We start from the raw sequence: 422,886 nt of genomic DNA on the forward strand, positions 1-422,886 counted from the left end.
TCACCGGGGCGAGGCCCTCGTCCTCGTGGCGACGGCGACGGCCATCGTCGCGGTCGGCATGTTCGAGGGCGTCCTGATCGGCCTCGTCCTGTCGGTCGCGAAAGCCGCCTGGGAGGCGTCGCACCTGCGGATCGAGCACAGTGACGACGGACGCGGCGCGGTCCGCGTACGGCTCCAGGGGACGATCACCTTTCTGCGGCTGCCCCAGATACTCGACAGCCTGGAGGCTCTTCCCCGCGACCGCCGGGTGGTCCTGGACCTCACCGGGGTCCACCACCTCGACCACGCCTGCCGGGCGGCGCTCGAGACGTGGGCCGAGCGCCACAGCGGCGCCGACGCCGAGGCGGTCCGCGCCGACACCGCCCCGGACCGGCACGAGGACTCCGCCGCGGGCCAGGTGAGCACCCCGCGCTGAGAGCCGGAGACACGCGGGGGACGGCGCGCGACGCGTCGTCCCCCGCGCGCGGACGTGCCCGTGGGGCCGCACCTCGTCGTCTGCGGAGGCCCTCCGGGGCTCAAGCCGTCACAATGAGACGCGGGCGTGGTCGAGGATTCGTCCGAACCTCCACTCCGCCTCCGCGTGGTACCGAGGAGGTCGCCATGAGTCACTCCACGGACGACCGGCGTGTGCTCGCCGAGATCGAGCAGCGCCTCGCACGCGACGATCCCGAGGTCTTCGCTCTCTTCACCACGCTGATCCAGCGGTTCCCGCCCGCACCGGAGGAGCCCCGTCCGGCAGCCCGTACGAAGCGACGACGTCTTCGCCGCAGGCCGGCCGTGATCCTCTTCGCGCTGATCGCGGTGCTCGGGCTGATCCTCACCGCGCTCCTGAGCGCCCCGCCGTCCCCGCCGTCCGGCGAGGACACTCCACCGGGCACCCACTCCGGGTCCGTCCTGACCCCTCCAGCGCGGTGACCACCCCGGTCTGAGGGCGAGCCGCCGCCTCGGACGCGCAGGCGGGCACGGCCCACGCGGTGGGGGCGGCCCAGGAGCGCGGACCGGCGGGTCCATAGGGTGAGCCCCATGTCTGCCACGCTGAGTCCCACGAAAGCCACCGCCGCCCTGCGCACCGCGGCGCGTGTGTCCGCCGAATCGCTGTTGGTGCTGCTGATGGCCGGGGTGGCCCTGTGGATCCTGGGCCGCATGTGGTCGGTCGTCTGGCCGCTCGTCGTCGGGCTGATCCTCACCACCCTGACCTGGCCGCCGACGCGCTTCCTGCGGCGGCACGGCTGGCCTCCCGCCCTGGCGGCGGCGGTCGTCACGGTCTCCTTCGTCCTGGCCGTCGTCGGCATCGTCGCGCTCATCTCGGTGCCGGTCGCCTCCCAGTCCGGGGAACTCTCCGACGGCGTGGTCGAGGGAATCCAGCGACTGCGCGAGTGGGCGGCCGGGCCGCCGCTGAACATCGGCGACGACCAGATCTCCGGCGCTCTCGACGCGGCCATGGCCCGCCTCCAGGACAGCGTCGGCAGCATGGTCACCGCGATCGCGACCGGCGTGGGCACGGTGTTCAACGGTGTGGTCACGGCCTTCCTCGCCCTCTTCCTGATGTTCTTCTTCCTCAAGGACGGCCCCCGGTTCGTCCCGTGGCTCACCCGCCAGCTCCCCGGGCGGCTCGCCGTCGACGTCCCGATCGTGGCGGAGCGGAGCTGGGACACGCTGGGAGCGTTCGTGCGCAGCCAGGCCTTCGTCGGCCTCATCGACGCCGTGCTCATCGGCATCGGTCTGTGGATGCTCGACGTCCCCCTGGTGCTCCCCCTCGCCGTACTGACCTTCGTCACCGCGTTCGTGCCGATCGTGGGCGCCCTGTTCGCCGGCCTGGTGGCGGTCCTCATCGCACTCGTGTCGAACGGCGTCACCGACGCGCTGATCGTGCTGGCGATCATCGTCGTGGTGCAGCAGTTGGAGGGGAACGTCTTCCAGCCCATGATCCAGAGCCGCGGACTCGGCCTGCACGCGGCCGTCGTCCTGCTCGCGGTGACGCTCGGCGGCAGCCTGGCCGGCATCGTGGGCAGCCTGCTCGCCGTCCCGGTGGCCGCGCTCATCGCGGTCTTCTGGAACTACCTGCGGGAGCAGCTCAGCGACGAGAGGCCGGAACAGGACCCGGACGAGGCTGACAGCTCCGTCCCCGTCATGTCCTGAGCCGACGACGGGCCGGCCGGAGAGGACTCACTAACGGTCGGGACATGGCGGCGATACGCCGCGGAAACGGGCCGTCCCTAATTTCTGTCAACCGACAGGAATTCGCAGGACCTCACTCCGCGACAGGGGACCGCCATGACCGTGACCACCGAGCCCACTCCGCCCCCGCCTCCCCCGCCCGGTGCGAAGGGCGAGGGGTCGCCTGACGGTTCGCCCGACAGCTCGCTCGCCTCGTTCGGCTATCCCCAGGAGCTGCGCCGCAGGATGGGGCGGTACGCGTCCTTCGCCGCCGGGTTCTCCTTCATCTCCGTGCTGACCACCGTGTTCCAGTTCTTCTCCCTCGGCTACTCCTTCGGCGGGCCGGTCTTCTTCTGGACCTGGCCCGCCGTGCTCGCCGGCCAGCTCCTCGTCGCCGCCTGCTTCGCCGAACTGGCCGCCCGGATGCCCATCTCCGGGGCGATCTACCAGTGGGCGAGCAGGCTCGGCAGCCCGTCCTTCGGCTGGTACGCGGGCTGGATCATGGTGACCGGGCGGATCGTGGTCGTGGCGGCCGCCGCCCTCGCGCTCCAGGTCGTGCTGCCCGCCGTCTGGCCCGGCTTCCAGGTCGTCGGCGGCGACCCGTCGCCCACCACGACCAGCGGCGCCGCGAACGCCGCCCTCCTCGGACTGGTCCTGCTCGCGCTCACCACCCTGCTCAACGTCCTCGACAACCGCGCGCTGTCGGCCGTCAACACGATCGGCGTCACCGCCGAGATCGCCGGCGTCGCCCTGATCGTCACCCTCCTCGTCACCCACGCGGAGCGCGATCCCGGCATCACCCTGCACACCGGTGGCGAAGGCGGCCTGATCACGGCGCTCCTGGTGGGCTCCTTCACCGCCGCGTACGTCCTCATCGGCTTCGAGAGCGCGAGCGAGATGAGCGAGGAGACCGTCAACCCCCGGCGCACCGCTCCCCGTACGACGCTCAGTGCCCTCACCACGTCCGGCGTCTGCGGCGGGCTGCTGCTGCTCGGCGGGCTGCTCGCCGCGCCCAGCCTCACCGACGGACGGCTCGCGACCGAGGGCCTGGGGTACGTGCTCACCAGCACCCTGGGCGACGGCCTCGGCCGGGTCCTGCTCGCCGATGTGGCCCTGGCCGTCTGCGCGGCGACCCTGGCGATCCAGACCTCGGCGACCCGGATGCTCTACTCGATGGCCCGCGACGGTGTCCTCCCGCAGTCGGAACGACTGGCACGGGTGCCCCGGCGGACCGGGATGCCCGGCACGGCCGCGGTGGTGGTCGGTGTCTGCGCGGGGCTGCTGCTCCTGCTCAACCTCGCCTCGCCGCAGGCGATCCTGGCCATCGGCACCACGTGCATCGCGATGGTGTACCTGGCGTACGCGATGGTCACGGGCCCGATGCTGGTCCGGCGCCTGAGGGGCGAGTGGCCGCCGCCGGCCGACGGCGCGCGGGACGAGCTCGGCCGGCCGCTGTTCTCGCTCGGCCGCTGGGGGCTCCCCGTCAACGCGCTCGCCGTCGCCTACGGGATCTTCATGACGGTCAACCTCTCCTGGCCGCGCGCCGAGGTGTACGACCCGGAGGGCGGCCACTGGTACTTCCGGTGGTTCACCGTCCTGGTCCTCGGCGCCACCGTCGCGACGGGCGCGGCGTACCGCGGGTACCGCCGCCGCGAGGGCACCGGTCCCGCGGCCGGGGAAGCGGACCGCCGGGCCCCGACGGACCACGCCTCCGAGGCCGTACGCGCCTGAGGCCGTGGGGCGCCCCCGGCGGATCCGCGCCGGACCGGCCGGCTCTCCGCCCGCCCCCGTCAGCTCTGTGCCGCGAGGAGCCGCTGCCCCTCGCGGCGCAGTCGTGCCAGGGACCGCTGCGGCACGCCCGCCACCCGGAGCGCCGCGTCGGCCGTCGCCATCGCCAAGGTGCGGGGGTCGCGGGCCGGTTCCGCCCGCCGGATGAGGATCACGCTCTCGGTGAGGCCGAAGAGCAGGTCCGCGCGAAGCACCAGGTCGTCCTCGGCGAGCCCCGTCCCGGTCTCCGTGGCCGCCAGCAAATCCGCGTAGCAGGACTTGAGTGCGGAGCGGATCCGGTGGAAGTCGGCGAAGCGCTCCGTCCGCACCTCGGGCAGCAGATAGAGCGCGCCCAGGTTGTGCGGGCCGCCGCACAGCAGTGCCGCGTCGGAGTGGCACAACGCCCACAGCCGTGCCTCCGGGTCCTCCTCCGTACGGGACACGAGGTCGCGCGCCACCTCCAGCGAGGGCCGGACGGTGCCTTCGAGCAGTTCCGCGAGGATCGCCTCCTTGCCGTCGAAGTAGTGGTAGAGGGATGCCTGCCGCAGGCCGGCCCGCTCGGCGATCGTCCGGGTGGAGGTCGCGGTGTAGCCCCGGACGGTGAAAAGCTCGGCGGCGGCCGTCAGGACTTCGTCGCGCGGTTCGAGACCCCCGGCGGGACGCTCCTGCGCCCGCGGGCGGCCGACTCTTCTGCTGGTGGGCGCACTCACTCCGCGATCCTCGCACAGGGCCGCCCGCCACCTCGGAGCCGAGCTCCCGGGTGAGTTTCCGGTAACCGACGCGAAACCCACGGGCAACGGCCGTGAAGCGCCCGCTGCCTAATTTCTGTCAAGCGACAGAAATAGAGAGCAGCGACCTGGAGGCCGAGCCATGGCGACCCCGTCAGCGACAGCTACCGCGACGACGTATCGCGCGCGTGACCATGCCCGTGCCCAGGCGGGCCAAGAGGTGGACGCCATGCCCGTGCTGCCCGCGAGCAGCCTGCCTGCGCCGCCCGAGGGTGTAGCCGCCGAGGACGTCGTCTGGGCCGAGACGGTGGCGGGCGGCAACTACACCCACAAGGTCCTCGCCCGCGGCACCGAGCTGCGGCTGACCGACCTCACCGGCGACGCCTGTGCCCACCTCCTCCTCCACTGCGCCGGCCGTCCCTGGGAGCGGCTGAACGTCGCCGACACCGTCAAGGTGCTCTGGAACGCGTACCTCGGTGAGGGGCACCTGCTGCTCTCCGACCAGGGCCGGGTGCTCGCCTCCGTCACCCGGGACACCTCCGGCCGGCACGACGCCCTCACCGGCACCTCCAGCCTCGCCCGCAACACCGCGCGGTACGGGGACGGCACTCCGCAGTCCGCCTCGCCCGCGGGGCGCGAGCTGTTCACACTCGCCGCGCTCAAGCACGGCCTGACGCCGCGCGACCTCCCCCCGTCCGTCTCCTTCTTCCAGGGCGTACGGATCGCGGAGGACGGCACGGCCGAATTCACCGGCTCCGCCGGCCCCGGGAGAACCGTCACGCTCCGCGCCGAGCAGGACGTCATCGTCCTCCTCGCCAACGTCCCCCACCCGCTGGACCCGCGTCCCGCGTACACATGCGGAAACCTCGGCGTCCTCGCGTACCGGGCCCGGCCCACCGCCCCCGGCGATCCCCTGTGGAATGCCACGCCCGAGGGCCGCCGGGCCTTCCTGAACACCGCCGACCACCTCACCGCCCGGGGGATCGCATGACCGCCACCGCCCGTCCCGGCCGTGTCGTCACCGACGACATCGTCCCCGCCCGCGCCGCCTGGTCCGCCGTCGTGCGCGAGGGACAGCTGCTGACCGTCACCGACCTCCACGGCAACCAGGCCGCCGACTTCCTCCTCTACGACGTCCACGACACCTCCGTGCGCTACAGCGCCCCCGACACCATCCAGGCGCAGGGCTCCGTCTTCCTCACCACCGGCTCGGTGCTGATGTCCGACGCGCACACCCCCTTGATGACCGTCGTCGAGGACACCTGCGGACGGCACGACACCCTCGGCGGCGCCTGCTCCAAGGAGTCGAACACCCTCCGCTACGGCCATCACACCTGGTCGCAGCACGCCTGCGTGGAGAACTTCCTCGCCGAGGGCGCCAGACACGGCCTCGGCAAGCGCGACCTCGTCTCCAACATCAACTGGTTCATGAACGTGCCGGTCGAGAAGGACGGCACGCTGGGCATCGTCGACGGCATCTCCGCCCCGGGCCTGAAGGTCGTGCTCCGTGCCGAGACCGACGTCCTCGCGCTGCTGTCCAACTGCCCCCAGATCAACAACCCCTGCAACGGATTCGACCCGACCGCCGTGCGGATGACGATCACCGAGCCGGACGGCACCGAGGACGGCACGCACGACGAGAACGACGAGGACGGGACCCGATGACGTTCGACACCCTGCTGGTGGCCAACCGCGGCGAGATCGCGGCCCGCATCATCCGCACCGCCCGACAGCTCGGCCTGCGCACCGTCGCGGTCTACTCCGACCCCGACCGCCGCGCCGAGCACGTCCGGCTGGCCGACGAGGCCGTCCGCCTCGGCCCGGCCCCGGCGAAGGAGTCCTACCTCGACGCCGGCCTGGTTCTCGAAGCGGCCAGGAACACCGGCGCGGGCGCCATCCACCCCGGCTACGGGTTCCTGTCCGAGGACGCCGGCTTCGCGCGGCGCTGTGCCGACGCCGGCATCGTCTTCGTCGGCCCGACCCCCGAACAGCTGGAGCTGTTCGGGGCCAAGCACACCGCGCGCGCCGCCGCGCAGGCGGCCGGCGTGCCGCTCGCCCCCGGCACCGGGCTCCTCCCGGACGTCGGCGCGGCCCTCGCGGCGGCCGAGGGGATCGGCTACCCGGTGATGCTCAAGGCGACCGGCGGCGGTGGCGGCATCGGCATGCGGGCCTGTCGTGACGCGGCCGACCTCGCCGACGCCTGGGACCGCGTGCAGCGCGTGGCCGCCGCCTCCTTCTCCTCGGCCGGTGTCTTCCTGGAACGACTGGTCGAGCACGCCCGGCACGTCGAGGTGCAGGTCTTCGGCGACGGGCGGGGCAAGGTCGTCACCTTCGGCGACCGCGACTGCTCGCTGCAGCGCCGCAACCAGAAGGTCCTGGAGGAGGCCCCGGCCCCCGGCCTGCCGGACCGTGTCCGTCGCGCACTCGCCGCCGCCGCCCGGGACCTGTGCGCGTCGGTGGACTACCGCTCCGCCGGCACGGTGGAGTTCGTGTACGACGCCGCCCGCGAGGAGGCGTACTTCCTGGAGGTCAACACCCGCCTCCAGGTCGAACACCCGGTCACCGAGGAGATCTACGGCGTCGACCTGGTCGCCTGGATGCTGCGCCTCGCGCAGGGGGACACCGCGGTCGTCGCCGAACCTCCGGCGCCCTCCGGCCACGCCGTCGAGGCCCGCCTCTACGCGGAGGACCCGTCCCGCGACCACCGTCCCAGCGCCGGCCTGCTGACCCGCGTCGCCTTCCCCGAGGGCGTCCGGGTGGACGCCTGGGTCGAGACCGGTACGGAGGTCACCACCGCGTACGACCCGATGCTCGCCAAGGTCGTCGTCCACGGCGCCGACCGCGCCGAGGCCCTCGACCGGCTGGACGCGGCGCTCGCCGCGACCCGTATCGACGGCATCGAGACCAACCTCGGCCTCGTCCGCACCGCGCTCCGGGACGCCGACGTCCGCGCGGCCGTCCACTCCACCGCCTCGCTCGCGACCCTCGCCGACCCGACCCCGCGCATCGAGGTCGTCGCCCCGGGCACCCTGACCACCGTGCAGGACTGGCCGGGGCGCACCGGCTACTGGCAGGTCGGGGTGCCCCCGGGCGGCCCGATGGACGACCTGTCCTTCCGGCTCGGCAACACCGCGCTCGGGAACGACGAGGGCGCTCCGGGTCTTGAGTGCACCCTCCAGGGCCCCTCGCTGAGGTTCACCCACCCGACGACGGTCTGCGTCACCGGTGCCGCCGCTCGGGTGACGGTCGACGGCGGCCTCGTACCCCAGTGGGAGCCGGTCACCGTCGAGGCCGGGCAGACCCTCGCCGTGGGTGCCCCCGACGAGCGGGGCCTGCGCACGTACGTGCTGTTCGCGGGCGGCCTGGACGTGCCGGAGTTCCTGGGCAGCGCGGCCACGTTCACCCTCGGCCGGTTCGGCGGGCACGGCGGCCGGGCGCTGCGCGCGGGCGACGTCCTGCACGGCGGCGAGGTCCGTACGGAGACCTCCGTCGTCCCCTCGGACGCGCGCCCGGTCCTCGGCCGGGCGTGGCGGATCGGCGCGGTCGAAGGCCCGCACGCCGCCCCCGAGTTCTTCACCGAGGACGACATCCGCGACTTCTACGCGGCGGACTGGAAGGTGCACTTCAACTCGGCGCGCACCGGCGTCCGTCTGGTCGGGCCCAAGCCGCGCTGGGCGCGTACCGACGGCGGCGAGGCCGGGCTGCACCCGTCCAACATCCACGACACGCCGTACTCCGTCGGCGCCGTCGACTACACCGGCGACATGCCCGTCCTCCTCGGCCCCGACGGCCCGTCCCTCGGCGGCTTCGTCTGCCCGGCGACGGTCGTCACCGGGCAGCGCTGGAAGCTCGGCCAGCTCCGCCCCGGCGACACCGTGCGGTTCGTGCCGGTGACCACGGAGGCGGCCGCGCGGCTGCGGAAGGAGCCCGCCGCCGAACCGCGCGCCGACCGCGGCGCCATCGTCGACGGCGGGATCCTCGCCCGCCTGGTGGAGACCGCGGCCCGTCCGTCGGTCACCTACCGGCGGAGCGGGGACGACAACCTCCTCGTCGAGTACGGGCCGATGCAGCTCGACCTCGCCCTGCGCATGCGCGTCCACGCGCTCGCGGAAGCGCTGGCCGGGCGCGGGCTCGCCGGCGTCGTGGACCTCACTCCGGGCATCCGTTCGCTCCAGATCCGGACGGACCCCGACGTCCTGCCGCAGCACGAACTCCTCGACGTCGTGCTGCGCGTGGAGGAGGAGCTGCCCGCCACCGACGACCTGGTGGTGCCGAGCCGGATCGTGCACCTGCCGCTGTCCTGGGACGATCCGGCGACCCGGGAGGCCATCACCCGCTATGTCGCGGGCGTGCGCGACGACGCCCCCTGGTGCCCGTCGAACATCGAGTTCATCCGGCGCGTCAACGGCCTGGAGACGATCGACGACGTGTACCGGACCGTCTTCGACGCCGAGTACCTGGTCCTCGGCCTCGGCGACGTCTACCTCGGCGCGCCCGTCGCCACTCCGCTGGATCCGCGGCACCGACTCGTCACGACCAAGTACAACCCGGCCCGCACCTGGACCGCCGAGAACTCGGTCGGCATCGGCGGCGCGTACCTGTGCGTCTACGGGATGGAGGGTCCAGGCGGCTACCAGTTCGTCGGCCGCACCACGCAGGTGTGGTCGGGCTGGCAGCAGCGTGGCGCCTTCGAGCCGGGCAAGCCGTGGCTGATGCGCTTCTTCGACCGGATCAAGTGGTACCCGGTCGGCGCCGACGAACTCCTGGAGCTGCGTGCGGACATCACCTCCGGCCGCTTCGTACCGAAGACCGAGGACGGCACGTTCTCCCTCGCCGAGTACCAGGCCTTCCTCGCCGCGAACGCCGCGTCGATCGCGGCCTTCCGGGACCGGCAGAGCACGGCTTTCGGCGCCGAGCGCGACGCCTGGGAGGCCGCCGGCGAGTTCGCACGCGCCGAGGCGGCCTCCGAGGCCGCCCCGCCGGCCGCCGACATCGAGGTGCCCGAGGGCGGCCGGCTGGTCGAGGCGGAGTTCACGGCCTGCGTCTGGCAGGTGAACGTCGAGGCCGGCGACCGGGTGTCGGCGGGTCAGCAGCTGGTCGCCCTGGAAGCGATGAAGATGGAGGCACCGGTACCGGCCCCCGCCGACGGCGTCGTCGCGGAGGTGCTGGTGAAGCCGGGCAGCCAGGTGGAGGCGGGGACCGCGCTCGTCGTCCTCGCCGCCGTGGAGACCGCGGAGGTGGGCGCATGAGCGGCACGGTGGAGCGAGTGCGGGCCGCGTACGCCCGTATCGCGCAGGTGGACCGGCCGGAGGTGTGGATCGGTCTCCGGCCGCGGGAGGAGGTGGAGGCGGACGCCGCCGCGATCGACGCGCGCACCGCCGCCGGGGAACGGCTGCCGCTGGCCGGGACGGTGTTCGCGGTCAAGGGCAACATCGACGTGGCCGGGCTGCCGACCACCGCGGGCTGCCCCTCGTACGCGTACGAGCCGGCGGCGGACGCCCCGGCGGTGGCGCGTCTGAGGGCGGCGGGCGCCGTGGTCCTCGGCACCACGAACCTGGACCAGTTCGCGACCGGCCTGGTGGGTACGCGCAGCCCGTACGGCGCCGTCCGCAACGCCGTCGACCCGGCCCACGTCTCGGGCGGCTCCTCGTCCGGCTCCGCGGTCGCGGTCGCCCTCGGCATCGTGGACCTCGCGCTCGGCACGGACACCGCGGGCTCGGGCCGTGTCCCGGCCGCCTTCAACGGCGTCGTCGGCCTCAAACCGACCCGCGGCCTGGTCCCGACCGAGGGCGTCGTGCCGGCCTGCGCGTCGCTGGACTGCGTGACGGTCTTCGCCCGTACGCTCCCGGAGGCCGAACGGGCGCTGTCCTTCCTGGCCGCGCCCTCGGGGCGCGCACTCCCCGCCCTGGAGCAGCGGCGTCCGGGCCCGTGGCGGATCGCCGTCCCCGGTCCCGGGCAGCTCGGCGAGCTGGACAAGGGCTGGGCCGAAGCGTTCGGGTCGGCGGCGACCCGGCTGGCCGACGCCGGTGCCGAGCTCCTGCCCGTCGACCTGGCGCCCTTCACCGAGGCGGCCGCGATGCTGTACGAGGGCGCGTTCGTCGCCGAGCGCTACACCGCCGTCGGCGCCTTCGTCGACGCGCACGCGGGCTCGGCGGACCTCGACCCGACCGTGGCCGGGATCATCTCCCGCGCCCGCGACATCCCCGCCCACCGGCTCTACGCGAACCGGGAGAGACTGTCGGCCCTCCGTACCAGGGCCCTGGCCTCGCTGGGGGACGCGGACGCGCTGCTCCTGCCGACGGCGCCCGGGCATCCGACGCTCGCGGAGGTCGCGGCCGACCCGCTGGGCGCGAACGCCCGGCTCGGCAGGTTCACCAACTCGACGAACCTGTTCGACCTGGCGGCGGTCGCCGTCCCGGCGGGCGAGGTGGACGGACGGCCGTTCGGCGTCATGCTGGTCGGCAGGGCGTTCACCGACGACCGACTCGCCCGCGTCGCGGGTCTGCTCACCGCCCCGCCGCCGCGGCTCGCGGTGGTCGGCGCGCATCTGTCAGGACAGCCGCTGAACGGGCAACTGCTCTCCCTCGGCGGCCGCCTGGTCCGTACGACCACCACCGCACCCGCCTACCGGCTGTACGCCCTGGACACCGTCCCGCCCAAGCCGGGCCTGGTCCGGGTCCGTGCGGGCGGCGCGCCGGTCGAGACCGAGGTGTGGCAGCTGCCGGCCGAGGGGCTGGGCACGCTCGTCGCGGCACTCCCCCGCCCGATGGCCCTCGGCACCGTGGAGCTCGCGGACGGGTCCTTCGTGACCGGCTTCCTCTGCGAGCCCGAGGCCCTCGACGGAGCCCGCGAGATCACCTCGTACGGCGGCTGGCGCGCCGCCCTGCCCTCCCTCGCCCGCTCCGGGGAGCCGGGACCGCGTCCGCCCCGCGGCTGAGCGCTCAGCGGCGTACTTCGAACCTCAGGTGCAGCACCCGGTCGCCCTGGACGCCCACGTGGGGATCCTCCAGGAGCCGCTGCCCGTCGAAGCTGCCGAAGTGGCGCTTGCCCGACCCGAACACCACACCAGTCGTGGAGAGGCCCGGCTCCGTCGTCGCTGTCGGCGGTGAAGCCGTCCACCGACACCACGTTGTGCAGGATCACTGTGCCCCTGGGGGTCCTCAGGGCTTCCGGAGCAGGGCGCGGGGCGTCCACGGATCGGATCGTGCCTCCGCAGAACGGCAGGGCCCCGGACATCCTCACGGATCCGGGGCCCTGACGGTGCGGCATGGGGCGATATCGGCGTGCCTCAGACGGAGTTCCGCGCTGCGGTGGCGTGGCGGCGCATCCTGACCACGACGCCCGCGGCGGCGCCGCCGAGGAGCAGCGCGCCGAGGGCGTACGGGCTGCCGCCGCCGCCCTCCTCCGGGCCGGCCGCCCATCCGAAGCCTGCCTCCACGGCGCCGTTCGGCCGGCCGGAGATCTGGTAGGTGACGGTCTTCAGGATGCGGGGCGGGCACTTGAGGGTCACGGTGTCCGTGCCGGAGACGGCGTCGAGCGGGAGCGTGAACCGACCCACCAGGACGCCCTCCCGGCCACCCGGCAGGAGGTGGAACTTCCCGCCCGCCACCGACTCACCCTTGCCGTACGTCTCCTTGCCGCAGGCGGTGGTGCTGACGGTGACGGTGCTGCCGGGGGCCGCCTTCCCCGGATTGACCCGGACGTCACCGGCGGGCGCGGCGACGGCGGAGGGTGCGGACAGGGCGAGGGCGCTCAGGACCAGGGCGAGCTGGATACCTGTACGTGCGAGACGCATGCTTCTTCTCTCCTTCTGCGGAGCTTTCCTGGCCGGCTGGGCCGCGCGGCGCCTGTGCTGTGCTCCGTGCACGAGAAGATCCCCGCCCGCTGATCACCGCAACGGGAGAATCGCGCGCGATGTCCCCCGGTCGGGGGCTTGATCGTCCTTACCGGTGATCATCACCGCAGGTCACGGCGGCCCGAGAGGCGCTCGGAAACGAATTGCGTCCTGCGCGCGAATGGGTTAGGCAGCCTGGTCACGAGCGTTGCCGGCGCCGGTGCGGTCGTGGGCGGCACCGGTCGCCGAGCGGGGAGTCCGGGGCGCGGTCGTCGGAGCGGCTCGGCGAGCGATGACCGGGGCGCCCCGGGAGTGCGGGTGTGCCCCGGGGCATACGCGCCGTGCGGGCGTGCCCCGGGGCTCCCTGCCGTGCGGGCGACGGGACAGCGGTCAGGCCCGGCCCAGGATCGTCGTCAGAGCTTGCCGCAAGGCCTCTGCGGGATCGGCCGAGGCCCCTTCGGACCGCCACGCGACGAACCCGTCGGGGCGGACGAGGACCGCGCCGTCCTTGGTGACACCGTAGGCCTCCGCCCAGTCCGTGTCGCTCGCGGGAGAGAGCTCCGCGTCGGGCCCGTCGCCGATCCGGTACGCGTCGAGCGGCACCGACAGCTGCTGCCCGACGCCCGTGGCCGCGGTGTGCCACCCGCCAGCGCCGTCCTCCGAACTCAGGAGCACCAGGGACCGCTCGTACAGGTCGAGGGTGGAGATCCGGGTGCCGGCGCGGTCCAGCCACACGTGGGGTGCCCGGCTCCCGGGTTCGCCCGTCAGGCGCAGACCGTCGGACACGACCGGCGTCGTCCGGTCGGTGCCCAGGACGGCGCCCTGCGGGTAGCGGTAGCCGAGCACCTCGTTGAGAATGCCGCCCTTCCTGCCCTTGGGGCCGCCGGCTCCGGGGCCGGGGACGTACCCGGGGTGGCTGTGCTCGACCGACCGCGCCGAAGCCCGGGCGCTCGTCACCTCGGCGACCGGCCGGCGCTCCGCGTCGTAGGACGCGAGCAGGCCGGGGCCGGCCCAGCCGCCCAGTACGGCGGAGAGCTTCCAGGCGAGGTTGTGGGCGTCCTGAATACCGGTGTTGGAGCCGAACGCCCCGGTGGGCGGCATCTCGTGGGCGGCGTCGCCGACGAGGAACACCCGGCCGTCCGCGTACCGTTCGGCGATCCTCTCGGCCGCGTGCCAGGGAGCCCTGCCCGTGATCTCCACATCGAGGTCCGGCACGCCCACGGCCCGCCGGATGTGTTCCCTGCACCGCTCGTCGGTGAACTCCTCCAGCGTCTCGCCGTGTTCGGGGTGCCACGGGGCGTGGAACACCCAGCGCTCCCGGTTGTCGACCGGCAGCAGGGCCCCGTCGGCCTCCGGGTTCGTCAGGTAGCAGACGATGAAGTGCCGGTCGCCGACGACGTCCGCGAGGCCGCGGGAGACGAAGGTGACGCTCACGTTGTGGAACAGGTCGCCCTCACCGTTCTGCCCGATGCCGAGCCGCTCGCGAACGGGGCTGCGCGGGCCGTCCGCCGCGACGAGGTAGTCCGCGCGGATGGTGGTGTGCTCACCGGTGTCGCGGCTCTTGACCTGTGCCGTCACCCCTTCGGCGTCCTGCTCGAAGGACATCAGCTCGGTCGAGAACCGCAGGTCTCCGCCGAGCTCCCGGGCACGCTCCAGCAGGACGGGTTCGAGATCGTTCTGGCTGCACAGGCACCACCCGGAGGGGCTGAAGCGGGCGACGCCGCCGCCGGGGTCGATCTCCTTGAACAGCCACTCGCCGACATCCCCCACCAGGCCGGGCGTCTGCAGGATCCCGTTGTTGTGCGCCAGGACGGACGCGGCCTCCTGGATGGCCGGCGCGACCCCGGCTCCGCGGAAGATCTCCATCGTCCGCAGGTTGTTGCCACGGCCACGCGGATGGATGGAGGTGCCCGCGTGGCGCTCGACCAGGATGTGCGGCACTCCGAGACGCCCCAGGAACAGCGAGGTGGACAGGCCCACCAACGAGCCGCCGACGATGAGTACGGGCGTGCGGTGACCGGCTTCTTCGCCGGCCACGTCGAATCGGTTCATTGTTCGTCTCCGGCGTCACGTGCGACGCGAGTCGGGGATGGGATGCAGATTCATGCCCTTCGGGGAAGGGTCCGCGTGCCGGAGGCACCCGGATGACACGCGGTTCACTCGTCCGCTCGTTCGGGCTCGCGCGCTGTCGGCGCTCCTGTCAACGATCGACACATCACGACCGCGCCGCTTCGGTCACGCAGGTCGTTCCCACCCCCCCACCGAGAAGAGAAGAGGTGTGCCGGATGGCCCCCTCGGGACGCATCTCACAGTCGGCCTTCGACGGCTCCAGGCTCCGGGTGATCCTCCTGCTCGACCTGTACGAAGGAGCTCAGCAACAGTTCCTGGACGCGTACGAACTCATGCGCAAGCAGGTCGCCTCCGTACCCGGCCACATCAGTGACCAGCTCTGCCAGTCCATCGAGAACCCCTCGCAGTGGCTCATCACCAGCGAGTGGGAGAGCGCGCCGCCGTTCCTCGCGTGGGTGAACAGCGAGGAGCACGTCGAGACCGTCAAGCCCATGCACAGCTGTGTCCGGGACACCCGTTCGATGCGCTACAGCATCCTCCGGGAGACCGGTCCCGCCCAGCCGACCTCGCGGACCGCGGGCTCGTCGGGCATGCAGGTGGCCGCCCGCGTGGGCGACGGAGTGGCACGCCACGCCCTCACCTTCACCGTCAAGCCCGGCTCCGAGTCGAAGGTCGCGGAGATCCTGGCCGGGTACGAGTCGCCCCGGGCCCAGGTCGACGAGACCACCCGGCTGCGCCGCACCTCCCTCTTCATGCACGGCAACCGCGTCGTGCGGGCCGTGGAGGTGGAGGGCGACCTCCTCGTGGCACTGCGGCACGTCGCCCGTCAGCCCGAGGTACGGGCGGTCGAGGAGGCCATCAACCCGTACCTGGAGCAGGACCGGGACCTGACGGACCCCGAGTCGGCCCGCGTGTTCTTCACCCGGGCGGCGCTCCCGGCCGTACAGCACGTGGTGTCCAGCCGGCCGGCACCGGCCGACCTGCGACGGCACGCGCTGTACTACCCGGCCAAGGAGGGCTGCGGGATGGAGCTGGCCCGGCTGCTCGCCGACCAGGACCGGGCCGCGTCGGACGACCCGGACAGCCCGGTGTACGGCAGCACCGTGTTCCAGCGCGACGACATCGTGGTGCGCCTCATCGACATCACGGGCGAACTCGACCTCGACCCCGTCGCCTCCCTCGGGCTCAAGGGCACCGAGAAGGCCGCGGAGCTGGAACTCCTCCTCGACGGCGCCGCGATCGGCGTCGAGGGCTCACTGAAGACGGAGCGCAACATCAACCGGCTCCTGTCGCACGCCGACATGCTGCCCGTCACCGACCGCTCCGCGGATTCCTGACGGCCGGTCCCGGCCCCACCGCAGTCGCTCTCCAGCACGTCACTGCCACATCCGGAGGTATCAACCATGCTCAAGCAGCGTCCACGCATCGTGAACCTGAGCGAGACGGAACCCAACCGCAGGCGGGGAGGTGACCTGCGGGCCATGCTGACGCCGGCCACGGTGGGTTCCACCAGCGGCTTCATGGGCCTGGCCATCGTTCAACCGGGCGAGCGCATCGGCGAGCACTACCACCCGTACTCCGAGGAGTTCGTGTACGTCGTCTCGGGCGCGCTGGAGGTGGATCTGGACGGCGACACGTACGCGCTCCGGTCCGATCAGGGACTCCTGATCCCGATCGACGTGCGGCACCGCTTCCGCAACGTGGGCGACGTGGAGGCCCGCATGGTCTTCCACCTGGGCCCGCTCGCCCCCCGGCCGAGCCTCGGCCACGTCGACACGGAGGACACCGACGAGGCCGAGCTCGCCGCCGCGGGCCCGCACCTGACCGTGGGCGACCCGGGACAGGTGTCCGAGCGAAGCGGGGCCATCGAGTGACCCGCCGAGTGGCCGTCACCGGCGTCGGTGTGGTCGCTCCGGGCGGCACCGGAGCGAAGGCGTTCTGGGACCTCCTCGCCGCCGGCCGTACCGCGACCCGCGGCATCACCCTGTTCGACCCGGTCGGGCTGCGTTCCCGCATAGCCGCCGAGTGCGACTTCGACCCGGCGGACCACGGACTGGACCCGGACCTGAGCAGCCACGCCGACCGGTACATCCAGTTCGCCGTCGTCGCCGCCGGGGAAGCCGTCCGCGACTCCGGACTCGACACCGGCACCGAAGACCCCTGGCGCGTCGCCGTCTCCCTGGGCAGCGCCGTCGGCGGCACCACCCGGCTCGAACACGACTACGTCCTGGTCAGCGCGGGCGGGCAACGGTGGGACGTGGACCACCGGGCCGCCGACCCCAAGCTGCACATGGCGTTCTCGCCGAGCACGCTCGCCTCCGTCGTCGCCGAACAGTACGGCGCCCGCGGCCCGGTGCAGACGGTCTCCACCGGATGCACCTCCGGCCTCGACGCCGTCGGCTACGCCTTCCACACCATCCAGGAAGGCCGGGCGGACGTCTGCATCGCGGGCGCGTCGGACTCCCCGATATCCCCGATCACCATGGCCTGCTTCGACGCCATCAAGGCCACGTCACCCGACAACGACGACCCGGAGCACGCCTCCAGGCCCTTCGACAACAACCGCAACGGTTTCGTCATGGGCGAGGGCGCGGCCGTCCTCGTCCTGGAGGAGTACGAGCACGCCAGGGCCCGCGGTGCGCACATCTACTGCGAGATCGGCGGTTACGCGACCTTCGGCAACGCGTACCACATGACCGGTCTGACCGGCGAGGGCCTCGAGATGTCCCGGGCGATCGACTCCACGCTCGACCAGGCCCGGCTGGACCCCACGCTGATCGACTACGTCAACGCGCACGGCTCGGGCACCCGGCAGAACGACCGGCACGAGACCGCCGCCGTGAAGCGGTCCCTGGGGGCGCACGCCTACGACACGCCCATGAGCTCCATCAAATCCATGGTGGGGCACTCGCTGGGCGCGATCGGCGCGATCGAGGTGGCCGCCTGTGTCCTCGCGCTGAAGCACCAGGTGGTACCTCCGACGGCGAACTACGAGACCCCCGACCCCGAGTGCGACCTGGACTACGTGCCGCGCACCGCCCGCCCCCGGAAGCTCAGGAACGTGCTCTCCGTGGGCAGCGGATTCGGCGGCTTCCAGTCCGCGGTGCTCCTGACGGGAACGGGCGGGAGGACACGATGAGCACTGAGCACCCACGGCGCGCGGTCGTCACCGGCATCGGTGTGATCGCCCCCAACGGACTGCGTGCCGACGCGTACTGGAAGTCCGTCCGGGAAGGGCTCGGCGTACTGGACCGCATCACCCGCGAGGGGTGCCAGGACCTGCCCCTCAAGGTCGCGGGAGAGGTCCGGGGCTTCGACGCCTCCGCCCTGATCGAGGAGCGTTTCCTCGTCCAGACCGACCGCTTCAGCCACTACGCGATGGCCGCGGCCCAGCTCGCCCTCGACGACGCCGGCCTCGCCCGGGAGAACCCCGAGGAGCCGTTCGAGATCGGCGTCGTCACCGCCGCCGGTTCCGGCGGCGGCGAGTTCGGCCAGCGCGAGCTCCAGAAGCTCTGGGGCCAGGGTTCCAAGTTCGTCGGCCCGTACCAGTCCATCGCCTGGTTCTACGCCGCGAGCACCGGCCAGATCTCCATCCGGAGCGGGTTCAAGGGGCCCTGCGGTGTGGTCGCGAGCGACGAGGCGGGAGGCCTGGACGGCATCGCCCACGCGGCTCGGGCCGTACGGCGTGGCACCGGCGCGGTGATCGTCGGAGCGGCGGAGGCCCCCCTCGCCCCGTACTCGATGGTGTGCCAGCTCGGATACCCGGAGCTCAGCACCGTCGAGGACCCGGACCGCGCCTACCGGCCGTTCACCGCGGGAGCCTGCGGCTTCGTCCCGGCGGAGGGCGGCGGGATGCTCGTCGTGGAGGACGAGTCCCGGGCCCGCGACCGGGGAGCGGCCGTCCGGGCCGTCGTGGCCGGCCACGGCGCCACGTTCACCGGCGCCTCCCGCTGGCAGGAGTCCCGGGAGGGACTCGCCCGCGCCATCCGGGTCGCCCTCGACGAGGCCGGGTGCGCCCCCGAGGAGATCGACGTCGTCTTCGCCGACGCCCTGGGCGTACCGGAGGCGGACCGCGCCGAGGCGCTGGCGCTCGCCGACGCCCTCGGTGCACACGCCGGCCGCGTCCCCGTGACGGCGCCCAAGACGGGCATCGGCCGTGCCTACTGCGGGGCGCCCGTCCTGGACACCGCCGCCGCGGTCTTCGCGATGGAGCACGGCGTGGTCCCCCCCACCCCCAACGTGTTCGACATCTGCCACGACCTCGATCTGGTGATGTCCCGCGCTCGCCCCGCCGAGCTGCGCACGGCCCTGGTCCTCAGCCGGGGACTCATGGGATCCAACGCGGCGCTGGTCGTGCGCCGCGGCGACGACACCGCCCGGTAGGACCGGGCGGGAAGGAGAGCACAGATGATCACCACCGCACTGACCTTCGACGAACTCGCCGCGCTGATGAAGCAGGCGGCCGGCGTCACCGTCGACGCCCGTGAGCTGGAGAAGGCGCCGGACGCGCCGTTCGCCACCCTCGGCGTCGACTCGCTCGGCCTGCTCGGCATCGTCGGCGAGCTGGAGAACCGGTACGGCGTGGCGCTGCCGACGGACGCGGAGCGCTGCAAGACGCCCGCCGAGTTCCTCGGCCTGGTCAACAACGCCCTGAAGACGGGAGTCTGACGTTGTCCGGTCACACTGACAACAGCATCACCATCGACGCCCCGCTCGACCTCGTCTGGGACATCACCAACGACATCGAGAACTGGCCGAACCTCTTCAGCGAGTACGCCTCCCTCGAGGTGCTCTCCCGGGAGGGCGACTCCACGACCTTCCGCCTGACCATGCACCCGGACGAGTCCGGGAAGGTCTGGAGCTGGGTGTCGGAGCGCACCGTCGACCGCGCCGGGCGGACCGTCCGTGCCCGCCGCGTCGAGACCGGCCCGTTCGACCACATGGACATCCGGTGGGAGTACGAGGAGACACCGGCCGGCGTCCACATGCGGTGGGTGCAGGACTTCGCGATGAAGCCCGAGGCTCCGGTCGACGACGCCTGGATGACCGACAACATCAACCGCAACTCGCGCACCCAGATGGCCCTGATCCGGGACCGCATCGAGCAGGTCGCCCGCGACCGCCGGAGCGCCCCGGTCCTGCCGGGCTGACCGCACGCGGACGCGCGCACCCGCGCGTCCGCGGCGCACACCCGCACTCCCCCGCACTCCCAGGAAGGAAGGTCAATGCACCACGCTCTGATCGTCGCCCGCATGGCGCCCGGTTCGGCGCCGGCGATCGCCGACGTGTTCGCCGCCTCCGACCGCGGTGAACTCCCGCATCTGGTGGGCGTCACCCGGCGTCGCCTGTTCCAGTTCGGCGACGTGTACCTGCACCTCATCGAGTCGGAGCAGGACCCGGCGCCGGCCATCGCGAAGCTGACCGGACACCCGGAGTTCCGGGACGCCAGCGAGAAGCTGTCGGCGTACGTCAGCGCGTACGACCCGCAGACGTGGCGGAGCCCCAAGGACGCCATGGCGCAGTGCTTCTACAGCTGGGAGCGGGACGCACGTTCCTGATCGTCCCGAGAGCACGCACGGCAGGGAAAACCCGAGGCCGCCCGCCCCGCGATCGACGCGGAGCGGGCGGCCTGGGGTTTGTCCGGCGCCTCCGTCAGACGGGAACAGTGCACTCGAAGGCGTGGAGGTACGCGTTGACCGGCCGGATCTCGCCGATCACGAGACCCGCGTCCGTGAGCCGGTCGACCATGCTCTGCCGGGTGTGCTTCGCACCGCCGACGTTGAGGAGCAGCAGCAGGTCCATCGCGGTCGTGAACCTCATCGACGGCGTGTCGTCCACGAGGTTCTCGATGACGACGACCCGGGCACCGGGGCGCGCCGCCCTCCGGACGTTGGCGAGCGCCCTGCGGGTGCTGTCGTCGTCCCACTCCAGGATGTTCTTGATGATGTACACGTCCGCCTGGACCGGGATGTCCTCACGGCAGTCGCCGGCCACGACACGGACCCGGGAGCTCAGCTCGCCGCCGTCCCGCAGGCGCGGGTCGGCGTTCTCCACCACCCCGGGGAGGTCGAGCAGCGTGCCGTTCAGGGTGGGGTGCCGCTCCAGCAGACTCGCCAGGACGTGCCCCTGACCGCCTCCGATGTCGGCGACGGAGGAGGCCCCCCGCAGGTCGAGCAGGTCGGCGACGTCCCGGGCGGACTGCTGGCTCGATGTGGTCATGGCCCGGTTGAACACGTACGCGGACTCGGGCGCCTCCTCGTTGAGGTACGTGAAGAACTCCTTCTCGTACACGTCCTCGAAGGCGTTGCGGCCGGAGCGCACGGCCTCGTCGAGCTTCGGCCACACGTCCCACGTCCACGGCTCCGTGCACCACAGGGCGATGTACCGGAGGCTGTGCGGGTCGTCCTCGCGCAGCAGTCGGGACATCTCCGTGTGGGCGAACGTGCCGTCGGGGTTCTCCGTGAAGACGCCCTGGCAGGCCAGTGCGCGCAGCAGGCGCCGCAGTGTCCGCGGCTGGGTCCGCACCGCGGCCGCCAGGTCCTCCACGGTCATGGGCGTGTCGTCCAGCGCGTCCGCCACACCGAGGCGGACGGCCGCGCGGACGGCGGCGGCGCACGCCGCCCCGAACACGAGCTCCCTGAGCCGCATGGGTGGCGGCGGAGCCGGCTCGACAGTCGGGGGAACCGGATCAACAGTCGTCATCTGTCGCCTTGTCTGTGCTGTGGTGCCGTGGGTGGGGAAGGGGAGCCGACCGTCAGCACATGCCCGCGGGCTCGGAGACCCCGCAGGTGTTGCCACGGAAGGTGTTGCCCGTGCCGGTGTCCCGGTTGGCGAGGTCGGCCGAGCCGTTGCGGAGTACGACGTTGTCGCGGATCTCGTTGCGCTCGTTGAGGGCGCCGACGAAGCTCTTGAAGAGCACGATGCCGCCGGACAGCGGCGAGGCACCGACGTTGTCCACGATCCTGTTCTCGGCCACCAGCGTCTCCTCGGCGCCGGTGAGGACGATTCCCGAGCCCTGCAGGAAGGGCAGTCGGGGGGTCTTGGGGCAGAGCTTGTTGTTGGCGTGGATGTTGTTCCCGCGCAGGGTCATCGCCCCGGCGCGCGGCGTGGACTCGTCGCCCACCACGAACACGGCGGCGCAGTTCCCGGTCGCGTCGTTGCGCTCGACGGTCAGGTTCCGCAGGCGCCGCACGGTGAGGCCGATCCGGTTGCCGGAGACGCGGTTGTGGCTGATCACCGTCCCCTGGGTGTCGACGGCGCCCGCCTCGGTGTCGGTGGTGTTGGAGACGAACAGGCCGGCGTCGGCGTTGTCCCGGGCGACGTTGTGGGTCAGCACGCTGCGTACGGACCGCTCCAGGGCGATGCCCCAGTTGCCGTTCTTCTCGGCGGTGACCCGGTGGATCTTCAGCCGGTCGGTCCGTGACGCCCACAGGCCGTTCTTGGTGAAGCCCTGGAGCGTCAGCGAGCGCACGGTGACGCCCTCGACGGGCCGGGCGGCCGTGCCGGTCACGCAGAGTCCGTGGCCGGCCTTGGCGCAGGTGTCGTCGGCGGCGGCCTCGCCGGGCACGAGGACGGTGGGGAAGACGGTCGAGCCCCGCAGGGTGAGGTTCGACGTGGTGATGCGGACGCTCTCGCGGTAGGTGCCCGGAGAGAGGACAACCGTGTCCCCGGGCCTCGCGGCGTCCACTGCTTTCTGGATCGATTCGCCGAGCTTGACCCGGTGCACCGTCCGGTGGGCTGCCGCCGGAGCGGCGGCCCCCATCCCCGAGACCACGAGGGTCACGGTGCACGCCAGGTAGGCGATCTGTCGTCTGGTCATACGGCGAAGCTATGAGCGGGTCTTCGGGCCCGCCACCGCTGATCGTCCAGGCGGACCTAGGCATACCTCCCTGGGGTCCACACGATGGGCGTGGCGCGCGGGTCCTGGCGGCAAACGCCGCTCCGCCGTGGATCATGGGGCCGCCGGGGGCGCCTCTTCGGCGCGGCGGGCAGGGAAGGGGTTCGGATGCGCAAGTGGTGGCCTCTGGTGGCGATCTGTCTGGGCACCTTCATGCTTCTGGTGGACGTCACGATCGTGACGGTGGCGCTGCCCTCGATGGCGGCGGACCTCGACACCTCCCTCTCCGATGTGGAGTGGGTGGTCGACGTCTACGCCCTGGCGCTGGCGTCGCTGCTGCTGGGCGTCGGTTCCCGCGCCGACCGGGTCGGCCGCAGGAAGGTGTATCTCGTCGGGCTGATCGTCTTCACCGCGGCCTCGGTGGTGTGCGCGGTCGCCCCGAACGCGGGTGTGCTGATCGGCGCCCGGGCGGTGCAGGGACTGGGCGCCGCAGGGATGTTCGGTACGACGATCGCCCTCCTTGGCATGCACTACGGCGGCCGGGAGCGGGGTGTGGCCTTCGCGGTGTGGGGCGCCACCAACTCGGTCGCCGCGGCGGCCGGGCCGATGGTCGGCGGACTCCTCACCCAGTACCTGGACTGGCGGTGGATCTTCTTCGTCAACCTGCCGGTCTGCCTGGTCGCCGTCGTGCTGACGCTGCGCTCGGTGCGCGAGGCCAAGGGCCAGGGCCGGCAGCGTGCCGACGTCCTCGGCGTGGTCACCTTCACCGTGGCGAGCGGGGCCCTGACGTTCGGGCTGATCCGAGCCCACTCCGACGGCTGGGCGGCACCCTTCACCCTCGGCCTGTTCGCCGTGGCGGCCGTCGCCCTCGCCCTCTTCGTCGTGGTCGAGACGAGGCACGAGCACCCCGTCCTCGACCTGTCGCTGTTCCGCAGGCCGTCGTTCACCGGCATCATGATCGGCGCGCTGTTCCTGCAGGGCGCCGCGTTCGCGTATCTGCTGTTCGAGTCGCTGTGGATGCAGTCCGTACTGGGGTACGAGCCCGTCGAAGCAGGTCTGTACATCCTGCCCATGTGCGCCTCCGCGTTCCTCGCCTCGGCGCTCGCGGGCCGCTTCGGCCCCTGGCCGCCCCGGGCGTCCATCGGCGGAGGGCTGGCACTCATCGCCCTGGGCTCCGGAATGCAGGCCACCCTCGACGCGGGGTCTTCGGGCGGCAGCCTCGTGGCGGGACTCGTCGTCGCCGGTCTGGGGGTCGGGCTGGTGACGCCGAGTCTGCCGGCGGCGGCCCTGGCCACGGTGCCGCCGGAGCGCGGAGGCATGGTCGGCGGTGCGGTCAACACCTTCCGCCAGCTGGGCTTCGCCTTGGGGATCGCCGTGTTCGGCCTGATCTTTCAGTCGCGGATCGAGCGTGTGCTCACGGCCGACGGCGGCGTACCGGACCCGCACGGGACGGCCGCCGCTCTGAGCGGCGGACAGGCGCGGTCGATCGTCGGCGGCTGGCCGGAAGGCGAGCGCGCCGAGATGGCGCATCTGGTACGTGAGGCGTTCGCATCCGGCCTCAACGCGGTGCTGGTCGTGGCGGCGGCCTTGGGGGCGGTGGCCTCGCTGCTCGTCGTCGCGACGGTACGCGTCCCGACGGCCGGCGACGCGCGGCACGAGCCGGAAGCGGGCGCGGGCCCGCGCGGTCAGGAGACGCGAGCGGACGCCGCTCTGTAGGACTCGGCCAGGCGTGGCGCGCGGCGTGGCGCGACCGCTGCCGCGTGTCCGCGCGTCGGCGGACGGCCGCGACCTCGGCCCTGATCCTCGGAGACCGGCGACGGAGCCGAGATGCGGCTGATCTCCCCTCGGGCGTAAGGACGTTGACGTCACGTCAGGGCCGATCATACACACGGATGTTTGGGTGCAAGTCGGTTGAGCCCGGCGCGGACATGGAGGTTCATTCCGGGCGGTGGACGGCTCTTGACGGTGCTTTGGCGGTGTGCCAATCTCTCGACAGGTCTGGACCAATGGTCTTCATCGGGCGGGCCCGGAGATACCAGACGCCTCGGGGCGATCCTGGTATGTCCGGCGGCCCTGACCAGTCACGACCGCGACCGGTCCCCGGGGGGTGGACCCACGTCGTACGGCAGCCGGAGTCTTGACCGAACCCGGCCGCCACAGAACGCCGTCGGCGTCCGAAGCACCGACTCGCTGTAGCGCGTGCCCCACGCCGCGCCCGTACGTTCCCCCGCGCTGCTCCTCCGCTCTGCTCCGACGTCCTAAGTGAGCCGCCGATGTCCGAAGTCCTGCCCCCGACCGACCACGTTCCGGCCTCCCCGGCTCAGCAGGGGGTCTGGCTGACCGATCGGCTGGGACTGGCCCGCGAGGCGTTCCACATGCCGCTGCGGATCTCCTTCGACCGGGTCGACACGGCGGCCCTGGTCCGCGCCGTGGCCGCTGTGACCAGGCGCCATCCGGCCCTTGGCGCCCGTCTGGTGGAACGTGACGGCCAGGTCTGGCAGGAACCGGCGGCCCGGCGACCCGAACTGGTGCGACGCGAAGCACCGGCGGACGAGGCCGACTTGGAGAAGCGCCTGGAAGAGGAGGCCGCTCGTCCCTTCTCCCTGGAGACCGGCCCGCTCAGCCGCTTCACCCTGCACCGGCGCGCCGACGGGAGCGCCGAGCTGCTGGTCACCGCCCACCACGCGGTCTTCGACGGCAACTCCAAGGACGTCCTCACCCGGGACCTCGCGGCCGCGTACGGCTCGGCGTCCTTGCCCGTGACCACCGCGCCGGCCGTACCGGCATCTCCGGCCGTCTCTGCGGTGCCTGTGGTGGCGCCGACGCCTCCGGTGCCTGCCGTGCCCGTGGTGCCGCCGGCGGATCCGGACACCGTACGGCGGGCCGCCGAGTGGTACGGGCCGCGTTGGGCCACCGCCACCGAACCGGTACTGCCAGGCGTGGCGCGCACCCCGACCGCCACCGGGGCCGCCGGGGCCGGCGAGGCGGTCGAATGGCGTCTCGACGGCGACGAGGCGGGTGAGTTGGCCGCCGCGGCCGCGCTCGGCGGCACCACGGTCTTCGAGTTCCTGCTCGCGGCCCTGCACGGGCTGCTGCGCCGCTACGGCGGCGAAGCGGTGCCGGTGTCCGTCCCGCTCTCCACCCGGACGCCCGAACTCGGGGACGAGATAGGGATGTTCGTCAATGAGCTGCCCGTCCACGCACCCGCCGCCGACGCGTCGCGGACCTTCACCGACTTCGCCGCGGCCGTCAGGACCGAACTGCGGGCCGGATACCCGTACCGCAGGGTGCCCTTCGGCGCCGCCGTCGCCGGTCTGGGCCCCCGCGTCGGCCTGACCGCGGTCTCGCTCGGCTACCGCCGGCGCGGTCCCGAACCGGAGTTCGCGGGCACCCGTGCCCGGGTCTCGTGGGCCGTCCACAACCGCGCCGCCCGCAACACCCTCCATCTGCAGATCGTCGAAGCCCCCGAGACGCCCGGCACCCCGGGCGGCGGCCTCGACTTCAGCCTCCAGTACGACCCGGCCGTGCTCGCCCCGGACGCCGCCCGCCGTATCGCCGGCCACTACCGCACCCTGCTCGCCGGCGCGATCGCCGCCCCCGGCGCCCGGCTGCTCGACCTGCCGCTCCTGGACGCCGCCGAACTCCGGGCCGTCACCACCGCGCCGAACACCACCGACCGGCCCTACCCGGCCGACCGGACCGTGCTCGACCTGGTCCGCGCCCAGGCCGCCGCCAACCCCGACGCGATCGCCGTCAGCGCCGCCGGCCGCCGCCTCAGCTACCGCGAACTTCTGCTCCGTGCGGATCAGTTGGCGACAGCGCTGCGTACCAGCGGGGTCCGGCCCGGCGACCTGGTCGCCCTCCACCTGGACCGCACCGCCGACCTGCCCGCCGCGCTGCTCGCCACGCTCGCCGCCGGCGCGGCGTACCTGCCGCTGGACCCCGGCTATCCGGCCGAGCGGCTCGCCCTCGTCCTGCGCGACTCCGGAGCCGTCCTGGTGCTCGCCGACCGCGAGCCCGCGCCCGCGGTCGCCGACGCCGCCCCCGCGGTCCTGCGGCTCCCCGCGCCGTCGGCGCAGGACCCGGCCGCGACCTCCCCGGGCACCTCCCGTGACGCCGCCCCCGATGTCGCCCCCGATGTCGCCCCCGGTCCGGACGACGTGGCGTACGTCCTCTACACCTCCGGTTCCACGGGCCGCCCCAAGGGCGTCGCCGTCGGCCACCGGGCGCTGGTCAACCTGCTCACCTCCTTCGCCGACCGGCTCGACTCCGGCCCTCGGCACGCCTGGCTCGGCCTGACCTCGCTCTCGTTCGACATCTCCGCACTTGAGCTCTACCTGCCGCTGATCACCGGCGGCCGTCTGGTCCTGGCCCCGGACGGCCTCGCCGTGGACGGCCCCGGGCTGCTGGCGCTGATCGGCGGAGAAGGCGTCACCCACGTCCAGGCCACCCCGTCCGGCTGGCGGGTCATGCTCACGGCGGGAACCGGCGTCGACGCGCTCGGCGCCGTCACCGGCCTGGCCGGCGGCGAGTCGCTTCCTCTCCCGCTCGCCCGCGAGCTGCGCGCGCGGACCGCCCGGCTGTTCAATGTGTACGGGCCCACCGAGACCACCGTCTGGTCCACCTGCGCCGAACTCTCCGCCGTACCCGACCGGGTCGGGATCGGCCGCCCGATCGCCAACACCCAGGCCTACGTCGTCGACGAGCAGCTGCGCCCCACCCCGCTCGGCATCCCCGGCGAACTGCTGATCGGCGGGGACGGCGTCGCCCACGGCTATCTCGGCCGGCCCGAACTCACCGCCGAGCGCTTCGTACCGAACCCGTTCGGCCCGCCCGGCACCCGGCTCTACCGCACCGGCGACCAGGCCGTGCGGACACCCGACGGCGAACTCCATTTCCTCGGCCGGATCGACGACCAGGTCAAGATCCGCGGCCACCGGATCGAACTCGGCGAGATCGAGTCCGCCCTGCTGGAGCACCCGGCCCTCGCCCAGGCCGCTGTCGCCGTCCGTACCGAGGACGACGGCGAGCCCTTCCTCGCCGGCTACCTGGTTCCGGCCGCCGGCGCCCGGCCGCCCGCCCCCGCCGAACTGCGCGACCACCTGACGCGCACGTTGCCGGCCGCGATGACGCCCCAGCGCTGGCTCACCATGGAGCGCCTTCCGCTCACCCCGAACGGCAAGCTGGACCGGCGGGCCCTGCCGCTGCCGGCACGCGAGGCCCCGGCGCCACGGGCCGCCGGCACCGACGACGAGACGACCGCGACGGTCCGCCGGATCTGGGCCGAGGTACTGGACCTGCCCGATGTCGGACCCGAGGACGACCTGTTCGACCTCGGCGGGCACTCGCTGACGGTGGTACAGATCGCCGCCCGGATCCGCGACGCACTCGACGTGGACGTGGACTTCGACGTCTTCTTCGACGTCCCCACCCCGGCCGGCATCGCCGCCGCCGTCCGCGAACGCCGATAGCCCCTCCCCCGGTACGCCGGGCACGGCCCTCCCGGCCGTGCCCGGGCCCCGCCGCGTCCGCACCCCCTCGATTCCTCACCGAACGCCCCGAACAGGAACCCGATGACGGATACCCAGGACCTGCCCACCGGCTGGTCCCCAGCCAAGCGTGCCCTGCTCAGCCGGCGGCTGCGCGGCGCCACAGCCCCCGCCCGGGTGGTGGAACCCCGCCCGGCGGACACCGCGCCGCCGCTCTCCAGCGGTCAGGAACGGCTCTGGTTCATGGACCAGTTCACCCCCGGCTCCACCGCCTACACGCTGGCGCCGGCCCGCCGGTTCCGGGGGCCCTTCGACCGCGCCGCGCTGGACGCCGCGCTGACCGACCTGGTGGCCCGGCACGAGAGCCTGCGGATGACCTTCCGCACCACCGAGGCCGGCACCGCCGAGGTGCTGGTCGCCGAGCCCGCGCCGTTCGCCGCTCAGTACCTGGACGCCGGCGCGGACCCGGACCCGGAGGCGCGTGCCGCCGCCGAGCTCGGCGCGCTGATCGCGGAACCCTTCGACCTCCGGACCGGACCGCTGGTGCGCGCCCTGGTGGTCCGCGTCGCCGAGGACGACCACGTCCTCGCCCTGGTGATGCACCACATCATCAGCGACGGCTGGTCGATCGACCTCCTCAACCGCGAGCTCGACGTCCGCTACGCCCATCACGCCGACGGCGCCCCGGGGGAACTGGCGCCGCTGGCCGTGCAGTTCGGCGACTACGCGGCCTGGCAGCGGGATCGCCTGGAGAACGGGCAGCTCGCCGCCTCGCGCGCGTACTGGCGTGAGGCGCTCGACGGCGTCCCGCCTCTGGAGCTGCCCTCCGACCGGCCCCGCCCTCCGCTGTTCACGTTCGACGGAGCGGCCTACGAGTTCCGCTGGAGCGCCGGACTCTCCCACCGGATCGGTGAGGTGGCACGGGCCCACGGCGCCTCGACATACATGGTGCTGATGGCCGCGTTCCAGGCCCTGTTGAGCCGGCACACCGGCCAGCGCGACTTCGCCGTCGGCTCCGCCGTCGCCGGCCGTCTCCACCGTGAACTCGAGAACGTGGTCGGGGCGTTCGTCAACATGCTGCCGATCCGCGCCCGGCTCTCCGCCGACCTCGCGTTCGGGCAGCTGATCAGCCGCGTCCGCGAGACCACGCTCGACGCGTACGCGCACCAGGAGGTGCCGTTCGAGCAGATGGTCAACGATCTCGCGGTGGAACGCGACGTCAGCCGCGCCGCCGTCTTCCAGACCACGTTCGCCTTCCAGAACTACGGCGACCCCGCCGCCGTCCCCGCCGGAGGCCCGGCGGGCCTGGGCTCCGAGGGCTTCGGCTACGAGGCCACCACCACCCATGCCGACCTCGCCCTCTACATGCGGGAGGAGTCGGACGGCGGCCTCTACGGTCTGTTCACCTATCGCACCGACCTCTTCGACGCCGGCACCGTCGAGCGCATCGCCGAGCGGTTCGAGCTGCTGGCCTCGGCAGGTGTCGCCGACCCCACGCTGCCGGTCGACCGCATCCCGATGCTCAGCACGGCCGAGCGGACGGCCGTCCTCAAGACCTGGGCCACCGGTCCCGCGCTCCCGGACGACGGTCCCGCCACGCTCACCCAGGCGCTGGCCCGGACGGCGGCCCGGACGCCCGACGCGCCGGCACTGGTCTTCGAGGACCGCACGCTGACCTACGGCGCCCTCGACCGCCGGGCCGACGCCCTGGCCCGGCGCCTCCGCGCGCTGGGCGTGGGTGCGGACGACCGGGTGGCCGTCTGCCTTGAGCAGTCCCCCGAACTCGCCGTCGCCCTGGTCGCCGTCCTCAAGGCCGGCGGCGGCTACCTGCCGCTCGACCCCGAGCAGCCCCCCGCCCGCCTCGCCCACCTCGTCACCGACGCCGGAGCCAAGGTCCTGATCACCGACACCGTGCTGCGCGCCCGGTTCGGCGACCACCCCGCGGTCGACCTGCTCACCGACGACGGTACCGACGCGACGGAGGGGGACGGCGCGCCCCTGGAGGAGGTCTCCGGCGCCGACCACCTCGCGTACGTCATCTACACCTCGGGCTCCACCGGCACGCCCAAGGGTGTCGCGGTGCAGCACCGTCAGTTCCTCAACTACCTCGCGGGCGCGGGCGAGCGACTGCGGATCGAGCCCGGGGCGTCGTTCGGGCTGCTGCAGTCGCTCTCCTTCGACTTCAGCATGACCATGCTCTACCTGGCGCTCACGACCGGCGGCCGGGTGCACCTGCTGCCGCGCCGGATCGCGGGCGTGGAACTGGCCGCGGAGATGGAACGGGCCGGCATCGACTACCTGAAGATGACGCCCTCCCACCTGGCCGCGCTGACCGCCGACGCACCGCTCGCGCGGCTGCTGCCGCGCCGCGCCCTGGTCCTCGGCGGCGAGGCCAGCGCCTGGTCCTGGGCGGCGGGCATCGCGGCGCTGGGCCGGTGCGCGGTGTTCAACCACTACGGGCCGACCGAGGCGACGGTGGGGATCACCGTCCACGAGGTCACCGCCGACGGCCTGGACGCAGCGGGCAGCACCCCGATCGGCAGCCCGCTGGCCGGCGGGCGCTGCTACGTGCTCGACGAGGCCCGCAACCCCGTTCCGCCGGGAGTCACCGGTGAGTTGTACCTGGGCGGGGACCGGCTGGCCCGCGGCTACCTCGGGCGTCCGGACCTGACGACCGAGCGGTTCCTGCCCGATCCGTACGCCGGTCCGGCGGGCGGGGAACCGTACGGGACCGGTCCGTCCGGCACCGACCGGGACGCCCCGGGGACCAGTGGCCCGCGGATGTACCGTACCGGCGACCTGGCGCGCTGGCGGACCGACGGGACACTGGACTACCTCGGCCGCGGCGACGACCAGATCAAGGTCCGCGGCTACCGGGTCGAGCCCGGCGAGATCGAGGCCGCGCTGACCGCCCTGCCCGGCGTCACCCAGGCGGTGGTCCTGGCCCGCGGCGAGGGCGTCAGGCAGAACCTCGTCGCCTACCTGGAACGCCCCGCCGGCGGCGAACCGCCGGCCGCCGCCGAACTGCGCGCCGCCCTGGGCGAGGTCCTGCCGGACTACATGGTTCCGGCCCGCTACGTGGTCCTCGAAAGGCTGCCGCTGCTCGCCCACGGCAAGGTCGACCGGAAGGCGCTGCCCGCCCCCGAGGACGGCCCGGCGGCCGGCGCACAGGTCGACCCCGAGGGCGAGACCGAACAGGTGATCGCCGCCATGTGGGCGGATCTCCTCGATCTCCCCCGGGTCGGCGCGCTCGACGACTTCTTCGAACTCGGGGGCCACTCCCTGCTCGCCACCCAGGTGGTCGCCCGGATGCGGCGGGCCTTTCCCGAACTGGCCACCCCGGTCGGCGTGATGGACCTCTTCACGTACCCGACGGTCCGCCGGCTGGCCGCGCTGGTGGCCACCCCCGAGGACGACCGCGGGCCGCGCCGGCTGCTGCACCTGCTCACCCCCGAGCGCCGCGAGGTGGCCGCGAGTGTGGTCTGCGCCCCATACGGCGGCGGCAGCGCACTGATCTACAAACCGCTCGCCGACGCGATGCCCGGGGACTGGGCCCTGCACTCCATCGCGGTCCCCGGCCACGAGCTGGGCGAGGAGGCGATGGACATCGACGAGGTCGCCCGGCTCTGCGCCGAGGAGATCCTCGCGAACGTCACCGGACGACTGGTGCTCTACGGGCACTGCGGGGTCGGCGTCCGGCTGACCGTGGAGATCGCCCGCCGGGTCGAGGCGGCCGGTCGGGAGATCGACGCCGTCCACCTCGGGGGCATCTTCCCGTTCGCCCGCCCGAGGGGCCGCGGCGCCGCGCTCGCCGAGCGCTTCGCCGAGCTGGCCGCCCGTCTGCGCAGCGACCAGGGCATGATCAACGCCCTGGCCGCGGCGGGTCTGGACGTGGACGAGGTGGACGAGGAGCAGCTGCGGCTGATCGTGCGCAACCGCCGGGTCGGCACCCAGGGCGCCGAGCGCTACTTCGGCGAGCTGTACGAGAGCGAGGGCGGCGCCCTCACGGCGCCGGTGATCGCCGTCTGCGGGGACCGCGATCCGGCGACCGAGTTCTACGAGGAGCGGTTCCGTGAGTGGCACCGGATCACCGGAACCGCTGCCGTGGTGGTCCTGGACGAGGCCGGGCACTTCTACCTCAAGTACCGCGCCGAGGAGCTGGCCGACATCCTGACGGGGGTGCACCGCTCGATCGCCGCGGGCGAGGAGGCGCGTCACGAGCGCACCGCCGACGCCACCTGGTGGCTGGCGGGGCTGTCGCGCGGCGTCGCGGGAACGGATCCGGATCGTGACGCGGAACCGGGGCAGCCGGAGAAGTCGGTGCGGTCCGGGATGCCGGAGAGGTCCCGCGGGGCCCGCGAGCGCCGTCCGGTCCGCCCGACCATGGGCCGCTTCCTGACCATCGCCACCGGCCAGCAGCTCTCGATGATCGGTTCGGCCCTCACCGAGTTCGCCCTGCCGATCTGGATCTATCTGCAGTCCGGTTCGCTGTTCCACCTCGGTCTGCTCGCCGCCTTCGGTCTGGTGCCGGGCATCGTGGTCGCCCCGTTGGCAGGCGCCGTCGTCGACCGCGGAGACCGGCGCCGGGTGATGCTCTGGGGCGACATCGCGGCCGGCCTGACCCAGGCGGTGCTGCTGGTGCTCCACCTCAGCGACGCGCTGGAGATCTGGCACGCCTATGTGACGATCTCCCTGCTCTCGGCCGCACTGGCCTTCCAGCGCGTCGCCTGGGGCTCGGCGGTGCCGCAGCTGGTGCCCAAGCGCTTCCTCGGCCGCGCCAACGGAGTGGTCCAGATGGCCCTCGGCCTGGCCCAGTTCCTCGTTCCGCTGATCGCGGTCGGCATCCTGCACGTGATCGGTCTCGGCGGCATCCTGGTCTTCGACGTCGTCAGCTACCTGATCGCCACCGGGGTCACCCTGGCGGTGCGCTTCCCCGACGCGATGGCCGCCACCCGCCGCGAGAGCGTCGGCGCCGAGATCCGGGCGGGCTTCCGACGGGCTCTGGGAAGCCGCTCCTTCCGGGCCATGCTGTTCTGGTTCGCGGCGCTGAACATCTTCCTCTCCCCGCTCTTCCTGCTCGTCACCCCGCTGGTGCTCTCCTTCTCCACGACCGCCGCGGCGGGCTGGGTCTCCACCGCGGCCGGCCTGGGGGCCGTTCTCGGCGGGCTCACCCTGCTGGTCTGGGGAGGCCCGCGCCGGATGCGTCTGCGCGGCGTCCTGTTCTCCACCCTCGGCCTCGCCGCCGCCTGCGTCGTGACGGGCCTGCGGCCCTCGGTGGCCGTGGTCGCCGTCGGCGCGTTCGGCATGACCTACGGGCTCGCGCTGCTCAACGGCATCTACGCGACGGTCGTCCAGACCAAGGTGCCGATGCGCTTCCACGGCCGGGTGATCGCGGTGAACACCATGGTCGCCTGGTCCACCCTGCCGATCGGCTTCGCCCTGGTCGCCCCGGCGGGCCCCGGTCTGCTCCAGCCCCTGATGGACGAGGGCGGCGCGCTGGCCTCCAGCGTCGGCGCGCTGATCGGCACCGGCGAGGGGCGCGGCATCGGTCTGCTCTACCTGGTGTTCGGCCTCGCCATGGCCGCACTGGTCCTCATCAGCTTCTGCATTCCCGTCCTGGCCCGCTTCGACCTGGAAGTCCCGGACGCCGAGTCCGACGACCTGATCGGCCTGGAGACCTTGCGGGCCCGCGCGCGGAGCGCCGGTCCGGAGACCCTGCAGGCCCACGCGAAAAGCGAGATGAACGCATGACCTCCCCGACACCGATCGCCCGTCATCCGCTCACCGACGAGCAGCGCCGCCTCTGGCTCCTCCAGCAACTGAACCCGGACGACGCCGGGTTCAACATGTACCTGAACAGGCGTTGGAGCGGCCCGATCGACCCGCGGGCGTTGAGCGCGGCGCTCACCCGGCTGACCGCCCGGCACCGGGTCCTGCGCACCCGGTTCGCCGTGGACGGCGAGCAGCCCGTCCAACTCGTGGAGCCCGTGAGGGACATCGAACTCACGCGGGTGCCGATACCGGTCGCCGCGGAGGAGTCCTTCACCGCGGCCTGCGCCCCCTTCGTCAACGCGCCCTTCGACCTGGGTGAGCGTCCGCCGCTGCGGGCCGTCCTGGTCAGCGCCGGCGAGCACGAGCACGCTCTGAGCGTGGTGGTTCATCACATCGTCTCCGACGGCTGGTCGTTCACCGTGCTGTGGCGTGAACTGCTCGCGCTGTACCGCGAGGAGATCGGCGAGGGACCGGCCGAACTCCCGGACCTCAAGATCCAGTTCGGCGAGTTCGCGCGCGCCGAACGGAACAGGCTGGACGGCGGCGCCGCCGAGGAGGCGTTCCGGTACTGGAGCGGACGGCTGGCCGGCGTCGGCACCCTGCGGATGCCGCTGGACCACCCCAGACCCGCCGAGCCCGCCCATCCGGCCGGCTTCGCCGAGCTCGGCCTCGGGTCCGGCCTCGTCGCCGGACTCGACGCCCTGGCCCGCGAACAGCGCTGCACCCCGTTCATGGTGCTGCTCGCCGCCTACCAGTGCGTACTGGCCCGCTGGAGCGGCAGCTACGACTTCGCCGTCGGCACCCCGCTGGCCGGCCGCAACGAGACCGCCCACGAAGCCCTGCTCGGCAACTTCTCGCGCACCGGGGTGATCCGGGCGGACCTGACGGGTGAGCCCGACTTCCGCACCGTGCTGCGCCGGGTGCGCGCCGCCACGATGGCCGCGTTGTCCCATCAGGACGTCCCGGTCGAGCGGGTGGCCGCCGAGCTCGGGCTGCCCGTGCTGCCCGGCGTCGGCCCGCTCCACCAGGCGGTGTTCGTCCACCAGAGCCAGTACGATCTGGCCGGTGCCGACGAGCGGACCGGACTGCCCGCGGGCATCCGGACGGCGGGCATGGACTCCGGTTTCGACCGGGCCAAGACCGATCTCCTGCTGGACAGTTGGCGCACCCCGGACGGCGGGATGACGCTCTCGTTCTGCTTCGACCGTGAGCTCTTCGAGCGCGCCACGGTCGAGGGCCTGGCGCGCCGGGTCCGCGACCTGCTCGCCCGGGCCGTCGTGGATGTGGAGGTCCCGCTGCACGGTGACTGGCTGCTGTCCGGCGAGGAGCGCGCCGCGCTGCTCGCCCTCGGCACCGGACCCGCCGTCACCGGGGACGCCCGGCCGATCCTGCGCGGTTTCGCCGACCAGGTCGCCGCCCGCCCCGACGCTGCCGCGCTCGAATGCGCGGGACGGGTCCTCACGTACGCGGAACTCGACCGCGCGTCGGACGAGTTGGCCCGGCGGCTGGGCCCGGCGGTGGCCGGCCGTACGGTGGGCGTCCGGATCGCGCCCTCCTTCGAGCTGGTCACCGCCCTGCTGGCAATCTGGAAGGCCGGCGCCGGCCACCTGCCGCTCGACCCGACGCACCCCGCCGAGCGCCGGCGGCTGATGCTCGACGAGTCGGACGCCGCCCTGCTGCTCACCGGGGGCGGACGTCCGGAGCCGGGGGTCTCGGAGTCGGAGGTCTCGGACCCAGGAGGCCCGGACCCGGGGGTCCCGGAGCTGGGGGTCCCGGAGCTGGGGGTCCCGGTGCTGGGGGTCCCGGAGCTGGACCTCGGCGGTCCGGACTCCCGGGCCGGGCGGGCGGGAGCCATGGGCGACGAGTCCGGGAGCACGGGGCCCGTCGAGGCCGTGACACTGCCCGGGACCGAGCCGGGCGGCCTCGCGTACGTCCTCTACACCTCGGGCTCCACCGGTGTCCCCAAGGGTGTCGCCGTCGAGCACGCGGCTCTGGCCGAGCGCGTCCGGTGGATGGCCGGACCGGAGGGCTACCGGCTCAGGCCGGGCGACCGGATCGTCCAGTTCGCCTCCATCGGCTTCGACACCCACGCCGAGGAGATCTGGCCCGCCCTGACCTCGGGCGCCTGCGTCGTCCTGCTGCCCGGCGGCGGCCGCACCCTGCCCGACCTGCTGCGCGGCGAGGCCGGGCGGTCCGTCACCGTGCTGGACCTGCCCACCGCGTACTGGCAGGAGCTGGTCTCGCTCGGAGACCAGGCTCCCTGGCCGCCGGCGCTGCGCCTGGTGATCCTCGGGGGTTCCGAGGCGCGCGCCGTCACCCTCGCCCAGTGGCGGGAGCGGCACGGCGACAGCGTCCGGCTGGTCAACACGTACGGCCCGACCGAGGCCACGATCATCGTCACCGCGGGCGAGCTCGACGGCCGCCCCTTCGACGGGCCCGCCGCCGAGCGGCGCCCGCCGCTCGGCCGTCCGCTGCCGGGGGTGCGGCTGTACGTCCTGGACGAGCGCGGCGGCCTGCTGCCCGCCGGATCCGAGGGCGAGCTGTACATCGGCGGCCACGGTCTCGCGCGTGGCTACCTGGACCGGCCCGGGCTCACGTCGGAGGCTTTCCTTCCGGATCCGTTCGCCGACACCCCGGACGGCCGGATGTACCGCACCGGGGACCGCGTGCGGTGGCGCGTCGACGGGCAGCTGGAGTTCCTCGGCCGGGGCGACGACCAGGTGAAGATCCGGGGATACCGGATCGAGCCCGCCGAGATCGAGGCCGCCCTCTCCGCGCACCCGGCCGTCGGCCGTGCGGCCGTGCTGGTCCGCGACGGGCGACGGCTGATCGCCTACGCCGTCCTGCGACCGACCGCCGTGGAGGGGGCCGCAGGCGTACCGGAGGCGGGCGAACTGCGCGAGCACCTGGCGCTGCGGCTGCCGGCCTTCATGGTGCCGGACGCCGTCGTGCTGCTCGACACCCTCCCGCTCACCACCAACGGCAAGCTCGACACCGCCGCCCTGCCCGACCCGGAGCCGGCCGGCGCGGCCGACGGGTACCTGGCGCCCCGTACCGAGGCCGAGGCTCTGGTCGTCGGCCTCTGGCAGGAGGTGCTCGGCGTGCCGAAGGTCGGTGTCCTGGACGACTTCCTCGCCCTCGGCGGGGACTCGCTCCTGGTCACTCGGGTCGCCGCCCGCATCCGGGCCGACGTCGGCCTCGACCTGTCGATCCGCGACGTCTTCGAGAGCCCCACCCCGGCAGCCCTGGCCGCCCGGGTCGAGGCACTGCTGATCGCCGAGATCGACGCCCTCAGCGAGGAGGAGGCCGCCGACCGGCTGGACTGACCGTCGCTCCGACGGCCGATCAGCAGCACAGCCGGGCGGCGGCGTCCGCCCTGCTGTCCGACCTCGATCGAGCCGCACGGCACGTCACCGCATCGGATCCCACCCCCTCGCACCCCACCGCTTCGCATCGGAGACCGCCATCACCACCACCGTGCCGCCCGCCGCGACGACCGTTCCTGCACTCCTCGACGCGCGGGCCACCGAACACCCGGACCACACGGCACTGCAGGTCGTCGGCGGCGGGGAACTCAGCTATCGCCGTTGGCGCGAGGAGGCGCTGCGCGCCGCCGTCGGGCTGGCCGCCGCCGGGGTCGGACCCCACGACAGGGTGGTGCTGCGGTTCTCCGACACGCGCTGGGAGCGGTACGCCGTCGCCTTCCTCGCCGTCCAGTACGCGGGCGGGGTGCCCGTCCCGGTCCGTGAGGACCTGTCCGAGACCGACGCCGCCGCCCTGGCCGCGCTGGCCGAAGCCGGCACGGTCGTGACGGACGGTGGGCTGCCCGCCGTACCCGGCCTGGTGGAGCTGCGCCTGGACGCCCTGCTTGCCGCACACCCCGTGCCGCCGGCCGGCCCGCCGCACCGGGTCGGCCCGGCCGACCCGGCCCAGGTGATCGGCACCTCCGGCACCACCGGCGCGCCCAAGGGCGTCGTCGCCGCGCACGGAAACCTCACCGCCGGCCTGGCCGCGCACCCCCGCCGCCGCGCCTACGCCCACTCACGGCACGCCCTGCACGCCTTCCCGATCGGGACCAACGCCGGCCAGGTGATGCTGCTCAGCGCACTGACCGCCGCGCCCACCACCCTCAGCCTGCCGCGCTTCGACGCGGAGCGGTTCGGCAGCGCGGTCGAGACGTTCGGGGTCGGCACCGCCTTCCTGGTGCCCTCCATGGTGATCGAGCTGGTCAACGCGGGCACCGCCGGCCGGTACGACCTGAGGAGTCTGCGCCTGGTCAACTCCTCCGCCGCCGCGCTTCCCGTGCCGGTGGCGGCCGCGCTGGCCGCGGCGCTGCCGGGCGCGACACTGGTCAACACGTACACCTCCGCCGAGGCCTCGCCCGCGCAGATCTCCACGGTGGTCGACTCGCGCCGCCCCGGCTCGGTCGGCCGCCCGGCGACCCCCGGTGACCTCCGGATCCTCGACGCGGACGGGCTGCCACTGCCCGCCGGGCAGGTCGGTGACGTCTGGCTGCGCCAGCCCGGACCGCCACGTGGCTACCTGGGCGCCGCCGGGCGGAGCGCCCAGGTGTTCCGGGACGGCTGGGTGCGGATGGGCGATGTCGGACGCCTCGACCCGGACGGCTATCTGTATCTGGTCGACCGGGAGAGCGACGTCATCAAGAGCGGTGCGCTGAAGGTCTCCACGCTGCGGATCGAGGAGGTGCTGCACGCGCACCCCGCGGTCGCCGACGCCGCCGCGTTCGGTCTGCCGCACCCCGTGATGGGCGCCGTCCCAGTGGCGGTCGTGGTGGCCGGGCCCGCCGGTGCGGACCTGGACGAGCTGCGGCTGTTCCTGAGCGCCCGGCTGAGCAGGGCCGAGCTGCCGGTCCGGATCCTGCTCGCGGACGACCTGCCCCGGAACCCGAGCGGCAAGGTGGTCAAGCACCGGCTCCGCCCGCTGTTCGACGAGCCCGCGGAGTCCACCGGTCCCGTGGTCGCTCCGGCCACCCCGACGGAACTGCGGTTGGCCGCACTCTGGCGGCGCCTGCTCGGCCGCCCGGTCACCGACGTGGCCGCCGAGTTCTTCGCGCTCGGCGGCGACTCGTTCCGGGCGGTCCAGCTCGCCACCGGCATCAGCGGCGAGTTCGGGATCCGGGCGGGCACCGCCGTGGTCTTCGAACGGCCCTCGCTGCGCGCCCAGGCCGCGTGGGTGGACCACCCCGACCGGCGGCGGACCACCGCCGGCGGAGCGTCGGCCGGGACGGAGACCGTGACGCCCTACCTGGCCGCGCTCCGTGCGCAGCCGCACGCCGTTCCGCTCACGTCGCAGCAGGAGAACTTCTTCCGCTGGATGGCCGAGGCCCCCGGGCGGGACGCGGGCATGGTGTCGGCGCTGTTCCGGGTGACCGACCGGCTCGCACCGCAGACCCTGGGCCGGGCCCTCACCGAGGTGGTCCGGCGCCATCCGGCGCTGCGGACCCGGTTCGAGACGGTGGCGGGCGGGGTCGTACGGGCGGTGCTCGACGAGGAGCCACGGGTGCGGATCACGCTGACCGAGGCGCCGGGGGCCACGGACGCGGAGGTGGACGCCCTGCTCCTCGCCGAACGCGACCGTGTCACCGACCTGGCCCGCGATCCGATGACGCGCCTCATGGTCGTCAGCCGATCGGAGACCGACCACGTGGTGCTGGTCGCGACGCACCACATGGTGTCCGACGGCTGGTCGGTCGGCGTGGTGCTCGCCGACCTCGGCGTCTGCTACTCCGCGCTGCGGCGGGGCCGGTCGGCGCCGTCTGTCCGCTCCGGCCCGGGCTACCAGGAGCTGGTGGAGTGGGCGAACGCGCACTGGCCGGTCTCCCGTGCCCACTTCGGGACCGCGCTGGCCGGAGCTCCGGAGGCCGTCGAGCGGTTCGCCGGCCGCCGGGTGGTGGACGAAGTGCTCATCAAGGGGCACGAGTTCGAGGTACCGGCGTCGCTGGCCGATGCTCTGCGGGCCCGGGCGGCCGCACTGGGCGCCACCCCCTTCCTGGTCGTCGCCGCGGTCTGGACCGGCCTCCTCGCGAGCCGCGGCGGCCACCCCGACCTGGTCGTGATGACCCCGGTGCCCGGGCGCCCCCGCCCGGACGCCGAGCGGACGGTGGGCTGCTTCGTCCAGTCGCTGCTCCTGCGGGTGGACACGAGCGGGAGCCCTGGTCTCGCCGAGCTGGTGGACCGGCTGCGGGTGGTCTACAGCGAGGCGCTGGACCACCAGCTGTACCCGTTCGCCGAGTTCAGTCCGTCCGTGCCGTTCGCGGCCTGGCTCCGTTACGAGGCGTGGGCCGCGCCCGCGCAGCTGCCGGGACTGACCTGCGCGCCCTGGGAGCTGCCGCGCGGCAGCACCGTGCCCTGGCCGCTGCCGGGCGGCGACCGGGGTGTACCCGAGCTGACCGTGGTGGAGCAGCCGGACGGCGGCCTGCGGTGCTGGCTGCAGTACAACGCGCTGGCCTTCGCCCTCCCCGTGATCACTGAACTGGCCGAGGAGTTCACCGCCGCTCTCGTCACCGCCTGCGGGTGACCGGGCGGCGGCTCCGGCGCACCACCTGGGCGCCGGCCGGAAGGGACCGGGACCGCTCTGTCAGTCCGCTCAAGTAGGCTTCCCGCCACCGCACACCGACTCGGAGGACCCAGAGAATTGACCGGCCTGTCTGCCTTCCCGCTGCCCTTTCACTCGTCTCGTTCCCTACCGTTCGCGACACCGCGAACGCTGCGGGAGATGGAGATGATGCGGTGCAGCTCCCACATTCGGGCGAAGCCGGAGTGGTTCGACAAGAGGAACGACGCCGACGTCGTCGCCAGGTGGACGCGGGAGGCGATCGACCAGGGGCTCACCGAAGCGCAGGTTCGCTACGTGCTCGCCGAACTCGCGCACTACGCCGCACTGCGCGACCCGCACACCGGTGTCGAGGTGTCGGCCGTCGACGGGGTCTGGCAGTCGGACACGCTGATCGACGACAAGCTCAAGGCCCGGCTGAGCGAGGCGGTCCAGGTTCTGGAGCAGGTCCCCGAGGCGGACAAGGACTGGCACCCCGGATCCGACGGCCAGGTCCTGGATCTGGTGCATCCCTCGCTGTTCTGCCTGGTGAAGGATGTGAGCGGGGCACACGAGCGGGCCTGGAAGAACCCGACGAACCAGTACTCGAAGTACGAGTTCTCGGAGAAGTTCCAGTGGTTGCCCACGGACGTCGACGTCGATGCCGACGGCGATGTCACCTTCCGTTCGTACGTCAACAACGTGCACCCCGAGGCCCATCGCGAACTGGCCGCGGTCCTGCCGGACCTGTTCGCGCGGATGCGTCCGCTGCTGGAGAACGTGCTCACCGATCTGCGCCATCCGCGGCCCGTGCGGATCGAGACCGATCCGTGGGGTTGGTACGGCCCGGCGCCGGAGCGTCCGGACAAGTCCTCCTTCAGCGATGACGCGGCCTACGCCGAGGCCTTCCGCGCATGGGGGAAGGAAGAGGACGAGTGGTGGGAGAACCGCCGCCCGGTCGTCCCGGACGCCCCGGCCTTCACCGCGCCCGAGGTGCCCGACGCATCCTCCCGGGTCGACCTGCGCGGCCGTGGTCTCCAGGTCATCGTCAAGCTCGCCACCATTCATCTCACCCCGGAGAAGCCCGAGTACTCCGGCGGCTCCTGGCATGTCGAAGGGATGCTGAACGAGCGGATCGTCTCGACCGGCATCTACTACTGGGACAGCGAGAACATCACCGAGAGCCGGCTGAGCTTCCGGGCGGCACTCTACGACCCGGAGTACGAACAGAACGACGACAACGGCATGCGTGACGTGTACGGGCTGGAGGACGAGGACGCGCTGAACCAGATACTCGGTTCGGCCTCGACCCCGGCGGGCCGCTGCCTGGCGTTCCCGAACGTCCTGCAGCACCGCGTCGGCTCGTTCCGCCTCACGGATCCCACCCGGGCGGGACATCGCAAGATCCTCGCGTTCTTCCTGGTCGACCCGTCGGAGAAGATCGTCTCGACCTCCGACGTACCGCCGCAGCAGCCGTGGTCCGACACCTCGACCATGACGCTCGACCAGGCCAAGGACTTCCGCGAACAGCTCATGCGGGAACGCAAGTTCTTCGTCGACGAGCACAACGAGCAGCTCTACGAACGAGAATTCTCGCTCTGCGAGCACTGAGCCCGACGGCGGGCGCGGAGCCGTCGCGAGGTTGGGGTTGGCGCGTGCTGCCGCTCCTGCTCTGCTTCCTGCTGCCGATGTACGCGGTGGCGGTGCGCACCGCCGGCCGCCGCGTCGTCCCCGCGCCCGGTCGCGCCTGGCCGTGGACGGCGGTCCCGATCGCGGCGGCCGTACTGCCCGTGGTCGTCGCGATGCTCCTGGTCCAGGCCGTCGCCACGGCCGTCACCCTGGAACTCGGCACCCGCGGCCGTCTCGTCCGGGCCGAGCCGTAGCCGCCTGGGACGGCCGGGCTCCACCGGATGCTTCCGGCACCGTCCGTCCCGCACGCCGCTGCCGGCCGGTGGGCCTCCCCCGTCCTCGTCGGGTCATCCGTTCGTACGACAGCACGGGCACGCCCGGGGGAAGCCCCGCAGAGTGGGTCACGACGTCGAGACGGGGAGGTGGCGATGCCGGCTCATACGATCCGCCGCTGCTCGCGGGAGCACGCGGTCGGACCCCGCCGTGTCTGAGCCGCCCATGACCACGGTGGGCGCGGGGCACTCGGCCGAACGTGTCGTCCGCCCGCGGCGGGCCCTGCGCGCCGGCATCACGCACGCGGTGGCCGTCGGCGTGGCGGTGGTGCTCGGCATCCTGCTCCCGGCGATCGACGGCGGCTCCCGGGTGGCCGGGGACCGCGTCGTGGCCGTGCTGAACGTGCTCGGGGTGGGCGTCCTCAGCGTCACCGCCCTGATCTTCTCGCTGATGTTCCTCGTCGTGCAGTGGGCCGCGGGCAACTTCAGCCATCGCCTCGCCCTGTTCCGCTCCGACCCGCTGGTGTGGCGCGTGTTCGCCTTCGTCATCGGCGTGCTGGTCTATTCCGTCACCGCGGTCCTGGCCATCGGCTCGCGCGAAACGGTGTCCGTGGCCGTACCAGTCGCCGCCCTGGTCATGGCCGCCGTGGCGTTCGTGCTCGTCCGTCGCCTCCAGCTCGTCGCGCTGCGCTCGATCCAGCTCTCCCACGTCCTCGACGAACTCCGCGACCGCGGTCTCCACGTCCTCGACGTCTACTGTCCGCCGGGCGAGACGGCGGGCGCCCGGGACTCCGCACCGGGGGCGGTGCCGCTGCCCGGGTCCGTCACCGCGTCGGTCCTCTGGCGGGGTACGTCCGTCCTGGTCGAGCAGTTCAACCTGGGGCCGCTGGTGGCCGCGGCGCAACGAGGGAACGCGACCGTCGTCCTGCGGGTGGAGGTGGGAGACGTCCTCTACGACGGTGACCCGGTGGCCGACGTCCACCACGGCACTGTCGCGGAGGCCGAGGTCCTGAAGGCGGTCGTCGCCGGTCCCGAGCGCACCTTCCACCAGGACCCCGCGCTCGCCTTCCGACTGCTGTCCGACATCGGGCTGCGCGCGCTGTCCCCGGCGATCAACGACCCGGCCACCGCCGTGCAGGCCCTGGACGCCGTCGAGGACCTGCTCCGCCATGCCGCCGCAGGACCGATCGGGCAGGAGTCCCGTGCGATCGCCGACGCCTCCGGGACGGTGCGGGTGATCCTGCCCGTGCCCGGGTGGGAGGGTCTGCTGCGGATCGGTCTCGATGACATCCTCGTCATCGCGCCCTCCATGCCGATGGTGCTCGTGCGCTGCCGGAAGCTCCTGACCGGTCTTCTGTCCGTCGCCCCCGCCCCTCTTCGCCCGCCCTTGGAGGAGCGTCTGGCGTGGACGGAGCAACAGCTCACGGCCCGGCCCTCCTTCATGCGTGACGAGGCTGTGTAGTCCCCTGCCGCGGGCGGCCTGTCCGGCAAAGGGCTTGTCCGAGACCGGAATGTGCCCTCTTTCCGATGCCTGGGTGATGGGGCATCCTCGGTGGGGTCGCTGGGGCACCTGCGTACCCGTGGGGCACCTGTGGCCAGTGTCCCTTTCGGTACGTGACTTCCAAGGATCGAATGTGAGTACGCAGTCCACCACCCGTCCGGCCGACGCCTCCGGCACCTTCGCCCTGGGCGGCGACCTCCCCGTGAACCGTCTCGGTTACGGCGCCATGCAACTGACCGGGCCGGGCGTCTGGGGCGAACCCCGCGATCCGGACGAGGCCGTCCGGGTCTTACGCCGCGCGGTCGAGCTGGGCGTCACGTTCATCGACACGGCGGACGCCTACGGCCCGAGCGTCAACGAGCGGCTGATACACAAGGCGCTGCATCCCTACGCCGATGACCTGGTCATCGCCACCAAGGGCGGGGTGGCACGTCCGGGTCCGGACGACTGGCGGCCCGACGGCCGGCCCGAGTGCCTGCGCGAGCGGCTGGAGCTGAGCCTGCGGCACCTCGGACTCGAACGCGTCGACCTGTACCAGTTGCACCGGATCGACCCCGAGGTCCCACTGGCCGAGCAGCTCGGCGCGCTGGCCGAGCTCCAGCAGGAGGGCAAGATCCGTCACCTCGGACTGTCCGAGGTGACGGTCGAGCAGCTCGAAGAGGCCCGCACGCACGTGGACATCGTCTCCGTGCAGAACCTCTACAACCTCGCGAACCGGTCGGCCGAGGACGTACTCGACTACGCCGAGGCCGAGAACATCGCGTTCATCCCCTGGTTCCCGATCGCCACGGGCGAGCTCGCCCGCCCCGGTGGGCCACTGGACGCCGCGTCCCGGGTGCACGACGCGAGCCCCGCGCAGCTCGCCCTCGCCTGGCTGCTGCGCCGCTCCCCGGTGATGCTTCCGATCCCGGGCACGTCCAGCACCGCGCATCTGGAGGAGAACGTCGGCTCCGCGCTGCTGCGACTCGACGACGAGGCGTACGAGACCCTCACCGCCGCCGGCTGAGAGCCGCGCCGTGTGATCCTGGCCGGCGCGCGCCCGTGGCGCGCGCCGGCGGTCCGACTCAGACGCCGGAGGGGACCTCTGCCTTCTCGGTGGATCCCGCTCGCTCTCCGTCCTCCGCCGCCAGCCTGCGGTTGCGGCGGACGGAGGACCAGAAGGACCAGGCGATCAGGATGACACCGATGAGACCGGTGACCACCTCGGGGATCTGGTAGCGGATGGAGACCATGAGGATCACGGCCAGCGCGCCGATCGCGTAGTGCGCGCCGTGCTCCAGGTAGACGTAGTCGTCGAGCGTGCCCTGACGGACCAGGTAGACCGTCAGCGAACGGACGTACATCGCGCCGATACCGAGTCCGAGCGACATCAGGACGATGTCGTTGGTGATCGCGAAGGCGGCGATGACGCCGTCGAAGGAGAAGGACGCGTCCAGGACCTCCAGGTAGAGGAACATGAAGAAGGCGGCCTTGCCGGCCATGACGACCGCCGGGACCTTCTTGCCGCTCCTCCTGGCCTCCTCCTCGGCCTCGTGCTCGCGCTCCTCTTCCTCCTCCAGCTTGTTCTCGAAGTAGCCGGAGAGGCCGCCGACGACGAGGTACGTGATGAGGCCGAAGACGCCCGAGAGCAGGACCGTCGCCGCCTTGTCGACGTGCAGGCCGCCGTGCTGGTGGGCCTGGGTCGCGAAGGTCATGGCGCTGATGGCCAGGACGACCAGGGCGATGCAGACCGACAGCATGTCGATCTTGCCGAGCTTGGCCAGCGGGCGCTCGAGCCAGCCGAGCCACTTGATGTCACGGTCCTCGAAGATGAACTCGAGGAAGATCATCAGCAGGAACATCCCGCCGAAGGCCGCGATCGACGGGTGGGCGTCGGTGACGAGCTGCTCGTACCGCTCGGCGTCGTTGATCGCGAGGTCGACGGCCTCGATGGGGCCGATCTTGGCACTGATCGCCACGATCACGACGGGGAAGACCAGCCTCATGCCGAAGACGGCGATGAGCACACCGATGGTGAGGAAGATCTTCTGCCAGAAGGCATTCATCTTCTTCAGGATCCCGGCGTTGACCACAGCGTTGTCGAAGGACACCGAGATCTCGAGGATGGACAGGATCGCCACGATCCCGAAGGCCGCCCATCCGCCGTATAACACCGCCGCGACGAGGCCGAGCGCGGTCACCGCGAACGACCAGCCGAACGTCTTCAGAAGCACTGGCTACCCAATCGTTTTGTGCGGGGCTCCCCCCGCGAGCCGTACCTGGCTTTACCAAACACTGACCGAAGTCTAGAGCGAAGCAGGGGAGTCCTGGCGCATACCGGCCAACCTGTCCTCAGCGCAGGGCACTTGAAGACGTTCTTGGCGCGGGAAGTCTTCCCAGGGGTGTCCATCCCCACTCCCTCCGGAGCAGGATGACGACAGAATCGACGTGTGGTACACAGACATAATGGCTTCCCAACTCCCCTTACGCTTCGGCGTCAACATGTTCGTCCCCGGTTCGCTGCACGAGTGGCGAGCGAAGTGCCGCAGGGCGGAGGAACTCGGATTCGACGTCGTCGGAGTGGCCGACCATCTCGGATTCCCCGCCCCGTTCCCGTCATTGGTGCTCGCGGCCGAGGCGACCGAACGAATACGGCTGACCACATTCGTGTTGAACACGCCGTTCTACAACGCCGCTCTTCTCGCGCGTGATGTGGCGAGCACCGACCGGTTCATCGACGGGCGTCTGGAACTCGGGCTCGGCGCAGGATATGTGAAGGCCGAGTTCGACGCCGCGGAGATTCCGTTCCCCAGCGGGGGGAAGCGGGTCGAACAGCTGGAGCGGACGGTCACCACGCTGCGCGGCCTGTTCGACGACCCCGCATACCAGCCGCGTCCGGCCCAGCCGTCCGGCCCGCCCCTGCTGATCGCGGGCTGGGGCGACCGGCTGCTGCGCGTGGCCGCCACGCACGCCGACATCATCGCCTTCCCGGGCGGCTGGGCCGACGCCACCGGTGACGCGCTCCACCTGGCCGGAAGCACGCAGATGGACGAACGCATCACCTACGTGCGCGGCCTGCTCGGTGACCGCGCCGACTCCGTGGAGCTCAATCTCCTGATACAGCAGGTGATTCCGCCCTCCGACCGCGCCGCGTTGCCCGACCGGTTCGCGCCGGTGCCGCCCGACGCCGAGCACAGCCCCGACGAGGTGCCCAGCGTCCTGGTCGGAACCCCCGAGGACATGGCGCAGCAGATCAAGGAACGGCGTGAACGCTACGGCTTCACGTACTTCACGATCATGGAATACAACATGGAGAATTTCGCGCCGGTCATCGCCGCGCTGCGCTGAACCGCACACTCCGGCACACGGCCGCCGGCGACGGCGGCCGTGCTCGAAAGGGGACACCCGATCAGCTCCACGACCCTTGTGCTGCTCCGTCACGGTGAGACGGCATTGACACCGGAGAGACGGATATCCGGCAGTGGCGGCTCGGATCCGGCGCTGTCGGAGACCGGGCTGCGGCAGGCCGAGGCCGCCGCGAGGGTGCTCGTCGCACGCGGTCCGGTGCAGGCCGTGGTGTCGTCACCGCTGCGCCGGGCCCGCCAGACGGCCGAGGCGGCGGCTCGTCGGCTGGGCCTGGAGGTCCACGTCGACGAGGGGCTCACCGAGGCGGATTTCGGCGCCTGGGAGGGACTGACGTTCGCCGAGGCGCGCGAGCGCCATCCGGACGAGATGGCGGCGTGGCTCGCCTCTCCGAAGGCGGTGCCGGGCGGGACCGGGGAGACGTTCGCCTCGGTCGCGCGCCGGGCCACGCGCGCGCGGGACCGGCTCCTGGCACGGTACGAGGGGCAGACGGTGCTGGTCGTCTCCCATGTCGGGGTGTTGCGGACGCTGCTCCGGCTGGCGCTGGGCGCGCCACCGGCGACGCTGTTCCGGATGGAGCTGTCGGCCGCCTCGCTGTCGGCGGTGTCCTATGCCCGGGACGGGGGCGTGTCGGTACGACTGCTCAACGACACGTCGCATCTGACGGACCAGCGGTGACCTGGACGGCCGAGGGGGCGGTGCTCGGCACCGCCCCCTCGGCCGTCGGCTGTCGGCTTGTCAGCGTCGAATCGTCTTGGTGCGCATGAGGAACTCGGCGAGGTAGCCGTCGTGCGGCAGTCCGTGCGCCATCCAGGGTGTCGGATGGTCACCGACGTAGACATTGGCGATGGTCGGCTCGGCCACCAGCTCGTCGATCAGGTCGGCGTCGGTGGTGACGGCGGTGAGGACGAGGGTGTCGCGCAGCGGCCGGATCCCGGCTTCGCGGTCCCAGGGGGCGACCCACGCGCAGGGGAAGCCGAGTTCCATCCCGAGTTGTTCGGCGAACGGGCTGTCGAGCTGGTGCACCGCCGGCCGGAGCACCGCCGCACCGTCGCCGAGGTCGTCGATGATCCCGTCCCCGCCGAGCCACGCCTTGGTGCCCGCCGCCCGGTGCCGCAGATGGCCGTCCCACCGACGGGCGAGGCCGATGGGCTGCACGGGCAGGACGGCTCGTTCGTCCGTCGCGGGCAGGCTCGGCAGCGCGGCGAGGCGTTCGGCGATCGCCGCGGCCACGGGAGAGGGGTCGCCCTCGACGAGGATCCCGGTGGCGTTGACGCAGCCGACTCCCCCGCCGCCGCTGATCGACTCCACGAGGGTGTCGACGATCGGTTCCCAGTCGGTCTCGGCGGTGATGAGCACCTTGGAGCGGCCGGGGCCCTGCGGCAGAACACGTCGGTCGCCCGCGTACTTGGCCACGACGTCCGCGCCGCCGTACACCATTCCGAGGTCGGCGTGGCGGAGGATGTCGCCGGCCACGTTGTGGTCGGTGGGCAGCAGCACGATGCCCTCGTCGCCGAACCCGGCCTCCCGCAGGGCCGTGATCAGCCGGTACGGGGTGAAGGGCTCCCGGCGGGAAGGGCGCACGGCCACGCGGTAGCCGAGCGCGAGTGCGTCGAACCAGCCCTGGTGCACCGCCGGATGGTTGCCCGCCGCGTGCACGGCGAACACCTCACCGCGCCGGGTCCACACCGCAGCGCCGTCCCGGGCCCGCGGATCGCGCCACGAGTCGACCGCACCGGCCGGCCGCGCGTTCTCCACGCTGTGGCGGATCCGCTCGGCGCCCTGTGCGATCTCTTCGGTGGCCTGGCGCACCACCGTGATCGGCATCCCGGTGACCGTGCTGACGGTGTGCTGGTACTCCTGCGGCGTGAGTCCCGCGATCGTCTGCGTCGCGAAGGCCCGGCCGGCCCGTGCGAAGGCCTCGATCCGCGCGTCGAAGGGCAGCGCCGGCGCGCGGCGCAGGGCCTTCATCGCGCGGGTGACGTACAGCGAGGGTGCGAGGCTCAGTGTGGCGACCTGGTGTCCGGAGAAGTCTCCGAGGGTCTCCTGGCGCCGGGACCGGTAGGGGCCGCCGGGGCCGAGAACGTCCAGGGACAGCATCAGTACACGCCCTCGACCACGGCCGTGTCGCCGAAGGACGCGACCGGTGCGACGTCCGCGACGGCATCGCCGAAGCCGCCGTCCACCGGGGCGATCCGCGTCGCGTAGTCCCGCTCGATGTTGTTGACCAGCAGGGCGCTTCGGCTCATGTGGTGCACGACGATCTGCCCGCGCTCCCCGTACGGGACGACCTGGCCGGTGCCGGGGTCGATCACCCGGAACGTGGTGTACGGCGCGAAGGAGTCGAACACGCAGGGCTCGTCGTCGCGGAGACCCGGGCGCTCCACCGAGGTGCCCAGCATCATCGTGCCGCCGTACCCGCCGACCATCGTGACGCCTCCGAACACCTCGTCACGGAGGAGATCCCGGGTGTCGGCGTCCAGGTGCGTACCGCCCCAGATGATCGCGCGCACCTTGCGGTTCACCAGTTCGACGAGGTCGTCGTGCTGCGAAAGGCGCTCCAGGAGCGGCGGGGTGGCGAAGAGGACCCCCACGTCCTGGCCGGCCAGAAGGTGGCCGACCTGTTCGATGAGGTGATCGGTGTAGGCGTCGGCGACGTCCGCCCGGCCGTCCGAGATCAGCTTCTTCACCCATCGCGGGTCCAGATCGATGCTGAAGTTCAGCCCGCCGCGGAGCATCGCGGTGTCGACCGCCATGGCACCGACGTTGTGCGGTCCGGTGGGGACCGCGCTGAGCCAGTCGACGTTCCGGGGCACGCCGTGGGCGTCCAGTCGCTCGCTGAACCACTCGACGCTGCGCCGATGCCACTCGGCGCTGTACGGAACCGCCTTGGGCCGCCCCGTCGTTCCGCCGCTCTCGTAGACGGCCGCCTCGTGCTTGTCACCGTAGCCACGGGGGATCAGCTCGCGCACGCCGACGTCGCGCAGCTCGTCCACCACGTTGGGGAAGCGGCTGAGATCGTCGAAGTCCCGGACGTCGGTCAGGGGGTCGAAGTCGAGGCCCCCGGCTCGTTCCAGCCAGAACGGCGACCCGGTCTCCGGGCTGAAGTGCCACCGCATCATCTCCCGGACGAACTCTCCGCCCGTGTGCTCGACCATGGAAATCTTCCTCTCGAGATGGTTGAACAGAACCCCGGCGACCTGTGTCGACACGGTCGCGGGTCTCGCCGAACGGCGCCTCGCGCAGGGCCGCGGCGCCGGATCACCCGGCGCCGCGACGACGTCCCACGCGTGTCCACGGCCTCACGGCGGGCGCCCGGCCGTGGCTCCTCTCTCAGCCCGTCCCGGCCGTACCACCGAGGTGGCGGGCGGTGGAGAGACCCGACGTGTCGATCCAGGACTCCTTGTCGAGCACGAGGTCGCGGACGATCTCTCCGGCGGCGGGCGCCTGGCACAGTCCCTGGCCGGAGAATCCGGCGGCGTAGAAGAACCGGCGGGAGGGGTCGCGGCCGATGAAGGCCATCCCGTCCGGACTGACGTCGAGGTTCCCGCTCCACCCGCTGTCGATGGGGCGGCCGGCGAGGCTCGGGAAGGTCGTGCCCAGGTGGTGCGACACCCGTCGCAGCCAGTCCTGTCGGGTCTCGTCCGGAGCGGGGCGGCCCATCCCCACCAGAATGCGGTCCCCCCAGCTGCGGATCCGCAGGCTGGACGGGTGCATGGTCATCGGCAGAGCGTTCTGCGGTGCGCTGCCGGGGGTGTCGGTCAGGAGCATGTCGACGGGGTACGTGGTCACCGGAAGGGTCACGTCGGCCATGGCGGCGACCGTTCCCGCCCAGGGGCCCGCCGCGCAGACGACGGCCTCGGCGCGGATGCTTCCCGCAGGCGTGTGGATCCGCCCGTCCGGGTCGATGCCGGTGACGGGCGTGTCCGTGTGCAGCACGGCGCCCGCCTGCCGGGCCGCTGTGGCGAAACCGCGCACGATGGCGGCGGGGTCGCAGGCGTAGGCCTCGGGCGACCAGGCCGCCGCCAGGACGGTTCGCTCGTCGATCAGGGGGTTGAGCCGTGCCGCCTCGGCAGCGGTCACCAGCTCGACATCCACGCCCGCTGCCCGCTGGGCGTCCTGGGTCTGCCGGAACTCCTTCACCTGTTCCTCGTCGGAGAACAGCACGAGGAGGCCGATGCGCTCCAGGCCGAGGCCGGTTCCGGTCTGTTCGGCAAGGGCTTCGTAGCCCGCCAGGCTCCGCACGGCGAGGCTGCTGATGAGCGGGTTGCCGGGAAAGTAGGTCCGCACCACGCCCGCGGTGGTCCCGGACGCTCCCGATCCGAGCGCGCCACGCTCCAGCAGGACGGTGTCGACGCCCGACTCGGCGAGCCGGCACGCGATCGAGGTGCCGATGACCCCGCCGCCGATGACGACGGCGTCCGCGCGTTCGGGGAGTCGGCTCACGGCTGGAGGACCGGTTCATCGGGGCGCAGCTGGCGCAGGTGGTCTCCGGCCTCCCACGGGTACAGGTGCAGGTTCCAGCCGCCGAGGCAGTTGATGTAGAGGGCCAGTTGGCCGGCCACGCTCAGGAAGTCCTCGCGGTCGAGCTGGTCGAGGCGGTTCAGGAAGCGCTGGGTGAAGCCCCACAGCTGCTCCAGGCCGCAGTAGCCCAGGAACTCGGCCGGAACACCGACCAGGAGGCGCGTCATGTGACGCAGTGAGTCCATCGGCATGCCCTGGACCGCGCCGCGGACGAGACCACCGTAGGTGGCGTACCCCAGCGGGCGGGTCTCACCGTTGACGAACAGCAGCGTGGGCAGCACCGTCTCGAAGCTTCCGGCCCCGGAACGGATCAACCCCGCGTGGAGGTCGGCGAGTTCCTGCGGTTCGGCGAGCCAGGCCTTCTCGGTCGCGGCGTGCACGTCGTCGATGAGACGGCTCGCGTCGGGATCCGCGGCGACCAGTTTCGGAATGCGGTGGCCGCCTTCGGTGCCCGCCCTGCGGACCTCCACCAGGATCGGCTTCTTCGTCGAATAGACCGAATCCCAGATCGCCTGCCCGGCCTCAAGGAGTGCGGGAATGTCCTCCTGCCGGATCCGGCCGACCGGGGTCGCCGGCATGGGCTCGGTCAGTGTTCCGTATTTGATGCCCAAATGCTGGAGACCGGAGCAGAATACGGTCCCATCGGGCGCCTCGCGTCGATCCGCTATCCGAGTGTCCGCGGCTAAGTGGAGCAGCGACGGAATCGGTGCCGCGTGATAGAGATGCTCGCCCGCCACGAGCGCGTGTCCCTGCAGACTCTGATAGGGCAGAGCCTCCCACAGCGCGTCGGCGAGTTCGGCGTTGCGGCCGTCGAGTTCCGCGGTCACCGTGATGCCCAGGTCGGGCCAGGCAATCTCGATTTGCCGACCGGAAATCGTTTCAGTCAAGGCTTTTCCTTCGTTCGGTTGACCTGTATGAAAACTCCCTGCCATCGCGCTTCAACGTACCGGCGATCAAGTGCGGACCCACCCCTGACCGACCCCCTATCGTGGCGGAGCTCCTACCCCAGCGCGCCGCGTCGCGACGGCCTCTGACCAGGCATGGAGCAGCAAGCCCCCAACTTCCCCTACCTACCCTTTCTTTACTTTCCCTTGGTCATCCTTGGATCTCTCCCGAACGCGCGGACACGTCGGCGAGCGACCGGACGAGGCCCTCGCCCGATCTCCTCCGTCCGCGGCTCAGTGATCAGGACACACGCGACCGGTCCCGGAAAGCGGCGATGCGGTCGCTGACCTCCGAAGCCACCGCGGCCTGCTGGTCGTTCAGGTAGAAGTGCCCGCCGGGGAACGTGCGCATCGAGAAGCCGCCGTCGGTGAGCCGCTCCCAGGCACCGCCGTCGTCGGAGCTCACCCGGGGGTCGCTGTCGCCGACGAACACGCCGATCGGGGCACTGAGCCGGTCGCCCTCCCGGTAGCGGTAGGTCTCGACCGCCCGATAGTCGGCCCGCAGCGCCGGCAGGACCATGCGCATCAGTTCGTCGTCGGCCAGCAGACTCGGATCGGTGCCGCTCAGTGCGCGGATCTCCGCGATGATGTCGTCGTCTCCGCGCAGGTGCACGTTCTCGTCCCGGTGGATCACCGGGGCCCGACGGCCGGACGCGATCAGGCCGAGCAGTGCGCCCGGGGCCGACCGTTCGATCCGCAGGGCCAGTTCGAAGCCGACGACCGAGCCCATGCTGTGCCCCAGGATGACGATCCGCTGCTCCGGGGTCGGCGCCAGCAGATCGCAGATCCGGTCCGCCAGGGTGCGCACGTCGTCGATCGGCGTCTCCTTCCGTCGGTCCTGACGGCCCGGATACTGCACGCAGACCACGTCCACGGCGGGAGCCAGTCGCCGGGCCAGGGGAAGGAACTGTGACGCCGCACCGCCCGCGTGCGGCAGGCAGAGCAACGTGGCCGTGCCCGGCGACGCAGGTTCGTATCGGCGGAACCACTGGTCCCGATCCTCGGCTACGGACATCGGCGAAGAACCCCGTCTCTGCGCGGTCAGCCGGCGCATCCGCCGCCCGACCCTCCTCAATAGCGTCTCGGCAATTCGAACCTCAACGTAACCGGCCGCCCCCGCGCGGCGACAGCGCCCCTCACCAGGCATGCAGCGGCCCGCACACCCCGCCCCGTACCACCCCCCTGCCACCCCGAGGGACGGCGCTCGGGGTGGTAGGGAGCAGTCGTGGTCTCGACCGGGCGTGGAGCGGTTCAGTGGTCCGCCGAGCCCACCAGACCCAGTTCGACGGGCAGGCCGAAGCGACTGCTCACTCCGAGCTTCCGGTACGTCTTGGTGAGGTGCTGCTCCACCGTGCTCACCGTGATGAAGAGGGTCTGGCTTATCTCGCGGTTGCTCCGCCCCTGTGCCGCCAGAGCCGCGACCTTGCGCTCGGCCTCACTGAGCAGCGCGAACCGGTGGATGGTCTTCCGCAGGGTGGGAGTCTCGCCCGGTTCCTCCGCGTCGCCGGAATTCTGCAGCCTCCAGTAGAGCGGCTCGGCGCCGCACGTCTTGGCCATCCGCTTCGCCTGATGAGAGATGAGTCTGAACTCGGCGACATGGCCGCACTCGAGTTCGGCGTCGCTCGAATCGGCGAGTGCGAGGGCCAGTTCGAGCCGGTCCCCGGAATCGAGGAGCACCTTCACCGCGTCCCTCAGCGTGGAAGCCCGGGCCGGCTGCTTGAGCGTCGCGGCCATGATCCGCAGGGTGCGGCCGCGCACGCGCTTGTTGTCGACGTACGCCCGTGTCAGTTGCTCCTCAAGGAGGGCTTCGGCGCTGCGTGCGTCGTCGAGGCGCAACCACGCCTCCGCCAGGTCGGTGCGCCATGGGATGAAGTTCGCGTGGTCGAGAACGGTTCCGGAGAGAAGGCGGCCGCAGGTCTGGAAGTCCGCCAGGGCCGCGTACGGACGGTTGTTCTCGATGTAGAAACGCCCACGGGCATGAAGGAAGTGCAGCCAGAACGGATTTCGACGCGCCTCGGGACGCGCCTCCCTGACGAGCGTCTGCGCCTCGTCCGTCCTGCCCATGGCCGTGGTGGCGTGGACGAGACAGGACAGCGGCAGGCCGAGGGCCGCACCCCAGTTGTGCTCAGGCATCACGGCCAAGGCGCGGCGGGAGTGCCGCTCGGCGTCGACCAGGTCTCCCCTGCGTACCGCCACCAGCCCCTGGACGGCCGCGAGCATGGCCACCCAGGCCACGGCCTGAAGGGCTTCGGCCTCCGGCCTGAGCGTCTCGCACCAGCCCTGGGCATCGTCCAGCTTGTCGTCGAAGGTGAGGACGAGCAGGGCGGAGAGCACGGTGACCGGCAGGGCGTCGGCGATCCTGCAGCACTGCAGGACCTGTTCGGCACTCTTGACGAGGTCGCTCCACGACTCGCACGCGGCTGTCTCCCCGGTGCGGTGCGTCGTGGAGGTGTCCTCCACGCCGTCCGTTCCCTGGAAAGGCACCACCCATCGAATCCACTGACGCGCGAGCGCCAGTTCGGCGGCACCGGTCAGGTCGCGCTCGTCCTCCTTCGTGTCGACCTGTTCGAGCGCCAGGGCGGCCTCCTCGGCGCGGCCCTGCCAGGCGAGGAAGGTGCTGAGCGCCACGATGTCCCGAGTGGCCAGACTCCCCTCCTGGAGCAGGGAGTGCAGCGGCGCCAGCAGAGAGGTGACCGCTGTCGGCTTGGTCAGCCACAGGACCCGCGCCAGCGCCCCCATGACCTCGGCCCGCTCCCGGGCGTCGCCGCAGGCGTGACGGGCGACCTCCAGAAACTCGGCCGCGCGGCTCGGGCTTCCCTCCCTCAGTGCTTGCCAGGCCGCGTTGCGGAGGACGTCGACGGACCAGTTCTCCGCGATGCCTCCCGCGGCGACCAGGCGTTCGGCGACCTCGGACGGCACCGCCCCGTCGGAGTGCAAGAGCAGTGCGGTGCGCTCGTGGAGTGCGGCGAGCGCCTCACCGTCGAGGCCGCTCAACGCGGCGGCCCGGGCGGCCTGGTGGCTGAACCATCCGGAGCGGAGCAGTCCCGTGCCCGCAAGGGCGTTCAACGCCTCCACGACCGTCCGCTGCTCGCTGTCGAGCAGCCGCGCCAGCACGTCGGCCGACGCCGGAGCACCGAGGACGGCCAGGCCGCGCGCCACATCGAGCAATTGCGGATCCCAGCGATGCAGACAGGCCTCGACCGCGACCTTGAAATGATCCCCTTTGAGCGCCGCGTCCATCGCGGAAACCGAATCGACGTCTCCGGGCTCACGCTCGTAGAACCCGCGACACTGATCCTGGAAAAGCGCTTTCAGAAGCAGCGGGCTGCCGCCTGTCGCCGCCAGGAAGGAAGGGGCGAGACATTCCGCGCTCGCCTCGCCCAGACGTCGCTGCCGTAGCCAGTCGGCGACGCCTTCGAGCGAGAGCGGCTGCATGTTCAGGAGGTGGAAGTACGGCTGTTTGATGAACTCGGCCAGTACAAGCGGAGGCTTGGAGCTGAATACCCGCCACTCGGTGAACACGGCGACGACGGGACTCGACGCGAGTCGGCGCAGTATCAGAAGGAGCGCTTGCAGACTGGCCGGGTCCGCGTACTGCGTGTCATCGACAGCCAACACCAGAGGTTGCCCACCAGCGGCTTCGAGGAGAAGCTCGGTCAGGTCATCCACCGCGCAGGCGCTCAGCGAGAAGTCTTGGGAACTCCGCTCCTGAGGAGCCAGGAGACGCTCCAACCGCTCCCCCTGCTCGGCGCTCAGCTCGGTGGAGCGGAATAACTGCGACAGTACGCCTAAGGAATGGACCTGCCCGGAGCGTGCCCCCGACGCGCTCAGGACCAGGGCGCCGACGCTCTTCGCGTATCCGGAGAAGCTGGACAGGAGTGTTGTTTTACCGACACCGCCCGGGCCTGTCACGAGGGCAACTGTTCTGCCGTTTATCGCGCACTCATTCAGCATTCGCTTCATGCTTTGAAGTTCGACGCATTTCTCGATCACGACCACTGAAAATCTCCCCGAATTCTGCCTTGCATTTTCTTTAATCACTTAACTGTATCTTCAACGTAACTTCACCCCCGGCAGGCAGTCAAGATCCCCTTGCGGAGATCGTCACCAAGGTCTGGCAATCGTTTCATTCCGCTGATATCGCACGACAAAGAAGTGCCGGCCGGGACATGTCCCGGCCGGCACCATCGGAGACCACCAAGGTCAACTACGGAGGTGCGACGCTCCGTTGAGGTCGAGGATCGTCCCGGACGACCATTCCGCGGCGGGAGACGCGAGCCACAGGGCGGCCGCCGCGATCTCGGCGGGCTCGGCCACCCGGCCGAACGGGCTCTGGGCGCGGATCGCGGCCCCCTCGGCCCCCTCCAGGCGGGACGAGACCCGCTCCGTGGCGAAGAATCCGGGCGCCACCGAGGCGACGGCGATCCCGTACGGGGCGAGGGAGACGGCGAGCGACTGGCCGAGCGCGTGGACGGCGGCCTTGGTGGCACCGTAGGCCGGGTGGTCGGGTTCGCCGCGGAAGGCGCCGCGCGAGCCGATGTTCACGATGCGGCCGCCCGCACCCTGGTCGATCATCCGCCGGGCCGCGAGATGGCTCAGGTTCGCGGTGGCGAGCAGGTTCACGGACACGTGCCGCTGCCAGACCGCCACCCACTCCTCGTACGGGGTCTCGGGGAGCGGGTGGCGCAGGTTCACCGCGGCGTTGTTGACGAGTACGTCGATCCCGCCGAGCGCCTCGGCCGCCGCGCCGGCCACGGCCACCGCGCCCGCCGGGTCCGCGAGGTCACCTCCGACGAGGGCGTGGCCCGTTCCGTCGAGGGAGTCCAGGGTGACGCGGGCCTCCTCGGCGCGCGAGCCGAAGTGGACGGCGACCCGGTCGCCGTTGGCGGCGAAGGCCTGGGCGACGGCCCGCCCCAGACCCCGGGAGGCACCGCTGACGAGGACACGACGGCCGGAGGCGGGCAGTTTCATCGGAGAGCCTTCCGCGTGGGGACGTAGCGAAGATCATTCTGCACTGCGGCCCCGCGGCTCGGCCCACGGCCAGGACGATCCCGCCCATGGACCTGACCGCCGCCAGGACGATCCCGCCCATGGACCGGACCGCCGCCAGGACGATCCCGCCCGCGGCTCGGACAGGACGCACCCGCCCCTCGCTCAGACGACCGACAGGACGATCTTGCCCGTGGTGCGGCCCTCTTCGCCGATCGTGTGGGCCTTCGCCGCCTCGGCGAGCGGCACGACGACCTCGACCACCGGCCTCAGCCGCCCCTGCTCCACCAGGGCCGCGATCTCGCGCAGGCCGAGGTGGTCGGGCTCCACCAGGACCCAGGCCGCCCGTACCCCGTCCCGCGCGGCGGGGACGTCGTCCGGGCCCGGCAGGGTGATCAGCCGGCCCCCGTCACGGAGCACCTTCAGGGAGCGCTCCGCCGTCTCTCCCCCGATGCCGTCCAGGACGACGTCCACGTCGGAGACGACGTCCTCGAAGGGGGTCGCGCGGTAGTCGACCACCTCGTCCGCGCCCAGCGCGCGCACCAGGTCGTGCTTGCCCGCGCTCGCCGTCCCGATGACGTAGGCCCCACGGGCCTTGGCGATCTGCACGGCGAGGTGCCCCACCCCGCCGGCCGCCGCGTGCACGAGGACCCGCTCCCCGGGGCGGACGTCCGCCGCGTCGACGAGGGCCTGCCAGGCGGTGAGCGCCGCCAGCGGCAGCGCCGCGGCCTCCACGTGGGTCAGGGAGGCGGGCTTGGGGGCGAGGTGCCGCGCCGGGGCCACCACGTACTCGGCGTATCCGCCCGCCTGCCGGGGGAAGAGCGGCATGCCGAAGACCTCGTCGCCCGGACGGAGGATCCCCACACCGGGGCCCACGGCCTCCACCGTGCCGGACACGTCCCACCCGACGGCCGGGACGGCGCCCCACTCGATGAGGCCCCCGCCGGCCCGGGTCTTCCAGTCCACGGGGTTCACTCCGGCCGCGTGGACCCGCACCAGGACCTCGCCCAGGCCGGGCTCGGGGCGCTCCACCTCGCGCTCGACCAGGTTCTCGGGTCCGCCCCACTGCTCCACGACCACCGCACGCATGCTGTCCGCCTCGTTCCGTCTCGATCGGTGCGCCGCCGGACCGTTCCGGCGGCGATGCGTCCACGATCCGATACCGCGCTCCCGCGTGGTGTTGGCCGTTTGGCCAGTATGTGACAGGATCTGGCCATGGGCAGAAACGCAGATCAGACGAGGGGGACCACGCGGGGAGGGACGCCGGCGCCACCGCACCGGGTCGCCGTCCTCGCGCTGCCCGGGGTGCCCCCGTTCGAGCTCGGCATCCCCTCCCGGGTCTTCGGCAGCGCCCAGGACGCCGACGGCCTTCCCTTGTACGAGGTCACGATCTGCACGGCCGACGGTGCCCCGGTCCTCAGCGACGCCGGGTTCACCGTTCAGCCCGCTGCCGGACCCGAGGCCCTCGCCGCCGCCGACACCGTGGTCCTCCCGCCCACGCACGCCATGCCCGAGCTCGGCCGTGGCGGCCCGCTGCCGCCCGAGGTCGCCGCGGCCATCGACGGCATCCGGCCCGGCACCCGGCTGGTGTCCATCTGCACCGGGTCGTACGTGCTCGCCGCCGCCGGGCTCCTCGACGGCCGGCCGGCCACCACCCACTGGAACCTGGCCCCGGAGTTCCGCCGCGCCTACCCCCGGGTCAAGGTGGACGAGGACGTGCTCTTCGTCGACGACGGCGATGTGCTGACCTCCGCGGGCGTGGCCGCCGGGGTCGACCTGTGCCTGCACATGATCCGCCGCGACCACGGGGCCTCGGTCGCCAACCGGGCCGCCCGGATGTGTGTGGTGCCTCCCTGGCGGGACGGCGGGCAGGCCCAGTTCATCGACCGGCCCGTGCCGGAGCCCACCCTGGCCAGCACCACCGCCACCCGCGCCTGGGCCCTGGAGCACCTCGACGAGCCGATCACCCTGGCCCGGCTCGCCGAGCACGCCCGGATGAGCCTGCGGTCCTTCACGCGGCGGTTCCGCGACGAGGTCGGGGTGACCCCGGTGCAGTGGCTGACGGCCCAACGGCTCGAACTGGCCAGGCAGCTCCTGGAGACGACCGACCTTCCGATCGACCTCGTCGCCCACCGTGCCGGCCTCGGCTCCGGGAACTCCCTGCGCGCGCACATGCGGACGGCCTTCGGGGTCTCGCCCGCCGCCTACCGCCGCGCGTTCGGCACCGGCGCCGTCCCGGGACCCGGGCAGGAGAGGGAACCCTCCGTCTGAGCGGTGGGCGGTCACCTGGTGGACACCGCCCCAGGAGGGACGCCGTCGGCGTGCTGTCGCGGGACGGCGCGGCATCCGCCGTACGCTGCAACGCCGGGACGAACCCGCCGGGACCGAGCCTCCCCGAAAGCGCGGATGTCTTGCTTGCCGTCACCGTCATCGCGGGCATTCTGTTCACCTGGTGCGTCCTGTCGCGCCGGCTCGCGCTGTGGAGCATCACCGCGCCGATCGCCATGATGGTGGCGGGCATCGCCCTCACCAGCGGATCGGACCCGCCGCTCGTCTTCGACTTCGGCGACCTGGCGGGCTTCGAACGTGCCGTGGAGGTCGTCCTCGCCCTGCTGCTCTTCGTGGACGCGACCGAGGTTCCGGCGGGAGCCATCCGACGGGAGAGGAACGTCGTCGCCCGTCTCCTGGGCGTCGCGCTGCCCCTGACCCTGGGCGCCGCCTTCCTGACCGCGCTCGCCTTCTTCCCCGACCGGCCCGGATGGGTCCTCGCGACCCTGGCTTCGGTCGTCGTCCCCCTCGATCTGGCGCCCGCCGCGGCCCTCGTGCGGGACGAACGCGTCCCGGCGCGCCTCCGCGAGGTGCTCAACGTCGAGGGCGGCCTCAGCGACGGCGTCGTCTCACCGGTGTTCCTGATCTGCGTCGCCGCCGCCGCCGAGTACCGCGCGGTGGGCTCCGACTACGCCGAGGCACTCCTCGACGCGGTCGGCGCGGCGGGCTGGGCCGTCGGGGCAGGATCGCTCGTCGGCTGTCTGGCCGGATGGCTGCTGCGCCGGTCCTGGGCGAAGGGCTGGACGCTGCCCGCCGCGGCGAGGCTCGCGGTGCTGAGCGTGCCCCTCGCCGCGTACTCCCTGTCCGTCTTCCTGGGCGGGAACGGCTTCGTCGCCTCGTTCGTCGCCGGTGTCTGCGTCGCCCCGGCGATGCGTCATCTCCCCGAGGGCACCGTGCGGATGACGGACGATCTGGTCACCCTGACGACGCTCGCCCTGTGGTTCCTCTTCGGCCAGTTGGTCAGCGACGAGTTCTGGGACGGTTTCCACCTGTCGGTCATCCTCTACGCCGTCCTCGCCTGCACCCTGGTACGCCTGGTGCCCGTGATGCTCGCCCTCGTCGGTACGGATCTGTCCCTGACCGACCGGCTGTTCCTGGGCTGGATGGGGCCCAGAGGAGTGGCCTCGGTGGTCTTCGGGCTCCTCGCCGCGATCGAACTGCCCGCCGCCGGAGGCGGTGACTTCATCTCGCGGGTGATGGTGATCACCGTCATGGTCAGCATCGTGCTGCACGGCCTGAGCGCCGAGCCCCTCGGCCGCCGGTACGCCCGAGGGCGGCGCGCCTCGCCGGAACCCCGGGTCCGGGGATGAGGGCGGGCGGCGGGCCGGCGCTCGCGTCCGGCCCGCCGCTCCCCGTCAGGACGGGAGCCACGTCCGCCAGGTGGCCTCGTTCTCCTTCACCCAGCGGCCCGCCGCCTCCCGCGGCGACAGCTTCTGGTCCGCGATCATCAGGGCGACGTCGTTCTGCATGTCGGTCGTCCAGCGGAACTTCTTCAGGAACGCGGCCGCGTCGCCTCCGCCGTCCGCGAAGCGGGCGTTGAGGAACTTCTGCAGGGGCGTGTGCGGGTAGGCGCAGGCCACCTTCTCCGGGTCGGCGTCACAGCCCTCCTGGTGGGCGGGCAGCTTCACCTCCGTCATCGGGACCTTCTCGAACAGCCACTGGGGCTTGTACCAGTAGCTGAGGAAGGGCTTCTTCTCCTTGGCGAACTGCTTGATCTGCGTGATCTGCGCCGCCTCCGAGCCCGCGAACACGACCTGGTAGTCGAGGTCCAGGTTGTCCACCAGCGCCTTGTCGTTCGTCACGTACGACGGGGAGCCGTCGAGGAGCTGGCCCTTGCCGCCGCTCTCCGCGGTGCGGAACTCGTCGGCGTACTTGTTCAGGTTCTTCCAGTCGGTGACGTCGGGGTGCCGTTCGGCGAAGTACGTGGGCACGAACCAGCCGATGTGGCCGGTCACCCCGAGATCGCCGCCGCGCCTGATCGTGCCCTTGTCGTCGATGTACCGCTTCTCCTGCTCCGGGTGGCCCCAGTCCTCCAGGATGGCGTCCACCCGGCCCTGGCTGAGCGCGTCCCAGGCGGGTACCTCGTCGATCTGTACGGTGTCCACCCGGTAGCCGAGCTCGTGCTCCAGGAGGTACTGCGCGACGGCGACGTTGGCCTGCGCGCCCACCCACGACTGCACGGAGAGCGTGACCGTACGGGAGCCCTTCGCGTCGGCGTACGGGGAGGACTGGCGGGTCATGTCGGCGGCGCCGCAGCCGGTGAGGCCCGCCGCCAGGGCGGCGGCGGTCACGAGTGCGGAGCCACCGAGCGCGATACGTGTACGAGCCATCTCAGGCCCCCTTTCCCGCGAGGTCACGGCGTCGCGTCGGCTGGGTGACGCGGTCGAGCGTCAGGCCGAGGCAGACGATCGCCGCGCCCGCGACCAGACCGGTGGCCAGGTCGCCCTGGGCGAGGCCGAACACCGCGTCATAGCCGAGCGCGCCGCCGCCCACGAGGCCGCCGATGACGACGACGGCGAGGACGAGCACCACGCCCTGGTTGACGGCGAGCAGCAGCGCGGGCCGGGCCAGCGGCAGTTGGACCTGGAAGAGCTGCTGACGTCCGGTCGCGCCCAGCGAGCGCGAGGACTCCATGGCGGCCGGGTCCACCCCGCGGACGCCCTGGGCCGTGATCCGTACGACCGCGGGCAGCGCGTAGACCACGGCGGCGGCGACCGCCGGGGCGCGGCCCACGCCGAAGAGGGCGACCACGGGAATCAGGTACACGAACTGCGGCATCGTCTGGAAGACGTCGAGCACCGGACGCAGCGCGCGTCCCAGGCGGGTGCTGCGGGCCGCCGCGATCCCGAGCGCGACCCCGAGCACCAGCGTCACGGCGACGGCGGCCAGGACCTGCGACAGGGTGTCGAGGGCCGGGGCCCAGACGCCGAGCACACCGATCGCCGCCATCGCGAGGACGGCGGTGACGGCGGTGCGCCAGGTGCCGATGAACAGGGCGAGGGCGCCGACCGCCAGCAGGACCGCCCACCAGGGCAGCCACTGCAGGCCGTCGCGCAGGGGGTTGAGGACCCAGGTGGTGAACCGGCCCGCCCAGTCGGCGGTGCCGCCGATCAGCGGCACTCCGGAGTAGAGGTGCGCGGTCATCCAGTCGACGGCCGTGTTGACGGGCTCGGCCAGGTCGACCGTCCACGCGTCGGGCCAGCTGAGGCGGTCGGTCAGGCGGCCCGCGACGGCGACGACGGCGGTCGCCACGAGGGCGACGGCCCAGCCGAGCCGGGACCTGGGGGCCGGCGGCGTACCGATCCGCTCGCCGGCGGCGGCGGTGACCCGGTCCAGCACGATCGCGAGCAGCACGATGGGCACGCCGGCGGCGAGCGCCGCACCGACGTCGACGGAGGCCAGGGCCTGGTAGACGCGGTCGCCGAGACCGCCCGCGCCGATGACGGAGGCGATGACGGCCATGCCGAGCGCCATCATGATCGACTGGTTGACGCCGAGCAGGAGCTCCTTGCGGGCCAGCGGCAGCCTGGCGGTCAGCAGTCGCTGGCGGCCTGTGGCGCCGAGGGACGCGGCGGCCTCCATGACGCCGGCGTCCGCGCCGCGCAGCCCGAGGGCGGTGAGCCGGGCCATGGGCGGGGCGGCGTAGACGACGGTCGCGAGGACGGCCGCGGGTACGCCGATGCCGAAGACGAGGACCACGGGCAGGAGGTACGCGAAGGCCGGCAGCACCTGCATGGTGTCGAGGACCGGCCGCAGGATCCTGTTCATCCGGTCCGACAGGCCGGCGGCCAGGCCGAGGAGACCGCCGAGCAGGACGGACGCGGCGACGGCGACGACCATCAGGGCGAGCGTCTGCATCGTGGGCACCCACATGCCGAGCAGTCCGCAGACACCGAAGGCGGCGACGGAGGTCAGCGCGAGGCGGGGGCCCGCGACCCGCCAGGCCAGCAGCCCGGCGGCGGCGGTGACGCCGGCCCAGCCGAGGGCGAGCAGCAGCAGGTACACGGCGCGGACGGACACGACCACGACGTTGCTGACGTGCCCGAGGAAGTAGAGGAACAGCGGGTGGCCGTCACGGTTGTCGATGATCCAGTCGCTGGTGCGCTCCAGCGGCCCGGACAGGTCGACGGCGAGCGACGCCGGCCAGCTGCCGCCGCCCAGGAGTACGGCTCCGAGGACGAGCGCGACGGCCGCGACGGCGCCGATCAGCCGGCCGCGGTGGCGCGCGAGCGCGCGCAGCGCACCGGGCGCGGCGTCGGAGGAGGTCGTGGGTACGGGAGGAGCGGGGGTGACGGTGGCGGTCATCGGCCCCACCGCCCGAGGGCGTCGGGGGCGGTCGCCGCGTACCGCGGGGCCCGGGGCGCGGCACCGGTCGTGCCGCCCGGCGGCGGCCAGGTCGTATGGGCGTACATCAGGCCACCGCCTTTCGCGTCGCGGCCGGGACCCCGGCGACGACACCGAGGAGTCCCGCGTGGTCGACGACGCCGAGGCAGCGGCCGTTCTCGACGATCCGGGCGTTGACGCCCGTGCGGGCGACGGCCTCGATGGCCTCGTGGACGGTGGCGCTCGGGGCGAGCGCGGGGCCGGCCTCGTGCTCGCCGGCGTGCGCGGGGCGCATCGCCGAGCGGACGGTCAGCACCTGCTCGCGCGGCACGTCCCGGACGAAGTCCCTGACGTAGTCGTCGGCGGGGGCACCCACGATCTCCTCCGGCGTACCCAGCTGCACGATCCGGCCGTCGCGCATCAGCGCGATGCGGTCGCCGAGCTTCAGCGCCTCGCTCAGGTCGTGGGTGATGAAGACCATCGTGCGGCCCTCCTCCCGGTGCAGGCGGACGACCTCCTCCTGCATGTCCCGGCGGATGAGCGGGTCGAGTGCGCTGAACGGCTCGTCGAACAGCAGGACTTCGGGGTCGACGGCGAGCGCGCGGGCCAGTCCGACCCGCTGCTGCTGGCCGCCGGACAGCTGACTCGGCCTGCGGTGCTCCATGCCGTCGAGGCCGACCTTGGTGACGAACTCGGCGGCGCGTGCGCGCCGTTCGGTGCGTCCCACGCCCTGGATCTCCAGCCCGTAGGCGACGTTGTCGAGCACGGTCCGGTGCGGGAGCAGCCCGAAGTGCTGGAAGACCATGGCCGCCCGGTGCCGGCGCAGCTCGCGGAGCCGGCCGGTGTCCATGGCCAGCACGTCCTCGCCGTCGATGGAGAGGGTGCCCGAGGTCGGTTCGATGAGTCGGGTGAGGCAGCGGACGAGCGTCGACTTGCCCGAGCCGGAGAGGCCCATGACGACGAAGACCTCACCCTTGCGGACGTCGAAGGAGACGTCGCGGACGGCGGCGGTGCAGCCGGTGCGTTCGCGCAGCTCCGTGGCGTCGAGGGAGGCGAGCTCCTGGTCCGCGGGCACGCGGTCGGCCTTCGGACCGAAGACCTTCCACAGCTCGCGTACGGAGAAGACGGGTTCGGTGGTGTCCCGCGTCGGGTCGTTCATCGTCGGGTGCCTCCCAGCAGGTCCGCGCATTTCTCGCCGACCATGAGGACGCCGATCATCGGGTTGACGGCGGTCATGGTCGGGAAGACGGACGCGTCGGCGATCCGGATGCCGTCGAGGCCCCGGATTCTCAGATCGGGTGCGACGACGGCGAGTTCGTCGTCCGGAGAGCCCATCCGGCAGGTGCCGGCCGGGTGGTAGACGGTGTGGGCGACATGGCGGGCGTACGCGCTGAGCTCCTCGTCGGAGGTGACCTCGGGGCCCGGGCACACCTCACGCTTCAGCCATCCGGCCAGTGGTTCGCTCGCCGCGATCTGACGGGCGATACGGATCCCGTCGACGAGCGTCCGGCCGTCGTAGTCGTCCTCGTCGGTGAAGTACCGGAAGTCGAGCGCGGGCTTGACCTCGGGGTCGGCGCTCGTGAGGTAGAGCCGGCCGCGGCTGCGCGGCTTGGGGATGTTCGGGGTCATGGACACGCCGTGCGGGGGCCGTTCGTAGCCGATCCGCTCGGGGTTGTCGGTGAAGGGGATCTGGTAGAAGTGGAACATCAGGTCCGGCCCCTCGGACTCCGGGTCGCGGCGGACGAAGAGCCCGGCGTCGGAGTCCATCGCGGAGTTCTCCGGGATGGGACCGTGCGTCTCCCACACGATGACCGACTCGGGGTGGTCGAGGAGGTTCTCCCCCACACCGGGCAGGTCGTGCACGACGGGGATGCCGAGCTTCTCCAGGTCCGCGCGCGGTCCGATGCCGGAGTGCAGCAGCAGGCGCGGGGTGTCCACGGCCCCTGCGCAGACCAGTACCTCGCGCCGGGCGCGTACGACGTGCTCCTCGCCCTCCTTGGTGCGGATGTGCACGCCGGTGGCGCGGGTGCCTTCGAGTTCGAGGCGGAACGCCCAGGTCTCCAGGGCGAGGTGCAGGTTCGGCCGGTCGAGGAACGGGTGCAGATAGGCGACCGACGCGGAGGACCGCTTGTTGTTCTCGGGGTGGTAGGCGAGGTCGAAGAAGCCGACGCCCTCGTGGAAGGGCTGCCGGTTGAAGCCCTCGACGCGCGGCACGCCGAGCGCGGTCTGCGCCGCGTCGACGAAGTCCCGGGCTATCGCGTTCCGGTCGGCCTCGTCGACGGGGACGATGTTGTTGCGCAGCCGGGCGAAGTACGGATCCATCGCCGCCGCGTCCCAGCCTTCGGCGCCGGCCTCGGCCCACTCGTCCCAGTCGGAGGGCAGGGGCTTGAAGGCGATGAGGGTGTTGTGCGAGGAGCAGCCGCCGAGGACCCGCGCGCGGCTGTGGCGGATGTACGAGTTGCCGCGCGGCTGTTCGGTGGTGGGGTAGTCGTAGTCCAGCTCGCCGCCGAGCAGGCCCATCCAGCGGCGCAGGGTGAGGACGTCGTCGCGGCCGACGTCGCTGGGGCCGCCCTCGATGACGGCGACGGTGACGTCCGGGTTCTCGGTCAGCCGGGAGGCGATCACCGAACCGGCGGTGCCGCCGCCGACGACGACGTAGTCGTAGACGTGCTGGTCGTTCATGCCTGGTCCTTCGCCTTCGTGCCCGCGAACCAGCGCACGGGGCGTGGAGCGAGGTTCTGGTAGATGTGCTTGGCCTCGCGGTATTCGGCGAGGCCGCTGGGGCCCAGTTCGCGGCCGATGCCGGACTTCCCGAAGCCGCCCCATTCCGCCTGGGGCAGGTAGGGGTGGAAGTCGTTGATCCAGACGGTGCCGTGGCGCAGCCGGGCCGCGACCCGCCGGGCGCGGTTCTCGTCGGAGGTCCACACCGCTCCGGCGAGGCCGTACTCGGTGTCGTTGGCGAGGGCGACGGCCTCGTCCTCGGTGCGGAAGGTCTCCACGGTGAGGACGGGGCCGAAGATCTCCTCGCGGACGACGCGCATGCGGCGGTGGCACCGGTCGAGGACGGTGGGCCGGTAGAAGTAGCCGGGGCCGGCGGGGCGCTCGCCGCCCGCGCGCAGGACCGCGCCCTCGCCGAGGGCGGAGGCCACGTACTCCTCGGTCCTCGCCACCTGGGCGGCGGATACCAGCGGGCCGCACTCGACGCCCTCGTCGGTGCCGCGGCCGAGCCGGATGAGTTCGGCCCGGCGGGCGAGCTCGGCGACGAAGCGCTGGCGCAGCGGCTCCTCGATGATGAGGCGGGAGCCGGCGGAGCAGACCTGGCCGCTGTGGATGAAGGCGGCGTTGAGTGCCTGGTCGACGGCGGTGTCGAAGTCCTCGGGTGTGGTGCAGGCGTCGGCGAACACGACGTTGGGGTTCTTGCCGCCCAGTTCGAGGGCGACCTTCTTCACGCTGTCGGCGGCGGCCTTGGCGACCTTCGTTCCGCTGACGAGCCCGCCGGTGAACGAGACCAGGTCGACGTCGGGGTGCTCGGCGAGCCGGGCGCCGACGGTGTGGCCGGGGCCGGTGACGATGTTGGCCGCGCCGAGCGGCAGCCCGGCCTCCAGGAGCAGTTCGACCAGCACGACGGTGCTCAGCGGGGTGATCTCGCTGGGCTTGATCACGAACGTGTTGCCGGCGGCGAGAGCGGGGGCGATCTTCCAGCTGGCCTGGAGCAGCGGGTAGTTCCACGGCGTGATCAGGGCGCACACCCCGACGGGCTCGTGCACGACGACGCTGCGGATGTCGGCCGAGCCGGCGTCGACGATCCGGCCGCCGTCCTCCTTCTCGACGAGGTCGGCGAAGTAGAGGAAGGCGTCGCGGACGCAGTCGACGTCGACGCGGCCCTCCTCGAGGGTCTTGCCCGCGTCCTGGCTCTCCAGGGCGCCGATCCGCTCGCGGTCGCGCTCCAGGAGGTCGGCGACCCGCCGCAGCAGGGCGGCGCGATCCGCGACCGGCGTACGCGGCCAGGAACCGTCGTCGAACGCGGCTCGTGCCGCGGCCACGGCGTCGTCGGTGTCCAGGACACCGCCCTCCGCCACGACCGCGAAGGCGGTCTCGTCGACGGGGTCGATGATCTCGCGCGTGGCCCCGGTCAGGGCCGCGCGCCACTCTCCGCCCACATGGATGGTCTGTTGTGCTGCCGTCACGTCGGGTATGGCCTTTCGTTCCTCTGAGTCCCCCTGCCGGTGTCACCGGCGGTTCGGCCGCCTGCCCTGGCTTCCCGAGTCCATGCGCGAAGCGCTGCGGAGAGTGTTCTGAGTCACGCTTCAAGTAGGCCTAAACAGGGCATATCGCAAGGTGGCCGATACCTCGGGCGGGCGCGGCCGACGACGCCGGACACCGGGTCCGACGTCGTACCCTGACAATCCGCGCACATCGGCGCGGCCGGGACCTCACGGAGGAAGGAGAGCGGCGTGGACGGCAACCTCTGGCTCGTCGTGGCCCTGGTTCTTCTGCTCGCGGTGGCGGGATGCGCCGCCGTTCTGCTCGTCCGTGTCCTCCGGACCCGGCGGCTGCTCGTGGACGCCGGTGTGCCGCTGCAGTCCAAGGCCCTGTTCTGGGCGGCGGTGGTCTACACGGTCTCGCCGGTCGACCTGATCCCGGACCCCGTCTACCTGGACGACATCGGCGTCCTCCTGATCGCCCTGCGGGCGCTGCACGCGGCGGTCGCCAGGAGCGGGGCGGACTCCGAGGGCCTGCCCGCGGGCCCGGACGCCCCGCTCACCGGCCCGGGCAAGGTGCCGCCGCGCCGTTGAGGACCGCAGAGAGGCGCCTGACCTGGGCTTTCGCCCGTCAGGCGCCTCTCGGCCGGCTCGTTCGTCACACGGCGCGTCCGCCGTGTCCGGATGCGTCAGTCCCTCCGCTCCGTCGCCTGCGCGCGGTCAGGCCGTCACGCCGACGGTCTCCGCCGCTCGCTCCTCACGCCCCTCGCCCTGCTCCTGCCGCTCCTGCCGCTCCTGCGGGAACAGCGCCAGGGGGGTCTCCCTCTCGAAGTAGGTCTTCGCTCTGGTCAGCGCCTGCTCGTCGCCGCGCACCTGGCCCGGCCGGGAGCCGTTGCCGAGGAGGACTCCGCCGAAGCGCATCCGGAGATACGCCGCCGTGTTGTTGAGGGTGGTGGCCATTCCGTCGGCGACGGCCTCGTCCTCATCCGCCATGGCCGCCACCGCCCACAGGGTCCGTCCCGCCATCCGCTTCTTGAATTCCAGGCCGGGGACGCCGAGCCAGCCCGACCAGTAGTCGAGGTAGCGCTTGGTCTGGGCGGAGAGGGTGTACCAGTACAGCGGTGAGGCGATCACGATGTCGGTGGCCTCCAGGGTGGCCTCCCGCAGTGTCCGCTCCGCCTCCGAGACCGGCCAGTCGCCCTCCTCGTGGCGTCCGTCCTGGAAGTCCGGCAGCGGCAGCCTGTTCAGGTCGATCCATCGCTGCGGGATGTCGGCGGACAGCGCGTCGGCGGCGGCCCTGGCGAGTATCTCGGTGTTGCCGTCGGCACGCGAGCTGCCCAGCACGAACAGGAAGGAACGGTCCGCGGGACGCGGGGAATGATTCGTCATGGCTCGACGCTAACCGTTGACATTGATGTCAAGGTCAATCGATCCCGGACGGGGCGGAAGGCGGAGCACGCATGCTGATCGGGGAGTTGTCCCGGCGCACCGGGGTGAGCACCCGGCTGCTGCGCTACTACGAGGCGCAGGGGCTGCTGGAGGCGCGGCGCGGCCCGAACGGCTATCGGGCGTACGACGAGGACGCGGTGACCACCGTCCGCAAGGTCCGCGCCCTGCTGGCCGCCGGGCTGCCCACCGAGGTGATCCGGGTCGTCCTGCCGTGCACCGGCGAGGACGGGACGGCCTTCGACTGGTGCGCCGACATCCGGGATCTGATGCTCCGTGAACTGGCGGCCACCGACGCCCGTATCGACGACCTGCACCGCCGTCGTACCACTCTCGCCGGCTACCTGGCCGGCTCGTGACCGCACGCCGGGTCAGGCGGGGCGAGCCGGGCCGACGCGCCCTCAGGCCCGGTCGGGACGCTGGATAGCATCAGCGACCCGACGTTTCTTCTGTCCCGGAGGACCAGGTATGCGCAGGCGTACGTTCGTCACCGCTCTCGGCGCCGCGGTCGCTGCCGGCGGGCTGCCGGTCGTCACCGCGGGAAGCGCGGCCGCCGCGCCGCTCATCTCGCCCACGCTGACGAGCCGGGACCCGGCCGCGTCGCCCAACGCCCGTGCGGTGTACGCGCATCTGGTGAACCGGGAGAACGACGCCCGCTCCGGGAACCGCCCGATGACGGTGATCGGCCAGCACATCGAGGGCCAGCAGGAGCTGTACAACGCCTCCTACGGAGACGCGGGCGGCACCACGCACGTCGGCTACTACTACAAGAAGGCCCGGGACATCACCGGCAAGCTCCCCGGCTTCCTGGAGATCGACCTCGGGCCGGGTTACGGCGCGTCCGACGGCTGGGGGGCGTACGGGGACCGCTCGTACAACCGGCCGCTGGGGCTGCCGACGGGCCGGCGCCAGTGGCAGTACGCGGACGACGCCGTGGACGTCGCGACGGGTGTGTGGAAGGGGCTGCCGCGCGCGGCGGACGGCACGTACAACCCGGCGGGTGTCATGGTCCGTTCCGACGGCGGCAGCGCGACCCTCGCGAACGGCGGGGCGGCGGCGGGGATCGTCGGGATGAGCTTCCACCAGCCCTACCCCGGCTCGCCGTTGAAGGACTGGAGCCGAGTGCTGACCCAGGTCCGGGGTGAGCACCCGGGCGGCAGCGCGGGCAATCCCGTCGCGACGCTCACGACCGACCAGGCGTGGTTCGACCGGGTCGTCGACTGGGAGTCGGACACACCCGAGTACCGGGCGCTCCTGACGGACCTCGGCTACCTCGCCGCCTCCTTGTCGTACTTCGCCGCGTACGACATCCCCGTCCTGCTGCGGCCGTACCACGAGATGAACGGCGGCTGGTTCTGGTGGGGAGGCAGGACCCCGGCCGGCTACAAGAAGCTGTGGCGGATCACGTACGACTACCTCGTGAAGACGAAGGGCCTGCACAACCTGATCTTCGTCTGGTCGCCGAACGCCTGGCACCCGCAGGGCGACGACGTGCCGTGGAACTACTACCCGGGGGGCGATGTGGTGGACGTGGTCGGCGTCGACGACTACGACCCCTGTTCCGCCGCCTCGGACCTCACGCACACGTACTACACGGGGCTCGTCGACTACGCGAAGCCGCGGATGCTCGCGGAGACGTGGAACATGCCGATCACGGCCTCGGGCCGCAACGCGCTGACCCGCAGCCCGTGGGTGATCTGGAACATCTGGGGCTCCGGCACGACCAGGACGGACATCAACAGCAACGCCGACGTGAAGGCGACGTACTACGCCTCCGGCCAGGTCGTCACGGGCGGTTCGGGGACCGGTCTCGGCCAGAACTTCGACTGGGGGTCGCTCCACGCCCACTGAGGGACCGCCGGACGCCGGGACCGGGGCCTTCGTGGCGCGAGGGCCCCGGTCACAGGCCGTTCGTGGGGTCGGTCAGGAGCGGTGCATGCCCGGGAGGCCCGGCGGCGTCGGCAGCGGGAGGTCGAGACGGTTCTGCGCCTGGGCCGGTGTGGCCCGGCACGTCATGTCCGCGGCGGGCAGCCGGCCCGTCGTCAGGTAGGCGGTGGCGGTCGTGTCGGCGCAGGACTTGGAGCCGTAGACGCCGTGGCCCTGGCCGCCGAGGACGGTGACCATCCGGGCGCCCTTCATGGTGCGGCGCAGCCCCTGTCCGCTGACCAGCGGCGTCTGGGAGTCCCACTCGTTCTGGAGGATGAGCGCTCCGACGGAGTTGTTCACCTTCGTGGCGGGCTCGGACCCGTTCTTCCAGAACGCGCACGGCTTGATGTTCGAAGCGAAGTCGCCGTACAGCGGGTACCGGGCCTTGTCGCGGATCGCGTCGCGGCGGTACTGCTCCGGGTCGTGCGGCCACGCGCGGGTGTCGGCGCACGCCACGGCCCAGAAGGCCGCGTCCGAGTTGTCCGGGGGGACGGCGCGGGCGAACGACGGCGGTACGTGACGAGGCGCGGTGTCGCGCCTCGACGGCGCCGGGGCGGTGGTCCCCTCGGCGGCCTTCCTGAGCTCGACGATCGCCTCGGCGGCGCCCTTCACGTCGAAGAACATGGCCCGGCCGGCGCGGATGTCGTCGCCGGTCAGGAGGGTGCCCTGGACGTCGATCGGCTCACGGTCCGCCCGGGCGACCAGGTCCCAGTAGGTCTTCCCGACCACGGCCGGGGTGTCGCCGAGCCCGTACGTCGTGTGCCGCTCGGCGGTCCACTCGGTCCAGCGCTTGAACGCGGGCTCCGCGCCCTCCGCCCACACCTGGATCATGCCGCGCCAGATCCCCTGCGGGTCGACCGCGCTGTCGAGCAGGAACCGGTCGGTCCGCTTCGGGAACATCTGCGTGTAGACGGCGCCCAGGTAGGTGCCGTAGGAGTAGCCCAGGTACGAGATCTTCTTCTCGCCGAGCGCGGCGCGGATGACGTCCATGTCCCGTGCGGTGTTGCGGGTGGTGAGGTGGGGCAGGACGTCACCGCCCTTCGCACGGCACTTCTCGGCGACGGTCCGCGCCCACCGGACGTCCTTGCCGAACGTCGCGGCCTTGTACGGGCGCTGCCAGTTCAGCTCCTCCTCGTTCAGGCCGCAGCTCACGGGCGAGCTCTGGCCGACGCCGCGGGGGTCGAAGCCGATGAGGTCGTACTGCTCCTTCACGGCGGTCGGCAGCTCCGGTGCCAGCCACAGGGGCATGTCGAGGCCGGGGCCGCCGGGGCCGCCGGGGTTGAGCAGCAGGACTCCCCGCCGCTTCTGGGGGCTGGTCGCCTTGACCCGGGACACGACGACATCGAGCTTCCTGCCGTCCGGCCGGGTGTAGTCGAGCGGCACCTTGAGCGTCGCGCACTGGTAGTTCGCCGGCGCCTCGGCCTCGCAGCGCTTCCAGCGCGGGGTCTGCTGGGTGTACTGCTTCAGGGGATCGGCGGTGACCGTCCGCCGGGTGACCGGTTCGGCCGCGGAGGCGACGGCGGGTGTGAGAGCGGGCACGAGGGCCGCGACCGCGCTGAGGGCCACGAGGGGTGCTATGCGGGTGCTTCGCACAGAGTCAGTCCTTGCGGGAGGTGGATGATGCGTCTCATGCACCCTTGCTCAACGGGCAGTTGTGCGAATCACTCCCCCGGCCACCACCGCGTCCGACCACAGGAGGAGGGCGCCCCGGGGAATGGTTCCCGAGGCGGAGAACGCGACCCGCGGTTTTCACGTCCGCCTCCATGCCGTCAGGCCGACGTCTGCGCCTCGGCCTCCGCGCGGTACAGGCGGCGGAGCCGTACCACTCCCAGGTCGTGCTGGTACAGGTTCTCGCGCTGGTCGGCGTCGGCGGGCATGGCCTCCAGCATCACGCGGTCCTGCTCCAGGACCTCCCAGTGGCGCTGCTCGATCAGCGTCCTGTACAGGAAGCGCCAGGTCGCGCGCTGCCAGTCCTCGACGCGGCGGTAGCGCCAGAAGAAGACGCCGGAGCGCCGCTCGTCGACGGGGCAGACCATGCCCACGATGCCGAACGGTCCGCCCGGGCCGGCGGACGGCGGGTACGGGATGGACAGGTCGACCCAGTCGACGCCGGTGCGGCACAGTTCGACCCAGTCGAAGTTGACGCCCCGCTGGTCGGTCTTCTCGAAGAAGTAGCCGCGGTCGGTCTCGCGGATGCGGAACTTGGCGGTCGTGTCGCCGGCGAACATGGTGTGCGACTCGTGGTGCAGGAAGGCGCCGTGCATCGGGTCGAGCAGGTTCTCCACGGCGTACCGCCAGGGCACGTCCCACTCGGCGTAGCAGAGGAACGCGTCGACGGCGGGGTCCGTCAGCGGTTCGGGGAGCGTCAGCGCGGCCGGCTCGGGGTGCTCCTCGTCGCCGAACCAGGCGAGGATCGCGCCGCCGACCTCGCGTACGGGCAGCGAGGTGACCAGCTTCTTGCCCTCCAGGTTGCAGCCGGGCAGGCCCGGCACCGAGGTGACCGTGCCGTCGGCGCCGACCTCGACGCCGTGGTACCAGCAGGCGACCCGGTCGCCGAGGTGCTTGCCCAGCGACAGGGGCGCGCCGCGGTGCGGGCAGCGGTCGGCGAGCATGGAGAGCGCTCCGTCGGAGCGCCGGAAGAGCAGCCACTGCTCGCCGAGGGCGGTCACCTTGCGCATGGCGCCGGGGGCGACGAAGCGCGAGGGGACGACGGGGTGCCACTGGTTGCGCAGACCGGTGGCGTAGATGCGGTCCGCGGTGGTGGTGGACGACAGCGTCATGTCAGGCTCCCAGTCGGTTCATCTCGGCGCGGAAGGACTCCTCGGTCCACGGCGTGCTGTCGGCGGTGTGCACCTTGCGGGCGTTGAGCCCGCGGACCACGTCGGTCAGTTCGTGGCCCTCGTGGGTGAAGACCTCTTCGAGGGTGGCGGCGAGCCTGTACTCGTACGGCGTGGGCTCGTGCGTACGGGACTGGTGGACGTCCAGGTACGGCCAGGTGTCGGTCACGGTCTCTCCTGAGCGGATGGGGAAGGGTCAGAGGTCGAGGACGAGCCGGCCGGAGGCGCACCGTGAGACGCAGATCATCATGGTGGCGCCGGCGGTCCGCTCCGCCTCGCTGAGCAGGAAGTCGCGGTGGTCGGGCGTGCCGTCGAGCACCCTGGTCTCGCAGGAGCCGCAGATGCCGTCGCGGCACGAGCTGTCGACGTCGATCCCGGCGTTCTCGACGGCGTCGAGGACCGAGGTGTGCGCGTCGACCCGGAGGGTGAGGCCCGAGGCGCGGCACTCGACCTCGAACTCCTCGTCGTCTCCGGTGCGTTCCACGGTGGGGGCGGCGAACCGTTCGAGCCGGAGGCGGCCCTCCGGGCAGCGCTGCTCCACGGCGGCGAGGAGGGGTTCGGGGCCGCACGAGTAGACGAGCGCGCCGTCGGGCAGGCCGCCCAGCACCGCGTCCAGGTCGATGTAGCCCAGCTCGTCCTGCGGGACGAGCGTCATCTCGCCTGCGAGCAGGGCGAGTTCGGCGGTGAAGGCCATCGAGGTGCGGCTGCGGCCGCCGTAGACCATGCGCCACTCGGCGCCCCGGCGGGCGGCCTCGCGGGCCATCGCGAGCAGGGGGGTGATGCCGATGCCGCCGGCGACGAAGACGTAGGAGGCGGCGTCCTCCAGGGCGAAGTGGTTGCGCGGTGCGGAGACCGTCACGGACTGGCCGGGGCGCAGCTGGGTGTGGACGAAGCGCGAACCTCCGCGCGAGGAAGGCTCGTTGAGGACGCCGATTCGGTACGCGTTCTGGTCCTGCGGGTCGCCGCACAGGCTGTACTGGCGGATCAGGCCGCCGATGTGCACGTCGATGTGGGCGCCGGGCGTCCAGGCGGGCAGGGGTTTGCCGTCGGGGTGGGTGAGCTCGACGGACAGTACGCCCTCGGCCTCCCATGTCATGCGGTGGACGATCAGCTGCAGCGGGTTCTCGCTCATGGCCTGGTGCCTCCTTACCGGCGATCGGGCAGTGCGGGTGCGGGACGGGCCGGACTAGCGGCCCGGGATCCGTACGGGTGGGGTGAACGGGTTCTTCATCGGGCCCAGCGCCGTGAGGTCGACCTCGACGAGCGTCGGCCCGTCCGAGGCGACGGCCTCGGCGAGGACCGGCTCGGCGTGTTCCTCGGCGGCGATCCGCAGGTACGGCAGCCCGCAGGCGCGGGCGAGGAGTGCGAAGTCGGGTGTGACGAGGTCGACGCCGGAGCGGCGCTCGCTGTGGCGGTCCTGCATGTTGCGCAGCACGCCGTATCCGCCGTCGTTGAAGACGATCAGGGTGAGGCGGGGCCGTTCCTGGGCGAGGGTGAGCAGTTCGCCGAGGTGGACGGTGAGTCCGCCGTCGCCGGCGAGGACGACGGTGGGCGCGTCGGGCCGTCCGAGGGCCGCGCCGATGCCCATGCCGAGGCCCTGGCCGATGCCGCCGCCGCGCGGGAAGACGTTGTCCCGCGGGTCGTACATCGCGAGGAGGCGGTTGCCCCAGCTGCTGGAGGGGATGGTCACGTCACGGGCGACGACGGCTTCGCGGGGCAGCGCGGCGCGGAGGGCGTCGCAGATCGCGGCCTGCGGTCCGATGCTGTCGTGCAGGGCCGCCCGTACGTCGTCGCGGACGGCGCGGACGCGTTCCCGCCAGCCCTCCTCGGCGGGCGTGGCGTGCCGGGCCAGGGCCGTGAGGGTGGCTGCGGCGTCGCCGTGCAGCGGGTGGGCGACGGGGTAGACCCGGCCGAGCGCCGCCGCGTCGAGGTCGATCTGGATGTGCGCCGGGGGCAGTTCGAGGGTGTAGTCGGCGGTCTCGTTGGAGCGGAAGTGGGTGCCGATGGTGACGAGCACGTCCGCGTCGGCGAGGAGGGCGCGGGCGGCGGGGGTGGTGGCGAAGTTGCCGATGACCTGCGCGTGGTCCTCGGGCACCGTGCCGCGGCCGGAGTTGGAGGTGAGCAGGCCCGCTCCGGTCGTCTCCAGGAGCCGGGACAGTTCCTCACGGGCTCCGGTCGCGCCGCCGCCGGCCCAGACGAGGGGGCGGCGTGCGGTGGCCAGGAGTGCGCCGGCGGCGACGAGTTCGCCGTCCGTGGGGACCGGTGCCGCGGGGTGCTCGGGGACGACATGGACGTCGGTCTGGGGCGCGTACTGGAGGTCGATGGGCCATTCCACGCTCGCCGGTCCGCCGGTGCCGCCGGGTCCGCCGAGCGCGGCCCGCGCCGCCTCGCGCAGGATGCGGCCCGCCGTCGTGGTGTCCGGCACCGTCGCGGCGTATGCCGACACGGCGGTGAGCATGCCGAGTTGGTCCTTGGTCTCGTGGATGAACCCCCGTCCGCCGCCGAGGAACTCGCTCTCGATCTGGCCGGTGACGTGCAGGACGGAGCTGCCGGCGCTCAGCGACTCGATCAGCGATCCGGCGGCGTTGCCGGCGCCGGTTCCGGTGGAGGTCAGGGCGCAGCCGAGGGAGCCGCGGGCCCGTCCGTAGGCGTCGGCGGCGTTCACGGCCGATGCCTCGTGGCGGACGGGGACGAAGCGGAGTTCGCGGTCGACGGCCTCGACGAGCGGCAGGTTGTGCACGCTGACGATGCCGAAGACGGTGTCGATGCCGAGTTCGCGCAGGACGGTGACGAGGAGATCGCCTCCGTTGTCGTGACGCATGGTGTCTCCTCAGAGAATGGAGCGGCCGACGCCGCCGCAGACGTCGACGCTGGTGCCGGTGATGTACGAGGCGCGGGGCGAGAGCAGGGTGACGACCGCGTACGCGACCTCTTCGGCCCGGCCGAGCCGGCCGAGGGCGACGCCCCGGTCGGCGGCCAGTTCCGCCTGCCAGTCCTCGTAGCGCGTGCCGGTGCCGGCCGCGGCGTGGCGGCGGGTCCACTGGCCGGTGTCGATGAGCCCGAGGCACACGGAGTTGACCCGGATGCCGTCGGCGGCGAGTTCGGCCGACAGGGACTTGGAGAGGTTGAGGATGCCGGCGCGGGCGGCGCTGGTGGTGATCAGGCGGGGCTCGGGCTGTTTGGCGAGGACCGCGTTGATGTTGACGATGCTCGCCGCTCCGGAGCGGGCGAGGAACGGGCGCGCGGCGCGCAGGGGGTTGAGCACCCCGGCGAACTTGAGCTCCAGTTCGTCGCGCCAGTCCTCGGCCGTGGAGTCGTCGAGGCCCTTCATACGGGACTGTCCGGCGTTGTTGACGAGTCCGTCGACGCCACCGAACGTGTCGGCGGCGGCGCGGACGAAGCGGTCCACGGCGTCGGCGTCCCGGACGTCGCAGACGCCGGTGAGCAGGCGGTCGCGTCCGGCGCCGAGCCCGGCGGCCGCCTGGGCGAGGCGGTCGGCGTCACGGCCGCAGGTGGCGACACGGGCGCCCTCGTCGAGCAGGGCGCGGACCGTGGCCAGGCCGACGCCCGAGCTGCCGCCGGTGACCACGATGGTGCGGTCGGCGAGGCCCAGATCCATAACGGGTTTCTCCTGGATGTCAGTTCATGGTGAAGCCGCCGTTGACGGCGATCACCTGTCCGGTCAGATAGCGGGACTCCTCGCCGAGCAGATGGGAGACGATCCCGGTGAGGTCGTCCGGCTGCTGCGGCCGGGAGACGGCGCGGTTCGCGCGGTAGAGGTCGTGCCGCTCGGCGGGCACGGTCTCGGTCGCCTCGCCCTCGGTGAGTCCGGGGGCGACGGCGTTGACGGTGATCCCCTTGTCGCCGAGTTCGCGTGCCATGGCCCGGGTGAGGGCGATGACCGCTCCCTTGGAGGCGATGTAGTGGGCGAGGCGCGGGGAGCCGTAGAGGGCTGCGTCCGAGGCGATGTTGACGATCCGGCCCGGCGCCGTGAAGAACGGGTGGAGGGCCTTGGAGACCAGCCAGGGGCCGCGGGCGTTGACCGCCATCAGCCGGTCCCACACCTCGACGTCGATGTCCTGGAACTCCTTGCCGCCCACGCCGTTGGCGAGCGCCGCGTTGTTGACCAGGCCGTACAGCGGGCCGATCGCCCGCACGGCGGCCGCCAGCGCGGCCACCGACTCCGGGTCGGCGACGTCGCAGCGTACGAAACGGGCGTCGATGCCCTCCGCGCGCAGTTCCGCGGCCGCCCGCTCGCCCCGCTCCCGCTCCAGTTCGGCGACGACGACGCGGAATCCGTCCTCGCCCGCCCGGCGGGCCATGGCCAGTCCCAGGCCACGGCCCGCTCCGGTGACGACGACGGTGCGTGCGTCGGCCGGGGGCAGGTCAGCCACGGGTGACGCCGTGCATCGGCGAGTACGCGGGGTACGTCGGGACCTGCGGCTTCTGCGTGCCGATGACGACGCAGAAGAGGGCGTCGGTCTCTCCCTCGTTCTTCAGGGAGCGGGTCACGCCGGCCGGGACGACGATCATGTCGCGGTAGCCGAGGGTCCGGTACTCGACCTCGTCGGGGCCGCGGTGGATGCCGACCCTGACCTCGCCCTCCAGGACGAAGAAGGCCTCTTCGACGTCGTGGTGGGTGTGGGCCGGGCCCTCGGCGCCGGGCGGCAGCAGCATGTTGGAGAAGGTGAAGCCGCCGGACGGGATGATGCGGCTGTCGCCCTCGTGGTTGCCGGTGGCGCCGGAGCCGACGTAGCGGATCTGGCCGCGGCGGAACTGCGGGCCGGCCTTCTCCTGGAAGGAGAGGGTGTCGAAGTCGGCGATCCGGGAGGCCTTGGTGGCGATGAGGGAGTCGGTGTAGGCGGCGAGGTCGTCGCCGTTGTCGTACGCGGTGGTGGTCAGCGGCATGGGGACAGCTCCTGTTCGGGGATGCGTGCGGTGATGCGGAGGTGGGAGAGGACCCAGGCGTTGAAGCGCCCGGGCTGCTCCTGGTTGGCCAGGTGACCGGCGTCCTTGACGATCACGAAGGCGGTCTTGTGGAGGGCCCCGGCGATGGCCTGGCTGCCCTCGACGCCGGTGACCCGGTCCTGGTCGCCGCAGAGGACGAGCGAGGGCGCGGCGATGGTGGGGAGTTCGGCGCGGAGGTCGGCCGAGGCCATGGACTCGGCGGCGTACCCGTAGCCCGGGAGCCGTACCGAGGCGGCCATGGTGTCGACGATCCGACGGACGAGGTCGACCGGAGCGCCGGGTGAGACCAGGCGTGGTCCGCGGGCCTCGGCGAAGGCGCGCGGGCCGAGTTCGGCGAGCTCGGTGGCGCGGGCCCGCATGCCCGCCGCCTTCGTCCCGTCCGTGCCCGAGCCGGGGCTGGAGTCGGCGACGATCACCGAGGCGACGAGGTCCGGGTGCCGGGCGGCGAGCCGCAGGGCGATCACGCCGCCCCAGGAGACGCCGAGCACATGGGCGCCGCCGCCGCGCTCCCGGATCAGCCGGGCCGCCGTGTCCGCGAAGTCGTCGAGGGTGAGGGGGACTTCGGGGTCGGGCGACCGGGCGTAGCCGGGGGCGTCCCAGGCGACGACCCGTGCGTACGCGGAGAGTTCGGCGAGCTGGGGGGCGAAGGCGGCCGACGAGGAGCCGATGCCGTGCAGGCACAGGAGGAGGGGGCCGTGGTCCCCTGCCTCCTCGACGTGGACCTCCGTGGCGGCCGGGGAGAGGGCTTCGGCGCTCACAGGATCTGGCCCGTCCGCCCGGCGAGCGCGGCGAGGCCCCGCAGAACGGCGTACGGCACCACCTGGCTGGTCGCCGGGTTGCCCGGGTCGGGCAGGTGCGCGACCTCGAAGCGGTACGCCCCGTGCGCGCCGGACGCCTCGATCACATGGCGGGTGTGGTGGGCCGCGGGGTCGGCGACGACCCGGACCCGCACAGCGTCCAGGTCGCCGACGGCCAGCGCGACCGAGGCGGCCACGTTCGTCGACTTGGGGAACTTCGCCGGGATCTCGCGGGCGGTGCCGGCCATGACCTCGACCGGGCCGGTCGCCGTCCGCATGCGGGCCAGCAACTCCTCGTCCATCCAGGGTTGTTCGAGGGTCGAGGGCAGTTTGGTGGTGGTCAGCCGGACCTCGTCGAGGGGGCCGAGCGAGCGGGCGGCCTGGAGCAGGTCGAGTCCGCCGACGGCGCCGCCGGTGAAGTACACCCGGCCCGGTCCGGCCGCGAGCAGGCGCTTCGCGAGCTCCTCGTCGGTCATCGCGCCGCTGGAGGCGATGAGCAGGTCGGTGCCGGAGGCGAGCACGCGCTCGCCCCATTCCCGTACGACTCCCTGCCCGGCGGCCTCCACGATCAGGTCGCAGCGGTCGAGGGCCTCCTCGAAGGGGACCTGGGGGGCGGGCGCCGTGTCGCCGAGGGGACGGTTGTCGACGACGCACACCAGCTCGGCACCGGCGACCTGCCCGTCGGCGAGCGCGGTCCCGACGATCCGGCCGATCGCGCCCCAGCCGACCACTCCGACCTTGCGTACGGTGCTCATGCGTCGTCCTTCCTTGCGTCGAGGGGGGCGAGCGGGCCGGGGTCCGGCGAGCCCGCCATGTGGCGGCGGATCTCCTTCGACGGCGGGCCGGCCGTGCCCCACAGGTCGGAGAGCTCCGGGACCCGTCGCCACACGCGGGCGATCCAGGTGTCCTCGACGATCTGCGCGACCTCGGAGGTGTACTCGCAGACGAGTCCGGACGGGTCGGTGAAGTAGGAGAAGGTGTTGTTGCCGGGACCGTGGCGGCCGGGTCCCCACTGGGGGGTGATGCCGTGGTGGCGGAGCCGGCCGAGGCCGCGCATGAAGTGGTCGACCGAGCTCATCTCGTACGCCACGTGGTTGAGCGAGGTCCACTCGGCCTGGTTGAAGGCGACGCAGTGGTGGTCGGCGTTGCAGCGCAGGAACGCCATCTGGTGCTCGGACCAGTCGGAGACGCGCAGTCCGAGCACCTCGGTGTAGAAGGCGACGGCGGCGTCGATGTCGACGGTGTTGAGTACGGCGTGGGTGACCCCGACGGGCACGGCGCCGTCCCGTCCGCGTGGGACGACCGCCTGGACGTGGGCGCTGATCTCGACGAGTCGCCCTTCGGGGTCGGTGAACCGCAGGCCGTGTCCGCCGCCGGCCTGGTCGAGGGGGCCGGGGCCGTGGACGGGGACGATGCCCCGTGATTCGAGGCGCCGGGCGGCCTCGTCGACCTCGGCGGGGGTGGCGACGGCGAAGGCGAGCCGGCCGAGGCCGACGCGTTCGTGTGCGGTCAGGTGCAGGACGTGGTGCTCGTCGCCGGTGCCGCGCAGCCACCGTGCTCCGGTGCCGGACTCGACGGTTTCGAGCCCCCAGACCTCCTCGTAGAAGGCGGCGGCCTCGGTGAAGGCGGGTGTGTACAGCTCGACGTACCGCAGGGAGCGGAGCCGGGCGATCGGGCCGGGCGGTGAGGGTTGCATGGGTCTCTCCAGTCGGGCGGGCGGGCCCGGACGGTGGGCTCGGGGGGCGTGCCGGATGCGCGGGCGGCGGCCTCGGCGGCTGTCCCGGACGGTGGGCTCGGGGGGCGTGCCGGGTCAGCCGGCCCAGGGAAGGGGGGCGTCGGAGGTGCCCCAGTACAGGGACTTCTGTCGCTGGTAGGCGCGGATCGCGTCCCGGCCCTTCTCCGTGCCGAGGCCGCTGTCCTTCCATCCGCTGAACGGGGTGGCGGCGCTGAACTGCTTGTACGTGTTGATCCAGACGGTGCCCGCCTCGATCCGGCGGGCGATCCGCCAGGCGGCGCGCAGGTCACGGGTCCAGATGCCGCAGGCGAGTCCGTAGACGGAGTCGTTGGCCTGGCGGACGAGGTCGTCCTCGTCGTCGTAGGGCAGGGCGACCAGGACCGGGCCGAAGATCTCCTCCCGGCAGGTGCGGGAGGTGTTGGCCAGGCCGTCGAGGACGGTCGGGAGGTAGTAGGCGCCGTCCTGGTACCGCTCCCCCGCGGGCGCCGACCCGCCGCAGAGCACGCGCGCGCCTTCGGAGCGGGCGAGGTCGACGTAGGCGGCGACGGCGTCGCGGTGGCGGTGGTGCACCAGCGGGCCGACCTGGGTGGAGGGGTCGGTGCCGGGGCCGACGCGCAGCTTGCGGACCCGTTCGACGAGCTCGCCGACGAAGGTGTCGTAGATCTCGCGTGCCACGAAGAGCCGCGAGCCGGCGATGCAGGACTGGCCGCTGGACGAGAAGATCCCGAACAGCACCCCGGCCAGCGCCTGCTCGATGTCGGCGTCGGCGCGCACGATCGTCGGCGACTTGCCGCCGAGCTCCAGCGAGGCGGGGACCAGCTTCTCGCCGGCGATCGCGGCGATGGACCGGCCGGTCTCGGTGCCCCCGGTGAATCCGATCCGGGCGACGAGGGGGTGGCGTACGAGGGCGTCGCCGACGATCCGGCCGCTGCCTGGCAGCACCGAGAGGAGGGCGGTGGGCAGGCCGAACTCGTCGAGTGCCCGGGTGATGAGCCGCCCGAGGGCGAGGGAGACCAGCGGGGTCCAGGCGGCGGGCTTGAGGAGGACGGCGTTGCCGGCGGCGAGCGCGGGGGCGATCTTCTGCGCGTCGCTGGCGACCGGGGAGTTCCAGGGGTTGATCGCGCCGACCACGCCGATCGGTTCGTGGACGCTCATGGTGACGTACGGGCCGCGGGACGGCGTGACCGTGTCCTCGGCCGTCTCCAGGGCGGCGGCCAGGTACCGGAAGGTGCCGGCCGCGCTGAGTGCGAGGGCCCGGGTCTCGGTGAGGGTCTTGCCGGTGTCGGCGGTCTGTACGGCGGCGAGCGCGGGGGCGGCCTCTTCGGTCAGCTCGGCGATCCGGTGCAGGAGGCAGGCGCGCTCGTGGGCGAGCAGGTCCCGCCAGGCGGGGTCCGCCACGGCCCGCGCCGCGGCCTCGGCCGCCTCGCCGACCTCGGCGGCGGAGGCGGAGTGGACGGTGGCGAGGACGCGTCCGGTCGCCGGGTCGACGGTGTCGAGGGGCTCGCCCGCACCGCGCCGCCACTGGCCCGCGATCAGGATGTCGGTGGGAAGGAGCGGCACGGGTGGACCTCCGGGCAGGGGCGGAAGGGGAGTTGGCTCCGGCCGGGACGGGGTCCGGCCCGATCCCGAGACCGGAATCGTCGAAGCGCTAGAAATCTAAGCGCTTAACTAATTCTCGACAAGCCCCCGAGTCGAGATCGTTGTCGAATCTGCCTTGAGCACGCCCTTCATGGAGCCGATGATGACTACCGGACCCACGAGATGGAGATCTCTAGGCGCTTAACCATTGACCGCTTAGATAAGGACCCCTACTGTCTCGGCAACTCCCCTGCCCGCGGAAGGACCCCTCCATGACGACTGTGGCCGGTAAGCAGGCCCTCGGCTCCGTAGCCGCGCGACTCGAACGGCTTCCGCACTCCCGGTGGCACGTCAAGGTCCGGTTCCTGATCGGCGCCGTCACCTTCTTCGAGGCGTTCGACCAGCTCCTCGCCGCGTCCGCGCTGCCCGTCCTGATGAAGGAGTGGCACCTCACCACCGGACAGGCCACCCTCGCCGTGACCGCCGCCTCGATCGGGATGCTGCTCGGCGCCCTGGCGGCCGGCTGGCTCGGCGACCGGATCGGCCGCGTCCGCACCGTCGCCCTGGGAGTCGGCATCACCGGCCTCGCCAGCCTCGCCGTCGCCTTCTCCGGCAGCATCGAGACCTTCTCGCTCTTCCGGTTCGTCCAGGGCCTCGGCATCGGCGGGGTCGTACCCGTCGCCGCCACGTACATCAACGAGATCGCCCGCTCCGACAAGCGCGGCCGGTTCGTCCTGCTGTACGAGATGATCTTCCCGGCCGGCCTCGCGGCGGCCACGCTGGTGGCCGTGTGGGTGGTCCCCCACTTCGGCTGGCGCGCGATGTTCGTCATCGGCACGGTCCCGGTACTGCTCGCCGCCGCGCTCCCCCGCCAGGTCGCCGAGTCCCCGCGCTGGCTGCTGTCCCGCGGACGCGTCCGCGAGGCCGAGGAGGTCATCGCCCGCATCGAGGCGGAGGTCGCCCGCTCCGCCTCCGAGGCGCTGCCCGCCCCCGCCGCGGACCTGGCCGACGAGCCGGCCGGCGGCCGCCTGCGGGATCTGTTCCGGGGGCGCTACCTCCGGCGGACCGTGGTCGTGTCGGGTCTGTGGTTCGTCGCCTACTACGTCAACCACGGCATCTCCACCTGGCTGCCCTCGCTCTACACGAAGACCTTCGGCCTGGACCTGACCACCGCCCTCGTCTACAGCCTGCTCAGCAACGTGACCGGCCTGCTCGGCACGTTCGTCGTCGCCCTCCTGATCGACCGCGTCGGCCGCAGGCCCGCCCTGGTCGGCGCGCTCGTCGGCACCGTGCTCTCGCTCGGCGTGCTCGCCCTGGCGGGCGCGACCTCGGGCGGCCAGGTGGCGCTCTTCGCCTCCTGTACGACCTTCTTCCTGTACGCGATCAACGCGGGGCTCTACCTGTACTCCCCCGAGCTCTACCCCACGTCCAACCGGGCCAAGGGCGCCGCGTTCGGCGGTGTGTGGAACCGGCTGGGCGTCATCCTCGGCCCCGTGACCGTCGGCGCGATCATCGGCGCGGGCGGCAGCCTGTCCCTCGTCTTCGCACAGCTCGCCGTGGTGGCGGCCGTGGGTGCCGCGATCGCCTGCTTCGCCGTCGAGACCAAGGGCAGGACGCTGGAGGAGCTCAACGCCTGAGTCGGCCGGTGAGGAGCGGGCGTCCGGGACGGAGCGGGCGCCGGCACGAGGAGCGGGCGCCTGCGCGGAGCGGGCGCCCGCTCTCCGTGCCGGGCGCCCGCGCACTTTCACCTCAGGACTAAGATTCTCAGTGCTGTGAGAAGTCGGGGGACGAGCAGAACGAGGGGAAGAGCATGGCTGCATCGAGGCCGTCGGACCGTGACGCCGTCGCGCGCGTGATCGAGGACTGGGCGCGGGAGCGACCCGAGCTGGACACCAGCCCGCTGGAGGTCCTCGCCCGCCTCCACCGCTCCTACCTGCGCTACAACACCCGGCTGACCGCTTCGATCGAACGCCACGGCCTGTCCGTGGCCGGCTTCGACGTCCTCACCGCGCTGCGGCGGGCGGGGCACCCCCACCGGCTGACCGCGGGGCAGCTCGCCGACTCGGGCCTCGTGTCGTCGGCGGGGGTGACGCTGCGGATCGACCGTCTGGAGAAGGACGGTCTCATCGTCCGGGAACGGGACGACGACGACCGCCGGGTGGTCTACTCCCGGCTCACCGACAAGGGTCTCGCGACGGTGGACGTGGTGTTCGCCGAGCACCTCGACAACGAGCGGCGGATGCTCGGGGGCCTGTCGCCCTCCGAACACCGCCAGCTCGCACGACTGCTGCGCAAGCTGGAGGTGTCGATCGTCGCCTCCGACGAGGAGCCGGCCGACACCACCGCGTAGCGGGCGCGGACCGCGGGCCCGGCGAGGTGGCGGGACCTCCTCGCCGGACCCGCGCTCGTCAGGCGTGAGTACCGGGCCCGTCGGCCGGCGGACGTCCTGTCAGGCCAGGACGTTCAGCGCGGCGGGCCGCACCCTGAGGGTCACCGGCAGGACCGCGTCGACCTCGCCGTCCGCGCCGTACGGGAGGGGGCGGTCCGCTTCGAGGCGGACCTCCTTGCCGCGCAGGATCTCGACCTCGGGCCGGTTCACGTGCACGCCCGTCTTCAGCTCGTTCATCATGGCGAAGAAGAGGCGCTTGGGTGCCTGCTTGATGACCACGACGTCGAGCAGCCCGTCGTCGATCCGCGCGCCCGGTGCGACGTTCCTCCCGAACCCGTAGAAGCCCGAGTTCGCCACGACCACGGTGTAGCCGGTGCGCTCGTGCCGCACCCCGTCGATGGTGACGCGGTACGCGGCGGGCTTCCAGGCGAGGACCGCGCGCAGGCCGCCCGCGTAGTACGAGGCAGCGCCGCGCAGCACGCGGGAGGCGTTGGCGTGGCGGTTGGCCACCGCGTCGACGCCCGCGTACACACTGCCGAGGACGCAGGTCCGCGCGTGCACGGCGGACTCCACCTCGATCGTGTCGACCGCCCGCGGCTCGCCGTGGAGCAGTGTCTCGGCGAGCCGCGGAGCGTCCGTGGGCAGGCCCAGGGCGCGGGCGAAGTCGTTGCCGCGCCCCGCCGGTACGAGGCCGAAGACCGTGTCCGTACCGCTGAGCGCACCTCCGACGCAGCCGGCCATGCCGTCACCGCCGACGGCGAGCACGACGTGCCCCCGCGCTCCGGCGTCCTGGGCGAGCTCTCGGGCGTGCTCCAGGCTGCGGCTGTAGACGGTGTCGAGCCTGGCACCCGCCTCCCGCAGCAGACGGGCCAGCGGGAGCAGACCCGCCGTGCCGCTGGAACCCCCTGCGGTGGGGTTGACGACGGCGGTGAACTGTCGCATGGATCTGGCCTCCGGGCGGCAGAAGTAGGGTTCAGCGGACGGGGATGAGGACTCCGGGGCTGAGCACACCGGAGGGGTCGACCTCGGCCTTGACGGCCTGCAGCATGCGGATGCCGAGGGGGCCGATCTCCTGGGCGTACCAGTCGCGGTGGTCGGTGCCGACGCCGTGGTGGTGGCTGATGGTGCCGCCTGCGGCCAGGATCGCGTCGTTGGCCGCCCGCTTCACCGGCTCCCAGTGCGCGACGGCATCCTCCCCCTGTGCGGAGACGACGGTGAAGTACAGGGAGGCGCCGTTCTCGTACGTGTGCGAGATGTGGCACATGACGAGCGGCGGCGTGCCGGCCTCGGTGAGGGTGCTCGTCAGCGCGTCGCGCACGGCCGTGTAGAGGCCGGGGATCGCGGACCAGAAGGCCGCGGTCTCCAGCGTCTCGGCGAACGCCCCGGCGTCGAGCAGCGCGTCCCGCAGGTAGGGCGCGTTGTACCGGCCGTGCTCCCACTTGTCGCCGGGCTCCTCGCCGATGAGCTCACCGTCGCAGGCGAGGAGGACCTCGCGGGCGACGGCGCGGCGGGCCATCGTCTCCTCCTCGGTTCCCTCGTAGCCGACGATGGCCATGCAGCCCGGGTTCTGCGGGAGTTCGGTGCTGCCGATGGCGTCCGGCTGCGCGAGACCGATGAAGGTCTCCGACTCGTCCGACAGTCGCAGCACCGTGGGCCGCGGTCCGTCCTGGGCCAGTCGGCGCAGGGCCGCCGCGCCGGCCTCGAAGGAGGCGAAGCGCCAGCCCTCGTAGATCCGCTTCGGAGGGAGCGGACGGATGCGCACGGTCACCGCCGTGATCACTCCGAGGGCGCCCTCGGAGCCGAGGAGCAGCTGGCGAAGGTCGGGGCCGGCCGCCGAGCGCGGGGCCCGGCCGGTCTCCAGGGTGCCTTCGGGGGTCGCGACCGTCAGGCCGAGGACCATCTCGTCGAAGCGGCCGTATCCGGCCGACGCCTGGCCGCTGGAGCGGGCCGCGGCGAAGCCGCCGACGGTCGCCCATTCGAAGGACTGCGGGAAGTGTCCGAGGGTCCAGCCCCGCTCGTTGAGCAGCGCCTCGCACTGCGGGCCGCGCAGGCCCGGCTGCAGTGTCGCGGTGCGGGACACCTCGTCGACGGCGAGCAGCTGGTCGAGCCGCCGCAGGTCGAGCGCGACGAACGGCCGCTTCGTGGTGGGCGCGAGGCCGCCGACGACGGAGGTGCCGCCACCGAAGGGCACGGCGGCGACGCCGTGTTCGGCGCAGGCGCGCAGCACGGCGAGGACCTCGTCGTGGTCGCCCGGCAGCACGACCGCGGCGGGGATGTCGTCGACCTCGCCGGCGCGGATGCGCAGCAGGTCGGGGGTCGACTTGCCGCGGGTGTGCCGGATGCGGCTCTCGGCGTCCTCCCGCAGGAGGTCGGGCGCGCCGACGGCCTGCCGCAGGGCGGCGCGGGCCTCGTCGGGCAGCGCCGGGGCGGGCGGTTCGATGTCGGCGAGTGCGGCCGGACCGCTCTCGCGCGGGGTGACGCCGAGCAGGTCACGCAGGAGGCCGGTGACCGACTCGGGCAGGGGTGCCGCCTTGGCCGGGTCGCCCCAACCGCTCCACAACATGTCCACTTCGAAAGGGTTCCTAACGGTCTGTTTCACGGATGGCGCTGCCACGCGGCCGACGCTGGCATTACACTGTGACAGATGACGCCCATTCGTCACAACCATGAAGACGCAGATCCCGTGCTCGACGCCGCACGCGACTGCGTGCTCGCCGTCGGCGTACGGCGGACCACCCTCACCGACATCGCCCGGCGCGCGGGCGTGTCCCGGATGACGATCTACCGGCGCTGGCCCGATGTGCGCAGCCTGGTGGGCGACCTGATGACCCGTGAGTGGATCGCCGTCGCCGCCGGGGCCATGCCGGCCTCCGACGAGGACCGGCCCGAGCGGGAGCGGATCGTCGAGGGGCTCGTCGCGGGAGCGGCGGCCTTCCGGGCCCACCCGCTCTTCCACAAGATCATCGACGTCGACCCCGAGCTGCTGCTGCCGTACATCCTCGACCGCCGGGGCGCCAGCCAGGACGCCCTGCTCGGGCTCCTCCACACGGCCCTCGAGGACGGCCACGAGGACGGCTCCGTACGCCGCGTCCGGGCGGACCTGCAGGCCCGGTCCCTGCTGCTCGTCGTCCAGTCCTTCACGCTCTCGCTGCGCACCATGACCGACGACACCGATCCCGAACTGAGCGAAGCCGCCTTCCTCGACGAGCTGCGCACCCTGCTGGAGAGGACCATCGCCCCATGAACCCCACGAGCAGCCCCGCCCTGCCCGGCTCCTCCCTCGACGCCCGGCGGCGCCTGCGCGAACTGGAGCGACTCGCCGACGGCTCTGCCGACAGCGTGGTCGACGTCCTGGTCGTCGGGCTCGGTGCCACCGGCGCCGGAGCCGCGCTCGACGCGGCCACCCGCGGGCTCACCGTCGCCGCGATCGACGCCCACGACCTGGCCTTCGGCACCTCCCGCTGGAGCTCCAAGCTGATCCACGGCGGACTGCGCTACCTCGCGTCCGGACAGCTCGACGTCGCCCACGAGAGCGCGGTCGAGCGCGGCATCCTCATGGAGCGCACCGCCCCCCACCTCGTCCGCGCGCAGCCCTTCGTGCTCCCCCTCACCCCGCTCGTCAGCCGCGGCCAGGCCGCCCTCGCCCGCGCCGGCTTCCTCGCGGGCGACCTGCTGCGCGTCGGCGCCCGCACCTCGCGGAGCACGCTGCCCCAGCCGCGTACGCTCTCCGCCGTCGAGACCCGGCACCTCGCCCCGGCCCTGCGCCCCACCGGGCTGCGCGGCGGACTGCTCTCCTGGGACGGCCGGCTCTCCGACGACGCCCGCCTGGTCACCGCGATCGCCCGCACGGCGGCGGCGTACGGCGCCCGCGTCCTCACCCGCACCCGGGCCCTGGAGCTCCACCGCGACGGTGCGCTGGTCCGCGACGAGACCACCGGCCAGGAGCTGCGGATCCGCGCGCGTACGGTCGTCAACGCGGCCGGCGTCTGGGCGGGCGGCCTCGTCGACGACGTACGCCTGCGGCCTTCGCGCGGCACCCATCTCGTCCTGCGCTCCGAGGACCTCGGCCGTCTCTCCGCGGGCCTGCACATCCCGATCCCCGGCGAGACGAACCGCTTCGTCCTGGTCCTGCCCCAGGGCGACGGGCGCGTGTACGTCGGCCTCACCGACGAACCCGTCGACGGCGACATCCCCGACGTGCCGGAGGTCCCCGAGACCGACATCGGCTTCCTCCTCGACGTCCTCGGCTCCGCCCTCGACGTCACCGTCCACCGTGCCGACGTGGTCGGGGCCTTCGCGGGCCTTCGCCCCCTGCTCGACACCCGGGACGCGGCGGGCCGCACCGCCGACATCTCGCGCAAGCACGCCGTGCTCACCTCCCCCTCCGGCGTCGTCACCGTCGTCGGCGGCAAGCTGACCACGTACCGCCGCATGGCCCAGGACGCCGTCGACGCCGCCGTGACCGCCGGCGGCCTGACCGCCGGGCCGTGCCGTACCGCCTCCGTCCCCCTCGTCGGCGCCGCCGGGCCGCGGACCCTCGCCGGGCTCGACGTCCCGGCCCGGCTCGTGCACCGCTACGGCTCCGAGGCACCCGCCGTGCAGGCGCTCGCCCTCGAAGACCCCGCCCTCGCCCGTCCCGTCGTCCCCGGCCACCCGGTCACGGGCGCCGAGCTGGTGTGGGCCGTCCGCCACGAAGGCGCCCTCGACACCTCCGACCTCCTCGACCGCCGCACCCGCATCGGCCTGGTCCCGGAGGACCGCGCCGCGGCCGAGGAAGCGGCCCGCGACGCCCTGGCGGAAGCGGCCCAGGTGCGGTGACGTCGAGGTGGGTGCGGCATTGCGGAGCCCGGCGGCGGCGTCCTGGCCCGAGAGCCTCCGTGATGTCCGATCCGGCGAGCGCGGGCAGAATTGACGTGAGAGTCCCGCTCCGTCGGTGAGCAGCGCGCCCGCCGTCGTCCGTGCCCGGAAAGGGGGCCGCGTGTCCTCGCCTCGACCGGGGGGTCGGCCGGGAGACGAGCAGGCTCCCGGGCCTCTCTGGTCGGAGCCCGGGACGCTGCTCGAGCAGGTGGCCGTGGCCGTGCTCGGCATCGACGAGGACGGCCTGATCTGCTACTGGGGGCCCGGTGCGCAGCGGCTCTTCGGCCACCGCGCCGCGGACGTGCTGTCCCGGCCGGCCGCCGTCCTCTTCCCCGCCGCTCGCCTCGACGGGGCCGGTGCGGCGGAGCGCCTCGCGGAGCGCGGCCGTGCCTTGGGGTACTGGCGGGCACGGGTGCCGACGCTGCACCGCGACGGCAGGGTCTTCGACTGCGGGTTCCGGGTCTTCCCGGTGACCGGCGCGGGCGGCCGCTCCGTCATCCTGGGTCTGGCGAGCGAGAGTGCCGGGCTCGACCGGGTGAAGACCAACCTCGCCTTTCTCGACGCGCTGTTCGCGACGTGCCCGATCGGCCTCGTGATGCTCGACGAGGACCTGCGGTACGTCCATCTCAACCAGGCGCTGGCCGACATGGACGGGACGCCGATCGAGGACCACATCGGACGGACCATGGCCGAGTTCATGATCACGTCCGACGGGGGTGAGTACCAGCGCATGCTCCGGGCCGTCGCCGACGAGGGCCGGACCGTCGTGAGCACGCTGGTCGTGCTGCGTACGCCGGGCCGTCCCGACCGGGAGCAGGTACGCTCCGTGAGCTTCTTCCCGCTCAGTCAGGCCGTCGGTTCACGGGCGGGCGTGGGCGGTCTCGTCGTGGACGTCACCGACCGTGAGCAGGCCCTCGTGGAGGCGGCAGCCGGCCGGCAGCGTCTCGCCCTCCTCGACCGGGCCGCGGCCCGCATCGGCACCACGCTGGATGTGAACGTCACGGCGCGCGAGCTGGTCGAGTCGGTCGTTCCCGACTTCTGCGAAGCCTCCGTGGTGGAGGTCGTGGAGTGGAAGGACGAACGCGAGGTGTTCGATCCGGAGTCGGTGCTGGTCACCCGCCGGATCGCGGCCGGCACCTGTCTGCCGCCGCCCGCCCCCGAACTGGTCGGCGGCCTGGAGCGCGTGACCTATCCGCCCGGTTCGAGCATCCACCAGGCCCTCACCACGGGCCGTCCCGTCTGCGTCCCCGTGAACGCCGATTTCATGACCCGCACGGTCATCCACCAGGCGCGCGCGCAGCTCCTGATCGACAGCGGTCTGACGTCGCTGCTCATCGCTCCGCTGATCGCGCGGGGCACGGTGCAGGGCATCACGATGTTCGGCCGCTCCGGGGGCCGCCCGGACTTCACCGAGGAGGACCTCAGCCTGGCGGGCGAGCTCGCCTCGCGGGCCGCGCTCTGCCTGGACAACGCCCGGCTCTACAGCCGGGTCCAGGACATCGCGCTCACCCTCCAGCGCGCACTGCTGCCCACCGCCCTCGCGAGCAGTCCTTCCGTGCGCGTCGCCCACCGTTATCTGCCGGGCAGCCAGGCCACCGAGGTCGGCGGCGACTGGTACGACGTGATCGATCTGCCCGGCGGCCGGGTGGCCCTGGTGGTCGGCGACGTGATGGGGCACGGCGTGCCCGCGGCGGCGGCGATGGGGCGGCTGCGCATCACCGCCAAGGCGCTGGCCCGCCAGAACCTGGAACCCGACAGCCTCCTGGAGGAGCTCGACGCCTGCGCCCAGGACGCCGGCATCGCGTACGCCACCTGCCTCTACATCCGCTACGACCCGACGACGGGCCTGGCCCGCATCGCGAACGCGGGTCACCTGCCGCCGCTGCTCCGCCGGGCGAACGGCACGGTCGAGTCGGTCGACGAGGTGCTGGGGGTGCCGCTGGGCGTCGGCGGCGTGCCTTTCCGTACGACCGAGATCGAGCTCCACGACGGCGACACCCTCGCGTTGTACACGGACGGTCTCGTCGAGGCGCGCGGCGTCGACATCGGTGTGGGAGTGGCCGCGCTGCGGTCTCAACTCGAAGGCGCGACCGGCACGTTGGAGGAGGCGGCGGACGGCGTCCTGGCGCGGCTGCTGCCCGAGGCGCCCACCGACGACGCCGTGATCGTGCTCGCCCGGATCCGGCGTGAGGGCCTCGGGGGTGGCTCGGACTGATCGACAGGACACCCGCCGGCGCGGCCGGCTGCGGCGCGAACGGCTCTCCGCTCAGCCGCCGCTGGACGAACGCACCCGCAGTCGCGGAAGGACGAAGAGCCGGTGCCGGGGAGCGTCCGGCTGCTCGATCCTGCGCACCAGCAACTCCACGGCGGACGCGCCGACTTCATGCTTCGCCGGGGCGATGGCGCTCAGCGGGATGTCGGCGAGTCCCGCCACCTCGTCGTCGTACGCCACGATCGCGACGTCGCCGGGGACCTGGACGGATCGCGCGCGCAGCCTCCTCAGCAGCGCGAGCGCGTGGTTGTCGGGATGGGCGATGACCGCGTCGACACGCCCGTCCGCCACGGCGTCCAGCAGTTCCTCGACCGGGTCGTCGTACTCCGGGCTCCCGGGGCCCGCGTCGCCGGTGTCCAGGACGGACGCCGGAAGCGGGGCTTCGAGCCCGGTCGCGCGGACGCCCGCCTCGAAGCCCTCGATGATCCACTGTGCGGTCGGGCTCGTGCCGCGCACGAGCAGCGCGAGCCGCGTGCGGCCGGCCTCCGCGAGGTGCCGCACGGCCAGGCGCGCCCCGTGGACGTGGTCGGACACGACGTGGTCGAGGCCGGCCATCTCGTCCGACTCGGGCCGGCGCTCCACGATCACGACGGGGACGGGCAGGTGCTCGTACCAGCCGCGCGGCCCGGTCGGCACGACGAGGAGCCCGTCGACGCCGTCGCCGATCATCCGTTCGGCCTGGGCGCGTTCCTCGTCCGCGTCGTACCCCGAGATGTCGAGGACCAGCCGGGCGTTCCGGGCGGCGGCGGCCTCGCGGGCGCCCTTGATCACCTCGGGGTAGTAGTAGTCGGCGGACGGCACGATCAGGCCGATGACGCGCTCCCGGCCGCGGGCCGGTGCGGCGGGGTCCGCGTCGGCGCGTGCGGTCTCCGCCCAGGTCTCGGGCAGCATGGCCCCGCCGTGCACCCGGGCGACCAGGCCGCGGTCGGCGAGGATCTCCACGTCGCGGCGGATCGTGACCGGGGAGACTCCCAGCTCGGCGGCGAAGTCGCTGACCCGGAGGGAGCCCTCCTCGCGCAGCCTGCGCAGGATCGCCTGATGCCTGTGTTCCGCGTGCACTTCCCCGCTCCCCTCGAACGACGGCCCAGTTCAGAAGCAGTGTAGCCACCTTGCGATCGATCCTGTCCGTTTCTTGTCGAATGGACAATCGATGGCGGTTCCTGTTCAAAGCGTTGCTCTCTTGGCCTTCTGCGTGTTAGAAACCCCACGCTTACGAGCCAGCGACAGCGCCGAGGCAACGACGCGCTCCTCCCGTAAAGGTCGTCTCCCATGCCATCTCCCTGGCCTCGCCGCACCTTCCTCCACGCCGCCGGCGGGGGCGCGCTCGCCCTCGGTCTCGGCGGAGCCCTCGCGCAGCCGTCCGGCGCCGCCGAAGTCCCCGCGAGCGCGGGGACGTTCGCCACCACGTCCGACCCGGCGTCCGACGCGGAATTCGACGCGCTGCGCGGCAGGTGGCGCGACCTCATCCTCGGTACGGGCTTCAGCCCGACCGCGGAACCGTTCCGGAGCATCCTCAGCACCCTCGGCACGACCGCCGCCGGCTACCTGGCGACCATGGCCCCGGCGAGCGGTTCGCTCTGGCCCGGCCGATCCTGGGCCGACCCGGAGCCCGACCTCGACGCCGAGTCCTACGCCTTCTCGGCGACCATGAACGACGGTTACAACCGGCTGCGGACCATGGCCGAGGCCTACTCCCAGCCGGGGACCGGACTGACCGGGGACAGCGCGCTCCGGGACGCCGTCCTCACCGGCCTCGACCACCTCTACGCCGAGGTCTACAACGAGCGCACGACGCGGTACGGCAATTGGTACAACTGGCAGATCGGCGCCCCTCAGGCGCTCATGGACACCTGTGTGCTGATGTACGACCACCTGTCGGCGGCGCGGATCGCCGCCTACTGCCGGGCCGTGGACGCGTTCGTGCCGGATTCGGTCTTCGCCTCGTACACCGGGACCAGCACCGGCGCCAACCGGGTCGACCTGTGCCGCGGCGTCGTCCTGCGCGGCATCGTCGGCAAGGACCCGGCCAAGATCACGCTGGCGTCCCAGGCACTGGCCCCGGTCTTCCCCTACGTCACCTCGGGCGACGGCTTCTACGCCGACGGATCGTTCGTCCAGCACCGCAACGTCCCCTACATCGGCGGCTACGGCGCGGTGCTGCACGACGGCGTGGGTCGGCTGCTCGCCCTGCTGCGCGGATCGAGCTGGGAGGTGACCGGCCCGGACACCCAGCTCTTCCTCGACACGATCGAGAAGGCCGTCGCGCCGTTCATCTACAACGGCCTGATCATGGACAACGTCAGCAGCCGGGGCATCAGCCGCATCGGCACCAACGAGCACCAGCGCGCCCACGGCCTGATGGCCACCATCCTGCTGGTCGGCCAGGGGGCGAGCCCCGAGGAGAACGCCCGCTGGCGGGCGATGGTCAAGGGCTGGCTGCAGCGCGACTACTACTACCCGGCGCTCAAGAACCCCGGCCTCAGCCTGATCAGGGCGTCGCTGCTGCAGGAGCTGCGGGACGACACCTCCGTGACGGCCGCCCCCGAGCCCGTCGAGCACCGGCTGTTCCCCAGCATGGCCCGGGCCACGCACCGGCGCCGCGACTGGGCCGCCTCCTTCTCCATGGCCTCGAACCGCATCGCCCACTACGAGTTCGGCAACGGCGAGCACGCCCGCGGCTACCACACCGGCGCCGGATGGCTCTCCTGGTGGGGCGACGACTTCGGTCTCGAGCAGTACTCGGACGCGTACTGGCCGACCGTCGACCCGTACCGCCTGCCCGGCATCACGGCCTCGCGCAAGCCGCTCGCCGACGGCGAGGGCGGCAACTGGGGGCAGCCCATGCCGGACGCGGCCTGGGTCGGCGGCACGACCGACGGCGAGTACGCCGCCATCGGCCAGCACCTCAAGGGGCTGTCCAGCACCCTGGACGCGAGGAAGTCCTGGTTCTGCCTCGACGACGCCATCGTCTGCCTCGGCGCCGGCATCACCGCCACGGACGGCCACGCCGTCGAGACGACCGTCGACAACCGCGCCCTCGGAGCCACGGGGGCCCCGGCGCTCACGGTCGACGGCCGGCCGCAGCCCGTGGCCCAGGGCTGGACGGCCACCTTCGGCGACGCCCGGTGGGCCCACATCGCCGGGCAGGCGGGCTATGTCTTCCCCGGCGGCGCCACGCTCGGCGCGGTGCGCGAGGAGCGCACCGGCTCCTGGCGGGACATCAACACCGGCGGCTCCCCCGACCCGGTCACCCGCCGCTACCTGACCCTCTTCACCGACCACGGCGTCGACCCGGCCGGCGGCGACTACGCCTACGTCCTGCTGCCGGGAGCGAGCGCCGAGGCCACCGCCCGCCGCGCCCACGACCGGGGATGGCTGCGGATCCTCGCCAACTCCGGTACGCGGCAGGGCGTTCGCGTGCCGAGGCTGGGCCTCACCGCGGTGAACTTCTGGAGCCCGGGCACCGTCGAGAGGCTCCGGGCGAGCGCCCCCGCCTCCGTGCTCGTACGGGAGCACCGCAACGGCACGGCGACCCTCGTCGTCTCGGACCCCGCGCGGCGGGCCACTTCGCTGGACATCGTCTGGAACCGCAGGGTGACCAAGGTGCTCTCCACGCCCGCCACGGTCACCGCCGCCACGACCGGCTCCTCGCTGAGGCTCGCCTTCGGCGACCTCACCGGGCAGGCCGGCGCACCCCAGAAGGTCACGGTCCGCCTCGGCTGACCAAGCCGGGGCCGGAGGCGTGCGCCTGGGCCGTATCACCCCCGGCACAGCCCAGGCGCACGCCTTTCGCGACATCCCGCCCCTCTCCCCCGGAGGAATTCATGCACCACGGCGACACCCGAGTCGTCCCCCACGTCTCCCCCTCGGTCACCCACCGCTCCCCCGCCGATCGACGGGCACCGCGCCGTCGGCGCCGGTGGCCGCCGGCCGCGACGGCACTCGCCGCGGTGGTCCCGCTCGCCCTGGCGACCCCCGCGCACGCCGCGGTGGAGTGGGACGGCGACGCGGACAACGGCGGCACCGCCGTGTTCGACGCGGTCCTCTGCGACTCCCCGTCGTACGTCTACCAGCCCGACTGGGGCGACGGCCGCGGGAAGATCTTCGGCTTCACCAAGGCGGTGGGCTCCGAACGGTGCGAGGGACACGGCATCGCCGGCCACACCCTCACGTCCGGCCGGACGTACTGGTTCGGCTGGGAGTCGATGACCAAGACCGGCAACGCCCAGACCGTCTTCCAGTGGAAGTCGTGGGGCACCGGCGCCGAGCACGACCAGAACTACCCGGTGATCATGAAGGTCGAGGACAGCCGTCTGAAGATCTGGTACGTCGCCCCGGGCGAGCAGTGGATACCCATCGGCAACGTCGCCTGGACGCCCGGGACTTGGAACAAGATCGAGCTGGGCATCGACGCCCGTCCCGCCACGAGCGGTTCCGTACTCCTGTACGTGAACGGCCAGTCGGTCGCGGACCACCGGAACGCGCGAACCTGGGATCTCAAGGGCAACGCCCCCCGCTGGGGCTCGTACGGCTCCACCATCACCGATGTCGAGTCGGTCCACTGGGTCGACGGCCTGAAGATGGGCACGTCACGGGCCGACGTCGACTGAAACCCACGAACGAAGGGCGCCCGGCCCAACAGGGGGGAGCACAGGGGCACTCAGGCGCGAACAAGCTAAAGAACAAGCCAAGCATGACCCGGCCGGAAGCTCAGGATCGGCGCGGAATCGGCGCCGTCGACAGCGCGCAGTGATCCCGTCGTCACAGGTCACGCGGCATGTGACCGTCGTCAACGCGGTCGCGGGCCGTCACCCTTCGGTGACTTGACCTTCAAAGGTTCAGCACAAATTGCATACATCCCCTCTCCAGGCGGGCCCCGATGCTCTAGATTGACCATGCTTCACAGCTCGGACACCAGGCGACAAATCATGATCTTTCGATCCAGCGTCGGGGACGGACTTCCACGCCGTCCCCGGTCGCCTGAGATGAGCGTGTTCGCGTAACGCTGCAACACCGTTACGTCATGCGCGGGGTGGGCGGGGACCCACCCTGATGTGAGGAACAGCGCGGCGCGGGAGGCGGGGGCCTCCCGAGGGGAGGAGCGGCGCGGGGGGCGGGGGTGCCTCCCGGGGGGAGGAACCGTGTGGAGCCAACACGTCGAGCCCACTGACGCCCTGGGGGGGTCTGTGCAGCAGGGTGAGTTAGTCAGTCCATTTCCGTCGGCGCCCGGGCGCCTGGAGAACGGGTCGATCAGCAGGACCACGATCGACTGGGAGCAGCGGTACCGCCGGGCCGTGATCACCACTGACACCGTGGCCACCGCCTTCGTGGTGGCGGCGATCGGTGGCTTCTTCGGGGGCCGGGACGCGGCCAACTGGCACGAGAAGTGGAGGATCCTGGCCTTCGCCACCGAGCTCCTCGTGCTCGCGGCGCTCGCGGTCAGCCGGTCCTGGTCCCCGGCCGTACTCGGCCAGGGCGCCGAGGAGTTCCGCCGGCTCGGACGCTCGCTGTGCACGGCGGCCGTCGTCCTCGCACTGGTCGGGATCGCCCTGACCTCGCGCAACATCAAGCTCTGGATCTTCGTCGCGATACCGGTGATCGCGCTCGTCACCATGACCGAGCGCTATCTGCTCCGCCTCTGGCTGCACAAACAGAGGAAGGAAGGACGGTGTCTGCGCCCGGTGCTCGCCGCCGGGAGCCCGGCCACCGTGCGCGATCTGATCACCCGGACCCGTAAGTTCCCGCACCTCGGCTGGCGCGTGGAGGCGGTGTGCACGGCGGACAGTTCCGGGCTCGACGTCGACCAGGTGGACGGGGTGCCGGTCGTCGGTGAGCTCGCCGACGTCGCGGGCCATGTACGCCGCAACGGCTACCGGGTCGTCGCGGTCACCCCCGATCCGCACTGGTCACCGGACCGGCTGCAGCGGCTGGCCTGGAACCTCGAGGGCAGCGACGCCGAGATGGTCGTGGCGCCCGTGCTCATGGAGGTGGCCGGCCCGCGGCTGCACGTCGACGCGGTGCTCGGCATCCCGCTGCTGCGGGTCAGCATGCCGACGTTCACGGGCGGCCGGCGGGCGGTCAAGGAGGTCGTCGACCGGATGGGCGCGGCGGTCCTGCTGATGCTGTTCGCGCCGCTGATGCTGCTGGTCGCGCTGCTCGTCCTGGTGGACAGCCGGGGTGGGGCGGTCTACCGCCAGCGCAGGGTCGGCAAGGACGGCCGCGAGTTCACCATCCTCAAGTTCCGCACCATGGTCGTCGGGGCCGACGCGGCACGCGCCGAGCTGGCCCACCGCAACGAGGGCGCGGGACTGCTGTTCAAGCTCCGCCGCGATCCGCGGGTGACCCGGGTGGGAACGGTGCTGCGCCGGTACTCGCTCGACGAACTGCCGCAGCTGTTCAACGTGCTCACCGGCTCCATGTCGCTGGTCGGCCCGCGGCCTCCGCTGCCGGAGGAGTCCGCCGCGTACGGCCCGGACATCCGGCGGCGTCTCCTCGTGAAGCCCGGCCTCACCGGCCTGTGGCAGATCAGCGGACGCAGCGACCTGTCGTGGGAGGAGGCGGTCCGGCTGGATCTGCGGTACGTGGAGGACTGGTCGCTCGCCCTGGACACGGTGATCTTGTGGAAGACGCTGCGTGCGGTGATCCACGGCAAGGGGGCCTACTGATGCGCGGGGGGCGTCGTCCGGTCGGCTCGGGGACGGCAGGCCACAAGGGCCTGCCCAGGGGGAGGAACAGGGCATGAGAGTCAGCGTTTTCGGGCTCGGCTACGTGGGCTGCGTGTCGGCCGCGTGCCTGGCCAGCCTCGGTCACGAGGTCATCGGAGTGGACGTGAACCAGGTGAAGGTCGACCTGGTCAACGACGGCAAGGCCCCCGTGGTCGAGGAGCGGATCGGCGAGCTCATCGCCGACGTCGTGCGGGCCGGGACGTTGCGCGCCACCCAGGACGTCCACGAGGCGATCATGAACAGCGATGTGTCGCTGATCTGCGTGGGCACGCCGTCGGAGCCCAACGGCAGTCTGTGCACCACGTACCTGAAGCGGGTCACCGAGGAGATCGGTGCCGCGGTGGCCGAGCGGGGCGGGCGGCAGACCGTCGTGTTCCGCAGCACCATGCTTCCGGGCACCTGCCTGAACCTGCTCGTACCGATCCTGGAGAAGTTCGCCGGCGGCACGGCCGGGGTGGACTTCGGGGTCGCGGTCAACCCGGAGTTCCTGCGCGAGGGCACGAGCGTGCGGGACTTCTTCGACCCGCCGAAGACCGTCATCGGCGAGCTCGACCCGGCGAGCGGCGACGTCGTGGCGGCGCTGTACGACGGGCTGCCCGGCGAGGTGTTCCGGGTGCCGGTCCCGACGGCCGAGGCCATCAAGTACGCGGACAACGCCTTCCACGGCCTCAAGATCGGATTCGCCAACGAACTGGGCGCGGTGTGCCAGGCGCTCGGGGTGGACTCGCACCAGGTGATGGACGTCTTCCTGGCCGACCGCAAGCTGAACATCAGCCCCGCCTATCTGCGGCCCGGCTTCGCCTTCGGCGGCTCCTGCCTCCCCAAGGACCTGCGCAGCCTGGTCCACGCGGCGCGGCGGCACGACGTCTCGGTGCCGATCCTCGCCCATGTGCTGCCCTCCAACGCCGACCATCTGCAGCGCGCGGTGGAGCTGGTCGAACGCACCGGCAAGCGCCGGGTGGGCATGTTCGGCCTCTCCTTCAAACCCGGCACCGACGACCTCCGCGAGAGCCCGCTCGTCGAGCTGGCTGAGCGGCTCTTCGGCAAGGGGTACGACCTGCGGATCTACGACCCCAACGTGAACCTCTCCCGGCTGCTCGGCGCGAACCGCGAGTACATCGAGACCCGGCTGCCGCACCTCGCGCAGCTGCTCGCGGACTCCGTCGACGAGGTGCTCGACCATGCCGAGGTGTGCCTGGTCGGGACCGGGGATCCGGCCGTCCTGTCGGCGCTGCCCCATGGCGACGGCCCGGTGATCGTCGATCTCATCCACCTTCCCGACGCCGACGCGCGCCGGGCCGAACCGGGGTACGTGGGCCTTGCTTGGTGACATGACCGGGGGCGCCGGGCCGGCCCGGCGCGCGCTCGTCCTGGTGGAGAACCTGTCGGTGCCGTTCGACCGGCGGGTGTGGCAGGAGTGCACGACGCTGCGCGACGCGGGCTGGGAGGTGCACGTCATCTGCCCCCGCGGCGAGAAGCGGGACACGGAACCGGAGGCGGTGATCGACGGGGTGCGGATCCACCGCTACCCCCTGCGCGCCGCCACCGGCGGTCCGGCCGGCTATCTGCGGGAGTACGGGACGGCGTTGTGGCACACGCTCCGGCTGGCCCGCGCGGTCGGACCGGTCGACGTGGTCCACGCCTGCAATCCGCCGGACCTGCTGTTCCTGCCGGCCCGGTGGCTGAAGCGGCGCGGGGCCCGGTTCGTCTTCGACCAGCACGATCTGGTGCCCGAGCTGTACCTGTCCCGGTTCGACCGCGGGGAGGACCTGCTCTACCGCGCCGTGTGCGCGCTGGAACGGATGACGTACCGGGCCGCGGACGTCGTGCTCGCCACGAACGAGAGCTACCGGGACGTCGCGCTGCGCCGTGGCGGGCGGCGGCCCGAGGACGTCTTCGTGGTGCGCAGCGCGCCCGACGTCGACCGGTTCCACCCGGTGCCGCCCGAGCCGGAACTGAAGCGCGGCAAGCCCCACCTGCTGTGCTACCTCGGTGTCATGGGGCCGCAGGACGGCGTCGACTACGCCTTGCGGGCCCTCGCGAAGCTGCGCGACGAGCTCGGGCGTACCGACTGGCACGCGGTGTTCGTCGGCGCCGGCGACGCCTTCGACGCGATGGTCGAGCTGTCGCGGCGGCTCGGGCTCTCGGAGCAGGTGGAGTTCACCGGCCGTATCCCGGACACCGACTTGGCGCGCTACCTGTCCACCGCGGACGTGTGCCTCTCCCCCGACCCGCGCAATCCGCTCAACGACGTGTCGACGATGAACAAGGTCCTCGAGTACATGGTGATGGGCCGGCCCATCGTCTCGTTCGACCTCCGGGAGGCCCGGGTCTCCGCCGGTGACGCCGCCGTGTACGCGCCCGCCAACGACGAGGCCGCGTTCGCCGGGCTCGTCGCGCGGCTCCTCGACGACCCGGAGGAGCGCGCCCGGATGGGCAAGATCGGCCAGGAACGCATCGGCGGGCAGCTCGCCTGGCGGCACTCGCAGCAGTCGCTGCTGGCCGCCTACGACGCCGCTTGCCGTGATCACACCCCCGTGTCGGTGAACGGCCCGGTCCGGACGGGGAGAAGGCCGCGCCGTTGAGCGATGACACCATACGTCTGGTCACGATCGGACGGATCCTCCGTCGGCGTGGGCGGCTTCTCACCATCCTGGCCGTGGTGGGCGCGCTCGTCGGCTACGGCGCCTCCCTGTTGATTCCGCCGCGCTACACGACGTCGGCGTCGGTGCTGCTGCCCGGGGCGTGGGAGGAGCGCGAGCTGCTGACCCAGGCGGAGATCGCGACCAGTTCGGTGGTGGTCGACCGCGCGGCCGCCGCGCTCGGCTGGTCCGGGGTCGACGGCATCGAGCTGCGGGACCGGGTGAGCGCCAAGGCAGCCGACGGGAACATCATCAAGATCTCGGGCACGGCCGAGACCCCGGAGCGCGCGCAGCGCCTGTCCGACACGGTCGCCCGGCAGTTCGTCGCCTTCGCCGCGCAGATCACGGGCGCCACCACCGACCCCGAGGCGGCGGCGCAGCCCGAGGCACTGCGGCAGCTGGTGGTGAAGACCACCCGCCGCATCGACGAGCTGGCCGCCGAGGCCGGTCCGGGGCAGAGCGTGGAGAGCGTGCAGACCCGCACCGAGCTCGCGAAGCTGCGCACCGCGCTGCAGGAGGCCGTGGACAAGCTGGACAAGGCCGAAACGACGACCGACCGGCCCGACATGGTCGTCATGGGACCGGCGACCCGGCCGGCCGGCGAGGCGCCGCCGACGAGGACGCAGCTCATCGTCGGCGGGGCGCTGCTGTTCGTCCTGTTCGCGGTCATCGGTCATCTCGCCGCCGCGCGGGTGGGCCGCCGGCCGCGCACCGGGGCGGACATCACCGCGGCCCTGGGCTCGACGCTGCTCGGCGCCGTCGACGTACCGGGTGAACGGGCCGCGGACCGGCCGAAGGGCGGTGGCCCCCGGGCCCTGTTCCGCCGGCTGCTCGGCATCGACGTCCGATGGGACATGCCGTCCCCGGGAGCCTCCGGCGACGACGAGAGCAGGCGGATCCGCTACCGGCGGGTGTGCGCCCGCCTCCGGGACCGGCTGCCGGCCCCCCGGCGGCTGCTCGTCGTCGTCCCGGACGGCGACGAGATCGCCCGCCGGGCCGCCGGACAGCTCGTCGCCGAGGCCGGGAACGACTCCTCCCCGGACTCTTCGGGCGGCGGACTGCTCGTGCTGCACGTCGTGGGGGTCTCGGTGTCCCGGCCGATGGTGCCGGACCGCGCGGGCGAGTCCGGTGCCCTCGTCGTGGTCAGCGCGGGCAGCTGGACCGCGGGGGAACTCGCCGGGATCGCCGAGGCGTGCGCCGACGCCGGGCACGAGGTCGTCGGCACCGTCCTCGCCGGCACGGTCTGGGCCCGTCCGACCCGCTCCTCCGGCCGTTCTCGCCGTGCCACCACCCCGGTGCTCGCGGCGAGCGGCGACGCGACCGGGGGTGGGAAGTGACGACGCGTACGACGCCGGAGTCGTCGGCCACCGCTCCCCTGCTCGACCTCCAGGTCCTGGTGGTGGCGGTCCGCAGGCGACGCCGCCTCTGGGGCTCCATGACCCTCCTCGGGCTGCTCCTCGGCGTGGCGATGGCCGTGCTGCTGCTGCCGCCGCCCACCGCGACGACCAAACTCCTGGTGGCCCATCAGGAGGACCAGCCGAACGACCCCGGCACCCTGATCCGGACCGACGCCGCGCTGCTGCAGACCACCCGGATCGCCGACCGGGCACTGCGGTCCCTCGGCTCCCGGGAGAAGCCCGAGGAGTTCATGAAGGACTACGAGGGTGTCGGCCTGACCAACAACCTGCTGCGGATCGATGTGACGGGTGACAGCGACGCGGAGGCCGTGGCCCGCGCCCAGGCGCTCGCCGACGCGTTCGTCGCCGACCACGTCCGGCGGATCAGGGAAACGGCGGAGGCCGAGGCCAAGGCCCTGCTCGACCAGCGTGACCGGCTGCGGGCCGACCTCGCCCAGGTCGACAAGGCCATCGGAGAGGGCTCGTCGGAGAGCGGACCGAAGGTGTCGGCCGACAGGGAGTCGCTCTTCGCCCGCCGGGCCGAACTCACCTCCCAGATATCCGACTTCGGCCGGCGCGCCGCGGAAGCGCGGATCGGCACGCCCCGGCTCGTCTCCGGCACCCAGATCGTGGACGCCCCGCGCGCGGTGCGGCACTCCCTGCCCAGGACCGCCGCCACCAACGCCGCGATCGGGCTCGCCCTGGGGCTCGCCCTCGGCCTCGCGGTGGCCGCGGTCGGCGCGGTGGTGGCGGACCGCCCCGTGCTGCGCCGGGAGATCGCGGCGAACCTGGGCGCCTCCGTCATCGCCGAACTGCCCCGCCGTTCCCCCCGGTTGTGGCAGCGCCGACGGGTCCGGGCGGCCCGGACCCGGCTCACGGCGTCCCTGGCACGCACGGTGCGCGGTTCCGCGGGACCGGTGTCCCTGCTCGAACTGGGCTCCGCGCGCGCCACCACCGGGATCACCCTGGACCTCGCCGAAGCACTCGCGGCGGACGGACCCGTGGCCGTCATCGACGGCCTGCCCGGCCTCCCGCTCACCCACCTCCGCCCGAAGCCGGGAGCCCTCACCGTGGTCAGCCCCGAGCGGGCCGCGTCCGTCCCGCACCAGCAACGCCGCCTCGGTGTCGGCTCGGTGGCACCCGGTACGGCGTGGACCGACCTCCAGCACCTCGGCACCCGGACGGTCCTCGTCGTACGCGCCGGGCACGGCAGCGCCGCATGGCTGCACACCGTGGCGCGGCACCTCGCGGACCAGCGCATCGAGGTGATCGGTGTGGTGCTGATCGACCCCGATCCGGGCGACCGGACCGACGGCACGCTGTGGGACGGGCCGCACGCCGCGCCGCGCGGCGAGGGCGAGCGGCCGGCCCGGCGGAACGGGACAGGACGGCGAGGGGCGGAGCGGCTGCCGATGTGGGCGGCACGGGTCCCCGACAGCGACGACCAAGAGGGGCGGTAGGACATGTGTGGCATCGCGGGCACGTACCGATGGCCGGACGGGAAGATCGTGACCGACCGGCTCACCGACACCCTCGCCCACCGGGGCCCGGACGGGGCGGGCCGGTACAGCCATCGCGCCGGTGACGGCGAGGTGCACCTCGGGCACCGACGGCTGGCGATCATCGACCTGTCGGAGACCGGCGCCCAGCCGATGGTCTCCGACGGCCTCGTCCTGACGTACAACGGCGAGCTGTACAACGCGCCCGAGCTGCGGGCCGAGCTGGCGGCCGGCGGGGTGCGCTTCCGCGGTACGTCCGACACCGAGGTGCTCCTCGAGGCCTGGCGGCGCTGGGGGACGGACTGTCTGCCCCGGCTGCGCGGCATGTTCGCGTTCGGGATCTTCGACGAGCGCACCGGGGAACTCGTGCTCGCCCGCGACCAGCTCGGCATCAAGCCGCTCTTCCTGCTCCGGCGCGGAGAGGGCCTGGTGTTCGCCTCCGAGCTGAAGGCGCTGTCCGCCGCCACCGGCGGATCGCTCGAGGTGGACGACGCGGCGCTGGTGGCCTCGCTGCTGTACTACTGGGTGCCGGACTCGCGGTGCGCGTTCCGCGAGGCGGAGAAGCTGCCGCCGGGGAGCTGGCTCCGGTGCCGGCCCGACGGCCGGGTGGAGCGCGGCCGGTTCTGGCACCTCCGGGACGTCGCCGCCGAGGGCCGCGAGCGTGCCCTGAGCGGCGAGCTGCCGGATGTCGCCGCCGCCGTCGAGGAGTCGACCCGGCGCCATCTGCTCTCCGACGTCCCCGTGGCGACGTTCCTGTCCGGCGGTCTCGACTCCAGTTATCTGACCGCGCTCGCGGCCCGGGACCGGCCCGGGATCTCCGCCTACACGATCGGGTTCCGCGCCGAGGACGCCAGGTTCGAGGCGATGCCGGACGACCTCCGCTACGCGCGTCAGGTGGCCGAGCGGTTCGGCGTCGACCTGCACGAGATCGAGATCGCTCCGGACGTGCTGGATCTGCTGCCGCGGATGACGTACCACCTGGACGAGCCGATCGGCGATCCCGCCGCGATCAACACGTTCCTGATCTGCTCGGCCGCCCGGGAGGCCGGGGTCAAGGTGATGCTCTCGGGGATGGGCGCGGACGAGCTGTTCGCCGGCTACCGCAAGCACCTGGCCAACCTGATCGCGCTGCGCTACCAGCGCGTCCCGGGCCCGCTGCGGCGCGGCCTGTCCGCGGCGGTGGACCGGCTGCCGGTCGCCTCGGCGCGCCGGGGCTACCGTTCGGTGCGCTTCGCGAAGCGGTTCCTCTCCTTCGCGGACCTGCCGGAGGAGACCGCGTTCCGGCGCAGCTACACCATGTACGACCAGGACGATCTGCTCGCCCTGGTCAATCCGGACCTGGCCGGGACGGTCGGGGACGTGCTGACCGAGCACGCGGACGTCTACGAGGACAACGAGCTCGACGACTTCGTCAACCGCATGTGCCTGGGCGACGCCCGGATGTTCCTGCCGGGCCTGAACCTCGCGTACACGGACCGGTCGAGCATGGCCGCGTCGACCGAGGTACGGGTGCCGTACGTGGACGTCGAGGTGGTCAGGGCGGCGTTCGCCGTGCCCGGCGACCGCAAGATCGTCGGACGGCAGGGGAAGGCCGTGCTCAAGGAGGCGGCCACCTCGGTCCTGCCCCGGGAGATCGTGTACCGGCCCAAGGGCCTGTTCAGCGCCCCGCTGCGCGCCTGGATGAGCCGGGACCTGGCACCGCTGGTGCGCGAGGTGGTGAACGACGGCGTGCTCGTGCGGAACGGCTTCCTGCGCCGCGACGCGCTGGCGCGGATGGTCGCCGAGGACGCGGCCGGGCAGCGGGACTTCTCCAAGCATCTCTGGCATGTGCTGACCCTCGAGTACTGGTATCGCGGCGCGACCTCAGGGTCCGGCCGGGATACGCACGAGAAGGCTTAGAAACAAGGGGACTTCGGTGAAACAGGTTGTACAGAACTACAAGACCGGCGAACTCGCGGTGCTCGACGTGCCGGTACCGGGGTGCAAGCCGGGCGGTGTGCTGGTCCGCACCTCCTACTCCCTGATATCGACCGGGACCGAGCTCATGAAGGTCTCCGAGGCCGGCATGTCGATGCTGGGCAAGGCCCGCTCCCGGCCGGACCAGGTGGCCAAGGTCATGCAGAGCGTGGCCACCAACGGGATTCCCGCCACCTACCAGAAGGTGATGGGCAAGCTGGACTCCTACACCCCGCTGGGCTATTCGCTGTGCGGGGTGGTCGAGCAGGTCGGCACCGGCGTCGACGACGTGAAGGTCGGCGACGTCGTGGCCTGCGCGGGCAACGAGCACGCCCTGCACGCCGAGCTGAACTGGGTGCCGAAGAACCTCTACGTCAAGGTGCCGGAGGGCCTCGCGCCGCGGCACGCGGCCTTCGGCACCGTCGGATCGATCGCGATGCAGGGGGTCCGCCAGGGCGAGCCGCAGCTGGGCGAGGTGGCGCTGGTCATCGGCCTCGGGCTGATCGGGCAGCTGGTCGTGCAGCTCCTCACCGCCGCGGGCGTCCGCGTCGTCGGGGCCGACCCCGACCCGGCGCGCTGCGAGCTCGCCGAGCGCCTGGGCGCCGTGGCGTGCGGCGATCCCGCGTCCACGGCGGTGGAGGCCGCCGTCGCCGAACTCACCGACGGGCACGGCGTGGACCAGGTGTACCTGGCGGCCGGCGGCGGCAGCAACCAGCCCGTCGAGCTGGCCGCCCGGCTGTGCCGCGACCGCGGCCGGGTCGTCGACATCGGCAAGTGCCGTCTGGACCTTCCGTGGAACGCGTACTACGAGAAGGAGCTGGACGTCAGGTTCTCCCGTTCGTACGGCCCCGGGCGCTACGACCCTGAGTACGAGCTGGAGGGGCGGGACTATCCGATCGGGTACGTCCGGTGGACCGAGCGCCGCAACCTGGCGTGCTTCCTCGATCTCGTGGCCCGCGGCCGGGTCGACGTGGAGCCCCTGGTGTCCCACGTCGCCGACTTCGACGACGCCGTGGAGACGTACCGGCGGCTGAAGGACGGCGACCTGAAGGCCGTGGCGGTGCTGTTCCGCTACCCCGAGCACAAGGGGGAGGCACAGACGGCCCCGGTGGTGGCCGTGCCCGCGGTGCGGCGCGGCGGCGGAGTTCCCGCCCAGGCCCGGCCGGCGAAGCGGCCGGTGCGCCTGGCGTTCGTCGGCGCGGGGAACTACGCGACGTCGATGCTGCTGCCGCACCTGGTCGGGCGCGACGGCGTCGAGCTGTCCACCGTCGTCACCACGACGGCGCTGTCCGCGGCCAACGCGCAGCGGAAGTTCGGCTTCGCCGAGGCGACCACCGATCTCGACGCCGTGCTCGGTGACCCGTCCGTCGACGCGGTGTTCGTCGTCACCCGGCACAGCTCGCACGCCGAACTGACCCGCAAGGCGCTCCTCGCCGGCAAGACGGTGTTCGTGGAGAAGCCCCTCGCCCTCTCCGAGGACGAGCTGGCCGGGGTCCTCGCGGCGGTGGAGGAGTCCGGCAACGACCGGCTGCAGGTGGGCTTCAACCGCCGGTTCGCGCCGCTGCTCCAGGAGGCCAGGAAGCGGTTCGGCGACCGGACCGGTCCGGCGAACCTCCGCTACCTGGTCAACGCGGGCCGGCTGCAGCACGGCAGCTGGTACCTCCAGCAGGGCACCGAGGGCTCCCGGTTCGCCGGCGAGGGCGGGCACTTCATCGACACGGCGAGCTGGCTGCTCGGGGCCGACCCGGTCTCGGTGTACGCGGTCGCCACGTCCGGCCAGGACGACCTGCAGGTCGTGCTGCGCTACCCCGACGGGTCCACCGCCACCCTCAGCTACGTCACCACCGGGCCTTCGAGCTTCCCCAAGGAGACGCTGGACCTCGTCGCGGACGGCAAGGTGCTGCGGCTCGACGACTTCGTCCGCGCCTCGGTCTACGGAACGAAGCGCTGGGTCAGCTCGCGGCTGCCGCAGGCCCGGGACAAGGGCCAGAACGCCGAACTGGCCGCGTTCGTCAAGGCGGTGCGGACCGGTGGGCCGATGCCGGTGCCGCTGGAGTCGCTGGTCGCCACCACGGCGGCCACCCTCGCCGTGCGGGCCGGTCTGGCCGGCGGCGCGCCGGTGACCCTGGCGGGGGCTCGATGAGCATGAGTGCGGGCTGGTACCTCCGGCGCCTGTCCCGGATGGGACCGCAGGAGGTCGGCGGCCGGGTGGGCGACACGGTACGCAGGCGGCGCTGGCGGTCGGGGCTGCCGGACGCGCCGAGCGTGACCGGCGCCCGGTTCACCGCCGTCCTGCCCGCCGGGGCGATCGCCGCGGTGCCGCCGGACGCGGCGAAGCGGCTCGTCGCCGAGGCGGACCGGCTGATGGCCGGGCACGCCGAGTACTTCGGGGTGCACCGTGACGACCTGACCGACCCGGACTGGTGGTACGACCCGAAGACCGGGCGCCGGGCTCCGTGGGGGTACGCCTTCGACGTGCCGTACCGGAAGGAGGAGACGGTCGGGGACATCAAGCAGATCTGGGAGCTGTCCCGGCACCAGTACCTCACCGTGCTCGCCGCGGCCTACGCCGTCACTGGGGACGAGCGGTACGCCGAGCGGGTGGCGAGGCATCTGCGGTTGTGGTGGGCGGCCAACGCTCCGCTGCGCGGGGTGCACTGGATCAGCGGCATCGAGCTGGGGATCCGGCTGCTGTCCTGGGTGTGGATCCGGCGGCTCCTCGACGGCTGGCCTGGCGCGGCCGCGCTGTTCGAGGACAACCCGGTGGCGCGGAAGCAGATCTGGCACCACCAGCGCTGGCTCGCGGCCTTCCCCAGCCGGGGGTCCTCGGCGAACAACCACGTCATCGCCGAGGCCGCCGGGCAGCTCGCCGCGGCCTGCGCGTTCGGGTGGTTCCCCTCGTCGGCGCGTTGGCGGGCCGACGCGATGCGGTCCCTCGACCGGCATCTGCGGAGCAACACCTTCGGCTCCGGCCTCAACCGCGAGCTGGCCACCGAGTACCACGGGCTCGTGCTCGAACTCGGCCTGGCCGCGGTGGCCGAGGCGGACGCCGCCGGCGTGGCGGTCCCCCCGACGGTCCGCCTTGTGCTGCTGCGGATGACGGACGCGCTCGCCGCCATCGTGGACGGCCGGTTACGGCCGCCGCGCCAGGGGGACGCGGACGACGGGCACGGTCTGATCGTGGACGGCGCGGGCACCGACCGCTGGGGCTCGCTCCTCGCCACCGGGGACGCCGTGTTCGGCCGGCTCGACTGGTGGCCGGAGGTGACCGGCACCGATGTGCGCACCCCGCTGCTCGCCTCGCTCCTCCGGCCGTACGCGAAGACGGGACCGGCGGTGTCGCGGCCGGCGAACCGGCCGGCCCACTTCGCCGACGCGGGCATGACGATCCTGCGCGGCCCCGAGGAGATCTGGTGCCGCTGCGACGGCGGCCCGCACGGGTTCCTGTCCATCGCCGCGCACGCCCACGCGGACGCGCTCTCCGTGGAGGTCCGGCACGACGGGGTCGACGTGCTCGCCGACCCGGGGACGTTCTGCTACCACGGGCAGCCCGAGTGGCGGCAGTACTTCCGGTCGACCCTCGGCCACAACACCCTGCAGTGGGACGGCGGTGACCAGTCCGTCTCGGGCGGCCCGTTCCTGTGGACCCGGCATGCCCGGACCCGCGTCCTGGTCGCGGACCCGTCCTTCGCCACGACCGGGGGGACGGCCCGCTGGTGTGCCGAGCACGACGGCTACCAGCGCTCCGTGCACCGCCGCCGGGTGGAGCTGACCGCCGCGAGCCGGGAGGTGCGCGTGGTGGACGAGCTCCGCGGCGCCCCCGGGGCCGTACGTCTGGCGTTCCACCTGGGTCCGGCGATCTCCGCGGACCTGTCGGGGAACCGGGCGGTGCTCACCTGGAGCCGGGACGGTGAGGACCGCTCGGCGGTGCTCGACCTGCCCGGGGAGCTGTCCTGGCGGGCGCATCGCGGGGAGACCCACCCGCCGCTGGGCTGGTACTCCGCCGGCTTCGGGCGCAAGGAGCCCGCCACCACGCTGGTCGGCACCGGCTTCGCCGACGGCGTGTCCGGGTTCACCACCGTGCTCGGGTTCCGCGGCTAGGGGGGCGCGTGGGGATCAGGGCGAGGTACGGGGCGTGGGCGGTGGCACCGCTGACGGCGGTGCTGCTGGTGGCGACCGGCTGCACGAGCACGCCCGACGCCCCGGCGAGGGCGACCGGTGGAACCACCGGTTCCGGCGCGTCCGGCTCCCCCCGCGTCCCCGGAGCGCCCTCCGCCTCCCCCGCCCGGGTGTGCGACCGGCCCGCGGCCGGGCCGGTGAAGGCGCCGGCGGGCGCGGTGACGGTCGACCCCGCGGTCGTCGGCGACCTGGCCACGAAGACCGAGAACAGCCCCCCGCACACCACGTTCTGGCTTCGGCCCGGCAAGCACACCCTGGAGCCGGACCCCTATGCCCAGGTCATGGCCAAGGAGGGCAACCGCTACCTCGGCGCGCCGGGCGCGGTGCTCGACGGCCGGAGGACCAACCAGTACGCGTTCAGCGGCACCGCCCCCGACGTCACCATCCAGTACCTGACCGTGGAGGGCTTCCGCGCGCCGCACGACGAGGGCGTGGTCAACCACGACATGGCCGACGGGTGGGTGATCGAGCACGCGACCGTCCAGGGCAACTCCGGGGCCGGGCTGATGGCCGGTGCTCGCCAGCGGGTCCGCGCGAGCTGTCTGCGGAACAACGGCCAGTACGGCATGAACGCGTACAAGACCGGTGACTCGATCCGCGGCCTGGTGGTCGAGGGCAACGAGATCACGGGCAACAACACCGACGACTGGGAGCGGCGGCGGCCGGGCTGCGGCTGCACCGGCGGCATCAAGTTCTGGGCCGTCGACGGCGCCGACGTGCGCGGCAACTGGGTGCACCACAACCGCGGGACCGGGCTGTGGGCCGACAACAACAACAACGACTTCCGTATCGAGGACAACCTCCTGGAGTCCAACGACGGTGCCGCGCTGATGTACGAGACCAGTTACAACGCGGTCATCCGGAACAACACGATCCGGCGGAACAACTGGGTCGAGGGCCGCGCCTACGCCAAGGACGGCGACGACTTCCCGTACGCGACCGTCTACGTGTCCGAGGCCGGCGGCGAACCGCGGATCCCTGCCCGCACGGACCGGATCGAGATCTACGGGAACGTCCTGGAGGACAACTGGAACGGGATCACCCTGTGGGAGAACGCCGACCGGTTCTGCAACAGCCCCGCCAACACGTCGACCGGGTACTGCACCCTGCTGGTGAAGGACACCGGCCGCTGCGCGCGGCCGGCGATCGCCACCGCGCCGCTCTACGGCGACTGCCGGTGGAAGACGCAGCGGGTGGACATCCACGGCAACCGCTTCGTCCTCGACCCGTCCGTCGTCGGGTGCACGACGGAGTGCGGGCGCATGGCGGTCTTCGCCGACGAGGGCACCTCCCCGGACTGGTCGCCGTACAAGGGCGGGCGGGTGGCCGAGGCGATCACCCACCGGCAGCAGAACCGCTGGCACGGCAACGTCTACCGCGGCCCGTGGAGCTTCGTCGCCGGCGACCGGAGCCGGACGCTGGACTCCCGGCAGTGGCAGGGCACGCCGTACCGCCAGGACGCGGGCAGCGACTTCGGCCCCCGGGCCGGTGGTTGAGATGGACGAGGACCTGGGGCGGGACCGGCTGCCGGGCGCAGCGGACGGGGCGGGCGCACTCCCCGCCGCCGCACCGCGCCCCGGCGGCACCCCGAAGGCCGTCGGGATCGTCTGGGCGCTGCTCGGGCTCAACACGCTCGGCTCCGCGGGGGCGAAGACCGTCGTCGCGATCCCCCGCTCCCTCATCCAGATGGCCACCATGGGCGCGCTGGTCGCGGCGTTCGCGCTGGCTCTGGCGCTCAATCCCCGGCTGCGCATCCGGCCCAGCGCCTTCGTGTTCCTGCTCACGCTGCTCCTCGTGCCGAGCCTGATCGCCAGCGTGCAGCTGGAGGTCGGGGTCGGCGCGCTGTTCCGCTGCGCCCGGCTGGCCCTCTTCGTCGGGACGCTGTGGCTGCTGAGCCGCTGGTGGGACGGCAGCCTGACCTTCGTCCGCTACCACATCCGGATGTACTTCGCGGTCCTGGTCCTGGTGGCCGCGGGTCTGGCCGTCTCACCGGCCACGGCCATGCCCGAGTACTACGGCGGGCGTCTGGTCGGCGCGTTGTGGCCGCTGACCCCGCCGCAGATCGGACAGTACGCCGCGGTGGTCATCGGGCTCGCCGTGCTGCTCCTGCTCGGCCGCCGGACCACCGGGGCCGGTGCCGCGGTGGTCATCGTGCCGTCCCTCGTCCTGCTCGCGATGACCCACACCCGGACGGCCACGCTCGGACTGCTCATCGGCCTCGTGCTCGCGATCGGTTCGCTCGTCCTGACGAGCGCCTCCGCCCGCCGGTTCTTCGCCTGGGCGGTGCTGTGCGCCACGGTGGCCGCGGTGGTGTTCAGCTCCGCGCTGCGGGCGTGGTTCCTGCGCGGACAGAGCCAGGAGAACTTCGCCAACCTGACCGGGCGGGCCAAGGTCTGGGACGCGCTGCTCTCGGCGCCCCGGACGACCGGGGAGAAGGTGTTCGGCACGGGCCTGGGCGACAAGTCGTTCGACGGGCTGCCGATCGACAACAGCTGGCTGGCCGTCTACGACGAGCAGGGGCTGGTCGGCGTCACCCTCGTGGCGGCGATCGTCATCGTGCTCGGCGGTGTCGCGCTGCTGCGGCCACCGTCGCTGCCGAGGGCCTGCGCGATCTTCCTGATCAGCTACTGCGGGATCTCGTCGTACACCGAGGTGGGCCTGGGCGACGCCTCGGCGTATCTGCTCCATCTGGCCCTGGCCGCCTCGCTCCTCGCGCTCCCCGCCCCTGCCGCGCCCCTCCCGACGCACGACATCCCCCGCCGACGTATCCCGCTCTGGGCCAGGAGGTGACCTGAGCATGCATGTCCTCGTGGTCCACAACCGCTACTCCTCGGCGCAGCCGAGCGGGGAGAACAGGGTCGTCGACGAAGAGGCGGGGCTGCTGCGCGCGGCCGGCCACCGGGTCGACGTGTTCGAGCGGCGCAGTGACGACATCGCCGCCCGCTCCCTGCTGGGCAAGGTCGCGGTGCCGTTGCTCGTGCCGTGGAACCCGGCGGCCCGCGCGGAGCTCACCGCCCGGCTCCGCGCCGACCGGCCGGACGTGGTGCACGTCCACAACGTGTTCCCGCTGCTGTCGCCCTCGGTGCTCGCCGCCTGTGCGGAGGCCGGTGTGCCGGTCGTCGCCACGCTGCACAACTACACGCAGGTCTGTCCGCCCGGCACGCTGCACCGGGACGGCCGGCAGTGCACCGAGTGCGTCGGGCCGGCGCTGCCGCTGCCCGCCGTCCGGCACGGCTGCTACCGGAACTCCCGGCTGGCGACGGTGCCGCTCGCGGTCAGTCTGTCGGTCAACCGGCGGCGGTGGTGGTCAGGCGTGGAGCGGTTCTTCTGCATCTCCGCGGCGCAGCGCGACGTCCTCGTACGGTCCGGCATGCCGCCCGAGCGGCTCGCGGTGAAGCACAACTTCGTACCCGACCCGGGCACCGTACGGGCGGGCGCCGGCGAACAGCTGCTCTTCCTCGGCCGGCTCGCCGAGGCCAAGGGCATACGGCTGCTCATGGCGGCGTGGGACGAGGTCGCCGCGGGCGGCGGGGCGGACGTGCCGCTCGTGATCGCCGGGGCGGGGCCGCTGGAGCGCGAGGTGACCGCCTGGGCGGCGGGCCGGGACGACGTCCGGTACGCGGGCCTGTGGGACCCGGCGGAGTGCCGGCGGGCCCTCGCGCGGTCGGTGGCCGTGGTGGCCCCGTCGCTGGCCATGGAGACCTTCGGCCTGGTGGTCGCGGAGGCGATGGCGGCGGGGGTCCCGGCCGTCGCCGCCGCGCACGGCGCCTTCGTCGAACTCGTCGAGAACGGGGTGACCGGTCTGCTGCACACGCCGGGCGATCCCTCCTCGCTCGCGGACCGCCTCCGCCGGATCACGGCGGAGCCGGACCGCAACCGGGAGATGGGCGAGGCGGCCCGGCGCCGGTACGAGAAGGGGTTCAGCCCGTCCGTCGGGCTGGAGCGCCTCCTGGAGGAGTACCGCACCGCGATCGCGGTGCGGTCGGGCGGCGGGAACAGCGCGCCGCCGGCAGGGAACGAGGAAACCGGCTCGTCGCGGGACACCCGCGCGAGCGGAGATGGGGGGCAGGAGAAATGACACGATGCCGACTCTGCGGTTCGGCGGCGCTGGCCAGCGTCGTCGACCTGGGGGCGACTCCGCCGTGCGAGAGCTTTCTCGCCGCGGACCGACTGGACCAGCCCGAGCCCGCGTACCCGCTGCACCTGCGGGTCTGCACGGACTGCTGGCTCGCGCAGATCCCGCCGCTGATCACGCCGGAGGAGACGTTCCAGGAGTACGCGTACTTCTCCTCGTACTCGACCTCCTGGGTGGAGCACGCGCGCACGTTCGTCGCCGACGCCGTGCGGCGGGTCGGGCTCGGCCCCGACGCCTTCGTGGTCGAGGTCGCCAGCAATGACGGATACCTGCTGAAGCACGTGGTGGACCGGGGGATCCGCTGCCTGGGCATCGAGCCGTCGGTGAACGTCGGTGCCGCGGCGCGGGACGCGGGTGTGCCCACGCTGACGGAGTTCCTGTCCCCGGAGACCGGCTCGGCCGTCCGCGCCGAGCACGGACCGGCGGACCTGGTCGTGGCCAACAACGTGTACGCGCACATCCCCGACGTGGTCGGCTTCACCGAAGGGCTGCGCGCCCTGGTCGCGGACGACGGCTGGGTCTCGATCGAGGTGCAGCACCTGCTGACCCTGATCGAGGAGAACCAGTACGACACGATCTACCACGAGCACTTCCAGTACTACACGGTCGCGTCCGCCGCCCGGGCGCTCGCGAGCGGCGGGCTCACGCTCGTGGACGTCGAGCTGCTGCCCACGCACGGCGGCTCCATCCGGCTGTGGGCGCGGCCGTCCGAGGCCGCCGGGGAGCCGAGCCGCCGGGTGGCCGAGGTCCTCGACCGGGAGAAGGCCGCCGGGCTCCAGGAGCTGTCCGGGTACGCGGAGTTCTCCGCCCGGGTGGCCAAGGTGCGCCGGGACCTGCTGCGGTTCCTCATCGACGTCGCCGAGCGCGGCGAGACGGTCGTCGGCTACGGCGCCCCGGGCAAGGGCAACACCCTGCTCAACCACTGCGGCATCCGCCCCGACCTGCTCGCCTACACGGTCGACCGCAACCCCTACAAGCACGGCCGGTTCACGCCGGGCACCCGCATCCCGATCCTGCCGCCCGAGCGGATCGCCGCCGACCGGCCGGACTACGTCCTCGTCCTCCCGTGGAACCTGCGGGACGAGCTGGTCGAGCAGCTGTCCTTCGTGCACGAGTGGGGCGGCCGGCTCGTCTTCCCCATCCCGGAACTGAGCATCGTCGAGGTGAAGGCATGAAGGTCGTACTGTTCTGCGGCGGCTACGGGATGCGGATGCGCAGCGGGGCATCCGACGACGTGCCCAAGCCGATGGCGATGGTCGGTCCGCGCCCGCTGATCTGGCACGTCATGCGCTACTACGCGCACTTCGGGCACACGGAGTTCATCCTGTGCCTGGGGTACGGGGCGCACCACATCAAGAACTTCTTCCTCACCTACGAGGAGACGACGTCCAACGACTTCGTGCTGCGCGGCGGGCGGACCGAGCTGCTCTCCACCGACATATCGGACTGGACGATCACCTTCGCGCAGACCGGCATCGAGTCGCCGATCGGGGAGCGGCTGCGTCGGGTGCGGCACCACCTGGACGGTGACGAGATGTTCCTCGCCAACTACGCCGACGTGCTCACCGACGCGCCGCTGGACGAGATGGTCGACCGGTTCGCCCGGCGCGACGCGGGGGCGTCGATGATGGTGGTGCCGCCCCAGCAGTCGTTCCACTGCGTGGACCTGGGCGAGGACGGCCTGGTCGGCGGGATCACCGCGGTGAGCGACATGCCGCTCTGGGAGAACGGCGGCTACTTCGTGCTCCGCCAGGAGGTCTTCGACCACATACCCGAGAACGGGGACCTGGTCGCCGACGGCTGTGCGGGGCTGGCCAAGCAGGGCCGGCTCGTGGCGCACCGGCACCGCGGCTTCTGGAAGCCGACGGACACCGTGAAGGAGCGCGCCGCGCTCGACGCCGCCTACGCGGCGGGCGACCGCCCGTGGGCCGTGTGGGAGCGGGACGGCGCCGCGGCGACCGCCGGAGCGCGCGCGTGATCCGCCTCGGCGCGGGGCGCCCGGGCCGGGTCGTCGCGGTCGGCGCGCACTGCGACGACATCGCGATCGGCGCGGGCGGCACGCTCCTGACGCTGTGCCGGGCGCGGCCGGGGGTACGTGTCGACGCGCTGGTGCTCTCCGGCGGCGGGACCGAGCGCGAGGAGGAGGAGCGGGCCGCGCTCGCCGCCTTCTGCCCGGACGCCGACCTGCGGCTGACCGTGCTCAAGCTGCCGGACGGCCGGCTGCCGGTGCACTGGGACGAGGCCAAGGCCGCGGTGGAGGAGCTCCGCGCGCGGACCGAGCCGCAGCTGATCCTGGCCCCGCGCACCGACGACGCGCACCAGGACCACCGCGGCCTGGCGAAGCTCGTGACCACGGCGTTCCGCGACCACCTCGTGCTCCGCTACGAGATCGTCAAATGGGACGGCGACCTGGGCCGTCCGACGGCGTACCAGCCGCTGTCGCCGGAGACCGCCGAGGACAAGGTGCGGCTGCTGCAGGAGCACTATCCCTCGCAGCGGCACCGTCCCTGGTACGACCGGGAGGCCTTCCTCGGCCTCGCCCGGATCCGCGGTATCGAATGCCACGCGCGGTACGCCGAGGCGTTCGCGGTCACCAAACTCACTCTCGATCTGGGGGAATGAACCTTGCGCGTACTGCTGACCGGACACCAGGGCTACTTGGGCACCGTGATGGCCCCGGTCCTCGCGGCCGACGGCCACGAGGTCGTCGGTCTCGACTCCGGCCTGTTCGCGGACTGCGTGCTCGGCCCGTCGCCCGCCGACCCGTCCGGGCACCGGGTGGACCTGCGCGACGTCACGGCAGAGCACGTGGCCGGGGTGGACGCCGTGATCCATCTGGCCGCGCTCTCCAACGACCCTCTGGGGTCGCTGGCGCCGGACCTCACCTACGACATCAACCACCACGCCTCCGTGCGGCTGGCCCGGCTGGCCAAGGACGCCGGGGTGCGGCGGTTCCTGTACGCGTCCACCTGCTCGGTCTACGGCGCCGCGGGCGGTGACGAACTGGTCGCGGAGGACGCCCCGCTGCGCCCGGTGACGCCGTACGCGGAGTCCAAGGTGCGGGTGGAGGACGATCTGCACGCGCTCGCCGACGGCGACTTCAGCCCGGTGTACATGCGCAACGCCACCGCGTTCGGCTTCTCGCCGCGGCTGCGCGCCGACATCGTGCTGAACAACCTGGTGGGTCACGCGCTCCTGTCCGGCGAGGTCCTCGTGATGTCGGACGGCACGCCCTGGCGGCCGCTGGTGCACGCCGCCGACATCGCCCGGGCCTTCTCCGCCGCGCTGACCGCGCCGCGCGAGGCGGTCCACGACCGGGCGTTCAACATCGGCAGCGAGACCAACAACGTCACGGTCGCCGAGATCGCGGCGCAGGTCGCCGAGGCGGTGTCGGGTTCGAAGGTGGTGATCACCGGGGAGACCGGTGCCGATCCGCGCTCGTACCGGGTGGACTTCTCCCGGTTCCGGGCCGCGCTGCCCGGCTTCGACTGCGAGTGGACGGTGAAGCGGGGGGCGCTCGAACTCGCTGACGCCTACCGGGAGTTCGGACTGACCCGGGAGGACTTCGAGCGCCGCTTCACCCGGCTCGCGGTGCTGCGCGCGGCGTCCGGGACCGGCGCGGTCGACGACACCCTGCGGTGGCGCCGATGACCGCGGCCGGCGAGGAGCCGACGGCCTCGGCCGGCGAGCGGATGCACGAACTGGTGGAGCGGCTGTACCCGCTCTGCCGGAGCATCACCGGCGACGGGGTGCGCGCCACCCTGGACATCGTCGGCGAGTACGTCCCGCTGGAGGTGCACGAGGTGCCGACCGGGACGCAGGTGCTCGACTGGACGGTGCCGCAGGAGTGGAACATCCGGGACGCGTACATCGCCGACTCCGCGGGCCGTCGCGTCGTCGACTTCGTCGCGTCCAGCCTGCACGTGCTCGGCTACAGCGTGCCGGTGGCGCGGACCATGCCGCTGGCGGAGCTGCGCGCGCACCTGCACACCCTGCCGGAACACCCTTCGTGGGTGCCGTACCGCACCAGTTACTACACGCCGGAGTGGGGGTTCTGCCTGGCCCAGGAGACCTTGGACGCACTGCCGGACGGCGAGTACGAGGTACGCGTGGACTCCACGCTCGCGGACGGCCACCTCACCTACGCCGAGCACGTGGTCCCCGGGCAGGTCACCGACGAGGTGATCGTCTCCTGCCACGTCTGCCACCCGTCGCTGGCCAACGACAACCTGGCCGGCGTCGCGGTGGCGACGTTCCTGGCCCGGGCGCTGGCCGAGGAGACGCCGTACCACACCTACCGGTTCATCTACGCGCCGGGCACCATCGGGGCGATCACCTGGCTGGCCCGCAACGCGGAGCGGATCGAGCAGGTCAAGCACGGCCTCGTGCTGGCCTGCGCCGGCGACTCGGGCCGGCTGACGTACAAGCGGAGCAGGCGCGGCGACGCGGAGATCGACCGGGTGATGGCGCACGTCCTCGCCGCATCCGAACGCCCGCACCAGGTCAACGAGTTCACGCCGTACGGCTACGACGAGCGGCAGTACTGCTCCCCCGGGTTCGACCTCGGGGTGGGCTCGCTCAGCCGGACTCCGTACGCCGGGTACCCCGAGTACCACACCTCGGCGGACAACCCGGACCTCGTCTCCCCGGAGGCGATGGAGGACACGCTGGCCGTCTGCCGCGAGGCGTTCTCCGTACTCGACCGCAACCGGCGGTACGTCAATCTCAGCCCGTACGGCGAGCCGCAGTTGGGCCGGCGTGGGCTGTACGACTCGCTCGGCGGCCGCAGCGACGCGAAGCAGGCCCAGATGGCGATGCTGTGGGTGCTCAGCATGGCCGACGGCGAGCGCGGTCTGCTGGACGTCGCCGAGCGGTCCGGGCTGCCGTTCGACTCGGTCGCCGGCGCGGCCGAGGCCCTGGCCGCCGCCGGACTGATCAAGGCATGACGTGACGAGCGCCGAGAGGGAGAAGACGACGACGCCCGCGGACCCGGCCGGACCCGCCCGGCCGACCGCGCGGCGGGCCATGGCCGGCCGGCTGTCCTGGGGGCTCGCCGACCAGGCGGCGTCCAGCGCGACCAACTTCGTGGTGGGCATCTATGTGGCACGCTCGCTCGGGCTGGCCGCGTTCGGCGTGTTCACCCTGGCCTGGGTGACCTTCGGCGTCGTGCTCGGCGTCTCCCGCGGGCTGGCCACCGACCCGCTCACGGTGCGCTTCAGCGGCGTGCCGGAGGCGTCCTGGCGCGGGGCGGTGGCCCGGTCCTCGGGTACCGCCCTCGGCGTCGGCGCCGCCATCGGCGCGCTGTGCCTGGTCCTCGGACTCGGGCTCGGCGGCTCGGTGGGATCCGCGTTCGCCTGCCTCGGCGTCGTCCTGCCGGGGCTGTTGCTCCAGGACGCCTGGCGGTTCTCGTTCTTCGCCGCGGGCGCCGGGCGCAAGGCGTTCGTGAACGACCTCGTGATGGGCGTCGCGCTCGTCCCCGCCATGGTCGTGGCGGCCCGCGTGGGCAGCGTGGCCGCCTTCGTGCTCGCCTGGGGGGCGTCCGCCGCGGTGGCCGCGGGATACGGCTACCTCCAGTCCGGCATCGCGCCCCGGCCGGCCGAGGCGCGCGCCTGGACGCGCGAACAGCGCGACCTCGGCTACCGGTACCTCGTCGAGAACGTCGGCGTCAGCGGCGCGGGCCAGCTGCGGGCGTACGGGCTCGGCGCGATCGTCGGCGTCAGCGCGGTCGGCGTGGTCCGGGGCGCCGAGCTCCTGCTCGGCCCCTTCCTCGCCGTCCTGATGGGCCTGTCGCTCGTGACCGTCGCGGAGGCGGCACGGGTGCTGCGGCAGGCCCCGCACCGGCTGCGCGCGTTCTGCCTCCTGCTCGGCGGCGGGCAGGCCGCCGCCGCGCTGCTCTGGGGCGCGGCGCTGCTGCTCGTGCCGGACCGGCTCGGTGAGCTCGTGCTCGGCGGCGTCTGGCACGCCGCCTCGGAGCTCATCGTGCCGGCCACGCTCGGCGTCGCGGCCGCGAGCCTCGGCACCGGCGCGGCGGCCGGGCTCCGCGCGCTCGCCGCGGCCCGGCGCAGCCTGCGCTGCCAGCTGATCGCCTCCACCCTCTATGTCGGCGGCGGGCTCGGCGGGGCGGTCGTCGCCGGCACCGTCGGCTCGGCCTGGGGCGTCGCCGCCGCGACGCTCGGCAGCTCGGCCGTGTGGTGGCTGGAGCTGCGGTCCGCCCTGCGCGAGCACCACCAGAACCCCCTTCCCGAAGTGAGGACACCATGACCGCCCCACCCCGGCTCGGCATCGGCCTGCCCGTGTACAACGGCGAGGAGTACCTCGCCGAGGCACTCGACGCCCTGCTCGGTCAGACCTACGAGGACTTCGAGCTGGTCATCTCCGACAACGCCTCGACCGACGGCACCCAGGACATCTGCCGCGCGTACGCGGCACGGGACTCGCGCATCCGGTACATCCGGCTGACCCGGAACATCGGCGCCGCACCGAACCACAACTATGTGTTCACCCAGTGCCGCGGCGAGCTGTTCAAGTGGGCCTCGCACGACGACCTGTACGCCCGTGACCTGCTGCGGCGCTGCGTGGACGCGCTGGACGAGCGGCCGGACGTGATCCTGGCCCACGCCGACCAGGCCGTCATCGACGGCGAGGGCCGGGTGAAGGTCCCGTACGACTACACGCTCGCCACCGACTCGCCGCGCGCGCCGGAGCGCTTCCGCAGCATGCTCTTCGAACCCGGCGGGGACGACTTCTACGGGGTGATGCGGGCCGACGTGCTGCGCCGGGTGAAGCCGCACGACAGCTACCACCACGCGGACCGCACGTTCGTCTCCGAGATCGGCCTGCACGGGCCCTTCCACCAGGTGCCGGAGCTGCTGTACTTCCGCCGGGACCATCCCACCCGCGCCGAACGGGCCAACCCCTCCAAGCGCTCCCGCTGCGTCAACCTGGACCCGCGCCGGGCCGGCCCGCTGCACCCGACGCCCCGGCTGCTCGCCGAGTACGTGTGGGGGTTCGTCGCGGCGATCCGGCGGGCGCCGCTGTCGCCGGCGGACCGGCGCGCGTGCTACGGCCATCTCGTCTCCTGGGCGGCGAGCCGGGCCCGGCCGGGCGCCGGCGAGCGGGTCGAGGACCGCGCCCCGGTCGATCCGGCCCGGCTCACCGTCTCCCTCGACGCCATCGTGGCCGGCCGGGAAGGCAGGCGGACATGAGGCCCCCGGCGGGGCCTCCGGTCCGCGTCGGGCTGTTCGGGCTGCTCGGCTCCGGCAACCTCGGCAACGACGGGTCGATGGAGGCCGTGCTCGCGTACCTCCGCCGGGACCACCCGGAGGCGACCGTGGACGCGATGTGCGGCGGTCCCGAGGTCGTACGGCTCCGGCACCGGCTGCCCGCGACACGGCTGCACTGGTACCGCGGGGAGTACCGGACCGCGTCGCGGGCGGGCGCGGTCGTGGGGAAGGGGCTCGGCAAACTCGTCGACGCCGTCCGCACCGCCGCCTGGGTGCGCCGGCACGACGTGGTGATCGTGCCGGGCATGGGCGTCCTGGAGGCCACGCTGCCGCTGCGGCCGTGGGGCTTCCCGTACGCGCTGTTCCTGCTCTGCGCGTCCGGCCGGCTGTTCGGCACCCGGGTCGCGCTGGTCGGCGTCGGCGCCGCCCCGATCGGCAACCGGGCGACCCGGGCCCTGGTGCGCCGGTCGGCGCGGCTCGCCGCGTACCGGTCGTACCGGGACGACCAGTCCCGCGACGCCCTGCGGGCGATGGGGGTGGACACCGCGCGCGACGAGGTCCACCCGGACCTCGCCTTCGCCCTGCCGACACCGCCGTCGCCCGCCCCCTCGGGGACGCCGGGACCGGTGTGCGTCGGCGTCATGGCCTTCCACGGCGGCGACGACGACCGCGCCCTGGCCGAGGAGATCCACCGGCGCTACCTGGACGGGACGACCCGCTTCGTCCGCGCCCTGGTCGAGGACGGCAGGCCGGTCCGGCTGCTCACCGGCGACGAGGTCGACGGGGAGGTGGTCGCCGCGATCCTCGACGCGGTGGACTCCCCGCTGGTCACCGCCGCCGAGACGGCCTCGCTCGACGACCTGATGAAGGAGATGGCGGCCGCCGACGCCGTGGTGGCGACCCGGTACCACAACCTGGTCTGCGCGCTGAAGGTCGGCGTGCCGACGCTCGCGCTCAGCTACGCGGCGAAGAGCGACGCGCTCATGGACCGGATGGGCCTCGGCGCGTACCGCCACCCGGCTCGCGAGGTCGACGCCGAGCGGCTGCTCGACGCGTTCCGGGAGCTGGAGAAGCACGCCGCGGAGCTGCGACGAACCCTCGCCGAGCGGAACCTGACCGTCGCCCGGCAACTGGAGGAGCAGTTCACCGCCCTGACCACGGCCGTGTTCCCGAGAACCGGCCGTGCCCACGCCCACGCCCTGCGGGAGACCCCATGAAAGCGATCGAAGTCCCGGAGATCGACGGCGCGTACCTGTTCGAGCCGACGCCGTACGCCGACGAACGCGGCTTCTTCTGCCGCACGTTCGACGCCGACGTGGTCCGCTCGGTGGGCCTCGACCCGGACGCCTTCGTCCAGGACAGCGTGTCCCGTTCGGTCCGGGGCGTGCTGCGCGGCATGCACCTGCGCTCCGGCGCCGGCGAGGCCAAGCTGGTGCGGTGCTCGTACGGCAGGATCTTCGACGTCGTCGTCGACCTGCGGACGGACTCGCCGACCTACCGCAACCGGGCCTTCTTCGAGCTGTCCGGCGAGACGCAGACGACCCTCTACATCCCCGCGGGGTGCGCGCACGGCTTCCAGGCGCTGACCGATACCGCCGACACCTCGTACCGGATCGACCGCCCGCACGACCCGGCCGAGGACGTGACGATCGCCTTCGACGACCCGGAACTCGCCATCCCCTGGCCGCTGCCGCCCGTGTCGATGTCCCCGCGGGACCGGGAGGCGCCGAGCCTCGCCGAGGCCCTGAAGCACACGTCCTGACGCCCTGGAGAGTGAAGTCCGCGTGGACACCGAAGTGACCGAAGCGACCGAAGACACCGAAGAGTTCTCCCTGCCTCGCTCGCGGCAGGCGAACGAGCGACTGCACGCCCTGATCCCCGGGGGCGCGCACACCTACGCCAAGGGCGACGACCAGTACCCCGAGAACCTGGCCCCGGTCATCAGCCACGGCCGCGGCGCCCATGTGTGGGACGTCGACGGCAACCGCTACATCGAGTACGGCTCCGGCCTGCGGTCGGTCAGTCTCGGCCACGCCCACCCGCGCGTGCTCGAAGCCGTACGGCGGGAGATCGACCGCGGCGGCAACTTCGTCCGGCCCTCCATCGTGGAGGTCGAGGCCGCCGAACGCTTCCTGGCCACGGTGCCGACCGCCGAGATGGTCAAGTTCGCGAAGAACGGCTCCGACGTCACCACCGCCGCGGTACGCCTCGCCCGCGCCGTCACCGGGCGCCCGCGGGTGGCCGTCTGCGGCGACCACCCGTTCTTCTCCGTCGACGACTGGTTCATCGGCACCACGCCGATGTCCGCCGGCATCCCGGCGGCGACCACCGATCTCACCGTGGCGTTCCCTTACGGGGACCTGGCCGCCACGGAGGAGCTGCTCACCCGGTACCGGGACGAGGTCGCCTGTCTGATCCTCGAACCCGCCGGGCACGCCGAACCCCCGCCCGGGTACCTCGCCGGCCTGCGCGAGCTGGCCGACCGGCACGGCTGCGTCCTGGTCTTCGACGAGATGATCACCGGTCTGCGCTGGTCCGAGGCGGGGGCGCAGGGTCTGTACGGCGTGGTCCCCGACCTCTCCACGTTCGGCAAGGCGCTGGGGAACGGGTTCGCCGTCTCCGCGCTCGCCGGGCGCCGCGAACTGATGGAGTGGGGCGGGCTGCGCCACTCCGGCGACCGGGTGTTCCTGCTGTCCACCACGCACGGCGCGGAGACGCACGCGCTCGCCGCCGCGTCGGCCGTGCAGACCACCTACGCCGAGGAGGGCATCACCGCGCGGTTGCACGCCCTCGGTGAGCGGTTGGCCGCCGGGGTCCGCGAGGCCGCCGCCGCCATGGGCGTCGGCGACCACCTCGTCGTCCGGGGCCGGGCCAGCAACCTGGTCTTCGCCACCCTCGACGAGCACGGGCGGCCGTCGCAGGAGTACCGCACGCTGTTCCTTCGCCGGCTCCTCGCGGGTGGGGTGCTCGCCCCGTCGTTCGTGGTGAGCAGCGCGCTCGACGACGACGACATCGACCGCACGGTCGAGGTGGTGGCCCAGGCGTGCGCGGTGTACCGGAAGGCCCTGGACGCCGCCGACCCCACCCCGTGGCTGGCCGGGCGGCCGGTGAAGCCCGTCTTCCGGCGCCTGGTGTGAGCGGCTCGACGTGACGTCACCCCGCGTGGGGTGACGTCACGTCAGCGGGCCTTCCGGCGCACGGAGTCGGCCACCCGGTCGACCAGCCACGCGGTCGCCGGGATCACCGCGAGCGCGGTGAACCAGCCGCCGAGGGCGTCGGTCGGGTAGTGGGCGCCCAGGACGACCTGTGCCCAGCCCATGGCGGCGCCGGCGACGAGCGCCACGAGCAGCACGAGTGACGTTCCGGCCGTCCTGCCGAGGCCGGAACGGCCGGTCGCGAGCAGCGTCACGACGAGTGCGAGCGCGGTGAGGAAGGCGGTGTGCCCGCTCGGGTACGAGAGGTTCTCGTCGCCGTGGATGGTGCGTCCCACCAGGTGCTTGAGCAGCCTCGTCGTCACCACGGCGAGGCCGACGCCGGCGACGACGAGCACCGCCGCGCGAGGACGCCGCAGCAGCAGGCAGCCCGTGACGACGGCCGCGACCAGCGCCGCCGCGCCCACCGGCTCGCCCAGGAAGTCCGTGGCCAGGGCGATGTGCCGGGCCCGCGGCCCCACCCCCTCGACCGCGGTCAGGATCCGCGCGTCCACGCTGCCGGGTCGGCCGGCGTCGGCGTACAGGACCCCGAGCACCACGACCAGCAGGGCGGCGACGGCCGCCGTCAGCCCGAGCCGTCCGCGCATCGGCGCGGGCAGCACCGCGGGCGTGGTCCGGTCCCCTTCGGCCAGGCGTTCCAAGGCGAGCCCCCCGTCGTGTCCGACCGTCGTCGCCGGGCCGGCCTCCAGCGACCCTATACCGCCGGTGGGGCCGGTTTTGGGCCGATTCCTCTCCTCACCCGGGCTCAGAACCGCCTGTCGTCGCCGAGGTACCGCCGGAAGAAGGCCTCGGCGTAGGCCGCGCCGACCCGGCGCTGGGCGGCTTCGGTCAGCTGGGGCGTGTAGGCGGTGCCACCGGGTTCGGTGCACTGGCCGGGCCGGTCGGGGTCGTGTCCCGCGTCGTCGCGGGCGGCGACCTCTCCGCTCTCCGGCGACCACTCGGTGTTGAAGTAGTTGTGGTTCGCACCGGGTATCGCGATCCGGCGGAAGCCGGCGGTGCTCCGGGCGGTGGCGTCGGCGGCGAAGGAGAAGGCCTCCCGGCCGACCTGACCGTCACAGGTCCCGCGGAGCACGGCCATGGGGGTCTTCGTGATCTCGTACGCGGTCATGTCCTCGGTCATGACGTTGTAGGCGGGGGCCAGTGCGAGGACGGCCCTGACCTTGACTCCGGTGGGCCACTGGTCCTTGTGGCGTTCGGCCGCCTGCCAGGTCACGCCCGCGCCGCCACGGGAGTGGCCCATGGTGCCGACCTTGTTCAGGTCGACGTGGTGCCGGAAGTCGACGTGGTGCGGTGCGCCCGTCGCCGCGTCGCGGAACGCGCCCGCGAGACCGCCACGGCCCGAGGCGCTGAGCTGCTGCCACAGGGCCAGGTGTCTGTTGATCAGGTCGGCCCGGGCGGAGGCGTTCTCGTCTCCCCACACCGACGCGGCGTTGATGCCGTTGGCGCGGATGGACACCACGACGAAGCCGCGGCGGGCCAGTCGCTCGCCGAGGTGGTCGTAGCCCCGGTCGTTGGCGATCGGGCGGATGCCGGGGGCGCAGGGCCAGCTGAACAGCTTCACGCTCGCGGCGGCGAACGCCTCCCAGTCCTGGGCGCGTTCGGCGGCGGAGCGGGCCTCCTCGGCCGCCCGGTCCGCGCAGGTCTCGTGCCAGCCGTGCAGCTGGACGACGAGGGGCCGCGGCGCGGACCCGAGATCCGTCGGGTAGTGGACGGTCCCGGCGATCTCGACCGGCTCCCCGGTTCCCGGCAGCCGGTACGCCTGGTCGCCCAGGTCGTAGGTGACGGCGGTGACGTCGCGCGGGCCCTGGGCGGCGGCGGGGGTGACGGCGGTGGCGGGGCTTCCCGTCAGGGCCTGCGGTACGAGGAGGGCCGCCGTGGCGGCGGTGAGGGCGCAGGCGCGCGGCAGGCGGCGGGCGGCCGTGGGTGCGGGTGTCGGTGTGTCGGCGTGCTTCAAGAGTCGGTCTCCATGAGCCGTGGGCGGTGAACGGTGTGCCGTGCGCGTGGGGCGCCGGGAGCGGCTCCCGGCGCCCCACGCGTGGCGTCATCTCGACAGACGTCCGGCCGGCCCCGGGGTTGCGCCGCGTCCCGGGGAATCCGCGAGCGGGATCAGGAGGCGTGCCCGGGGGTCTTCCTGATCGTCTTCCGGATCCAGTCCGCGTACGCGGGCACATGGGTGTAGAGACCCGGCCCGGCCGAGCAGGCGACCCCCGGGGCGCCGGGACCCGAGGTGGCCCCGACGAGCTCCCACCGCCCGTGCCTGCCCTTCTGGAGCTGCGGCCCGCCGGAGTCCCCGAAGCACGCCATGGCCCCCGGCACCTGGCTGATCGTGCACAACCGGGTCCGGTCCGCGTAGCCGGGGGCGCACTCGCCGACGGCACCCGTGCGCGTCCTCAGCTCCTGCAGCCGCTCCGCGAACTTCAGTTCGGTGTCGACGGTGGTGCCGAATCCCAGGATCCGGGTCGGGGTCCCGGGCCGTCCGGCCCGCTCCGCGATCCTGACGGGCTGCTCGGAGACCGGGCGGTCGAGCCGGACCAGCGCGATGTCGTTCGTGTTGGCGGCCCTACCGTCCCCACTCACGAAGCCGGGGTGGATGACAGTCCGCTCGATGGGCCTGACGGTTCCCCCCGACTTCCGCGCCTCGCTGCCGATCCGGACGATGCCGTCGAGGACCAGGCCGTCACCGGTCACGCAGTGGGCGGCCGTCAGCACCCACTGGGGGTCGATCAGCGAGGCGCCGCAGTTTCCGTCGTACAACCCGTGCTTCGGGGCCGACTCGGGGATCGTCGCCATGAACGGATAGCGCTCCGTGGCATCGTTCCCGTTGACGATCGCTCCGGCGCTGCCGGCCATCAGGGTGGCGCAGGTCGCGACGGCGAGCGCGCCGACGGCCGTGGTGCGCGCCGCGCGGCGGCCGGCCGACTTCAAGCTGAACACAGGGGGTTCCCTTCCTCGTACATCCTGGTGTGCCCGACCCACCCTGCTCGGTCCGGGATGCGCCGGACCATCCGGTCAGCGGGCGCGAACACGGTGGGGCTGCCCCCCGGGGAAAGCCGGTGGGGCACCCCAGCGCGTTCCGCGCACCGGCACACGAAGATCACTTCATCGGCTCGGGGAGCCGTCGCACGCAAGGAGTGATCGGAATGCACAGGTACACGAAGACGACCGGCCGACGAGGGTTCCTCGCGCTCACGGGAGCACTCGCCGCCGCGGCAGTGACCACTCCCGCGTCCGCCGCGGCACCGGCCGTGCGGGCGTCGTCGATCCCACACGCCGGGTCCGCCGCCTCGGCCGTGCCCGCCGGCTCGGGCTCGGCGCACCAGGAGACCGGCCTCATACGGTCCCTGGAACGGGTCGCTCACCCGCTGCGTTCCACGGAGCCCGGTGGCCGGACCGGGGACCTGCGGGCGCTGAGCGCCATGGTCGGCGGCGCGAGGGTGGTGGGCCTCGGCGAGGCCACGCACGGTTCGCACGAGTTCTTCGCGATGAAGGAACGCGTCTTCCGGCACCTCGTCGACGAGCACGGCTTCACCACCTTCGCCCTGGAGATGAGCTGGTCGGCAGGGCTCAGGATCGACGAGTACCTCCAGGGCGGCCCGGGCGACCCACGGCGGATCGCGGCGGAGACGCTGGCCGGATCCCCTTGGGAGCGCGAGGAGTTCGTCAGCCTCATCGGCTGGATGCGTGAGCACAACCGCCGCCGCCCCGGCCACCGCGTCCACTTCATGGGGGACGACCTGGGGGCTCCACAGCTCGGCGACCACATCTTCGAACGCGTACTGTCGTCCGTCGGCGGGACCCGGCCGGAGGTCCTGCCCCGGCTGACCGAGTTGTACGCCGGACTGCGCCCCTTCGACGACATCTTCGGCTACCTGCGCATACCGGTCGCGGAACGCGAGGCGAACGCCGTGCGGGCCCAGGAGGCACTCGATCTGGTCGCCGAGCACCCGGCGGCCGGCGACGACCGTGCGTGGACGGTGCAGCACGCCCGCAACATCGCGCAGACCTTCGCCTTCGCCGCCGTCGACCTCGCCGATCCGGCCTCGGTCACCACCGCGGAGCGCCTGCGCGACCAGGCCATGGCGGACAACGTCCTGTGGTGGCAGCGCCAGACCGGCCACAGGATGCTCCTGTCCGCCCACAACGGCCACGTCGGATACCTCTCGACCCACCCCGACATGTACCCGCGGACGCAGGGCTCCGTCCTGCGCGACCGTCTGGGCGGCGGCTACGTCTCGATCGGCTTCGCCTTCGCCGGCGGCTCCTTCCTCACCAAGGACGCGGCCCTGGGCGGGGACTGGAAGCCGGTCACCGTGCCGGCGGCGCGCCCCGGGATGAACGAGCACCTCCTGGACCGCGTCGCACACCGGGACTTCTATCTGGATCTGCGGACCGCGCCCGCCGAGGCGCGTGCCTGGTTCGACCGTGCCCGGCCGGTCTACGACGCAGGCTCGACCTTCACCGCCGATCCCCTGCCCACCCTCGCCCTCGGCCGAGCCTACGACGTGCTCATCCACCTCCATCGGGTCCGCGCGGCCGACGAGCTCCTCCGCGGGACGTCCGCCGCGTAGCGCGGCGCCGTCGCGGCTTCGCCCCGGAACACCTCCGTCCGGGCGTACTCACCTTCTAGCGTGCTTGTCATGACCTCGCTCCGGTTCTGGCGGGCGCCGACGCTCGCCCTCGCAGCCGTCCTGCTGCTCGTCCCGCAGTCGGCCGTGGCGCAGGCCCCGGCGGACTCCACGGCCCCGGTGCGGGTGGCGACGCCGGACCGCCCCTCGTACGACGTGGCGCTGCGCGCCGACGACGACGGCTCGCGCTGGACCGGCCGCCAGACGGTCTCCTTCCGTAACGCCGCCCGCACTCCGCTGCGTTCGGTCGACGTACGGCTGTGGGGCAACGGCACCGACGGCTGCGGGACCCCGGGCGGTCCGTCCCCGGTCCGGGTGAGCGGGGTCGTCGGCGGCACACCGCGGCCGCTCACCGTGGGCTGCACCGCGTTGCGGATCGATCTGCCGGCGCCCCTGCCGTACGGGGCGCGCGCGAGCGTGTCCTTCGACGTCGCGATCACCGTCCCGGACCGCGTCCACCGCTTCGGCAAGGACGGCGCGTACCGCTATCTCGGCAACGCGCTGCCGCTGCTGTCCGTGCGCGACGCACAGGGCCGGCACCTCGACCCTGACGTCGGCTTCGGCGAGAGCTTCCACACCCTGACCGGTGACTTCCGCGTCTCCCTCGACCACCCGAGCGCGCTCGTCGTCCCCGCGACGGGCACCACCACCCGGCGCGCGGGCGCGCCCGGCCGCACGGTCACGACCAGCGTCGCGCGCGGGGTACGGGACTTCGCGTGGGCGGCGGGTCCCTTCGCGTCGAGGACGGTGACCACGCCCGGCGGGGTCCGGCTGAACGCGTACTGGACCGCCACCACGTCCCCCGAGGGCGTCGCCACCGATCTGCGGGACGCCGTCGGCTCGGTCGACGAGTTCGGCGAGCGCTTCGGCCGCTATCCGTACGGCGAGCTGGACCTCGTCATGAGCGACAACCTCGACGACTTCGGCAGCATGGAGTTTCCGGGCCTCGTCCTGCTGTGGACCGAACCGGAGGGGTCCGCCGTCGTCCACGAGATCGCCCACCAGTGGTTCTACGGCATCGTCGGCAACGACCAGTTCGCCGCGCCGTGGCTGGACGAGTCCTTCGCCCAGTACGCGAACGAGCTCTACTACCGCCTCGACACCACCACCTGCTGGGACGAGCAGGGCATGTGGCCCAGCGACACGGCCGCCCTCACTCGGTCCATGGCCTACTACGCGGACGGGCGCCGTTCGGAGTACGTCCGTGTGGTCTACCGGCGCGGCTCCTGCGCCCTGCACGACCTGGAGCGCGTCCTGGGCGGCCCGGCGATGGCGGCCATGCTGCGCGGCTACGTACGGGACCACTGGCTGGGCGTCGCCACCACCGCGGACTTCACGCGCGCGGCCCAGGCGGCGACCCCGAAGGACCTCGGCCCGTTCTGGACGGAGCACAGGATCCACTGACCGCCCGGGGGCCGGGGATACCGTTGGCCCCATGTTCACCACTCCGTCACGGGTCGCACTGCACCCGCTCACCCTCTCCGACCAGGACGAGTTCTGCTCGCTCGTGCGCGCCAGCGCCGAGTTGCACGGGCCCTGGATGCAACTTCCCTCCACCGCGGAGGATTTCCGCACCTGGATGCGCCGTTTCGACGACGGCACCAGCCGGGGCCTGCTGATCCGCGTCAAGGAGACCGGCGCGGCCGCCGGCATGGTCAACATCAATTCGATCATCCGGGGCCGCTACCAGGGCGCGTCCCTCGGCTATGCGGCCTTCGCCCCGTCCGCGGGGCGCGGTTACATGACCGAGGGGCTCACCGCCACCCTGGAGTACGCCTTCACGGAGCTGCGGCTGCACCGTCTGGAGGCCAACATCCAGCCGGGGAACAAGTCCTCCCTGGCCGTCGTCCAGCGGCTGGGCTTCCGCTACGAGGGCCTCTCCCCCGCCTACCTCTACATCGACGGGGGCTGGCGCGACCACGAACGCTGGGCCATCACCGCACCGACCCCCTGGACGCCCGATCCGTCCCTTCCCGAGGTCTGAGGTCCGAGGTCTGAGGTCCGAGGGCCGCGTCGGACGGTGCGGTACGGCGGAACGCGGCCCGGTAGGCGCTCGGGCGGTGGCCGGTGTGGCGGGCGAAGAGCGCGGCGAAGGTGCCCGGGTCCTGGTAGCCGACGGCCGCGGCGACGGCGGCGACCGTGCGGTCGGTGGCCTCCAGGAGGTGGCGGGCGCGCCGCACCCGGGAGACCTGCAGATGCGCCAGCGGGCTGTGTCCGGTCTCCTCGGCGAAGCGGCGCAGCAGGGTGCGGGTGCTGACCCGGAAGGCGTCCGCGAGCGCGGCCAGGTCGTACCGCTCGGCAAGGTTCTGGTCCAGCCGCCTCATGACCCGCTGGGAGAACTCGCCGCCCGTCTGCGGGAGGAGCCGCGGGTCGACGTACGGGGTCTGGGAGCTCCGAGCGTCGTCGACGAGCGCGACCCGCGCCGTGGTCCGGGCCACCCGGGCGCCGCTGTGCCGGCGGATCAGGTCCAGCGCGAAGTCGTACATGGCGCTGAACGCGGCCGTGGTCGTGACGCCCCTGTCGGTGACGACCAGGTGCTCGGGCCGGATGTCGGCCTCCGGGCAGCGCCCGGCCAGTTCACCGGCGTACAGCCAGGACGTGGTGGCCCGGCGCCCGTCGAGCAGCCCGGCGGCGGCGAGCAGGAACGCGCCGACGCAGAGCGAGACGACGGCGGTGCCGGCGGCGGCCCGCGCCCGGATCGCCGCGACCTCGGGGGCCAGCGCGGCGAGGTGTGCGTCGAGGTCCGTGGCCGCGGCCAGCTCGAAACCGGGGACGACGAGGACGTCGACCTCCCGCAGCGGACGCACGTCCAGGCTCACGCCGCCCGAGGCGGTGACCCGGCGTCGGGGCGAGACGATCGACACCTGGTAACCGGGCGCCTCCGGTCCGGCGACGTGCGCGGCCATCGTCAACAGGTCGGGGACTCCGAAGACTTCGGACGCGAAGCAGCCCGGGTAGGCGAGGACACCGACGCGCAGCGCACCGGAGCCGGGGGCGGAGGCAGGACTGGTGCCGGTCTCAGGGCCGGGGCCAGGGCTCGCGCCGCTGCCAGGGCCGGGACCGCCACTCTCCTCCGCCGCCCGCCGCGTCGTCTCCGCCATCGTTCCCGTACCCCCGCCCGCTCGGTCAGCGTCCGCTCCGTCCGTGTCGCACCCGGCGCCACTCCCCGCGTCACGCCCAGCGGCCCGCGTGGCGAGATTACCCCCGCCCTTGGCGATCCCGCCCCTCAACCGACCGGCGGACGACGGGACACGCTGTGTCCATGACCGACGCAGACACCGGGACCGACGATCCGATCGCCGACTTCACCCGCCGGAGCGTGGCCGTGGAGGGGGTGGCGAAGACGGTGTACGTGGCCGGCGCCGGGCCCGCCGTCGTCGTGCTGCCCGAGATGCCGGGCATCAGCCCCGACGTCCTGCGGCTCGCCCGCTGGGTGCGGGACGCCGGCTTCACCGTCCATGTGCCCTCCCTCTTCGGGACGGACGGCGCCTTCCCCACGGTCGAGGGCGGCCGGGAGGTCGTCCGCCGTGCCTGCGTCAGCGCGGAGTTCCGCGCGTTCGCCGGCGGCGGCACCAGCCCGGTGACGCTGTGGCTGCGCGGCCTCGCGCGCCAGGCCCACGACGCGTGCGGCGGGCCCGGGGTGGGTGCGATCGGCCTCTGCTTCACCGGCAACTTCGCCCTCACCATGGCCCTGGAACCGGCGGTCGTCGCCCCCGTGGTCAACCACCCGTCGCTGCCGCTCGACGACCCCGGCGGACTCGAACTCGACGCGGCCGACGCCCACGCGGTGCGTGACCGGCTCGCCCGCGACGGACTCAGCGTCCTCGCCTACCGCTTCGAGGGCGACCGCTGGTGCACGGGGCAGCGCTTCGCCGCCTATCGCGCGCTCCTCGGCGACACGTTCGACGGTCGCGTCCTCCCGGACACCGCCGCGAACCCGGCCCCGCCGCCCTTCTTCGCCGACCTGGTCGGCACCCCGCACAGCGTCGTGACCGCCCATCTCGTCGACGAGGCGGGCCACCCCACGGTGCGGGCGCGCGACGAGATCCTCGCCTTCCTCACCGCCCGCCTGTATCCGGCCGGCCCGCGTCGTACGCGATGATCCGGAGTTCCCGATCGTGACACCGTGACCCCTGGGAGGAGGCCAGGACGGCGCCCCCGCCCTGGCGGCGCGCCGTCGGCTACGGGACCGAGCGAATGCGGCGTACCAGGACCGATCCCGCGAGGGCCAGCGCGCCCGCGAGGGCGTACAGGGCCGTGTAGCCGCCGAAGTGGGTGACGACCGGGGCGGCGATCACGGGCGCGAGGACCTGCGGCAGCGCGTTGGCGATGTTGATGACGCCCAGGTCCTTGCCCCGGTCCTCCGCCGTCGGCAGCACGTCCGTGAGCAGGGCGAAGTCCACGGCGGTGTACACGCCGAAGCCGAGGCCGAGCACGAGCGAGGCGACGACGGCGCCCGTCCAGGTCTGCCAGACGGCGAGCAGCAGGGTGGCCGCGGCGATGACGAGACCGGACCGGATCACGTACGACTTCCGCCGGCCGCTGCGGTCCGAGCGGATGCCGCTGATCACCACCGTGGAGAGCAGGGTGAGCGCGTTGAGCGCCGTGAGGATCAGGACGCCGTTGTCCGCGTCGCCGCCGTAGCGCACGGCGTCGGTCAGGTAGTAGAGCAGGTACATCGTGCTGATGGAGTACGAGAGGTTCATCAGGAACCGGGTGAGCCAGGCCCACCCGAAGTCGGGATGGCGGCGCGGGTCGATCCAGAAGCCGCCGAGGAACGTGCGCCACCGGAAGGCCGGGCGGGCGGCCGGGGAGAGCGGGGTGTCGCGTCGCATCACGACGTACGGAACGGCCGCGAGCACCGTGAAGACCGCGCAGGCCAGATAGCCGCCGGCCACCCCGCCCGCGACCGTGGCGAGGGCAGTGCCCACCAGGATGCCGACGACCTGGGAGACGCCGAGCCAGCCGCCGACCAGACCGCGCTGCCGCGGCGGCACCTGGTCGGGGACGGCCGCGGTGAGCGCGGCGAAGGCCGCGTTGAGGGCGAGCTGGACGAGGCACCAGCCGGCGATCACGGTCGCGACGCTCTGCGCCGCGGCGAGGACGAGCAGTCCGGCCGCGCCGCCCGCCACTCCGCCGACCACCCAGGGGATGCGCCGTCCCACGGACGCCGTCGTCCGGTCGGAGAGCGCGCCGAAGACGGGGTTGGCGAGCATCGACACCGCGGCTCCGACTCCCGTCACGAGGGCGAGGGTGGACGCCTTGTGGTCGGGGGTGAGGTGCTCGGCCTGGCGGGCCAGGAGCAGTTGGAGCGGGCCGAACCAGCCGACCCAGACCCCGAGGTTGGCGAGGGAGAGCGCGCCCACCCACCGCCCCCCGGCCGGGGCGCGGGTCTCGGAGGCCGGGTCGGCGGCGGTTCCCTCCGCCGCCGTCCCGTCGGCGGTCATCTGCCGCTCTTGATCAGGTCGCGGTACCAGGCGAACGACGCCTTGGGCGTCCGTGCCAGCGTCTCGTAGTCGACGTGGACGAGCCCGAAGCGCTGCCGGTACCCCTCCGCCCACTCGAAGTTGTCGAGGATCGACCAGATGAAGTAGCCGCGGACGTCTGCCCCCTCGGCCATCGCCTCGTGCAGGGCGCGGACGTGGCCGTCGTGGTACGCGATCCGGCGGGCGTCGTCGACGCGGCCCGTCCCGGGGTCCGGGCCGTCATCGTACGAGCAGCCGTTCTCGGTGATGCAGAGGGGCGGCAGCCGGTCGCCGTAGCGCTCGCGCATGAGGGCGAGCAGTTCGCGCAGTCCGTCCGGGACCACGGGCCAGCCGAAGTCGGTGAGTTCGCGTCCGTCGATCTGCCGGACGGCGAAGGGGAGGTCCGGCGGAATCTCGATGCCGCCGAAGGAGGACCCGGCGGAGGCCGTCTCGGCGGCGGAGGCAGCGGCCGGCCGCGGGGCGCCGACGAGCATCGGGTTGTAGTAGTTGATCCCGTACCAGTCGAGGGGTTCCGAGATCGTCCTGAGGTCCTCCGCGACCGGGCCGGGCAGGAGCGAGCCGAGGCCCGCCGGGTAGGCGCCGGTCAGGATGGGGTCGGCGAAGAGGCGGTTCGTGAGGGTGTCGTACAGCTCGGCGGCCGCCCGGTCTTCGTCGCTGTCGCCGGCGGTCCAGACGGGGCTGTGGGAGGCGGCGATGCCGATCTCGCGGGCGCCCGCGGCGCGCAGGGCCTGTACGCCGAGGCCGTGAGCCAGGAGCTGGTGGTGGGCGGCGGGCAGGGCGTCGAAGACCAGACGCCTGCCGGGGGCGTGCTCGCCGAGGCCGTAACCGAGGAGGGTGACCTCGGCGGGTTCGTTGATGGTGATCCACCGGGGTACGCGGTCGGCGAGCCGTTCCGCGACCACGGAGGCGTACGCGGCGAACCGCTCGGCGGTGTCACGGCTGAGCCAGCCGCCCTCCTTCTCCAGGGCGAGCGGGGTGTCCCAGTGGAAGAGCGTCGGCACCGGGGCGATCCCCGAGGCGCACAGCTCGTCGACGAGCCGGTCGTAGAAGTCCAGCCCCTTGTCGTTCACGCGGCCGTGCCCTTCGGGCAGGACGCGGGACCAGGAGACCGAGAACCGGTAGGCACCGACGCCGAGTTCGGCCATCAGCGCGACGTCCTCGCGGTAGCGCCGGTAGTGGTCGGTGGCCACGTCCGCGCGCGATCCGTCCTTGACGCGTCCCTCTTCTCCGGTGAAGGCGTCCCAGCTGGAGGGGCCGCGGCCGTCGGCCGTGAGCGAGCCCTCGATCTGGAAGGCGGAGGCGGAGACTCCCCAGAGGAAACCGGCCGGGAACTCGGGTACGGGCGCTGTCATGAGGACTCGCTTCGATCGGCGGCGTGCGGGTTTGCTCACGGCACTTTCGGGTCCCCGGGTCCACCCTGTCAATGGAAAGTGAACAATTCTCAGGTTTTACGGACGCGGGACACCGACGGGTCCTTCCGTCACGCGCGGACGAGCCCTCCCGCACTCGCGAACGGGCCCTTCCCGCATGCGGGAAGGGCCCGTCTCCGTACGGGTGCGGTACCGGTCAGCTCCCGGTGTGCGCCCGGCGGCGGCGCCACAGGACGAGCGCGCCGCCCGCGCCGATCGCGACGGCCGCGAGGCCGACGATCAGGCCGACGGGAGTGCTGCTGCCGGTGTCGGCGAGGCCGCCGTCAGGGTCCTTCGGACCGGGCGGGGTGGTGGCCCCGGGCGACCCGCTCGCCGTGGGTCCCGGATCCGTCGGGGTCGGCGTCGGCTTGCCCGTACCCGTCGGGGACGGCGTCGCGGTCGGACTCGCCGTACCGGTCGGAGTGGGGGTGGGGCTGGGCGTACCGGTATCGGACTGTCCGGCGCTGTTGCCGCCGAACATCAGATAGCCCTGCTTGTTGGGGTCGTCGGCGATCGTGTCGACCGCGTAGCCCACCGTTCGGGGCTTGTAGCGCTGCTCGGCGCGGAAGCGCACCGGGTTCATGTTGCTCTTGGGCTGCTTGGAGAAGTCGACGCCGCCCACGGTGTAGACGTAGACCTCCTCGCCGTTGGACCACTTGTACTTGAACGTGCCCTCGGTGAAGGCCTTGTAGTAGCGGTCCCAGACCTGCTTGCCGGTCCAGTTCTGGTGCGGGGCGCGCAGCGGCCAGCGGCTCACGTCGTTGCTGTTGATGATGCGGCGGTACTCGGCGGGCATGTCGGCGGCGTTCTGGCGCACCCACTCGGCGGCCACCCGGGCCGTGTAGACGCGGCGCAGGTCGGCGTAGTAGTCGCCGTTGTTGACCTTCTCAGCGACGAGGGGGGTGATGTAGCGGTCGAGCACCCGGTCGGACTGCTGCGTCTCCGCCTCGGTGAGGTCGCAGCCCTTCCCGCCGGGCGGCTGCGTGGTGGTCTCCTGCGGGACCGTGGACAGCTTGAGCGGGGTGTCGAGGATGTGGATGCCGCCGTCCTGCTCGCGCACGACCGCGGTCTCCGGCTCGATCCAGTAGCGGAAGCCGGCCCAGCAGGGGAAGCCGTTGCGCTGGGGCAGGGCGTTCATGAAGTCGCGGCCCGCCTGCGTCTCCGGGTCCATGGCCTTGAAGATGTCGTGCTTCAGCTCCAGGTCGGCCTCCAGGAGGACCCGGCCCGCGTCGGTCTTGCCGAAGCCCGCGTCGATGATGCGGTTCGGCTCGTCCGGGTTGAGGTTCACCCAGAACGTGGACGGATCGAGGGCGAGCCAGGTGAAGAAGGCGTCGGAGATCAGGTTGCCCTTCTCCTGGCCGCCCCAGCCGGCCGCGTACTCGTCCTCGACCGACTTGGCGGAGAACGCGTAGTCCAGGCCCTTGCCGCCCTTGCCCTTGCCGATGTAGCGCAGGTCGAGGGTGGTGAAGTCGATGCCCCCGAGGCCGCGGTTCATCAGGGCGCGTTCGCCGGTCCTGCCGAGCCGGTCGAGCTGGTCCTTGAGGGTCTGCGGGTTGGGCGGGGACTGGTTGATCACCTGGTTGCCGGAGCCGCGGGAGCCGGTGGAGGCGCCGTTGCCGGGCGACATGGTCGTGCTGTTCGCGCGGTACGGGCCGTTCTCGGTGCCCTTGGGCGGCACGCCCTTGTGGTGGGACTGGTAGTCGTAGGTACGGACCCGGTCGCGGCCGAGCGCGTCCTTGCCCGCGGTGTCCTTGAGCTCCTTCATGAAGTTCTTGGCGTCGCGGGTCTGGTTCTCGGCGAAGACGTAGGTGTACTTGTACGAGCGCCAGCCCTGGTGCTTGGCCCAGGCCCGGTCCGCGGGCTTCTCGCGGCCGTCGGGGCTACCGTTGGACTTGACCTCGACGATCTCCCGGCTGCGCTTGTTGTAGGCGTCGAGCCGGCGCACATGGCGCTCGCCGGTGTCGGGGTCGACGAAGTTGAACTCCTTCTCGCAGATCCAGTCCGGGCCCGTCAGGCCCATCTCGCGCACGACCTTGGCCATGAAGGCCTTGCCGCGGGCGTCGTAGCCCTGGTTCGGGATGTAGACCTTCGAGAGGTAGTCGCCGAAGGACGTCCACCGCCGCTGCGCGTTGAAGCGGGCGTAGATGCGCCTCGGGTCGCTGTGGTCGTACTTCTTGTAGTCGGTGCCCGCCGCGTCGAGCTCGGCCTGCGTGGGGTTGAGGCCGTCGAACTGGAGACCGGGGTTGGTGTAGTCGTACGTGTCCCAACGGTCCACCGCGCGAGAGGCGTCGCCCTGGGGCAGACCGCCCGTGGGCACGTTCCTCACCCCGTACAGCTCGTCGCAGCGCTTGCCCGGCTTCAGCTTCGGCGGCGCCGGCGCGGCCTCGGCGACGCCGCCGACGGGCTGGCCGGTGATCGTGATGACGGTGGCACAGGCGAGTGCTAGCAGGCTGTTCCTGAGCGCACGCCAGCGGCGCGTTATTCGTGCTGGCTTCACAGTGCTTCCCCCGGGAGCCCCACGGGTCGATTCAGGTCTGTGTGGCGCCAGGGCCCCCGATGCTCATGTCGGCGCCGCACAAGCGGTCCGATACTAGGGGTTTGCTTTGCCGCCGCAATGCGGTTTCGGCGGCGTGGCATGTGTTAACTCCGTGCAGATTCCAGATTCTTGCCGTCACATGGAGGACTAGGCTTAGCTGCTGTGAGCGATGAAATCTGGGAGTACGAGGATGCCGGGGCCGACGGGGACGGCGGAGCCGACGACGAGCACGAAGTCGCCGAGCGCATCGACCGGGCGCACGCCGACAACCCCCGTCTGAGCGCGTGGCTGGACGAGCAGCGGGAGGGCTTCGCCGACTGGGGCCGCCGCCACGGCGGCGGCTGGGACTTCGGCGAGCGCTCCCTCGACCGCGTGGAGGCCCTCGTCCGTGAGCACGTCACCTCCGTCGACGACCTGTTCGCCCACGAGCACACGTCCTTGGTCCAGGTCGCCTGCTGGTACGTCGGCGAGGTCCACAACCGCACCCGCGGCACCCAGTGGCGCCTGGACCCCGACCCCGCCGACAGCCACCCCTGGTCCCGACGCCCCTACGTCATCGTGCCGTTCGCCCGGCTGGACGAGTTCCGGGACCCCGAGGGCATCGACTACGACGCCCGTCCGCTGCACCATCCCCTGAGCAGCTTCCTCGCCCTCCTCCGGGAGGGCCCCACGGCCGGCCCGGCCTCGCTGCGCGCCGAACTGGACGACTACGAGCCCGGCGCCGGCAGCGGCGACGAGGAGTAGCCCCGTACGTCCAGGGGCGTGATCAAGCCCTTCCCGGGGTGCGGCGCATGGCCCGGGGAGGAGTGGGGCACCCATGCCCGCGTGCACCCTACAGACGAGTCACAGCGCTTCACCTCCTTGTCCGCGCGACTGACCGGTTTCGACGGCGCGGACCTGGAAGCCACCGGGATGGCCGAGGTGTATCGCGCGGTCGCCGCGGAGCAGCTCGGCGCGCAGCGGTACGGGCGACTGCTGCGCGAGCTGCCGGAGGGCCCGGACGACGCCGGGGACGGCGAGCTGCGGAAGGCGGCGGAGGCGGTCACCCACCTCTGGTACACGGGCAGTTGGCCGGGACCGCCGCCCTTCCTGGTGTCCCCGCGCGCCTACGCCGAGGGCCTGGTGTGGAAGGCGGCCGGCCTCAAGGCTCCCGCCACCGGTCCTGGCGGGTACGGGAGTTGGGCCGAGGCGCCCGGCCGTCCCGAAGGCCGCGGCCGGGGTGACGCGGTCGAGGGGAGCGGGCCGTGACGCGGTACGACGTGATCGTGGTCGGTGCCGGTGTCGCGGGCTCGCTCGTCGCCCACCGGCTCGGCCGGTACGGGCGCCGGGTCCTGGTCCTGGAGGCGGGCGCCGCGGATCCCGGGGGCGGAGCCGCCGACGATCCGCTGACCAGGTATCTCGCGGCCTCGGGCATGGTTCCCGGTTCGCCCCTCGCACCCCGTCCGGCGGCGCCCTCGCCCGAGGTGACGGACATCGTCGGCACGGACGGCACCCCCGGGTACCGGACGGCCGGGCACCTCCGGCAGGACGGGCCGCTGCCGTACGCGAGTGGATACGTCCGCGCCAACGGCGGCACCGGCAACGTCTGGACCGGGCTCGCGCCACGCATGCTCCCGGAGGACTTCGACACCGAGGTCTTCGGGTACGGGCGGCGGTGGCCGATCGGTTACGAGGAGCTGGAGCCCGACTACCGGGCGGCCGAGGAGGAGCTGGGGGTGGCCGGCGACGCCGACGAGCAGCGCGAGCACGTCGGGCTGCCGCTCCCCGACGGCTATGTGTTCCCCATGCGTCCGCTGCCGGCCGCGCGCCTGGACGGCGTCCTCGCGGCCCGCCTCGACGGGCGGCGCGTGAAGGATCCGGTGGCCCGGAGCGAGGTCGAACTGCGGGTGGTCGGCACCCCGCACGCGCGCAACGGCGTCCCGGACCCGCGGTACGACGCCGGTCGCGGGTACGTCCCGCGCGGCCGCCACGGGCGGCCGGACCCGGAGAGCCGCTGCGTGGGCAACGCCGGCTGCATCCCGCACTGCCCCTCGTACGCGAAGTACACCCCGCTCAAGACCCAGGGCCGCTGGAGCTCCGGCGTCACCCTCCGGGACCGGTCCGTGGTGAGCCGCGTCCTCGTCGACGCGAACGGGCGGGCCACCGGCGTGGAGTACCACGCGCACGACGGGACGGTCTCCGTCGCGCACGCCGATGTCGTGGTGCTCGCCGCGCACGCCGTGGAGAACGCCCGGCTGCTGCTCCTGTCCGGGCTCGCCGGCCGCAGCGGCCAGGTCGGCCGCAACCTGATGGACCACCCCGTCCTGCTGACCTGGGGCCTGCTGCCCGAGGACGCGGGGCCGTACCGGGGGCCCGGCTCGGTCTCCGGCTTCGAGGGCTTCCGCGCGGGCCCGGCGCGCCGGCTCCGGGCGCCGTTCCGCGTCGAGTTCGGCACCTGGGGCTGGGTCTGGGCGAGGGGCCCCGTCGACACCGACGTGCGGCACTTCCTCGCCGAACGCGGCCTCCTCGGGGCCGACTTGCGGAAGGCGGTCGGTGACCGGATCCGCCGCCAGTTCACCCTCCAGTTCGAGATGGAGCAGAGCGCCGACCCGGCGAACCGGGTCACGCTCCACCCCACCGAGCGCGATCCGCTGGGACTGCCCCGCCCGCTCGTCACCTACGACCTCGACGCACACGTGAAGGAGGGGATGGCCGCGGCCCGGGCGGTGTCGGACCAGATCTTCGCGCTCCTCGGCGCCGAGGACCACACCGACTACACGCCGGCGGCGGCCTGGCCCGGCCGCTTCGAGCACGGCGGCCGGACGTACGGCTATCGCGGGGCGGGCCACGCCGCCGGCACCCACATCATGGGTGACTCCCCGGCCACGTCGGTGGTCGACGCCTGGCAGCGCTGCTGGGACCACCCCGGCCTGTACGCGGTCGGCTGCGGCAGCATGCCCTCGGTGGCCACCTCCAATCCGACGCTGACCCTGGCCGCGCTCGCCCTGCGCAGCGCGGAGCGCGTCGAGGCGGACCTGGCGTCCCGCGACCGTCCGGCGGACCTCGCCGCGCCCCCGACCTCCCCCACCGTCAGCGAGACCTCACCGACCCGAGGAGCCCCGGAATGACCGCACCACTGCCCCCGCTGCCTCTGCCGCCCGTGTCCGAGCCCTTCCGACTCCCCTTCCACTACGGGGCGTTGCACCAGATCGGCCTCGACTGGCTGGTCGCCCCCGAGCCGGTCCGGGAGCTTCTCGCGAAGCACCACCCGGATCTGACCGCGGCCGAGTTCGAGGACGGACGCGCCCTGGTCTCCCTCAACTACCAGCTGTACTTCGCGCAGTACGCGTTCGGCGGCGGTGTGACGCAGGAGATCGAGTTCAGCGTCGTCGCGTTCCCGACCGGCGCGGAGGGGCGCCTGCCGCGGCTGGCCTACGCCCAGTACGCGCAGGGCTGGGACCAGACGAAGCTGCTCGGCATCGCCCGCGTCCACGTCGTCTGCGACAACCCGTTCGCGATCAGGGCGGGCCGCGAGCTCTATGCCGAACCCAAGTACCCGGGCCGGTTCGAGGTGGATCTGCCGTCGCTCAACGGGCCCGCGGGCGAGACCTGGAACGTACGGTGCAAGGCGGCCACCATCGGCGCGGACGGGGCCCTGGAACAGGACCTGGGTCCCCTGGTCGGCCTCACGGCGGAGCTCGACGGCCTCTCCCCCGCCGTCGCCAACTCCGCCCCGGTCACCGGTTACGGCACCGACCTGGAGGGACGTCTGCTCGCCGGCCCGATGAACGTCTACCAGCCGTACCGTTGGTACGACCTGGCCGCGCACGCGGGACGCGCACGGCTTGCGGTGCACGCCCCGGAGAGCGACCTCGGCCGCGATGTCCTCGCCCTCGTCGGCGACGAGGCACCGGCGACCGGCGCCTGGACGTACCAGTCGCCGCCGGTGGCCGCCCACAACCGCCCGTACTACGTGCCGGCCGCACCTCGCCCCTGACCGCTCGGGGGGCCCGTGGCGGAGCCCCGGCCACGGCGCCGGCCTCCCCTGTCAGCAGGTCTCGCGGACGTACCCCGCCTCGCCCGCGGGGCGGACGTCGGTGTCACGCAGGACGACGGAGAGCGTCCCGCCCCAGCGTGCGCAGGCCCGGGCGAGGCCCTTCCGCTCGTACTCGATGACCAGCACCCGGTTGTCGAAGGCGGTCGCGTAGGGGCCGCATTCGTCGTACTGGCCGCACTCCTCGGCGACCGCGAAGTCGAAGCCGAGCTTCCGGCCCCGCTGAGCGAGGTCGGGGGCGTTCTTCTGCCCGATCGCGAGTCCGGCCGCGTGGGAGCGGGCGACGAGGAGCCGGGCGAAGGCGAGGTCGTGTTCGGGTGTGAGGCGGCCCTGGGACCGTTCGTACGAGTCGAGGTTGTCCGCCTCCACGGCCTGGTAGCCGGCGTCGGCGCAGCCGTCGATCCACGTGCCGACGATCGCGGCGAGCCGCTCGCGCTTGGCCGGGGTGGAGACGTCGAAGAGGGCCTCGTCCCAGTCCTGGTCGACGATCGGTGCTCCCCCGGCGCTCCGCAGGAGCAGGTCGGGGTGGTTCTCCTCCCACCATTCGGTGGCGTCCGGCTGGGCCTGGAAGGCGTTGACGTAACAGATGTTGTACAGCCCCTTCGCGGGCTTCGCCGTACGGTCGCGGGAGACGGCGCCCACGCCGGGGGGCGGTGCGTAGGGTCCGCCGATCTGGTAGTCGAATCCGACGTGGGGCTCGGGCGGGACGACCGTGCGGGCGCTGGAGGGCGGCGAGGAGGAGGGGGCGGAGTCGCCGTCCCCCCCGTCACCGGACGAGGTGCATGCGGCCGTCGCGACGGCGAGGAGGCCGGCCAGGGTCAGGGCCGACAGGCGGCGGCGCCGGCGCACGCTGCGGAGGGGGCGGGGTTCGCGGGCGATCACGGTGCGGGGCTCCTGGTCGTCGGTTCCTCGGGGCGGCGCACGGCCGCCCACGGGGCCTACGGTACGGGCGCTTTCCGATCGGACCGTAGCGGCCTGCCGGACACCACGAGAACGGCCCCGTACCGCGGCCTTCGGCCGAACATCGACGACGCCGTCGTTCCCGGACGTCGTGCACGCCTCCGGCACGGCGACGAACGCCGGCAGCGGCCTGACGAACGTCCCCGTCACACCCTGACGGGCAGCAAGGGGAGGGGGTGCGGCCCGCGTCGACGCGGGCCGCACCCCCTCCTCCTGTGGCGGGGCCCGGAGGCCGCCGGCTCCGGCAGGGTCAGCGGGCGCCGAAGACCTGGGTCCAGTACGGGCCGCCCTGGGAGTGGATGCCGACGCCTATCTCCTTGAAGTCGCAGTTGAGGATGTTCGCGCGGTGGCCCGGGCTGTTCATCCACGACTCCATGACCTGTTCCGGGCTGCTCTGGCCCATGGCGATGTTCTCGCCGTAGGTCGACCACGGGTATCCGGCGGCCGTCACCCGCTCCCCCGGGCCGGCGCCGTCGGGGTTGGTGTGGTCGAAGAAGTCGCGGGCCGCCATGTCGTCGGAGTGGCCCTGCGCCGCCCTGGTCAGGGTCGCGTTCGCGCTCAGCGGGCCGCAGCCCGCCTTGGCGCGCTCCGCGTTGACCAGGGCGATGACCTGGTCAACCTGCGAGCTCTGCCCGTGGTCGTTCTGCGGGCCCGCGCCCGTCCCGTTCCCGGCCTCGTCACCCGAGCCCGATCCCCCGCCGTTGCCCGAGCCGGGCCTGGTCGGCGGCGTGTCCGGGGTCGGTGCCGCGGTGCGCGGCGGGGTCGTCCTCACCGGGGCGGGCTTGGCGGTGCGGGCCGGCTCGGGCGACGCGGTGGTGGCCTTCGCGCTGGGGGTTGCCGAGGCGGAGGGGCGTCCGGCGGCGGACTTCGAGGCGGACGGCGAGTTGGTGGGGGTCGCCGCCGACGGGGGCCCGGAGTGGGTGGACGGGTCCTGGTCGAGGGGCAGGTCGAGCTCCGGGGCCGTCACGCGGTTCGCCTCAAGGATCTCGTCGTCCCCGCCGCGGCCCCCGGACAGCGAGAACGCCCCGCCCGTGACCGCCATGACCACGACACCGGCCGCGATGACGGCGCGGCGCCGGCTCCGCTCCTGCGTCTGGCGACGGCGCCGGAGGGCCGCGCGCGTACCGTTCCGGCCGGGCGCCGGGGAGGTGGCGGAGGTGGGTGCGGACCGGGGTATGTGGGGGCGGGTGTGTCCCGCCGCGCCGGCCAGGAGGTACGGCTCCGTCAGATCCGCCGCGCGGTCGTGTCCGTGCCCGCCGAGGTGGGCCGTGTCGAACGGGTCGGTGCTTCCGGCCGTGCCGTACGGGTCGCCGTCGGAGGCCGCGTACGCGCCCCGGGCGGGGCCGGGCCCGCCGGCCGCGGCCGCGAACGCGGCGGTCGGCGTCGTCGTTTCCCACGCGGCCTCGTCCGTCCGGGCCGCCAGGACGGGCGAGGTGGCCGCGAGCAGGAGCTCCGCCGGGACGAGCGCGTGCCAGCGCGGGGCGCAGTGCCCGCAGCCGAGGGTGTGGTGGGCCAGGTGGTCGCGCCACGGGGCGGAGGGCCGGCCGTCCCATTCGGCCGCCTCTCGGCCCAGGAAGGGGCAGGCCGGGTTCCCGGCCAGCGCGCCGACGACGACGCGTGCGGCGTCGAGCCGGGCGCGTACGGCCTCGATCCGGGCCGGTGCCTCCTCGGCCGGCCACCGCAGCGCGGCCGCCGTCTCGTACCGGGTCAGCTCTCCCGCGCACTCCAGCCACCACAGGGCCAGTTGTTCGCCGTCGTCCGGGTCCAGCCAGCGGGCCGCCTCGGTGATCTCGTACGCCTGCCCGTGCGCGGACGGCTGCGCGACGTCGTCGCCGTACCCGGCCGGCTGCTGGTGCCGGTGCCGCCGGATCCCGTCCACGGCGATGGCGACCAGCCAGGGCCGGAAGACCCCGGGGTCGGTCAGGGTGGGGAGCCCGTCCAGGGCGCGCAGCATCGTCTCCCGTACGACGTGCTCGACGTGTTCGGCACCGTGGCGGCCGTTCATGGCGAGTGCCACGGTGGTGTGGATCAGGGGCAGGTGGGCGGTGATCAGCTGGTCCCGCGCCCACGGGTCACCGTTCCGCGCCGCGAGGACCAGCTCCGCGTCCCGCTCGATTCCTGTGCTCTGCCGCACGCCGACCGTCCCGTTCGTTGGAGATGTTTGCGCAGGGGAGAGCCTGGAGCGGGGCGCGGATAACGAAAAGGCCGCGAACGGAGAAAGTGATGTGGGTCACGCCGCCGACGCGGGCGACGCTGCGCCCGGCCGCGACGACCCCGGCCGGGCCCGCGCCGCGGGGATCAGTGGTGGTGGGCCCCGCCGGAGGCCTGAGCGGCCGGTTGCTCCTTCTCCGTCGCCGCACCGTGCGTTCCGTGGTCTCCGTGGCCCGGTACGGTGCCGTCCGGCTTGGCCACCAGGAAGAGGCCGGCCATGCCCATGTCGGAGTGGCTCTGGACGTGGCAGTGGTACATCCAGGCGCCGGCTCCGACGTGCTCGCCCGCGATGACCTGGAATCCGAACGAGTCCGCGGGTCCGGTGATCTTGTTGTCGATGATCCGGCTCACGTCCTCGGGACCCGCGAGGAGGCCGGTGCGGTTGTCGGCCCAGCGATGACCGTGCATGTGGAACGTGTGGTAGTACTCGCCGTGCGTGATCATGACGATCTCCACCCGGTCGCCCACGGTGGCGGGGAAGTTCGGCGGATCGGCGGCCGGCCGGTTGTTGATCGTCATGTCGTTGAAGACGATGGTGAACTGCTTGTCCGGCAGGATGTCGCCCTTGCGGCGCACCACCAGGCCGCCGTAGAGGCCCTTGCGGATGCCGCCGGTTCCGTGGTCCGTTCCCACGACGTGGTCGTGGTAGTGCCAGTACCCGGCGCTGCCTGGCCGCCAGGTGCCGTCGGGGCGGCGGCCGGGGGCGTGGGTGCGCCAGGTGTACGTGCGGGTGGCGCCCGCCTCGACATGGCTCCCGCTCATCCTCGTGCCGTCGTTGTCGATGTCGTAGTCCACGCCGTGCGGGTGGAGGCTCACCGGCACGTCCATGAGGTTCTCGAACTCGATGTGGAGGGTGTCTCCCTCGTTGAGTTCGATGAGCGGGCCGGGCACGGTGGCCTTGCCCTTCTCCAGGCCGTATCCCATGCGCCCGTCGGCCAACTTCTCGGCGTACAGCTTGAGACGGCGTATCTGGCCGCCGGCCGGGGCAGTCCTCAGCGGGGCGGCCGCGTCGGGTGTGGCACTGGAGGCGGAGGCGAGGGACAACGATGTCACGCCGGTCGCGGCGGCGGCTCCGCCCGCGAGCAGGCGGCGGTTGAAGCTGCGTCTGTCCATGTCGAACTCTCCGGTCTTCAGAGGAGATTGACGGGGTGCGGGGCCGACGGGGGCTCCTGGGGACGGCCCACACCGTAGCGGGGCGGCAATGGTTTATCCACACCCAGGACAAAGTTCGTCCGGTTGCGGCCATAGCCCTTGGCGAACCACGCAAAGAGGTCTAGCTTCAACGGCTGTCGTTGTGACCTCAGAGGGATGGGTGACCCATGAAGCGCACACCACATCACCGGTCGAGATCGAGAACAGGCTTCGCCATGGCGGCACTTGGGGCGGCCGCCCTGACCGCCTCCCTGCTCGGCGGCCACCCCGCCGCCGCCCGGCCGGATCCGGGCCCGCCGTCGGCCAGGGCGGCGACAACGTTATCCCTGCCATCGCCACCGGGCGGCGCGAACGTACGGGTGCTCGTCTTCCACGGGTCCGCCACGGCGGAGTCGCCGACCGTCGACGCGGGCATCGCGGCCGTCGAGAGCATCGGCCTCACCGGCCCGGCCGCCGGCCGCTACCGTACGGTGGCCACCGACGACCCGGCCGTCTTCACCGACGCCAAGCGGCTCGGCACGTTCAACGCGGTGGTCTTCCTCACCGGCGGCGGCGATGTGCTCGACCCCGAGCAGGAGGCGGGCCTGGAGGCCTACATGGAGGCCGGCGGCGGTTTCGTCGGCGTCCACGAGGCCGCCCGCACCGAGCCCTACTCCGGCTGGTTCACCGGCCTGATCGGCGCCCGGCCCACCGGCGCCCCGAGCGGCACGCAGCGCGCGGTGGTGGAGGTCGGCGACCGGCAGCACCCGGCGACGAAGTCCCTTCCGCTGGAGTGGAAGCGGCCCGACAAGTGGTTCAACTGGGACCGCAACCCGTCCGGCACCGTGCACACCGTGGCCCGCGTCCGGGAGTCCTCGTACCAGCCCGCGGCGAGGCCCAACGGCTGGGACCACCCGGTGTCCTGGTGTCGTGACTACGACGGCGGCCGGTCCTTCTACACCGCCATGGGCGGCACCGTCGACAGCTACGCCGAGACGGACTTCCGCGACCATCTGCGCGGCGCGATCGCCTGGACCGCGCGGACCTCCCGGGCGGACTGCAAGGCGACCATCGACGCCAACTACACCGCCGAGCGCGTCACCAAGCCCAACCAGCCCGGTCAGAACGACCAGATCGGCGAGCCGCACGGCCTCGTCGCGGCTCCCGACGGCCGCATCCTGTACATCGGCCGCGGCGGCGCCGACGCGAGCGTGCCGGTCGTCACCGACTGGAACAACCCCGACATCGGCAAGGGCAACGGCGAGATCCACGTCTACGACCCGAGGACCAGGCAGGTCACCAAGGCCGGCGTGCTCACCGTCTTCGGCAACAAAGGCGGCGGCGACGAGCTGATCAAGAACGAGGAGGGGCTGCTCGGCATCGAGCTCGACCCCGGCTTCATGACCAACGGCTGGGTCTACCTTCACTACACGCCGCACTCCCGCATCGACCGCGTGGAGCACATGGGCGAGCGGCGGGTCTCCCGCTTCACGCTCGATCTCGCGACGAACAGGCTCGACCTGGCGAGCGAGAAGGTGCTGCTGAGCTGGCCGGTGCAGATCCACAGCTGCTGCCACGCGGGCGGCGGGATGGCCTGGGACTCCAAGGGCAATCTGTACATCGCCACCGGAGACACCAACTCGTCCGGGTCCAGCGGCGGTTACTCGGGCAACAACCCCGCCCCGAACTTCCGGGGCGTCTCCTTCGCGGACGCGCGCCGCACCGCCGGCAACACCAACAACCTCAACGGGAAGATCCTGCGGATCCATCCCGAGCCCGACGGCACGTACACCCTCCCCGCGGGCAATCTCTTCACCGGCCAGGAGAGCGACGAGGGCGGCGGCAAGACCCGCGGCGAGATCTACGTGATGGGCGTGCGCAATCCCGCGCGCATCTCCGTCGACAAGGCGACCGACATCCTCTACGCGGGCTGGGTCGGCCCCGACGCGGGCGCGCCGTCCACGACCTGGGGCCCCGCCAAGTACGACACGTTCGCCGCGATCACCAAGGCGGGCAACCACGGCTGGCCGTACTGCATGGGCAACAAGCAGCCCTACCGGGACCGCGGTCCGCTCGACCCGAGCCAGCCGCTCGGCTGGTACGACTGCGACGCGCCGAAGAACGAGTCCCCGAACAACGACGGCCTGGTGAACCTGCCGCCGGTGACGGGGAACACGATCTGGTACTCGCCCCAGGGCGGCGGCGTGGACTACCCCAGGGACGCGAACGGCATCCCGAGCTACAAGCAGGAGGAGCAGAGGCTGCTGCTGCCGTGGCTCAAGGGCGGCGGGCAGGCGACCATGAACGGTCCGCTCTACCGCTACGACGCGGCGAGCGACTCGGCGGTCAAGTGGCCGTCGTACTGGGACGGCAAGTGGTTCGTCGGCGACTTCTACGACGGGGACCAGCCGCGGCACGCCGTGCTCACCGACCCGAGGACCGTCGGCAAGGGCGGCCTCCCCGTGCACGCCGAGTCCCTGAAGAAGATCATCCCGGTCGGGCAGGGCGGCATCCGCAACCTGATGGACTGGAAGTTCGCCCCGGACGGTTCGCTGTACGTCCTCGACTACGGGCGCGGCTTCTTCACCTCGCACCCCGACTCCGCGCTGTGGCGCGTGACCTACAAGGGCGGCGGGCCCACCCCGGCCGCGGACCAGCTGGCCAGGAGGGCGGCGCAGTGATCACGAGACACAGAGGCGCGAGCCTGTGGGCGGCCCTGCTGGCCGCCGTGGCGATGGTCGTCGGCCTGACCTCGGCGGCCGCCTACGGCAGGGCGGACGACGCGCGACGCGGCGACGACGCAGGCAGGACCGCCGCGGCGCAGGTGCTGACCTGGAAGGCGGGCGACCCGATCGACCGCTACCTGGAGTTTCCGACCACGGCGGTGGCCGGCCCGACGACGATCGTCTTCGAGAACAGCGCGGCCACCGGCAACACGACCGGCATGCCGCACACGCTGACGTTCGACGTCTCCGACCCGGAGTACAACCACGACGTCCCGCTCAACATCCTGGCCAACCCGAGCGACGCGAACGGCGGCCGGCACACGGCCGAGGTGACGCTGACCCCGGGCCGGTACCTCTTCAAGTGCACGATCCCCGGGCACGGCCAGATGCAGGGCGTCCTCACGGTCACCGAGGGCGGCGGCGAGGACACCACCGCGCCGGAGACGACCGCGAAGGTCGAGGGCGACCGCAACGCCGACGGCGCCTACGTCGGCCAGGCGACGGTCACGCTCGGCGCGACCGACGCCGGTTCGGGCGTCGACAGGATCGAGTACGCGGTCGGCGCGGACGGCCCGTGGCAGCCGTACACCGTCCCGGTCGTCGTCGACCAGGTCGGCGCGCACACGATCCGCTACCGGGCGAGCGACAAGGCGGGCAACACCGCCGCCGAGAAGACCGCCGCGTTCTCGGTCGTCGCGCGGCCCACCGACGACACGACGGCGCCGGAGACCTCGGCGACCGTATCGGGCGAGCGGGACGCACAGGGCCGCTACCTCGACATGGCCACGGTGACGGTCACCGCGTCCGACACCGGGTCGGGCGTCAACACCATCGAGTACGCGATCGGCGACGGCGCCTGGCAGCCGTACACCGCTCCGGTGATGGTGCACCAGGCGGGCGAGCACACCGTCCGCTACCGGGCGACCGACAAGGCGGGGAACACCGCCGCGGTGAGGTCGGTCGCCTTCACGGTCGTCACCCAGCCCGATCCCGACACCACCGCCCCCGAGGCCGCCGCCTCGGTCGCGGGCACGCGCAACTCCGACGGCGCGTACATCACCAGCGCCACGGTCACGCTGTCCGCGTTCGACGCGGACTCGGGCGTCGAGCGGATCGAGTACTCGCTCGACGGCGGCCCCTACCTCGCGTACACCACCCCGGTGATCGTCGACCGCGTCGGCCACCACACGGTGCTGTACCGGGCGACGGACAAGGCCGGCAACACCTCCACGGCCCGGAGCACGGCCTTCACCGTCGCCGAGGGCGGCGGGGTGCCCGCGCCCAGCTGTCCGGAGTTCGACGAGCGGCTGACGGTCATCGTCGGGACCGTCGACACCGGAGTCCCGAACCGGATGACGAACAGCCGTTGCACGGTCAACGAACTCATCGAGGACGAGAAGGACTGGTCCTCGCACGCGCTGTTCCTCAAGCACGTCGACACGGTGATCGACCGGCTGCTCGCCGACGGCGTCATCGACGCGCGCGAGCACGCGAAGATCTACCGCGCGGCCAAGCAGTCGGGCATCGGCAGGCCGGGCCGGACCGAGGGGTACCGCGACCTGTTCGACGGCACCGCGGCGAGCTTCTCCAAGTGGCAGCACGTCGGCGGCGGAAAGTTCGGGCTGAGCGCGGACGGGGCCATGACCAGCAGCACCACGGTGCCGGGCATGGGCATGCTGTGGTTCCCGCAGCGGCAGTACGGCGACTTCTCGCTCAAGCTCCAGTGGCGCGACGACGCCCCCGGCGCCGGCAACGCCAACGGCGGGGTCTTCGTACGCTTCCCGTACGTCCACGACAACCCCGAGGAGAGCCGTCCCGAGTGGGTCGCCATCAAGTACGGCCATGAGATCCAGGTCCTGGACCGGCCCGACGGCGACATGTACAAGACCGGCTCGCTCTACGGCTTCGACCGCGTCGGCCTCGCCGGTGCCGGGGTGACGCCCAAGGGCACCTGGAACGACTACGAGATCCGGGTGGAGGGCCAGCACTACTCGGTCTTCCGCAACGGCAAGCTGATCAACGAGTTCGACAACACCGGTGGGCAGGTCTTCCAGCCGCCGCGTGGCGACGACCCGGGCACGGACGGCCGGCGCTACGCCTCCGGCTACATCGGGCTCCAGGTCCACGGCACGACGGACGTCATCTCCTACCGCAACATCCGGGTGAAGGAGCTGTAGACGAGCCGCGGACCACGGGAAGGGCCCCTCTCCCGGGACGGGAGAGGGGCCCTTTCGCCCGTCGCACGTGGGCAGACCAGGTGAGCAGGTCAGGTGGGCAGGTCAGGTGGGCAGGTTCTGCTCCGCCCACACCACCTTGCCGGAGACCGTGCGGCACGAGCCCCACCGGCGGCACAGCATGTTGATGAGCTGGAGGCCCCGGCCGCCCTCGTCGCTGAGGTCGGCGTGCTGGATCTGGGGCAGGTCGGGGCCCGTGTCCGAGACCTCCACGACGAGGCGTTCGCCGCGGAGCAGCCGGAGCCGGCCGGGTCCGTTGCCGTAACGCAGGGCGTTGCCCACGAGCTCCGAGACGACGAGCTCGAAGACATCGGCGAGCTCCTCCAGATCCCACGCGGCGAGCTGGTCCGTGACCAGCCCCCGGGCGACGGACGCGGCCCGCCCCTCCTTCGGGAGCTGCCACTCGCACAGCTCGTCCGGGGTGCCCGGCGCGGTCGTCGCGACCAGCAGCACGGCCTCGTCGAAGCGACTGGCGTCGGTGGGGGCGCGGTCCGTCAGGCCGCCGTGTTCGAGCGCCTCGGGGGTGAGACCGCGGGCCGCCGTCCGCAGCCGCTCCAGCTGGTGATCGAGGTCCGCGTGCCGTGACTTCACGAGGCCGTCCGTGTACATGACCAGATGGCCGCCCGCCGGGACCTCCAGACGGATGGGGTCGTACGGGATCACTCCCGCGCCGAGCGGCGCGCCGATCGGTACGTCCACGAACGCGGCGGAGCCGTCGCCGTCGACCAGCAGCGGCGGCAGATGACCGGCGCTGGCCAGGGTGTAGGTGGAGTCGGCCGGGTCGTGGACCGCGCAGAGGAAGGTGGCGACCTGCTCGTCCTCCAGGTCACGGGTGGCGAGGTCGAGCCGGGCGAGGACCCGCTCCGGCGCCATGTCGAGGGTCATCAGGGTGCGGGCGACCGCCCTCAGGCGGCCCATGGTGGCGGCGGCGGGCAGCCCGTGGCCCATGACGTCGCCCACCATCAGGGCCGTCCGTCCGCCGGGCAGGGCCATCACGTCGTACCAGTCGCCGCCCACGCCGTGGTGGGCCGTCGAGGGCGTGTACTCGGCGTGGACGCGCAGCCCCGGCGTCACCGGGGTCGCGCGGGGCAGCAGGCTGCGCTGCAGGGAGACCACGTGCTCGCGCTCGCGTCCGTACAGCCGGGCGTTGTCGATGTAGACGGCGGCCTGGGAGGCCAGCTGCTCGGCCAGCGCGAGGTCCGTGGCGGAGAACGGGGGCGTTCCGGGACCGCGTACGAAGTCGGCGCTGCCGAGCAGCAGACCGCGGGCGATCAGCGGCACCGCCAGATAGCTGTGCACCCCCGCGGCGCGCATCTTCGCCGCGGCGCTCTCCGTCGGCGCGACCCGGACGAAGTCGTCGTCGCGCATACGGCGCACGAGGACCGGTCTGCCCTGCCGCAGGCAGTACCGGTGGAGGAGCGTCTCGTGGGCCTCCTCGGTGCGGACGAAGGTCTCACCCACCGGGGTGGGCTCAAGGGAGGAGAGCGACTCGACGGCGGACAGCGCGGTGGCCCGCAGGAGCGGGATGCCCGTCCCCGTCCAGCGTGAGCCCTCCTCGCCCCGCAGGACGCTCTCCAGGATGTCGACGGCGGCCCCGTCGGCCAGGGTGGGCACGGTGAACTCGGCCAGTTCCTGAGCGGTGCGCTCCAGGTCGAGGGTGGTACCGATCCTGGAACCCGCGGAATTCAGCCAGGCGAGCCGGTCACGCGTGGTGACGCGGTCGAGGGGGACGTCGCCGTCGCCTCGGCCGAGTCGCCTGCGGGCGCCGGCCGAGCGGAGGACCGAGGCGCCCTTTCCGGCCGAGGCACGGCGGACAACGCGCCGTCTCCCGTTGCCTTCGTTCACTCTTTCGGCCTCCAGACAGAAACTCGTCCGCTGTTGGTGCACATCATGCACCTGCCTCCCCCTCCTGGCCGATCAGGGCGACACGACTTTCACTCTCTTGTGGTGCAAGAGAGTGGCCGACTACCCTGCACCGCATGACAAAGGAGCTGCCGACAGCCGGTGACCAGCGGCGCAGTCAGCTTCTGCGCGGTGTGCTCGACCTCTGCCTGCTCTCGCTGATCGCCGAACGGCCTCGGTACGGCTACGAGTTCATCGAGGCGCTCACGGAGAGCGGGCTCGAACTCGTCGGCGAGGGCAGCATCTACCCGCTGCTCGCCAGGATGGAGCGCGCCGGGCTCGTCGAGCCGTTCCGCGCCCCGTCGTCCAGTGGCGGGGCACCACGCAAGTACTACCGGCTGTCCGAGGCCGGCCGGGCCGAGCTGGAGCACGGCCGGACCGTATGGCAGGGGTTCACCGCCCAGGCCGGCCGGATCCTCACACGAACGACCCACGGGGGAACGACACCATGACCAACGAGCACGTCCTCGCGGTCTGCCGCAGCAACTGGGAGTACCGGGGCATCGACGACGCGTCCGTACGCGAGATGATCGCCGAGCTCACGGCCCACCTGGAGGACGCCGCGGCGGCCGGCCGCACTCCGCGGGACGTCGTCGGCCGGGACGTCAAGGCGTTCGCCGCGTCCTGGGCCCGGGCGCGGACGCCGCTGCACCGGCGCGCGCTGAGGATCGCGGCGATGGTCCCGTTCGTGGTGGGCGGGCTGCTGCTGATGTCGCACCTCGTCCACTGGACGACGGTCGTGGACATCGACGCCGGGCGGCTGGCCTTCTGGCTGAGCATCGGCACCGCCACCGTGGTCCTCGAATTGCGCCGGGGGTCCCTCGGCTTCCGCAAGGGCTGGATCGTGGCGCTGGTCGTCGGACTGCCGGTCCTCTTCGTGACACAGAAGCTGGCCGGCGAGGAGACGCTGTTCCTCCTGCCCTTGTGGGGCACCGCCCTGCTGCCGCTGCCGGGCATCGCGTACCTCCTCGCCGAACGGCGGCGCCCGCGCCCCGCGGCGTCCTGAGCCGGCCGCGGGCTCACCCGCACGGCCCGGCAGGGATGCCCGTCCGTCCCGGAGCGTGAACGCTGGGGACACGGAGCGGGCCGAGAGGTGGGACACGGGATGAGCCAGGACGGCAGGGGCGGGACGCGGACGACGGGATCCGGTGCGGGTGCCGCGGCGCGACTCCTGGCCCGGATCGCCGTGCTCGCGGCGGTGGGTTCTCTGGTCGTCCTCGTGCTCGCGATCGGCGACGGCGGCCTCGTGGTCCTCCTGGCCGGCCTGCTGGGGATCGTCGTCTGCGCCGCCGGCGTGTGGTGGTTCGTGGCGCACCGCGGCGCGGTCCGCCTGATCGGGGCGCTCGTCGCGGTCGCGGCGCCGGTCGGCGTCGTGGTGCTCTTCTCCCACGACGGGCTGTGGCGCACGGCGCTGGTGCTGGTCCTGTGCTGGGCCCTCGCACTGGCCTGCGCGCGGGCCGCGCTGCGCAAGGCCCGGCCCCGGCGGAGGACCCGCTCCGTCGCGGCACCCCGGCCCCGGCGGGCGTTCCTCATCATGAATCCGAAGTCGGGGGGCGGGAAGGTCGGCCGCTTCGGTCTCGTCGACCGGGCGGAGGCGCTGGGCGCCCGGGTGACCGTGCTCGATCCCGCCGCCCCGGCCGACGTGGCCGCGCTGGCCCGTGAGGCGGTGGCCGAGGGCGCGGACCTGCTCGGCGTCGCGGGCGGCGACGGCACCCAGGCCCTGGTCGCGGCGGTCGCCGCCGAGCACGATCTGCCGTTCCTCGTCATCTCCGCCGGCACCCGCAACCACTTCGCGATGGACCTGGGGCTCGACCGTTCCGACCCGTCCCGCTGCCTCGACGCGCTCACGGACGGCGAGGAGCTCAGGATCGACCTCGGCGACGTCGGCGGCCGGCCCTTCGTCAACACCGTGTCCTTCGGGGTCTACGCCGATGTCGTGCAGCGCCCCGAATACCGTGACGACAAGGCGGGCACGGCCCTGACCCTCATGCCCGACCTGCTGGTCGGCACGGGGGTGCGACGGCTCGACGCGCGGATCGACGGCACGACGCTGGCGTCCCAGCAGGCGCTCCTGGTCAGCAACAACGCGTACAGCTCGCCCGACGTGCTGAGCGGCGGCGGCCGCCGGCCCAGCCTCGACGACGGCGAGCTGGGCGTGCTGGGAATCCGGGTGGAGGGCGCGGCGGAGGCGGCGGACCTCGCCGTCCGCGGTTCGCAGTCCACCGGGCTGACCGTCACGACCGCCCGCCGGGTCGAGGTGACCTCGTCCGTGATGGGCGAGGCCGGGACGGACGACGCGGGGACGGACGGCTCGGACAGCGCCGCCGGCACAGGGGTCTCAGGTACGGACGTCCCGGGCACGGGCGACTCCCGTACGGACGAGATCCCCGTCGCGGTCGACGGTGAGGCCCTGCGCATGCCCACGCCCGTCGTCTGCACGCTGCGGCCGGGTGCCCTGCGGGTCCTGGTGCCGCGCGACCGCCCCGGCGTGATCGCCCCCGCCCCGCGCGTGGACTGGCGGCGGCTCTTGGACCTGGCCTTCGGCCGTCCCGTGCCGAGCGCCCCGGGGCAGGACGGCTGACCCGCCTCATCGGGTCTGGCCTCGGGCGAAGTACGCGACGAGCTCCGGGTCGAGAGGCGGCACCGCTCGGGGTGTACCCCCGGTGCGCAGGGATTCCGTCGCCCGTACGCCCGCCGCCACGGACATGCGGGCCGCCACCGGTGACGTGTCCGTGGGGCCGCCCTCGCGGGCGAAGCGGAGGAACTCGTCGACGAGGAGGGGATCCGCGCCGCCGTGTCCCGCGTCGTCCTGCGCCGCGGGTACGGGGTACTCCGCGTCCGGCTCCGCGCGGTAGCCGGAGCGGCGGGAGTTCCACACCCGGACCGCTCCGCCGGGGCCGTCGCCGAAGTTCTCCAGGCGGCCGGCGTCGCCGATGACGGTGTAGTTGCGCCAGTAGTCGGGGGTGAAGTGGCATTGCTGGTAGGCGGCGAGGACCCCGTTGTCCAGGCGCAGGTTGACCAGGGACACGTCCTCGACGTCGATCACCGGGTTGAGGCCGCGCTGGGTGTGCGGCGGCCAGTGGCCGTCCTTGGTGTACCAGTCGTCGTGCTTGGGTTCGCCGGGGGCGCGGCGGTGCGGGTTGGCGCCGTAGACCATCAGGTCGCCGAGCGCCTGCACCTGCTCGGCGTACCCGCCGGCGAGCCAGTGCAGCACGTCGATGTCGTGGGCCGCCTTCTGGAGCAGCAGCCCGTTCGTGCAGCGCTGTTCGGCGTGCCAGTCCTTGAAGTACCAGTCGCCGCCGTAGCCGACGAAGTGGCGGACCCAGATCGTCTTCACGGTGCCGATCTCACCGCGTTCGACGATGTCCCGCATCAGCCGGACCACCGGCATGTGGCGCATGTTGTGCCCGATGTAGAGACGGGTGCCGGTCTCGTACGCGGTGCGCAGGATCGCGTCGCAGCTCTCGATGTCGGTGGCGAGGGGCTTCTCGACGAAGACGGGCTTGCCCGCCTTCAGCACCTCGCGGGCGAGGTCGGCGTGGGTGTGGTCGGGGGTGAGGACGAGGACGGCGTCGACGTCGGGGTCCTCGACGATCTCGCGGTGCCCGGTGTGGAGCCGGGCGCCGGGGAAGGCCGTCGCCGCCTCCGCCCGGGCCCGGGCGTCGTGGTCCGCGAGAACGGTGACCCGTGATCCGGCGCCGGGGCGGTGGGCCGTACGGGCGAGTGAGCCGCGCAGTCCGTAGCCGAGGACACCGAGGCGGAGGTCGGTCATGGTCGGTCGTTCCTTCCCGGGGGTCACGGATGGATGAGGACGTGGGCCAGGGCCACCCGACCCGTGCCTCGGTGCACGATCCTCACGTAGCGGGCTTCCGTGTCGGTGTCCACCAGGGTGGGCCGCAGCGCCTTCCCGGTGAGGGGGATCGTCGTCGCGTCGCGGAAGTCGGGCGTGGCGGCGAGCTGGACGTCGACGTCGGCGGTCGTCATGGAGGTGTTGTTCCACAGTTCGACCTGGCCGATGTGGCGTACGGCCCCGAGGTCGGCCTGCCACCAGGCGTCCGGTTCGGCGAGGGTGCGGGTGTCGGTGGTGGTGTCGCCGTCGACGGCGTACCCGGCGGTGGCCGTGCCGTCGGTCGAGGACTGGGTCACCGCGGCCGTGCGCGCGAGGTCGGGCCTGAGCTGTTCGACGTGGCCCCGGCCGTCCGCGCCGGCCGCGCGGGCCACCGCGAGCGCCTCGGCGGGAAGCCGGTCGAGCGAGGTGCGGTTGCCGGTCGTCGTAGAACCGGTGCCGGTCAGGGCGGGCGCGGCGGTGTCGGTCCAGTTGCCGGTGGCGTGGTTGTCGATGCCGTAGTCGGCCCAGTTGGAGACCCACTTGTAGCCGACGCGGGTGATCACATTGCCCTCCACCCGGATGTGGCTCGACTGTTCGTCGAGGTAGACGCCGTTGCCGTCGCGCTCGGTGTTGCCGTAGGCACTGCGGTTGATGTAGTTGCCGGAGACGATCGTGCCTGGCTGGGCTCCCTGGGTGTAGACGGCGCCGCCGTCGTGCTGGTCGTCCGCCACGCGCATGACGTCGGTGATGCGGTTGGCGGTGATCCGGTTGTCGCGCAGCACGGACGTGCGGGCCTCCGGCTGGTTCCAGCCCCAGCCGACGGAGATGCCGGAGTACGGAAGGTCCGCCAGGGTGTTGTGGTCGACGGTGAGCCGGGCCTCGTACCCCGCCCAGATGCCGACGGAGTCGGTGTACTCCACGCCCGTGCGCCGGATCGTGTTGTACGAGAGGGTGTTCCGCTCGCCCGCCCGCTCGGGGTCCGGCAGGGGTTCCGTGTCGCCGACGTAGGCGGCGCCGGAGGAGAGGTCGGTGAAGCGGGAGCGGGTGACCGTGGTGTCCTTGGTGCCGTCCTCGAGGACGAGCCCGGCGCCGCCGAGGCGGCTGAAGTCGACGCGGTCGACGACGACGTCACGGCCGCCGCGTACGGTCAGGGCCGCGGCCGGCTTGGTGTAGTGGCGGCCCGCGTGGTCGACGGGCCCGGTGGCTCCGGTGAGGGTGAGCCCGGCCTGGGTCCCGGCGTACCCCTCGCCGGTGTTCGGCTGGTCCCAGGCCGCGTACCGCAGGGCGAGGCGCTCGACGCGTACGTCGTGGGCGCCGTCGAGGACGAGGAGCCGCTCGGTGGCGGGGGTGACGGCCCGCGCGCGCCGCATGTCCTCGCCGCGTCGGGGGAGGTAGGTGACGGTGCGCAGCTCCGCGTTCCAGACGAACTCGCCCGGGGTGTCGAGGAGTTCGGCCGCATTCTCGAAGTACGCCACCTTCGTGAAGCGCGTGGAGTCGACGGTCGTCGAGTCCCAGGCGGGGCCCGTGCGGTCCGTGCCGGAGGCGGAGTTCGCCCAGCACGGCTGGGCGAAGGTCAGCAGGTCGCCGTCGACGCCGGTGATGCGGCAGTGGTAGTTGCGCCAGCGGACGCTGATGACCGCCTCCGCGTCCGTGGGGCGGGCCCAGCCCGCGATGCCGGTGGCGGCGGCGCCCGTCATGCCCGTCTTCGTCGCGTCGCAGACGGCGGCCGGGCAGGAGCCGCCCCGTGCCCGGACGGCACGCACACCGTCGACGAAGAGCTGCCGCGGGGTGACGCCGTCGGGGACGCGTGCGGTCCAGGTGCCGTCGGTGTTCGCGGCCCAGCCGGTCAGGGTGCGTCCGCCGGAGAGGACGGGGGTGGCGCCCGCGGCGGCGGTCCAGGTGACGGTGCGGCCGTCGCGGCCGGAGTCCGCCGCCCCCAGGGTCAGCGGTCCGTCCAACACATAGGTGCCGTGGGCGAGTTCGACGCGCACGTCGCGGCCGGTGACTCCGCGCGCCGCGTCACGGGCGCCGGTGAGGGAGCAAGGGTGGCGGGGGTCGCATGTCGTTCCCGAGCCGTCCGGGGCGGCGTGCAGGACCTTGGGCGCGGGCTGCGCCACGGCCGGCGTGGCCGTGAGGAGTCCGGCGGCGAGGGCGATGAGCGCGGTCAGGGCGCGGATCCGTCGCATCGGGCTCACACCCAGTCCGGGTGTCCGGGCATGGGCGGGTTCTCGGTGCTGAAGAGCCAGTCCTCCAGGAAGGGCCGCAGGGAGTCGTCGTGGGTGACGCGGACGGCGTTGTCGATGAAGTCCTGCGAGTCGGCGTTGCCGTCGCGGTGCTTCCTCAGCCAGGACGTGACGATCGCGTCGAACTCCTCCTGCCCGACCCGCTGGTGGAGGGCGTAGAGCACGACGGCGGCGCCGTCGTAGATGTTGAACCCGCCGAGCGCGGTGGGGAGTCCGGGTGGGCCGTCGGTCTTCCGGACCGCGTCGAGCTTGGAGTACGCCGCCTTCATCTTGTCCTGCAGGGAGGCGGTGCCCTGCCGGTCGGCCCAGAGGGCCGCGTAGTAGACGGCGGGCCCCTCGTTCAGCCAGGCGCTCTGCCAGGTGGTGGGGGTGACGGAGTCCCCGAACCACTGGTGGGTCAGTTCGTGGATCATCACGTTGGTGTACGTCGTGGAAGTGGCGGCGTTCTTGAACCAGTTCGGGCCGAAGAGGGACAGGGTCTGGTTCTCGAGGGCGTCGCCGTAGCCGTCGCGGACGATCTGCATTCCGTAGGTGTCGAAGGGGTAGCGGACGCCGAGGGTGTCCTCCAGCCAGGCGATCTGCCCCGCGGTGCGCTCGACGATCGGCCGGTACGTGTCGACCTGGTCCTCGGGGACGTAGTGGCGCAGCGTGATGCCGTGCGGGCCCCGGCCGGTGAGGACGGTCTGCCGGGCGACGGAGATGCCGAGGAGTTCGGGGGCCATCGGGGCGTCGAGCCGGAAGTCCCAGGTGGTCCTTCCGGGGCCGGCCGGGCGGCTGCCGGTGGCGGTGCCGTTGGCGGCGGCCGTGTAGCCGTCGGGGGCGGTGAGGTGGAAGGTCCACTTCGCCTTGTCCATGGTGGTGTCGTTGACGGGGGCGAACGTGTCGGCGCGGGAGGCCTGGGCGGCGGAGGCGAAGCCGCCGTCGCTGATGTGGCGCCAGCCGGGGGCGCCGAACGGCTTGGTCTTCCCGTTCCCGTGGTAGCGCACGGTGACGTCGAAGGGGCGGTGGTCGCGCAGGCCGCCCTCGGGTGTGACGGTGAGTTCCTGGCCGCTGCCGCCGGGTCCGACCGACCAGGCCGCGTCCTTGCCGTCGACCGTGACGGTATCGATGGCGAGCGAGTCGATGTCGAGGTTGAACGAGGAGAGGTCCTGGGTGGCCCTGGCGCTGATCCTCATGGTGCCGGTGAAGTCGTACGTGACCGGGGTGAAGTCGAAGGAGAGGTCGTAGTGCCGTACGTCGTAGCCGCCGTTGCCGAGAGTCGGGAACAGCGGGTCCCCGGCCCCGGGTGCACCGGGCTTCGGGTCGAAGGGGCGGCCGTACGGGGAGGGGGCGTGCACGGACAGGGCTTGTGCGGGAACGGCTTGTGCGGGGACGGCTTGTGCGGGAACGGCTTGTGCGGGGACGGCGGTCGCGAGTGCGGCCGTCGCGGACACGGTCGCGACGGTGGCGACCGCCGCGCGCAGGATGCTGGTGCGGGTCACTGCTTCGCCCCCTTCTGGGCTGCTTCCTCGAACTCGCCGCGGGCCTGCCGGCCGCCCTTGGCGAGGTACTCCTTGACGAGGCCGTCGTAGCTGCTCATGGGCTTGCGGCCGGTGACGATGTCCTTGATCCAGTCGCCCTTGAGGGTGTTGAGGGTGCCGGACGCCTTCGAGTCCCAGGTCGGCGAGGAGTAGCTGGCCGTGGGGTCGGGGGTCATCCGGGGGATGAGCCGCGCGTACGCGTCGTGCAGGTGCTCGACGCCCCGCGGGTTGGTGGCGGAGTAGAGCGCGGGCGTGGCGGAGGCCATCAGCTGCCAGGGGACGGCGACGTCCTGGCTGCCCTGCGCGGTGAGAATGGGGGCGCCCTTGCCGTCGCGCCGGTGGTCGGTGCCCTCGACCCCGTACGCGAGGAGGGTGTACTCCTCGGTGCCGAACGGTGCCGCCACCCAGTTGGCGAGCTGGAGGATCTCCTTGACGCGGTTCGCGTCCGCCTTCCTGACGAAGGACTCGCTGAGCCGCGCGTTGTTGTTCCAGGCGACGGCGTTCCTGCCGATCGGCGTCATGGGGCGGACGTCGTACGAGGGGTCGATGGCGGCCATCGCGTCGAGGTACCCGGTGCTGGGCGTGAGGTAGGCGGGCCAGCCGTCGAAGACGTAGGCGGCGCGGCCGTTCTTGAACAGGTCGGTGTACTGGGCCTTCTGGGCGCCCGACATCTGCACGGTGCCCGGGTAGTAGCAGCCGGCCCTGTACAGCTTGGCCGCCATCTCGATCGCGGCCCGGTACTCCTCCGTCTCCAGGTCGAGGGTGAACTTCCCGGTCGTGGCGTCCATGCGCCAGTAGTAGGGGGCTCCGTACGACATGGCGACCAGCGTGGTGACGCCGGCGGAGATGGCGTACTGCTTCTCCTTGGGGCGGGTCAGCTCCTTGCACAGCTCGAAGAAGCGGTCCATGTCGGTGATCTGGTCGAGGCTGGTGACCCCGGCGGCGGCGAACAGGTCGTGGCGGTAGTAGCCGGCGCCGCCGGTGCCGGCGCGCGCGATCGGGATGCCGTACAGCTTCCCGCCGTAGACGGAGCCCTGCCAGGCGCTCTTCGGGATGGCCGCCAGGTTCGGGTAGTCCTTGATCCGGTCGCCCGAGAGGTACGGGGTGAGGTCGGCGCACTTGGCGGCGAGGAACGCGGCCTTGTGGTCGACGCCGCCCGTCTCCGGGTACATGAAGAGGTCGGTGAGGGTGTCGCTCGCGACCATGGTGGAGAACCTGGTGGGCCAGTCGTCGGCGGCGACGGCCTGGATGTCGACCTGGGTGCCGAGCCGCTTCTCGATCTCCTGCCAGGCGGCGTTCCGCTCGCGTCCGGGCGCCGGCGGCTTGAAGGTCTCCAGGGAGGCGGTGATGGTCCTGGCTCCCTTGAGCGGAGCGCCCGGGACGGAGCGGACGGGCTTGGCCGGGTAGCGGGTGAATCCCTGGGGGACGCCCTGGGCGGTGCCGGGGTGGTCGGGGGTGATGCCGAGGTCGCGCAGGACGGTGTTCGGCAGGAGGGAGCCGCTCTTGACCGATGCCTTCTCGGTCGCGGCGCCGCTGCCGCCGCACGCGGTGATCAGGGGCGCGGCGGCGGCGCCCAGGCCGACTCCGGCCCCGAGGCGGAGGAGTGTTCTGCGGTCGAGCGGCCGGGAGGGGGTGGACCTGGAGGACCGGGACATGGGGACTCCTGGGAGGAGGGGCGGGGGCGAGGGGCGGGCGCGCGGCGGGATGGCCGCGCGGGGGCGATGCGGTGGGCTCAGCCCTTGATGGCACCGGTGAGGACGCCCTTGGTGAAGTAGCGCTGGAGGAAGGGGTAGACGCAGAGGATGGGGAGGACGGCCACGACGAGCACGGCCATCTGGACCGACTGCTGGGGGGCGACGGCCTCGCCGGCGACGGCGCTGTCGAGGCTCTGGCCCTGGAGGACGAAGGTGCGGAGCACCATCGGCAGGGGCCACTTCTCGCTGTCGCCGAGGTAGAGCATGGCGTTGAAGAAGGCGTTCCAGTACGTCACCGCGTAGAAGAGGCTGACGACGGCGATGACGGCCTTCGACAGCGGCAGCACGACCTGGAGGAGGATCCGCAGATCGCCGGCGCCGTCCACCTTCGCCGCGTCGTACAGCTCCTCGGGGAGGTTCATGAAGAAGGAGCGCAGGACGACCAGGTTGAAGGCGCTGACCATGGTCGGCATGACGAGGGCGGCGAAGGTGTCGTAGAGGCCGAGTTCGTTGACGAGCAGGAAGTTCGGGATGACGCCCGGGTTGAAGAGCATCGTGAAGAGCGCGGTCATCAGGATGACCCGTGAGCCGACGACGTCGCGCCGGGACAGCCCGTACGCCATGCCGATGGTGAGCAGCAGGGCGCAGCCGGTGCCGACGAGCGTGACGCCGACGCTGACGAGCAGGGCGCGGGTGACGACGCCGCCGGTGAAGATCGTGCGGTACGCGTCCAGGGTGGGGTGGTCGGGCCAGAGGACGAGGCCCGCGGACCTGATGATGTCGCTCTGGGAGGCGAAGCTGGTGCCGATCACGCCCAGGAGGGGGTATGCGACGGCGGCGACCACGAGGGTGAGCGCGAGGCACTTGGCGGCCAGGCCGATCCGGGTCGGGCGCTCCATCCACGGGGGCCGGCCGGAGGCGGCGGTACGGGTCCTGCTCGTGGCGGCGCGCGGTGCGGCCCCGGTCGCGCGGGGGGTCCCGGTGGGGTGTGGCTCGGTGGGGTGAGGGGGCTCGTTGACGCGGTGGGCCTCGGTGACGCGAGGGGTCTCAGCGATCGGCGCCACGGTAGATCCCTTCATGGCCGAAGTGGTGGGCGAGCTTGTTGGCGCCGAGGACGAGCACGGTGCCGACCACCGCCTTGACGAGGCCGACGGCCGCCGAGACGCCCCAGTCGCCGTCCTTGATGCCGTGGAAGTAGACGTAGGTGTCGAGGACTTCGCCCGCTTCCGGGCCGACGGCGTCCCGCTGGAGCAGGATCTGCTCGAAGCCGACCGAGAGGATCTGGCCGAGGTTGAGGATGAGCAGCAGGATGACGACGGGGGCGATGCCCGGCAGGGTGACGTGCCACAGGCGCCGGAGCCGGCCGGCGCCGTCGATGGCGGCGGCCTCGTACTGCTGGCGATCGATGGTGAGCAGCGCGGCGAGGATGATGATCGTCCCCCAGCCCGCGTCCTTCCAGACCAGCTGGAGGGTGAGCAGCCACGGGAAGGCGTCCGGGTCGCTCATCATGTCGTAGCGGGGCAGGCCGGCCGAGTCGAGCAGTTCGGGCAGGACGCCGGCGCCGCCGAGGACCTGCTGGAAGATCGAGACGATGATGACCCAGCCGATGAAGTGCGGCAGATAGACCACGCTCTGGACGAAGCGGCGGAGCTTGTCGCTGACGACGCTGTTGAGCAGCAGGGCGAGGGCGATCGGCAGCGGGAAGAAGAAGGCCAGCTCGACGAGGGCGATGGTCAGGGTGTTGCGGACGGCGGACCAGAAGGCCGGTTCGGCGAAGGCCGTCGCGAAGTTGTTCATGCCCACCCAGGCGCTGTCCGCGTACCCGAGGTACGGCTGGTAGTCCTGGAAGGCGGTGACGTAGCCGAGCAGCGGTACGTAGTGGAAGACGAGGAAGTAGAGCAGGCCCGGCAGGCAGAGCAGCAGCATCACTTTGTCGCGCTTGATCCGCTGCCAGAGGGTCGCTTTTTCGCGGAGGGCGACGGGCGCTGCCGTCGCCCCGGCGTCCTGCCGCCGGCCCTTCCGGGGCAGCAGGGGTGCTGTGTCAGCCATGGAGGAGTCCTGTTCGGCTGGTGACGCAGGGAAGTCGATATGACGTTCTGCGGCGGCAACGTAGTAAGCGGTTAACCCAGGCGTCAAGAGCGAGCGGGGAACCGTTCGCGATTCGATCACCGGCCTGTTCGGGTCAACCAGCCCTGTTTCCTGGCCATTCCGGCTGCTCGTCAGCCAAATCCCGTGCGCCAGCGAGGGATTGCTTGACGGTCGGCGCCCTCTGTCCTTAGCGTGCGCAGTCATCTGTAGTACACGTTTACTATCCGGAGGCATGGTGCGAACCTCTGACGAACCGTCGGCACGGACCGGCGTGAACGGCCGGGCGCCCACACTCCCCCGCCGCCCGCGGACGCTCCTCGCCATGGACCCCGCGCTGCTCGACGACGTCTTCCCACCCGCCGTGCGAGCGCGCCTCGAAGAGGCCGCCGACCTGCGACTCCCCTTCCCCGTGGAGGATTTCGACAGCCCCGAGTCGGCGGCCGCGCTCGCCGACTGCGAGGTGCTCCTGACCGGTTGGGGCTGCCCGCCGGTCGACACCGGCGTCCTGGACCGCGCCCCGCGGCTCGGCGCGGTGATCCATTCGGCGGGCACCGTGAAGACCTTCCTGAGCAGCGCCGCCTACGCACGCGGCATCACCGTCTCCTCGGCGGCGGCCGCCAACGCCGTCCCCGTCGCCGAGTTCACCCTCGCGGCGATCATCCTCGGCGCCAAGCGCGCCTTCCCCCTCGCCGAGCTCTTCCGCACCCGCAGGTCGCACCGGACGACGGCCGATCTGGAGCGGCTGCACTGGCTCGGCACCCACGGCATCACCGTCGGCGTGGTCGGCGCCTCCCGGATCGGACGCCGCGTCGTCCAGCTGCTGCGCACCCTCGACGCCGAGGTGCTCCTGCACGACCCGTACGTGAGCGCAGCCGAGGCACGGGAGCTGGGCGCGACCAGCACCGACCTGGACACCCTCGTCGCCACCAGCGACGTGGTGACCCTGCACGCACCGGCCACTCCCGACACCCACCACCTCCTCGACGCGCGGCGCCTGGCCCTGCTGCGGCCCGGCACCCTGCTCGTGAACACCGCGCGCGGACCGCTGGTGGACACCGATGCGCTCGTTCCGCACCTGGTCAGCGGCCGGATCGACGCCGTACTCGACGTGACCGACCCGGAACCGCTCCCCCGCCACCACCCGCTGTGGGAGCTGCCCAACGTGTTCATCACCCCGCACCTGGCCGGCGCCCAGGGCAACGAGGCGGGACGGCTCGGGGCACTCGCCGTCGACGAACTCGGCCGTTACGCGCGCGGGGTGCCCCTCCGGCACGCCGTGCTCCTGTCGGACCTGGAGCGGATCGCATGACCGGACAGCCCGCGGGGACCTCCGCAGGACAGGGCCTAGGCTGGGGGCCGGACGCGGGGCGGAGCCGACCGCCCGGAGACACCGGGCGGAGCGGGACCCGGGAGGCGCGGGCCCGCGCCTCCCGGCGAAGGCCGGAGAGCGGCCCGCGCAGTGACGACCAGACGCTCCAGGGGGAGGACCGGATGTCCCGGCAGGAATCGACGGCGGCCGGACAGCGCCGCGCGACGGTCGTGGACGTGGCCCGCCTCGCGGGAGTGTCCACGGCGACCGTGTCCCGTGTGATGAACCGCAACTACCCCGTCGCGGCCGCCACACGCGAGCGCGTGGAGGCCGCCATGCGCGGCCTCGGCTATGTGGTCAACGCGCACGCGCGCGCCCTCGCCGGCGTCTCGGGCCGCACGGTGGGCATCATCATCAGCGATGTCGTCGACCCCTTCTACGCCTACATCGCGCGCGGTGTGGAGCGTGAGGCGGCGGCGGGCGACCGGCTCTGCCTGGTCTGTACGACCCAGGGCGACCCCCAGCGCGAACTCGCCTTCATCGAGCTCATGCACGAGCGGCGCGCCGACGCCGTGATCCTCGTCGGCGGCAGCGTCGCCGATCGCACCTACCGGGCGGAACTCGCCCGCCGCGCCCACGATCTTGACGCCGGAGGCTCCAAGCTGGTCCTGTGCGGTCGGCCCTCCCTCGGCGAGGACGTCCCCACGGTCGGCGTGGAGTACGACAACGAGGGCGGCGCCTTCGCCGTCACCGACCACCTGCTCACCCAGGGGCACGAGCGGATCCTCTACCTCGGCGGACCCCCCGGCCTCTCCACGACCCGGGACCGCATCGCCGGACACCGGCGCGCCCTGGAGCTGCGCGGGGTCGCCCACGACCCGGATCTGGTGCAGCCGGGCGCGTTCAGCCGGGCCTTCGGCTACCGCCGGATGAACGAACTCCTGCGGGAGGGGCTCCGGTTCACAGCCGTCTTCGCCGCGAACGACATCGTCGCGGCCGGCGCCGCCCAGGCACTCGAAGAGGCCGGGATCGGCGTGCCGCAGGACGTCTCACTCGTCGGCTACGACGACGTGCCCGTGGCCCAGGAGCTGCGACCGCGGCTCACCACCGTCCACGTTCCGCTGGAGGAACTGGGGCGGCAGGCCGTGCGCGTGGCCGTCGACGGCGGAGACGAGGACGACTGGCGCGCGCCGACGACCGGCACCCTTCGGCTCGGGACACATATCGTCGTGCGCGACTCCGTGGCGCCGCCGCGCGCCGCGAAACGTCGCCGATCCTGAGCGGTTCCGCGTGTACGAGGGCCTGTTGACGCAGTAACGAACAGAAACACGCCCCGCCCTCTTGCGGACGGACAGCAAACGCTTACATGCTGGCGCGCAGCTCCCCGAGCCTCGTGCCGTGCAGCTCGCGCCTCGTTCCGAGCCGGGCTCCGGGCTGCCTCCGGGACGCACACCCCGCCTTCTGCACCTCCTCGCCCCCCAGGAGACGACACCGATGCAGATCCCCCCGCTCCCCTCGCTTCCCTCCTCCTCGCGCGTGCCCGCCCCGTCCCGTCGTTCGGTCCTCACCACCATGACCGCGGCCGGTGCCGCACTCGCCGTCGGCGCGGGCACGGCCCGGGCCGCCGCGCACGGCGGCCCGACGGTCGCCCTCACGGCACGCCCCTCCGCCGAGGCCGAGCGGCTGCGTCTCGCGTCCGCCCTGCGGGCGAGCGAGTTCCAGCCCACCGGCCGGTACGCCACCGCGAACACCCCGCTGCGGTTCACCGTCCTCCCCTTCGACGGTCTGCTGCCCACCCTCTGGATCGGCCACTGGGACTACTACGGCACGGTCAAGGAGCCCCGCTCGTACGCCCTCAAGCCCGGCGGCAACACCGTGACCGATCCGTACGGCGGACCGGTGTACTTCACGCTTGAGGGAAACGGCGAGCGGGCCGGTGTACGGTTCAGGGAGGGCTGCCGCCCGATGCCCGTCTTCGCCCTCGGCCGCACCACGGAGGCGGAGTTCCAGCGCCGCCTCGACGCCCTCACCGACGTGCCGGTGGTGGAACTCCACGGTCCGCGCACCCTCGTCACGCTGACCCGCGACGGCGCCCTCCTCCACCGGGGAGAGGACCACGCGGCGCTGCTGTCGCTGCTCGAAGAGGTCATCCAGGCCGAGCAGGACATCAGCGGCCTCGACGGTTCCTCAGCGCCGCACCGCCCCACGTCCGGCCCCTTCCACTTCACCGAGGTGTCGGTGGTCCCCACCGGGGTCGGCGCCTTCGCCACCCACGGCTACAACGGCTTCCCTCGCGCCTACCTGGACCGGGCCACCACCGTCCAGGGCCTGCGCACCCGCGGGTGGGGGCTGTACCACGAACTCGGCCACACCCACCAGCAGATGGCGTACAAGCCGACCGGCCTCACCGAGGTCACCGTGAACATCTACTCCCTCGCGGTGCAGCGCGCGCTCGGGCAGACGTCCAACCTCCTCCTCCCGGACTCCAAGACCGGGCTCACCCCCTTCCAGTCCGCCCTGCCCAAGCTCGGCGCACCCGGCCTCGTCTACGAGAAGTCCTTCGGGGCGTACGAGAAGCTCGTCCCGCTGCGCCAGCTGGAGCTCGCCTTCGGCTCCGACTTCTGGCCCCGGATGCACCGGCTGGTCCGCGAGGAGAACCCCGCGTCGGACTACACGGAGACCGCGAAGCGGTACCGCTACCTCGCCCTCTACGCCAGCCGGACGGCAGGCCGCGACCTCACCGACTTCTTCGTGAACCGGTGGGCCTTCCCCATCGACGCGCAGGGCCTGACGGAACTGGCGGCGCTCGGTCTGCCGCAGCCGGCCGTCGACCCGTCGGCCCTCACCGACTGACGCGCCCCTCCGGCTCCGCTCCCCTCCCTCCCCTCACACCTCCCTCGCACTCTTCGGCCGATCAGCAGGAGGCGCACCGGTCATGGCTCTCCCCAGACGACAGATGCTCGCCCTCGCCGGCGCTACGCCGGTTCTCTCCATCCTTCCCGGAACCGCCGCGGCGGCGACACCGCCCACGGAGGGGGCCGGCCCCGGGCCCGCCTCGGCCGGGCAGACCACCGATCCGTACGACACCCTCCTCGCCCGGGCCGAACGGGAGCTCACCGGGGGCGCCTTCGACCCCGCGGACCCGGACTTCGCCGCCGCGCTCGCCGCCCTGGAGACCGAGGCCACCACCTGGTGGGAGCGGCTCGACGCCACGCCGGGCCGGAAGGCGCTCTGGGCCGACCTCTCCCCCGCCTCCGACCCCGGCATGTTCGGCCAGAGCTATCCGCGGCTGCGCACCATCGCGACCGCCTGGGCGACCCCCGGCACCACGCTGACCGGCCGCGGGGACGTGCTCGACACCCTCCTGGAGGGGCTGCGGTTCCTGGGCGCGGTCGGCTACCACCCGGGGCGTGCCGAGACCGGCAACTGGTGGTTCTGGGAGATCGGTGCGCCCCGCGCGCTGATGGACACCTGTGTGCTGCTCCGCGCCCACCTGCTGCCGGCCGAGCTCGCCGCGTACGTCGCCGCCGTGGCCCGGTTCTGCCCGAACCCCGATCGCCGCACGAACATCCCGTCCCTGGCCGAGACCGGCGCCAACCGGGCCGACAAGGCCGTCATCGTGGCGCTGCGGGGTCTCCTCGCCCGGGACCCCGCAGCGCTCGCCCTCGCCCGCGACGGCCTGTCCGACGTGCGGGACGGCGGACGCAACAGCCTGTTCCGGTACGTCACGTCCGGGGACGGGTTCTACGAGGACGGGTCGTTCGTCCAGCACGGCAGCGTGGCCTACACGGGGACGTACGGCAGCGTCCTCCTCGGTGGTGCGGGGCAGCTCATCGCGCTGCTCGCCGGTTCGGAATGGGCGGTGTCCGATCCCGCCGTGACCGTGCTGTACGAGGCGGTGGAGCGGTCGTTCGCCCCGGTGGTCTTCGACGGGGTGATGATGGACGCCGTCCGCGGCAGGGCGGTGTCGCGCGAGCGGTCTCGGGACCACCACGACGGGGCGGTCACCGTCAGCCGGGTCCTCCAGCTCGCCGCGGGCGCGCCGGCCGGCCACGCCGAGCGCTGGCGGTCCCTCGCGAAGGGCTGGATCCTCCGCAACGAGGCGACTCCCTACAAGGGACTCGTGGGCATTCCGGCGCTCGCGCGTGCCAAGGCCGTCCTCGACGACCCCGCGGTGCGGCCGGCCGAGCGGCCGACGGGACACGTGGTCCTCGCCGACATGGACCGGGTCGTGCACCGGCGGCCGGGCTGGGCCTGCGCGCTGTCCCTGTCGTCGCGGCGCATCGCCGCGTACGAGGCGGGCAACGGTGAGAACCTGCACGGCTGGTACACCGGTGACGGCATGACCTATCTGTACGACGGCGACGACCCTTCGGCCTTCGGCGACGGTTTCTGGCCGACCGTCGACCCGTACCGCCTCCCCGGCACGACCGTGGACACCCGCGTCCGCGCGGATCTCGGGACGAGCCCCGGCACCAGCACGTACCGCCCCACGAACGCCGTGGCGGGCGGCGCCGCGCTCGACGGCCGGTTCGGCGCGGCGGCCATGGAACTGGCCGCCCAGGACAGCACGCTGCGGGCCCGGAAGGCGTGGTTCTTCCTCGACAACGCCGTCGTGGCGCTGGGCGCGGACATCACGGCGAGCGACGGCCGGACCGTCGAGACCGTCGTCGAGAACCGGAACCTCCACGCCGACGGACGGCAGCGCTTCACCGTCGACGGACGCCGGCAGCCCGACGAGCAGGGCCGGCGGGCCGAGCTCTCGGGCGCCCGCTGGGCCCATCTGGAGGGCTTCGGCGGCTTCGTGTTCCCCCGCCCGCCCCGTGGTGACGTCGCCGCGACGGGTTCGCTGAACGCGCTCCGCGAGGAACGCACCGGCACCTGGCGCGCGCTCAACACCGGTGCGGACACCGGCGGCAGCGGCACCCCCGTCACCCGTCGCTACCTCACCCTCTGGTTCGACCACGGCCCCTCCCCCTCGTCCGCGTCCTACTCCTACGTCCTGCTCCCCGGTGCGAGCGCCGTCGCGACCGGCGTCTGGTCGCTCTCCCGTCCTGTCGTCGTGGTCGCCAACAACGCCACCGCGCAGGCCGTCGAAGCCCACCGGCACGGTCTGCTCGCCGCGCACTTCTGGCAGGCCGGAACCGCGGGCGGCCTCTCCTCCTCGGGCCCCGGCACCGTGCTGGTACGCCGCACCGGGCGTCATGTGTCGGTGGCGGTCGCCGACCCCGGGCGGACGGGGACGGAGCTGACCGTCGAACTCCCCTTCCGCGTCCGCCGCGTGGTCCGCGCCGACGAAACGGTGACCGTCACGCCGGGCGGCCGCACCGTGGTCACGGTCGGGGTCGGCGGATCACGGGGCCACAGCCACACGGCCGAACTGGTCCAGTGACCATCCGGCACCCGAAAGGAGCCCTCGTGCCCCCGCCCCCGCCCTCGTCGGCGTCCCCGCCCGCTCCGCATCTGCGCCTGCCGCCGACCGACCGTGTCCTGTCCCCCCGGACCGGCTGGACGCGGGCCCACTGGGAGGCGCTCGCCGACCGGCAGTTGGAGGCCCTCGTCCCGTACGCCACCCCCGGGTTCGCGCAGTACCGCCTCCCTGGCCGCACCAGCTGGTCGGGCGTCGTCTCGGACGGCCTCGAAGGGTACGCACGCTCATTCCTGCTCGCCTCCTTCCGGATCGCCGGCGCGGACGGAAAGGTCGACCCGCACCTCATCGAAAGGTATACGCGGGGTCTGACAGCGGGCACCCTGCGTGACGGACCCGAGGCCTGGCCGGTGCTCACCGACTGCTCGCAGCAGATGGTGGAGGCGGCCTCGATCGCCATCGGTCTGCACGAGACGCGCCCGTGGATCTGGGACACGCTCGACACCGCGGTCCAGGAGCGGGTGGTCGAGTGGCTCTCGGGCTTCGTGGGGGCCCGCACCTGGGACAACAACTGGCGCCTCTTCCAGGTGGTGTCGGAGCAGTTCCTCGCCTCCGTCGGCGCGCCGCACCGCCGGGAGGACATCGAGGGCGGCCTGGAGCGGATCGAGGACTGGTACGTCGGCGACGGCTGGTACACCGACGGCGACGGCCGCAACTTCGACTACTACATCGGCTGGGCCATGCACCTGTACCCGCTGCTGTGGGCCCGGATGGCGGGGCCGGACGGGGACGGGGGCAGGGGCGCGGTCTACCGCGAACGGCTGGCCCTGTTCCTGTCCACGTACCCGGAGTTCTTCGGCGCCGACGGGGCGCCCGTCCACCAGGGGCGCTCCCTGGCGTACCGGTTCGCCACGACGGCGCCGGTGTGGCTCGGCGCCCTCGCCGACTGCACTCCGCTGGCCCCCGGGCTCACCCGGCGCCTCGCGTCGGGGACGGCGCGGCACTTCGTGGAGCGCGGTGTGCCGGACGAGCGGGGACTGCTGCCGCTGGGGTGGTACGGCACCCATCTGCCGACGACCCAGCCGTACTCGGGACCGGCGTCCCCGTACTGGGCGAGCAAGGGCTTCCTCGGTCTGCTGCTGCCCGCGGACCATCCCGTGTGGACGGAGCGCGAGGAGCCCCTGCCGGTGGAGACGGGCACGCGGTACACGGCGCTGCCCGCCCCCGGCTGGCTGCTCCACGGAACTCCGCACGACGGCGTCGTCCGGCTCGTCAACCACGGCAGCGACCACAATCCGCCCGACGGACCCGGCGAGGACGATCCGCATTACGCGAAGTTCGCCTACTCGACGGCCACGGCACCGGAGTCGGCCGCCCACGCCTGGGCGCGCACGGTCGACGGCCATCTGGCACTGCTCGCGACGGACGGCACGCCGTCACGGCGGAGCCGCATCGACCCGGTGTCCTGCGAGGGCCGCCGGGCCTCGTCCCGCCACACGGCACGACTCCCCGGGTACGAGGAGGAGTTCCCCGTCGAGTCGACGAGCCTCCTGCACGGCCCCTGTGAGATCCGCGTGCACCGGGTGCGTCCCCCCGAGGGGGTCCGGGTGCGCGAAGGCGGGTACGCGGTCGCGGACGTCGCCCCGCCGCAGGTCCGCAGGGGCCCGGGCTGGGCGCTCGCGCGGACGGAGATGGGGCTCACGAGCGCGGTCGTGGGCCTCCACGGCTGGGACGAGGAGGGCGAGATCGCCCGGGAGGTCGAGGCCAACGCGTTCGGTCCGCACTCGGCGACGCCGTACCTCCTGGCCTCGGGTCCGGTCGCCCCCGGGCACCCCGCACGCGCGCGCGTGCAGGTGACGCTGGTGGTCCTCACCCGGGACGCGGTGCACCCCGATGCCCTGCGCGCGGCGATCCACTGCGAGCGGGGGGACGACGACCGGATCCGGATCACGTTCCCCGACGGCGAGGTCCTGACGGCCTGACGGCGCCGCACATCCGACAGCACGTCTGTGGCACGACATCGACAGCACGCCTCTGGAGGAGAGATGACACGACGGTTCGCCCCCCTGTCCTCGGTGAGAGCCTGGGCCGCACCGGCCGCCCTTCTGGCGCTGGTCTCCGTGTTCTCGTACACACCGGCGACCGCGGCGCCGACTCGGCATGCGCAAGCCACGCAAGCGGCACGACCGTCGGTACAGGCGCAGCCGGCGCAACCGCTGAAGAGCAAGTACCGCGCGGACGCGGGACTCGGCGACTGCCTGCGCACCTTCAGCGGCGACGACACCGTCCAGGTCGGGACCTGCACCCCCGCCGCCGGCGAATACACCTCCATGCGTCAGTGGGAGGCCGTCGACCAGGGCAACGGATACGTCCTCCTCAAGAACAAGTACCGCACCGACGCGGGACTCGGCGACTGTCTCCGCACCTTCAGCGGCGACGACACCGTGCAAGCCGGCGCCTGCACCCCCGCCGCCGGCGAATACACCTCCATGCGCCTGTGGAAGGCCGTCGACCAGGGCAACGGATACGTCCTCCTCAAGAACAAGTACCGCACCGACGCGGGACTCGGCGACTGCCTGCGCACCTTCAGCGGCAACGACACCGTGCAAGCCGGCGCCTGCACCCCCGCCGCCGGCGAATACACCTCCATGCGGCTCTGGAACGCCGCCGCCTTCGCGACGGGCTGGCCGACCCGTCCGGTGACCGGTCAGAAGCGGGCACTGGTGATGGCCACCCACTGGAACGACGCCACGCCGGTCGATCCCGCGCCCGTCGAGCAGGCGACCCTCGGGGCCGGTGCGCCGTCCCTGCGGACGTACCTCCAGGAGGTGTCCGGCGGGCAGCTCTCCCTCACGGGAGACATGCTGACCGGTGTGGACCTCGGGGCGCGACCAGCCGGCTGCGAGTCGGCGGCGATCCTGAGCGCCGCACGGGCCGCCGCACGGGCCCGGGGCGTCGAGCCGGACACGTACGACTACCTCTTCGTCGACATCTCACGCCACTCGGCGTGCGCCTGGGAGGGACTCGCCGCGATGCCCGGCAACTGGATCCTCTCCAACGGCGTGGGGCACAAGACGTGGATGTGGACCCATGAGTTCGGGCACTCCTCGGGCTTCCAGCACTCCGACACGCTCAAGTCCTGCCCGGCCTCGGGCAGCGTCACGACCGTGAGCGGCGCGTGCACGGTCTCCGGAGGCGACGATCCGACCGACACCATGGGTGGCGGCGGCATGCACCTCTACCCGGTCGACTACCGGCAGTTCGCCGGCTGGGTGCCGGACTCCCAGGTGCCGCGCGTCACCGCCACCGGGAGCTACCAGTTGGGCGTGCTGGGAGAGAGCGGCACGCAGGAGTTCCGGGTGCCCCGTCCCGACGGCGGCTTCCTGTCCCTGGAGTACCGGCGGGCCACCCCGCCCTACGACGACTACGTCGCCACCGATCCCCTGGTCAACGGCGTGATCGTCCGTATCGTGACCACGGGCGGCACCGTGAGGAACCGGCTCGTGGACGCCACCCCTGGCACGTCGACCACCGACGACGCGCCGCTGGCCGCGGGCCGGACGCTCGTGGACACGGACGCCGACGCGGCCGTCACGGTGTGCTCGGTCGGCACCCAGGGCGCCGACCTGCGCATCGCGGTGGGCGGCACGACACCTCCCGCCTGCTGACCCCACGGAGTCCGGGGGCGGCGAGCCCCTGTCCGTCCGCACCGGAACGGCCCGGGACAATGGCACCCCCGGGCCGTTCCGCGGACGTACGTGGTCGTGGCCCGGCCGAGCGGAGAGACGAAGGACCGATGACGTTGACAGTGGGCCGGCGCGTACAGCTGGCCGTGGAACTCGCTCTGACGGGTCAGGTCGCCCTGGCCGGGGAATCCCCGGCGGAGCCGGCCGCCGCCGTGGGCTTCCTCGCCCTGGCGGCGGGTACCGAGGGCACCGTCGAAGCGGTGGACGACGACCGCCGGGAGAGCGAGGAGGTCCGCGAGTACGCACGCCTCAAGTCGCTCCTCGACGACTTCGGCCACCAGATGCCGCCGGGGAGCAGGGCGCAGCTGGAGGAGCAGATCGCCGCCCTGGAACCGGTGTGGATCGCGTACCAGGAGGCGGAGATCCCGGTGCGGGTCCGCGTTCGGCTCGACAACGGATTCGTCCTCCACGACACGGCGGGGGACGTCTTCGTCGCGGTCTGACGGTCTGACACGGCAGGTCGGGGACGCTCTCGTCGCCGTCTGTCTCGGCCGGTCACGGTCCCTTCGCCGGGACCGGGCGCCGGATCAGATACACGGCGGCGGAGACGACGAGCACCAGCATGCAGGCGATGAAGACCAGCCCCGCCCCCTCCAGGCCCAGCGGATCGGCCAGCAGTCCCACGCCGATCACCGGGATCGAGATGCCCGTGTACGCGACCACGAACAGCGTCGAGATCACCGCCGCGCGCCGGTCCGGCGGCGCGGCGGCGGCGACGGAGGCCAGGGCGGCGCGGAACGCGAGGCCCTGGCCCACGCCGCCGACCACGGCGGACAGGACGACCAGCACCAGCAGGTCCGTGTACAGCGCCGCCCCGAGAAGGACGAGACCGCCGAAGAGCACCACGCAGCCCAAAGGCAGCGAGCGGGCCACCCCGACGCGGTCGACGGCCAGTTGGCCCGCGGTGGAGGCGAAGAAGGCGAGTGCCACGATCAGGCCGCTCACGGCGTGATTGTCGACGTGCAGGTACCGGGCGAGGAACGCGGGGCTCACCGAGGTGAACACCCCGAAGAGGGCGAAGCCCACGAACGAGGCGATCGCCGCCGGCACGAACACGGCTCGCACCCGCGGCGGCAGCGCCGGCCGCTGCGGCCGTACGGCGGCCGGTCCGCGCCGGTCCCGTACGGTCTCGGGGAGCCACAGCAGGACGCCGACGGAGACCGCCACCAGGCCGAGGTGCACGGCGAACGGCAGGACCAGGGGGTCGGGGGCGTACTCCGCGAGGAGTCCGGCGAGCAGCGGCCCGCAGCCGAGGCCGCCCATGTTGGCGGCCGTGGCCACGAGCGTCGCCCGTGACCCGCCGCCGCGCGGGGCGAGCTCCATCACGTACGCGGTGGCGGCGCCGGTGAAGAGACCGGCCGACAGACCGGAGAGGAGACGGCCCGCGTACAGCCAGCCCAGGGCGTCGGCGAGCAGGAAACACACGGCGCTCGCCGCCGCGAAGCCCAGGCCGCAGAGCAGGGTGGGGCGTCTGCCGACGGTGTCCGAGGCGTTTCCCGCCAGGAGGAGGACGCCGATGACCCCGAAGGCGTACACGGCATAGACGACGGTCACCGTCAGCTCGGAGAACCCGAACTTCTCCTGGTAGAGGGGATAGAGCGGGGTCGGCAGCGTGGTGCCGGCCATGCACACGACGAACACCGCTCCGGCGAGCAGACACCGCAGCCAGCCCTGACGGTCGCTCTGCCCGCCGGTGTCATCCGCCATGCCACGATCGCGTGCCGAGCCACGTTCGCGTTCCACGCTCCGGTCACCTTCCATGCAGCGGACGGTATCCCCGCCGACCGCCGGACCAGGGGCGCGAACTGCGGCAATCGCCTGGACGTCACCCGGTCGACGAGGCCCGCGCGCGAGGGCGCGTGCGGGAGGACCGGTGTCTCCCCCCGCGCGGCGGCGCGGGTCGGCCCGTGGGGCGGATTCCGCGGAACGCCCGCCCCACGAGGGTGGAGCCATGTCACCCACGCTGCCTCGGCCTCAGCGTCTTCACGGAGGTGACCGCCCTCCTGGCCATCGGGCTCGTCCGGGGGTGGGGGAGGTGGCGCCCGCCTGGATCCCGGTCATCGGCGGCAGACGTCTCCGCCCGATGGCGGCCTTCGTACCCGCCCTCCTCGGCGGCCTGATCCTCACCGCGCTGTTCACGGCCGTTCCGATCGGTGACGGCCGCAGTCTCACCGCGCTCGGCGTCGTCGACACGGTCGGCTACATCCACGAGGCGTGGCGGACGCTCGCGACGGTGTGCATCGCTCCCACCGCCGTGTGGGGACCCGCCATCATCGCCCTCGCGATCGCCTACCACCGGCGCAGGACCCGCGTCCGCGAGACGTGAGCGGCATCCGGGCATCCGGGCAAGGGGTCCCGTCCGGGCAAGGGGCCGTCCGGACAAGGGGTCGTCCGGACAAGGGGTCGTCGGAACGTCAGGGCTTGTCGCGGCCCGGGTCGTTCCGCGGCCCCTTCCTCGGTGCGTCGGTCGGTGCGCCCGAGGGTGCGTGGCTCGATGCGGGCTTCGGGCCCTTCTCAGGTCCCGTCCCGTGGCCGTACGCGTGGCCGCTCCCGTGCCCGTACGCAGGGCCGTCCGCGTGTCCGTTCCCCTGCCCGTTCACCTGCCCTTGCCCCGGTCCGTTCTTGAGGCCGTTCTTGACGCCGTTGTTGTCCCACCGGTTTCCCTCCCCGTGCTCCCCGCCCCTTCCCCGGCCCGGATCCGTCGCCGGCCGTGTCGCCGGGCTCAGAGGCAGGGGTGCGGACGTCGCATCGGGCGGGGTCGTCGTGCCGGCCGCCGGGGCGGTGGTGCCGCCGAGCGTGGAGACGGGGGTCGTCGGGACGGGCGCCGGCTCGTCAGCGAAGGGAATGGGCAGGTCCACGGCGGCGATGGCCACGCCGCCCAGCGTCACGCTGGCGAGGGCCGCGGCGAGGGCCGTTCTCAGGGAGCGCCGGCGAAGCCGCCGTGCGGCGCCGGGAGTCCAGTCGTCGCGGCGGCGTGTCCGGCGCGTTCGGCCGGCAACGTGCAGGCCGGCGTCACGCGCGGCCCGGAAGGCGGCCCGGGCGCTCGCCTCCGCCTCACCCACCGGTCCCCCGGCCGTCCCGCCCGCGCCGGCGCCGCCCGTCATGACCCCGCCCGTGGTGGCCGTGTCCGTCGCCTCCCGGTCGCCGCGCAGCGCGGACCGCAGAGACCGCTCCAGACCTTCGTGCCGATGCTCGTCGGGCATTCCATCACCTCCCTGTTCCCCTGAGTTCCCGCGCCAGCCGCCTCAGTCCCCGGTGTGCGGCGGACCGTACCGCACCGGGGCGTTTGCCCAGAACCCGGGCGGCCGTCGGACCGTCGAGGCCGACGACGACCCGGAGCAGCACGGCTTCGGCCTGCTCCCGCGGCAGGCCCATGACCAGCGCGAGGGCCTGCTCCGTGGAGAGGGCCTCCAGGGCGTCCCCCGCCGTGTCGGCGGCGGCGGGCAGTTCGAGCACGTCCTGTTCGAGCAGGGCCGGCCGGGGACGGGACCGTACTCTCCGCAGATGGTCGAGCGCCCGGTGCCGGGCTATGGTCGCGGTCCAGCCTCGGAAGCCGACGCCGTCGCCGCGGAACCGGCCGAGGTCGCGGGCGATCTCCAGCCAGGCCTCGGAGGCCACGTCCTCGGCGTCCTCGCCGACGATGCCCCTCAGGTAGCCGAGGAGCCCCGGGTAGACGGTCCGGTACGCGTACGCGAAGGCCTCCTCGTCGCCCTCCTGCGCCCGCGCGACGGCCGAGCCGAGTTCGGAATCGCGTGCCGTGGTGGGCGCGTGCCCCGTCCCCTCGTCCACACGCTCCTCTTCACCACCGGTACCTTCACGAACCTCCGGTTGCCGCGGTGTACCGGAAGGCAGTCATCCTGTCAGACCGTCAGCACAGGCCCGCCGCCAGGCCGTCCGGCGCCCGGACCGGCCGTCTGCGGGTACGTGGCGGCCGCCGCCCGTGCAGGGTGAGGAAGTAGGTCTGGAGGGATTCCTGCGGTCCGATCTCGAAGCGGTTCACGGTCCGGCCGAGCGGATTCCACACCCGGCCGTCCGGCATCCGCGACCCGACGGGGTGGGCGAAGACGGACCGGAGCAGGTGCTCCGGGGGGATGTCGATCCAGACCGCGCCCGCCTCGCGCACCAGTACCTCGCCGACGTAGGCGCCGATGCCGAGGAGGGGCCCGGCCATGTCCTCCCGTCCGGCACCGCCCTGCCGGAGACCGTCGATGAGCCGGTCGACCACGCGCAGGCTCGCCGCCGTGTAGTCCAGCGGAAGCCGCGCCCTGGCGGTGGCACGCCCCACGAACCCGGCTGCGTGACGCCCCATGTCGGCCGCGGACAGCGTCAGGTTTTCGCGGTCCATACGTGATCACCCTTCCCTTCGAAGCGGCGTGATTCGCCGGATGATCAAGCGGAAGCCGGTCCGGAAACATCACGGAGGACATGGGTGACGCTGATCACACGCCCTGTACCTGGACGTCCGTCGAACCCCTGAGCTGCCCGCACGAGCCCGGGATCACTCCGGCCCTGTGGGGCGATCCGGCCGCGACCCGGGCGGTCCTCGCCGCCCGCACCGGGCTCTACGGTTCCGCCCGGGTCGCCGACTGGCCGCCGTCGCCGGCCTCGGAGGACTTCCCGCTGAACGGCGGCGCGGGCGCCGCGCTCCACGGCGCGGAGGACGTCCCCCTCGTCCACTGGACGACCGGCACCGCGAGCCCGCCCCAGTGGGCCGGCTCGGCGGGCAGGCTCCCGCCCGATCACTCCCCTCTCTTCGCGCCCGACGTGCGGACGGCCCTGCCGCCCACGATCATCGCGCTCGTGGCGGCGGCTCTCGGCACACTGGCGGGGCCGGAGGTCCCGGGCCGAGCGGCTACGGGGTGACCGGGATGCGCTCGTGCGGGATCTTCTCCCCGGCCTCGACCGCGACGGGCAGCCGGTTCTCGGCCGGGGGCAGCGGGCAGGTCGCGAAGTCGGTGTACGCGCAGGGGAGATTGGTGGCGCGGTTGAAGTCGAGCACGACCTCGCCGTCGGGGCCGGGCGCGTCGATCCGCAGGCTGCGGTTGGCCGCGTACGTGGTGACGCCCGAGGTCGCGTCGGTGAAGAGCACCGAGAAGCCGCCGGGGGTGTATCCGTTGAAGGCGGTCAGGCTCAGTTCGCGGCCGTCGAGCCGGAAGGTGATGCTGCCCGGTGCGTCGTAGACGTGCTGCAGCCCCTCGACGGAGGCGCCGACGGTGGTCGGCCGCGGTTCGACGAAGGGGACGTACCTGCCGGTGACGACCCAGCGCGGGTCGGGCGCGTACGCGGGTGTCCCGGCGAACGCGACCCGCAGCGGGTGGTCGGGGCGCCTCGGCCGGACGATGTGGTGGCCGCCGCGCTTGGCGACCTCGATCACGGTGTCGCCCCAGACGGCGTCGATGCCGCCGCGCTCGGGGATGACGGCGAAGTCGTACCGTCCGCGGACGGTCGTGCCGTCGACGACGAGTTCGGTCCCCTCGTCGAGTTCGACGGTGACGCTGTCGGGTCCGGTCGACCAGAGTCCGGGGGCGTCGGTGACGCGCTGCGGCTCGTCGGTGAGCCAGTGCAGGCCGGTGATGGCGAGGAAGCCGTGCTCGGCGGCGAGCCGCGCGTCCTTGTCGCGGTGCCACTCCTCCCACGCGGCGCTGAAGGCCTTCGGTCCGGAGTCGGCGTCGAGGTCGGCCTCGGTCGCGGGAGCGGGGGCGTTGCGGGTGGTCATGGGTCCTCCTGGGGTCGTCTGCGCGTCACGTGCGGGGCTCGCACCGGGAGGCCGCTCGCGCCGGCCCGTGCCGACGGGGCCCGAAGGGGCTGCCGGAGGGTGACGCTCAGGGGTGTGACGGGGGCACGGTGGTCGCGCGGGCGACGGCCGGCTGCCGGGACGAGGGCCTCGGGGTCAGCCGGAACAGGACGTGGTCGTGACGCGCACGTAGTCCACGTGTCGGCGCGTCACGAGCAGGGTCATGCGGCCAGCAAAGCACAACTGCCGTGCCCCGGGCCAGTGATCCCGGGTTCTGGATCACCGGCCCGGAGCACGGCGACGCTCCGGTCGGGCCGGAGCCGAGGGGAGCCGCCGGACTCGCTAGCGGCCCTGGAGGGCCTTCACGTTGTCGCCGAACGTCCAGCCCTTCGACCCGTCCCAGTTCGCCGACCAGGTCATCAGGCCCTTGAGCGCCCCGCCGTAGTGGTTCCACGCCTGCGCGACGAGCGACGGCGCCATGTGGCCACCGCCCGCGCCCGGCTGGGCGGGGAGGCCGGGGACCTGCTTGTCGTACGGCACCCGGATGGTGGTGCCCTGGATCACGAGGCCGCGGTTCAGACAGTCGGTCTGCGCGACGAACCCGGCGACGGTGCCGGCCGCGTAGGAGTCGCCGGAGCATCCGTACATGCTGCCGTTGTAGTACTGCATGTTGAGCCACCACAGGCGCCCGTTGTCGGCGTACTTCTTGACGATCGGCAGGTACGCGCCCCAGATGGAGCCGTAGGCGACGCTGCCACCGGTGACGTACGCGGTCTCCGGTGCCATGGTCAGTCCGAAGCCGGCGGGCATGCGGGCGAGGACGCCGTCGATGATGTACACGAGGTTGGCCTGCGAGGCGGACAGGGTGCCGATGCTGCCGCTGCCGACGAGACCGGTCTCGATGTCGATGTCGATCCCGTCGAAGTTGTACGTCTTCAGGATGGGCACGATGGTCGCGATGAACCGGTCAGCGACGGCACGGGAGTTGAGGTCGATTCCCGCGGCGGCTCCGCCGATGGACATGAGGAGCGTCGCTCCCGCCGCCTTGGCGTTGCACATCTGCGCGGGGGTGGAGACCCGGACGGTGTTGTCCATGCCGTCCTGCCACAGCACCGTTCCGTCCGAACGGATCACGGGGAAGGCGGCGTTGATGACGTTGTAGCCGTGGGCGGCGAAGCGCGGGTCGTCGATGGGCGCCCAGCCGAAGGGCGGGTGGACGCCGTTGGCCGCGCCGTCCCAGTTCTCCCAGTAGCCCTGGAGCACCTTGCCCGCGGGCTTCTGCTTGAGGGCACAGGTGTCCGCGGACGGGGCGGCGACGGAGGCGGCCGCGGCGACGGGGGCCGCGAGGGCGGCGGCTGCGAGCAGGGTGGCGAGTCCCGCTCCGAGGAAACGGGCGAGGCGAGGGGCCGGCATGCGTGCTCCTGGGGACGTGGGGGGATGGTCCTGGGCATGGCGCGCGCTCCAGCAGACCGTAAGTTGGTCCAGACCATTCGTCAACCACCTTCACACACACGGGCGTTGGGACGAAGTCCTCTCGACGGCCCGTAGCGCCCGCAACAGATGCCGCAGGGCCGGACCCGGCGGGTCCGGCCGCACGGCCAGTGAGGTGGTGACGGCGAGGCCGGCGAGGGGGCGCACGGCCACCCGAGGGACCGACGGCAGCCCGCGCACCTCGTAGAAGAGGGTCCACGAGGGCGCCCGGCCCGTGCCGATCGCGGTGAGCGTGGCCAGCAGATCGGTGAACGGCGGCCCGAGGACGAGCCGGGCCCCGGCAGCACGCAACGCGCCGGTGACCAGCTCGTGAAAGGGCGGATTGCCGTCCGGCGGCGCGAGCCGCACCGGCAGGCCGGCCAGCTGTTCCAGCCGGAGCACACGCTCGACGGCGAGCGGATGCCCCTCCGGCAGGGCGACGTACAGCAGATCGTCCCAGAGGGGCAGCACCTCCAGCCCGGGTGCGCTCGGCACCGCCCGCACCCACGCCGCGTCCAGCTCTCCGGCGCGCACCGCGGCGAGCCGTCGGGCGACCGGCAGGCTGTGCAGGCGCACCTGCAGGCGCGGCGCACCGACGGCGAGTTCGCCCAGGACCCGCTCGATGCGGTCGCCGGGTCCGTGGATGCCGGCCAGTCGGAGGATCCCGTCGTCGCCCGCCGTGATGTCCGAGGCCACTCGTACGGCCCGGTCGGCGGCGGCGAGCACGGCGCGAGCCTCCGTCAGCAGCCGCTCGCCCGCGCCGGAGAGGCCGACCCGCCGGGTGGTGCGCTCGAAGAGCACCACGCCCCACTCGCGTTCGAGGCGCCGGATCTGCTGACTGACCGCCGACTGGACGATGCCGAGGCGCTCGGCCGCCCTCCCGAAACCGCCCTCCTCCGCGACGGCCACGAAGTACCGCAGCTGCCGCAGCTCCATGAGGCTCCCGGTCCCTCTCATTCATCACGAACGGTCATCGCTGCCGTCGACAACTGCCTGTGGTACCGCGCCTGTTCCCGGGCTCGAATGGAACCCGACACCCGGGACCACGAAGAAGGAGTGACGAACGATGTCCGAGATCCGGAAGGCGCTGGTGGTGCGCTCCGAAGAGGCCGAGCGGATACGACTCCCCCACGGCGGCGGGTTCCACCTCCTGGCCGACGCACGCGACACGGGCGGTGCGCTGGGAGCCAACCGTCTCGCTCTCGGCGAGGGCGCGAACGGCGCCCAATCGCACTACCACGCCCTGTCGACCGAGCTGTTCTGCGTACTCGACGGCTCGGTGCGGTTCACCCTGGACGGCCGTACGACGACCGTGACCGTCGGCGGGCTGGTCTCCGTCCCGCCGGGGATGCCGCACGCCTTCGGCGCCTCCCCCGGCTCGACCGCGGACCTTCTCGTGGTCCTGACACCGGGCGTCGACCGCTTCGGCTACTTCCGGTCCCTGGGCCGCGTCGCACACGGCCTGGACACCTTCGACCACCTCCTGTCCCGGCAGGAGCAGTACGACGTGCACTTCCTGTGACAGCGGTCCGGGCCGCGCGATCCGGCGCGCCAGGCCGTGTGACCCGGCGCGCGGGACCGCGCGATCCGGCGGGTCAGGCCGTGTGGAGCGTGAGGCCGTAGCGGCTGAGGATCTCGTTCACGGGCTGGAACCAGGTCTCTCCGCCGGTCGAGCAGTTGCCCCAGCCGCCGGACGTGACGCCCTGGGCCTGGTCGCCGCTGATGAACGCGCCACCGGAGTCACCACCCTCCGCGCAGACGCTGGTCTTCGTCATCTGCTGCACCGCGCCCTGGCTGTAGTTCACGGTCTCGTTCTTGGCCAGGACGCTGCCACAGTGCCACTTGGTCGTGGAGCCGGAGCGGCAGATCGACGCGCCGACCGGCGCCTCGGCCGAGCCCTTGACGAGCCGGTCCGGTATCACGCCCCAGCCGAGCACCACGGGCACCGTCCACCAGCCGCTGTGGACGCTCACGTACGCGTAGTCGTTCCCGGGGAACGAGGAGCCCTGGAAGGTGCCCATCGCGGACCCGTCCCAGCCCCGCACCGCCGCTCCGGCCCCGCCGCAGTGCCCGGCGGTGACGAAGCCGCCGTGCACGGAGAAGCCGATGGAACAGCGGACGTTGCCGGTGTAGTACGGGTCGCCGCCGACGGTTCCGGCGGCGTACGTACGGGGCGCGGTCGCCGTCTCGGCGACGGTCACGGGTCCGGTCTCGCGGGCCCGCTCGACGAAGTCCCGTACGGCGGGGGCGTTCCGGTCGGCGCGGACGACGGTGACGACGACGCTGTTGGAGCGGGGGTCGACGTGCCAGCCGGCGACACCGCTCGGGGCGGGGCGGGCGTCGAGCCGCGCCTTGGCCCGGTCGAGCGCGCCGACGCTGTGCCGGACGAGCCGGGTGTCGGCGCCGAGCGCCTTGATCTCGGCCTCCTCGTCGCGGTCGGTGAGGGCGACGACGAGCCGTCCGGTGCCCGCGTCGAACCAGGAGCCGCCGTACGAGCCACCGGCGGCCTTCTCGGCCTCGGACTCGACGCGGGCCGCCGTGCGTTCGGCCGCGAGCCGTTCCTCGGCCTGCCGCGCGGTGAGCCCGAGGTCCTGGCGCATGGCGTCGAGGAGTCCCGCCGACGCGGTGGGCGTGTCAGCGGTGGGGACGGCGCTCGCGGGCATCGCCTGGGCGGCGCCGAGTCCGACGGTGAGCAGCAGGGCCGCGGCGGCGGCGCGCAGGGCGGACGTACGTTTCACAGGAGCCTCCTAGTGGGGGGAGCAGGCACTGAGAGCGCTCTCAAGCGAGCGCGGAAGCCACCGTAGCGAGAGTCCACTTGTCAGGTCCAGACCACGACCGGACATTCGGAGGTGGCGGGTGACGGAGGCCGAATCCCCTCAAGCCCTTTTCGCAACAGTCTGAAAGATCTTGCCGCCGGGTGTCACGGACTGCTTGACTCACCAGCGATCACGGGCAGTTGGGCTCCCCGCGCGCACGAGAGGAACTTTGATGAGCAGTCAGTACGACGTCCTCGTCCTGGGCGGGTCGGGCGTCGACACGATCGTGTACGTGCCCGAGCTCCCCCTCCCGTACGCCGACAGCTACATGATCCGGCCCGGCATCGAGACCCGCGCCGGGCAGACAGGCGACTTCGTGGCCCTCGGGCTGAGCTCACTCGGCCTGCGGACGCACCACATCGACATGATCGGCGACGACCCCCCGGGCGACCTCGTCCGGGCGTTCCACCGCGACCGGGGCATCGGGTTCACGGAAGTGCCCCTGCCCGGCGGGACGAAGCGGGCCGTCAACCTCGTCGGCCCCGACGGCCGCCGGCTCTCGCTCTACGACGACAGCCGCTCCCGGGAGTCCGATCGGCTGCCCGAGGAGCTGCTCCGCCCTCTGGCATCGGCGAGCCGGCACGCCCATGTCTCGATCACCCACCCCTGCGCCTTCGCCCTTCCGCTGCTGCGCGAGGCGGGCCTCACCCTCTCCACGGATCTGCACGACTGGGACGGCGAGAACCCGTACCACGAGCCCTTCGCCTACGGCGCGGACATCGTGTTCGTCTCGGCCACGGCCCTCACGGACAAGGAGCGGACCATGCGCCGCATTCTGGAGCGGGGCCGGGCGGAGGTCGTGATCGCCACCGCCGGGGCTGAGGGCGCCTCCATGCTGACCGCCGCCGGGCTGGTCCCTGTTCCCGCCGTCACGCCCTGCGGGCCGGTGGTCGATTCCAACGGCGCGGGCGACGCCTTCGCCGCCGGCTTCCTCTACGGCCGCCTGACCGGCGAGGACCTCGACCGGTGCGCGCTCTACGGCGCGGTGGCGGGCGCCTACGCGTGCACGGTGCCGGCCACCGGGAGCGACGCCATCGACCGCGCGCGGCTGCTCGACGCGGCCGCCGCGGCGCGGCGCTGAGCGGGAACGGCCGGAAGGGCCCGGTCCGTCGCGCGACGGACCGGGCCCTTCGGCACCCACGGGATCAGCCGGCTCAGACCCGGTCGGCCGCGATCAGGACGTACTGGAACGAGCCGTCCTTGTAGGAGTTGATGAACGCCTCCTCGATGCCGGTGACCAGCGACGACGTGGCGCGCAGCTCCCAGTAGGGCAGGGTGTCCGGCGTCAGGTCGATGACGGCCTGCGGGACCAGACGGTTGTCGGCCATCGCGCGCAGGTACTCGCGGCGGGAGTGGATGTTGCACTCGAAGTGCGCGTTGATCTGGGAGACCCACTTCGAGGGCTGGCCGTACCGCGGGTTCCAGCAGCCGGTGATGGTCACGTAGCGGCCGCCGACCTTGAGGAAGCGGGAGTGCTCGGCGAAGAGGTCGTCGAGGTCGACGTACATGCTCGACTCGTTGTTCCACGAGGCGGCGATGCTGCCCTTCTCGAACGGGGTGTCCAGCATGTTGCAGACCTGGGCATGGACGTGGTCGTCGATGCCGAGCTCCTTCGCCCGCTTGTTGCCGAACTCGGCCTGCGTGGAGGAAAGGGTGACGCCCTCGACCTTGCAGCCGAACCGCTGGTGGGCCATGACGCTCGAACCGCCGCGGCCGCAGCCGGCGTCCACGAGCGTGTCCTCACGCCCGATGGCTCCGAGGTTGTCCAGGAGGACCTCGGTCTGCGCGGACTCCAGCCGGTGCAGCTCGGTGATCAGCTTCTTCTCGTACTCGCTGTCCTCACTGTCCCCGAGGGCGGCGTGGTCGACGGCGCCGATGCCGTAGTGGTGGTGGTAGAGCCCGTCGACGTCCCCCAGGCGCAGGTTCACGGGCCTGGCCTCGTCGTTCCAGTAACGGGCGATGTCACCCTGGTACGGCGTCGCCGGGGACGGAACGAACGCGGAGGTGCCGGTGACGGTGGTGTACTCGGTGCTGGTCACAGATAAATCCATTTCTTACCAGAAGTCGGGCAGGCTGTAGCGATAGGTGTTGGTCTGGTGCCAGTAGTGGTTGCCGTCGACCCACACGGCCACGCCCCGCAGGAAGCGCTGCACGGTCGGGACGGGACAGGCGGCGGCGAGGGCGGCGGCCTCGGCCTCGAAGTCGCGCATGAGGTCGTTGTGGACCTCGACGGCCTTCAGATAGCCCTCGCGGTCGGAGACGCCTTCGCGGTCGGCGATCACCACGGGCAGGTTCAGGTGGTTGCCGGGGCTGTCGAGTTCCTTCATGTACGAGTACAGGTCGTTCACGATGGTGGTCGCGTTCCCGGCGAGCGCGAGGACGCGCTGCATGGCCGGCTGGGCGTGCAGGTCCGCCGGGAGTTCGTAGCCCCCGACGGTGTCCGTGATGGTGGGACAGGGGCGGAAGTTGTTGAACTGCCGCATCGCCAGGTACTCCCACACCTCCGGCATGTGGTCCGTCTCGGCCCAGGCGGCCTCGGCGAGGTAGCCCATGTGCAGCCGGGCCATGTCGTGCCGGAACCGGTCGGCCTGCGAGGGGGTCGACTGGTTGACGAAGTACTCCATGGCGGAGCGGTAGGCGCGCCGCGGGGCGTCCGCGTGGAGCGACTCCGCCCAGAGCGGCTGGTACTCCGTCGTCGTGTGGAGCGGGTCCAGGGCGGTGTGCGCGAGGAGGAGCCGTCCGCCGAGGCCGATGGGCGAGCCGCCGTGGTCCTCGCAGTAGCAGTCGTCGACGGCGTTCTCGGCGACCATGAGGCGCGTGGCGAGCATCAGGTGCTCGACGGTCGGGGCGTCGGGGTGGCAGGCGACCATGTAGCGCCCGACGGAGAATCCGTCGAACTCGCCCTCCCAGTCCTCGGGGTAGAGCTGCACCTCGTCGAGCGCCCAGGCCTTGATCCTGCGGCTGACCTCGTCGACCCGTACGGGGTCGGGTTCGGGTACGGGGTGGAAGTAGAGGCCCGGGATCGGCCGGCCCTCCGCCGGTGCCGCGGGCGCCGGTGCCTCCGGCGGCTCGGGGGCCGCCTCGCGCCGGGCCAGGGACAGTCCTGCCGTGCCGAGGCCGGTGGGCCCGGGCAGGACGAATCCCGGGCCGGGAACCGGCGGCGCGGCCACGGCGGCACCGGCCGGCGACGCGGGAGCGGCCACGGCGGCGGGAGCGACGACGGACGCGCCGGCGGCCGTGGGCACGGTGCCGGCCACGGGCGCGGCGCCGGCCCCGGGCGCGGAAGCGGCGCCGGTCGCGACGGCGGCCACGGCCGTGAGAGCGGCCGCCCCGGCCGTTACGGTCGGATCGGCCGCCCGTCCGAGGACATGGATCCCGAAGTGGGCGGCGGCGGTGGGCAGGCTCGACTGCAGAGGGGAAGGCCCGGGTTCGGGCATCCGTGACTCCTTGGTGAGGGTGGTGGGCTGTCGGGGGTCCCGGGCACGGGGGGTGCGGCCCGGGACGCTCCGGACCGTCGCGGCCGTCGTGGCGGCCGCGGGGCAGCTCCGCTAGTGCCTGCGGGCGATCTCCACGTTCTCCAGCACGCCCAGCGCGTTCGGCACGAGGATGGCGGCGGAGTAGTACGTGGTGACGAGGTACGACATGATCGCCTGCTCGCTGATGCCCATGAAGCGCACCGAGAGGCCGGGCTCGTACTCCTCCGGAAGTCCGGTCTGGCGGAGGCCGATGACGCCCTGGTTGTCCTCGCCGAGGCGCATGGCGAGGATCGAGCTGGTGTTCTCCTTGGTGATCGGGATCTTGTTGCAGGGCAGCAGCGGGACTCCGCGCCAGCTCAGGACCTGCTGGCCGTCGAGGTCGACGGTGCCCGGGTTGAGGCCGCGGGCGTTCCACTCGCGGCCGATCGCGGCGATCGTCCGGGGGTGGGCGAGGAAGAGCTTGGTGCCGCGGCGGCGGCAGAGGAGCTCGTCGAGGTCGTCCGGGGTGGGCGGGCCGGAGTGGGTCTGGATCCGCTGCTTGAAGTCGGCGTTGTGGAGCAGGCCGAACTCCCGGTTGTTGATCAGCTCGTGCTCCTGGCGCTCGCGCAGCGCCTCGATGGTGAGCCTGAGCTGCTCCTCGGTCTGGTTCATCGGCCCGTTGTAGAGGTCGGCGACCCTGGTGTGGACCCGCAGGACGGTCTGGGCGACGGAGAGTTCGTACTCGCGCGGCTTGAGCTCGTAGTCGACGAACGCGCCCGGCAGCGCGACCTCGCCGGTGTGACCGGCCGACATCGCGATCTCGGCCTCCCCGTGCTTGTTCTGGCGCTGCAGCGGGAGGGAGCTGAACTCCTCGATGTGGGCCTGGAGGGCCGGTGACGAGGCGAGCACCGCGGCGAACTCGGCGCGGGAGAGGGTGAGCAGCGTGCCGGAGGTCTCGGCGGTGGCGGTGTAGTCCCACCGGGCGTCGGCGTCCAGGAGGGCGTTCTCGCCGAAGCGGTCGCCGTCGGCGAGCACCGCGACGGCCACCTCGTCGTCGTACTTGCCGAGGGAGGTCTGGTTGACGCGTCCGTGGGCGACGAGGTGGATCTCCTCGGCGGGGGTGCCGCGCGTGACCAGTACCTCGCCGGCGCTGAAGTCGCGCTGGACGCACCGGCCGGCCAGCGCGTTCAGCACCTCCTCGTCCTCGAAGCCGCGCAGCAGGGCGAGTTCGCCGAGCTCACGGGGGATCACCCGGACGTGCGCCCCGTCCTGGACGAACTCGATGCGCCCGTCCCCGACGGTGTAGCTCAGCCGACGGTTGACCCGGTAGGCACCGCCCTTGGTCTCGACCCAGGGGAGCATCCGCAGCAGCCAGCGGGAGCTGATCTCCTGCATCTGCGGGGCGGACTTGGTCGTGGTGGCGAGGTTCCGGGCAGCGGCGGTGCTGAGGCTGGACTGCTTCGGGGTGTCCTGCTGTGCTTCCGGGCTCGTGTCGACGGTCATGGGGCGGGCTCTCCTTCGCAGGGGGTGGTGACCGGCACACGGGTGTCCCGGCCAGTGAGAGAGGAGGTCTTCGAGAAGACGGTGCAGACGGTGCAGACGGCGACGGCGAGAAAGGCAGGGAAATGAAGTGAAAGAGGGAGAAAGGAGGATGAAGCTCTGGGAATCCGTCCAGATCCCGGGGAACAGTAACGGCCGGTGACCCCCGTACACCCCATCGGTCCGAGGTCATTACCTCGAAGCGGCGATCTTGCTCTGTTCGAGGTTTAACCCGATGATCTGCGGCATTCGGGCCATATGGCCGAGAGCCCCTGGGTCGGACTGACTCAAGGAGCACAAATAGTTGCGTACAGGGACAAAATGTCCTTATCCGGCTAGATTCGGCTTCCAGTCATCCCTCGTCGCTTCCAGGGGTGGGCACCGAGTCGCCCTCGAGGTAGGTCATGTCGCACGCTGATTCCGGAACTGACGCCACCACCGCCGGGTCCCCGCCCGCGGCCAAACTGACGCTCGTCACGCTGACCGCGATGGTCGTCGGCTCCATGGTCGGCGCCGGCGTCTTCTCGCTGCCCCGGCGGTTCGCGCAGGAGACGGGTGTCGCGGGCGCGCTGATCGCCTGGGCGATCGCCGGCTTCGGCATGCTGATGCTCGCCTTCGTCTTCCAGGCGCTCGCGGTGCGCCGCCCCGACCTGGACGCCGGTGTCTACGCGTACGCGAAGGCCGGTTTCGGCGAGTACCTGGGCTTCTTCTCGGCGTTCGGCTACTGGGCGAGCGCCTGCGTCGGCAACGTGACGTACTGGGTGCTCATCATGTCGACGGTCGGCGCGATCTGGCCGGCGCTCGGCGACGGCGACACCGCCCTCGCCATCATCCTGTCCTCGGCCGGGCTGTGGGCGTTCTTCCTGCTCATCCGGCGCGGGGTGAAGGAGGCCGCCGCGATCAACCGGATCGTGACGGTGGCCAAGGTCGTGCCCATCATCGTCTTCGTCATCCTGGCCCTGTTCTCCTTCGACGCGTCCGTCTTCGCCGACAACTGGGGGGGCGCCGACTACGCCGGCTCGCTGTTCAACCAGGTCCGCGGCACGATGCTCGCCACCGTCTTCGTCTTCCTCGGGGTCGAGGGCGCCAGCGTGTACTCCCGGCACGCCAAGCGCCGCGAGGACGTGGGACGGGCGACGATCCTGGGCTTCCTCAGCGTCTTCTCCGTCTTCGCCTCGGTGACCATCGTGTCGTACGGCATCCTGCCGATGGCCGAGATCGCCGAGCTGCGGCAGCCCTCCATGGCGGGGGTCCTGGAGGCGGCCGTCGGCACCTGGGGCAAGGTCTTCGTCAGCGTCGGCCTCATCATCTCCGTCCTCGGCGCCTATCTCGCCTGGACCCTGATGGCCGCCGAGGTGCTCTTCGTGGCGGCCAAGGACGAGGACATGCCGCGCTTCCTGGGGCGCTCCAGCGGCGACGACGTGCCCGTTCCGGCGCTGCTGATGACCACGTCCCTCAGTCAGGTCGTCCTCGTCGTCACGGCGTTCTCCGACGACGCCTTCAACTTCGCCCTCGACCTGACCAGCGCGCTCAGTCTGATCCCGTTCCTGCTCGCCGCCGCGTTCGCGGTGAAGATCGCGGTGCGCCCCGAGCGGGAGAAGGTGGCGGGCCGGAGCACCCGGGGCGAGCTGGTCGTGGCCGCCCTCGCCACGGTGTACACGGCGTTCCTGCTGTTCGCGGCCGGGCTCAAGTTCGTCCTGGTCTCCTTCATCATCTACGCGCCCGCGACCTTCCTGTTCGTCAAGGCCCGGCGCGAGCAGGGCAGACAGCTCTTCTCCCCGCGCGAGCTGGTGATCCTCGTCGTGTCGATCGCCGGCGCCGTCATGGGCGTCGTTGCCCTCGCCGCCGGCTGGATCAGCCTCTGAGTCCGCCCCCGTCGTCCGCCGGCCCGTCCCTTCGTCACCCGTATCCGAAAGGCCCCGCATGACCAGCAACGACGCTTCCGCCAAGCCCGCGCTCGGCGTGTACTCCGAGGTCGGACGGCTCCGCAAGGTCCTTGTCTGCTCCCCGGGGCTCGCCCACCGCCGGCTGACCCCGACCAACTCGGACGACCTGCTGTTCGACGACGTGATGTGGGTGGAGAACGCCCAGCGCGATCACGCCGACTTCGTCAACAAACTGACCCAGCGGGGCGTCGAGGTCGTGGAGCTGCACAATCTGCTCACCGAGACGATGGCGATCCCCGAGGCGCGCGCCTGGCTCCTCGACCGGAAGATCACCGCCAACGAGGTCGGCCTGGGCCTGATCGACGACACCCGTGCCTTCCTGGACTCCGTCGCGGCCCGCGATCTGGCCGAGTACCTGATCGGCGGCCTGTCGACGGCCGACCTGCCCGACGCGTTCCGTTCCGGATACGTGTCCCTGGCCCGCGAGGCCACCGGGGTACGCGAGTACCTGATGCCGCCGCTGCCGAACACGCTCTACACCCGCGACACCACCTGCTGGCTGTACGGCGGCGTGACCCTCAACCCGCTGTACTGGCCCGCGCGGCACGGCGAGACCCTGCTCATGAAGGCGATCTACTCCTTCCACCCCGACTACGAGGACGCCACCGTCTGGTGGGGCGATCCCGAACAGGACTGGGGCCAGGCCACCTTCGAGGGCGGCGACATCATGCCCGTCGGCAACGGTGTGGTCCTCATGGGCATGAGCGAGCGCACCTCCCGGCAGGCCATCACCCAGGTCGCCGCCTCGCTGTTCGAGAACGGCGCGGCCGACCGGGTCATCGTCGCGGGCATGCCGAAGCTGCGCTCCGCGATGCACCTGGACACCGTCTTCACCTTCGCCGACCGGGACATCGTCACGCTCTACCCGAAGATCATGGACTCGGTCCACACCTTCACCCTGCGGCCCGGCGACAAGGCCCCCGGCGTGGACATCACCGACGAGGGCGGCACCCCGTTCGTGGACGTGGTCGCCAAGGGCCTCGGTCTGCCGAAGCTCCGGGTCATCGAGACCGGCGGCGACGTGTACGCCTCCGAGCGGCAGCAGTGGGACAGCGGGAACAACGCCGTCGCCCTCGAACCCGGCGTCGTCTTCACGTACGACCGCAACACCCAGACCAACACGCTGCTGCGCAAGGCGGGCGTCGAGGTCATCACCATCGTGGGCGCCGAGCTCGGCCGGGGGCGCGGCGGCGGCCACTGCATGACGTGCCCGCTGATCCGGGACGCGGTCGAGTTCTGACCGGGCGCGAACGGACCGGCCGCCCCCGTGGAGGGGGTGGCCGGTCCGGCGTGTGACGGGCGGGTCAGCCGGTCGGGTCGGGGCCCGCGAGCTGCTCGGCGAGTTCCCGCTCGCTCTCCTCCGACAGCGAGGTCTTGAGGACGGTTCCGCCGAACTGCTCCACGGCCGCGGCGAACTTGTCCTCGGCGACCTTCGAGGCCATGACCACGACGGCGGACGAACCGGGCGTCAGCAGCGACTGGACCTTGTCGCGGAACTTGTTGTCGACGCCCATCTGGTTCAGCTTGCCGATGAGTCCGCCGACGGCGGCCCCCACCACGCCGATCCCCGGCGTGAGGATGATCATGCCGAAGACCATGCCCCAGAGGGCGCCGGCGGTCGCCGAGAGGGCGGCCTCGCCCTTCCTCCTCGCGGGGGTGTCCACATGGGTCTTGCCGTCGGCGTCCACCGAGACGACGGCGAGTCCGGTCAGTTCGAGCGCATGGCTGTCCCCGAGCTTCTGCACCTCGGTGAAGACCCGGTTCGCGACGGCGCGATCGTCGTAGCCGAGGACGATGAGTTCGGACATACGGCTCTCCTCCTGTGTCAGTCCTGGCGTCAGTACCGCTGCGCCTTGGTGAGCCTCGGCGTGAGCACCGGCTCGGGGGGCTGCCGGCTGATGACCACCGGCTGTTGGCGTTCGCCCGGTTCAAGGTCCTCGACGCCGACGAACTGCGTCTCGACGACCTCGCCCGAGGGGTCGAGGAAGTCGACCTGCACGGCGTAGGAGGCGTCCTCGTCCGTCGTGTTGGTGATGTTCAGGACGACGGCCAGCTTGCCGCCGCTGTCCGCGCGGGGCTTGCCGGTCATCGCGACCTCGTTCAGCGCGTTGCCCGGGGCCTTCACGTCCTTCAGCTCGTCCTCGGCCTCCTGCCGCGTGCGCTCGATCTCCGCGCCGATGGACGCCTTGCGCTCGGCCTCCCGCGCGGAGGCCGAGGCCGCCGCCGAGGAGGCGGACGCGCGGGCGGATTCGACCGCCGCCGCCCCGGAGGAGGCGACGGAGGAGGGCAGTTCGCCCGAGAAACCGGCCGTGTCGGGGGCCGTGGGGCGTTCGCTGAAGGTGGGGCCGCCGGTGTCGTCGTTGCCGGTGTCGCAGGAGACGAGGCCGGCCGCGCCGAGGGCCGTGACGACGACGGCCGCGGCCGCGCTCACCGCCCGTGCGCGGACCGCCCGTCTCGCGCGCGCCGATGTGGGGTTCACAGGATGCGTCCTCTTCTCGTGAGCGTGGGTCGTACGGTCGTGGTGCGTCGTGGTGCGGTCGCGGTGCGATCGCGGTGCGGTCGTCGTCAGTAGCGCAGGACGGCGGCGATGCGATCCATGTCGATCAGGGCGTCGTCGCGGACGAACTGGACCTCGGCGCCGGTGTCGAGGGCCCGTTCGACGATCTCGTCGACCATGTCGTCCCGTGACTCGGGCTCGGACGGCTCGGCGGGTTCCAGATGGCCGCCCTCGTCGCGTACGACGGTCCGGTAGTGGTCCTCGACGGCGAGCAGCCGGATCCGGCCCTCCTTCACGGCCTGCCACACCTCGTCGATGCCGCCGGCGAACTCGCGGCGTCCCCGGGCGGCGTCGAGTTCGGCCAGGACGGTGGTCGCCGCGGCGGACTCGCGCGCGAGGCGGGCGGGTTCGACGGCCTCGTGGACCGCGGTGGCCGGTCCCTTCGCGAGCCCTCCGCGGTGGACCGGTGTCGCGCCCGGCTGGAGCGGTCCGGTGTCCTCCAGGAGCGCGAGGGCGGCGGGTTCACCGATCACGTACAGCGGGCGCGGCGCCGAGGCGAGGACGGCGCGCAGGGCCGTGTGCGCCTCGCGCAGGAACTGGCGGGTGGCCTCGTCCTGGAAGGTGCTGGGCAGGTCGCCGACGCGCTCCTTGCGCTCCGCGTCCGGGTCTTCGAGGCTGCGGGTGAACGGGAAGCCGTCCCCGGTGTGCTCGGTGACCCGCTCGGGGCTGCCGCTCCACAGCGAGACGCGGTCGGCCGAGACCGCGAGCGCCCAGGAGGGCTGCTCGGCGGCCTGGGCGGCGACGAGGTTCCGGGTGAGGAAGGTGTCCGCGATGACGACGCGCTCGGGGACCGACCGGGCCACCGTCCACACGTAGTGCTCCCCCGGGGCCACGAAGATGACCAGGCCGTCCTCGGCGTGCGCGAGGTCGGTCTCGGCCACCGCACGGCTCAGCTGGTCCATGACGTCGGCGCGCCGTTCGCGGGTCACCGCCGGGTCGTCCTGGATCGCCTTCTCCGCCGCGGCCACGAGGTTGCGGAGGCGTACGGGGTCCTGGGTGTTGTCCGGCTCGCGGCGGTGGGTGGGCATCACGAGGGACACGGCGGGGTACGGGCGGGGCTGTCGCAGCTTCGCGAGTACGTCGCTGCTGAGCGCGGGGTCCATGAGGAAGCCTTCCTGACGAATTCCGGCGGTGGTGCGGTGGGGGCGGCCGGCTACCGCGGGCCGGCGAGCTGCTCGGCCAGTTCCTTCTCGTCCTCGTCGCTGAGCGAGGTCTTGAGGACGGTGCCGCCGTGCGGCCGCATGGCCACGGTGAACTTGTCGTCGGTGACCTTCGAGGCCATGATCACGACGGCGGCGGAACCGGGCTTGAGGAGGTCCTCCACCTGCTGGCGGAACCGGTCGTCGACGCCGGACTTGCTGATCTTCCCGACGAGGCCGCCGAGGGCGGCTCCGGTCAGGAGTCCCACGCCGGGGAGGAGGAAGAGAAGGCCGAAGATGGCTCCCCACACGGCGCCGGAGGCGGCGGAGACCCCGACGACGCGGCTGTCGGTGTCGACGTGGGTGCTGCCGTCCGCGTCGACGGAGACGACGGCGAGCCCGTTGAGGTGCACGACGTAGTCGCGCTGCAGCTCGTGCACCGTGTCGTACGCCCGCTCGGCCACCTGGGGGTCGTCGTATCCGATGACGATGAGCTCAGCCATTCCCGCCTCCTGGGAGAAGGGGCCATGAAGTGTCATCGTGTCCCGATATGTCCACCCTCGCGACTCGGTGATCCCCTCAACGGGCGTACGGGCCCTCCGGGGCGTACGGGGTCCGCCGGGGAGCACAGCGGCGCGACCCGGCGGCCGGTGTCCGTCCCGATGCGGCGGCCGGTGTCCGTCCCGGGCCGTACGGACGGAGGACTCGCCGCCGCCCCGCGGCGCGCCCGGCTTCTGACGCGACCGTCCGTGTGCTGCCGGCGCCGGCCGTCCCGTGACGGGGCCGGACGGCGCTGTCGTCTGCCCCGCACGGGCGGGTCTCTCGCGGTCCCCGGAGTGTTCGCCCCGGGCCGCCCACCCGCCCGGACATAGTGCGGGGCATGACGCACACCCCCCTCTCCCCGCGTACGCGTGCGCGCACGCGGTCCCGCAGGGCTCTGCTCTGCGCCGCCCTCCTGGCTCTCACCGTCCAGACGACGGCCGTGGCACCCGCGCTCGCCGAGGGCCCCGGCGGCCACGGCCGGTCCGACTGCGTACGGACCGAGGGCCGCCTCGACGGGAAGGCCCGCACGGTCCTGGACATCACCCGCGAGGCCAAGAAGGACCTCCGCCTGAACGCCGTGCAGGTGCGGGTCACGGTCGACGGGCGCGAGGTCCTCACGGACGCGCTCGGCGAGTCCATGACCGGCGTCCCGGCCGAGCCCGGCATGCACTTCCGCGCCGGCTCCGTGGCCTTCGCCCATATCTCGACGGCCCTCCTCAAGCTGGTCGAGGAGCGACGGGTCCGGCTCGACGACACCGTGGAGCGCTGGCTGCCCGACCTGCCCAAGGCGAACCGGATCACCCTGCGCATGCTGGCGTCCAACACCACCGGCCTCCACGACTACGTCACCGACCCGGAGTTCCTGAAGGAACTGGAGGCCCACCCCTTCCGGGCGTGGACCCCCGAGCAGCTGGTCGCGTATCCGCTCCGCCACTCCTTCTGGTACGAGCCGGGCACGAACTGGAGCTACTCCCACGCCAACTACGTCTACCTGATCGAGGCGCTGGAGAAGATCACCGGCGTACGGATCGACCGCCTGGTGAGGGAGAAGGTCACCGGGCCGCTGGACCTGCGGAACACGCGGAACAACTTCACGCCCGACATCCCGCGCCCCGTCCTGCACGCCTTCACCTCGGACCGCGGCGTCTACGAGGAGTCCACGTTCTGGAACCCCTCGTGGACCACCGCGCCCGGCGCCGTCATCACCACCGACATCTGCGACCTGGCGCGCTCGGCGCAGGCCATCGGCAGCGGCGAGCTCCTCTCGCCCCGCTCGTACCGCACCCTGCTCGACCCGGGCACGGTCGGTCTCGGCGGCGCGACCGCGACCTGTCCCGCGACGATCTGTCTGAAGCAGACCGAGGCGGCGCACTTCGGCCTCGGAGTCATCGTGGTCAACCGCTGGATCCTGCAGAACCCGTCGTTCTCGGGATACGCCGCCATCCAGGCGTACCTTCCGTCCAAGCGTCTCGCCATCGCGGTCTCGGCGACCAGGACGGCGACCACGCCCGACGGCAACCAGGCCGAGGTGGTCGCCGAGCGGATCGCGGCCGCGCTCGCCCCGGGGGACCCGCTCGCGATCAGCTGACCCCCGGGCCGCGCGACCCGGATCGGGGCTCCGCCGCCCGCCGGCGGAGCCTCCCGCGGGCCTTCGAGCACGGCGCACCGATCTGAGTAGCGGTACTCATGGCCCGGAGCGGGGCCCGGCGGGACCATGGCGCCAGGGTGTGAACGGGCTCGGAGGGGGCGGCATGAGCAAGGTCGTGGGTGTGTTCGTGGCCGCGGGGCTGGCGGTCGGCGCGCTGGTCCTCGCGTACGCGGTGGGAGTGCCGCCCGGCACGGTGCTCGCCGTGGGCGCGGGCGCCCTCGGACTGCTGTGGCTGCTGCTGCTCCTCACCGCTCCGTGGAACCTGTACTTCCGCGCGCACGCGGTCCTCGCCGAGATCGCGCTCAGCCGGGAGAAGGGCATCGCCGTCTCCGAGGAGCGGGACGCCGAGGCGCGGCGCATCGCGCGCGTGATGCTGCGGGCCGCCGTCGGCGGGCATGTGGTGACGGCCGGCGTGGCGCTCGCCGTGGCCGCGGCGACCGGCCGCGAGGCGGGCTACTGGTTCGCCGGGTTCTTCCTCCTCAGTACGTTCTTCAGACCGGCCGGGGCGTACTTCGGCCAGCTGCGGGGCAGGCTCGGCGTCCTGCTCCGGGACGTGACGTTCCCGCGTGACGACGTGGTGGCGCTGACCGGGCGGGTCGCCGCCCTGGAGAGCGGGGCCTCGGTGCTCGACGGCAAGGCGGAGGAGCAGTACCGGGCCCTCGCCGAGCTGCGCCGTACGGTGGACGCCGTCGCGCTCTCCTCGCATCAGCAGGCCGACGAGACCGACCGGAGGATCGCCGCGCTGGCACGGGAGTTCGAGTCGACGGTGAACCGCCTCACCGACAACGAGGAGATCATCACCGGCCTGAAGGCCTTCCTCCGCCTGCTGCGGGCCACCGATGCCGCCGGCGGCCCCGCCGCCCCATGACGTCCCTCTTCCGTGGGTCCCGCTCGGCACCGGCACCCCGCGCGCGTACCCCCGGTTCTCACACCGCTCCCGGCGCCGCTGTGTGACCGGTGTTACGGACCAAGATCCGCCGGGTTGACACAGGTGTAACGGGCATTTCGTACGGTCGGGGCTCGAACGGTTCCACAGAGAGGCGCCCCGGTGACCCGACAGGACACGCCGACCCCCCGCGCCGGTACGCCCGGTACGCCCGACCAGGTGCGAACCGTCTGCTCGTACTGCGGCGTGGGGTGCGGCATGCTCCTCGACATCGGCACCGGGCCCGACGGACGCCGCACCGTCCTGAAGGCGAGCGGCGACAAGGACCACCCCGCCAACCGGGGGCGCCTGTGCACCAAGGGCGCCACCACCGCCGACCTGCTCGCGGCCCCCGGACGTCTGACCACCGCGCTCGTACGGGAGGAGCGCGGGGCCGATCCCGTCCCGGCCGACACCGACAGGATCCTCGCCGAGACCGGCCGCCGGCTGCGCGCGATCGTCGACGAGCACGGGCCCGACGCCTTCGCGCTCTACGTCTCCGGCCAGATGAGCCTGGAGGCCCAGTACCTCGCCAACAAGCTCGCCAAGGGCTTCATCCGCACCCACCAGATCGAGTCCAACTCGCGGCTCTGCATGGCGAGCGCGGGCACCGGCTACAAGCTGTCCCTCGGCGCCGACGGCCCGCCCGGCTCGTACGACGACCTCGACCGGGCCGATGTCTTCCTCGTCATCGGCTCCAACATGGCCGACTGCCACCCCATCCTGTTCCTCCGCGTGATGGAGCGGGTCAAGGCCGGTGCGAGGCTGATCGTCGTCGACCCCCGCCGCACCGCCACCGCCGACAAGGCCGACCTCTTCCTGCGGATCAGACCGGGCACCGACCTCGCGCTGCTCAACGGGCTCCTGCACCTGCTGCACGAGAACGGCCACACCGACCCCGATTTCGTCGCCGCGCACACCAAGGGCTGGGAGGCGATGCCCCCGTTCCTCGCCGACTACCCGCCCGCCGTCGTCGCCCGTGTCACCGGGATACCCGAGGCCGACATCCGTACCGCCGCCGAGTGGATCGGCACGGCGGGCGAGTGGACCAGCTGCTGGACCATGGGCCTCAACCAGTCCACCCACGGCACCTGGAACACCAACGCCCTGGTCAACCTGCACCTGGCGACCGGGGCGATCTGCCGCCCCGGCTCGGGCCCCTTCTCCCTGACCGGCCAGCCCAACGCGATGGGCGGCCGCGAGATGGGCTACATGGGCCCCGGCCTCCCCGGCCAGCGCTCGGCCCTGGTCGCCGAGGACCGGGCCTTCACCGAGGAACTCTGGGACCTCCCGCCCGGCACGATCCGCGAGGACGGCTCCGGGCAGGGCACCGTCGACCTGTTCCGGCGCATGGCGGACGGCGAGATCAAGGCCTGCTGGATCATCTGCACCAACCCGGTCGCCTCCGTCGGCAACCGCACCACCGTCGTCGAGGGCCTGCGGGCCGCCGAACTCGTCGTCACCCAGGACGCGTTCGCCGACACCGAGACCAACGCGTACGCGGACGTCGTCCTGCCCGCCGCCCTGTGGACCGAGACCGAGGGCGTGCTGATCAACAGCGAGCGCGGCCTCACCCTCGCCCGGCCGGCCGTCGACCCGCCCGGGCAGGCGCTCGCCGACTGGCGGATCATCGCCCGTATCGCGTGCGCGATGGGGTACGAGAAGGCGTTCTCGTACGACAGCGCGGAGGAGGTCTTCGAGGAGATCAGGCGCGCCGGGAACCCCCGGACGGGCTACGACCTGAGCGGGGTGTCGTACGAGCGACTGCGCGGCACCCCCGTCCAGTGGCCGGCCGCGAGCGGAGGTCCGGCGCGGAACCCGATCCGGTACGTGGCGGGGGACGGCGACGGGCGAGGAAAGGGGCCTGTCTTCCCTACGGCGAGCGGCCGGGCCGTCTTCCACGCCCGGCCGCACATCGACCCCGCCGAAATGCCCGACGACGCCTATCCGTTCGTCCTCAACACCGGGCGTCTGCAGCACCAGTGGCACACCCTCACCAAGACCGGGAAGGTCGCCAAGCTCAACAAGCTCAACCCGGCGCCCTTCGTCGAACTGCACCCCGGGGACGCCGCACGGCTCGGCGTCGCGGAGGGCGACCCGGTGGAGATCGCCTCGCGGCGCGGCAGGGCCGTGCTGCCCGCCGTGGTCACCGACCGGGTGGCGCCGGGGAGTTGCTTCGCGCCGTTCCACTGGAGCGACCTCTTCGGCGAGGACCTGTGTGTCAACGCCGTCACCAACGACGCCGTCGATCCGCTGTCCTTCCAGCCCGAGCTGAAAGTGTGCGCGGTCGCTCTGACGAAGGCGGCGGTCCCGGCGCGGACGATCACGGCGGCCGCGGCACCGGCCGCGCAGGCGCCGGTGGTCCCGGTGGCCCCCGTGGCGCCTCTGATTCCTGCGGTGCCTCTGATCCCTGTGGTCCCGAAGGTTGTCGTCCCGGGCGGCGGCCCGCCACCCGGTCACGCGGCCGCCCTCGGCCTCGAACCGACCCCGCCGCCCGTCCTGTCCGCCGAGGAGCGGCAGTATCTCGTCGGCTTCCTGGCCGGTCTGGAGTCGGGTGCGCCCGGCGTGCCCGTCCTGCCGCCCGGCGCGCCCTTCCGGGAGGATCACGCGCGGTGGGTGAACGGGGTGCTGGCCGGCCTGTACTCCCGCGCGCCGGAGACCGCCCCGGTCGGCGGCGCGGGGACGGCGGGCCGCGAGGTCGTCGTGCTGTGGGCCTCGCAGACCGGCAACGCCGAGGACTTCGCGGGCGCCACCGCCGAGCGGCTCCTGTCCGCGGGCCACCGGGCCGCGCTCGCGGGCATGGACCGGACCGACCTCACGGCGCTGCCGCCCGCCGCCGACCTGCTGCTGATCACCAGCACGTTCGGGGACGGGGACGCGCCGGACAACGGGTCCGGCTTCTGGGACGCGCTGACCGCGCCCGACGCCCCGCGGCTCGACGGCCGCCGCTATGCCGTACTCGCCCTCGGGGACTCCTCGTACGGCGACTTCTGCGGGCACGGGCGGCGCCTGGACGATCGCCTGGACGAGCTCGGGGGCGTCCGTCTGGCACCCCGTACCGACTGCGAACCGGACTTCGAGACCTCCGCCGACGCCTGGCTCGACCAGGTCCTGGCCCGGCTGTCCGACGAGACGGAGGCACGGTCCGCGGCCTCCGCCCACGCCCCCGCCCCCGACGCCGCGGCCGTCCCCGCGTCGACTCCCGCACCCTCCCCGGCCCGTCGCTCCGGTCCGGCCACCGCCCCCGCCCGGCTCGTCGGCAACCGGCTGCTCAGCCTGCCGGGCGCGGGCAAGGAGGTCCGGCGGTTCACCTTCGACACCCGCGAGAACGGGACCCCGCTCGGCTACGAGAGCGGCGACGCGCTCGGCGTGCATCCCGTCAACTGCCCGGAGCTGGTGGCCGAATGGCTGGCCGTCACCGGTCTCGACGGAGACTCCCCCGTGGACCTGCCCGGCCAGGGCCCGGTGCCCTTCGGCGAGGCCCTCCACCGCCACCTCGACATCACCCGAGCCACGCCCGGGTTCCTCGGCTTCGTCTCCGAGCGGACCGGCGACCGCGACCTCAAGCGGCTCCTCCGGCCCGACAACAAGGACGGACTCGCCCAGTGGACATGGGGCCGGCAGGCCGTGGACGTCCTCGCCGAGCACCCCGTGCGCGCCTCCGCGCAGGAGTGGGCCGAGGTCCTGGGCCGCCTCAGGCCGCGCCTGTACTCGATCTCCTCCAGCCCGCTCACCGACCCCCACCAGGTGTCCCTGACCGTCTCCGTGGTCCGCTACGAGAACCGCCGCGGGCGCCCCCGGAAGGGCGTCTGCTCGCCGTTCCTCGCCGACGCCGAACCCGGCGTCCCCGTCCCCGTGCACGTCCAGCGCGCCCCGCACTTCCGGCCTCCCGCCGACTCCTCGACCCCGATGGTGATGGTGGGGCCGGGCACGGGTGTGGCGCCGTTCCTCGGCTTCCTCGACGAGCGCCGGGCGCTCGGCCACCGGGCCCCGAACTGGCTCTTCTTCGGCGAGCAGCACCGCGCCACGGACTTCTTCTACGAGGAGGAGCTCACCGCCCTTCTCGCCGACGGCACCCTCGACCGCCTCGACACGGCCTTCTCGCGCGACCAGCGCGCCAAGGTCTACGTCCAGGACCGGATGCGCGAGAACGGGCCGCAGCTGTGGTCGTGGCTCCAGTCCGGCGCGCACTTCTACGTCTGCGGTGACGCGGCCCGGATGGCGAAGGACGTCGACCGCGCGCTGCGCGACGTCGCCGTCACGCACGGCGGGCTCGACGAGGAGTCGGCGGGGGTGTACGTGAAGCAGTTGGCCGCCGACAAGCGGTACGTGCGAGACGTGTACTGAGGCACGTACCGAGACACGTAGTGAGACGTGTACCGAGACACGTGCTGAGACGCGTACCGAGGCCCGTGGCTCGGGAGGCGGACGCGCTCACCCGCCGTCGGCCGCCCGGCGCCCCTCGGCCGTCCGCGCCCCTCGCTCCAGCAGCCGGCCGACGACCTCGTCCGCCTTCTCCGCGCGGGCGATGTCGAGCGGGGCGAGGTCGTTCCAGCCGATCCGGTCGATGTCCGCGCCGGACTCCAGAAGCCGTACGGCGACGGCCAGCCGGCCGCCCTGGCAGGCGCCCCAGAACGCCTCGTCGATCTCCTCCGGCGAGGGAACGGGGTCGGCGGTGAGGCGGGCCTCGACCTGGTCGAGGAGGCCGAGGGTCGCGGCGTCCTGGAAGGTGGGACGGGCGCCGAGTTCGAGCAGCCGGCGGGCCGCGCGCCACTGCCCGAAGGCGCGGGCGTCGGCCAGCGGCGTACCGCCGGCGATGACCGCTCCGTCGGCCTCGATGTCGGCTCCGGCGGCGACGAGGGCGTCGATCATCGGGACGTCGTCGTTGCTCGCCGCCCAGTGCAGGGGTGTCTCCCGGTGGGCTCCGGTGAAGCGGGCGTCCGGGTCGGCGCCGGCCTCGACCAGGACGGCGACGGTCTCCGGGCCGCGCGGCCGGTGGCCGGGCCAGTCGGTGGCGAGGTGCAGCAGGCTGCGGCCGCCGGGGCCGCGGCCCTCCCGGTCCTCGACGACCCGGGCGCCGGCCGGACCGGGATGCTCGGCGAGCAGCCCGCGCAGGGCGTCGAGGTCGCCGGTGACGATGGCGGCGGTGACGGCGACGGACACCGGATCCTGGGAGCTGAGCGTACGCGGATTCGGCATGCCGCCAGGGTGCCGCACCGGGGGCGTCGGCGCACGGACCGGCTGTGTCGCAGGGGTGCACGGACCGGCTCCGACCTGCGCTGTCGCGCTCGGGGACGGCGCGCACCGGCCCGAGCTGCGGTCCCGAGCCGGGGATGGTACGGGGACCCGGCCGGAGCCGTTTCACCCGCTTGCCGGTCCCCAGCTTGACGCTAATGTCGATATATAGGCCACATGTGCCTCCTGCGTCCCGCAGTCATCAGCGGCGGGAAGGCGGAGTACGGAAGGAGCCTCCCATGACCCGTACATTGCGGGGCGCGATAGCCCTGGCCGGAGCCACCGCCCTCTGCCTGGGCGCCGTGGCGACCAGCGGGGCCGTCCAGCCGGGCGCGGACTCGGCACGGCAGGACGTGAAGATCGGCCTGCTGCTGCCGGAGAGCAAGACCACGCGCTACGAGAAGTTCGACCGGCCGTACATCGAGGCCAAGATCAAGGAACTGGCGCCCGACGCCCAGATCGACTACTACAACGCCGCCGAGAGCGCCACCACCCAGCAGCAACAGGTGAACACCGCGCTCGCCAAGGGCGACAAGGTCCTGATCCTGGACGCCGTGGACGCCAAGTCGATCCAGTCCTCCGTGCAGAAGGCCCATGACGCGGGCGTGAAGGTGGTCGCGTACGACCGTCTCGCGCAGGGCCCGGTCGACTCGTACGTCTCGTACGACAACCGCAAGGTGGGTGAGCTGCAGGGCCAGGCGCTCCTCGACGCGCTCGGCGACAAGGCCGGGAGCGGCCAGATCGTGATGCACAACGGGTCGCCGACCGACCCGAACGCGGCGGAGTTCAAGGCCGGCGCGCACTCGGTCCTGGACGGCAAGGTGAAGATCGGCAAGGAGTACGACACGCCGAACTGGGACCCGAACAACGCCAACCAGCAGATGTCCGGCGCGATCAGCGCCCTGGGCAAGGACAACATCGTCGGCGTCTACTCGGCCAACGACGGACTGGCCGCCGGTATCGCCACCGCCCTGAAGGCGGCGGGCATCAACGTGCCGCTGACCGGCCAGGACGCCCAGCTCGACGCGATCCAGCGGATCCTGCTCGGCACCCAGACGATCACCGTCATGAAGCCGTACAAGCCGGAGGCGGACATCGCGGCCACGATGGCCGTCGACTTCGCCGAGGGCAAGACGCTGCCGTCCGATCTGGTGCCCACCACCGTCACCAGCGGCAGTGGCCAGAAGGTCCCCGCCAACCTGCTCACGCCGGTCGTGGTCGACAAGACCAACATCAAGGACACCGTCGTGAAGGACGGCCTGTACACGGTCCAGGAGATCTGCACCCCGACGTACGCCGCTGCCTGCAAGGAGGCCGGCCTCCAGTAGCGGCACGGCGTTTGCGTCCCGGGCGCTTCGGCCCGGGACGTCCCGCCCGGGCGACCGCGCCCCGGCGGGTCCCGGGACCCGCGCGAGCGGGCGAGCGGAGGAGGCGGTTCCTTTGCCGGAGCCACCGGTGCTCTCACTGCGGGGGATCTCCAAGCGGTTCGGCGCGGTCCAGGCGCTGAAGGACTTCGACCTGGACGTCCACCCCGGTGAGGTGGTCGCGCTGGTCGGCGACAACGGCGCCGGCAAGTCGACCGCCGTCAAGTCGATCGCCGGGGTGAACCCACCCGACGAGGGCGTCATCACCTGGGAGGGGAAGCCGGTCACCATCAGCCGGCCGCACGACGCCCAGAACCTCGGAATCGCCACCGTCTACCAGGACCTGGCGCTGTGCGACAACCTCGACGTGGTCGCCAATCTGTTCCTCGGCCGGGAGCTGCGGCACTTCGGCGTCCTCGACGAGGTCCGCATGGACCAGCGTGCGCGCGAGCTGCTCGACACCCTGTCGATCCGTATCCCGAGCGTCCGCATCCCCGTCGCCTCCCTCTCCGGCGGTCAGCGCCAGACGGTGGCGATCGCCCGCTCGCTGATCGGCGCGCCGAAGGTCGTCATCCTGGACGAGCCCACCGCCGCCCTGGGCGTGGAGCAGACGGCCGAGGTCCTCGACCTGGTCGAGCGGCTCCGCGAGCAGGGCCTCGGCACCATCCTGATCAGCCACAACATGGTGGACGTGATGGCGGTCGCCGACCGGATCGCGGTGATGCGCCTGGGCCGGAACAACGGCTTCTTCGACAAACGCTCGACGACCACCGAGGAGATCATCTCCGCGATCACGGGGGCCACCGACAGCGCCGTCACCCGCCGCCAGGCGCGTAAGCGGGAGCAGGAGGAGGAGTGATGAGACGCGACCGAGGCCGCGACCCCTCCGGCGCCGACGCCGGCCAGGAACCGGCACCCGGCGCCGTGCCCGCCGTCGACACCCGTCTCCTCGTCCGCGAGGAGGGCGTCAAGGGGTACCTCGACGAGTTCCGGCGCAAGATGCGCAGCGGCGAACTGGGTTCGCTGCCCGTCGTGCTCGCCGTGATCATCATCTGGACGGTCTTCGGCAGCCTGAACAGCACGTTCCTCTCGGCCCAGAACCTGTCCGACCTCAGCCAGCAGATCGTCGGCACAGGCATGATCGCGGTCGGGATCGTGTTCGTCCTGCTGCTGGGCGAGATCGACCTCTCCGTCGGCTCGGTCAGCGGTCTGTGCGCCGCGATCTTCGCCGTACTCAACGTCCTGAACGGCATGAACCAGTGGCTCGCGCTGCTCGTCGCCATCGCCGGCGGGGCCGCCGTCGGGCTCATCCAGGGGTTCTTCTTCGCGAAGGTCGGCGTGCCGGCGTTCGTGGTGACCCTGGCGGGCAACCTCGCCTGGAACGGACTCATGCTCCAGGTGCTCGGCAGCAGCGGCACGGTCAACATCCCGAGCGAGAGCATCGTGTCCAAGCTGTACTCGACGATCTACCACAGCCCGGCGGCCGCCTATGTGACGGCGGCGATCGGTGTCGGGCTGTTCCTGACGGCCTCGCTCCTGGACGCCGGGCGCCGCAGGAAGGCCCGGGTGCCGTTCCGTCCGATCGCCGAGATCGTCCTGCGGACCGTCGTGATCGCGGCCCTCGCCTTCGCCACGGCGTACATCCTCAACCAGTACCAGGGTCTGCCGCTGGCCCTGCTGATCTTCCTGATCGTGCTGGTACTGCTGGACTTCGTGCTCCGGCGCACCACGTACGGCCGCCGGATCTTCGCGGTCGGCGGCAACATCGAGGGCGCGCGCAGGGCGGGCATCAGCGTGCCGTTCGTCCGGATGTCCGTCTTCTCGATCGCCGGGACCATGGCGGCGGTCGGCGGCATCTTCCTCGCCGGGCAGATCCAGTCCGCGAGCCAGACCTCCGGCGGCGGCAACCTCCTGATGAACGTGATCGCCGCGGCCGTCATCGGCGGTACGAGCCTGTTCGGCGGCCGCGGCACCGTCTGGTCGGCGCTGCTCGGTGCGCTGGTGATCGGCTCCATCCAGTCGGGCATGAACATCATGGGCGTGAGCAACGCCGTGCAGTTCATGATCACCGGCTCGGTCCTGCTGGCCGCGGTGGTCGTGGACTCCCTGTCCCGCCGCACCCAGAAGGCGGCGGGCAGGGCGTGACCGGCCGATTGCGGCCGGTGCGCGTGAGGCCGGTCCACGTGAGGCCGGTCCGCGTGCGGCCGGTCCGCGTGCGGCCGGTCCGCGGGTGATTCAGGGTCCGTCGGAGTCCTGGGTGCCGGGGCCGATCCTCAGCTCGAAGTCGCCGTCGTACCGCTCGTGGCCGGCGATCACGGCGAGTTCGACGACCTCCACACCCATCTCGCCGCGGACGATCAGCGGGTCCTTGCGGAGGTCACGCATCAGGGCCACGCACATGCCGATCATCACCAGGACGAACGGTGCCGCCACCAGGATCGTGAGGTTCTGCAGGCCCGCGAGCGCGTCGCCCTGGCCGTCGCCGATGAGGAGCATGATGGCGGCGACCGCCCCGGTCACGACGCCCCAGAACACCACGACGGGCCGGGTGGGTTCGAAGGCGCCGCGCTGGGAGAGCGTGCCCATCACGATCGAGGCGGCGTCCGCGCCCGACACGAAGAAGATCCCGACCAGGATCATCACGAGCAGGCTCGTGGTGCCGGTGATCGGGAACTCCTGCAGCACACCGAAGAGTTGCCCCTCCGGGGTCGACTCGCCCGCCAGATCGCCCTGTTCCCTGAGCTTCATCGCCGTACCGCCGAAGATGGCGAACCACACCAGGCTGACGGTGCTGGGCACCAGGATGACGCCGCCGACGAACTGGCGGATGGTGCGGCCCCGGCTGATCCGGGCGATGAACATGCCGACGAAGGGCGTCCAGGAGATCCACCAGGCCCAGTAGAAGACGGTCCAACTGCCGAGCCAGTCATGGATCTCCACGCCGCTGGTCGCCTCCGTGCGGCCGGCGAGTTGCGGCAGTTCATCGATGTAGGCGGCGATCGAGGTGGGCAGCAGATCGAGCACGATGATGGTGGGGCCCGCGACGAACACGAACAGGGCGAGCACCCCGGCGAGCACCATGTTGATGTTGGAGAGCCACTGGATGCCCTTCTCCACACCTGACACGGCGGAGAAGACGAAGGCCACGGTCAGTACGGCGATGATGGCGACGAGCAGCCCGGTGCCGGTCTTCTCCATCCAGCCCAGCTCCTCGAAGCCGCTGCCGATCTGGAGCGCGCCCAGACCGAGCGAGGCCGCGGAGCCGAACAGCGTGGCGAAGATGGCCAGGATGTCGATGACCCGCCCGGGTGCGCCGTACGCCGCCTTCTCACCGATCAGCGGGACGAACACGGCGCTGATGGTCTGCCGGCGCCGCCGCCGGAACGTGGAGTACGCGATGGCGAGGCCGACGACCGCGTAGATCGCCCACGGGTGAAGCGTCCAGTGGAAGAGCGTGGTGGCCATGGCGGTCTGCATGCGCTCGGCCGAGTCCGCGGGGTGGGTGCCGGGCGGTGGGGTGCCGTAGTGGGCGAGCGGCTCGCTCACCCCGTAGAACATCAGGCCGATGCCCATACCGGCACTGAACATCATGGCGATCCATGACACCGTCCGGAACTCCGGGCCCTCGCTCTCCTGGCCGAGGGTGATCCGGCCGTAGCGGCTGATGGCCAGCCAGAGCGCGAAGACGACGAAGCCGGACGCGGCCAGCATGAACGCCCAGCCGCCGTTGCGGATGAGCCCGTCGAGGAGGTCGCTCGACGTGCTCTCCAGGCTGTCCGTGGCCGTGGCGCCCCAGACGACGAACGCCACGGTGAGGACGGCGGTGACACCGAACACGATCCGGTCGGTACGGGCGCGATGGTGGTGGTCGGGGCGGCCCGGGAGGTCCGCCGTCACCGGCAGCCCTTCCCGCCCGCCCCGTTCGGCGCCTGTCCGGCGACCGTCCGGCCCCTGATCTTCCTGCGACACAGATGGCACCTTTCACCGGCAAAGCGGTATTTCAACACAAACCTGACGATGTCTCTGTAAGGCAGTACCACAGCCGGGGCCGAACCGTGCGGACCAACAGACCCCGACCGCTTGACCGGTGGCCGCGGGCGGCCCGACGTATCCTCGCCCCGGGCACCCCGGACGGGGGACGGACAGCACGGCGGAGCAGGGAAGAGGTCGGGGCGCGTGACGGACGGACGACGGACCGACTCGACGGCCGGGGGCGACGGGACCGCGAGCGCGAGCCCCGAACCGGGACCGGGACCGGAATCAGCTTCCTCCGCCACCACCGCTGCCGCGCCCCCGGGCTCGGCCCCACTGAGCACGCGCGCGCGTGAGGCGGTCCTTCAGCGGATCGTGGACCGGCGGTACGCCCAGGGCGCCCGCCTCGTCGAGCGCGAGGTCGCGGAGGAGCTCGGCATGTCGCGGGTTCCGGTCCGCGAGGCGCTGCGCGCCCTGGTCGCCGAGGGCCTCCTGGAGCTGCTCCCGCACAGCGGCGTCCGTGTCCGGCGGCTGGAGCGCGCCGACGTGGAGCATCTGTACGAGGTGTGGGAGCCGCTCACGATCCAGGCGTCGCGGCTCGCGGCGCGGGCGTGCGCGGCAGGCGACACCGAGGGACTCGCCGCCCTCGAAGCGGCGCTGCACCAGGCCGAGTCGGCGGCCGCCGACGACGAGGCGACACGCGAGGTGGCCGCACACACGGCGTTCCACGAGAGCATGGTGGCCATGTCGGGCAACCCGCTGCTCGCCCGCACGATGGAGCAGTTGAGCTGGCAGCTGCGGCTCGTGTTCGGCCTGCGCGAGGAGCCCGCGCACATGCGGGCCCAGCACGCCGAGATGTACCGGCACATCGCCGCGGGGGACGCGGAGGCAGCCGCGGCGAGCACGCTGCTGCACGTACGGGACAGCAGGGCGGTGGCGCTGCGGTCCCTCTTCGGCGCGGCCTGAGGGTGAGGGTGGCCGGACGCCGCGGACTATTCGTATACCAAGACGTCCGATCACGCACCCCTGAAGACGCCGAGGCGGGCGTACTAGGCCATAACCACCCCGGAATGCGTGTTTCCGATTCCCTGGATGCCCACCCTTGTCCGTCGGCTTGAGCTTGGTATACAAAATGGGGAGCCGTCGGCCCACTCCCCCAAGGAGCACCCATGTGCGTCGAAGCCACCCCGCCACCCTCCGGCGAGCTGACCCGTCGCGGCATCCTCGCCGGAGCGGCCGCCCTCGCCGGCACCATGGCCGCGGCGGGCCAGGCGACCGCCGCCGTCGCCGACAGCGGAACCGCCCCCGGCGGCGCCGCGCGTGGCGGACACCTCGTGATCCAGGGCGGCACCCTCCTCGACCCGGCCACCGGCGAGGTCACCGAGAACGCCGTCGTCGTCATCGAGGACGGCACCGTCCGGGCCGCCGGCCGCCGGGGTGGCGTCGCCGTTCCGCAGGGCGTCGAGGTGCTCGACGCACACGGCCGCTGGATCCTGCCGGGCCTGGTCGACGCGCACATCCACCTCAGCACCGCCGCCGAGGCGCGCGACGCCGTCCGCAAGGGCGCGACGAGCGCGCGCAGCGGATCGACCTCGTTCTACCAGGACATCGCCGTCCGCGAACTCGCCCGGCACAGCCCCGCGCTCGCGCCGCGGCTGAAGGCGGCCGGAGTGTTCGTCACTCCGAACCTCGGCGACACCGTGCTCGCCGACCCCGACCTGACCCCGCTCGCCCGCCTCAAGGACGGAGTGCGCTCGGCGGAGGCACTGCGGCGCGTGGTGGAGGTGAACCTCGCCCGCGGCGCGGACGTGATCAAGACCCGGGTCAACGAGCGCGCCGGGCTCCCGGAGCAGGACCCGCTGGCCCAGGTCTACTCGCGCGAACAGCTCGCGGAGATCGTGGCGGCGGCCCGGCGGCGCGGCAAGGGCGTCCTCTGCCACAGCTACAGCGAGCAGGGCTGCCACGACGCCGTCATGGCGGGCATCCGCTCCCTGGAGCACGGCGCGTTCGTCGGCGAGCGCACGCTGCGCGAAATGCGGCGCCGGGGAACGTACTTCACGCCCACCCTCACCGCGATCGCCGGCCTGGCGGAGTCCTCGGACCCGATCCTCGCCGAACGCGGACGCACCTACCTCCCGATCCTGAAGCGCGCGGTCCTCGCCGCGCACGAACTCGGGGTCCCGCTGGCCGCGGGCACCGACTCGTCGGGCGGGACGGTGGACCCGATCGGCGGTGAGGTCGAACTGATGCACTCCGCGGGCCTGTCACCCCTCGACGCGATCCGTACGGCGACGACGGGCGCGGCCCGTCTCCTGGGCCTCACCGGCACGGCGGGCCGCCTCACCCGCGGCTCCGCGGGCGACGCCCTCCTGCTGCCGGGCGACCCGCTGACGGACCTGGCGGTGCTGAAGCGTCCGGTGGCGGTGGTACGGGCCGGGGTCCTGGCGTCCTGAGACGGCCCGAGCCCTCCACCTGATCCCCCCTTCGACCCGCGTCGCCGCTTATCGGACACGCGGCGCGATCCGTGCTGCCCGCCCTCACCACGCCGGCCTCGCCCCCCTCCCCTGAAGGAGCCTCCATGCAGTACCCCTCGTCCTCGCACCAGTCCGCTCCCGCCTCCGCCGGCGCGCTGTCCCGTCGCACGATGCTGGGGGGAGCCGCGGCGCTGGCGGGCGCCACGGCCACCGCCGCCGCCACGGCCGGGCCCGCGACGGCGGCGGCCCCGGTCGCCGCCGACGCCGCGGCTCCCGGCGCCTCGGGACGCGGGTGCAGGACGGTCGTCTTCCGCGACGTCCGCCCGTTCGGCGCGGCGAAGGCCAGAGACCTCGTGGTCGTCGACGGCCGCGTCTCGGACCGTCCGGCGCCGCACGGCGCGAAGGTCGTCGACGGAGGCGGCCGCATCGCTCTGCCGTCGCTGGTGGACGCGCACATCCACCCCGACAAGACGACCTGGGGCGGCTCGTGGGTGTCGCGGCGGCCGGCGAGCGCGATCGCCGACTACGTGGCGCAGGACGTGGAACTGTTCCGCGGCCAGCGGCGCCCTGTGGTCGAGCGGGCGTACGGACTGATGTCGCACGCCGTGTCCCGGGGCACGCGCGGCATGCGCGCCCACGCCGACGTGGCACCGGCGTACGGCCTGGCGGGGGTGGAGGGCGTGGCGGAGGCGCGCGAGCGGCTGCGCCACGCCCTCGACGTCCAGATCGTGGCCTTCCCGCAGCACGGGGTGATCCGGACGCCGGGGACGGCCGCGCTCCTCGAGAAGGCGGCGCGCGAGGGGCTCATCGACATGATCGGCGGCATCGACCCGATCGGGTTCGACAACGCCCTCGACGATCAGCTGGACGTCGTGTTCGGCATCGCGGACCGCCACGGTGTGGGGGTCGACATCCACCTGCACGATCGCGGGGAGAAGGGCATGAAGGCGATGCGCGGCATCGTGGACCGCACGCGGGCGCTGTCCCTCGCGGGGAAGGTGACGGTGAGCCATGTGTTCTGCCTCCCGGGCCTGACGGACCGTGAACTCGGTTCCATAGCGGCTGACTTGGGGGATCAGGACATCGCTCTGACCACCGTCGCGCCGTCGGACTCGCTGGTCCTGCCGATCGCGCGCCTGCGGGAGCACGGGGTGCGGGTCGGGCTCGGGTCGGACGGTGTGCGTGACTCGTGGAGCCCGTTCGGGAACGCCGACATGATGCACCGGGCGCACATCCTCGGCTGGGTGACGGATGTGCGTCTGGACGACGAGCTGAGGGACTGTTACGACGTCGCGGCGCACGAGGGCGCGGACGTGATGGGCCTGGCGCACGCGGACTTCACGGCCGGCGCCCCGGCCGACTTCGTCCTGGTCCGGGGCGAGTGCCTGCCGCAGGTGGTCGTGGACATGCCTCGCCGCGACATGGTGGTGCACGGCGGTGTCGTGGTGGCCCGGGACGGCGAGTTCCTGGCCTGAGGAACGGCCGAGGGCCGGCCGGGCACCACACGGGTGCCCGGCCGGTCTCGCCTCGCAGTGCCTCGCCCCTACAGGTAGGGCCGCGTGATCAGCTCGAACGCGTGACCGCCCGGGTCCTTGAAGTAGACCCCGCGGCCGCCGTGTTCGTCGTTCGTCTCGCCGGGGCGCTTCATCTGGGGGTCGGCCCAGTGCTCGACTCCCTGGTCACGGAGTCGCTGGTACGCCCGCTCGAACAGCTCGTCGTCGACGAGGAAGGCGTAGTGCTGCATCTGGATGTCCACCGGGGGCTCGGCGAACTGGATGAGCACGCCGTCGGCGAGCTGGACGTTGATGAAGGGACCCCAGGACGGCGCTTCGGGGAGCTCCAACAGCTCCCGGAAGAACCGCGCCGACTCGTGGCGGTCCTTGGCGGCGATGATGGTGTGGTTGAACGTGACTGCCATGTGGATGACCTCGCTGTTGATTCGACACGAAAGGGACTCGTCGCAGTGCCTGAGCACTGAGGGGGTCCGCGTGCCGAACCGTGGGGGTGCTTTCGACGCACCCACGGAGCGATCAGTCGTCCACCGGATGGCCCGTCTGTGTATGGCGTCGAATCGCCGGTCCGGTGTTCACGTCGAAGGACGCTACTTGATCATCTCCGGACTGACAAGCGGATAGAACGTCCCGGCGGCACCCCCTCCCCCGGCCCCCGACGGTCCGAGGCGGTGCGTCATGACGGGTGCGGACGTCTTGCGCGGAGCCTTGCCACCGCCCTGGGGGCACCCTATTCTCCCGGCGAGAAAGCGCTTTCTTTCTATTCCGGAGTGCCTCGTCGAGGCCTGCCCACGGGCTGCTTCCTCCGGACCGGACGATGTTCCGCACAGCACGGCTCGGCAAGTGGCACAGCACAGCACGGCATTCAGGAACCACCCCCAGCGTTCGAAGACGAGAAGGACGGCGAGCATGAGACGACCAGTCGCACTTCGGCTCCACGCGGCACTGGCCACCCTGGCCCTCGCGGCCGCGACCGGCGTGGTGTTGTCGATGCCTCAGGCATCGGCGGCCACCGGTGGTGCCACCGGTTACGCGACCCAGAACGGCGGCACCACCGGCGGCGCCGGCGGGCAGACCGTGCGGGCCACCACGGGGACCGCGATCCACGCGGCCCTGTGCGCACGGGCCAGCAGCAGCACCCCGATCACCATCGAGGTCGAGGGGACGATCAACCACGCCAACACCACCAAGGTGTCCGGCAGCAGTTGCAACACCGCCGCCGACGTGATCGAGCTCAAGCAGATCAGCAACGTCACCCTCGTCGGGGTCGGCTCCGGCGCCGTCTTCGACCAACTCGGCATCCACATACGCGAGTCCAGCAACATCATCATCCAGAACGTGACCGTCCGGAACGTCAAGAAGTCGGGCTCCCCCCTCTCCAACGGCGGCGACGCCATCGGCATGGAGAGCGACGTCCGCAACGTCTGGGTCGACCACACCACCCTGGAGGCGTCGGGCGGCGAGTCGGAGGGCTACGACGGGCTCTTCGACATGAAGGACAACACCCAGTACGTGACCCTGTCCTACAGCGTCCTGCGCAACTCCGGCCGGGGCGGCCTCGTCGGTTCCAGCGAGACCGAGCTGTCGAACGGCTTCATCACGTACCACCACAACCTCTACGAGAACATCGACTCGCGCGCTCCCCTGCTGCGCGGCGGCACCGCGCACATGTACAACAACCACTACCTGCGGATCAACGAGTCCGGCATCAACTCCCGCGCCGGCGCCCACGCCAAGGTCGACAACAACTACTTCGAGGACTCCAAGGACGTCCTGGGCACCTTCTACACCGACGCGGCCGGGTACTGGCAGGTCGGCGGCAACATCTTCGACAACGTGACCTGGTCCGCGCGCAGCGCCGACAACAACCCGGCGGGCCCGGACCCGCAGTCCAACACCACCGTCGCCATCCCCTACGCGTACAGCCTCGACTCCGCCGCCTGCGTGCCGGACGTCGTCGGTCGAACGGCCGGTGCGGGCAAGGGTCTTCTCGTGTCGAACGGCAGCTGCTCCCCGCAGACTCCGAGCCCCACGCCCACTCCGACGCCGACCTCCTCCTCGCCCACCCCGGCTCCGACCACGCCCACGCCGGGACCGACGGATCCCAGCGGGACCAACCTCAGCATCGGGGCCGGCGCCGACGGTTCCAGCAAGGCCGACGGTACGAGCTACGGCAACGTCCGGGACGGCGATCTCAGCACCTACTGGTCGCCCGCCGGCTCGACCGGTTCGGTGTCCGTCAAGTGGGGCTCCGCCACCACCGTGTCCGCGGTCACCATCCGGGAGGCGGCCGGTTCCGCCGGTGCCATCGGGTCCTGGCGCGTCCTGAACGGTGACACCGGAGCGGTCCTCGCCTCCGGCAGCGGGGCCGGGACCATCACCGTCCCCCGCACCGCCCTCAAGAAGATCACCTTCGAGATCGTCAGCTCGACCGGCACCCCCCGCGTCGCCGAGTTCGAGACCTACGCCGGGTAGGCGGCGGGGCCGGGCAGCGGCCCGGTGCGCCGACCCAGTCGTCGGAGGTACCGGTGCCGACACCGGCAACCGGTCCGGGTTCGGGATGCGCACGCCCCGGGCCCGGACCGGCCGCGTGTCGCGCGCGTGCCGCCCGGTCAGCTCACGAACTCGTTGCGCCACCCGATGCCCTGCGCGGAGGGTGCCGAGATGAGTACGCGTGCTCATCCCATGCCCTCGCCCCCGCTCCTACCGTGTTGTCACGGCACACGACGACACGCGGCGGAGCGAGGAAACATGAGCCTCCCTATGCAGGGCCCCCCGGGAACGGCCCGGCGCACATGGCCCACCGGCTATCTGGTGACGCTCGCGGTCCTGGTCGGCGGCGGCCTGATGATCGACACGATCGCCCTCTACGTCTCCATCTTCGCGACCGACAGCTGCGGGTCCGACCGTCCGGCCCCGGTCTGTACGACGTTCGGCATGCTCTCGATGTGGGCGCTGCCCTGGATCGGGCTCGGCGTCGCGGCGGCGGTGTCGGCCGGGCTCGGAATGCTGGCCTGGCGACGGGGCCGTACCCCGTGGGTCCATCTGCCGATCGGCGTCGCCCTGTACGTGGCCTCGCTGGCCGGCACCTGGACGATCATGGTCTCGTGAGCCTCGCGGTGCGCGGGTGACGGGGTGCGGTGGGTGCGCCGGGTGCGTGGGTGCGCGGGGTGGCCTCACGGAGCCAGGTGTGCGAGGCCTCGGACGAGGAGGGTGAGGCCGAACGCGAACTCCTCGTCCACCGCCACCGACGTGAGGGACCGGGCGGCCTGCAGGAGGGCGGGGTAGGACGCCGGGTCGAGTCCGCCGTAGAAGGCCGCGAGTTCGGTGCCGTGGTCGGGGGCGGCGCCAGCGCCGTACTGCTGGGCGGTGAAGCCGATGACATAGTGCACGACGGCCGTGAAGGCACGGGCGGCCAGGTCGGCCGGCAGACCGTGGTCGAGGAGTGCCGCCAGGACGCGTTCGCGCTGGGCGAGTCCGTGCGGGCCGACGGGGACGTACGCCATGAGCAGCGGCAGGGTGTTCGGGTGGCGGCGCAGGGTGTCGTGGAGCCCGTGGGCCGTCACCGTGAGGGTCTCGCGCCAGTCGGATGACGGGGTCAGGGCGTCCAGGTTCACCTCGCCGAGGACGCGGTCGACGACGTACGCCATGATCTCGTCCTTGCCGTCGAAGTGACGGTAGAGCGTGGCCGTGCCGGAATGCAGGGCGTCGGCGAGCATGCGCAGGGAGAACGCCTGGGTGCCGTGCTCGTCGACGAGCCGCAGCGCCGTGGCGACGATGTGCGCGGTGTCGAGCGACGGGCGGCCGCGCCTCGGCTCGGCGGAAGCGGCGGCCGGGGCCGTGGGGTTCGGGCGGGTGGCCCACCAGGCCGGGCTGCCGGGGGGTGGCGGGGTGGCGGCCATACGCTGGGCCCTCTCTCGCTGTGCCGGGTCGTCGCCGCCCTGCGCGTCGCGGCTCCCGGCGGCCATCGGTGGTGCGGTGACACGCTACCGGTCGCACGTGTGCGGGCCGGGCGCGGACGCCGGACGCCCGCGCCGCCGCGGCACCGACCTCAGCCGGCGGTCAGGCGGGCGATCGCCGGGGGCACGGGTGGAGCGCCTCCGCCGTCCGCCCCGCCGCTGTTGCCGCTGCCGCCGCCGGCCGAATCGGCGGGGTGGCCGATGTCGCCGATGTAGCCGTCCGGGCGGACCAGCACGACCGTGTCTTCGGTGATGCCGTAGGCCGTGAGCAGGGCCTCCTCCTCCGGTGTACGCGGTGTGGTGTGCGTCAGCACGGTGTGGCGGCGCAGCGGAACACCGCCGGGCGGCCAGGGGAGGCGGTCGAGCGCGGTGGCGGCATCGGCGCCGAACGCGAGCGCGGTGAAGTGCGGGCCTCGGTACAGGTCGAAGAGGCGGCGCGCCGACCCGGCCGACCCCCTCGTGCCCGCCGACCCGGCCGTCCCCCTCGTGCCCGCCGACCCGGTCGTCCTCGTCGCATCCGCCGGCCCGGTCGTCCTCGTCGCCTCCGGCAGGGCCGCGTCCGGGGCCCGGTCGCCGCAGCGCAGGTTCGCCGTGCGGGGCGCGTCCGCCGGGGCCAGTGGGCCGCCGAAGTACGAGATGCCGAGCTGGTGTTCGTCGGGCCCCCGGGTGAGCCCCCCGGGGCGGGTGCGGCGCAGGCCCTCGTACAGCTCGGTCGAGCGGCCGAGGACCTGCGCGGCGACGGGGCGTCGCTCCCGCTCGTAGCTGTCCAGGAGCGCGTCGTCGGCACCGGCGAGGACCTGCTGGAGCTTCCAGCCGAGGTTGTGGGCGTCCTGGACACCGGTGTTGAGGCCCTGCGCGCCGGCGGGTGTGTGGACGTGTGCGGCGTCGCCGCACAGCAGGAGCCGGCCGTTGCGGTAGCGCTCGGCGAGGCGGATGTTGGGTCGGAATACCGAGGACCAGGTGATGTCGCGCAGGGTGAGGGACGCGCCCGCGCGGCGGCGCAGGAGGGTGGCGAGGGCCGGGCCGGTCAGGTCGACGGGGTCGTCGGGCCGGATCCTGATCATGATCTGGAAGCGGCCGTCCTCGCCCGGCAGGGGGCATGCCGCGATGCCCCGCCCGCGCGGGCGGGGCCAGATGTGCCACTGGTCGCGGGACAGTCCGTCGACGGTGCCGTCGACCAGGATCATCCGGTCGTTCTCGTGCGTGGTGCCCTCGAACGCGATGCCGGCCGCCTTGCGGACGGTGCTGGAGCCGCCGTCGGCCCCGACCACGTACCGGCTCCGGAGGACGCGGCCGTCCTCCAGTCGTACCGTGCACGTCCCCCCGTCCTGGGTGATCTCCACTGCGCGGGCGCCGAAGTCGACGCGCACGCCGAGGCGTTCGACGGCGTCGTGGAGGAGGGCGGTGGTGGCGTACTGAGGGAGCAGAAGGACGTCGGGGTAGGGGGTGCCGATGCTGTCGGGGGCGGTGGCGTGCATCTGCCAGGCCTTGGTGAACGGGCCGAGATGGAGGCCCATCGGCGGGTAGGCGCCGCCCGCCGTGCGGGCGGCGTCGGCCAGGCCCAGGTCGTCGAGGACCTCCAGGGTGCGGGGCTGGATGCCCTTGGCCCGTGAGCCCTGGAAGCGCTTCTCGTCGCGCTCGACCACGCGCACCGGGACCCCTCGGCGGGCCAGGTCGAGTGCGAGCGCGAGGCCCACGGGCCCCGCGCCGATCACGGTGACGGCGGTGTGGGCGGCGTGGGCGGTGTCGACCGCGCCCGCCGCCGCCTCGCCTGTGTCGTTCGATTCCGGCATGTCCGATGCTCCTCGGCGCCCCCGGGTGCGCGAACGGGTACGCGCACCTCGATCCTGGTTTCGGATACAGCGTATCCGAAATCAGGATCCCCGGAGGCGCGCGTGCGATCCCGCGCGCCCTTCGGTTCGGCTCAGCCGTTCGGGAGGATGACCGCCCGCCCGTTGACGCGCCCTTCGTGCAACCGCTCGTAGGCCTTCGGAGCGTCGTCCAGGCTGTACGTCTCGGTGTGGACGTCGACCGCGCCGGCGCGGGCCAGGTCGAGCACCTCGATCAGCTCGGCCCGGGTCCCCCAGTACGGGGACGTGACCGAGACCTCGTACGGCAGGGCACCGAATCCGACCGGCAGGGTGCCGCCGCCGAGACCGACGATGGTGACGTCGCCCTCGACCGCGACCATCGCGCCGGCGGCCGTCACGGTCGACTGGACGCCCACGAAGTCGAGGACCACCTCGGCGCCGCGTCCGCCCGTCAGTTCGCGGACCGCCGGGGCCGCCCCGGCGTCCGACAGCACCGTGTCGTGCGCGCCCACGGCGCGGGCCAGGGCCAGTTTGTCCTCCGTGACGTCCAGGGCGACGACCCTGGCCGCGGTCATGGCGCGCAGCAGCTGGATGGCGACGTGGCCGAGCCCGCCGGTACCGATGACGACGGCGGTGCTCCCGGGGACCAGCTTGGGGAGGGAACGCTTGACCGCGTGGTACGGGGTGAGGCCGGCGTCCGTGAGCGGTACGGCCTGGACGGGGTCGAGGCCGCCGAGCGGGACGAGATGACGGGGGCTGTCGACGATCATGTACTCGGCGATGGCACCGGGGGCACCCAGGCCCGGCGGCCTGATGCCGAGTTCGGCGGCCCGCAGACAGTAGTTCTCCTTGCCCTGGGCGCACATGGAGCAGCTGCCGCAGCCCCAGGGGCCATAGACGGCGACGGCGTCGCCGACCGCGAAGCCCTCGGCGCCGGCGCCGAGGGCCGCCACCGTGCCCACGCCCTCGTGGCCGAGGGTCAGCGGCAGCGGGAAGGGCAGCTGGTCGGCGGACCAGCTCATGACCGCGATGTCGGAGTGACAGACACCGGCGGCGGTGACCTTCAGGAGCACCTGGCCGGGGCCGGGTCCCGGGTCGGGGACGGTGACGACCTCGGGCGGGGCGCCCACCGTGCGGTACTGCAGTGCCTTCATGGCGCTTTCCTTCCTTTCGGGTTTCTCTGCTTCCTTCGCCTGCGGCCGGGTGACTCAGCGGGCGGCGTAGGCGCCGTCGACGAGGTGGTGGCCGCCGTGGACGAACGACGCCCGCTCCAAGAGCAGGAACGCGACGAGCTCGGCCACCTCCTCGGCGCGGCCGAGCCGGCCCGCCGGGTGGAGGGCGACCAGGGCGTCGTACTCCTCCTGCCCGATGCCGGCGAGGAGGGGCGTGTCGATGTAGCCGGGGCCGACGGCGTTGATACGTACCCCCCGGGAGGCGTACTCGAGTGCGGCCGTCTTGGTGAGACCGACGACGCCGTGCTTGGCCGCGACGTAGGCGGCGCTGCCGGCGGAGCCGTTGGTCCCGAGGATGGAGGACATGTTCACGACGGCGCCGCCGCCGGAGGCGAGGATCGCCGGGAGTTCGTGGCGGAGCGAGTGGAAGACGCCGTCCAGATTGGTGGAGACGACGCGCCGCCACTCCTCGGCCGGGGTCTCGGCGACCGGGACGCGCGCACCGGCGACGCCCGCGTTGTCGACCGCCAGGTGGAGGCCGCCGAAGGCGGCGAGCGCGGCCTCGACGCCCTCCCGGAGGGAACTGTCGTCGGTGACGTCCATGCGTACGGCGAGGGCCTCGGCGCCGCGCTCGGTCAGCTCGGTGACGCCGGCGGCCACGCGGTCGGCGTCGTGGTCGGCGACGGCCACGGCGGCACCGGCGTGGGCGAGGCGGCGGGCGACGGCGAGCCCGATGCCGGAGGCGCCGCCGGTGACGAGCGCGATCCTTCCGGCGAACTCCTGGGAGCCGTCGGTCCGGGCGTCGGCGGTACGGGGGGCGGTGGTACGGGCGTCGGCGGTACGGGGGGCGGTGGTACGGGCGTCGGCGGTGCGGTCGTGCGTCATGGTGGCTCCTCACACGGTTGTACGGGTTTCCACCGGCGGCGGTTCCGTCGCCAGCAGGCCGAAGGCCTCCTCCACGAGGGCGGGCAGCGCCTCCCGGGGGCCGCCGATCACCCAGGCGCGGGTGGCGGCGAGGAGCGTGGCGGCGCCCGATCCGACGGCGACGGCGGGCCGCAGGTCGCGTTCCGGGTCGGCGCCGATGCGGGCCGCCACCAGCCGGACCGACGCGGCCTCGCCCTCCAGGAGGACACGCCGGAGGACGGCGCGGAGAGGGGCCTCCGTCTCGGCGAGGCGGAGGACTTCGCGTACCCCCTCGCGTCGGTGCCAGGCCGGGATGACCGGGTCGGCGAGCCAGGTCCGGAGCGCGGCCCGGTAGGCGGTGAGCGGGGTCTCGCTCACCGGGCGGGCGGCGAGGGCCTCGTTGATCCGTGCGCAGTCGGCACGGAAGCCGTCGAGGGCGGCCTCCTCCTTGGAGCCGAAGTAGCGGCTGAAGGTGCGCCGGGAGACGCCGACGGCGTCGGTGACGTCCTCCACGGAGACTCCGGCCGGTCCTCGCTCCAGGACGAGCCGCAGGGCGGCCTCGCTCAGCGCCTCACGCGTCCGCGTCCCCTTGGGGCCGCGCCGCGGGATGCGGCTTCCTCGCTCCGAGCTCATACATGCACCGTACACCTATTAATGTCCCAGTGAGACATTCAGAAGGATTCCGGCGTCACACGCACGACAGCTCTTGTGACGACTTGTCGCCAATAGGCCTTATTCCTCGCATGAACAGAGCCGGGCGGGGCAGATCGTTCGCGGGCCGACCGCGCCCACGCGAGAGGAGTGTGCCGTGCTGTCCGACCTCTTCGACCGGCTGTTCAGACGCCGCGGCTCGGCCAGCCGCCCGGGGACGGGCCCCCGAGGACCCGCGCGATCACCGGGGAGGGTCGTGCTCGACGCGGACTTCTCCTCCGCCGAGCAGTGGGTCGCCGGCCGTTCCTGGGCCTATCCCGGCGGCGGGCCGACCAATCCCGGCGACAACAAGCTCGACCACCTCGTGGAGGACCCCTCGTACAGCAGGACCGGGGTCTTCCGGGCGACCCGTCGACCCGACGGCACATGGGACGCGGGACTGCTCACGACGGAGGGCAGCGCGGAGGCCTTCCTGGTACGGGCCGACGACGTCCTGGAGGCGCGGGTGCGGCTGCCGGTGGAGACGGGCGCGTGGCCGGCCGTCTGGACCTGGCTCGACGGCGGGCAGGAGATCGACGTCTTCGAGTACCACCCCGACAACCCCGACCTCCTGGAGCTGTCGAACCGGATCAGGGGACGCCACCACTACTACCGGAACGCGGCGATCCGGCCGGGGGCCTGGGTCGACCTACGGGTCGAGTTCGGCGCCCGCAACGTGGTGTGGTGGGTGAACGGCGCGCGGGTCTTCGACGACCGCCGCGGGGTGGGGCGTTCCTGGCAGGCGCACCTCATCGTGAACCTGTCGGTCTGCGCGGGCCGCTACCACCCGGCGCCGGACCCCGGGGTGTCGGAGATGTCGTACGAGGTGGCGCAGTTGCGCGTGTACCGGGACTGACCCGCTCCACAGGGCCGGCGAGGCGGGTGTGACGGTTCGTGACCCATGGGGTCGTCGCGACGCGCGCACGGGAGGAGGGGGATGCGGACCCCGGAGGAACGGGCGTTGCGTAGGCTCGAACAGAGCGTTCCGCGCACCCGCACCGTGCCGCCCGTACGACGAGGAGGACCCTCCCATGAACACCGCCGAAGAGGGACGGCAGCAGCAGCTGGACGTGGCCAGCGTGCTCAACGCGAAGACCACCCTCCTCCAGCTCCTCGCGCGGGCGGGGGTCTACACCGGCGACGCGGAGGAACTCATCGGGCTCGTCGAGGCCGGCGCGCTCGCCCTCGCGCACACGGAGATCGCCGAAGCGCGGAGGAGTGCTCCGCGGGAGAAGGGCGAGCCCTACGCGTCGGGCTGGTCCGACGGCGCCCTGGCCGTCACCGACGAACTCGGCGCCGTCGCCGAGCGGGCGCTGATCCGCGCCGTCACCACCGGCCCGTCGGCCGACTCCCCCGACGAGCGCTCCCCCGTGGGACGGGCGGAGATGGAGCGGGCCAAGGTGGCCGTCACACCGCTCTACCTCTCGTTCGCCGATGTCTCCGACCTCGACCCGGAGGTCACCGAGCAGGTGCTCGGCGCGGTGCTGCGCACCATGAGCCCGCGGCAACGGGCCGGGTATCCGGGGCGGCTGACGCAGTTCGCGTCGGCCCACCACGCACACCTGGAGCGACTGTACGCGGAGTACGGCCCGGGCAGCCCGATCGCGATCCACGGCCGCTACTCCCTCGTCCACTCCCCCACCAGTGTGGCCGTGCTCGAACGCCTGGCCGAGACGCCGTCGGCCCTGCACGAGGAATGGGACGCGGCCGAACTCCCGCCGGCCTGGCTGGACGGCCTGACGACGGCGTGGGGGGCGCCGGCCTGACGGGGCCCCACGGAACCCCGCGAAGCCGCACCGCAACGCAACGCCCTCAACTCGGCTCCGCCGCAGAGCCTTTGAAACCTCTCACCTGATCAGGCGCCGCACATCCGCGATTCCGCCACCGGGACTACTTAGGTTAGGCTAAGTTAAGTTCCAGTGCGCCGACGTGGGGTGTCCACCCCCGGTGTGCGCCACGTCCCCATTCATCGGGAGAGACGGAAGAACATGACCTTACGGGTCGCGGTGGCCGGAGCCAGTGGCTATGCCGGCGGGGAGATCCTCCGCCTGATCGCCTCACATCCCGGTCTCGACGTCGGCGTCCTCGCCGCGCACAGCAGCGCCGGCCTCACCCTCGGCCAGGTGCAGCCCCAGCTGACCTCCCTCGCCGACCGGGTGCTCACGGCGACGACGGCGGAGACACTCGGCGGACACGACGTCGTGTTCCTCGCCCTGCCGCACGGGCAGTCGGGCGCACTCGCCGGGGAGTTGGGCGGTGACACCCTGGTCGTCGACTGCGGGGCGGACTTCCGCCTGCGCGACCCGGTCGAGTGGAGACGCTTCTACGGCTCCGAGCACGCGGGCACCTGGCCGTACGGGCTCCCCGAGATGCCCGGCGCCCGGGACGACCTGAAGGGAGCCGCGCGGATCGCCGTCCCGGGGTGCTACCCGACCGCCGTCACCCTCGCGCTCTACCCGGCGCACGCCGCCCGCCTCGTGGAACCCGAGATCGTCGTCGTGGCCGCCGGCGGGACCTCGGGAGCCGGCCGCGCGGCCAAGCCGCATCTGCTCGGCTCCGAGGTGATGGGGTCCATGACCCCGTACGGCGTCGGCGGCGTCCACCGGCACACCCCCGAGCTCGCCCAGAACCTGTCCCTCGTGGCGGGCGAGCCGGTGACCGTGTCCTTCACCCCCGTCCTCGCCCCGATGCCCCGCGGCATCCTCGCCACCTGCTCCGCCCGGCTGCGCCCGCACGTGGCCGCCGACGGGGGTCTCGACGAGGTCCGTGAGGTCTTCGAGGCCGCCTACGCGACCGAACCGTTCGTCCGGCTGCTACCGCGGGGCCAGTGGCCGTCCACGGCCTCGGTGCTCGGATCCAACACGGTGCAGGTGCAGGTGGCGCTCGATCAGGCCGCCCGCCGCCTCATCTGCCTGAGCGCGATCGACAACCTGACGAAGGGCACCGCCGGTGGCGCGGTGCAGAGCATGAACGTCGCCCTCGGCCTGCCCGAAGGGCTCGGCCTGCCCATGAATGGAGTGGCTCCGTGACCGTGACCGCCGCCCGGGGATTCCTCGCCAGCGGGGTGGCCGCCGGCGTCAAGACGTCCGGCGATCCCGATCTCGCCCTGGTGGTGAACCAGGGCCCCGCACCGGCCGCCGCGGGGGTCTTCACCTCCAACCGGATCCAGGCCGCACCGGTCCGCTGGTCACGCCGGGCCCTCGCCGACGGCCGGGTCTCCGCCGTCGTCCTGAACTCCGGCGGAGCCAACGCCTGCACCGGCACGGCGGGCGCCGACGACGCCCGGACCATGGCCGAGCACACGGCCCGCGCCGTCGGCGTCACCCCGGACGACGTGGCCGTCTGCTCGACCGGGCTCATCGGTGTCCCGCTGCCCATGGCCCGGATCACGGCCGGGATCGCTTTCGCGGCGGAACGGCTCGCCTCCGACGGCGGCGAGGACGCGGCCGTCGCGATCAAGACGACGGACTCGGTGCACAAGACCGCCGTCGTCACCCGCTCCGGCTGGACGGTCGGCGGGATGGCGAAGGGCGCGGGCATGCTCGCGCCCGGTCTCGCCACCATGCTCGTGGTCCTCACCACCGACGCCGTGGCGGCCGACGCGTCGCTCGACTCCGCGCTGCGCGCCGCCGTACGCACCACCTTCGACCGGGTGGACTCCGACGGCTGCATGTCCACCAACGACACCGTGCTGCTGCTCGCCTCGGGCGCCTCCGGCGTGACCCCGGAGGACGGGGACCTCGCCGACGCGGTGCACGCCGTCTGCCTCGACCTCGCCCGCCAGCTCGTCGCGGACGCCGAAGGCGCGTCGAAGGAGATCGAGGTGGCGGTCGTCGGCGCCGCGTCCGAGGACGACGCCGTGACCGTGGGCCGCTCGATCGCCAGGAACAACCTCCTCAAGTGCGCCCTGCACGGCGAGGACCCGAACTGGGGCCGGGTGCTCGCGGCGATCGGCACCACCGACGCGGAGTTCGACCCCGACCGGCTTGACGTGGCCATCAACGGCGTGTGGGTCTGCCGGGACGGCGCGGCCGGGGAGCCCAGGGAGAAGGTCGACATGTCCGGCCGCCGGATCACGATCGCCGTCGACCTGCGCGCCGGAGAGGCGTCCGCGGAGATCTGGACCAACGACCTGACGGCCGAGTACGTGCACGAGAACAGCGCCTACAGCTCATGAGCCGAGGGAGTACGAGAATGAGGACGCTCGGCGAGCAGCCTGCCGTGCGCGACGTGGAGGCCGTCGGTCTCCCGGCCGTGGACGTCCCGTGGTCCGACGAGCTCCAGGGCCGGACCGTCGTCGTCAAGTGCGGCGGCAGCACCCTGGAGGACCCGGCGCTCCGGCGGTCGTTCGCCCAGGACGTCGTCGAGCTGTGGCAGGCGGGCCTCCACCCGGTCGTGGTGCACGGCGGCGGTCCCCAGATCAGCTCGATGCTCGACCGCCTCGCCCTGGAGGTCCGGTTCGAGGCGGGCATGCGGGTGACCACCCCGGAGGCCATGGACGTCGTCCGCATGGTGCTCACCGGGCAGGTCCAGCGGGATCTGGTCGGCGCCATCAACGCCCACGGACCCTTCGCCGTCGGCATGTCGGGCGAGGACGCCCACACCCTGACCGCCGTACGCCGCCCGGCCTGGGTGGACGGCCGGCCCGTCGACATCGGTCTCGTCGGCGACATCGTGGACGTCGCCCCGGACACCGTACGGAACCTCCTCGCCGGCGGCCGTGTCCCGGTCGTGTCCCCCGTCGCGCGCGGCGCGGACGGGCAGGTCTACAACGTGAACGCCGATCTCGCGGCCTCGGCCCTGGCCGTCGCCCTCGGCGCGGACCGGCTCGTGATGCTCACCGACGTCCCCGGTCTGTACGCGGACTGGCCGCGGAGCACCGAGGTGATCCCCCGGCTGACGGCCGACGAGCTGGAGACGCTGCTCCCCGGGCTCGCGGGCGGGATGCTGCCGAAGATGGAGGGCTGCCTGCGGGCGGTGCGGTCGGGGGTCGGACGGGCCCACGTCCTCGACGGGCGTACGCCGCACGCCGTCCTCCGGGGCGTCCTCACGGAGGAGAACCCCGGCACCACGGTCCTGCCCGACGAGGCGGCGGACAGCACGCGGGACATCACGCGGGCCGCCGCCCCGGCCGTCGCGCCGCACGAGGAGGAGACCCCCGCATGACCGTCACCGTCCCCCTCAGGAACCGCTGGCGTGCCGTGATGATGAACAACTACGGCACTCCCCCGCTGGCCCTGGTCCGCGGCGAGGGCTGCACCGTCTGGGACGAGGCCGGCCGTGCGTACACGGACTTCACCGGCGGGATCGCGGTCAACACCCTCGGGCACGCCCACCCCGCCGTGGTCGCGGCCGTCACCGGCCAGGTCGCCCGGCTCGGCCATGTCTCGAACCTGTTCGTCGCCGAGCCCCCGGTGGCGCTCGCGGAACGGCTCCTCGGGCTCTTCGGCAGGCCGGGCGGCCGGGTCTTCTTCTCCAACTCCGGCGCGGAGGCCGTCGAGGCGGCCTTCAAGGCCGCCCGGCTGACCGGGCGCCGGCGGATCGTCGCGATGGAGGGAGGCTTCCACGGCCGCACCATGGGCGCCCTCGCGGTCACGGGCCAGCAGGCGAAGCGCGAGCCGTTCCTGCCGCTGCCCGGGGACGTGACGCACGTGCCGTTCGGCGACGTCGACGCCCTGCGCGCGGCGGTCGCGGAGGACACGGCGGCGGTCTTCGTCGAACCCGTGCAGGGCGAGGCGGGCGTGATCCCCGCGCCCGAGGGGTATCTGCGGGCGGCCCGGGAGATCACCCGCGCGGCGGGCAGCCTGCTCGTCCTCGACGAGGTGCAGACCGGGATCGGCAGGACCGGTCACTGGTTCGCGCACCAGGCCGAGCCGGGGGTGGACCCGGACGTGGTGACGCTGGCCAAGGGGTTGGGAGGCGGTCTTCCGATCGGTGCCACGGTGGCCTTCGGAGCGGCCGGCGATCTCCTCGGCCCCGGCCTGCACGGGTCGACCTTCGGCGGCAATCCGGTGGCCTGCGCGGCGGGTTCGGCCGTCCTGGAGACCATCGCGGCGGAGGGCCTCCTGGAGCACACCGTACGGATGGGTGCGCTGCTGCGGGCGGGGGTGGAGGCGCTGAAGCACCCCCTGGTGGCCGAGGTCCGGGGCGCGGGGCTGCTGCTCGGCGTCGTCCTGACCGAGCCGGTCGCCGTCCGGGTGCAGGGGGCGGCGCAGGAGGCCGGGTTCCTCGTCAACGCCGCCGGCCCCGGCACCGTACGCCTGGCTCCGGCGCTGACGGTGTCGGCACGGCACATCGAGGAGCTGGTGGAGGCGTTGCCGGGGATCCTGGACAGGCCTCAGAGGGTGGTTTCCTGACCCCCGTACCGGCCGGCCGGCGAGCTCCCCCTCACCGGCCGGCCGGCTCGGGGGTCACTCCTTTCCCGGCTCGGTCCGCCCGTCGACGTACGTCGCCACGACCTCGATGTCCCCGATCCGCGAGGTCTCCACGGCCCGGGGATCGTCCCCGAGGACCACCAGGTCGGCGCGCTTGCCGGGGGTGAGGCTGCCCGCGCTGTCGTCCCAGTGGCAGGCGTACGCGCCGGCCACCGTGTAGGCGTGCAGGGCCTCGTCGACGGTGACGCCCTCGTCCGGGCCGATCGCCCGGCCGGAGAGGGAGGCGCGTTCGACCATGAACTGGATCGCGCGGAGGGGCGAACCGTCCGTGACCGGCCGGTCGGAGCTGCCGACGAGGGTCACGCCGTGGTCGAGGAAGCTCCGGCCCCGGTACATCCAGGGCGCCCGCCGCTCCCCCATGACGTCCGCGTAGTCGTCACCGAAGGAGCGGAGGAAGTGGGGCTGGATCACGGCGCTGACGCCGAGCCGGGCGAAGCGCGGCAGTTGGTCCGGGCGGATCAGGCCCGCGTGTTCCACGCGGTGCCGGGCGGCCGGGCGGGGCCGGAGCTTCTGCGCGCGTTCCAGGGCGTCCAGGGCGAGATCGGCGGCGCGGTCGCCGATGGCGTGGACGGCGAGCTGCCATCCGGCGAGGTGGCCGTCGACGATGAGGTCAGCGATCCGCTCGGGCTCGTCCTGGAACTGTCCGGCGGAGGACGTGCCCTCGTACGGCTCGGTGAGCGCCGCCGTACGGGCCATCATGCCGCCGTCGGTGTAGATCTTGAGGGCTCCGAGGGAGAGCCAGTCGTCGCCGAAGCCGGTGCGCAGCCCGAGGTCCAGGGCGCGCGGGATGCCGTCGTCCCGGTGCGCGGCGCGCGGGCGGAGGGTGTCGCCGGCGGCCATGAGCTGGACACGGAGCGGCAGTCGGCCCTGGTCCCTGAGGAGTTGGTACGCACCGAGTTCGACGGGGCTGTGTCCGAGGAGGCCGCCTCCGATGCCGGCCTCGGCGCAGGCGGTGATTCCCTCGGCGAGGCAGGTGCGGCCGGCGCGCTCGATCGCGTCGGCGAGCTCTTCCTGGGAGTACGGCAGCCGGAGCCGCCGTACGGCGGTCATGGCGCTCTCGGCGAGGAAGCCGTCCTGGTGCGGCACGTCGGCCGGAAGGAGGTCGAGGACGGCGCTGTTGACGACGCAGGCGTGCCCGGAGTCGTGCATGAGGAAGATCTTGCGGCCCTGGCTGACCCGGTCGATCTCGGCGGCGGTGAGATGGCGCCCCAGGGCCCGCTGGTCGTAGCCGGCGATGTCGACCCAGGCGCCGGGCTCGGCCTTCCGCGAGGCGGCTTCCCCGATGACGGCGAGGACGTCCTCGACGCGCTCGCAGGGGGCGATGCTCGGGGTGTGGGCCTTCAGTCCCGCCCACGCCAGGTGGACGTGGCTGTCGATGAAGCCGGGGAGCACGGTGGCGCCCTGGAGGTCGACGACCTCGCGGGCGGGGAGCGAGGTCACGGCCTCGTCGAGGCCCACGATCCGGCCCCGCCAGATGCCGAGGTCGTGGGCGACGGGGTGGTCCGGATCCATGGTGAGAACGCGCGCGTTCGTCAGCCTCGTACAGAGCATGGGTGGTCCGTTTCCCCTCGTCAGGTGGTCCTGGCCAGCACGGTGTCGTCGTCGGCCGTCCCGCCGCCGGTCGGGCTCTCGCCTGAGTCCTCGGCGGCGCCCGCGTCCACGGCCTCGTCGGCGCTCTCGGTGGTCGCCGCGGCGCGGGCGTACCACGTGGGTGCGGCCGGCACCATGAGCGGTGTGCCGGTCTCGGGGTCGGGGATGATCCGGCACGGCAGGCCGAAGACGTCCTCGACGAGCTCCGCGGTCATGACCGTCCTCGGGTCGCCCTCGGCCGCGATGACGCCGCCGGGTCGCATCACGATCAGATGGGTGGCGTAGCGGCAGGCCTGGTTGAGGTCGTGCAGGACCGCGACGACCGTGTGTCCCCGCCGGGCGTGGAGTTGGGCGCACAGGTCGAGGACCTCGACCTGGTGGGCGATGTCGAGGTACGTGGTCGGCTCGTCGAGCAGCAGGATCGAGGTCTGCTGGGCGAGGACCATGGAGAGCCAGACGCGCTGGCGCTGGCCGCCGGAGAGGTCGTCGACGGGCCGTTCGGCGAGTTCGAGGACGCCGGTGCGGCGCATCGCCTCGACGACGGCCGCCTCGTCCTCGGCCGACCACTGCCTGAGCATGCCCTGGTGGGGGTAGCGGCCACGGGCCACCAGGTCGCCCACGGTGATGCCGCCGGGCGCGGTCGAGGACTGCGGGAGCAGTCCGAGCCGGCGGGCGACCTCGCGGGAGCGGTAGGAGGCGATGGCTGCGCCGTCCAGGTAGACCTGTCCGGCCTTCGGCTTGAGCATCCGGGCGAGCGCGGTGAGCAGCGTGGACTTGCCGCAGGCGTTGGGTCCGATGATCACGGTGAAGGAGTGGTCGGGGATGGCGACGGTGAGGTCGGCCGCCACCGTCCGCTGGTCGTAGGAGAGGGTGAGGCCCTCGGCCCGCAGCCGGGGCTCCGGTGCGGGGCGGGGATGGTCGGTGGGACGGTTCTCGGCAGTCATGCGCGGCTCTTTCGCGACTCGGAGACCAGCAGCCAGATGAGGTAGAGACCGCCGACGCAGCCGGTCGCCGTGCCCACCGGGAGGAGAGCGGGGGCGAAGAGGCGCTGGACGGCGAGGTCGCTGAGGGCGAGCATGACCGCGCCCATGAGGGCGGACGACAGGAGCACGGGTCCGGACGCCCCGGTGAGTCTGCGGGCCACTTGGGGCGCGGCGAGGGCGATGAACCAGATGGGCCCGGTCACGGCGGTGGCGAAGGCGGCCAGGGCGACGCTGATCACCAGCAGGATCGTGCGGGTGCGGGACACGTCGACGCCGAGGGCCATGGCGGTGGTGTCGCCCATCTCGACCATCGAGAGGCGGCGGGAGAGGAAGAAGGCGAGGGGCAGGAGCACGGCGACGGCGAGGCCGATGGCCTGGGCGTGGATCCAGAGCCGGTTCCCCAGGCTGCCGATGAGCCAGGCCTGGGCCTCCAGGGCCTCCTGGAAGGTGGCGCGGGTGATCAGGTACGAGTTGACGGCGAGGAGCAGGGCACTGACGCCGATGCCGACGACGACGAGGCGGAATCCCTGGATCCCCCGGCCGAGCATGAGGAGATGGACGGCGAGGGCGGTGCCGAGGCCGCCGGCGAGGGCGCCGAGCGCGATCTCGGTCATGCTGCCGTGCAGCAGGACGATGACGACGAGCGCGCCCACGGCGGAGCCGTTGGTGAAGCCGATGATGTCGGGGCTGCCCAGGGGGTTGCCCGTGATGCTCTGGAGGATGGCGCCGCTGACGGCGAGGGCCGCGCCGACGCACAGCGCGGTCACGAGGCGTGGCATGCGGAGGGTGTTGACGACGAAGTCGGCGATGCCGGTTCCGTTGCCGGTGAGGGCCCGGAGGACCTCGCCGACGGAGAGGTCGAAGTCGCCGGTGGTGAGGGTGACGCCGGCGACGGCGACGAGCGCGACGAAGAGGGCGGCCGTCACGGCGGCGGTACGGCTCCGCACGCGCAGGGAGACGCTCCCGGAGCGGGTGCGGACGACCCGGCCGGTGATGACGCGGGGCAGGTCCGGCACGGTCGCCCCGTCGGGCCCCTCGCGCGGTGTCGGGTCGGGCGTGGAGGCCTTCGCCTCCCGTACGGCGGTCACAGCATCACCAGCTTTCGGCGCCGGCACAGGGCGATGAACAGGGGGGCGCCGATGAACGCGGTGACGATGCCGACCTGCAGCTCGCCGGGGGCGCCGAGGACCCGGCCGGCGACGTCCGAGCCGACGAGGAGGACGGGGGCGATCAGCATCGAGTAGGCGAACACCCAGCGCTGGTCGGGGCCGACGACGAAGCGGGCGATGTGCGGTACGGCGAGACCGACGAAGCCGATCGGTCCGGCGGCGGCGGTGGCGGCCCCGCACAGGAGCATCACGGCGACGGCGCCGAGGACGCGGGTCAGGCCGACGTTCACCCCGAGGGCCCGGCCCACCTGGTCGCCCATGGCCAGGGCGTTGAGCGAGGGGGCGAGGACGAGGGCGAGGACGAGGCCGGTGCCGATGAACGGCAGGGCCATCACGACGATGTCGTGGTGGCGGCCCGCGAGGGAGCCGACGGTCCAGAAGCGGAACTGGTCGAAGGCACGCGGGTTGAGCAGCAGGACCGCCCAGTTGAAGGCGTACAGCACGGCGGTCACGGCGGCGCCGGCGACGACGAGCCGCTCGGGCGAGGCGAGCTTCCGGCCGGAGGAGCCGAGCAGATGGACGCCGACGGACGCGGCGGCGGCGCCCGCGAGGGCGAACCACACATAGCCGAGCGGGGCCGCGACGCCGAGGAAGGCGATGGCCACGACGACGCCGGCGGAGGCGCCGAGGTTGACGCCGAGCATGCCGGGGTCGGCGAGCGGATTGCGCGTCAGGGCCTGCATCAGGGCGCCGGCCAGGCCGAGGGCGGTGCCGACGAGGATGCCGAGGAGGGTGCGGGGGAGCCGGTAGTCGTGGATGATCACCGAGGTCTCGGATCCGTCGGGGTTCCACAGGGCGTGCCAGGTGGCGGTGAAGGGGATGCCCCGTGTGCCGACCCAGACGCTCAGGAGTCCGACGAGGACGAGCGCGGCGAGGGCGAGGAGCAGTCCTAAGCCCCGGTACGTGGTCCCCGCGCGGCCGATCCGCGGTGGCCCGGCCGGACCGGGGGGATCACCGGTCTCGCGCACGGGTTGTCCCTCGGCCTGCTGTCCCGACACCACCCGGGATTCGACGGACAACGACAACTCCCCCTGGCGGCGGTTCAGATGTACGGCGAGAACCCGCGATGCGACCGACCGAGGGATCACGACTTAGGTGAGGCTAACCGAACCGTGTCGACCGGTCAACGCGCCGGACAGGGCCCGTCCCGCATCACCCGGACGGACCGCCCCGGAACCCCGCCCGACCACACCGCCCGCCCCTCCGGTGAGAGTAGGCTTACCTAACCATCCCCTCCCCTCCGTGAAGGAGTCACATGCCAACGGGCGGACCGACGGGGGGACTTGTCCTCCGCCGAGCGATCAGAGGACAACGCCGCCGAGTGATCGCGGCATCCCTGCTCGGCATGACCCACCAGGGCTGCGAGGCCCTGGTGCCGGTGGTCATCGGTGCCACCATCGACACGGCCGTCGCCACCGGCTCCTCTTCGGCGCTGCTGCGCCTGCTGATCGTCCTCGCGGTGCTGTTCCTGGTCCTGTCGACCTGTTACCGCACCAGCGCCCGGATCGGCGAGGGCACCGGCGAACTCGCCGCCCACACGCTCCGGCTCGATCTGGCCGCGCGGGTGCTCGACCCCCGGGGCGGCGCCGACGCCAACCGGCTCCCGGGCGCGCTGACCAGCATCGCCACCAACGACGCCCGCCGCGTCGGCTCGGTGGCCACGGTCATCTCGTACGGGGTGTCGGCGGTCGCCGCCCTCGTGATCAGCGCCGTGGCGCTGCTCGACATCTCCGTCCCGCTCGGTCTGCTCGTCCTGCTCGGCATTCCCCCCCTCCTGTGGCTCGGACACCGCATCAGCCGGCCGCTCGAACGGCGCAGCGAGACCGAGCAGGAGCGTGCGGCGCACGCCTCGGGCGTCGCCGCCGACCTCGTCTCGGGACTGCGCGTCCTCAAGGGGATGGGCGCGGAGTCGGCCGCCGTGGCCCGCTACCGCACCACCAGCCAGGACTCGCTGTCCGCCGCCTTGCGCGCCGCCCGCAGCAGGGCCGGCCACGAGGGCGCGGTCCTCGCGCTGACCGGCGTCTTCATCGCCGTGATCGGTGTGGTGGGCGCGTATCTCGCCATGGACGGCAGCATCAGCGTCGGCGACCTGGTGGCCGCCGTCGGTCTGGCGCAGTTCCTCCTCGGCCCGTTCCAGCTCCTCACCTATGTGAACGCCGAACTCGCCCAGGGCCGGGCGTCGGCCAAGCGGATCGCCGAGGTCCTCGCCTCGCCCGTCACCGTCGAGGCCGGGCACGACGTGCCCGCCGACCGGGCCGCCGGACATGTCGCCCTGCGCGGGGTGTCGCTCGGCGCGCTCCGGGGCGTGGACCTCGACCTCCCGGCCGGCAGCCTGACCGGAGTCGTCGCCCGGGACCCCGCCGCCGCCAACGACCTGCTCCTCTGCCTGGCCCGCGAGGCGGACCCCGCCGAGGGCGCGATCGAGCTCGACGGCACGCCCCTGACCTCGCTCGACCCCGACGCACTGCGCCGCGTGGTCCTGGTCGCCCACCACGACGCCGACCTGTTCGAGAGCACCCTGCTCGACAACGTACGGGCGGGAGTCGGGGCCGCGGCCGGTGACGGACCGGCCTCCGTCGAGCGGGCGCTCCAGGCCTCGGCGGCCGACGACGTCGCCCGGCTCCTCCCCGACGGCGGGGACACCTTCCTCGCCGAACGCGGCCGCTCCCTCTCGGGCGGCCAGCGCCAGCGCGTCGCGCTCGCCCGCGCGCTCGCCGCCGACCGGCCGGTGCTCGTGCTCCACGACCCGACCACGGCGGTCGACACCGTCACCGAGTCGCGGATCGCGGCCAGGCTGCGCGAGGTCCGCCGGGACCGCACCACGATCCTCGTCACCACGAGCCCCGCGCTCCTCGCGGTGACCGACCGCGTGGTGGTCCTGGAGGACGGCGCCGTACGGGCCGCCGGCCACCACACCGAACTCCTCGCCGCCGACGCGACGTACCGGGCGGCGGTGCTGGCATGACGCTCACCGACGACCCGGGGGCGGACGAAGGACGCGAGAGAAGGACGGACCAGACCATGAGCGGAACCAGCCCGGACCGCGTGCTCCTGCCGACCGCCACCGGCGCCGAGTCGCTCACCGCGCTCCGCGCCATGCTGCACGGTCACCGGCTCCTCGCCGCCGCCGCGATCGCCGTCCTGGTCGCCGGCACCGCCATCGGCCTGCTGACGGCTCCCCTGCTCGGACACATCGTCGACCTCGTGGTGGACCACCGGGGCGCGCCCGCCCTCACCCTCCCCCTGGTCCTGCTCGTCGTCGTCGCCGTGGCCCGGGGCGCGGCGGCCGCCGTCGGCAGCACGCTCGTGGCCCGGCTCGGCGAGACCGTACTGGCCGCCCTGCGGGAGCAGTTCATCGAGCGGGCGCTGCGGCTGCCGCTCGACCGGGTCGAGGCGGCCGGCTCGGGCGACCTGGTCTCAAGGGTCACCAGCGACGTGTCGGTGATCGGCAAGTCGGTGCGCCAGGCACTGCCGGAGTTCAGCCGCTCCGCCCTGACGATCCTGCTGACCTTCGCCGGACTCGCCGTCCTCGACTGGCGGTTCCTGCTCGCGGCCCTGCTCGCCTCACCGGTGCAGGCACTCTCGGTGCGCTGGTACCTGCGCCGGGCCGCCCCGGTGTACGGCGAACACCGCGTCGCCACCGGTGCGTTGCAGCACCAGCTGCTCGACAGCGTCGGCGGCGTCCGGACCGTGCGCGCCTTCCGGCTGAACGGGACCCACACGGGCCTCCTGGAGCGGCGGTCGGAAGCGGCGCGCGACCTGGGCCTGCGGGGCATCCACATCGTCACCGGCTTCTTCTCCCGGCTCAACCTCGCCGAGTTCATCGGGCTCGCCGCGATGCTCGGCACCGGGTTCGTCCTGGTCGACCGGAACGCTGTCAGCATCGGTACGGCCACGGCCGCCGCGCTGTACTTCCACAGCCTCTTCAACCCCATCAACGCGACCCTGTTCCTCCTGGACGACGCCCAGTCGGCGGGGGCGAGCTTCGCCCGGCTGGTCGGGGTCTCGAACCTCCCGGCCGAGCGGGCACCCGGTGAGCGGCACTCCCTCGCGGACGGGTCGGTCGAGGTGTCCGCGCTCAGCCACGCGTACGGCTCCGGAGCCCCGGTCCTGCACCAGGTGGACCTCCGGGTCCGCGCCGGGGAGCGGGTGGCGCTCGTGGGCGCGAGCGGCGCGGGCAAGACCACGCTGGCCAAGCTCATCGCGGGCGTCCACAGCCCCACCGGGGGTTCGATCGCGCTCGGCGGGGTCGACGCGCGGGAGCTGGGCCCGGCCGGGGTCCGGCAGGCGGTGGCGCTCATCAGCCAGGAGGTGCACGTCTTCGCCGGGACCCTCTCCGACGACCTGCGTCTGGCCCGGCCCGAGGCCGCCGAGGAGGAGCTGCGCGCGGCGCTCGACCGGGTCGGGGCGCTGGAGTGGGCGCAGGGCCTGCCCGAGGGGCTGGACACGGTCGTCGGCGAGGGCGGGCACCGGCTGACGGTCACGCAGGCGCAGCATCTCGCCCTGGCACGGCTGGTGTTGGCGGATCCGCCGATCGCGATCCTCGACGAGGCCACCGCCGACGCGGGCAGCGCCGGCGCCCGGGTCCTGGAGGACGCGGCCGCGAGGGCCCTCGAAGGCCGTACGGGGCTGCTGGTCGCGCACCGGCTGCCGCAGGCCGCGGCCGCCGACCGGGTGGTCGTGCTCGACCAGGGACGTGTCGTCGAGTCGGGTACCCACGAGGAACTCGTGGCGGCCGGCGGCCGGTACGCCGATCTGTGGGCCGCGTGGTCCGACAGCCGTCGTGAGCCCGGGGAGAAGGTGCCGCGGCCGGCCACGGACGCGGACATCCCGGTGGCGCCGGGGCGCTGAGGTCTCCCCCGTGGTCGCGCGGCCGACGGCCTCGCGGCCACGGGGAAGGGGCGGTACGACGCTGCGTCGTACCGCCCCTTCCGTTGTCCGCGGCGCCGCGTCACGCACCGCCGCCCGCGAGGGGAACTCCCCCGCGGGCGGCGGTCGGTGTCGGTGCAGGTGTGGCCGGGGCGCGCCGGGTCAGTCCTGGAGGGCGATGAGGCTCGCGGGGCGCAGATCGGTCCAGTGGGACTCCACGTAGGCCAGGCATCCCTCGCGGGTGTCCTCGCCGAAGACGGTCCGCCACCCGGCGGGGACCTCGGCGAAGGAAGGCCACAGCGAGTGCTGGTTCTCGTCGTTGACCAGAACCAGGAAGCGGCCCTGCGGGTCCTCGAACGGGTTGGTGCTCATGCGTTCTCACTCCTCTTGTGTGTCACACCGAACAGCTGGGACAGGGGCTGTTCGGAGTCGTCCGTCACGGTGCGCAGCAGGGTCTGGAGTTCCTCGGCGAGCCGTCGCGCCTTCTCCGGGCCGAGCCGCTCCGTCGCGTGGATCAGGCCGCAGTGCACGGGGCCTTCGCCGCGGGGCTCGTAGAAGCTGAGGGTCAGCTCCGCGCGGGTGGATCCGGTCGGCACGGCGACCAGGTCGCCGACGCCGCCCTCCAGGCGCTCCAGGTCGGCCTGCTCGTGGTGGATCACCATCACCTGGGGGCCCTCCGGCCGCAGGCCGGCGGCGCGGACGACCTCGTCGAAGGGCACGTCCTGGCGGTCGAGGGCGCTGAGGGTGGTCTCCCGTACGCGGGTCAGGAGCTCCGCGAAGGAGGGGTCGCCCGCCGTGTCGGTGCGCAGCACGACCGTGTTGAAGAAGCAGCCGACCAGGTCGGCGAGCTGTTCGTCGCCGCGCCCGGCGACCATCGTGCCGATGGGCAGGTCGGTGCCCGCCCCGTGGCTGGTGAGCAGGGCGGCGAGGGCCGCGTGCAGCACCATGAACATGCTGGTGCCGGTGGCCCGCGCGAGCCGGTCCACGTCCGCGTGCAGCCGCTCGTCGAGCGTGAACTCGACGATTCCGGCGGCCCGGCTCCGCCGCTGTGCGGGCACGGCGGTGCGGGCCTCCGTCGGCAGGGCCAGTTCGCGCGGTGTGCCGGCCAGCGTCCGGCGCCAGTAGGCCAGTTGGCGGCCGCCCCGGCTCTCCGGGTCGGCCGGGTCACCGAGGACGTCGCGGGCCCAGCGGGCGTAGTCGCCGTAGCTCACGGGGAGCGGCTGCCAGTCGGGCGCCCGCCCGGCCGTCCGCGCCCCGTAGGCGGTGGTGAGGTCGCGGAACAGCGGGACCACCGACCACTCGTCGACGGCCAGGTAATGCGGGGTGAGCAGCACCGCCTGGGCGCCGTCAGCGTCGGTGAGGAGCCGGGCCCGCAGCGGGGCCTCCCGCTCCAGGTCCGGTGCGGCGGCGGCCAGTTCGGTGAGCCGCGCGTCGAGGTCCGCGCACTGCTCCACGGCCAGGTCCGGCGCCTCGACGGCCCTGCGGACCAGGGTGCCGTCGCGGTCGGTGAAGGCGGTGCGGAGCGGTTCGTGGCGGGCGGTGACGTCGGCGAGAGCCGCGGCGAGCGCGCCGGCGTCCAGGCCTCCGGGCGAGCGCAGGACGAGTGCGTGGTCGAAGCCGGGGTCGCGCCGGTACGCCTGCCACTGCCACCGCTGTACGGGCGCCACCGGCGGCTCCGTGCCGTCGGCGGCCCCGGGATCGGTCGGGCGCAGGGCGGGGCGGGCCGCGCTCGCGCCCTCCAGCTTGCCCGCGATGCCGGCGACGGTGAGGGCGTCGAAGACGTCGCGGATGCTCAGCTCGACGCCGAACTCGGCGCGGATGCGGCCCAGGAGACGCATGGAGGCCATGGAGTGGCCGCCGAGGGCGAAGAAGCTGTCGTGCACGCCGACGGAGTCCAGCTTGAGGATCTCGCAGAACAGCTCCGCGATCCGCGCCTGTGTCTCGGTCGCGGGAGCGGCGTCTCCGGTCATCGCCGACCAGTCCGGCGCGGGCAGCGCCTTGTGGTCCAGCTTGCCGTTCGGGGTGAGCGGCAGCGGGCCGTCGAGCGGGACGACGAGGGCGGGGACCATGTACTCGGGCAGCACCGCGGCGACGTGGGAGCGGAGTTCCCGCGGGTCGAGCGCGAGGTCCGCGCCGGGTTCGGGCACGGCGTAGCCGACGAGGCGGACGATGTCGCCGTCGCGGTCGGGCAGGACGGCGGCCTGCGCGACCGACGGGTGCCCGGCGAGGGCGGCCTCGATCTCGCCCAGCTCGATGCGGAAGCCGCGGATCTTGACCTGGGTGTCGACCCGGCCGAGGAAGTCCAGGTTGCCGTCGGCGCGCCAGCGGGCCCGGTCGCCGGTGCGGTACATACGGCTGCCGGGGACGCCGTACGGGTCGGCGACGAACCGCTCCGAGCTGAGCCCGGCCTGTCCGAGGTAGCCCCGGGCGAGGCCGCGCCCGGCCACGTACAGCTCGCCGATCACACCCGGCGGGACGGGCCGGAGGTGCTCGTCGAGGACGTAGCAGCGGGTGTTGGGGTCCGGGCGGCCGATGGGCACCCGGCCGGTGGCGCGGCCGCCGTGCTCGCGGGCGGGCCACAGGGTGGAGTTGACGGTCGCCTCGGTGAGCCCGTACGCGCAGATCAGGTTCGCGGTGGCGCCGAAGCGTTCGAAGAGGTCCGGCGGGACGGTCTCGGTGCCGACCAGGACGGTCGACCCCTCGGGCAGCCGGCAGCCGGGCGGCAGGGCCGACACCAGCGACGGCGGCAGGATCATGTGGGTGATCCGCTGGTCCTCCAGGAAGTCGGTGAGGGCGGGCCCGGCGACCCGGGCCTCGTCGGTGACGAGGACGAGCCGGCCGCCGTGGCAGAGGGCCATGGCCAGTTCGAACGCGAAGACGTCGAAGCCGATCGAGGCGAACTGGAGCACCCGGCTGTCGTGTTCCAGCCCCATCCGGTCGACCGCCGTGGCGACCAGGCTGGCGATGCCCTCGTGCGGGACGACGACGCCCTTGGGTCGGCCGGTGGAGCCGGAGGTGTAGATCACGTACGCGGCCTGGTCGAGGCCCGCCGGCCCGCCGGCCGGCGGGGTCGCGGGCAGGGCGTCGAGCTCGGCGGCGACGTCCGGGGCGTCGAGCAGCAGAACCGGGACGCCGTCGGCGTCGGGGATCTTCCCGGCGACGGGCTCGGCGCCGACCACGACGGCGGCGCCGGAGTTCTCGATCATGTAGCTGAGGCGGTCGCCGGGGTGGACGAGGTCGAGCGGCAGGAACGCGGCCCCGAGCCTCAGGGCGGCGACGACCGTGGCGATCATGTCGACGGAGCGCGGGACGGCCACGCCGACGACGCTCTCGGCGCCGACACCGCGGGCGGCGAGCAGCCGGGCGAGCCGGTTGGCGCGGGCGTCGAGCTGCGCGTACGTCACCGAGCGGGAGCGCTCGACGACGGCGACGGCGTCGGGGCGCTCGGCCACCCACCGGGCGAAGAGCGCCGGCAGGGTCGCCTCGTCGACCTCGCGGGGCGGGCCGTTGAAGCCTTCGAGGACGAGGCGGTGCTCCTCGTCGGTGAGGATCCCGGCCTCGGACAGCGGCCGGTCGGGGGCCGCGACCAGGGCCGCGACGAGCCTGCCGAGGCGGTCGCCGATACGCTCGGCGGTCTCCTGGTCGAAGAGTTCGGTGGCGAACTCCAGGCGGCAGCCGAGGGAGTCGGCGGCGCCGTCGGCCGAGGTGTGCTCGGTGAAGCTGAACACGAGGTCGAACTTGGCGGTGGCGATCCGGTGCGGCAGGTAGCCGGCCTCCAGTCCCGGCAGCCGCAGGGCCTCGTCCGTACGGGCGTGGTAGCCGACCATCACCTGGAACAGCGGGTTCCGGGAGAGGGAGCGGGTCGGGTTGAGCTCCTCCACGACCGACTCGAAGGGCACGTCCGCGTGGGAGAACGCGGCGAGGTCGGTCTCCCGGACCCTGCCGAGGAGTTCGGTGAAGGACGGGTCCCCGCCGAGGTCGGTGCGGAGCACCAGGGTGTTGACGAAGAAGCCGACGAGCTCGTCCAGGGCCTCGTCGCCGCGGCCCGCGATGGGCGCGCCGAGCGGGATGTCGGTGCCGGCGCCGAGCCGGTGGAGCAGGGCGGCCACGGCCGCGTGCGCGACCATGAACATGCTGGCGCCGGTGTCGCGGGCGAGCCGCCGCAGGCCCTCGTGGACGGTGCGGTCGAAGGTGATGTCGAGTTCGGCGCCGGTGAAGGCCGGGCGGGCGGGCCGCGGCCGGTCGGTGGGGAGTTCCAGTTCCTCGGGGGCGCCGGCCAGGGCCGCGCGCCAGTGCTCCAGTTGCCGGGCGGCGAGGCTGTCGGGGTCGGCCGGGTCGCCCAGGAGCTGCCGCTGCCACAGGGCGTAGTCGGCGTACTGGACGGGCAGCGGCTCCCAGTCGGGCGCGGCGCCCGCGAGGCGGGCGGTGTAGGCGGTGGTCAGATCCCGCAGGAAGGGCCGGTCGGACCACTCGTCGGTGGTGATGTGGTGGAGGAGCAGGACGACGACGTGCTCGTCGGGCGCCACCTCCACGACCGTGGCGCGGATCGGTAGCTCGGAGGCGAGGTCGAACGGCCGCCGCACGGCGGCGTCCACGATGCCGGGCACCTCGTCCTCGCCGGCGCGCAGATGCTCCACGACCGGGGCGGCCGCACCGGCGGGCAGGATCCGCTGGTACGCCTGGCCGTCGCTCTCGCGCTCGGCGAAGAGCGTCCGCAGGGCCTCGTGACGGTCGGTGACATCGGCGAGGGCGGCGCTCCACGCCGCGCGGTCGAAGGTGCCGCGCAGCCGCATGACCAGGGGGAAGTTGTACGCGGCGGAGGTGCACTCGATCTGCTGGATGACCCACAGGCGCTGCTGGGCGTGGGAGAGCGGCAGTGTGTCGGGGCGCTCGGCCGCGGCGAGCGCCGGGCGGGCGCCGCCGCGCGAGGCGGTGGCCCGCTCGACGAGTTCGGCGACGGTCGGCGCCTCGAACAGGTCGCGGATCGCCAGCTCGGCGTCGAGGGCGGTACGGGCCCGGCTGACGAGCCGGGTGGCGAGGAGCGAGTGTCCGCCGAGGTCGAAGAAGTCGCTGTCGATGCCGACGCTGCCCTCGGCCAGGCCGAGGACCTCCGCGAAGAGCCCGCACAGGGTCTCCTCCCGCGGGGTGCGCGGGGCACGGCTGCGCCCCGTGCCCGTGAGGTCGGGGGCGGGCAGCGCCTTCACGTCGAGCTTGCCGTTGACGGTCAGCGGCAGGGTGGCGACGGGGACCAGGGCCGACGGGACCATGTAGTCGGGGAGGCGGGACTTGAGGTGCTCGCGGAGCTCCTGGACGAGGAAGTCGGTGCCCTCGGAGCCAGGGGCGGCTCCCTCGGAGCCGGGGGCGGCGTCCTCCGAGCCGACCGCGCCGTCCCCTCGTACGACCGCGCCGTCCTCCCGTACGAAGTAGCCGACGAGGCGCTTCGTCCCGGCCGTCTCGTGGACGACGACGGCCGCGTGGGCGACCTCGGGGTGGGCGGACAGGGCCGTGGAGATCTCGCCGAGTTCGATGCGGTAGCCGCGGATCTTGACCTGGTCGTCGGTGCGGCCGAGGAAGTCGAGCAGTCCGTCGGGGCGCTGCCGGACGAGGTCTCCCGTGCGGTACATGCGCTCGCCCGGCTCCCCGAAGGGGTCGGCCACGAACCGCTCGGCGTTCAGCGCGGCCCGGTCGTGGTAGCCGCGGGCGAGGCCGGTGCCGGCGATGTACAGCTCGCCGGAGCAGCCCGGCGGGACGGGCCGCAGCATCGTGTCGAGGACGTGGGCGCGGGTGTTGCGGATGGGCCGGCCGACGGTCGGGGTGGCGCTCTCGGTGGTGGAGCCGCCGAGGGTGTTGATCGTGTACTCGGTGGGGCCGTAGAGGTTGTAGCCGTACGTGCCCTCGGTGCGGCGCAGCCGCGTCCACACGGTCTCGGAGACGGCCTCGCCACCGAGCAGGACGAGCGCCGGCCGGTGCTTGCCCGTGGCCTCGTCCTGGTCGAGGAGGCCCTCCTCGATGAGGAGCTGGGCGTAGGTGGGCGTGACGTTGACGACGTCGACGCGGTGCTCGTCGCAGTAGGCGACCAGCGCTTCGGCGTCGCGGCGGAGTTCCTCGTCGCAGACGTGGACCTCGTGGCCCTCGACGAGCCAGAGCAGCTCCTCCCACGACATGTCGAAGGCGAAGGACACGGTGTGCGCGATGCGCAGGCGCCGGCCGCCGGCGGAGGCGATGGCCGGGTCGAAGATCTCCTTCTGGTGGTTGAGCTGCATGTTCGTCAGTCCCCGGTAGGGGGTGACGACGCCCTTGGGGCGGCCGGTGGAGCCGGAGGTGTAGATGACGTACGCCGGGAACTCCAGGCGGCCGGGCACCCCGTGGGCGAACGCGGGGCGCTCGGCGTCGGTGATCCCGTCCCCGGACAGCGCGGCGAGCTCGGCGCGCACGGTCTCGTCGTCGAGGAGGACCTCGAGGGCGACGGGGCCGTCCTCGCGCCGCAGCGTCGGGGCGACGGCGGTGGTGGACAGCAGGCACAGCGGCCCGGTGTCCTCGGCCATCAGCCGCAGCCGGTCGGCGGGGTGGTCGAGGTCGAGCGGCAGGTACGCGGCGCCGGTCCGCAGGACGGCGAACAGCGCGGCGACCATCTCGATGGACCGGGGCAGCGCGAGCGCCACGACCTTCTCGGGCCCGGCGCCCCGGGCGAGCAGCAGCCGGGCGAGCCGGTTGACCTGCGCGTCGAGTTCGGCGTACGTGAGGGCGCGCTCGCCGAAGACCAGCGCGACCGCGTCGGGGGTACGGGCGACCTGGGCGGTGAGCAGGTCGGCGACGGTCTCGTCCGGCACCGGCTCGCGGCCCGACTCCCGGGCGGTGCGCAGGGCCGCGCTCTCCGCCGGGAGCAGCAGGTCCACGCCGACGGTGGGCACGGTTGCGGCGCTGGGGCCGGCGAGGGCCTCGCCGAGGCGGTCGAGGACCGTGGTGAACCGGGCGAGGATCGTGCCGGCGGCGTCGGCGTCGAAGAGGTCGGGCCGGGCGGCCAGGGTGACCTTCAGCCGGGCGCCCGGGGTGACGATCAGCGTGAGCGGGAAGTGGGTGCCGTCCACGTTCGACACGCCGGTGATGCCGTGGCGTTCGCGGAGGGCGGCGGCGCGGTCCTCTCCGTCGGCCGAGCGGAGCACGAAGAGGGTGTCGAAGAGGCGGCGGTGGCCGGACTCCTGCTGGAGGGTGCCCAGGCCCACGTGCTCGTACGGCATGACGGCGGCGCGCTCGGACTGCATGCGGCGCAGCAGGGCGAGCAGGGGCTCGTCCGGGGTGAAGGCGACGCGGGCGGGGATCGTGTTCAGGAACATGCCGATGATGCCGGCGACGTTCGGGACGTCCGCCGGGCGTCCGGCGACGGCCGTGCCGAAGGCGACGTCGGTGCGGCCCGTCATGGCCGAGAGCACCAGGGCCCAGGCCGCGTTGAGGACGGTGTTCAGGGTGAGTCCGTGCCGGCGGGCGGCGGTACGGAGCCGGTCGCCGGCCTCCTGGGTGAGGAGGGCGTCGAAGTCCACCGGGATGACCGGGCCGGTGTCGCGCCCGGACGGGGCGAGCAGCGTCGGCTCGACGAAGCCGGCGAGGGCCCCGCGCCAGGCGTCGAGGGCGACCGAGGTGTCCTGGGCGTCCAGCCAGGCCAGGTGGTCGCGGTACGAGCCGGGCAGCGGGAGGCCCGTGGGGTCGCCGGCCCGCTCGTACAGCGTGAACAGCTCCTCCAGGAACAGCCAGGCGGACCAGCCGTCCCAGAGGATGAGGTGGTGGGTGACGACCAGCTTGTCCCGGCCGTCGCCGAGGCGGATGAGGAGCAGTCGGCAGAGGGGCGCGGCGGAGAGGTCGAAGCGCTGCCTGCGGTCGGCGGCGAGGAGTTCCTCGGTCCGGGTCCGCTGCTCGTCGGCGGGAAGTCCGGAGAGGTCGGCCTCGACGAGCGGGATCTCGGCGCCGTCCACGATGAACTGGACGGGGCCGGGCAGGCCGTCGCTGGTGAATCCGGCGCGGAGGCCGGTGTTGCGGTCGAGGAGGGTGCGGCAGGCGGCGCGCAGCCGGTCGGCGTCGATCCGGCGGTCGAGGTCCAGGGTCTCCTGGGACTGGTAGACGTCGAGCGCGTCGCCCGCGTCGTAGGTGGCGTGGAAGTACATGCCCTCCTGGAGCGGGGAGAGCGGCCAGACGTCCGCGACCGGCAGCCCGGCGGCGGCGTGGACGCGGGCGGTCTCCTCCGGGGTGAGCTCCGGCCCGCGGAGCGGCGCGGGCGCCGGGGGTTCCGGGGCCGGGGGCGCCGCGGGCGGCGCGGCGGCGGTCAGCTGGTCGAGGAGGGCCCGCAGGGCGGGGTCGACGGCGGCGCCGGACTGCTGCTGGAGGGCGAGGACGGCCTGGAGGGCGGCGGCCGCCTGCCCGGCGTCGGAGGCGGAGACGGTCACGCCGTCGGAGTGCACGGGTACCTCGGTGGGGTCGGCGGTCGGGGGCGCCTCGGCGGCCGCGTGGCGGGCGGCGGCCGCGGCGAGGGCGGCGGGGGTGCGGTGCTCGAACACGTCGCGGGGGCTGAGGGTCAGGCCCCGCTCACGCGCCCGCGTGGCGACGGCGATGGAGCTGAGGCTGTCGCCGCCGAGCATGAAGAAGTCGTCGTCGACGCCGGTTCCGGGGACGCCGAGGACCTCGTCGAAGATCTGGCACAGGGCGCGCTCGCGGTCGTCGCGCGGCGCGCGGCCGGTGGCCCGGGGCGCCCTCTCGGGTGCGGGCAGGGCGTTCTGGTCGAGCTTGCCGCTGGGCGTCAGCGGGAGTTCGGCGAGGACGACGACGGCGCTCGGCACCATCGCGGCGGGCAGCGCCTCGGTGAGGGCCGTGTGCAGGGTCTCGGGGGTGGGAGTGGTGCCGGGGGCGGGGACGGCGTAGCCGACGAGGGCGCCGTCGCGGACGATCACGGCCGCGCGGGCCACGCCGGTCAGCGCGGCCAGGGCGGTCTCGATCTCGCCGAGTTCGACGCGGTTGCCGCGGATCTTGACCTGGCGGTCGGTGCGGCCGAGGTACTCGACGGCGCCGTCGGCGCGGCGGCGCACCAGGTCGCCGGTGCGGTACATCCGCTCCCCCGGCGCCCCGGACGGGTCGGCGACGAACCGTTCGGCGGTGAGGCCGGGGCGGGCGTGGTAGGCGCGGGCCAGCTGGACGCCGGCGAGGTAGAGCTCACCGGGGACTCCGTCGGGCACCGGGCGCAGGAACGGGTCCAGGACGTGGAGCCGGGTGTTCCAGACGGGCCGGCCGATGGGAACGGCCGGCTCGGTGCCTCCCTCGTAGGGGAAGAAGGTGACGTCGACGGCCGCCTCGGTGGGGCCGTACAGGTTGTGCAGCGGTACGGGCGTGCGCCCGGCGCGCGAAGTCAGCTCCCACCAGCGGCGCGCGTCGGCTCCGGTGAGGGCCTCGCCGCTGCAGAACACCCGGCGCAGGCTCGCCGCCCAGTCGGGAGCGTCCGGGGCCGAGTCCATGACCTGGACGAACGCGGCCAGCATCGACGGCACGAAGTGCGTGGTGGTGACGGCCCGTTCGGCGATGAGGCGGGCCAGGTACGCCGGGTCGCGGTGGCCGTCCGGGCGGGCGAGGACGACGGTCGCGCCCTCGGTCAGCGCCCAGAAGAACTCCCACACCGACACGTCGAAGCTGGACGGGGTCTTCTGGAGGACCCGGTCGTCGGCGGTGAGCCCGTACGCGCCCTGCATCCAGGCGAGCCGGTTGACGATGGCGCGGTGGGTGACGGCGACGCCCTTGGGGCGGCCGGTGGAGCCGGAGGTGTAGATGAGGTAGGCGGGGTGATCGGGGCCGGCGGCCCGTACGGGGGCGTCGGCGGGGGTCTCCGCCGGCTCCCCCGCGCCGATGACGAGCTGTTCGAGGCCGGAAGCGGCGGGGATCCGCGCGGCGGCCTCCTCCGTGGTCACGACGAGCCGCGCGCCCGAGTCGGCGAGCATGAACGCCACCCGGTCGGCGGGGTAGTCGAGGTCGAGGGGCAGGTAGGCGGCGCCCGCCTTGAGGACGCCGAGCAGCGCGACCATCAGCTCGGCCGAGCGCGGGACCGCCACGGCCACGTACTGCTCGGGACCGGCCCCGCGGGCCCGGAGGCGCTCGGCCAGTGCCTCGGCCCGCCGGTCGAGTGCGGCGTAGCTGAGGGTGGTGTCCTCGCAGACGACGGCGGGGGCGTCGGGGGTACGGGCGACCCATCCGGCGAAGAGCGAGGCGAGCGTCGCTCCGGGGACGGGGCGGGCGGTGGCGTTGAGCTCGGTGAGGTGCGCGCGCTCGCGGACGGAGAGCAGGTCGGTCCGGGCGACGAGCCGGTCGGGCTCGGCCACCACGGTCCGCAGCAGTGCCGTGAAGCGGTTGGCGAGGACGGCCACCGCCACCTGGTCGAGCCGGGCCGCGTCGTGCTTGAAGCGGAGCCGCAGACCGGCGTCGGCGGGCTCGACGACGAGCGCGAGCGGGTAGTGGACGGCGTCGACGACCTCGGCGCCGGTGATGAGCGGCGCGTCCGCGCCCGCCCCGGACGGCTGCTCACCGGTCGGGTAGTTCTCGAACACCACGAGGGTGTCGAAGAGTTCGCCGCCGCCGGCGATCCGCTGGATGTCGGCGAGGCCCAGGTGCTGGTGGTCGAGGAGGGCGGAGTGCTCGTGCTGGACCCGGTGGAGCAGCTCGGTCAGCGTCTCCTCGGGGCGGAGGGTCACCCGGGCCGGGACGGTGTTGATGAACAGGCCCACGGCGGCGTCGAGTCCCGCGACCTCGGTGGTCCGCCCGGACACGGTGGTGCCGAAGACGACGTCCTGGCCGCCGGTGAGACCGCCGAGCAGCAGTCCCCACACTCCGTTGATGACGCTGCTCAGGGTCAGGCCCCGGGTCCTGGCGTACGTGGTCAGCGCGTCGGTGAGGTCGCGCGGGAGACGGGTGTCCACGTGCTCCGGACGGGCGGGCGCGCCGGCGGCGTCCGGGGTGGTGAGCGCGGGGAGCCGGGTCGGTCCCTCCACCCCCGCGAGCGCACGGAGCCACGCCTCGCGAGCGGCCTCGCGGTCGCGGCCGGCGAGCCAGGAGAGGTACGGCTCCGGGGCCGCGGGCGCCGGCAGCGCGGCGCCCCGGTAGGCGTCGGTCAGTTCCCGCAGCAGGACGGAGACCGACCAGCCGTCGGCGACGATGTGGTGGAGGGTCAGGAGGAGCCGCCGGCGGCGACCGTCCTTGACGAGGGTGGCGCGCAGGAGCGGCGGCCGGTCGAGGGCGAACCCTTCGGCGCGGTCGGCGCGGAGGATGGCGTCGAGGCCGGTCCCGGCGGTGTCGGCCTCGCGCCACGGGAGGGTCACGCGGTCGGCGAGGCGCTGGACGACCTCGCCGCCGGGGAGCTGCCGGAACGAGGCCCGCAGCAGCGGGTGCCGGTCGAGGAGCAGCTGGAGCGCGCGGCGGAGCCGGTCGGGGTCGACGGGCCCGGCGAGGTCGAGGACCTCCTGGACGACGTAGAGGTCGGCGGCCCGGTCGTCGAACTCCGCGTGGAAGAAGAAACCTTCCTGGAGCGGGGAGACCGGCAGCGCGTCCGGGTCGAGTTCCACCCGCGGCCGGGCCGGCGCGGTGCCGGTCTCCCCGGCGGTGCGGGCGAGGGCCGCCACGGTCCGGCCGCGGAAGACGTCGCGCGGGGTGATCGCGAGTCCGGCCTCGCGGGCGCGGTTCACCAGCTGGATGGCGACGATGCTGTCGCCGCCGAGTTCGAAGAAGCTGTCGTGGACGCCGACCGCCGGCAGGCCGAGGACGTCGGCGAACAGCGCGGCGAGCGTCGTCTCGGCGGGGGTGCTCGGGGTGTCGGTGCCGGTCAGGGAGGTCCAGCGGGGCTCGGGCAGGGCCTTGGCGTCGAGCTTGCCGTTGGGGGTCAGCGGCAGCGGGCCGTCGAGGACGACGACGGCGGACGGCACCATGTGGTCGGGCAGGGCGTCGGTCACGCGCGCGCGTGCGGCGGTCACGGCCGCCTCGCCGCCCTCGTCCGGCTCTCCCTCCGCGACCAGGTACGCGACGAGCCGCTTCACTCCCCGGTGGTCCTCGCGGGCCAGGACGGCGGCCTGGGCGATGCCCTCGCAGGCCATGAAGGCGCTCTCGATCTCGCCGGGTTCCACGCGGTGGCCGCGGATCTTGATCTGGCCGTCGGCGCGGCCGAGGAACTCCAGGTTGCCGTCGGCGCCCCAGCGGACCCGGTCGCCCGTTCGGTACATGCGGGTGCCGGGAGGCCCGTACGGATCGGCGACGAACCGCTCCGAGGTCAGCGCGTGGCGGCCCAGGTAGCCGCGTGCGAGGCCGCGCCCGGAGACGTACAGCTCGCCCTCCGCGCCGACGGGGACGGGCCGGAGCGCCGTGTCGAGGACGTACGCGCGCGTGTTGGGGTCCGGCCGGCCGATCGGCGCGGGTCCCGTGCGGTCGGGGTCGGCGAGCCAGAGCGTGGAGTTGACGGTGGCCTCGGTGAGTCCGTACGCGACGACGACCCGGAGCCGGCCGTCCCAGCGGGCGATCAGCTCGCTGGGGACCGCCTCGGTGCCGACGACGAGGACGGCGCCCTGGGGCAGTTCGCACTCCTGCGGCAGCGCGGAGACCAGCGAGGGCGGCAGGATCATGTGGGTGGCGCGGTGGCGGGCGATGTACTCGGTGAGCGCGGGGCCCGCGACGCGGCGCTCGGCGGGCACCACGATGATGCGGCCGCCGACGCACAGCGACATGATCAGGTCCCACACCGTCACGTCGAAGCCGACGGAGGCGAACTGGACGACCCGGCTCTCGGCGGTGATGCCGATCCGGTCGGTGGCGGTGGCGATGAGACTGCCGACGCCGTCGTGCGAGACGACGACGCCCTTGGGGCGGCCCGTCGAGCCGGAGGTGTAGATGACGTAAGCGGCCTGGTCGAGGGCGACCGCCGGTCCGGGGTCGGGGTCGGTCGCGGCGGCGAGGGCGGCCTCGGTCGCCGGGTCGTCGAGCAGCAGACGGGAGACGCCCACCGTCTCCGGGAGGTCGCCGGCGAGGTCGCGTACGGTGACGACGGTGCGGGCCCCGGCGTCGGACAGCATGTAGGCGATGCGGTCCTGCGGGTGGTCGGCGTCGAGCGGCAGATAGGCGGCGCCGGCCTTCATCACGGCGAGCAGGGCCACCACGAGCTCCGGTGAGCGGGGCAGGGCCACGCCCACCACGTCCTCGGCGCCGACGCCCCGGGAGCGGAGGAGCCGGGCGAGCCGGTCGGCGTCGTCGTCGAGCGCGGCGTACGTCAGCTCCCGGTCCTCGCAGACGAGCGCGACGGCCTCGGGGCTCCGGCGGACCTGCCGCTCGAACGCCGCGGGCCAGGAGAGCTCCGGGACCTCGCGGGGCGCGACGCCGAACTCGGCGAGGAGACGGGTGCGTTCGGCGTCCGAGGTGAGGTCGATACGGCCGACGGGGCGGTCCAGGTCGGCGGTGAAGGCGTCGAGGAGGGCGAGGAAGCGGCGCTCGTGGCCGGCGAGGGCGTCCGGCTCGCAGACGTCGGCGTCCGCGTCGAGGTGGAGGGTGTATCCGCGGCCGTCGGTGCCCTCGGCGAAGTTGAACGCCAGGTCGCTGACGGGGCCGAGCCATTCCGGGCGGAGTTCGGCCCGGTGGCCGGCGAAGCGGAGGTCCTCGGAGCGGGGCAGGATGTTGACGGTCGGGCCGACGAGTTCCGGGACGCCGTCGACGAGGCCGAGTTCCCTGGCCAGGTCCTCGGCGCGGTAGCGCCCGTGGGCGACGGCGTCGGCGACGGTCTCGCGCACCTGGGCGACGAGGGCGGCGCCGGTCGTGCCGGGGTGGACGGTGAGGCGCAGCGGGACGATGTTGGACACCATCCCGGGGACGGTCGCGGAGACCTCGTCCTCGCGGGCGGCGACCGGCAGGCCGAGGACGAGGTCCTGTTCGCCGCCGGCGCGGTGCAGATGGGCGGCGACGGCCGCGAGCAGGATCCGGGAGGGTCGTACGCCCGCGGTCCGGGCGGCGGCGGTCAGCCGCTCGACGGTCTCGGGGGACAGCTCGGTGGTCCGCCGCAGCCGTCGGGTCATGGGGGTGGCGGCCCGGTCGACGAACCGTACGGGCTCGGTCCGGCCCGCCATCCGCTCCAGCCACCAGGCGCGGTCGGCGGCGTGCCGGTCGGAGGCGCGGTAGGCGCGGTCGGCGGCGACGAGCCGGGAGAGCGACCAGTCGCGGGGCTCGGACGCCTCGCCCCCCGCGGTGTAAAGCTCGCCGGCCCGCCGGGTGACGAGCGCGACGCCCATCCCGTCCAGGACGATGTGGTGGTAGCGCTGGCACCACAGGACGCGGTCGTCGGCGAGCCGCAGCAGGGCGTGGGCGAAGAGCGGGTCGAGCGCGAGGTTGACGGGCCGGTCGCGGTCGGCGGCCACCCACGCGGCGGCGGCCTCGTCGGGGTCGGCGGCATCGCGCAGGTCCACGACGGTGACGTCGACGGGGAGGGTGCGGGTACGGGGCGTCTGGCGCGGTCCGTCGTCCCCCGGGATGACGCGTACGTGCAGGCACTCGGCCTCTTCGACGGCCTGGCGGACGGCGGCGGTCAGTCGGTCGAGGTCGGTGGCGCCGCGGAGGTGCAGCGTGAAGACGATGTTGTAGGCGGAGCTGTCCGGTTCGATCTGCTGGGCCAGCCAGATGCCGGATTGCCCGCCGGTGACGGGGAGGCCGGAGGGGGTGTTCCGGTCCGACGGCTCGACGTCAAACATCGTACGAAGTGGCCTTTCCCTGGGAGTGCGTGGCAGACGGGTGGCGGCGGAAACCGCCGACGGCGTGGCGAGAGGTTCCGCCACGCCGTCGGTCGGGTGAGCTGGTGGCTCGGTGGCGCGTCAGCCGGTGGACGTCACTTGACGGCCGCGAGGAGCGGCTCGATCTCGTCGATGGCGTACGGGATCGACAGCACGGTGTTGAAGGAGAACGCGGCGCCGATGTCCGGGTCCTGGTACGGCACGAACAGGTCGCGCTTCTCCTGGTTGACCTTGAGCTTCTTGTAGAGCGGCTCGGCCTTGATCCGGTCGTTGGCCTCGGTGCTGGAGGTGACCCAGACGAGCCGGTCGACATCGAGGACGTCGAGCTTCTCCGCGCTGAGCTCGGCGACGTTGAAGCCCGGCTTGGACAGTGTGTCGATCTCCGGCTCGAGCTTGAAGCCCAGCTCCTGGAAGAAGATCGACTTGGGGTCGGTCTTCGTGAACGCCGAGTACTTGCCGGCCTCGAAGCTGTCGGCGACGGCGAGCGTCCTGGTGGCCCACTCGGGGTGCTTGGCGCGGGCGGTCTCGAAGCGGGCGTCGATGTCCGCGATCAGCTTGGCGGCCTCGGTGTCCTTGCCGAGCGCCTTGCCGATCTGCTGGGTCATCACCTGCCAGGGGGCGCCGTAGTCCGGGTGGTCCTCGGGCTGGGCGACGACCTTGGTGAACTTGGAGAGCGTGTCGTACTGCTCCTTCTTCATCCCCGAGTATTGGGCGATCACGAGGTCGGGCTTGAGGGCCGCGATCTTCTCGATGTTGTACTCGTCGCGCTCACCGACGATCTCCGGCTGGGTCGAGCCCCACTTGTCCTTGGTCCAGGGCCACTTGCCGTACGGCTTCTCCTTGAACCAGTCGACCGCGCCGGCCGGCTTCACGCCGAGCGCGAGGACGGCGTCCTGGTCGGAGAGACCGAGGGTGACGACCGTCTTCGGCTCCTTGTCGATCGTCGTGGAGCCGTATTTGTGCGCCACCGTGACGGGGAACGCGGCGGGCTTGCCGCCCCCGTCGGCCGAGGCCGAGGACGTGGTGGCGGACGGCGACTCGGACTTTTCGGTCCCTCCGCCGCAGGCGGCGAGGGCGAGGGCCGCCACCGCGAGGACAGCCACACGGGGGGCGGATCTGGCGAACCGGGCCAGAGCGGGACGTGCACCAGCGGACACGGACGTTCCTTTCGGGGATTCACAGTGCGTGCCACGCCCGTCGGGTGCGAACGGTGCCGCCTGCGGGGTGTGGCCTTTGTTGCGTGGGGGGAGCGGGGGGTGGCGCTAGCGCGCCGTGCCGACGCCGTCGGCCATGGGCCGGGCCTCGTCGGCGGTGGGGACGGGGGCCTCGACGGAGGCGTCGAGCGAGGTGGCGGCCGGGTTCCGGCCGAGGACCGAGGCGAGGATCTCGCCGACCCTGATCGCGGTGTTGGAGAGCAGCGACGACGTGATGCCGTGGGTGTGCTCCGTGCCGCCCTGGAGATAGATGCCGCAGCGCAGTTCGGGGTCGGTGGCGAGCCGGTAGTCCCGCTCGACGCGGGCCCGTCCCTGGTCGTCGCGGTGGCAGCGGTCGGCGACCGGGCCGAGCAGACCGAGGGGTTCGGCGGGGCTGTATCCGGTGGCGTAGACGACGACGTCGGCGTCGAGCACGGTCTCCTCGCCGGTGACGAGGGAGGTGACGAAGGCGCGGACCTTGTCCGGGCCGTCCTCGACGCCGGTGAGCCGGGAGATGTTGATGAAGCGCAGCCGCTCGGTGCCGAGGACCTTCTCCTGGTACGCCTGGCGGTAGAGGTCGTCGATGAGGTCGATGTCCACCACGGAGTAGTTGGTGTTCCCGTGATAGTCCATCAGCTTGCGCTTGATGTCGTCGGGAGCCGTGAAGTACTCGTCGACGGCGTCGGGGTCGAAGATCCGGTTGGCGAAGGCGCTGTCGTCCGCGGGGCTGTAGCCGTAGCGGGAGAAGACGGCGCAGATCTCGGCCTCGGGGAAACGGCGGTGCAGATAGGCCACGTTCTCGGCGGCGCTCTGTCCGGCGCCGACGACGACGATGCGCTCGGGGTCGGTGCCTTCGAGGCTCTCCACCTTGGCGAGCAGGTCGGAGTTGTGCCAGACGCGGTCGCTGCGCTCGACGCCCTCGGGCATGCGGGGGCGAAGTCCCGTACCGAGGACGAGGTTTCGGGCGCGGTGGACGACGAGCTCCGCGCCCGAGCGGGCGGTCACGTCGAGGTACTCGACGACGCCGTCGCGCTCGACCGGTTCCACGGAGATGATCTCGTGGCCGTACGACACCATGTCGTCGACCTTGGACGCGGCCCACTCGAAGTAGTCGTGGAACTCGACGCGCAGCGGGAAGAGGTTCTTGTGGTTGACGAAGTCGATCAGCCGGCCCTTGCTCTGCAGGTAGCAGAGGAAGCTGTATTCGCTGGTCGGATTGCGCAGCGTCACCAGGTCCTTGAGGAAGGACACCTGCATGGTCGCGTCGTCGATCAGCATGCCGCGGTGCCAGCCGAAACGTGGCTGGCGCTCGAAGAAGTGGGCGGTGACCGCTTCCTGCCTTCCGACGCGTGCGTTGTGCTCGCTGAGCGCTATCGCCATGGCCACATTGGACGGCCCGAAGCCGATACCGATGAGGTCGTGGACCAGAGGTGCGTCACCAGGAGGAACCTGCGACATGTCACTCCCATCGTGCGGGAAGAAGGCTGAGGGGAACGGGGCATCGGGCACACCGGTGGTGTCGGCGGCCGAGCGGAACTTAGGTAAAGCTAACCTGATCTAGCGAAGCTGTCGATGGGTCAAAACGGGCAATGCGCAGACGGTTGACCTCAACGACCGCACAAATCAAGCCAGTTGCACTGTTAGGTAAGCCTTGCTTTACTTGCTGACGGTCAATCGCTCTTCCGAGGAGGAACCCGATGCGGGTCGTCATGTTCGGTTATCAGACCTGGGGCCATCGCACCCTCCAAGCGCTCCTGGACTCCGAACACGACGTGGTGCTCGTCGTGACGCACCCCAAGAGCGAGCACGCCTACGAGAAGATCTGGAGCGACTCGGTCGCCGACCTGGCGGAGGAGCACGGCGTCCCGGTCGTGATCCGCAACAGGCCCGACGACGAGGAGCTGTTCGCGCGCCTGAAGGAGGCGGACCCGGACATCATCGTCGCCAACAACTGGCGTACGTGGATCCCGCCGCACATCTACAACCTGCCCCGCCACGGCACGCTGAACATCCACGACTCGCTGCTGCCCAAGTACGCCGGCTTCTCGCCGCTCATCTGGGCCCTCATCAACGGCGAGCCCGAAGTCGGCGTCACCGCCCACATGATGGACGAGGTGCTCGACGCCGGCGACATCGTCCAGCAGCACGCGGTCCCCGTCGGACCGACGGACACGACGACCGACCTCTTCCACAAGACGGTCGACCTCATCGCCCCGGTCACGATCGGCGCGCTCGACCAGATCGCCTCCGGGCAGGCCGAGTTCACGAAGCAGGACCGCTCCCAGGCCAGCTTCTTCCACAAGCGGGCCGAGGAGGACATCCGGATCGACTGGAACTGGCCGGCCGACGTCCTGGAGCGGCTCGTCCGCGCCCAGTCCGCGCCCTACCCGAGCGCCTTCACCTTCCACCGGGGCAAGCGGCTCGAAGTCCTCTCCGCGGTCGTCTCCGAGGGACGCTACGGCGGCACCCCTGGCCGGATCTTCTACCGCGAGGGCGAGGGCGTCGTGATCGTCGCCGGCGCCGACGCCCGCACGGGCCGCAACCACGGCCTGGCCATCACCCGCGTCCGGACGGAGGACGGCCGCGAGCTGCCCGCGACCGAGTACTTCACGTCCATGGGCGGCTACCTCACCAGCCGCCCCTGACGACCGGGGACAGCGAGGAGCAGCCGATGGAGCAGCCGGTCGTCTCCGGTGTCGCGCACGACCTCTCGGGGGCGACGTTCGCCGTCGTCGGCATCGCGAGCATGCCGACCGACTGGGCGAAGGTCTTCAGATCCCTCGCCAACACCGATCTGACCCTCGACTCGCTCACGGGAGCGGGCATGGGCGGGGACGCGGGCGCGGGCCCGCCCACCCGCACCGTCCCTCCGCCCTCGCGGAGCATGACGCCACCCAGCGTGCTCGACCTCAACGCGTACCTCATGCATGTGATCGGCAGGGCCGCGCGCCGTCGTCTGACGGAGAAACTGGAGGCCCGGGGGTTACGGCTCTGGCACCTCACCGTGATGGCGCTGCTCGCCGACCTCGGCCCGCAGATGAAGACGGCCCTCGCCACGCGGCTGGCGATGAACGCCAGCGACCTGGTGAAGGTCGTCAACGACCTGGTCCGCGTCGGCCAGGTGGTCTGTGTCCGGGACGACGCGGACCGGCGCCGCGTCGTCGTGCGGCTCACCCCGGAGGGCGAGACCTCCCTCCGGAGCCTGAGCGCGGAGATCGCGCGGACGGACGACGAGATCCTGGCACCGCTCGACGCCGACGAGCGCGAGCAACTCGCCTCCCTGCTGCGCCGTGTGCACGGTCATCTCGAACCGGCCCCGGCGGACCTGGCACGCGAGCGGCCGGGGTCCTCGCCCTGATCCGGGCGGGGCGTGCGGTGCCGCGCGGCCCGGCCCGGCACCGCACGCCTCGCCCCTCCACCCGCCTCGGACGACCTCACGCACGCGCGTGAGCGGCGATCCGCAGGGACTCGACCAGGTCGCGGTAGAGGGCGTCCGACACGAGCAGTTCCTCGTGCCGGCCCCGCGCCCGGACCCGGCCCGCCTCCATGACGACGATGGTGTCCGCGTCGATCACCGTCGACAGGCGGTGCGCGATCGTCACCACGGCGCCGGTGTCCGCGCGGGACCGGACGCACTCCTGCACGGCCGCCTCGGTCAGACCGTCCAGCTGGGCGGTGGCCTCGTCCAGGAGCAGCACGTCGGGGGTGGCGAGCAGTGCCCGGGCCAGGGCGATGCGCTGCCGCTCCCCGCCCGACACGTTCGCCGTGGCGAGGGGCGTGTCCAGTCCCTCCTCCAGGGCGTCGACCTTCTCCGTGAGCCGTACGTCGTGCAGGACGCGCCGCAGTTCCTCCGTGGTGGCGTCGGGCCGGGCGAGCAGCAGGTTGTCGCGGATCGTGCCGGGGACGACGGGGGTGTCCTGCTCGACGTAGGCGAGGCGGGCGCGGATGTCGGCATGGGCGTGGTCCCGGTACGGCCGCCCGTCGAGGAGCAGTTCGCCGCCGGTCGGCTCCAGGAACCGCAGGACCAGGGAGAGCAGGGTGGTCTTGCCCGCTCCCGAGGGGCCGACGACGGCGGTGTGGCCGCGCCGGGGGATGACGAGGTCGATGTCCCGTACGGCCGGCTCGGCGTCCGGGCCGTAGGCCGCGGTGACGTTCCGGAGCTCCAGGACGGGCAGGTCGTCCCGGAGTTCCTGGGGTCCGGGGAGCTCGTGCGGTTCGTGGAGTGTGGGGAGTTCCTGGTGTTTCCGGAGCCCCCGGGGATCCCGTAGGGGCTCGCCGGCGCCGGCCCCCGCGGACGGCGCGGCCCCCGCGGACGGTGCGGCCTCCTCGGACGGCAGTGCGTCGGCCTGCCGGATGCGTTCGGCGGCGGCGATGCCGGACTGGAGGGCGGTCACGTTCTGGCTGAGTTCGGTGATCGGGTCCATCAGGGCGAAGGCGTAGAGGAGGAAGGCGATCAGACCGGAGACCTCGAGCCGGCCCTCGCCGACGCGCCAGGCGCCGACGGCGAGGATCGCGATGATGGCGAGGTTGACGCCCGACCACGCGGTCGTCCAGGCCAGCGCCTCGCGGCGGACGGCCCGGACCCCGTACTCGGCCGAGGCGCGCGCGTCGGCGAGGATCCGCTCGGTCATGCGCTCCTCGGCGCGGTTGACCTTGACGGTACGGATGGCCCGCAGCGTGCCTTCGAGGACGCCGCCGAGCCGTCCCACGTGCTCCTGGGCCTGCTTCTGCGACCGGGCGATGCCGGGCATGAGGAGCCCGAAGACCACGCCGACCAGGGCGACGGCGGCCACCGTGGTGGCGAGCAGCACGAGGTCGAGGAAGCCCATGAGGACGAGGCTGCCCACCAGCATGACCGCCCCGTTGATCAGGCCGACGAAGGAGGAGGCGGCGGCCTCGCGGAGCAGCACGGTGTCGGAGGTGACGCGGGTGACGAGTTCACCGGTGGGGCTCCGGGTGACGCCGGGCACGGTGGCGCGCAGGAAGCGCCGCACGACCGACTCGCGGGCGTCGAGGACCACCCGCTCCCCCAGCGCCCCGAGCAGGGTCCATTGCCGGTAGGACACCGCGGCGCCGACGACGAGCAGCACGACGAGCGCCGCCACGGGTCCCGTGAGGGAGGACGCGCTGCCCAGGGCGTCGAGCACGTGCTTGGTGACCATGGGCGTGGCGAGGCCCAGGGCGGAGGCGATCAGGGCGAGGGCGAGCCCCTTGACCAGGGTGCGCCGGTGCGGGCGGGCGAAGGACCACAGGATGCTCAGGCGGGGCGCGATGGATGCTGACATACCCACAATGGAACACCTCTGTTCCAGAAAGGTCAAAGGATTTCCCAAAAGGTATGAGGGGTTACCGTGTGCGCATGGGGTCCGACGACACTCCCGCGCACGGCGCGGCCACCCGCGAGAGCGCCACCCGCGCCCGCACCCGGCGCGCGATCCTCGACGCCGCCGTCTCCGTGCTCACCGCCGACCACGGCGCCTCGCTCGGCGATGTCGCCGAGGCGGCCGGGGTGGGGCGGACCACGGTCCACCGCTACTTCCCCGAGCGCTCCGACCTGCTCGCAGCGATCGGCACGGACGTGCGGGACCGGGTCGCCGCGGCGGCCGTCCGGGCGCGGCTCGACGACGGGCCGGCGCCCGAGGCGCTGGAGCGGCTCTGCCTGGAGTACTTCGAACTCGGCGACCGGCTGCTGCTGTTGTACGACGTGCCGCAGTTCATCGCCTGGTCCGGCATCGAGGAGGAGTCGGCGGCCGACCTGGCCCTGCTCGCCCTCGTCCGGCGCGGGCAGGAGGACGGGACGCTCGATCCCGAGGTGGACGCCGGCTGGCTGCAGGACGTCATGTGGGCGCTGCTCTATGCCGCGTGGATGCAGGCGCGCGACCAGGGCACCCCCAAGCACACGGCCCTCTCGCTGTGCCTGCGGACCCTGCGGAAGGCCGTCGCGCCCTAGGGGTCCCGCCGGGTGCCGCGTTGATCACATCGCGGCGGAACCCCCTGGCGCTCAAGCCCAGGCAGGAATAGGTTAGGCTCACCTAACAAGCACCGAGTTGGCCGCTGCCCCCGCAGACATCCGTCTGTGGGGCCGTCAGTCGGGGCCTCGTACATCCCCCTGCCCGGAGACAAGGATCCACCATGCCTTCTGTGTTCACCCCCCTTCGCCGTCGCGTTCTCGTGGCGGGCGCCGCCGCGGTCTCGCTCGGCCTGATGGTGACCGGGTGCGGCTCGGACGACAAGAAAGACGACGCGGCAGGGTCGGCGAGCAAGGCTCCGGCGGGCGCCTTCCCCGTGACCATCAAGAGCGCCCTCGGTTCGGCCGTCATCAAGGAGCAGCCGAAGCGCGTGGTGACCCTCGGTCAGGGCTCGGCGGAGACCGCCATCGCCCTCGGCAACGTCCCGGTCGGCATCGAGGAGTACCCCTGGGGCAGCGACAAGAGCGGCTACCTCCCCTGGATCCACGACGCGGTGAAGAAGTCCGGCGCCACGCTGCCCAAGCAGTTCAAGGGCGGTGAGGAGCTCGACATCGAGGCCATCACCGAGCTCGAGCCCGACGTCATCCTCGCCCCGTGGTCCGGTCTGACGCAGAAGCAGTACGACATCCTGAAGGACATCGCGCCCACCGTCGCCTACCCCGAGAAGGCGTGGAGCACGAACTGGGACCAGCAGATCGAGATCATCGCCAAGGCGCTCGGTCAGCCGGAGAAGGCCAAGGACCTCGAGTCGAAGATCGAGAAGCAGCTCGCCGACGCGGCCGCCTCCCGCCCCCACTACAAGAACGTCACGTTCTCGTACATCTACAACACCGGCCCCGGCACCCTCGGCGTCTTCAAGCCCGAGGAGCAGCGCGTGGCCATGGTCTCCAAGCTGGGCCTCAAGGTCGACCCGATCGTGAACACCTTCCCGGAAACCGACGGCACCGACTCCGCCCTCATCGGCCTGGAGAACGCCAACAAGCTGGCGAAGAGCGACATCGCCTTCACGTTCTACATGGATGAGAAGTCCCGCAAGACCGTCGAGGCCCAGCCGCTGTACGCGGCCATCCCCGCCGTGAAGAAGAACGCGCTCGTCTACAGCCACGACACGCCCTTCGTCACCGCCTCCTCGATGATCAACCCGCTGACGGTGCCGTACAGCATCGAGCGCTACCTCCCGATGATCGACAAGGCCGTCGCCAAGGCCGGGAAGTAACAACGGGTCCTCAGCGTGACCACTCTCCCCAAGACCGGCCAAGGCCCCGCCGTCCAACGGCGGGGCCTCGGCCGGCATCTCCTGGCCGCCGTCCTGTGCCTGGTCCTGCTCGCTCTGGCCCTGCTCGCCAGCGTGATGTTCGGCAGCAAGCCGACGTCCGCCGGTGACGTCCTGCGGGTCGTCTTCGGCGACGGCGGCGACGAGTACACCCGTACCGTCGTCGAGAGCCGCTACCCCCGTACCGCCCTCGGTGTGCTCGCGGGGCTCTGCCTCGCCGTCGCCGGCACCCTGATGCAGGGCATCACGCGCAATCCGCTCGCCGAGCCGGGACTTCTCGGCATCAACGCGGGCGCGTCCGCCAGCATCGTCGCCGCGACCGCGTTCCTCGGCGCCTCCGGGCAGCGGGAGACGATCTGGTGGGCCCTCGTCGGCGCCCTCCTGACCGGTGTCGTCGTCCATGTCGTCGGCACCGCCGGCGGCGGCGGTGGACCGGTCCGGCTGGTGCTCGCCGGCGCGGTGCTCTCCGCCGTCCTCGCCGCCTTCATCCAGGCCGTCGCCCTGTCCAAGCCGCGGGTCTTCGACACGTACCGCTACTGGGTGGTGGGCGCGCTCGGCGGTCGCGGCTTCGACGCCTTCTGGGCGGTCCTGCCGTTCGCCGCGGTCGGCCTCCTGCTCGCCCTGCTGCTCGCGCCGGGGCTCAACGCCATGGCCATGGGCGACGACAAGGCCGCCTCACTCGGCATCAGCCCCGCCCGCGTCAAGGGCGCCGGACTGCTCGCGGCGACGCTGCTCGCCGCCGCCGCGACGGCGGCCGTCGGGCCCATCGCCTTCGTCGGCCTCGCCGTCCCGCACGTCGTCCGGGCGCTCGTGGGCGCGGACTTCCGGGCCCAGATCATCTTCACCTGCCTCGCGGGGCCGACGCTGCTGCTGTTCGCCGATGTCATCGGCCGGGTCCTCCTGCGCCCGCAGGAACTCATGGTCGGGGTCGTCACCGCCTTCGTCGGTGCGCCCGCCCTGCTCTTCGCCGTTCGCCGTATGAGGGGAGCGGGATGAAGACCGCCGACCGGATCGACCCCGCGGACAGCACGGAGGTGACGAAGCCGCGCGCGGCGCGGCCCGCGGGCCGCGGTGTGCTGCGGATCGGGCCCTGGGTCGCCGTCCCCGTGCGCCGTACCACCGTGCTCGCCGCCGTGGTCTCCCTGCTGCTGCTCTGTGCCGCCGCCGTGGCCACGCTGTCGATGGGCAGGCTCGGCATCGACCTGGCCGATCTGCCGTCGGCCCTGGCGGGCGAGGCCACCGGCAAGAACGCGTTCGTCCTGAACCGGCTGCGCGGCCCGCGGCTCGTGGTGGCCATCGCCACCGGCGCGGCCTTCGGCCTGTCCGGGGCCCTGTTCCAGTCCGTCACCCGCAATCCGCTGGGCAGCCCCGACATCATCGGACTCGGCTCCGGGGCCGGAGCGGGAGCGGCGGCCGCCGCCCTGTTCCTGCCCGACGTCATGCCGGTGGCCGTCGGCGCGCTGCTCGGCGCGATCCTCGCGATGACGGTCGTGTTCCTCGCCACCGGTACCGGGTTCCGCAGCCCGGGACGGCTCGTGGTGGCCGGCATCGGCGTGGCCGCGATGGCGACCGCGCTGACCCAGTACGTGGTGTACGCCGTCGAACGCGACAAGGCCAGTGCCCTGACCGCCTACATCAACGGCAGCCTCTCCGCCCGCTCCTGGGACGACGCGGCGACGATCTGGACGGTGCTGCTCGTGTCCGTGCCGTTCGCGGCGCTCCTCGCCCGGCCCCTGAGCATCGGTGAGATGGGCGACGACCTCTCCACCGGTCTGGGGGCCCGCCCGGGCCGGACCGCGACCTGGGCGGTCGCGCTGTCGATCGTCCTCTCCGCCGGAGCCGTCAGCGTGGCGGGACCGATCGCGTTCATCTCCCTGACCGCGCCGCAGATCGCCAAGCGGGTCACCCGCGGCGGCGGCCCGCACCTGGTCATGTCCACCCTGCTCGGGGCTCTGCTGCTGGTCCTGGCGGACCTGGCCGCGCAGCAGTTGCCGTTCTTCGACGACCTGCCCGTCGGGCTGTACACGATGGCCGTCGGTGGCGCGTACCTGGGCTATCTGCTGCTGCGTGAGTGGCGGCGTCCCGCCGCCTGACCGAGAGGGGCCTCCAACGAAGGGGGCTATGCGGGCCCGAGCGGGTCGCCGACACGCAGGTTCCAGCGCTCGGCGCGCCCGCTCAGGTGCACGGCGGTCAGGGGGCGTACGTCGAGCCGCCGGGCCGCCTCGTCCGGGGCCCCGAGGGCGTGGACGAGGGCGGCGCGGATCACGTCCGGTTCGGCGACGACCGTGACGCGACCCGTGCCGGCCCGCAGTCCGTCGAGCCAGGCCCCGACCCGTATCCGCAGTGCGCGGGCGGACTCCCCGCCGTGGGGTGCCGCCGTCGGGTCGGACAACCAGACGCCGAGCGCCGCCTCCTCGGCGGCGGCGACGGCCGCGAGGGTCTGTCCCCGCCACCGGCCCATGGCGCAGCCGGCGAGTGCCGTCACCGGCTCCGCCGAGAGACCGAGCGCCTCGGCCGTCCCGCGGCAGCGTGCCGAGGGCGAGGAGTACGCGCGGGTGGAGGGGTCGACGGCGGAGGCGACGGACTCGGCCCGGGCGATCCCCTCCGGGTCGAGGGGGCTGTCGTCGTCGAACCCGACGTCGCGCGGTGATCCGCTGGTGGCGGGGGAGATCAGCGTCAGCCGGACGGTCATCGGCTTCCTTCACGGTCGGCTCCTGGGGCGGCGCCCAGGGTAGCGCCGGGCCGGCACGCCGGCCGCGCCGAGCCGGGCCCGGGGGCGCGCACGTGATTCAGGCCTCACGCCCTTGGCGGCGCAACCGGTGCGCGGTACGGTCGGGCGACATTTGAACAGCGTGACGACGGCGAGACGGAAGTCCGGTGAGAATCCGGCACGGTCGCGCCACTGTGAGCCGGGCGCCGCCCTTCCGATCCGGAGGCGGTGACACGGTGAGTCAGACCCGTGGACCGTCGTCCTGCACCACCGTCCGGGACGCGAGTTCCCGCAGGAGGTTCCATCATGGCCGAGGCCGTCGTATCCGCTGCCGTATCCGCCCCTTCCGTGGCCGTTCCGGCCCCCCTGCCCGTCCGGGCCGTTCTGCCCTGGGCGTTCTTCGTCGGCCTTCTCGCGCTGATCGCCTTGTACTTCGTGGGCGCGGAGCAGGGGGCCACCTCCCTGATCGCGGGCTCCGACGTGCACGAGTGGGTGCACGACGGTCGTCATCTGCTCGGCTTCCCCTGCCACTGAGAGGCGACACGCACATGCACGCCTCAACTGTCAGATCGCTGCTGGTCCGCGGCATGCTCGCGGGCCTGATCGCCGGTCTCCTCGCCTTCGCCGTCGCCTACGTGGTGGGTGAGCCTCCCGTGGACGGCGCGATCGCCGTCGAGGAGGCCCAGGCCGCCCAGGAGGCGCACACCGCTCCCGAGGCCCACGCCGGCCACGGCGGCACGGCCGCCGCGGAAGCCGCGGAGGAAGAGGAGGAGGCGGTCAGCCGCCCCGTCCAGTCGACCTTCGGCCTGGCCACCGGTGTCCTCGTGTACGGGGTGGCGCTCGGCGGCATCGCCGCGCTCGCCTTCTCCTTCGCGCTCGGCCGGATCGGCCGGTTCAGCCCGCGGGCGACGGCGGCGCTCACCGCGGCGGCGGCGTTCACCACCGTCTATCTGGTGCCGTTCCTGAAGTATCCGGCGACCCCGCCGGCCGTCGGCAATCCCGACACGATCGGGAAGCGCACCACCCTGTTCTTCCTGATGATCCTGCTCAGTGTGCTGCTCGGGCTCGCCGCGGTGATCGCGGGGCGGCGCCTCGCACCGCGACTGGGCAACTGGAACGCGACCCTGGTCGCCGCGGCCGGGTTCGTCGTCGTGACCGGTGTCGCCTTCGTGCTGCTCCCGGCGAACGACGACGCGGTCAAGGCGGGCTTCCCCGCCGCGCTGCTCTGGGAGTTCAGGCTGGCCTCGCTGGCCGTCCAGGCCGTGCTGTGGGCGGTGTTCGGCGTGGTCTTCGGGGTGCTCGCCCAGAAGGTCCTCGCCGGCCGGACGTCCACCGCCGACGCTCCGGCCCCGGTCGGGGCGCCGATCCCGGGCTGACCGGCCGCACGCCCCCGCGCGGACCGCGCACCGGCCGCCTCGTACGCCCCCGCGTACGGGGCGGTTCCGCGTTCCCGGACAACTGGCGTCGGTCCGGCCGCCGTTGGAAGACCGCCAACCCCACGTCTCCGTATACTGAGCGCACACGCCTCATCACGTCATGTGTACGGAGGATCTCCTCTTGGCTGGTCGTTCCCCGTCGGCCGACGCCGTCCGGCAGCCGGCTCCCGTGGACACCGGGGTGCGACCCGCGTGGCACGAGCGGGCCAAGCGGGCCGTCGTGACGGGCCGGTCGGACCCCCACCTCGTGTCCGAGGCCGAGAGCCTGGCACGGTCGGGACAACTGACCCAGCGCGACCTGCGGATGCTGCTCCTGCTGACCGACGACGAACCGGCGTGGCGGACCGCGCCTCACCCTGACCCGGGCCAGTCACGTCGTGCACTTCGACCGCAGCTGGAACGCCGCCGTGGAGGACCAGGCGTCCGACCGCGCGCACCGGATCGGGCAACGGCGGACCGTCACCGCCCACCGCCTCGTCACCCGGGGCACGATCGAGGACCGGATCGATCAGCTCCTCACGCACGAACGGGCGTTGCAGGAGACCGTGCTGGGCGCGGGGGACGCCGGAATCGCCCGGCTCTCCGACCGGGAACTCGTCGACCTCGTCAGCCTGGGAGACCCCTCGTGACCTCCGCCGAACCCCCCTCCCTACTGGACGGCCTCACCGAGCCGCCACCGGCGCCGCCGCCCGGGCTCGACGTGCTGCGCGCCCTCGTCGCCGACGCGGCGCTCCGCGCGGCGGCTCTTCTGGACAGTTCCGGAGGCGCGTCGACGGAAGGCGTCGCACGCGCGGTCGTCGTCGCTGACGGCGCCGCCGCCGACGGCGTCGACGATGTCACCGCGGACGTCGTCCGCTTCGTCGCCGGGCACGGGGACGCTCATCTGGAGCGCGCCGCCATCCGGCTCGGCTGCTCCGTGGGCCGGATGAGACTTCTCGTGACGGCCCACCGGTGGGGCGGGCCGCCCGCCGTCGCCACCTGCCTCGCGCCGCTGCCCACCGACCCCGATGTCCTGGCCGCCGCCGAGCACGCCGTCCAGCCGCTCCGGCCCTCCCCCACCGCCCCCGTGGAGCGCCACCACAACCACCTCACCGACGCGCCCGCACGGGTCCAGCTGCGGTACGGCCCCGACCGCCTCTGGCACCCGTACGTGGAGCGTTACTGCAGCTGGCAGCCGGCCGCCGCACCAACACCCGACGCGGCGACGGCGTACCGGGCCGCTCGTACGGCGCTCCGCGCGGCGACGCGCGCGTGACGGCAGGATCGACGGCACCGCGTCCGGTGCCGTCGACCGAGCGGGGGCGCCGCCCTGGTCACGCCCGCTGCTCCCGCTCACGCTCCCACGCCTCCGCGAACATCTCGTGCAGCGGGGCCGTCGGCAGCAACCGTACGAACGGGGAACGGAGTTGGTTGCTCCACAGCGGGCGCACCCGGTGGCTCTCCAGCTTCACCTTCTCCAGGGGAAGGTGCGGGGACTTCAGCTCGGTCCACTCGCCGGGCAGGAACAGGGTCCGGCCCGCCCGTGCCCGCTTGGCCTCCAGGACCGCGCCGGTGGCGAGGAGTTCCGCCCGGACCTCCGCGTGCCGCTTGGTCGTCCAGCCGTTCCACCTGCGGACGTTCCGGTCGGTGGGTGCGGCCAGCGTCGCGAGCTGGAGGTACAGTGCGGCCGCGTCCGTCCCGGCGCCGAGCTCGTCGGCCACGCGCGCGACCAGCTCCGGGCAGGACCGCCGGGGATCCGCCTCGTACGCGCCGTCCGGTACGGCTCCGGAGCCGGCCCGCCGCATCATCCGGTCGAGTCCGCCGCCGGCGAGCAGCGGTGCCACCCGGTCCAGTTCCTCCGCGAGGTCGGTGGTCTCGCGGACCCGGCGCCACGTCTCGGGGTCGGCGACCTCGGCGGGCCGCAGGAAGGCGTTGCCGCCGGGAGCGCACACCACCAGGGGGCCGGAGTCGTACGCCGTCATGGACGGCATCTCGCCCTCCTCCTTACGGCGGTCCAGGGACACGGGCAGCGTCGCGGGCCCGAACCGCTCGGCGATCCGCGCCGAGGTGTCCTGGATCCGCCCGCCGGGCAGCTCGACGAGGAGCTCCGGACGGGACAGCTCGGCCCGCAGCCGCTCGTACAGGGCCGTCGCGCCGGCCACCGCCGGGTCGCCGACGGGCCGGTCGGTCCACGCCCAGACCAGTGCGCTCGCGATCCGCTCGATGTCGAGGCCGACCGGGGTGCCGTAGGGCAGCTCGGGTCCCGCCGGTGGCAGGGCCCGCACCTCCACGCCCAGGCCGTACCGGGGTGCCGCGAGGTCCCAGTCGACCGCGGGTACGGTCGTGTCCTCGGCGGCCTCGTAGCCGCCGGCGAGGCGTCGGGCCCACACCTCGGAGAGGCCCAGGTCGGCCTCCAGGGTGTCGGCCGCCTCGTCGTGCACGGCGGTCAGCCCGCCGATCCGCTCCCGCCACACGCCCGCCATCCGCTCCACGGCCGCTTCGACGCCGCCGGGCCGCCACAGCTCGGCCGGGTCCTCGGGCAGCGCGGCCGCGAGCACGGCCCTCCGGCCTGCGCCGCCGAGGCGCGCACGGAGCTCCTCGTAGGCCTCGGCCGTCAGCGGACTGGCCTTGTACGGCGCCTTGCGGGCGAGGGCGCGGTCCTCGTCCCGGTCGGCGCGGCCGACGAGACCGGCGACCACGAGGCGGGCCACGGGCCTGCGTACGCCCGTCAGTTCGGCGAACCGTGCCGCGGCCGACTCCGGGACGGGGAGGGGGCCGTGCGCGTCGATCGCCGCGAGCAGGGCCCGCAGCCGGGCCGCGTCGTCCCGGTCCACCCGGACGAGCCGGGCGTCGGGGACGGCCGCCGGCACGGGGTCGTCGTCCGTCGTGCCGGTGGCGGCGGCGACGAACCAGCAGGCCTTCCCCGCGTCCCAACGGGCGGCGGACGCCACGACGGTCCCGCCCTCCCTCAGTCCGTCCAGGATCCCGGCCCCGGGCGTACGGCCGACCCACCACCGGCCGCCCTCGCGGGCGAACGGCTGGTCGGCCCAGGTCTCCAGGAGCGCGCGCAGGGCGGCCCGCTCCGGGTCCGGGGTCGGTGCGGCCGCCGTCCGCCAGGCGACGGCGTCGATCGCGCCGAGCAGCTGCGACCAGTCGTGCGGCAGGGCGGGCGGGGACAGCCGCCGGACCTCCTCCACGATCGTCCCGGCCAGGCAGGCGCCGTCGGCGGCGAGCGCGCTCAAGGTCGCGGCCTGGGCGACGTCCCGGCTCCGCCGCCAGGCGTCGCCCGTCCCGTCGACGAGGAGGCCGCACAGCGCGGGCATCAGCTCGGTGTCCGGCACCGCGCGGCTCGGCAGGACGGGCGGCGCCTCGGCGAGCAGGGTGACGCGCCGGTGCAGGGCGCGCCGTCGCTCCTCCACGCGAGCGGCACGCCCGGCCACCGCGACGACGGCCTCGACCAGGGCCGGGGCGGTGATCTCGGGCAACTCCCGTGCCACGGCGACGCGCAGTGCCTCCGTGCCGTCGAGCGCGGCGGTCAGGAGCCTGTCGGCCGTCGCCCGCTCCACGGTCCGCAGCGCCTTGGAACCGGCCGTGTCCCGGGTCCGCAGCAGGTACCAGAAGGCCGGCGGCAGGGCCACGCCGTGGGAGACGGTGGCGCGGCGGGACGGCCTCACGCGCGGGTGGGCGGGCGAGTGGTGGCCGTCCATCTCCCACAGCAGGACGCCGTCGGCGGCGTACGCGCGCACGCCCGTGCGGGTCTGTGCCTCGGCGAGGACGACGTCCTCCACGGCGCCCTCGGGCGCCGCCCAGAGTCCCCAGGGCTCCTGCCCGGGCCGGTCGATGTCGAATTGGGCCGTGCGGCCGTCGATGCTCTCCAGGACGTAGTGGTCCGGGGCGTTGTCGCGGTAGCGGGTGCGGAACAGCACCCGGGTGCCGACGAGTCCGTCCCGGCTGCCCAGCGGGGAGTCGGTCATGCCGGCGGGCAGGGGCGCGAGCTGCAGCGCCTCGCGGGCGAGGGTCTTGTCCGCCTCGGACGGGTCGAGGGCCGGGTCGGTGCTCGCGGGACGGCCCGGGAAGTCGGGCAACGGGGTCGCGCCCTGCCGCTCGCCGGTGACCGGGTCGACGGTCTCCCACGGCCGTCGGCCGTAGACGGCGTTGGTCCAGATCCGGGTGCCGTCGCCGAGCTGGAGCTCCTCCCGGTCGATCCCCTCCGTGCCGCCGGGCCGGGTCACCCGGAGGCCGCCGTGCCGCCCCCCTCCGTCGGCGGTCTCAAACTGGAAGCCGTACGCCCCGTCGAGGCTGCCGCCGAAGGGCACCAGGCCGCCCAGCTCCTCCGGGGTGAACGGCTCGTCGGGGCGGTCGGCCCAGACGGCGGTGTCGCAGTGGTAGGGGCTCTGCTTGAGGCTCCAGCTGACGAGGAACGAACCGCCGACGTAGTGGACGGCGAACATGGTCGCGTCCGCGGGCACCGTGAACCGGCAGGATCCGCGCACTCCGTCCGGGGCGACGGCGACGGCGCGGTCGCGCCCGAAGACGGTCAGTACGGGCCAGGTGCTGGTCACGCCGGCCACGCCCGGGAGTCCGGCGGCACCGATCCCGTCGGCGGCGAGGCGGGTGTCCGCCGAAGTGTCCGCGGCGGCCGCGGTGTCCGCGCCGTCCGCGTCCGGCTCCGCGTCCGGGCCGGCGGCGTCGGCCGCCGCGACGGCCTCCGCCGCGAACTCCTCGTACACGGCCTCCAGCGCGGGCCAGGCGAGTTCCTCCGGCAGGCCGGCCGCGAGCGAGCGCCGCAGCGCGCCGCCGGCGGACGCGCCCGCGAGGGCGTCGCCGATCCCGCCGAGCGCCGTCACCGTCGGCCGGTCGAGGAGGGTCTCCAGCTCGGCGACGGACTCCTCGGCGCCCGCCATGCCGCCGCCCCCGACGGCGTCGACCAGCTTGCCGACCCGCACGGCCACCTCGTGGGCGATGCCCTCGTTGCCGGGGAGCAGCGTCACGGCCGATCCGGGCTTGCGGGCGGGTGCGCCGTACCAGTTGGGCTTCAGACCGGCGTGCACCGTGCCTTCGAGGCGCGGGCCGAACACGGGGTCGGCGGCGAGGGCGGTGAGGTCCCGCCGGGACTTCTCGCCCCAGAAGCGCATCCGGGTCTCGGGTCCGGGGTCGACGACGGTGACCCCGGCGGCCAGGCAGGCGTCCAGGACGTCGGCGTCGAAGCCCTGGTAGTGGTGGCGGGTGGTGTGCACGGTCACGGCGTCGCCCGCGTCCCGCAGCCGCGGCCCGAGCCTGCCCACGAGGTCGAGGAACTCGGACGGCAGCTGCTGGCGCGTGACTCCACCGCCGGACGCGCGCGTGTACTGGTACATGTGGACGAAGTGCCCGACCCAGCGGTGCAGTCCGCCCTCGGGCACGAGCCGTCCCGTCTCCATCGCCTCCGTGGCGCCGCACCCGATCAGCACCCGCAGCCAGGCCCCGCCGTCGGTCACGCTCTCGGGGAAGACCTCGATGAGGCCGGCGGCGATGTCGTCCGTCGGCGGATGAGCCGTCAGGACCGGCTCGGCGCCGGCGAGAAGGGCGTCCGGCACGGACTTCTTCCGGGTGACCGACAGAATCGCGCCCACCACGCGCGCGACCTCGTCGTCCCCGTGCCCGGCGGCCTTGGCGGAGGCCCGGACGCGGCGCACGAGGTCGGCCGGGAGATCGGCCTTCGAACCGGCCCAGGCGGTCAGGAACGCCCCGAGCGCGGCGTACGCCTCGACGGGTTCGAGCGACTCGGCGAGGAACTTCTGATGGGCCCCGAACTCCTTGGCGGGCATGGCCCCGCCCCGCGCGAACAACAGGCCGTTGGCCCGGCGGTAGGCCGGATCCACGGCCAGCCCGTGCTCGGCCTCGGCAGCCCGCGCGGCCACATAGGCCCGACCGCCGGGACGGCTGCCGTAACCGATCAGCCGATGCCCGACGGTGTCCCAGAACCACGGCAGGTGCGCGGTGGGCAACTGCCGCGCCCGCCACGCCATGGAGTCGACGAACGCACCGGGCTTCGACCAGGACCGGGTGAGTTCGGCCCCCATGGCCTCGTTGAGGTCGCGGGCCGCCGCGGCGGCGTCCGGATCATGGGCGGCGACCCAGTCGGCGTACGTGGTCGAGACATGCGTGCTGCCCTTGGCGGGCACCAGGGCTTCGAGCGAGGCGATCATGACTGGATCGTCGCACGCACCACTGACACGCCCGAAGCGGCCGGGTGTTCGCCGCCGGGACGCCACCGAGCCGAGGGCGCGCCTCCGCACGTCCCGTCCGGCCGGGCCCGCCATCGCACCGGCTCCCGCCGGAGCCCGTGATCACCGGCCGCCCGGCCCCGCCGGCCCGCCGCACAGCCAGTGGCTGCCCGTGGTGGTCCAGCCGGTCAGCCTGCGGCCCGTCCCGCGTCCGCCGTACCGTCGGCGGCGAAGGACCCGCCGTCTGCGACCAGCCGCAGTCCCGCCAGGGCCGGTGCCGGCGGGGCGGCGACGTGCGCGGGGTGGCGCGCCACCTCCCGCGGAGGGGCCGTGGGCCGTGCCCGTCTCCGCCTGCCTGGGTGGCGTGTTCGGTGCGCTGTTCGTCGCCGTCGACAGCCATGTCATCCCCCGGCTCGGGGCGATGAACGCCTCGCTCCTGGTGATCAGCGGCCAGGTGCTCTCCGCCGTGGCGATCGACGGCGTCCAGGACGGCTCGCCGCCCAGCGCTCCGCGTCTGCTCGGGGTCGCTCTCGTCCTCACCGGCCTCGCGCTGCCCCGGCTCGTCGAGCGGCACCGGAAGCGGGCGGAACCGTTTCGGCGAGAGGTCCGCGTCGTGCCTCCGGGGGTGTGCCGACGGTTCCTGCTGGGAGCGCTCTCAGAGGGTGGGGGGTACAGATATCCTGATCCGCACAAGAACGCACACCGCGCCGCGCGTCACAGCGCACCGCGCACCGCGCACCGCACACCGCACACCGCACACCGCACACCGCACACCGCAGCCCACCCCACGCAGCCGAGGAGCGCCCGCCTTGCCCGAGCAGACCACGGGGCCCCGCCCCACGCTGGAAGCCGTCGCCGCTCGCGCCGGCGTGTCCCGCGCCACGGCCTCGCGGGTCGTCAACGGGGGCGCGGGCGTACGGCCTCCGCTGGTCGAGAAGGTGCGCAGGGCGGTCGACGAGCTCGGCTACGTGCCCAATCACGCGGCCCGCACGCTGGTCACCCGACGCAACGGCGCGGTCGCGGTGATCATCGCGGAGCCCGAGTTCCGGATCTTCTCGGACCCGTTCTTCGAGCAGCAGGTACGGGGCATCAGCCGGGAGCTGACCGCGCACGACGCCCAGCTGGTGCTGCTGTGGGTGGAGGGCCCGGGGGATCACGACCGGATCGCCCGCTATCTCGGGGGCGGGCACGTCGACGGCGCGCTGGCCTTCTCGCTGCACAACGACGACGCGCTGCCGGCCGTCATCGACCGGACCCGTATCCCGGTGGTGTACGGCGGGCGGCCGGGGCCCGGTACGAGCCCGACCGTGCCGTTCGTCGACTGCGACAACCGCGGGGGCGCCCGTGAGGCGGTGCGGCATCTGGTGGACCTCGGCCGCCGGAACATCGCCCACATCTCCGGGCCGGACGACCAGACGTCCGCGCTCGACCGGCTCCACGGTTATCGCGACGTCCTGGTCGACGCCGATCCCACCCTGCTGTCCCGGGGCGACTTCACCGAGGGGAGCGGCGCCCGCGCGATGGCCGAGCTGCTTGACCGGCGCCCCGACGTCGACGCCGTGTTCGTGGCCAACGACCTGATGGCGTCGGGTGCGTTGCTGACGCTGCGCGAGCGGGGTGTGCGGGTCCCGGAGGACGTGGCGGTCGTGGGCTTCGACGACATGGCCTCGGTGGTGGCCAGGACGTCCCCCTCGCTCACCACCGTGCATCAGGACATCGAGGACATGGGCCGGCTGATGGTGAAGCTGCTGATGCGGTTGCTCGACGGGACCGGTCCCGTCGTCCCCGCGTCCGTGATCACGCCGACGTCGCTCGTCCTCCGCGACTCGGCCTGAGACGGCGGACGGGGACGGCGGGCGGCGGGCGGCGGGCGCACACGGGACGGCGGGCCGGGTGAGGAGGAACCCGGCCCGCCGCTCCGTGCCTGGCGGCTCGGACGGTCGGTCGAAGGGGGTCAGTCGAAGGGGATGACCACCACCGACCGGTCCGTGCCCGTCTGGACGCGCGAGTCGCCGTTGCCGATCGCGCTCCAGACCTCCAGTCGCACTGTGCCGCCACTCAGGTTGCCGAGTGTTCCGGTGGCGGACTTGAGGCCGCGGGACTGGGCGTACTCCTCCCAGCCGGTCACCGGGTCGGTGGCGAAGTAGTGGTACGTCTCCGTCCGTTCGAAGGTCCCGTCACCGGTGAGGTCGTAGCTGATCCGGGCCTGCTGGCCGAGGCCGACGGCCGTGCCGGCGTCGATCTGGAGGCGGAAGGCAGTGGAACCGCCCGACCTCAGCGTGCCGTTGACTCCCCTGGCCTCGTAGACGACCGGCCGGTTGGGGGTGCCGTCGTGGTTGCCGCCCTGCGCGGAGAGAATGGTGTCGCTGCCCGCCGTGGCGCCGGTGGCCGTGGTGAGCGCGCCGCCCGTGCGGAGCTGGAAGGTGTTGCCGGTGGACGGCTCCGGGTCCGGGCCGGGATCGGTGCCGCCCGCCCCCGTGCCGGTGGCGGTGGAACGTGCGGGCACCGAGAGGGACTTGCCGTCGGAGAAGGTGACGGTCCGGGCCGTGGCGCCGTGGTTGTGGGCCACGTACGTCCGGGTGGTGCCCTTGGTGAAGACGGCGGAGGTGGGGATGGATCCGGTGACCGTCACGTCGGGGGCGCCGAGCGTGTCGAGTGCGGTGAGCCAGTGGTAGGTGTGCGCCTTGGACTCGCCCGCCTCCGGGGTGTAACCGGCGTTGCCCGCGTCCCACTTGGCCTTGGCTGCGGCCGGGTCGGCGAAGGACTGGAACTCCCAGAGGATGTCGCGCCATTCGACGGCCGGGCCGGGGTTCTCCCGTTCCATCTCGGCGATGTTGCGGCGGACGGCGTCCTTGTGGCCGCCGAGGTGGAGTGAACCGCCGGTCACCGGGAGGACGTTGATGCCGTGGATCTCCTCGGGGTTGGCGGTCCACCAGGTGGCGTAGGCGGCTCCGCTGCCCCAGACCATGCCCGCGGTGTCGTGCTGGAAGGCGCCGGGGAAGACCTGCTGGTCGGCGTCGAACCAGTACTGGGCGATGGCCTCGCCCTCGGTGGTGAGCAAGTACGTCCCGAGGTCGCGGAGCTGGGTGTTTCCGGTGGCCGATCCCCAGAGGACGAGCGCGGCGCTGAGATTGGTCGACTCGGAGGAGGACTCCTGGTTGTTGCCGGCGGCGAAGCCCTGGTGTCCGCTGGCCCAGCTGTGTCCGGCGTAGACGTCGAAGCCGCGGAGGAACGGGAAGGCGGTGTCGGTGCGGCTGGGGTTGGCGGTGTCCCGGACCAGGGTCTTCACCATCGCGCCCCAGGCGGAGTCCGCCGCCCAGCCCGCGTCGTACTGGGCGACGATCGCCGCGGCGTACACGTAGTAGCCGTAGTGGAAGTGGTGGTCGTTGAGTTCGGTGTCGCTGCCGTACGAGGCCGGGTAGCCGGTGAGGGTCTTCCAGGCCGTGTCGTACGAGAACTCGTTGGCGCCGCCGGCCGTGAACCAGTCCTGGAGCCGGCCCTTGATCTGACCGAGGAGCTTGTCGCGGAGCGCGGTCTCGCCGATCTGGTCGGCGAGCGGGACCAGTTGGGCGAGTTTGCCGAGCGCCTTGCCGGTCCAGTAGGTGTCGACGGCCCCGGAGAAGGGGTCGGCGGAGTTCGCGACCTCGTTCAGATAGCCGCGCAGGCGGGCGGGGTCGACGCCGCCGCCCGGCAGTCCGGGCAGGGTGGCGGCCGCCTTCTGACCGGTGGTGAAGGAGGCCGACTCCCGGACCTTCATGGTGCCGCGGGGCGAGACGTAGGTGTACGGGGTGAGCGGGTCGGTGGTGTTCAGCCACTGGTGGCGGTAGAGCGCCTGGAGGGTGCCGCGCTCGGTGCCCTCCTTCGCCTCGGTGGTGAGGGTGTAGGTGGCGCGGACGGTGCCGGCGTCGTAGCTCCAGTTCACGGTGGATCCGGTGACGAAGCTGTAGGCGTACTTCCGGTAGGTCGCGAGCGCGTCGGTGGAGGGCAGGACGGCGACGGAGAAGTAGTCCTTGCCACCGAGCCCGGCGGTGATGCTGGAGCCGGAGACGGTCCAGTCGGTGCCACTGGGCGCGAAGAGGGCGTAGTGGTGGCCCGCGACGGTGATGCCGAGGACGTTGCCCTGGTCGGCGAAGACGGCGGGCGTACCGGCGGTGGTGATCCTGGCGTCGCCGCCGGTGCCCTTGGCGTACACGAAGGGCATGCCGTGGCCGATGGTGGTGCGCAGGGTGCGGGCGCCGTCGGACCAGTAGGGGGTGACGGTCCAGTCGGACCAGGCGTCGGCCCTGGTGTCGGGCGAGTTCAGCCCGGTGAGGCCGAGGGTGAGGTCGGCCTTGTGGGCGAACTCGTACTGGCGCCCGTCGCCGACGATGGCGGGGGTGGTCGGGTAGCCCAGTTCGAGGCCGCCGGCGACGGCCTGGTAGGTCAGCGGGTGGCCGTACATGGGAGTGGAGTACGGGTTGTCCCCGTAGCGCTGGAAGGCGAGGGAGGACCACCAGTCGTTGGTGGGGACCGGCTTGCCCTGGGCGGCGGCGGTGACCTTGGGGGTGACCGGGGCGCCGGTGTTGGTGGTGGGGCCGGAGGTTCCGGCGGGGCGGGTGTCGGAGTAGCTTCCGGCGCCCGTGGGGACGGTGGCCGCTGCCGCGGGGGCGGCGGCGGGGCCGAGTCCCACGGCGGCGAGGGCGGAGACCAGGACCAGCGCGGCGGCCGGCCTTGTGCGGGGGGCTGGCATGTACGGCACCTCATGTCGTTCGCGACGAGTGGGGCACGGAGGGGATGCGCGGGGAAAGGACGCGAGAATCGTGAGAGCGCTCTCAAGACGCCGGAAACGTAAAACCGCCGAAACACGTGTGTCAAGAGATTGAACACAGGCCGGACTTGACGGCCCTTCCCGTCCGTTACGCCTTCGAGCCTTGACGGATGGGCTCCACCACAGGCACGCTCCCCCCGCACGCTTGAGAGCGCTCTCAGTCGCTCTCGCTCGTTCCGGAGCCAAGGGAGGCTTCCCATGCCCATCGCCCGAGCCGCCGTCACGACCACCGCCAGGAGAGCCGTCGTCCGTCTGGGGGCGGTCGCGCTCACCGGGGCCCTGCTCGCCGCCTGTGGAGGTGCGTCGGACGACACGTCCACCGATGGCGCGGGAGGCGAGGTCACCCTCACCGTCGACCTGTTCGGCTCCTTCGGATACAAGGAGGCGGGGCTCTACGCCGAGTACGAGAAGCTCCACCCCGGAGTCACCATCAAGCAGACGGACACCGAGGACGAGGCCGACTACTGGAAGTCCCTCCAGACCCGGCTCGCCGGTGGCGCCGGCCTCGCCGACGTCCAGGGCATCGAGGTGGGCCGGATCGCCTCCGTCACCCAGCAGCAGGCCGACCGGTTCGAGGACCTCAGGAAGTACGGCGCGGACTCCCTCAAGGACCAGTTCGCCCCGGCGAAGTGGGCCGCGGCGAGCGGCAGGGGCGGCGAGGTCCTCGGCCTCGGCACCGACGTCGGCCCGGAGGCGATGTGCTACCGCACCGACCTCTTCAAGCAGGCCGGGCTCCCCACCGACCGCGCGGAGCTCGCCAAGAAGTGGTCCACCTGGGACGGCTACCTGGCCCTCGGAAAGCAGTACAAGGCGAAGGCCCCCGGCAAGAGCGCCTGGCTCGACAGCGTCGGCAGCCTCTACTCGATCATGATCGGGCAGGAGAAGGAGCGGTACTACGACGCCTCCGGAAAGCTGATCTGGGAGGAGAACCCCGCCCTGCGCACCGCCTGGGACCACTCCGTCCAGGCGGCCCAGGACGGGCTGAGCGCCAAGCTCGACCAGTGGTCCCCGCAGTGGAACCAGGCCTTCGCGGCCGGTTCCTTCGCCACCATCCCGTGCCCCGCGTGGATGCTCGGCTACATCAAGGGCCAGGCCGGTGAGGCCGGCAAGGGCAAGTGGGACGTCGCCACGCTCCCCGGCGGCGCCGGCAACTGGGGCGGCTCCTACCTGGCGGTGCCGAAGGCGGCGAAGCACAAGAAGGAGGCGTACGAGCTGGTGAAGTGGCTCACCGCGCCCGAGCAGCAGACGAAGCTCTTCCAGAAGCAGGGCAACTTCCCCTCCGCCACGGGCGCGATCGAGAAGGTCGCCGGCGCGAAGGACCCGTTCTTCTCCGACGCCCCCATCGGGCAGATCTTCGGTGACGCGGCGAAGGCGGCCCCGGTGCAGGTGCTCGGCGTGCACGACCAGAACATCGCGCAGCAGATCACGAACGCGCTGAGCGAGGTCGAGCGGAAGGGGACCTCGCCGGAGAAGGCCTGGTCGAACGCGCAGAAGGGCGTGGCGAACACCGTCGGCTGACCTCCGCCGCCGGTTCCCTCCTCTCCCCGTCTCCTCCACTCCTCCGAAGGGCCGCGCCGTGACCCTCACCGCACCCGAGACGCCGGCCCCGCCGAAGCCGGTCCCGCCGCCCGCGCGGCGGGGGTCCGCCCGGCGGACCTGGCAGTCGTTCTCGCCGTACGCCTACATCGCCCCGTTCTTCACCCTGTTCGTCGCCTTCGGTCTCTTCCCACTGCTCTACACGGCGTTCGTCTCGCTCTACCGGGTGGAGCTCCAGACGCCCGGCGACATGGAGTGGCGCGGCCTCGGCAACTACACCGCGCTGTTCGGCGACGAGTACTTCTGGCTCTCGCTGCGCAACACGTTCACCATCGGTGTGCTCTCCACCGTGCCGCAGCTCGTCATGGCCCTCGGGCTCGCACATCTGCTGAACTACAAGATGCGCGGCCGCACCTTCCTGCGGACCGCGGTCCTCCTGCCGTACGCGACGTCGGTGGCGGCCGCCACCCTCGTCTTCGCCCAGCTCTTCGGCCGGGACTTCGGTCTGATCAACTACGCGCTCGGCCTGGTCGGCATCGACCCCGTCGACTGGCAGAACGGCACGGTCGCCTCGCAGATCGCCGTGTCGACGGTCGTCATCTGGCGCTGGACCGGTTACAACGCGCTGATCTACCTGGCAGGCATGCAGTCGATCCCCCATGAGCTGTACGAGGCCGCCGCGATGGACGGGGCCTCGCGGTGGCGCCAGTTCTTCCACGTCACACTGCCGGGGCTGCGGCCCACGATCCTGTTCACCGTCATCGTGTCGACGATCGGCGCGACCCAGCTGTTCGGCGAGCCGCTGCTGCTCGAAGGGTCCATCTCGGGCGGCATCTCGCACCAGTACCAGACGCTCGGCCTGTACATGTACGAGCAGGGCTGGGGCTTCTTCCATCTGGGCCGGGCCGCCGCCATCGCCTGGGTGATGTTCCTGCTCATCGTGGTGCTCGTCGGGGTCAACGCCCTGGTCGCGCGCCGCCGTTCCCGCAAGGAGGCCGGCCGATGACCGCGCCCGGTTCCACCGTGACGCGAGACCCCTCCCGGGCCGGCCGCACGCCCGGTTCCACCGCGGCCCGCGGCCCCTCGCGGGCCGGCCGCACCCTGCACGCGGGGCCGCTCGCGTACGGGATCCTCGTCGTCGCCGTCCTCTTCTCCGCGTTCCCCTTCTACTGGACGATCGTCGCGGCGAGCCGTTCCAACGCCGACCTGGCGAAGGTTCCGCCGACGCTGCTGCCGGGCCCGAACCTGATCCGCAACTTCGAGGCGGTCCTCGAAGAGGCGGACATCGGCAAGGCCCTGCTCAACTCCCTCATCGTGAGCGGTTCGATCACCCTCGGCACCGTGCTGTGCTGCACGCTCGCCGGGTTCGCCTTCGCCAAGCTCCGCTTCCGGGGCCGCGGCGCCCTTCTGGCGATCACGATCGGCACCATGATGATCCCGCCGCAGCTGGGCGTGATCCCGCTGTTCATGCTGATCGCCGAACTGGGCTGGGTGAACCAGCTCCAGGCGGTGATCCTGCCGGGCCTGGTGTCCGCGTTCGGGGTGTTCTTCATGCGCCAGTACCTGGTGCAGACGCTGCCGGACGAGCTGATCGAGGCGGCACGGGTCGACGGCGCGTCCACCGCCCGCATCTTCTGGTCGATCGTGGTGCCGATCGCCCGGCCCGGTATGGCCGTCCTGGGCCTGCTGACCTTCATGGCCGCCTGGAACGACTTCTTCTGGCCGGTCGTCGCCCTCACCTCCTCCGAGCCCACGGTCCAGGTCGCCCTGCGCCAGCTCGGCGGCGGATACGTCCACGACCAGTCCGTGATCATGGCGGGCACGCTGCTCGGCACCCTGCCGGTGCTCCTGGTCTTCGGCCTGCTGGGCCGGCAGATCGTCGGCGGCATCATGCAGGGCGCCGTCAAGGGCTGACCACTCCGCCCCCTCGCCCACTGTCGCCGCCTCCCCCATCCCCCAGACCTCTCACTCCAGGGAGTTCCCATCCCATGACCGCGCTCGACGCCCGTACCGACACGACGACCGTCCTCCGCTTCCCCGAGGGCTTCCGCTGGGGCACCGCCACGGCCGCCTACCAGATCGAGGGGGCGGCGGAGGAGGACGGCCGCACGCCTTCCATCTGGGACACCTTCAGCCGTACGCCCGGCAAGGTGCGCAACGGCGACACCGGTGACATCGCCGCCGACCACTACCACCGGGTCGACGAGGACGTCGAGTTGATGCGGCGGCTCGGCGTGACCGACTACCGCTTCTCGATCGCCTGGCCCCGGGTGCAGCCCACCGGGCGCGGCCCCGCCGTGCGCAAGGGTCTGGACTTCTACCGGCGGCTCGTCGACCGTCTCCTCGACGCCGGGATCCGCCCGGTGGCGACGCTCTACCACTGGGACCTCCCCCAGGAGCTGGAGGACGCCGGCGGCTGGCCGCAGCGGGACACCTCGTACCGGTTCGCCGAGTACGCGGCCATCATGGCGGACGCCCTCGGCGACCGGGTGGCGACCTGGACCACGCTCAACGAGCCCTGGTGCGCGGCCTTCCTCGGCTACGGCAACGGCGTGCACGCCCCGGGCCGCACCAGCGCCCTGGCCTCGCTCCGCGCAGCCCACCACCTGAACCTGGCGCACGGGCTCGCGGCGCGCACCCTGCGCGGGGCGCTGCCCGGCGCGTCCGAGGTGTCGCTGACCCTCAACCTCCACGCGGTACGTCCCTGTTCGCAGGCGCCGGAGGATCTGGACGCGGCGCGCCGGATCGACGCGGTCGGCAACCGTGTCTTCCTCGACCCCGTCTTCCACGGCCGGCTCCCGGAGGACCTGGTCCGCGACACGGGGTCGGTCACGGACTGGTCCTTCGTGGGGGACGGCGATCTGGCGGCGGCGGCCGCGCCGATCGATTCGCTCGGCATCAACTACTACTCCCCCTCGGTCGTCGGGGCGGGCAGCTCGGAGTCGCCCTCTCCGTGGGCGGGCGCGGAGCGGCACGTCCGGTTCGAGCCGGCCCCGGGGCCGCGGACGGCGATGGACTGGCCGGTGGACGCGAACGGGCTGCACGAGCTGCTGATCCGGCTGCGGGACGAGCTGCCGGACGTACCGCTGGTGATCACCGAGAACGGTGCGGCGTACGACGACTACGCCGACCCCTCGGGCAACGTGAAGGACCCGGAGCGGGTGGCGTACCTCCACGCGCATCTGGCGGCGGTGCACCGCGCGCTCGCGGACGGGGCGGACGTCCGGGGGTATTTCCTGTGGTCGCTCCTGGACAACTTCGAGTGGGCGTACGGCTACAGCAAGCGGTTCGGCATCGTGCACGTGGACTTCGCCACGCAGCGGCGGACGCTGAAGGACAGCGCGCGCTGGTACGCGGAGGTCATCGCGCGCGGGGGCCTGGCCGAGGCCTGACGGGCGGGCCGGCCCCGGCCGGCTACTTCCGCAGCGCGCCGGCGACGAAGGCCCGGGTCCACGGGACGGCCGAGTCGACGGGGATGTACTGCGAGTCCGCCGGGAAGAAGTCCACGACGCCGGCCGCGCCGTAGTTCGCCCAGAAGCAGGTGGTCATCGGGAAGGTGTCGGTGACGTTCTGCCGGCACTTCACGACGAGGCCGCTGCTGGTGGCGGTCCGGGGCTCGCCGGTGAAGTTGCGGCCGTCGTCCGTGGCCTGGTCCACGGACGCGTCGTAGATGCTGTTCAGCGCGGCGGTGGGGTCGGGCACGCTCTCGTACAGGTGGGTCCTGGCGGTGAACATGGGCGCCGACGCCGACATGGTGCCCTTGCGGAGGACGTTGCGCGGGCTGCCGAAGCAGGACACCTCGTCGGCGAGGTCCTGGCTGTCGCCCTCGATCTCCTTGAGGTCGTCGTCTCCGGTGACGCTGATGTCGAGGCCGCTGCCGTAGTGGAAGCCGCCGTCGCCCTCGTCGCAGACGAGTCCTTCCAGTTCGGGCACGGCGATGGCCGTGTAGCGGGTGCCGGGGTCGGCGGCGAGCTTCTCGGTGGCCGGGGCGGCCCCGCCCTCCCCGCCGCCGGTGGAGGTCCGGCCCTCCGACGTCTTCCCGGCCGATGACGGTCCCGTCGAACCCTTGGTGTCCGCGGGTTCGGAGGAGCCGCAGCCCGTCAGCGTCACCGCCACGGACGAGGCCAGAACGACCGAGGCCACAACTGCCCGAAACCTGCTCATGTGCCGACTCCCCCGCGAGGCGCACGTGCCGTTCCGAGGACGGCACTCTGTAGTTGACCGTGAACGTCGACCAAGGTTGTTGATCAAGATCGCGGTGATCCTACGGCGTACCCGAGGGGGGTGCCGCGACACCCCCCTCGGGTCCACGGCACCCCCGGTCACTATTCGGCCAGGGTCACAGGCGCTGCCACAGCGCCGGGACGTTCGGCGGCTGCCAGCCCGCCTGGGCCTGGTGGCCCTGGAGGCAGCGGTAGCTCGCGCCGCCGTAGGTGACGACGTCCCCTGCCGCGTAGACCTTTCCGGCCGTCCAGGTGCCACCCGGCTCCGGCTCGCCCGGCCCGGGGCCCGGGTCGGTGCCGGTGGTCCTCAGCGTCAGCCCGTAGTTCTGGAGCAGCGGATTCAGTGGCTGGAAGAAGGTGGTGCCGCCGCTGGAGCAGTTCCCGGAACCGCCGGATGTGACGCCCTGGGCCTGGCTGCCGGAGATGTACGAGCCGCCGGAGTCGCCGGGCTCGGCACAGACGGTCGTACGGGTCACCCCGGAGATGGTGCCCTCGGGGTAGGTGACGCTCGTGTTGTGCTGCTGCACGGTGCCGCAGTGCCAGCCGGTGGTCGAGCCGGAGCGGCACACGGAGGAGCCGACGGGCTGCAGCACCGAGCCGGTCACCTGGACGCTCGCCCCGCCGGCGCCCTTGACGTACGGGGTGGCGGTCCAGTTGGTGTTGGCGGCGACCCAGGCCATGTCGTTGCCGGGGAAGACCGAGCCCTGGAAGCTGCCCTGCGCCACCTGGTTGAACCCGCTGGTGGTGGTGCCCGCCCGGCCGCAGTGACCGGCGGTGGCGAAGCCCTGGGTGGTGCCCCGCGTCACCGGGAAGCCGACCGAGCAGCGGCCGCCGCCGCCCATGTAGTACGCGTCGCCGCCCCGGATGTCGTACAGCGGGCGGGGTGCCTGGCCGGCGCGGACGACGCGCACCAGCTCGCGCGGCACGCCGGTGGCCCGCACGAGCCGTGCCCCGGCACCCGCCCTGGTCTCCTCCACGACCAGGACGTTGGCGCGGACGTCGACGTAGCGGACGGGCGCGTCGGTGCCCGCGGACCGGTCGAGACGCTGCTTGGCGCGTTCCAGGGCGGTCAGACTGTGCGTCACGAGCCGGGCCCGCGCACCCGTGGCCCGTATCGCGGCGGTGTCGGCGGCGCGGGTGGTGGCCACGGTCAGGGTGCCGGCCTCGGCACCGTCCACCCACGCTCCGGCGAAGGCGCCGCCGAGGCCCTGGCGGAGCCGGGCGGCGGTGGCGCCCGCCTCGGCCTCGTTGGCGAGGCGGGCCCGGGCCTGGGAGTGGGTGAGTCCCAGGTCGCGCCGCATGGCGTCGAGCAGCTCGGGACGGGCGGAGTCGGCGCCGAGTGCCTGGGCGGCGGTCCTGACGGTCGGGGCGCGGTGCGGGTCCCGGGCGTCCGGGGCCGCGGCGGCGGAGCCGGCCTGGAGTCCGGCCAGCGCCATTCCGGCGGCGACGAGGGCGGTACACGCCGCACGGGCGTGTCGTCGGAGCATGGGGAGTCTCCTCGGTTCTCGGATCGCGGTTCGGGGATCTCGGTTCCCCGGTCTCGGATCGCGGTGGGGGATCTGCTGGAACCGTAGGGATCGCGACGAGAGGACGGGAGTTGGCAGTCGGCCCCTGCCACGGCGTTATGCCGGGGGTGCCACCCCGGTGCGCAGCCGGCCCGCGCTGGTCGCCAGCGCCTCGGCGTGGGCGGCCCGGGTGTGGCCGAGGACGGTGGCGGACCGGGAGGCCGCGCGGCCCTCGGGGTGCCAGCCGAGCAGGTGCCGCCACACGAGCGGGGCGCCGGCGAGGGGCCGGGTGACGAGGCCCGGGGTGACGGGGAAGGTGGCCCGGCACAGTCCGACGGCCCGGCCGACCTGCACCAGATGGACACAGGAGGCGGTGTCCGTCTCGTACACACAGGCCGGGGTGAACCCGGCCCGTACGCACGCGGCGGCGAAACAGTCGCCGAAGCAGCCGTCGCCCGGCACGTCGGTCCAGGCCTCCGCCGCCAGTTCGGCCAGGTCGATCTCGGCGCGGGGCGCCAGCGGGTGGTCGGCGGCCAGCATCACGTACACCGGGTCGCGGGCGACCTCGGTCCAGGCCAGTCGGCCCGCCTCGGGCGGACCGCTCTCGCCGCAGACGCCGACGAGGGCGAAGTCCAGGCGGCCGTCGGCGACCCCGCCGGCGATCTCGCGCTCCGACCACGAGATGTACGTGGTGACGGGGGCGCCGGGGTCGTCGCGCGCGATCCGGTCGACCAGGCCGCCGAGCAGCGGCCCGTGGGTGCCGCCGAGCCGGTAGCCCTCCTCCGTCCCGCCCCGGGCGAACCGCACCGCCTCCTCCTGCAGCTCGCGGACGGCGGGCAGCACCACCCGCGCCCGTTCGAGCACCAGGTCACCGAGCGCCGTGGCCCGTACGCCCTCCCGCCCCCGCTCGAACAGGGCGCCGCCCAGGGCCCGTTCGATCCGCTTGAGCTGAGCGCTGAGCGCCGGCTGGGCGAGCCCGAGCGCGGTCGCGGCGCGTGTGAGGCTCCCCGCGTCGGCGATGGCCCGGATCGTCTTGAGGTGCCTCAGCTCCAAGTCCATAGCGAGAGCTTGACGCGCCGACCCGCTGCGGTCCAGACCAAAGCACGGCCCGACTTCCGCCATGTACACGGAACGACGCAGGTCACAGCGGGCGGCGGCTCGTCGGCGGGAACCGCACCGGCGCTCCGATCGTCCTCAGGGGCGAAGGGTGCCGGGGGACGGTCGACCGTCTCGTGGCACCGCACACGCGCGCATGCGGAACGGCGCATGCGGAAAGCAGGGGGTACGGGGTGGCGGTCACGCTCGCGGAGGAGATCATGCTGCTGTCCCTGGACGACGTGTCCGGGGTCGCGAAGGAGCGGCAGACCGCCGCATGGGCGGTCGCGGGTGGCATCCTGCTCGATCTGGTGCTGGCGGGGCGCGTGTCGGTCGACGACGGGCGGCTGCGGGTGACGGACGCGACGCCCACCGAGGTGCCTCTGCTGGACGAGCGGCTGCGGCAGATCGGCGCGTGGTGCGCGAAGAAGGGCAGGGCCCCGAAGGTCACCGAGTGGCTGACCAAGGACCAGTCCAAGGCCGTGAAGGCCACGGTCGAGAGCCTCCGTGAGCGCGGCCTGGTGCGTGAGGAGCGGCAGCGGGTGATGGGCCTCTTCCCCGTCGCCCGCTACCCGGAGGCGGACGGCTCCGTCGAACGCGAGCTGAGGGCGAGACTGCACACGGTCCTCGCCACCGGCCCGACCCACAGCGCCCGCACCACGGGCCTCCTCGCCCTGATCCACGGCGCCAAGCTCCACCGCCTCGCGTTCCCGGACATACCCCGCAAGGAGGTCGCGGCGCGTCTGGAGGAGCTCACGGCCGGCGAGTGGGCCGCGGAGAGCGTGCGCCGGGCGATCCGGGACATGCAGGCCGCGATGCTCGTGGTCACCACGGCCACGGTGGTGGCGGTCACCAGCTGAACGGGCGCGGGGGGTGCTGCTCGACGCGGTGCGGAGTGCGGACCGGGGCAGGCCCCCACGGCCCGCCCCGGTCCGCCACCACTCTCTCTTCCGCCACTCACGTCCCACTCACGTTCCGCTAACGCGGGCGAGGCGGGTGCGGTCCGCCGTGCGCGGCGGCTGCGCTGTGCCCTGCGGCCGCGCTGTGAGCGGCCCGTCGTGTGCCGCGCGGTAGTCTGCTCGCCTTTCCGATCACGTACCCGATTCCTTCAGGGAAGCGAGCGACGCAGATGACCGATCTGAGCCGGATATACGTGGACGAGTGCCTGGGCGGGAACCACGGGCTCGCCGAGGCCGTGGCACGGGCGGAGCTGCCGCCGGCCTTCGAGGAGGCGTGGCGCGCGCATCTGCTGCCCCGTCCCTGGTTCGTCAGCGCGCCCGAGACGGCCGCCTTCGCGCGGGACCTGGAGGGGCTCTTCGAGCTCCTCGTGTCCCTGCCGCTCCGGCTCTTCGACGGGGACGTCGACCGGTACGCGGCCGAGGTCGGGATCGATCCCCCGCTCGCCGCGCTGCTCCGCCGGGGCGGCTCCGGTGTCCCGGCCAAGTTCGGCCGCGCCGACGCCTATCACGACGGCACCGCGTACAAGCTCCTGGAGTTCAACCTCGGCAGCGAGGTCGGTGGCGTGGACATGGCCGTGTTCAACCAAGGGCTGCTGCGGGTGCCCGACTTCGCGGACTTCGCGCGCGTGCACCGGCTCGACCACGTGGACATCGCCGCGCGGACGGCCGCCGTCCTGCGCGACCGCGCCAGGCCGGCGCTGTCCGGGGACGGGGACCCGGTGGTCGGGCTGATCGAGGGGCACGGCGGCATCGCCCCGTACGGAATGCTGATGCGGGCCACGGTCGAGGCGATGGCCGAGCAGGGCATCGACGTGCGGATCGGGGAGATCGCCGACGTCCGCACCCGGCCCGACGGCAAACTCACCCTGGACGGCACCCCGCTGGACCTGGTCCTGCGGAACTTCGCCGCGAGTCAACTGCTCGACGACCCGGCGGGGCCCGACGTGGCGGAACCGTTCTTCCGCGCCCACCAGGCCGGCCGGACCATCCTGTTCACGTCGCTGGAGAGCGGCCTCTACTCGAACAAGAGCGCCCTCGCGCTGCTCACCGACCCCCGCCGGCGCGGGTCGTTCGACGCCGCCGAGCTGGCCCTCGTCGACCGGGTCCTGCCGTGGAGCCGCACGCTCCACTCCGCCGTTCCCGCCGAGCTCGTCGACCTCTGCCGGGAGCGGCGGGAACAGCTCATCCTCAAACCGGGCGCCGGGTACGGCGGGCTGGACACCTTCGTCGGCTGGGAGTGCGCGGACGCGGAGTGGGACAAGGCGGTGCGCGTCGCCGTCGAGCGGGGCGGTTACGTGGCGCAGGAGCGCGTCGTACCGCGCCCGGAGCCGGTGTACGATCCCGCGACCGGCGAGGTCGACGACTGGATCGCGGCGCTCGGCGTCTTCCTCACCGACGAGGGGTACGCGGGCACGCACGCGCGTGCCAACCGCGCCGACGGGGGCGCGATCGTCGGGATGAGCAGCAACCCGGACACCCGGATGGTGGGCGTGTTCTCCCACCCGTGACGCACGGAGGCGGCCATGCGCCGGCACGAGAACCGGCCCCGAGGACACGACCGGCGTCCGGCCCGCCGCACCACGGGACCGGCCCCCGCGCCGCCGGCGAGGCCGACTTCGGTCGCCGGAACTCGTGTCGTGCTGGTCGGTTGCTTCTCCGCGAAGGAGAAGACCTTCGACGCTCTCATGGACTCGGCCGCCACAGAACTGGCCGCGCGCGGCGCGCGGATCGTGGGCCGGTTCGTCCAGCGGCGCGGGATCTCGGACGGCGGGGCCGCGAAGATGGCCCTGCCGTTCTCGTCCCGGACCCTGCTGCGCTCCGGCAAGGTCCGTGAGGTCGCCGCCGCGTGCGAGGAGGCCCGCGCCGACGCGGCGGTGTTCGTGACCCCCCTGACGGAACTGCAGGAGCGCACCCTGACGGCACGGCTGGGATGCCCCGCCCTGAGTCTCGGCGCAGCCCTGGCCGCGAACCGGCCCTCACCGCCGGCTCCGGCCGCGTGATCCGGGCCGTGGCCGTACGGAACCTCAGGCGCCCGCGGCCAGTTCGGCGTCGGCGCGCTCCGTGATCAGGGTCAGCACCCGGCCCGTGACCACCAGGTCCTCGTCCGTGATGCCGGCGTACAGGCGGGCGGAGACCTCGGCGGATTCGGCCGAGGTGACCTCGTACACCTGCCGTCCGGTGTCCGTGAGTCGTACCCGGGCCGGCTCGTCCGGGTCCGTCTCCAGCGCCTTCGCGGCCGTCAGCTCCTCGATCACGCCGGACACGACCGACGCGTCGATCTTCAGGGAACCGGTGACGTCGCCGACGAGCTCGTCACGGCCGATGGACTCGCCCGCGGCCACGACGGCCCGGAGGGTGACGCTCTGGTGGAACGTGATGCCGTGACGGGTCAGGACGCCCTCCAGGCGGGCTCGTGCCGCGTGGTGCGCCAGGGCCAGGACCCGGCCGTCGGCGCGGGGTGCGGTGGTGGTGGTCATGATGGCTCCTCGTCGTTCTCGGTGTGCGGATCCAGAGGTGCGTCGAGCAGGAGCGCCAGTTCCCGGGTGAACTCCTGGGTGCGCGGGCCGGTCCTTCCCCCCAGCGGCGCGAGCAGCTGGTCCAGGAGGCCCTGGACGACCGTGATCGCCCGGCGTGTGACGTCGAGCCCCTGCTCGGTGAGCGACAGCTGCATGGCGCGCGGGTCGTCCGGGTCGCGGGTGCGGTCCAGGAGCCCGGACGCCTCCAGGGCGCGGGCGAGCTTGGAGACGTACAGCGGCTCCATCCCGGTCCGGTCGGCGAGCCCGCGCTGACTGGGCCTCAGGCCGGAGCGCGACATGCCGTACAGCGACGCCATCACCACGTACTGGGCATGGGTCAGACCCAGCGGCGCGACCGCCCGGTCGACGGCCACCCGCCACTTCATCGACAGGCGCCAGACCAGAAATCCCGCCGAGGCGCCGTTGGTTGCTGAACTCACCCTCAATACCGTACATGGCTACTATGTACATGGCTACTATTTTAGCCGGGCACGCGGCCCTACTCGCCGGCGGGCACGGCCCGCGCGCGAGGACTGAGCGTCGCCGCCCCGGCGAGGAGGAGTTCCAGCGCGAACGGGTAGCCGCTGTCGCGCATGTCGGCGGCGAGCAGGGGGAACGTGGCCGCGACGTGCGGGTGGGTGCCGGCCGGCAGTCTGCCGTACACCGCGTGCCAGACCTCCGCCTCCTTCTCCCGCGCGGTGGGCGGCAGGGCGAGCGCCGCCGCGTCCTGGGCGGCGAAGGCGAGGGCCTGGTCGACGAAGGCGTGGTAGATCCGGACCGCGAGGTCGTCCGGGAAGCCGGCCGTACGCAGCACCCCGAGGATGCTCTCGACCACCCGGGTCTCGTGGGTGCGCCCCGTGGTCCGGTGCGCCGCGAGAAGCGCGGCCTGCGGATGGGCCTGGTAGCGGGCGTGGAGGCGGAACCCGATCGAGCGGAGGTCCGCGCGCCAGTCACCGGTGGCCGTCCAGCCCTCCTGGGCCCGGCCGATGAGCTCGTCCGCGAGGGCGAGGAGCAGGGCGTCGGTGTTGCGGAAGTAGCGGTAGAGGGCGGTGGGGTCGGCGCCGAGCGCGGCACCGAGTCTCCGTACGGAGAGCGCCGCCGCGCCGTGCTGCTCGACCAGCCGCAGGGCGGTCTCGACGATGAGCCGTTCCGAGAGGACGGCGCCCTGTTTGGTGGGGCGGCGTCGCTGTCGGCTGCCTTCGGGAACCACGCGTTCGACCATGCCAGGACCTTATGTCAACGCCATTGACGTGTATACGGCGGTACGGATTGCATGGCGTCGGCACCCGTCCTCGCACGCCCCCAGGAGCACCCCCATGACCTCGGCCGATCTGGTCTTCACCGGCGGACCCGTCTTCACGGTCGACCCGGCCCGCACCCGGGCGAGCGCGCTCGCGGTCACCGGCGACCGCGTCGTCGCCGTCGGCCACGACGAGGTGCGGGAGCTCGTCGGACCCCGGACCGAGGTCGTCGACCTGAGCGGGAAGCTGCTGCTCCCTGGGTTCCAGGACGCCCATGTCCACGCGGTGTACGGCGGTTCGGAACTGGCCGAGTGCGATCTGACGGGCACGGTCGGCGTCCCGGAGTACCTCGGCCGGGTCCGGGCGTACGCCGACGCGCACCCGGACCACGCGTGGATCACCGGCGGCGGCTGGTCGATGGAGAGCTTCGCGGGCGGACTGCCCACCCGGCAGCTGCTCGACTCCGTCGTCCCGGACCGGCCGGTCCTGCTGTCCAACCGGGACCACCACGGCGCCTGGGCGAACACGAGGGCCCTCGAACTCGCCGGGATCACCGCCCGCACCCCGGACCCCGACGACGGCCGCATCGAGCGCGAGCCGGACGGTACGCCCAGCGGCATGCTCCAGGAGGGCGCCATGACGCTGGTGTCGCGCCTCGTACCGGCGAGCACGCCGGCGGACCGTCTCGCGGGGCTCCTCCGCGCGCAGGAGCTGCTGCACTCCCTCGGCGTCACCGGCTGGCAGGACGCGCTCCTGGGCGCGTTCAGCGGCCGGGCCGATCCCTCGGACGCCTACGCGACCGCCGCACGCGACGGCTCGCTGACCGCCCGGGTGACCGGGGCGCTCTGGTGGGACCGGCGGCGCGGGTCCGAGCAGATCACCGAACTGGTGTCGCTGCGGGAGAAGTTGAGTCACGGCCGGTTCCGGGCGACCTCGGTGAAGATCATGCAGGACGGCATCGCGGAGAACTTCACCGCCGCCATGACCTCCCCCTACCTGGACGGCTGCGGCTGCGCCACCGCCAACAGCGGACTCAGTTTCGTGGACCCCGGGGCGCTGCGCGGGTACGTGGCGGAGCTCGACGCCCTCGACTTCCAGGTCCACTTCCACGCCCTCGGCGACCGGGCCGTCCGCGAGGCCCTGGACGCGCTGGAGGCCGCGGTCGCCGCCAACGGGCGCCGCGGCAACCGCCACCACCTGGCCCATCTCCAGGTCGTCCACCCGGACGACCTCCCCCGGTTCGCCGCGCTCGGCGCCCTGGCCAACATCCAGCCGCTCTGGGCGGCCCACGAGCCGCAGATGGACGAACTCACCATCCCGTTCCTGGGGCCCGAACGCACCGCCTGGCAATACCCGTTCGGCGATCTGGTGCGGGCCGGGGCCACCCTCGTCGCGGGCAGCGACTGGCCGGTGAGCAGCCCCGACCCGCTCGCGGGCATCCACGTCGCCGTGAACCGCCGGGAGCCCGGCACCACCGACGACCGCGTCTTCCTGCCGGAGCAGCGCCTCGACCTGCCCACGGCCCTCGCCGCGTACACCGCCGGCTCCGCCCACGCGAACGGCCACGACGACGCGGGCAGCCTCCGCCCCGGGAACCTCGCCGACCTCGTGGTCCTGGACCGCGACATCCTGACCGGGCCGCCGGAGGAGATCGCCGGGGCGCGGGTGGAACGCACGTACGTGGGCGGCCGTCTCGTGTACGCGCGCTGAGCGGGGCGGTTGACCGGAGCGGCCGCCGGTCAGTCCCGAAGATGCCCGATCACGGAGCGCACGGCCCGCTCCGCGCACGCGCGGGACTCCTCGGTGGGGTCGACCAGTTCGAAGCTGTGGCGACCGTGCGGAACGTCGACGATCTCGACGTCGGCCCCGTTCTTCCCTGCGGCGGTCAGGAACTCTTCGACCGTCGCCGCGAAGGCCGAATGCTCCCGTCCGGCCCGGGTCAGGACGATCGGCGGGCCGTCCGCCGTGCCCACGGCTTCGGCGGGCCGGAAGCGGGAATCCACGGCGCCCCGGCCGGGGAGCGGTGCCAGAACGGGGTAGCTCGCCGCCGGGCAGCGCAGCCACGGCCGGCCAGTCCGCCGTGAGGAGCCCGCCCACGAAGAGGAATCCGGAGCGCGATCCGGTCCCCGTCGACGCGCGGGTCGGCGCGCTCCACCACCAGCTCTCCGTCGCCCTGCACGTCCAGGTCGAGGCCCGGGCCGGCTGACCCTTCCCGCATGGTGGGCAGCCGGGCGTCCACGTGGTGGGCGGCGGGGTGGCGGATGTCTGCCGATGCCTCGAATCGCCGCAGGTCAGAGCGGTGGATACGGGACGTCAGGTGGCGCAATACTGCCGCAACACCATCCGGCGCGGCCCGCCGCTACGTTCCTTGCCATGCCCGCCGAACCCGCTTCCGCCGCCCGTCCCGTCGCCGCCGCCCGCCGTCTGCGGCTGCGTGCGGACCGGGCGCGGCAGCTCGCCGATCTGCTGCGCCATCAGATCCTGGCAGGCGGCTTCCCCGGCGGGATCCTTCCGCTGGAGGACGTGATCGCGGCCGACTACCGGGCCAGCCGGAACACCGTCCGGCAGGCGCTCGACCTGCTGCGCGGCGAGCAGATCGTCGAACGGCAGCCAAGGGTCGGCACAGTGGTGGTGTGCGAGAAGTACCCGCACGGCCTGGACCGGCTCCAGGGGCTCGCCGAGACCCTGCGCGAGCACGGGCAGGTCACCAACGAGGTCCGGACGATGGGCCCGGTCGGCGCTCCGGGGCCGGTGGCCCACCGCCTCGGGCTGCCGGAGCACACCGACGTGCTCTGCATCGAGCGGCTGCGCCGCCTCAACGGACTGCCGCTCTCCCTCGACCTGTCCTACCTCCCGATGGACGTCGGCGGCGAACTCCTCGGCTGCGACCTGGAGAACACGGATGTGTTCCGGCTCCTGGAGCAGCTGACCGGAGGCCCGCTCGGGCACGCGGAGATCACCCTGGAGGCCGTCAACGCCGACGCGCACTCCGCCGCCGTGCTCCAGGCCCCGCGCGGGGCCGCCGTCCTGATGCTGGAGCGGCTGACCTGTCTGCCCGACGGGCGGCCGGTGGACCTGGAGTTCATCCGGTTCCGCGGCGACCGCATCACCATGGGCGGCGTCCTGCGCCGCTCCCTCTGATCACCTCCCTCCCCCGGCCGGTTCGGCCTCTCCCGCTCCTCCCCTTCCTGCCGACCCCTTTCCTGGAGACAGCCATGCCTCTGGTCCCCCAGCGCGCCGACGTGCCCGTGACCATCGACGAGTCGAAGTGCATCGACGGATGCACGCTGTGCGTCGACATGTGTCCGCTGGACTCGCTCGCGATCCGCGAGGAGGACGGCAAGGCGTACATGCACGTGGACGAGTGCTGGTACTGCGGCCCCTGCGCCGCCCGCTGCCCCACCGGCGCGGTCACCGTCAACATGCCCTATCTGCTCCGGTGAAAGGCCGAACACCCATGTCCCGAGGAAGACTTCCTCTGCTCCACCGGGGAGCCGGCCGGCTCGCCCTCCCCCTCGCTCTCATCCTGCCCCTCGCCACCGCCTGCGGCGGCGCAGAGGCCGGAGGCCCGTCCGACGGGAAGACGGTCACGGTGACCGTCGGCTACCAGTCGAAGACCATCAACACCGTCACCGCCGGCACGCTGCTGCGTTCCCTCGGCTACTTCGAGCAGGAGCTCGCGGACCGGGGCCGGAAGGACGGCCTCACCTACCGGGTGGTGTGGCAGGACTACGCGACCGGGGCACCGATCACGGCGCAGATGACGGCGGGAAAGATCGACATCGGTTCGATGGGCGACTTCCCGCTGCTGATCAACGCGGCACGCGGGAAGCAGCTCAAGGAGCCGACGCGACTCGTGGCGGTCACCGGATACAACCTGCGCGGCGGCCTCAACACCGTGGTCACCGCGCCTGGTTCGCCGCTCGGGTCGCTCGCGGACCTGAAGGGCCGCAAGGTGTCCACCAGTGTCGGCTCGGCCGCCGACGGCACGCTCGTACGGGCGCTGCGACGGGCCGGGCTCGACCCCGCGAAGGACGTCCGCAAGCTCAACCAGCAGCCGAGCGTGGGGGCTTCGGCCCTGGCGGCCGGAAGCGTCGACGCCCTGTCCCAGTTCGTCGCCTGGCCGGGTCTCCTCGCCTTCCAGGGCAAGGCGACGGCTCTGTACGACGGCGCCGAGCTGAACCTGCCGACCTTCCACGGGGTCACCGTCCGCGAGGAGTTCGCCCAGCGCCGTCCGGACGTCCTCGACGCCTTCCTGCGAGCGCAGAACCGCGCCACGGATCATCTGCGGAAGCAGCCGGTCGCCGCTGCCGAGACGGTCGCGAAGGAGACCGGGCTGCCCGCCGAGGTGGTCTACCTCTACAACGGCGCCCAGGGCATCGCGACCTTCGACCCGGCGCTCCGCCCGGAGTTGATCGCCGCGCTGAAGGAGGACGTGCCGGTCCTCAAGGAGGCCGGTCTGGTGACGGACGTCGACGTGGAGGCGTTCGTCGACCCGGCGCCGCTGCGCCGGGCGGTGCCGGACCTCGCGTTTCCGAAGGCGGCCGGTCCGAAGTCCGAGCTGTGGCTGAAGGGCCAGAGCTCGATCCGTACCTTCGACAGCCCCGCCGCGCTCCTCAAGGCCGTCAGGGGTGCGTCCGTGCGGGCCGCCTACGTGCCGGACGCGGTGACGGGGACGCTGTGGTTCGCGGACCGTGCGGTGTGGGTCGCGGACGGCGCCGCGTGGCGGGCCTTCGTCACCCGCTCGGCCGCCGAACGGTACGTCTCCGGGCACGCCGGGGCGCGCGTCGTCCCGTACGCGGACGCCGTGAGGCTCGCGTCATGAGTGCGGGAAGCCGCCGGACCGGGGCCACGAGCGCCGGTCGCCGGCTGGTCCGGGTGGCCTCGCCGCTCGCGGCCCTCGGGCTCTGGCAACTGCTGACCTCCTACGACGTCGATCTGTGGCTGCGGTTCGAGCAGTTCCCCACGGTCGTCGAGGTCGCCTCCGCCCTCGGGGACCGGATCGGCACCGAGGCGTACTGGCAGGACCTCGGCCACAGTCTGCGCCGGATCGCGGTCGGCTTCCTCCTCGCCGCCGTCCTCGGGGTGGCGGCCGGGACCGCCGTGGCCCGGTCCCGGTGGGCCGCTGACATCCTGGGCCCGCTGGTCGAGGTGGTACGGCCGATCCCGGCCATCGCCCTGGTGCCTGTGGCGATCCTGCTGCTCCCCACCAACGAGCAGGGCATCGTCTTCATCACCTGCGCCGCGGCCCTCTTCCCCGTCCTCGTGTCGACCCGGCACGCCGTACGGGCCCTGAACCCGGTGTGGGAGGAGGCGGTGCTCACCCTCGGCGGGAGCCGGGCGCGGGTGCTGTTCTCGGTGGTGCTGCCGGGCGCCCTGCCGGGGATCTTCGGCGGTCTCTCGGTGGGCATCGGCGTCTCGTGGATCTGTGTGATCTCGGCGGAGATGATCTCCGGCGAGTACGGGGTGGGCTACCGCACCTGGCAGGACTACACGGTCGTCGACTACCCCGGAGTCTTCGTCGGCATGGCCACGATCGGCGCCCTGGGCTGGCTCACCTCCACCGCGGTCGAGGCACTGGGCCGCCGGGTCACGGCGTGGCTTCCGCGCCCGGCCGACCGGTTCCCGGCGGGCGGCCCCGCCCGCGCGGCGAGCACGCCCGCACCCACCGCTCCCGCGTCCGCGTCCGCCTCCCCTGTCCGTCGCCCCGAGAAGGAGCCGGTTCCATGAGCACCGTGAGCCCGTCCGCCGTGTCCGCGAAGCCGCCCGTGCCGACGGCGCCGACGGCCTCCGCCGGTGCGGAACTCGCCCTGCACGGCGTCCGTCTCGGCCATCCCGACGGGGTCGCCGTGCCCGGCCCCGTGGACCTGCGGATCGCCCCCGGCGAACTGCTGACCGTGGTCGGCCCGTCGGGCTGCGGCAAGACCACCCTCCTGCGCACGCTCGCCGGTCTGCTGCCCCCGCTGGAGGGGCGGGTCACCCAGGACGGGGAGCCGGTCCGCCGGCCGGGCGCCGACCGTGCCCTGGTCTTCCAGCACGACGCGCTGCTGCCCTGGCGTTCGGTCCGCGCCAATGTCGAACTGCCCCTCGCCATCCGGCGGGTGCCCCGCGCCGAGCGGCGCCGCTCGGCCGAGGATTGGCTGGAGCGGGTCGGGCTCGGCGGGCACGCGCGCAAGCTCCCGCACCAGCTGTCCGGCGGGCAACGGCAGCGCGTCCAGCTGGCCCGCGCCCTCGCGGCCCGCCCCCGGGCCGTCCTGATGGACGAGCCGTTCGGCGCGCTCGACGCCCACACCCGCGCCGGGATGCAGGATCTCCTGGTGGAGATCCTGCACGGCACGGGCGCGACCGTCGTCTTCGTCACCCATGACGTCGACGAGGCGATCCATCTCGGCGACCGGGTCGCCCTGTTCGCGACCGGCGACGTCCTGGACGTACCGCGTCCGCGCGCGCGTGACGCCCGGCGGGCGCCGGACACGGCCGCGCTGCGCCGCCGTGTCCTCGACTCCCTCTGACGCGCGTCCACGAACCCGCGGCCCCGCGCAGCATCCCCGAATCCTCGAAAGGCGCCCCATGGACAGCCCCGTCGTCCCCCTGACCGTGCCCGATCTCGCCGACGCGACCGAGCTGTCCTGCGACGTGCTCGTCATCGGCGGCGGCACCGCCGGCACGATGGCCGCGCTGACCGCCGCCGAGCGCGGGGCGAACGTCCTGCTCCTGGAGAAGGCGCACGTCCGGCACTCGGGCGCTCTCGCCATGGGCATGGACGGCGTCAACAACGCGGTGGTGCCGGGCCGAGCCGAGCCGGACGACTACGTCGCCGAGATCACCCGCGCCAACGACGGTCTGGTGGACCAGTCGACGGTCCGGCAGACGGCGACCCGGGGCTTCGGCATGGTCCAGCGCCTGGAGTCGTACGGGGTGAAGTTCGAGAAGGACGAGCACGGCGAGTACGCGGTCCGGCAGGTGCACCGGTCCGGTTCGTACGTGCTGCCGATGCCGGAGGGCAAGGACGTCAAGAAGGTCCTCTACCGGCAGTTGCGGCGGCGCGAGATGCGGGAGCGCATCCGGATCGAGAACCGGGTGATGCCGGTCCGCGTCCTCACCCACCCCGAGGACGGCAGGGCGGTCGGCGCGGCCGCGTTCAACACCCGCACGGGCGAGTTCGTCGTCGTCCGGGCAGGAGCCGTGATCCTGGCCACCGGCCCCTGCGGTCGCCTCGGCCTGCCCGCCTCCGGCTATCTGTACGGCACGTACGAGAACCCGACGAACGCCGGCGACGGGTACGCCATGGCGTACCACGCGGGTGCGGCGCTCACCGGGATCGAGTGCTTCCAGATCAACCCCCTGATCAAGGACTACAACGGCCCCGCCTGCGCGTATGTCGCCAATCCCTTCGGCGGCTACCAGGTGAACCGGCACGGCGAGCGGTTCGTGGAATCCGACTACTGGTCGGGGCAGATGATGGCGGAGTTCGCGTCCGAACTCGCCTCGGACCGGGCCCCGGTGTACCTGAAGCTGAGCCATCTCCCCGAGGAGACCATCGGCGCCGTCGAGTCCATCCTGCACACCACGGAGCGGCCCACGCGCGGCACCTTCCACGAGGGCCGCGGGCACGACTACCGGACCCACGACATCGAGATGCACATCTCGGAGATCGGCCTGTGCGGCGGTCATTCGGCGTCGGGGGTACGGGTGGACTCCCACGCCCGGACGACCGTGCCGCGCCTGTACGCGGCCGGCGACCTGGCCTCCGTACCGCACAACTACATGATCGGCGCGTTCGTCTTCGGTGATCTGGCGGGTGAGGACGCCTCCCGGTACTCCGCTTACGAGGGGGAGTTGGACCACGAGCAGCTCGCGGCCGCCCATGACCTCGTCTACCGGCCGCTGCGGCATCCGGAGGGTCCGCCGCAGCCCCAGGTGGAGTACAAGCTGCGGCGGTTCGTCAACGACTACGTGGCGCCGCCGAAGACCGGCGCGAAACTCTCCCTGGCCGTCGAGGCGTTCGACCGCGTGTCGGAGGAGATCGCCGGGATGGGGGCGCGTACGGCCCATGAGCTGATGCGGTGCGCGGAGGTGTCGTTCATCCGGGACTGCGCCGAGATGGCCGCGCGGGCCTCGCTCGCCCGCACCGAGTCCCGCTGGGGTCTCTACCACGAGCGGCTCGACCACCCGGAGCGGGACGACGCCGGCTGGCTCCACCACCTCGATCTGCGCAAGTCCCCCTCGGGGGCGATGGAGTTCACGGCACGTCCGGTGGAGCCCTATCTGGTGCCGGTGCCCGAGTTCGCGCCGCCGGGTGGTCCCGAGCGGCACCTCGGCGAGTTGGAGCTCGTCCCCGTCGCCACGGCCGGCCCCCGGGACACGGCCCCGGCGGCCCGTCCGCACACGGCAGCCCCGGCCCCGGTCGAGGCCCCTGCGGTCGCCTCGCCCCATCCCCGGCTGCTCCAACTCCTCTCCCTCGTCGAGGAGTCCCCCGATCTCGACGCGCTCGACCCCTACCTGGACGACGAGGATCCGGCCGTACGGGCCGCCGCCGTCACGGCTCTCGGCGAGACCGCGCCGGCCGGTACGGGCCCCGTACTCGCCGCCCGGCTGCGCGACGGATCGCCGCTCGTCCGGGCCGCCGCGTCGGCCGCCCTGCGCGAGCTGGTCGAGGTGCTGCCCGCCGAGCCGGAGCTCGCCGCCGCTCTGCGGGAGGCGCTCGCCGTGCCGGACGCCGCCGTGCGGTCCGCCGCGCTGGAGGTCCTGCGGGCGCTCCGGCTCGGGGACGCCGGTCTGTACGGCGGGGCGCTCGCCGACACGACCGTCGAGGTACGCGTACAGGCCGTCCGGGCCCTGGTCTCGGTGGACGCCGTCGCGGAACTGACGGTGGCGGCCGCCGACCCGGCCCGTGAGGTCCGGGTGGCGGTGGCCCGGGGTCTGGCAGCCGTACGGAATCCGGCCCCCGAGCCGCTCGGGCCGCTGCTCGACGACCCCGACCCGCTGGTCCGGGGCGCGGCGCTCGCCGCCCTGGCCGGAACCGGCTGCCCGGCCGGTTACGCCACGCGGGCCGAAGCCGCCCTCGGCGATCCGGCCTGGCAGGTCCGCTCGGGCGCCGCGACCGCGCTGCGGGCCGCCCCGGCCGACCCGGCCGTCCCCGCGCTCGCGAAGGCGCTCGCCGACGCGAACGCGGACGTCCGGAAGGCCGCCGTCCTGTCGCTCCTCGTCCACCGGGCCGACCCTGAGGCCCGTGCGGCACTCGCCGGGGCGTCGGACGACCCCGACGCGGACGTACGCGCCTACGCGGCCCGCGCCGCGCGCTGAGCCGGGGGCGGGGTCCGGGGGACGGCCGCCGTGTGGAGGTGCTGGGCGCGCGGCCGGCCGGGCGGGGCGGCGGGCAGCGTCGCGGTGAGGGGAAAGCCGCAGGCGAGGGCGGTCCGGCACGAGCCCTCGTTGCCGACGGCGTGCACGAGTTCCGGGGTGCGCCCGGCGAAGGGGCCGTCCTCGTCCGCGACCCAGCGGGCGACGCGGGTCAGTGCCCGGGAGGCGATCCGGCGCCCGCGGGCCTGCGGCGCGGTCCAGTAGCCGACGCGTACGGCCGCCGCTCCCTCACCGGTGACGGCGATGTGGCCGAGCGGCGCCGTGCCGCCCACCGCCGTGGTCTCGACGATCGCGAAGGCCGCCCGGGTCCCGGCGGACCAGCCCGCGTTCTGGGCGTCCACCCACGCGCGTGCCTGCCGGGTGGTGTCCAGGTGGGTGGCGAGCCAGGCGCGCAACTGGGGGTCACGGTGATGGCGTACGAGCGGCTCGACGTCCTCGTACGTCCAGGGCCGCAGCAGGAGCGACGGCGTGGAGGAGGCCGTTCGGTTCCCGGGGGTTTCACGGAGTGAGGGCTGCGTGCTGCTCATGACCGGACGGTACCGCCCGCTGTCCGCGTCGGCGCACCCGGGCGTGTGGTGTTCGGCGGCACTCGGGTGAGTGCGCGCATGCGGGGCAGTGGAGCGGGGAAGGGGCGCACGACGCACGCAGCGAGCAGGACGGAACAGGAGGTGGTGCCGGTGTCGGGGCCGACGACCGGAGAGGTGGTGGGAGCGCCGTGCTGGCTGAGTCTGACCGCGCGGGATCTCGACGCGGCGGAGCGCTTCTACGGTGCCGTGCTGGGCTGGACGTTCCGGCGGGACGACGGCGGGGACCGGGAGTACGCGGTCGGGCGGCTCGACGACCAGCCCGTGGCCGTGATCGCCGCGGTGGCGGCCCGGCTGTCCGTGCGGGTGGCCTGGACGGCGTTCTTCACGGTGGACGACGTGGACGAGGCGGTGTCGCGGATCCGGGAGCGCGGCGGCACGGTCGGCGTGGGGCCGGTCGGCTACCCGCCGCACGGCCGGGCGGCGCTCGCCGCCGACCGTGAGGGTGCGGCGTTCGGTGTCTGGGAGGGGCGGACGGAGAACCGTCTGCACATCGGCCTGGGCTCGGCGCCGGCCTGGCTGGAACTGCACACCCGGGACGCGTTCGAGGCGGCGGTGTTCTACGGGGAGGTGCTGCGCTGGGCGGACGCCGCGCCCGCCGGTTTCGAGGTCTCGTACGAGCAGGACAAGGTGGTGCTGCGCCGGGACGGCGAGGCGGTGGCCCGGCTGAACAGCGGTCCGGTCGAGTCCGGCTCGCCCCGGCCACAGCTGCGTCCGCGCTGGCTGGTCCGGTTCCGGGTGCCGGATCCCGAGGCGGCGGCGGTGGCGGTGGTGGCCTACGGCGGGACCGTCGTGCCCGGCGGCGACTGGGGCGGGGTACGCGGTCCGGAGGAGCCCGACGGGCGCCGGGTGGTGGTGGTCCGGGACCCGGAGGGCGCGCTGTTCGGTCTGGAGGCGGCGGGGGACGACAAGGGCTGACCGGTGGCCCGCCGGGACCGGTGGGCGGTACAGGGCCCGGGACGCTTCCCCGGTCCCCGTACCGCCCACTGTTTCGGTCGGGTGGGTCAGGCGGCGGCTTCGGTGGCGGCGCGCGGCGCGGCGCCCGGTTCCGTACCCGCCGCGTCTCCGGCCGGCGCGGCGGCGGGCCTGCCCGGGATGAGCGCGGCGACGGCCGCGGCCACCAGACCGACTCCGCAGCCGATGAGCATGGCGACGCGGAAGCCGTCCTCGGACGGCAGCGCGTGGCCGCCCAGGGTGGTGGTCATCTGGGCGAGGACGACGCCGATCACGGCGGCGGAGACGGAGGTGCCGATGGACCGCATCAGGGTGTTGAAGCTGTTGGCGGAGGCGGTCTCCTCCTGGGGGACGGCGCCCATGATGAGCGCGGGCATGGCCCCGTAGGCGAGTCCCACGCCGGTGTTGCAGATGAGGGTCACGACGAGCAGGCCGACGGTGGTGCCCATCAGGGCGAGTGAGGATCCGTAGCCGGCGGCGATGACGAGGGCGCCGACGGAGAGCGTGACCTTGGGGCCGCGGGCGGCCGAGAGCTTGGCGCCGAGGGGCGCGAGGACCATCATCATCAGGCCTGCCGGGGCCATCCAGAGGCCCATGGCCATCATCGACTGACCCAGACCGTAACCGGTCGCCTCGGGCAACTGGAAGAGCTGCGGAACGACCAGGGACTGCGCGTACATGGCGAATCCGACGAGGATCGACGCCAGGTTGGTCATCAGGACGACCGGGCGGGCGGTGACGCGCAGGTCGACGAGGGGGTCACGGGTACGCAGCTCCCACCGGCCCCAGGCGAGCAGGACGACCACGGCGACGGCGAACAGGCCGAGGGTGGTGCCGCTGCCCCAGCCCCAGGTCGCGCCCTTGGAGACGGCGAGCAGCAGGGCGACGAGCCCGACGCCGAGGCCGAGCGCTCCCGGTACGTCGAAACGGCCGGGTGCGGCGGCGCGGCGGCCCGCGGGGGCGACGCGCCAGATCAGGACGCCGACCACGACGCTGAGCGCGGCGGCGACCCAGAAGAGGACGCGCCAGTTGGCGTTCTCGGCGACGGCCGCGGAGAACGGCAGGCCGAGGGCACCGCCGACGCCCATGGAGGCGCTCATGAGGGCGATGGAGCCGCCCAGCTTCTCGGGCGGGAGGATGTCGCGCAGCAGGCTGATGCCGAGCGGTACGACGCCCATGCCGAGGCCCTGGAGACCGCGTCCGACGATCATCGGGACGACGGAGGAGGCGAGCGCGCAGACCACCGAGCCGACGACCAGCGGGATCACGGAGACGAGGAGGACGCGTCGCTTGCCGAGGGTGTCGCCGAGCCGGCCGGCCACCGGGGTGGCGACGGCACCCGCGAGCAGGGTCGCGGTGATCACCCAGGAGGCGTTGGACGCGCTGGTGTCGAGCAGCTTGGGGAGGTCGCCGATGAGCGGCACCACCAGGGTCTGCATGAGTGCGGCCACGATGCCCGCGAGCGCGAGGACGCCGACGACGCCTCCGGGTCGGGCGTCGGGCTTGGTGCCGTCCACGTGTTCTCCCTCGATCGTCCACGGCGGTCGTCCGCCATGGCTCCATATGCATAGTGCACATTAATGGTGTCATACACAAGTCATGCATGATGCACATCCGATCACGGCGAGGGACAATGGCCTCATGGACAAGCCCGAGGACAAACCCCTCCACCTGGTCGAGTTCGAGACCATGCTGCTCGGTCGGCACGCCCATCTGTACGCGCCCCGCTCCCGGGCCGCCGGTGGTCACCTGGACCGCAGCGCGTACGTCCTGCTGAGCCGCATCCGGATGCACGGGCCGATGTCCATCGGGCAGCTCAGCGAGGCCTTCGGGCTCGACGCCTCCACCCTCAACCGGCAGACCGCGGCGATGCTGCGCGCCGGGGTCGTGGAGCGCATCCCCGACCCGGACGGCGGGATCGCCCGAAAGTTCCGCATCACGGAGGAGGGCGAGCGGCGCCTGGAGGCCGACCGGAACTCGAACATCGAGGGGCTCGACCGGGTCATGGAGAACTGGTCGCCGGAGGACGTGGCCCGCTTCGCGGCCTTCCTGGAGCGCTTCAACCGGGACATCGAGCGGCTGGAGGGCCGCCCCTGGCCGCGCCCCTGACGGGACGGCATTGGCGGACCCCTGACGGGACTGCGCCGGGCGGACCCCTGGCAGGCCGGTCGTGACTACCCGTCAGAGCGCCGCGCGCGTCCGGCGGTCGAGCGTCGCGAGGGTCGTGTTGGCCACGACGACAACGGCGAAGACGGTGGCCCAGCCGGGCCGCTCCAGGGCGAGGAGAGCCGCCACCGCGGCACCGAACACCAGCGCCTTCACAGTCAGAACACCTGCCACCGGCACCCGGAACCGGGCCTTCGGGGCGGCGAAGAGCCCCCACAGGACGGCGGCCGCCGTGGGCGCCGCGACAGCGAGCAGGAGGCGCGGAGCGATCGACTCCGCGCTCTCCCATCCCCACCACGCGAGGACGGCGAGAGCAGCCAACTCCAGGAGAAAGGCCAGCACTTCGTTGAGCGCGTACAGCGGGCCGGGCAGCTTCATCGGTCGCCTTCCTTCGTCACCGGCGTGGCCCACGGGGGCGATCACACTTCCACACTTCCACACCTCCGGACCTCGTCAGAACCCTTTACGACGGGGAGGGGCAGCGATACGTTCCGGCCACGCAAAATGTTTCTGCAAGTTTCCGACAGCGTTTCCAGAGGGCTTCGGCTCCCGTCCGGGGCAGAGCTCTGCCCGGTGACGCGCGGTCCTGCCTGGAGAGCCGGATGACACGCACCCGCGGACTGACACGTACGCACAGACGCCTGCCCCTCGGACCGTCCGCCGCCCTCGCGGTCGCCGCCGGCGTCCTCGGCCTGGTGGCCGCGCCGTCCGGCGGGCCCTCCCCCGACGCCGGCCCGCGCACGGCGCCGGTGGCCGCCACCGCCGAGAACACCGCCACGGTCTTCTACTGGACGAAGACCAGGAACTGGGCGCAGTACAAGCTTCATTGGGCCCCGGACGGCGGCTCCTGGACCACCGTCCCCGGCGTGGCCATGGAGGCGGCCTGCACGGACTGGGTGAAGAAGACCGTCACCCTCGGCACGGCCACCGGCCTCCAGGCGACGTTCACCAACGGCAGCGGCACCTGGGACAACAACGGCGGCCGGAACTACGCCCTCGGCACCGGTGCCGTCACCGTCAAGGACGGGGTGATCGCCCACTCCGACCCCTGCGCCGGAACGGGGCCCGAGCCGACCCCGACGCCGGGCGCGAAGGCCACCGTCTACTACTCGACCGAGGCGCTGGGCTGGTCGACCGCCAACATCCACTACCAGCCGGCCGGTGGCGCCTGGACCACGGTCCCCGGCGTCGGCATGCGGTCCGCCTGCGCCGGCTGGTGGAAGCGGGAGGTCGACCTCGGCACGGCCACCACCCTCAAGGCCGCCTTCAACAACGGCAACGGCACCTGGGACAACAACGGCGGCGCCGACTACACGATCGGCACGGGCGTCAGCACCGTACGGAACAACGCGGTGACGGCGAACGCGGCCGACCCGTGCGCCGCAGAAGTCCCCGACACCCAGGCCCCGACCGCCCCCACGAAGGTCACCGCCGCCGCGGACGGCGTCTCGGTCCTGCTCGCCTGGGACCCCGCCACCGACACCAAGGGCGTGACGAAGTACCAGGTCACGCGGGTCGGCGGCAGCGGCGGAACCGTCGTCACCGATGTCGGCTCCACCGTGTTCTCCGACACGGGCCTCGCCGAACGGACCACGTACACCTACACGGTGAAGGCCGTGGACGCGGCGGGCAACGTCTCCGCCGCCTCGGCGCCCGCGACGGCCACCACCGGGGACGAGCCGGCCGGCCCCGCCACCGGGAAGCCCCTCGGCACCGACCCCCGCAAGGACCCCATCTACTTCGTCCTCACGGCCCGCTTCAACGACGGCGACCCGTCGAACAACCGCGGCGGCGGCCAGCACGTGAAATCGGGCAACGCCGCCAACGACGACCCCATGTTCCGGGGCGACTTCAAGGGCCTCATCCAGAAGCTGGACTACGTCAAGGGCCTCGGCTTCTCGGCGGTCTGGGTGACCCCGGTGGTCCTCAACCGGTCCGACTACGACTACCACGGGTACCACGGCTACGACTTCTACAAGGTCGACCCCCGTCTGGAGTCGGCCGGCGCCTCCTACCAGGACCTGATCGACGCCGCCCACGCCAAGGGCATGAAGATCTACCAGGACGTCGTCTACAACCACTCCTCGCGCTGGGGCGCCAAGGGCCTGTTCACGCCCACCGTGTACGGCGTGCGGGACAGCCAGTGGAGCTGGTACTACGACGAGAGGCAGCCCGGTTTCGAGTACGACGGCCTGACGGTCGACGCGAAGTCCGGCAAGTCGTACTACAACGGTGACCTGTGGTCGACGGCCGAGCCGGCCGGCAACACCTGCCTCAACTGGGGGAAGCCCACCGGCGGCAAGAGCGCCGAGGGCTACACGCTCTACAACTGCCAGTGGCCGAGCCCGACGTCCGGGATGTTCCCCAAGGCGCTCTTCCACCAGTGCTGGATCGGCAACTGGGAGGGCGAGGACTCCCGTTCGTGCTGGCTGCACGAGGACCTGGCCGACTTCGACACCGAGAACCCGGCCGTCCAGAACTATCTGATCGGCGCCTACGACAAGTACATCGACATGGGCGTCGACGGCTTCCGCGTCGACACGGCCGTGCACATCCCGCGCACCACCTGGAACCGCCGCTTCCTGCCCGCCATCCAGGAGCGGGTGACGCGGAGCCACGGCGCCGAGGCCGCGAAGAACTTCTTCGTCTTCGGCGAGGTCGCCGCCTTCGTGAACGACAAGTGGAACCGCGGGTCGGTGAACCACTCGGCGCAGTTCTACACCTGGAAGGAGCGCAAGGAGTACGACGCGGACGACGCGAAGGCCGCGCTTGAGATGTACGACCACGAGCAGCAGCAGGGCACGGGCAACCAGCCCACCTCCTCCAACGCCTTCCTGAACGGCAACAGCTACCACACCCCCGACCACAGCCGCTTCTCCGGCATGAACGTCATCGACATGCGCATGCACATGAACTTCGGTGACGCGTCCAACGCCTTCTCCAACGGCAAGGACTCGGACGACAGTTACAACGACGCCACCTACAACGTCGTCTACGTCGACAGCCACGACTACGGCCCCAACAAGTCCAGCGAACGGTACACCGGCGGCACCGACGCCTGGGCCGAGAACATGTCCCTGATGTGGACCTTCCGCGGCATCCCGACCCTGTACTACGGCTCCGAGATCGAGTTCCAGAAGGGCAGGAAGATCGACTGCGGGCCGTCCTGCCCGCTGGCCACCACCGGCCGCGCGTACTTCGGCGACCACGTCGCCGGCTCGGTCACGGCCTCGGACTTCTCCCAGGTCTCCGCGGCCTCCGGAGCGGTCGCCACGACGCTCGAACAGCCGCTGGTGAAGCACGTGCAGCGGCTCAACCGGATCCGCCGGGCGATCCCCGCGCTCCAGATGGGCCAGTACTCCACGGAGGGCGTGTCGGGCGGCATGGCGTTCAAGCGCCGCTACACCAGCGGGAGTACGGACAGCTTCGCCCTGGTCACGGTCTCGGGCGGCGCCACGTACACCGGCATCCCGAACGGCACGTACACCGACGCGGTCACCGGCGACGTGAGGACCGTCTCCGACGGCACGCTCGCGGTCGGCGCTCCGGGCAAGGGCAACCTGCGGGTGTACGTCCTCAACGGCCCCGGCCGGATCGGCGCGGCGGGCCCGTACCTGAAGTAGCACTTCCGGCTCGGGGGGGCCACCAACCCCTCCGAGCCGGAACCTCCGGCCGGGCCGCCGCGCGCTACCCCAACGGCGTGCGGTGCAGGGTGACGAGCAGGCGCCAGATCTGGTGGGCGATCCGGTCGGAGTCGCCCTCCACGAGGCCGTGCAGCCAGTCGGCCAGCACACCGGCGAAGGTCGCGGCCACGGCCGAGGCGATCAGTTCCGGTTCCGGGGCCCCGGCCAGGCTGCGCTCGTGGAAGCTGCGGGCCCGCAGGTCCTCGTGGAGCACGAGGCCCAGCGGCCCGCCGCCGCCCGGCCGCAGCAGGGCGCGGTAGAGGCCCGCGTGCGGGGCGAGTGCGGCGAGGAAGTCGAGCAGCGCGGGCGGCGGGGACGCCGGGTCGGGGGTGCCGCGCCAGGCGTGCAGGGCGTCCACCGCGTCGCGGACCACGTCGGCGCAGGCGTCGACGGCGAGCGCCTCCAGATCGCCGTAGTGGACGTAGAAGGTGGCACGGCCGACGCCGGCCCGGCGTACGAGCGTGGCGATGGTGACATCGGCCAGCGGGCGCTCGGCGCACTCGTCGAACAGGGCCCGGCGCAGCTTGGCCCGGGTCCTGGCCGCCCGGGGGTCTCCCGGAGTCGTGGTCACGGCCGGGTCACCGGCTCAGCAGGACGGCGCCGAGGGCGAGCGCTCCCGGGAGTGCCTGCGCGACCAGGATGCGGCGGTTGGCGCTGACACCGCCATACACACCGGCGATGACGACGCAGGAGAGGAAGAAGACCTGGACCCGGAAGCCGGTCGGGTCGTCGGCGATGAGGCCCCAGACGAGTCCGGCGGCGAGGAAGCCGTTGTAGAGGCCCTGGTTCGCGGCGAGCGGCGCGGTGGCGCGGGCCATGTCGGCGTCGAAGCCGGAGAGGCCGCGCCCCGGCTTCTTCTCCCACAGGAACATCTCCAGAACCAGGATGTACGTGTGCAGGGCGGCCACCAGGCCCACCAGCACGTTCGCCGTCGTCTCCACCGTCGTCTCCTCCGCGTTCACCTGCCCCGGATTTCCTGGACAGATGTCCACTATACATGGACAGCTGTCCAGTAAATGGCCTCGATCGGTCAACAGTGCGTAACGCGAACGGGCTTCTCGGACTGAACGCTTCCTTCCGCCTCGCGACTCTGGGATCTTGCGTCCACCCCACACATCACAGGGCCCGGCGGGCGCCACCCGCGCCACCGGGTCATCGGAGGACGCATTGTTTTCCCTCATATCCAGCCGGTTGAGAACGTCGGCCATGGCCGCCGCGGCGCTCGGTACGACCGTGGCGCTCGCCGCTCCCGCGGGATTCGCCCAGGCAGCACCGACCGACACGGAGCCCGTCGCGGCCCGTTCGGCGGGGGCGACGCGGAGCCCCGCCACGACGACACCGGCGGCGGCTCCGGCCGCCTGGGCCGCGGGCACCCGCGCGTACCTGGTGATCACCGCCCCCGGCGGCACCTCGGCGGTCAGCGGCGCGGTCACGAGCAACGGCGGTTCGGTCTTCGCCACCTATGACGCGATCGGCGTGATCGTGGCGCACTCGACGTCCGCGTCGTTCGCCTCGGCGATGCGCACCGTCGGCGGAGTCCAGCAGGTCGGGGCGACCCGCACCTCGGACGTCCCCGCCGACGCCTACAACCCGGCGCTCCCGGCCAACCCGGCGCAGTCGACGACCACGCTCACGGAGTCGAACCGCTGGGACATGACGCAGATCAAGGCCGAGCAGGCCTGGGCGGTCACCACCGGTTCGGCGACGGTGAAGGTCGGCGTCCTCGACACCGGCGTCGACGACCAGCACCAGGACATCGCGCCCAACTTCAACGCCGCCGACTCGGCCTCCTGCGCCTACGGCAAGGCGGACACGCGCGCGGGCGCCTGGCGTGACGTCGGCACCCACGGCACGCACGTCGCGGGCACGATCGCGGCCGCCAAGAACGGCAAGGGCGTCATCGGCGTCGCTCCGGGCGTGAAGATCTCCTCCGTCCGCATCGCGGAGCCGACCAGCAGCCTGTTCTTCGCGGAGAACACGATCTGCGGCTTCATGTGGGCAGGTGACCACGGCTTCAAGGTCACCAACAACAGCTACTACACGGACCCGTGGCAGTTCAACTGCCCGGACAACCTGGACCAGGCCGCCATCATCGAGGGTGTCCGCCGGGCGCAGGTGTACGCCGAGGGCAAGGGTTCGCTCCAGGTGGCCGCCGCCGGCAACTCCAACTACGACCTGGCGAACAAGACGACCGACTCCGAGAGCCCCAACGACTCGACCCCGGTCACCCGCACCATCACCAACGCCTGCATCGACATCCCGACGGAGCTTCCGGGCGTCGTGACCGTCGCCTCGCAGGCCAGCGGCGGCGCCAAGGCCTCGTACTCCAACTTCGGCAACGGCGTGATCGACATCGCCGCGCCGGGCGGTGACGGTTCCACCCAGGTGTACTCGACGCTGCCGGGCGGCAAGTACGGCAACATGAGCGGCACCTCGATGGCCTCCCCGCACGTGGCGGGCGTCGCGGCGCTGATCGCGAGCACGAACCCGACGTTCACCCCGGCGCAGATCCGGGACCAGCTGGGCGTCCAGGCCACGGACCGCGCGTGCCCCTCGGACACCCGCTGCAAGGGCACCACGACCAAGAACGGCTTCTTCGGTGAGGGCGCGGTCGACGCGCTGAAGGCCGTCGGAGGCAGCACCCCGCCGCCCGGCGCGTACTTCGAGAACCTCACCGACGTGACGATCGCCGACAACGCGACGGTCGAGAGCCCCATCACGGTCAGCGGCGTGACGGGCAACGCCCCGGCCACGCTCAAGGTGGGCGTGGACATCAAGCACACGTACATCGGCGACCTGAAGGTCGACCTGGTGGCTCCGGACGGCAGCGTCTACACGGTCCACAACCGGACCGGCAGCGGCACGGACAACATCGTCCAGACGTTCACGGTCAACGCCTCGGCGGAGGTCGCGAACGGGGTCTGGAAGCTCCGGGTGAACGACAACGCGAGCCAGGACACGGGCAAGATCGACGCCTGGAACCTGACTTTCTGACGCCGGCGTCACACCTGCGCACGACCCTTTGACGGGGCCGGAACCCACGGGGTTCCGGCCCCGTTCGGCGTGCCCGCGGGAAAAAGTCCGTACCGAGGGGTAGGCCTGCCCGGGAGCCTTGCTATACGTTCCGTCTAACAAGCTTGCTAGACGCTCAGTCTAATAAGTGCCCGAGCCGCCGATCGCGCGATCCAAGGAGCCGCACCATGGCACACAGCACCGTTCGTCCGGAGAACGAGGGTCAGTTCGACAGCTCCACGGCCGAGCGGCTGCTCCGGTCGGCCGCGAAGCTGTCGTACGACCCCGCCGTCGACGTCGACTGGGACACCCCCCTCGACAAGGACTTCCACGGCCAGAGCCCCGAGTGGAACTCCCTCTACGGCACGGCCTACTGGAACGAGATGACCGAGGAGCAGCGCAAGGAGCTGACCCGGCAGGAGACGGCGTCGGTCGCCAGCACCGGCATCTGGTTCGAGATGATCCTCCAGCAGATGGTGCTCCGCGACATCTACCGCATGGACCACACCGACCCCCGGTTCCAGTGGGCCCTCACCGAGATCGCCGACGAGTGCCGGCACTCCATCATGTTCGCCCGGGGCTCCCAGAAGCTCGGCGCGCCCGCGTACCGGCCCAGGCGGGCCGTCCTCGAACTCGGACGCTTCATGAAGACCGTCGGCTTCGGCGAGGCCGCGTACGCCGGGATCCTCGTGGCCGAGGAGGTCCTCGACGTCATGCAGCGCGACTGGATGCGCGACGAGCGGGTCGTCCCCTTCGTCCGCACCATCAGCAACATCCATGTCGTCGAGGAGTCACGGCACATGAAGTTCGCCCGGGACGAGACGCGCCGCGCCCTCGCCCGCGCGAGCCGGGCCCGCCGGCACTTCCAGGCGCTCGTCGTCGCCATCGCCGCGTACTACATCATCACCAGCCTGGTGAACCCGGAGGTGTACGTGCGGGCCGGACTCGACCCCGAGCGGGCCCGCCGCGAGGCCGCCGCCAACGAGCACTACAAGGCGCAGCTGCGCGCCAGTTGCTCCGGACTGATGGAGTTCCTGGCCGACGTCGGGATGCTGACCCGGCCCGCGCTCTACTTCTACCAGCGCGCCCACCTCGTCTGACCCCTCCGAGCCCGACCCCTCCGAGCCGAGCAGAGCAGAGCCGACGACATGACCTACGCGATCACCCAGACCTGCTGCAACGACGCCACCTGCGTCGCCGTCTGTCCGGTCAACTGCATCCATCCGACGCCCGAGGAACCGGACTTCGGCACCACGGAGATGCTGTACATCGACCCCAGGGCCTGCATCGACTGCGGGGCCTGCGCCGACGCCTGCCCCGTCGACGCGATCTTCCCGGCGGACCGGCTCACCGGCCGGCTGCGCGAGTACGAGGCCGTCAACGCCGCCTACTACGCGGACCGGACGCCCGAACCGGCCCTCACATCGCCCAACTTCCACGCGTGGGGCGAGCCCTCGTTCCCCCGCTCCCTGCCGGCCGACTTCGCCCCGCTGCGGATCGCGGTCGTCGGCACCGGCCCCGCGGGCATGTACGCCGCCGAGGACCTCCTCCTGCACACCAACGCCGAGGTCACCCTGATCGACCGGCTGCCGGTGGCCGGCGGACTCCTGCGGTACGGCGTGGCGCCGGACCACCCGGCGACGAAGGGGGCCGGGGAGACGCTCGCCCGCTTCCACGCCCACCCCCGGGTCCGGATGCGGCTGGGGGTGGAGATCGGCGAGGAGGTCACCGTCGGGGAACTCGCCGCGCACCACGACGCGGTGGTCTACGCGGTGGGCGCACCCTCCGACCGGCGGCTCGGCATCCCGGGCGAGGACCTGCCCGGCAGCGTCTCGGCGACCTCCGTCGTGTCCTGGTACAACGCGCACCCCGAGACCGGCGCGGACGCCGTCCGGCTCAGCGCGGAGCGGGTCGTGATCGTCGGCAACGGCAACGTGGCCCTCGACGTGGCCCGGATCCTCGTCAGTGACCCCGACGCCCTCGCCGGTACGGACATCGCCGACCACGCCCTCGCCGCCCTGCGCGGCAGCCGCGTGCGCGAGGTGGTGCTGCTCGGCCGCCGGGGCCCCGAGGACGCGGCGTACACGAGCCCCGAGCTGCTCGCCCTGAAGCACCTCCCGGGCGTGGACCTGGTCGTCGACGACCGGGACCCGCGCACCGGCGCGCGCGTGGACGCGGCGGCGGACGGGGAGAAGGCCGCGCTGCTGCGGGGCGTGACGCGGGAGACGGTGGACTGGACGCGGGCCCCGGCACCGGGCCGGCGCCGGATCGTGCTCCGCTTCCACTCCGCCCCGGTCGAGGCCGTCGGCACCGACGCCGTCCGGGCGGTCCGGGTCACGGAGGACGGATCGCCGTCCGGTACGGAGATCGAGGCGGGTCTCCTCGTCCGGGCGATCGGCTACCGGGGGGTCCCGCTGGCGGGGCTGCCCTTCGACGAGGCGACCGGCACGGTGCCGCACGAGGCGGGGCGGGTGGCCGGGCTGCCCGGCGGCTATGTCGTGGGCTGGATCAAGCGCGGGCCCACCGGCGGCATCGGGGCCAACCGGGCCTGCGCGGAGGAGACCGTCGGGACGCTGCTCGCGGACGCGGTCGCCGGGGCGCTGCCGAAGCCGACGGGCACGGCGCAGGAGTTCCGCCGATTGACGCGGAGGCGCAGCCGCCATCTCGTCGACGCGCGTGGTCTCGCGGCCATCGACCGGACCGAGCGGGCGAAGGGGCGGGACGCGGGGCGCCCGCGGGTCAAACTCGCCACGGTGCCGGAGCTCGTCGCGGCGGCGCGGAGCGGTCGCCTGCGCCTGAGGGTGGTCTGAAGGGTTCGAAGGGGTCCGAGGGTCCGGCCCGGGACGGCGGGCCGGCGATCCATCACGACGTGGGACGTCAGGCCACGAGGTCCAGGGCCTGGCGGACCACGATCGCGTTGAGCCGGACCGCGAACGGCACGGTGTCCGTCAGCTCCAGGGCGACGGCCCGCGCCTTCGGCAGCTCGACGGTCACGTCGACGCAGAAGGCCAGGGCGTACATGTGCTCCCCGGTCTCCTCGTCCTGCAGGGCGAAGAACAGGTCCCGGTAGAACCGGGTCCGCTCCCCCGACTCCTCGTAGAAGGAGAGACCGGGCTGCCCCTCCTGCGCGGCGAGGCCGGTGAAGGCCTGGACGAGCTCCCGCTCGACGGTGGCCCAGAACCCGGCCTCCGCGCACTCCGGCGGAAGCGCCTGCCGGACGGCCTCCTTGAGGGAGAGGACCATGACCAGGACGGGGGCGTACTCCTGGAGCCCCCAGCCCCGCACCATCTTCACCACGGTGCTGTCCGGGACGGCCGCGGCGGCCTGCCGTATCGCCTCGAAGTCGAAGTTGACGGTCGCCGGCGCGATCGCCTCCTGGAACACCCGGTCGATGGACCGGGCCTGCGCGAGATGGTCCGGTCCCACCTCGACGACGGTCCTGAAACTGGCGGCCAAAGCTCCTCCTGTGTGATCTCGATGATCAGGAGGGGTCAGTATGCAGAGCAGCCGCCCGCCGGAGCGGGCCGCGTCCGCCGTACGGACGGGGCGGCGCGGGATCACGGGAGGAAGGGGCGCGGGACGGGCAGAAGGGGCTCAGGAGCGCTTGCGGGGCTTTCCGCCGGTCCGGCCCCGGCCGGAGCCTCCGGCGCCGCCGGGCTTCTTGGCCGCGGGCTTGCCCGTACGCGAACCGGCACCCGGCTTTCCGGACCGGGCGCCGGGCTTGGCGCCGGACTTCCGCTCCTTCTGGTCCTTCGGCTGCTTCTGGCCCTTCTGGGCCTCGGCGCGGCGGCCCCGGGTGCTGTTCACCGTGCGGCCGCGCACGATGCCGATGAACTCCTCCACCAGGTCGGGAGCCTCGTCCGCGGCCTTCCAGGAGAGGGCCACCCGCGACTGCGGGACCTCGGTCAGCGTCCGGTACGTGAGGTCCTTGCGGTGGTGCAGCCGGGCGAGCGATTGCGGCACGGCGAGCACGCCGACGCCCGCCGCGACCAGCTCGATCGCGTCGGCGGTCGTCTCGGGGCGCTCGTTCGCCGGGAGGCCGGGCGGCTGCTCCCAGCCGAGGGTGTCGTCGAGCGGGTGCAGGACGAGCTCCTCGGCGAGGTCCTCGACGGTGACCTCCTCCGCCGCCGCGAGCAGGTGGTCCTTGGGGACGACGACGACCGTGGTCTCCGTGTAGAGCGGGATGGCACTCAGGTCGTCCCGGTCGACGGGGAGCCGGACCAGACCGGCGTCGGCCGCGCCCTCCCGGAGGGCGCCGAAGGCCTCTGCGGGCGTCAGGGCGAGCAGGGTCAGGGGGACGTCGGGCAGGCGCTCGTTCCAGACCCGCACCCACTTCGAGGGCGTCACTCCGGGCACGTAGGCGAGCCTGAAGGAGGAAGGGGAGGAGGGGAAAGAGGGGGAATCCGCGGGGGAAGTGTCCGAGCCTGTCACTCCGCCAGGTTACCGGTAGCTGCCGTGGTCGGAACTCGCCCGCACGCTCGATACCCTGGACACCATGACGTCGCACCAGAGCACCCAGACGATGAAGCCCGCCACCGCGGCGAAGAAGCTGGGTGTGTACCTCGAGGCCACCCCCGCAGAGTTCCAGGAGGGTGTCGTCTCGCGCACCGAGCTGAACGAGCTCCAGGCCAATCCCCCGGCCTGGCTCCAGGAGCTCCGGAAGAACGGTCCGCACCCCCGCCCCGTGGTCGCGCAGCGGCTCGGCATCTCCATCGCCGGTCTCGCCCGCGGCGGCATCACCGACCCGCTGACCACCGAGCAGATCGAGGAGCTCCGGCAGGAGCTCCCCGAGTGGCTGCAGAAGGAGCGGGCCACCCAGGCGGAGGTCCGCAAGGAGACCGTCCGCATCAAGGAGCGCGACGCGGAGCGCGCCGCGCGCCGCGAGCAGGGCGCCTGACCGCTTCACCGCCGACACGGCGCCTGATCGCCGCACCGCCGGACCGGTCCCGATGGTTTTCGCCGTCGGACCGGTCCGGCGCCGTTTCCCGCCGTTTTCCCGCCGGGCGGCTCCGGTGCCGGTTTCCCGCCGGGCGGGGCGTGGCCGGCCCTGACGGGTGTGGCGCACGCCCGGCCGCGGGAGTCATTCCCCCATGAGTGACACGAACACCGCGTCCGAGCCGCCGGTCGTCGTCGGCGTGGACGGGTCCGAACACAGTCTCCGGGCCCTCGAATGGGCCCTGAGCGCCGCCGGGCACCTGGGATCACCGCTGGTCGTGGCCCATGTGCGCTCCGACGCCCTCCAGCTCGGCGCCGCCCGCATCGCCTCCCTCGGTCCGTCCCCCGAGCTGCCCGACGCGGTCATGGAGGCCGTACGGACGGTCGTCGAGGAGCACGGGCACGCCATGCCCGTACGGTACGAGTCGCTCGACGGCTCCGTGACCGACGCCCTGCCGGCGGCGGCCCGGGGGGCGCGGCTCCTGGTGACCGGTTCCCGCGGGCACGGCGGCTTCGCGAGCCTGCTGCTCGGCTCGACCAGTCGTACGCTCGCCGCGACGGCACCCTGCCCACTCGTCGTCGTCCCGCACGAGGCGCGTGCGGCGGCCCTGGAGGGCGGGGCCGAGGCGGGCCGGGTGCTGCTCGGGCTGCACCCGGAGGAGACTCCGGACGAGGTGGTGGCCTTCGCGTTCGAGGCGGCGCGGCAGCGGGGCGTACCGCTGGAGGCCGTGACGGCCCTCCGGCTGCCGCCTCAGCCGACCAGTGTCGTCGTGGCCCCGGCCCCGGCGCTCCAGGTGCCCCCGGCCCTGCCCGTCGCCGGCCGCGCGGAGGCGTTCGTGCGAGAGGCCGAGCGGGAGCAGGAGGAGCGGCTGCGGCCCTTCGTCGCGCGCCGGCCGAAGGTCGAGCTGGTCCGGACGGTGGTGCCGGCGGACGCGGCGGGCCTCCTGGTGGAGGGCTCGCGGGACGCCGGTCTGGTGGTGGTGGGCCGGCACCACCGGCATCGGTTCGGCTCGCTGCTGATCGGCTCGGTCGCCCACGCGGTGCTGCACCACGCGCACTGCCCGGTCGCGGTGGTTCCGCCGGTGCCCCCGGCCTGACGGACACCTCTCCGCCGGCTCCGTGACGCCGTTGTGGCGCGGGGAACGCCGCTGGTAGAAGGGGTGCCATGAGTACCGCCGAAGGGGCCGCAGCCGCCCAGCGCAATGTCCAGCCGCCACCCGCCCAGGCCTCGCTCGGTGCGGGGGTCGTGGTGACCGACGAGGCCGGCCGGGTGCTGCTCGGGCTGCACCGCTCCGGGGTGTGGGAGCTCCCGGGCGGGAAGGTCGAGCCGGGCGAGTCCGTCGAGGCCGCGGCGGTCCGCGAGCTGGCCGAGGAGACGACGCTCGTCGCGGAGGCCGGGGACGTGGAGCTCATCGGTCTCGTCCTGGACTCGATCACCTCCGCCCGGATGACCCGGATGACCGCCGCGACGGCGGTACGGCTCTTCCGGGGCGTGCCCGCCGTGGCCGAGCCGGACAAGATCGAGCGCTGGAAGTGGACGGACCCCGGCCGGCTGCCGCAGGCGCTGTTCCTGCCGTCCGCCCAGGTGCTGCGGATGTGGCGGCCGGAGCTGCCGCTGCCGGACGGACCGTTCCACCGCTACACGCTCGGTCGGCTGCCGGACTGATCCTCCTCCGGGTCGCTCAGCCCGGGAGGGTGCGGGCGAGCCGGAAGCCCACGTCGTCGATCCGCAGGGTCGGGTGGCTGCGGCGGCGGACCGAGGCGCGGCAGCTCCAGTGGTCGTCGAACCAGCCGCCGCCGCGCAGCACCCGGTAGCTGCCGTAGACCTCAGGGTCGTACACGTCCCAGCACCACTCCCAGACGTTGCCCAGCATGTCGTGGAGGCCCCAGTCGTTGGGCCGCCGGCCGCCGGCCTCGTGGAGGCGTTCGCCGGAGTTGCCGCGGTGCCAGGCGATCTCGTCGAGCGGGCCGTAGCGGGCTTCCGTGGTCCCGGCGCGGCAGGCGTGTTCCCATTCGGCCTCGGTGGGGAGGCGGTAGCCGTCGGCGGTCCGGTCCCAGTCGGGTGCCTCGACGTCGGTGTCGGTGTCGTCCGCGGGGACGCGGTAGGCGGGGCGGAGCCCCTCGCGTACGGACAGTGCGTCGCAGAAGCGGATCGCGTCGTCCCAGGACACCCCTTCGACCGGGAGCCGGTCGGCGTGCGCGGTGCTCGGCCTGTCGCCCATGACCTGCTCGTACAGCCCCTGTGTGACGGGGACGGTGCCCAGCGCGAACGGGCCGACGTCGACGGTCCAGCTCCGCTCCGTACGCCGGTCCGAGAGCGTGACCCGGCCCGCCGGTACCTCGATCATCGTGGGGTCCCCCTGTGTCCTCATGGCCCCGATGGTCGCAGCATTCGGAACGGCCGCGTCGTGTCACCGAGCGGGCGGGGGCGAGCGTGACTAGCGTGGCTCACAGGAACGCGTCATCGAATCGGAAGTGGGAGTCACCGTCATGGCCGTACGACCTGAGGGCACGCCTGTCTGGGCCGACGCGATGTTCAAGGACGTCGAGGTCGCCAAGACCTTCTACGGCGACGTGCTCGGCTGGACCTTCGGCGAGTCCTCCTCGGAATATGGCAACTACACGCAGGCGTACAAGAACGGGAAGGCGGTCGCGGCGGTCGTCCCCCCGATGCCGGGGCAGGACGACGGTGAGGCGCAGTCGGCCTGGTGTCTGTACTTCGCCTCGCCCGACGCCGCCGCCACGGCGGAGAAGATCAAGGCCGCGGGCGGCACCGTCCTGATGGAGCCGATGCAGGTCGGTGACTTCGGGTCGATGTGCCTCGCGCAGGACCCGGCGGGCGCCGTGTTCGGCATCTGGCAGGCGGGGCAGCACGAGGGCTTCGAGCTGGAGGGTGAGAGCGGCTCCTACGTCTGGGCCGAGGTCTTCACCCGGGAGCCGGCGAAGGCCGACCCCTTCTACACCTCCGTCTTCGGCTACAACTCGAAGAAGATGCAGGACGAGGGCATGGACTACAAGGTCTTCGACCTCGGCGCCGACCCGGTGCTCGGACGCATGGTGATGACGGCGGACGACTTCCCGCCGGAGATCCCCTCGTACATCCAGGTGTACTTCGCCGTCGACAACTGCGACAAGGCAGTCGAGGCGGCCGAACGCCTCGGCGGGCGGAAGGTGTTCGGGCCGATGGACAGCCCGTTCGGCCGCTTCGCGGCGATCCTGGACCCGCAGGGCGCCGCGTTCGCCGTGATCGACGTCAGGACCACCGTCGGCGAGATGCCCGAGATGGTCTGACCGGCACGGGAGACCGCGTGGCCGCCCCGGGACTCCGGTCCCGGGGCGGCTCCGTGCGGTTCAGGCGCTGTCGCGGACCGCGACGATGCCGTCGAAGACACCGATGTACGCGGTGCCGTCGGGGCCGAGGGTGATCGGGGCGCAGTTGTCGTCGTGGGCGAGGCCGGTGCCGGTGAAGCGGCTGAAGACCCGGGCGCCGGTGCGGAGGTCGACGGCCGTGAGGTACCAGGCGTCGATGCCCCAGGAGTTGGGGCGCTCTTCTCGTAGAAGTAGAGCAGTCCGTCGGCGGTGGACAGCGTGGGCACGGTCGAGGGTGAGCGGACGTCGCTCTTCCGGACGTGGTCGGTGACGAGGGAGACGCCGTCCTCGGCGACGGAGAAGGAGTTCTGGATCTCCTCACCGTCGAGGCGGATCGCGCGCAGCGCGCCCGTCGCCGGGTCGACGGTGCCGACGCGACCGAGGCGGGTGACCCGCCAGATGCGGCCGTCCCAGTCGGGCATGACGGAGGTGACGGGGTCGCAGACGCCGCTGGGGAAGAGGTTGGTCCAGCTGACGCAGTCGTGCGGGACGGGGGAATCTCCCCTGCTGCCGCACGACCCACCACGCAGCAGAAAGAGGATCGTTCAGCTAGGTGACGCGACGGGGCGGTGCGCACGTGGCCTTCACCACGCCCCCTCCTTCGAGCGGCGGCGGTGCTCCCCGCACGCGGCCACAGCAGGGGGCGGCTCCGGCGGACTTCACCCATGGGTGTAACGTGCGGTACATTCGGGCACCGGGTAGGCCACTTCTGTAGCGATGGGCGGCCGGGTCGCCCGAGACCATGGACGGCTCGCCGGAGCCGGCGCTGCGTGCAGGAGAGGACCGACATGAGCGGCACACTGGCCGACGAGATCCGCAGTCGACTCGGTGAGCTCAGCCCTGCCGAGCGCAAGGTCGCGCGGGTCCTGCTGGCCGGATATCCCGCGGCGATCTTCGAGACGGTCGCCACCATCGCGGAGCGCGCCTCCGTGTCCGCCCCCACCGTGCTCCGCTGTGCTTCCCGGCTCGGCTACCGCGGCTTCCCCGACCTGCAGGCGGCCCTGCGCGCCGAGCTCGACGCGCGGCACGCCTCACCGATCACGTTGTACGAGAGCGCGGGTGCGGCGCAGGCGCAGGAGCCGTCCGCCGGGCAGGGGGGAGAGGAAGGCGAGCCGGTCGCGGGGCGGTCCCTCGCCCTCGTACAGCAGGCCTTGTCCCAGACCTTCCGCGAGATCTCCCCTCATGAATTCGACCTCGCGGTCAAGCTCCTGAGCGACCCGCGTCGCCGGATCCACCTCACCGGCGGCCGTTTCACCCACCTGCTCGCCGAGTACCTGGGGCTTCACCTGATGCAGTTCCGCGACCAGGTCGCCTTCCTCCCGGACCGGGACGTGGAGCGGGCGGCGTTCCTGACGCAGCTGGCGCGTCGCGACGTGACGGTCATCTTCGACTACCGGCGCTACGAGGACGACAAGGCGGCCATCGCGGAGCTGGCGCGAGAACGCGGCGGTAAGGTCATCGTCTTCACCGATCCGTGGCTGTCCCCGAGCGCCAGCCATGCCGACGTCGTCCTCACCAGCCAGGTGAACTCCGACTCCCCCTACGACAGTCTCACGCCCACCCTTGCCCTCATCGAGTCCGTCGTCGCCGCCACCCTGGGCGAACTGGGCGCCGAGGCGCACGAGCGGATGAAGGACGCCGAGGCCGTCGCGCGGCGCACCGGGCTGCTGTGAGGGAGGCGGTCCGGGATCCCGAGGGCGCCGTTGACCGTCGCCTTCGGGATCGCGATGTTCGGGACCTCGTACCGGCCGAGGATCTTCCGATAGGAGCCGTCGTCCATCAGCGACTGCAGGGCGGCCCGCACCGCTTCCTTGAGGCCGGCCTGGTCCTTGGATATGCCGATCCCCATGGGTGACGCGCTGTACTCACCGACGGCGGCGCGGCCCGTCACGGTGGAGAAGGCGTTGCCCCCGTCCGCGGTGGAGGCGACGTACGCGGCGGTGACCTCGTCCAGGTAGTCGGCGACGACCTTGCCGCTGCGCAGGGCGAGTTGGGCCTCGGAGTCCTTGGAGAAGGTGAGGATCCGGATGGGCGGGAGGCCCTTCGCCTCGCAGAGCCGCTGGCGCTGCTGCAGGAGCTTCTGGTGGTTGGTGCCGGTCTGCACGCCGACCGGCTTGCCGCACACGTCGGTGACGACGGTGATCCCGGCCGGGTTGCCCTTGGCGACCAGCCAGCCGGGGCCGGCGTTGAGGTGGTCGACGAAGTCGACGGACCTCTGCCGCGCCTTCTTGTCGGTCATCGCGGACATGACGGCGTCGAACTTGCCGGCCTGGACGGCGGGGAGGATGCCGTCGAACTTCTGGGCCTCGAAGTCGAACCGCACGCCGAGCCGGGCGCCGATGGCCTGCCCGAGGTCGTAGTCGATGCCGGTGATCTGCTTGCTGCCTTCGTTCGCGTACATCTCGAAGGGCGGGTAGGGGATGTCCGTGGCCACGCGGACGGTGTTCGTGGTCCGGATGCTCTCGGGGAGCATCGCGTGGAGCTGCGGGTCGGGCTCGACCGTGAGGTCCGGCAGTACGGCGACGGGGCCGGCCATCGGCCGGGAGTCGGCGGTGGTGGTGCCGGTGCCGGTGGTGCAGGCGGACACGACCAGGACGGCGAAGGCGGTGAGGACCACGGCCGGAGTGACGTGCGAGCGCATGACGGTTCTTCCTTCGGTGGGCGTGTCGGGTGAAGGTGGGACGTGACGTGCTTCGGTCTGCGACGGGGTGCGAGGGGTCAGACCAGATCGACGCGGCGCGCGGTCTCCTCGCCCCGTTTCATGTGCTGGTGCGCGCCGTCGCCGAGCGAGGTGACGAGAGCGGCCACCAGGGTCTCGATGACGGCGAGGGTGGGCACGAGACTGTCGTAGGGAGAGGGCGCGTCGACCCGGTGCGACAGCACCACGTCGGCGTGCGTGGTGGTGGGGGAAAGCCACATGTCCGTGAACACGATGCCCTTGCCTCCGTTGTCCTTCGCCAGTTGGGCGATGGCGAGTCTGTCCTCCTCGTAGCGCCGGTAGTCGAACACCACTACGACGTCACGCTTGCTGAGCGTGGTCAGGAACGCCGTGCGTTCCACGTCCCGGTCGGGCAGGAAGCGGATGTCGTCGCGCAGCTGCATCAGGTGCAGGCCTAGGTAGCGCGCGAGGAGGTGGGTGCACCGGCCTCCGACGAGGGTGATGCGGCGCCGGGGGTCGGACAGCAGGGTGAGCGCGCCGGCGAAGTCGTGCCGCGGGATGTCGGTGAGGGTCTGTGTGAGGGCCTGGGTGAACAGCGCGTTGCTGTGCGCCACGAGGCCGTCGGTCGAGTGCCCGTAAGCTCCGTCTCCGGCGGTCTCGTAGAGCGAGAGAGGCGAGGCGCTGCGCTCGTCGAGTTCCTTGCGCAGCGCGGCCTGGAAGTCGAGGAAGCCCGTGTGGCCGAGGCGGGACACGAAGCGGAGGACGGTGGGTGCGCTGACGCCGGCGCGTTCGGCGATCGTGGCGACCGTTTCGAATCCGGCGGACGGGTAGGAAGCGAGCAGGATGCGGGCGACCTTCCGTTCGGCGGGCGCGAGGATGCCGAGCTTGCGTCGGATGTCGTCGGCGATGGGGCTGGGAACCACGGGACTCTCTCTTCGGTCCTGCGCCACGCCGAACGGTGTCGCCGCGGGTGGTTGTACGGGGCGGGGCCCCGAGGCGTGCACCGGACGCGCACGGGGCCTTCGCTCAGGAGGGTGGAGCGGGAGTCACCTGGGCGTGATGCTGATCCTCATCCCGATCAGCGTCTGCGCGGTGGCGCCGTCACCGGTCCAGGCGGAGAAACCTCCGGCCTTGCTGAAGGTGACGTCGAACCGCGGGCCCGACTCGAAGGTGGTGGCGTTCGCGGTGTTCTGCGCGCGGGTCGAGGCGAGCGCGCGGGCGGTGGTGCGGAAGGAGTAGGGGGCGCCGTCCGGGTTGGCGGAGGAGTAGAAGACGTCGGTGTTGGCGGGCACCGGCGTCGTGCTGCCGGGTGTCAGGGGCCGCTTGCCCGGTGCGGGCCGGGGCGTCCAGGTGCGGGCGTCGTACCGGTCGTGGTCGGTGAGGTAGGTGTAGCGGGCGCCGCGCAAGGTCCAGCCGGCGGCGGACGTGTGCGCGCGGGCGCCGCGCAGGTCGAGGACGGCGACGCCGTTGGGCCCGAGCACGGTGAGGTGTTCCCGCCGGGTGCCCGGATCGTCGACGACCAGGGCGGTGTTCTCCTCCAGGGCGTAGACGCGGTCGTGTCCAGTGTCCGCGGCGAGGCGCAGCGCCCGTCCTTCGCGGCCGTAGGCTCCGGTGTGGGTGTCGATGAGTCCGGAGCGCAGGAAGCCGAAGCCGCCCTCGGGGATGTGGGCGAGCCGGGCCGGGTCCTCGTAGTAGCCGGGGGCGCTGCCGTCGCGGAGGCCCCCGTAGGATTCGCCGCCGCTGACCATGTCGGCGCCGGAGGCGATCTGGGCGCCGGCGGAGGAGCCGGAGACGACGGCTCCGTGGGCGAGCTTGGCACGGATGGCAGCGAGGACCTTGGAGTCGGTGTGCCGGTCGCCGTGCAGGAGGGTGGTGAGGTAGCGGTACTGGTCGCCACCGCCGAAGAAGAAGCCGCTCATGGAGTTGATCTGGGCGACGACGGCGTCGGAGTCGGCGTTCGCGACATGGTCGATGTCGAGGGGGATCCACTGAGCGTCGGCCGCCCCGTGCCTCTTGAAGAGGTCGGCGTAGTAGGCACCGTTGCAGGCGGAGTTGCTGCACAGGTCGGGGTCGCCGGCGTGGGGGTCCTGGCTCTCGGGAACAGACGCGGCGGTGATGACGCCGATGCGGGCGGCGGGGCCGCCGGCACGCTTGATGATCTCCCCGTACACCTGCTTGTTGTCGTCCTTCAGACCGCCGCCGACGAGGACCAGGGAGCCGTGCGGCTGCTGCGGGCGCTCGCTCAGGGCGTGCGCCGTGGGGGCGGTGGCGAGGAGGGCGAGGGCGATGCTGCCCGCGAGGACGGTGCGGCGTGCCGTGCCGGAATGTGCGCGCATGGGGCTCTCCATGGGTGAGGTGGTGGGGTGACGGGGCCCGTCGACCGGCTTCAGGCCCGGACGCCTCCGGCATCGCGCGGGGAGGGCGATGCCGGAGGGACTGCGGGGTCAGGCGGTGTTGCGCGCGTCGCCGAGCGCGGCAACCAGATCGGCGAGCAGCGCGATGCGGTGCGGGACGCTTGAGACGTCGAGCCATTCCTGCGGGCTGTGGTCGGCGCCCCCGATGGGGCCCAGGCCGTCCAGGATGGGCACGCCCATGCCGGCGATCAGGTTGGCGTCGCCCACTCCCCCGGTGGCCGCGGCGCCGAGCGAGACTCCGACGGCGGAGGCGGCCCGGCAGGCGTTGTCGAGCATGCGGCGCGAGGCGGGGGTGTCCTCCATCGGCGGGCACAGGTCGAGCTGTTCGACCTCGACCGTGGTGCCGGGCACCGCGGGGTGGTCGGCGATCTCCCGGATGGCCCGGGTGACGCGCCGTACGTCGGCCGTCGTGGCGGCCCTGACCTCGATGCGCAGTTCGGCTTGGGGGCAGACGATGTTCGCCCTGGTTCCGGCGCGCACCACCCCGACGTTGACGGTGACGTCGTCCCAGTGCCCGTTGAGGGCCTGGATCTGCACGACGAGGTGCGCCGCGGTCAGCGCGGCGTTGGCGCCGCGCTCCGGTTCGATTCCGGCGTGGGCGGCGCGCCCCGTGACGGTGAGGCGGAAGTCGGCCACGCCCTTGCGGGCGATGACGAGGTCACCGTTCTCCCGGGCGCACTCGAGGCCGAGCCCGTAGTGCATGCCGCGGGCGGTCTCCTCGATGAGCTCCCGGCTGGCGGGCGAGCCGATCTCCTCGTCCGGCGTGGCGAGGAGGACGAGCTCGCCGTAGGCGTCCACACCGTGGTCGTGGAGGAGTTCCAGGGCCGTGAGGCCTGCGAGCAGACCTCCCTTGTCGTCGCTGACCCCGGGGCCGTGGGCGATGCTTCCGGTCAGGCCGAAGGGACGCGCGGCCGCGGTCCCCTCCTCGAAGACGGTGTCCATGTGGCCGGCGAGGAGGATCCGCTGGCCGCCGTCGGACTCGGCGAGGGCGCCCTTCTTACGGGCGACGAGGGCGTCACCCGCCTGGAAGCCCTGCCGCCCCGGCGGGAAGGTCACGCGCTCGACGGCGAAGCCGATGCCGGTGAGCCGGTTCTGGACCCAGTCGGCGACCCGGTTGACCCCGTGGGGCGTGTACGAGCCGGAGTCGATGGAGACGAGCTCTTCGAGGTCGTGCAGGTAGCGGGCCTGGAGGGAACGGGCGCCGTCGAGGAGTTCCGCGGCGAGCCGCCGGCGCGGAGGCGCGCTCACAGGACCTTGGACAGGAAGGCGCGGGTGCGTTCCTGCTCCGGGTCGACGAGCACCTGGCGGGGGTCTCCGGCTTCGACGACGACTCCTTCGTCCATGAAGACCGCGGTGTCGCCGACCTCGCGGGCGAAGCCGATCTCGTGGGTGACGACGACCATGGTCATACCGTCGGCCGCGAGCTGCCGCATGACGTCCAGGACGTCTCCGACGAGCTCGGGGTCGAGGGCGGAGGTCGGCTCGTCGAAGAGCATCAGCTTGGGCTTCATGGCCAGCGCCCGGGCGATCGCGACCCGCTGCTGCTGGCCTCCGGAGAGCTGGGCGGGGTAGTGATGGGCCCGGTCGCCGAGGCCGACCTGCTCCAGGAGGGCGTGGGCCTGCTCGCGGGCGTCGGCCTTGGACACGCCGCCGACCTTCACCGGTGCCTCGGTGACGTTCTCCAGGGCGGTCACGTGCGGGAAGAGGTTGAACCGCTGGAAGACCATGCCGATGTCCCGGCGGCGTTCGGCGACCTCGCGTTCCCGGAGTTCGTGGAGCTTGTTGCCGTGCTGGCGGTAGCCGACGAGTTCGCCGTCGACGGTGAGCTTGCCGCCGTCGATCTTCTCCAGGTGGTTGATGCAGCGCAGGAAGGTGGACTTGCCCGAGCCGGAGGGGCCCAGCAGGCAGCAGACCTGGCCGCGTTCGACGGTGAGGTCGATGCCCTTGAGGACCTCGAGCTTCCCGAAGTGCTTGCGGACGCCTTCGGCGCGCACCATGGGGGTGCTCATCGGTTGTGCTCCTTGTTCTTCTTGCCGAGCCGCTCCACGGTTCCGCCGAGCAGGCGGCGGAACGGTGAGACGTGTGCGGCGCGGGTGGTGCCGCGTCCGTAGCGTCGTTCCAGCCAGGCCTGGGGCACGCCGAGGAGGGTGACGAGGGCCAGGTACCAGAGGCTGGCCACGATCAGCATGGGGATGACCTGGTAGTTCTGGGCGTACACGTCCTGGATGTTGGACATCAGGTCGTGGGCGGAGATGACCGAGACCAGTGCGGTCATCTTGAGCATGTTGATGGTCTCGTTGCCCATCGGCGGGATGATCACGCGCATGGCCTGGGGCAGCACGATCCGGCGCATGGTGAGCGCGGGGCGCATGCCCAGCGAGTGCGCGGCCTCGGCCTGTCCGGGGTCGACGGACTGGATGCCGGCGCGCACGATCTCCGAGGCGTAGGCGGCTTCGTTCAGCCCGAGGGCGAGCAGGGCGGCGATCGCCGGGGTCAGCAGGGTGTTGGTCTCGGCCTGGAAGAAGGTGACCTCGGTGAAGGGGATGCCGATCTTCACGTACTTGTACAGCGCCGCGGCGTATCCCCAGAAGATGATCTGCACGAGCAGGGGGGTGCCGCGGAAGACCCATACGAAGGCGTTGGCCAGGCCGTACAGCACGGGGCTGGCCGACAGGCGCATGACGGCGATCAGCGTGCCCAGGCCCAGGCCCAGGAGCATGGCGACGGCGGTCAGCCAGAGCGTGGTGGTCAGACCGTCGAAGATGAGGTCGGCGAAGAGGTAGTCGCCGACGACGTCCCAGTGCAGGTTGTCGTTCTTCGCCAGCGAGCCGATCAGGCCCACCAGCGCCATGAGCGAGGCGACGGCAGCGATCCACCTGCCGTAGTCACGGACGGGAACGATCTCCAGATCACGCATGCCCGTCGCGCCGGTGGTCGTGCGGTCGGCGGGAGACTTGGTGTCGATCATGCTCAGTCCACCGACGCGTTCTTGGTGGCTTCCTCCACGAGGATGGAGCCGACGCCGTACTTGTTGTAGATCCTCAGGAGGGTGCCCTCGTCGATCAGGGACTGCAGCGCCTTCTGGATCGCGTCCGTCAGCTCGGGCAGCTGCTTGCTGATCGCGATGCCGTTGGGAGTGGCGTCGTAGCCGCCGGACGCGGCCGGGTCCTCTACCAGGTCGAAGGCCTTGCCGGCGTCGGCGGTCTTGGCGACCCAGCCGGCGGCGGGCTTGGTCAGGACCTGGGCGACGACCTTGCCGGAGCGCAGGGCGAGCTGGGCGTCGGAGTCCTTGGGGAAGGTCTGGATGTCAATCTTCCCCTTACCCGCCTTTCCGCAGGCGTCCTGATGGGTCTTCAGCAGGTCGAGCTGATGGGTCGCGGCCTGGACGGCGACCTTCTTGCCGCACAGGTCGTCCAGAGTGGTGATCTCGGCGGGGTTGCCGTCGGCGACCAGGACGCCGGAGCCGGACCGGGAGTAGTCGACGAAGTCGACGACCTTCTGACGCTCCTTGTTGTCCGTGATCGCCGACATCGCCGCGTCGAACTTGCCGGCCTGGATGGCCGGGACGATCCCGTCGAACTTCTGCGGCGTGAACGCGAACGTGACGCCGAGCTTCGCGCCGAGCGCCTGGCCCAGGTCGTAGTCCAGACCTGTGAGGGTGCTCTCGCCCTCCTTCACGAACATCTCGAACGGCGGGTAGGGCACATCGGTCGCCACCCGGACGCTACCGGCTTTCTTGATTCTGGCCGGAAGCAGGTCGTGGAGCGCCTGATCCTTCTTGATCTCCACGCCGGCGACGACGACCTTTCCGCCGACTGCCGCGGCGGTGTCGTCACCGCCTCCGCAGGCGGAGAGCGTGGCGAGGGTCGTGGCCGCCAGGGTGGTGGCTACGACGCGGTGGGCAAGGCGAGCGTTCATCGCGGTGGAACCTCTCAAGGGGGAACTCTGCCGACGGATTCCAGCCGTCAGCCGCACATCAGTGAAGTTACAGATCAATGCGTGGATTGACTAGATGTACTTCACGTTACGTTCACGTAACGCGGCCACTTTCCCGCACTCGTGGGGCTTCTTACTGCAGATTCATGACCTCAGGACGGTCACGACACAGCAAAGTCACCGTACATCTTCCCGTCAGAGGCGATGACTTGTATGTTCCGCTACCAATCCCGTCGGTTCTCGGCCAAGTGACATCCAGCCGACCGACGAGGCACCCCTTCCCCTCCCTCAGGAGCCCCCGTGTCGTCACGCCTGTCCCTCGGTACCACCGCCGCAGCGGTCGCGCTGCTGTCGGTCGCCCTCACGCTCACCGCCCAGGAGCCCGCCCACGCCAGCGCGAGCAGGATCCGTCTCGGCGCCACCTCGGACGTCAGCCGCACGTCCTGGAACGGGCCGGCCTTCACCATGAACGGCGCCGGAGCCGTCATCCCCGCCTCCATGGGCCGGGCCGTCAACGACATCACCGGCGGCACGGGAACGATGGACGTGGTCGTCCTCGCGGGCTCGGCGCCGACCTCGGGAAGCGCGACGCCCGAGTGCGACACGGTCATGACCCTGACGGGCGTGAACTCCTGTACGACCTGGACGCTCACCGCCGCCGCCGACGGCAACAACAGCCAGGTCAACACCGACGTCCGCAACGCCGAGTTCGTCTACTTCGCCGGCGGCGACCAGTGCAGGTACTCCGCGTGGAAGGGCACCGCGCTGGAGGCCTCCGTCGAGTCGGTCGTCGCCAAGGGCGGCGGATCCGGCGGCGGCAGCGCCGGCCACCACATCAACAGCCCCATCGTCTACGACGCCTGCAACGGCAGCGTCACCAGCGCCGAAGCGCTCGCCAACCCCTACGACCGGTACATCAGCTTCACCACCGGCATGTTCCAGTGGCCGAACTACGCCGGCGTCATCAACGACTCCCACTTCGTGACCCGTGACCGGATGGGCCGCACCATGTCCTTCCTCGCCCGTGCGGTGAAGGACGGTCTCGCCCCCGGCGGCGCGGCCTGGGGCGTCGGCGTCGAGGAGGGCGGCGGCTCGCTGTACCTCGACCGCAACGGCACGGCCACGCAGTACGGCAAGGACGCCTACGTCGTCCTCGCCGACCACCAGCCCGAGCAGGCCGTGGACCGCAAGCCCCTGACGTACTCCGGGTTCAAGATCTGGCGCTTGACGCCGGGCTCGACCTTCGACTTCAAGAACCGGCCCACCTGCGGCTACTACCTCCGCAGCGTGAACAACGGAGTCGCCGACGCCAACCTCTACACCGGCACCCCCCAGACGAACTGCGGCAGCCAGGGCGGCAGCACGCTGGCGGAGACCGAGCCGAACGACACCCGGGACGCCGCCAACGACGCCACGACGCTCGCGTCGCCCGGAACCGTCACGGGCTCCATGAAGTCCGCGACCGACCGCGACTACTTCAAGGTCAGCCTGAACTCCGGCCAGACCGCCTCGGTGAACTGCGCCGTGCCCAGCGCCTACGACGCCGACCTGTACTGGCTCGACTCGGCCGGCAGCACGCTCGAGCGCTCCGTCAACAACGGCGCGGGCTCGGACGAGTCGGTCTCGTTCACCCGCACCGCCGCGGGCGCCGGCACGTACTACCTGGAGCTGGAGGCATACGCCGGCTCGGGAACGACCTCCTACAGCTGCGGCGTGACCAAGATCTGACCCCTCCCTGCGGCACCGCACGCCGCACCCAGCTCTGCACTCCTCAAGGACGCACGGTGGCCCCGACCGGCAGGCGACTGCCGGTCAGGACCACCGTTCTGCGCGGCGCGCGGGGCGGGGAGGCGGGGTCTCCGGTCACCGGCACAGTGAGGCGGGGCGCCCCTGACACGGGCAGGGCGGAACCTGACGGGGCCCACCCGGAGGGGCCGCCCCTTGTCGACCGGGCACCAGGCGCCACCCCTTCTCGACAGGTTGGGGCGGGCCTCCTTCCGCGTCGCCGGTCAGCAGGGATGGGCCAGGGTCCACGGGTCGAGGCGCGCTTCCAGTTCCTCCTCGGGGAGCAGTCCCCGGTGCCTGGCGAGTTCCCTCACGGACAGGCCGGTGTCGAGGCTCTCCTGCGCCAGCTCGGTCGCACGCTGGTAGCCGATGACGGGATTGAGGGCCGTGGCGAGACTCGCGGAGCCTTCGACCAGCTCGCGGAGGTGCTGCTCGTTCGCCTCGATGCCCTGGACACACCGCTCGGCCAGCAGGCGGCTCGCCGCGTCGAGGCGGTTCATGGAGTTGAGCAGCAGGTGCACGATCAGCGGCTCGAAGGCGTTGAGTTGGAGCTGGCCGGCCTGGGCCGCCGCGCAGACGGAGGCGTCGACACCGATCACCTCGAAGCACACCTGGTTCACTGCCTCCGGGATGACGGGATTGACCTTGCCGGGCATGATGCTGGAACCGGCCTGGAGGGCGGGCAGCCTGATCTCGCCCAGGCCCGCTCTGGGGCCGGAGCACAGCAGTCGCAGGTCGTTACAGATCTTCGCCAGCCGGACCGCGTACTGCTTCAGCGCGCTGGAGAGCTGGAGGAAACCGCCCATGCCCTGCGTGCCCTCGATCAGGTTGCGGGCCGGGCGCACGGGGAGGCCGGTGATCGCGGCCAGGTGCGGTATCACCGCCTGGGCGAATCCCGCCTCCGCGTTGAGGCCGGTCCCGATGGCCGTCCCGCCCAGATTGACCTCGAGCAGGACGCCCGAGGCCCGGGTGATCACTTCGGCGTCGTCTCGGACAGTGAGCGCGAAGGTGTCGAACTCCTGTCCAAGGGTCATCGGCACCGCGTCCTGGAGCTGCGTCCTGCCGAGCTTCACCGTCTTCGCGAACGTGCCGCCGCGCTCCGTGAAGGCCCCGGCCAGCTCGCTCATGCCGTCGAGGAGCCGGCCCGCGGCCGCGTGCAGGGCGAGCTTGACCGCGGTCGGGAAGGCGTCGTTGGTGCTCTGCGAACGGTTGACGTCGTCGTTGGGGTGCAGGTGGCCGTAGGCGCCACGCTCGCGGTCGAGCAGCTCCAGCGCGCGGTTCGCGATGACCTCGTTGGCGTTCATGTTCGCCGACGTGCCGGCCCCGCCCTGGAACACGTCGACCACGAACTGGTCGTGGAGCCGTCCCTCACGAATCTCCTCGCACGCCCGGATGACGGCGTCCGCCTGTTCCGAGGTGAGCACGCCGAGATCCCGGTGCGCCGCGGCGGCGGCCGCCTTGACCGCCGCGAGCGCCTCCACCAGCTCGGGATGCGCCGACAGGGCAATGCCGGTGAGCGGGAAGTTGTCGCGAGCGCGCAGCGTGTGGATGCCGTAGTAGACGTCTTCCGGAATCAGGCGGTCACCGATCAGGTCGTGCTCTGTGCGCTGCGAACTCACTGTCGCGGCCTCCGGTCTCTCTGGGGCAGCACACCCTGCCCCCTAGTACCGATCATTACACTCAAGCGCCAATGAGCGCCATATGGAATGCACGTTACTTCCGAAGGATGCCCGTCGACAAGGAAAGGGCGGACGCAGGGAACGCCGACGAGCAGGGCGGTACACAACAGCCGCCCCTCAACACGGTCACGCCCTCCTGGCACGACCGGCCGACCACCCGGCATCTGCACCTGCCGGGCGGGACAGCGCTTCCTCCGCCCGGGGCACCGGAAGCACAGTTTCGTCTTCGGGGTACCGGTGCTTCCAGCCGTACCGGCCGGCAGGTGCAGTGCCGGCGCGGCCAGCCCCGGCAGCATCACGTTCGCCGAGGTGAACACGTGGTTGGTGCTGATCTCGGACGACCGGTCCCTCCTTCACGGACCGGGCGCCTCCTGACCCCGAGAGCTACGGATCAGATCCGATGGTCCTCGACCTGATGGTGATGGGTACGGCCATCACCCTGGGGCCTCTGCACCACAGCGCCTTCGTCGTGTCGCTCTCCTCGCAACGTGACCCGAGGCCTCCCGAAGACAAAACCTTTGCAGCGCGACACGGTGGGCCGGTCGCGCCCCCTCCAGCAGTACGGTGCGTCATCACTTCCCGCACCCCGGCTGAGGTCTCTCGCCGACAGGAACGGCGTCACGGGACGCTGCGGCTGGGGAGGATCCGGGGGGATGGAGCTCCCTTGGGGAGTGGCTGGGGAGAATCGACCGCGTAAGACGGCATCATCAGGAAAGCCCTTGAAAGCTGCAAAGTCGCAGTTCAGCACGCCTCAAGCGGCTATTCGTGCAGGTCAGCGCATTGAGGGGCGAGGACTTCTGGAAGGTCTTCTCGAAGTCGAGGCGGGTGATGCCCTCGACGGTGGAGGAGCGCTGCGGCAGCTTGTACTCGGCGAGGGTGTCCAGGGTGCGCGGGTCGAACAGCTTCAGCAGGAAGCCGCTGAAGGTGCCGCACACGGTGACGAGCCGGCCGCCGGAGTCGAAGGTGCCGGTGGCGCACTCGCCGCCGACGGCGGCGATCTTCGCGCTGAGGACCTCCGAATCGCGCCCGAGCGGCCCTGGGAAGGGGTGGGTGCCGCTGCCGGCGCCGTCGGCGTGCATGCCGCTGCGGCCTTTGATCCGGGACCAGATCAACAGGGCCTCGGGCCTGGCCTACGGCCCACGCGGTGGCGGTGGTCACCGGCTCGATGCCAACGCGACGGGCACCGGGACGTGTCAGTAGGTCAGGACGACACAACCGTCCGCGCCGGGGAGGCTTTCGGTGTGCTGGTGGGCAAGGCCGTTCGCGGAGCCCGATCCGCCCGCTCCGCCGCTGCCCGCACCGGCTCCGCAGCTGCTGGGCGGAACGACCCCGGGTGCGCCGCCGGTGCCTCCCGCTCGGGTATCGGCATTCGCTGCGGCGCCTGCCTGCCCCGTGTAGAGGTTGGCGAAGCTGCCGGCGCACCAGCTCATTCCGCGATCGCCTCCCGCGCCTCCGGTGCCGGGAAAGACGTTCGCGCTGTGGTGCCCGCCGGCGCCGCCCTGCGCACTGGCGCCGCCGGCTGTGTCGTTGACCGTGACGGCGGAGTTCCCACCGGATGCGCCGTCTCGGTCCAAGCCACTGGCCGGCCCGCCGGCGCCGCCCGCGGCGACGGTGATGGTGATCCTGTCGCCGGGCTTGACGGGCAGGAAGCAGGAGGAATTCGCTCCTCCGCCACCGCCACCGCCGCCTGGCTGGGCCGCGCCGTCCCCGAACGCGGGGCCGGATCCAACGCCGCCGCCCCCGCCGCCCCCGCCGGTCAGGCTCACCGCGATATAGGTCACGTCGCCGGGCACCGTGACGGTGTAGCTTCCCGGCGTGCTGTAGGTCCGCGTCTCAAGGGCGTGGGCGGGAGCAGCCGTGGCCAAGGGCTGCAGTACCCCGGCCATCATCATGAGACCCACGACCCCCGCTCGCGTACGGCAGATGGAACGAGGGCGGGACCGGCGCCGCGCGCCGGGGATGGTGACCATGTGCAGTACGTCTCCTGCGTATCCGTCCTGTCAGTCGAGGCCACACCGTAGGGCTTCAGGGCTCGGCCGGACGGCGTTGAAGGACCGGTTCACCCGTATGAGCTCCCAGCGGGGGTGCTCCTATGTGTTGGTCAAGGTCGAAGGTCAGCAGGTAGGTCTGGTCGAGGGCGGGCCGAGCCGGGCTGGCTCGGCGCCGGACAACACTCCAAAGCCCTCACCGGCCTCGTTCCCGTGGGCGCCCGCTTCTACAACCCCACGACCGGATGCTTCCTGTCCACCGACCCTGTTCACGGCGGTGGAGACAACCGTTGCCGCCTCCGCTACCTGGTCGGTCGGCCCTTCGACGCCGGGCACCACCGTCCGTCGGCCTCATGTCGTCCACAGCACCGCGCGCGGCCGCAGGGGCACCACCGTACTGCGCCCGGCGCTGTTCATCGGCGCGGCAGAGGAGACGATGAAGGTGATGGCTCCCCCGGACGGCCACGCCTTGAACCCCGCTTCCGCGATCCCCCTGACGGCCTATACGTTGAACGTGGCGGGCCTGACGGCCTGACGCCCACAGGGCGGCGTCCAGCCCCCTGAAAGTGATCACGAAGTTCTGGGCGGCGAGACCGCATCCCGAACCGCCATGCCATCGGATGACACGGATCGGCCAGACGAGTGACAGCGGCCGCCGCAAGCCGGTGCCGTCGGAACCGGTGTTCCAGGATCAGTGTCGCCGCCGTCTCCGGCGGCAGCTGCTCTCCACCGCGTCTTTGCCGTGCGATCGGATCGACCACGGCTGTTCGAGGAGTCTCACGCATGCGTTCACGCGTCATCGCGGTCACGGCCGCCGCGCTCGCGGCCACCGCGGCACTCGCGCAACCCGCCCACGCCGCCCCGCTCGTCGACGGGGTCTACCGGTTCGCGGCTCTCACGGACGGCAAGTGTCTGGTCTGGCCCAAGTCGCACGCGAGTGTCGGCGTGGTGTCGCTGGGCGACTGCGCGGAGACCGCGTCCACCTCGGCGAACTGGCAGGTGCTGCGACGCCCCGACGGAATGATGGAAATCTCCCCGCCGGGCTCGAACCCGCGCACCTGCCTGAAGGTGACGTCGTACCACGGCGTGTCGGTCACCGACTGCGGTGACAGGTACGCCGAGTGGACCGTCTCCTACGGCTCCGACGGGCCCGGCAGCGTGGTGTGGGCCGACATCGAGCACACACCCGGCGACTTCTCCCCCTCGTTCGGAAAGATCGTGGACGATCCCGGCGTGAACGGCCGGATCGTGGTGAGGCACGCCCCCATCGAACCGCACTACTGGGCATTGCAGCCGGCCGGATAGGAGTCGTCGGGCCGGTCGCGGGCTCGGATGCCCGATGCCCCTTGCCGCCGGCGGCCCGGGCGACCAGGCCGCGCTCGGTCATCATCAGGCTGATCGTCCTGCCCAGGCCGAGCGGGTCGCGGCCGTCGGCGCGGCACGATCCGGGTCCGGCGCCGTGTCTTGTCCTGCCGGGCGGCGCCGTTGTCCTTCGCCGCTTCGCGCTGCTGTCATCGCTGCTGACGGCGGGCGACTCAACGTTCGCACCGCACTAAAGCGGTATCGCGGACGCGCTGGAGCTGGAGACACCGACCGGCGAGGCAGAAGGAACCGCCGGGCGATGTGTTCACCGAGCCCGATGATCACGGACTGGGTCGCTCACGCGGCGGGGTCACCACCAAGCTGCACCTGACCGTTGAGCAGGGCCAGAAACCCACGATCGTGATCACGGCCGGGCAGCGCGGCGACTCGCCGCGATGGGAACCGGCGCTGGAGAAGGTCCGCGTGCCCCATCGGTCCGGGCCGGCCACGCGTCCGCCCCGATCGGGTGTGGGCGGACGGCAAGTCGCCGATGACGGCGGTACATCGCGGCGCGCTCGAACACGGTCCGCGGCTTAGGGCGTGGGGGGCGGACGCAAGGGGGCACGGGCGCCGGGGGATTCGTGTGCCAAGCGGGTGAGCGGCCGGGACCGCGCCCGCAGTCCGGCCGCTCACCGTCGGTTGCCCTCAGAGTTCTTCGAGGGTGCCGGTGTGCAGTTCGCCCACCCGGCCGTCGGGAGTCTCGTAGGTCCAGAAGGCGTGGACCGTGTTGGTGTTCATGTTCATGGCGTGGGTGACGCTCATGAGTTCGCTCCCCACCGCTCCGGTCGTTTCGGTTCGGTGAAGTTCCTGGCCGGGTGAGACGGCGCGTGGTGCGTACGAGTGCCCGGCCGGGGTGCGGCGGTGCGGCTCAGTGGGAGACCACGGCAGCTCTTGGCTACGGCATGGCGGTTCGGGGCTGGCGTGAGGTGCTCAGGAGCTCGGCGAGGCCGCGGCGGGTGGCGGCGATGACGACGCGGTCCTCGGGATGAAGGACGTAGCCGGGGTGCAGCTCCCACAGGAGCTGAGGTTCGTCACCTGCCTGATATGAGGAGGCGAGGTCGGGGCGGCGAGTCGTGGGGGCGGCGGTGTCGAGGGCGAGGACGCGCCATGCGCCGGGTCGGAAGGCGTCGGCGACGGTGTGGCCCTCCAGCTGGGGGTGGCCGGCCACGAGGAGGGCGGCGAAGAGCAGGACCCTGCGTTCGACGGGGATGGCGCCGAGGATCTGGCGGCCCATCATGGCTCCGGCGAAGGCGGGTGCGGCGAGGTGGGTGACGCTTCGGCTGCGCGTGAGGGCGTCGGGGTGTGCCGCGCGCAGGGTGCGGTAGACGGCGGTGGCGAAGTCGTCGTCGTACAGGCGCAGGGCCACTCGCAGATCTGACTTGACCGTACGGGCGTAGAGCGCGGCCTCCAGGTTCGTGGTGTCGGAGCTGGTGAGGGCGAGCAGGGCGTGTGCCCGGTGGGTCTTGGCGGCCTCCAGGACGCCGTCCTCGGTGACGTCGCCGAGGACGACGGGGATGCGCAGGCCGCGGGCGAGCGGGATGCCGCGGGCGTCGGGATCCTCCTCGACGCACACGACCGGGATGTCGAGTTCCCGCAGCCGGGCGAGGACCCGGGTTCCGATCTTGCCCAGGCCGAGGAGGACGACGTGGCCCGATAGGCCGCGGGGCGGCCGCCGTAGAGCTCCGGCGGCGCGGAAGGTGCCCAGCGCCTCCAGTGCCCCGGCGACCAGGAGAGGAAGGAGAGCGAGGCCGACGAGGCCGGTCAGGAGCTGGAGAACCTGGTGGGTGACCGGCGCGCCGATCGCCGGGTCGTTGATGGAGAACAGGTCGAGCAGCGTGATGTACGCGGCATGCACGGGATCGGCGTCGGTGAGCAGCATCGTGGTGAGCGTCAGCACGAGGACGGAGACGACGATTCCGGTGAGCGCCCAGCGCAGGCGGCTGGAGAAGAGCTCGCGCAGCGGCGCACCCCGGCGGGCCATCCGCCGGGCGGACAGGGCGGGACCGGCGTATCGGACGGTCTCCAGGACGACGCTGCCCCGTCCGGCGGCGCTCGCCACGGCCCGGTCGTCGGGCAGGAGGAGGGGGCCCTGGGGGCCGCTGGCCTCCGAGCCCTCGGTGCCCGCCGGGTCGGTGGTGGTGGACGACAGCAGGGCCAGGGTGCACAGGCCGGGGTCGGGTACCTCGCCGCGTCCGGGCGGGGTGCGTTCGGCGGCCCGCAGGAGGACGCCGTCGGCCTGGACGATCTTGCTCGTCCCGGCGACGGCGGTGGCGGCGAGCGCGGGGGCCGCGGTGTCGGCGTCGGACAGGACGGTGGTGGAGGCGTCGAGAAGCGCGCGGTCGGTTCCGGGTGCGGTCAAGAGGGCCGCCTGGTCGAGGAGTTCCTCCAGCTGCTGCCCCAGCTTGCGGTTGTACATGCGGACCACGAGCCGCAGGCCCGGGCTGAGACGGCGGGCGGCGAGCGCGGCGCGGAGGTTGGTCTCGTCATCCTCGTAGAGCAGGGCGAGGGCCGCAGCCCGGTCGACGCCGGCCCTCAGCAGCGTCTCCTCGGTCGGCGCGGATGACACGACGTCATGCAGCGGCGGGGGCGCGCTGCCGAGCGTGTCCTCGGTGGCGGGTCCGCCGGACCGGCGCAGGAGCCGCGCCGCACGGGACTGCACGGCGGGCTGCTCGCCCGCCCGATCCTCGACCTGGTCGCCGGGAGCGACGAGAACGACCCGTTGGCGGTAGACGTCTCGCAGCTCGTCGGCGAGTCGGTGCGCGAGCCCGTCGTCGCCGCAGACCACCATGTGGCCGCTGTCCCGTGGAACTCCGGCGTCCTGGTGCGGTAGCGCGATCATGATTCCCCCGATGTCGAGATGGACCCGCCTGATCACGCGGGCGGGTCAAGTGTCGGTCGTTCCTGCCCCGGTGTGCCTCGCGTGCCGTCTGTGATGACGGGAGATCAGGGTTCGTACCAGCAGGACGAGGCATACGGCGGCGAGGGCGCCGGAGCCGATCCGCACCCAGGTCGGGGTGCCGCTGCTTGCCGCAGTCCAGCCCGACCACAAGAGGTACAAGCCCATCCCGGCGGGGCTCTCCAGGAAGTCGCGCCTGGCGTTCCGCGATGACATGCCAGCCCCTCGCTGTCCTCGCTCGTGGTCGTCGTGGTGCGGTGCCGAGTGGCGGCTCATCGTCGGGTGCGGTGGAGCAGCGGCCGACGGCTCAGGAAGGCGCCGACTCCTACGGCCGCCGGAGTCCAGAGCGCGAGGAAGGTACCGCGGAGTTCGTCCCGGTCGTGCATGACCACCATCAGTACGAAGGTGTAGGCGCCCGGAACAGCCGGCGTGCAGGCGTCGACGGTGAGGACGGCGCTCCGGAGCGGGTGCTTCTCCGGAGTGGGCGAGCACTTTTCGTGCTCCTCATCACGGCCGCGGTGCTGAGCGCCTTGTGCTGGCATCTGTCCGGCCCAACGCACTTGCTCTGGGCAGGTCTTGCGGCTCTCCTCGTGGCCCGCATCTGCCACAAGGAGGGCTGAGCCCGTGTCTTGTGGAGAGTGGCGCGTACGGGGCCGTGCCTGGTGCCGCTCACGGCCTGCCTCACGGGACGGCCGACGCGTCGTTGACCTGTCGGCGAGCCCGCGCGGCACGCAAGCTCGTGGCACGGCCGCCCCTGTGGGGGTTTCTCGGCCCTGCGGGGCTGGCCCTGGCCGGGGTGCCGGGAGGCACGGCGGTACTCCGCCGCATGTGAGGCGGGCCAAGGAAGGGTAAGACTTTCGTCATCCGCCGGGTTCTTCCCCGTAGGCGCCAAGCAGCGTTGGATGACGGTCAGATGGTGACGGCAAGCAGAAACGGGAGAGTGCCAGTGGAACGGGGCCGGAGCGGGAAGCCGTGGGCGGGCCTGGTGGCCGCTGCCGTAGTGGCTGTGGCGGCAGGGTTGGCGTGGTTCAAGCCGTGGGCTCTGTGGGTGGACGAGACGGTCCATGAGGCGCTGCCCTCCGCGGTCGCGCGGTCCACGACACCACCCGCCGGCACACCGCCGACGGAATCGGGCCCTTCGGCTTCGGTGACCGCGCCGCCCGCCGGGCCGGTCACGGTCGCGCAGGGCACGTTCATCAGCCATGAGCACGCGACCACCGGCACGGTGAAGGTGGTCCGTCTCGCCGACGGCGCCCACACGCTCCGGCTGGAAGGACTCGACACGAGCAACGGCCCCGATCTGCGCGTCTGGTTGAGCGACGCGCCGGTCAAGGAGGGCAAGGCCGGGTGGGGAGTCTTCGACGACGGCCAGTACGTCAGCCTCGCCAAGCTCAAAGGAAACAAGGGCGACCAGAACTATCCCCTGCCCGCAGACGTCGACTGGTCGAAGTACCCGAGCGTCAGCATCTGGTGCGACCGGTTCGACGTCTCCTTCGGAGCCGCCGCCCTCGCCCGCGTCTGACCGGCCGGAATCCCCGGGAGCTGACCCGCGACGCGATGCGCCCCGGGGGCTCCCTCACACTTCCGCCGCGGTGAGCGCGTGGAGGGCGGCCCGCACGGTGCCGAGCAGCTGATCAAGGTCGACGCGGGCGCGTGAAAGCAGTTCACGCCGTGCGCGAGCACAGACAGGCCTTGCGCGCTACCTGTCGGGCGGGGAACCCATCGGGTAGCCGAAGACCCGTGGGCGGCACGAATCTGGGCGGCCCCGAGGACCTGGTCGATGTAATCGGTGATGTCGCGTCTGTCCTTCGTCCGGTCAGGAACGACGGGGTGTACGAAGTGCCCCCGTGTCGGCGGCCGAACCGACCCTTCGAAGGCCGCCGACGAGGTTCGAGAGGCCGGGTTCGAGCCCCTGGAGGCCTATCCCGGAAAGACCACCGGCCAGTGGCGCTGCCGCTGTAGGTGCGGGGCCGAGGCCACGGTGACCTTGACCAACATCAGGCGAGGCCGAACCAGGTGCAGGACGTGCTCCAGGGACGACGCCAACTGATCGACGCCTACCCGCAGCGTCCCTCGTGTGCGCCCGCGCCTTCGCCGCGCATACGCGGCACCGCGGCTCGAGGGACATACTGCGCTGCCACGAAGAGCCCCGGCGCCACGCAGTACTCAGCTACCCAGTCCTCCTCAGGCTCGGCCCAGCCCTCAGCCTCCGCTGTCGGAAGCGGCATTGAGCTGAGGCGCGCGACGCCCCTCATCATTTCGAGCGCTTCCTCCGGGGTCCTGGCCTGGCCTGGTCAAGACAACGCCGCACACTTCGACTCATGCGGTTGCGCCTGATCCGGTCATCCAACTCCGTGATGTAGTGCGGCAGGAGGACGTCCACCTCGGGGAGGTTGTCAGCCTCCTGGGCGGTGACGGCTCATGGTGCTTTGCTCCGCGGGATGTTGAGGGGCGAAGCCGAGTCCGTCAGCGAGACGAGTACTCGTGCCTCCCAGGCGCAGCCCACCTCCGCGATGTCGAGCGTCCGGCTGAGAGCAACGTGCCCGCTGAGCAACCACGTGGCCCATGCCGTGCACCAGACGTGATCGCCAATCCGGTACGCGTTCGCATCCCGGACCGACGAGAGCGTGACGTTCGGGCCCCAAGCCACACCTCCGCGACTCCCTCGGGAAGGTCCGAACCTGTCGGCTAGGCGAGGTCTTGCAGGTCATCGGTTGCGGCTTCGATCGGCGACACCTACGCATGATCGCCTGCACGAGATGATCCCGTCGACCGCCTTTCGACGCAGGCCCCGACCGCGCTGACGGACGATCCACTACTCAGACAGTCGCCCGTGACCAGCACGAGCGCCCCGAGAACACGACACGGCGCATCTGCGGAAGCGACGCGATCACCGGGACCTTGAAGCACCCCCGCCCCGCTGGCGACCCGCGGCCCAAGTGAGTGCCGGCCGTCACCGACCTGGCCGCACCGTCCTCATCTCCCCGTGGCTGGACATCAGCCGGACCCAGAAGGCGGCCAGAAGCCGGACCTCGACACACCAAGGGGACACGCCCTACTCGGCGGTGATCCGCAGCACGCCCGTCGTGGTGCCCTGCAGCACCACCCGGCCCGGCGCGATGCTACCCACCATCTGGAGCGTGTCGAAGACGAAGCCCGCCCCGAGGTAGGCCGTCCGCACCGTCCGCCCGGTGGCCGGGTCGATCTCGGCGTACGAGTACGGGTCAAGCACCGAGGTGCTGTTGGTGCCGGGAATCACCGGGTTGCGCAGCACCGTACGGAGCAGCCCGTCCGCGGTGGACAGCCTCGGCACCGCGGCCGACCTGGTCTTGTTGTCCCACTTCAGGTCGCAGCCCGAACCGTCGGCCCGGACGTCCACCCGGCTCAGGCCGCCCCGGTAGCTGTCGGAGGCGGGCACGCTCGGGCCGGCGTCGTCCGGCAGCTTCGGGTACGGGTAGCCGTAGGTGCTCGCCACGAAGATCGAATTGCCGACTGCCACGGGGGAGTTCTCGCTGCCGCTGCCACCCGCCTTGAGCACCGGCACCGAGCAGACCTGCTGACCCGTGTCGGTGCGGTAGACCAGCAGGTTCACCGTCGGCGCGGCGTTGTCGACAACGGTCACGTAGTCGGTGCCGTTGGTCGGCCCGAAGAAGGTCGGAGTGGAGCCGGTCCCCCAGCTCAGCTGGCCCGGCTTGCGCGCCGGGCCCCGGTCGTACGCCTGACGCCAGCTCACCTGCGGCGTGCCGTCCGCCGCCGCGGTCAGCAGGTAGGTGGCGTGCGTGGTGGCCACCGCCGTCCCCTCCGGCGCGGTGGAGATCGAGTTGGACACCCGCTCACCGGCCGGCAGTGCGAGGGTCCGGACCACGCCGTTGCGGTCGTCGGCGGTGCCGACCACCCCCGCGCCGGTGGCGAACCAGACCCGGCCCTGCCAGTCCGGCGACAGCCCGGTGACGGCGTCCCCCTCCGGCACCGCTCCGGCCAGCGACAGCCGGGAGTCGACGTACAGCTCCCAGCCGCCGGAGGCGGTGCGACGGTGCCCGATCCGCAGCAGGTCCCGGTTGCCGTCCACCGCGACCAGCCGGTCCCGGTCGTCCAGGTAGGCGTACACACCCCCGAGCAATGACCCCTTGGCCAGCGTCAGTTCGGCCACCGACTCACTGGTCGCCGGGTCTAGCAGGTGGACCGTAGGGGCCAACCCGAAGATCTCCGTGCAGAGCGCGACCGGGTAGCCGTCCGCCCCGACCAGCACGGTCGGGCAGGCGGACTGCAACGCCGTCCGGTTCGACCGGATGCTGCCCGCACCCGGCCCCGGCAGCGGGGTGGCGTCGGAGGATCCGGTGTCCCCGTGCATGGTGGCCGTGCCGACCGGGCCCGCGAACGGGTTGGCGGGCGGCAGGGGGCCGTACGAGTCGGCGGCATGCGCCGGGGTGAGGGCGGTCAGCAGGAGGGCAGCCGTAGAGAGCACGGCAGCGCGAGTGCGCAGGCGCATGGGGGTCCCGTCAGAGGAGTGTGGACACAGAGGTGCACTCCGCCCGGCAGGACGAGAAACGGCCCGGAAACACCCGGGCAGGAGGCACCGCGCTCAACAAGCGCGGCGACAGATCGCCGAACACGCACGGGCCAGGTCGACATCAAGCCGACGGCTCAGGTGTGCGTGACGGGTCATGCACCCATGATCCAGCCCTGGCATCCCGCCGCACAACCCCTGTCTCACGGTACGGAAGGCAACTCAGCCACCTCCCGACCGCGCTCCCGAGGGTACGGGCCCTCCTCGACGAGTGGGCCGACCTGCGGCCCTACACCTCCAGCAACGAGCGGACCGAAGCGTTGGCAGGCTTCCTCCACACTTGCAACCACCACCGCTGGCCTACGCACACAACGGACACCCGCCCATCAGCCGCGTCGACAACGCTGCGGGTCAATACGACCTAGGCCGGCGTGGGACAGGGAAGCAGGCCGGCGTTGGTCTTCTCCCAGGGCGGCCCTGAGTTCGGCGAGCAGTGCGGGCTGCCGGGCGGCGTGGTCGGCCCACTCGCTGGGGGCCTGGCTGAGGTAGAAAAGCTGGTCGCGGCCGTTGACGAGTGCGTTCTATGCCGCCCCGCCTCCTGGAGAGAGGACTTGGCGCCGTTGAACGGCCAGTTGTGGGAGGAGCGTTCGCCGCCGTTGTCGCTGGCGAAGACGGCGATCGTGTCGCGCTCCTGCCCGGAGCGCCGCAGCGACTTGAGGACCTCGCCGACCGAGCGGTCCAGGCCCTCGACCATCTGCCGGTACTTGTCCAGGGAACCGCCGTCCAGGTGCACGAGGGCGAGACGGGCGGCGCTGGTGTTGCCCGACCTGACGGCCTTCTCCAGCCGGGCGGCCTCCTCCGTGTCCCCTTCGGCGGTCCAAGTCCAGTGCGGGGTGGTGGAGTTGAGGTTGAGCAGCCACGGCTTCTCGTGCCGGCGCTCGATGTACTGGCTCGCGCGTTCGGTGAGGATCCTCGTCCAGTACCGCAGGTCCTTGTAGGGGACTTCACCCTCGTAGAGGTCGTACGCCCGTTGCTGGTGAGCTTGGAGTAGTACTCCAGCGCCCCGGCGAGGTTCCCGAAGAACTCGTCCCAGCCCGACCTCGTCGGCGAGTGGTCGGGCAGGAAACCGCATTGCCACTCGCCGATCACCGCGGTCGCATGGCCGCTGTCGCGCAGCAGCGAGGCGAGGGTGGGGTGGGTCGGCTCCAGACCTGCGGTGGCGTCCTCGAGGATCGGCTCGTCCAGTCCTGCCCCGATCCGCCCGGGGTAGCGGCCGGTGTAGAGGCTGAGCCGGGTCGGGGAGCAGGTCGACGACCCGGCGTAGGAGGCCCGCACGGGCTGGGGTTGCCGGAACCGCCGGGCGCCGAAGGCGGGACCGCGTACGGGACTCCGAGTACGCCTGCCCCCCTGTTCCCCGCACGGCGGATCGCGCGCCGCAACCGCCCGAACGGAGACCCATGGCCCGGGACGGGCGGACAGGTTCGCCTTTCTAGGACGCGCTGGGGCGTGGCCCCGAGGCCGAAGCCCCGCTCGGCCGTTCTGCCGGAGTCCCGTGTTCAGCGGCCCTGCGCCAGCGGGCTTCGCAGAACGAGTAGAGGCCGAACAGTACGAGGCCCACCGCGGCGGCGATCAGGAGTACGGGCCCGGCGGGGGTTTCGGCGAACGAACGCAACGTCTCGTCCAGGCCCTTGGCCTCGCTGGGGTCGAACCGCACCGCGGCCAGCAGGACGAACAGGCCGGCCACCGCCGCGAGCGCGCCGCACGCCACTCCGCCGACGGTTCCCAGCACCGCGACGACCCGCCGCGTCGCCGGGCTCATCTCGTCCGTCCGGAGATTCTTCTCGAACTTCCGCATCAGGCTGCGCACCAGGATCACCACGCCCACGATGACCAGAACAGCCCCGAACACCCCGACGATCACTCGCCCACCCGGCCAGTTCAGCACCCTCGCGGTGTACTCCTTCGACGTCTCGTCGCCAGGGCGGCCTCCGGAGGAACCGCCGGCCAGCGCCGTCTGCACCACACCGATACAGATCACGGTGTAGAACACCGCCAACCCCAAAGACCCCAGGCGACGGGTCCATTTGTCCCCGCCTTCCCCCGTCTGCCCGAACACGGCCTCCGACAGTCGCCACAGCGCCATCGCCGCCAGCCCCACCACCAGCGCCCACAGCAGCACCCGGCCGAACGGCTGCTCGCCGAGGGTCCCCACCGCGCCGGACCGGTCCGCCTCCTGGCCGCTGTCGCTGCCGAGGCCGATCCGCACGGCCAGAACCCCCACCAGTACGTAGATCACTCCCCGGGCACAGAGCCCGACCCTGGACGCGACCTCCACGGCACGGCTGTCGGCCAGGCGCAGACCCTGGGACTTGGGCTGGGCGACGCTGTCGCCCCTCCTGATGGCCATATCTGGCACCTCCACGTGCCGGATCGAACCGAACAGCACACCCGGAGGGCGGGGCGGACGCGGTGGTCAGTGTTCGACGGCGTCCTTGGCCTTCGCCCACGCCTGTCCCGTACCGCCCCTGGTCCGGTCACCGCAGGTCTCCGGTCCCAGGGCGCGATTTCTCCGTCTGTTCTCTCTCCACGGTAGGGCTATCCCGTCCCGGAAGTCACCACCCGAGGGCCGGACCTACCCTGGAAACAGAGGTCATGATCACTCCTGGGATGCGAGGGAGAGCGGGTGCCACCAGCGCAACAGCGCTCCCGCCAACGCGCACCTCAGCGAAGGGGCGGCGTGAGGAGTGCCGCAGGCGCAGGCCGAAATGGACGACGTCCGCGGCGAGGAGGACGATGCCGATGATCAGCAGGTAGAACAGCCCTTCGGCGGTGGCGCCGATGAGGCCCAAGACCATCGCGACGACGAGCACGGCCAGAAAGAGAGTCACGACGGACACCTCCTCGGTCGGGCGGGGCAGCTCAGCGGCGGGCCAACTGCCGCTCGCCGTTCGGCCGCGGCTGGCGGGCAGGCCGTAGTGCTGGAAGACGGCTTCCTCGTCCTCGAAGGGCAGCACATCGCCCATGCCGATCGAAGGGCAGTCCTTCACCAGCGCCTTGTCGTGGGCGCCCTTCACATGGCCCGGCCCGACGCTCGCCCCGTCCAGCGGGACGAAGACCAGACGGTGGCGGGTGGGCAGGCCGATCTGGACCGTGACCATGGCCGGCTCGCCGGTGCTGGTGTCCACCTGGACGGCCTCCAGCACCCCGATCCTGCGCCCTGCCGCGTCGAGCACGTCGTGGGTACGCCACTCACGGATATCCGCCATCCCGATCATCCTGAGCCGCTTCGGCCGTGCACATGCCCGATGTGTGTCCCTGATCAGTTGGTTTCCGTCAATGCCGCGCGCGCGGTGGTGATGATCTCCTCGGAGAGCGGGGAGCCCTTGGTGGCCCGGGCCAGGACGAGCGCGCCGACCATCGTGCACAGTCGCGTGATGCCGTCCTGGCCGCCCTCGGTGGCGAGCCACTCGGCGAAGTCACTCACTCCCTCGGTGTAGACGCGGCGGGCCTCGCGATCTCCGGGTTCGCGCGCCATGTCGCCGGCGAGTGCGGCGGCGGGACACCCGTCCGCCGCACTGTCGCGGTGCTTGATGGAGAGGTAGGTGTCGATCAGCTCCCGCTGGGCGGCGTCGCGCCGCCCCGCGTGCTGCTCGAGTCCGTCGTTGCGGAGCCGGGTGAGTTCGTCGAACGCGTGGGCGGTGGCTTCGTCGATGAGCGCCTCTTTGGAGGCGAACCGCTTGTAGAAGCCACCGTGGGTCAGGCCGGACGCCTTCATGAGGTCGGCGACGCTGACGTGGGTGCCCTGCTCCCGGAACAGCCGGGAGGCGGTTTCCACGACCCGCCGGCGGTTCTCCTCCGCTTGTGCCTGCGATACGCGGCCCATCAGCCACCTCCCAATTGGATGCCGTTTGACATCTATCATAGACCGGGATTTAGATTGCTACCATAATCTAATTAGCTCGGGTCCCTCCATGCCCGCAACGTCGGGAGTAGGCATGGAACTGAAGGACGCGGTCGCGGTGGTCGCCGGCGCCAACCTGGGGCTCGGGCGACAGCTGGCCGCACAGCTCGTGGAGCGCGGAGCGACGGTGTACGCGGCGGCCCGCCGCCCCGAGACGGTGGACCTGCCCTGCGTCATCCCGCTGCGGCTGGACGTGACGGACGAGGAGTCGATCCGGGCCGCGGCCGGCACCGCGTCCGACGCGACGCTGCTGGTGAACAACGCGGGCATCTCCACCGCCACGCCGCTGATCGCGGGAGGCCTGGACGCGGCACGCCTGGAGATGGAGACGAACTTCTTCGGTCCGCTCGCTCCGGCTGGCGATGAGCGCGCTGAGCTTCAAGACCCGGCGCCGCGCCAAGCGCCGCCACGTCACGTACTCGTTCCTGTTCATGAAGGCCGACGGCGACCAGCTGCGCAAACTCACGGCGCTCGTCGAAGCAGGAAAGATCCGTCCCGACGTCGACCGAGTCTTCCCATTCGATCAGACCCGGGAAGCCACGGAGTACGTCGAGAAGGGCCGCGCCAAGGCCGGCAAGGTCGTCGCCACGATGGCGTGACCCGTTCCGTGTCCGTGCGCGGCGTCGACTTCGTCTACCGGCAACTCGGCCCGCAGGTCGGCGTACCGCTGATACTCCCCCACCACCTGGCCGCGGTCCTGGACGACTGGGGCCCACGCCTCATGTGCTGATCAGGAGCCGCCCTGCTCGGCCATGGCTGCGCCACCGCGGTAGGGGGCGCTGCTCGGGGCCTGGCCTGCCGCGACCTCCGCCTTGGCGAGGGTGAGCTGAAGCCACGCGATGTACGCGGCGGTGCTGCTGTAGCCGAATTCGTGGGCCGAGAGCTGGATGGCGCGTGCCCACGCGAGGTCGATCTCGGGGACCGGGTCCAGTGGGATGGTGGTGAAGTCCATCCATCCGGGTTCGCGGAGTCGGGCGAGTCGGTAGTCGAGTTCGGTGCGGAGGATTTCGACGGTGACCTCGGGGCCGAGCTGTCCGGCGAAGAGGAACCGGAGTTTGAAGTCGGGGTCCATGGGGCGTGGAGACGGTTCGTACGGTGCGCGGGCCCAGGCCAGGAGTTCGTCGCGGCCGGCGTCGGTGAGCCGGTAGACCTTGGCGTCGGGTTTGCCGTCACGGGCGTCGACCTCGAACTCCGCCCACCCGTTGGCCACGAGGCGGGGCAGGACACGGTAGATCTGGGGCAGCTGCACGCCGTAGCCGAGGTACTTGCCCGGGCCGTCCATCCACTTGCGCATGTCGTAGCCCGAGAGCGGGCGCAGGGCCAGCAGGCCGAGAATGACGTGTTCCAGACGCATGGCGGTCCTCAGCGGAGCGGGGTCGGGGGCTGCTGATGGGGGCTGGTTGGGACAGCCCACCGGGGCCCGTCCGCCGTGCCGGGCCGCATGTCCTCGGGGAGGTCGCGGGCGATCCGGAAGCCGCAGTTGCCGGCGGAGGAGTCGGGGGTGTTGGCGGAGCGGGCGGCGAGTCGGTAGCGGTTGCAGTAGCTGTCGTGGCAGAGGTAGGAGCCGCCGCGGGTGACGCGGGCGGTTCCGGTGCGCGGGCCGAGCGGGTTGTGCCGAGGGGAGCGGCGGTAGTACGCCGGGGAGAACCAGTCGGCGCACCATTCCCAGACGTTGCCGGAGGTCTCGTACAGGCCGTGGCCGTTGGGCGGGTAGGAACGTACGGGCGCTGTGGTGAGGTGGCCGTCGCTCAAGGTGTTGTGGGTGGGGAAGGTGCCGTGCCAGATGTTGCACCGGTCCTCGCCGTCAGGGGTGAGCGTGTCGCCCCAGGGGTAGCGGCGGCCGCGGTGTCCGCCTCTGGCCGCGTACTCCCATTCGGCCTCGCTGGGCAGGCGGGCACCGACCCAGCGGCAGTAGGCGACGGCGTCGTCCCAGGAGACGTGTACGACGGGGTGGTCGGGGGTCTCTTCCCAGTGGGAGAGCGGTCCGGCGGGGTGGGCCCAGTCTGCGCCGGCGACGTCGAGCCACCAGGGAGTGCGGGGAGCACGCCCCAGGACGTCCCGGGCCCGGGCGCGCAGGGCGAGGTGGAAGACGGCGGACGAACCGTAGCGCTCGGCGTCCGTGCGGTGGCCGGTCGCGGCGGCGAAGGCGGCGAACTGGGCGTTGGTGACCGCGGTGGCGGCGATGGCGAAGGGGGCCAGCTCCACCCGGTGCACGGGCTGCTCCCCGTCCGACGGGTAACCCTCACCGAAGCGGTCGCCCATCAAGAACTCCCCACCGGGAAGGGCCACGAACTCCGCCCCCTCCGACCCTTTCGACCGGCTCTCCGGCCCAGCGGCGGGCGGCGCGGGTGCGGACGGCACCGGCAGGAGTGTCGTGTGCGTGTGCACGGCCGTGCGGCCCGGGGTGCAACAGCTGTCCATGGCCGACTTCTCCTCACTCCCCGGCTGCGGCTCCGGGACGCCTTCATATGTACGCCAGAACTCATGGCCCGGCAAGCCTGAGAGGTTGGCGACCTCCCCGCCGGAGAACGCAAGCAGCGAAGTGAGACGGCAATATTTCAAGTGCGAGAACTGCGGTGCGACATCTTGACACCTTCGGCAACAGCCCTGAAACCTGAGGGCATAGCTGCTGGCGCACATATGACCTAGAGCGCTCATCGGATGCCGGCCGCATGCGGCTCCCGCCTTCCCCCGGAGTTCCCCTTGCGCATCATCTACGTGGACGTCGACACCCTGCGGGCCGACCACACCACCCCGTACGGCTACCACCGGCCCACCACGCCCCACCTCCAGAAGCTCGCCGACAAGTCGGTCGTCTTCGACCGCTACTACTGCTCCGACTCGCCCTGCCTGCCCTCCCGCACCGCCCTGACCAGCGGCCAGTTCGGGATCACGAACGGCGTGATCGGCCACTACGGCGCCGACGCGCAGTTCCGGCTCGACTCCGGCCACGGCCCCGAGCCCGACCGGCCTCTCCTCGGGCAGCGCCTGCAGCTCGACGGCTACTACACCGCGGCCGTCTCCGTCTTCGCCGAGCGCCACCGCGCGTACTGGTTCCACGGCAACTTCCGCGAGTCCGTCCGCGCCACCGGGAACTGGGGCGACGAGGACGCCGCCGACGTCAACCGCGCCGCCCTCGACTGGATCCGCAGGCACGCCGAGGACGACGACTGGTACCTCCACCTCACCTACTGGGACCCGCACACCGACTACACCCAGCCCGCCGAATGGACCGACCGCATGGCGGCCTCCGCCCCCGTGCAGTCCTGGCCGGACGAGGAAACGATCCAGGAGCACGCCGAGATCTACGGCCCGCGCAGCGCCCTGGACCTGCACTACTCGCTCTCCAGCGGCGGCGCCACCTCGCCCGTGCCGCACAACATGCCCGACGCGATCCGCTCACGCGCCGACTTCGAGCATCTGATCAACGGCTTCGACGGCGCCATCGCCTACTGGGACCACCACTTCGGCCGGCTCCTGGCCACCCTGGAGGAGCTGGGCATCGCGGACGAGACGGCGATCGTCGTCAGCGCCGACCACGGCGAGGCGTTCGGTGAACACGGCATGTACGGGGAACACGGACTCGCCACCGAGTCCGTCCAGCGGATCCCGCTCGTCGTGTACTGGCCCGGGGTCACCGACACCCTGCCGACCGAGGCCCGCCGCAACGACGACCTCCTGTACAACATCGACCTGGCCCCCACCCTGTGCGACCTGCTCGGCCTCGACGCGCCCGAGGGCTGGCAGGGCACCTCCTTCGCGGACGCGGTACGCGGCAGGGAGACCGACTCCCGCCCGTACCTGGTCCTCGGCCACGGCGCGCACACCTACCAGCGTGCCGTCCGCACCCGCGACCACCTCTACATCCGCACCTACCACCCCGGCTGCTTCAGGACGGCCTGGGAGCAGTTGTACGACGTCACCGACGACCCGTACCTGACCCACGACCTCCTGGAGGAGGAGCCCGCTCTCGCCGGGACGATGCGCTCCCACCTGGCCGAGTGGTGGCACGAGCACGCCGGCCGCCCCGGCTGTCTGCCCGACCCGATGCTGAGCAATCTCCAGGCCGGGCCTGTCTACTACGCCGATCCCACCCGGTACGCCCGGCATCTGCGCGACACAGGCCGGTCCCACCTGGCCGAGGACCTGGAACAGCGTCTGGCCGTACCCCGTGCCTCGGTGCCGGTCCCCTGGCACGCACCGGCACCGCCGCGTTCCGCGGAGCTCTTCGGGCGCTGGATGGAGATCTTCCAGGAACGCGCCACGAAGACGGCGACAGCAGAGGCGGCAGAAGGGAAGTCCGTCCGATGAAGGCGATCATGGTGATGTTCGACAGTCTCAACCGGCGCATGCTGCCGCCGTACGGAGGGGACTGGACGCACGCCCCGAACTTCGCGCGGCTCGCCGAGCGGACAGTCACTTTCGACAGGGCGTACGCGGGGTCGATGCCGTGCATGCCGGCCCGCCGCGAACTGCACACGGGGCGCTACAACTTCCTTCACCGAAGCTGGGGGCCCCTGGAGCCGTTCGACGACTCGATGCCCGAACTGCTCAAGCAGAACGGCGTGTACACCCATCTGGCCAGCGACCACCCGCACTACTGGGAGGACGGTGGCGCCACCTACCACGGCCGGTACAACTCCTGGGAGTTCTTCCGCGGTCAGGAGGGCGACCCGTGGAAGGGGCAGGTGGCCGATCCGGAGATGCCCGAGGACCTGAAGCGGATGCGCTCGGCCGTGTACCGGCAGGACTGGATGAACCGCCCCCACATGGCGACCGAGGACCGGCACCCGCAGACCCTCACCTTCGACGCCGGCCTGGAGTTCCTCCGGACGAACAAGGACGCGGACCGGTGGTTCGTCCAGATCGAGACCTTCGACCCCCACGAGCCGTTCTTCTCCCACCAGCGGTACAAGGACCTCTACCCGCACGAGTACGACGGGCCCCACTTCGACTGGCCCGACTACAAGCAGGTGGTCGAGACGGACGACCAGGTCGCCCACGCCGGTTACGAGTACGCCGCCCTGCTCTCCATGTGCGACCACTCGCTCGGCCGGGTCCTCGACGCCATGGACGAGTACGGCCTGTGGGACGACACGCTCCTGATCGTCAACACCGACCACGGTCTGCTGCTCGGCGAGAAGGGCTGGTGGGGCAAGTCCGTCCAGCCCTGGTACAACGAGCTGGTCCATCTGCCGCTGTTCGTCTGGGACCCGCGCACCGGCGGCGCGGGCGAGCGGCGCGACACCCTCGTGCAGACCATCGACCTCGCCCCCACGCTCCTGGAGTACTTCGGCGTCGAGCGCCCGGCCGACATGCAGGGCGCACCGCTGCCCGTCTCCGCCGCCGACGCCCCCGTGCGCGAGGCAGGCCTCTTCGGCATCCACGGCGGTCATGTGAACGTCACGGACGGCCGGTACGTCTACATGCGCGCCCCCGCCTCCCCAGGCAACGCCCCCCTGCAAGAGCACACGTTGATGCCGACGCACATGCGCGGCCGCTTCACCCCCGCCGAACTCGCCGACATGGAGCTGGCCGAGCCGTTCGGCTTCACCAAGGGCGTCCGCACCCTGCGAGTGCCGGGCCGAACCTTCGTCAATCCGTACCACCACGGCAGCCTGCTCTTCGATCTGGAGAACGACCCCGAGCAGCTGGAGCCGCTCGTCGACGACGAGGTGGAGCTGCGGCTCGCGACGCTGCTGGTGGAGCTGATGCGGGATACGGAGGCGCCGCCCAGTCAGTACGAACGTCTCGGCCTGCCCGCCGAGGGTCCGGTGACCGGTGCGCACCTCCTCGTACGGACCCAGCGCGATCAGGCCCAGCGGGCCGCGCTGCCCCTGCCGCGTGCCGAGGACTATCCGGAAGGGCGGTTGTCCCTGCGGACGCCGGTCGCGACGCTGATCGGCGATCCGGTGGCGCTGGAGGTGCTCAAGCGGCATCTGCCCGGGATCGCCGACTCCGAACTCCTGCAGTTCCTGGGGCCGACCCCGCTCATCGACATCGCCGCGATGTCGGGCGGAATGATCCCGCCCGACCGGCTGCGCCTGGTCGCCGAGGAGCTCGCGAAACTCTGAGGCGGTCGACAGAACACGGATGAACGCCGGTGACGGGGCGGCTACCCCGTCACCGGCCTGCCTTCCTCCCCCGCCCATCCTGCGAAGAACGAGACGAAGAAGAGGTGGCGTCTTGCCCGATCTTACCGAGGCACCCGTCGACACGACGAAGGAGAGAAGGGCGGGCCCCGTCAAGGGCCGCTGGCGCCAGCTGTCCCTTCTCGGCGGCACCATGCTCGTCGAGAACACCGAGGCGAGTCTGATCAGCGGGCTCTTCCCGGTGATCCGTCACTCGCTCGGCGTCTCGCTCGGCGCGCTGGGCGTCCTGACCGCCGCGGGCCGGATCGTCGGCGTGTTCGCCGGACCGTTCTGGGTGTGGGTGGCCCAGCGCTGGTCCCGCAAGGGCGTCCTCGTCCTGGCCACCGGATTCTGGGGAGTGTGGGGCATAGCCGCCGGCTTCGCCCAGGACTTCACCCAGCTCCTCATCCTCATGACCATCCTCGCCGCCGGGTACGCCGCCTCCCAGCCCCTCAGCACGGAAATCCTGGGTGACCTCTTCGACAGCGAGTCCCGGGGCCGCGCCGTCGGCATGCTGTACGGCGCCATCAACCTCGCCGCCTCCCTCTTCGCCACCCTCAAGGGACAGCTCGCCGGTATCGACGACGGCTGGCGCTGGGGCCTGTGGAGCATCGGCGCCCTCAACGTCCTCTTCGGCGTCGCCCTGTTGATCTGGATGCGCGACCCGGGCAGAGGCGCGTCCGAGCACCAGCTCGCCGGCCTCGACCGACAGACCCGCGAGGCCCACGCCAAGGTCACCCTGAAGCAGGTGACCGCGCTCTTCCGGATCCGGAGCCTGGTGATCCTGCTCGTCTCCCGACTCCTGTCCGGACATCTCCTCGCCGCGGCGTTCGGCGTGATCTTCCTGGTGGACGTCTACGGATTCAGCACCCAGGTCGCCTCCGTCATCCTCTTCCCCATGGGCATCGGCTTCTTCGCCGGCACCCTGCTCGGCGGATTCCTCACCGACTGGACCGTCCGCCACAACCTGCGCAACGGGCCCGTGGCCATCCTCCAGACCGCCCAGTTCGCCTTCGCCGTCATCGCCTACTTCGGCACCCAGATCGACTGGGGCGGAATCGGTCTGTTCGCCGTGTTCTTCGCTCTCATGGGACTCGCCCAGGGCGTCAACCCGGTGGTCAACCGGCCCATGATCATGGCCGTGACCCTTCCCGAGCTCCGCGGCGCGGCCTTCGCCATCTACCTCAGCCTCTTCGAGGCCGTCGCCATCGCCGCGTTCAGCCTCGGAGCCGGCTTCCTCGGCGACGCTTTCGGACTGCGCTCGGTGTTCCTGTGGGTCCTCGTCGGACTCATGGCCGTCAACGGTGCCTTCCTCACGCTGCTCTACCGCACCTATGCCGCCGACGTGGCCCGCGTCCAGCAGGCCCTCGAGAGCCGACGACGGGCGGCTCTGGCCGGATAGTTCACCCTGGCCGGCCGCGACTGCCGAGTACACGCCCGATCCGACGCTTCAGGAAGGATCGGACCAGATGTCCATGGGGACGGTGCTCACACTGCGGCCTGCCGGGTCGAGGATGCGACCCATGCGCTTGACGAAGCGCAGCGAGACCGCCTGGTCGAGCACCTTCAGCCGGGGTAGTGCGCTGGTGAGGCGGGCTTCGAGGCCGCGAATGTCGGGGAGGGAGCGAAGCCAGACGCTGATGAGCAGGTTCGCCGTGCCCCCGGCGAGGCCGATGCACGCCCGGATCTCGGGGACGGCGGCCAGGAGTCTGTTCAGGGCGTCGCGGTCCTCGATCTCGGCCTGGGCCCAGATCGAGGTGGAGATCGGCCAGCCGCACAGGGGTTGAGCGACTTCGCAGCGCAGCTCCAGGTCCTCGTTGGCGACGAGGAGGCCGAGACGCTTTCGTACGGTGGTGATCCCGACGCCCAGCTCCTCGGCGAGGTCCGTGAGCGAGGTACGTCCGTCGGCACCGAGGCGCACGACGAGAAGCCGGTCCCTCGTGGTGAGGGTCTGGGGCGTCGACGGCGACCGGGTCGGCCGCTCGGCGGTGATGTGCGCCCGCTGGCGGGGATCGAGGGCACGCAGACGCCAGTCGGTGGCGTGCGTGAAGACATGGGTACCGAGCTGGGTGCGGGTGGCGCTGATTCCCGGAAGTGCTCCGAGGCGTTCGAGCAGGTACCCGGAGAGAGCGGGAAGCGTGGGCGTCGACACGGTGAGCAGCAGGTCCCGGCCGCCGCTGGTGTGCTCCACGGTCAGGACGTGCGGCCACCGCGCGAGGGTGTTGGCGACTTCGAGGGCACGGCCGGCCTGACAGTCCACTTCGACGAAGGCCAGGCAGCCCTGGGAGATCTGAGCGCGCCCGGGCTGTGCCGTGATCCACGCGACGCCCGTCTCGGTCAGCCGGGACCAACGCCGGGCCACGGTGACGGGGTCGAGGTCGAGAGCCCGTCCGATGCGCGACCAGGGAGCCCGGGGGTCGATCTGCAGGGTGTTGACCAGACTGAGGTCGAGCTCGTCCAGGTGTGCAGATTCCTGCAAACGATCAGACATGGAAGAAAGATCCTGCGTTTTCGATGGCCATGAGTGCCGAGTATCCATCATCACTGGCAACCGGGCGACAGCAAGGTGAACGTCGGTGAAAGGGGACGAGGGTGTCGGTGTGCGAGGACGCACGGAATGTGCAAGGTGATCTGGTTCGCCTGCGGCGGGCGCTGCATGCCGAGCCCGAGCTGGGTCTGGAGTTGCCGCGTACGCAGGACAAGGTCCTGGCCGCCCTGGACGGGCTGCCGCTGGAGGTCACCACGGGGAACCGGCTGACCTCCGTCACCGCGGTCCTGCGAGGCTCCCGCCCCGGCCCCACGGTGCTGCTGCGCGCCGACATGGACGCGCTGCCCGTCGCCGAGCGCGCCGGTCTCGCGTACGCCTCCCGCACGGAGGGGGTCATGCACGCCTGTGGTCACGACCTGCACACGTCCATGCTCACCGGCGCGGCACAGCTCCTCTCCGCGCGCCGGGACGAGCTCGCAGGCGACGTGGTCTTCATGTTCCAGCCCGGCGAGGAGGGCCAGGACGGGGCCGGCCACATGATCGCCGAAGGGGCCCTGGACGCCTCCGGTGAGCGGCCGGTGGCCGCCTACGCCCTGCACGTGACGTCGGCGGGCCACCCCAACGGGATGTTCGCGACCCGCCGGGGCCCGGTCCTCGCCTCCTCCGACAGCCTTCGCGTGACCGTACGCGGCGCGGGAGGCCACGGCTCGATGCCGCACCTGGCCAACGACCCCGTACCCGCGGCGTGCGAGATGGTCACCGCGCTGCAGACCTTCATCAGCCGCAGATTCGACCCGTTCGACCCCGTGGTGCTGACCGTGGGCGCCTTCCACGCGGGCACGGCCGCCAACGTCATCCCGGACTCGGCCCGGTTCACGGCGACCGTACGGTCGTTCTCCGCCTCGTCGCACGGCCGGATCAAGGACGGCACCGTCCAGCTGTGCCGGGGTATCGCGGCCGCCCACGGCCTCGACGTCGAGGTGGACTTCGTCGAGCAGTACCCCCTCACCGTCAACGACCCGGCCGAGGCCGAGTTCGTCGCCGACGTGGTGGCGGAGGTGCACGGAGAGGAACGCTTCGCGTGGGCGCCCCGCCCGGCCACCGGCTCGGAGGACTTCTCCCGGGTGCTCGACGAGGTCCCCGGCGCGTTCGTGGTCCTGGGCGCCTGCCCGCCGGACCGGGACCTCCAGCAAGCCCCGTACAACCACTCGCCGCTGGCCGTCTTCGACGACCGCGTACTGGGTGACGGAGCCGCGCTCTACGCCGAACTCGCCCTGCGGCGCCTGGCACGGGCGAAGGCCGCCCCCGTCTGCTGACCCTCTCCGCCCCGGCACCACGCACCGCGTCGCCGTGCCCCCGTGCCCCCGTGCCCCCGGGCGCAGCGCAGCACCGCCCCTCTGACAGGCCCGCACCGCCGGCAGTACATCCCCGCCCGCAGCCCCGCCGGACACAGCCCATCCAGGCTGCGTCCCGTACCCCAGGAGAAAGCCGTGTCCGACCACGCGTCCCCGGCCACCAGATCCGTCACACCCGGTGCCTCGGCCACGAGGACCACGAGCGCCACGACCAAGAGAGCCCCCGCCCCGTCCCGGCTGCGCACCGTCATCGGCACCGGCGTGGGCAACGCCCTGGAGTGGTACGACTGGAACGTCTACGCCATCTTCACCCCGTTCTTCGCCTCGCAGTTCTTCCCCTCCGCCGATCCGACCTCGGCCCTGCTGAGCACCCTGGCGATCTTCGCCGTGGGCTTCCTCATGCGTCCCCTGGGCGGGCTCGTCTTCGGCCGGCTCAGCGACCGCAAGGGGCGGCGCGCGGCGATGGTCGGCTCCATCGCGCTGGCCGCCGCCGGCAGCCTGCTGATAGGCCTCGCGCCGACCTACGCCACGATCGGCGTGGGCGCCTCCGCCCTGCTGGTCTTCGCGCGGCTCGCCCAAGGCCTGGCCCACGGCGGGGAGCTTCCCGCGGCCCAGACGTACGTGGCGGAGAGGGCCCCCCGCGAACGGCGAGGGCTCTGGTCGAGCCTGATCTACATCTCCGGCACCTGCGGCATCATGGTCGCCACCGTGCTCGCAGCGGTCCTGTCCTCCTTCCTCAGCGAGGACCAGCTGCACGCGTGGGGCTGGCGGGTGCCGTTCGTCATCGGTGGACTTCTCGGCCTGTACGCGCTGATCATGCGGCTCCGCCTCGAGGAGACCGAAGCGTTCGAGAAGCAGGCCGACACCCCGGACAACCACGAGCCGCGTACGTCGGTGTGGCGCGGCTTCTGGGAGAACCGGGCGGCGTGCCTGCGCGTGATCGGCCTCACCCTGGGCGGCACGGTCGTCTACTACACCTGGGCCGTCTCCGCCCCGGCCCAGGCCATCGCCCTCAAGGGCATCGACGCCTCGGCCGCACTGTGGGCGGGAGTCCTCGCCAACCTGGTCTTCCTCGTCACGCTGCCGCTGTTCGGTGCCCTGTCCGACCGCGTGGGGCGCAAGCCCATCCTGTACGGCTCCTACATCGGCGGAGCCGTCCTGGCCTTCCCCCTGAACTGGTTCATCCAGGACCAGGTCTGGCAGCTGGCCGTGTCGATGACCACGGCCATGCTCTTCATGTCCGCCGGCGCGGCGATCACCCCCGCGGTGTTCGCGGAGATGTTCCCCACCCGACTGCGCACGACGGGCGTGGGCTTCCCCTACGCGATCGCCGTGGCCGCCTGCGGCGGCAGCGCCCCGTATCTTCAGACATGGCTGACCAGCAACGGGCAGGGCGACCTCTTCCTCGGCTACACCGTGGTCCTGCTGCTCCTCGCCCTGGCCGTGGTGCACCGGATGCCGGAGACGAAGAACACCGACCTGACGTGACATCGAGGAACGCCGAAGAACGCGGACTGTGGGAACGGAGCCGTACTGTGCCGAGCCTGATCAGCAGAGCGATGCCGACCGTGGTGCGGCTCCGTGGGGCCAAGAAGGTGTTCAGCTCGGCGGAGGCCGTCCGGGAACAGGTCCTCGCCCGTTCCCTGCGGCCGACCGGATACGCCCCACCGGCCGGCCTGGAGCGCTCGGTCGACCTCTCCGTACGCCGGGTGGCCGGATGGCCCGTCTACGAGGTCACCCCGCGCGGCGCGCTCAACCCCGGACGACGGGCGATCTATCTGCACGGCGGCGCGTACATCAACGAGATAGCACCCCAGCACTGGAGGCTGATCGCCCACGTGGCCGCCGAGACCGGCACCCGGGTCACCGTGCCGATCTACCCCCTCGCTCCCCTGGCGACCGCGGCCGAAGTGGTACCGGCCGTCACCGACCTGGCCGCCCAGCTCCTCGACGACGCGGCCACCACGGCCGTCACTCTCATCGGAGACTCCGCCGGCGGCGGGATGGCCCTCGCCGTCGCCGTCCACCTGCGGGACCGAGGACTGCCCTCACCCGCCCGCACCGTCCTCATCTCCCCGTGGCTGGACATCAGCCTGACCGACCCGCGCATCGCCCTGCTCGAAGACCGCGACCCCTGGCTCGCCGTCCCCGGCACACGCTACGCCGGCGACCTCTACCGCGGCGCACTCCCCGCCGACCACCCTCATGTCAGCCCCCTCCTCGCCGACCTCACCGGGTTGAACCCGATCACGCTGTTCAGCGGAACCCGCGACATCGTCAACGCCGACGCCCGACGACTGGCCGCCCGCGCCACGACCGCCGGCATCGAGCTGGACTACCACGAAGCGCCGGAGATGCTGCACGTCTACCCCCTCCTGCCGATCCCCGAAGGCAGAACAGCACGCGCCGCCATCTGCACCGCCCTGCGGGGCTGACGCCGACCCTCAGCGGCTGTCCGGTCGCAGTGCGAGGGGTTGACGCCAGTATTGGTCTATGCCAATTTCTCCTGGGCGCATGATCAGCCTTTCCCCACACGGGTGTTGAAGCAACTCCTCACCCTCGGCACCGTGCTGCCTTCCCCCCCAATCACCTCCCCGAGAGGAACCCCCATGCGCAACGGAACCAGCCGCCGGAAGCCCGGCACGCGCACCGCGCTCGCCGCCGCCACCGTGATCGGTCTCGGCGCCACCGCGCTGACCGCCCTCCCGGCCGCCGCCGCGGACGAGAGCATCGCCGTCCGGTACCGGCACGGCGGCACGGGCAGCGACCAGGCGGCGCCCTGGTTCACCGTGGTCAACACCGGGACGACAAGCGTCCCGTTGAGCCAGGTCAAGCTGCGTTACTACTTCAAGGCCGACCCCGGCGCCTCGTACAGCTACGCCTGTGACTGGGCCGTCAAGGGCTGCACATACCTGAACGGCACGTTCGGCACGCCGGCCGACCCCACCGCCACGGCGGACCGGTACCTGGAGGTCGGGTTCACCGCAGGAGCCGGCTCCCTGGCGCCGGGCGCCGACACCGGAGACGTACAGCTGCGCTTCCACCGCTCCGACTGGCAGCCGCTCGACCAGTCCGACGACTACTCGTTCGGCCCCGCGCAGACCACGTACGGGAACTGGACCAAGGTCACCGCCACCATCGGGGGAGTCCAGGTCTGGGGCACCGCCCCGGGCGGCAACGAGTCGACCCCGACCCCCACCCCGACCCCCACCCCGACCCCGACCCCGACCCCGACGCCTACTGTTCCCTCCCCCACGGCCCCGACCACTCCCCCGGCCGAAAAGGGCGTCCTCTTCGACGACTTCGACTACACCGGCCACACCGACCCTGCGGTCACCGCACACGGCTGGACCATCCGCTCCGGCGGAGGCGGCCCCGGCGTCGGCGACGCGACCTGGGCGCCCGGGAACGTGACCTTCGCCAAGGAGGGCACGAACTCCTTCATGACGCTGCGCACGTCGACCGCCGGCACCGGCGCATCGACCCGACAGACCGAAGTGCACACCGCCGCACGGAAGTTCAAGAACGGCACCTATGCCGCCCGGGTGCGCTTCGCGGACACGCCGACCAGCGGCCCGGACGGCGACCACCTGGTCCAGAGCTTCTTCACCATCAACGACCTCACCGCACCGATGGCGGACGACTACGCCGAGTACGACTTCGAGTACCTCCCCAACGGCGGCTGGGGCGAGACGGCGAACGTCCTCTACACCACCTCCTGGGAGACCTTCCGCCCCGACCCCTGGGAGGCGGTCAACCAGCACACCGAGACCCGCACGAGCCAGGCCGGCTGGCACGACCTCGTCCTGACCATCGACGACACGGCACTCGTCTATTACATCGACGGCAAGGAGTTCGCCCGGCACGAGGCCCGCTATCTGCCCGAGCGGCCCATGTCGATCCACTTCAACCAGTGGTTGATCGACCTCGCCGGACAGACCTCCACGACCGCCCGCGCCTACGAGGAGAGGGTCGACTACATGCTCCACGTGAAGGACGAGGTCCTCACCCCGGCCCAGGTGGCCGCGAAGGTCGCCGGCTTCCGCACATCCGGGACCGCCTTCAAGGACTCCGTACCCAGCTCCTGAACGAACCGGCCGGCGCCGGGCTGTGGCGGTGCGACCGCCCGCGGCGCCGGCCCCCCGTCATGGCCGGCCCCGTCATGGACAGCGAGGAGGTCTCCCTCCTCGCTCACTACGGTGTGCGGCACGAGTACGGAACGTGACGTGTCCCCCGGGCGGCACAGGGACACGACACCGGGCGAGGACCAAGATCCGGCCGCGCGCCTCGTCGGCGACGCCGGCGGCGGCGAACGCGATCAGCGTGAGCGCGCGGGCTCGTCTTCGGGGCGGGTGCGTGGCCGATGCGGCTCCTCGGGTTGCCGACGAACTGTCGCGCCGGCGGCCGACGCCAGGCCCGAGTGCGTGAGTTGTGCGTGCAACTGCCCCGTGTTTCACAGGGAGTTCATGGTCGGATGGTGATCACGGGTTGAGGCTGGAGACCACGTTGGCGGTGGCCGCGACCCCGTTGTGGATGGTCGGCGCCATGCTGGTGCCGGCGAGGAAGAAGCCCAGCAGGGCGCAGACGAGCGCATGGGTGACCTTGAGTCCACCGCTGCGCAGGAAGATCACGGCCAGCACCAGCAGCAGCACCACGACAGAAATGGAAACGGCCATCGCGTTCACGTCCCTCCGTCGCCGCACCGGAATTGCGGCGTTCGGCGGACAGTGTGGCGGAATGCGCGGTCCGTCCGGGCGAATGGCGGGGCGGCCATACGGGTGAGATTCGGCCGGCGTCAGCCGCGGAGGGTCTCGGCGATGCCCGGCCGGCGGACGGCGTCGAGCTCCGGATCGGCGAGCAGCGCCTCGATCAGGGCGGTGGTCCCGAAGACCTCGGTCGCACTCAGGTCCACGTCGCTGAGGACGAGCCAACTCCCGTCGGCCGCCCACCAGGTGGCGGGGAACCGGAACTCGGGCGTGGTGTCGTGATGGGTGAGCGCGTCACCGAGCCGGCCCCGCCGGGCGGCCAGCTCCTCACCCGGACGGTTCATCACGGGGGCCTGGGCGGCACCGCACGGAGTGTCGTGCCCCGAGGGCCCGCTCCTCGCCAGGTGCCCGACGAGCCGGGCGAGGGTGGTGCGGTCCAGCTCCGCCGGATCGGGCCCTTCCAGGTCGTCCGCCCCCCGTCACGCCCTCGAAGACCAGGTGCGACAGGGTGCCCGGCCAGTCGGCGAGCCGTCGGCCCTCCCGGGCCAGGACCTGGTCCCAGCGGAGCCGTACACCCTCGTCGTGCACGGGGTGCAGGATCCAGCAGGCGTCCGGGTACCCCGACTCCGGCTCGTAGCCGCAGGGGGCGGCGGTGAGGGCGGCGCGCAGGCCGTCCAGCGGGTCGTCCTCGGCGGCCGGCGTCCATGGGGACTCCACGGTCACGGTCCCTCCTCGGCGGGCAGGCAGTCCTTCCACTCCACCGTACGGTCGCACCAGCGGTGCAGCAGGACCCGGTCGTGGCCGACGGCGAGGAGGCCCGCGCCGGTCTCCTCGCGGTAGGTCTCGACGGCGGCGACCAGGGCGGCCGTGGTGGAGGCGTCGAGCATCGCGGTCATCTCGTCGCAGACCAGCCAGCGGGGGCGCAGCGCCAGGGCCCGCCCCAGGCAGGCGCGCTGGAGCTGGCCGTCGCTGACCTCGTGCGGGCGGCGGCCGAGCAGGTCGGGGGTGAGGCCGACGGCCGGGGCGAGTTCGGCGAGGCGGGCGGCCGCATCGGCTCGCCGGCCGGTGGCCCGGAGGGGCTCGACGAGGAGGTCGGCGAGGGTGAGGCGGGGGTCGGCTGCGGTGCGGGGCTGCTGGAACACGACGCCGACGGCGGTGCGGAGTTCGCGCGGCGCGCGGTGACGCCAGGCCGTGACCTCGGTGCCGTCGAGGACGAGGCGGCCCGCGTCCGGGCGGTGGAGGAGCGCCGCGACCCGGGCGAGGGTGGACTTGCCGCAGCCGCTGGGGCCGAGGAGTCCGACGGACTCGCCGGGGGCGACGGTGAGCGAGGCACCCCGGAAGACGGGGGCGCGGCGGTCGTATCCGGCGGTGACGGTGTCGAGTTCAAGCACGGGGGTGCTCCGGGTGGTGACAGGCCAGGTTGGCCGTGAACTCCGGTCGGGTGGAGCAGAGTTCGGTGGCCAGTGGGCAGCGCGGGGCGAAGGCGCAGCCTTCCGGGAGGGCGGAGAGCTCCGGCGGCATGCCGGGGATCGGGGTGAACGCCCGGTCGGGCAGCGCGTCGAGCAGACCCCGGGCGTAGGGATGCCGGGGGCCGGCGGGGCCGAAGAAGCGGTGGGCGGGGGCGATCTCGACGATGCGGCCCGCGTACATGACGGCGACACGGTCGGCGATGCGCGCGGCGGCGGCCAGGTCGTGGGTGATGAGGAGCAGGGCGCGGCCGTCGTCCGCGTGGCGGCGCAGTTCGTCGACGGTCCGGTCGACGAGGTCGCGGTCGAGGCCGGTGGTCGGCTCGTCGGCGAGCAGCAGCCGCGCGTCGCCGATGAGAGCGAGGGCGGTGGCGGCGCGCTGGGCGAGTCCGCCGGACAGCTCGTGCGGGTACCGGTCGAGGTGTCCGGCCGGGAACGCGGCCCGCTCCGCGGCGTCCTCGGCGGCCTTGCGGCGGGCGCGGCGGGACGTGCCGGTGAGCGCGCGGACGGTCTCCTCCAGCTGGGACCGTACGGTGCGGACGGGGGTGAGGTGGGCGGCGGGGCTCTGCGGGACGAGTCCGACGCGGCGGCCCCGCACGGTGCGGGCGAGGGTCTTCTCGCCGACCGCGAGCAGATCCGTCGCGGCGTCGCCCTCGGGGCCCGCGAGCAGGGCCGTGCCGGACGTCTCGGCGTTGCCGGGGAGCAGCCCGAGGAGGGCGGAGGCCAGCACGGACTTGCCGCAGCCGCTCTCGCCGACGAGGGCGAGGCACTCCCCCGCGCCGAGGTCGAAGCCGGCGTCGCTGACGGCCTCGACGGTCCGCCCGCCGCGCAGCCGGAACCGGACGCTCAGGTCGCGGACGCTGAGGACCGCGTCCTCCGCCCGCCCGGCGGCGACGGCGTCGAGGGCGCGGAGCACGTTCTCTGCGGTCACAGCATGAGCTCCGATCGGCGGCGCGGGTTGAGGCGGTCGCGCCAGACGCCGGCGAGGCCGGCGATGGCGAGGGTCGGGACGATGAGCAGCAGGCCCGGGAAGAGGGTGGGCCAGCCGTATCCGGCGAGGAGCGAGGAGCGGGCGTTCTGGACGAGGTTGCCGAGGCTCGCCTGGTGGCTCGGGAGGCCGAGGCCGAGGAAGGACAGCGCGGACTCGTGCCACATGGCGTGCGGGACCATCAGGACGGCCGCGAGGCCCGCCTGCGGCAGGACGGCGGGCAGCAGATGGCGGACGGCGACGCGCCATCGGGTGGCGCCGCCGGAGATCGCGGCCTCGACGAAGGGCCGGGTGCGCAGGGAGAGGACCTCGGAGCGCACGATCCGGGCGGTGGAGAGCCAGTGGGTGACGGCCACGGAGGCGATCACCGGCCAGACGCCGGGCCGGAAGAGGGCCACCACGAAGATGCCGAGCAGCAGGTGCGGCACGGAGGAGAAGGCGTCGACGAGCCGCATGAGGGTGCGGTCGATCCAGCCGCCGAGCGCCCCGGCGGCCGCGCCGACGGCGGTGCCGACGACGGTGGCCACGAGCGCGGCGACCAGGCCGACGAGCAGCGAGACCCGCAGGCCGTAGACGCAGCGCAGGAGCAGGTCGCGGCCGAGGTCGTCGGTGCCGAAGGGGTGCTCCCAGGACGGCGGGAGGAGCTTCCGCGAGAGGTCGACGGCCTGTTCGTCGAGCTGGACGAGCGGCGGCACGGCCAGGACCGCGAGGAGGACGCCGCCGACGACGAGGGCGGAGCTCCAGAGCCGCAGGCGGTGGGTGCGCGGGTCAGCCATCGAAGCCCACCCTCGGGTCGGCGAGTCCGTAGAGGAGGTCGGAGAGCAGATTGCCGAGGAGGACGGCGGCCGTGGCCAGGACCGTGAGCGCGGCGAGCAGCGGGAAGTCCACGGAGGTGGCGGCCTGGACGGTGGCGGCGGCGATGCCGGGCCAGCTGAAGACGGTCTCCACGAGGAGGGCTCCGGTGATCAGCTCGGGCACGCGGGAGCCGATGAGGGTGAGCATGGGCAGCATTCCGGAGCGGAGGGCGTGGCCGGTGAGGACGGTGGACTCCCGTAGACCGCGGGCGCGGGCGCCGCGTACGGGGTCCTCGTCGAGGGCGTCGCCGACGCCCTGGCGGACGTACAGGAAGAACCAGGGCAGCTGGGAGACGCCGAGGACGAGTGCGGGCAGCACGAGGTGGCGGGCGACCTGGTCGGCGGTGACGGTGTCGCTCGCGGTGTCGGTGAGTCCGCCTGCGGGCAGCACGCCGAGCTGCAGCGCGAAGAACCAGATGGCGAGGAGGCCGAGCCAGAAGGCCGGGGCGGCTTCCAGGGTGTACGCGACCGAGCTGACGGCCCGGTCGATCAGGCCGCCGCGGCGGCGCCCGGCGAGGACGCCGAGGAGGGTGCCGAGGGCGATGGCCACGAGGAACGCGGTGACGGCGAGGAGCACGGACCAGCCGAGCCGTTCGCCGATGACCTCGGCCACGGGCCTGCGCATGACGGCGGAGTCGCCGAGGTCGCCGGTGAGGGCGGAGGTGAGCCACTCCCACCAGCGGGTGAGGAGGGGCCGGTCGACGCCGAGGTTGGCACGGAGCTGGTCGAGGTTGTCCTGGGAGGCGGTGAGTCCGGCGGTGCCGGCGTAGGCCTTGACGGGGTCGAACGGGGAGGCTTCGGCGACGGCGAACACCGCGAAGGTGACGGCGAGGAGGACGGGGACGGCGGCCAGGGCACGCCGTACCGTCATCCGTGCCATGGGCCCCCAGGGGAGGCGGCGCTTCACTTCTTCGTCGCTCCGGCGGGCTTCGGCTTCCAGTTCTCGACGTTCCACCAGGGGCCGGAGGCGAGGCCGTGGTCGTGCGGCTCGGTCTGGGTGCTCGGCCCGTCCCAGTTGTCGTCGACGACGTAGAGGTGGTCGATGTGGGTGAGGAAGGTGTAGCCGGGGTTCTTCACCAGTTCGCGCTGGACGGTGTCGTACGCGGCGCGGCGCTTGGTGAGGTCGTTCGTGCGGCGGCCCTCGTCGAGGGCGCGGTCGACGGTCTTGTTGTCGTACCGGGCCATGTTGTTGAAGCCGTCGCCGGCGAGGCTCGACTTCAGGAGCAGGTACTGGTCGAAGTCGGGGTCGCCGGGTGCGCCGCCGCCCGCGAGGACGGCGTCGGTCTTCATCCGGGGCTCGATGACCTCCCAGGTACCGGCCTGGGCCTTGATGTCGATCCCGGCCTTCTTGGCGTCGGAGACGTACGCGAGGGCGTGGTCCTGGCGGAGCTTGTCGCCGGAGAGGTACCAGAGCGGGAAGGAGGCGCGGACGCCGTTCTTGACGCGGATGCCGTCGGGGCCGGGCTTCCAGCCCGCCTCGTCGAGGATCTTCCGCGCGCCGGCGAGGTCGTGGCGGCGCTCGGTGCCCTTCGCGAACCAGGGGCTGTCGGTGGGGACGGGCCCGTAGGCGGGCTTTCCGGCTCCTTCGAGGATCTTGTCGACCATGGCCCGGCGGTCGACGGCGATGTCGAGGGCGCGGCGGACGTCGGTGTCGCCGGCGACCTCGTTGTGGGTGGGCAGGGTGACCGTGCGGTAGTCGTAGGTCTTCGCCTGCCAGGTCTTCTTCGTCTTGTCGCCCTTGAATCCGGCGGCGAGGTTCGGCGGCAGGACGGCGCCGTCGAGGTCGCCGGCGCGGAGCCGGGTGGCGCGGACGTCGTCGTCCTTGATGATCGCCATGGTGAACTTCTTCACCGCGGGCGCGCCGTTCCAGTAGGTCGGGTTGGCCGTGAAGCTGAGCTTCTCGCCCTTGGACCAGCCGGTGAGGACGTACGGGCCGGTGCCGATCGGCTTGGTGGTGAAGGCGCCGGTGTTGACGTCCTGCTTCGCGGCGACGTGCTCGGGGGCGATGGCGTGGACGGTGCGCTCGGCGAAGGGCGCGTAGGGGTACTTCAGGTGGAAGACGACGGTGTCGTCGCCGACCGCCTCGACGCTCTTGAGGGCGTCGAGCTCGGTGCGCGAGGCGTTGTTCGTCTTCGGGTCGAGGATCGTCCGGTAGGTGAAGACGACGTCCTTGGCCGTGAACGGGGCGCCGTCGCTGAAGGTGACCCCGTCGCGGAGGGTGTACGTGTAGGTGAGCCCGCCGTCGGCGATGTCGGGCAGCTTGGTGGCGAGCGCCGGCTTCAGCCTCATGTCGGCGTCGAAGGCGAGGAGCCCGTCGAAGATCTTGGAGTTGCCGTCCTTGCCGTAGCCGAGGAGGGGGCTGAGGGTCTCGGGCTCGTAGGCGATGCCGACGACCGCGGAATCCTTGGGTCCGCCGGAGGCCCCGGCGGTGGAGCCGGGGTTCGTGCAGGCCGCCGCGGTGAGGGCGGTGGCCCCCGCGAGCGTCGCGGCGGCCGTGCCGCGGAGGAATCGGGCGGTCATCGTGTCCACACCCCTTTTGGAGATCAACTGTTATTGCGAACAGCTTGCAATTAAACAGTATGTAAAGGGGTGTGGACGCGGCGGCCCCTTACAGGGGGCGTGGGACCAGGCGTGAGGGCGGCGCCGGGTCGGCCGGGAGGGCGCCGTACCAGGCCGTATCAGCCGGGGCGGCGCCGTCCCTGCTAGGCCGGCGGCGCCAGGCCGACCAGGGCGGCGATCGCGTCCTGGTGCCGGCCCGTGGAGCCGAGCGCGATCTGGTCCGACTTGGCCCGCTTGAGCGCCAGGTGCGCCGGGTGCTCCCAGGTCATCCCGATTCCGCCGTGCAGCTGGACGCACTCCTCGGCCGCCCGGACGGCGACCCTGGAGCAGTACGCCTGCGCGACGGCCACGATCAGCGGGGCGTCCGTGCTGCCGGTGGCGAGGGCGTCGGCGGCGGCGCGGGCCGCCGCCCGGGCCCCGACCAGGTCGAGCCAGAGCTGGGCCATGCGGTGCTTGAGGGCCTGGAAGGAGCCGACGGGCCGGTTGAACTGGTGGCGCTCGCGGGTGTACCGGACGGTCTCCTCCAGGCACCACTCGGCGAGGCCGAGCTGCTCCGATGCGAGGAGTCCGGCCCCGGCGAGCAACCCGCGCCGGACCGCCGCACGGGCCGCGTGGGGGCCCGCGAGCCGGGCGCCGCTCCCGGCACCGGTGGTGACCGTGGCCAGCGGGCGCGTGAGGTCGAGCGGGGTCTGCGGCTCGACGGTCGCCTCGTCGGCGGGTACGGCGTAGAGACCGTCGGCCCGCGGGACGAGGAACACGTCGGCGGCGCCGGCGTCGGCCACCGCCGCGACCGCCCCACCGAGCGGGAGCTCCGCGTCCGGCGCCGTCGACAGCGGTACGGCGAGGGCCGCGACCGTACGGCCGCCCGCCAGCTCCGCGAGGAGTCCGGCCGCCGCGTCGCTCTCCCCCGCCAGGGCGAGCAGGGTCTCGGTGGCCACCACCGCGCTCGTCAGGTACGGCAGCGGGGTCACCGCGCGGCCCAGCTCCTCCAGGACGACGGCGGCCTCGCGGTGGCTCGCGCCCTGGCCGCCGAGCTTCTCCGGGACGAGGAGTCCGGCGACGCCGATGTCGCCCGCGAGGGACTTCCACAGGCCGGGGACGTAGGGGCTGTCCGTCTCGATCCGGCCAAGGAGGGTCTGGTGGCCGGCCCGGTCGGCGAGCAGGGCGCGGACGGCGGCCCGCAGGTCGTCCTCGGTCTCGGAGTAGAGGAGGTCGAGCGGCTGTTCCGTCAGTTCGGACGATTCCGTCATCGGGCGAGGTCCTTCCAGGCGACGTCCTTGTCGTTGCGGGGCTCGGGCGGCAGGCCCAGGACCCGCTCGGCGACGATGTTGAGCAGCACCTCGCTGGTGCCGCCCTCGATCGAGTTGCCCTTGGACCGCAGATAGCGGTAGCCGGCGTCGCGGCCGGTGAAGTCGACGAGTTCGGGGCGGCACATCTCCCACTCCCCGTACAACAGGCCCTCGTCGCCGAGGAGTTCGACCTCCAGTCCGCTGATGGCCTGGTTGAGGCGGGCGAACGCGAGCTTCATGGCGCTGCCCTCGGGGCCGGGCCGGCCCGCGACGAGCTGCTGGCGGAGCCGCTCCCCGGCGAGCCGGGCGACCTCGGCGTCGACCCAGTGGTCGAGGAGGCGCCGGTGCAGGTCGTGGGTGCGCAGCTCGGGGCGCTCGCGCCAGGTCGTGGCGACCTTCCCGATCATGCCCCCCTCGCGGGGGATGCGGGCTCCGCCGATGGAGACCCGTTCGTTCATGAGGGTGGTCTGGGCGACCCGCCAGCCGTCGCCGACCTCGCCGAGGCGGTGGGCGTCGGGGATGCGGACGCCGGTGAGGAAGACCTCGTTGAACTCGGCCTCGCCGGTGATCTGGCGCAGCGGCCGGACCTCGACACCGGGGTCGGTCATGTCGCAGACGAAGTACGTGATGCCCCGGTGCTTGGGGGCGTCCGGGTCGGTGCGGGCGATGAGGATGGCCCAGCGGGCCGTGTGGGCGCTGGAGGTCCACACCTTCTGCCCGTCCACCACCCAGTCCTCGCCGTCGCGGACGGCCCTCGTGGCGAGCGCGGCGAGGTCGGATCCGGCCCCGGGCTCGCTGAACAGCTGGCACCAGACCTCCTCGCCGACCCACAGCGGACGGAGGAAGCGCTCCTTGACCTCGTCGGTGCCGTGGGCGAGGACGGTGGGGGCCGCCATGCCGAGGCCGATGCCGATCTTGCGCGGGTCGTTGTCGGGGGCTCCGGCGGCGGTGAGTTCGGCGTCGACGACGGCCTGCAGCGCGCGGGGCGCGTCGAGTCCGCCGAGTCCGGCGGGGTAGTGCACCCAGGCGAGGCCGGCGTCGAAGCGGGCGCGCAGGAAGTCGGTGCGGTCGGTGGTGGCGGGCGGGTGCTCGGCCAGCAGCTTCCTGGTGCGTACGAGGAGTTCCTCGGCGTCGGTCATGCGCGGGCTCCTTCCGGGAGGACGACCAGGCGGCCGGTGGTGGTGCCGTCGGCGACGCGCTGAACGGCGTCCGCCGCGCCCGCGAAGGGGACGCGTTCGCCGATGAGGGGCTTGATGAGGCCCTTGGCCGCATAGGCCGTGAGGGTCTCGTGGCAGCGGCCGATCGAGGCGGGGTCCTTCGCCGCGTAGAGGCCCCAGTGGAGGCCGAGGACCGAGTAGTTCTTCACCAGGGCGTGGTTGAGGGCGGGTGCCGGGACCGTGCCGCTCGCGAAGCCGACGATCACGATCCGGCCCTCGAAGGCGACGCACTTCGCGGACTGCTGGTAGGCCTCGCCGCCGACGGGGTCGTAGATCACGTCGGCGCCGCGGCCGCCGGTCGCGGCCTTGACGGCGGCGACGACGTCCTCGGAGCGCCGGTCGATCACCAGGTCGCAGCCGAGCGCGCGGGCCACGGCGGCCTTCTCCGGCCCGCCGACGACCCCGATGACGGTGGCGCCGGCGGCCTTGCCGAGCTGGACGGCGGCGCTGCCGACGCCGCCGGCCGCCGCGTGGACCAGGAGGGTCTCGCCCTCCTGGAGGGCGGCGCGGCGGTGCAGGCCGAACCAGCCGGTCTGGTAGCCGATGTGGAGCGCGGCGGCCTCGGCGTCGTCGAGCGACTCGGGGGCGGGGAGCAGCCCGGCGGCGTCGGCGAGGACGTGGTCGGCGAAGCCGCCGTGCGGGAGGGCGGCGGTGGTGATGACCCTGCGGCCGTCCTCGGTCTCGGCGCAGACCTCCACGCCGGGGGTGAACGGCAGCGGGGGGCGGATCTGGTAGTGGCCGCGGCAGAGCAGCGCGTCGGGGAAGTTGACGTTCGCGGCGCGAACCTTGAGGAGGACCTGGCCGTCGCCGGGCGTGGGCGGTGCCACCTCCTCGCGGCGCATCACCGCGCGCGGTTCCCCGTTCTCGTACACACGCCATGCCTGCATCCGGAAGCCTCCTCCGTACCGAGCGGTCGGTCGCATACTAAGCGGTCGCTTGCTCCGAGGGGAACCGCTCAGCCGGACTTCTTCGGACGGGCGCGGACGTGCATCCGCTCCCCCTGCGGCCCGTAGAGGCTCAGGAACTCCACCGGGCCGTCGGGCGTCGGGCCGAACCAGTGCGGGACGCGGGTGTCGAACTCGGCCGCCTCGCCGGGGCCGAGGACGACATCGTGCTCGCCGAGGACGAGCCGGAGCCTCCCGGAGAGCACGTACAGCCATTCGTACCCCTCGTGGACGCGCGGCTCCGGCTCCTCCTGCTGCGGCTTCTCCTGGACGACCTTGTACGCCTGGAGGCCGCCGGGCTGCCGGGTCAGCGGGTACATCGTGCGGCCGTGCCGCACGATCGGCCTGGCCCGGACCCGGGGGTCGCCCGTCGCCGGGGCGCCGACCAGTTCGTCGAGCGCGACCTGATGGGCGCGGGCGAGCGGGAGGAGCAGTTCGAGGCTGGGCCTGCGCTGCCCGGACTCCAGCCGGGAGAGGGTGCTCACGGAGATTCCGGTGTCCGCGGAGAGCTCGGCCAGGGTCACCCCGCGGTCACGGCGGACCCGGCGGAGGCGGGGGCCGACCTCGTGGAGCACGGCGTCGATGCGATCGTCTTCGGTCATACGTCCAGTTTTGCAGAAACGGCAAGCTCATTTGCTCAGCCCGTGGACTCGGGCGACGCTCGGCCCATGAACGCACACCTGGAGAACGACACGTACGAGGCCGTGGTGGTCGGCGGGGGCGCGGCGGGGCTCAGCGCCGCCCTGCTGCTGGGCCGGTCGCGGCGCCGGACCCTGGTCGTCGACGCCGGCGAGCCGCGGAACGCGCCCACCGCGCACATGCAGGGCGTCCTGTCCCGGGACGGCATGAGCCCCGCCGACTACCTGGCGGCCGGCCGGGCCGAGATCGCCGGGTACGGGGTCGAGCTGCGGACCGGTGAGGTGACGGGCGCGGCACCGGACGGGGACGGCGGGTTCGTCCTCACCCTGGCGGACGGGGAGACGGTCGGCGCGCGGCGGCTCGTCGTCACGACGGGCCTCGTCGACGAGCTCCCGGCCATCGACGGACTGGCCGGGCGTTGGGGACGGGACGTGCTGCACTGCCCGTACTGCCACGGCTGGGAGGTCCGTGACGAGGCGTTCGGGGTGATCGCGCATCCGACGATGCCCGCGCACCAGGCGCTGATGGTGGCGCACTGGTCGAAGGACGTGACCCTGTTCCTGCACACCTCGGCCGAGCCGTCGGAGCACGAGGCGGCGCTCCTGGACGCGGCGGGCGTCCGGGTCGAGCGGGGTGAGGTGGCGGGGTTCGCGGTGGAGGACGACCGGCTGACCGGGGTGCGGCTCGCCGACGGGCGGACCGTGGCCCGCTCGGTGGTCTTCGCGGCGGCGACCCGCCTGGCGGCGCGTGACGGGGTGCTGCGGCAGCTGGGCGCGGAGCTGCGCGAGACCCCGTTCGGGGAGTTCGTGGTGGTGGACGAGGTGGGGCGGACGAGCGTGCCGGGCGTGTGGGCGGCCGGGAACGTGACGGGTCCGCAGGAGCAGGTGGTCAACGCGGTGAGCCGGGGCTACCGGGCCGCGGCCGCGCTCAACAGCGACCTGGTGTTCGGCGACCTGGAGGAGAAGGTGGCCGGTCGGCCGGTCGGATGAACCGCGGCGGTTGAGGCTGCGCCGCGTGGGCCGAGGGACGAGGATCGGTCACGGTGGCCGGTAACGGGACATGGTCCACGGCACCCGGCACCCGGCACCCGGCACCCGGACGACGGCACAGGCACTCCGCACACGGACGACGGCTCACGGAAGGACAGGACACCTCCCATGCTCGGTACGCAGTTCACCAAGGGCTCCCCCTGCTGGATCGACCTCGGCAGCCCGGACACGGAGGCGGCCGCCGCCTTCTACTCCGCCGTCCTCGGCTGGGAGTTCCGCTCGGCGGGTCCCGAGGCCGGCGGATACGGATTCTTCCAGCAGGACGGCAGCACCGTCGCCGCGCTCGGACCGCTCACCGAGGAGGGCGCGTCCAGCGCCTGGACCGTGTACTTCCGGACCCCCGACGCGGACGCCACCGCGAAGGACGCCGTATCCGCGGGCGGCGCCGTACGCCTCGCGCCGTTCGACGTCATGGAGGCGGGCCGGATGGCCGCCCTCACCGACCCGGGCGGCGCGCGGTTCGCGATCTGGCAGCCCGGCACGACCAAGGGCCTCGACCGCACGTCCTCGACGAACACCCTCGTCTGGGTGGAGCTGCACACGGCGGACCCGGAGGGCACCCTGGCCTTCTACCGGACGCTGTTCGGCTGGCGGTCGGCGGAGATGGACGCGCCCGGCATGAGGTACCGGGTCCTCTCGACCGCCGAGGGCGACCAGCAGGACACCTCCTTCGGCGGCGCGGCCGAACTCCAGGACACGAACGAAGGCCCACGCTGGATCGTGTACTTCGCCGTCGAGGACGCGGACGCGATCGTCACCGCGGCCCAGGGCAACGGCGGTTCGGTCCTGATGCCCGCGGCCGACATCCCCGACGTCGGCCGCATCGCCTGGCTCGCCGACCCGTTCGGCGCGGCCTTCGCGGTCCTCAAGCCGGCTCCGATGGGCTGACCGGACAGCACGATCCCCCACCGGCGAAAGTCGATTGCCCGGCCGGTGCCCCGTGGGTAGCGTCCGGATCCATGATCCCTTCGCTGCGCACCGAGCGCCTTGTGCTTCAGCCCTACGTCCCCGAGGACGAGGAGGGGTTCACGGCGCTCTTCCGGGATCCCCGGGTGTCGGCGTGGATGGGGGACGGGCCGGCTCCCGAGGAGGACGTGCGGGCGTTGTTCGGGCGGATCTTCACGAAGGTCTACGCCCAGGAGCTGTTCGCCGTCTGGGCCGTGCGCCGGGACGGGGTACTGGTCGGGCACGCCGAGATCAAGCCGTCCCAGGACGTCGGCGGGCACGAGATCGTGTACGCGCTCGCGCCCGCGGCCTGGGGTTCGGGGCTCGGTACGGAGGTGGCCGAGGCACTCGTGGACCACGGCTTCGGCACGCTCGGCCTGGCCGAGGTGCACGCCACCGTGGCCGAGGCCAACGTCGCTTCGCTGAGGCTGCTCGGCAGGATCGGATTCGAGCACGTCCGCGACATCACCGAGGACGACGGCAGCACCACTCGCGTGCTCACCCGTCGTCCCTGAGGCCCGAGTCCCGAGCCACCAGCCCCTGGCCCCGCCCCGTCAGCGCCCGACCCCGCCCCGTCAGCGCCCGAAGAGCTCGAAGGCCACCGCCGGGCGGCCGCCGAAGCGGGCGGACGCCTGGCCCGTCGCCGCGGTGAGGAAGGACCGGACGTACTGCTCCGGGTCCTCGTCCGTCAGGACCTCGATGTAGGCGCGGTGACAGAGCAGCGAGCGGATCGCGCGGTCCAGACCCGGGGCCGCGTCCACCGCGTGGGTCGGGGTGCTGGACGCCGCGACCGCCACCCAGCGCACCCCGTTCCAGGGCTCCAGTCCCTGGTCGGCGAGCTCGGGGAAGATCCAGCGGTTGCCCGCGTCCCCCGCCGCGTCGAGCGTGGCCCGGCCCACGGCCACGTGGTCGGGGGTGTTCCAGGGGGCGCCGGGACTCCCGCCCCAGGTGTCACGGTGGTTGAGGGTGATGACCAACTCCGGGCGGTGCCTGCGGATCGCCGCCGCGATGTCACGGCGCAGCCCGAGCCCGTACTCGATCACACCGTCACGGTGGTCGAGGAACTCCACCGTGTCCACGCCGACGACCGCGGCGCTGTCCCGCTGCTCCCGCTCGCGCAGCGGGCCGCAGGCGTCCGGGGCGATCGTGTCGATGCCGGCCTCACCGCGGGTCGCGAGGACGTAGGCCACTTCCTTCCCGGCGTCCGTCCAGGCGGCGACGGCCGCCGCGCAGCCGTACTCCAGGTCGTCGGGGTGGGCGACGACGGCGAGGGCGCGCTGCCAGTCGCCGGGCATCTCCGCGAGGTCCGTGACATCGGTTCCGGTCATGACCGCAGGATACGGGCCGCCTCCGACGCGCTCGGGCGGAACGCTCCGGAAAGGATCACCGAACGCGACACGTTCCTGGGCCGGTCGGGGTTGAGTCCCCGGCGCACCGCGAGCGCGACCGCGAGCCGCTGGGCGCGGACGAGCGCGGCGACCGGGTCGATCGCGTCGGCCGCGAACAGGGCACCGGTGGACTCCACTTCGTCCTTGAGCCCCGAGGGCGCGGGGCCGAGGCACCACACGAGGCTGGACCGGTCGCTGATGCTGATCGGGCCGTGGCGATACTCCATCGCCGCGTACGACTCCGTCCAGACGCGGGCCACCTCGCGCAGTTTGAGGGCGGCCTCGTCGGCGAGCCCGACGGTCCATCCGGCGCCGAGGAAGGTGAACTGGCCGCGCCGCTCCCACGCGGCGGGCAGCCGCTCGTAGAGGACGAGTTCGGCGTCGGCGATGGCGGGTCCCAGGTCCACCCCGAGTCCCGCGCGCAGGAGTTGGAGGGCCGTGGTCGCGAACCGCGTCTGGACGACGGAGCGTTCGTCGGCGAACCCGAGGTCGAGGACCCGGTCGGCGAGCTGCCCCGCGGGGCTGTCGGGCACTCCGGTGAGGACCAGGGTCGGGACGCGCCCCGCCGCGCCGGCGAGGAGCTGGACGACCTCCGTGGTGGTACCGGAGCGGGTGAGGGCCACGACGCGGTCGTAACCGCGCCCGAGCGGTGTGGAGTCGGAGGCGGGGAACGCGTCGGTCTCGCCCGCGCCGAGGGACTCGCGCAGCGCCGCGTAGGCGCGGGCGATGAAGTACGAGGTGCCGCAGCCGACCACCGCCACCCGCTCGCCGCGGGCCGGCAGCAGGCCGGCGTCACGGTCGGCGATCTCGGCGGCGCGGCGCCAGCAGTCGGGCTGGCCGGCGATCTCCGCGCTGACGTGGGTGCTCATGTCCGGGTCCTCTCCTCGGCAGGCCCCCGCACGGGACCCGGACCGAGTTCTACCGGGATCCGTCCGGTGCACTCCATGAGCAGGGGAGGTCCAGCCCTTGGACTTTTGCGCGCCACCGCCGGCCGCACGCTGCCCTTCCCCCGGCGATCAGATCTCGTCGCGGGCGAGCGCGAGCAGCCGGTCCAGGACGCGCGGTCCCCCGGCCCGTACCCCGTCGTGCTCGAACTCGTCCGTGACCCAGCTGCGCAGGCCGCGGATCGTGCGCGCGGTGTCGAGGGAGTGGCCGGTGTCCACGTACATGTCGTCGTGGTAGACGGCCGCGGCGACCGGGACCCGGTTGTCGGCGAGGCGCTCGGGGTCGTACAGCGGGGTCCAGTCGGTGCGGGCGGCGAGGAGTTCCGCCGTCTCGCGGAGCGGGCGCAGGGCGGGGTCGGTGGTGAAGTGCCAGGGGTGGACGGTCTCGCCGGTGAAGAGCGGCGGCCGTCCCTCGGCGAGCGCGGCGCGGGCGTCGAACTCGGGGTGTTCGGCGCGGACCCGCTCGGCCGCCCAGTCGGTGGGGCCCTTCCCCTGGGCGTAGATGGCCTCGTGGAGCACGGCGTGCAGCGGGTGTCCGGCGTACGACAGGTGGGCCTGGACCTGCTCCAGGAAGGCGTCGGCGAGCGCGGGCCCGCCGGGGGTGGGGACGAACGCGCCTTCGAGGAGCAGATGGAGCTGGTGGGTGCCGTCGCCGGAGCCGAGGAGGATGCCGAGGGACTGGAAGGCCTCGGGGGTGAGCAGGCCGCCGCCGGGCAGGGTGACCTCGTGGTCGAGGAGGTGGGCGACGATGGCGCGGGCCCGCTCGGCGTCCTGCGGGTAGCGGGCGTAGTGGGCCTCGTTCTTGCGCCGGATCCGCGGGTAGGCGGCGCGGTAGACCTCGTCGGCGGTGGCGTGCAGGGACGGCAGACCGCCGGTGATCAGGACCCGCTCCAGGCCCTGGGGCGCGGTCGAGAGGTAGTGGACGGCGCAGAAGCCGCCGAAGCTCTGGCCGAGGGCGGTCCAGGGGGCGCCGCCGGTGAGCCGGCGGCGGATGAGCTCGCAGTCCTCGACGATCGAGTCGGCGCGGAAGTGGGTGAGGTACTCGGCCTGCTCGGCGGGGGTGCCGCGGAGCGGCAGGGTCTGGCGGTTGGCGGGGGTCGAGCGGCCGGTGCCCCGCTGGTCGAGGAGGAGGACGCGGAACTCCTGGACGGCCCGGCCGAGCCAGGCCTGCGGGCCGATGAACCGGCGGGCGCCGAAGCCGGGACCGCCCTCCAGGTAGACCAGCCAGGGGAGCTGCTCGCGGCCCGGGCCGGCGTTGCCGCTCGCGACGACCTCACGGCCGAAGACCTCGATCCGCTCGCCGTCGGGGCGGGCGTGGTCGAGGGGGACGGGGAAGCGGTGGTCGGTGAGGACGAGTCCGGGCTGCCGGTAGGTGGTCACGCTGTCGCTGCTCCTGTTCGGTACGCCCCCGCCAGGACAGTGGATCACATGGCGGGGGCGTACCGGAGGAGGGGCGTCAGGAGGTCGGGAAGTTGTCCGCCGTCCTGACGCGGTCCCGGATCCAGACGCCGGCGGGCTTCAGCGAGCCGGTGCCCGCCCAGGGGCCGCCGGCGTCGCAGGTGCCGGTCTTGAAGACGGCGCCGCTGCGCTCGTCGTCGGAGAAGTTCCAGTTGACCCAGCTGATCTTCTTGCTGGCCATGAGGTCGAGGAACCGCTGCGACATGGCGAAGTCGTTGCTGCCCTCGCCGGCGTAGTTCTGGGTGCCGAACTCGGTGACGAAGACGGGCAGCTTGTCGGCGGCGCGGGAGAGAGTGTTCAGGTACTCGTCGCGGTGCGAGAACGCGTAGAAGTGGAAGGTGTACATGATGTTGGTCGCGTTCACCGGGTTGGACACGACCTCGGACTCGTTCGCGCCGTCGGAGACTCCGAACGAGGACCACGCGCGCGTGCCGACGAGGATCGGGGTCTCGGCGTCCTTGGCGCGGATGACCGGGATGAGCTGCTCGGCGTAGCTCTTGACGCGGGACCAGGCGACGCCGTTGGGCTCGTTGGCGATCTCGTACAGCAGGTTGGTCTTGGAGCCGTGGCGCTGGGCGATCTCGGTGAAGAAGGTCTTGGCGCGGGCGAGGTTGTAGTGCGGGTCGCCCGGGTCGAGCATGTGCCAGTCGACGATGACGTACATGCCGCGCGCGGTGGCCTGCTCGATGAGGGAGTGGGCGAGGTCGGTGTACTTGCGCGGGTCGGTCTCGTAGCCCTCCTCCTGGACGTACGTGGAGACGCGCAGGACGTCGGCGTTCCAGTCCTTGGCGAGGGCGTCGAGCGAGCCGCCGGTCAGGCACTGGCTGTACCACTGGGTGCCGTGGCTGGACATGCCGCGCAGCTGGATCGGCTTGTCGTACGTGTTGCAGAGCTTGGTGCCGCAGACCTTGAGCTGGCCGTTGATCGCGGCGGGGGTCGTGCCGGTGGGCGGCTGGGTGGTGGCGCCGTCGACCTTGATGTGGTCGACGTTGGGGCCGCCGTTGGCGGTGGTGGCGGTGGCGCGGATGGTGTTGGCGCCGGCCTTGAGGGTGGTGGTGACGGTGGTGGTCGCCCAGGTGGTCCAGGCGCCGGTGCCGGCGAAGGACCTGCCGGAGGCGGCGACGGCGCCGTTGACGGCGATGTCCATGGGGCGGTCGGTGGTGGTGCCGTTGGCGTAGCGCAGGGTGAGGGTCGCGGGGCCCGCCTGGGCGGCGTTGACGTTCCACTGGACGTAACTGCCGGTGGCGTTTTCGTAGTTGACGAATCCGTCGCCGGTGAATCCGGTGTGGTTGGACTCGACGGCGCCCCGGGAGACGGTGGCCGCCTCCGCCTCGTAGGTGACGGGGGCGGCGGTCGCGGTGGGCGGCGTGACGGCGAGGCCGAGGAGCAGCGCGCCGAGGGCGGTTCCGGCGACGCCGAGGCGTCGGACGCCCGGTCGATGGCCGACGCGGGTGCGGAGTCGTGCGGATCGTGCCGAAGTCATGGGGGTCTCCACGGAACGACGAACGAGGCCTTGGGGAAGGCCGAGGGATGCTGACGAAAGCGCGTCTGGACTGGAAGGAAACTTTCCTAACGGATGAATAGCAGGGCCTCGAACCGCCTCGCAAGGGTCATGACAAGAGACGCAGTTCAGCGGGCTGACGGTGAGGGACCTCCGAACTCAGCGCGGGACGAGCCCTTTCGTCACGAGATAGTTCCGCGCCACGTCCTCCGGGAGGCGCCGCCAGCTGTCCACCTGTTCGTTGAGCCGCGCCAGATCGGCCGTGGTCAGGACCGTGTTGAGACGGGACAGCGCCCGGGTGACGCGCTCGCCGCCGGCCCGGGCGCGGTTGACGACGGGCACCACGTGGTCGGCGTTCTGCAGGCGTTTGTCGTCGGCGAGCAGGACGAGCCCGAACGCGTCGAGTGTGGCGTCGGTGGTCGTGGTGAGCACCAGCTGGTCCTGGCCGTTCTGGACGGCCTGTTTGGCCGGGGTGGTGCCGACGCCCTTGGGGTCGACGGCGGTGATGTCGATGCCGTAGACCTCGCGCAGACCGGGGGCGCAGTACGGCCGCCGGACGCATTCGTCACCGGCCGCCAGGCGGATCGGGAGGCCGGTGCCGCCGAGGTCGCTGAGGGTCTTCAGCCGGTGGGCGGCGGCGAACTCGGCGGTGACGGCGAAGGCGTTCTGGTCGACGGCCCGGCCCGCGTCGAGGACGGTGAGGCCGCGGGGGGTGGCCAGCCCGCGGAGGGCTTTCATCGTGGCGACCGGGTCGGGCGAGCCGACGGTCGGGGCGTCGGCCCCGTTGACCTTGGCGTTCAGCCAGTCGGCGAAGGTCGCCGCGTACTCCGCCACGACATCGATCTGACCGCGCTCCAGGGCCGGTTCGTACAGCTCGCGATTGGTGACGGAGAGGATCTTCGTCCCGTACCCGGCGTCCTCGAGGAGCAGGGCGTACATCTGGGCCAGCAGGTCGCTCTCGGTGAACCCGGCCGAGCCGATCGTCAGCCGGCGGCTGTCGCCCGGTGGTGCCGTGACCTCGCCCTGGGCCTCCAGGGAGGGTCCCGTCGCACAGCCGCCGAGGAAGGCGCAGGCCGCCAGGAGGAGACCGAGGGCGGCGCCCCGGGGCGGGCGGGGCGGTCCGCTCACCGGCCGCTCCCCCGGGCGCCGACGGGGGCGAGGCGCTGGACGCCCTCGAAGACCCCTTCCACGAGCAGCGCGAGGACGGCGACGAGGCACGCGCCGGCGACGACCTGTGGGGTGGAGGCGAGGTTGAACCCGGCCGTGATGATCCGGCCGAGCCCGCCGCCGCCGGCGAGCGCGGCCACGGAGGCGGTGGCGACGAGCTGGACGGCGGCGATCCGCACACCGGTCAGGATCAGCGGCAGCGCGAGCGGCACCTCCACCAGGGTCAGGGTCTGGCGGCCCGTCATGCCCATGCCCCGGGCGGCCCGGACGACGTCGCGGTCGACGCCGCGCATCCCGACGTACGCGTTGGTCAGCAGCGGGGGCACGGCGAACAGGACGAGCGCGATGATCGTCGGCCACTCGCCGTACGAGCCGATCGGGCTGAGGAGGAGCAGGACGAGGACGGCGAAGGTGGGAACGGCCCGGCCGACGTTGGAGAGGTTCACGGCGAGCGCGCCGCCCTTGCCGAGGTGCCCGAGGACGAGCGCGACGGGCAGGGCGATCGCACAGCTGATGGCGAGGCAGACGACGGTGAGGAAGAGGTGCTCGGCGAGCCGGTGCCAGACGCCGTTCTCGCCGGACCAGTGCGCGGAGGTGGTGAGCCAGGACCAGGCGTCGGCGAGGGTGGTCATGCGGCCTGTCCGCGGGTCCAGGGGGTGAGCAGCCGTTGCGCGCCGAGGAGGAGCAGGTCGGCGGCGACCGCGATCACGACGCAGAGCACGGAGGCGGTGAGCACCTGGGCCTTGAAGTAGGTGTTCATGCCCGAGTAGATGAGGTTGCCGAGTCCGCCGTGGCCGACGATCGCGCCGATCGTGACGAGGGAGACGGCCGAGACGGTGGCGATCCGGAGGCCGGCCATGGCGGCGGGCACGGCGAGCGGCAGCTCGACGGCGAGCAGCAGCCGGACCGGACCGTATCCCAGGCCGCGGGCGGCCTGGCGGGTCTCCTCGGGGACGGCGCGGAGCCCGGCCAGGATGTTCCGGACGAGGAGCGTGAGGGAGTACAGGACGAGCCCGGCCACGACCAGGGAGGCGGACAGCCCGTACACGGGCAGGAGCAGCGAGAACATCGCGAGCGCCGGAATCGTGTACAGGAGCGTGGTGACCCCGAGGACGGGCCCGGCCGCCCAGCGCCACCGGCGGGCGGCGATCGCGAGGGGGAGGGCGAGCACCAGGCCGAGGGCGACGGAGACGGCCGTCAGCTGGAGGTGCTGGACGACGGCATCGCCGAGGATCTCGCTCCGGGTGGAGAGATAGGCGCCGCAGACCCACTCGTTGCGGGCGAGGCAGTCGTCGGGCGGCGGCGCGGTCACCCTCCCATTCGAGGCGGTACGGGACCGCCGCGCACGCGGGCCGGTCCGTTCGGGGGCGGGGACGGTGCCGGACGGCTACGCCGGCGCCCGGGTGACGCCGGTCAGCGGCTCTCCTGGAGCACCGACAGGACGTTTCCCGCCGGGTCCGTGAACCACGCGATGGCCGGTCCGCCGTCGACCCGCACGATGCCCTTCGCGTCCGCCTCGAATCCCTCGTAGCGCTCCAGGGTCACCCCGCGCCCCGTCAGGTCGTCCACGGCCCGGTCGATGTCGTCGACCGCGAAGTTGAGGATCGTGAAGGAGGCGGGGGTGTGGTCGTCCTTCGGATAGACGAAGACCCGGGCCCCGCCCGCCAGGGTGAGGAAGAGCATCCGCATGTCGTCCTGCCCCTCCTCGCCCACCTCCAGACCGAGGGTCTCGCCGTAGAAGCGCCGGGCGGCGTCCAGGTCGTCGACCGAGAAACCGCTGAATGCGGGGGTGTCGCCGAACATGGCGTGCTCCTTTCCGGGGGCCCGTTCCGGGCACCCCTTCCAGGATCCGCCGAGTGTCCGCCGCCCGCCGCTCAGGCTGTGGCTGGGGGCTGAGGCCGGGACCGGGACCGGGGCCGGGGCCGGGGCCGGGGCGTGGGTCGCTCAGGGCGCGATCGGCAGCTGCCGCTTGTGCTCGGTGAGCTCGTAGCGGCGCACGATCGTGGCGAAGGCGGCCTCGGCGACCGGCTTGCCCTCCAGGAAGTCGTCGATGTCGTCGTACGTGACACCGAGGGCGTCCTCGTCGGGCTTGCCCGGGTCCAGCGTCTCCAGGTCGGCCGTGGGGGTCTTCCAGACCAGCTCGGCCGGGGCGCCGAGCTCGGCCGCGACCGCGCGGACGCGCCGCTTGGTCAGTCCGGTGAGCGGGACGACGTCGGCGGCGCCGTCGCCGAACTTGGTGAAGAAGCCGGAGACGGCCTCGGCGGCGTGGTCGGTGCCGACGACGAGCCCGTCGTGGGCTCCGGCGACCGCGTACTGGGCGATCATCCGCTGGCGTGCCTTGATGTTGCCCTGCACGAAGTCCTGGTGGTGGGCGTCGCGGAAGGTCACGCCACCGGCGCGGGCGGCCTCCAGGGCCGCGTCGCTCGCGGCCTTGACGTCCACGGTGAGGACCTCGTCGGCGCGGATGAAGCCGAGCGCGGTCTGCGCGTCCTTCTCGTCGGCCTGCACGCCGTACGGCAGGCGCATCGCGTAGAAGGTGGCCTCGTGTCCGGCGGCGCGGGCCCGCTCCACGGCGAGCTGGCAGAGGCGTCCGGCGGTGGTGGAGTCGACGCCGCCGCTGATGCCGAGGACGAGGGAGCGCAGGCCCGTGGAGGTGAGGCGCTCGGTCAGGAAGGCCACGCGGCGCTCGATCTCGACCCGCGGGTCGAAGGTCTCGGTCACCTGGAGGTCCCGGGCGATCTGCTGCTGGAGGGCGGTGGACGCCGGGTCGGTCACGGGGGTCTCCTCGTCAGGTTCAGGGCTGCGGGTGTCGACTTTACGCACCGGGGCGACGGCACGTCGCCCTGCCCCGGCCTCGCGGCCCCGGCCCCCCTGCCCCGGCCCCCCTGCCCCGGTCGCGGCCGGAGCGCGTCCGGCCTCAGGGCCTGTTCGTCGCCGGGGCGCGTCCGGGTTCAGGGCCCGGTCGGGTCCGGAGCGCGTCCGGGTTCAGGGCCCGGTCGGGTCCGGAGCGCGTCCGGGTTCAGGGCCCGGTCGGGTCCGGCGTCGTCTCCGGTGCCGCGTCCGGGGTGCAGAGGACCTCGACCCGCTGGACGAGGTTGTTGGCGAACCCGCCGCGGTTCCAGGGCGCGACGGCCGGCTGGACGTGGCCCTCGGCGTCGGCGGCCCGCACGGTCAGATGGCGCAGGCCCGGGGTCGCCGTCCAGGTGGTGTGCCAGGCGGACCAGGCCCAGGGGTGCGCGGGATCCCGTACGAGCTCCGCCTCGGTCCAGACCGCCCCGCCGTCCTCGCTCACCTCGACGCGGGTGACCGGCCCGTGGCCCGACCAGGCGCGGCCGGTGAGCGGGACGGGGCCGGGGCGGACCACCCGGGTCCTGGACATGAAGTCGGGGAATCCGGGCGGCACCATCAGCGCCCGCGGCGCGATGAGGGTGACGGGCTCTTCCGGGTCCTCGGGCGCCTGCCGTACGCGATAGGCCACGGCCTGCTGGAAGCCGGTGTACGGGGTGGCGGTGAGCGTGATGTCGTGGAGCCACTTCACATGGGCCATGCCGTACCAGCCGGGGACGACGAGCCGGAGCGGGCTGCCGTGCTGCGGGGGCAGGGGCGCCCCGTTCATGGCGTACGCGACGAGGACGTCCCGGGCCGGGTCGGCGGCCGTCGTGAGGGGGAGGCTCCGCCGGTAGTCCTGCTCGACGCCCCGTTCCACCCCGTGGTCGGCGCCGGTGAACACCGCCTCGACGGCGTCCTCGGCGACACCCGCCTCGGCGAGCAGCGTGGCGAGGGGGACGCCGGTCCAGTCGGCGGTTCCGACGGCCTCGACGAGCCAGGGCTGGCTGACCGGCCGGGGCGACAGCCGGGCCCGTCCGTTACCGGCGCACTCCAGGGTGACCCGGCGGGTGACGGAGGGCCGGGAGCGGAGCGCGTCCAGGTCGAGGGCGAGGGGCCGCAGGACTCGGCCGCCGACGGTGAGCCGCCAGCCGTCCGTGGCGGTGTCGGGGATGTCGTAGTGGACGAGTACGTAGTGCAGCCCGGGCGGGGTGACGTCGTACCGCAGCGCCTCCAGGGGCAGCCCGTGATTGCGGGCGGCGAGGCCCAACTCCTGCACCGAGACGCCCTCGTCGGGTCCGGCCACGCGTCCCGGTGTGCTGATGTCGCTCAGACCACGCAGGGATCCGTCCATGCCCTCATGGTGCGCCGCGGCCCGGGGCCCGGCACTTCGGCAGGGAAGGGTCTCGGACGGCACCGGACGGGCCCCGTCCCGGGTGTGCCGCCTCGGCTCCGGCGGGGCCGTGTGCCGCCTCAGCTCTGGCGGGGGCCTCGTAGGGCTCGGTCGAGGCCGTCCTGGGGAAGCCCGGTGAGGGCGCGTACGAAGATCTCCTCGTACGCCGGTTCTCCGATCGTCGCGCGGGCGGTGTCCGTGTACTTCTCGTGCAGCGCCCGCAGGCCGGGCAGGCCGCGCCGGGGCTGGCCGGTGGAGCGCCAGTACGCCTCTCCCGTGCCCGAGACGTCGGCCGCCCGCTCGCCGTCACCGGCCGCCGCGAGGGCCGTGGCGAGGACGTCGAGCCCGAGCGCCACCCCCAGGCTCGCGCCGAGTCCCCGCGTGCCTTCGAGCATCGCGCGCGCGTGCCCGGCCGCCGTCGCCGGGTCGCCCTCCAGGAGACCCGTGAGGGCGAGCTGGTACTCCAGGGCCGTCCGCGTCCAGTGCTCGTCCAGCTCCTCGCACAGGGCCCGCAGGGCGAGCGCCCGGTCGCGGGCCTCGCCGAGCCGGCCGAGTCCCGTCAGGGCGAACACGCGGACGAGATGGCAGCGGAGCCGGGCGGCGGAGTCGGCGGGGCCGCCCCTGGCGGCGTCGAGGACATGGCCGACGACGACGCACGCGGCCATCGGACGGCCCGTGGTCAGGGCGAGCAGCCCGGCGAGCGCGGCGGCGTCCAGGGTCAGGTCACCGGGACGGCCGTGGCCGCCCGCGCGCCCGGCGCCGGCCTCCTCGGTGTCCTCCGTGTACTCCGTGTACTCCGTGTACTCCGTGTACCGGGCCTCCCGGGCGCAGCGCTCACTCACCTCCTGCGCGGGACCGAACTCCCCCTGGAGCACGAGGGTGACGCCGAGCGCCCACAACGCGCGGGCCCGGGGCCGGCCGCGCGCGCCGCTCAGCAGCAGGGCCTGTTCGAGGCCGTCGCGGGCCTCGCGCAGACGGCCCCGGCAGGACCAGGCGAAGGCGACCGAGCCGATGAGGTCGAGGGCGGCGTCGGGGTCGGTCCGCAGCAGCCGGTCGAGGGCGGTGCGCAGATCGGTGTGGTGGGCGTCGACGGTCCGGTACCAGCGCAGCTGGCGCGCGCCGTGCCATTCGGTCTCGCCCCGGCGCGCGAGCCCCCGGAAGTGGGCCGCGTGCCGGTCGGCGACCGTCCCGGTCTCGCCGGTCCGCTCCAGCCAGGTCGCCCCGTACGCCCGGATCGTGTCGAGCATCCGCAGGCGGCCGCCCGCGTCCGGCGGGTGGACCACGGAGGCGCGGACGAGCCCGTCGAGGGCTCCCGGCAGGGTCGCCCGGTTCAGCGGCCCGCCGATGCACACGGCGGTCGCCGACGCCAGGTCGAAGGGGCCGCGGAAGACGGACAGCCGGGCCCAGAGGAGGCGTTCGAGCGGGGCGCTCAGCTCATGGCTCCAGCCGATGGCGGCCCGCAGGGTCTGGTGTCGGCTCGGCCACACCCGCTCGGTGTGGGCGAGCAGGTCGAAGCGGGCGGAGGGCGGGGCGTCGAAGCGGGTGCCGAGCTGGTCCCGGACGGCTTCGGCGCCCTGGAGGCGGATCTGGGCGGCGGCCAGTTCCAGGGCGAGCGGGATGCCTTCGAGGCGTACGCAGATCTCGCCGGCCGGGCCGGCGGCGGTTAACTCCTCGCCCGCGGCCCGGCGGAGCAGCTCCAGGGCGTCGCCCCCGGCGGGCGGCAGCGGGTCGAGGGCGACGACCTGCTCCCCCTCGACGCCGAGGGGCTGCCGGCTGGTGGCCAGGACGGTCAGTCCCGGGGCGGCGGAGAGGAGTTCGGCGACGAGCCGCGCGCAGGGTTCGGCGAGGTGCTCGCAGGAGTCGAGGACGAGCAGCAGCCGGTCGTCGGCGAGCCGGCGGCAGAGTCCGGTGGTCGCCATTCCGGGGGTGTGGTCGGAGAGGTCGACCGAGTCGGCGACGAGGGCGACGAGGAGCCGGTCCCCGTCGAGCGGGGTGAGGTCGGTCCACCAGGCGCCGTCGGGGTATCCCTCGGCGGCGCGGTGCGCGGCGCGCAGCGCGAGCCTGGTCTTTCCGACTCCCCCGACGCCGGTCACGGTGACGAGGCGGTGCTCCGCCAACGCGGCGGACATCCGCTCCAGTTCCGTGCGGCGTCCCACGAAACCGGGGTTCTCGTCCGGCAGATGTCCACGCACGGGAGCAGTCTCCCTCATGAGAGCGACGAACGGGTGGTCGGCACCGGTTCGTTACGCTGCCCGGACCGGAGCGGCGCCACCCTCCCCACCGTCACGATGCCGCACCCCGACCGTCACGGCTACCCCCTTCCACCGTCACGGCTCCTTCACCTCGGACGGAACGGCTCCTTCACTCGGGTGCGTGACGGCTACCCCTCGTCGACCGTCACGACGACGGAGTGCCAGCCCTGGGCCCCGTCGGGCATGGTGCCGGTGCGCTCCTCGGGCTGGGTGACGCCGGTGCCGTCGGTGGCGCGGACGGTGAGGGTGTGGCGGCCGGGGGTCGCCTGCCACGGGTACAGCCACTGGCGCCAGGTGTCGGCGCTGTCCTCGGCGGCGAGCCGGGCCTCCTGCCAGGGGCCTTCGTCGATCCGTACCTCGACCCGGCGGATGCCCCGGTGCTGGGCCCAGGCGACCCCGGCGATCATGACGGTGCCGGCGGCGGGGCGGGCGAAGGCGCGGGGGGTGTCGATGCGGGACTGGGTCTTGACGGGGGCCTGGGCGGCCCAGCCGCGCGGGACCCAGTAGGCGTCGTAGGCGGCGAAGGTGGTGAGTTCGATCGACTCGATCCACTTGCACGCGGAGACGTACCCGTAGAGGCCGGGGACGACCATGCGGACGGGGAAGCCGTGGATGAACGGCAGGGGTTCGCCGTTCATGCCGAAGGCGAGGAGGGCGTCGCGGCCGTCCATGACCCGCTCGACCGGGGTGCCGATGGTCATGCCGTCGACGGAGCGGGCCACCAGCTGGTCGGCGGGGCCGCCTGCGGACGGCGGCCGGACGCCCGCCTCGCGCAGGAGGTCGGCGAGGGACACGCCGAGCCAGCGGGCGTTGCCGACGTACGGGCCGCCGACCTCGTTCGAGACGCAGGCGAGGGTGATGTCCCGCTCCACGATCCGCCGGGTCATGAGCTCGCGCAGGGTGACGGTGAGCTCCTCGCGGACGCCCATGCCGTGGACGCGCAGCCTCCACCGGTCGGCGTCGACCCGGGGGACGACGAGCGCGGTGTCGACGCGGTAGAAGTCGCGGTTCGGGGTGACGAACGGGCCGATGCCGGGGACCGGGAGCTGGGCTCCGGCGGGCACGGCCGGCGCCGGGGACGCCGGTCGGGGCAGGCGCAGGGCCGCGCGGGAGGCGGCGGCGTTCTCCTCGACGGGGCTGCCGGCCGCCCTGGCGAGGGCGGCGGCGCCGGTCGCGGCGAGGCCGGCGGAGGCGGCGACGACCAGGAAGGTCCGGCGGTCGGCGCGGGCGGCCGGCGATCCCGTCCCGGCCCTCCGGGCGAGGATGCCGGTCAGGGCGTACAGCAGGGCCGCGCCGGCGGCGGCGCCCACCAGTGAGGGCACCGCGTCGAGCGCGGAGTCCGAGTCGGGCCGTGTGACGGCCGCCAGGGCGCCGAGGACACCGAAGGCACCGACGGCCGCCGAGCCGGGCAGCCGGTGGCGCAGCGCGAGGAGCCCGATCCCGACGGCGAGGATCCCGAGGATGATCAGGATGCCGAGCTGGAGAACGGCCTTGTCGCTCTCGCCGAACTCACGGATCGCCCACTCCTTGACGGCCGCCGGTGTCTGGTCGACGACGGCGCCGCCGACGGCGGTCACGGGACTCGCCTCGGGCCGTACCCAGAAGGCGGCGAGGTCCGCGACGGCGAGGGAGACGTATCCGGCGATCAGCCCGCCGACGGCGGCGAGGAGTCGGTCCGTGCGGGTGGGCTCGCCCGGGGGCTCGGAGAGGGTCATGCTCCTCATTCGGCATCGACGGCGCTCGGGATGGGCCGATTCACCTGGAAGGTGGACAGCGGTAGGGGACCGGTGCCCGGGCCGCCGGTCGGGGTACGCGTCGCGCGCGGCGGAACGGTACCGGGGGCGGTTCGGGTCGGCGTCGCCCGCGCGGCGCGACCGGCGGGGTGCCCGCTCGGCCCGCGGGGCCGCAGGACGGTGTCAGCCGGCGGTGGCGCTGGTGCTGGTGTCGGCGCTGGTGACGGTGGCATTGGTGGTGGCGGTGGTGGCCTTCGTGACCGCGGCGGTGACGGTGGTGGCCTTCGTGACCGCGGCGGTGGCCTTCATGACGGCGTGCAGGGTGGTGGCGGTGCCGCGTCCGCCCGGCGCCTCGCTCAGCGAACGGCGCATCCGGTCGAGGCCGCGCCGCGCGTGGCTCTTCACCGTGCCGAGCGGCATGCCCGTGCGCTCGGCGATCTGGACCTGGGTGAGGTCCCCGTAGAAGGCCATGGCGAGCACCTCGCGCTGCGCGGCGGGCAGTTTCGCCAGCTCGCCGGTGACCACGAGCCGTTCGAGGACCCGGTCGGGATCCGGGACGGACCCGCCCTCGGGGGACAGCCGCTCACCCACCGCGACCACCAGGTCCCGGCGCCGGGTGCGCGCCGCGAGGGCGTCTGCGACCTTCCGCCGGGTGATGCCGACGAGCCAGCCGGGGAACGGACCGCGCTCCGGCCGGTAGCCGGCCCGGCCCCGCCAGGCCGCGAGAAAGACCTGCTGGCCGACGTCCTCCGCCTCCCTGGCATCACCGAGGGTGCGGGCGGCGAGGGCGTGCACCAGGCCGTGCCACCGGGCGTGGGCGACGGCCAGACAGCGCTCGTCGCCGCGCACGAACCCGTCGGCGACGTCACGGTCGGACAGGGTCCTCGGCTCGCCCCGGAGCGGGGGCCGGGCGTCGACGCTCGGTGCGTTCATGACGACTGCTCCTCAGGCCGGGACCGGCGGACACCGGTCGGCGGGCGGGGTCCCCTCAACGGGGCACCCCAGGCTCCGTCCCGGCGCGTCGACCGCACCATTCGCAACGCTTGTGCGTCGTATCGTGGGCGCATGACCGAACCCTCGCCGGGGCTCACCAGCGGCGCGGTCGCGCGCCGCCTGGGTGTCGCGCCCACCACCCTGCGCTCCTGGGACCGGCGCTACGGCATCGGCCCCGCCGCCCATGAGAGCGGCCGGCACCGGCGGTGGAGCCCGGGGGACGTCGCCGTCCTCCAGGAGATGTGCAGGCTGACGGCGTCCGGAGTCCCTCCGGCGGAGGCGGCCCGGGCCGCCCGGGCCCGAGCCGTACCGGCCGCGCCGGCCCCCGGGCAGGCACCTGCCCGGCCCGCCGCCCGCGGGCCGGCCGTCGGCGACGTCCGACGGGAGCTGCGGGGCCTGGGCCGCGCGGCCGTCAGGCTCGACTCGGGGGCCATGGACGAGATCCTTGATTCCGCGATCGCGCGGCACGGTCTGGTCACCGCGTGGGAGGAGGTGCTGGCGCCGGCCCTGCACGCCGTGGGCCGCAAGTGGGAGACCTCGGAGGACCGCTACGTCGAAGTGGAGCACCTGCTGTCCTGGCACGTCTCGACGGCGCTGCGCCGGGTCGGCTCGGCGCGCCGTGGCGGGACCCCGGAGGCGGGCACTCCCCCGGTCCTGCTCGCCTGTGTGCCGCACGAGCAGCACACCCTCCCGCTGGAGGCGCTCGCCGCGGGGCTGGCCGAACTCGGGGTCCCCACCCTGATGTTCGGGGCGGCCGTGCCGCCGGAGGCGCTCGACCAGGCGGTACGGAGGACGGGCCCCGCGGCGGTCGCGCTGTGGGCCCAGGCGCGCTCGACGGCGGACCACCCCCTGGCGCGCCACGTCGCCGACACCTCGTGGGGCGTCAGGGGCGCCCGGTCCCGGACGGCGGTCCTTCTCGCGGGTCCCGGCTGGGCGGGCCGGACGCCCGGGCCGGGCATGCTGCGCCCCACGGGTCTGCGGGAGGCCCTGTCGCTGCTGAGCGGCCTGTGCGCCGCCGCACGGGACGGCGAGGGGGCACCGCCGCCTCGGGAGGCTCCTGAACGTGTCGATCCGGCCTGATCGACAAGACCTCCCGTAGGGCCTGTCCGCCGGACAGGCCCTACTCCCGGCCCCGGGCGTGCCGGAAGCGGGCGAGGCCGTCGGCGAGTTCGACCACCGGGTCCGGGTAGTCGTACCGGGCCCGTTCGAGCCCGGGCAGCTTCCACGGCTCGTGGACCGCGGGGCCTTCGAGCCCGGCGAGTTCCGGCACCCATCGCCGTACGTAGGCGCCGTCCGGGTCGTACCGCTTGCCCTGGATCACCGGGTTCAGCACCCGGTTGGGGCGGCTGTCGGTGCCCGTGCCGGCCATCCACTGCCAGTTGAGCTGGTTGTTGGCGAGGTCACCGTCGACCAGCAGGTCCAGGAAGTGCCGTGCTCCCTCGCGCCAGTCGATGTACAGGGTCTTGGTCAGGAACGAGGCGGTGAGCAGCCGCCCCCGGTTGTGCATCCAGCCCTCGTGGGCGAGCTGCCGCATCGCGGCGTCGACGACGGGGTAGCCGGTGCGGCCCTCGCGCCACGCCCGGAGGTCGGCGTCCGCCTCCTTGCCTTGCCGCCAGTGGTCGTGACGGGTGCGGTAGTCGTCGGCGGCGGCGTCGGGGCGCGCGGCGAGGACCTGATGGTGGAAGTCGCGCCAGCAGAGCTGGCGTACGAACGCCTCGGCGCCCGCTCCGCCGCGCGACCGGGCCCGGTGGACCGCCTCGGCCGCCGAGACGGCGCCGAAGTGGAGGTACGGCGAGAGGCGGGAGGTCGCGTCGCCCGCGAGGTCGTCGTGGCCTTCCTCGTACGCGTCGACACCCCGTGCCAGCCAGGCGGCGAGCCGTCTCCGGCCCTCCTGCTCACCGCCCCTGGCCAGCCCCTCGGAGACGGCCTGGACGTCCGCTCGGGCCGGAAGGTCCTCGGAACGGACGCCCCGGGGCGTCCGGACCACCCGCGGCGCCGCGAGCGGCTCGCGCAGCCGCTCGCGCGACCAGCGGCGGAAGTAGGGGGTGAAGACCGCGTAGTGGTCCGAGCCGTCCGGTGTCACGGCGCCCGTGGGCAGCGCGGTGACGACGGCGTCGTGGACGTACAGGCGCCGTCCGTCCGCCTCAAGGGCGCGGCGGAGCCGGTCCTCACGGCGCCGGGCGAACCCGCTGCAGCCGGCCGCCATGTGGACGTCGTCGGCCTCGGCCTCCCGCACGACCGCGCACACCTCGGCGACGGGGTCGCCCGACCGCACCACGAGCCGGCCACCGCGCTCGCGCAGTCCGGTGTCGAGGTCGGCGAGGCAGTCCGCGAGGAAGGCGTCCCGGTTCGGCGCCGCGTGGCCCGCGCGGGCCACGGCCGGATCCCGTACGAACAGGGGGACGACCGCGTTCCCCCGGCCCAGCGCGGCACGCAGCGGCGGGTGGTCGTGGACGCGGAGGTCCGAGGTGAAGAGGACGACCGAGACGTTCATGGCACCGCTCCTGGCATGGGGTCACCGACCGGCCCGGCGGGGCGCCTGTCCGGTGGGTCGCTGTACTGACGTGATGTGCGGAGGTCATTCGCCCCGCGGGGGCGTGCCGGATGCGGATGGCGGGGTCGACGCGGACGACGAGCCGGACGCCGGTGACGCACCGGATGCGGACGCCGAGCCGGACGCCGGCGGCGGGCCGGCGGTCCCGTCCGCCTCGCTCGCCTCCGCCGTCAGCGCGATGTTGCGGGCCATGCCGCCGAAGACCATGGCGTGGAACGGCGCGACGCTCCACCAGTAGGCGTGGCCGGCCAGGCCGCGCGGGTGGAACAGGGCACGCTGCCGGTAGCGGGTGTCCCCGTTCTCGTCGCGCTCGGCGTACATCTCCAGCCAGGCGAGCCCGGGGAGCCTCATCTCGGCGCGCAGCCGCAGCAGCCGCCCCCGTTCGATCTCCTCCACCCGCCAGAAGTCCAGCGAGTCGCCGGCCCGCAGGTGCAGGGCGTCACGGCGGCCCCGGCGCAGACCGACGCCTCCGACGAGCCGGTCGAGCCAGCCCCGGACGGCCCAGGCGAGCGGGAAGGAGTACCAGCCGTTCTCCCCGCCGACGCCCTCGACGACCTTCCACAGCGCCTGCGGTGACGCGCCGACGGTGCGTTCGCGCTCGTCGGTGTAGAGGCTGCCGCCCGCCCAGTCGGGGTCGGTGGGCAGCGGATCGCTCGGCGCGCCGGGCACGGAGGCGGAGGACCAGCGGGTGGTCGTCTTCGCCTCGCGGACCCGTTGGAGGGCGAGGGCGAGCGCCCGCTCGAAGGCGAGCGGGGCGTCGGGCGGATCCGGCACCCATTCGGCGATGTCGTGCTCCTCGCAGACGACCTCGTAGCGGAGCGACTCGGCCAACGGGCGGGCGATGGACCGGGGCACCGGGGTGACGAGTCCGATCCAGTGGCTGGACAGCCGGGGGGTGAGGACCGGCACGGGGAGGATGAGCCGCCGGGGCAGTCCGGCGACGGCGGCGTAGCGGCGCATCATGCCGAGGTACGTGAGGATGTCGGGGCCGCCGATGTCGAAGGTCCGGCTGACCTCCGCGGGCATCCGCGCACTGCCGACCAGGTAGCGCAGCACGTCACGGACGGCGATCGGCTGGATCCGGGTGCGGACCCAGCTCGGGGTGACCATCACGGGCAGGCGTTCGGTGAGGTAGCGGAGCATCTCGAACGAGGCCGAGCCGGAGCCGATGATGACGGCGGCGCGGAGCACCGTGGTGGGAACCCCGGAGTCCAGGAGGATGCGGCCCACCTCGGCACGTGAGCGCAGGTGCGGCGAGAGTTCCCGGTCGGGCACGCCGCGCGGGGTGAGGCCGCCGAGGTAGACGATGCGGCCGACGCCGGCGGCGCGGGCCTGCCGGGCGAAGTTCAGGGCCGCCGTGCGGTCGGTGCGCTCGAAGCCGCGTCCGGCACCCAGGGCGTGCACGAGGTAGTACGCGACGTCGACGTCGCGGAACGCGGGGACGAGGCTCTCGGCGTCGGTGACGTCGCCGCGGACGATCTCCACCTCCCCGGCCCAGGGGTGGTCGCGCAGTTTCGCGGGGGTACGGGCCAGGCACCGCACCCGGAGACCGGCCTCCAGGAGTTCGGGGACGAGGCGGCCGCCGATGTAGCCGCTGGCGCCGGTGACCAGGCACAGCGGTCCCGGGGTCTCGTGCCCTGACGGGTCGCTCATGGATCTGCTCCGTTCCGCTGTCGGGGGTGCCGCGCTCCCCCACCGGCCGGGGGCCACGGTTTCCTCCTGCTTCTCTTCCCCGCGGGCGGCCGCCGCGGATGCACCGGCCGGTTTCTATAGGCTGATCGTGTGGCCAGTACAGAGGAACCCGAGACCGGTGGGACCGCGCCCGCGCGCGTGCCGGGTGATGCGCAGAGTTTCGCCCGCGCGCTGCGGCGGACGAACGGTGAGATCAATCGACTGGTCCATGGTTTCGCGCTCGCGCAGGGACTGCATCCCACGGACGTGCAGGCGCTCTCGGTCGTCCTGGACAGCCCGGAGCCGCTGACCCCCGGCCGTCTGAGGGAGCACCTGGGGTTGACCTCGGGGGCGGTCACGGCCTGCCTCGACCGGCTCGAACGGGCCGGGCACATCCGCCGCTCCCGGGAGAGCGCCGATCGCAGGGTCGTCCATGTGCACTACGTGGAGGGGGCGAAGGCCGCCGCCCGCAGCTACTTCATGCCGTTGGCGCAGGCGGCGGAGCGGGCCCGGCTGCGGTTCGACGCGGAGGAGCTGGCCGCGGCGGTGCGCTTCCTGGACGCGTTGAACGACGAACTCGGCGACCTGACCGTCCCACGCCGCTGACCCCGCCGTCCGAAGCTCGGTGAGGTGGCCACTGCTTGGCCGCGCCGCGTACGGGCCCTCCCGGCGCCGCCCGTCCGAGGCCGAGGGCGGCGGCCACGGGATCTGGCGCCGTGTGGCCGCGCTGGTCGACCGCGCTCCCCGCAAGGTGCGGGCGGCGACGCTCGCCGGCCCGCTCGCCTGCGCCGCCTGCGCGCCGGTCCTGGAGTCCGAGGGGGTTCCGCTCGACGAGATCTTCGTCGCCGACGCGCCCTCCGTCGCCGCGCGGGAGACGCTCGGCCGACACTTTCCGGCGGGGCCGGCAACCCGGCGATCGTGATCGCCGACGCGGACGCGGCGGCCCGGGTGATCTCGGCGGCCGAGCGGGTCGAGGGGGTGGACTCGGCCACGGCCGTCACCGCCTCCGGCCGGCCGGGGGCCGGAGCGCCGCTGGTCGTCGACGGACGGGTCCGGATCGACGTCACCCCGGCCGACGCCGCCGACGGCGACGCGGCCGTGGCGGCGGTCACCCGGCTCCGGGATTCGCGCACGCGGTGCGGGGGGGCGGACACCCTCGTCGGCGGCTGCACGGCGCAGCGGTACGAGACCCGGCGGACCGCCGCGCACGACCGGACGCTGATCGTGCCGGTGGTACTCGCCGTCATCCTGGCCATCCTCGTGGGCCTCCTCCGCTCCCTCCTGATGCCGCTGCTGCTCGTGGCCACGGTGGCCCTGGACGGCGCTGGGCGGCATCCCGCTCGCCTTCCTGGTGCAGATCGCCTTCATCGTCGCGTTCGGCGTCCTCCTGGACACCCTCGTCGTCCGCTCGCTCTCGTGCCCGCGCTCGTACGGGACCTCGGCCCCGTCGCGTGGTGGCCCGGCAGGCTCAGCCGGGCGGCGACGGGGCCGGAGGGCGGTGACTCGGGGAAGAACGCCTCCGCTACTTGGGCATCAGCACCGTGTCGATGATGTAGACGGTGGCGTTGGCGGTGGGGACGTTGCCGCAGACCACCTTCGCGGACCCGTCGACCGTGAAGGACTCGCCGGAGCCCTGGGTGGTCAGCCGGCCCTTCTGGAGGGTCTCGAAGGAGCCGTTCTCCAGCTGCTTCGGGGTCAGCTTCTGGCCCACGACGTGGTACGTGAGGATGTCCGTCAGCATCGCCTTGTCGGCGAGGACCTTGTCGAGGTCGGCCTTCGGGATCTTGGCGAAGGCGGCGTTGGTCGGCGCGAACACCGTGATGTTCTCGGCGTTGTTCAGCGTGTCGACGAGCCCCGCCTGCTTGACGGCGGTGACCAGCGTCGACAGCTCGGGGTTGTTCGAGGCGGCCGTGGCGACCGGGTCCTTGGCCATGCCGTCGAAGGAACCGGCGCCGTCCTTCGGCACCGACGCGCAACCCGGGCCGAAGGGGCCGTCGGCCGCCATGCCGGTCGCCGTCGACGAGGCCGCCGCGGGGGCCGCCGCCCCGTCACCGCTCGCCTCGGCCGAACAGGCGGTCAGGCCCAGCGGCAGCAGCACGGCGGCGGTCACGGCGACGGAGGCGCGGCGGAAGGTCTGGGTGTTCATGATCACTCCTGGGGTGTCGGGTCCACCGGTCGGCGACCCATCACCAGTCATTCGGTGCGCGGCTGCGTCCGGATGGCTCCCCTCACCCGAATGAGTGATGGGGATCGGCTGCCGCGCCCCGGCCGGCGGAGCTGTGCGGAAAAGCCTCCGGCGCGACCCGTCCACCGGGACGCCGGCTCCGAACAGCTCCTGTACTCAAGTGATTCCTGGAGGAGACCGCCGGTGAGAGAGAACGTGTGGATCGGCGACGTCCGACCAGCGCCTCCGGACCTTCCCGAGCTGATGGGGCGTGTGGCGCTCGGCGACCAGCAGGCCTTCACGGCCGTCTTCGAGGCGGTGTCCGGGCCGGTGCTCGGCCTCGTCCGCACCGTGCTGCGGGACCCCGCCCAGTCGGAGGAGGTCGCCCAGGAGGTGCTGGTCGAGGTGTGGCGGACCGCGGCGCGTTACGAGCCCGCCCGGGGGTCGGTCCTGGCCTGGGTCATGACGCTCGCGCACCGCAGGGCCGTCGACCGGGTGCGCTCCGAGCAGGCGGCGTCGAACCGGGAGAAGCGGGTGGCTCTGCTGGAGCACACGGCCGCCTACGACGAGGTGGTGGAGCAGGTGGAGGGCCGGCTGGAGCGCGAGCAGGTCCGGCGCTGCCTGCGGGGCCTCACCGAGCTGCAGCGCCAGTCGGTGAACCTGGCGTACTACCGGGGCCTCACCTATCGCGAGGTCGCGGAACTGCTGGCCGTGCCGCTGGGCACCGTCAAGGCGCGGATGCGCGACGGACTCATCCGGCTCCGGGACTGTCTGGGGGTGGGCGTGTGAACGCCGCGGATCCGCACACGATGACCGGCGCGTACGCGCTCGACGCACTGGACCCCGAGGAGCAGGAGGCCGTACGGCGTCATCTGGCGGAGTGTCCGTCGTGCGCCCAGGAGGTCCGGGAGTTCTCCGAGACCGTCGTCCGGCTCGGTCTCGCCGTCGCGGTGACGCCGACCGCCACGCTGCGGACGGGTGTCCTGGAGCGGATCGCGACCGTACGCCAGGAGCCGCCGGCGACCACGAGGGCGGCGCGGGCCCCGCGTGGCCGGCGCGGCCTGCGCCGGTGGTCGCACTGGGCGCTGGCGGCCTGTCTCGCCGGGGCGGCCGGGCTCGGCGGGGTAGCGGCCTGGCAGCACGGACTGGCCGAGGACGCCCGGCAGGAGACGGCCCGCGCGCGCCAGGCGAACGACGCCGTCGCCGAGGTCCTCGCGGCCCCGGACGCCCGGGTCTCCACCAGCCGGCTCGAAGGCGGCGCCGTGGGCACGGTCGTCGTCTCGGCCTCGCTCGACCGTGCGGTGTTCGCCGCCTCCGGCATGGCGCCGCCACCGGCCGGCAAGGTCTACCAGCTCTGGTACGACGACGGGGGCACCATGCGGTCCGCGGGGCTGATGGACCCGGGCGCCACCGCCGAGGCGACCCTCCTCGACGGTCCGGTGAACCGGGCGTCCGGGGTGGGGGTCACCGTCGAACCGGCCGGCGGCTCGCCGAGGCCGACCTCCGCGCCGGTGGCACTGCTCGCCCTCCCCGGGGCCTGACCGGGGAGGCCGCTCGCCCTCCGCGGGCCTGGCCGGTGGCGTTGTGCGCCCCCTCCCGGACCTGACGGGGGGGGCACGGGCGCGGGGGCACGCGCGCGCGTGCCCCCGCCCCGTCCCGCCCGGCGGCTCACTTGGTCTCGTCGGTCGGGCCCGCGTGTTCGCCCGGTGTGGCCAGTTCCTCCACCGCGCCCGCCCCGACGACCGCGCCCGTGGACCTCTTGCCGCGCCGCAGCCGGCCTTCGAGCCAGGAGGCGAAGGTGGTGAGCGCGAAGTTGAGGATGACGAAGATCACGGCGACGACGGTGAAGCAGGCGATCGTGTTCGCTCCGTAGTTGGCGCTCATCGGGCGGACGGAGGCGAGGAGTTCGGAGAAGCCGAGCATCGCGCCGCCGAGCGCGGTGTCCTTGACGATGACGACGAGCTGGCTGACGAGCGCGGGCAGCATGGCGGTGACCGACTGCGGGAGGAGCACGTACGTCATGGTCTGGCCCTTGCGCATGCCGATGGCCTTCGCCGCGTCGGTCTGGCCCGCGGGGAGGGCGAGGATGCCGGCCCGGACGACCTCGGCGAGTACGGAGGCGTTGTAGAGGACGAGGCCGGTGACGACGGCGTACATCGGGCGGATGTCCGGGCTGACGTCGGTGAACTCGGAGTACGCGGCGTTGGCGAAGAGCATGAGGATCAGGACGGGGATGGCCCGGAAGAACTCGACACCGGTGCCGGCCGCGCCGCGCACGAAGCGGTGGTCGGAGAGCCGGGAGATGCCGAGGAGGGCGCCGAGGGGCAGCGCGATCACCATGGCGAGCGCGGCGGCGATCACGGTGTTCTTCAGGGCGGGCAGGATGTACGTCTCCCAGATGCGGGCGTCGGTGAAGAAGGGCGCCCACTTGGACCATTCGAGCTGGTTCTTGTCGGCGAGGCTCACCACGACCCACCACACGACGGCGGCGAGCGCGAGCAGGAACAGCAGCGTCCAGAGGAGGTTGCGGCGCCGGGCGCGCGGGCCGGGGACGTCGTAGAGGACGGTGGGCTTGGTCTTCACCGTTTCACCGCCACCTTCTTGGCCACCCAGCCGAGGAAGAGTCCGGTGGGCAGGGTGAGGCAGATGAACCCGAACGCGAAGATCGCGGAGATGAGGATGAGTTGGGCCTCGTTCTCGATCATCTCGCGCATCAGCAGGGCCGCTTCGGCGACGCCGATCGCGGCGGCCACCGTGGTGTTCTTGGTGAGGGCGATCATGACGTTGGCGAGCGGGCCGACGACGGAGCGGAAGGCCTGGGGGAGCACGACGATGCGCAGGACCTGCGGGAAGCTGAGCCCGATGGCCCGGGCCGCCTCGACCTGCCCGAGGGGGACGGTGTTGATGCCGGAGCGGACCGCCTCGCAGACGAAGGCGCTCGTGTAGGCGGTGAGACCGAGGACGGCGAGCCGGAAGTTGATGACGGTGAACCTGTCGGCGCCGAGGCTCACTCCGAGCGTCTGGAAGAGGCCGAGCGAGGTGAAGACGATGATGACGGTGAGGGGGATGTTGCGGACGATGTTGACGTAGACGGTGCCGAAGCCCCGCATGAGGGGGACGGGGCTGACGCGCATGGCGGCCAGCAGCGTCCCCCAGATCAGGGAGCCGATCGCGGAGTAGACGGTGAGCTGCACCGTCACCCAGAAGGCTCCGAGCAGGTCGTACCCCTGGAGGAAGTCGAACACGACGGCCCGCTCACTTCACGATGACGCCGATCTCGGGCGCCGGTTCGTTCTGGTAGTTCGCGGGGCCGAAGTTCTTCTTCACCGCCGCGTCCCAGGAACCGTCGGCGACCATCTTCTCCAGGGCGGTGTTGATCTTCGCCTTGAGCTCGCTGCCCTTCTGGACGCCGATGCCGTAGTTCTCGTTGCTCATCTTGAAGCCGCCGAGCTTGAACTTGTCCTTGAACTCGTCCTGCGACGCGTATCCGGCGAGGATCGAGTCGTCGGTGGTGACGGCGTCGATGACACCGTTCTCCAGGCCGGTCAGGCACTCGGAGTAGCCGCCGTACTCCTGGAGCTGGGCGTCGGGGGCGATCTTGTCCTTCACGTTCTGCGCGGACGTCGAGCCCGTGACCGAGCAGAGCTTCTTGTTGTTCAGGTCGGACGGCTTGGTGATGGAGTCGTCGTCGGCGCGGATCAGGACGTCCTGGTGGGCCAGGAGGTAGGGACCGGCGAAGTCGACCTTCTTCGCCCGCTCGTCGTTGATCGAGTACGAGGCCGCGATGAAGTCCACGTCACCGCGCTGGAGCAGCGACTCCCGGTCGGCGCTCTTGGCCTCCTTCCAGACGATGTCGGAGGGGTCGTGGCCGAGCTCCTTGGCGATGTACGTGGCGACGTCGACGTCGAAGCCGGTGTAGGTGCCGTCCGGCGTCTTGAGGCCGATGCCGGGCTGGTCGTACTTGATGCCGACGGTGATCTCGTCGCCACCGTGGTCGCGTGGCACGGCACCGGTCGCGCCGTTCGCGAATCCTGCGGAGGTGAAGGAAAGGACGACGGCCGCTGCGACGGCGACGGTGGCCCTGCCGGTCCTGAGCGGGTTCATGTGGATCACCCCTGGGGGCTGCTGGTCGGGCGACGGCCGCGGCTCAGTGGTGGAGGATCTTGGACAGGAAGTCCTTGGCCCGGTCGCTGCGCGGATTGTTGAAGAACTCGTCCGGGGTCGTCTCCTCGACGATCCGTCCGTCCGACATGAAGACGACACGGTTGGCGGCGGAACGGGCGAAGCCCATCTCATGGGTGACGACCACCATCGTCATGCCGTCCCGGGCGAGTTGCTGCATGACCTCCAGGACCTCGTTGATCATCTCGGGGTCGAGCGCGGAGGTCGGCTCGTCGAAGAGCATCACCTTCGGATCCATGGCGAGGGCGCGGGCGATCGCCACGCGCTGTTGCTGGCCGCCGGAGAGCTGGGCCGGGTACTTGTCCGCCTGCGAGGCGACCCCGACCCGGTCGAGGAGGGCGCGGGCACGCTGCTCCGCGGACTTCCGGTCCTTCTTGCGGACCTTGATCTGGCCCAGGGTGACGTTGCCGAGCACCGTCTTGTGCGCGAAGAGGTTGAAGGACTGGAAGACCATGCCGACGTCGGCGCGCAGGGCCGCCAGTTCGCGTCCCTCGGCCGGGAGGGGGCGTCCGTCGATGACGATCTCGCCCGAGTCGATGGTCTCCAGGCGGTTGATCGCCCGGCAGAGCGTCGACTTTCCCCCGCCCGACGGCCCGATGACGACGACCACCTCACCGCGGTGCACCGTCAGGTCGATGGACTGGAGCACGTGCAGGGCGCCGAAGTGCTTGTCGACCCCGCGGAGCACGACGAGCTCGTCGCCTCCTTCCGGGACGCCACCTTCCGGGACGGGCATGTCACCCTCCTGGCTCACGCCCCCGCTTGCCGCTCCTTCTCACGTTCATGCTCCGCCCTCCGCCCGGCCCGCGCACTCCGGAGGGGGTGCACGGAGGGTGAGCGGGCACACCGAAACGTGACCCCGGCCCCGGGAGGGGTGGTGGGCCCGCACGCCAGGCCGGGGCACACGCGCGCTGCCGCCCGGGGCACGCGCGCGAGGGGCGTACGGGCGGGGCGCGGCGGGCGTGCGCCCGGCGTACGCGCGCGTGGGGGCGGGCTGGCGGACACTGGGGGTGGGAGCCGAGTGCGTGAGGAGGGTCCGCCATGAGCAGTGCCGCACCCAAGGTCAGCACGTTGCCGCCGGAGCACCGGGAGCGCCTGATGGCCTTCGCCGAGGACGTGTACTTCGATTCCGGTCACCGGCTGTTCGAGGAGCAACAGCACGCCGACCGGTTCTGGATCGTGAAGACGGGCGCGGTGACGCTCGACGCCAAGGTGCCGGGGCGCGGGTCGCCGGTCATCGAGACCCTGCACCACGGCGAGCTGGTGGGCCTGTCGTGGCTGTTCCCGCCGTATCTGTGCCAGTCGGGGGCGGAGGCGATGACCCCGGTCCGGGCGCAGGAGTTCGATGCCCCGGCCGTGCGCTCGATGTGCCGCTCGGACGCGGAGTTCGGCGCCTCGGTCATGTTCTGGGTGGGCGCGATCCTGGCCCACCGCCTCCAGGTGACCAGGGTCCGGCTCCTCGACCTGTACGCGCCGCACGGGAGCGGCATCCTGGCCTGACGGACGACAGGGCCGGCGGGGACGGGCAGGGGCCCGGAGCCACGGCGGCGGAGAGGCGGGGGCGAGCCGGAGCCGTCGGACCCCGGACGTTACGGTGGCGGTGCACCGGCGGGTCCGGTCCCCGGCGGTGACCGCGGGGCGGACGGGCCCTCCCCCACCCTCCGTCGACGAGCTGCGAGGTCCGGATGAGCGACCCGACGACGGCACGCGAGGCGATCGCCCTCGTCGCCGACGACTTCACCGAATTCTCCTTCACGGAGGGGCCCCTGGCGGGCGACGGCCCGCTGGGCTGGCCCGGCTACTCCGCCGCGCACGCGCGCGCCTCCGCCCGTACCGGCGAGACCGAGTCGGTGGTCTGCGGCACGGGTGAGATCGGCGGGGTGCGGGCGGTCCTGATCTCCTTCGAGTTCGGGTTCCTCGGCGGCTCCCTCGGGGAGCGGACGGGTGCGCGCGCCGCCGCGGCCCACGCGCGGGCCCGCGCGCGACGGCTGCCCGTGGTCGTGCTTACGGCGACGGGTGGCAGCCGGATGCACGAGGGGATGCGGGCCCTGCTCCAACTCCAGCTCCTGGCGGGCGAGTCGGCCCGCACCCGCGCCGCCGGGCTGCCGCAGATCGCCGTCCTGCGGGACCCGACGACGGGCGGCGGCTGGGCCACGCTCGGCGCCGGATCGGACGTGGTGCTCGCACTGCCCGGCGCCCAGGTCGGCTTCGCCGGTTCCCGGGTCCGCCCGCCGGACGCGGACCCCGCCGCGTACGCCGCGGAGGCGCAGCTCGCGCACGGTCACATCGACGCGATCGTGACGCCCGACGCGCTCCGTGGCACCCTCGGGCGCTGGCTCTCCCTGCTCACGCGCCCCGCCGAAGGGCCGGCGTCCCCGCCGCGCGGGCTCGGCGACCCGGACACGCCGCCCGCCGCGAGCGGCCGGGAGGCGGTGGCCCGGGCCCGGCACCCCGAGCGGCCCCGGGCGGCCGCGTACCTCGACGCGCACTTCTCCGTCCGTGCGGAGATCTCGGGCGACCGCGCCGGGGGCGTCGACCCGGGGATGCGATGCGGCTTCGGGCGGCTGCCCGACGGCCGTACGGTGGCGTACGCGGCGCAGTGCGGGACCTCGACCCGCCCGGCCGGTTTCCGTACGGCCGCCCGGCTCGTACGGCTCGCCGACCGGCTGGGGATCCCGGTCCTCACCCTCATCGACACGCCGGGGGCGGCCAACGATCCGGATGCGGAACGCGCCGGAGCGGGCCCGGCGATCGCCGACCTGTTCGCCGCCGTGTCCACCGCGCGCGTGCCCGTCACCTCGCTCCTCATCGGTGAGGGCGGCTCGGGCGGCGCCCTGGCCCTCGCCGCCCCCGACAACCTCTGGGCCACCCCCGACAGCTACTTCTCGGTGATCGCCCCGGAGGCGGCCGCGTCGATCCTCAAGCGCCCGCCGGAGGAGTCCGCCGCGACGGCGGACCAACTCCGCCTGCGCCCGGGGGACCTCCTGGACCTGGGCGTCGTCCGGGGCATCGTGGAGAACTGAGTCCCCTGCGGGGCGGGGACGCCCGGCGCGGCGATCCGCTCAGTAGTAGTGCCGCATGATCTCGTCCGCCCAGGCCGGCTGGGTGGTCGGGCCCTGCGGGGCGAATTCGGCCATGTACGGCTTGATGTCGAGGACCGGCGTGCCGTCGACCGCGTCGAGGCCGCGCACGTGGACGTCGAGGCCGTCCGTGCGCACCAGCACGCAGCGGGAGAGTCCGAGGCGGTTGGGGCGGTTCTTGCCGCGCTGGGCGAAGATCCCGACCAGCGGCCACTCCGTGTTGCCGCGCGGGTGGCGGGCCCCGGTCTCGACGGCGTCGGGTCGTACGCGGTCGAAGTGATAGACGACCTCAAGGTGCGAGAACGCGTCGAGGCCGGCGAGCGCCTCGGGGCCGAAGAGCTCCGCGTCCAGCCGGATGACCGACTCGACGTCGCCCCACTCGTCGTCGCGCACCTCTTCGCGGCCTCCGACGACATGGCCCACCGGGTGGGAGACGACGGACGGGCGAATCTGTTCCTGCGCCATGAGATCCTCGTTCTTTTCCTACGCCCCCGCGGGGATTGCTGCCCGCACGGTAGCGCTGCTCGCAGGGCGCTCGGGCGCCGGGCCCGCACGCTGAACCCAGTCGCACAAGCCCGTACGCGAGCCGGACCGCACGGCTCGCCGAACGAACGGCCGCGGGTGACCATGGAACACGGGACCTGGCGAGAAGCCGGCCGGCACTGGAGGGCACCCGTGGCGCACACCGGCACCACCACCGACGTACTCATCGTGGGCGCGGGTCCCGTCGGCCTGAGTGCCGCCGCCGAGCTCCGCAGGCACGGGGTGCGCTGCCGGCTCGTCGACCGGCTGCCGGCCAGACTCCCGTACGCCAAGGCCGTCGGGATCCAGCCGCGCACCCTGGAGCTGTGGGACCGGATGGGCCTGATCCGTGCCGTCCTGGAGGCCGCCGTCCCGATGCGCGGCCAACTGACGTACGTCAACGGCGCGGTGGCGGCGCGGATCGCGCTGGAGCTGCCCCCCGACGTGCCGTACGGCTTCGCCGCGCTGCCGCAGTACGAGACCGAGCGGCTCCTGGAGGAGTACGTCGTCGGCCTGGGGACGTCCATCGAGCGCGGGACGGAACTCGTCTCGTTCGTCCAGGACCCGGACGGGGTCACCGCACTGCTGCGCGGCGCGTCGGGGTTCACCGAGGAGCTGCGGGTCCCCTATCTGATCGGCTGCGACGGGGCCCACAGCGTCGTTCGCAAGACGCTGGGTCTGTCGTACGAGGGCGGCGCGTTCCCGGAGGCGTACATGCTCGGCGACGTCGTGGCCGAGTCCGACTGGGACCTGCCCCGGGGGTACGCGCTCCGCTGCGAGCACCGCACCGCCGACGGGTCCCTCGACGACGTTCTCGTCTGCATCCCGCTGCCCGGCGACGGCCGCTACCGGATGTCGATGAAGGTGCCGCCCGAGCCGGCTGGACCGGCCGACGCGGCGCGGGCGGCGCGACCGCCCCGGACCGCCGCCCCTTCGGACGGAGTCACCCACGGCCTCCAGGACGGTCGCGGACCCGGACTGTCCCATCTCCAGGCCGTCGTCGACCGGCTTGCCCCGGGCCCGGCCCGGCTCTCCGGTCTGCGCTGGTCGTCGGTCTTCCGCATCAGCCACCGCATCGTCGGCCGCTACGGCGAGGGGCGGGTCTTCGTCGCGGGCGACGCCGCGCACATCCACCCGCCCACCGGCGCCCAGGGCATGAACACCGGCATCCAGGACGCCGCCAATCTGGCCTGGAAGCTCGCCCTGGTGGTGAAGGGCGAGGCCGGGCCCGCGCTGCTCGGCAGCTACGACGCCGAGCGCCGCCCGGTGGGCGAGGAGGTCGTCGGCCGTACCGTGCGGCACGCCACCCGGGGCATCGAGAACGACCCGGACGACCTGACGACCCTGCTCCTCCGCGAGGCACAACTGCTCGTCGGCTACCGGGACGGCCCGCTCGCCGGCGCCCCGTACGGGCCGGCCGGCGCGCCGCAGCCCGGCGATCTGGCTCCGGACTGCGGCGGTCTGGGCACGCCCGTGGCCACCTACCCGCTGCGGCTGCTCGATGTCCTGCGCGACCGCCCCGGACACGTGGCCGTGCTGTACGGGGCCGATGTCACCGGCCTCGCGCGGGCGGTGGCGGCGGCGCGGGCCGCCGCAGGCGACCGGCTGCCGCTCGACGTCGTCGCCCTGCTCCCCCGGGACGCCGATCCGGACGCCTCCCCCGACCTCGGCGCTCCGGCGTACCGGGACGCCGCCGGGGAGTTCGCGCGGATCTACCTCCCCGACGGCGACACCGGTTTCGTCGTGCGCCCCGACGGGCAGCTCGCCGCGCGGTTCCCGCTCGGCGCCACCACGGCGGCCCTGGCGGACTGCCTGGAGGCGCTGTCCGTACCGCTACGGGACCCAGTGGTTGCCTGAGGCCGTGATCATGACCTGGAGCTGGATGCTCGCGGAGAAGTAGCTGCTGGTGTCGATCGGGGTGGCCAGCATCTTGTTCCACAGGGCGTCGAGCCAGGCCTGGCTGCCGGAGTCGGTCATCGCCGCGACCGCGAACGGGGCGAAGAAGGCGGCCTCGCTGCCCGCGGAGATCTGGGTGCCATTGAGCTTGTAGCCGATGGCGATCTTGTTCGGGTCGCCGCCGGTCTTCGTCTTGATCCAGCTGTTGAGCTTCCGCGCGGCCGCGAGCGACGTGGCGTCGCCGCTGGTCACCGCGTCGTCCGCGATGCGCCACGGGGTGCGGCAGGCGTTCCACCAGTACGCGCCGTCGTTGGGGTCCTCCAGGACCTGGCCCGGGGCGGGCTTGGGGGTGGTGTTGGTGTCGACGACGAAGTCGGGGAGGAGTCCGGTGCCGGAGGCGTAGGCCGACTGGAGACGGGAGATCTGGGTCTGGTGCGCGGTGCGCACGGCGTCCCAGGTCGTGTCGCCGGAGGCCGTACGGAAGGCGCGGAAGTGGTCGACCATCCAGTCCGAGGTACGGGATATGTAGTAGTACTGGTCGCCGGAGCTGCTCCAGTCGCCGAGCTTCAGGAGCTTGGTCGTCGGGTTGAGCTCGTCCTTCTTGATCGCGGCGATGTGCTTGAGGGCGAGGTCCTTGTAGTTGTACGTGCCGGTGCTGCCCCACTGCTTGTCGGCGAGGAGCAGGCCGTAGGCCACGTCCATGTCGCCGTCGGTGGCGCCGTCACCGCCGTTGACGCTGCGGCAGTCGACGTCCTGTTCGGCGGCGAGCAGGTTCGGGTTGACGGCGGAGGGGTGGTCGATCTTCCACTTGACGAGGCCGTCGAAGATCTTCTTGGCGTCGGGGTCGGCGCCGGCCATGGTCGCGGCGACGACCATGCCGTAGCCCTGCGCCTCGGCGACGTACGGGTGGTCGGCGTCGGGCGAGATGATCTGGTACCAGCCGTTGCCGCAGTTCTGCCGGACGAAGGCGGACTTCCACCGGTTGTAGTAGTCGACGACCTTCTGGTCGAGGGTGGCCTGGGACCCGGAGGGCTTCAGCGTGCCGGCGGCGTAGGGCTTGAGGTGGCTGCCGAAGGGGACGGCCGTGCCGCCGCCGCCTCCGGTGCCGGTGGGCGCGCCGTACACCTCGAACTCCCACAGGGAGTAGCCGTACGCGGTGCCGCGGCCGGTGCCGTACATGCGGACGTAGCGACCGCTGCCGGAGACCGTCAGGTCGTCGGTCGCGCCGTCACCGGCCGTGGTGGAGTAGACGTCGGACCAGGTCGAGCCGTCGGCCGAGGTCTGGATCCTGTACGTCTTCCCGTACGCGTCCTCCCAGTTGAGCTTGACGCGGGAGATCGTGTGGTTCGCCCCGAGGTCGATGCGTATCCACTGCGGATCGACCCCTTCGAGGCTCGCCCAGCGCGTGGCCGCGCTGCCGTCCACCGCGAGACCGGGCCCGAAGGCCGAGGTCTCGACGGACGAGGCGGTCACCGCCTTTCCGGTGGACACCAGACCGTCGGCGGCCTGTGCCTGCGGCAGCACCGTCAGGGGCAACGCCAGCAGACCCGCGAGCCCGAGGAGCGAGACGCTTCGTCGACGCATGACAACTCCCTTTCCCTCCATGGCCAATGGTTAGGAAATATTCCTAACCATTGGCCGGAGAGTAGAGAGCCCGGAAGTCCCGCGCAAGACCCCGCACCACAACCGGGACCTCAGGGCCTCCCGGGGGTCAGGAGGAGACGGTCGTCCAGTCGCCGCTCTGCGAGGTGGGCACCCACGCGTTCGTCTCGCCGAAGTACGTGGCGAACGAGCAGGAACCGCCCTTGTAGAAGGTGACGTTGACCTCGCCCTTCCACCACCATCCCCCGACCCAGGTGTCCTTGCCCGGAGTGCTGAAGCAGCCCGTCGCCGCCTCGCCGTTCTGGTTGTAGCCCTGGACGCGGATGGAGTAGACGAGGCCGCTGCTGTCGTGGAAGTGGATCTGCTGTCCGTTCGACGCGGCGAACGACTGGCCCGCGGAGCCCACGACTCCGGCGAAGGTCAGGGCGGCGGCCGCTGTGACGGTGGCAACCTTGGTGCGTACGTTCATGTCCCGTGACTCCGTTCACGCTGGGGTGGTGTCTCCAGCGGAGAACTTAGGCCCGGGCAGCGCGCGATGGTGTGCGTGACGTGCAGCGTTCCTGTGCTCCGCGTGCCGCGGGGTGGCCTGGGACGACGCGCGGTGTTCCGTCGGAGTCACCCCGTAGGCCTCACGGAACGCCCGGCTGAAACCGGTGGCGCTGGAGAAACCCCAGCGCGCCGCGATCGCCTGGACGGACTGACCCCTCATGGCCCCGCACGCGAGGTCGGCGTGGGCGCGCTCCAGCCGGCTCTGACGGATCCGCGCCGAGATGGTCAGGGGCTGGTCGTCGAAGAGCGCGTAGAGCCGCCGCAGGGACATGTGGTGCCGCTCGGCGATGACCCGGGGCGTCAGGCCGGGGTCGCCGAGGTTGTTCTCGATGAAGCGGTCGATCCGCCGCACCGCCTCCCGCGCGCGGGCCTCGGCGGGCGCCTCCCGGGGGTCGCCCAGCCGCTGCGCGAGAAACACGGCGGCCAGGTCGAGGGCGACGGTCCCCATCCCGCGCAGCTCCTCCGGGCTGCAGAGGGGGCCGCGCCTGAGCAGCGTCCCCAGGAAGTCGGCGAAGACCGCCCCGGACCCGACATCCGCGGCCAGGTCCCGTGCGAGGAGCCGGTCCACCCGGTCCGCGCGCAGTGCCAGGGACTGCCGGGGAATCTGCAGGACCACCGTCTCGACCTGCTCGCCCAGGCACGCCCCCTCACTCGGCCGTGAGGTGTCCGTGAGGACGAGGCCCCCCGCGACCACCGAGTCGTTGCCCCGCTGGGAGATCCTGACCGCGCCTCGTGTGACGAGGGCCAGTTGGAGGTGCTCGGGATCGCCACGCCGGACGTGCACCGGGGTACGTCGCGAGACCACCGGTGAGCAGGTCAGGGCGGACAGCCGGACCGCGCCGAGGTCCAGGTCCGTGACGCTCGCCTGGAAGTCGGCCGCGTGCCGGGTGCTGAGCATGACGGGCATGACCTCGGTGGACACGGTCTCGCAGAACCAGGCGAACCTGTCCTCACGTGCCCCGACAGCCTCCGACACAACCAGCGATCCCATGCGGCCCCCCACGCCTCGACGCGGCAGCGGTCCGGCCCCGTGCCGGTTGCCGCACAGCCGTGCGTCTCCCCCGCTACCGCATGATCGATTATCAGGCATGCGCTTTCGGACACCGGTCGAGCACCGGGCCTCAGTCCCGCGAGGTCTCCGCGCCGCCCTCCGGCGGCGCCGCCCCCGCCTCCTTCGTCGCCGCGCGGGCATCCCGTAGCGCCGTGTGCACCGACCAGACCACCGAGACCAGGGGGACGGCCACCACGGCGCCCACGATGCCCGCGGCGATCGAGCCGGCGATGACCGAGATCGCGACCACCAGCGGATGGAGCCGTACGGCCCAGCTCATGACGAGCGGATGCAGGAGGTGGCCCTCGATCTGGCCGATCACCACGATCAGACCGATCACGATCGCGGCCACCAGGGGACCTTGCGAGGCCAGCGCGACGACGGCGGCGACCGCCAGCGCGATGGGCGAGCCGATCAGCGGTACGAACGCGGCGACGAACTCCAGGAGGGCCAGCGGCACCGCGAGCGGGACGCCGAGGAGCCACAGGGCGATCCCGACGAGCACCGCGTTCACCGCCGCCACGAGGACGATCCCGTGGGTGTAGCCGGTGAAGGTCCGCCAGGCGGCTTGCCCGCCGACCTCCACCCGCTCACGGACCGGCCCGGGCAGCTGCTTCTGGAACCAGGCCCACTGACGGTCGCCGGAGTGGATGAAGAACACCGCGGAGAACACGGCGAGGGCCAGCGTCGTCAGCACGGCCACCACATGATGGGCGCCGCTCACCGCCTGACTGACCAGGGTCGAGCGGTGACTGGAGAGGTACTCCCCGACCTTGGCCTGGAGGTCGCTCAACGCCCCCGGGTTGAGCCGGAAAGGCGGCCGCTCCAGCCAGTCCTCGATCCGGCCGACCCCCACCCGGAACTCGCGCACGAGGGTCGTCCGCTCCCCCGCCACCGCCTCCCCGACCAGCGCGAGCACGCCCAGGACGAGCGCGATGCTGCCGAGCAGGGTCAGCGCCACGGCGAGGGGCCGGGGCAGCCCCCGGGCGACCACGTCGGCGAGGGGACGGAGCAGCGCGGTGATCACCAGCCCGAGGAAGACGGCCACGCCGATCTCGTGGAACCGTCCGAGCACGGCGAACAGGCTGTAGACGAGCACGCCGACGACGAGCAGCCGCCACGCGTACGCGGCGGCCGTACGGAGGAAGGGGCTGACCGTGACCGTCGGTGATGTGCCTGGCTGCATCCCACCGACCTACCACCCGCGACGACCTCCTGTCGTCAGGATCACAGGCCGGGCGCCGCGAACTCCGCCGATCGGCGGTGCGGGCGGCTTCACGACGGGCGCTCGGCCGGCGTCTTCACTCCGGAGGAAGCGACGTGTCCAGGGTGCGTCGTCGGGGCGGGTCCTCACGCGGAGGCGATCGTCATCGGCGTCGTACAGGCCACGGCGGCGACCGCCGCGCGTGGCCGGTCCGTCCACTCAAGGAACCGCATGTCGCCCTGGTCGGCCCGACCGGTCCGGCCGGCCTTCAGCAGGGCTTCCGCCCGGACCCACAGGCGAAGCAACGCCGGGCCCGGATCCGGCTGGGCCGCGGCCTCCGCGACGTCCGCGTCGGGGAGGAGACGGCGGAGTACGTGTACGGGGCCGGGGCGGCGCGCGGAGGGCTCCACGTCGATGCCGATCGCGCCCGGTCCCACGGCCGCCGCGACGAGCCCGTCGGCGTGGCTGAGGCTGACGCCCACCTCGGGGCGGCCGCGCAGGTACGGGCGCCCGTGGCCCTGGCCGCCGCAGCCGGGGCACAGCTGGGCGAGGGCCGGGGTGTCCGGCGGAAGGCCGGTGACACGGGCGACGCAGAGCCGCACGAGGAGGCGCGCCGCCAGTACGTCGTCCCGGCGGCTCGGCAGCCGTATCCCCGCGAGGCGACGCCGTTCCCACGGGGCCAGCAGCCCCTCGTCGAGACCGGGGTGGGCCAGCACCTCCGGGGTCGTCGCCACGATGGCCAGCGCCGTGGCCCCGCCCGGCTCCTGACCGCCCGTCATCGGGGGACGCTCAGCCGGTGGCGGCGCTCAGGAAGCGCTCCCGGACACGGCCGAGGGTGCGGAAGTCGTCGATGGTGACCTCCTGGAGGTCGATGGTGTTCCCGGAGAGCTCCTCCAGGAGGTCGATGAACTCCAGGAAGTCCATGGAGTCGATGAGACGCGCCTCGATGAGGTCCTCGTCGTGGGCGATCGGGCCGTCGAGGCCGGGGTTCTTCTCGTGAAGCCACTCGGCGATGCGTTCCATGGGGAGAGGTCGCTCCTTGCTCACAGCTGTCGCGGGAAACGGGAAAGGGACCGCGGGAAAGGGGTACGGGACGGGGGACACGGGACACGGGACACGGGATACGGGATGCGTCGGGCGCCCGGCGCATCGACGCACCGGCCCCGCGACCCGCTCAGACGCGGGCGTCGTGGAGTCGGTCCAGGGCCTGCTCGGGGGTGCCGTGGGCGAGGATCATCGCGTGGATCCAGCGCTCGATCCCGAAGGCGACGCAGGCGCTGTACGCCGGGCCCTCGGAGCCCGCCCGGATGTCCAGCCGTTCGCCGAAGAAGTTGCGGTGCCGGTTCACGGAGGCGATGGCCGTGCCGTCGGGGGCGCAGAACTCGTGCTTGACCGGGTCGAGCGCCATCAGTCTGGCCCGGGAGCCGCCCTTGTCGTAGAAGGGGTCGTCGGCCACGGCCCTGTTCAGTTCCAGGCCGAGGAGCGCGGCCGCCTCAAGGATGAACTCGGCTCCCCGCTCCAGGTGTTCGACGGAGCCCCGCTTGGTGCCGAGGTAGAGGACCTCGCGCATGTGGAAGCCCCACAGGCGGCGCAGGCCGTCGTAGTGGGTCTCGTTGCGGAAGCAGCGTCCCGAGGCGGAGAGGCGGAGGCCTTCCTCGCCCACGTCCCGGCCCTCCAGGGAGAGCAGCAGTCCGTAGCAGGTCGCGGACGGCAGCAGATGGCCGGTCGGCCGCAGGGGCAGCTCCCCCGGCGTCTCACCGGCCGCGAGGCCGTCGAGCGCGTCCGGGGCGAAGCGCCCCGCGGAGACGCCGAGATGAGGGAAGTTGCGGAAGAAGTCGAGGCGCGTCAGGCCCTCCACGGACAGGAGCGGCGGGCCGACGACCTCGGGCGCCGAGAGCCGTGCGGCGAGTCCGGTGAGCAGTTCGTCGAGTCCGCGCAGGAGCGCGGTCCTGACCGGGTCCAGCGTGATCAGACCCGCACCCGGGCTCTTCAGGCCGCCGCCCGGCAGGGCCGTGGCGCTGGGTGTGCTCATGGAAACCGCTCCCTCTGGGCGTTGGGCGAACCGAGATACGGGTGAACGCCCCTGGATGTGGTCGCCGTCGACCGCGAAGCGCAGCAGCGATGAAGCCGGCCGACATCCCCGCGGGACCGGACTGCGCAGGGGGACACTAAGTCAGCCTCGCGCATGTTGTCTAGACCAAAGCCGAAAGGCTGTCACATGCAACTCCGCATATTGAGACGTCACTTGACAACCAGTATGGTCTAAACCAATTGTTCTGAACGGCGTGGCCTCCACACCCCACGCCGGGCGCCGCCGCGCGTCCGTTCTGCCCCCCGACGTCCGCCCTTCCGTCCGTCCATGCCACTCGCCCCCGGCTCCGCGCCGAGGGTTTCTCCGTGCTGTCCACCGGCCGGGGAACGCGTGCCCCGACTCCCGCCCTGGAGGGACCCGATGACGACGCCCGCATCCCATCGCCCCCGCCGCCGCCCCCACCTCCACCGGGCGGCCTCGGACCTGCCGTACTTCAGCGCGGACGGCGAGTCCTATCTCGCCCAGACCACGCTGCGGGAGCTGAAGAAGTCACGGCCGCTGCGGGTGCTGTCCGAGGAGGACTTCGCGCACTGGCAGACGTACGGATACGTCATCGTCCGAGAGGCGGTCCCGGCGGAGGCGGCGAAGCGCCTGCTCGACTTCACCTGGGAGTTCCAGGGCCTCGACCCGGACAGACCGGAGAGCTGGTACGAGGACCGGCCGTTCCGGTCCGAGCTGGACCAGCAGCTGCACGTCTACGGCTTCGTGGAGGCGTACCACCACCAGCTTCTCTGGGACAACCGCCAGGCCCAGCGCGTCTACGACGCCTTCGTGGACGTCTGGGACTGCGAGGAGCTGTGGGTCACCCAGGACCGGCTCAACCTCAACCCGCCCAACACCGGGAACCGCGACCGCGCGCTCATCGAGCCCACGGACCGCGGCTTCGACATCGAGCTGCACTGGGACATCGACACCACGCTCGGGGTCCCTCCGCAGCGGGTGCAGGGGATCATCGCGCTCAACGACACCCGGCCGGAGTCGGGCGGCTTCCAGTGCAACCCGGAGCTGTTCCGGCGGTTCGAGGAGTGGAAGGTCGCCCAGCCGGCCGACCGCGACCCGCTGCGACCCGCCGTGGACCGGGCCGAGTTCCCCGTCGTGCGCCCCGATCTGCGCCCAGGTGACCTGCTGATCTGGAACGGACTGCTCGCCCACGGTGTGGCGCGCAACGTGTCCGAGAACCAGGTACGCGCGGTCCAGTACCTGTCGATGATGCCGGCGCTCGAAGAGCACGAGCGGCTCCGGCGGTCCCGCGTCGACTCCTGGCGCCACCTGCGGACCCCGCGCTGGAACCGGACCCTCGTCGGCGACCCCGTGCTCCACGAGTCCAAGCGGTACCCCACGGCCACCCTCAACGGCCTCGGCAGCCGTCTGCTGGGACTCACCTCGTGGAAGGACACGGGGGAAGCCTCCACGGCCGACGGGGGCGCGGATGCGGGGGCGGGTGCGGGCGTAGGTGCGGGTGCGAGCCCGGCCCGGCCCGCGGTCAGGGCCTCCGCCGCCGTCCCCGACCAGGGCGGGGAGCCGGCGTGCGCCGTGTCTGCCTGACCCTGCCCACCGACCGGGCCTGTGCCGCGACCATCCGGGCCGTGGCCGAGGAGGCCGCGTACGGCGCCCGCACGTTCGGCGTCGAGGTACGCCTCCTCGTCCTCGACTCCTCCGACGCGGCGGTCGTCGCCGAGCACCGCGAGGTGATCGCCTCGCTGCCCACGGTCCCCGGGGTGGTCGCGCACCACTTCGACGAGGACGAGCAGCGGGCCTTCCTGCGGGAGGTGATCGCCCGGTCCGGCGTCCCCGCGCCCGACCGCGTGCTCGACCTGATGCTGCCGGACCGCGTCTCCTACGGCGCCTGCACCAACCGCGCCTTCCTCCTCGCGGAGGCCCTGGGCTGCGTGTCGGTCCACCGACGCGACTCGGACAGCCGCTACCAGTACCTGGACGGCGAACCGGTCTTCCCGCTCCACCACGAGCTCACGGCACTGGGGCTGCGGGCCGCCGACGTGGCCGGTCTGGTCTCCCGGAGCAGGCTCGACCCCGCCTGCGCGGACCGGCCGGTGGCCCTGGTCGGCGGGTCCTTCGTCGGCGAGATGTCCGTGGACGTCGAGGAGATCCGCCGTCTCGACCCGGGGATCTACGAGGACGTCGTCGGCCTGTCGATCCCCTCCGGCTACCCGGAGATCTGGCGCAGGAACCTGATCGCGGAGTCCTTCCGGGGCGCCGGAACCGCCGCGTACACCGGCGACCTGACGACGCTCACGAGCGTCAGCCCGACACGCGTGGACATGTGCAACATCGCCTTGGACCGCGAGGTGTACGGCCGGGTGCCCCTGCCACCCGCCACCGACACCATCGGCAGCGACTACTTCCTCATCCATCTGGTCCAGGACGCCCGCCTGCCGGGCGTCCTGCACAACCGGCACATCGTCAACTTCCATACGACTGAGCGTCGTTCGGATGCCGGATTCCTCGCCTACCAACGACGGTTCGCCAAGTACCTCCTCTCCACGCCGCACTTCGCCTCGGTGTACACCGCGATGCAGGAGGCCGGAGACGCCCTGCTCGACGCCGAGGGCCACGTACGGGCCTCCGTCGTCGCCGCGTTCGCCAGGGACAGCACCCGAGTGGACCGGTCGGAGAACGCCGAGCGGCTCGATGTCCTCGACCGCTCCTACCGCGCCCTGGGCGGCCGCTACGTCGCCGCCGCCGACGCCCTCGCCCCGCTCCGCGAGCAGCTCCTCGACGAGGCACGGCAGGACATGGAGGAGTTCGCCCTGCTCACCGACGCGTGGGAGGCCCTGACCCGCGCGAGCCGGGCGGTCCCCCCGGGGAGCGCCCGCACCCTCACGGTGCCGTACGCCGGGGGCGAGGAGCGCCGGGGCCCCGTCACCATGGGCCAGGCCAACATGATCCGCTGCATGCTGCGGGACGAGCCGGAGCACATCAACATCCACGACGTGTGGCCCGTTCCCGAAGGAACCGGGACGGCGTCCGCGATCGAGGCGCTCCGGGCGCTCGCGATACGGCACGAGGCGCTGCGTACGACGTTTCCGCACGCCGCCGGGAGCGCGCCCCGGGAACAAGTGGTCTCGGCCGAGGGGACGTTCACCGTCACCGTCCTCGATCACGAGGAGCTGCCGGACGACCCCGCCGGGTATGCCGAATCGCTGGCCCGAGGGGCCCGCTCCGAACGCTTCCATCTGGACCGGGACTTCCCCCTCCGCATCTCCCTCGTCGCCCGGTCCGGCGCACCCGCCTTCGTGGCCATGGCGGCCAGCCACGCCGTGACCGACGTCGGCGCCCTCGGGATCCTCAGGGAGGAGTGGCTGAGCCTCCTCGCCGGTGAGAACCTGCCGCCGCCGGCCTCCCTCACTCCGCTCGGCCTCGCCGCCGAGGAGGCGACCCCGGCCGGGCTGCGCAAGTCCGAGGCCTCGCTGCGGCACTGGGAGCGGATCATCCGCACCGGACCCCAGGCCATGTTCGCCGAGCCGGGCGCCGAGGGGACCGAGGTGCGGACTCCGCGGCTCACCCTCCGGTCGCGGCGGGCCGCGCGGGCCCTCGCGCTCGTGGCCGAGCGCACCGGAGGCATGCCGTCCACGGTGCTGCTGACCGCGTGGTGCGCGCTCGTCGCCCACCGCGCGGACCAGCCCGCGTGCGTGGCCGCCGTCCCGACGTCCAACCGCTACCACCCCCGGCTCGCCCGCTCGGTGAACACACTGTCCCAGGACGCGCTGCTCTCCCTCGACGTCCGGGTACCGACCTTCGACGCGCTGCTCAAGAAGGCCTGGGGGGCGGCGCTCAACGCGTACCGGCACAGTCAGTTCGACGCGGTGGCGCTCTGGGAGATGATCGGGAGGACCACTCATGAACGGGGCAGCCGGTTCGCGCGCGATGTCGTCTTCAACGACGTCAGCACCCTGCCCGCGACGGTCGTGACGGTCACGTCCGCGACCGGGCAGGACGCGGCCACCGGCCCCGCCCTGGAGTTGAGCTGGGGCCCGGACCAGGTGCTGCCGACCCGCGTCCTCACCTTCGTCCACGCGATCGAACCGCTGCTCCACCTGAGCACCTGGGTGGATCCGGCGCTGTTCAAGCGGGACGAGGCGGAGGCCTTCCTGACGGGTCTCGTACGGCTCCTGGAGGCGGCCGCCACCGACGACGTACCGCTCGCGGCGCTGACCGAGGTGACGGGTGTCCGTCCGGTCGAGCGCGGGCCGCGGTGGTGCCGGGTCGACGGGTCGTGGACGTCGCCGCCGCTCGTGGCACAGGCACTGAGCGAGGCGCTGGACGGCCTGCCGGTCCACGTGACCGCCGATGCCGCGGCCCCGGACGGCACCACGCCGCCCGCGGCCCCGGACGGCACCGCGTCACACGACGGGGCCCTGACGGCGTACATCGCGGCCGGCGACTCCCCGCTGACCCCGGCGCGGGCCCACACCGCACTGATGGACGCGCTCCCGGGCCGCCCCGGCGTACTGGCCCCGCGCCGGTACGTGATCGTCCACAACCCGCCGGCGGAGGCGGACCGGACCAGCGCCTGGCTCCGGCAGCAGATTCTCAGGGAAGGGACCGGCCGGGACCGGGATGTGACATGACGATGGATGAGGCAACCGCGCGGCGGGAGCAGGGTTCTCCTCCCAGCCCGTGGCGATCGAGTCGGTTCCGGCTGTTCTTCACCGCGCGCAGCACCTCGCTGCTCGCCGACGGCATGCTGATGGTGTCGCTCACGACCGCCGTGCTCGGCGCGGGGTACGGGGCGGCCGGTGTGGGATACGCGCTGGCCGCGTGGATGGCGCCGATCGTGCTGCTCGTGCTGTTCGGCGGCGTGCTCGCGGACCGGTTCACCCCGCAGGTGATGATGGTCGGCGCGGACGTCGTACGCATGGTGGCCATGCTCGCGCTCGCGGTGCTGCTGATCGGCTCGGACGTACGGCTCTGGCACATCATGGCGCTCCTCGCGCTCAGCGGCGCCGCGACCGCGATGTTCCAGCCGGGTCTGGCGAGTCTGGTCCCCCAGGTCGCCGAGGACATCCAGCGGGCCAACGCGCTGCTGCGGATCTCCGAGGCGATCTGCACCCTGCTCGGGCCGGGTGTGGCGGGCCTTCTCGTGGCCTACTGGAACGTGGCCGGTTCGTTCGTGGTCATCGCGGCGGCGTACGCGATGAGCGCGCTCGGCCTGGCGCCGCTGCGCAGGCTCGGCACCGCCAAGGACGAGAGCGACGACCCGATGTGGCACCGACTGGCCACGGGCTGGCACGAGTTCAGGTCGCGCTCGTGGCTGTGGGGGGTCATCGCGGTGTGGGCGGTGTACGGGCTGTTCGTCTTCGGCCCGGCGCTGCCGCTCGGCGCGGCCTTGCTCACCGAACAGCACGGTGCGAGCGGCTACGGCTGGATCGCCTCGGCCGACGGCGCCGGCACGATCGTCGGCGGCCTGCTCGGCATGCGGGTCCGTCCGGCGCGCCCGCTGGTCGCGGGGGCCTGCGCGATGTTCTTCTTCACCCTCAACCCCCTTGCCCCGGCTTTGGGTTGGTCCTTCACCGTGACGGCGTTCACCGGCGTCGTGGCGGGCTGCGGGTTCGCGTTCTGGGGCGTCATGTGGGCGACGAGCGTGCAGTCCCACATCCCGCTCGCCGTCCTGAGCCGCGTCTCGGCCTACGACGTGGCCGGATCCATCATGGTCATCCCCCTGGGCCGGGCCCTGGCCGGCCCGGCGGCGGACGCGTACGGCGCGGACCGGGTGCTGCTGTTCTCGTCGGTCATGGGCATCGTGCTCATCGGCGTCATGCTCGCCATACCCGCGATCCGCGCACTGGGACGCGCGCCGAAGGAGTCACCGACTCCGGTCGCGGGTACGTAGGGGCGGGATGCCGAGGGCCGGCCGCGGCCACCGTCGAGGAGGTTCGGGCGCCGGGGCCGCCGGTGGGCCCCAGGTACGACTCCGCGTACGCGCCCGCGTCCCCGCGGCGTGACCGAGGTGTCCGCCCGGCCCCTCGCATACGGAGGCCGTTCCCGGGCACACGCCCAGGGGAGAGCCCTCGGGCTCCGCGGGTTCCGCACGCAGCTGTGAGGCGATTCCAGTCATGACCGCCAAGAAGATCATCACGGTGTTCGGCGCGACCGGACAGCAGGGCGGTGGCCTCGCGCGGGCCGTTCTGGCGGACCCGGACGGAGCCTTCACGGTCCGTGCCGTCACGCGGCACCCCGACGGAGAGCCCGCCGCCGAGCTGAAGCGGCTGGGCGCCGAGGTCGTACGGGGCGACATGGACGACCCGTCGAGCCTCGGCCCCGCCTTCGAGCACGCGTACGGCGCCTTTCTGATGACGAACTTCTGGGAGCACATGTCCGCGGAGCGGGAGAAGGCCCAGGCCGAAGCCCTGGCCCGGGCCGCCTCGCACGCGGGGGTGCAGCACGCGATCTGGTCGACGCTGGAGGACACCCGTTCGTGCGTGCCGCTCGACGACGAGCGGATGCCGACGCTCCAGGAGCACTACAAGGTGCCGCACTTCGACGGAAAGGCGGAGGCGGACCAGTTCTTCCTCGACGCGGGCGTGCCGACGACGTTCCTCCGCACCACCTTCTTCTGGGAGAACCTGTTCGCTTCCTTCGCCCCGCGGCGCGGCGCGGACGGTGCCCTGTGGCTCACGTACCCGATGGGTGACGCCAGGCTCTCCGGGATGGCCGTGGACGACGTCGGCAGGACGGCACGGGCCGTCTTCGCACGCGGTACGGATCTCATCGCGGCGACGGTGAGCATCGCCGGCGAGCACCTCAAGGTCGCCGACATGGCCGCGGCCCTGACCGAGGCGCTCGGCGAACCGGTGCGCTACCGCCCCCTCACTCCGAACGAATGGCGTGCGCAGGGATTCCCGGGCGCGGACGAGTCGGGGAACATGTTCCAGTACTACACGGACTGCGAGCAGTACTTCACCGAGGCCCGGGACATCGACGCCGTCCGGGGCCTCGACCCCGCCCTCCAGAACTTCGGCACATGGCTCACGGCGCACCGGGACCGCCTGCGTACCACCTGGGCGTGACCGGTGGCCGGTGAGGGCATGCGCGACCCGACCGTGGACCGTGAGACCCGACCGTGACCGGACCGCTCGACGCTCGACGGGAGTTCGTCATGCACGATCCCAATCCCAGGCTCACCCATCAGGAACGGAAGATCCTCGAGGGCATCGAAGCGGGCCTTCGCGGCGATGCGTCCCTCGACCGCAGGCTGCGTTCGCTCGGACACGGCGCGGCGGACACGGGAAGCGCCGCAGGCACCTGGGGCGGGGTCCTGCGGCATCGCCTCGGCTGGTTCACCGCCGTCCTCGGCATCGCCTGCGTGGCCCTGTTCCTCCTCGCGGCCGTGTCCTCGTCGTCCGGCCCGCTGTGGCTCTTCGCCGCCGTCTGGGTGGTCACCGCGGTGTGCCTGATGCGGCTGCTGCTGCGGGCGGTGGCCCGGCGCAGGAGCGCGGCGGCGCGCCGGAGGGCGGACTGAAGCGCTCGGACCGGGCCGGCCCGCGCCCCCTCCGAGCCTCCGACGCCCACGACCACGCGCGGGGCCCGGCGCATGAACCCCGGCATCGGGGGCAGCGGCACTGAGGAGAGATGCGGACCCGGCGTGAGATTCGACGGAAGGAACCCGGTCATGCGCAAGAGCACCGTGCAGAAGGGCAAGGGAGCCATCAAGGAGGTCACGGGGAAGGCGACCGGAAACTCGCGCCTGGAGGCGGAGGGCAAGGCCGACCAGATGGCCGCCAAGGCCCGAGCGGCGATCGAGAGGGTGCACGCGAGCGCGCGCAAGGCACGCGACGACATGAAGCGCCGCAGCTCCTGAGCGACGGCCCCTGAGGACCTCCCGGGGCTCCCTGGGCCCGGGGCTTCCCAGGCTTCCCGGGCTTCCTGCGCGACGGGCCTCCCCAGCGGCTCATCTCCCGATGAGCGGCCGCCGGCCCCCGACCGTCAGCGGTCCACGCCGGACGGGGCAGGCGGCTGAGCCGGAGGGAAGGAGCGACTCGCCCGCCGCGTGCCGCGGGAGGCGATCTCGATGACGGTCCCGGCGACGGTGGCGAGCAGCCCGATCAGCGCCGTCAGCACCAGCAGGAGCAGCCCCGCGCGGTTGTCGAGGGCCCGGGCCTCGACCGAGGTGGCCGCGACGCCGCCCGATCGCTCGTCGAGCGAGGAGCGGGAGTCGAAGGAGTTCGCGCGGTGGTCGCCGAGCAGGAACAGCGTCCCTTCGGGGACCACCACGTCGTACCCGAGGGGGACGCCGGACGGATCGCCGTCCTTCACGTACGGCTCCGTCAGCGGTACGCCGTTCACCGTCACGGGTCCGCCGGGGCTCTGCCGGACGTGGTCGCCGCCCATGCCGATCACACGGCGGAGCAGGGGCCTGATCTCGTCGCGGTCCTCCGCCCGGTGGAGCACCACGTCGCCCCGCCCGACCTCGCTCGCGTCGATGCGCTCGAAGTAGACGCGATCACCCTGAGGGTAGGTCGGATTCATGGAATCGCCGGCGACGGTGGCTGTCGTGTATCCGGTGCCGAGGAGCGCGACCGCGCCCACGGCCGCGGTCAGTCCCGCCGCGCCCAGCACCCGTCCGACGAGCCGCGACCCGCGTCGGCCGGTCATGACGCCGGGCCGTTCGAAGGGAGTGCCTCCCGGGTCCACGTGCACGTCCGTCCCTTTCGTTCATGTCGTCTCCGAGCCGCACTTCCCGACATTGTTCGCCGCTGAAATGAGGATCTGTCAAACGAGGTGACAATGCGGGCCAGTCATACCTTTGGGGCGGCTTCGGGGACACCGGGAGACGCCGGAGACCCCACGGGAGACATCCCGGGAAAATCCTTGGACGGCGGGAGTCCCCACACGGAAAACTGCCCATCCTGTCCGCTTTGATCGGAAAGGCAGGATTGGATGGGAACACCCGAATCGCGCAAGAGTTCGCCGGGCAAAGGCTCGGTCCTCCTCGCGCTTCGCTTCTACACACGGGAGCTGACCCGGCTCAAGTGGTGGACCGTGCCCGCGATGCTGTTGCCGGCACTGGGCAACATCGGAATCTTCTACATCGTGCCGCTGATCGTCGCCAAGCTCGTCGGCCGCATCGCGGGGGGCACCGGTGTCGGCCTCGGCCCGATGCTGCCCTACGTCCTCGGCTTCGCCGGTGTCCTGCTGTTCGCCGAGGGGCTGTGGCGCGTCGGGCTGCACTGCCTGAACCGACTGGACGCCCTCGGCATCGAGCACCTGTACGTGATCGGGATGGACGCGCTGTTCGCCAAGGACGCCGCCTTCTTCCACGACAACTTCGCCGGCTCGCTGACCAAGCGGGTCCTCAGCTTCGCCTCGCGGTTCGAGGAGTTCGTCGACACCCTCACCTTCTCGGTGATGGGCAAGTTCGTGCCCCTGGTGTTCGCGTCGGTGGTGCTGTGGACGTACGAACCCCTGCTCGTGGTCGGTCTCCTGACGATGATCGCGGTCACGACGCTGTGCGTGCGGCCCCTGATCCGTCGCCGCCAGAGGCTCGTCGACCAGCGGGAGGAGGCGATCGCCCGCGTGTCGGGCCACGTCGCCGACAGCCTGATGAACATGGACACGGTCCGGTCGTTCGCCGCAGAGGAACGTGAGGCGGCCGAACACCGCTCCCGCGTGGCCGAATCGCGCCGCCTCACGCTGCGGTCGTGGGACTACGGCAACCTCCGCATCGACACGCTGATCGCGCCGATGTCCGTGCTGACCAACGTCCTCGGCCTGGTGCTCGCGCTCTCCCTCGGCGCGGGGGAACACGGCGTCGAGGCCGTCGTCGTCGCCTTCACCTACTACTCCAACGCCACTCGGATCATGTTCGAGTTCAACCAGATCTACCGCCGCCTGGAAAGCTCGATGACCGAGGCCGCGCAGTTCACCGAACTGCTGCAGACCCCGCCGACCGTACGGGACCCGGAGAAGCCCGAACCGCTCCTCTCCGACGGCGCCGATGTGCGCTTCGAGCAGGTGACCTTCGCCCACGCGGGCGCGAAGCCCCTCTTCGAGGGTCTCGAACTGGCCGTGCCCAGCGGGGCGAAGGTGGGGTTCGTCGGCCGGTCCGGCGGCGGCAAGACCACACTCACCCGCTTGCTGCTGCGGATGACGGACATCGACGGCGGCCGGATCACGATCGGCGGACAGGACATCAGCCGGCTGCGCCAGGCCGAACTGCGCAGCCTGATCGCCTATGTGCCGCAGGACCCGGCGATGTTCCACCGCACGCTGCGGGAGAACATCGCCTTCGCCCGGCCGGACGCCACCGACGCCGAGATCCGCCGCGCGGCCGAGGCGGCGCACGTCACGGAGTTCGTCGACACGCTGCCCGAGGGCTTCGACACGATGGTGGGAGAGCGCGGAGTGAAGCTGTCCGGCGGCCAGCGCCAGCGGGTCGCCCTCGCACGGGCGATCCTGCGCGACGCGCCGATCCTGCTGCTCGACGAGGCGACCAGCGCCCTGGACTCCGAGAGCGAGATCCTCGTCCAGGACGCGCTCTGGCGCCTCATGGACGGACGTACGGCGCTCGTGGTGGCGCACCGGCTCAGCACGGTCGCCACCATGGACCAGCTCGTCGTCCTCGACAGCGGACGCATCGTCGAACAGGGCACGCACCAGGAGCTACTGACCGCGGAGGGCGCCTACGCGAAGCTGTGGCAGCACCAGTCGGGCGGCTTCCTCGACGACTCCACCGCCACGGCGGAGCAGATGTAGGACCTGACCCCCCGGCATGACTCCGGCCGAGGGGGGCGGCCGCGGTAGCGGCGGCGGGGCGTCCGGCGCAAGTCGGAGGGGATGTGACGGTTCATTATCGGCCGCTCGCCGAGCGGTATTTGGCCGCTCCGGGCATCGGAGGAGTGAGCGTGCACCCATCCCCTGGCGAGTGACCCAGTGCGACCGATTGACTTCCCTGCGTAGTTGATCTTTCGGTTCACCTCCTTGGGAGAGGTGCATGTTCGACATCAGGACGACGAGGTCCGCGCCGCAGGCACGTTCGGCGAGGACCTCGCTGGGCAGGGCCGCCGTTCGAGGGATCGCCCTGGGTGCGCTGGCCGCGCTGTCCCTCGCGGCCGGAGTTCCGGCCGGGGCCGCGGCCGCGCCGGAACCCGCGGAGTGGGTGGCGCTCGGTGACTCGTACACGGCCGGGGTGTTCGTCGGCGAACCCCGCCCGGCGCTCGGCAGCGCCGACCGGGACGGCTGCGACCGCACGACGGGCGCGTACCCGAACCTCGTCGAGCGCCGGCTCACGGCGGAACCGCCGGCGGGCCGGCTGGTGCGGCTGACCGACTTCAGCTGCGGCGGCGCCACCATCAACGAGATCGCCTCGGCCCGGCAGACCCCCATCAGCCCGGTGCGGGCCCCCGAGGACGGCTGGCCCAGCGTGGCCTCGCAGGTGGACCGGGCCGGGCTGAGCGCGAGCACCGACGTGGTCACGATCGGTGTCGGCGGCAACAGCCTGCCCTTCGGCAAGATCCTCACGTCCTGCCTGCTCGCCGGCATCGGCCAGCCGGACGAGGCCACCCCCTGCCGGGACGCCTACGAGGCGGGCGGCTCGTTCTTCGACCCCGAGTCGATCTACGACAAGTACGACCGGGTCACCCGGGAGTACGCCGGCATGCTGCGGGCCGTGCACGAGAAGGCGCCCAACGCCAGGGTCATCGCGGTCGGTTACCCCACGATCCTCCCGGAGGACCCCACCACCTGTGACCGTCAGGACACCACCGAGCTGGCGGCCGACATCAAGGACTTCGACCGACTCTCGGCCACCCACGGGGACATCGCCTGGCTGGGCGAGGTGAACACGCACCTCAACGCGATCGTCGAGGCCGTCACGGAGCTCAGCGACGACACCTATGTCGACACCGCCGCCTCCAGCGTCGGCCACGACGCCTGCGGGCCCAGGGCCACGAAGTGGGTGGAGGGAGTCTGCGGCGAGGCCGGCCCGTACTGGCCCGACGAACTCGCCGTCGGCCCGCTCACCCTGACCTGCTCCGGCGGCGACCGGGCCACGCTCGTGCACCCCAACGCAGCCGGCCACGCCCACACCGCCACCCGGGTCGAAGCCGCCGTCCGCACGGCACTGACCCCCGCGACATCCCGGAGTCGACGGCGAATCCCGGAGGGAGCGGCGGCGGGGAGCCGTCCTCCCCGGCCTAGGTGTATTGATCACGAGCGTTGTTGACACTGGTCTGGTCTTGAACATGGCGAAGACCTCCGGTGTGGTGGGAGCTGTCTAGGAACTCACCGCACGGAGGTCTTCGTGCCCCACCGTAATGCCCGGCTGACTGTCTTCGGTAGGAGACTGCTGGTCGAACGTGTCTGCTCAGGCCGTCCGGTCGCCCATGTGGCCGCCGAGATGGGCATCT

Annotated in this window: 328 protein-coding genes, 14 pseudogenes and 1 riboswitch (1 of these 343 only partly in view); of the genes and pseudogenes, 176 read left to right on the top strand and 166 right to left on the bottom strand. The window is 72.6% G+C overall.

Features of this window, described 5'->3' with window-relative positions:
* From ACIP8Z_RS07700 to ACIP8Z_RS07715, 4 genes are all read left to right on the top strand, one after another.
* Positions 1-415, top strand: the end of a protein-coding gene (locus ACIP8Z_RS07700) for a SulP family inorganic anion transporter (protein ID WP_402080042.1). The gene continues 1,091 nt to the left of window position 1, outside the view; only the last 415 of its 1,506 coding nucleotides appear in the window; its start codon lies beyond the left edge, outside the window; the stop codon is at positions 413-415.
* Between the two features lie 185 nt (positions 416-600).
* The gene (locus ACIP8Z_RS07705) at positions 601-915 is read left to right on the top strand and encodes a DUF3040 domain-containing protein (RefSeq protein WP_402080044.1); all 315 of its coding nucleotides are present in this window, start codon (positions 601-603) and stop codon (positions 913-915) included.
* A 108-nt stretch (positions 916-1,023) separates the two neighbouring features.
* The gene (locus ACIP8Z_RS07710) at positions 1,024-2,139 is read left to right on the top strand and encodes an AI-2E family transporter (protein ID WP_402080047.1); all 1,116 of its coding nucleotides are present in this window, start codon (positions 1,024-1,026) and stop codon (positions 2,137-2,139) included.
* 135 nt (positions 2,140-2,274) lie between these two features.
* Positions 2,275-3,888, top strand: coding sequence for an amino acid permease (locus ACIP8Z_RS07715; protein WP_402080049.1), 1,614 nt, complete (start codon positions 2,275-2,277; stop codon positions 3,886-3,888).
* Between the two features lie 59 nt (positions 3,889-3,947).
* Here ACIP8Z_RS07715 and ACIP8Z_RS07720 read toward each other — a convergent pair whose 3' ends face one another.
* On the bottom strand, positions 3,948-4,634 hold the full coding sequence (locus ACIP8Z_RS07720; RefSeq protein ID WP_402080052.1) for a TetR/AcrR family transcriptional regulator: 687 nt from the start codon (positions 4,632-4,634) through the stop codon (positions 3,948-3,950).
* Positions 4,635-4,794: 160 nt separating this feature from the next.
* Between ACIP8Z_RS07720 and ACIP8Z_RS07725 the strand changes: the two genes are divergently transcribed.
* Genes ACIP8Z_RS07725 through atzF form a run of 4 tightly spaced genes read left to right on the top strand, consistent with a single transcriptional unit; the run spans position 4,795 to position 11,589 of the window.
* Positions 4,795-5,643, top strand: coding sequence for an urea amidolyase associated protein UAAP1 (locus tag ACIP8Z_RS07725; RefSeq protein WP_402080055.1), 849 nt, complete (start codon positions 4,795-4,797; stop codon positions 5,641-5,643).
* A complete protein-coding gene (locus ACIP8Z_RS07730) occupies positions 5,640-6,317 on the top strand; it encodes an urea amidolyase associated protein UAAP2 (protein WP_402080057.1) in 678 nt (225 codons plus the stop codon). The genes ACIP8Z_RS07725 and ACIP8Z_RS07730 overlap by 4 nt, the downstream gene beginning before the upstream one ends.
* A complete protein-coding gene (gene uca / locus ACIP8Z_RS07735; RefSeq protein WP_402080060.1) occupies positions 6,314-9,901 on the top strand; it encodes an urea carboxylase in 3,588 nt (1,195 codons plus the stop codon). The genes ACIP8Z_RS07730 and uca overlap by 4 nt, the downstream gene beginning before the upstream one ends.
* On the top strand, positions 9,898-11,589 hold the full coding sequence (gene atzF / locus ACIP8Z_RS07740; RefSeq protein ID WP_402080062.1) for an allophanate hydrolase: 1,692 nt from the start codon (positions 9,898-9,900) through the stop codon (positions 11,587-11,589). The genes uca and atzF overlap by 4 nt, the downstream gene beginning before the upstream one ends.
* Positions 11,590-11,593: 4 nt before the next feature.
* Here atzF and ACIP8Z_RS07745 read toward each other — a convergent pair.
* From ACIP8Z_RS07745 to ACIP8Z_RS07755, 3 genes and pseudogenes are all read right to left on the bottom strand, one after another.
* A pseudogene (locus ACIP8Z_RS07745) lies at positions 11,594-11,719 on the bottom strand (dihydrofolate reductase); the annotation flags it as partial.
* A gap of 221 nt (positions 11,720-11,940) precedes the next feature.
* Positions 11,941-12,447: a sortase gene (locus tag ACIP8Z_RS07750; protein WP_402080063.1), complete on the bottom strand. Its 507-nt coding sequence runs from the start codon at positions 12,445-12,447 to the stop codon at positions 11,941-11,943.
* A gap of 429 nt (positions 12,448-12,876) precedes the next feature.
* Entirely contained in the window at positions 12,877-14,538 is a 1,662-nt protein-coding gene (locus ACIP8Z_RS07755; RefSeq protein ID WP_402080065.1) for an FAD-dependent oxidoreductase, read from the bottom strand.
* 233 nt (positions 14,539-14,771) lie between these two features.
* Between ACIP8Z_RS07755 and ACIP8Z_RS07760 the strand changes: the two genes are divergently transcribed.
* From ACIP8Z_RS07760 to ACIP8Z_RS07790, 7 genes are all read left to right on the top strand, one after another.
* Entirely contained in the window at positions 14,772-15,893 is a 1,122-nt protein-coding gene (locus ACIP8Z_RS07760) for a SchA/CurD-like domain-containing protein (RefSeq protein ID WP_402080067.1), read from the top strand.
* 66 nt (positions 15,894-15,959) lie between these two features.
* The gene (locus ACIP8Z_RS07765; RefSeq protein ID WP_402080068.1) at positions 15,960-16,430 is read left to right on the top strand and encodes a cupin domain-containing protein; all 471 of its coding nucleotides are present in this window, start codon (positions 15,960-15,962) and stop codon (positions 16,428-16,430) included.
* Complete coding sequence (locus tag ACIP8Z_RS07770) at positions 16,427-17,695, top strand: beta-ketoacyl-[acyl-carrier-protein] synthase family protein (protein ID WP_402080070.1); 1,269 nt, start codon at positions 16,427-16,429, stop codon at positions 17,693-17,695. The genes ACIP8Z_RS07765 and ACIP8Z_RS07770 overlap by 4 nt, the downstream gene beginning before the upstream one ends.
* Positions 17,692-18,939: a ketosynthase chain-length factor gene (locus ACIP8Z_RS07775; protein WP_402080073.1), complete on the top strand. Its 1,248-nt coding sequence runs from the start codon at positions 17,692-17,694 to the stop codon at positions 18,937-18,939. Before ACIP8Z_RS07770 ends, ACIP8Z_RS07775 begins: the two co-directional genes overlap by 4 nt.
* Positions 18,940-18,963: 24 nt before the next feature.
* A complete protein-coding gene (locus ACIP8Z_RS07780; RefSeq protein WP_266972326.1) occupies positions 18,964-19,224 on the top strand; it encodes an acyl carrier protein in 261 nt (86 codons plus the stop codon).
* A gap of 2 nt (positions 19,225-19,226) precedes the next feature.
* Positions 19,227-19,706 (top strand): SRPBCC family protein, encoded by a 480-nt coding sequence (locus ACIP8Z_RS07785; protein ID WP_402080075.1) that lies wholly within the window; start codon positions 19,227-19,229, stop codon positions 19,704-19,706.
* Positions 19,707-19,781: 75 nt separating this feature from the next.
* Positions 19,782-20,114, top strand: a complete 333-nt coding sequence (locus tag ACIP8Z_RS07790; RefSeq protein ID WP_319316627.1) for a TcmI family type II polyketide cyclase — start codon at positions 19,782-19,784, stop codon at positions 20,112-20,114.
* A 94-nt stretch (positions 20,115-20,208) separates the two neighbouring features.
* Here ACIP8Z_RS07790 and ACIP8Z_RS07795 read toward each other — a convergent pair whose 3' ends face one another.
* Both ACIP8Z_RS07795 and ACIP8Z_RS07800 read right to left on the bottom strand, forming a co-directional pair.
* Complete coding sequence (locus tag ACIP8Z_RS07795; protein WP_402080077.1) at positions 20,209-21,258, bottom strand: methyltransferase; 1,050 nt, start codon at positions 21,256-21,258, stop codon at positions 20,209-20,211.
* A gap of 52 nt (positions 21,259-21,310) precedes the next feature.
* On the bottom strand, positions 21,311-22,375 hold the full coding sequence (locus tag ACIP8Z_RS07800) for a nitrous oxide reductase family maturation protein NosD (protein ID WP_402080079.1): 1,065 nt from the start codon (positions 22,373-22,375) through the stop codon (positions 21,311-21,313).
* 186 nt (positions 22,376-22,561) lie between these two features.
* Here ACIP8Z_RS07800 and ACIP8Z_RS07805 point away from each other — a divergent pair, with 186 nt between their 5' ends.
* The 9 genes from ACIP8Z_RS07805 (at position 22,562) to ACIP8Z_RS07845 (ending at position 44,614) form a co-directional block, all read left to right on the top strand.
* Positions 22,562-24,109, top strand: coding sequence for an MFS transporter (locus tag ACIP8Z_RS07805; RefSeq protein WP_402080081.1), 1,548 nt, complete (start codon positions 22,562-22,564; stop codon positions 24,107-24,109).
* 557 nt (positions 24,110-24,666) lie between these two features.
* A complete protein-coding gene (locus tag ACIP8Z_RS07810; RefSeq protein WP_402080084.1) occupies positions 24,667-27,864 on the top strand; it encodes an amino acid adenylation domain-containing protein in 3,198 nt (1,065 codons plus the stop codon).
* Between the two features lie 102 nt (positions 27,865-27,966).
* Positions 27,967-33,633: an amino acid adenylation domain-containing protein gene (locus tag ACIP8Z_RS07815; RefSeq protein WP_402080087.1), complete on the top strand. Its 5,667-nt coding sequence runs from the start codon at positions 27,967-27,969 to the stop codon at positions 33,631-33,633.
* Positions 33,630-36,980 carry an amino acid adenylation domain-containing protein gene (locus ACIP8Z_RS07820; RefSeq protein WP_402080089.1) on the top strand — a complete coding sequence of 1,117 codons (3,351 nt, stop codon included), beginning with the start codon at positions 33,630-33,632 and terminating at the stop codon, positions 36,978-36,980. Before ACIP8Z_RS07815 ends, ACIP8Z_RS07820 begins: the two co-directional genes overlap by 4 nt.
* A gap of 151 nt (positions 36,981-37,131) precedes the next feature.
* Positions 37,132-40,191 carry an AMP-binding protein gene (locus ACIP8Z_RS07825; protein WP_402080091.1) on the top strand — a complete coding sequence of 1,020 codons (3,060 nt, stop codon included), beginning with the start codon at positions 37,132-37,134 and terminating at the stop codon, positions 40,189-40,191.
* 117 nt (positions 40,192-40,308) lie between these two features.
* On the top strand, positions 40,309-41,817 hold the full coding sequence (locus tag ACIP8Z_RS07830; RefSeq protein WP_402080094.1) for a DUF4246 domain-containing protein: 1,509 nt from the start codon (positions 40,309-40,311) through the stop codon (positions 41,815-41,817).
* 44 nt (positions 41,818-41,861) lie between these two features.
* Complete coding sequence (locus ACIP8Z_RS07835; protein ID WP_402080096.1) at positions 41,862-42,089, top strand: hypothetical protein; 228 nt, start codon at positions 41,862-41,864, stop codon at positions 42,087-42,089.
* Between the two features lie 229 nt (positions 42,090-42,318).
* On the top strand, positions 42,319-43,569 hold the full coding sequence (locus ACIP8Z_RS07840) for a DUF2254 family protein (protein WP_402080099.1): 1,251 nt from the start codon (positions 42,319-42,321) through the stop codon (positions 43,567-43,569).
* Between the two features lie 172 nt (positions 43,570-43,741).
* A complete protein-coding gene (locus ACIP8Z_RS07845) occupies positions 43,742-44,614 on the top strand; it encodes an aldo/keto reductase (protein WP_402080102.1) in 873 nt (290 codons plus the stop codon).
* A gap of 58 nt (positions 44,615-44,672) precedes the next feature.
* On the opposite strand, the gene ACIP8Z_RS07850 is transcribed toward ACIP8Z_RS07845, so the two are convergent.
* Positions 44,673-45,821, bottom strand: a complete 1,149-nt coding sequence (locus ACIP8Z_RS07850; RefSeq protein WP_402080104.1) for a DUF475 domain-containing protein — start codon at positions 45,819-45,821, stop codon at positions 44,673-44,675.
* A 232-nt stretch (positions 45,822-46,053) separates the two neighbouring features.
* Here ACIP8Z_RS07850 and ACIP8Z_RS07855 point away from each other — a divergent pair, with 232 nt between their 5' ends.
* Together ACIP8Z_RS07855 and ACIP8Z_RS07860 are read left to right on the top strand one after the other, a co-directional pair.
* Positions 46,054-46,935, top strand: coding sequence for an LLM class F420-dependent oxidoreductase (locus ACIP8Z_RS07855; protein ID WP_402080821.1), 882 nt, complete (start codon positions 46,054-46,056; stop codon positions 46,933-46,935).
* A gap of 3 nt (positions 46,936-46,938) precedes the next feature.
* Positions 46,939-47,628: pseudogene (locus ACIP8Z_RS07860) on the top strand (histidine phosphatase family protein); the annotation flags it as partial.
* Positions 47,629-47,688: 60 nt separating this feature from the next.
* Here the strand turns inward: ACIP8Z_RS07860 and ACIP8Z_RS07865 are convergent.
* The 8 genes from ACIP8Z_RS07865 to ACIP8Z_RS07900 all read right to left on the bottom strand — a co-directional run bounded on the left by ACIP8Z_RS07865 (position 47,689) and on the right by ACIP8Z_RS07900 (position 58,496).
* On the bottom strand, positions 47,689-49,050 hold the full coding sequence (locus ACIP8Z_RS07865; protein WP_402080107.1) for an aldehyde dehydrogenase family protein: 1,362 nt from the start codon (positions 49,048-49,050) through the stop codon (positions 47,689-47,691).
* Positions 49,050-50,108 carry an AMP-binding protein gene (locus ACIP8Z_RS07870; protein ID WP_402080109.1) on the bottom strand — a complete coding sequence of 353 codons (1,059 nt, stop codon included), beginning with the start codon at positions 50,106-50,108 and terminating at the stop codon, positions 49,050-49,052. The genes ACIP8Z_RS07865 and ACIP8Z_RS07870 overlap by 1 nt, the downstream gene beginning before the upstream one ends.
* Before the next feature lie 175 nt (positions 50,109-50,283).
* Complete coding sequence (locus ACIP8Z_RS07875) at positions 50,284-51,396, bottom strand: NAD(P)/FAD-dependent oxidoreductase (RefSeq protein WP_402080111.1); 1,113 nt, start codon at positions 51,394-51,396, stop codon at positions 50,284-50,286.
* On the bottom strand, positions 51,393-52,361 hold the full coding sequence (locus ACIP8Z_RS07880; RefSeq protein WP_402080114.1) for a hypothetical protein: 969 nt from the start codon (positions 52,359-52,361) through the stop codon (positions 51,393-51,395). Before ACIP8Z_RS07880 ends, ACIP8Z_RS07875 begins: the two co-directional genes overlap by 4 nt.
* 298 nt (positions 52,362-52,659) lie before the next feature.
* Positions 52,660-53,433 carry a thioesterase II family protein gene (locus tag ACIP8Z_RS07885; RefSeq protein WP_402080824.1) on the bottom strand — a complete coding sequence of 258 codons (774 nt, stop codon included), beginning with the start codon at positions 53,431-53,433 and terminating at the stop codon, positions 52,660-52,662.
* 236 nt (positions 53,434-53,669) lie between these two features.
* Positions 53,670-56,417, bottom strand: a complete 2,748-nt coding sequence (locus ACIP8Z_RS07890) for an AAA family ATPase (RefSeq protein ID WP_402080116.1) — start codon at positions 56,415-56,417, stop codon at positions 53,670-53,672.
* A 204-nt stretch (positions 56,418-56,621) separates the two neighbouring features.
* On the bottom strand, positions 56,622-57,389 hold the full coding sequence (locus tag ACIP8Z_RS07895) for an SDR family NAD(P)-dependent oxidoreductase (RefSeq protein ID WP_402080119.1): 768 nt from the start codon (positions 57,387-57,389) through the stop codon (positions 56,622-56,624).
* A gap of 183 nt (positions 57,390-57,572) precedes the next feature.
* On the bottom strand, positions 57,573-58,496 hold the full coding sequence (locus tag ACIP8Z_RS07900) for an NADP-dependent oxidoreductase (RefSeq protein WP_402080121.1): 924 nt from the start codon (positions 58,494-58,496) through the stop codon (positions 57,573-57,575).
* 126 nt (positions 58,497-58,622) lie between these two features.
* Between ACIP8Z_RS07900 and ACIP8Z_RS07905 the strand changes: the two genes are divergently transcribed.
* Both ACIP8Z_RS07905 and ACIP8Z_RS07910 read left to right on the top strand, forming a co-directional pair.
* The gene (locus tag ACIP8Z_RS07905; RefSeq protein ID WP_402080124.1) at positions 58,623-59,678 is read left to right on the top strand and encodes a GlxA family transcriptional regulator; all 1,056 of its coding nucleotides are present in this window, start codon (positions 58,623-58,625) and stop codon (positions 59,676-59,678) included.
* Positions 59,679-59,818: 140 nt separating this feature from the next.
* Positions 59,819-61,045 carry a cation:proton antiporter gene (locus tag ACIP8Z_RS07910; RefSeq protein WP_402080126.1) on the top strand — a complete coding sequence of 409 codons (1,227 nt, stop codon included), beginning with the start codon at positions 59,819-59,821 and terminating at the stop codon, positions 61,043-61,045.
* A 45-nt stretch (positions 61,046-61,090) separates the two neighbouring features.
* Here the strand turns inward: ACIP8Z_RS07910 and ACIP8Z_RS07915 are convergent, their stop codons facing one another.
* The 5 genes from ACIP8Z_RS07915 to ACIP8Z_RS07935 all read right to left on the bottom strand — a co-directional run bounded on the left by ACIP8Z_RS07915 (position 61,091) and on the right by ACIP8Z_RS07935 (position 68,245).
* Positions 61,091-62,065 (bottom strand): ABC transporter substrate-binding protein, encoded by a 975-nt coding sequence (locus tag ACIP8Z_RS07915; RefSeq protein ID WP_402080128.1) that lies wholly within the window; start codon positions 62,063-62,065, stop codon positions 61,091-61,093.
* Position 62,066: 1 nt separating this feature from the next.
* A complete protein-coding gene (locus ACIP8Z_RS07920) occupies positions 62,067-64,040 on the bottom strand; it encodes an ABC transporter permease (protein ID WP_402080131.1) in 1,974 nt (657 codons plus the stop codon).
* Positions 64,041-64,146: 106 nt separating this feature from the next.
* Positions 64,147-65,217: a glycine betaine/L-proline ABC transporter ATP-binding protein gene (locus ACIP8Z_RS07925; protein ID WP_402080134.1), complete on the bottom strand. Its 1,071-nt coding sequence runs from the start codon at positions 65,215-65,217 to the stop codon at positions 64,147-64,149.
* Positions 65,214-66,740, bottom strand: a complete 1,527-nt coding sequence (locus ACIP8Z_RS07930; protein WP_402080137.1) for a GMC family oxidoreductase — start codon at positions 66,738-66,740, stop codon at positions 65,214-65,216. Before ACIP8Z_RS07930 ends, ACIP8Z_RS07925 begins: the two co-directional genes overlap by 4 nt.
* Positions 66,737-68,245, bottom strand: coding sequence for an aldehyde dehydrogenase family protein (locus tag ACIP8Z_RS07935; protein WP_402080139.1), 1,509 nt, complete (start codon positions 68,243-68,245; stop codon positions 66,737-66,739). The genes ACIP8Z_RS07930 and ACIP8Z_RS07935 overlap by 4 nt, the downstream gene beginning before the upstream one ends.
* A gap of 267 nt (positions 68,246-68,512) precedes the next feature.
* On the opposite strand from ACIP8Z_RS07935, the gene ACIP8Z_RS07940 reads away from it, so the two are divergent.
* Entirely contained in the window at positions 68,513-68,854 is a 342-nt protein-coding gene (locus ACIP8Z_RS07940) for a YkvA family protein (protein WP_402080142.1), read from the top strand.
* A 126-nt stretch (positions 68,855-68,980) separates the two neighbouring features.
* Here the strand turns inward: ACIP8Z_RS07940 and ACIP8Z_RS07945 are convergent, their stop codons facing one another.
* Positions 68,981-69,649, bottom strand: coding sequence for a flavodoxin family protein (locus ACIP8Z_RS07945; protein ID WP_402080144.1), 669 nt, complete (start codon positions 69,647-69,649; stop codon positions 68,981-68,983).
* A 71-nt stretch (positions 69,650-69,720) separates the two neighbouring features.
* On the opposite strand from ACIP8Z_RS07945, the gene ACIP8Z_RS07950 reads away from it, so the two are divergent.
* Positions 69,721-70,065 (top strand): MerR family transcriptional regulator, encoded by a 345-nt coding sequence (locus ACIP8Z_RS07950; RefSeq protein WP_402080147.1) that lies wholly within the window; start codon positions 69,721-69,723, stop codon positions 70,063-70,065.
* 109 nt (positions 70,066-70,174) lie between these two features.
* Complete coding sequence (locus ACIP8Z_RS07955; RefSeq protein WP_402080150.1) at positions 70,175-71,557, top strand: glycoside hydrolase family 26 protein; 1,383 nt, start codon at positions 70,175-70,177, stop codon at positions 71,555-71,557.
* Between the two features lie 72 nt (positions 71,558-71,629).
* On the opposite strand, the gene ACIP8Z_RS07960 is transcribed toward ACIP8Z_RS07955, so the two are convergent.
* From ACIP8Z_RS07960 to ACIP8Z_RS08015, 12 genes are all read right to left on the bottom strand, one after another.
* On the bottom strand, positions 71,630-73,225 hold the full coding sequence (locus ACIP8Z_RS07960) for an alpha/beta hydrolase (protein ID WP_402080153.1): 1,596 nt from the start codon (positions 73,223-73,225) through the stop codon (positions 71,630-71,632).
* A 176-nt stretch (positions 73,226-73,401) separates the two neighbouring features.
* Positions 73,402-74,412 carry a Rieske 2Fe-2S domain-containing protein gene (locus ACIP8Z_RS07965; protein WP_402080155.1) on the bottom strand — a complete coding sequence of 337 codons (1,011 nt, stop codon included), beginning with the start codon at positions 74,410-74,412 and terminating at the stop codon, positions 73,402-73,404.
* A gap of 1 nt (position 74,413) precedes the next feature.
* On the bottom strand, positions 74,414-74,638 hold the full coding sequence (locus ACIP8Z_RS07970; RefSeq protein WP_402080157.1) for a recombinase-like helix-turn-helix domain-containing protein: 225 nt from the start codon (positions 74,636-74,638) through the stop codon (positions 74,414-74,416).
* A gap of 27 nt (positions 74,639-74,665) precedes the next feature.
* Positions 74,666-75,601 carry a PDR/VanB family oxidoreductase gene (locus tag ACIP8Z_RS07975; protein WP_402080159.1) on the bottom strand — a complete coding sequence of 312 codons (936 nt, stop codon included), beginning with the start codon at positions 75,599-75,601 and terminating at the stop codon, positions 74,666-74,668.
* Between the two features lie 54 nt (positions 75,602-75,655).
* Complete coding sequence (locus tag ACIP8Z_RS07980; RefSeq protein ID WP_402080161.1) at positions 75,656-77,290, bottom strand: thiamine pyrophosphate-binding protein; 1,635 nt, start codon at positions 77,288-77,290, stop codon at positions 75,656-75,658.
* Positions 77,291-77,299: 9 nt separating this feature from the next.
* Positions 77,300-78,088, bottom strand: coding sequence for an SDR family oxidoreductase (locus ACIP8Z_RS07985; RefSeq protein WP_402080163.1), 789 nt, complete (start codon positions 78,086-78,088; stop codon positions 77,300-77,302).
* A gap of 19 nt (positions 78,089-78,107) precedes the next feature.
* Positions 78,108-78,863, bottom strand: coding sequence for an SDR family oxidoreductase (locus ACIP8Z_RS07990; protein ID WP_402080166.1), 756 nt, complete (start codon positions 78,861-78,863; stop codon positions 78,108-78,110).
* Entirely contained in the window at positions 78,856-79,377 is a 522-nt protein-coding gene (locus ACIP8Z_RS07995) for a cupin domain-containing protein (RefSeq protein ID WP_402080169.1), read from the bottom strand. The genes ACIP8Z_RS07990 and ACIP8Z_RS07995 overlap by 8 nt, the downstream gene beginning before the upstream one ends.
* The gene (locus tag ACIP8Z_RS08000) at positions 79,368-80,195 is read right to left on the bottom strand and encodes an alpha/beta fold hydrolase (RefSeq protein WP_402080171.1); all 828 of its coding nucleotides are present in this window, start codon (positions 80,193-80,195) and stop codon (positions 79,368-79,370) included. Before ACIP8Z_RS08000 ends, ACIP8Z_RS07995 begins: the two co-directional genes overlap by 10 nt.
* Positions 80,192-80,989, bottom strand: a complete 798-nt coding sequence (locus ACIP8Z_RS08005; protein ID WP_402080174.1) for an aspartate dehydrogenase domain-containing protein — start codon at positions 80,987-80,989, stop codon at positions 80,192-80,194. Before ACIP8Z_RS08005 ends, ACIP8Z_RS08000 begins: the two co-directional genes overlap by 4 nt.
* Complete coding sequence (locus ACIP8Z_RS08010; RefSeq protein WP_402080176.1) at positions 80,986-81,930, bottom strand: VOC family protein; 945 nt, start codon at positions 81,928-81,930, stop codon at positions 80,986-80,988. The genes ACIP8Z_RS08005 and ACIP8Z_RS08010 overlap by 4 nt, the downstream gene beginning before the upstream one ends.
* A 114-nt stretch (positions 81,931-82,044) precedes the next feature.
* Positions 82,045-83,529 (bottom strand): aldehyde dehydrogenase, encoded by a 1,485-nt coding sequence (locus tag ACIP8Z_RS08015; protein ID WP_402080179.1) that lies wholly within the window; start codon positions 83,527-83,529, stop codon positions 82,045-82,047.
* Between the two features lie 290 nt (positions 83,530-83,819).
* On the opposite strand from ACIP8Z_RS08015, the gene ACIP8Z_RS08020 reads away from it, so the two are divergent.
* Positions 83,820-85,184, top strand: coding sequence for an MFS transporter (locus ACIP8Z_RS08020; protein WP_402080182.1), 1,365 nt, complete (start codon positions 83,820-83,822; stop codon positions 85,182-85,184).
* A gap of 173 nt (positions 85,185-85,357) precedes the next feature.
* Entirely contained in the window at positions 85,358-85,897 is a 540-nt protein-coding gene (locus tag ACIP8Z_RS08025) for a MarR family transcriptional regulator (RefSeq protein WP_319314583.1), read from the top strand.
* Positions 85,898-85,996: 99 nt separating this feature from the next.
* On the opposite strand, the gene ACIP8Z_RS08030 is transcribed toward ACIP8Z_RS08025, so the two are convergent.
* Both ACIP8Z_RS08030 and ACIP8Z_RS08035 read right to left on the bottom strand, forming a co-directional pair.
* Positions 85,997-86,878 carry a diacylglycerol/lipid kinase family protein gene (locus tag ACIP8Z_RS08030; protein ID WP_402080185.1) on the bottom strand — a complete coding sequence of 294 codons (882 nt, stop codon included), beginning with the start codon at positions 86,876-86,878 and terminating at the stop codon, positions 85,997-85,999.
* A 31-nt stretch (positions 86,879-86,909) separates the two neighbouring features.
* Positions 86,910-88,505, bottom strand: a complete 1,596-nt coding sequence (locus ACIP8Z_RS08035; protein WP_402080188.1) for an FAD-binding oxidoreductase — start codon at positions 88,503-88,505, stop codon at positions 86,910-86,912.
* A gap of 75 nt (positions 88,506-88,580) precedes the next feature.
* Here ACIP8Z_RS08035 and ACIP8Z_RS08040 point away from each other — a divergent pair, with 75 nt between their 5' ends.
* The 3 genes from ACIP8Z_RS08040 to ACIP8Z_RS08050 all read left to right on the top strand — a co-directional run bounded on the left by ACIP8Z_RS08040 (position 88,581) and on the right by ACIP8Z_RS08050 (position 93,008).
* A complete protein-coding gene (locus tag ACIP8Z_RS08040) occupies positions 88,581-89,180 on the top strand; it encodes a TetR/AcrR family transcriptional regulator (protein WP_073905047.1) in 600 nt (199 codons plus the stop codon).
* Positions 89,177-90,754, top strand: a complete 1,578-nt coding sequence (locus ACIP8Z_RS08045; RefSeq protein ID WP_402080190.1) for a glycerol-3-phosphate dehydrogenase/oxidase — start codon at positions 89,177-89,179, stop codon at positions 90,752-90,754. Before ACIP8Z_RS08040 ends, ACIP8Z_RS08045 begins: the two co-directional genes overlap by 4 nt.
* 160 nt (positions 90,755-90,914) lie before the next feature.
* A complete protein-coding gene (locus tag ACIP8Z_RS08050) occupies positions 90,915-93,008 on the top strand; it encodes a SpoIIE family protein phosphatase (RefSeq protein ID WP_402080192.1) in 2,094 nt (697 codons plus the stop codon).
* 51 nt (positions 93,009-93,059) lie between these two features.
* On the opposite strand, the gene ACIP8Z_RS08055 is transcribed toward ACIP8Z_RS08050, so the two are convergent.
* Positions 93,060-94,124, bottom strand: coding sequence for a substrate-binding domain-containing protein (locus ACIP8Z_RS08055; protein WP_402080195.1), 1,065 nt, complete (start codon positions 94,122-94,124; stop codon positions 93,060-93,062).
* A gap of 210 nt (positions 94,125-94,334) precedes the next feature.
* Here ACIP8Z_RS08055 and ACIP8Z_RS08060 point away from each other — a divergent pair, with 210 nt between their 5' ends.
* The 23 genes from ACIP8Z_RS08060 (at position 94,335) to ACIP8Z_RS08170 (ending at position 125,958) form a co-directional block, all read left to right on the top strand.
* Entirely contained in the window at positions 94,335-96,788 is a 2,454-nt protein-coding gene (locus ACIP8Z_RS08060) for a polysaccharide lyase 8 family protein (RefSeq protein ID WP_402080198.1), read from the top strand.
* Between the two features lie 101 nt (positions 96,789-96,889).
* On the top strand, positions 96,890-97,675 hold the full coding sequence (locus tag ACIP8Z_RS08065) for a heparin lyase I family protein (RefSeq protein WP_402080200.1): 786 nt from the start codon (positions 96,890-96,892) through the stop codon (positions 97,673-97,675).
* A gap of 576 nt (positions 97,676-98,251) precedes the next feature.
* Entirely contained in the window at positions 98,252-99,730 is a 1,479-nt protein-coding gene (locus tag ACIP8Z_RS08070; protein ID WP_402080202.1) for a sugar transferase, read from the top strand.
* Positions 99,731-99,803: 73 nt separating this feature from the next.
* Entirely contained in the window at positions 99,804-101,120 is a 1,317-nt protein-coding gene (locus tag ACIP8Z_RS08075) for a nucleotide sugar dehydrogenase (RefSeq protein ID WP_402080204.1), read from the top strand.
* Position 101,121: 1 nt separating this feature from the next.
* Positions 101,122-102,375 carry a glycosyltransferase family 4 protein gene (locus ACIP8Z_RS08080; protein ID WP_402080207.1) on the top strand — a complete coding sequence of 418 codons (1,254 nt, stop codon included), beginning with the start codon at positions 101,122-101,124 and terminating at the stop codon, positions 102,373-102,375.
* The gene (locus ACIP8Z_RS08085; RefSeq protein WP_402080210.1) at positions 102,372-103,769 is read left to right on the top strand and encodes a Wzz/FepE/Etk N-terminal domain-containing protein; all 1,398 of its coding nucleotides are present in this window, start codon (positions 102,372-102,374) and stop codon (positions 103,767-103,769) included. The genes ACIP8Z_RS08080 and ACIP8Z_RS08085 overlap by 4 nt, the downstream gene beginning before the upstream one ends.
* Entirely contained in the window at positions 103,766-105,289 is a 1,524-nt protein-coding gene (locus ACIP8Z_RS08090) for a Wzz/FepE/Etk N-terminal domain-containing protein (protein WP_402080213.1), read from the top strand. The genes ACIP8Z_RS08085 and ACIP8Z_RS08090 overlap by 4 nt, the downstream gene beginning before the upstream one ends.
* Positions 105,290-105,292: 3 nt before the next feature.
* A complete protein-coding gene (gene asnB, locus ACIP8Z_RS08095) occupies positions 105,293-107,227 on the top strand; it encodes an asparagine synthase (glutamine-hydrolyzing) (RefSeq protein WP_402080215.1) in 1,935 nt (644 codons plus the stop codon).
* Between the two features lie 16 nt (positions 107,228-107,243).
* Positions 107,244-109,427: a bi-domain-containing oxidoreductase gene (locus ACIP8Z_RS08100; RefSeq protein WP_402080218.1), complete on the top strand. Its 2,184-nt coding sequence runs from the start codon at positions 107,244-107,246 to the stop codon at positions 109,425-109,427.
* The gene (locus tag ACIP8Z_RS08105) at positions 109,424-111,385 is read left to right on the top strand and encodes an alginate lyase family protein (protein ID WP_402080220.1); all 1,962 of its coding nucleotides are present in this window, start codon (positions 109,424-109,426) and stop codon (positions 111,383-111,385) included. Before ACIP8Z_RS08100 ends, ACIP8Z_RS08105 begins: the two co-directional genes overlap by 4 nt.
* A gap of 8 nt (positions 111,386-111,393) precedes the next feature.
* Entirely contained in the window at positions 111,394-112,959 is a 1,566-nt protein-coding gene (locus tag ACIP8Z_RS08110) for a right-handed parallel beta-helix repeat-containing protein (RefSeq protein ID WP_402080223.1), read from the top strand.
* A gap of 1 nt (position 112,960) precedes the next feature.
* The gene (locus ACIP8Z_RS08115) at positions 112,961-114,253 is read left to right on the top strand and encodes an O-antigen ligase domain-containing protein (RefSeq protein WP_402080226.1); all 1,293 of its coding nucleotides are present in this window, start codon (positions 112,961-112,963) and stop codon (positions 114,251-114,253) included.
* 7 nt (positions 114,254-114,260) lie between these two features.
* Positions 114,261-115,541, top strand: a complete 1,281-nt coding sequence (locus ACIP8Z_RS08120) for a glycosyltransferase family 4 protein (protein WP_402080229.1) — start codon at positions 114,261-114,263, stop codon at positions 115,539-115,541.
* The gene (locus ACIP8Z_RS08125) at positions 115,538-116,773 is read left to right on the top strand and encodes a class I SAM-dependent methyltransferase (protein WP_402080230.1); all 1,236 of its coding nucleotides are present in this window, start codon (positions 115,538-115,540) and stop codon (positions 116,771-116,773) included. The genes ACIP8Z_RS08120 and ACIP8Z_RS08125 overlap by 4 nt, the downstream gene beginning before the upstream one ends.
* Positions 116,770-117,576, top strand: coding sequence for a glucose-1-phosphate cytidylyltransferase (locus ACIP8Z_RS08130; protein ID WP_402080232.1), 807 nt, complete (start codon positions 116,770-116,772; stop codon positions 117,574-117,576). The genes ACIP8Z_RS08125 and ACIP8Z_RS08130 overlap by 4 nt, the downstream gene beginning before the upstream one ends.
* Entirely contained in the window at positions 117,573-118,220 is a 648-nt protein-coding gene (locus ACIP8Z_RS08135; RefSeq protein ID WP_402080234.1) for a PIG-L deacetylase family protein, read from the top strand. The genes ACIP8Z_RS08130 and ACIP8Z_RS08135 overlap by 4 nt, the downstream gene beginning before the upstream one ends.
* Before the next feature lie 3 nt (positions 118,221-118,223).
* Positions 118,224-119,249: an NAD-dependent epimerase/dehydratase family protein gene (locus ACIP8Z_RS08140; RefSeq protein WP_402080237.1), complete on the top strand. Its 1,026-nt coding sequence runs from the start codon at positions 118,224-118,226 to the stop codon at positions 119,247-119,249.
* On the top strand, positions 119,246-120,544 hold the full coding sequence (locus ACIP8Z_RS08145; protein ID WP_402080240.1) for a DUF4910 domain-containing protein: 1,299 nt from the start codon (positions 119,246-119,248) through the stop codon (positions 120,542-120,544). The genes ACIP8Z_RS08140 and ACIP8Z_RS08145 overlap by 4 nt, the downstream gene beginning before the upstream one ends.
* Before the next feature lie 79 nt (positions 120,545-120,623).
* The gene (locus ACIP8Z_RS08150) at positions 120,624-121,859 is read left to right on the top strand and encodes a hypothetical protein (protein ID WP_402080826.1); all 1,236 of its coding nucleotides are present in this window, start codon (positions 120,624-120,626) and stop codon (positions 121,857-121,859) included.
* On the top strand, positions 121,856-122,803 hold the full coding sequence (locus ACIP8Z_RS08155; RefSeq protein WP_402080242.1) for a glycosyltransferase family 2 protein: 948 nt from the start codon (positions 121,856-121,858) through the stop codon (positions 122,801-122,803). Before ACIP8Z_RS08150 ends, ACIP8Z_RS08155 begins: the two co-directional genes overlap by 4 nt.
* On the top strand, positions 122,800-124,038 hold the full coding sequence (locus ACIP8Z_RS08160) for a polysaccharide pyruvyl transferase family protein (protein WP_402080245.1): 1,239 nt from the start codon (positions 122,800-122,802) through the stop codon (positions 124,036-124,038). Before ACIP8Z_RS08155 ends, ACIP8Z_RS08160 begins: the two co-directional genes overlap by 4 nt.
* A complete protein-coding gene (rfbC, locus tag ACIP8Z_RS08165) occupies positions 124,035-124,583 on the top strand; it encodes a dTDP-4-dehydrorhamnose 3,5-epimerase (RefSeq protein ID WP_402080248.1) in 549 nt (182 codons plus the stop codon). Before ACIP8Z_RS08160 ends, rfbC begins: the two co-directional genes overlap by 4 nt.
* 34 nt (positions 124,584-124,617) lie before the next feature.
* Positions 124,618-125,958: a glutamate-1-semialdehyde 2,1-aminomutase gene (locus tag ACIP8Z_RS08170; RefSeq protein ID WP_402080251.1), complete on the top strand. Its 1,341-nt coding sequence runs from the start codon at positions 124,618-124,620 to the stop codon at positions 125,956-125,958.
* Positions 125,959-125,999: 41 nt separating this feature from the next.
* On the opposite strand, the gene ACIP8Z_RS08175 is transcribed toward ACIP8Z_RS08170, so the two are convergent.
* The 3 genes from ACIP8Z_RS08175 to ACIP8Z_RS08185 form a co-directional block, all read right to left on the bottom strand.
* Positions 126,000-126,620: a phosphatase PAP2 family protein gene (locus tag ACIP8Z_RS08175; protein WP_402080828.1), complete on the bottom strand. Its 621-nt coding sequence runs from the start codon at positions 126,618-126,620 to the stop codon at positions 126,000-126,002.
* Positions 126,621-126,778: 158 nt separating this feature from the next.
* Entirely contained in the window at positions 126,779-127,987 is a 1,209-nt protein-coding gene (locus tag ACIP8Z_RS08180) for an alpha/beta hydrolase (RefSeq protein WP_402080253.1), read from the bottom strand.
* A 152-nt stretch (positions 127,988-128,139) separates the two neighbouring features.
* Positions 128,140-128,967, bottom strand: a complete 828-nt coding sequence (locus ACIP8Z_RS08185; RefSeq protein WP_402080255.1) for a S1 family peptidase — start codon at positions 128,965-128,967, stop codon at positions 128,140-128,142.
* 206 nt (positions 128,968-129,173) lie between these two features.
* Here ACIP8Z_RS08185 and ACIP8Z_RS08190 point away from each other — a divergent pair, with 206 nt between their 5' ends.
* From ACIP8Z_RS08190 to ACIP8Z_RS08200, 3 genes are all read left to right on the top strand, one after another.
* Complete coding sequence (locus tag ACIP8Z_RS08190) at positions 129,174-130,601, top strand: erythromycin esterase family protein (protein ID WP_402080258.1); 1,428 nt, start codon at positions 129,174-129,176, stop codon at positions 130,599-130,601.
* A 69-nt stretch (positions 130,602-130,670) separates the two neighbouring features.
* Positions 130,671-132,062 carry a M1 family metallopeptidase gene (locus tag ACIP8Z_RS08195; protein WP_402080260.1) on the top strand — a complete coding sequence of 464 codons (1,392 nt, stop codon included), beginning with the start codon at positions 130,671-130,673 and terminating at the stop codon, positions 132,060-132,062.
* A gap of 31 nt (positions 132,063-132,093) precedes the next feature.
* Entirely contained in the window at positions 132,094-132,642 is a 549-nt protein-coding gene (locus ACIP8Z_RS08200; protein WP_402080262.1) for a GNAT family N-acetyltransferase, read from the top strand.
* On the opposite strand, the gene ACIP8Z_RS08205 is transcribed toward ACIP8Z_RS08200, so the two are convergent.
* Positions 132,593-133,759, bottom strand: coding sequence for a GlxA family transcriptional regulator (locus ACIP8Z_RS08205; protein ID WP_402080264.1), 1,167 nt, complete (start codon positions 133,757-133,759; stop codon positions 132,593-132,595). The two genes, ACIP8Z_RS08200 and ACIP8Z_RS08205, sit on opposite strands and share 50 nt — an antisense overlap.
* A 161-nt stretch (positions 133,760-133,920) precedes the next feature.
* On the opposite strand from ACIP8Z_RS08205, the gene ACIP8Z_RS08210 reads away from it, so the two are divergent.
* The gene (locus tag ACIP8Z_RS08210) at positions 133,921-134,760 is read left to right on the top strand and encodes a dienelactone hydrolase family protein (RefSeq protein WP_402080266.1); all 840 of its coding nucleotides are present in this window, start codon (positions 133,921-133,923) and stop codon (positions 134,758-134,760) included.
* A gap of 79 nt (positions 134,761-134,839) precedes the next feature.
* Here ACIP8Z_RS08210 and ACIP8Z_RS08215 read toward each other — a convergent pair whose 3' ends face one another.
* The 3 genes from ACIP8Z_RS08215 to ACIP8Z_RS08225 form a co-directional block, all read right to left on the bottom strand.
* Positions 134,840-136,105, bottom strand: a complete 1,266-nt coding sequence (locus ACIP8Z_RS08215; RefSeq protein WP_402080269.1) for an MFS transporter — start codon at positions 136,103-136,105, stop codon at positions 134,840-134,842.
* Positions 136,102-137,496, bottom strand: a complete 1,395-nt coding sequence (locus ACIP8Z_RS08220) for a glycoside hydrolase family 1 protein (protein WP_402080271.1) — start codon at positions 137,494-137,496, stop codon at positions 136,102-136,104. Before ACIP8Z_RS08220 ends, ACIP8Z_RS08215 begins: the two co-directional genes overlap by 4 nt.
* 214 nt (positions 137,497-137,710) lie before the next feature.
* Positions 137,711-140,050: an LPXTG cell wall anchor domain-containing protein gene (locus tag ACIP8Z_RS08225; protein WP_402080274.1), complete on the bottom strand. Its 2,340-nt coding sequence runs from the start codon at positions 140,048-140,050 to the stop codon at positions 137,711-137,713.
* A 201-nt stretch (positions 140,051-140,251) separates the two neighbouring features.
* Here ACIP8Z_RS08225 and ACIP8Z_RS08230 point away from each other — a divergent pair, with 201 nt between their 5' ends.
* From ACIP8Z_RS08230 to ACIP8Z_RS08245, 4 genes are all read left to right on the top strand, one after another.
* The gene (locus ACIP8Z_RS08230) at positions 140,252-140,833 is read left to right on the top strand and encodes a hypothetical protein (protein WP_402080277.1); all 582 of its coding nucleotides are present in this window, start codon (positions 140,252-140,254) and stop codon (positions 140,831-140,833) included.
* Positions 140,834-140,914: 81 nt separating this feature from the next.
* Positions 140,915-141,337: a hypothetical protein gene (locus tag ACIP8Z_RS08235; protein ID WP_402080279.1), complete on the top strand. Its 423-nt coding sequence runs from the start codon at positions 140,915-140,917 to the stop codon at positions 141,335-141,337.
* The gene (locus ACIP8Z_RS08240) at positions 141,334-143,196 is read left to right on the top strand and encodes a GMC family oxidoreductase (protein WP_402080282.1); all 1,863 of its coding nucleotides are present in this window, start codon (positions 141,334-141,336) and stop codon (positions 143,194-143,196) included. The genes ACIP8Z_RS08235 and ACIP8Z_RS08240 overlap by 4 nt, the downstream gene beginning before the upstream one ends.
* Complete coding sequence (locus ACIP8Z_RS08245; protein ID WP_402080285.1) at positions 143,193-144,065, top strand: hypothetical protein; 873 nt, start codon at positions 143,193-143,195, stop codon at positions 144,063-144,065. The genes ACIP8Z_RS08240 and ACIP8Z_RS08245 overlap by 4 nt, the downstream gene beginning before the upstream one ends.
* A 51-nt stretch (positions 144,066-144,116) precedes the next feature.
* Here ACIP8Z_RS08245 and ACIP8Z_RS08250 read toward each other — a convergent pair whose 3' ends face one another.
* The 3 genes from ACIP8Z_RS08250 to ACIP8Z_RS08260 form a co-directional block, all read right to left on the bottom strand.
* Entirely contained in the window at positions 144,117-145,055 is a 939-nt protein-coding gene (locus ACIP8Z_RS08250) for an endo alpha-1,4 polygalactosaminidase (RefSeq protein ID WP_402080287.1), read from the bottom strand.
* 277 nt (positions 145,056-145,332) lie between these two features.
* The gene (locus ACIP8Z_RS08255) at positions 145,333-147,216 is read right to left on the bottom strand and encodes a CAP domain-containing protein (RefSeq protein ID WP_402080289.1); all 1,884 of its coding nucleotides are present in this window, start codon (positions 147,214-147,216) and stop codon (positions 145,333-145,335) included.
* 164 nt (positions 147,217-147,380) lie between these two features.
* The gene (locus ACIP8Z_RS08260) at positions 147,381-148,406 is read right to left on the bottom strand and encodes a multicopper oxidase domain-containing protein (protein WP_402080291.1); all 1,026 of its coding nucleotides are present in this window, start codon (positions 148,404-148,406) and stop codon (positions 147,381-147,383) included.
* Positions 148,407-148,612: 206 nt separating this feature from the next.
* On the opposite strand from ACIP8Z_RS08260, the gene ACIP8Z_RS08265 reads away from it, so the two are divergent.
* Both ACIP8Z_RS08265 and ACIP8Z_RS08270 read left to right on the top strand, forming a co-directional pair.
* Positions 148,613-151,105 carry a ThuA domain-containing protein gene (locus ACIP8Z_RS08265; RefSeq protein WP_402080293.1) on the top strand — a complete coding sequence of 831 codons (2,493 nt, stop codon included), beginning with the start codon at positions 148,613-148,615 and terminating at the stop codon, positions 151,103-151,105.
* A gap of 53 nt (positions 151,106-151,158) precedes the next feature.
* Positions 151,159-153,327: an OmpL47-type beta-barrel domain-containing protein gene (locus ACIP8Z_RS08270; RefSeq protein ID WP_402080830.1), complete on the top strand. Its 2,169-nt coding sequence runs from the start codon at positions 151,159-151,161 to the stop codon at positions 153,325-153,327.
* 102 nt (positions 153,328-153,429) lie between these two features.
* On the opposite strand, the gene ACIP8Z_RS08275 is transcribed toward ACIP8Z_RS08270, so the two are convergent.
* Positions 153,430-155,229 (bottom strand): SpoIIE family protein phosphatase, encoded by a 1,800-nt coding sequence (locus ACIP8Z_RS08275; protein ID WP_402080296.1) that lies wholly within the window; start codon positions 155,227-155,229, stop codon positions 153,430-153,432.
* Positions 155,230-155,363: 134 nt separating this feature from the next.
* Between ACIP8Z_RS08275 and ACIP8Z_RS08280 the strand changes: the two genes are divergently transcribed.
* The 3 genes from ACIP8Z_RS08280 (at position 155,364) to ACIP8Z_RS08290 (ending at position 157,867) form a co-directional block, all read left to right on the top strand.
* The gene (locus tag ACIP8Z_RS08280) at positions 155,364-155,738 is read left to right on the top strand and encodes a PadR family transcriptional regulator (protein WP_402080298.1); all 375 of its coding nucleotides are present in this window, start codon (positions 155,364-155,366) and stop codon (positions 155,736-155,738) included.
* Positions 155,735-156,292: a hypothetical protein gene (locus ACIP8Z_RS08285; protein WP_402080300.1), complete on the top strand. Its 558-nt coding sequence runs from the start codon at positions 155,735-155,737 to the stop codon at positions 156,290-156,292. The genes ACIP8Z_RS08280 and ACIP8Z_RS08285 overlap by 4 nt, the downstream gene beginning before the upstream one ends.
* A gap of 99 nt (positions 156,293-156,391) precedes the next feature.
* Positions 156,392-157,867 carry a diacylglycerol/lipid kinase family protein gene (locus ACIP8Z_RS08290; protein ID WP_402080302.1) on the top strand — a complete coding sequence of 492 codons (1,476 nt, stop codon included), beginning with the start codon at positions 156,392-156,394 and terminating at the stop codon, positions 157,865-157,867.
* A gap of 6 nt (positions 157,868-157,873) precedes the next feature.
* Here ACIP8Z_RS08290 and ACIP8Z_RS08295 read toward each other — a convergent pair whose 3' ends face one another.
* The 6 genes from ACIP8Z_RS08295 to ACIP8Z_RS08320 form a co-directional block, all read right to left on the bottom strand.
* The gene (locus ACIP8Z_RS08295; RefSeq protein ID WP_402080304.1) at positions 157,874-159,058 is read right to left on the bottom strand and encodes a Gfo/Idh/MocA family protein; all 1,185 of its coding nucleotides are present in this window, start codon (positions 159,056-159,058) and stop codon (positions 157,874-157,876) included.
* Between the two features lie 23 nt (positions 159,059-159,081).
* Positions 159,082-161,301, bottom strand: a complete 2,220-nt coding sequence (locus ACIP8Z_RS08300; RefSeq protein WP_402080305.1) for a right-handed parallel beta-helix repeat-containing protein — start codon at positions 161,299-161,301, stop codon at positions 159,082-159,084.
* Positions 161,302-161,306: 5 nt separating this feature from the next.
* Positions 161,307-162,839 (bottom strand): M1 family metallopeptidase, encoded by a 1,533-nt coding sequence (locus ACIP8Z_RS08305; RefSeq protein WP_402080307.1) that lies wholly within the window; start codon positions 162,837-162,839, stop codon positions 161,307-161,309.
* The gene (locus tag ACIP8Z_RS08310; protein ID WP_402080309.1) at positions 162,836-164,533 is read right to left on the bottom strand and encodes an extracellular solute-binding protein; all 1,698 of its coding nucleotides are present in this window, start codon (positions 164,531-164,533) and stop codon (positions 162,836-162,838) included. Before ACIP8Z_RS08310 ends, ACIP8Z_RS08305 begins: the two co-directional genes overlap by 4 nt.
* Before the next feature lie 77 nt (positions 164,534-164,610).
* A complete protein-coding gene (locus ACIP8Z_RS08315) occupies positions 164,611-165,471 on the bottom strand; it encodes a carbohydrate ABC transporter permease (protein WP_402080832.1) in 861 nt (286 codons plus the stop codon).
* A gap of 148 nt (positions 165,472-165,619) precedes the next feature.
* The gene (locus tag ACIP8Z_RS08320) at positions 165,620-166,621 is read right to left on the bottom strand and encodes an ABC transporter permease (RefSeq protein ID WP_402080311.1); all 1,002 of its coding nucleotides are present in this window, start codon (positions 166,619-166,621) and stop codon (positions 165,620-165,622) included.
* Positions 166,622-166,982: 361 nt separating this feature from the next.
* Between ACIP8Z_RS08320 and ACIP8Z_RS08325 the strand changes: the two genes are divergently transcribed.
* From ACIP8Z_RS08325 to ACIP8Z_RS08355, 7 genes are all read left to right on the top strand, one after another.
* Complete coding sequence (locus tag ACIP8Z_RS08325; RefSeq protein ID WP_402080835.1) at positions 166,983-167,969, top strand: hydroxyacid dehydrogenase; 987 nt, start codon at positions 166,983-166,985, stop codon at positions 167,967-167,969.
* Positions 167,970-168,151: 182 nt separating this feature from the next.
* On the top strand, positions 168,152-169,249 hold the full coding sequence (locus ACIP8Z_RS08330) for a LacI family DNA-binding transcriptional regulator (protein ID WP_402080313.1): 1,098 nt from the start codon (positions 168,152-168,154) through the stop codon (positions 169,247-169,249).
* A gap of 214 nt (positions 169,250-169,463) precedes the next feature.
* Entirely contained in the window at positions 169,464-170,822 is a 1,359-nt protein-coding gene (locus tag ACIP8Z_RS08335; protein WP_402080315.1) for a M60 family metallopeptidase, read from the top strand.
* 82 nt (positions 170,823-170,904) lie between these two features.
* Positions 170,905-173,361, top strand: coding sequence for a polysaccharide lyase 8 family protein (locus ACIP8Z_RS08340; RefSeq protein WP_402080317.1), 2,457 nt, complete (start codon positions 170,905-170,907; stop codon positions 173,359-173,361).
* Between the two features lie 26 nt (positions 173,362-173,387).
* On the top strand, positions 173,388-175,319 hold the full coding sequence (locus ACIP8Z_RS08345) for a DUF2264 domain-containing protein (protein WP_402080319.1): 1,932 nt from the start codon (positions 173,388-173,390) through the stop codon (positions 175,317-175,319).
* A gap of 63 nt (positions 175,320-175,382) precedes the next feature.
* Entirely contained in the window at positions 175,383-177,005 is a 1,623-nt protein-coding gene (locus tag ACIP8Z_RS08350) for an RICIN domain-containing protein (RefSeq protein WP_402080321.1), read from the top strand.
* Positions 177,006-177,133: 128 nt separating this feature from the next.
* Positions 177,134-177,526 carry a hypothetical protein gene (locus ACIP8Z_RS08355; protein WP_402080323.1) on the top strand — a complete coding sequence of 131 codons (393 nt, stop codon included), beginning with the start codon at positions 177,134-177,136 and terminating at the stop codon, positions 177,524-177,526.
* Positions 177,527-177,578: 52 nt separating this feature from the next.
* Here the strand turns inward: ACIP8Z_RS08355 and ACIP8Z_RS08360 are convergent, their stop codons facing one another.
* Positions 177,579-178,790, bottom strand: coding sequence for an MFS transporter (locus tag ACIP8Z_RS08360; RefSeq protein WP_402080325.1), 1,212 nt, complete (start codon positions 178,788-178,790; stop codon positions 177,579-177,581).
* A gap of 328 nt (positions 178,791-179,118) precedes the next feature.
* Between ACIP8Z_RS08360 and ACIP8Z_RS08365 the strand changes: the two genes are divergently transcribed.
* Positions 179,119-179,409, top strand: a complete 291-nt coding sequence (locus ACIP8Z_RS08365; RefSeq protein WP_402080327.1) for a hypothetical protein — start codon at positions 179,119-179,121, stop codon at positions 179,407-179,409.
* A gap of 88 nt (positions 179,410-179,497) precedes the next feature.
* Here ACIP8Z_RS08365 and ACIP8Z_RS08370 read toward each other — a convergent pair whose 3' ends face one another.
* From ACIP8Z_RS08370 to ACIP8Z_RS08380, 3 genes are all read right to left on the bottom strand, one after another.
* Positions 179,498-180,286, bottom strand: coding sequence for a hypothetical protein (locus ACIP8Z_RS08370; RefSeq protein ID WP_402080329.1), 789 nt, complete (start codon positions 180,284-180,286; stop codon positions 179,498-179,500).
* Positions 180,287-180,290: 4 nt separating this feature from the next.
* The gene (locus ACIP8Z_RS08375) at positions 180,291-180,872 is read right to left on the bottom strand and encodes an RNA polymerase sigma factor (protein ID WP_402080331.1); all 582 of its coding nucleotides are present in this window, start codon (positions 180,870-180,872) and stop codon (positions 180,291-180,293) included.
* Between the two features lie 79 nt (positions 180,873-180,951).
* Entirely contained in the window at positions 180,952-181,428 is a 477-nt protein-coding gene (locus ACIP8Z_RS08380) for a hypothetical protein (protein WP_402080333.1), read from the bottom strand.
* 80 nt (positions 181,429-181,508) lie between these two features.
* On the opposite strand from ACIP8Z_RS08380, the gene ACIP8Z_RS08385 reads away from it, so the two are divergent.
* Positions 181,509-181,946 carry a hypothetical protein gene (locus ACIP8Z_RS08385; protein ID WP_402080336.1) on the top strand — a complete coding sequence of 146 codons (438 nt, stop codon included), beginning with the start codon at positions 181,509-181,511 and terminating at the stop codon, positions 181,944-181,946.
* Here ACIP8Z_RS08385 and ACIP8Z_RS08390 read toward each other — a convergent pair.
* From ACIP8Z_RS08390 to ACIP8Z_RS08400, 3 genes are all read right to left on the bottom strand, one after another.
* The gene (locus ACIP8Z_RS08390) at positions 181,936-182,799 is read right to left on the bottom strand and encodes a DUF1684 domain-containing protein (protein WP_402080339.1); all 864 of its coding nucleotides are present in this window, start codon (positions 182,797-182,799) and stop codon (positions 181,936-181,938) included. The two genes, ACIP8Z_RS08385 and ACIP8Z_RS08390, sit on opposite strands and share 11 nt — an antisense overlap.
* Positions 182,800-183,159: 360 nt before the next feature.
* Entirely contained in the window at positions 183,160-184,230 is a 1,071-nt protein-coding gene (locus ACIP8Z_RS08395; protein ID WP_402080342.1) for a chitinase, read from the bottom strand.
* 90 nt (positions 184,231-184,320) lie between these two features.
* A complete protein-coding gene (locus tag ACIP8Z_RS08400; protein WP_402080345.1) occupies positions 184,321-185,223 on the bottom strand; it encodes a LysR family transcriptional regulator in 903 nt (300 codons plus the stop codon).
* Positions 185,224-185,353: 130 nt separating this feature from the next.
* Between ACIP8Z_RS08400 and ACIP8Z_RS08405 the strand changes: the two genes are divergently transcribed.
* The gene (locus ACIP8Z_RS08405) at positions 185,354-185,809 is read left to right on the top strand and encodes a cupin domain-containing protein (RefSeq protein ID WP_402080347.1); all 456 of its coding nucleotides are present in this window, start codon (positions 185,354-185,356) and stop codon (positions 185,807-185,809) included.
* A 73-nt stretch (positions 185,810-185,882) separates the two neighbouring features.
* Here the strand turns inward: ACIP8Z_RS08405 and ACIP8Z_RS08410 are convergent, their stop codons facing one another.
* The gene (locus tag ACIP8Z_RS08410) at positions 185,883-187,025 is read right to left on the bottom strand and encodes a S1 family peptidase (protein ID WP_402080350.1); all 1,143 of its coding nucleotides are present in this window, start codon (positions 187,023-187,025) and stop codon (positions 185,883-185,885) included.
* Positions 187,026-187,275: 250 nt separating this feature from the next.
* Between ACIP8Z_RS08410 and ACIP8Z_RS08415 the strand changes: the two genes are divergently transcribed.
* Positions 187,276-188,184, top strand: coding sequence for an adenosine kinase (locus ACIP8Z_RS08415; RefSeq protein WP_402080352.1), 909 nt, complete (start codon positions 187,276-187,278; stop codon positions 188,182-188,184).
* A gap of 73 nt (positions 188,185-188,257) precedes the next feature.
* On the opposite strand, the gene ACIP8Z_RS08420 is transcribed toward ACIP8Z_RS08415, so the two are convergent.
* The 3 genes from ACIP8Z_RS08420 to ACIP8Z_RS08430 form a co-directional block, all read right to left on the bottom strand.
* On the bottom strand, positions 188,258-189,154 hold the full coding sequence (locus tag ACIP8Z_RS08420) for a geranyl diphosphate 2-C-methyltransferase (protein WP_402080355.1): 897 nt from the start codon (positions 189,152-189,154) through the stop codon (positions 188,258-188,260).
* Between the two features lie 3 nt (positions 189,155-189,157).
* Entirely contained in the window at positions 189,158-190,540 is a 1,383-nt protein-coding gene (locus ACIP8Z_RS08425; RefSeq protein ID WP_402080358.1) for a family 2 encapsulin nanocompartment cargo protein terpene cyclase, read from the bottom strand.
* Positions 190,541-190,651: 111 nt separating this feature from the next.
* Positions 190,652-192,061 carry a family 2B encapsulin nanocompartment shell protein gene (locus ACIP8Z_RS08430; protein WP_402080361.1) on the bottom strand — a complete coding sequence of 470 codons (1,410 nt, stop codon included), beginning with the start codon at positions 192,059-192,061 and terminating at the stop codon, positions 190,652-190,654.
* A 440-nt stretch (positions 192,062-192,501) separates the two neighbouring features.
* Here ACIP8Z_RS08430 and ACIP8Z_RS08435 point away from each other — a divergent pair, with 440 nt between their 5' ends.
* Positions 192,502-193,962, top strand: a complete 1,461-nt coding sequence (locus tag ACIP8Z_RS08435; RefSeq protein ID WP_402080364.1) for a basic amino acid/polyamine antiporter — start codon at positions 192,502-192,504, stop codon at positions 193,960-193,962.
* Between the two features lie 58 nt (positions 193,963-194,020).
* Positions 194,021-195,283: an arginine deiminase gene (arcA, locus tag ACIP8Z_RS08440; RefSeq protein ID WP_402080367.1), complete on the top strand. Its 1,263-nt coding sequence runs from the start codon at positions 194,021-194,023 to the stop codon at positions 195,281-195,283.
* 64 nt (positions 195,284-195,347) lie between these two features.
* Here arcA and ACIP8Z_RS08445 read toward each other — a convergent pair whose 3' ends face one another.
* The 4 genes from ACIP8Z_RS08445 to ACIP8Z_RS08460 form a co-directional block, all read right to left on the bottom strand.
* Entirely contained in the window at positions 195,348-195,851 is a 504-nt protein-coding gene (locus ACIP8Z_RS08445; RefSeq protein WP_402080370.1) for a DUF1269 domain-containing protein, read from the bottom strand.
* A gap of 29 nt (positions 195,852-195,880) precedes the next feature.
* On the bottom strand, positions 195,881-196,522 hold the full coding sequence (locus ACIP8Z_RS08450) for an FxLYD domain-containing protein (protein ID WP_402080372.1): 642 nt from the start codon (positions 196,520-196,522) through the stop codon (positions 195,881-195,883).
* 86 nt (positions 196,523-196,608) lie between these two features.
* Positions 196,609-197,703 carry a chemotaxis protein gene (locus tag ACIP8Z_RS08455; RefSeq protein ID WP_402080375.1) on the bottom strand — a complete coding sequence of 365 codons (1,095 nt, stop codon included), beginning with the start codon at positions 197,701-197,703 and terminating at the stop codon, positions 196,609-196,611.
* A gap of 50 nt (positions 197,704-197,753) precedes the next feature.
* Positions 197,754-198,242 carry a DUF1269 domain-containing protein gene (locus ACIP8Z_RS08460; RefSeq protein WP_402080377.1) on the bottom strand — a complete coding sequence of 163 codons (489 nt, stop codon included), beginning with the start codon at positions 198,240-198,242 and terminating at the stop codon, positions 197,754-197,756.
* A gap of 377 nt (positions 198,243-198,619) precedes the next feature.
* On the opposite strand from ACIP8Z_RS08460, the gene ACIP8Z_RS08465 reads away from it, so the two are divergent.
* The 3 genes from ACIP8Z_RS08465 (at position 198,620) to ACIP8Z_RS08475 (ending at position 205,202) form a co-directional block, all read left to right on the top strand.
* On the top strand, positions 198,620-199,870 hold the full coding sequence (locus tag ACIP8Z_RS08465) for a serine hydrolase domain-containing protein (protein WP_402080380.1): 1,251 nt from the start codon (positions 198,620-198,622) through the stop codon (positions 199,868-199,870).
* 163 nt (positions 199,871-200,033) lie between these two features.
* Positions 200,034-200,798 (top strand): hypothetical protein, encoded by a 765-nt coding sequence (locus ACIP8Z_RS08470; RefSeq protein WP_402080383.1) that lies wholly within the window; start codon positions 200,034-200,036, stop codon positions 200,796-200,798.
* 276 nt (positions 200,799-201,074) lie between these two features.
* A complete protein-coding gene (locus tag ACIP8Z_RS08475) occupies positions 201,075-205,202 on the top strand; it encodes a molybdopterin-dependent oxidoreductase (protein WP_402080837.1) in 4,128 nt (1,375 codons plus the stop codon).
* A gap of 87 nt (positions 205,203-205,289) precedes the next feature.
* On the opposite strand, the gene ACIP8Z_RS08480 is transcribed toward ACIP8Z_RS08475, so the two are convergent.
* The gene (locus tag ACIP8Z_RS08480) at positions 205,290-206,054 is read right to left on the bottom strand and encodes an ankyrin repeat domain-containing protein (RefSeq protein ID WP_402080385.1); all 765 of its coding nucleotides are present in this window, start codon (positions 206,052-206,054) and stop codon (positions 205,290-205,292) included.
* 275 nt (positions 206,055-206,329) lie between these two features.
* On the opposite strand from ACIP8Z_RS08480, the gene ACIP8Z_RS08485 reads away from it, so the two are divergent.
* The 3 genes from ACIP8Z_RS08485 to ACIP8Z_RS08495 all read left to right on the top strand — a co-directional run bounded on the left by ACIP8Z_RS08485 (position 206,330) and on the right by ACIP8Z_RS08495 (position 209,599).
* Positions 206,330-207,418, top strand: coding sequence for a sugar ABC transporter substrate-binding protein (locus ACIP8Z_RS08485; RefSeq protein ID WP_402080388.1), 1,089 nt, complete (start codon positions 206,330-206,332; stop codon positions 207,416-207,418).
* A 112-nt stretch (positions 207,419-207,530) separates the two neighbouring features.
* On the top strand, positions 207,531-208,313 hold the full coding sequence (locus tag ACIP8Z_RS08490; protein ID WP_319314439.1) for an ATP-binding cassette domain-containing protein: 783 nt from the start codon (positions 207,531-207,533) through the stop codon (positions 208,311-208,313).
* The gene (locus tag ACIP8Z_RS08495) at positions 208,313-209,599 is read left to right on the top strand and encodes a sugar ABC transporter permease (protein WP_402080391.1); all 1,287 of its coding nucleotides are present in this window, start codon (positions 208,313-208,315) and stop codon (positions 209,597-209,599) included. Before ACIP8Z_RS08490 ends, ACIP8Z_RS08495 begins: the two co-directional genes overlap by 1 nt.
* 90 nt (positions 209,600-209,689) lie before the next feature.
* Here ACIP8Z_RS08495 and ACIP8Z_RS08500 read toward each other — a convergent pair whose 3' ends face one another.
* Positions 209,690-211,423 (bottom strand): BCCT family transporter, encoded by a 1,734-nt coding sequence (locus ACIP8Z_RS08500; RefSeq protein WP_402080394.1) that lies wholly within the window; start codon positions 211,421-211,423, stop codon positions 209,690-209,692.
* 207 nt (positions 211,424-211,630) lie between these two features.
* On the opposite strand from ACIP8Z_RS08500, the gene ACIP8Z_RS08505 reads away from it, so the two are divergent.
* The 3 genes from ACIP8Z_RS08505 (at position 211,631) to ACIP8Z_RS08515 (ending at position 215,375) form a co-directional block, all read left to right on the top strand.
* Complete coding sequence (locus ACIP8Z_RS08505) at positions 211,631-212,392, top strand: GntR family transcriptional regulator (RefSeq protein ID WP_402080397.1); 762 nt, start codon at positions 211,631-211,633, stop codon at positions 212,390-212,392.
* A 203-nt stretch (positions 212,393-212,595) separates the two neighbouring features.
* Positions 212,596-213,879 carry an amidohydrolase family protein gene (locus tag ACIP8Z_RS08510; protein ID WP_402080399.1) on the top strand — a complete coding sequence of 428 codons (1,284 nt, stop codon included), beginning with the start codon at positions 212,596-212,598 and terminating at the stop codon, positions 213,877-213,879.
* 125 nt (positions 213,880-214,004) lie between these two features.
* Positions 214,005-215,375, top strand: coding sequence for an amidohydrolase (locus ACIP8Z_RS08515; RefSeq protein WP_402080402.1), 1,371 nt, complete (start codon positions 214,005-214,007; stop codon positions 215,373-215,375).
* A gap of 68 nt (positions 215,376-215,443) precedes the next feature.
* Here ACIP8Z_RS08515 and ACIP8Z_RS08520 read toward each other — a convergent pair whose 3' ends face one another.
* A complete protein-coding gene (locus ACIP8Z_RS08520; protein WP_355962851.1) occupies positions 215,444-215,818 on the bottom strand; it encodes a VOC family protein in 375 nt (124 codons plus the stop codon).
* Between the two features lie 502 nt (positions 215,819-216,320).
* Between ACIP8Z_RS08520 and ACIP8Z_RS08525 the strand changes: the two genes are divergently transcribed.
* Complete coding sequence (locus ACIP8Z_RS08525; RefSeq protein WP_402080404.1) at positions 216,321-217,886, top strand: polysaccharide lyase family 1 protein; 1,566 nt, start codon at positions 216,321-216,323, stop codon at positions 217,884-217,886.
* 276 nt (positions 217,887-218,162) lie between these two features.
* On the top strand, positions 218,163-218,522 hold the full coding sequence (locus ACIP8Z_RS08530) for a hypothetical protein (protein WP_402080406.1): 360 nt from the start codon (positions 218,163-218,165) through the stop codon (positions 218,520-218,522).
* Between the two features lie 65 nt (positions 218,523-218,587).
* Here the strand turns inward: ACIP8Z_RS08530 and ACIP8Z_RS08535 are convergent, their stop codons facing one another.
* From ACIP8Z_RS08535 to ACIP8Z_RS08555, 5 genes are all read right to left on the bottom strand, one after another.
* Positions 218,588-219,313, bottom strand: coding sequence for a TetR/AcrR family transcriptional regulator (locus ACIP8Z_RS08535; protein WP_402080409.1), 726 nt, complete (start codon positions 219,311-219,313; stop codon positions 218,588-218,590).
* Between the two features lie 149 nt (positions 219,314-219,462).
* Positions 219,463-221,163 carry an FAD-dependent monooxygenase gene (locus ACIP8Z_RS08540; protein ID WP_402080411.1) on the bottom strand — a complete coding sequence of 567 codons (1,701 nt, stop codon included), beginning with the start codon at positions 221,161-221,163 and terminating at the stop codon, positions 219,463-219,465.
* 131 nt (positions 221,164-221,294) lie between these two features.
* Positions 221,295-222,335 carry an NAD(P)-dependent alcohol dehydrogenase gene (locus ACIP8Z_RS08545; RefSeq protein WP_402080413.1) on the bottom strand — a complete coding sequence of 347 codons (1,041 nt, stop codon included), beginning with the start codon at positions 222,333-222,335 and terminating at the stop codon, positions 221,295-221,297.
* A gap of 54 nt (positions 222,336-222,389) precedes the next feature.
* Positions 222,390-223,238: an SDR family NAD(P)-dependent oxidoreductase gene (locus tag ACIP8Z_RS08550; protein WP_402080415.1), complete on the bottom strand. Its 849-nt coding sequence runs from the start codon at positions 223,236-223,238 to the stop codon at positions 222,390-222,392.
* 9 nt (positions 223,239-223,247) lie between these two features.
* Positions 223,248-223,889 (bottom strand): TetR/AcrR family transcriptional regulator, encoded by a 642-nt coding sequence (locus ACIP8Z_RS08555; protein ID WP_402080417.1) that lies wholly within the window; start codon positions 223,887-223,889, stop codon positions 223,248-223,250.
* A gap of 274 nt (positions 223,890-224,163) precedes the next feature.
* On the opposite strand from ACIP8Z_RS08555, the gene ACIP8Z_RS08560 reads away from it, so the two are divergent.
* The 6 genes from ACIP8Z_RS08560 to ACIP8Z_RS08585 all read left to right on the top strand — a co-directional run bounded on the left by ACIP8Z_RS08560 (position 224,164) and on the right by ACIP8Z_RS08585 (position 230,302).
* Positions 224,164-224,802 carry a beta-glucanase gene (locus tag ACIP8Z_RS08560; protein ID WP_402080840.1) on the top strand — a complete coding sequence of 213 codons (639 nt, stop codon included), beginning with the start codon at positions 224,164-224,166 and terminating at the stop codon, positions 224,800-224,802.
* Positions 224,803-224,977: 175 nt separating this feature from the next.
* Positions 224,978-225,712 (top strand): hypothetical protein, encoded by a 735-nt coding sequence (locus tag ACIP8Z_RS08565; RefSeq protein WP_402080420.1) that lies wholly within the window; start codon positions 224,978-224,980, stop codon positions 225,710-225,712.
* A 222-nt stretch (positions 225,713-225,934) separates the two neighbouring features.
* Positions 225,935-226,975, top strand: coding sequence for an N-acetyl-gamma-glutamyl-phosphate reductase (argC, locus tag ACIP8Z_RS08570; protein WP_402080422.1), 1,041 nt, complete (start codon positions 225,935-225,937; stop codon positions 226,973-226,975).
* Entirely contained in the window at positions 226,972-228,123 is a 1,152-nt protein-coding gene (gene argJ / locus ACIP8Z_RS08575) for a bifunctional glutamate N-acetyltransferase/amino-acid acetyltransferase ArgJ (protein ID WP_402080425.1), read from the top strand. Before argC ends, argJ begins: the two co-directional genes overlap by 4 nt.
* Positions 228,124-228,140: 17 nt before the next feature.
* Positions 228,141-229,112, top strand: coding sequence for an acetylglutamate kinase (gene argB / locus ACIP8Z_RS08580; protein WP_402080428.1), 972 nt, complete (start codon positions 228,141-228,143; stop codon positions 229,110-229,112).
* Complete coding sequence (locus ACIP8Z_RS08585; protein WP_402080431.1) at positions 229,109-230,302, top strand: acetylornithine transaminase; 1,194 nt, start codon at positions 229,109-229,111, stop codon at positions 230,300-230,302. The genes argB and ACIP8Z_RS08585 overlap by 4 nt, the downstream gene beginning before the upstream one ends.
* Before the next feature lie 54 nt (positions 230,303-230,356).
* Here ACIP8Z_RS08585 and ACIP8Z_RS08590 read toward each other — a convergent pair whose 3' ends face one another.
* From ACIP8Z_RS08590 to ACIP8Z_RS08605, 4 genes are read right to left on the bottom strand one after another with little or no spacing between them, the layout of a single operon-like run.
* A complete protein-coding gene (locus tag ACIP8Z_RS08590; RefSeq protein ID WP_402080433.1) occupies positions 230,357-231,931 on the bottom strand; it encodes an amidohydrolase in 1,575 nt (524 codons plus the stop codon).
* A 20-nt stretch (positions 231,932-231,951) separates the two neighbouring features.
* Complete coding sequence (locus ACIP8Z_RS08595) at positions 231,952-232,914, bottom strand: ABC transporter ATP-binding protein (RefSeq protein ID WP_402080436.1); 963 nt, start codon at positions 232,912-232,914, stop codon at positions 231,952-231,954.
* A complete protein-coding gene (locus ACIP8Z_RS08600) occupies positions 232,911-234,041 on the bottom strand; it encodes a FecCD family ABC transporter permease (protein ID WP_402080439.1) in 1,131 nt (376 codons plus the stop codon). The genes ACIP8Z_RS08595 and ACIP8Z_RS08600 overlap by 4 nt, the downstream gene beginning before the upstream one ends.
* The gene (locus tag ACIP8Z_RS08605; RefSeq protein ID WP_402080441.1) at positions 234,038-235,147 is read right to left on the bottom strand and encodes a FecCD family ABC transporter permease; all 1,110 of its coding nucleotides are present in this window, start codon (positions 235,145-235,147) and stop codon (positions 234,038-234,040) included. Before ACIP8Z_RS08605 ends, ACIP8Z_RS08600 begins: the two co-directional genes overlap by 4 nt.
* Before the next feature lie 230 nt (positions 235,148-235,377).
* On the opposite strand from ACIP8Z_RS08605, the gene ACIP8Z_RS08610 reads away from it, so the two are divergent.
* Positions 235,378-237,087 carry an ABC transporter ATP-binding protein gene (locus tag ACIP8Z_RS08610; protein WP_402080443.1) on the top strand — a complete coding sequence of 570 codons (1,710 nt, stop codon included), beginning with the start codon at positions 235,378-235,380 and terminating at the stop codon, positions 237,085-237,087.
* A gap of 56 nt (positions 237,088-237,143) precedes the next feature.
* Positions 237,144-238,973 (top strand): ABC transporter ATP-binding protein, encoded by a 1,830-nt coding sequence (locus ACIP8Z_RS08615; RefSeq protein WP_402080446.1) that lies wholly within the window; start codon positions 237,144-237,146, stop codon positions 238,971-238,973.
* 180 nt (positions 238,974-239,153) lie between these two features.
* Here the strand turns inward: ACIP8Z_RS08615 and ACIP8Z_RS08620 are convergent, their stop codons facing one another.
* The 4 genes from ACIP8Z_RS08620 to ACIP8Z_RS08635 all read right to left on the bottom strand — a co-directional run bounded on the left by ACIP8Z_RS08620 (position 239,154) and on the right by ACIP8Z_RS08635 (position 256,419).
* Positions 239,154-239,363 carry an MbtH family protein gene (locus ACIP8Z_RS08620; RefSeq protein ID WP_055599362.1) on the bottom strand — a complete coding sequence of 70 codons (210 nt, stop codon included), beginning with the start codon at positions 239,361-239,363 and terminating at the stop codon, positions 239,154-239,156.
* Complete coding sequence (locus ACIP8Z_RS08625; protein ID WP_402080449.1) at positions 239,360-253,729, bottom strand: amino acid adenylation domain-containing protein; 14,370 nt, start codon at positions 253,727-253,729, stop codon at positions 239,360-239,362. The genes ACIP8Z_RS08620 and ACIP8Z_RS08625 overlap by 4 nt, the downstream gene beginning before the upstream one ends.
* Before the next feature lie 134 nt (positions 253,730-253,863).
* Positions 253,864-254,925: an iron-siderophore ABC transporter substrate-binding protein gene (locus ACIP8Z_RS08630; RefSeq protein WP_402080452.1), complete on the bottom strand. Its 1,062-nt coding sequence runs from the start codon at positions 254,923-254,925 to the stop codon at positions 253,864-253,866.
* 105 nt (positions 254,926-255,030) lie between these two features.
* Positions 255,031-256,419 (bottom strand): lysine N(6)-hydroxylase/L-ornithine N(5)-oxygenase family protein, encoded by a 1,389-nt coding sequence (locus tag ACIP8Z_RS08635; RefSeq protein WP_402080455.1) that lies wholly within the window; start codon positions 256,417-256,419, stop codon positions 255,031-255,033.
* A 239-nt stretch (positions 256,420-256,658) separates the two neighbouring features.
* On the opposite strand from ACIP8Z_RS08635, the gene ACIP8Z_RS08640 reads away from it, so the two are divergent.
* Both ACIP8Z_RS08640 and ACIP8Z_RS08645 read left to right on the top strand, forming a co-directional pair.
* On the top strand, positions 256,659-257,606 hold the full coding sequence (locus tag ACIP8Z_RS08640; protein WP_402080457.1) for a methionyl-tRNA formyltransferase: 948 nt from the start codon (positions 256,659-256,661) through the stop codon (positions 257,604-257,606).
* A 26-nt stretch (positions 257,607-257,632) separates the two neighbouring features.
* Positions 257,633-258,319 (top strand): winged helix DNA-binding protein, encoded by a 687-nt coding sequence (locus ACIP8Z_RS08645; RefSeq protein WP_402080459.1) that lies wholly within the window; start codon positions 257,633-257,635, stop codon positions 258,317-258,319.
* Between the two features lie 76 nt (positions 258,320-258,395).
* On the opposite strand, the gene ACIP8Z_RS08650 is transcribed toward ACIP8Z_RS08645, so the two are convergent.
* Entirely contained in the window at positions 258,396-260,246 is a 1,851-nt protein-coding gene (locus ACIP8Z_RS08650; RefSeq protein WP_402080461.1) for an ABC transporter ATP-binding protein, read from the bottom strand.
* A gap of 74 nt (positions 260,247-260,320) precedes the next feature.
* Here ACIP8Z_RS08650 and ACIP8Z_RS08655 point away from each other — a divergent pair, with 74 nt between their 5' ends.
* The 4 genes from ACIP8Z_RS08655 (at position 260,321) to ACIP8Z_RS08670 (ending at position 264,296) form a co-directional block, all read left to right on the top strand.
* Complete coding sequence (locus tag ACIP8Z_RS08655) at positions 260,321-260,911, top strand: TetR/AcrR family transcriptional regulator (RefSeq protein ID WP_402080463.1); 591 nt, start codon at positions 260,321-260,323, stop codon at positions 260,909-260,911.
* Between the two features lie 182 nt (positions 260,912-261,093).
* On the top strand, positions 261,094-262,146 hold the full coding sequence (locus tag ACIP8Z_RS08660; protein ID WP_402080466.1) for an iron-siderophore ABC transporter substrate-binding protein: 1,053 nt from the start codon (positions 261,094-261,096) through the stop codon (positions 262,144-262,146).
* Positions 262,147-262,227: 81 nt separating this feature from the next.
* Positions 262,228-263,199: a FecCD family ABC transporter permease gene (locus ACIP8Z_RS08665; protein WP_402080842.1), complete on the top strand. Its 972-nt coding sequence runs from the start codon at positions 262,228-262,230 to the stop codon at positions 263,197-263,199.
* Complete coding sequence (locus ACIP8Z_RS08670) at positions 263,196-264,296, top strand: FecCD family ABC transporter permease (protein WP_402080468.1); 1,101 nt, start codon at positions 263,196-263,198, stop codon at positions 264,294-264,296. The genes ACIP8Z_RS08665 and ACIP8Z_RS08670 overlap by 4 nt, the downstream gene beginning before the upstream one ends.
* Before the next feature lie 26 nt (positions 264,297-264,322).
* Here the strand turns inward: ACIP8Z_RS08670 and ACIP8Z_RS08675 are convergent, their stop codons facing one another.
* Positions 264,323-264,895, bottom strand: a complete 573-nt coding sequence (locus ACIP8Z_RS08675; protein ID WP_402080470.1) for a histidine phosphatase family protein — start codon at positions 264,893-264,895, stop codon at positions 264,323-264,325.
* Between the two features lie 176 nt (positions 264,896-265,071).
* Positions 265,072-265,160, top strand: a riboswitch (cobalamin riboswitch).
* A 59-nt stretch (positions 265,161-265,219) separates the two neighbouring features.
* Here ACIP8Z_RS08675 and ACIP8Z_RS08680 point away from each other — a divergent pair.
* The 4 genes from ACIP8Z_RS08680 (at position 265,220) to ACIP8Z_RS08695 (ending at position 267,604) form a co-directional block, all read left to right on the top strand.
* Complete coding sequence (locus tag ACIP8Z_RS08680; protein WP_266899951.1) at positions 265,220-265,447, top strand: CbtB-domain containing protein; 228 nt, start codon at positions 265,220-265,222, stop codon at positions 265,445-265,447.
* A gap of 14 nt (positions 265,448-265,461) precedes the next feature.
* Complete coding sequence (locus tag ACIP8Z_RS08685; protein WP_402080473.1) at positions 265,462-266,289, top strand: CbtA family protein; 828 nt, start codon at positions 265,462-265,464, stop codon at positions 266,287-266,289.
* 416 nt (positions 266,290-266,705) lie between these two features.
* A complete protein-coding gene (locus tag ACIP8Z_RS08690) occupies positions 266,706-266,978 on the top strand; it encodes a hypothetical protein (RefSeq protein WP_402080845.1) in 273 nt (90 codons plus the stop codon).
* Positions 266,975-267,604, top strand: a complete 630-nt coding sequence (locus ACIP8Z_RS08695; RefSeq protein ID WP_402080475.1) for a hypothetical protein — start codon at positions 266,975-266,977, stop codon at positions 267,602-267,604. Before ACIP8Z_RS08690 ends, ACIP8Z_RS08695 begins: the two co-directional genes overlap by 4 nt.
* Positions 267,605-267,662: 58 nt before the next feature.
* On the opposite strand, the gene ACIP8Z_RS08700 is transcribed toward ACIP8Z_RS08695, so the two are convergent.
* Positions 267,663-272,516 (bottom strand): hypothetical protein, encoded by a 4,854-nt coding sequence (locus tag ACIP8Z_RS08700; RefSeq protein ID WP_402080477.1) that lies wholly within the window; start codon positions 272,514-272,516, stop codon positions 267,663-267,665.
* Here ACIP8Z_RS08700 and ACIP8Z_RS08705 point away from each other — a divergent pair.
* A pseudogene (locus ACIP8Z_RS08705) lies at positions 272,515-273,075 on the top strand (DMT family transporter); the annotation flags it as partial. The gene ACIP8Z_RS08700 and the pseudogene ACIP8Z_RS08705 overlap by 2 nt on opposite strands.
* A 268-nt stretch (positions 273,076-273,343) precedes the next feature.
* Positions 273,344-274,369, top strand: coding sequence for a LacI family DNA-binding transcriptional regulator (locus ACIP8Z_RS08710; protein ID WP_402080479.1), 1,026 nt, complete (start codon positions 273,344-273,346; stop codon positions 274,367-274,369).
* 119 nt (positions 274,370-274,488) lie between these two features.
* On the opposite strand, the gene ACIP8Z_RS08715 is transcribed toward ACIP8Z_RS08710, so the two are convergent.
* Positions 274,489-277,263, bottom strand: a complete 2,775-nt coding sequence (locus ACIP8Z_RS08715) for a glycosyl hydrolase (protein WP_402080482.1) — start codon at positions 277,261-277,263, stop codon at positions 274,489-274,491.
* 276 nt (positions 277,264-277,539) lie between these two features.
* On the opposite strand from ACIP8Z_RS08715, the gene ACIP8Z_RS08720 reads away from it, so the two are divergent.
* From ACIP8Z_RS08720 to ACIP8Z_RS08735, 4 genes are all read left to right on the top strand, one after another.
* Entirely contained in the window at positions 277,540-278,859 is a 1,320-nt protein-coding gene (locus ACIP8Z_RS08720) for an extracellular solute-binding protein (RefSeq protein ID WP_402080484.1), read from the top strand.
* Between the two features lie 58 nt (positions 278,860-278,917).
* Positions 278,918-279,883, top strand: coding sequence for a carbohydrate ABC transporter permease (locus ACIP8Z_RS08725; protein WP_402080487.1), 966 nt, complete (start codon positions 278,918-278,920; stop codon positions 279,881-279,883).
* Positions 279,880-280,791: a carbohydrate ABC transporter permease gene (locus tag ACIP8Z_RS08730; protein ID WP_402080490.1), complete on the top strand. Its 912-nt coding sequence runs from the start codon at positions 279,880-279,882 to the stop codon at positions 280,789-280,791. Before ACIP8Z_RS08725 ends, ACIP8Z_RS08730 begins: the two co-directional genes overlap by 4 nt.
* A gap of 74 nt (positions 280,792-280,865) precedes the next feature.
* Positions 280,866-282,269 (top strand): GH1 family beta-glucosidase, encoded by a 1,404-nt coding sequence (locus tag ACIP8Z_RS08735; protein WP_402080493.1) that lies wholly within the window; start codon positions 280,866-280,868, stop codon positions 282,267-282,269.
* 22 nt (positions 282,270-282,291) lie between these two features.
* Here the strand turns inward: ACIP8Z_RS08735 and ACIP8Z_RS08740 are convergent, their stop codons facing one another.
* The 3 genes from ACIP8Z_RS08740 to ACIP8Z_RS08750 all read right to left on the bottom strand — a co-directional run bounded on the left by ACIP8Z_RS08740 (position 282,292) and on the right by ACIP8Z_RS08750 (position 285,664).
* Positions 282,292-283,041 (bottom strand): hypothetical protein, encoded by a 750-nt coding sequence (locus tag ACIP8Z_RS08740; RefSeq protein WP_402080496.1) that lies wholly within the window; start codon positions 283,039-283,041, stop codon positions 282,292-282,294.
* A gap of 175 nt (positions 283,042-283,216) precedes the next feature.
* The gene (locus ACIP8Z_RS08745; protein WP_402080498.1) at positions 283,217-284,587 is read right to left on the bottom strand and encodes a carbohydrate-binding protein; all 1,371 of its coding nucleotides are present in this window, start codon (positions 284,585-284,587) and stop codon (positions 283,217-283,219) included.
* Between the two features lie 135 nt (positions 284,588-284,722).
* On the bottom strand, positions 284,723-285,664 hold the full coding sequence (locus ACIP8Z_RS08750) for a LysR substrate-binding domain-containing protein (protein ID WP_402080500.1): 942 nt from the start codon (positions 285,662-285,664) through the stop codon (positions 284,723-284,725).
* 230 nt (positions 285,665-285,894) lie between these two features.
* Between ACIP8Z_RS08750 and ACIP8Z_RS08755 the strand changes: the two genes are divergently transcribed.
* The 3 genes from ACIP8Z_RS08755 (at position 285,895) to ACIP8Z_RS08765 (ending at position 288,659) form a co-directional block, all read left to right on the top strand.
* A complete protein-coding gene (locus tag ACIP8Z_RS08755; RefSeq protein ID WP_402080503.1) occupies positions 285,895-286,560 on the top strand; it encodes a GPP34 family phosphoprotein in 666 nt (221 codons plus the stop codon).
* Between the two features lie 269 nt (positions 286,561-286,829).
* On the top strand, positions 286,830-288,167 hold the full coding sequence (locus ACIP8Z_RS08760) for a hypothetical protein (protein WP_402080506.1): 1,338 nt from the start codon (positions 286,830-286,832) through the stop codon (positions 288,165-288,167).
* A 129-nt stretch (positions 288,168-288,296) separates the two neighbouring features.
* Entirely contained in the window at positions 288,297-288,659 is a 363-nt protein-coding gene (locus ACIP8Z_RS08765; protein ID WP_402080509.1) for a hypothetical protein, read from the top strand.
* A gap of 24 nt (positions 288,660-288,683) precedes the next feature.
* On the opposite strand, the gene ACIP8Z_RS08770 is transcribed toward ACIP8Z_RS08765, so the two are convergent.
* From ACIP8Z_RS08770 to ACIP8Z_RS08780, 3 genes are read right to left on the bottom strand one after another with little or no spacing between them, the layout of a single operon-like run.
* Positions 288,684-289,136: a MarR family transcriptional regulator gene (locus tag ACIP8Z_RS08770; protein WP_402080511.1), complete on the bottom strand. Its 453-nt coding sequence runs from the start codon at positions 289,134-289,136 to the stop codon at positions 288,684-288,686.
* Positions 289,133-289,615: a MarR family transcriptional regulator gene (locus ACIP8Z_RS08775; RefSeq protein WP_319314338.1), complete on the bottom strand. Its 483-nt coding sequence runs from the start codon at positions 289,613-289,615 to the stop codon at positions 289,133-289,135. Before ACIP8Z_RS08775 ends, ACIP8Z_RS08770 begins: the two co-directional genes overlap by 4 nt.
* Before the next feature lie 59 nt (positions 289,616-289,674).
* On the bottom strand, positions 289,675-290,397 hold the full coding sequence (locus ACIP8Z_RS08780; RefSeq protein ID WP_402080513.1) for a TetR/AcrR family transcriptional regulator: 723 nt from the start codon (positions 290,395-290,397) through the stop codon (positions 289,675-289,677).
* Between the two features lie 94 nt (positions 290,398-290,491).
* Between ACIP8Z_RS08780 and ACIP8Z_RS08785 the strand changes: the two genes are divergently transcribed.
* On the top strand, positions 290,492-292,126 hold the full coding sequence (locus ACIP8Z_RS08785; protein WP_402080516.1) for an amidohydrolase: 1,635 nt from the start codon (positions 290,492-290,494) through the stop codon (positions 292,124-292,126).
* 29 nt (positions 292,127-292,155) lie between these two features.
* Here ACIP8Z_RS08785 and ACIP8Z_RS08790 read toward each other — a convergent pair.
* Positions 292,156-292,565, bottom strand: a pseudogene (locus ACIP8Z_RS08790) (alpha/beta hydrolase); the annotation flags it as partial.
* A gap of 224 nt (positions 292,566-292,789) precedes the next feature.
* Here ACIP8Z_RS08790 and ACIP8Z_RS08795 point away from each other — a divergent pair.
* From ACIP8Z_RS08795 to ACIP8Z_RS08820, 6 genes are all read left to right on the top strand, one after another.
* A complete protein-coding gene (locus ACIP8Z_RS08795) occupies positions 292,790-293,557 on the top strand; it encodes a GntR family transcriptional regulator (protein ID WP_402080519.1) in 768 nt (255 codons plus the stop codon).
* Positions 293,558-293,631: 74 nt separating this feature from the next.
* Positions 293,632-293,859, top strand: coding sequence for a ferredoxin family protein (locus ACIP8Z_RS08800; protein WP_030313017.1), 228 nt, complete (start codon positions 293,632-293,634; stop codon positions 293,857-293,859).
* Between the two features lie 14 nt (positions 293,860-293,873).
* Positions 293,874-295,241, top strand: a complete 1,368-nt coding sequence (locus ACIP8Z_RS08805; protein WP_402080522.1) for an ABC transporter substrate-binding protein — start codon at positions 293,874-293,876, stop codon at positions 295,239-295,241.
* A complete protein-coding gene (locus tag ACIP8Z_RS08810; protein ID WP_402080525.1) occupies positions 295,238-296,146 on the top strand; it encodes an ABC transporter permease in 909 nt (302 codons plus the stop codon). Before ACIP8Z_RS08805 ends, ACIP8Z_RS08810 begins: the two co-directional genes overlap by 4 nt.
* Complete coding sequence (locus ACIP8Z_RS08815; protein WP_402080527.1) at positions 296,143-296,928, top strand: ABC transporter ATP-binding protein; 786 nt, start codon at positions 296,143-296,145, stop codon at positions 296,926-296,928. Before ACIP8Z_RS08810 ends, ACIP8Z_RS08815 begins: the two co-directional genes overlap by 4 nt.
* A gap of 58 nt (positions 296,929-296,986) precedes the next feature.
* Positions 296,987-299,722 (top strand): fumarate reductase/succinate dehydrogenase flavoprotein subunit, encoded by a 2,736-nt coding sequence (locus ACIP8Z_RS08820; protein ID WP_402080529.1) that lies wholly within the window; start codon positions 296,987-296,989, stop codon positions 299,720-299,722.
* Here the strand turns inward: ACIP8Z_RS08820 and ACIP8Z_RS08825 are convergent.
* A complete protein-coding gene (locus ACIP8Z_RS08825; protein WP_402080532.1) occupies positions 299,698-300,306 on the bottom strand; it encodes a GNAT family N-acetyltransferase in 609 nt (202 codons plus the stop codon). The two genes, ACIP8Z_RS08820 and ACIP8Z_RS08825, sit on opposite strands and share 25 nt — an antisense overlap.
* 150 nt (positions 300,307-300,456) lie before the next feature.
* Here ACIP8Z_RS08825 and ACIP8Z_RS08830 point away from each other — a divergent pair, with 150 nt between their 5' ends.
* Positions 300,457-301,281 (top strand): VOC family protein, encoded by an 825-nt coding sequence (locus tag ACIP8Z_RS08830; protein ID WP_402080535.1) that lies wholly within the window; start codon positions 300,457-300,459, stop codon positions 301,279-301,281.
* An 86-nt stretch (positions 301,282-301,367) separates the two neighbouring features.
* Here the strand turns inward: ACIP8Z_RS08830 and ACIP8Z_RS08835 are convergent, their stop codons facing one another.
* Positions 301,368-302,834, bottom strand: a complete 1,467-nt coding sequence (locus ACIP8Z_RS08835) for an MFS transporter (protein ID WP_402080538.1) — start codon at positions 302,832-302,834, stop codon at positions 301,368-301,370.
* A gap of 124 nt (positions 302,835-302,958) precedes the next feature.
* On the opposite strand from ACIP8Z_RS08835, the gene ACIP8Z_RS08840 reads away from it, so the two are divergent.
* Positions 302,959-303,426 (top strand): MarR family winged helix-turn-helix transcriptional regulator, encoded by a 468-nt coding sequence (locus tag ACIP8Z_RS08840; protein ID WP_187621168.1) that lies wholly within the window; start codon positions 302,959-302,961, stop codon positions 303,424-303,426.
* Between the two features lie 72 nt (positions 303,427-303,498).
* Here the strand turns inward: ACIP8Z_RS08840 and ACIP8Z_RS08845 are convergent, their stop codons facing one another.
* Entirely contained in the window at positions 303,499-303,861 is a 363-nt protein-coding gene (locus ACIP8Z_RS08845) for a YrdB family protein (RefSeq protein WP_402080542.1), read from the bottom strand.
* A 224-nt stretch (positions 303,862-304,085) separates the two neighbouring features.
* Between ACIP8Z_RS08845 and ACIP8Z_RS08850 the strand changes: the two genes are divergently transcribed.
* On the top strand, positions 304,086-307,106 hold the full coding sequence (locus tag ACIP8Z_RS08850; RefSeq protein ID WP_402080545.1) for a carbohydrate binding domain-containing protein: 3,021 nt from the start codon (positions 304,086-304,088) through the stop codon (positions 307,104-307,106).
* A gap of 64 nt (positions 307,107-307,170) precedes the next feature.
* Here ACIP8Z_RS08850 and ACIP8Z_RS08855 read toward each other — a convergent pair whose 3' ends face one another.
* Positions 307,171-307,737: a TetR/AcrR family transcriptional regulator gene (locus tag ACIP8Z_RS08855; RefSeq protein ID WP_402080548.1), complete on the bottom strand. Its 567-nt coding sequence runs from the start codon at positions 307,735-307,737 to the stop codon at positions 307,171-307,173.
* Positions 307,738-307,744: 7 nt separating this feature from the next.
* Positions 307,745-308,107 (bottom strand): DUF1304 domain-containing protein, encoded by a 363-nt coding sequence (locus tag ACIP8Z_RS08860; RefSeq protein ID WP_402080848.1) that lies wholly within the window; start codon positions 308,105-308,107, stop codon positions 307,745-307,747.
* Between the two features lie 265 nt (positions 308,108-308,372).
* On the opposite strand from ACIP8Z_RS08860, the gene ACIP8Z_RS08865 reads away from it, so the two are divergent.
* The 3 genes from ACIP8Z_RS08865 (at position 308,373) to ACIP8Z_RS08875 (ending at position 312,988) form a co-directional block, all read left to right on the top strand.
* Entirely contained in the window at positions 308,373-310,160 is a 1,788-nt protein-coding gene (locus tag ACIP8Z_RS08865; protein WP_402080551.1) for a S8 family peptidase, read from the top strand.
* 206 nt (positions 310,161-310,366) lie between these two features.
* Positions 310,367-311,278: a diiron oxygenase gene (locus ACIP8Z_RS08870; RefSeq protein WP_402080554.1), complete on the top strand. Its 912-nt coding sequence runs from the start codon at positions 310,367-310,369 to the stop codon at positions 311,276-311,278.
* Positions 311,279-311,326: 48 nt separating this feature from the next.
* Entirely contained in the window at positions 311,327-312,988 is a 1,662-nt protein-coding gene (locus tag ACIP8Z_RS08875) for an FAD-dependent oxidoreductase (RefSeq protein WP_402080557.1), read from the top strand.
* A gap of 67 nt (positions 312,989-313,055) precedes the next feature.
* On the opposite strand, the gene ACIP8Z_RS08880 is transcribed toward ACIP8Z_RS08875, so the two are convergent.
* Positions 313,056-313,634, bottom strand: a complete 579-nt coding sequence (locus ACIP8Z_RS08880) for a Type-2Aa cytolytic delta-endotoxin (RefSeq protein WP_402080559.1) — start codon at positions 313,632-313,634, stop codon at positions 313,056-313,058.
* A 138-nt stretch (positions 313,635-313,772) separates the two neighbouring features.
* The gene (locus ACIP8Z_RS08885) at positions 313,773-314,609 is read right to left on the bottom strand and encodes a LysR family substrate-binding domain-containing protein (RefSeq protein ID WP_402080562.1); all 837 of its coding nucleotides are present in this window, start codon (positions 314,607-314,609) and stop codon (positions 313,773-313,775) included.
* A gap of 64 nt (positions 314,610-314,673) precedes the next feature.
* Between ACIP8Z_RS08885 and ACIP8Z_RS08890 the strand changes: the two genes are divergently transcribed.
* From ACIP8Z_RS08890 to ACIP8Z_RS08900, 3 genes are all read left to right on the top strand, one after another.
* Positions 314,674-315,075: a DUF5997 family protein gene (locus ACIP8Z_RS08890; protein ID WP_319314296.1), complete on the top strand. Its 402-nt coding sequence runs from the start codon at positions 314,674-314,676 to the stop codon at positions 315,073-315,075.
* A 193-nt stretch (positions 315,076-315,268) separates the two neighbouring features.
* On the top strand, positions 315,269-316,210 hold the full coding sequence (locus ACIP8Z_RS08895) for a universal stress protein (protein ID WP_402080564.1): 942 nt from the start codon (positions 315,269-315,271) through the stop codon (positions 316,208-316,210).
* Positions 316,211-316,278: 68 nt separating this feature from the next.
* The gene (locus ACIP8Z_RS08900; protein WP_402080567.1) at positions 316,279-316,779 is read left to right on the top strand and encodes an NUDIX hydrolase; all 501 of its coding nucleotides are present in this window, start codon (positions 316,279-316,281) and stop codon (positions 316,777-316,779) included.
* Positions 316,780-316,795: 16 nt separating this feature from the next.
* Here ACIP8Z_RS08900 and ACIP8Z_RS08905 read toward each other — a convergent pair whose 3' ends face one another.
* Positions 316,796-317,485, bottom strand: coding sequence for a formylglycine-generating enzyme family protein (locus ACIP8Z_RS08905; protein ID WP_402080569.1), 690 nt, complete (start codon positions 317,483-317,485; stop codon positions 316,796-316,798).
* A 118-nt stretch (positions 317,486-317,603) separates the two neighbouring features.
* On the opposite strand from ACIP8Z_RS08905, the gene ACIP8Z_RS08910 reads away from it, so the two are divergent.
* Positions 317,604-318,404, top strand: coding sequence for a VOC family protein (locus ACIP8Z_RS08910; protein ID WP_402080572.1), 801 nt, complete (start codon positions 317,604-317,606; stop codon positions 318,402-318,404).
* Between the two features lie 60 nt (positions 318,405-318,464).
* Here ACIP8Z_RS08910 and ACIP8Z_RS08915 read toward each other — a convergent pair.
* Positions 318,465-318,973 (bottom strand): annotated as a pseudogene (locus tag ACIP8Z_RS08915) (hypothetical protein); the annotation flags it as partial.
* 297 nt (positions 318,974-319,270) lie between these two features.
* Between ACIP8Z_RS08915 and ACIP8Z_RS08920 the strand changes: the two are divergent.
* Positions 319,271-320,155, top strand: a complete 885-nt coding sequence (locus ACIP8Z_RS08920; protein WP_402080575.1) for a MurR/RpiR family transcriptional regulator — start codon at positions 319,271-319,273, stop codon at positions 320,153-320,155.
* An 80-nt stretch (positions 320,156-320,235) separates the two neighbouring features.
* On the opposite strand, the pseudogene ACIP8Z_RS08925 reads toward ACIP8Z_RS08920, so the two are convergent.
* The 7 genes and pseudogenes from ACIP8Z_RS08925 to ACIP8Z_RS08955 all read right to left on the bottom strand — a co-directional run.
* Positions 320,236-321,123: pseudogene (locus ACIP8Z_RS08925) on the bottom strand (ABC transporter substrate-binding protein); the annotation flags it as partial.
* 77 nt (positions 321,124-321,200) lie between these two features.
* Entirely contained in the window at positions 321,201-322,064 is an 864-nt protein-coding gene (locus ACIP8Z_RS08930; RefSeq protein ID WP_402080577.1) for a MurR/RpiR family transcriptional regulator, read from the bottom strand.
* A 123-nt stretch (positions 322,065-322,187) separates the two neighbouring features.
* A complete protein-coding gene (locus ACIP8Z_RS08935) occupies positions 322,188-323,477 on the bottom strand; it encodes a cyanophycinase (protein WP_402080579.1) in 1,290 nt (429 codons plus the stop codon).
* Positions 323,478-323,585: 108 nt separating this feature from the next.
* Entirely contained in the window at positions 323,586-324,803 is a 1,218-nt protein-coding gene (locus ACIP8Z_RS08940; RefSeq protein WP_402080582.1) for a M20 family metallopeptidase, read from the bottom strand.
* Positions 324,800-325,552, bottom strand: coding sequence for an amino acid ABC transporter ATP-binding protein (locus tag ACIP8Z_RS08945; protein WP_402080850.1), 753 nt, complete (start codon positions 325,550-325,552; stop codon positions 324,800-324,802). The genes ACIP8Z_RS08940 and ACIP8Z_RS08945 overlap by 4 nt, the downstream gene beginning before the upstream one ends.
* Positions 325,553-325,560: 8 nt before the next feature.
* Positions 325,561-326,523 (bottom strand): amino acid ABC transporter permease, encoded by a 963-nt coding sequence (locus tag ACIP8Z_RS08950; RefSeq protein ID WP_402080585.1) that lies wholly within the window; start codon positions 326,521-326,523, stop codon positions 325,561-325,563.
* A 2-nt stretch (positions 326,524-326,525) separates the two neighbouring features.
* On the bottom strand, positions 326,526-327,473 hold the full coding sequence (locus ACIP8Z_RS08955; RefSeq protein ID WP_402080587.1) for an ABC transporter substrate-binding protein: 948 nt from the start codon (positions 327,471-327,473) through the stop codon (positions 326,526-326,528).
* A 318-nt stretch (positions 327,474-327,791) separates the two neighbouring features.
* On the opposite strand from ACIP8Z_RS08955, the gene ACIP8Z_RS08960 reads away from it, so the two are divergent.
* Complete coding sequence (locus ACIP8Z_RS08960; RefSeq protein WP_402080589.1) at positions 327,792-329,219, top strand: pre-peptidase C-terminal domain-containing protein; 1,428 nt, start codon at positions 327,792-327,794, stop codon at positions 329,217-329,219.
* 281 nt (positions 329,220-329,500) lie between these two features.
* On the opposite strand, the gene ACIP8Z_RS08965 is transcribed toward ACIP8Z_RS08960, so the two are convergent.
* The 3 genes and pseudogenes from ACIP8Z_RS08965 to ACIP8Z_RS08975 all read right to left on the bottom strand — a co-directional run bounded on the left by ACIP8Z_RS08965 (position 329,501) and on the right by ACIP8Z_RS08975 (position 332,925).
* Positions 329,501-330,895 (bottom strand): aspartate ammonia-lyase, encoded by a 1,395-nt coding sequence (locus tag ACIP8Z_RS08965; protein WP_402080591.1) that lies wholly within the window; start codon positions 330,893-330,895, stop codon positions 329,501-329,503.
* A gap of 848 nt (positions 330,896-331,743) precedes the next feature.
* Positions 331,744-332,046 (bottom strand): annotated as a pseudogene (locus ACIP8Z_RS08970) (hypothetical protein); the annotation flags it as partial.
* A 102-nt stretch (positions 332,047-332,148) separates the two neighbouring features.
* Positions 332,149-332,925: a hypothetical protein gene (locus tag ACIP8Z_RS08975; RefSeq protein ID WP_402080593.1), complete on the bottom strand. Its 777-nt coding sequence runs from the start codon at positions 332,923-332,925 to the stop codon at positions 332,149-332,151.
* Positions 332,926-333,220: 295 nt separating this feature from the next.
* Between ACIP8Z_RS08975 and ACIP8Z_RS08980 the strand changes: the two genes are divergently transcribed.
* Both ACIP8Z_RS08980 and ACIP8Z_RS08985 read left to right on the top strand, forming a co-directional pair.
* Positions 333,221-333,478, top strand: a complete 258-nt coding sequence (locus ACIP8Z_RS08980) for a hypothetical protein (RefSeq protein WP_402080596.1) — start codon at positions 333,221-333,223, stop codon at positions 333,476-333,478.
* 248 nt (positions 333,479-333,726) lie between these two features.
* Entirely contained in the window at positions 333,727-334,248 is a 522-nt protein-coding gene (locus tag ACIP8Z_RS08985; RefSeq protein ID WP_402080599.1) for a hypothetical protein, read from the top strand.
* A gap of 952 nt (positions 334,249-335,200) precedes the next feature.
* Here ACIP8Z_RS08985 and ACIP8Z_RS08990 read toward each other — a convergent pair.
* On the bottom strand, positions 335,201-337,093 hold the full coding sequence (locus tag ACIP8Z_RS08990) for an NAD-binding protein (protein ID WP_402080853.1): 1,893 nt from the start codon (positions 337,091-337,093) through the stop codon (positions 335,201-335,203).
* Positions 337,094-337,473: 380 nt separating this feature from the next.
* A complete protein-coding gene (locus ACIP8Z_RS08995) occupies positions 337,474-337,596 on the bottom strand; it encodes a hypothetical protein (protein ID WP_402080602.1) in 123 nt (40 codons plus the stop codon).
* A 518-nt stretch (positions 337,597-338,114) separates the two neighbouring features.
* On the opposite strand from ACIP8Z_RS08995, the gene ACIP8Z_RS09000 reads away from it, so the two are divergent.
* Positions 338,115-338,723, top strand: coding sequence for a DM13 domain-containing protein (locus tag ACIP8Z_RS09000; RefSeq protein ID WP_402080604.1), 609 nt, complete (start codon positions 338,115-338,117; stop codon positions 338,721-338,723).
* 1,533 nt (positions 338,724-340,256) lie between these two features.
* Here ACIP8Z_RS09000 and ACIP8Z_RS09005 read toward each other — a convergent pair.
* Positions 340,257-341,690 carry a hypothetical protein gene (locus ACIP8Z_RS09005; RefSeq protein WP_402080607.1) on the bottom strand — a complete coding sequence of 478 codons (1,434 nt, stop codon included), beginning with the start codon at positions 341,688-341,690 and terminating at the stop codon, positions 340,257-340,259.
* A 272-nt stretch (positions 341,691-341,962) separates the two neighbouring features.
* Here ACIP8Z_RS09005 and ACIP8Z_RS09010 point away from each other — a divergent pair.
* A pseudogene (locus ACIP8Z_RS09010) lies at positions 341,963-342,126 on the top strand (IS481 family transposase); the annotation flags it as partial.
* Between the two features lie 171 nt (positions 342,127-342,297).
* On the opposite strand, the pseudogene ACIP8Z_RS09015 reads toward ACIP8Z_RS09010, so the two are convergent.
* The 5 genes and pseudogenes from ACIP8Z_RS09015 to ACIP8Z_RS09035 form a co-directional block, all read right to left on the bottom strand.
* A pseudogene (locus ACIP8Z_RS09015) lies at positions 342,298-343,187 on the bottom strand (sulfatase-like hydrolase/transferase); the annotation flags it as partial.
* Positions 343,188-343,197: 10 nt separating this feature from the next.
* Complete coding sequence (locus ACIP8Z_RS09020; protein ID WP_402080855.1) at positions 343,198-344,115, bottom strand: DUF1206 domain-containing protein; 918 nt, start codon at positions 344,113-344,115, stop codon at positions 343,198-343,200.
* Between the two features lie 205 nt (positions 344,116-344,320).
* Complete coding sequence (locus tag ACIP8Z_RS09025; protein WP_402080610.1) at positions 344,321-344,596, bottom strand: hypothetical protein; 276 nt, start codon at positions 344,594-344,596, stop codon at positions 344,321-344,323.
* Positions 344,597-344,627: 31 nt separating this feature from the next.
* Positions 344,628-344,983: pseudogene (locus ACIP8Z_RS09030) on the bottom strand (PRC-barrel domain-containing protein).
* A 44-nt stretch (positions 344,984-345,027) separates the two neighbouring features.
* Positions 345,028-345,591, bottom strand: coding sequence for a TetR/AcrR family transcriptional regulator (locus ACIP8Z_RS09035; protein WP_402080612.1), 564 nt, complete (start codon positions 345,589-345,591; stop codon positions 345,028-345,030).
* A gap of 112 nt (positions 345,592-345,703) precedes the next feature.
* Here ACIP8Z_RS09035 and ACIP8Z_RS09040 point away from each other — a divergent pair.
* From ACIP8Z_RS09040 to ACIP8Z_RS09050, 3 genes and pseudogenes are all read left to right on the top strand, one after another.
* A pseudogene (locus tag ACIP8Z_RS09040) lies at positions 345,704-346,021 on the top strand (SDR family NAD(P)-dependent oxidoreductase); the annotation flags it as partial.
* A pseudogene (locus tag ACIP8Z_RS09045) lies at positions 346,020-346,268 on the top strand (zinc-binding dehydrogenase); the annotation flags it as partial. The pseudogenes ACIP8Z_RS09040 and ACIP8Z_RS09045, both read left to right, overlap by 2 nt.
* The gene (locus ACIP8Z_RS09050; RefSeq protein WP_402080863.1) at positions 346,265-346,399 is read left to right on the top strand and encodes a hypothetical protein; all 135 of its coding nucleotides are present in this window, start codon (positions 346,265-346,267) and stop codon (positions 346,397-346,399) included. The pseudogene ACIP8Z_RS09045 and the gene ACIP8Z_RS09050, both read left to right, overlap by 4 nt.
* On the opposite strand, the gene ACIP8Z_RS09055 is transcribed toward ACIP8Z_RS09050, so the two are convergent.
* Together ACIP8Z_RS09055 and ACIP8Z_RS09060 are read right to left on the bottom strand one after the other, a co-directional pair.
* Positions 346,400-347,023 carry a PadR family transcriptional regulator gene (locus ACIP8Z_RS09055; RefSeq protein WP_402080615.1) on the bottom strand — a complete coding sequence of 208 codons (624 nt, stop codon included), beginning with the start codon at positions 347,021-347,023 and terminating at the stop codon, positions 346,400-346,402.
* A gap of 8 nt (positions 347,024-347,031) precedes the next feature.
* Positions 347,032-348,090: a formylglycine-generating enzyme family protein gene (locus ACIP8Z_RS09060; RefSeq protein WP_402080617.1), complete on the bottom strand. Its 1,059-nt coding sequence runs from the start codon at positions 348,088-348,090 to the stop codon at positions 347,032-347,034.
* Between the two features lie 282 nt (positions 348,091-348,372).
* On the opposite strand from ACIP8Z_RS09060, the gene ACIP8Z_RS09065 reads away from it, so the two are divergent.
* The 3 genes from ACIP8Z_RS09065 (at position 348,373) to ACIP8Z_RS09075 (ending at position 353,202) form a co-directional block, all read left to right on the top strand.
* On the top strand, positions 348,373-349,980 hold the full coding sequence (locus ACIP8Z_RS09065) for a sulfatase (RefSeq protein WP_402080619.1): 1,608 nt from the start codon (positions 348,373-348,375) through the stop codon (positions 349,978-349,980).
* Positions 349,977-351,743: a sulfatase gene (locus ACIP8Z_RS09070; RefSeq protein ID WP_402080621.1), complete on the top strand. Its 1,767-nt coding sequence runs from the start codon at positions 349,977-349,979 to the stop codon at positions 351,741-351,743. The genes ACIP8Z_RS09065 and ACIP8Z_RS09070 overlap by 4 nt, the downstream gene beginning before the upstream one ends.
* 112 nt (positions 351,744-351,855) lie before the next feature.
* Complete coding sequence (locus tag ACIP8Z_RS09075) at positions 351,856-353,202, top strand: MFS transporter (RefSeq protein WP_402080623.1); 1,347 nt, start codon at positions 351,856-351,858, stop codon at positions 353,200-353,202.
* A 48-nt stretch (positions 353,203-353,250) separates the two neighbouring features.
* On the opposite strand, the gene ACIP8Z_RS09080 is transcribed toward ACIP8Z_RS09075, so the two are convergent.
* Complete coding sequence (locus ACIP8Z_RS09080) at positions 353,251-354,291, bottom strand: Lrp/AsnC family transcriptional regulator (protein ID WP_402080626.1); 1,041 nt, start codon at positions 354,289-354,291, stop codon at positions 353,251-353,253.
* Between the two features lie 101 nt (positions 354,292-354,392).
* Here ACIP8Z_RS09080 and ACIP8Z_RS09085 point away from each other — a divergent pair, with 101 nt between their 5' ends.
* The 4 genes from ACIP8Z_RS09085 to ACIP8Z_RS09100 all read left to right on the top strand — a co-directional run bounded on the left by ACIP8Z_RS09085 (position 354,393) and on the right by ACIP8Z_RS09100 (position 359,731).
* Entirely contained in the window at positions 354,393-355,604 is a 1,212-nt protein-coding gene (locus tag ACIP8Z_RS09085; protein WP_402080629.1) for a M20 family metallopeptidase, read from the top strand.
* 174 nt (positions 355,605-355,778) lie between these two features.
* A complete protein-coding gene (locus tag ACIP8Z_RS09090) occupies positions 355,779-357,131 on the top strand; it encodes an MFS transporter (RefSeq protein ID WP_402080631.1) in 1,353 nt (450 codons plus the stop codon).
* Between the two features lie 47 nt (positions 357,132-357,178).
* Complete coding sequence (locus ACIP8Z_RS09095; protein WP_402080633.1) at positions 357,179-358,078, top strand: alpha/beta hydrolase fold domain-containing protein; 900 nt, start codon at positions 357,179-357,181, stop codon at positions 358,076-358,078.
* A 174-nt stretch (positions 358,079-358,252) separates the two neighbouring features.
* Positions 358,253-359,731: a cellulose binding domain-containing protein gene (locus ACIP8Z_RS09100; RefSeq protein WP_402080635.1), complete on the top strand. Its 1,479-nt coding sequence runs from the start codon at positions 358,253-358,255 to the stop codon at positions 359,729-359,731.
* Positions 359,732-360,124: 393 nt separating this feature from the next.
* On the opposite strand, the gene ACIP8Z_RS09105 is transcribed toward ACIP8Z_RS09100, so the two are convergent.
* The 12 genes from ACIP8Z_RS09105 to ACIP8Z_RS09160 form a co-directional block, all read right to left on the bottom strand.
* Positions 360,125-360,319, bottom strand: coding sequence for a hypothetical protein (locus ACIP8Z_RS09105; RefSeq protein ID WP_402080637.1), 195 nt, complete (start codon positions 360,317-360,319; stop codon positions 360,125-360,127).
* Between the two features lie 119 nt (positions 360,320-360,438).
* Positions 360,439-360,693, bottom strand: a complete 255-nt coding sequence (locus ACIP8Z_RS09110; RefSeq protein ID WP_402080640.1) for a hypothetical protein — start codon at positions 360,691-360,693, stop codon at positions 360,439-360,441.
* A complete protein-coding gene (locus tag ACIP8Z_RS09115; RefSeq protein WP_402080643.1) occupies positions 360,677-361,072 on the bottom strand; it encodes a hypothetical protein in 396 nt (131 codons plus the stop codon). Before ACIP8Z_RS09115 ends, ACIP8Z_RS09110 begins: the two co-directional genes overlap by 17 nt.
* The gene (locus ACIP8Z_RS09120; RefSeq protein ID WP_402080646.1) at positions 361,069-361,740 is read right to left on the bottom strand and encodes an ABC transporter ATP-binding protein; all 672 of its coding nucleotides are present in this window, start codon (positions 361,738-361,740) and stop codon (positions 361,069-361,071) included. The genes ACIP8Z_RS09115 and ACIP8Z_RS09120 overlap by 4 nt, the downstream gene beginning before the upstream one ends.
* Complete coding sequence (locus tag ACIP8Z_RS09125) at positions 361,733-362,746, bottom strand: ABC transporter ATP-binding protein (protein WP_402080648.1); 1,014 nt, start codon at positions 362,744-362,746, stop codon at positions 361,733-361,735. The genes ACIP8Z_RS09120 and ACIP8Z_RS09125 overlap by 8 nt, the downstream gene beginning before the upstream one ends.
* Entirely contained in the window at positions 362,743-363,579 is an 837-nt protein-coding gene (locus ACIP8Z_RS09130; protein ID WP_402080651.1) for an ABC transporter permease, read from the bottom strand. The genes ACIP8Z_RS09125 and ACIP8Z_RS09130 overlap by 4 nt, the downstream gene beginning before the upstream one ends.
* The gene (locus ACIP8Z_RS09135) at positions 363,572-364,564 is read right to left on the bottom strand and encodes an ABC transporter permease (protein WP_402080654.1); all 993 of its coding nucleotides are present in this window, start codon (positions 364,562-364,564) and stop codon (positions 363,572-363,574) included. Before ACIP8Z_RS09135 ends, ACIP8Z_RS09130 begins: the two co-directional genes overlap by 8 nt.
* A complete protein-coding gene (locus ACIP8Z_RS09140; protein WP_402080657.1) occupies positions 364,561-366,177 on the bottom strand; it encodes an ABC transporter substrate-binding protein in 1,617 nt (538 codons plus the stop codon). Before ACIP8Z_RS09140 ends, ACIP8Z_RS09135 begins: the two co-directional genes overlap by 4 nt.
* Positions 366,178-366,359: 182 nt before the next feature.
* Positions 366,360-367,466 carry an acyl-CoA dehydrogenase family protein gene (locus tag ACIP8Z_RS09145; protein ID WP_402080659.1) on the bottom strand — a complete coding sequence of 369 codons (1,107 nt, stop codon included), beginning with the start codon at positions 367,464-367,466 and terminating at the stop codon, positions 366,360-366,362.
* Positions 367,463-368,644 carry an acyl-CoA dehydrogenase family protein gene (locus ACIP8Z_RS09150; protein ID WP_402080662.1) on the bottom strand — a complete coding sequence of 394 codons (1,182 nt, stop codon included), beginning with the start codon at positions 368,642-368,644 and terminating at the stop codon, positions 367,463-367,465. Before ACIP8Z_RS09150 ends, ACIP8Z_RS09145 begins: the two co-directional genes overlap by 4 nt.
* On the bottom strand, positions 368,641-369,609 hold the full coding sequence (locus ACIP8Z_RS09155; protein WP_402080665.1) for an NADPH:quinone oxidoreductase family protein: 969 nt from the start codon (positions 369,607-369,609) through the stop codon (positions 368,641-368,643). The genes ACIP8Z_RS09150 and ACIP8Z_RS09155 overlap by 4 nt, the downstream gene beginning before the upstream one ends.
* 68 nt (positions 369,610-369,677) lie before the next feature.
* The gene (locus ACIP8Z_RS09160; RefSeq protein WP_402080668.1) at positions 369,678-370,268 is read right to left on the bottom strand and encodes a helix-turn-helix domain-containing protein; all 591 of its coding nucleotides are present in this window, start codon (positions 370,266-370,268) and stop codon (positions 369,678-369,680) included.
* 66 nt (positions 370,269-370,334) lie between these two features.
* On the opposite strand from ACIP8Z_RS09160, the gene ACIP8Z_RS09165 reads away from it, so the two are divergent.
* The 3 genes from ACIP8Z_RS09165 to ACIP8Z_RS09175 all read left to right on the top strand — a co-directional run bounded on the left by ACIP8Z_RS09165 (position 370,335) and on the right by ACIP8Z_RS09175 (position 372,814).
* Complete coding sequence (locus ACIP8Z_RS09165) at positions 370,335-371,294, top strand: NAD(P)/FAD-dependent oxidoreductase (protein ID WP_402080671.1); 960 nt, start codon at positions 370,335-370,337, stop codon at positions 371,292-371,294.
* A gap of 168 nt (positions 371,295-371,462) precedes the next feature.
* Positions 371,463-372,242, top strand: a complete 780-nt coding sequence (locus tag ACIP8Z_RS09170) for a VOC family protein (RefSeq protein WP_402080673.1) — start codon at positions 371,463-371,465, stop codon at positions 372,240-372,242.
* Between the two features lie 71 nt (positions 372,243-372,313).
* Entirely contained in the window at positions 372,314-372,814 is a 501-nt protein-coding gene (locus ACIP8Z_RS09175) for a GNAT family N-acetyltransferase (RefSeq protein ID WP_402080676.1), read from the top strand.
* A gap of 60 nt (positions 372,815-372,874) precedes the next feature.
* Here the strand turns inward: ACIP8Z_RS09175 and ACIP8Z_RS09180 are convergent, their stop codons facing one another.
* The 13 genes from ACIP8Z_RS09180 to ACIP8Z_RS09240 all read right to left on the bottom strand — a co-directional run bounded on the left by ACIP8Z_RS09180 (position 372,875) and on the right by ACIP8Z_RS09240 (position 387,894).
* Positions 372,875-373,627: a PIG-L deacetylase family protein gene (locus tag ACIP8Z_RS09180; RefSeq protein WP_402080678.1), complete on the bottom strand. Its 753-nt coding sequence runs from the start codon at positions 373,625-373,627 to the stop codon at positions 372,875-372,877.
* On the bottom strand, positions 373,624-374,556 hold the full coding sequence (locus ACIP8Z_RS09185) for an SIS domain-containing protein (RefSeq protein WP_402080681.1): 933 nt from the start codon (positions 374,554-374,556) through the stop codon (positions 373,624-373,626). Before ACIP8Z_RS09185 ends, ACIP8Z_RS09180 begins: the two co-directional genes overlap by 4 nt.
* A 147-nt stretch (positions 374,557-374,703) precedes the next feature.
* A complete protein-coding gene (locus ACIP8Z_RS09190; protein ID WP_402080684.1) occupies positions 374,704-376,011 on the bottom strand; it encodes an alpha/beta fold hydrolase in 1,308 nt (435 codons plus the stop codon).
* Positions 376,012-376,087: 76 nt separating this feature from the next.
* On the bottom strand, positions 376,088-377,572 hold the full coding sequence (locus ACIP8Z_RS09195) for a cellulase family glycosylhydrolase (protein WP_402080686.1): 1,485 nt from the start codon (positions 377,570-377,572) through the stop codon (positions 376,088-376,090).
* Positions 377,573-377,749: 177 nt separating this feature from the next.
* The gene (locus ACIP8Z_RS09200) at positions 377,750-378,670 is read right to left on the bottom strand and encodes an ABC transporter substrate-binding protein (RefSeq protein ID WP_402080858.1); all 921 of its coding nucleotides are present in this window, start codon (positions 378,668-378,670) and stop codon (positions 377,750-377,752) included.
* A 44-nt stretch (positions 378,671-378,714) separates the two neighbouring features.
* Positions 378,715-379,389: an ABC transporter permease gene (locus ACIP8Z_RS09205; RefSeq protein ID WP_402080689.1), complete on the bottom strand. Its 675-nt coding sequence runs from the start codon at positions 379,387-379,389 to the stop codon at positions 378,715-378,717.
* Positions 379,386-380,069, bottom strand: coding sequence for an ABC transporter permease (locus ACIP8Z_RS09210; RefSeq protein WP_402080692.1), 684 nt, complete (start codon positions 380,067-380,069; stop codon positions 379,386-379,388). The genes ACIP8Z_RS09205 and ACIP8Z_RS09210 overlap by 4 nt, the downstream gene beginning before the upstream one ends.
* A 101-nt stretch (positions 380,070-380,170) precedes the next feature.
* Complete coding sequence (locus tag ACIP8Z_RS09215; protein ID WP_319314255.1) at positions 380,171-380,560, bottom strand: VOC family protein; 390 nt, start codon at positions 380,558-380,560, stop codon at positions 380,171-380,173.
* A 141-nt stretch (positions 380,561-380,701) separates the two neighbouring features.
* A complete protein-coding gene (gene nadE / locus ACIP8Z_RS09220) occupies positions 380,702-381,532 on the bottom strand; it encodes an ammonia-dependent NAD(+) synthetase (protein ID WP_402080695.1) in 831 nt (276 codons plus the stop codon).
* Between the two features lie 244 nt (positions 381,533-381,776).
* A complete protein-coding gene (locus ACIP8Z_RS09225; protein ID WP_402080697.1) occupies positions 381,777-382,937 on the bottom strand; it encodes a sulfite oxidase in 1,161 nt (386 codons plus the stop codon).
* 119 nt (positions 382,938-383,056) lie between these two features.
* The gene (locus ACIP8Z_RS09230) at positions 383,057-385,186 is read right to left on the bottom strand and encodes an ATP-binding protein (protein ID WP_402080699.1); all 2,130 of its coding nucleotides are present in this window, start codon (positions 385,184-385,186) and stop codon (positions 383,057-383,059) included.
* A 170-nt stretch (positions 385,187-385,356) separates the two neighbouring features.
* Entirely contained in the window at positions 385,357-386,943 is a 1,587-nt protein-coding gene (locus tag ACIP8Z_RS09235; protein ID WP_402080701.1) for a molybdopterin-dependent oxidoreductase, read from the bottom strand.
* A 201-nt stretch (positions 386,944-387,144) separates the two neighbouring features.
* Complete coding sequence (locus ACIP8Z_RS09240; protein ID WP_402080703.1) at positions 387,145-387,894, bottom strand: sigma-70 family RNA polymerase sigma factor; 750 nt, start codon at positions 387,892-387,894, stop codon at positions 387,145-387,147.
* Positions 387,895-388,026: 132 nt separating this feature from the next.
* Between ACIP8Z_RS09240 and ACIP8Z_RS09245 the strand changes: the two genes are divergently transcribed.
* Complete coding sequence (locus ACIP8Z_RS09245) at positions 388,027-389,034, top strand: MerR family transcriptional regulator (RefSeq protein WP_402080706.1); 1,008 nt, start codon at positions 388,027-388,029, stop codon at positions 389,032-389,034.
* A 40-nt stretch (positions 389,035-389,074) separates the two neighbouring features.
* On the opposite strand, the gene ACIP8Z_RS09250 is transcribed toward ACIP8Z_RS09245, so the two are convergent.
* Positions 389,075-390,448, bottom strand: a complete 1,374-nt coding sequence (locus ACIP8Z_RS09250; RefSeq protein ID WP_402080708.1) for a cryptochrome/photolyase family protein — start codon at positions 390,446-390,448, stop codon at positions 389,075-389,077.
* An 84-nt stretch (positions 390,449-390,532) separates the two neighbouring features.
* Entirely contained in the window at positions 390,533-392,161 is a 1,629-nt protein-coding gene (locus ACIP8Z_RS09255) for an SDR family oxidoreductase (protein WP_402080711.1), read from the bottom strand.
* Between the two features lie 129 nt (positions 392,162-392,290).
* Between ACIP8Z_RS09255 and ACIP8Z_RS09260 the strand changes: the two genes are divergently transcribed.
* On the top strand, positions 392,291-392,785 hold the full coding sequence (locus ACIP8Z_RS09260; protein ID WP_402080713.1) for a MarR family winged helix-turn-helix transcriptional regulator: 495 nt from the start codon (positions 392,291-392,293) through the stop codon (positions 392,783-392,785).
* A gap of 31 nt (positions 392,786-392,816) precedes the next feature.
* Positions 392,817-393,730: pseudogene (locus ACIP8Z_RS09265) on the top strand (MMPL family transporter); the annotation flags it as partial.
* Here ACIP8Z_RS09265 and ACIP8Z_RS09270 read toward each other — a convergent pair.
* Complete coding sequence (locus ACIP8Z_RS09270; protein WP_402080715.1) at positions 393,702-394,325, bottom strand: fasciclin domain-containing protein; 624 nt, start codon at positions 394,323-394,325, stop codon at positions 393,702-393,704. The pseudogene ACIP8Z_RS09265 and the gene ACIP8Z_RS09270 overlap by 29 nt on opposite strands.
* 222 nt (positions 394,326-394,547) lie before the next feature.
* On the opposite strand from ACIP8Z_RS09270, the gene ACIP8Z_RS09275 reads away from it, so the two are divergent.
* A complete protein-coding gene (locus ACIP8Z_RS09275; RefSeq protein WP_402080718.1) occupies positions 394,548-395,132 on the top strand; it encodes a sigma-70 family RNA polymerase sigma factor in 585 nt (194 codons plus the stop codon).
* Positions 395,129-395,884, top strand: coding sequence for an anti-sigma factor domain-containing protein (locus tag ACIP8Z_RS09280; RefSeq protein ID WP_402080721.1), 756 nt, complete (start codon positions 395,129-395,131; stop codon positions 395,882-395,884). The genes ACIP8Z_RS09275 and ACIP8Z_RS09280 overlap by 4 nt, the downstream gene beginning before the upstream one ends.
* Before the next feature lie 127 nt (positions 395,885-396,011).
* On the opposite strand, the gene ACIP8Z_RS09285 is transcribed toward ACIP8Z_RS09280, so the two are convergent.
* The 4 genes from ACIP8Z_RS09285 to ACIP8Z_RS09300 are packed head-to-tail and all read right to left on the bottom strand — an operon-like array spanning position 396,012 to position 399,261.
* A complete protein-coding gene (locus ACIP8Z_RS09285) occupies positions 396,012-396,926 on the bottom strand; it encodes an amino acid ABC transporter permease (protein ID WP_402080723.1) in 915 nt (304 codons plus the stop codon).
* Entirely contained in the window at positions 396,923-397,588 is a 666-nt protein-coding gene (locus ACIP8Z_RS09290) for an amino acid ABC transporter permease (RefSeq protein WP_384562549.1), read from the bottom strand. The genes ACIP8Z_RS09285 and ACIP8Z_RS09290 overlap by 4 nt, the downstream gene beginning before the upstream one ends.
* 10 nt (positions 397,589-397,598) lie before the next feature.
* A complete protein-coding gene (locus ACIP8Z_RS09295) occupies positions 397,599-398,456 on the bottom strand; it encodes a glutamate ABC transporter substrate-binding protein (protein WP_402080726.1) in 858 nt (285 codons plus the stop codon).
* A 34-nt stretch (positions 398,457-398,490) separates the two neighbouring features.
* On the bottom strand, positions 398,491-399,261 hold the full coding sequence (locus tag ACIP8Z_RS09300; RefSeq protein ID WP_319314225.1) for an amino acid ABC transporter ATP-binding protein: 771 nt from the start codon (positions 399,259-399,261) through the stop codon (positions 398,491-398,493).
* 305 nt (positions 399,262-399,566) lie between these two features.
* Between ACIP8Z_RS09300 and ACIP8Z_RS09305 the strand changes: the two genes are divergently transcribed.
* Positions 399,567-400,025 (top strand): Crp/Fnr family transcriptional regulator, encoded by a 459-nt coding sequence (locus ACIP8Z_RS09305; protein ID WP_402080729.1) that lies wholly within the window; start codon positions 399,567-399,569, stop codon positions 400,023-400,025.
* Between the two features lie 185 nt (positions 400,026-400,210).
* Positions 400,211-401,548, top strand: a complete 1,338-nt coding sequence (locus ACIP8Z_RS09310; protein WP_402080731.1) for a carboxyl transferase domain-containing protein — start codon at positions 400,211-400,213, stop codon at positions 401,546-401,548.
* A gap of 39 nt (positions 401,549-401,587) precedes the next feature.
* Here ACIP8Z_RS09310 and ACIP8Z_RS09315 read toward each other — a convergent pair whose 3' ends face one another.
* Entirely contained in the window at positions 401,588-402,070 is a 483-nt protein-coding gene (locus tag ACIP8Z_RS09315; protein WP_402080732.1) for an SAM-dependent methyltransferase, read from the bottom strand.
* A gap of 210 nt (positions 402,071-402,280) precedes the next feature.
* On the opposite strand from ACIP8Z_RS09315, the gene ACIP8Z_RS09320 reads away from it, so the two are divergent.
* Entirely contained in the window at positions 402,281-403,984 is a 1,704-nt protein-coding gene (locus ACIP8Z_RS09320) for an FAD-dependent monooxygenase (RefSeq protein ID WP_402080734.1), read from the top strand.
* Here ACIP8Z_RS09320 and ACIP8Z_RS09325 read toward each other — a convergent pair.
* From ACIP8Z_RS09325 to ACIP8Z_RS09355, 7 genes are all read right to left on the bottom strand, one after another.
* Positions 403,961-405,607 (bottom strand): glycosyl hydrolase family 8, encoded by a 1,647-nt coding sequence (locus ACIP8Z_RS09325; RefSeq protein WP_402080736.1) that lies wholly within the window; start codon positions 405,605-405,607, stop codon positions 403,961-403,963. The two genes, ACIP8Z_RS09320 and ACIP8Z_RS09325, sit on opposite strands and share 24 nt — an antisense overlap.
* 127 nt (positions 405,608-405,734) lie before the next feature.
* Positions 405,735-406,094, bottom strand: a complete 360-nt coding sequence (locus ACIP8Z_RS09330) for a hypothetical protein (protein WP_319314213.1) — start codon at positions 406,092-406,094, stop codon at positions 405,735-405,737.
* A 15-nt stretch (positions 406,095-406,109) separates the two neighbouring features.
* Positions 406,110-407,165 (bottom strand): helix-turn-helix domain-containing protein, encoded by a 1,056-nt coding sequence (locus ACIP8Z_RS09335; RefSeq protein ID WP_402080739.1) that lies wholly within the window; start codon positions 407,163-407,165, stop codon positions 406,110-406,112.
* A gap of 130 nt (positions 407,166-407,295) precedes the next feature.
* Positions 407,296-408,411 carry an AI-2E family transporter gene (locus ACIP8Z_RS09340; protein ID WP_402080741.1) on the bottom strand — a complete coding sequence of 372 codons (1,116 nt, stop codon included), beginning with the start codon at positions 408,409-408,411 and terminating at the stop codon, positions 407,296-407,298.
* 164 nt (positions 408,412-408,575) lie between these two features.
* Entirely contained in the window at positions 408,576-409,208 is a 633-nt protein-coding gene (locus ACIP8Z_RS09345; protein WP_402080744.1) for a 4'-phosphopantetheinyl transferase family protein, read from the bottom strand.
* A 10-nt stretch (positions 409,209-409,218) separates the two neighbouring features.
* Positions 409,219-409,452 (bottom strand): acyl carrier protein, encoded by a 234-nt coding sequence (locus tag ACIP8Z_RS09350; RefSeq protein ID WP_402080747.1) that lies wholly within the window; start codon positions 409,450-409,452, stop codon positions 409,219-409,221.
* Between the two features lie 151 nt (positions 409,453-409,603).
* Positions 409,604-410,461: a hypothetical protein gene (locus ACIP8Z_RS09355; RefSeq protein ID WP_402080750.1), complete on the bottom strand. Its 858-nt coding sequence runs from the start codon at positions 410,459-410,461 to the stop codon at positions 409,604-409,606.
* 420 nt (positions 410,462-410,881) lie between these two features.
* Between ACIP8Z_RS09355 and ACIP8Z_RS09360 the strand changes: the two genes are divergently transcribed.
* From ACIP8Z_RS09360 to ACIP8Z_RS09385, 6 genes are all read left to right on the top strand, one after another.
* The gene (locus tag ACIP8Z_RS09360) at positions 410,882-412,066 is read left to right on the top strand and encodes a phytanoyl-CoA dioxygenase family protein (protein ID WP_402080753.1); all 1,185 of its coding nucleotides are present in this window, start codon (positions 410,882-410,884) and stop codon (positions 412,064-412,066) included.
* A gap of 41 nt (positions 412,067-412,107) precedes the next feature.
* Positions 412,108-415,110 carry a DUF6271 family protein gene (locus ACIP8Z_RS09365; protein ID WP_402080860.1) on the top strand — a complete coding sequence of 1,001 codons (3,003 nt, stop codon included), beginning with the start codon at positions 412,108-412,110 and terminating at the stop codon, positions 415,108-415,110.
* On the top strand, positions 415,107-416,372 hold the full coding sequence (locus tag ACIP8Z_RS09370; RefSeq protein WP_402080755.1) for an MFS transporter: 1,266 nt from the start codon (positions 415,107-415,109) through the stop codon (positions 416,370-416,372). Before ACIP8Z_RS09365 ends, ACIP8Z_RS09370 begins: the two co-directional genes overlap by 4 nt.
* Positions 416,373-416,595: 223 nt before the next feature.
* Positions 416,596-417,549 (top strand): NmrA/HSCARG family protein, encoded by a 954-nt coding sequence (locus ACIP8Z_RS09375; protein ID WP_402080758.1) that lies wholly within the window; start codon positions 416,596-416,598, stop codon positions 417,547-417,549.
* An 89-nt stretch (positions 417,550-417,638) separates the two neighbouring features.
* Positions 417,639-418,001 carry a hypothetical protein gene (locus ACIP8Z_RS09380; RefSeq protein WP_402080760.1) on the top strand — a complete coding sequence of 121 codons (363 nt, stop codon included), beginning with the start codon at positions 417,639-417,641 and terminating at the stop codon, positions 417,999-418,001.
* A 150-nt stretch (positions 418,002-418,151) separates the two neighbouring features.
* Complete coding sequence (locus ACIP8Z_RS09385) at positions 418,152-418,340, top strand: CsbD family protein (RefSeq protein ID WP_402080762.1); 189 nt, start codon at positions 418,152-418,154, stop codon at positions 418,338-418,340.
* A gap of 125 nt (positions 418,341-418,465) precedes the next feature.
* Here the strand turns inward: ACIP8Z_RS09385 and lepB are convergent, their stop codons facing one another.
* The gene (gene lepB / locus ACIP8Z_RS09390; protein ID WP_402080764.1) at positions 418,466-419,134 is read right to left on the bottom strand and encodes a signal peptidase I; all 669 of its coding nucleotides are present in this window, start codon (positions 419,132-419,134) and stop codon (positions 418,466-418,468) included.
* A 285-nt stretch (positions 419,135-419,419) separates the two neighbouring features.
* On the opposite strand from lepB, the gene ACIP8Z_RS09395 reads away from it, so the two are divergent.
* The 3 genes and pseudogenes from ACIP8Z_RS09395 to ACIP8Z_RS09405 form a co-directional block, all read left to right on the top strand.
* Positions 419,420-421,234, top strand: coding sequence for an ABC transporter ATP-binding protein (locus ACIP8Z_RS09395; protein WP_402080767.1), 1,815 nt, complete (start codon positions 419,420-419,422; stop codon positions 421,232-421,234).
* A 238-nt stretch (positions 421,235-421,472) separates the two neighbouring features.
* Positions 421,473-422,702: an SGNH/GDSL hydrolase family protein gene (locus ACIP8Z_RS09400; RefSeq protein ID WP_402080769.1), complete on the top strand. Its 1,230-nt coding sequence runs from the start codon at positions 421,473-421,475 to the stop codon at positions 422,700-422,702.
* Positions 422,703-422,780: 78 nt separating this feature from the next.
* Positions 422,781-422,886: pseudogene (locus tag ACIP8Z_RS09405) on the top strand (leucine zipper domain-containing protein); the annotation flags it as partial.

This window comes from Streptomyces sp. NPDC088553, from assembly GCF_044752965.1.
In the GTDB taxonomy this organism is placed as follows: Bacteria; Actinomycetota; Actinomycetes; order Streptomycetales; family Streptomycetaceae; genus Streptomyces.

Bases quoted from the DNA above. Each gene is read 5' to 3' on its own strand.
- ACIP8Z_RS07705 (WP_402080044.1), top strand. From the start codon at position 601: ATGAGTCACTCCACGGACGACCGGCGTGTGCTCGCCGAGATCGAGCAG.
- ACIP8Z_RS07710 (WP_402080047.1), top strand. From the start codon at position 1,024: ATGTCTGCCACGCTGAGTCCCACGAAAGCCACCGCCGCCCTGCGCACC.
- ACIP8Z_RS07715 (WP_402080049.1), top strand. From the start codon at position 2,275: ATGACCGTGACCACCGAGCCCACTCCGCCCCCGCCTCCCCCGCCCGGT.
- ACIP8Z_RS07725 (WP_402080055.1), top strand. From the start codon at position 4,795: ATGGCGACCCCGTCAGCGACAGCTACCGCGACGACGTATCGCGCGCGT.
- ACIP8Z_RS07730 (WP_402080057.1), top strand. From the start codon at position 5,640: ATGACCGCCACCGCCCGTCCCGGCCGTGTCGTCACCGACGACATCGTC.
- uca (WP_402080060.1), top strand. From the start codon at position 6,314: ATGACGTTCGACACCCTGCTGGTGGCCAACCGCGGCGAGATCGCGGCC.
- atzF (WP_402080062.1), top strand. From the start codon at position 9,898: ATGAGCGGCACGGTGGAGCGAGTGCGGGCCGCGTACGCCCGTATCGCG.
- ACIP8Z_RS07750 (WP_402080063.1), bottom strand. From the start codon at position 12,447: ATGCGTCTCGCACGTACAGGTATCCAGCTCGCCCTGGTCCTGAGCGCC.
- ACIP8Z_RS07755 (WP_402080065.1), bottom strand. From the start codon at position 14,538: ATGAACCGATTCGACGTGGCCGGCGAAGAAGCCGGTCACCGCACGCCC.
- ACIP8Z_RS07760 (WP_402080067.1), top strand. From the start codon at position 14,772: ATGGCCCCCTCGGGACGCATCTCACAGTCGGCCTTCGACGGCTCCAGG.
- ACIP8Z_RS07765 (WP_402080068.1), top strand. From the start codon at position 15,960: ATGCTCAAGCAGCGTCCACGCATCGTGAACCTGAGCGAGACGGAACCC.
- ACIP8Z_RS07775 (WP_402080073.1), top strand. From the start codon at position 17,692: ATGAGCACTGAGCACCCACGGCGCGCGGTCGTCACCGGCATCGGTGTG.
- ACIP8Z_RS07780 (WP_266972326.1), top strand. From the start codon at position 18,964: ATGATCACCACCGCACTGACCTTCGACGAACTCGCCGCGCTGATGAAG.
- ACIP8Z_RS07790 (WP_319316627.1), top strand. From the start codon at position 19,782: ATGCACCACGCTCTGATCGTCGCCCGCATGGCGCCCGGTTCGGCGCCG.
- ACIP8Z_RS07795 (WP_402080077.1), bottom strand. From the start codon at position 21,258: ATGACGACTGTTGATCCGGTTCCCCCGACTGTCGAGCCGGCTCCGCCG.
- ACIP8Z_RS07800 (WP_402080079.1), bottom strand. From the start codon at position 22,375: ATGACCAGACGACAGATCGCCTACCTGGCGTGCACCGTGACCCTCGTG.
- ACIP8Z_RS07805 (WP_402080081.1), top strand. From the start codon at position 22,562: ATGCGCAAGTGGTGGCCTCTGGTGGCGATCTGTCTGGGCACCTTCATG.
- ACIP8Z_RS07810 (WP_402080084.1), top strand. From the start codon at position 24,667: ATGTCCGAAGTCCTGCCCCCGACCGACCACGTTCCGGCCTCCCCGGCT.
- ACIP8Z_RS07815 (WP_402080087.1), top strand. From the start codon at position 27,967: ATGACGGATACCCAGGACCTGCCCACCGGCTGGTCCCCAGCCAAGCGT.
- ACIP8Z_RS07820 (WP_402080089.1), top strand. From the start codon at position 33,630: ATGACCTCCCCGACACCGATCGCCCGTCATCCGCTCACCGACGAGCAG.
- ACIP8Z_RS07855 (WP_402080821.1), top strand. From the start codon at position 46,054: ATGGCTTCCCAACTCCCCTTACGCTTCGGCGTCAACATGTTCGTCCCC.
- ACIP8Z_RS07865 (WP_402080107.1), bottom strand. From the start codon at position 49,050: ATGCTGTCCCTGGACGTTCTCGGCCCCGGCGGCCCCTACCGGTCCCGG.
- ACIP8Z_RS07870 (WP_402080109.1), bottom strand. From the start codon at position 50,108: ATGGTCGAGCACACGGGCGGAGAGTTCGTCCGGGAGATGATGCGGTGG.
- ACIP8Z_RS07885 (WP_402080824.1), bottom strand. From the start codon at position 53,433: ATGTCCGTAGCCGAGGATCGGGACCAGTGGTTCCGCCGATACGAACCT.
- ACIP8Z_RS07895 (WP_402080119.1), bottom strand. From the start codon at position 57,389: ATGAAACTGCCCGCCTCCGGCCGTCGTGTCCTCGTCAGCGGTGCCTCC.
- ACIP8Z_RS07900 (WP_402080121.1), bottom strand. From the start codon at position 58,496: ATGCGTGCGGTGGTCGTGGAGCAGTGGGGCGGACCCGAGAACCTGGTC.
- ACIP8Z_RS07905 (WP_402080124.1), top strand. From the start codon at position 58,623: ATGGGCAGAAACGCAGATCAGACGAGGGGGACCACGCGGGGAGGGACG.
- ACIP8Z_RS07915 (WP_402080128.1), bottom strand. From the start codon at position 62,065: ATGGCTCGTACACGTATCGCGCTCGGTGGCTCCGCACTCGTGACCGCC.
- ACIP8Z_RS07920 (WP_402080131.1), bottom strand. From the start codon at position 64,040: ATGACCGCCACCGTCACCCCCGCTCCTCCCGTACCCACGACCTCCTCC.
- ACIP8Z_RS07925 (WP_402080134.1), bottom strand. From the start codon at position 65,217: ATGAACGACCCGACGCGGGACACCACCGAACCCGTCTTCTCCGTACGC.
- ACIP8Z_RS07930 (WP_402080137.1), bottom strand. From the start codon at position 66,740: ATGAACGACCAGCACGTCTACGACTACGTCGTCGTCGGCGGCGGCACC.
- ACIP8Z_RS07945 (WP_402080144.1), bottom strand. From the start codon at position 69,649: ATGACGAATCATTCCCCGCGTCCCGCGGACCGTTCCTTCCTGTTCGTG.
- ACIP8Z_RS07950 (WP_402080147.1), top strand. From the start codon at position 69,721: ATGCTGATCGGGGAGTTGTCCCGGCGCACCGGGGTGAGCACCCGGCTG.
- ACIP8Z_RS07955 (WP_402080150.1), top strand. From the start codon at position 70,175: ATGCGCAGGCGTACGTTCGTCACCGCTCTCGGCGCCGCGGTCGCTGCC.
- ACIP8Z_RS07965 (WP_402080155.1), bottom strand. From the start codon at position 74,412: ATGACGCTGTCGTCCACCACCACCGCGGACCGCATCTACGCCACCGGT.
- ACIP8Z_RS07975 (WP_402080159.1), bottom strand. From the start codon at position 75,601: ATGAGCGAGAACCCGCTGCAGCTGATCGTCCACCGCATGACATGGGAG.
- ACIP8Z_RS07980 (WP_402080161.1), bottom strand. From the start codon at position 77,290: ATGCGTCACGACAACGGAGGCGATCTCCTCGTCACCGTCCTGCGCGAA.
- ACIP8Z_RS07985 (WP_402080163.1), bottom strand. From the start codon at position 78,088: ATGGATCTGGGCCTCGCCGACCGCACCATCGTGGTCACCGGCGGCAGC.
- ACIP8Z_RS07995 (WP_402080169.1), bottom strand. From the start codon at position 79,377: ATGCCGCTGACCACCACCGCGTACGACAACGGCGACGACCTCGCCGCC.
- ACIP8Z_RS08005 (WP_402080174.1), bottom strand. From the start codon at position 80,989: ATGAGCACCGTACGCAAGGTCGGAGTGGTCGGCTGGGGCGCGATCGGC.
- ACIP8Z_RS08010 (WP_402080176.1), bottom strand. From the start codon at position 81,930: ATGCAACCCTCACCGCCCGGCCCGATCGCCCGGCTCCGCTCCCTGCGG.
- ACIP8Z_RS08020 (WP_402080182.1), top strand. From the start codon at position 83,820: ATGACGACTGTGGCCGGTAAGCAGGCCCTCGGCTCCGTAGCCGCGCGA.
- ACIP8Z_RS08025 (WP_319314583.1), top strand. From the start codon at position 85,358: ATGGCTGCATCGAGGCCGTCGGACCGTGACGCCGTCGCGCGCGTGATC.
- ACIP8Z_RS08030 (WP_402080185.1), bottom strand. From the start codon at position 86,878: ATGCGACAGTTCACCGCCGTCGTCAACCCCACCGCAGGGGGTTCCAGC.
- ACIP8Z_RS08040 (WP_073905047.1), top strand. From the start codon at position 88,581: ATGACGCCCATTCGTCACAACCATGAAGACGCAGATCCCGTGCTCGAC.
- ACIP8Z_RS08045 (WP_402080190.1), top strand. From the start codon at position 89,177: ATGAACCCCACGAGCAGCCCCGCCCTGCCCGGCTCCTCCCTCGACGCC.
- ACIP8Z_RS08060 (WP_402080198.1), top strand. From the start codon at position 94,335: ATGCCATCTCCCTGGCCTCGCCGCACCTTCCTCCACGCCGCCGGCGGG.
- ACIP8Z_RS08065 (WP_402080200.1), top strand. From the start codon at position 96,890: ATGCACCACGGCGACACCCGAGTCGTCCCCCACGTCTCCCCCTCGGTC.
- ACIP8Z_RS08075 (WP_402080204.1), top strand. From the start codon at position 99,804: ATGAGAGTCAGCGTTTTCGGGCTCGGCTACGTGGGCTGCGTGTCGGCC.
- ACIP8Z_RS08080 (WP_402080207.1), top strand. From the start codon at position 101,122: ATGACCGGGGGCGCCGGGCCGGCCCGGCGCGCGCTCGTCCTGGTGGAG.
- asnB (WP_402080215.1), top strand. From the start codon at position 105,293: ATGTGTGGCATCGCGGGCACGTACCGATGGCCGGACGGGAAGATCGTG.
- ACIP8Z_RS08105 (WP_402080220.1), top strand. From the start codon at position 109,424: ATGAGCATGAGTGCGGGCTGGTACCTCCGGCGCCTGTCCCGGATGGGA.
- ACIP8Z_RS08115 (WP_402080226.1), top strand. From the start codon at position 112,961: ATGGACGAGGACCTGGGGCGGGACCGGCTGCCGGGCGCAGCGGACGGG.
- ACIP8Z_RS08120 (WP_402080229.1), top strand. From the start codon at position 114,261: ATGCATGTCCTCGTGGTCCACAACCGCTACTCCTCGGCGCAGCCGAGC.
- ACIP8Z_RS08125 (WP_402080230.1), top strand. From the start codon at position 115,538: ATGACACGATGCCGACTCTGCGGTTCGGCGGCGCTGGCCAGCGTCGTC.
- ACIP8Z_RS08130 (WP_402080232.1), top strand. From the start codon at position 116,770: ATGAAGGTCGTACTGTTCTGCGGCGGCTACGGGATGCGGATGCGCAGC.
- ACIP8Z_RS08145 (WP_402080240.1), top strand. From the start codon at position 119,246: ATGACCGCGGCCGGCGAGGAGCCGACGGCCTCGGCCGGCGAGCGGATG.
- ACIP8Z_RS08150 (WP_402080826.1), top strand. From the start codon at position 120,624: ATGGCCGGCCGGCTGTCCTGGGGGCTCGCCGACCAGGCGGCGTCCAGC.
- ACIP8Z_RS08155 (WP_402080242.1), top strand. From the start codon at position 121,856: ATGACCGCCCCACCCCGGCTCGGCATCGGCCTGCCCGTGTACAACGGC.
- ACIP8Z_RS08160 (WP_402080245.1), top strand. From the start codon at position 122,800: ATGAGGCCCCCGGCGGGGCCTCCGGTCCGCGTCGGGCTGTTCGGGCTG.
- rfbC (WP_402080248.1), top strand. From the start codon at position 124,035: ATGAAAGCGATCGAAGTCCCGGAGATCGACGGCGCGTACCTGTTCGAG.
- ACIP8Z_RS08175 (WP_402080828.1), bottom strand. From the start codon at position 126,620: ATGCGCGGACGGCTCGGGCTGACGGCGGCCGTCGCCGCCCTGCTGGTC.
- ACIP8Z_RS08190 (WP_402080258.1), top strand. From the start codon at position 129,174: ATGCACAGGTACACGAAGACGACCGGCCGACGAGGGTTCCTCGCGCTC.
- ACIP8Z_RS08195 (WP_402080260.1), top strand. From the start codon at position 130,671: ATGACCTCGCTCCGGTTCTGGCGGGCGCCGACGCTCGCCCTCGCAGCC.
- ACIP8Z_RS08200 (WP_402080262.1), top strand. From the start codon at position 132,094: ATGTTCACCACTCCGTCACGGGTCGCACTGCACCCGCTCACCCTCTCC.
- ACIP8Z_RS08205 (WP_402080264.1), bottom strand. From the start codon at position 133,759: ATGGCGGAGACGACGCGGCGGGCGGCGGAGGAGAGTGGCGGTCCCGGC.
- ACIP8Z_RS08210 (WP_402080266.1), top strand. From the start codon at position 133,921: ATGACCGACGCAGACACCGGGACCGACGATCCGATCGCCGACTTCACC.
- ACIP8Z_RS08215 (WP_402080269.1), bottom strand. From the start codon at position 136,105: ATGACCGCCGACGGGACGGCGGCGGAGGGAACCGCCGCCGACCCGGCC.
- ACIP8Z_RS08220 (WP_402080271.1), bottom strand. From the start codon at position 137,496: ATGACAGCGCCCGTACCCGAGTTCCCGGCCGGTTTCCTCTGGGGAGTC.
- ACIP8Z_RS08245 (WP_402080285.1), top strand. From the start codon at position 143,193: ATGACCGCACCACTGCCCCCGCTGCCTCTGCCGCCCGTGTCCGAGCCC.
- ACIP8Z_RS08260 (WP_402080291.1), bottom strand. From the start codon at position 148,406: ATGGACAGACGCAGCTTCAACCGCCGCCTGCTCGCGGGCGGAGCCGCC.
- ACIP8Z_RS08265 (WP_402080293.1), top strand. From the start codon at position 148,613: ATGAAGCGCACACCACATCACCGGTCGAGATCGAGAACAGGCTTCGCC.
- ACIP8Z_RS08270 (WP_402080830.1), top strand. From the start codon at position 151,159: ATGGTCGTCGGCCTGACCTCGGCGGCCGCCTACGGCAGGGCGGACGAC.
- ACIP8Z_RS08280 (WP_402080298.1), top strand. From the start codon at position 155,364: ATGACAAAGGAGCTGCCGACAGCCGGTGACCAGCGGCGCAGTCAGCTT.
- ACIP8Z_RS08285 (WP_402080300.1), top strand. From the start codon at position 155,735: ATGACCAACGAGCACGTCCTCGCGGTCTGCCGCAGCAACTGGGAGTAC.
- ACIP8Z_RS08290 (WP_402080302.1), top strand. From the start codon at position 156,392: ATGAGCCAGGACGGCAGGGGCGGGACGCGGACGACGGGATCCGGTGCG.
- ACIP8Z_RS08295 (WP_402080304.1), bottom strand. From the start codon at position 159,058: ATGACCGACCTCCGCCTCGGTGTCCTCGGCTACGGACTGCGCGGCTCA.
- ACIP8Z_RS08300 (WP_402080305.1), bottom strand. From the start codon at position 161,301: ATGCGACGGATCCGCGCCCTGACCGCGCTCATCGCCCTCGCCGCCGGA.
- ACIP8Z_RS08310 (WP_402080309.1), bottom strand. From the start codon at position 164,533: ATGTCCCGGTCCTCCAGGTCCACCCCCTCCCGGCCGCTCGACCGCAGA.
- ACIP8Z_RS08315 (WP_402080832.1), bottom strand. From the start codon at position 165,471: ATGGAGCGCCCGACCCGGATCGGCCTGGCCGCCAAGTGCCTCGCGCTC.
- ACIP8Z_RS08320 (WP_402080311.1), bottom strand. From the start codon at position 166,621: ATGGCTGACACAGCACCCCTGCTGCCCCGGAAGGGCCGGCGGCAGGAC.
- ACIP8Z_RS08325 (WP_402080835.1), top strand. From the start codon at position 166,983: ATGGACCCCGCGCTGCTCGACGACGTCTTCCCACCCGCCGTGCGAGCG.
- ACIP8Z_RS08330 (WP_402080313.1), top strand. From the start codon at position 168,152: ATGTCCCGGCAGGAATCGACGGCGGCCGGACAGCGCCGCGCGACGGTC.
- ACIP8Z_RS08335 (WP_402080315.1), top strand. From the start codon at position 169,464: ATGCAGATCCCCCCGCTCCCCTCGCTTCCCTCCTCCTCGCGCGTGCCC.
- ACIP8Z_RS08340 (WP_402080317.1), top strand. From the start codon at position 170,905: ATGGCTCTCCCCAGACGACAGATGCTCGCCCTCGCCGGCGCTACGCCG.
- ACIP8Z_RS08350 (WP_402080321.1), top strand. From the start codon at position 175,383: ATGACACGACGGTTCGCCCCCCTGTCCTCGGTGAGAGCCTGGGCCGCA.
- ACIP8Z_RS08355 (WP_402080323.1), top strand. From the start codon at position 177,134: ATGACGTTGACAGTGGGCCGGCGCGTACAGCTGGCCGTGGAACTCGCT.
- ACIP8Z_RS08360 (WP_402080325.1), bottom strand. From the start codon at position 178,790: ATGGCGGATGACACCGGCGGGCAGAGCGACCGTCAGGGCTGGCTGCGG.
- ACIP8Z_RS08370 (WP_402080329.1), bottom strand. From the start codon at position 180,286: ATGCCCGACGAGCATCGGCACGAAGGTCTGGAGCGGTCTCTGCGGTCC.
- ACIP8Z_RS08380 (WP_402080333.1), bottom strand. From the start codon at position 181,428: ATGGACCGCGAAAACCTGACGCTGTCCGCGGCCGACATGGGGCGTCAC.
- ACIP8Z_RS08385 (WP_402080336.1), top strand. From the start codon at position 181,509: ATGGGTGACGCTGATCACACGCCCTGTACCTGGACGTCCGTCGAACCC.
- ACIP8Z_RS08390 (WP_402080339.1), bottom strand. From the start codon at position 182,799: ATGACCACCCGCAACGCCCCCGCTCCCGCGACCGAGGCCGACCTCGAC.
- ACIP8Z_RS08395 (WP_402080342.1), bottom strand. From the start codon at position 184,230: ATGCCGGCCCCTCGCCTCGCCCGTTTCCTCGGAGCGGGACTCGCCACC.
- ACIP8Z_RS08400 (WP_402080345.1), bottom strand. From the start codon at position 185,223: ATGGAGCTGCGGCAGCTGCGGTACTTCGTGGCCGTCGCGGAGGAGGGC.
- ACIP8Z_RS08405 (WP_402080347.1), top strand. From the start codon at position 185,354: ATGTCCGAGATCCGGAAGGCGCTGGTGGTGCGCTCCGAAGAGGCCGAG.
- ACIP8Z_RS08415 (WP_402080352.1), top strand. From the start codon at position 187,276: ATGAGCAGTCAGTACGACGTCCTCGTCCTGGGCGGGTCGGGCGTCGAC.
- ACIP8Z_RS08420 (WP_402080355.1), bottom strand. From the start codon at position 189,154: ATGGATTTATCTGTGACCAGCACCGAGTACACCACCGTCACCGGCACC.
- ACIP8Z_RS08425 (WP_402080358.1), bottom strand. From the start codon at position 190,540: ATGCCCGAACCCGGGCCTTCCCCTCTGCAGTCGAGCCTGCCCACCGCC.
- ACIP8Z_RS08430 (WP_402080361.1), bottom strand. From the start codon at position 192,061: ATGACCGTCGACACGAGCCCGGAAGCACAGCAGGACACCCCGAAGCAG.
- ACIP8Z_RS08435 (WP_402080364.1), top strand. From the start codon at position 192,502: ATGTCGCACGCTGATTCCGGAACTGACGCCACCACCGCCGGGTCCCCG.
- arcA (WP_402080367.1), top strand. From the start codon at position 194,021: ATGACCAGCAACGACGCTTCCGCCAAGCCCGCGCTCGGCGTGTACTCC.
- ACIP8Z_RS08445 (WP_402080370.1), bottom strand. From the start codon at position 195,851: ATGTCCGAACTCATCGTCCTCGGCTACGACGATCGCGCCGTCGCGAAC.
- ACIP8Z_RS08455 (WP_402080375.1), bottom strand. From the start codon at position 197,703: ATGGACCCCGCGCTCAGCAGCGACGTACTCGCGAAGCTGCGACAGCCC.
- ACIP8Z_RS08460 (WP_402080377.1), bottom strand. From the start codon at position 198,242: ATGGCTGAGCTCATCGTCATCGGATACGACGACCCCCAGGTGGCCGAG.
- ACIP8Z_RS08465 (WP_402080380.1), top strand. From the start codon at position 198,620: ATGACGCACACCCCCCTCTCCCCGCGTACGCGTGCGCGCACGCGGTCC.
- ACIP8Z_RS08470 (WP_402080383.1), top strand. From the start codon at position 200,034: ATGAGCAAGGTCGTGGGTGTGTTCGTGGCCGCGGGGCTGGCGGTCGGC.
- ACIP8Z_RS08475 (WP_402080837.1), top strand. From the start codon at position 201,075: ATGCTCCTCGACATCGGCACCGGGCCCGACGGACGCCGCACCGTCCTG.
- ACIP8Z_RS08480 (WP_402080385.1), bottom strand. From the start codon at position 206,054: ATGCCGAATCCGCGTACGCTCAGCTCCCAGGATCCGGTGTCCGTCGCC.
- ACIP8Z_RS08485 (WP_402080388.1), top strand. From the start codon at position 206,330: ATGACCCGTACATTGCGGGGCGCGATAGCCCTGGCCGGAGCCACCGCC.
- ACIP8Z_RS08495 (WP_402080391.1), top strand. From the start codon at position 208,313: ATGAGACGCGACCGAGGCCGCGACCCCTCCGGCGCCGACGCCGGCCAG.
- ACIP8Z_RS08510 (WP_402080399.1), top strand. From the start codon at position 212,596: ATGTGCGTCGAAGCCACCCCGCCACCCTCCGGCGAGCTGACCCGTCGC.
- ACIP8Z_RS08515 (WP_402080402.1), top strand. From the start codon at position 214,005: ATGCAGTACCCCTCGTCCTCGCACCAGTCCGCTCCCGCCTCCGCCGGC.
- ACIP8Z_RS08520 (WP_355962851.1), bottom strand. From the start codon at position 215,818: ATGGCAGTCACGTTCAACCACACCATCATCGCCGCCAAGGACCGCCAC.
- ACIP8Z_RS08525 (WP_402080404.1), top strand. From the start codon at position 216,321: ATGAGACGACCAGTCGCACTTCGGCTCCACGCGGCACTGGCCACCCTG.
- ACIP8Z_RS08530 (WP_402080406.1), top strand. From the start codon at position 218,163: ATGAGCCTCCCTATGCAGGGCCCCCCGGGAACGGCCCGGCGCACATGG.
- ACIP8Z_RS08535 (WP_402080409.1), bottom strand. From the start codon at position 219,313: ATGGCCGCCACCCCGCCACCCCCCGGCAGCCCGGCCTGGTGGGCCACC.
- ACIP8Z_RS08540 (WP_402080411.1), bottom strand. From the start codon at position 221,163: ATGCCGGAATCGAACGACACAGGCGAGGCGGCGGCGGGCGCGGTCGAC.
- ACIP8Z_RS08545 (WP_402080413.1), bottom strand. From the start codon at position 222,335: ATGAAGGCACTGCAGTACCGCACGGTGGGCGCCCCGCCCGAGGTCGTC.
- ACIP8Z_RS08550 (WP_402080415.1), bottom strand. From the start codon at position 223,238: ATGACGCACGACCGCACCGCCGACGCCCGTACCACCGCCCCCCGTACC.
- ACIP8Z_RS08555 (WP_402080417.1), bottom strand. From the start codon at position 223,889: ATGAGCTCGGAGCGAGGAAGCCGCATCCCGCGGCGCGGCCCCAAGGGG.
- ACIP8Z_RS08565 (WP_402080420.1), top strand. From the start codon at position 224,978: ATGAACACCGCCGAAGAGGGACGGCAGCAGCAGCTGGACGTGGCCAGC.
- argC (WP_402080422.1), top strand. From the start codon at position 225,935: ATGACCTTACGGGTCGCGGTGGCCGGAGCCAGTGGCTATGCCGGCGGG.
- argB (WP_402080428.1), top strand. From the start codon at position 228,141: ATGAGGACGCTCGGCGAGCAGCCTGCCGTGCGCGACGTGGAGGCCGTC.
- ACIP8Z_RS08585 (WP_402080431.1), top strand. From the start codon at position 229,109: ATGACCGTCACCGTCCCCCTCAGGAACCGCTGGCGTGCCGTGATGATG.
- ACIP8Z_RS08590 (WP_402080433.1), bottom strand. From the start codon at position 231,931: ATGCTCTGTACGAGGCTGACGAACGCGCGCGTTCTCACCATGGATCCG.
- ACIP8Z_RS08595 (WP_402080436.1), bottom strand. From the start codon at position 232,914: ATGACTGCCGAGAACCGTCCCACCGACCATCCCCGCCCCGCACCGGAG.
- ACIP8Z_RS08610 (WP_402080443.1), top strand. From the start codon at position 235,378: ATGCCAACGGGCGGACCGACGGGGGGACTTGTCCTCCGCCGAGCGATC.
- ACIP8Z_RS08615 (WP_402080446.1), top strand. From the start codon at position 237,144: ATGAGCGGAACCAGCCCGGACCGCGTGCTCCTGCCGACCGCCACCGGC.
- ACIP8Z_RS08620 (WP_055599362.1), bottom strand. From the start codon at position 239,363: ATGAGCACCAACCCGTTCGAGGACCCGCAGGGCCGCTTCCTGGTTCTG.
- ACIP8Z_RS08625 (WP_402080449.1), bottom strand. From the start codon at position 253,729: ATGTTTGACGTCGAGCCGTCGGACCGGAACACCCCCTCCGGCCTCCCC.
- ACIP8Z_RS08635 (WP_402080455.1), bottom strand. From the start codon at position 256,419: ATGTCGCAGGTTCCTCCTGGTGACGCACCTCTGGTCCACGACCTCATC.
- ACIP8Z_RS08640 (WP_402080457.1), top strand. From the start codon at position 256,659: ATGCGGGTCGTCATGTTCGGTTATCAGACCTGGGGCCATCGCACCCTC.
- ACIP8Z_RS08645 (WP_402080459.1), top strand. From the start codon at position 257,633: ATGGAGCAGCCGGTCGTCTCCGGTGTCGCGCACGACCTCTCGGGGGCG.
- ACIP8Z_RS08650 (WP_402080461.1), bottom strand. From the start codon at position 260,246: ATGTCAGCATCCATCGCGCCCCGCCTGAGCATCCTGTGGTCCTTCGCC.
- ACIP8Z_RS08655 (WP_402080463.1), top strand. From the start codon at position 260,321: ATGGGGTCCGACGACACTCCCGCGCACGGCGCGGCCACCCGCGAGAGC.
- ACIP8Z_RS08660 (WP_402080466.1), top strand. From the start codon at position 261,094: ATGCCTTCTGTGTTCACCCCCCTTCGCCGTCGCGTTCTCGTGGCGGGC.
- ACIP8Z_RS08670 (WP_402080468.1), top strand. From the start codon at position 263,196: ATGAAGACCGCCGACCGGATCGACCCCGCGGACAGCACGGAGGTGACG.
- ACIP8Z_RS08675 (WP_402080470.1), bottom strand. From the start codon at position 264,895: ATGACCGTCCGGCTGACGCTGATCTCCCCCGCCACCAGCGGATCACCG.
- ACIP8Z_RS08680 (WP_266899951.1), top strand. From the start codon at position 265,220: ATGGCCGAGGCCGTCGTATCCGCTGCCGTATCCGCCCCTTCCGTGGCC.
- ACIP8Z_RS08685 (WP_402080473.1), top strand. From the start codon at position 265,462: ATGCACGCCTCAACTGTCAGATCGCTGCTGGTCCGCGGCATGCTCGCG.
- ACIP8Z_RS08700 (WP_402080477.1), bottom strand. From the start codon at position 272,516: ATGATCGCCTCGCTCGAAGCCCTGGTGCCCGCCAAGGGCAGCACGCAT.
- ACIP8Z_RS08715 (WP_402080482.1), bottom strand. From the start codon at position 277,263: ATGCCAGCCCCCCGCACAAGGCCGGCCGCCGCGCTGGTCCTGGTCTCC.
- ACIP8Z_RS08720 (WP_402080484.1), top strand. From the start codon at position 277,540: ATGCCCATCGCCCGAGCCGCCGTCACGACCACCGCCAGGAGAGCCGTC.
- ACIP8Z_RS08730 (WP_402080490.1), top strand. From the start codon at position 279,880: ATGACCGCGCCCGGTTCCACCGTGACGCGAGACCCCTCCCGGGCCGGC.
- ACIP8Z_RS08735 (WP_402080493.1), top strand. From the start codon at position 280,866: ATGACCGCGCTCGACGCCCGTACCGACACGACGACCGTCCTCCGCTTC.
- ACIP8Z_RS08740 (WP_402080496.1), bottom strand. From the start codon at position 283,041: ATGAGCAGGTTTCGGGCAGTTGTGGCCTCGGTCGTTCTGGCCTCGTCC.
- ACIP8Z_RS08745 (WP_402080498.1), bottom strand. From the start codon at position 284,587: ATGCTCCGACGACACGCCCGTGCGGCGTGTACCGCCCTCGTCGCCGCC.
- ACIP8Z_RS08750 (WP_402080500.1), bottom strand. From the start codon at position 285,664: ATGGACTTGGAGCTGAGGCACCTCAAGACGATCCGGGCCATCGCCGAC.
- ACIP8Z_RS08760 (WP_402080506.1), top strand. From the start codon at position 286,830: ATGACCGATCTGAGCCGGATATACGTGGACGAGTGCCTGGGCGGGAAC.
- ACIP8Z_RS08770 (WP_402080511.1), bottom strand. From the start codon at position 289,136: ATGACCACCACCACCGCACCCCGCGCCGACGGCCGGGTCCTGGCCCTG.
- ACIP8Z_RS08780 (WP_402080513.1), bottom strand. From the start codon at position 290,397: ATGGTCGAACGCGTGGTTCCCGAAGGCAGCCGACAGCGACGCCGCCCC.
- ACIP8Z_RS08785 (WP_402080516.1), top strand. From the start codon at position 290,492: ATGACCTCGGCCGATCTGGTCTTCACCGGCGGACCCGTCTTCACGGTC.
- ACIP8Z_RS08795 (WP_402080519.1), top strand. From the start codon at position 292,790: ATGCCCGCCGAACCCGCTTCCGCCGCCCGTCCCGTCGCCGCCGCCCGC.
- ACIP8Z_RS08800 (WP_030313017.1), top strand. From the start codon at position 293,632: ATGCCTCTGGTCCCCCAGCGCGCCGACGTGCCCGTGACCATCGACGAG.
- ACIP8Z_RS08805 (WP_402080522.1), top strand. From the start codon at position 293,874: ATGTCCCGAGGAAGACTTCCTCTGCTCCACCGGGGAGCCGGCCGGCTC.
- ACIP8Z_RS08810 (WP_402080525.1), top strand. From the start codon at position 295,238: ATGAGTGCGGGAAGCCGCCGGACCGGGGCCACGAGCGCCGGTCGCCGG.
- ACIP8Z_RS08815 (WP_402080527.1), top strand. From the start codon at position 296,143: ATGAGCACCGTGAGCCCGTCCGCCGTGTCCGCGAAGCCGCCCGTGCCG.
- ACIP8Z_RS08820 (WP_402080529.1), top strand. From the start codon at position 296,987: ATGGACAGCCCCGTCGTCCCCCTGACCGTGCCCGATCTCGCCGACGCG.
- ACIP8Z_RS08825 (WP_402080532.1), bottom strand. From the start codon at position 300,306: ATGAGCAGCACGCAGCCCTCACTCCGTGAAACCCCCGGGAACCGAACG.
- ACIP8Z_RS08840 (WP_187621168.1), top strand. From the start codon at position 302,959: ATGGACAAGCCCGAGGACAAACCCCTCCACCTGGTCGAGTTCGAGACC.
- ACIP8Z_RS08845 (WP_402080542.1), bottom strand. From the start codon at position 303,861: ATGAAGCTGCCCGGCCCGCTGTACGCGCTCAACGAAGTGCTGGCCTTT.
- ACIP8Z_RS08850 (WP_402080545.1), top strand. From the start codon at position 304,086: ATGACACGCACCCGCGGACTGACACGTACGCACAGACGCCTGCCCCTC.
- ACIP8Z_RS08865 (WP_402080551.1), top strand. From the start codon at position 308,373: ATGGCCGCCGCGGCGCTCGGTACGACCGTGGCGCTCGCCGCTCCCGCG.
- ACIP8Z_RS08870 (WP_402080554.1), top strand. From the start codon at position 310,367: ATGGCACACAGCACCGTTCGTCCGGAGAACGAGGGTCAGTTCGACAGC.
- ACIP8Z_RS08875 (WP_402080557.1), top strand. From the start codon at position 311,327: ATGACCTACGCGATCACCCAGACCTGCTGCAACGACGCCACCTGCGTC.
- ACIP8Z_RS08890 (WP_319314296.1), top strand. From the start codon at position 314,674: ATGACGTCGCACCAGAGCACCCAGACGATGAAGCCCGCCACCGCGGCG.
- ACIP8Z_RS08895 (WP_402080564.1), top strand. From the start codon at position 315,269: ATGAGTGACACGAACACCGCGTCCGAGCCGCCGGTCGTCGTCGGCGTG.
- ACIP8Z_RS08900 (WP_402080567.1), top strand. From the start codon at position 316,279: ATGAGTACCGCCGAAGGGGCCGCAGCCGCCCAGCGCAATGTCCAGCCG.
- ACIP8Z_RS08905 (WP_402080569.1), bottom strand. From the start codon at position 317,485: ATGAGGACACAGGGGGACCCCACGATGATCGAGGTACCGGCGGGCCGG.
- ACIP8Z_RS08910 (WP_402080572.1), top strand. From the start codon at position 317,604: ATGGCCGTACGACCTGAGGGCACGCCTGTCTGGGCCGACGCGATGTTC.
- ACIP8Z_RS08920 (WP_402080575.1), top strand. From the start codon at position 319,271: ATGAGCGGCACACTGGCCGACGAGATCCGCAGTCGACTCGGTGAGCTC.
- ACIP8Z_RS08935 (WP_402080579.1), bottom strand. From the start codon at position 323,477: ATGCGCGCACATTCCGGCACGGCACGCCGCACCGTCCTCGCGGGCAGC.
- ACIP8Z_RS08945 (WP_402080850.1), bottom strand. From the start codon at position 325,552: ATGGTGCGCGCCGAAGGCGTCCGCAAGCACTTCGGGAAGCTCGAGGTC.
- ACIP8Z_RS08950 (WP_402080585.1), bottom strand. From the start codon at position 326,523: ATGATCGACACCAAGTCTCCCGCCGACCGCACGACCACCGGCGCGACG.
- ACIP8Z_RS08955 (WP_402080587.1), bottom strand. From the start codon at position 327,473: ATGAACGCTCGCCTTGCCCACCGCGTCGTAGCCACCACCCTGGCGGCC.
- ACIP8Z_RS08975 (WP_402080593.1), bottom strand. From the start codon at position 332,925: ATGGTCACCATCCCCGGCGCGCGGCGCCGGTCCCGCCCTCGTTCCATC.
- ACIP8Z_RS08985 (WP_402080599.1), top strand. From the start codon at position 333,727: ATGCGTTCACGCGTCATCGCGGTCACGGCCGCCGCGCTCGCGGCCACC.
- ACIP8Z_RS08990 (WP_402080853.1), bottom strand. From the start codon at position 337,093: ATGGTGGTCTGCGGCGACGACGGGCTCGCGCACCGACTCGCCGACGAG.
- ACIP8Z_RS08995 (WP_402080602.1), bottom strand. From the start codon at position 337,596: ATGGTGGTCATGCACGACCGGGACGAACTCCGCGGTACCTTCCTCGCG.
- ACIP8Z_RS09000 (WP_402080604.1), top strand. From the start codon at position 338,115: ATGGTGACGGCAAGCAGAAACGGGAGAGTGCCAGTGGAACGGGGCCGG.
- ACIP8Z_RS09005 (WP_402080607.1), bottom strand. From the start codon at position 341,690: ATGCGCCTGCGCACTCGCGCTGCCGTGCTCTCTACGGCTGCCCTCCTG.
- ACIP8Z_RS09020 (WP_402080855.1), bottom strand. From the start codon at position 344,115: ATGGCCATCAGGAGGGGCGACAGCGTCGCCCAGCCCAAGTCCCAGGGT.
- ACIP8Z_RS09035 (WP_402080612.1), bottom strand. From the start codon at position 345,591: ATGGGCCGCGTATCGCAGGCACAAGCGGAGGAGAACCGCCGGCGGGTC.
- ACIP8Z_RS09055 (WP_402080615.1), bottom strand. From the start codon at position 347,023: ATGCGTCTGGAACACGTCATTCTCGGCCTGCTGGCCCTGCGCCCGCTC.
- ACIP8Z_RS09060 (WP_402080617.1), bottom strand. From the start codon at position 348,090: ATGGACAGCTGTTGCACCCCGGGCCGCACGGCCGTGCACACGCACACG.
- ACIP8Z_RS09070 (WP_402080621.1), top strand. From the start codon at position 349,977: ATGAAGGCGATCATGGTGATGTTCGACAGTCTCAACCGGCGCATGCTG.
- ACIP8Z_RS09080 (WP_402080626.1), bottom strand. From the start codon at position 354,291: ATGTCTGATCGTTTGCAGGAATCTGCACACCTGGACGAGCTCGACCTC.
- ACIP8Z_RS09100 (WP_402080635.1), top strand. From the start codon at position 358,253: ATGCGCAACGGAACCAGCCGCCGGAAGCCCGGCACGCGCACCGCGCTC.
- ACIP8Z_RS09105 (WP_402080637.1), bottom strand. From the start codon at position 360,319: ATGGCCGTTTCCATTTCTGTCGTGGTGCTGCTGCTGGTGCTGGCCGTG.
- ACIP8Z_RS09110 (WP_402080640.1), bottom strand. From the start codon at position 360,693: ATGAACCGTCCGGGTGAGGAGCTGGCCGCCCGGCGGGGCCGGCTCGGT.
- ACIP8Z_RS09130 (WP_402080651.1), bottom strand. From the start codon at position 363,579: ATGGCTGACCCGCGCACCCACCGCCTGCGGCTCTGGAGCTCCGCCCTC.
- ACIP8Z_RS09140 (WP_402080657.1), bottom strand. From the start codon at position 366,177: ATGACCGCCCGATTCCTCCGCGGCACGGCCGCCGCGACGCTCGCGGGG.
- ACIP8Z_RS09145 (WP_402080659.1), bottom strand. From the start codon at position 367,466: ATGACGGAATCGTCCGAACTGACGGAACAGCCGCTCGACCTCCTCTAC.
- ACIP8Z_RS09150 (WP_402080662.1), bottom strand. From the start codon at position 368,644: ATGACCGACGCCGAGGAACTCCTCGTACGCACCAGGAAGCTGCTGGCC.
- ACIP8Z_RS09155 (WP_402080665.1), bottom strand. From the start codon at position 369,609: ATGCAGGCATGGCGTGTGTACGAGAACGGGGAACCGCGCGCGGTGATG.
- ACIP8Z_RS09160 (WP_402080668.1), bottom strand. From the start codon at position 370,268: ATGACCGAAGACGATCGCATCGACGCCGTGCTCCACGAGGTCGGCCCC.
- ACIP8Z_RS09165 (WP_402080671.1), top strand. From the start codon at position 370,335: ATGAACGCACACCTGGAGAACGACACGTACGAGGCCGTGGTGGTCGGC.
- ACIP8Z_RS09170 (WP_402080673.1), top strand. From the start codon at position 371,463: ATGCTCGGTACGCAGTTCACCAAGGGCTCCCCCTGCTGGATCGACCTC.
- ACIP8Z_RS09175 (WP_402080676.1), top strand. From the start codon at position 372,314: ATGATCCCTTCGCTGCGCACCGAGCGCCTTGTGCTTCAGCCCTACGTC.
- ACIP8Z_RS09180 (WP_402080678.1), bottom strand. From the start codon at position 373,627: ATGACCGGAACCGATGTCACGGACCTCGCGGAGATGCCCGGCGACTGG.
- ACIP8Z_RS09185 (WP_402080681.1), bottom strand. From the start codon at position 374,556: ATGAGCACCCACGTCAGCGCGGAGATCGCCGGCCAGCCCGACTGCTGG.
- ACIP8Z_RS09195 (WP_402080686.1), bottom strand. From the start codon at position 377,572: ATGACTTCGGCACGATCCGCACGACTCCGCACCCGCGTCGGCCATCGA.
- ACIP8Z_RS09205 (WP_402080689.1), bottom strand. From the start codon at position 379,389: ATGACCACCCTCGCCGACGCCTGGTCCTGGCTCACCACCTCCGCGCAC.
- ACIP8Z_RS09215 (WP_319314255.1), bottom strand. From the start codon at position 380,560: ATGTTCGGCGACACCCCCGCATTCAGCGGTTTCTCGGTCGACGACCTG.
- ACIP8Z_RS09225 (WP_402080697.1), bottom strand. From the start codon at position 382,937: ATGGACGGATCCCTGCGTGGTCTGAGCGACATCAGCACACCGGGACGC.
- ACIP8Z_RS09230 (WP_402080699.1), bottom strand. From the start codon at position 385,186: ATGAGGGAGACTGCTCCCGTGCGTGGACATCTGCCGGACGAGAACCCC.
- ACIP8Z_RS09235 (WP_402080701.1), bottom strand. From the start codon at position 386,943: ATGACCCTCTCCGAGCCCCCGGGCGAGCCCACCCGCACGGACCGACTC.
- ACIP8Z_RS09240 (WP_402080703.1), bottom strand. From the start codon at position 387,894: ATGAACGCACCGAGCGTCGACGCCCGGCCCCCGCTCCGGGGCGAGCCG.
- ACIP8Z_RS09245 (WP_402080706.1), top strand. From the start codon at position 388,027: ATGACCGAACCCTCGCCGGGGCTCACCAGCGGCGCGGTCGCGCGCCGC.
- ACIP8Z_RS09250 (WP_402080708.1), bottom strand. From the start codon at position 390,448: ATGAACGTCTCGGTCGTCCTCTTCACCTCGGACCTCCGCGTCCACGAC.
- ACIP8Z_RS09255 (WP_402080711.1), bottom strand. From the start codon at position 392,161: ATGAGCGACCCGTCAGGGCACGAGACCCCGGGACCGCTGTGCCTGGTC.
- ACIP8Z_RS09270 (WP_402080715.1), bottom strand. From the start codon at position 394,325: ATGAACACCCAGACCTTCCGCCGCGCCTCCGTCGCCGTGACCGCCGCC.
- ACIP8Z_RS09300 (WP_319314225.1), bottom strand. From the start codon at position 399,261: ATGCCCGTCCCGGAAGGTGGCGTCCCGGAAGGAGGCGACGAGCTCGTC.
- ACIP8Z_RS09305 (WP_402080729.1), top strand. From the start codon at position 399,567: ATGAGCAGTGCCGCACCCAAGGTCAGCACGTTGCCGCCGGAGCACCGG.
- ACIP8Z_RS09310 (WP_402080731.1), top strand. From the start codon at position 400,211: ATGAGCGACCCGACGACGGCACGCGAGGCGATCGCCCTCGTCGCCGAC.
- ACIP8Z_RS09315 (WP_402080732.1), bottom strand. From the start codon at position 402,070: ATGGCGCAGGAACAGATTCGCCCGTCCGTCGTCTCCCACCCGGTGGGC.
- ACIP8Z_RS09325 (WP_402080736.1), bottom strand. From the start codon at position 405,607: ATGCGTCGACGAAGCGTCTCGCTCCTCGGGCTCGCGGGTCTGCTGGCG.
- ACIP8Z_RS09330 (WP_319314213.1), bottom strand. From the start codon at position 406,094: ATGAACGTACGCACCAAGGTTGCCACCGTCACAGCGGCCGCCGCCCTG.
- ACIP8Z_RS09335 (WP_402080739.1), bottom strand. From the start codon at position 407,165: ATGGGATCGCTGGTTGTGTCGGAGGCTGTCGGGGCACGTGAGGACAGG.
- ACIP8Z_RS09340 (WP_402080741.1), bottom strand. From the start codon at position 408,411: ATGCAGCCAGGCACATCACCGACGGTCACGGTCAGCCCCTTCCTCCGT.
- ACIP8Z_RS09345 (WP_402080744.1), bottom strand. From the start codon at position 409,208: ATGACGGGCGGTCAGGAGCCGGGCGGGGCCACGGCGCTGGCCATCGTG.
- ACIP8Z_RS09350 (WP_402080747.1), bottom strand. From the start codon at position 409,452: ATGGAACGCATCGCCGAGTGGCTTCACGAGAAGAACCCCGGCCTCGAC.
- ACIP8Z_RS09355 (WP_402080750.1), bottom strand. From the start codon at position 410,461: ATGAGCACACCCAGCGCCACGGCCCTGCCGGGCGGCGGCCTGAAGAGC.
- ACIP8Z_RS09360 (WP_402080753.1), top strand. From the start codon at position 410,882: ATGACGACGCCCGCATCCCATCGCCCCCGCCGCCGCCCCCACCTCCAC.
- ACIP8Z_RS09370 (WP_402080755.1), top strand. From the start codon at position 415,107: ATGACGATGGATGAGGCAACCGCGCGGCGGGAGCAGGGTTCTCCTCCC.
- ACIP8Z_RS09375 (WP_402080758.1), top strand. From the start codon at position 416,596: ATGACCGCCAAGAAGATCATCACGGTGTTCGGCGCGACCGGACAGCAG.
- ACIP8Z_RS09380 (WP_402080760.1), top strand. From the start codon at position 417,639: ATGCACGATCCCAATCCCAGGCTCACCCATCAGGAACGGAAGATCCTC.
- ACIP8Z_RS09385 (WP_402080762.1), top strand. From the start codon at position 418,152: ATGCGCAAGAGCACCGTGCAGAAGGGCAAGGGAGCCATCAAGGAGGTC.
- lepB (WP_402080764.1), bottom strand. From the start codon at position 419,134: ATGACCGGCCGACGCGGGTCGCGGCTCGTCGGACGGGTGCTGGGCGCG.
- ACIP8Z_RS09395 (WP_402080767.1), top strand. From the start codon at position 419,420: ATGGGAACACCCGAATCGCGCAAGAGTTCGCCGGGCAAAGGCTCGGTC.
- ACIP8Z_RS09400 (WP_402080769.1), top strand. From the start codon at position 421,473: ATGTTCGACATCAGGACGACGAGGTCCGCGCCGCAGGCACGTTCGGCG.